Here is a 455,028-nt window from a genome sequence, read left to right on the forward strand (position 1 = left end):
TGTCTTGTGGGCCCTGCTGCGAGACGGACGCGAATTCAGCATCGACAGACCGGCTTTGGGTGTCGTTATGGCTTGACAAGTTCATTGAGAGTCCTCCTCACGATGGACCGGAGTCTGTCCCTCCATCATGACGATTACCGAAGTCGCCCGCGATAAACGGGTCGCACGACGAATTGGAATGCAATCATCCCCGTAAAAGCGATCCCCGGTCGGCGACCTTTCCGGAAGACCGGTTCGGTCGCTCGGCCGGGGATATCCGAAGCCGGTTCACCGCCACATGATCCAGGTCATTGGTTGGCGCCGGTGATTCCGCCGATGATGCCACCGATAATGCACCCCGGAATAGCACCCGCGACGAAGAACAGCGCGCCGATCAGGAAGCCGATCGCACAACCGATCAACACGCCCGCGACGGTCGTGCCGGCATCACCGATGTACTGCAGTTGCGGCTGCGCCGGAGCATTCACCGGCGCCAGCGTCAGCGTGCTCGCGGCGGCATCGAGGGTCGGCGCCACCTCGATGCGCTGCCCCGCCGCCGTGTGCACTGTGGTGGGCACCGACGCGAGGACCGCACCATCGGGAGCGATCACAGCGACCCCGTCCGGCCGGAGCTCGAACGTGCCCGCCGCGAGGGTGAGCGTGGCCGCCGAGCGGTCCGGCGCGACCGCGGCCGTGTAGGCGACGCCGCGGTCGATGCCGTCGAACGTCTGCGCCGCCGGCGCGCCGTGCGCGGTGGCCGCGGTGACGCCGGTCGCCGCGGCGGTCAAAACTGCTGCCGCTACCAGTTTTCTGATCTTCATAACAGTGTCCAATCATCCAGCCGAATCGATTTCTGTACCCCGAGATACGGACCTGGGATTCAATAATCATGCGCCCGGACGGCATTGGATGTTCGCGAAACGACGCGAATAATTCGCTCTTCAAGATCTAATAATGACCCCAAAAATAGGGGATGGCGGCCGATTTCCGAAATTCGGCATGGACCGGACGCCGCTGGGTACTCGCGCCCGGCCGTCCGCTACTCCAGTTCGCCCTCGGTCTCCAGGTACACCTGACGCAACCGATCCAGGGTCTGCGGCTCCGGCGCCGCCCACATGCCGCGTTCGGCCGCCTCCAGCAGCCGCTCGGTGATCCCGTGCAGCGCCCAGGGATTCGACTGTTCCATGAATTTGCGGTTCACGTCGTCGAAGACGTAGCTCTCGGTGAGTTTCTCGTACATCCAGTCGGCGACCACATCGGTGGTGGCGTCGTAGCCGAACAGATAGTCGACCGTCGCGGCCATTTCGAACGCACCTTTGTAACCGTGCCGGCGCATCGCATCCAGCCAGCGCGGATTCACCACGCGCGCACGGAAGACCCGGGAGGTCTCCTCGGACAGCGTGCGGGTGCGCACCGCGTCCGGGCGGGTGCTGTCGCCGATGTAGGCCTCCGGGTTCTTGCCCGTGAGCGCGCGCACGGTGGCGACCATGCCGCCGTGGTACTGGAAATAGTCGTCGGAGTCGGCGATATCGTGCTCGCGGGTGTCGGTGTTCTTGGCGGCCACCGCGATTCGCCGGTACGCGGTGCGCATGTCATCCGCAGCCGGCGCGCCGTCGAGGTCGCGGCCGTAGGCGAAACCACCCCAGGCCGTGTACACCTGCGCCAGATCGTCGTCGGTGCGCCAACTCTTGGAATCGATGAGCTGCAACAGGCCCGCGCCGTAGGTGCCGGGCTTGGAACCGAAGATGCGGGTGGTGGCACGGCGCTCGTCGCCGTGCTCGGCCAGATCCGACCGGGTGTGCGCGCGAACGAAATTCAGCTCCGCCGGCTCGTCGAGCGCGGCGACCAGGCGCACCGCGTCGTCCAGCAGGGCCAGCACGTGCGGGAACGCGTCCCGGAAGAAGCCGCTGATCCGCACGGTGACATCGATGCGCGGACGGTTCAGTTCCTCGAGCGAGATCACCTCCAGCGAGGTGACCCGGCGGCTCGCCTCGTCCCACACCGGCCGCACGCCGAGCAGCGCCAGTACCTCGGCGATATCGTCACCGGAGGTTCGCATCGCCGAGGTACCCCACACCGAAAGTCCCACCGAGCGCGGATATTCGCCGTGATCGGCCAGATACCGCTCCAGCAGCGACTCGGCCATCGCCTGCCCGGTCTCCCAGGCCAGCCGCGACGGCACCGCCTTCGGATCCACCGAATAGAAGTTCCGCCCCGTCGGCAGCACATTGATCAGCCCGCGCAGCGGCGATCCGCTCGGCCCCGCAGGTACGAACCCGCCGTTCAGCGCGTGCAGCACCCGATCGATCTCGACCCGCGTCTCCCGCAACCGCGGTACCACCTCGGTCGCCGCGAACCGCAGCACCGTCGCGACCGCCGCCAGGCGCTCCGAATCCGCCTGCACCGCAACATCTCCGGCCTCGGCAGCGACCCGGCCGTCGAGGATGGCGGTCTCGAAGCCGGCGACGAGCCGATCCACCGCGGCGGGCGACCAGTTCTCGGCCTGGAGGGCGGCGAGGAGCTCGCGGGCGCGGGCTTCGACGACGTCGACGCGGGCGCGGGCTTCGTCTCCGGATTCGCTGAGGCCCAGGGCTTCTCGGAGGCCGGGGAGGTTCTGTTCACCGCCCCAGAGCTGGCGGGCGCGCAGCATGGCCAGCACCAGATCCAGTTCCATGTCCTCGACGGGAGCCTGGCCCAGGATGTGCAGGCCATCGCGGATCTGCACATCCTTGATCTCACACAGCCACCCGTCGACGTGCAGCAGCATGTCGTCGAAGACATCCTCGTCGGGGCGGTCGGTGAGGCCCAGATCGTGGTCCATCTTCGCGGCCCGCATCAGTGTCCAGATCTGCTGGCGGATGGCGGGCAGCTTGGCCGGGTCCAGGGTGGAGATATTGGAGTGCTCGTCGAGCAGCTGTTCCAGACGCGAGATGTCGCCGTAGGTTTCGGCGCGCGCCATCGGCGGGATCAGATGATCGACCAGGGTGGCGTGTGCGCGCCGCTTGGCCTGGGTGCCCTCGCCGGGATCATTGACCAGGAACGGGTAGATCAGCGGCAGGTCACCGAGCGCGGCGTCGGTACCGCAGGAGGCGGACATGCCGAGGGTCTTGCCGGGCAGCCACTCCAGATTGCCGTGCTTGCCCAGATGCACCATGGCGTCGGCGCCGAATCCCTCGGCCAGCCAGCGGTAGGCGGCCAGATAGTGGTGGCTGGGTGGCAGATCGGGGTCGTGGTAGATCGCGACCGGGTTCTCGCCGAAGCCGCGGGGTGGCTGCACCATCAGCACGATATTGCCGAAACGCAGTGCGGCGATCACGATCTCGCCCTGCGGATCCTGCGACCGATCGACGTACATCTGTCCCGGCGGCGGCCCCCACGCCTCGATCACCGCCGCGCGCAGATCCTCGGGCAGCTGCTCGAACCACCGCGTGTAGACGGCGGCGCCGAGCCGAATCGGGTTGCCCTCCAGCTGTTCCGCGGTCAGCCAGTCCGGATCCTGGCCGCCCGCGGCGATCAGCGCGTGGATCAGCGCGTCACCGTCCTGGGCGTCCAGGCCGGGGATCTCTCCTGGCGAGCCGAGATCGTAACCGGCGGAACGCATTTCGGAGAGCAACCGAATCGCGGAGGCCGGCGTGTCCAGGCCGACGGCGTTACCGATGCGCGCGTGCTTGGTCGGATACGCCGACAGCATGAGCACGACGCGCTTGTCCGCGTTCGGGATATGGCGCAGCCGGGCGTAGCGGACCGCGATCCCCGCCACCCGGGCGGCGCGCTCGGCATCGGGCACATAGGCCGACAGCCCGTCGGCGTCGAACTCCTTGAACGAGAACGGAACCGTGATGATGCGGCCGTCGAACTCGGGCACCGCCACCTGGGTCGCGACATCCAGCGGGGACAGGCCGTCGTCATTGGCCTCCCACTGGGCGCGACCGCTGGTCAGACACAACCCTTGCAGGATCGGCACATCCAGTTCGGCCAGCGCCGCCACATCCCAGGCCTCGTCGTCACCGCCGGCCGAGACGGTCGCCGGTTTGGTGCCGCCGGCCGCGAGTACCGTCACCACGAGCGCGTCGGCGGTGCGCAGGGTGTCGAGCAGTTCGGGCTCGGCGGTACGCAGCGAAGCACAGTACAGCGGAAGGGCTTTCGCGCCCGCGGCCTCGATCGCGGCACACAGGGCATCGACGTAGCCGGTGTTCCCGGCCAGATGCTGGGCGCGGTAGTAGACCACCGCCACTGTCGGCCCGTCCACCGGCGCGGCCGTCCGTTCCAGCACACCCCAGCTGGGCAGCTGCACCGGCGGCGCGAAGCCGTGACCGGTGAGCAGCACGGTGTCGGACAGGAAGTTGTGCAGCTGACGCAGGTTCTCCGCACCGCCCGCGGCGAGATAGTTGTGGGCGTCCGCGGCCACGCCGCCGGGCACGGTGGAGCATTCCATCAGCTCCGCGTCCGGTGCGATCTCACCGCCGAGCGCGACCATCGGAACCCCGCTCGCCCGCACCGCTTCCAGGCCGTCCTCCCAGGCCCGCTTGCCGCCGAGAATGCGCACGATCACCAGGTCGGCGCCGTCCAGCAGGGCGGGCAGATCATCGACCAGCAATCGAGCCGGATTGCCCCAGCGGTACCCGGCGCCGCTGGCGCGCGCGCTGAGCAGATCGGTATCGGACGTGGACAGCAGCAGAATCACAGGTGGCCTTCCTCGGGTTACGCGCCCATCGGTGGGTTGCTGCTCGCCGGAGAGGGTCTGGCTGTTTCAGTGGCGCGACCGCACCGGGATTGCACCGGTTTCCTCAGCGCCCGCCGAGCAAAGGGGATCGTACCCAGCCGGGTAGCGGGGCTCGAGGGGCGGTGCTCGGAGTGGCGAATTCACGCATTCGGCCGCCGGACGGGGCGAGGATCGGCGAATAGTGCACGCCGGTCTCTAACGGCCTCGATCACGTGTCCGCGCGTAGAGGAAGTCGTCCACGATCCGCACGGTATCCGCGGGCGTGACCCGGCCGATGCCGATCAGTTCGGTGAAGATCAGCGGCCCCAGCAACTGGGACATCGCGGCGATCACATCCAGATCGCCCAGCACCGCACGTGCTTCGGCGGTCTCGATGACCTGGTCGAACGGGACGCGGTAGCGATCGATCAGCTGCTGGCGCAGGGCGGTCAGCGCGGGGGCGTCCTGCTCGGCCCCTGTGGCCAGCCAGGCGAGCACGGCGACTTGCAGCGACGCTTCGCGAATCGCGGCCGCCTGCCGGTCCAGCAGCGTGATCAGGCGATCGCGCAGCGGGCCGGGCGCGGGGGCCTCGATGACCGACGGCAGCAGGAGTTCCACTGTCGCCGCGCGCAAGTCGACGATGTTGTCGAAGTGCCGGTACAGCGTGGTCTTGGCGACCCCGGACTGCCGGGTCACCGCTTCGACCGTGATCGCTTCCAGCCCACCGGATTTCAACAGCGCGGCGGCGGCGTCGAGTAGGCGCGCCCGCGACCGTAGCAGGCGTGGGTCGACATCGCTGTTCGCGGCGGAACTCATCGGCACAGCATTCCTCTCGTCGAGGGCTACCGCCACCCGCGGCAGTTGTGCTACCACTAGTAGCGTAACGATACGGATAGTAGCGGAGTTCTGATGACATCGACCCAGCATTTATCGGCGGCGCAGCGCTGGCTGCTCGCACTGTCCTGCCTCGCGGTCACCCTGGTCATCGCCTCGATGGCCGCGCTGTATACCGCGCTACCCGAGATTGCCGCCGCCACCGGCGCCAGCCAGCGGCAACTGACCTGGATCGTCGACGGCTACACCCTCACCCTCGCCTGCCTGGTACTGCCCGCGGGCGCGCTCGGCGACCGATTCGGACGGCGAAAGATGCTGATCGGCGGGCTGATCGCGTTCTCCGCCGCCTCGGCGCTCCCGCTGGTGCTCGATGATCCGGTCTGGCTGATCGCGGCGCGCGCGGCGGCGGGTGTGGGCGCGGCCCTGGTCATGCCGTCGACGCTGTCCCTGCTCACGGCCAGTTTTCCGGAGGAGCGCCGAGGCGCGGCGATCGGGTTGTGGGCCGGAATCGCCGGGGCCGGAGCGGTCCTGGGCATCGTGGGTTCGGGTCTGCTGCTGTCCCAGTGGTCGTGGCTGTCGATCTTCGTGGCCATGACGGTGGCCGGGCTCGCGCTCGGCGTGGGCGCGTTCACCGTGCCGGAGTCGATGGATCAGGCGCGGCCCGCGCTGGATCCGCTGGGCGCGCTCACCGCGGCGCTCACGGTCGGGCTGGTGGTGATCGCCGCGATCGAGGCGCCGGAGCGCGGCTGGCTCGATCCCCTGGTCCTCGCGCTGTTCGCCGGCGGCGTGGTCGCCGGGGCGCTGTTCACGCTGATCGAACTGCGGGTCGCCAATCCGATGCTGGATGTGCGGCTGTTCGCCGATCGGGGATTCGGCAGCGGCACCGCCGCGATCACCATCCAGTTCCTGATCTCGTTCGGCACCTTCATGGTGCTGGTGCAGTTCCTACAGCTGATCCTCGGGTACGCGCCGCTGCTCTCGGCGATCGCGATCGCGCCCATGATGGTGCCGATGGTGGCCGTGTCGGCGGTATCACCGTGGCTGGCCGATCGGATCGGGCTGCGCTGGACGACGCTGACCGGCCTGGTCGTGCTGGGTGCGTCGATGCTGGTCATGTCCCGGCTGGGCACCGGCGCGGGCTATCTGGACGCACTGTGGCCGCTGTTGATCATGAGCGCCGGAATCGGCCTGTGCACCGCACCCGCCACCACCGCCATCATCGCGGGCACACCCGAGGAAAAGCACGGTGTCGCGGCCGCGGTCAACGACGCCGCCCGCGAGATCGGCGCCGCGATCGGCATCGCCATCATGGGCAGCCTGCTCGCCGCCGGCTACAGCGAACGCATCGCCCCCGCGCTGCCCCGGCTGCCCGAAGCCGCCCGCGAGCCCGTCTCCGATTCCCTCGCCGCCGCCCTCCAGGTCGCCGAACGCGCCGGCCCCCAGGCCGAACCGCTCGCCGCCTTCGCCAAGGACGCCTTCATGCACGGCGTCCAGCAGGCCGCCCTGGTCGTCGGCTGCCTGACCCTCGCCGCCGCCTTCCTGATCGCGCTCTGGGCCCCGGGCCGTTCCAAACCCTCTCTCCCCCAACCGGTTACAGCCGAACTCGAACCCGTCGCAACCCCGAACTGACGTCGCTGTCAGCGACCGCACCTCCGCATTCGCGCCCGCACCACCGCGATCGCTCACCCCGAAGTCGCCGGTGGCGGTGTGAACTCACCGCCGAGCCACTGATCAGGGTTCGCTGCCGAACCCGTCGACCGGCCTGCGGTTCTCCTACCTGTCCGGGGTTGCTCGGGGCCGGGCTCGTAGGCTCGAGGGGTGAGACGTGAGGTTCCCGATTCGTGCCCCGGTGTGCTGCGGCTGCACCAGGCGGCCGACGGGCCGCTGGCGCGGGTGCGGGTGCCCGGGGGGCGGCTGGAGCCGGGGCAGATGCAGGCGCTCGCGGCGGCGGCGGCCGAGCTCGGGGACGGGAATATCGAGCTGACCTCGCGGGGGAATGCGCAACTGCGGCAGGTGCGCGACGCCGGGGAGCTGACGCGACGGCTGGAGGCTGCGGGGCTGCTGCCCAGCCATACGCACGAGCGGGTGCGCAATATCGTGGCGTCACCGCTGGCAGGGCGGGTCGGCGGGTACAGCGACGTGCACCCGCTGGTCTCGGCGCTCGATGCGGGATTGCGTGCGGCAGCACGGTTGGCCGAACTGCCCGGCCGGGTCCTGTTCACTCTCGACGACGGGCGCGGCGATATCAGCGGGCTGGGCGGCGATATCGGGGTGCACGCGGTCGGCGGCACGGAATTCGCGCTGGTGCTCGCCGGGCAGGACAGTGGGATTCGCGTGTCCGGCACGGACGCGGTGCAGGTCATGCTGGCGGCCGCGCACGGGTTCCTCGAGCTCGGTTCGGGGCAGTGGCGGCTGCGCGAAGTCGACGAAGGCGTGGCCGGGGTGATCGAGTACCTGGGCCTTTCCCCCAGTGCCGCACCGCTGGAATTCGGTGCCGCCCACGATCTTCCGATCGGCTGGCTGGAGCAGGACAACGGTCTGGTCGCTCTCGGTGCGGGCGTGCGGCTCGGCTCCCTGCCGGCGCGGCTGGCCGAATTCCTCGCTGCCGTCGACCGTCCGATCGTCCTCACGCCGTGGCGCGGCCTGGTCCTCGCGGATCTGGCGGAGGGCGTGGCCGAGCAGGTTGTCCGGGTGCTTGCCCCCATGGGCCTGCTCTTCGACGCCACCTCGCCGTGGCTGCTGGTCAGCGCGTGCGCGGGTCGACCCGGCTGCGCCAAGTCACTCACCGATGTCCGCGCCGATGTCGCCGTCGCCGTGGAATCCGGCGAGGTCACCACCCGGCAGCACTGGTCCGGGTGCGAACGCCACTGCGGTCGCCCCCGCGGGGCTGTCACCGAAGTCACCGCCACCACCGGCGGCAGCTACCGCGTCGACCGGGCACACTGACCCGGCACCCGGGGTAGCTCTGGTCATCCCACCCGTACGCCGCCCTCGCCGCGGCTGCGGTCCCGCCCACGCACGCCTCGCTTGCGCAAATTCCGCGATGCCGCTACCGTAGGGGAATCTCCATCTTGTGGATGTAGGTGTCGACTCCCTCCCACAAACCCCTTGTTCGCCACGGCGCTCTCGCATACCCATCAGCGATGCGGGCGTCACCTCATCCGGCGGGATCTCCGGCGAGCCGCCACTCCAGAACTCATCCCCGAAGGGGAAACATCATGCAGGACAACACTATCCGGACCATATCCGGAATCATCGACATCGTCGGCAAGCACGCCACGCTGCGGGTCGACGGCTTCGCGCCCGGCCCGCACGACGCCCATGTGCCACCGCGCCTGATCCGCGAACACGCGTTGCGCCGCGGCGACACCGTCACCGGCGCCGTCGGCGCCCAGCGCGAGAACGCCGCACTGCCACCGCTGACCAGCGTGCACGACGTCAACGGACAACCACCCGAAAACACCGGGGCCCGGCCGGATTTCGCCGACCTGGTACCCATCTACCCGCAGGACCGCCTGCGCCTGGAAACCGAATCGCACGAACTCACCACGCGCACCACCGATCTGGTGATGCCGATCGGCAAGGGCCAGCGCGCCCTGATCGTCGCGCCCCCGAAAGCGGGCAAAACCTCGGTGCTGCAAGCCATCGCGCACGGCATCGCCAAGAACCACCCCGAATGCGAGCTCATGCTCGTCCTGGTCGGCGAACGCCCCGAGGAGGTGACCGACCTGTCGCGCGCGGTACCCGCACAGGTCGCCGCGTCCACCTTCGACCAGCCCGCGCACGAACACATCGCGGTCGCCGAACTCGCCATCGAACACGCCAAACGCCGGGTGGAGATGGGCCACGACGTGGTCGTACTGCTCGACTCGCTGACTCGCCTGGCCCGCGCCTACAACCTGGCCGCCGCCGGGTCCGGCCGCATCCTCTCCGGCGGCGTCGACGCCGCCGCGCTGGCCCCGCCGAAGAAATTCCTCGGCGCCGCACGCAATCTCGAACACGGCGGCTCGCTGACGATCGTCGCCACCGCCCTGGTCGAGACCGGGTCGCTGGCCGACACCGTCATCTTCGAGGAGTACAAGGGCACCGGCAACGCGGAACTCAAGCTCGATCGGCAATTGGCCGGCCGTCGCCTGTTCCCCGCGATCGATATCGACCGGTCCAGCACCCGCAAGGAGAACTTGCTGCTGACCCCGGACGAACTCGCCGCCATCGGATCGCTGCGCGGCACCCTGGCCGGGCGCGAACCACAGCAGGCCCTCGAACTCCTGCTCACCGGCTTGCGCCAGACCGACACCAATGCCGAATTCCTGACCCAGATCCGGAAGGCGGGCTGACCCGCCGCCGAGCACACGGCCGCACCCGGCGCGTGGGAGTGTCGCGCGACCAGCGGGCGCCGCGGCCGGACACCGACGTTTCAGTCGTGCAGCTCCAGGGTGCAGCATTTGACGCCGCCGCCCGCGCGCAGCAATTCCGAGAGATCCAGGCCGATCGGCTGGTAGCCGTTGGCGTGCAACATCTCTCGCAGCGTCTGGGCGCGGTCGCTGACGAAGACGTGGTAGCCGTCGGAGACACCGTTGAGCCCGAGCACTGCCGCGTCCGCGTCGGTGGCGACGATGGCGTCCGGGTAGAGCGCGGCCAGAATCGCGCGACTGTCGGGGCTGAACGCCCCCGGGAAGTAGGCGATATTGTCCTCGTCGAGCGCCATGAGCGCCGTATCGAGGTGATAGAAGCGCGGATCCACCAACTCCAGCGACACCACGGGCCGGCCGAAGAAGTGCTCGACCTCCCGGTGCGCGGCCACCGAGCTGCGGAATCCGGTCGCGGCGAGAATCCGCGCACCGACTCGGATGAAATCGCCCTCACCCTCATTGGTTTCCGCTGCCGCGACCACCTCACCGAAGCCGCGACCGGCGAACCACCGGTGGTAGGCGGGCCCCTCGGCGGCGCGCTCGGGATGGGTGAAACGCGCCGACATCGCCCGCCCGCCGTAGACCAGTCCGCTGTTGGCGGCGAACACCATATCCGGCAGTCCGGGCTCGCCGGGCACCAGATCGACCTGGTGCCCATGCTGTTCGTACACCGCGCGCAGTGTCTCCCACTGTGCGATCGCGCGGGCCCGGTCGACCGGTTCGGCCGGATTCATCCACGGATTGATCGCGTAGTTGACAGCGAAATGGTCCGGTCGGCACATCACGAAACGACGCGGGGTGGGCCGCCGCGCCGGAGTGGAATCGGAAGAGGTCAGGGTGGCTACAGAAGTCATCGGGGCTCCCGGAGTCGGCGCGGAGAATGCGGGTTGCCATGAAGGTAAATGACCTACTATTGCGCCAGGAACATCGATTCATTGCGTTGTTGATCGGCACATCGACGATTCATTGCGCGGACAGCGAAGAGGTGTGACATGGACGATCTCGATCGGCGGATTCTGGGCCATCTGCTCAAATCCGCGCGCGCCTCGTTCCAGGAGATCGGTTCGGCCATCGGCCTGTCCGCGCCCGCCGTCAAACGCCGGGTCGATCGCATGGTCGCCAGCGGCCAGATCACCGGCTTCACGGCCCTGGTCAATCCCGCCGCACTCGGCTGGACCACCGAGGCCTATGTCGAGGTCTACTACCGCGACAACATCTCCCCCGCCGAACTACGCCGCAGCCTGGAACCGATACCGCAGGTCGTCGGCGTGTGGACCATCGCGGGCGAAGCCGACGCGCTCGTCCACGTCATGGCCGCCGACATGGCCGAGATCGAATCGACCGTGGAGCGCATTCGGGAGAACACCCGGGTCGGCCGCACCCGCAGCTCGATCGTCATGTCCCGCATCCTGGAGCGCCCCCGCACCTGAGCGCCCGAGACCGTGCTCATAGGGTGGTGCGCATGTCCGACGTGCGTACCAGCTACCTCACCGACGGTGCCGAGATCTATCGGCGCTCGTTCGCGACGATCCGCGCGGAGGCGGATCTGCGCCGGTTCCCGGCCGATGTCGCGCAGGTGGTGGTGCGCATGATCCACGGCAGCGGCCAGGTCGACCTCGCCGAGGACATCGCGTTCTCGCCGGGCGTGGTGGCGGCGGCGCGGTCCGCGCTGCGGGCCGGTGCACCGATCCTGTGCGATGCCACCATGGTCGCGGCGGGCGTCACCCGTAAGCGGCTGCCCGCCGGCAACGAGGTGCTGTGCCTGCTCGCCGACCCCCGGGTCCCGGAACTCGCGGCCGCCCTGGGCAATACGCGTTCGGCCGCCGCGCTGGAGCTGTGGCGCGACCGGCTCGACGGCGCCGTCGTCGCGATCGGCAACGCGCCGACCGCACTGTTCCATCTACTCGATCTCCTGGACGCGGGCGTACCCCGCCCGGCCGCCGTCCTCGGTATCCCGGTCGGATTCATCGGGGCCGCCGAATCCAAGGACGCGCTCATCGACTACGGCAACGGGATCGAGTACTTGACCGTGCGCGGCCGCCGCGGTGGCAGCGCCATCACTGCCTCGGCACTGAATGCGATTGCGAGCGAACAGGAATGAACGAGCGAATCATGCGCCGGTGCGCGTCGCGCCGATCGGAGCCGAGCATCGGGGTGCGCGCGTGAACGAGATAACGCCCGGCAAACTCTGGGGTGTCGGGCTCGGCCCGGGCGATCCGGAACTGGTGACGGTCAAGGCCGCCAAGGTGATCGAGGCCGCCGATGTCATCGCCTTCCACAGTGCCCGGCACGGTCGCAGCATCTCGCGCGGGATCGCCGCGCCGTACATGCGCGCGGGCCAGCTCGAGGAACACCTGATCTACCCGGTCACTACCGAGACCACCGACCATCCCGGCGGCTATCAGGGCGCGATCGACGAGTTCTACGAGGCCGCCGCCGAACGCCTGGCCGCGCATCTCACGGCGGGCCGCTCGGTCGCACTGCTGGCCGCGGGTGATCCGCTCTTCTACAGCTCCTACATGCACATGCATCGTCGCCTGGCCGACCGATTCGAGGCCGAGATCATTCCCGGGATCACCTCGGTCAGCGCGGCTTCGGCGGCGTTGGGCACCCCGCTGGTGGAGGGCGAGCAGGTGCTGACGATCCTGCCCGGCACGCTGCCCGCCGACGAACTCACCCGGCGGCTGCGCGATACCGACGCGGCCGCCATCATGAAGCTCGGCCGCACCTACCCCGGTGTGCGCCAGGCACTTTCGGACTCGGGCCGGTTGAAGGACGCCTACTACGTCGAACGCGCCAGCTCCACCCGCCAGCGCGTCCTGGCCGCCGCGGACGTCGACGACGCCGAGGTCCCCTACTTCTCCATCACCCTGGTCCCCGGCCCCGAACCGACCACCGCCTTGCCCGCAACCGTTGCGCGACAGAGTGTTACCGCCGAGGCCGACGCGAGCCCGGTCGGCGATCGCTCGTCGGCCGAGCCACAGCTCGGCAGCGGGGCGGAATTGCCCACGTCTCCCGAGGCCGCTCGAGTCACCGACCAGCCCTCGGCCGGAGAGGTCGTCGTCATCGGGCTGGGCCCCGGCTCTCCGGAGTGGACCACCCCCGAGGTGCAGCGGGCGTTGACCGAGGCCACCGATCTGGTCGGTTACACCACCTACATCGACCGGGTGCCCGAGCGGCCCGGGCAGCGCAGGCATGCGAGCGACAATCGGGTCGAATCCGAGCGGGCCGCCATGGCACTGGATCTGGCCAAGCAGGGAGCCAGGGTCGCCGTGGTGTCGTCCGGCGATCCGGGGGTGTTCGCGATGGCAGCGGCCGTGGTGGAAGAGTCCGCGGATCCGCAATGGGACGGTGTTCCGGTGCGGGTGCTGCCCGGCCTCACCGCCGCCAACGCGGTCGCCAGCCGGATCGGCGCACCGCTGGGCCACGACTACGCGATGATCTCGCTGTCCGACCGCCTCAAGCCGTGGGGCACTGTCGCCCAACGCCTTTCGGCCGTCGCGGCGGCCGACATGGCCATCGCGATCTACAATCCCGCGTCGTCCCAGCGCACCTGGCAGGTCGGGGCCATGCGCGACCTGCTCCTCGAGCACCGCGCCCCCGACACCCCCGTGGTCCTGGGCCGAGACGTCGGCGGACCCACCGAATCCGTCCGCGTCGTCACCCTGGCCGACCTCGACCCCGAGGATGTCGACATGCGCACCCTCCTGATCATCGGCGCCTCCACCACCGCGGTCTTCGACACCGACCAGGGTCCACGCGTCTATACGTCCCGTCGCTACAACAAGTAGCCGCCGCCCACTGCGCCGAACGACCGCGACTCTCGCCCGGTGCGGCGGTGCCCGCCGAGAGCCCATCAGATGTGCGGACAGCGAGTATCCGCTGTGGCGGTGCCGGGCCGCGCCTTCCAGGACGGCGTTCTTTCGAAAGGACCGGCCGTCGTGTCGCTTGACCATTGCGCACAGCGCGGCTGAGATTGCGGGATGGCGGAGCGGCGAGAGCCGGAGGCGTGGCGGGAGTTGCCGCCGGCGGCGGGATCGTTCGTCATGGCGACCGGGATCATCTCGGTGGGGCTGCATCTGGTTCGGTGGGAGGTCGCGTCGTGGGTCTCCGCGGCGATCGCGGGGACGGTCTGGGTGCTGCTGGCCGCGGATTTCATGGATCGGCTGCTGTGGCACCGGGCGCGGTGGGAAGCGGAGGCGGTGACGGCTCCGGCGCTGACCGGGGTCGCGGCGACGACGGTGCTCGGCACCCGGCTGTCGCTGGCGGAATGGCAGTGGCCGGCCGCGGCGCTGCTGCTGATCGGGCTGACGGTGTGGCCGATCCTGCTGGTCCTGGTGATCCGGCACTGGACCCGGAGCATGCCGGGCGCCGCGTTTCTGGTCTGCGTGTCGACACAGGGTCTGGCCGTGCTGACCGCGACCCTGGCCCAGGCCGGGGCGGGCGACTGGCTGATATCGGTGTCGCTGCTGTTCTTCGGGCTCGGCATTCCGCTGTACGCGGCGGCGTTCGCCCGCTTCGATCTGCGCCAGGTCCGGCAGGGCGCGGGCGATCAGTGGGTGGCCGCGGGTGCGCTGGCGATCTCGGCGCTGGCGGCCTCGAAACTCACCGCGTGGCCGGACTGGACCGGCCTGCCGCACACGATCCTGCGTGGCGTCACACTCACGCTGCTCGGCCTGTGCCTGCTCGGCTACGGCATCCTGCTGGTGTCGGAGGTGCTCGACCCGCGCCCGGGTTACAGCATTCGACGCTGGGCCACGGTGTTCCCGCTGGGCATGACCGCGGTGGCGACCCTGTCCACGTCCGCTGCGACGCGGATCGGATTCCTGCATCCGCTGGGCGTCGGGCTGCTCGTCATCGCGGTCGCCGGGTGGGTCCTGGTGTGCGGGCAGCTCCCGTGGGCTAACATTCCACTATGGAACATCGCAAACCGCTGAATTCCACGGCGGCCTCACTGCTCGGGTTCCTGCACGAGGGCCCGATGTCGGGCTGGGATCTCACCGCCCTGGCCCAGGACCGGATCGGCGACTTCTGGACCATCACCCAGAGTCAGGTATATCGAGAGCTCGCCGCCATGGACGCCGCCGGGCTGATCGAGAAGGGCCCGGTCGGCGCCCGCGAGCGCACACCGTATCAGATCACCGCGGCCGGCCGGGAAGCGTTCCACGAGTGGATCTCTCGCGATCCGGGCGCCGAGACCATCCGGGTCCCACTGCTGCTCACCCTCGCCTTCGGCAATCATCTCGACCCGGCCCACCGCGACCGGATCATCGCCGCCAATCGCGAGATCCACCAGCGGCGGCTCGACGGATATCTGGCCGACGAACCCATGGACATGCCGCCGCACCAGCGCGCCACCCTCGCCTTCGGCATCACCTACGAACGTGGCGTCCTCGACTGGTTCGACCGTTTGCCGGGCCTGCTCACCGATTGAATCCACCCGAACCGGAATCGCCGTCCGCCGATATCCGATGTGACCTACTCGATCATCCTGCGGCGCAACCACTCCCACGCGTCGAGCGCGGACGCCATCACCGGACTGCCCGGTGGTAGCGGCGGCCGGTCGACCAGCACGACCGGCAGGCCCGCGGCACGGGCAGCGCTGAGCTTGGCTTCGGTCGGACTGCCACCACTGTCCTTGGTGACCACCATGTCGATCCGGTGCCCGACCAGCAGGGCCGTCTCCTGCTCGACCGTGAAAGGCCCTCGGGCGAGCAGCAATTCATGATTCGCGGGCACCGCACCGGTGGGCGGATCGATGGCCCGGATCAGGAACCAGCGGTCCGATGATCCGGCGAACGCGGCTACGCCCTGACGGCCGATCGTCAAGAAGACCCGCGCGCCGAGCTCCGGAAGCGCCGCTGCCGCAGCCAGATCGGCGACCCGAATCCACCGGTCGCCGGATTGCGCGGTCCACCCGGGCCGCCGCACATGCAGCAGTGGCAGACCGAGCTCGGCGGCCGCGGCGGCCGCATGGGCGCTCATGGTGCCCGCGAACGGATGGGTGGCGTCGAGCACCGCGTCGATCGCGTTGGCCGCCAACCACTCTCGCAGACCCTCGACACCGCCGAAGCCGCCGATGCGCACCGCTCCCACGGGCAACAGGGGGTCGCGAACGCGTCCGGCGAGCGAGGAGACGATCTCGACTCCGCGCTCGCCGGACGCGAGCTGGGCCAGTTCCCGGGCTTCCCCGGTACCGCCCAGAATCAGAACCCTCAGGGCTGCCCGCTGAAGTAGGCGATGCCCGCGTTGATCAGATTCGGGCCACCCGCGATGAGCAGGCCGATGAGCGCACCCGGAATCGCGCCGATGCCGACGAAGAAGAACCCGATGATGCCGCCGATGAGCGCGCCCAGCGAGGCGCGCTGCAACTCGGCGAAGAACCATTGCTGCGAGGAGATGTCCTGGGCGAACTGCTGCGCCGCGACGGGATCCACCTTCAGATCCTTGGTGTCGGGCGTGAGGGTGAGCTTCTGACCCGCCTCGTCGATGGTCGCCGCGATCGGGACCAGCTGCTCACCGACCATGGCGGCCAGCGGGATCTGGGTGACGACCGCGCCTGCGGTGTTCTTGACCGAGACGTTCTTCTGGTCGGCGTCGAGGCTGAACGCACCGTCGGTGAGCGCGGCCACGATCGTCTTGTCGACCACCTGCACCGCGTAGCCGACGCCCTGCTCCTGGCCCTGCACGGTCTGTGCGGCCTGGCTCTGGACGACGGGGGCGGGCGCGGCGCCGGCGGTACCGGCCGCGACGGCGGTGGCCGCGACGGCGATGATCGCGGTAGCGGCGAATTTCTTGTATCTCATCAATCTCCCTAACCGGAAAACAGATCCGAAGATCAGGATCTCGGGGCCGACCATACCGGGGCAGCTGCCGGGAATCACCTGTGCACTGGGGAGCTCAGGGCGCGATGATCTTGGTCACCGACCACTGGGCGACCGGCAGTTGCGGCCGCCACGCGGTGAAGCCGCCGAGCGGCTCACCCCGGTAAATCTGAAACTTCCGCAGTTCACCGCCGTGTGCGGCGGCCCAGTGCACCAGCAGCGCTTCGGATTCCGCCGTGACGGCATTGGCGACCAGCCGCCCGCCCTGGCGTAGATGTGACCAGCACGTCTCCAGTACGCCAGGCTGGGTCAGGCCGCCGCCGACGAAGATCGCGTCCGGCTCGGGGGAACCTTCCAGGTCCCCGGGCACTTCGCCGCGGATCTCGAGCCGCGCGACACCCAGCACCGACGCATTGGCCGCGATCTGCCGCCGCCGGGATTCCAACCGTTCGAAGGTGACCGCCCGGCAGTCCGGGTGCGTGCGGCACCATTCGATCGCGATCGTCCCCGAGCCCCCACCGATATCCCAGAGGGTCTCGCCCGGCGCGGGTGCCAGGGCGGACAGGGTGAGGGCACGGACCTCCCGCTTGGTGAGCTGACCGTCCCCGTCGTAACTGGCGTCCGGGAGACCGGGAATTCGGGTGCGGCGCGGCGCGGCGGGATCGGCGATGCCCTCGATCGCGACGATATTCAACGGATCGCCCGGCTCGTGCTTCCAGTCGTGTGCGTCACCGGCGTAGATCCGTTCCGCCGGGCCGTCCAGCTGCTCCAGCACGGTCAGCCTGGAATCACCGAAACCATTGTCCGCCAAGAGTTCCGCGAGCCGGGCCGGGGTCCGCGCGTCCTCGGCGAGTACGAGCACCCGGCGACCGTCCGCCAATTCCGGCAGCACCGTTTCCAGTGGCCGCCCCACCGCACTGACCACGGGAACCTCCGCCAGCGCCCACCCCAGGCGGGCACACGCCAGCGACACCGACGACGGTTGTGGCAGTACCCGCAGCGCTGGCACGCCGAGCAGGCGCGCCAGCGTCACCCCGATCCCGTAGAACATCGGATCCCCGCTGGCCAGCACCGCGACCCGGCGGCCTCGATACAGCTCGAGCAGCCCGGGCAGTGCGGGCACCAGCGGCGAGGGCCACGCCACCCGCTCCCCCGCGATCTCCGCGGGCACCAGGTCGAGCTGCCGCCCGGAGCCGAACACCACATCGGAGGCTGTGACCGCCTCTCGCGCGCGCGCACCGAGCCCGTCCCATCCGTCTGCGCCGATCCCTACCACCGCGATCGGCTCGCCCGTCCAGCTCACCGCGGCCACCCCCGGCCGTCGGGCTGACGGCAGCCGTTGCGGGCGGCGCCGCTCATCGCGGCATCCGGCGCCAGATCGATTGCGGCACAAAGCGAGTGGCGAGGAAGACCAGGTTGAGGATCCGCGGGACAGCGATCCGGGGCGCGCGGCGGCGCAGCCCGGCGACCACCGCGTCGGCAACCTCGGCGGGCGTGCTGGGGAACGGGGCCGGTGTCATCCCCTCGGTCATACGGCCGATCACGAAACCGGGCCGAACCAGCAGCAGGTGGACGGTACTGCCGTGCAGGGCATCGGCGAGACCACTCGCGAAACCCCACAGCCCGGCCTTGGCCGAACCATAGACATAGTTGGCGCGCCGCACCCGCACACCCGCGATGGAACCGAACACCACGATCTGACTGTCGTCCTGCGCGCGCAGCAGGTTCACGAGCGTGGTCAGCACGCTGACCTGCGCGACATAGTCGGTGTGCACGACCGCGACCGCGTGCGCCGGGTCCTGTTCGGCGCGCGCCTGGTCCCCCAGGATCCCGAACGCGAGCACCGCGACCCCGATCCCGCCGTGCTCGGCCACGACCTTCTCCAGCAGCGCCGGATGACTCGCGGTGTCGTCGGCGTCGAATTCCACGGCGTGCACCGCCGTCGCCCCCGCGGCGTCGACCGCCGCGGTTTCCGCTGCCAGATCGCCACTGCGGCGCGCCGCCAGGATCACCACCCGCCCCGGCGCCAGCCGCCGCGCGATCTCCAACCCGATCTCACTGCGTCCGCCGAGTACCAACACCGGCCCCTGCGCAACACCTCGCAATCCCATGGGCTCAGTCTGTCATCCTCGAACCGCTACGGTTTCTGGCATGCCGACCACCGCCGCCGAACTGACTCCCGCCGCCGGGGAATTCCTCACCGAACGCCATCTCGCCACCCTCACCACACTGCGCCCCGACGGCACCCCGCACGTGGTCGCGGTCGGCTTCACCTGGGATTCGGAAGCGGGGATCGCCCGCATCATCACCGATACCGCGACCACCAAGGCGCGCAATGTCCGGCGCACGGGGTATGCGGCCGTCAGCCAGGTCGACGGCGCGCGCTTCCTCACCCTCGAAGGCCCGGCGACTGTGCTCGACGATCCCGCCGCGGTGCTGGCGGCCGAGACCCGCTACACCGCCCGCTATAAACCGCCGCGCGTCAACCCCACCCGAGTCGTCATCGCCATCCAGGTCAGCCGGGTGCTGTCCAGCCGGGGCCTGCGTTCGGCGTGATCCAGGTCACCGCCGACCCGGCCGCGATCGCCTGACCTGCTCGCAAACCTCTTCGTAATCAGCCGCACCTGAATGTGCGTACTTTTCGCGCCGAATTCGGCCGGGCACGATCGAATCCGGCGCCGAAAACATCCACAGTCAGACAACGAAGGGGCACACAATGTCTCAGCAGCAGTCCGTCACCGTCGTCGGCCTGGGCCCGATGGGCCAGGCCATGGTCCGCGCGTTCCGTAAGGCCGGCGTCGAGGTGACGGTGTGGAATCGCAGCGCCGACAAGGCCGCCGCGCGCGCCGCCGAGGTGGGCGCGACCCACGCCGGTTCCCTCGCCGAGGCGATCGAGGCCAACTCCCTGATCGTGCTCAGCCTCACCCACTACGCCGCCATGTACGACGTGCTGGGGCCGGTGAGCGATCGGCTCGACGGCAAGACCGTCGCCAACCTGTCCTCGGACTCCCCCGAGCAGGCCCGCAAGGGCGGGGCCTGGGTCCGCTCGCACGGCGCCGAATTCCTTTCCGGCGGTGTCATGTCGGCGGGCGACAATATCGAACACCCGGCCTCCTACATCTTCTACAGCGGTCCCCGCGAGGTGTTCGACGCGCACGCCGCCGTCTTGCTCCCGCTGAGCCCGCAGGAGTACCTGGGAGTGGACGACGGGCTGGCCCAGGTCTTCTACCAGGGTCTGCTCACCATCTTCCATCCGTGGCTGCTCGCCTTCGACCAGGCCACCGCCATGATCGAACGATCCGGTCACGACATCGCGCAATTCCTCCCGTACGCCGTACGCTCCAACGCCGCCTTCCCGTTCTTCATGGAGCAGTTCACGGAGGCGAACAAGAACGGCGGCTTCGCGGACCCTGCGGCGCTGCGCATGATGGACGCGGGCGCCCAGCACATCATCGACGCCAGCGCCGAGGTCGGAGTCGACGCGACCTTCTCACAGGTCTCCCAGTCCTTCTGGCGCAAGGCCATCGCGGCCTCGGAGACGGCGGGAAAGGCCGTGTCGACCTACGAGTTGATGCGCGGGGAATGACCCCGAACCGGCTGGTGCGCAAGTGATTCCGCGCCAGCCGGGTCAGCTCCGCGCTGCGGGGGACAACTCATTCCGCCACCTGTGGTGGCGGCGACCAGAGATCCTTCCTGTCCTGCGCCCACAGGTCCAACCAGGCGGCGAGATCCGGGGCGACGCGCAAGTCACGGGCCCATTCCGCAACGGTCGCACGCGGTGTGACCGGCACCGAAGGCACGAGCTTCTCATTCAACTCGACACGAGCCGCCACCAGGAACAGCAGAGCGGTTCGGCATTCGACCGCGTATCCGGCCACCCGCTTCAAGAGCGGGAAGTAGTCGAAATGATCTACCGCCACGGCGGGATGATCGGGAATCGAATGGGCGCCCAGCGATTTCAGCTGCTCGCGCAGTCCCGCCTCGAAGCAGCGCAAGAACATGGCGACCCGCGCTACCGGCATGACACTGCGACGATGGCTGGCGAAGCTGTCGAAGATCCATTCCGCCATCGACGTGGGCCCCAACGTCGACAATGGTGAGACATACTGTTCGAAGAGGAATACGAATACCTTGTCGAACCGCACCTCGCTGAGCCCGGTGAACTGATCCAGATCGGCATGTCCACTCTGCAACAGCATGACGTACTCGATATCGAGATTGCCGGCGAACTTCCGCAGATACGGCCCGACGGCGAGGGTGACCTGATTGATCGCGACGACAGCTCTCGGCTTGATCACGGCCGGCCCCGGTGCGGCCAAGAGATAGCGGGCATGAATCGCAAACCATAACTGTCGACGCGTAGTCGGTTCAGCAGGCAGCTCGACGATGTTCTTGGTGAAGTCCTCCGCCAACAATTCGATAATGGCCTGATGATGCTTCGACACCGGATCGAGCAGGCGTGCAACGGCAGCACTGTCGTCGAAGGTGAGCTGTTCCAGGGCGAATCGGAGTAGTGACCGCATCGCCGCGGTACTGAGCGGAACGCAATTCGCGATCCCGGCCAGATAGGCGGCGCCGACCCGCCGCTTCGTCATTCGCCTCGATTCGTCGGCCGATCGACCTCGCATATCCGAGTATGTGCTGTGCCGAGACGCCGGGAAGTCACCACGAAGCTTGTCGACCATGGCCGCTATCACATCCGACGCTCCCGCCAGGGAGCGTTCCTCGAACAGCGCGCAGCACACCTGCGCGTAGATCTCCGATTTGCCCGCCGTGACCAACGGGTACAGGTGATCGACCACAGCGTGGACAGATTGGTGCGTGCGAACAAAATACAAGGCACCGAAGTACTCGCGGAAGCTGGCGTGGGTGAAAGTGAACAGGTCCCGGTCGTTGCGGTCCAACCCGATATCGGTGAAGATCCAGGCACGCCCACGGCAGCGCGCCAGCATCGCATGAACGAATTCTTCGGCTTGCTGCCGACTGGCGAAGGTGCGTTCCGCAAGGAACGGAACGAGTTCGTCGACGATGGCCTGCTCGGTGAAACCGGTTATGGTTTCCCTGTCGAGTTCGAAATGCGCGAGGCGGGCAAGCGCCGTCTTGGTCGTCGCGACATTCGGAATATCGACGACGATACGGAAGTGCCGATCACGTTCGGACAGTAGGAGTTCGATGCACTTCTCGTACAGCGAGGCCCGGTCCTCCGGAATCGTACCCAAGCCGCGGTAGAGCACGCACATGAATGCAAGCAGCAGCGGGTTCTCCGTGAGATCCCGCATCCCGGTACTTTGCTCCATGAAATCGCGCACCGCATGGACCACCTCATCCGATCGCACATCCGGCTGCACCGAAAACCACTGCTTGACATAGGTTTCGATGCGCCGCTCGGAGAAGGATCCGATTTCGTAGGCCGTGAACAACTGCGGATTCAACGCCGCCGTCGCGTAACCGATCTTCCGGCAGGTCACCAGGATCTTCAGGAACTGATAGGCCTTCGCGATCGACTCGATCTTCTTGGCCAGATGCGCGCGATCGGCATTGTTGAACACCTCGTCCAGACCGTCGAAGACGATGAGTGCGCTGTCCTCGTGCAGGAGTTTCATGATCGACTCGGCCGAGGCTTCGATCTCGTAGCGCCGGTGCAGCAGATTCGACAGCAGGGTGGGCAGATGAAACTCCGGCTCCTCGAGTTCACGCAGCACGACGATGAACGGGACGAGGTTGTACTCACGCGCCAACTCGAGCGCGGCCACCGTGCTCGAGGTCGACTTGCCGCCACCGGGGTCGCCGACCAGAACGGATCTGTCGATCGCGGTATAGAAGCGAGTGAAGGTGTCGGCGTTCAGATCCGGTTGACGACCGGTGTGCGGACGCATCGATTTCGTGTCGAGACGAAACACGGTCGGCCCGACGAAGAGGTCCGTGTAGTCCACGGTCCGGCGTACATGCAGATCCGGTGAGGTGATTTCGCGGTGATTGGCAGTGAACAGCATTCGGTACCGGTCGACCCAATCCAGGCTCGTGCGTCGGGCGACGTCGCGGGTCAGGTACTCGAGCGAGGTGCTGATGGAATTCATGATGTCGGTCGCCACGATGCTGAAGGCCCAGCGGTGCGCGTCCTGCGTCGAACGGGTGCGGTGTTTGATGTTGTCGGCGGCCCGAGCGCATTGCTCGTCCATCTGCGTGAAGAAGGCCTGGCCGAAGACGGGGGTGAAGATCTCCGGATTGCTCTGCCAGGCCACGGACGAGGATCCGGGCCGATTCACACCCGGCAGACCACGATAGAAATCTTCGAGGGCCGCGCCGACCGAACTCATGATCCGCCTCTTCGGGGCCGTACCCTCGGCCACGATATCGACGGCGATGAGCATCCTGGTGAGCGCGATGAATTCGGGAGTTCGCGCGAATCGGCACATCAACTCTGGGGACATTGCCCGGGGCAGCTTCGCTAGAATCGAATCGCTCCAGGTCCCCACCAGGTCGTCGGCACTGCGCCGCGGTGGCGCGACATATGCGACCGGCGTACCGATCGTTCGCTCGGCCGCGATCCGCTGGATCCGGTGCAGAATCTCCTCGCCCGCGAAATCGGCGACAACACCCAGCATCGACCCCGTTGCTGACATGGTCGAGTCCCCTTTGAACGTGCCGACGACATCGAACAGCTCGAACGCGATGTCAGGCTACTCGTTCCGGGCATCCGCCGAAGTGTGATCGCCACAGGCGATTTCGACTATTCTTGCCCCGTGTGAGCGGTCCCGATCTCGGCCTCGGTTCGGTGGCGCTGCGCGCGGGTTCGACCTTGGCGAAACCAGTCGGCACGGCGGCCTGGCGGAAGCTGCGCCCGGACATCTCGCCGCCCGCCCTGGCCCGGTGCGCCGACGAACTCGCCGACCGGATCCGCGCCCGGGAGTTCGAGCAACTGGATGAATTACGGGCCGGCGCAGACGCTTTCATCGATCTCCGACTACTCGCCCTCTTGGCTTTCGGCGAAGTCACCGGCCGAGGCAGCGCCGGCTCGGCCCACACTGCCGAACTCGAAGTGCTGCTGCGTTACCGGCCGCATCGGATGCCGTCTGCCGCCCGGCCCGAACCCGCGATCTTCCCACTCACCGAACTCGGCCACCTCTACCTCGATCGCGGTCACCCCCGGCTGATCCTGATCGGCGACGGCGGAGCGGGCAAGACGGTCGCGGCAGTTCGCCTGCTACTCGACATTCTCCGAGCACGGTCGGGCATGGCCGATTCGGCGCGTGCACTGACGCCGGTCCCGGTCCGCGTCGACGCCGCCGGGTGGGACGGCAGCGGACAATTCGACGAGTGGCTCTGTGCCCGGCTCGCCGAGCACCATTCGCTTCATCCACGAGTCGCGCAAGCCCTGATCGACAGCGGCCGCATACTGCCGATCCTCGATGGGCTCGACCGGATGGACCAGGGCACACGGCCCGTATGGGCCGGGGTCACCGTGGACAAACTCAACGAACCGCCGTGGCGCAACCGGCCCGTCGTAGTGCTGTGTCGCACCGCGACATTCGATGCGCTACGCGACCATCGGCACGACGGTGGCCTACACGGCGCCGACCTGATCATCCTGCAGCCCCTGTCGATCGAACTGATCCGAGCCCACCTGCATCGCACGATGGACGATATCGGCATCCCCGATCAGCCGAGTCCGTGGACGGCACTGGATTCCGCACTGCGCGACGACGATCCGGACGGCGCGGCAACCCAGGTCCTGAGTAATCCGTGGATGCTCAACCTCGCGGTGACCGCACTCCGGAACGGCATCCCCGTCCCATCGGCCACCGCCGACAATCCTTCGGAGCTGCGTCTGGACCTCATGGCATCCCACACACCAGCGGCGATCGGCGCCACCCGACGCGTCGGTGACGCGGTCGACTACACCGAATCCAAGGTGTGCCGGTGGTTGACCTCGATCGCCGCATACCTGGAATCCCGCCAGGAAACCGGCTGCACGCTCGACACCGTGTGGCGGCTGGCCGGAAACCTGCGGTGCAGGGCACTGCACGCCACTGCCGTTGCGGCTCTGGTACTCGTTCTGGGCCTCGTGGCCCTGGTGCCCGAATCCGGTCGGCCGCCGGTCTGGCCGACCGCGATTCCGATACTCCTCGGTGTGCTCGTGGCAAGCCTGGGCGCACGCCCCCATCGCATGGCATGGCGTGTGCCGGAGCGAACCCGTTGGCCGCGTGGCATTCTCGCCGGGGCGACCGCCGGGCTCGGCGTGGGTGCCTGCGCCGGTGTCGCGCTCTGGCGCACATACTCGCTGCCGATCGGCGTCGTCGCCGGTATCGCTGTCGCCGTCCTGGCCGGGACCGGCATCGGCACGCTCGCCGCTCTCCTGGTGACCGGCACTGAGCGCACCGCACTGGGCCATACCCCAGGTGCGGTCATCCGCCACGACGTGCGAGCCGGCTTGCTCATCACTCTGCTCGTGTTCCCCAGCATCGCCGCCACGACCACGCTCGGCACCGTCATTCCGACGACAAACCAGCACCCTGGGCACCCGCTGCTGCCCGAGGTGCTACTCGGACTTCGACTCGGCCTGGCGGCCGCTGTCGCGCTGTTCGCCTGTACCGCTCTCGCGGCCGGTCGCTACGCCACCGCCTGCCTGCTCTTCAAGTACATCGACAAGTCCATGCCCGCGCGGCCCGCACGCTTTCTCGAATGGTCCCGCCGCGCGGGCCTGCTCTGCACCACACCCGCCGGTTACGAATTCCGCCATGCCGACTATCGCGATTGGCTCGTCCGCGACGGGGTGCGATAGTTCTCCGCTGCCGCTGGCACGATGGACCACCATGAACATCATCCTGTTTCATTCCGCGTGCGGGCTGCGGCCCGCGGTGCGGGCGGCCGCCGACCGGATGCGGGCGGGCGGGCATACGGTGCACGTGCCGGATCTGTACGACGGGCGGGTAGCCGACAGTGTCGAGGCGGGGATCGCGATCCGGGACGAGATCGGGCAGGACGAACTGCTGCGGCGGGCGGTGGTCGCGGCGGCGCCGCACTCCGACAGCGGGCTCGTGTACGCGGGGTTCTCGCTGGGCGCCTACTTCGCGGGCAGCGTCGGGCTGGCCGACGTGAAAGCGTGCGGTCTGCTGCTCCTGCACGGCACTTCCGATGTGCCGGAGGATGTTTCGGTGGACCACCTGCCGGTCCAACTGCACGTCGCCGACCCCGACCTGTACGAACCCGACGACTGGCTCAACAGCTGGTACCTGGACATGCAGCGGGCCGGCGCCGACGTCGAGGTCTACCGCTACCGCGGCGCGGGCCACCTCTACACCGACCCGGACCTGCCCGACTGGGACGCCGAAGCCGCCGAGCGCACCTGGAAACTCGCGCTCGGCTTCCTCGACACCCTGGGCTAGTCCTCGGGCCGGAGCAGGATCCGGATGGTCAACAGGTCGGTTCCGAGCAGCCGAACCTTCACCCGCACAGCCGGATTCGCGAGGAGGTTCCGTACGTACTGCGAAGCCTGTCCGTGATCGCCGACCATCCAGAACGTCTGATCGACGATCCGGCCGCCCACCGGGGTCTGCCGGGGCAGTCCGGAACAAACAGACCATCTACCGCTGGTGGCCGTCGAAAGGGGCGGTCCTGCTCGAGGCCCGAGTGGGCACACCTGAAGACGCCCGACCCCGACACCGGCGACCTGCGAGCGAATGTCGCGGCCTTTCTGACCGCGACCTTCGCCGCGTCGTCCGCACCACCGGCGGCCGGTCTGCTCCGCGCGATCCTGTCCGACGCCCAGCACGATCCCCAGGTCGCGGGGCGGCTCGCGGATTCCCTGTGCCGGTGAACTTCAGAGCACCGTGAGACCGTGCGGGCGGGTGTTCATCGATTCGCAGCCGTCGGCGGTGACGACGACGATGTCCTCGATGCGGGCGCCCCAGTCGCCGCGGAAGTAGATGCCGGGTTCGATGCTGAAGGCCATGCCCGGCGCGAGAGGCAGGGAGTTGCCCTCGACGATATAGGGCTCCTCGTGCACCGAGAGGCCGATACCGTGGCCGGTGCGGTGCACGAACGCTTCGCCGAAACCGGCTTCCACCAGCACATTTCGCGCGGCGGCGTCGACGGCCTCGGCGGTGACGCCGGGACGGACGGCGGCCACGGCGGCGGCCTGGGCGCGTTCCAGGGCGGCGAACTTCGCGGCGATCGCCGCCGACGGTTCACCCATGCTGTAGGTGCGGGTGGAATCGGAGTAGTAGCCCGGGTCGACCGGGCCGCCGATATCGATGACCACGACATCGCCGGATTCGATGCGGCGCTCGGAGACGCCGTGGTGCGGATCGGCGCCGTGCGGGCCGCTGCCGACGATGACGAACGCCGCCTCGGTGTGGCCCTCCTCGACGATGGCGGCCGCGATATCCGCGCCGACCTCCGCCTCGGTGCGCCCGACCCGCAGGAACTCACCCATCCGCGCGTGTACCCGGTCGATCGCCGCACCGGCCCGCCGCAGCGCCTCGATCTCGGCCTCGCCCTTGATCATTCGCAGATCACGCAGCACCGGGGTGGCCGAGACCGGCAGCCCCGAGGTGGACTGCGCGAGGGGAATCAGGTGCAGCGCGGGCATCGCGTCGGCGACCGCGACCCGGGAACCGGCGTGCAGCGTGGAGCGCACCAGCTCGTAGGGGTCGACGCCGTCCACCCAGTCCAGTACCCGCAGGCCCAGCTCGCCCGCGGCGGAACCGGACAGCGCCGCCAGCTCCAGTTTCGGGATCACGACCGCCGGTGTGGCCTTGTCGGCGGTGATGACCAGGCAGGTCAGCCGCTCGAACGATTCGGCATCCGACCCGATCAGATATCGGAGATCCGGTCCGGGGGTGATGAGCAGGGCGTCCAGTGACGCCGCCCGCATCAGCTCCACCGCCCGTTCCAACCGCTCCCGGTACACCTCCGCCGCGAACCTGGCCTTCGTCTGCGAACTCATAGTGTTCGACGGTACTCGTCGCACGCGCCGATCGTGTCGGCCCGAGCGAGTAACCTCGGCTCCGTGACATCAACCGGCGGTCCACTCCTCCTGCTCGACGGCGCCAGCCTGTGGTTCCGGGCCTTCTACGCCATCCCGGACAAGATCACCGCGCCGGACGGGCGCTCGGTCAACGCACTACGCGGTTTCACCGATATGGTCGCATCGCTGATCGTCAAACATGCGCCCAGCCGACTGGTCGTGGGCCTGGACCTGAATTGGCGTCCTCAGTTCCGCGTCGATCTGGTGCCCTCGTACAAGACGCACCGCCTGGACACTTCGGCGGCCCCGGGCACCGAGGAGGTGCCCGACCTGCTGACACCACAGGTGGAGATGATTATGGAGGTGCTGGCCGCCGCGGGCATCGCGACCGGCGGCGCGGACGGTCTCGAGGCCGACGACGTGCTCGGCACCCTGGCCAGTCGGGAGAGCACCGACGAGGTGGTGGTCGTCAGCGGCGACCGCGATCTGCTGCAACTGGTCCGCGACAGCGCCCCGCCGGTCCGGGTCCTCTACGCGGGTCGTGGCCTGGCCAAGGCCGAGCTCTTCGGCCCGGCCGAGGTGTCCGCGAAATACGGTGTGCCGCTGGAGAACGCGGGCCCCGCCTACGCGGACATGGCCACCCTGCGCGGCGACGCCTCCGATGGTCTGCCGGGCGTCGCCGGTATCGGCGACAAATCCGCCGCCACCTTGATCAGCCGCTTCGGTTCACTGGAGGCCCTGGTCGCCGCGGTCGACGATCCGGACGCGGAGCTGGCCGCGGGCATCCGCGCCAAACTGCGCGCCGCGCACGATTATCTGAAGGCCGCCGCACCGGTGGTGCGGGTGGTCCGCGACGCCGAGGTGAAACTCTCCCGCGCCGATCTGCTGCCGGTCACCCCCGCCGATCCCGATCGGCTCCGCGAACTCGCCACGGCCTACAACGCGGAAAGCCCGATCGCCCGGCTGATCACCGCGCTGGGCGCACGCACCGCGTAATCATCGGCGCCGCAACCCCTTCGGCGCCCCCGCCGAAACGGGGGCTGCCGGGGCGAGGCGTCAGTTCGGGCGGCCGACCTCGTAGGTCCCGTCCTTGTCGGTGATCTTGAGGTTGACCTTCTTGTCCTCACCGCTGACCTTGAGCGAGCACTCGAAGGTCGCGCCCTCCTTCACCTCCTGGCCCGACGGGCAGGACACGTCGGTGACATCGGTGATGCCGTAGGAGTCGGTGAGCACCTTCTTGACACCGTCCTGGACCGCGGACTGGTCCAGCTTGTCCTTGGCGGTGAGCAGCAGCACGCCGGTGACGATCGCGCCGATCAGCACGACACCACCGATCGCCAGGCCGATGATCAGGCCCTTGTTCTTCTTCTTGCCGGGCGTTTGCTGCGGCAGCTGCTGACCGGCCTGGCCCCACTGCTGCTGGGGCTGCTGCCCCCACTGCTGCTGTTGACCGGACTGCTGGCCCCAATCCTGCTGGCCCTGCTGTTGCTGCTGCCCCCAGTCCTGCTGAGGTTGCTGCTGGCCCCAATCCTGCTGCGGCTGTTGGCCCCACTGCTGCTGACCACCGGTATTGGGTTGCCACTGCTGCTGTTGCTGCGGGCCGGACTGCTGCCCCCACTGCTGCTGGCCACCGGACTGCTGCTGCGCACCCCACTGCTGCTGTTGCTGCTGCGGAGTCTGGTCACCCCAGTGCTGGGTGGGCTGGGCAGCCTGGCCGCCGGGCTGCTGACCGCCCCACTGCTGCGTCGGGCCGGCCTGGCCCGGGTTCTGATCCGCTCCCCAGTGCTGGGTGGGATCGTTGCGTCCCTCCCCGGGATCACTCGGTCCAAACGGGCCGCTCATCTTGCCTCCACTCGCATCGTTATACCTACGGTAGCCCCCCGCGCGAGCCTCGTCGCCATGCGACTACTCCACGGTCGGTACGCGAAAGAAATCAAATCACAATCGAATCCGACATGTCCGTTGCCGCGCGTTACCACGGTACGCCGCCGAGCTCACGCCGCGTCCACGGCGACGACGCCGCGCCGGATCGCCCGCACCGCCTTGGCCGCCGTGCCCGCCACCTCGACATCGTCGGCGGTGTTGTGGATCTGGTCGAGCAGATCGATGACCTGCCGGCACCAGCGCACGAAATCACCGGCCGAGAGCGGACTGCCCTGATCGCCGCTGGCCAGCAGCGATTCGGCCAGGCCGTCACCGTGCGCCCACTTGTAGACGCCGGTGACGAAACCGAGGTCGGGTTCACGCGTGGGCGAGAGCTTGTGCCGGGCCTCGTCGGTGCGCAACCGACTCCAGACACCGACGGTGGCGCCGACCGCGCGCCGGATCGGCTCGGTCGGGCCGCTGACCCCGAGATAGCCGCCCTCCTGACGGGATTCGTACACCAGCGTCGACACCACGGCCGCGAGCTCGGCCGGGCCCAGGCCGCGCCACAGCCCCTCGCGCAGGCATTCGGCCACCAGCAGATCGGCTTCGGCGTAGATCCGGGCCAGCCGGCGGCCGTCCTCGGTGACCTCGCCCTCGTGCACGAAACCGCGTTCCTCGAGCAGTCCGAGGATCCGATCGAAGGTGCGCGCCAGCGAATTGGTGGTGGCGGCGACCTTCTGCCGCATGGCCTCGGTTTCGCGCAGCACCCGGTTGTAGCGCTCGCCGATCCGGGCCATCTGTTCCCGATCGGGCCGGGCGTGCGCCGGATGCGCGCGCAGGGTGCGGCGCAGCGTATCCAGTTCGCGATCTTCGGCAGCCGCGGCGCGCTTGTCCCGACGCCGCCGCCCGGGCGGCTCGATCCCGGTGCCGCGCAAGGCCGAGGCCAGATCGCGGCGGGTTCGCGCGGTGCGGTGGTCGACCCGGCGGGGCAGCCGCATATGCCCGAGCGCCTCGGCCGGCACCGGGAAATCCGCCACCGAGACCCGCCCGGCCCATTTGTCCTCGGTGAGCACCAGCGGACGCGGATCGCCCGGCGTCGCATCGGGTTCCAGGATCACCGCGAGCCCCTGGCGCCGCCCGCTCGGAATGGCGACCACGTCGCCGCGGCGCAGCCGGACCAGCGAATTCACCGACGCGCCGCGCCGATCGGAGCGCTTCTGCTGCTCGAGCGACCGCTCTCGCTGCTTGATCCGCTCACGCAGCGAGATGTACTCCAGGAAGCCGCCTTCCTCCGCGCCGAGCTGCGAGCTCAGCTTGCGCAACTGGCCCTCGTTGCGTTCGATCCCGCGCACCAGCCCGACCACCGAACGATCGGCCTGGAACTGCGCGAAGGACCGTTCCAGCAGGGCCCGCGCCTCGGCGGCGCCCATCCGGTCGATCAGGTTGATCGACATGTTGTAGCCGGGCTTGAACGAACTGCGCAGCGGATAGGTGCGGGTGGAGGCCAGACCGGCCACGGTGCTGGTGTCGACCTCGGGCTGCCACAGCACCACCGCGTGGCCTTCGACGTCGATGCCGCGCCGCCCGGCCCGGCCGGTGAGCTGGGTGTATTCGCCGGGCGTCAGCTCGGCGTGCGCCTCGCCGTTGAATTTGACCAGCCGCTCCAGCACTACTGTGCGCGCGGGCATGTTGATACCCAATGCCAGTGTCTCCGTGGCGAATACGGCCCGCACCAGACCGCGCACGAAGAGTTCCTCGACGGTGTGCCGGAACGCGGGCAGCATGCCCGCGTGGTGGGCGGCCAGCCCGCGATGCAGCGCCTCGCGCCACTCCCAGTAGCCCAGCACCTCCAGATCGCCCTTGGGCAGATCGCCGGTGTGCTTCTCGATGATCGCGTCGACCTCGGCGGCCTCCTCCGGGCGGGACAGGTCCAGGCGCGAGCGCAGGCACTGCGCCAGCGCGCCGTCACAGCCCGCGCGGCTGAAGATGAACGTGATCGCGGGCAGCAGCCCTTCCGCGTCCAGCTGGGCCAGCACCTCCGGGCGCGGCAGCGGGCGGAAATCCCGACGCTGACCACCGCCGCCACGATGCCGCGGCGCCCAGCCGTTCATCCGATCGGCGGACTCACGCTGCCGGATGTAGCGCACCAGATCCTCGTCGACCAGCACCTTCTGCTCGCTGGAGCTGGAATCGAACAGGTCGAACATGCGCCGCCCGACCATCACGTGCTGCCACAGCGGCACCGGGCGGGTCTCGTCGACCACCACGGCGGTGTCGCCGCGCACGGTCGCCATCCAGGCGCCGAACTCCTCGGCATTGCTGACCGTCGCCGACAGGCTGACCAGACGCACGTCGGCCGGCAGATGCAGGATCACTTCCTCCCACACCGCGCCGCGGAACCGATCGGCCAGGTAGTGCACCTCGTCCATGACCACATACGACAGCCCGCGCAGTGCGTCGGAGCCGGCATAGATCATATTGCGCAGAACCTCGGTGGTCATCACGACCACGGGCGCGTCCGGATTCAGCGACTGGTCACCGGTGAGCAAACCCACGCTGTCACGGCCGTAGCGCTCGGTGAGATCGGCGAACTTCTGGTTCGACAGCGCCTTGATCGGCGTGGTGTAGAAGCATTTTCCGCCGGAGGCCAGCGCCAGGTGCACCGCGAATTCGCCGACGACGGTCTTGCCCGCGCCGGTCGGCGCGCACACGAGCACGCCGTGGCCGCCCTCGAGGGCCGCGCATGCCTGGCGCTGGAAGGGATCGAGGGAGAAGCTCAGTTCGGCGGAGAACTCGGCCAGCTCGCCCTGGGGATCTGTCACATTTCAGAGCGTATCGGAGTAGTCCGACACCGGTCGCGTGGATTTTCCGGCGGGTTCGGAGATCGACTCCGGGTCCGCGATGGGCTCGGGCTGCTCGATCGTCGCGGTCTCGTCGTCGGCGAGCTCGGCCTCCCGGCGCGCCTTGCGGCGATCGTTGAACCGGGCGAACTGCACCGCGACCTCGAACAGCACGGTCAGCGCCAGCGCCAGCGCCAGCATCGAGAACGGGTCCTGCGGTGTCACGATGGCCGCGAAGACGAACAAGCCGAAGATGATCCCGCGCCGCCACGCCTTGAGCCGTTCGTAGGTGAGCACGCCGATCAGATTCAAGCCGACGATGATCAGCGGCGTCTCGAAGCTCACACCGAAAATAATCAGCAACTGGATGATGAAGCCGAAGTACTGCGTACCGGACAGCGCGGTGATCTGGACGTTGTCGCCGATGGTGAGCAGGAAGTCCAGGGCATGGGCGACAACGACATACGCGAGCACGGCGCCCGTCGCGAACAGCACTGTGCCGGAGCTGACGAACCCGACCGCGTACTTGCGTTCCTTGGCGTAGAGGCCCGGGGTGATGAACGCCCACAGCTGATACAGCCAGATCGGCGCGGCGAGCACGACACCGGCGGTGAAACCGACCTTCAACCGGAGCATGAACTGCTCGAACGGAGCGGTCGCGAGCAGGCGGCAGGCGCCGTCGGGGCTCAGTGCGGCGCGCGCGGAATCCGGCAGCGCGCAGTAGGGGCCGCGCAGGATCTCACCGAGGCTGTCCATCGCGAAGAACGAGTGCGAGTACCACAGGAAGCCGATGATGGTGGTCAGCAGCACGGCCGCGAGCGAGATCAGCAGCCGGGTCCGCAGTTCCTGCAGGTGTTCGACCAACGACATGGTGCCGTCGGGATTGGTCCGGCGCTTGCTGTGGCGGGGATCGAACGGGATTCGCATAGGTGAGGTAGGCCCCTGGGTCTGAACAGCACGGAACCGGGCGAGCGGAACTCACCCGGGGTAAAGCATCCGGCTCTACAGCGACTTCGACTCGGGCTGCGCCTGCGGCTGCGCGACCGGATTCGCGGGCTGCGCGGCGGGCAGCTGCTGCGGGGTCGCCTGCGCGGCGGGCGTGGTCGAGGCGCCGCCCTCGGTCTGCATCTGGCTGACCTCGCTCTTGAAGATGCGCAGCGAGCGCCCCAGACCGCGAGCCGCGTCGGGCATCCGCTTCGCGCCGAAGAACAGCACGAAGACGGCGGCGACGATCAGCCAATGCCAGATGCTGAACTGGCCCATGGTGTACCTCCCAAGACTGTGGTCTTTCCGATGCTACCGGACTGTGAGCGGCGAATTTGTCCGCCCCACCGCACGAACGCCCCGGTAAATCGGCGTTTGCCGGGTGTTAACGCTCGGCCGCGGCCCGGAGCTGTTCCAGGAGTTCGGGCCCGGTCCAGGTCCGCCGGTCGCCCTGCTCGGCCGCCACGATCAGCTCGATGAGCCGCTGATTCACCGGCGTCGGCAGCCCGACCATCTGGCCCAGGCCGACGATCTCGCCGCACAGCCAGGAGATCTCGGTCTTGCGGCCCAGCGCCAGATCGTCGGCCATGGACGAGCGCGCCATCGGATCGACCGCCAGCACCCGCGCCGCCAGCCGCCGGAAGACACCGTCCGGCACGGTGAGCAGCGTGGTCATCAGCTCGGGCGGCAGCGGAGTGAGCCGCGCGGGCTGGATCCGCGCCCGGCGCATGGCGGCGAGCGCTTCGCGCTGGGCCAGCGCCAGACAGCGGCGATAATCGCGGTCGGCGAGTTCCTCGCGCAGCGGCCGCCCGGACAGCGCGTTGATCGGATTGTTCAGATTCAGCAGCAGTTTCGCCCACTGCACCGGCAGCAGATTCGCGTGCCGCCGCCAGCCCAGCCCGGACCGGGTGAACAGTTCGCGGAATCCGGTCAGCGCCGGATCGTCCTGGATGGCGATATCGCCGTCGGTGCCGCGATGGAACCACCCGCGCGGATGCTGCACGACATTGAACATCACCATCCCGGCCAGCACGATGCAGGTCGGCACGATCTCGCGGATCACCGCGTCGTTGCCGATCCCGTTCTGCAGGCTCAGCACCACGGTGCCCGGCCGGATCCGGCCGGGCAGCTGCCGCACCGCGTCCGCGGTAGCCGCCGATTTCACCGTGACCAGCACCAGATCCGCGGACCCGGCCGCCTCCGGTGTGGTCGCCACCGCGAAATCGGCGCGGTCCACGAGCACCTCGCCGCCGTCCAGCTCGGTCAACCGCAGCCCGTCGGCGCTGATCTCGTCGAGTACCCGCGGCCGCCCGACGAAGGTGACCTCGGCGCCAGCGGCGGCCAGCCGGCCACCCACGAAGACACCGATACTGCCCGCGCCGAGCACCAGCACGCGTAGTCGCTCCGCGCTCACGAAGCCTCGTAACCCGCGGCGGCGTAAGCGGCCAGTGCGGCATTGGAGCGTTCCCGCACGGCAGCGACCAGTTCCGGCGGGCCGAGCACGCTCACCCCGGCCCCGAAGCCGAGCAGCAGCCGGGCCATCCAGTCCAGGGTGGCGAAACGCATGGTCGCCTCCAGACTGCCGTCCTCGTGCACCGCCATCCGGTGCATCGGGTACTGGTCGAGCACCCAGCCGTAGTCGGGTCGCACCAGCAGTCGCGCCAGCGGGACCGCGGGGTCGTCCTGGAACAGATCCAGGGCGGCGGCCGCGGCGGTGGCGTGGCTGGGCGGACGGGCCGGTTCGTCGAGTTCGGTGGCCGCCTCGATCCGGTCGAAGCGGAACAGACGGACTCCCTCGGCCTCACGGCACCAGCCCTGGAGGTAGCTGTTGTTGTCCACCAGCACGATCCGGATCGGATCGACGACGCGCTCGGACACCACATCGCGACTGGCCGAGTAGTAGACGATCCGCACCGCGCGCTTGTCGGCCAGGGCCGTGCGCACGGTCGCGACCGCGTCCTTCCCCTCCGGCTCCGCCACCGCAGGTGCGGGCACGAGATGACCGCCGGTGATCGCCGCCTCGATCTTGGCGATGGCGGCCTGGGCGGCGGTCGGATCGACCATGCCGGGCATATCGACGATCGAGCGCAGCGCCACCAGCAGCGCGGTCGCCTCGGTCGAGGTCAGGCGCAGCGGCCGCTCGATGCCCGCCGAGAAGGTGACCTCGATGCTCTCCTCGGAGAACGACAGATCGATCAGATCGCCGGGCCCGTAACCGGGCAGACCGCACATCCACAGCTGGTTCAGATCGCTCATCAGCTGTTTGGTGGTGACGCCGAGATCGGCCGCGGCATCGGCCGCGCTGATCCCGGGGTTCGCGACAAAATACGGGATCATATTGAGCAGACGCGAAAGCCGCACGGACAGACGGGAATTCGTGCTCACGACAGCGCCACCTCGGTCCGGTCGAACACCGAGCGCAACCGCGCGACCACATCGGCGCGCAGATCCTCGGGCGCGAGCACCAGTGCGTCCGGGCCGAGGCCGGTGATCAGGCGCGCCAGCCAGTCCCGCGACCGGATCGGCACCTGGACCACCATCCCGCCGCGCCCGCCGAACACCCGTTCCTCCACGACCTGGCCGAGCCGCCGGATCTCCTGACCGCGACCGTCGGCCACCCACACCGTCGCCGAGCCGCTGACCGGGCTGTGGCTGGTCACCCGGTCGACTATGGCGCGCAGGTCGATGTCGTCGGGTTTGCGGACGGTATTGCGCGGGCCGTAGGCAGCGACCTCGTCCCCGATCCGGGACAGCCGGAAGCTGCGCACATCGTCGCGGTCCCGGTCGTGCCCGACCAGATACCAGCGGCCGTGCCGGGTCACCACACCCCACGGTTCCACGTCGCGCATGAGATAGGGCGCGTTCACCGCGCCGCGATGCTCGAACCGCACCGCCTGCCCGGCATCGATGGCCGCGAGCAGTTTGCCCAGCACCGGTTCGGACCCGCGGGTGCGGGCGGGCACGGCGGGCGCCGCCACGGCCACATCGGCTTCGACGTGAATGCCCGCCGCGCGCAACTTCAGCAGCGCGCCCTCGGCGGCCGCCGCCAGTTCCGGAGACTCCCACATCTGCACCGCGACCGCCACCGCCGCCGCCTCCTCGTCGCTGAGCCCGATCTCGGGTAGCTCGTAGGCGTCGCGGTTGATGCGGTAGCCCTCCAGGCTCGAGTACCGGCTCACCGGCCCGATCTCCAGCGGAATGCCCAGGTCACGTAGTTCGTTCTTGTCCCGCTCGAACATTCGGCTGAACGCCTCGTCGCTCGCGGACTCCTCGTACCCCGCGACACTGTCCCGAATCCGCTCCGCGGTCAAGAACTGCCGGGTCGACAACAGCGCGATGACCAGATTCATCAGCCGCTCGACCTTGGATATCGCCACCCGGTAGAGCGTAATCGCCCCGAGCCAGTGGTTGCACGGCGGCGCACGAATCGCTGCGGAGAGCCGACCTGCGCCGTCGCGCTTATCGTCCGACGGCGCACGAATCGGTAGCAGGGGTCAGGACGAGATCAACTCCACCTGGCACGGCAAGTTGGGCGCCCTGCTCAACCGTGCATCAGAGGTCAGCAGTGGAATGTCGAGCCGTGCGGCCAAGGCCGCGTACAGCCCGTCGTAGAACGACACCGTGTGCCGCAGCGCCCAAGCGTCGGCGGCTAGCCAACCATGATGCGCGTATCGCTCATCGACCAGCAGCTTCGCCATCCGTATTCCGGCGACCGCACGGTCGGAGGTAATCAGCCCTCCGCGCTCGGCCTTGCGCAACACGCTGCCGATCTCGGCGTCTATCAGATGTGGTGCGTGGCAGGTGGATTCTCCGATCCGCTTGGCGAGCGCAATTCCGGTCTCATCATCACGTATGAGCGCGTTTCCCATCGCGCACGCGTCGACAACCACGTCATCACTCACCCCGCAGCTCCCGCAGCGTCTCCTCGACGAAGCCTGCTGGGATGCCGGGGCCCGGATCGCGTTCCAATTCCTCTCGGTACGCGATCAGCGCCGCACGTTTCGCACGCCGCCGCGCCAAGGCGGTCACCTCCCGGCGCATGAATGCCTGCAGCGACATTCCTTCCGCTGCTGCCTCGCTACGAAGGAACTCGGCATCTTCCTCCGAGATGTTCCGAACCTGGATAGTCGACATAGCGCCATTTTAGCGCTTACACGCGATTTCAATTGGCTATTATTCGCACTCGGAACCGCCGACGATGACGATCGGGCGGACGGGTACCCAGCAGATCAGTTGCGCCCAAACGGTTTTCGACCGCTAGTCCGGAAGCCGGGTCTGCTGGTAGCAGGCGAGACGCCAGGTCGAACCGACCGGAATGTAGGTACTGGACATGACGCCGCGGAAGGCCGGTTCGGACCCGTCGCGATACGCGGCGGCGCGATACACCAGCACCTTGCCGTCGGCCCCCAGATCCACCACCCGGGGATCCTCGATCTCGTAGGCTCGCCACGGCGGCGCCGCACGCAGGGACGCGACGACCGCGGCCCGGTCCAGGATCATCCCGTTGGCCAGCACCATGACCGCGTCGCCGGTCATCAGCTCACCGTAGAAATCCGAGCCGGTGCCGGCACAGAGCGCGTCCCAGCCACGCCGCTCGACCGCGAGCAACTCGTGCAGAATCTCGTTTCCGCCCATGCGCTCCACGGTAGGCGCGTGCCCGGCCTACATCGAGGCGATCAGCCGATCCACGCGTTCGTCGACCGAACGGCATAGGCACCGCTTGCAGAGGACCACACCGGCCCCAGCGGCTACATCGACGCGATCAGGCGATCCACGCGTTCGTCGACCGAACGGAACGGGTCCTTGCAGAGGACGGTGCGCTGGGCCTGGTCGTTCAGCTTCAGGTGCACCCAGTCGACGGTGAAGTCGCGGCCGGCCTCCTGGGCGGCGGTGATGAAATCGCCGCGGAGTTTGGCGCGGGTGGTCTGGGGCGGGGTGTCGACGGCGGCGTCGACGGCCTCGTCCTCGGTGATCCGCTTGGCCAGCCCCTTGCGCTGCAGCAGGTCGAAGACGCCGCGGCCGCGTTTGATGTCGTGGTAGGCCAGATCGAGCTGGGCGATCTTCGGATCGGACAGCTCCATGCTGTAGCGGTCCTGGTAGCGCTGGAACAGTTTGCGCTTGATCACCCAGTCGATCTCGGTGTCGACCTTGGCGAAATCCTGGGCCTCGACGGCGTCGAGGGTGCGACCCCACAGGTCCACCACCTGGTCGATCTGCGGATCGCGGTCCCGGTTGCGCAGATGTTCGACGGCGCGGGCGTAGTACTCGCGCTGGATGTCGAGCGCGCTGGCCTGCCGTCCGCCGGCCAGCCGCACCGGGCGTCGCCCGGTCATATCGTGGCTGACCTCGCGAATCGCCCGAATCGGGTTGTCCAGCGCGAAGTCCCGGAACGACACACCGGCCTCGATCATCTCGAGCACCAGCGCCGCCGTGCCGACCTTGAGCATGGTGGTGGTCTCGGCCATGTTCGAGTCGCCCACGATGACGTGCAGCCGGCGGTACTTCTCGGCGTCGGCGTGCGGCTCGTCGCGGGTGTTGATGATCGGACGCGACCGGGTGGTCGCCGAGGAGACGCCCTCCCAGATGTGCTCGGCGCGCTGGGACAGACAGAAGGTCGCCGCCTTCGGCGTCTGTAGCACCTTGCCCGCACCACAGATCAGCTGGCGAGTTACCAGGAACGGCAGCAGCACATCGGAGATCCGGGAGAACTCACCGGCGCGCACGACGAGGAAGTTCTCGTGGCAGCCGTAGGAATTGCCCGCGGAGTCGGTGTTGTTCTTGAACAGGTAGATGTCTCCGCCGATACCCTCCTCGGCGAGCCGCTGTTCGGCGTCGATCAGCAATTCCTCGAGCACTCGCTCGCCGGCGCGGTCATGGGTGACCAGCTGATGCAGGCTGTCACACTCCGCGGTCGCGTACTCCGGATGTGAACCCACATCGAGGTACAACCGAGCCCCGTTGCGCAGGAACACATTCGAGCTCCTACCCCAGGACACCACCCGGCGGAAAAGATACCGGGCAACTTCGTCGGGGGACAGCCGACGGTGACCGTGGAAGGTGCATGTCACACCGAACTCGGTCTCGATCCCCATGATTCGTCGCTGCACATAATCGACATTACAGCGCGTTCATGCTGTTTCGTGGGGCTGTGAGCAACACGCGTCACTCAGGTTCACAACGATTCGAGACCGGTGCACCGCCCGTGACCGCCCTCGGCACCGGTCCGTGGCGGGTGGCGCTGCTGTCAGCAACCGACCTCGCGGGCGGTCAGATCGGCCAGGGTCTCCCGGCGCAGCAGAGCACGGCACTGCCCGTCGCGGACCGCCACGATCGGCGGGCGCGGCACACTGTTGTAGGTACAGGCCAGGCTGTGATGGTAGGCGCCCGTGCTGGGCACCGCGAGCACCTCGCCGGGGCACAGATCCATCGGCAGCTGGACGTCGGTGGCGAGGATGTCCCCCGCTTCACAGAACCGTCCGACCACGGTCGCGTTCAGGTACGGGCCGCCGGGATGCCGATTGGCCAGCACGGCGGTATAGGCGGCGCCGTACAGCGCGACGCGTGGATTGTCGCTCATCCCGCCGTCGACGGTGACGTAGGTGCGGCCGCTGTCGTGGCGCTTGACCGAGAGCACGCGGTAGAGCGTGACCCCCGATCGGGCGACGATCGACCGGCCGGGTTCCAGCGCGATCCGCGGACGCGGGAAATGCCAACGCGCGCAGGCCGCGTCGAGCGCATCGTCGATGATCGCGGACAGTTCGTCGAGATCCAGTTCCGGATCGCCGCCCCGATAGGCCACCGCGTGGCCGCCGCCGAGGTCGAGTTCGGTGAGGGTCACACCGTGCTCGACGCGAATGCGCGCCATCTCCGCGACCATGCGCCGGATCGCCTCACCGTAGTGATCGGCCTGGGCGATCTGCGATCCGATGTGGCAGTGCAGGCCGTTGAGCCGCAGCCGCGGATGCCGCAGGATGCGCGCCACGGCCTCGGTGGCGGCGTCGCTGCCGAGCGGGAATCCGAACTTCTGATCGGCGACGCCGGTGCGCACGGCCGGATGCCCGTGCACATCGATATCGGGTGTCAGGCGCAGCAGCACATCCTGGCCGGTGCCGACCAGCGCCGACAGCATCGTGATCTCGGGCGTCGAGTCGATCACGATCCGGCCGACCCCGCTGTGCACCGCGGCGGACAGTTCGTCGAAGGTTTTGCCGTTGCCGTGCATGATGATTCGGCGCGGATCGACTCCGGCGGACAACGCGATGGCGAGTTCACCCGCGGAGCACACGTCGATCGACAGGCCCTCCTGCGCGACCCAGCCGGCAACGGCCTGGATCATCAGCGCCTTGCCCGCGTAGATGATCTCGAGGCCGGGAAAGGTCCGCAGGTAGGTCCGGCAGCGCTCGCGGACTTCGCCCTCGTCGAGGACATAGGCCGGTGTGCCGAACTGGTCGGCGATATCGGTGAGCGTCACGCCGGCGACCGTGATCCGGCCTTCGCCGTCGTAATGGGTTTCGCGCGGCCAGACGGCCGAGTCGAGACGCTCGGGCATGCCGGGTCGCAGCGAAGGGAAGATGTCGAGCAGGGTCACCGTGTTCTCCTCAGCGCACCCCCGCCGAATGCGGGGCCGCCTCCAGAACTACGCCCGATTCGCGACGGTTACCGCCATGGCTACGCGGACTTGACGGTTACGCGCCGAAATCTTGACGGCGTGCTGACACCGCCTCAGTCCTCCCGCAGCAGCGGCTGGGTCGAGCAGCGGAACGCGCCACCGAACAGCCGCGACACCGAGAAGTCGAGGTATTCGACCGTGATCCCGCGCCGCTCGAGTTCGGCGCCGACCCGCTCGAATTCGGGGTCGGTGATATACGTGCCCGGATCGATGGGCAGTCCGTTGGTGGCCATGGCGGCCGCCTCGTCCTCGCTGACGTCGATGTGCTCCCACGAGCGCAACGGCTCGGGAAGTCCGTCGGGCAGCCGTTCGGGGCAGGCGATGAGCAACCCGTCCCGGACGAGCCCGATCGCGCAGTCCAGGTGCAGCACATGTGCGGGCAGGCGCACGGCGGTGACGGTGAATCCGAAGGGCCGCAGGTACTTCGCGAGCCACTGGTACCCGAGCTCGTCGGTGGCCATGCCGGAGATACCGACGAAGATGTCGGTGCCGAGCACCAGCACGTCGCCGCCCTCCAGGAACGGCCCGGGCCCACGCCGGCCGAGTGGCGGCGCGCCGGGCCGGGGCAGCGAGACGTAGGCGGCCGCCGCGGGCATGACCCGCTCGACCAGCAGGTCGCGGCTCGGCAGCACTTCCATGCGCCGGTGCGGGAATTGCAGCGCGCCCTCGATGACGTGCGCGCCGACGGTGAACCAGGGATCCCGGACGAAGAAGTTGGCGTATCCGATGCGGCCGGCCGTGGCCTTCTCGCTGTCGTCGAACAGTCGGGGACGCAGGACCTCCACGCCATGGCTGTGCAGGACAGCCGCCAATTGCTCGCGTTCGGCCTCCCAGGCCCGCTGCTTGTCGGGATAGACCTCGCCGAACGTCTTGCCCCACACCGCTTCGAGGACCTGGGCCGCATCCTCCGGCACGGGCATCGCACCCCCGAGGCTGTCTGCCTCGTCCGGAGCACGGAACTCGCACCGCGCGACGACCATCGTCCGCAGCGGGGCGAACTCGCTGTCCACACCGACACGCGCATGTTCGGCAGCCATACACGGTGATGCTAATCAGCTATAAGAGCTGTTGTCCATGGTTCGCGCGCCGGGCCCCCGATACCGCGGCGGTCATCGAGGGCCCGGACAGTCGCGAGCTACTCCGCCGTCGTCGGCGGATCCTCGGGTGTCGCCTCCTGCGCCTGCCCGGCGGCGGCCGGTTTCAGCAGTTGCTCCAGGGCCGGGGCGGTGACCCGCCGGAACGCCCGGCGCGGGCGCGCCTGCTCCAGGGTGGCCACCTCGAGCTGGGCGACCCCGATGGTCCGCTTGTCCGGGCCTTCGGGCACACCGGCCTGCAGGGCCTTGACCGCGACCCCGATGGCGGAGCCGAGATCCAGGCCGGGCCGGTAGGAACTCTTCAACGCGCTGACGATCGGCTCGGTCGTGCCGCCCATCACCACGTATTCGCGTTCGTCGACGATGGAACCGTCGAAGTTGATCCGGTACAGCACCGACTGGCTCGGCTGTTCCGGATACCCCACCTCCGCGACGCAGATCTCCACCTCGTAGGGCTTGAGCTGGTCGGTGAAGATGGCGCCCAGGGTCTGGGCGTAGGCGTTGGCCAGCGCCCGGCCGGTGACATCGCGCCGATCGAACTGGTAGCCGCGCAGATCGGCCTGGAGGATGCCGTTGCGGCGCAGGTTCTCGAACTCGTTGTACTTGCCCACGGCCGCGAAACCCACGCGGTCGTAGAGCTCACTCACCTTGTGCAGGGTCGCCGACGGATTCTCGGCGACGAACAGCACACCCTTGTCGTAGACCAGCACGATGACGCTGCGACCGCGCGCGATGCCCTTGCGCGCGAGCTCGGTCTTGTCGCGCATGATCTGTTCGGCCGAGGCGTAGTACGGCAGTGTCATGCGGTGGCCCCCCCTTCTTCGTCCTCGGCCGCGCGATCGGCGACGATCGCCCGGGTGATCGCGGACAGCCGCTCCTCGGTCACCTCGTCGGCGCCGTCGGCGGTGATCACCACGGCGGTCGGGAAGATGCCGCGGACCAGATCCGGGCCGCCGGTCGCGGTGTCGTCGTCGGCCGCGTCGAACAGCGACTCGACGGCGATGCGCAACGCGCGCTCCTCGTCGATCCCCTTGGCGTACAGCTTCTTCAGCGACGACTTGGCGAACATCGAGCCGGAGCCGACCGCGGCGTAGCCGAAACGTTCCTCGCTGCGCCCGCCGACCGCGTCATAGGTGACGATCCGGCCCTTACGATCCGGATCGACCGTGTGCTCGTCGTAACCGACCAGCACCGGCACGACCGCCAGGCCCTGCATGGCGGCAGGGAGATTGTCGCGCACCATCTTCGAGAGTTTGTTGGCCTTACCGTCGAAAGTGAGCGAGACGCCCTCGATCTTCTCGTAGTACTCCAGCTCCACCGCGAACAGCCGCACCATCTCGATGGCCAGCCCCGCGGTACCCGCGATACCGGCCGCCGAGTAGGTATCGGTGATGTGCACCTTCTCCATATCCCGGCTGGCCAGCAGGTTGCCCATGGTCGCGCGCCGATCGCCGGCGATCAGCACACCGCCGCGGTAGCTGACCGCGACGATGGTGGTGCCGTGCGGGGCGATGTCCTTCATCGGCGCACCCGATGCGGAGGTGCCACCGGTCATCCCGGTGGCACCTTCGATCGCGGCGAACCTGTTGCCCGGCAACAGTTCCGGTGCGTGCTGACGCAAATGCTCGATGAACGAGGACAGCGCGTGGCCCGGCTGGAGACGCATGGGGTCACTCGCTGTCACTGGCCGCCCTTCTGCACGTACGCACGGACGAAGTCTTCGGCGTTCTCCTCGAGCACGTCATCGATCTCGTCGAGCAGGTCGTCGGTGTCCTCCGCCAGTTTTTCGCGGCGCTCCTGACCCGCCGCGTCCACACCCTCGGGACCCTCGTCCTCGTCGCCGCCCCCGGTGCGCTTGGTCTGCTCTTGTGCCATGGCAGCCGACCTCCTCTGTCCTCAACATGACCGGACCTCGATGGTGAGCACCGTCGCGATCATGAGCTGTGTGCGTGCTCGTCCTTCAACCCTACCCAGCGACACCGGCCGATTGGCGGATCTGTGTTCAATTCGCTGCTGTGTACACCCGGCCGGCCGACTCCGTGTTCGCCTACGTGGTCAGCTGTTCCACCAGATCGGCGGCCGAGTTCACCCCGTCGAGCAGCTTGCCGACATGCGCCTTGGTGCCGCGGCGCGGTTCCAGCGTCGGAATCCGCACCAGCGAATCGCCACCCAGATCGAAGATCACCGAATCCCAACTGGCGGCCGCGATATCGGCGCCGAAGCGGCGCAGGCATTCGCCGCGGAAGTAGGCGCGGGTGTCCACCGGCGGCTTGGTCATGGCGTCGAGCACCTGCTGCTCGGTGACCAGTCGCTGCATCGAGCCGCGCGCGACGAGCCGGTTGTACAGGCCCTTGTCCAGGCGCACATCCGAGTACTGCAGGTCGATCATGTGCAGTTTGGGCGCGGCCCAGCCCAGGCCCTCGCGCTGGCGGTAGCCCTCCAGCAATCGCAGTTTGGCGGTCCAGTCCAGCAGGTTCGCGGTCTCCATCGGATCGCGTTCGAGCAGGTCGAGCACCATGGCCCAGTTGTCCAGGATGTCGCGGGCGCGCGGATCGTCGACCCCCTCGCGGTCCATGAACTTCGCGGCCCGCTCGTGGTAGAGCCGTTGCAGGGCCAGACCCGTGAGCTCGCGGCCGTCGGCCAGCGCGACGGTGGCGCGCAGCGTGGGGTCGTGGCTGATCTGGTGCACGGCGGTGACCGGGCGGGCCAATTGCAGATCGGAGAGATCCTCACCGGCCTCGATCAGGTCCAGGACCAGGGCGGTGGTGCCGACCTTGAGATAGGTCGACATCTCGGCCAGATTGGCGTCACCGATGATGACGTGCAGGCGCCGGTACTTGTCCGCGTCGGCGTGCGGTTCGTCGCGGGTGTTGATGATGCCACGCTTGAGTGTGGTCTCCAGGCCGACCTCGACCTCGATGTAGTCGGCGCGCTGGGACAGCTGGAAGCCGGCGTGATCACCGGACTGCCCGATGCCGACCCGGCCGGAACCGCAGACGACCTGACGGGAGACGAAGAACGGGGTGAGCCCGACGATGATCTGATTGAACGGGGTATCGCGGCTCATCAGGTAGTTCTCGTGGGTGCCGTAGGAGGCGCCCTTGCCGTCGACGTTGTTCTTGTACAGCTGCAGGCGCGGCGCGCCGGGGACGCTCGAGGCGTGCCGCGCGGCCGCCTCCATCACCCGTTCGCCCGCTTTGTCCCAGATGACCGCGTCCAGCGCGTCGGTGACCTCGGGCGCGGAATACTCCGGATGCGCGTGGTCGACATACAGCCGGGCGCCGTTGGTGAGGATCATGTTGGCGGCGCCCACCTCGTCGGCGTCGATCACCGGGGCGGGCCCGTTCATCCGGGACAGATCGAATCCACGCGCGTCACGCAGCGGTGACTCCACCTCGTAGTCCCAGCGGGTTCGTTTGGCGCGCGGCACTCCCTCGGCGGCGGCGTAGGCGAGAACCGCTTGGGTGGAGGTGAGAATCGGGTTCGCCGACGGCTCGGTGGGAGTGGAGATGCCGTACTCGACCTCGATACCGATGATGCGCTGCATACCTCGAGCCTAGGCGACGCCGGTACCCGGGCCTGCCGCACCCGGGTTCCGGCGAGCCGGATGTCATTCCGGCGGCGGGCAACTCAGTTGTCGAACCAGACCACCAGGCGAACGTGCTGCGCGCCGTGCACCTCGGCGAGCGTGGACATCACGGTCCAGGTGCGCTGCCACTGCGGATGCGCGTCGATCACCTCGCGCCTGGTCATCCGCACTACCCGGAACATGCGATCGCCGTCGACCCATTCGGTGCCTTCCGGCCAGGTCTCGTCGTAGCCGAGTGCCGGCGGGCCGGATTTGCCCGCGAGCTCGGCGAAGGCAGCGCTCCAGGCCGCCTTGCCGGCCCGGACCCATTCGCCGTCGGTGCCGCGCCGGAATTCGTGGATGCGGGAGTCGGGTTCCTCGGCCCGCCGGTCCCAGTCGATCCCGGTGATCTCGTCCCAGCCGATCCAGGTCGGGCTGTGCGCGGCGGCGCCCCACTGCGTGTGCTCGGCCCGGGTCACCGCCGCAATATCCTCGGGCAGACCGCGATTCGGCGCGAGCGGCTCGAAACCCCCGTAGTTGCGGATTCCGAACAGCAGGCCGAACGCATCGTAGTGCCGCAGACCGCCGATCAGATCGAAATCCATGGCGGCGGACCACCGCCCGTTCTCCCACCTGCTCCGGCATTCGATGTAGCCGTGGATATCGCACCCCATGCCCGCGATTGTGCGGGACCCCCGGTGCGCCCGGCAATCGAATTTCGGCCGGTCGGGGCCCGGATCCTCCGGGCGAGGGACGGTGATGTCATCCCCCGGGTCGTACTTCCGGAGGACCCGGCGCGCGGGCCCGGAACCGGATAGTCGATCCATGACCGAATCCATCGTCGATCCCCGTTCCGACACCGGGGGGCAGCACCGAGCGCAGGCGCCCGCGCGGCCCTCCCGACTGGTCGCGCTGGATGTCCTGCGCGGCATCGCGATCCTGGGCACGCTGGGCACCAATATCTGGATTCTCACCAATCCGGAAGGACTCGTCGGCTACGTGCAGGATCTCGGCGCCTCCCCCGAGACCGGCTGGATGTGGGCCGAGCGCGTACTCCAGCAGGTGGCGCAGGGCAAGTTCCTGGGGTTGCTCACCATCATGTTCGGCATCGGGCTGGCCATTCAGCAGCGCTCCGCCGTGCGCGGCGGGCGCCGCTGGCCGGGCAAGTATCCGTGGCGGGCCGGGCTGCTGTTCCTCGACGGCGTGCTGAATTTCGTGCTCGTCGCCGAGTTCGACGTGCTGATGGGCTACGCCGCGACCGGTCTGGTGGTGGCGTACCTGCTCGCGACGAGCGAACGGGCCCAGCGTCGTTGGCTGATCGCGGCGGCGAGCGTGCACACGCTGCTGCTCACCCTGATCGGGCTGGCCATCGCGTTCGCACCGCAGACCGGCGGGGCGCCGGACGAACCGCTTGACCCGAATCCGTACGCGGACGGTTCGTTCTGGGATCTGGTGGTGTTCCGGCTGGAGCATGCCGCGACCTTCCGGGTGGAGGCGATCTTCGTCTTCGCCATGTCGGTGGCGCTGTTCCTGGCCGGTGCGCGACTGTTCCGGGCCGGGCTGTTCACCGCCGAGGGCGCGCGAATCCGCAAGCGGCTCATGGTGCTCGGCGCGATCGCGGCCCCGATCGATCTGGGCGCGGGGATCGTGGTGGGCGGCGACATCGTGGTATTCACCCGCTACGGCGTCGCACCGTTCGTGGCACTGGGCCTGCTGGCGCTGGTGGCCGAGTTCTACGTGCGACGGCCGCGGGTCGGGTTTGCCGGGCGGCGGCTCTCCGAGGTCGGGCGGACCGCGCTGAGCTGCTATATTCTGCAGAATCTGGTCGCCTCCGGGTTCTGCTACGGCTGGGGCCTCGGCTGGGCCGGCGCGGTGTCGCCGCAGGCGTACGTCCCGTTCACCATCGGTGTGTATCTGCTGGTCTCGCTCATCATCGTGACCGCCGCCCACCTGTGGCTGCGCCGTTTCGAGCGCGGACCGGTGGAATGGTTGTGGCACACCGGTTATCGGTTCCTGGCCCGGGAACGCTGAATCAGCCTCGGCACGCGAAGAACACGAGTAGTCCGCTACTCGTGTTCTTTTCGTGCGCGGGCCGGACCATCGAGGTATCGAGTCCGCGACGACCGCGATCCGCAGGTGTTTCGCAACGCCTTCCGCGTCGAGAACGAATGTCTCGATCCGGAAGCCCCGCTCCTGCGAGTTCATCGAACCGGAACAGCCCTGCACAGCACTGCTGGTAGCCCGTCCAATGGTGTGCGGGTGGTGAACTCGCGGGGGCCGGGGTCATTTCACCCGCCCGAGGGGCGGCCGTCCGCCGCTGTTCACGGCGGCTCCATACCGCGCCGGTACAACCATGGGCATGGCCCGTGTGCTCGCTGTGATCCTCGCGCTGCTGGCGGCGGTGCCGGCCCCGGCCGGCGCCCGGGCGGAGGGCGATCAGCGGCATGTGGTCGTCTTCGGTGTCGACGGATTGAACTGGGAATCGCTGCCCCAGGCCGACACGCCCACCCTGGACGCGCTGATCAGCACCGGCTACAGCTCCCCGACCTGGCTCTACGCGCCGCCGTTCGCACCGACCGTGAGCGGACCCGGCTGGGCCACCGTGCTTACGGGGGTGTGGCCGGATCGGCACCGGGTGTTCGGCAACGACTTCGCCGGCAACGCGCTGGCACGCCATCCTGATCTGCTGAGCCGGGTGGAGGCGGGACTGCCGGGGGCGAAAACCTATGCGGGGCTGGACTGGCAGCATCTCGACGAGTTCGTGCTCGGGGACGCGATCGATCGGAAACTGGTGTTCCGTGACGACTACCGGGTCAACGATCAGAAGGTCGCCGACGACGCGGCCACCTGGATTTCGCGGCACGCACCGGCCGCGTCGTTCGTGTACCTGGGCAATGTCGACGCGGCCGGGCACGAGTGCGGCAGCGCCGGATCCTGCTACCTGCCCGCCGTCGCCGGGGCCGACCGGCAGATCGGCCAGATCATCGCCGCGATCCGGTCGCGCGCCGATTTCCGGCCCGAGGACTGGCTGTTGCTGGTAACCACCGATCACGGCCACACGCCCGGCGGCGGGCACGGCGGCAATTCCCGGGCCGAACGTCAGTCGTTCCTCATCGCCGCCGGTGGCGGCCTGACGCACCGCGTGCCCGCGCTGGAGCCCCGGCTGGTGGACGTGGCGGCCACCGCGCTGGATTTTCTCGGCGTGGGGCGCGCCGGACTGGACGGCATACCGATCACCGAGCCGTCGAACGACCCGTTCGATTCGCTGGTGGGCGAATTACGCACCCCCGTCGACGAACCCGATATCCCCGCCGGGCTGCGCGGCTGGACCCACAGCACGCCCGCCGGCTGGCAGATCGACAATTCCGGGATGCGCGGCGGCGGTGTCACCGAATGGCGCGGCTGGTCGTTCACCACCGATCCGTTCTGGACCGCGACCCAGGCCGGGCAGGCGCGTGAATCCAATGTGCGAGCGCGCGGCGTGTTCGCGGTCGCGGATTCCGACGAGTGGGCCGATCGAATCTTTCGCGGCCGCTTCAATTCCCGGCTGGTGTCCGCACCCGTGCGCGTCACCGGAGCCACGGCCGCCACGGTGTCCTTCGTCTCGCACTACCGCAAGCACGGGTCCGAAACCGCCACGGTGACAGTGTCTTTCGACGACGGTGCGGCACGGCCGGTGCTGACCTACACAGCCGATGTCACCGCGCGCCTCGAACATCTCGAAGTCCCCGTGCCCGCGGGCGCGAGCACCCTGCGCGTCGCCTGGGAACTCACCGCGGGCAACAACGACTGGTACTGGGCCGTGGACGCTCCCGGCATCCACACCACCGGCGACCTCAGCTCCGCAGACCGGCCAGCAGCCGTGCCACATGCGTAGCCGCGGCGCCGGGTTCGAGCGGTCGGGATCGGGCATGCGGCGGGCGACCGTCTCGGTCTGGTCCGATCGGTCACCGACATCCGGCCGACCGCTGATCGCGGCTACAGTCGACGCATGCCTCTCGATCTGATCGTGGTCTCGGAACAGCTTGCCACCGTTGATCATTCGGCGGTGGCCACGCTCGAGCGGCAGCTCGGAGTCGAAATGCCGTCCGGGTACGCCGAATTCATGGCGGCCTACGGCGAGGGCACGGTGTGTGACGAGTTGAATGTGTGGGGCCCGCAGCGGATCCTGAACCGGGTCGAGCAGGCGCGCGAGACCTGGGTGCAGGACTGGTTCTGGGAACATCCACGACTGGCGCCCGGCGACTTCGCCGACGCGGTACCGGTCGGCGACTCGTCCAACGGCGACCAGCTGGCGTACCTGCCCCGGCACGGGCTGGTCCTGCTGCCCCGGCACCGGGACGGGGCGATCGACGCGGGCACCTCGTATACCCGTGCGGTGCAAGGGTTCTGCACCGATGGGACGCTCGTCGCGCCGAGCGCCGTGCTGTGGTTCGAGTCCTGGGTCCAGCAGAGCTGCTACGAGAACTGGTCCGGCGGCGACCGCGGCCGGGTGCGCGACGCCGTCGCCGCGCTCGGCCTGCACGTCGCCGTCGACGCACCCGACCCGCACGCGATCACCTTCCTCCTGCCCGCCATGGGCGGCCACGTCTACATCATGGAGGCGGGCACCCAGGACCTGCACGTCCACGTCCGCTTCGAACCGCAGCACGTGGCCGTCTACACCCGGATCGCGGCGGCACTCACCGCGGCCGGAACCGGGGGGCGAATTCGCTGGGGCGCCGAACCGGCGGAGCCTCACACGTCGAAATAGAGGTCGAATTCGTAAGGGTGTGGGCGGACGTTGATTTCGGCGATCTCGGTATCGCGTTTGAGGCGGATCCAGGTTTCGATGAGGTCGTCGGTGAAGACATTGCCTTCGGTGAGGTAATCGTGGTCGGCCTCGAGCCGGTCGATGACCGTGTCGAGGCCGGCCGGGGTCTGGGCTACTTCCGCGGATTCCTCCGGGGTCAGTTCGTAGAGGTCCTTGTCGATCGGGGTGGCGGGCTCGATCTTGTTCCGGATGCCGTCCAGACCGGCCATCATCATGGCGGCGAAGGCCAGATACGGGTTGCCGGAGGAATCGGGGCAGCGGAATTCGAGGCGTTTGGCGAAACGGTTGCTGCCGGTGACCGGAATACGCACGGCCGCGGAACGATTGCGCTGGCTGTAGACCAGATTCACCGGCGCCTCGTAACCGGGCACCAGGCGCTTGTAGGAATTCACCGTCGGATTGGTGAAGGCCAATAGCGACGGGGCGTGCCGGAGCAGGCCGCCGATGTAGTGCCGGGCCAGATCGGAGAGCCCGGCGTATCCGGCTTCGTCGTGGAAGAGCGGTTCACCGTCCTTCCACAGCGACTGGTGCACGTGCATACCGGAACCGTTGTCTCCGAACAGCGGTTTCGGCATGAAGGTGACCGTCTTGCCGAACATCCACGCGGTGTTCTTGATGACATATTTGTAGAGCTGGAGATCGTCGGCGGCGGCGAGCAGCGTATCGAACTTGTAGTTGATCTCGGCCTGTCCCGCGGTACCGACCTCGTGATGCCCCTTCTCCAGTTCCAGTCCCGACGCCTGGAGCCGGGTGCACATCTCGTCACGCAGGTCGACATCGTGGTCGTAGGGCGCGACCGGGAAGTAACCGCCCTTGGGCCGCACCTTGTATCCGCGGTTGAGTGTGCCGTCGGGATTGTATTTCTCGCCGGTGTTCCAGGACGCCGAGGCCGAATCCACCTCGTAGTAGGCACGATTCATCGCGGTGCTGTAGCGGACGGCGTCGAAGATGTAGAACTCGGCTTCCGGACCGAAATAGGCCGTGTCGGCGATGCCGGTGCTGCGCAGGTACTCCTCGGCCTTGCGCGCGACGTTGCGTGGGTCGCGACTGTAGGCCTCGCGGGTATGCGGGTCGTGCACGAAACAGTTCAGGTTCAGTGTCTTCGCGGTCCGGAACGGATCCAGTCGCGCCGTGCGCAGATCCGGCAGCAGCAGCATGTCGGATTCGTGGATGGACTGGAATCCGCGCACCGAGGATCCGTCGAAGGCCAGGCCGTTGTCGACCAGGTCGTCGCCGAACATGATCGCGGGCACCGAGAAGTGTTGTTGCACACCGGGTAGGTCGCAGAATCGAATGTCGATGTATTCGACTTCCTCGGCACGAAGGAAGTCCTGAATCGCTCGGGTGGTGTGGGCAATCGGCACGGTCTCGCTCCTCGTTCGCTCCCACCATACGACTCGAGCGGGGACCGGCGAGCGGGAATGCGGCGGCCGATCTTGGTCAAATGCACAAACTCACGGCGAACAATCTTGGTGTTTGCCGCTGGCCGACCACCTGGTCTGTGCGATGTCCTGAAAGGGACATACGGATGAGTAGACGGGTTCGACGGTGGTTACTTCGAGGGTTCCGAACACGCTGTGCGCCGCGTTCCAGGCGAACGTGGCCCGGTACGGCGACACGGTCGCCCTGCGCACCCTGGGCGGCGCGCAGACGCTGACCTGGCGCGACTACGGCGACCGGGTCCGCGCCATCGCGGCGGGCCTGGCCGGGCTCGGCGTCGGGCCGGGCGACACGGTGGCGCTGATGCTGACCAACCGGCCCGAGTTCCACCTGTGCGACACCGGCGTGCTGCACGCGGGCGCCACCCCGTTCTCGGTGTACAACACCAATCCGGTGGACCTGCTGGCCTACCAGTTCGGCAATGCCGGCAACCGCGTGGTGATCTGCGAAGAGCAGTTCGCGCCACAGGTTCTCGCCGCGGTGGCGCGGACGGCGCCGCAGGTCGAGCACGTCATCTGTGTCGACGGGCCGGTGGCCGGTACGCGCACACTGGCCGAGGTGGAGGCGGCGCCGAAGCCCGGCTTCGATTTCGAGGCCACCTGGCGCGCGGTGTCGCCGCAGGACCTGCTCACCATCGTCTACACCTCCGGCACCACCGGCCCACCCAAGGGCGTGGAGCTCACCCATACCAACTTCATCGAGAATGCCCGCGTCATCGAGCAATTCGGGGGCGGCGGCCCCGAGGACCGGGTGATCTCCTATCTGCCCGACGCGCACGCCGCCAACCGCTGGTTCGCGCACTACCTGACCATGCTCGAAGGCGGCCGGATCACCACGGTGCCGGATTTCAAACAGGTCGCCGCGGCCTTGACCGAGGTACGGCCGACGGTGTTCCTGGGTGTACCGCGGGTGTGGGTGAAAGTCAAAGGGGCACTGGAGCAACGCTTCGCCGCCGAGGCACCGTGGAAACGGCGTCTGGTGCGGTGGGCGCTCGCCGCCGGGCGCGCCCGGGCCCGCGCCGCCTCGGCCGCCCGGCCACTCGACCCCGTCGCGCGCCTGCGCTTCCGGATCGCGGAACGCCTTGTGCTGGGCCCGATTCGAGCCAAGCTGGGACTGGATCAGGTGCGGGTCGCGGTGACCGGTTCGGTGGCCATCCCGCCGGAGGTGCACGAGTTCTTCCTCGGTCTCGGTCTGCCGTTGTGTGAGGGGTACGGCATGACCGAGTGCACCGCGGGCGCCACGCTCAACGGTCCCGACCGGGTGAAGATCGGCACCGTCGGCACGCCGCTGCCGGGGGCCGAGATCAGCCTCGCCCCGGACGGCGAGGTGCTGGTGCGCGGCAAGATGGTGATGCGCGGCTACCGCGGCGATCCGGCCAAGACCGCCGAGACCGTGGACGCCGACGGCTGGCTGCACACCGGCGATATCGGGCGCATCGACGAGGACGGCTACCTGTCCATCGTCGACCGCAAGAAGGAGCTCATCATCAACGCGGCGGGCAAGAACATGTCGCCGTCCAACATCGAGAACACGATCGCGGCCGCCACTCCGCTGGCGGGCACGGTGGTGGTGATCGGCGAGCAGCGCCCGTACAACACCGCGCTGATCTGCCTGGATCCCGATCTGGCCGCCGCGTTCGCCCAGCGCCACGGACGCACCGCGGCCAGCACCGCCGACCTCGCCGCCGACCCGCGGATCCGGGCCGCGATCGAGCGAGGCGTCGCCGCGGCCAACGCGAAACTCTCCCGGGTCGAACAGGTCAAGAAGTACCTGGTGCTGGGCGAGGTGTGGGAGAACGGCGGCGAATGCCTGACCGCCACCGGAAAACTCAAGCGCAACCCCATCGCGGCACGCTATGCGGCTACGATCGAGGATCTTTACTCGCAGTAAGGTGGGAGTCCAGCAATGACGCGACCGCGCACCCGGAGGTCCGGATGAGCACCACTGGCGAGAGCGCCCGGCCGCGCACCGCGCCGTTGTTCGATGATCTGCACCGGCGCGCGGCCGCCATGGTCGACGGCTTCTACGCCGAGTTACCCCCGTACGCCCGGATACCGCAATCGCTGGTCGAAACCGATTTCGCGCGCGGCACCAAACTCAATGTCGACCTGTTCTTCGACTATCTGCGCCGCGGCGTCGAACCCACCGAACTGGACACGCGGGAGCTGGTCGAGCTCGCGATGGAACGGGTGCGCGACGGCACCCCGCTCACCGACGTGCTCGATCGATACCGGCTCGGCGCCACCTTCCTGTGGGATCGGCTGCGCGAGACGGCCGGGCCCGGCGAGGCGGGCACGCTGCTCGACGTGTCGGCGGTACTGCTGAACTATGTCGCGCTGGTGACGACCCGGATCGCCACGGCGGTCACCCAGCGGTCCCACGATCCACGCTGGGAACTGCTGGAACGCCGCCGCGGAATCGCCGACGCGCTGCTGTCCGGACAGGATCCGGTCGAGTGGGCCAATGATCCGGTGATCCCGGTGGCCGATGCGTTCCTGGTCTCGGTGTTCCGGCTGTGCGGCGCGAACGGCGGCCCGGCCTCGGCGCTGCGGCACCGGGTCGAGGCGATCCCGGGGGTGTTCCTGCGGCTGGACGCGGGCGGCTGGACGGCGCTGATTCCGCTGCATCCCGGCGACGACGGCACCAACACCCTGGCCGCGCTCACCGCCCGGCTGCCCGCACAGCAGTCCGGACAGGCGCCGCCGTACTGGGTCGGGGTGGGCGCGGCCCGCACCCGCGCCGAGATCCCGGCCATGTTCGCCGAGTCCCGGGTGCTGGCCGAACTGGGCCGCTGCCTGGCCCGGCGCGATATCGTCTGCCGCCGAACGGATCTGCAATTCGAGTACACCGTCGCGGTCAGCGACGCGGCCCGTCCGGGCCTGGCCGCGGTGCTCGCGCCGCTGGACGCCCAGCCCATGCTCGCCGACACGCTCGAGGTCTTCGTCGACAGCGGCTTCAATCAGCTGGCCACCGCGCGCCAGCTCACCGTGCACCGGAATACGGTCACCTACCGCCTGTCCCGGGTGCACGAACTGACCGGTCTGGATCCGCATCGACCGGCCGACGCCATGACGCTGTCCGCCGCCCGCCTCGCCCGCCGGCTCGAATCCGCCGCTTTCGCACCGTGATCGGACCCGGACCCCGGTAGCGCGACCGGAGATCCATGACCGATTTCCGCCGAAGTGGTCTCGTGTCCAGCGAATTCCCGGTCGGCTCACCGAAACCCGCACCGCACCCCCTGCGCCCCCGATAGTCTCAGCGAAGGATCCGCGCCTGGATCCCGCATCACCTGCCGGGAGCGTCCGATGGAGAAGGCTCTGGTCACCAACGGGGTGTCCGCGCGATCGGCCACGGCTTTGCTGCGGCCCGGAATTCTCGCTTTCGGCGGCCCCATCACCACCTCCGATCTGCACGCCCATCACGCCGTGCAGGTCCTGAGGGCGTCCACTCCGCTCACCGTGATGGACGCCAGCGGCGCCCGCCACCGCGGCACCCAGGTCATCGTCCCCGCCGACGCCCCGCATCGCATCGACGCGGGCGCCGACCACGGCGCCGCCCTCTACCTCGATCCGGAGACCATCGCCGGCGCGGCCGCCGATCGCCGCGCCCACGATCACGGCTGGGCCGCGACGGCACCGCCCGATACCGCCCGTCCGGCGCTGGCCGATCAGGTCGCCGCCGTACTCGCCGCGCTACGCTGCGATCCCGCGACGGTCAAGGGCGCGCAGCACAGCGCCGTCACCGAGGCGCTGCGGGTGCTGCCCACCCTGGTGCCCGATCGTTCCATTCGCGGGGCCGATGTCGCACGGCGCGTCGGTCTCTCGCCCGCGCGCCTGTCGCATCTGTTCGCCGCGCAGGTCGGGATTCCGTTGCGCCCCTATATCCTGTGGCTCCGGCTGCGCGTCGCGATCGTCCGCGTCCGTTCCGGCGACGACCTCGACACCGCCGCCACCGCCGCCGGATTCGACGATTCCGCGCATCTCACCCGCACCTGCCGCCGCACCTTCGGGCTCGTCCCCACCGCGCTCGAGCCCACCGCGCAGTGGGATCTGGGCGAGACCGCGTGGCCCTGTGCCGCCGACTGACCGGTAGGCTCGCAGCCATGACGACGCGGACACAGGTGTGGGTGCTCTCGGCACTCGCCTTCCTGCTGCCCGCCTTGGCCTTCGTCGCGGGCCCCGCGAACGAGTCCGCCGCACTGGCGATCCTGGGTGTAGTGGCGGCTTCGGCGCTGCTGGCCCTGGTGTCGCTGCGGTCGGCGCGCCTGCTGCCGGTTCGGATGAGCCGGTCGGGGCCACCGGCCGCGGCACAGCGGCGACGACGTGGTTCCTATCTGCGGCAGAGCAATCCGGATACGGCCGGTCGGCCGCGTCCTCGAGCACCCGGTCTGGTCACCGCCTGACGACTACCTGCGGGAGTCGTCGGTCTCGTGCTGACCATGTCCGTTTCCGTGCGGTTGCCGCACGTCACCAGTCAGGTGCTCCCCCATGTTCGATTTCGTCTATTACCCCGTGTCCGCCGTGCTCTGGTTGTGGCACACCGTCTTCGCCGCCGTCCTCGGGGCCGACAGTGGTCTGGCTTGGGTACTGGCGGTGGTCTTCCTGGTCGCGTCACTACGCGCGATCATGATCCCGCCATTTCTGAAACAGGCGCGGACCCAGGCCGCCATGAAGCGGCTGCAACCCCGGTTCCAGGCGATCCAGAAGAAATACCCCGACGACAAGGCTCGCCAGTACACCGAGATGCAGCAGTTACGCAAGGAGAACGGGGTCAACCCGCTGGCGGGCTGCCTGCCGATGCTCGGGCAGGGCCTGGTGTTCTTCGCGCTGTTCCATGTACTGCGCTCGTTCGACCGCACCGGCACCGCGGGGCAGGTCCCGTTCGGTTCCACCGCCACGCCGATGACCGCCGAGCAGAACGCGGCCACCGCCAACTATGTCTTCGATGCCGCGCGGGTGCGCTCGTTCCTGGACGCCGATCTGTTCGGCGCGCCGCTGTCGGCGCCCCTGGCCGGGCGGCCGGGTATCGCCACGGTGGCCGTCGCGGTGACCCTCATGCTGATCGCCGCGGTCGCGACCCATTTCACGGCCCGGGCCTCGATCGCCCGGCAGGATCCCGGCGCCGGGCAGGCGGCCGCCCTGATGAACCCGTTGCTGCTGTGGGTCTTTCCGGCCGGGGTGCTGGTGGGCGGGGCGGTGCTGCCGGTCGCGATTCTGCTGTACTGGGTCGCCAACAATGCCTGGACGCTGGCACAGCAGCATCTGGTCTACCGGCGTCTCGATGCCGAATCGGCCGCCGCACCGGTGGTTGCGACCGCGACCGCGCCACGGCCGGGGGCCAAACCGCGACGCCGGCGCTGACGCGCGGTCAGACCGCCGGGCGCGCCCGCAGATAGTGTTCGGCGTCGATGCCGTGCAGTACCTGCCGAACGCCCGGCGGCGCCCAGCTCACGGACGGGTCGCGCACCACTTCCGCATCGACCAGCGAGACCGTGCGGCCCTTCCACTCCAGGTCGAAACCCCGTGCGGCGGTGACATTCTTGACCCAATCGGCGCCGGGCCCGTAGGTGAGCGCCACCCGGAATTCGCCGTCGACGTCGAACACCCAGACCGGAGTCCGATACGCGCGCCCGGATTTTCGGCCCTTGTGCACGATGATCCCGAACGGCGGCACGCGACCTGCGAGCACGTTCGCCGCCGGATTGGTCACATGCCGGTTGAATTTCGCGAGTGCGCGGGGAAACACCATCGGCGGTCCTCTCGACCAGGGTGGCCTGTCGCCTTCACGCTACTCTCGACCGGTGTCGATACCGTCGCAGCCGAGCGAAATGATCGCCGTGTACGACCGATCCGGGCGGGTGACCGGCGCGCAGGACCGGGCGACGGTCTACCGGGAGGGCCTCTGGCATGCCAGTGCGGGCGTGCTGGTGCGCTCGCGCGACGGGCAACGCGTCTATGTCCATCGGCGCACCGAGTCGAAAATGGTGTTCGCGGGCCTGCACGACTGTCTCGCCGGTGGTGTGGTCGGCCCGGGCGAGGACCCCGAACAGACGGCGGTGCGCGAACTCGCCGAGGAACTCGGCATCACCGTACCCGCGGGCACCGGCCTGCTGCCGATGGCCGCCGCCGCGTGGGACGGCGAATGGGACGGCGCGCCCATGCGCTGCCATCTGTTCGCCTACGAGCTGCGCTACGACGGCCCGATCCGGCATCAGCCCGAGGAGATCGCCGAAGGCTGGTGGTGGACCGATGCCGAACTGCGCGCCCATCTCGCGGATCCGGCGTGGCCGTTCGTCCCCGACACCCGGGCGCTGGTCGCGGATCTGCTCGGCTAGCTGGTGGAAGCCACCGATCCGGCCCACGCGGCGAACGCGCCCGGATTGCGCGTCTGCAACAGCACCCGGCCGGGACCGACGAAGTCGAAGACGAACCCCTCCCCCGATTTCAGCGACTGGATCGACCGCCCGGACACCGCGCGCCGAATGGTGAAGTTCATCGCCAGGTCGTAGGCCACCACATGTCCGGTATCGATCGTGATCGGCTCGCCCGCTTGCAGATCGATCACGTCGATCGCGCCGAAGACGCCGACCACGACCTCCCCCTCGCCGTGCGCGCGCAGCCCGAATCCGCCTTCGCCGCCGAACAGGTTCGCGAAGCCGCCCCATTTGCTTTCCACCTGCACGCCATGGGAATTGGCGATCCAGCCGCCGCGGCTGATGAAGTACGGCCGATCCGGGCTGATCTGTAGGTTCAGCATGTCGCCGGGCAGCGCGGGCGCCACATCCACCCAGCCGCCCTGCTGCGGCGCGGTGAAGGTGGAGACGAAGAACGACTCACCGGCCAGCACCGAACGCTTGAGCCCGGCGAGAATCCCGCCCTCGGCCTTCGCCTGCAGGGTGACTCCGGCCGAATGGGCCACCATCGCACCGCTTTCCACCCGCATCGGCTCGCCGCCGGCGAGAAAGCACCGCGCGATGGTGGAGGCGGGATTGTGGCGCAGCTGTACCTTCATTCCGCCGACCCTAGCCGGTCAGTCCAGCGTATGGAGCGCTTCGTCGGTGCGTGCGAGCACCGCGCCGCCGTCGGCGGTGAGCACGATCGGGCGCTGGATCAACTGCGGATGCGCGGCCAGCGCCTCGACCCAGCGATCGCGATCGGCCGGAGTCCGGCCCCAGCTCGCCAGGCCGAGTTCCTTGGCGATCTGCTCACCAGTGCGGGTGATGTCCCACGGTTCGGCGCCCAGACGCCGCAGCACCGCCCGCAATTCGGCGGCGGTCGGGGGATTGTCGAGGTAGCGCCGCTCGGTGTATTCGATCCCGGCCTCGTCCAGGTAGGCGGCCGCGGTGCGGCTTTTGCTGCAACGCGGATTGTGCCAGATCTCGGTGGTCATCGGATCAGCTTAGAGGCGGCGCGGCGGGTACCGTGCGCACGGTCGATCCGAGCGGATACTGGACTCATGACCTCTGACGAGAACCCTTACGGCACACCGACAACCACCGGCCCCGAACCTCTGATGAAGCGCCAGCAGCTGGTCAACTCCGTGGTGCGGCGCATGCTGAACGTTCCCGGCCTGTCCCGGGTCGTCGGCAAACGGCTCCTCGTCCTGCACGTGGTGGGGCGCAAATCGGGCCGGACGTTCGACGTGCCCGTGGCCTACACCCGCCACGACAGCAGCATCCTGATCGGGACGGCCCTGCGGCCCTGGGTGAAGAACCTGCTCGACGGTGCGCCCGTCACCGCCTCGCTGGGCGGGCCACGCCGCGCGTTCGTTCCGCGTGTGCACACCGACCAGAAAGAGGTCATGCGGCTCTACACCGTCATCGCGAAGGACAATCCGACCAACGCCGAATTCAACGGCATCGGTTTCGGCCCCGACGGCGCACCGGTCGAAGCCGATCTCTACCAGACCTGGAAGCTGGGCGGTGTCGTCATCGAACTGACCCCGCACTGAGTCTCACCGCACGTACTCGTCGGCCACCTCCAGCACCTGGTCGACCAGTTCGAGCCCGGTGCGCAGGTCTTCGGCCGAGGTGGTGAGCGGCGGCGCGATCTGGAATCGGTTGCCCGCGTTGAACGGCCACACACCGCGCGCTTTGGCGGCGGCGGTCAGACGTGTCATCGGTTCGGCCGCCGCGCCGCTCGCGGCGAACGGGACGAGCGGTTCCCGAGTGGCCGGATCGCGGACCAGTTCCAGCGCCCAGAAGAACCCGAGCCCGCGCACCTCACCGATGCTCGGATGCCGGGTCGCCAACTCCTGCAAGCCTTTTCCGAATACATCGGCGCCGACCGTGCGCACATGATCCAGGATGCCGTCGCGTTCGAAGATGCCGATCGAGGCCACTCCCGCCGCGCACGCCAGCGGATGCCCCGCGTAGGTGAGCCCGCCCGGGTAGAGGGTGTCGTCGTAGCGCTGGGCGATGCGCTCGGCGATCAGCACGCCGCCCAGCGGAACATAGCCGGAGTTCACGCCTTTGGCGAAGGTGATCAGATCCGGTTCGACGTCCCAGGCCTGCACCGCGAACCACTCCCCGACCCGGCCGAACCCCACCATCACCTCGTCGGCGATGTAGACGATGCCGAATTCGTCGCACAGTGCCCGCACCCCCGCCAGATAGCCGGGCGGCGGTACCAGCACGCCGTTGGTTCCGACCACGGTCTCCAGGATCAGGCCCGCGATATGGCTCGGCCCCTCCAGCTCGATCACCTGCCGCAGATGCGCCAGTGCCGCCGCCGTCTCCTCCTCCGGACTCGTTGTGCCCCAAGGGGATCGATACGGGTACGGCGCGAAGAACCGCGTCACGTCCACATTGGTCGGCTCCGCGCCCCAGCGCCGTGGTTCACCGGTGAGACCGATCGCGGTGCCGGTGCCGCCGTGATAGGAGCGGTAGGCGGCGAGCATCTTGGTGCGCCCGGTGAAACTGCGCGCCAACCGCACCGCGTGCTCGACCGCCTCCGCCCCGCCCGTGGTGAACAGGATCCGATTCAACTGTCCCGGTGCGCGTTCGGTGATCAACCGGGCCAACTCGCTGCGCGCCGGATTGCCGACCGTCGGCGAGATGGTCGCCAGCGTCCGCGCCTGCTCGATGATCGCCGCCACCAGATCCGGGTGCTGGTGCCCGATGTTCACGTTCACCAGCTGAGAGGAGAAATCCAGGTACTTCGTACCGTGCTCGTCCCAGAACCAGGATCCGGACGCACCCGTGATCATCGGCGGAGTGGGGCCGCCCTGCACGCTCCACGGATAGAAGACATGATCGTCAGCGCTCATTTTCCACCTTCGGTCAGGGTCACCGGCACCGGCTTGAAACCCGTTCCGGTGACATCGATTCCACCGTCTTTCAGAATTTGCAGCGCCTTGGTCACGTATTCGGCGGTGTAGGCGTCCGCGCCGGGGTCCTGCTTCAGCACGGTCGCGCCTTCGGCGTTGCGGGTCTGCCTGGCGATCTGCACCGTGCGATCCCAGGCGGCCCGGTCGAGGGTGCCGATTCCGGCGGGCGCGGGCCAGATGAGCTTGTTCACCTCGTTGATCTGCCACTGCTGATGGCTGGCGCCGAGGGTGCTGCCCGCGGCGACCGTGATATCGCGGCACTTGTCGACATTGTCGCGGCAGAACACCCAGCCCTTCAGCGACGCGGCCAGGAAACGCACAGTCCGGTCCTGGTACTTCGCGTCCGCGAGCCGCTCGGTATTGGCCCAGAGGGCGTCCTGCAACATGGCCACGCCCTGGTCGTTCCAGTCGAGGGTGGTGAAGTCGGCGGCGGTGTAGAGCTGCCCGGTGGCCGGATTCCTGGTCTCGAGCAGCTGGGCGTACTCGTTGTAGGACATGGCCTGCGCGGCATCGATGTCACCGGCGAGGAATGCGTTCATATCGAACTGCTGCTGCACGAGCTTCACGTCGCGGGACGGGTCCAGACCCGCCTTCGTCATCCCCGCGAACAACTCGAATTCGTTTCCGTAGCCCCAGTTTCCGACGGTCTTGCCGCGTAGCGCGGCGGGATCGGCGACGCCCTCGGCCCGGAACGAGACCTGTTTGGTCCCCGACCGCTGGAAGATCTGCGCCACCTGGGTGATCCCCGCGCCCGCCTCACGCGAGGCCAGCGCCTTCGGTACCCACGCCACCGCGTAATCGGCCTGGCCCTGGGCGAGCACGGTCTGCGGCACGATATCGGTTCCGCCGTCCAGGATTTGGACCGACAGTCCCTGCTCCTTGTAGAAGCCCTGGTCGACCGCGGCCAGATAGCCTGCGAACTGTCCCTGCTTGAACCACTGCAATTGCAGGCGTACCTCGGTGAGCCCATCGGCGGTGGTCCGCGAACCGCTCTCGGTGGTGGAGCAGCCGGTCAGCGCCGCCGCGGCCAGCACCGCCAGCGCCAGAGCGGCGCGCAATCTCCTGGTGGGTCCGGTCATTTCGATCTCCTGTGCACACGGGTGAGTACTTCGAGTAGGACGACGGCGGCAAGGAACAGCAGGCCGACGAGCACGGCGCCCGCGACATACGCCCACGCCCGGGGATAGGCGGTATTCGAGGCCGCGGAAACGATGCGCGAACCCAGACCGTTCTGCAGACCGCCGAAGTACTCGGCGATGATCGCGGCGATCACCGCGCCCGGCGCGGCGATCCGCAAACCGGTGAACAGGTACGGCAGCGCGGCGGGCATCCGCACCGTCCGGGTGATCTGCCAGCTGCCCGCCGCGTAGGAGGTCATCAAGTCCTGCTGCACCCGCGGCACCTGCCGCAGCCCTTTGGCGGTGCTGACGAACATCGGGAAGAACACGACGATGGTGACGACCAACCGGCGCGGGGTGTCGGTGGTGGTCGAATACATGGAGTTCAGCAGCGGAGCCAGCGCGACGATCGGCACGGCCGCCGCGGCGGCGGCCATCGGGGTCAGCAGGCCGTCGACGATGTGGAAGCGCACGGCCACCATGGCGGCGACGACGCCCAGGATCGCACCGGCCAGCAGGCCGAACAACGCGTTGGCGCCGGTGGCGGTGGCGGCCGCCAGGATTCGGCCGGCATTGTCGGTGAACTCACCGGCGATCGCGGTCGGTGACGGCAGCAGGAACTGCGGTATACCGGCGGCGATGGTCAGGAACTGCCACAGGAGCAGACCGCCGACGCCGAATACCAGTGGCGGAAATACCGATTTCAGGGTCATCCGAGCTCCCGTCCGCTGTGCAATGTCGAGCGGACCGCCGCCACGGCCTCGAAGAACGGTGCGCTGGAACGGATGTCGTCCTCGGATCGGCGGCCCCAGCCGCCGGTGTCGACGATGCCGGTGATGCGGCCGGGGCGCGGTGACATGACCACGACCCGATCCGAGAGGAACACCGCCTCCGGGATCGAGTGGGTGACGAAAACGACTGCCGCGCCGGTCTCCTCGGTGATGCTCAGCAGTTCGCCCTGCATGCGCTCCCGGGTCATCTCGTCCAGTGCGCCGAAGGGCTCGTCCATGAGCAGCAGCGACGGCTTGCGCGCCAGCGCCCGCGCGATCGCGACCCGCTGCTGCATGCCACCGGACAGCTCGGCCGGATACCGGGCCGCGAACTCGCTCAGACCCGCCATCTCCAGCAGTTCCGCACTGCGCCTGCGTCTTTCGGCCTTCGGCACCTTCCGCAGTTCCAGCGGCAGTTCGACATTCGCCTGCACCGTCCGCCAGTCCAGTAACCCCGCCTGCTGGAACGCGATCCCGTAATCCTGATCGATGCGCGCCTGGCGCGCGGTCTTGCCGTGCACGGTGACGGTGCCGCTCGACGGTGTCTCGAGATCCGCGACGATCCGCAGCAGCGTCGACTTACCGCAGCCCGATGGCCCGATGAGCGAGACGAACTCACCTGCCCGCACCGTCAACGAGACATCGGCGAGCGCGGTCACCGACCCGGCCGCGAAAACCTTTCCGATACTGCGCAACTCGACGGCGGAGGGCGTCTCCTCCCGCGGCGCCGACTCGGCCGGTGCCGCCGCGACGGCCCGCCTACCGGACAGCCCCTTGTCATCGGCCTGTGTTCCGGGCGCCGCGGCGACATTCGCACCGGGGTCGATCCCGGCGTCACAGGGCAGCACGCCGACCTTCGCGCCGGCCGCGGACACCTCGGCCTGTCGGTCCGATAACGCCGACGTGCCGGAGGTTGTCGCGGCGCCGGCGGTTTCGCTGTCCGGTCGATCATCCGTCAACGGGTACCTCCTGGAGAGTGACCGGCCCCGGCGGGACGGTTGTAGCGGTTCAGCGCGCGTTCGATCAGGGTGACCACGCCGGTAACGGCGACGCCGAGCAGCGCGGCGGCGAGGACCGCGGCGAAGAGGCGAGACGCGTCGCCGGTGGCCTGCTGGGAGAAGACGATGATCTGGCGGCCGATGCCGCCCGCGGTGCCGGTGGAGATCTCGGCGACCACCGCGCCGATCACCGAGGCGGCCGCGGCCAGGCGCAGCGCGGGCAGGAAGTGCGGAATGGCGGCGGGAAAACGTAAGCGCACCAGAGTGTCCCACCAACTGGCGGAATAGCTGTGCAGCAGTTCCACCGCCGCGCCGGGCGCCGACTGCAAGCCGCGCAGCATCCCGAGGGCCACAGGGAAGAACGCGAGATACGCGGCGATCACCGCGATACTCATCCACGGTCGCCAGGGCTCGCCCGCGATCGAGATCCTACCGCCCCACCCGGCTACCAGCGGGGCGAGGGCGATGAGTGGAACCGTCTGCGAGACAACCACATACGGCAACAGTCCGCGCTCGACGAACGCGAACCGCTGCATCAGCACGGCCAGACCCACCCCGACCACGGTTCCGATCACCAACGCCAGCATCGCCAGCCCGAACGTGAATCCCGCAGTCCGCACCAGCGTTTCGCCGACCGTCCGCTTCCCGTCCGCCTCCCCGAACACGGTGAGCACCGACCACACGTGCGGTAGCGCCGCATCCGTCGTCCGCGGCAGCACTCGCTGCGCGCCGATACTCACCCCCTGCGCCGGAACAAGTACTTTCACCAGCTCCCACACGGTGACGATCAGCAGCAGGGCTCCCACCGGATACGCCACCCGCACCAGCCGCGCCGTCATCGGGCACGCTCCGTGGCGGTCACCGGGTGGGCGATCCGGGGCAGGACCGCTTCGCCGTAGGCCTCGAGGGTGGCGGATTTCGCGTCGTGCTGGAGGTAGACGGCGAATTGGTTCACGCCGAGCTGCTCCAGTTCCCGTAGGCGAGCGACGTGGTCGTCGGGGGTGCCGAGCAGGCAGAAACGGTCCACGATGGCGTCGGGTACGAAGTCGGCGTGCGTATTGCCCGCGCGGCCGTGCTGGTTGTAGTCGTAGCCGTGGCGGCCGGCGATGTAGTCGGTGAGCGCGGCGGGGACCGCACCGCCGGTGCCGTATCGGGCCACGATATCGGCGACATGGTTGCCGACCATGCCGCCGAACCACCGGCACTGTTCGCGGGCATGGGCCAGCGCGGCCGCGGAGCCGTCGGTGACGTAAGCCGGTGCGGCGACACAGATCTGCACCGCACCGGGATCGCGGCCCGCGCGTTCGGCGGCCGCGCGCACCTGGGCGATGGTCCACGCGGTGATATCGGGATCGGCCAGTTGCAGGATGAACCCGTCGGCCACCGCACCGGTCAGATCCAGCGCCTTCGGCCCGTACCCGGCCACCCATACCGGCAACCGCGACGCCGACGCCCACGGCAGCCGCACCACGGTGTCACCGATCCGGGCGCTGCGCCCGTTGCCCAGCTCCCGGATCACCTCGATCGAATCACGCAGTGTCGCAAGGGTGGTCGGCTTCCCGCCGAGGGTGCGCACCGCCGAGTCCCCGCGCCCGATCCCGCAGATCGTGCGATTGCCGAACATATCGTTCAGCGTCGCCAGCGTCGACGCCGTCACCGTCCAGTCCCGGGTGGCCGGGTTCGTCACCATCGGCCCGACCACGACTTTGCGTGTGGCCGAGAGGATCTGACTGTAGATGACATAGGGCTCCTGCCACAGCAGGTGCGAGTCGAAGGTCCACACGTGCGAGAACCCGTGCGTCTCCGCCTGTCTGGCCAATTCGACCACGCGGGAGGCCGGCGGCGTGCACTGCAACACCACACCGAGATCCATCGGGCTTCTCCGATCTAGAGCAGGTTCTGCGAGAGGTCGCGCCTGAGGAACCGGCCGTGCCCGGCACGGCCCAGGTACCGGCCGCCGTCGACGACCACCTGCCCGCGCGAGAGCACCGTGTCGACGTGGCCGTCGATCTCGAAGCCCTCCCAGGCCGAGTGGTCCATATTCATGTGATGGGTCTTGCCGACTCCGATGCTGGTGTGCCCGTTCGGGTCGTAGATCACGAGGTCGGCATCGGCCCCCGGCGAGATCACCCCCTTGCGCGGGTACAGCCCGAACATGCGGGCCGGGGTGGTGCAACACACCTCCACCCACCGCTCCAGTGAGATCCAACCGTTCCGCACGGCCTGGAACATCAGATCCATCCGGTGTTCGACGCCGCCGATGCCGTTGGGGATCTTGCTGAAATCCCCGAGCCCCAGCTCCTTCTGATCCTTCATGCAGAACGGGCAGTGGTCGGTGCTGACCGTGGACACGTCACCGGTGCGGATATACCGCCACAGCTCGTCCTGATGCCCCTCGGCGCGGGCGCGCAGCGGGGTCGAGCACACCCATTTCGCTCCTTCGAAACCCGGTGCGCCCAACTGCTCTTCGAGCGAGAGATACAGGTACTGCGGGCAGGTCTCCCCGAAGACGTTCTGCCCGTTGCCCCGCGCCACGGCAATCTGTTCGAGCGCCTGCTTCGCCGACACGTGCACCACATACAGTGGCGCGCCCGTCACCTGCGCCAGCATGATCGCGCGATGGGTGGCCTCCTCCTCCAGTTGCCACGGCCGCGAGGTGCCGTGGAAGTAGGGGGCGGTGTCGCCGCGCGCGAGTGCCTGCTCGACCAGCACGTCGATGGCGATCCCGTTCTCGGCGTGCATCATCAGCAACGCGCCGAGGTCACCCGCGGCCTGCATGGCACGCAGGATCCGGCCGTCGTCGGAGTAGAAGACACCCGGATAGGCCATGAACAGCTTGAAGCTGGTAACCCCTTCGGACACCAATTCGCTCATGCCCTTGAGGGATTCGTCGTCGACCGCACCGATGATCTGATGAAAGCCGTAGTCGACCGCGCAGCTCCCGGCCGCCTTCTGATGCCAGAGCGCGAGCGTGTCCTGTACGCGCTCACCGGGTTTCTGGACCGCGAAGTCGATGATGGTGGTGGTGCCGCCCCAGGCGGCGGCCCGGGTGCCGGTCTCGAAGGTGTCGGAGGCCTCGGTGCCGCCGAACGGCAGCTGCATGTGCGTATGCCCGTCCACGCCACCGGGAATCACGTACTTGCCGGTGGCATCGATGACGGTGGCGGCGGATTCGCGCAGATCCGCGCCGAGCGCGGTCGAACCAGGTTGCAGGACAGCGACAATGGTCTCGCCGTCGACGAGCACGTCGAGCGGCTGCGAACCCGTCGCGGAGACGACGGTACCGCCGTGGATAAAGGTGGTCATCACGGCTCCAGCAGGGGGCCGTAGGCGTCGGGCCTGCGATCGCGGTAGAAGGCCCACCGGTCCCGCACCACCTTCAGCAGATCCAGGTCCAGGTCACGGACGACCAGCTCCGGATCGGTGTCGGAGGCGAGTTCGCCGACGAACTTCCCCTCCGGGTCGACGAAGTAGCTGGTGCCGTAGAAGTCGTTGTCCCCGTATTCCTCTACGCCCACCCGATTGATGGCGCCGACGAAGTACTCGTTGGCGACCGCCGAGGCGGGCTGCTCCAGTTTCCACAGATAGGCGGACAGGCCACGCGAGGTCGCGGACGGGTTGAACACGATTTCCGCGCCCGCCAGCCCGAGTGCCCGCCAGCCCTCCGGGAAATGCCGGTCGTAGCAGATGTAGACACCCACCTTGCCCACCGCGGTGTCGAATACCGGCCAGCCCAGATTGCCGGGCCGGAAATAGAACTTCTCCCAGAAACCCTTCACCTGCGGAATATGGTGTTTTCGATATTTGCCGAGGTAGCGACCGTCGGCGTCGAGCACCGCGGCGGTGTTGTACAGCACCCCCGGCTGCTCCTGCTCGTAGACGGGCAGCACGATCACCAGGCCCAATTCCGCCGCCAGCGCGGCGAATCGCTCGGTCGTCGGCCCGGGGACGGACTCGGCGTACTCGTAGAACTTCGCGTCCTGAAGCTGCGGGAAATACGGGCCGTAGAACAACTCCTGGAAGCAGATCACCTTCGCTCCCTGCGCGGCCGCATGCCGCGCGTGGTCCTCGTGCACTTTGATCATCGACTCTTTGTCGCCGGTCCAGTTCGTCTGGACGAGCGCGGCTCGAACAATGGACATGATTGTTATCGTGCACCCTGAAGCAGGTCCAATGTGTTACATCTGCGCGGAAACAATTGCCGCGCGGTAAAACTTGGGGCCGGTTCGGGTTGCCGGACCGTGGCTGTCGCAGAATTGAGCCCGTGACGATCGACCGCGCGAGTACGGGCGGCACTCCTTCCGAGGGGGTGCCGTCGGACCCGCTCATGTCGCTGTCCGAGCTCACCGCCGACCTCGACGATCGCACACCGGCCGGTATCGCCGCCGCGATCGCACACCGAATCCGTTCCGGCGCTTTGGCTCCCGGCTCGCGACTACCCACGGTGCGCGAGGTGGCCAAGCAACTGCGGGTCTCCCCCGCCACCGTCAACCAGGCATGGCGCGCCCTGGCCTCGACGGGGGCCATCATCGCGCGCGGGCGCGCGGGCACCTTCGTCGGCGAACCGGCCGCAACACTGTCGGGTCGATCGGGCGGCCGTTATCAACGCCTGCATCCGCCGTCCGGCAGCGCCTTCCGCGTCGACCTGTCCCGCGGCACCCCCGATCCGGCATTGCTGCCGGACCTGACAGCGGCGCTGCGCGAGATCACCGCGCACGATGCCGGTGATCTCGCCGCCGACTACCTGGGCGAGGCCGTACTGCCCGAATTGGCGGCGCGCGTCCGTGCGGACTGGCCGTTTCGCGCCGAACGGCTCGCCGTGTTCGACGGCGCGCTGGACGCCATCGATCGACTGCTGTCCGCGTATGTGCGCTTCGGTGACGCGGTCGCGGTCGAAGATCCCTGCTTCCCACCGTTTCTCGACCTACTGGCCCGGCTCGGGGCACGGCCCGTTCCGGTACGACTCGACCCGATGGGGCCGGTGCCGGGCGAATTGGCCCGCGCCGTAGCCGATTTCGGCGCCGGCGTGGTTCTGCTGCAACCGCGCGCACAGAATCCCACCGGGGCGTCGCTCACGGCCGCCCGGGTCCGGGAACTCGCCGAGATCCTGCGCGCCGCCGGGACGCTGGTCCTCGAGGACGACCACAGCGCGGGCATCGCGACCGCGACGCTGCGCTCGCTGGGCGCCCGGCTGCCGCGGCGCACCGTGCATGTGCGCTCGTACTCCAAATCGCACGGCGCCGATCTGCGCCTGGCCGTCGCGGGCGGCCCGGCCGACCTGCTCGACCCGGTGATCGAGCGGCGCATGCTCGGCGCCGGATGGACCAGCCGCCTGCTCCAGCGGGTCCTGCTCACCATGCTCGACGACCCCGCCGCCGTGGCCGCCGTGCGCGCGGCCCGCGCCGAATATCGAAGACGGGCCACCGAACTACGCCGCGCGCTGGCCGGGCACGGCATCACCCTGCCGCGCGGTGACGGCATCAACCTCTGGCTGCCGGTCGCCGACGAGAACGCCGCCATGATCTCCCTGGCCGCCGCGGGCATCAAGGTCGCCCCCGGCGGCCCGTTCGAAGTCCGCGACCACCCCGGCGCCGACCACGTACGCCTGACCGTCTCCCCGCTGTCCGAAATCGACTCCGGCTGGCTGGCCACCGAATTGGCCGCCGCGTCGACCGCGACCCCGACCTACCGCCGGGTCCGCCGGACCTGAGGGGCCGCACTCCACCTCGATCGGTTCGCGCAGGCCGTTCCGGTTGATCGCGGTGGTCGGCTGCTCGCACGCGCCGGACGACCGCACTCGCTGCGCTCCGGTAACACCGCCGGTCATCGTCGCGATTTCGGGTGCAGGGGGTACCGCTCACACCATTCGACCCGATCGAGGGGAATCATGGGCATCAAACCAGCTGTATACGCACTCGCCGCGGGCTTGGTCCTGGCTGTCGCCGGATGTGGTGACGAACCGCAATCGCCCGCGACCAGCACTCGAGCGCAACCTCCGACCAGTACGAACAGGCCGACGCCGAGCGGAACGGGCCCCACCGTCATCGTGCCGCCGACGCAACCGGTGACGGTCACCGTCGAGCCCACCACCGCACCGACCACGGTGCCCGGCGGCGGGGACGGGTTGTGTTTCGATCAGGATTCCGAGCTCGCGCACGCCGGGTTCGCGCGGGTCGCGGCGGATGAACCGAGCACCATCTGGACCATTCCCGGGGCCAGCGAGGATTCGGCGGACGGGGGCTGCGCGGGGGTACTGTCCTGGATGACCATGGAGGGCATGGGAATTCATCCCGCCACCCATATTCTGTTCTTCGCCGAGGGCAAGTACCTCGGCACCGCCTCGGCCGAGCCCTACGCCTACACGACCGTGCTCGGAAAGACCCGCGGCACGGTGTCGGTGCAGTACAAGTGGCCGCTTCCGGAGGACGCGCTGTGCTGCCCGACCGGCGGCCCCAGTGTCGTCACGTTCACATTGAACGGTACGACGGTTACCGCCAGCGGGCAGTTCCCGCCCGCCGGCTGATCACACCGGGCTGGGCTGCCGCGTCCGGCGGGCCAGCAGGTAGGCGGCGGCCGCCGCGGGGATGTTCATCAGTACGCCGTACACCGCGCCCGGCACTGCCATCGGATCGTTCCGCAGCACCGTCGCGGCGACGGCGATCGCGATGGCGCCGTTATGGATTCCGATCTCCATCGCCGACGCGATCGCTTGGTCCTCCTCGATCCGGAAGAGCTTGGGCGCGTAGTACCCGACGCCCAGACTGATCACCGCGAACACCAGGCACACCGCCGCCAGCCGGCCGATGTGCTCGGTCAGCGTCTGGAAGTTCTTGGCCACCGCCGCGGTCACCACCAGCGCCAGCACGATGATGGAGAGCACCTTCACCTTGTCGCGCATCCGCTCGGCCCAACCGGGGTAGCGCCGGTGCACGGTCATGCCGATCGCGACCGGCACCAGCACGATCGCGAAGACCTGTGCGAACTTGTCCGGGCGTAGCCCGATCGATTCCGCGTCGTCGAGGAACAGACTGAACGACAGCGCCACCACCAGCGGCAGCGTGAATACCGCCAGCACCGAGTTCACCGCCGTGAGCGTGATGTTCAACGCCACATTGCCGCCGGCGATGTGGCTGAACAGATTCGCCGACGGCCCGCCCGGCGACGCCGCCAGCAGCATCATTCCCGCCGCCAGCGCACCCGTGAGCCCGAACAGATAGATCAGGCCGAGACACACCACCGGCAGTAGCACCATCTGGCACACCAGCGCCACCACCGCCGCCTTGGGATAGCGCACCACCCGTGCGAAATCATCCACCGTCAGCGTCAACCCCAGCCCGAACATGATCAGCGCCAACGCGATCGGCAACAACACCGCGAAAAGCGTGGACCCCATCCGCATCTCCTCTCACCGAACCCCGCCCCGAACATAACCGACCCCACCGACACTCGCCATCGACCCGAACCGCCACCTGGGTTCCGTCCGCGAAATCCGTGACTTCGCAGCCGCTGTCGCGTTGCCGCACACGCAGTTGCCTGTGCCGAGTCGCGAAATCGGCTGTGAATCACCCGGTCCGATGCAGCGAAGCCCGCGTGCCGGGTTCTGTGCCCGGCATCGGGCAGCCGGGATATCCGCCGGGGACACTCGCCACCGGACGACTCCGGTGACACCACGCAGCCGTCCGTGCTGCTGCTGATGCTCGTCCACACGCCCCTCCGGCTGGTAGCCGTTCGCCGCAGCGCGTCCGTGGAAGTCGCCGGACGCAGCGGAGCCGGGCAGGATGGGCGGGTGGGTGCGCGAGAGAGCTATGACCGGATCGCGGAAGAGTACGCCGGGCGGTTCGGGGCGGAGTTACGGGACAAACCGCTGGATCGGGCGCTGCTGCGCATGTTCACCGATGAGGTGGGCGCCGAGCACACGATCGCCGATATCGGTTGCGGCCCTGGACATATCACGTGGTATCTGGACCATCTGGGGTCACGAGCGCTCGGTATCGATCTGTCGCCCGGCATGATCGAGGTGGCCACCGCCGCCCACCCGGAACTCGAGTTCGAGGTCGGCGACATGCGCGGACTCGAGGTGCCCGACGGGACCTGGGGCGGCATCGTGGCGTTCTACTCGATCATTCATCTCCCGGCGGCGCAAGTGCCCGCCGCGTTCGCGGAGTTCCGGCGCGTCCTGCGACCGGGCGGGCAGCTACTGCTGTCGTTCCATCTCGGCAGCGAGACCCTGCACCTGGACGAAATGCTCGGCCACACCGTCGATCTGGACTTCCACTTCTTCGAACGAGCCGAGATCGAAGCCGAACTCCTCGCGGCCGGATTCCGGATCGACGCGGCCGTCGAGCGCCGCGCCTACCCCGCCGAGGTGGACACCCAGCGCGCGTATCTGCTTGCTCGCACCCCGAAGTGATCGGTTCGTGCGCAGCGGTCCGCGACCACGGCAGCAGCGGGCGCCGTACCGGCATCGTGACCGGACAGGGCAACCCGAATGTGCCTGTTCCACCACGACGCCCGACCCACCTGCCTAGATTCACCTGCTGTAAGTGACCGCCAACCGAAGGAGAATGCTATGCGTTTCGTCCGGACCGGCTTCATTCTCGTCGCCGTGGCCAGTGCGTCATTCCTCGGTGCCGGCGTCGCCCAGGCGGCGACCATCGATGTGACCGCCGATCTGCTCACCTGCGCGGCGGGCGTCGGCCTCGATGCCGACACACTCGCCGATCTCCGGGCCGGCATCGGACGATCGGTGGAGGTATCGGCCGAAACAGAAGCCGAGCTCGAGGCAGGCGGCTGCCTCTAGGCGCACAGACGACAGCGGCCGCGTCCCTGATCGGGGACGCGGCCGCTGGACCGTCGACGGAACTATCCGGCGCTACCGGTCAGCAGCTGCTGGATCGTCTCGACCAGGATGCCGACGATGAAATCCGATGCAGATCCGGACATGTGCTTCTCCTCATTCTCGGTCGGCGGACCCTCGTACGCCGAACAATGTGAAGCATGCATGATTCAGAAGATTTGGACCAGTGGTTTCGTGGAAATTGTCCGATGAACGGAACTCCGGCAACGATACGTCGCATCCCCATCGCCGCGAGATGGCAAGATGCCGCACAGCATCGACCGATGCGTGGACCGAAATAAGGAGACCGGAGAACGTTGAGCAGCGAACAGCGGCAATTCGTCCACCACTCGCGACAGGGACTCGCGCGGATCCTAGGCGGTGCACGGCTTTTCGCGGCGGGCGCGGCGCTCGCGGTGCTCGGGATCGGCGGCGTCCTCGCCCTGCCCGAAGCCGCCCTGCCGCAAGCCGACGCGGCGGTCCCGAACTGCAACGCCGACGCCGGAGCGCCCAACGGCAAGCAGTGGCCGGCCGAGCCGGGCATGGGTATCGACCCGGGCGCGAACTACACCGCCACACTCAACACCAGCTGCGGCGCGCTCACCATCGCGCTCGAGGCCGCCAAGGCGCCCCGCACCGTCAACTCCTTCGTGTTCCTGGCCAACGAGAACTACTTCGACCACACCCGCTGCCACCGGCTCACCACCGAGGGCATCTTCGTGCTCCAGTGCGGCGATCCGACCGCCACCGGCACCGGCGGCCCCGGCTACAAGTTCCCCGACGAGAACCTGGTCGGCGCCACCTACCCGGCGGGCACCGTCGCCATGGCCAACGCCGGCCCCAACACCAACGGCAGCCAGTTCTTCCTGGTCACCCAGGACTCCCAGCTGCCGCCGAGCTACACGCCGTTCGGCAGGATCACCGCCGGCATGGACAAACTCACCGCGATCGCGAGCGCCGGCACCCAGGACGGCGCCGGTGACGGCGCCCCCGCCGCCGACGTCGTCATCGACTCGGTGGCCGTCCAGAACTGATCCGGGCACCCCGAAGGGCCGCGCTTCCGATCCGGAGACGCGGCCCTTCGGCTCGAATCAGAAACCCGGCGTCTGACCCGGCGGCGGAAAGCCCATCGGCGGGACCTGACCCATCGGCGGCGCCGGCTGGAAATACGGGCCGGACGGCTTCAGCCAGAGCAGCACGATCGCACCCAGTCCGATCAGCCAGAGCAGCACGGTGAAGATCAGCCCGAGCGCGTTGGCGCTGGTCCCGAGCATCCCGGCACCCACCAGGCTCATCAGTGAGAACACGGTGTTCACACCGAACAGCACGCTCGCGGTGATCCGCGCCCAGTTCTTGCCCGCCCGGCACATGAACGCCAGCAAGATCCACAGGCCCGCGGCGATCACGTTGACGATCACCCCGCCCACGATCGAGAGCGTCACGACCGCGTCGATCTCCGCCGCGGTCAGATCCGACTGCTGCTCGCGCGCCTGCTCGCGCACCGCGTCCACCTGCGTGAAGACCAACGCCGTGCTGAGCACGGTGACGACCGCACCCGCGAGCATGGCGTAGAAGGCGTTCTGCACCGTCGACGGAATCACCTTCGCGACCGGACCGTAGGGCTGATAGGAACCCGGATACGGTTCCGGCCCGCCCGGATACGGCTCTGGTGGCAGGTTCGTCATAACGATCTCCTCCTCCTGGATCGAGCCCCGGACACGCCGCCCGGGAAGCGAAGAGCCGCGCCCCCTGGCGGAGACGCGGCCCTTCAGCTCATCGCACCCTACAGGTACTGGCCGGTATTCGACTCGGTGTCGATCGCCCGGCTGGCACTGGCGTTCTTGCCGGTGACCAAGGTGCGGATGTAGACGATCCGCTCGCCCTTCTTGCCCGAGATACGTGCCCAGTCATCGGGATTCGTGGTGTTGGGCAAGTCCTCGTTCTCGGCGAACTCGTCCACGATCGAATCGAACAGATGCTGGATGCGCAGACCCGGGTTGCCCGTGTCCAGCACCGACTTGATGGCGTACTTCTTGGCCCGGTCCACGATGTTCTGGATCATGGCGCCGGAGTTGAAGTCCTTGAAATACAGGACCTCCTTGTCACCGTTGGCGTAGGTGACCTCCAGGAAGCGGTTGTCCTCGCTCTCGGCGTACATCCGCTCCACGACCCGATCGATCATGGCCCGGGTGCAGGCCACGCGATCGCCGCCGAACTCGGTGAGATCGTCGGCGTGCAGCGGCAGCGTATCGGTCAGGTACTTGGAGAAGATGTCCTGTGCCGACTCCGCGTCCGGACGCTCGATCTTGATCTTCACATCGAGGCGGCCGGGCCGCAGGATCGCGGGATCGATCATGTCCTCACGGTTGGAGGCGCCGATGACGATGACGTTCTCCAGGCCCTCGACACCGTCGATCTCCGAAAGCAGCTGCGGCACAACGGTGGTCTCCACATCGGAGGAGACACCCGAACCACGGGTGCGGAAGATCGAGTCCATCTCGTCGAAGAACACGATCACCGGGGTGCCCTCGGAGGCCTTCTCGCGGGCCCGCTGGAAGATGATCCGGATGTGACGCTCGGTCTCGCCGACGAACTTGTTCAGCAGCTCCGGGCCCTTGATGTTGAGGAAGAAGGACTTGGCCTCCTTGGCATCCTCACCTCGGGCCTCGGCGATCTTCTTGGCCAGCGAATTGGCGACGGCCTTGGCGATCAGCGTCTTACCGCAGCCGGGCGGACCGTAGAGCAGCACGCCCTTGGGCGGGCGCAGCGCGTACTCGCGGAACAGATCCTTGTGCAGGAACGGCAACTCGACCGCGTCGCGGATCTGCTCGATCTGGCGGCCCAGGCCACCGATATCGGTGTAGTCGACATCGGGCACCTCCTCGAGCACCAGATCCTCGACCTCGGCCTTGGGGATGCGCTCGAACGCGAAACCCGCCTTGGTGTCGACCAGCAGCGAATCACCCGGGCGCAGTTTGCGAATGGGGCGATCCGGATCGTCGAGGTCGTCGTCCTCGGCGAGCTTGGCCAGCGGACCCGCCAGCCACACCACACGCTCCTCGTCGGCGTGGCCGACCACCAGGGCGCGGCGTCCGTCGTCGAGAATCTCACGCAGACTGCCGATCTCGCCGACCGCGTCGTAGACGCTCGCCTCGACGACGGTCAGCGCCTCGTTCAGGCGCACGGTCTGGCCGTACTCCAGCGTCGCGGTGTCGATATTCGGCGAACAGGTCAACCGCATCTTGCGCCCGGACGTGAACACATCGACCGTCTGGTCTTCGTACACGCCGATCAGCACGCCGTATCCGCTCGGCGGTTGACCGAGCCGATCGACTTCCTCACGGAGCGCGACGAGTTGCTGCCGCGCCTCCTTGAGCGTGTCCATCAGCTTGGTGTTGCGAATGGTCAGCGAATCGATGCGGGCTTCCAATTCCCGTGCGCGATCGGGTGAATCGGCGAGTTGCCTCCGGAGTGCAGCTGCTTCGGCGCGTACCGCCTCGAGCTCTCTCCAGGCCGCCGAATCCGAATTCTCGATGGGGCTCATGTGCTGCTCCTCCCAGTCCCGGTCTATCAACGCTACCGGGCGTGAACGTTTCTCGCCTTCCCAACTCGGTTTCGTCGAGATCACATCTGGGCTGCGATCGACCGCCGTCACTCCATGTTAGCCTGCCCTAACCCGAACCGGGCGAGCGCGGCTCGCCGATCGAGCCGAAAGGTTGCTGAGAATGCTCCTTCCCGCAAGGAAAATCCGTCTCTGTATGGCTAGCGCCGCGGTGGCCCTTGCCGTTACGGCCGGGGCGAGCGCCTGCGGTTCCGACGACAAGTCCGACACCGCGAGCACCAGCGGCGCCGTGACCAGCAGCGCCGCCGGTCACGGCGACCACGCCGCACCGTCGGCCGCCGATCTGCAGGCAACGCTCGTGCTGCTGGCGGATCCGGCCAAGCCCACCGCCGACAAGACCGCGATCGTGGTCGACGGCGCCAAGCGCCAGGCCAACATCGAAACCATGAACCGTGCACTGGCCGGCTACGGCACCCTCACTTTCGCGGTCAGCGACGTGAAAGTCGACGGCACCGAGGCGACCGCGCAGGTGATCACCACCTCGCCGCACGGCGCCGCGCCCGCCATGCCGATGACCTGGGAACACGTCGACGGCGCCTGGAAGCTCTCGGACGCGAGCGCGTGCACCCTGCTGGCGTTCGTGGCGCCCTGCGCGCCCTGATCAGCCCTTGGAGGGACGCCGCTGCGGTTTCGGGGTGACGGTGCCCTCGGCCAGGCGGCGCGCGCTCACCAGGAACGCGGTGTGGCCCTGCATGCGATGCTCGGGCCGCACCGCGAGACCGACCACGTGCCAGCCGCGCACCATGGACTCCCAGGAGCGCGGCTCGGTCCAGCACTCCTGTTCGCGCAGCGCCTCGACGACCTTCGACAGCTGTGTGACGGTCGCCACGTAGACGAGCAGCACACCGCCGGGCACCAGCGCCTTGGCGACCGCGGGTAGCGCGTCCCAGGGCGCGAGCATGTCCAGGACCACCCGATCCACCGGCTCACCCGCGTACTGGGCGACGTCGGCCACCGTCAGCGACCAGTTTGCCGGGCGTTCGCCGAAGAACGTCTCCACGTTCCGAACAGCGTGCTCGGCGTGGTCCTCGCGGATCTCGTAGGAGATGACCTCGCCCTGCGGGCCGACCGCACGCAACAGCGAACAGGTCAGCGCGCCGGAGCCCGCACCCGCCTCCAGCACCCGCGCGCCGGGGAACACATCGCCCTCGTGCACGATCTGGGCGGCATCCTTGGGGTAGATGACGGCCGCACCGCGCGGCATGGACAGCACGTAGTCGACCAGCAGCGGGCGCAACGCCAGATACGGGGTGCCGTTGGTGGAGGTGACCACGCTGCCTTCGTCGGCGCCGATCAGCTTGTCGTGCTTGATGCCGCCGCGATGGGTGTGGAACTCCTTACCCTCCTCCAGGACGACCGTGTACAGCCGTCCCTTGGCATCGGTCAGCTGCACCCGGTCGCCGATGGTGAAAGGCCCGGTCCGTCTGGCCGTCATGTATCTCCTCGTCTATGTGTCGGTACCGCGGGATAGCCTGCCAGGTATGTCTGGCTCCGCGTGCAAGCCCCCCGGCGATCTCACCCCCGAGGCCGGGCCGGAGCCGGGGCCCGGGCGGCGCCGGCCCGCGCTGTCGCCCTCGCGGGCAATCGATTTCAAACAGTGCCCGTTGAAGTATCGGCTGCGGGCGATCGATCGGATTCCCGAAACGCCGTCGCTCGGCGCGGTGCGCGGGACGGTGGTGCACGCGGTCCTGGAAGACCTGTACGGGCTCCCCGCGCCCGAACGCGGGCCCGAGCGCGCGGCCCTGCTGATCGAACCCGCGTGGGCACGGATCCAGGCCGAGCGGCCGGAGGTGGGTGAGCTGGTCACCGAGGGGCTCGAACCGTTCCTCGCCGAGGTACGCGCCCTGATCGAGGGGTACTACCAACTCGAGGATCCGACCCGGTTCGAGCCCGAATCCCGCGAGGCCCAGGTCGAGGTGGAGCTGGGCGACGGCGCGGTACTGCGCGGTTTCGTCGACCGCATCGATGTCGCCCCCACCGGCGAGCTGCGCGTGGTCGACTACAAGACCGGCCGCGCCCCCGGACCCACCCATGAGACCAAAGCGCTGTTCCAGCTGAAGTTCTACGCGCTCATGGTGTTACGCACCCGCGGCATCCTCCCCACCCAGCTACGCCTGATCTACCTGGCCGACCGCCAGATCCTCACCTACGCACCCGACGCGACCGAACTGCTCCGCTTCGAACGCACTCTGTCGGCCCTGTGGGACGCCATTCTCGACGCGGGCCGCACCGGCGATTTCCCGCCCAACCCCAGCTGGCTCTGCGACTACTGCGACTACAAACCCCTCTGCCCCGCCTTCGGCGGCACCCCACCCCCCTACCCCGGCTGGCCCGGCCCGGGCCAGGAATCCCCCGCGGAGACCCTGGCCGAGGCCGTGTCCGAGTAGCCCGTCAGACCGTGAAATCCCGGAACAGCACCACCGAAAGCCCCAGCCCGACAAGCAGGTTCACCACCGCCGCCGAGCCGAACACCGCGATCGGCCGCCATCCGGCCTCGCGCAGTCCGTGCAGCGAGAATTCCAAGCCGATCGACACGAACGCCAGGATCAGGAACGAGGTCCGCAGATCGTTGACGATGGCGATGTGCGCCGCGCCCGTCTTCTTCTCGACCGACTGCAGGTACAGCGTCCCGATCACCGACGCTGCCACGAACCCGAGCACGAACTTCGGGAACCGCTCGAAGAACTGGCTCGCCGAGGGCCGCTCCGCGTCCGGCCGCCGCTCCACACGCAGGGTGAAGTACGCGGTCAACGCGATCGCCACGATCCCGATCAGCGCGTTCTGCGTGGTCTTGACAACGGTGGCGATCTTGAGCGCGTCCTCGCCCGCCAGCGCGCCGGAGGCCGCGACCGCGGCGGTGGTGTCGATATTGCCGCCGATCCACGCACCGGCCACCGCATCCGACAGATTCAGAGCCTCGGCGAGCCACGGCAGCACGAAGATCGACGGCAGCGCGAACAGGATCACCAGCGAGGCCGCGTAGGCGATCTGCTCGCGCTTGGCCTGGACCGCGCCCGCGGCGGCGATGGCGGCGCTCACACCGCAGATCGACACCGCCGAGGACAGCAGGGCACGCAGTTTGTCGTCCAGGCCGAGCACACCGCCGAACCACCAGGTGAACCCGAATACCGCCGTGATCAGCAGCAGCGCCTGCACGATCGACGGGCCCGCCGCCGTCACCAGGATCTTCAGATTGATCGAGGCGCCGAGCAGCACCACACCGGTCTTGATGAAGAACTCGGTGCGGAAACCGGCCGAGAGCCGTTCCCGCAGATCCAGTTTCGACAGGATCACATTGCCGAGCAGGCCGAGCGCGATCGCGTAGACCGGGAACTCGACCGATTTGGCGACCCGCTGGAACGAGGTGCCCTCGGCCCACTTCGGCACGTGCGCGTCGAAGTAGCGGGTCGCCAACCCCAGGGCCAGCACCACGGCGATTCCGGCCGCGATCTCACCCCGGGTCGGCTTCGGATTCGCTTGCAGCGCGGCAGTTTCCGACCGCACGGTATTCTCGGTGGCCATCAGCCCACCAGCCATTCCGGCGACACCAGCCCGGCCGGCACCGCGCCGACCAGGACCAGTATCAGCAGGACCAGGCCGACGAGCGCCGCCAGCCAGTCCTCGTTCCAGGTGAACCATCGGCCCGAGCGCGGCTCGGGCGGTGTCTGCGACACGGTTGTGCTCCTTGCGTTCCTCATCGAAGAGGATGGAGCCTAGGGCTGCAGAAGCACCGCGCACACCGGTTGCACGCACCGTGAATTCATCGGTGGCCTAGAACGCGCGGCAGGAGCGGATGTCGAAGGCGAGGATGGCCTTGGCGCCGAGGTCGGCCAGCTGGTCCATGACCTCGTTGCCCTGTTTGCGGGGCACCATGGCCCGGATCGCGACCCACTTCTCGTCGGCCAGCGGCGACACCGTGGGCGATTCCAGCCCCGGAGTGATGGCGACGGCCTGCTCCAGGAGATCCTTCGGGCAGTCGTAGTCCAGCATGATGTACTGCTGGCCGAAGACCACGCCCTGCACGCGGGCGATGAGCTGATTGCGGGCCCGCTCGTTCTGGTCGGAGCCGGCCTGCTCGATCAGCACCCCCTCGGAATCGCACAGCGACCGGCCGAACGGCACCAGATTGTGCTGACGCAGCGTGCGACCCGAGCCGACCACGTCGGCGATGGCGTCGGCGACGCCGAGTTGGATGGAGATCTCCACCGCACCGTCGAGCCGGATCACTTCGGCTTCGATGCCGTGCGTCTTCAGATCCTCGAGTACCAGATTCGGATACGAGGTGGCGATGCGCTTGTCCTGGAGGTCGGCGACCTGCCATTCGCGCCCGGCCGGTGCGGCATAGCGGAAGGTGGACCGGCCGAAGCCGAGCGAGAGCCGCTCCTGGACCGGCGCACCGGAATCCAGGGCGAGATCGCGCCCGGTGATGCCGAGATCGAGTTCGCCCGAGCCGACGTAGATGGCGATGTCCTTGGGGCGCAGGAAGAAGAACTCCACCTGGTTGGCCGGGTCCAGGACGGTCAGGTCACGGGAATCGGTGCGCTTGCGGTATCCGGCCTCGGCCAGGATCGAGGTCGCGGATTCGGACAGGGCGCCTTTGTTGGGGACTGCGACGCGCAGCATGGGAGGGATTCCTTTCAGGGAGGTCAGCGGGAAGACGTGCGGCCGTCACAGATGTCGGTACACGTCTTCCAGCTTCAGCCCCCGCCCCACCATCAGTACCTGGACCCAGTAGAGCAGCTGCGAGATCTCCTCGGCGAGCGACTCGTCGCTCTCGTGCTCCGCGGCCAGCCAGACCTCGCCGGCCTCCTCGAGCACCTTCTTACCCTGGGCATGCACGCCGGCATCCAATGCGGCGACGGTGCCGGAGCCCGCGGGGCGGGTGGCGGCACGATCCAGCAGCTCGGCGAACAGGGATTCGAAGTTCTTCACGAAGAGATTGTTTCAGACCCGGATGCGGCCGGGTTGCTCACCCCGCCGCGGCGCCGAGCAGCGCGCGCAGATCGGCGACCGCCGTGCGCAGGTGCTCGGCGAAGTCGTGCATCTGGCCGGCGACCGTCGCCGGGGTGGCCAGATAGAGATTCCACCGGTCCGGCAGCAGGACGTAGGCGACTCCGATGCAGGTGGGGCTGGTGGAGCCGAACCCGAAGTACTGGATGTTGACCGACGGGGCGGAGCTGGTGCTGAGGTAGTCGTTGCGCATGACCTGCCAGCCCGGGCTGTCGTAGAGCGGAATCGGGTCGGTGACGCCGAGCTCGGCCCCACGCCGCCGCTGGATCCACTCCAGTTCCCACAGGTGCTGTTCGGGCGCGTCACCCGCCTGGCACTGTTTGGCCCGCTCGACGTGCGCGGCAGCGGCGGTGCGCGCGGCGGCCACCCGCTGTTCCGGTTCGACGGCCGGGTCCTGCATGGCGTCGACGAACGCCACCATTTCCGGGGTGACCACGCGCATGGCCTCGGTGCGGCCGTTGCGCCACTGCCGGGTCGCGATCGACTCGTAGGTGGCGCCGGTCAGTCCTTTGCTGCGCCGGTGCGCGAGCTGGTAGCTCAGTTGCGCGAACGCGTCGGGTGAGATGCCGAGAGCTTTGGCCGCGGTGGTGCCGAAGTCGTCGAACGAGACCGTGGTGGTGGCGTTGGCGTCGGCGTAGCGCGCGAAATCCACACCGGCGGCGGCGATATCGGCGCGCAACTCCTCCGAGAGCGTGAAGTCGATCGGTGTGAGCGGCGGCGTGCCCTGCGAGCGCGCGCCGGAGCGGGCGGCGTGCTCGGCGACCGGGGTTTCCAGCAGCGCGTCGACGAAGGACAGGATCGTGGTGCCGTCGAGCCCGCAGTGCTCGACATTGATTCCGGCCTGGCCGTCGCCGAAGACCACGAACGAGACCGCTTTGTCGAACCAGCGGTTGCCGCTGTTGCCGTGCAGCAGCTGATCGCAGGCGTACAGCGCGTCGCGGGGCGTGGAATCCTCGAGGCACAGGCAGAACAGCGCCGTCTCGATCGTGTCGAGCGCCGCGACGTTGACCGGCTCGGCCCGCAGCGCCGCGCGGCTGGCCGCCCATTCCGCTCTCGCCTTGGTGGTGAGGTGCCCGACCTGGGTGTCCGGATCAGCGGCCCGCGCGGTGGCCGACAGCCCGCGCAGTGCGGCGGCGAGATCCTCGGTCGAGTACGGCTCGCCGCCGGGGCCCTGCACGTCGAGGCGGTAGGCGCGGCCGCGCAGGAAGACCACGATGTGGCGGGCCTGGGACGGCCCCGGCCATTCGCTGCTGTAGGGCACCCGCACGGTGTCCTGGAGTTCGCCGGGAATCCGGGTCTCGGAGAACAGGTACTTGTGCTGCCACATCGACAGCTGCTGACCGCGCTGAGTGGCGGCCTCGACCTTCTCCTCGTCCAGCGCGAGCTTGTAGGCGACGGCGGCGGACACGATCGCCGCCGCACGTTCGGCCTGGTTCGCCGCGGTCGAGGACGCGAGCGCGGTGTCGTCGCGGAACAGGAAGAAGAAGTTGGCGTTCAAGGCGATTCGATCGCGCCGGCCGAGATAGCGCGAGGGCCAGAACAGGTCGAGCCAGCTGCCGACGCCGGGGGTCCGGTCGTAGTCGACGAGCGCGGCGTGCAGGGTGCGGCCCGGCCCCTGCGGGCGCAGCAGATCGGCGACGGCGGCTTCGGTCTCGGCGTATTGCCCGGCGTCGAGTAGCGGTGCGCACCACTGCAGGAAGCGGGCGCAGCTGTCCTCCAGGGTGGGCAGCGGTACCCGGGGCAGGTGGTCGTCGGCGGCGAAGGTGCGGTCACTCAACTGGGATTCCCCTGACTGGATGCGGTGATTTCCGGACGGGACACGTACAGGGTGGCGTAGAGCCATCCTTGTGCCTCATAGCCTGCGGTATCAATACCTTTGGCGGCCAGTGTTTCCAGCACCTGCGACCGTTCCGCCGCGGAGGCGAAGCGACGCTGCTCGAACATGCCCGGCAGTCGCACGGTCCGGTAGCCGAGCGCCGACAGCCGCTGCTCGATCGGCGCGAAGTCGAACATCCGCAGCACGAAATGCGCCATCCACGGCGGTCGCTGCGGCCGCGCGGCGGCGATGCGGGCCAGGGTCCGCTCGGTCACGTAGCCGACGCAGCCGGTCGAGATCACCAGGTCGGCGGCGGCGAGCACCGCGCGCTGCGCGTCGGTCGGCTCGGCATCCTCGAGGTCGGCGTGCACGGCGTCGTGCAGCAGCCCGGCCGCGGTCGCGTACTCGAGCGCGGGACGCGAGGCGTCCATTCCGAGGAACCGGACCTCGGGCAGCCGGTCCACGGCGGCGAGCCGGGCCCGGTCGCGCCGGATCAGATCCGCGCGGTCGGTGCCGGTCTCGTAAAGGTCGGCCAGGTCGGCCATGCTCGCCCCCAGTCGCAGCAGCGCGGCGTTGACGCCGTAGGAGCACCCGATATCGAGCACGGTCAGCTGCTCGGCACCGGTGGCGGCGCGACACTCCCGGATCTGCTGTTCGAAATATGGTCGAGCCAATTCCGGTATCCGATAGTCCAGTTCGGCCAGGCGGGCGTGGTAGTCGCGGGGATCGGGCCGGTCGTAGATGTCGTCGAAGGAGGCTTTCCCGGTCGTATGCAGCGGCACTGGCACGGTTGTAGTTCCTCTCGAGCGGGTGCGACGCCGCTTCAGTCGAGCAATTGGTCGCCGCGCACCGCACGGTCCGCGGCGGCTAGATGGTCGGGCAGGACACGGCCGAACAGCTGGCGGGTGCGTTCGGCCGTCCCGATCACGCCGGGACGGTCGGTATAGGCGAAGATCGCCGAATGACGTTGCGCCGCACCGGATACCGGTGACACGCGATGCAGCGAGAAGCGGCCGCGGAACAATTGCAGATCACCGGGGCGCAGGTGGAGGCGCTGCGGCCGCGGCGCGCCGGAGCCGGTCAGTACCGCGCGGACCGCGTCCAGGTTCTCCGCCCGCGGCGAACGGATATTCGGGCAGTACTCGAAGACGCCACCGGAGTCGGCGGGCTGGGTCAGCATGCTGACGGTGAACTCGTTGGTGTCGAAATGCCATGGATGGGACATGCCGGGCGCGACCACGTTCAGACACAGCCCGGCCAGCGGGTCGGCGAATTCGTGCAGTTCGGCCAGATCGAAGCAGTCCGCGACGAAGCGCTTGAACTCCGCGCTGGTGTAGAGCCGGTGGATCAGCGCATCGGCGGGTATCCGGTCGCGGGCGACGAAGGCGTTCCCGCGTTCCAGCACGATGCGCCCCGGATGATCCGCGGGCAGGTCGGCGTCCAACGGAATGTTGTAGGCGTTGACCCGCTCGACCGCGTAGTGCGCGTGCGGCGCCAGCGCGGCGCCTTGCGCCCGCAGGGTCTCGACCAGCTCCGGCCGGATGAAGCCGGGCAGGACCGTGCAGCCGCGATCGGCCAGATCCGCACGTGCCCGCCCGATCACCGCGGCCCGGCCCGAATCTTCGGGATCGGCCAGCCGATAGCGCGTCGTGTCGATGAGCTCTCGCAAGTCTCCCGGCACTGTCATGACGCAATTTTTGTCGACCGACCGCTGGTCGCGGTCCGGAATGACGCACCCGTGAGCATCGTCACAGTTACCACAGGTGTCAGTTATGTTGTACGACAACAATTCTCGCGACCGCTTGGATCGCGGCACAGAAATCCTGCGTCAGGCGACGGCGCGACGCACCTGGAGCAGGTCGGCGGGTGTGAGCCCGACCAGCGTGTCACGGAAGACACGCCCCGGCCCGGCCGGCACCGCGATCTCGCAGGGAACGACCAGAACGGCGCAGCCCGCGGCCTCGGCCGCCCGCGCGCCGGTGGGCGAATCCTCGATGGCCACACAGTGTTTCGGGTCGACGCCGAGCAGCTCGGCGGCGCGCAGGTAGATCGCGGGGTCCGGTTTGCCCACCGGCACCTCGTCACCGCAGACCGAGGTATCGAAGAAATCGCGGCCCAGGGTATCGAGACCGTACTCGGCGAGCGAACGCTTGGTGTTGGTGACCAGCGCGGCGGACAGACCCGCCGCACGCACCATGGCGAGCGCGTCCTTCGCGCCGGGCCGCCACGGAATCGCACCCGTCATCAACTCGGCGACCCGGCGCTCCAGGAAGATCCGCGCCTGCTCCACCGCGGCCACCGTCGGTTCCAGCCCCAGTCCGGTGAAGATGATCCGCATGGCATCCGGCCCGGCCGAGCCGATCAGCGCGTGCCGGATCTCATCGGTCATCTCGTGGCCGAGCTCCCGGGCGAGCTCACGCACGCCGATGTCCCACAACTTCTCCGAATCGAGCAGCGTGCCATCCATATCCCAGAGCACCGCGGCCAGCGCTGTCACGTTCGGTACATCCCCTCGAAACGACGAGATCCGGTCCGGACGCCGGATCGTTTCCCAGCGTAACGGTCGCAGGGCAGGCGGCCGGACCGGTATCGCCGCGGCGGGCTGCCCGCCCGGGAAATCACCCGCGCTGGGAGTTCACGATGACGGGACGGCCGCCCTCGGCGACCACCTGGAACCACCGCCGTTCCGATTCGACCCGGCCGTTGGTGTGCACGTAGGTGATCGTCGCAACGGCACGGTCACCGGTCACCACGACGTCGGAGGCGCGGACCGAGCTGAACTGCTGCCAGAACCGGACATATTCCGCATATCCGCCGGTCGACGCCTGGTATCCGGCCGAGAGCTGCGACCACGCGGCCTGTGAATTCCCAGGCAGCTGGCCGTAATAGCCGTAGACGAACTGCGCGATCTGCTCCGAAGTGGGCGGGCCGGCCAGGGTGGTCGTCGTGGTCGGCGGCACGGTCGTGGTCGTGGTGCTCGGCGGCGCGGTGGTGGTCGTCGACGACCGGGGTTGCCCGGGCACACCCGCGACCGATGTCGCCGTGGGCTCGGCGGTCGTGCTCGACTGTGCCACCGGCGGAGTCTGCGAACCATCGTTGCGGGTCAGCAGGATCACGGCCAGCACGACGGCCACCGCGGCGACCGCGATCAGCGCCAAGGTCTGCTTGTTCGGGCCACGGCCGGACGGAGCGCTCGAGCGCGGCGGCGCGGGCAGAGTCGGGGTCGGCGCGGGGATGAACTCGGTGGCGCCCTGCTCCTCGGGTGCGGCCAGCACGGTGGTCGCGTCCGCGCCCGGCGCGGGCATGACCTTGGTGCTCACCGGAGCCGCCAGCGCCGGAACCCGTCCCGCCGCAACGGCTTCGAGTGCCTCGCGGGCCTCGCGCATGGTCGGCCGGGCGTCGATGACGGGCGCCAGCAGCCGCAACAGCACCGGCGCGAGCGCACCCGCGTTCTTCGGCGCGGGAATCTCACCGCGCGCGACCGAGTGCAGCACCGCCAGCGGATTGTCGCCCTCGCCGAACGGCGGTGCGCCCTCCACCGCCGCGTACAGGGTCGAGCCGAGCGCGAACACATCCGAGGACGGCTCCGGGTTCTCCCCGCGCGCCACCTCCGGCGCCAGATAGGCCGGGGTACCGGCCAGGAAACCGGTCGCGGTGACCGTCACATCGCCGACCGCGCGCGAAATGCCGAAGTCGGTGATCTTCACCGTGCCGTCATCGGCGACCAGCAGATTCGCCGGCTTCACGTCGCGGTGCATGATTCCCGCCTCGTGCGCTGCCGACAGCGCGGCGGCGGCCTGTGCGCCGATCCGCGCCACCTCACCCGGCGGCAGCGTCTGCTTGCCGGACAGCTTCGCGGCCAGACTGGGCGCATTCATGTACTCCATGACCAGCCACGGCTGGCCGTCTTCCTCGGCGACATCGAAAACGGTGATGGCGTTGGGGTGGTGCAGCCGGGCGGCGATCCGGCCTTCGCGCATGGCCCGCAGCTTCGCCTCCAACGCGGCCGAGCGGGACAATCCGGGCGCCAGGATCAGCTGTTTGACCGCCACGGTGCGACGTAGTCGGACATCGGTGGCCCGCCACACCACGCCCATGGCGCCGGTGCCGATCGGATCCGTCAGCCGATACCGTCCAGCGATCAACCGGTCCGCCGTCATTGGGTTGTGCCCCTCCTGCTTTCACGCCGAGCTCGCGGGCAGTTGGGTGGCGTTCGCATCCGCCGACTGCCCCGGATGCAGTTGCAACTGCATCGACAATGGCATACCCGGCCGACCGACATCCACCGGATCACCGGGTGGATTCCCGGATCACGTGCCTGTCGGTACCGGATATCGCCGCGATTACGTTCCGCGACATGCGAATACGCGGATCATTTGGTCAAACCTGTCGGTGAGGACACTCACACCGTCCCCAACGGTCCGATCACTCGGGCGCTCGTCAGGCGTTGAAGTACTTCGCCTCCGGATGCAGCAGCACGAATGCGTCGGTCGACTGTTCCGGATGCAGCTGCAACTCCTCGGAGAGCACCACACCGATCCGGCCCGCCTCGAGCAGGTCGACCAGTTTCGCGCGGTCCTCGAGCTCCGGGCAGGCGCCGTAACCGAAGGAGTAGCGCGCGCCGCGGTAGCCGAGCTTGAAGTAGTCCTGCACGTCGGCCGGATCCGATTCGGCGACCGAATGCCCGTCCAGGGTGAGCTCCTCACGCACCCGGCGATGCCAGTACTCGGCCAGCGCCTCGGTCAACTGCACGCCGATACCGTGCACCTCGAGATAGTCGCGGTAGTTGTCACCGGCGAAGAGCTCGTTGGCGAAATCGGCGATCGGCTGCCCCATGGTGACCAGCTGGAACGGCAGCACGTCGACCTGGCCGGTCTCCTGCGCGCGGGCACGGGAGCGGATGAAGTCGGCGATGCAGAGGAAACGGTCACGCTGCTGGCGCGGGAACCGGAAGCGGTAACGCTCGGGCGCGTCGGGGCGCGGCTCGGTCAGCACGACGACCTCGTCGCCCTCGGAGACCGCCGGGAAGTAGCCGTAGACCACCGCCGCGTGCTGGAGCACGTTCTCGGTCGAGAGCCGATCCAGCCAGTACCGCAGCCGCGGACGGCCCTCCGTCTGCACCAGTTCCTCGTAGGAGGGGCCGTCACCGCCGCGCTGGCCGCGCAGCCCCCACTGGCCGAGGAACAGCGCCCGCTCGTCGAGCAGACCCGAATACTCTTGCAGCGCAAGCCCCTTGACCACCCGGGTGCCCCAGAACGGCGGTACCGGCACGGGCAGGTCGGCGGCCACGTCGGAGCGCTCCGGCACCACCACCGGCACCTGGGTGGCCTTGCGTTCCTCGGCGATCCGCTTGGAGCGCTCGTGCCTGGCCTTGCGCTCGGCCGCCTTCTCGCGGGCGGCCACCGCCTCGGGGCTGTCCGGATCGAGGCCGCCGCCGCGCTTCACGGTCATGATCTCGTCCATCAGCCGCAGGCCCTCGAACGCGTCGCGCGCGTAGTGCACCTCACCCTCGTAGACCTCGGTGAGATCGTGCTCGACGTAGGCGCGGGTCAGCGCCGCGCCGCCGAGCAGCACCGGATACTGATCGGCCACGCCCTTCAGATTGAGCTCCTGCAGGTTCTCCTTCATGATCACCGTCGACTTCACCAGCAGCCCGGACATGCCGATGACATCGGCCTTCTTGTCCACCGCGGCGTCGAGGATGGTCGCGATCGGCTGCTTGATGCCCAGGTTGACGACCTCGTAGCCGTTGTTGGACAGGATGATGTCGACCAGGTTCTTGCCGATGTCGTGCACGTCGCCCTTGACCGTCGCCAGCACGATGCGGCCCTTGCCGGAGTCGTCGGTGGACTCCATATGCGGTTCCAGGTACGCCACAGCGGTTTTCATGACCTCGGCGGACTGGAGCACGAACGGCAGCTGCATCTGCCCCGAGCCGAACAGCTCACCGACGGTCTTCATCCCCGACAGCAAGGTCTCGTTGATGATGCGCAGCGGCGGTACCTCGGCCATGGCCGCGTCCAGATCGGCTTCCATCCCGGCCTTCTCGCCGTCGACGATGCGGCGTTCCAGGCGCTCGAACAGCGGCAGCGCCGCGAGCTCCTCGGCTCGCGAGGCCTTCGACGAGGACGTCGAGACGCCCTCGAACAGGGCCATCAGCTTCTGTAGCGGGTCGTAGTCGGGAGTGCGGCGGTCGTAGACCAGATCCAGCGCGGTCTGACGCTGCTCGTCCGGGATCCGGCTCATGGGCAGGATCTTGGAGGCGTGCACGATCGCCGAATCCAGCCCGGCTTCGACACATTCGTGCATGAACACCGAGTTCAGCACCTGCCGGGCGGCCGGGTTCAGGCCGAACGAGATATTCGAAAGCCCCAGGGTGGTCTGCACCTCGGGGTGGCGGCGCTTGAGTTCGCGGATGGCCTCGATGGTTTCGACGCCGTCGCGACGCGACTCCTCCTGGCCGGTGCCGAGGGTGAAGGTGAGCGTATCGATGATGATGTCGCTCTCCAGCAGACCCCAGGTGCCGGTGATGTCGGCGATCAGGCGCTCGGCGATCTCCACCTTCTTCTCGGCGGTGCGGGCCTGGCCCTCCTCGTCGATGGTCAGCGCGACCACGGCGGCGCCGTGCTCGGCCACCAGTGCCATGGTCTGCTGGTAGCGCGAATCCGGGCCGTCACCGTCCTCGTAGTTGACCGAGTTCACCGCGCAGCGCCCGCCCAGGTGTTCCAGACCCGCACGCAGCACCGGGGTTTCGGTGGAGTCGAGCATGATCGGCAGGGTGGACGCGGTGGCCAGACGCGAGGCCAGCGCCTCCATGTCCGCGACACCGTCGCGGCCCACATAGTCGACGCACAGGTCGAGCATGTGGGCGCCGTCGCGGGTCTGATCCTTGGCGATGTCCAGGCACTTCTGCCAGTCCTCGGCCAGCATGGCCTCACGGAAAGCCTTGGAGCCGTTGGCATTCGTGCGCTCGCCGATCATCAGCACGGACGCGTCCTGCTCGAACGGCACCGCCGTGTACATGCTCGACACCGACGGCTCGTGCTCGGGGCGGCGGCGTTCGGCGATGGGCGGCAAGGACTTCTCCACCTCGCGCACCGCCTCGGTGACCTGGCGGATGTGCTCGGGGGTGGTGCCGCAGCAGCCACCGACCAGGGCCAGCCCGTATTCGGAGACGAAGCCGCGCAGCGCGACCGCCAGCTCCTCGGGCGTCAAGGGGTATTCCGCGCCGTTCGCGCCGAGTACCGGCAGCCCGGCATTGGGCATCACCGACACCGGCAACTGCGCGTGCTTGGACAGATGGCGCAGATGCTCGCTCATCTCGTCCGGGCCGGTGGCGCAGTTCAGGCCGATCATGTCGACGCCCAGCGGCTCGATCGCGGCCAGCGCCGCGCCGATCTCCGAACCCACCAGCATGGTGCCGGTGGTCTCCACGGTGACGTGGGTGATGATCGGGATCCGGCGGCCCGCCTGCCGCATCGCCCGGCGGCTACCGGTGATCGCGGCCTTGACCTGCAGCAGGTCCTGGCAGGTTTCGATCAGAATGGCGTCCGCGCCGCCGTCGAGCATGCCCAGTGCCGCCTCGACATAGGCGTCACGCAGCACGGCGTAGGGCGCGTGCCCCAGGGTGGGCAGCTTGGTGCCCGGGCCCATGGACCCCAGGACATAGCGCGGTGTGCCGTCCGCGGACGGCCCCATCTCGTCGGCGACCTCGCGGGCGAGCCGGGTACCACGCTCGGACAGATCGCGAATGCGGTCGGCGATGTCGTAGTCGGCCAGGTTGGGCAGGTTACAGCCGAAGGTGTTGGTTTCCACGGCATCGGCACCGGCCTCGAAATACGCGCGGTGGATGGCCCGCAGCACATCGGGACGGGTGTCGTTCAGGATCTCGTTGCAGCCCTCGAGGCCGCGGAAATCGTCGAGCGTCAGATCCGCCGCCTGCAACATCGTGCCCATCGCACCGTCGCCGATGACGACACGGCGAGACAGCGTGTCGAGAAGCGTGGTATCGAAGGCGGTAGAACGGGGCGCAGGCATGCGTACAAGCGTAGAGGGCGGTTGCGACAGAGTCGGCAGCCGCACCAGCGCAGGTGAGAGCGAGGTGGGCCAGGCCACACTCCCGGGCCGTGTCCTTGGCTGCATGAGACAGCGCGGGCGATGCCCACACCGTAGGGTGAACGGGTGAACCCCAGTGAAACTCCCGAGTCGGAACTGCCGACGCTGCGGGATCCCGTGCTGGTCGCGGCCTTCGAGGGCTGGAACGACGCGGGAGACGCGGCCAGTGGCGCGGTCGAGCATTTGGAACTGATCTGGGATGCCGAACCGCTAGCCGAACTCGATTCCGAGGACTACTACGACTACCAGGTGAACCGTCCGACGGTACGCCAGGTCGACGGCGTGACCAGGGAAATCCAATGGCCGGCCACCAGCCTGTCGGTGTGTTCGCCCCCCGGTAGCGAACGCGACGTCGTGCTGCTGCGCGGGATCGAACCGAACATGCGCTGGCGCAGTTTCTGCGGTGAGCTGATCGCCATGATCGAGCAGCTGGGCGTGCAGACGGTGGTCATTCTCGGCGCGCTGCTCGCCGACACCCCGCACACCCGGCCGGTGCCGGTCACCGGGTCGGCCTACAGCAAGGAAGCGGCCGAGCATTTCAACCTGGAACAGACCCGCTACGAGGGACCGACCGGCATCACCGGCGTGCTCCAGGACCAGTGCGTGCGCGCCGGCGTGCCCGCGGTGTCGTTCTGGGCGGCCGTGCCGCACTACGTCTCCCAGCCGCCGAACCCGAAGGCCACCATCGCGCTGCTGCATCGCGTCGAGGACGTGCTCGATATCGAGGTACCGCTCGGTGAACTGCCCAAGCAGGCCGAGGACTGGGAGGGCGCGGTCAACGAGATGACCGTCGGCGACGAGGAGATCAGCGAATACGTGCGTTCGCTGGAGGAACGCGGCGACGCGGCGGTCGACATGAACGAGGCGATCGCCAAGATCGACGGCGACGCCATCGCGGCCGAATTCGAGAAGTACCTGCGCCGGCGCGGTCCCGGCAGCTTCGGTCTGTAGCGCTCGCGCCGGGGCGCGGCGGTCAGGCCGGCGTCGCGCCCGGCGGGCCCTGTACCTCCTCGACGGTCCACACCCGGGCCGCCGCGTCCTGAGCCAGCTTCGCGATCAGGATGTCGCGCGGAATCGTCTGGCCCGCAAAGTGATCGAGTGAGGGAACCACCACGTGGTGCGCGTCGGCGCGCACCAGCTCCTGCGTCAGCTCCGCGAACGCCGTGCCGTCACCCGATGTCGATTCATGGAAAGTCGCGGCGAAACAAAGCCCTTCGGCCTGCGCGAGCGTGCTCATCGCGTCCTCGAGCTCCGCGCTGTGGCCGTCGGCCAGATCGTCCCGCAGGTATCCATAGATCAACGCTTCCACCCGAACCTCCATTGGTCATGGGTCGCTGTTGGGGTAATGCGATGTGGGGCAGTGGATCGGCAAACTCTAGCCGGTCCCTGATTCAGGATGTCGGACGCCATGTTGCAAAAGCAGGTGTCAACCCCATGACATCTCTATGCCCTATTCGGTCCGCTGAGCGTTAACTGGTGCGATACTCGAACGGTGGCCGCTGGAGACGATCGACCCGTCTGGGCTGTCCGGATGCGCTCCGAACGCGACGCGAGGGGGTGGTCCCAGGCCGATGCCGTCCGCGTGATGCGCGCCAAGTCGTCGCACAACTTGCCGACAGACAGTACGCTGCTGCGCAATTGGCGGCGCTGGGAGTCCGGCGAGTCGCGCCCCGACGACTTCTACGCGCCCATCATCGCCGCCGCCTTCGACACCGTGACCGCGGCGTTCTTCCCGAAATCGCGGCCCAACCGGGACGACGAACTGCTGTCCGCGACCGGCATGGACACGCTGGAATTCATTGGGCGCCTGCGCATGTCCGATGTGTCGGCGGCCACCCTGGACGCGATCCGGATCACCGCCGAGCGGCTGTGCTGCGAATACCCCTACGCCGACCCGCATTCGCTGCACAGCGAGGGAACCGCCTGGTTACGGCGCATCACCTCGCTACTGGACGGACGGCTCACGCTCGCGCAGCATCGCGAGATCCTGGTGCTGGCCGGATGGGTCGCGCTACTCGTCGGATGTGTCGACTACGACCTGGGCCGCCGCACGTCGGCCGAGGCGACACGCCGTGCGGCGATCTCGCTCGGCCAGGAGGCCGAGCATGCCGAGATCATCGGCTGGGGCGCCGAAATGGCCGCCTGGTTCGCCCTCACGCAAGGTAACTACCGGGGTGCCATCGAGGCGGCGGACAGTGCGCTCGACCCGTCCAGCGCCCTCGGCGTCGGTGTCCAGCTGGCGGCGCAACGCGCGAAGGCGTGGGCGCGGATCGGGGACCGCGCGGAGGTCGAGCGCGCGCTCGGCACCGGCCGAGCCATCCTGGAGCGACTCGAACCGCCGCTGAATCTGGACAACCATTTCGTCGTCGATCCGCAGAAGTTCGACTTCTACGCCATGGACTGCTGCCGGGTCGCCGGTGAGGACAAGCTCGCCGAAACCTATGCCCGCGAGGTCATCCGCAACTCCACCCGCGCCGACGGCACCATCCGCAACCCGATGCGCGTCTCCGAGGCCCATCTCACCCTGGCCGTCGTGGCCGTCCGCAACCGTGACCTCGAGCTCGCCGTGGACGAGGGTATGCGCGCCTTCGCCGGCAAACGCCGATCCCTGCCCTCCCTGATGTGGATAGCCGGTGAGGCTGCCCGGGAGATCATCGAGCGCTTTCCGGGCGATCCCCGCACCCGCATCTACTTGGACCAACTCAGATCCCTGTCCCCGGAGTGATCTTCACCTCCGGGCGCCGGCCGCGCAGCGGGGCCGAGCGAACACGCTGCGAACCGGACACGCGGGACCGCAGGGAGAGGTGGCGACCTTTCCGCTACTACCCTGTTGCCGGTGACCGACTCCGCCGATGGCCCCGTGCCGCACGAGACGCAGCGGGCCGACTTCGAATTCAGCGACGAGCGGCTGCGGCTGTTCTCCTTCGCGACGGCGGAGCGGCGCGGCGACTACCTGTGGGTGTTGCGGGCGTTCGACAGTGCGCGGGCCGCGTATGTGGTGTTGCTGCACGCCGACGACGTGGCGGAGTGGATCCGCCGCAACAGCGCGGGGGCGGCGGAGCTGAGCGGGGCCGAGATCGGGCCGCTGCTCGATCAGCTGCATCAGTGGGGTGTGCTGGAACGTTCCTACGACGGGACGCGGGCGGCGACACTGGCCGAATATCGCAACCGGCACTACGTGTATCAGTTCTCCCAGGCCGGATTCCAGGCATACCGGGCGGTCGCCGGGGTGCTGGCGGCCCGGCTCGACGAAGCGGCGCTCTCGCGGCTGGTGCTGCCGGAACTGCTCGCCGATCTGCACGCGCTGGCCGAAGCGAACCGCACCGCGAACGCGGAGGTGGTGTACCGCACCCTGCGCCGGCTCGACGCGGCACTCACCGATATGGCCGCGCGGGCCGCGCATTTCTACCTGTCGCTCGGCGATATGGTGCGCACCACAGAGATCACGCCGGAAGCGTTCCTCGTGCACAAGGACGCGCTGCTGGCGCACATGCGCGATTTCAGCATGGACCTGGCGCGCTTCGCGCCGCGGCTGGCCGAAGCGATCGGCGAGATCGAGGACACTGGCGTCGACGATCTGATCGAGCGCGCGGCGGGCTGCGATGAACGGGTACTGCTGAGTCCGCAGGAGCGGGAGGCGGACTGGCGGGCGCGCTGGCAGGGGTTGCGGTCCTGGTTCGTGGCGGCGGAATCCGGTGACGCCACCGAAGCCGACCGCCTGCGTGAGGCGACCATGAGCGCGATCGCCGCGGTGCTGTCGCTGTTGCGGCGGGTCACCGAGACGCGGCGCGGCGGCGTCAGCCGGGAATCGGCGCTGCGCCACCTGGCCGGGTGGTTCACCGCGGCGCCGTCCACCGAGAGCGCACACGCGCTGTTCGACACGGTCTTCGGACTGGGCCGCCCGCGGCACCTGTCGATGGAGCACCCGGACGCGGACCTGATCCCGCCGGGCCGATCCTGGTGGGACGCACCGCCTTTGGAGATCTCCCGCACCCTCGCCGAAACCGGCCGTCCACCGCAGGCGGGTGCGCCGGCTCGGATCCAGCGCAACGACGCCAGCGTCCGCCGATTGCGCGAAGCCCAGCTGGAGGCCCAGCGCGCCCGCGCCGAGGCCGCGAAATCGCTTGCCGCGGCAGACATCTACGAGCGCGAACTCGACGACCGCGAAACCGAGGTGCTGCTCCGTCTGCTCGACGCGGCGTCCACCGCCTGGGTGCCGGTGAGCGGCCGGGTCGACGGGACCACCGGCACCGACAACGGTGTCACATTGACCGTCTCGACGCATCCGGGGTCCACGGTCATCCGTACCTCACGGGGCCTACTGCATCTCGACGGCCGCAAGCTGGACGTGCGCGCGACCCGCGGGAGGCGCGCATGATCCACGCCCGACGCATCGACTCGCTCGCACTCGACAATTACCAGCGCGCCGCACGCGTGATCCTGGCCAATCACCTGGTGACCCGCACCTATCCGGATCGCATCGCGCTGCCGCTGATCCGCCGCTGGGCTACCGAATTGCGCGAGGACCTCGCGGAATTGTTCGGCTACCGGCTCGAGGTCACCGAGACCACCGCGCGCCTGTTCCCGATCATCGATCAGCTCGATCCCGGCAAACCGGCACGCACGGTCAACGATCGGTTGTTCGATCGCCGCCGCTACGCCTACCTGTCGCTGGCGTTGGCCGCGCTGGGGCGGGCGGGCGATCAGATCACCCTGTCGGAGCTGGCCGATCAGGTCGCCGCCTACACCGGGCGCATCGACGGACTGGACCTGGCCCCGGATCGGGCGGCGGACCGGGACGCGTTCGTCGACGCGGTCGGCTGGCTCGCCGCGCGCGGTGCGCTGACCCTCGCCGACGGTGACGCGGGCGGTTGGGCCTCGGATCCTTCGGTGGGCGAAGCGCTCTACGACATCGACCGCCCGGTCGTGTTCGCCATCTTCCGTCCCCCGCGCGCCTTGCAGCACCTGCACAGCGTGACCGGACTGCTCGGCGAGGAAGCCAATCCGACCGGTCAGCCCGCTTCCGGTGACGCCGCCCGGCGGGTCCGGCGCGGGTTGGTCGAGCGTCCCGTCGTGTACACGGAGGATCTGGCTCCCGAGGACCGCGCCGTGCTCACCCAGGAGCGCATCGTGTCCGAGGTGGAGCTGTTCACCGGTCTGCGCGCCGAGCGACGCGCGGAAGGTGTTGCGTTGATCGATGTTTCGGGTCGACTCTCGGATGTGCGTTTCCCCGGCACCGGCACCCTGGCCCAGGTCGCGCTGCTGCTGGTCGGTGAGATCGCCGACCTGGTCCTCGATATCGACAATCCGCTCCCCCGGCGGGTCGTTCCGCCGGACCCGATCGACACCGTGATCACCCGCCTGGACGCGGCCGTCCCGGAATCCACCCTGTTCGCGCCGCTGGCCGAGTTGCCGTTCACCGAACCGGAGGACGACGCCGAGCAGCCGGAGGACCCACCGGAACCGGCCACCTACCCGTTCCTCGACTACACCTGGCTGGGCGAGACCGTGCAGGCGCTCACCGACCGCTACGGTGTCACCTTCGCCGCACAGTGGCAGGCCGACGTGCCCGCGCTGACCGGCGAGGTACTCGCCCTGCTGGAGCGGTTGCGCCTGATCCGATCGGTGCCGGAGCAGGGTGTGCTGGTGCTGCCCGCCCTCGCCCGCTACCGGGGCGCGGTCGTCACGGTCCGCACCAGGCAGGCCGAGGAATTGTTCGTCACCGCCCGAACTCAGGGGCCGCAGGAGACGGCGAATGGGTAACCGCGTGCGGCTCGGGAAGCGTCGATCGGCCGCCGAGCCTGCCGTCTCGGCACCGCGGCCGGGTGAATTCGTCGGCACCACGGATACGGAAGGGGTTTGACCATGTCGGTCATCCATGGCGGAGTGCGTTTCATCCCGACCCGCGCCGGGATCGTCAATCTGTGGGACTACCGCGACCAGGAGTTCTGCTTCGCCGACGGCCGCCTGGTGCTGCGCGGCCCCAACGGTTCCGGCAAGACCAAGGCGCTCGAGGTGCTGTTCCCGTTCGTGTTCGACGGGCGGATCGAGCCCCGCCGGCTCAACCCGTTCGCGGGTGAGGAACGCACGATGAAGTCGAATCTGCTGTATCGCAAGCAGGAGTCGGCCTACTCCTATGTCTGGATGGAGTTCGCCCGCGGCAGCTGGGACGACCCGGAGACGGTGACCATCGGGATCGGGATGCGTGCCACCCGCTCCACCGACAAGGTCACGCGCTGGTACTTCGTGGCCGACGGCCGGGTCGGCGTCGACTTCTCGCTGATCGGCGCGGACGACCGGCCGTTCACCCGCAAGCAGCTGGCCGAGCAGATCGGCACCGACTCCATCGTGGACCGGCCGGTCGAGTACCGGGCCGCGATCGACGCGCGCATGTTCGGGCTCGGCACCCAGCGCTACGACCAGCTGATCAATCTGATTCTCACGCTGCGCCGCCCTCAGCTGGCCAAGAACCTCGACCCGCGCGGGCTGTCGCAGGCGCTCACCGACGGCCTGCGCCCGCTGGACGAGCAGCTGATCCTGGACGCCGCCCGTTCCTTCAGCGATATGGAGGAGGTGGGCCGCAATCTGGAGGGACTGGTACACGCCGACACCGCCACCCGCGCGTTCGTCGGCGTGTACCGGAAATATCTTGCGGTGCAGGCGAAGACGGATGTGGACCAGGTCCGAACCCGGCTCGACGCGGTGACCCACGCCAGCACGGCCCTGTTCGCCGCGACCGCGCTGCGCGAGCGTCGCGAAACCGAGCGCACGGCCGCCGAGGCCCGCGCCGAGGACGCCGACCGCGCCTACGAGCAGGCGCTGTCCGACCGCGAAACCCTCCAGCGCTCCAGCGCTTACGAAGGTAAGCAGCAACTCGACGATCTCGCCGATGCCGTGCGCCGGCTCGAGACCTCCGCGAGCGTGCACCGCGACAAGGCGCTCAAATCCCGCCAGACCTTGGATCAACGGGTCCAGGAGGCCGAACGGGCCGCGACGGCGGTACGGACCGCCGCCGCCACGCTCGCCCGCGGTGAGGACGAATTACGGTCCGCCGCCGAGGAAGCCGGAATCGACTGGACCGCACCCTCGGAGGACGCGCGCGGCGACAACCTCACCGCCGTCGTCCGCGCCCGGGCCGAGGAGCGCGACGCCGACGTGCGCGCGGTCCGCCGGGCGCTGGGCCTGATGGATGCGGCCGCCGCCGAACAGACTCGCGCACAACGACAGTCGGAGCGGGCCGTGGCCGCACGCGAGTCGGCGGCAGCCGAGATCGCCGCCGCGGAAGCGGCGGTCACGCTGGCCCGCACCGAATCTGCTGCGACCCTGCGCAAATGGTGGGACGCGCACCGAGAGGCATATTCCCCCATCGAGAATGGATTGTTCGAGGCCCTCGACACCGCACTGTCCGAAGCGGGCACCGACGAGGCCACCGGCCTGGCCGAGGTCCTCGCCGAGCGCGCCGAACCGCTGCTCGAGGAGATCCGCAACCGGCGTCAGGAAGCCCGCGCACGTGCCCGCGCGGCGATCGAGCGCACCACCGAACTGACCGCCGAACGCGACCGCGTCGCCGCCCAGCGCGACGACGCGCCGACGCCGTCCGCGACCCGCACCGATGCGCGTGACAGCCGCCCGGGTGGACCGCTGTGGCAGCTGGTGCGTTTCGCAGACGACGTCACCGCCGAGGCAGCGAGCGGAATCGAAGCCGCGCTGCACGCCACGGGCCTGCTCGACGCGTGGGTGTGTCCGGCCGCCGACCTGCCCGCCGACTACACCTCCGACCAGTTCCTGGTCCCACTGCCGGAATCCGCGCGCCCCGTCGGCCGCACCCTCGCCGATGTGCTTGCGGTGGAAGAGGATTCCGACCACCTGACGATTCCCCGCCAGGTCGTCGCCGACGTCCTCGCCTCCATCGCCCTGCACGAGAGTTCCACCGCAACGGGTTTCGAGGCGGCGGCATCACCCGCAGCCGGTCCGCGTGCGACAGGTTCCAGCGCGGCCGAATCCGCGAGCGCGGGTTCCGTCACGACAGGATCCAACGCGGCCGAATCCACGAGCGCGGATTCCGACACGACAGGATCCAAGAGCGCAAGTAGCGGCGCAGCGGGTAGTGCCGCCACGGGATCCGATCCCGCGGGTTCCCTCGCGGTCAGTACCTCTGGTGCGTACCGCCAGGGTGTGCAGGTCGGCCGCCACCACAAGACCGAGGCCGAGTTCATCGGCGCGACGGCCCGGGCTCGACGGCGTGAATCGCGGCTCGCCGAGCTGGCCGCCACACTCGAATCCGCCGCGACCGAACGAGAGGCGGCGACCGCCGAAGAAGCCGCTGCCACAGCCGAACTCGCACGGCTGGCGGCAGCCGCGAAGGCGCTGCCGCGCCCGGCCGCGGTCACCTCGGCGCTGCGCGCGGTGTCCGAGGCCGCCGGTCTCATGCGTTCTCGTTCCGAGGCCGCCACCCAGGCCGAGCGCGATCTCGATCAGGCCGTCGCCGAGGTGGCGACCGTGGACAAGAAGTTGCGGTCGATCGCCACCGCGCACCGCACACCGCGCGACCCGCGCGATATCGACGCGCTCGCCGCCGCCATCCGGCATTTCGAGAACACCGGTACCGGTCTGCTGCGGTTACGCACCGACCACGAACGCGAGCGGGAACGCGAGCGCGAGGGCGCCGACCGGCTCGCCGAGGCCCAGGACCTCGCCGAGGCGTTCGCCGAGGAAGCCGAAGCCGCCGAAGCCGGCTACCAGGAGCAGTCCCGGAAACTGGAGACTCTGCGCGAGGCGCTGGGTGCGGGCGCCGCCGATATCGACCGCGACCTGGAGCGGGCCCGGGAGAAGATCGAGGCCGCCCGCGCCACGCAGAAGACGGCCCGCAAGGCCGCCAACGCCGCCATCGAGGCGATCGGCGACGCCGAAGCAGCCTTCCGGACCGCGCACGAATCGCTCGGCACCGCGCTCACCGAGGTGCTCGCCGACGTGAAAACCCTTGCGCCCTACGCACGCCCGGATCTGCTGCGGCTGCTCGGCGCACCGGCGCAGAGCCGCTGGCCCAGCAGTGACGCCGCCTGGTCCACTCCCGAGCAGCTGCTCTACCGAATCACCCAGGCGGGCCCCTACGCCGAGCCGTCGGCGGAAGGGCAGACGACACCGTGGGTGTCCACGGTGCTGCCCGAGGAGGTCGCCGAACTGTTCGACAACCTCACCGCCGCAACCGCTTCGGTGCGGGCCGGGGAGGCGGCGCGTAAGTCCACCCGCAGCGCGGTGACCGCGGCCCTGCAGGAGTTCGACGCCGCGCTGGCCGGGTGCGGGCGCGACTACCGCCTCCAGTGGGACGCCGCCGACGGCCTCACCGTGGTGCAGGTCGCCGACGATCAGGGCATGTCGGCGCTGGCCGATTTCGCGGTCCGCATCGATCAGGCCCGCCACGATCAGGAATTGCTGCTCACCGACGCCGAACGCCGCATCCTGGAGGACGCGCTGCTGACCGGCCTGGCCCAGCAGATCCACGAACGCACCACCGACGCCAGGGAGCTCATCGCCCGCATGGGCGCGGAGATGAAGCAGCGGCGGATGTCCTCGGGCAACACCATCGGCGTGCACTGGGTGCTGGCCGATTCGCTCTCCGATGCCGCCCGGGGCATGTGCAAGCTGCTGGACCGGGACGCGTCCGCGCTCGCGCCGGAGGACCTGGCCGCGATCCGCGCGCATTTCGCCGCCGAGATCCGGGCCGCGCGCGCCGCCCACCCCGAGCGCTCGTACCCCGAAATCCTCGCCGCCACCTTGGATTACCGCACCTGGCGGGTGTTCTCGTTCACCCTGATCTCCGGTGACGGCACCGAGGACAAGCTCACCGTCGCCCGGCACAGCGCCCTGTCCGGCGGCGAGCAGTCGGTCTCGCTGCATCTGCCGCTGTTCGCCGCCGCGCACGTCATGCTCGATTCGGCCGACCCACAGGCCCCGCGGCTACTCGCCCTCGACGAGGCGTTCGCCGGTGTCGACGACAACGGCCGCAGCGAATTGCTGGGCCTGAGCGTCCAATTCGATCTCGACCTCTTCATGACCGGCTACGACCTGTGGATCACCTACCCCCACGTCCCCGGCTGCGCCCACTACGACCTGGCCCACTCCACCGCCGAGAACTCCGTCAGCGCCACCCTCCTGGTCTGGGACAGCGGCGACCTCCTCGCCGAACACGACGGCACCGACCTCACCACCGCCCTCGGCTCCCCCAACCGCCGCCGCACCCCCACCACCATCGAAGGCGGCCTCCCCCTCGACAACATGCCCGGCACCCCCGCCCCCACCCCCGCCAGCTGACCCGATCGCCCGGCTACGGCTGCATCCGGTTGGAAGGCGGGACATGACTGCGGCGTTTCGCGAGAAGCTCCCGCGGTAGTGTCCCAGGTTCACCAAGTACCCGCTAGCTAGCTCGCCGGCCCCCAGGGCCAGGCGAGCATCGGGGCGGCGCTGCCGGTGTCGGGGGTGAGGGCCGGGGGGGTGGCGGGTGCTGGTTCGGCGGCGTCGGCGCGGAGGGCTGGGCAGGGGCCGCCGGGGTAGGTGGACAGTTCGAAGTGCCACCATTCGTTGGCGAAGGTGCGGCACAGGCCCCAGCGGTTGCCGTTGGTTTCGAGCCAGGCGGCGCCGGACTGCGGGCCGACGTCGATGGCGTCGCCGGAGACGTGGGTGGATTCCTCGGGTGGGAGGACCCAGCGGCGGGCTTCGTCGGGGCTGCCGTAGGTGGCGAGGCCGTCTTCCCACATGGCCTGCTGTTCGGCGTAGGAGCGGTGGCCGGAGTTGATATAGAGGGTCACGCCTTCGGCCCGCGCCGCTTCCTCGGCCTGGCTGTAGGCCGCGGCCAGGGCGGGCGTCAGGCCCTCGGTTCCGGCCGCTGCCGCCGTGGCCTGCGGCGCGGCCGCTACCAGTACGACCAGTACCGGCAGCGCCGCCGCGGACATCGCTAGCTTCCCGATCATGTCGGCGATCCTATCCGCACACTTCCGACAAATCGGGTAACCGATGAGCTCTGGCTATGACTCGCGCCCTCAGACGCGCTCTTTGGATCGCGTCCGCACGCGCAGCGCGATCGGCTTCTGCGTTTCGGCGAAGAAGTCGTTGCCCTTGTCGTCCACGACGATGAACGCCGGGAAGTCCTCGACCTCGATCTTCCAGACCGCTTCCATCCCGAGCTCGGCGTACTCCAGCACCTCGACGGACTTGATGCAGTCCAGCGCCAGCCGCGCGGCGGGGCCGCCGATGGAGCCGAGGTAGAAACCGCCGTGTTCCTTGCACGCCTTGGTCACCTGGGCGGAGCGATTGCCTTTGGCCAGCATGACGTGTGAGCCGCCCGCGGCCTGGAACTGGTCGACGTAGGAGTCCATGCGCCCGGCCGTGGTCGGCCCGAACGAGCCGGAGGCGTAGCCGTCGGGGGTCTTGGCCGGGCCGGCGTAGTAGACGGCCATATCCCGCAGGTACTGCGGCATCGGCTCGCCCGCGTCCAGCCGCTCCTTGATCTTGGCGTGCGCGATATCGCGCGCCACCACCAGCGGCCCGGTCAGCGAAAGCCGGGTCTTCACCGGGTATTTGGAGAGTTCGGCGCGGATCTCGTCCATCGGGCGATTCAGATCGATGTTCACCACGTCGCCGCCGAGGATGGCGTCGGTCTGCTCGGGCAGGTACTGCGCGGGCTCACGCTCGAGCTGCTCCAGGAACACACCTTCCGGGGTGATCTTGGCCAGCGCCTGGCGGTCCGCCGAACAGGACACCGCGATGGCGACCGGGCAGCTCGCGCCGTGCCGGGGCAGGCGCACCACGCGCACGTCGTGGCAGAAGTACTTGCCGCCGAACTGCGCGCCGATGCCGAATTCCTGGGTGAGCTCGAAGACCTCTTCCTCGAGCTCGACATCCCGGAACGCGTGCGCAGCCATCGAGCCCTCGGTGGGCAGGTTGTCCAGGTAGTGCGCGGACGCGTATTTCGCTGTCTTCAAAGCGAATTCGGCACTGGTGCCGCCGATGACCACGGCGAGATGGTAGGGCGGGCAGGCCGCGGTGCCCAGCGAGCGGATCTTCTCGTCCAGGAACTCCAGCATGCGCTGCGGGTTCAGCACCGCCTTGGTCTCCTGGTACAGGAACGACTTGTTGGCCGAACCGCCGCCCTTGGCCATGAACAGGAACTTGTAGGCCGGCTGCGCGGAATCGCCCGGGGTGGAGTACAACTCGATCTGCGCGGGCAGGTTGGTGCCGGTGTTCTTCTCGTCCCACATGGTGATGGGGGCGAGCTGCGAGTAGCGCAGATTCAGTTTGGTGTAGGCGTCGAACACACCGCGGCTGATCCACTCGGCGTCGTCGGCGCCGGTGATGACGCCCTCGGACTTCTTGCCCATGACGATCGCGGTGCCGGTGTCCTGGCACATCGGCAGGACACCGCCCGCGGAGATGTTGACGTTCTTGAGCAGGTCCAGCGCGACGAAGCGGTCGTTGCCGGAGGACTCCGGATCGTCGATGATCTTGCGCAGCTGGGCCAGGTGCGCGGGACGCAGGTAGTGGCTGATGTCGTGCATCGCCGCCTCGGTGAGCAGCCGCAGCGCTTCGGGTTCCACCTTCAGGAAGGTGCGCCCGTCGACCTCGAACGTGCTGACGCCCTCGGTGGTGATGAGCCGGTAGGGGGTGTCGTCGGCGCCGATCGGCAGCAGATCTGAATAGCGGAATTCCGGCGCGGTCACGGACGGCTCTCCTTCGCATGGGGCTCGGGCCCACTGGTCACAAGCACAGCGAGCCTATCCAGCCGACCGGCGCCCACCGGGGTTAGGCAAACCTAAGAGCTGGCAGGACGCACAAAAGGTTGCACGTTCAACTCGGTGGTGCTACCTCTCAGGTCTGACGTCGTCGCAGGCAAAGGCCCCGACCTGTCGGAATTGGAGGCTGCCATGACGGATCCGGAATGGCTCGACGATATCGAGATGCGGGCCTGGCTCGGATTCGTGCGGACCCGCGACCTGATCGCCGCCGCCGTCGGCCGCGACTCGTCCCGTGAGTCCGATCTCACCTACGTCGAGTACTCGGTCCTGGCCAGCCTGTCCAAATCACCGGACTGCCGCCTGACCTTCGCCGAGCTGGCCGAGCGCTTGGAGTGGTCGCAGAGCCGACTCTCGCATCAGATCACCCGAATGGAGAAGCGCGGACTGGTGCTGCGCGAGCCGATTCCCGACGACGCCCGCCGCACCGCCGCGCGGCTCACCCCGCGCGGCGTCGACCTGCTCGACAGCGCCGCGCCCGGCCATGTCCGCAGCGTGCGCCGCCACATGATCGACGCGCTGGATCGCGATCAGCTGGCGGCGCTCGCCGACATCTACGACACGCTGCTGGCCCATCACCGGCGCGTGCCGGAGCAGCGCTAGCCCGCCGCGGCCGCCTGCACCACCGGACGGGCCGCAACCCCGAGCGCCCGCTCGAATCCGTCCGGCACCACCAGATCGCTCCGATCCAGTTCCGCCACACTGGTTTTGCGCAACCCGAGCAGTGCGGAGTCGATGCCGCCGCGCATGATGTCGAGCACGTTCTCCACCCCGGCCTGCCCGTTGGCGGCCAGGCCCCACAGGTAGGCGCGCCCGATCATGACCGCCCGCGCGCCCAGTGCGACGGCCTTCACCACATCACTGCCGCGCCGGATGCCGCCGTCCATCACCACGTCCACCTGCGCGCCCACCGCCTCGGCGATGACCGGCAGCGCCCGGATCGCGGCGGGCGTGCCGTCGAGATTGTTGCCGCCGTGATTGGACACCGAGATCGCCGCGACGCCCGCGTCCACGGCCCGGTGCGCGTCGTCGACCCGCATGATGCCCTTGAGCATGACCGGCCCGTCCCACTGCTCGCAGATCCAGCGCACGTCGTCCCAGTCGGGTGCGGGGGTGCCCATCCATTCGCCGTAGGCGCCGAAGAAGCCGGGCGCGGCCTTGCCGCCGACCGCCATGTTCGGGGCGGTGAGGTCGGGAATGTGCCCGGACCGCAGGTAGGTCGCCAGCCAGCGCGGCCGGGCCAGCGTCTGCGGCGCGAATTGCAGCATGGCGCGCAGATCGAGTTTCTCCGGGATGACCGGGCTGCCCCAGTCCCGGCCGTGCGAGAACGACCAGTCCAGGGTGAGTACGAGCCCGACCGCGCCGGCCGTCGCGGCCCGCTGCATCCGCTCCAGCATCTCGTCCTTGCTGCCGCACCAGTACAGCTGGAAGAAGGTGGCGGGATTGGCCGCGATCACCTCCTCGATCGGCTTGGAGGCGAACGAGCTGAGACCCATGGCGATGCCGCGCGCTGCCGCCGCGCGGGCCACGGCCACCTCACCGTCGGGGTGCACGGCCTGCACACCGGTCGGCGAGATCAGCACCGGCATGGACAGCTGCTGGCCCATCACGCTGGTGGACTGGTCGCGCTCGCCGATCGGCCCCGCGCAGTGCGGCGCGAAACCCAGTTCGGTGAAGGCCTTTTGGTTCTCGTCGATGGTCTGCCCGCGCTCGGAGCCGGCGATGAGTGCGCCGTACACCGATTTCGGCAGCCGCTTCTTCGCGCGGCGCTGCGCCTCGGCGACGGTTTCGAACCAGGGATTCATTGTCCGGCCCTTTCGGGTGTCCGCACCGGCCACCAGGACCGGCACTCGTTTGCCAAATGCGTTGCGAGACTGTCGAGGAGGCGCGCGCCGTCCTCGGGTGTGGCCGTCGTGGGGTCGCCGAGGACGCCGTTCGCGCTCACCGCCCGCACCCCGCCCGCGGCCAGCAGCGGGTAGAGCTGCGAGATCGGGCGCGGGTCACCGGGTTCCGCGCGCTCGGTGCGCACCCGTGCCGAGTCCAGCGCGAGCTGCATACCGGTTTCGGAGTGACCGGCATGCAGGTCACCGTGGTAGCGGGTGACCCACAGGCGGACATCGCGCGATTCGCTGCGCAGCAGCCGCACCGCGCGTCGCAGCGCCTCGATATTGCCGCCGTGGCCGTTGACCAGCAGGATCCGCTCGAAGGTGTCGGTCGCCGAGCGGCACAGCTCCACGATCAGCAGTTCCAGTGCCGCCTGCCCGATGGACAGCGTGCCCGGGAACCCCGCGTGCTCGCCGCTCGAGCCGTAGGGGACGGCCGGTGCGATCAGCACGTCCGGTCGCCGCTCGGCCAGTCCGCGGCACAGCTCGACGGCGATATCGGTGTCGGTGGACAGCGGCAGGTGCGGCCCGTGCTGTTCGGTCGATCCGATCGGCACGGCCAGGATCACGCCTTCATCAGCCCTGGCACCCACCTCGGGCCAGGTCAATTCTGAAACGTGTTCTACCACGCTGCCGAGATTAACGTCACTCACTGCCATAATCAATACGTCATCGACTGACATAATGACCTGCGTGACAGTGCAGGGCAGCAGCACCGGCCGCGGCCGGCCGCGCGGCACCACCAAACGCGAACTGGAACTCGTCGCCATGCGACTGTTCAGCGAGCACGGCTTCGACAACACCACCGTCGAACAGATCGCCGCCGCCGCGGGCATCAGCGGCCGCACCTTCTTCCGCTACTTCCCCACCAAGGCCGAAGTGCTCTGGGCCCAGTTCGACGACGAGATCGACGCGCTCGAACACGCCTTCGCCGCCGTCGCCGACGAGGTGCCGATGATGACCGCGGTACGCCGAATCGTGGTGGACGCCAACACCTATCGCGCCGAGGACATCCCCGAGCTGCGCACCCGCATGCACCTGATCGCGACCGTGCCCGCCCTGGCCGCCACCGCGGGCGCGCACTACGACGCCTGGGAGCGCGCGGTCAGCGCCTTCGCCGCCCGCCGCCTTGGCGTCGCCGCGGACGATCTGATCCCGCTCGCGGTCGGCCGCACCACCCTGGCCGCGGCCCGCGCCGCCTTCGACGCCTGGCTGAATCGCCCCGCCGGCCCCCGGCCGGAGGCCGACGCCGACCTCACGGTTTATCTCGATCGGGCCCTTTCCGCGCTGGCGAGCGGTTTCTCCCGGCTACCCTCAGGTTTCGGCGGCGGTGCGCCCGGGGTATGACTAGGCTCGGAATCGGCGCGCACTGCCGACCGTACGAACGATTGACGAACCGTCGAAAGGGGCTGGAAATTCCATGTCCGAGGTGTCCATGAGCCTTTCGGCGGACGCGCTTCCCACCGGGTCGGTCGACGACAACCTGCTGCCCGAGCTGGTCGAGCACCTGCGTCAGAACCGCACCGCCCTCCGCGAAGAATGGGCGCGGCGTATCACCGAGGCTCAGCTCCTCACCGCGATGACCCCCGACGAGATCTTCTCCGAGGCGACATCGATGTACGACAACTACGTCGAGGTGCTGGTCACCGGTAGTGTCGACGCGCTGCAGGCCTACGCCCGTGATCTGTCCGAGCGCATCATTCCCCGTGGCGTCGAAACCGACGAGGTCATCGGTATCGTGCTGCTGCTGCGCGACGTGCTGGCCCGCTCGCTGTTCGAGAAGTACCAAACCAACTTCGAACTGCTCAACCAGGTGCTCGACGCCTACGAACCGGCCGCCAACCGCATCGCGAGCACCGTGGCCATCTCGTTCGTGCAGGAACGCGAGCGCGTCATCCGCCAGCAGCAAGAAGCCATCCGTGAGCTGTCCACCCCGGTGCTGCAGGTCCGCGAGCAGCTGCTGATCCTGCCGATCATCGGCGTGCTGGACAGCCAGCGCGCCCGCCAGCTGACCGAGCAGTTGCTGCGCGCCATCCGCGCCAACCGCGCCAAGGTGGTCGTCATCGACATCACCGGTGTACCGCAGATCGACTCCACGGTGGCCAACCACCTGGTGCAGACCGTCGACGCGTCGGGCCTGATGGGCGCCAACGTCATCATCACCGGCCTGTCCTCGGAGATCGCGCTCACCCTGGTGACCATCGGCCTCGACCTGTCGAAGATGAACGCCGTCGGTGACCTCCAGGGTGGTATCGAAGAGGCGGAACGGCTGCTGGGCTATGAGGTCACGCGCGTGACCGATCGTCTCGACGGCCGGTAGCCGGGTTTCCGATGCCGGTACCCATTCTCAAGCAGGGCACGTATCTGATCGCGTCGGTGCAATCAGCCTTGACCGACGCGGATACCGAACGCCTGCAGGACGACCTGATGAAACAGGTCTCCAAGTATCGCGCGCACGGCATCATCGTCGATGTCACCGCGATCGACGTGATGGATTCGTTCGCGGCCAGATCGCTGCGTACCATCGCGCACATGACGCAGTTGCGCGGCGCCGAAACGGTGATCGTCGGGCTGCAACCGGAAGTCGCCTTCGCCATGGTGCAATTGGGCCTCAACTTCGAGGACATGCACACCGCGCTCGACCTCGAAGAAGGGCTTGCGTGGCTGGACCGCAAGGCCTCCGGACGCCACCAGCGAGATGGTCGTGACAGTGGCCGCTGAGAACTTGGTGATCGCGGTGAAGGTGTCCGGTGACATCGTGATCGCGCGTCAGGCCGGACGGGAGCTTGCCGAGCAACTCGGCTTCTCCCTTACCGACCGCACCATGATCTCCACGGCGATCTCCGAAATCGCCCGCAATATCACCAGTTACGCGGGCAGCGGAGAAGTCCGTCTGCTCGTCGACGAGCGCGAGGGCAAGCAGGCGCTGGTGGTGCAGGCCGAGGATCAGGGTCCGGGAATCCGGGATATCGCCCGTGCGCTCGACGACGGCTATTCCACGGGACGCGGTCTGGGCCTGGGACTGCCGGGCGCGCGGCGGCTGATGGACCGGTTGATCATCGATTCCGCGCCGGGCCGGGGCACCCTGATCGAAATGTGGAAGTGGGTGCCGACCGGTGCATGAGGACGGCTTCATCGGTCGGATCGAATGGGCGGTGGCCGGTCGTGCGCTACCCGGGCAGCGGATCTCCGGTGACCGCTGCGTCGTGCTCGAAACCGGAAGCGGCTCTGTGCTTTTCGGCGTTCTCGACGGGCTGGGGCACGGTGCGCCCGCCGCGGATGCGGCTGACCGCGCCGCGCAGGTGCTCTCGGAGAATCGCGCCGAACCGCTGGATGTGCTGATGCTGCTGTGTCATCGGGCCATGGCCGATACCCGCGGCGCGGCCGTATCGCTGGCGCTGTTCGACTGCGCCGAGACCATCGATTGGCTCGGGGTCGGCAATGTCGAATCCCGGGTGCTCAGCGTCGGCCCGGCCGGATTGACCGTGCGCGCGACCGTGCTGATGACCGGCGGGATCGTCGGCTATCGGCTACCGCAGCATCTGCAAGCGCAGACCGTGCGCGTACGCGCCGGCGATCTGCTGCTGATGACCACCGACGGCATCGTGGCCGAATCCGTCGACGGCATAGACCTTTCCAAGTCCACCGCCGAGATCACCGCCGAAATCCTCGGGCGGCACGCCAAGGACACCGATGACGCGCTGGTGCTGGCCGCGCGCCATCGCGGCGGCACCGCGAACGGCAACCCATGAGCGATGTGCTGGCGGCGTTCCTGGACGCCTACGCGAACGCGCTACGGCGCCACCTGGATTCGCCGACGCACGCCAGTCTCGCCGAGGGCTACGACCTGGGCCGCCGGGCCCTGGTCGAGGACATCAGCCTGCTCGATCTGACCGAGCACCATTTCCGTTTCGTCGCCGTCCACGACAGCCCCGACCATCCGATCGCCGAGCCCGCGCTCGAATTCCTGCTGCAAACCCTGGCCGCGCTCGATATCGCCACCCGCGGCTACCTGGGCGGACTGCGCCGCTACGAGCAACAGCGTTCGCGCGCCGACGATCTCGCGGGCCGCGACGCCTTCCGCACGGCGCTGGTGGAGTCGCTGCAGGACGGGTTCTTCGTCGCCGATTCGCGCGGCACCATCATCGAGGTGAACACCGCCTTCGGCGCGCTCACCGGCTACGGCGCCGCTGGGCTGCCCTATCCGCTGCCGCACCCGTGGTCGCTGCCCACCGGGCCGCGCTACCCCGATCTGGGCACGGTGGCACAGCGATTCGTGATCCCGGTCCGCCATCGCGACGGCCGCGACGTATGGCTGGCGGTGAGCACGTCCTCGCTGATCAAACCGGAGAACAACGAGCAGATCTTCGTCGGCACCATCCGCGATGTCACCGCCGAGCACGACGCCCAGGCGCGCGATCAGGCCGCCTCCCGGCTGGCGACCGCGGTCGGCGCGGCCACCAGCGTGGTCGAGGTGCTGGCGGTAGGCCTGGACGAACTGCGCCGCACGGTGGGCGCGGAGTCCGCGGTGGTATCGGTGTGGCCGAACCGCAACGCGCGCCCGGAGGTCTACGTTTCCGGTGCGGTGGAACGCAATTCGGCCAATATCGAGGCGCCCGTGCTCGACGAGCGGGCCACCGCGCTGCTGGAACGAGCCCGCCGCCGTCCGCCACGCAGCCTGTTCGCCATCCCGGAGGGCATCGAGAGTTCCGAGGGGATCGTGGCGCCGCTCGGTGAGGTCGGCGACGCCGCGCTGTGGCTGCGCTTCGCCGCGCCGCGGGCCATCACCGCCGCCGACTGGACGTTGTTCTCGCTGCTGATCGGACATTTGAGCCTGGCGGTGCAGCGGGCCCGCAACTTCGATCAGGCCCGCTCGACCTCGCTGACGCTCCAGCGCGCCATGCTCGGGCCGATCGAGCTGCCGCCCCGGTTCTCGGTGCACTACGAACCGGCGCTGCCGCCGCTCGAGATCGGCGGCGACTGGTACGACGTGGTTCCGCTCAACGACGGCACCATCGGCGTGGTGGTCGGCGACTGCGTCGGCCGCGGCCTGTCCGCCGCCGTGGTCATGGGCCAATTGCGTACGGCCGCACGGGCTCTGCTGCTGCGCGGCGCGGGCCCGGCGCAGCTGCTCACCGAACTCGACGCGGTCGCCGCGCGGATTCCGGGCGCCATGTGCACCACCGTGTGCGCGGCGGTGCTCGACCCCGAGGGCGGGCTGCTGCGCTATTCCAGCGCCGGGCACATGCCGCCGATCCTGGCCGATGTCGGGGCCGCCGGGCAGCTGCTGGAGGGTGGCCGGGCGGTGCCGCTGGCCACCTTCGACACCCCGCGTCGCCCCGAGGCGACGGCCGAACTCACCCCCGGCGCCACGCTGGTCCTGTTCACCGACGGCCTGGTCGAGCATCGCGGCGTCGACATCGACGACAGCTTCGCCGAGATCTGCGCCGTCCTCGCCGATACACCGGGCAAACTGCCACGCGAGGTGGCCGACGCGGTGCTGTCCCGGCTGCGGCCCGCGGCCGGTTACGACGACGACGTCGCCATGGTGGTCTACCGTCAGCCCCCGACCGCCCTGTACCTGGAGGTACCCGCGCATCCGGATCAGCTGGCCGGGCTGCGCCGCCGGCTCAAAGCCTGGCTGGCCACCGCCGCGGTGCCGCACGATCTGGCCTCGGACCTGGTCGCCGCGGCGAACGAAGCCTGTAGCAACAGCATCGAGCACGCCTATCTGTCCGGCGAATCCGCTGAGGACCAGGTCATGCTCACCGCCGAATGCGACACCGAACGGGTGTCCATCCTGGTCAGCGACACCGGCCGCTGGAAGCCGCGCTCCGCCGATCCCGGCAATCGCGGCCGCGGTATCGATATGATGCGCGCGCTCACCGAGGAGCTCGAGCTCGATCACACCGCGCCGGGCACCCGGGTGCGCATGTCCATCACCCTGCCCGCGATCAAATCGCCGGTGGCGAACCCGCTTCGGGGGACCAGCCGGCAACTCTGACGAGCGCCACCACGCCGCGCGGACAGCCGGTAGGGTTGATGACCGTGACCAATACTTCCGGAGACGCGCATCCCCTGTCGGACACGATGACTACCGCGGTCGCAGTGCACGACGACGTGACCGTCCTGTCCGTGGTCGGCGAGATCGATCTGGCGACGGCCCCCGCACTCGAGACCGCGATCGAGGGTGTGCTGGCCGAAACGCCGCGCGCGGTGATCATCGACCTGACCGGGGTCGGCTTCCTCGCGTCCGCGGGGATGGCCGCCCTGGTCGCCGCGCACAAGCGCGCCGGCACGGCCACCACCATCGCCGTCGTGGCCGAGGGGCCCGCCACCAGCCGACAGCTCAAAATGACCGCCCTGGACCAGGTTTTCGCGCTCTACGCGACGCTCGACGAAGCGCTGGCCGCCCTGCGCTCCTGATCCACCAGCACCGAGAACGCCGATGGCCGGGATCGTCGAGGGATCCCGGCCATCGGTGTTCGCGGATCAGACGAGTTCGCGCAGCTGCTCGATCAGCTTGACCCGCTCGGCAGGCGTGGCCGCCATCGGCACCACGTTCAACACGGTCACACCCGCTTCCTTGAACGCCGCGACCCGTTCCTTGACGAATCCGGCGGGCCCGACCAGCGAGATATCGCGGACCAGGTCGTCCGGCACCGCCTTGGCGGCCTCTTCCTTCTTGCCGGCCAGGTACAGCTCCTGGATCGTGTCGGCCTGCGCGCCGTAGCCATAGCTGGTGGCCAGCGTGTGATAGAAGTTCTTGCCCTTGGCGCCCATCCCGCCGATGTAGAGCGCCAGATGCGGTTTGACGAATTCCAGTAGCGGCGTGACGTTCTCGCCGATCGCCAGCGCGGGGCCCGCGTACACCTCGAGGTCGCCCAGACTCGGATCACGTTTGGCCAGACCGGCATCGAGCGCCTCGCCCCACACCTGCTTCGCCTTCTCCGGCAGGAAGAAGATCGGCTGCCAGCCCTCGGCGATCTCCGCGGCCAGCTGCACGTTCTTCGGGCCGAGCGCGGCCAGCAGCACCGGAATGCGTTCGCGCACCGGGTGATTGATCAGCTTCAGCGATTTGCCCAGGCCGGTGCCGCGTTCGGCGGGCAGCGGGATCTGGTAGTACTTGCCCTGGTAGTCCAGCTTCTCCCGGCGCCACACCTGGCGGCAGATGTCGACGAGTTCGCGGGTGCGGCCGATGGGCGCGTCGTAGGGCACGCCGTGGAAGCCCTCGATCACCTGCGGGCCGGACGCGCCGAGCCCCAAAGTGAACCGGCCTTCCGAGACGAAGTCCAGACCGGCCGCGGTCATGGCGGTCAGGCTCGGGGTGCGGGTGTAGATCTGCAGAATGCCCGAGGCCAGTTCCAGCCGCTCGGTCTTGGCGGCCAGATAGCCCAGCGCGCTGACCGCGTCGAACGAGTAGGCCTCCGGCACGAAGACGATGTCGAGGCCGGCCCGCTCCAGGTCTGCCACTTCGGCGGCCGCTTCCTTGAAACCGCCCGAATAGTTGATGCCCAATCCGATCCGCATGGGTCTCAACCTAACCGCCGGGCGCGAGCTGGTGCGCACCGGGCGGTAGCGTTACCGGCATGTCGCAGTCGAGCACCGCTACCACCGGCACCGTGTCCTCCTTCGGCGGAACCGCCATCGCCGAATATCTGGGTGAATTGGCCGCCAAGGTGCCCGCGCCCGGTGGCGGCGCCGTCGCCGCGCTGCACGCCGCGCAGGGCGCCGCGCTGGTCGCGATGGTCGCGCGCTACACCACCCGGGCCAAGGACGCCGAGCACAAGCCGGTGATCGACCGCCTGATCGAGGCCGCCGACGCTTGCCGCGACCGGTCACTGGCCCTGGCCGACGCCGACGCCGCCGCCTTCACCGCGGTCGGCGCGGCCTACAAGCTGCCCAAGGACGCCGAGGGCCGGGCCGCCGCGATCACCGAGGCGCTGGTCGGTGCGGCGCGGGTGCCCGCCGCCGTGGTGAACGAGGCCGACGAGATCCTGTCGCTGGCCGCGGAGCTGCTGCCGATCGGCAATCCGAACGTGGTCACCGATATCGGTGCCGCCGCCGATGCCGCCCGGGCGGCCGCGACCAGTTCCCGGCTCAATATCGAGATCAATGTGGCCATGCTGGACGCCGTGCACGGTGACGAGTTCGCGCCCACTTTGATCCGCGTCGAGGCGCTCACCGCGCGCGCGGACGCCTTGCACGCCGACGTGCTGCACGTGGTGCGCAGCAGCTGAATCGAAATTGAATCGCCCGCCCTTCTCATTCGGGTCTAGACTGGTACTTCGGGTACCACACCATCTCGAAAGGGGTGGAAACCATGAGGAGCGCTGGCAGATTTCTGTTCCTCGCGCTATCGATGCTGGCCCTGACCGTGCTCGGCGCACCGAGCGTCGTACAGGCAGCGCCGGCCGACTTCCGTACCAGTGCAGGCACATTCGCCGACGGTGACCTGTCCGCACACACCTTCACCGTGACCGTCGGCGGCGTACCGCGCACCATGAACGCCTCCTACGGCAAGCCGGGATTCGAAACCCCGACCGGGACCTTCCCCGTGCTGGAGAAGTTCCGCTCGGTGGTCTTCGACTCCCGCACCATCGGCATACCGCTCAGCTCACCCGAGGGATATGTCATCAACGGCGAGTTCGCCGAAAGACTCACCTGGGGCGGCGTTTTCATCCACTCGGCACCCTGGTCGGTGGATTCGCAAGGCTATGCCAATGTCAGTCACGGCTGCATCAACCTGTCGCCCGCCGACGCCGAGTGGGTGTACAGCGTGCTCGATATCGGCGACCCGGTCAGCCTGCACTGGTGATCATGCCGCGGCGACGGTCGCGGGCTCGTCTCGTGTGACGAGCGCCGCGTAGCGCCCGCCGAGTTCCATGAGCTCGGCGTGGGTGCCGCGTTCGGCGATCCGGCCGTCGTCCAGCACCAGAATCTGGTCCGCGTCACGAACGGTGGACAGGCGGTGCGCGATGGTGAGCACCGTCCGGCCCTCGGCCAGGGCGTCGATGGCCGCCTGTACCTCGTGCTCGGTGCGGGTGTCCAGCGCGCTGGTCGCCTCGTCCAGCACCAGGATCGGCGGATTGCGCAGGATGGCGCGGGCCACGGCGAGCCGCTGCTTCTCGCCGCCGGAGAATCGGTAGCCGCGTTCGCCGACCGTGGTGTCGTAGCCGTTCGGCAGTCCGGCGATGTGCTCGTGGATCTGCGCCGCCCGGGCCGCCGCCTCCAGTTCGGCGTCGGTCGCGTCGGGTTTGGCGAAGCGCAGGTTGTCGGCGACCGAGGCGTGGAACAGGTAGGTCTCCTGGGATACCACGCCGACCGCGGCGGCCAGATCCGCGAAGGACAGCTCACGCACATCGACGCCGTCGATGCTGATCCGCCCGGTGGCGACGTCGTAGAGGCGGGCCACCAAATAGCCGAGAGTCGTTTTACCGGAACCGGTTTCGCCGACGACGGCCAGGCTGGTGCCCGCGGGCACGGTGAGATCGATGTCCTCGAGCACCGCGCCGGAGCCGTAGGAGAAGCCGACGTGATCGAAGCGGACCTCGCCGCGCGCCGTGCGCAGCGACACCGGCCGCGCGGGCTCGGTGATATCGGGTTCCAGATCCAGGTATTCGAACACGCGATGGAACAGTGCCATCGAACTCTGCACCTCGACGCCGGTTTGCAGCAGCATGACGGTCGGGCGCAGCAGCGTGGTCTGCAAGGTGGTGAAGGCGACCAGCGTGCCGATCGACACCAGCGGGGTGCCGCTCGCGGCGGCTAGGCCGGCGGCGAAGTAGACCACCGCGGGCATGGCCGACATGACGATCTGGATGATCGACTGCCGCCAGCGCCCGGCCATGTTCGCGCGCAGTTCCAGATCGACGAGTTCCCGCGATTCGCGCGTGAAGTCCGCGACCAGCGCGGGCGATCGTCCCATGGTGCGCCCGAGCAGGATGCCGCTGACCGACAGCGATTCCTCCACGATCGCGGACATGCCCGCGAGTTTGCGCTGCCGCTGACCGGTGATCCGGCGGCGTTCGTTGCCGACGCGACGGCTGATCCAGACGAAGAACGGCAGCATGACCAGCGAGACCAGGGTGAGCCGCCAGTCCAGGGCGATCATGGCGACGACGGTGGCCAGCACCGTGGTGAAGTTGGAGACCAGCGAGGTGGCGGTGGAGGTGACCGTCGACTGCATACCGCCGATGTCGTTGGCGATGCGGGACTGGACCTCCCCGGTGCGCGTGCCGGTGAAGAACGCCAGTGGCATGCGCTGGAGGTGCGCGTAGACCGCCGAGCGCAGATCGTGCATGACCCGTTGGCCGACGGTGGTCGAGATATAGGTTTGCAGTACACCGAAACTGCTGGTCAGCGCGGCGACGACAATCATCCCGACGGCGAGCAGGCCGAGCAGGCCGGTGCGCCCCTGTGGCAGCGCGACGTCGAGGATCTCGCGCAGCATGAACGGCGAGGCCAGGCCGACCAGGGCGGACAGGCCGACGAGGGCCGCGACGCCGCCGAGTTTCGCGCGATACGGGTGAAAGAGCCGGAGGATCCGGCGGATCTGATCGGGTGGCTGCATAGGCGCCTCCTTCCTGGACACTACTAACGCTGAGTATGACTCATAATTCCCGAAAAGAACAATGAGCTATGCTCAGCGTCATGGACAGCGGCTCCGACGACCTCCCCGATCTGTTCCTGCGCACCGCACGCCGGATCCGCCGCAGCATGCACACCCGGCTCGCGCCCCTGGGCCTGACGCCCGGGCAGGCCCGGGCCCTGCGCATACTCGGCCGATCCGCCGAGCCACTGCGCATGGCCGCGCTCGCCGAACGCCTCGATATCGTGCCGCGCTCGGCCACCACCGTGGTCGACGCGCTGGTCGGCGCGGGCCTGGTCACCCGGGCACCCGACCCCGCCAACCGCCGCTCCACCCTGGTGAGTCCCACCGCGGCCGGACACGACGCGCTGGCCCGCATGGCCGAGGACCGCCGCCGCGCCGCCGCCGATCTGTTCGCGACGCTGTCGGTCGCCCAACGCGAGCAGTTGCGCGAACTCCTGGCGCTCCTCGATGACGACAGCGGCGCGGAGTGCGACCCGAACGAGCCGCGACGCGCCGGGTAGGCGCACTTAGGCCATCCGCGAGTCGAGAGTGCTGCTCCCCCGGCCGCTTCCACTAGTCTCGACGTGAAAGCGATGAAGGTGGGGTAATGGATCGACCGGATACCGGGCGTCGTCCCGGCGGCAGCGAGACCTATCAGGGCGAATGGTCCGAGTGGATGAACCGCGATCCGGAACCGCGCGAGTATTTCGAACGCGATCGGTTCTCACAGCTGGTCGACCGATCCGGCGGGCGTTCGCCACTGCCCCGCTGGCTGGTGCCGCTGGCCGGTTCGCTGTTCGCGGTAGCCGTGCTGGGCGCGGCGTTCTTCGTCTTCCAGGGCGGGTCCGATCCGCGGTCGGTCGCCGCCAACACCTCCACCCAGGTCGATATCGCGCCCGCCTCGGCCACCCCATCGGCTTCGGCGTGCCCGAACGAACGGGTCGGCAACCGCATCCAGGGCAACGGCGTCGGCAGCGCCGACTCGGGCCCGGGTGCGATCTTCGCCTTCCAGTACGCCTTCTACGTCGACCGGTCCGCCGAGAAAGCTCGCGCTCTCATCGCCCCGGACGCCGCCGTGTCCTCGATCGAGGCCCTGCAACAGGGCATCGACAGCGTCCCGACCGGCACCACCCACTGTGTCGCGGTCACCGAAAGCGCCTTCGTCGGTCAGTACATCGTGGTCGTCACCGAACACCGCCCGGACGGCCACGCCTTCACCTACAACGCACAACTCGTGGTCACCGAACGCAACGGCGGCAAAACTCTGATCACGGCCATCAAACCCGCCTGAGCGCCGACCGGTCGGCCTGCGAGTTTCGTGTGGAATCGGCGTCCGCGCGGGTCAGCGGGACTGCTCGGCGGCGGTGACGACGTGGCGCATGAGCAGCGCTGTGGTCACCGGGCCGACGCCGCCGGGGACCGGGCTGAGCGCGGCGGCCCTGCCGGTGACGGAGGCGGCGTCGACATCGCCGACGATGCCGCCGTCGGGCGATTCGTTGGTGCCGACGTCGATGACGATCGCGCCGTCGGCGATGTGCTTGCCGGTGAGCAGTCCGGCGCGGCCCGCGGCGGCTACGACGATCTCGGCACCGGAGGTGATGGCGGCCAGGTCGGCGGTGCGGGAATGGCAGACGGTGACGGTCGCGTCCGCGGCGAGCAGGAGCTGGGCCAGCGGCTTGCCGACGATATTGGACCGGCCGACGACCGCGACATGACGGCCGCGCAGCGGAATCTCGTGATGCTTCAGCAACTCCACGACCGCCTCGGAGGTGGCCGGGACGAACCCGGGCAGGCCGGAGGCCAGCAGCCCCAGCGACAGCGGGCTGACGCCGTCGACGTCCTTGGTGGCGACGATGGCGGAGCTCACGTCGTCCAGCACCACACCGGCGGGCAGCGGCGTCTGCAACATGATGGCGTCCACCGCGGCGTCGGCGCTGCGGGCGGACAGTTCGGCGCGGATCTGCTCGGCGGACGCGTCGGCGCCTAGATCGATACGGTCGCAAGCGATTCCGAGCCGTTCGGCGGCCTTGCGCAGCGAATTCACATACCAGGCGCTGGCCGGATCGTCGTTGGCCACGACCAGGGCCAGACGCGGGGCCGTACCGGCGGCGGCGGCGCGCTGCTTGGTATCGGCATTGATGGCGGCGGCGAGTTCCTTGCCGGACAACGAGGCAGTATCCACGTTCGCACAGCTTAATGGGCGAGTCCGGAGGCAATTGCGCGGGATCACCCGGCAGCAGTCGTATCGTGGTGGTGCTTGCCCCCGGCTAACTGCCAGTTGACGTACCTGAAAACCCAGTTGCCGAGATCTCGACCGCTCGGCACCAGCGGAAAGGTGTCGCCTGTAGTGAAGATCTCGAGGCATTGGAAGTCCTACGCTGCCGCCGTCTGCGCGGCCGCCGCCCTCTCCGGCCTGACCGGCGCTCCCGCGACGGCCGACCCGGATGTCGACGCCCTCTACAACTCCGCCCAGCGCGCGTTCACCGATGGGGACGACGCGTTCGGCCGCGCCCAGCTACGGTCGCTCATCGACGCGAATCCCGGTGATACCGAAGCGCTGTCGCTGCACGCGATCTGGTCGCACTACGCCAACGATCTCCCGGCTGTCACCGATTCGATGGCGCGCCTGCACGGCATCGATCCCGGTATGGCCGCGGGCACCCAGGGCGTCATGAACGCGGTGGCGGCCGCCGCGGGCACCCTGCCCAACCCGCTGCCCGCGCTGATCGGCCCGAACACCGGCATCGTGGTGTGCGGTTACGGCCTGCTGCCCGATGGGGGGCTGCGCCCGGAGCTGGTCAACCGGTTGACCGCGGCCTGGGTGCAGGCGATCGCCGCCCCGCTGTCGCCGATCGTGGTCTCCGGCGGCGCGCCGCAGAACGGGATCACCGAGGCCGAGGCGATGCGCGACTGGCTGCTGGGCCGCGCGATACCGCCGGGCCGCATCCACATCGAGACCCGTGCCGGATCGACCGTCCAGAACGCCCTGTTCAGCACACAGCTGCTGCGCGGTCTGGGCGCCGACAGCGCGGTCGTGGTGACCTCCCCCAACCACATCCGCCGCGCCGTCGCCGACTTCATGGTCGCGGGCACCCGCGTCGTCGGCGCCACCACGTCGATGGAGCAGCTGGTCTCGCATCTGCCGCCCCCGGCCCGCCCCGCCCAGCGCGGCATCTACCTCGACGCCACCCGCACCTTCCAGCTCGCCACCACACGCTGAGGCCGGGCCGTATGCCGGAGTCCACTCCGGCATACGGCCCGTACGGCTGCGTCGGCTTCCGGCCCTGCGACGAGTGTCATCGACGTGTCCGCCGAACTCACCACGACCGTCCGACCGGGGCCTCGGTCACGACCATCTGACCGTCGGGGGCTTCGGACACGACTGCCTGTCCGGCAGGGCCTTCGGACACGATCGGTCGGACCGGCGGGGCCTGGACGAGTTCTCGTCTCCTACCCGCTGGCGAACAGTCCCGCCGTGCGGGCAGGATGGCCAGCGTGATGGCGGAACGTGAGGTGGCGGAGCGGTTGCGGGCCGCCGGGTGCGTGTTCGCCGAGGACGAGGCGCGCCTGTTGCTGGAGGCGGCGGCGGATGATGTGGCGCTGGCGGAGTTGGTGGCGCGGCGGGTGACCGGGGAGCCGCTCGAGTATCTGGTCGGGTGGGCGGAGTTTCGCGGCGAACGAGTGGCAGTGACACCGGGGGTGTTCGTGCCGCGGCGGCGGACGGCGTTCCTGGTCGAGGAGGCGGTGCGGCTGGCACGCGCGTTCCCGAAGCCGATCGCGGTCGACCTGTGTTGCGGCTCAGGCGCTGTGGGATTGTCCTTCGCGCGCACGCTGGCCGCGGAGGGGATCGAGGTGCAGCTGAGCGCGGCCGATCTGGAGCCGGTGGCGGTCGAGTGCGCGCGCCGCAATCTCGCCGGGCTCGGCACGCCGGTCCACCAGGGTGACCTGTTCGACGCGCTCCCCGGCGACCTGCGCGGGCACATCGACATCCTGCTCGCCAATACCCCCTACGTGCCCACGGACCTGATCGCGCGCATGCCCGCCGAGGCTCGCGACCACGAGCTGCGCACCGCCCTCGACGGCGGTTCCGACGGGCTCGACATCTTCCGCCGGGTGGTCGCCGGCGCCCGGGCGTGGCTCGCGCCGGGTGGGCATCTCCTGGCGGAAGCCGGTGCGGGACAAACGGATTCGGCGCTCCGCACGCTGGAGGCGCACGGCTTGGCGGGTCGGATCGCCGAATCCGAGGAGTACTACGCCACCGTCGTCATCGGTACGCGCTGAGCTACTTCCGCCCGGTGAACTTCTCCATGGAGTTGTAGACGCCCACGGTGCTGAGGAACAGATCGCGCAGCTTGATCGGCAGGATCCCGGACAGCGCCTTGTTGAGCCGCGACGTCCACGGCAGGATGACCAGTGGGTTCCCCTGTTTCATTTCCCGCCAGGAGGTTTCGACGACCTCGTCTTGATCCAGGATCGGCGTGAACCAGAATCCGGACGCCCCGTCGAACATGCCGGTGTTGATGTAGGTCGGGCACACGGTGGTGACCCGCACATGATCGTGGCCCGCCTGCTCGAGTTCCAGGCGCACCGAATCCGACCAGCCCAGCGCCGCCCATTTGGAGGCCGCGTAGACGCTCATCCGCGGGTTGGCGACCAGTCCGGCCGAGGACGCGATGGTCAGCACCCGCGCAGCGCCGGTTCCCTCGACCATGGCGGGCAGGAATTCCAGGGTGATGTACATCGGCGCCAGCGAGTTGATCGCCATGGTCTTGTCGATGTCGGCGCGGTTCTCGGTCTCCCAGAAGTAGCTGTTGCCGCGCACGATGCCCGCGTTGTTGACCAGGATGTCGATATCGCCGGTCTCGGCGCGCACCGCGGCGGCCGCGGCGCTGATCGCGTCCTGGTCGGAGACGTCGACGACATGATGGGTCACCGTCGTACCGCGGCCGGAGAGTTCGCCGGCGGTCGCCTTCAACGCGATCTCGTTGACATCCCAGAGCACCACCGCGGCGGCGCCCTCCCGGATCGCCGTCTCGGCGAACAGCTTGCCCAGCCCCATGGCGGCGCCGGTGACGAGAACCTTCTTACCCGCGACCGTTTCCAGTTTCATACGTCCCTATCCCTGTGCGACCGCGTCCGGCCGTTCCGGGACGCGGCTACAAGGTTACTTGGAGTTACACATACCCGGGCGAGGCGCTCGTCACCTCTGCGCGGGCACGCGGGCACGTTCGAATCGCATCGCGCTGTCGATGATCGGCCCGTGCCGCAAGGTGACCAGGTCACGCACGTAATTCATCCGCAACTTCCACGGCGCCCGATCACCCTGCATCGGGAAGATCGCGGCGGATCGCAGCACGTAACCGGGCATGAAACCCGCGAACAGCGACGCCCTGCCGATCGACGGGTCACGCACCGGCACGCAGCGGTCGTAGCCGTGCTCGTCCATGTGACGCAGCAGCCGCACCACATACTCCGACACCAGATCGGCCTTCAGGGTCCAGGAGGCATTGGTGTAGCCGACGACGAAGGCGAAGTTCGGGACATCGGAGAGCATCAGCGCCTTGTAGGCCAGATGCTCCGACATCTCGACCGGCACACCGTCGACCACCAGATCCATACCGCCGAACGCGAGCAGGTTCAACCCGGTCGCGGTGATGACGATATCCGCCTCCAGCGTGGCCCCGGAGTCCAGCCGCAGCCCCGTCTCGGTGAAGGTCTCGATCGTGTCGGTGACGACCTCGAGCCTGCCCTTGCGGATGGCGCGGAAGAAACCGCCGTCGGGCGAGAGGCACAGCCGCTGATCCCACGGGTTGTAGCGCGGGGTGAAATGCGTGTCGATGTCGTAGCCGGGCGGCAGCCACCGTCGCTGCCAGGCACGGATCTGGGCCCGGATCCGTTCCGGGTAACGCTGGCTGAGCTGATACATCGCGGTGGCCAGCGCGACATTCTTGGCCCGGGCCACACCGTAGGCGAGCTTGGGCGGCAACACCTTTCGGGCCCGCAGCGCCAGATCGTCCTTGGCCGGCATGGAGATCACGTAGGAGGGTGAGCGCTGGAGCATGGTGACGTGCGCACCCTGCTCGGTGAGCGCGGGCCCGAGCGTGACGGCGGTCGCGCCGCTGCCGATCAGCACCACCCGCTTGCCGTCCACCTCGAGGTCGTCCGGCCAGTGCTGTGGATGGATGACCGGCCCGCCGAAACATTCGACGCCCGCGAACTCCGGTGTGTAGCCCTGGTCGTAGCGGTAGTAGCCGGTGCAGCCGAACAGGAAACTCGCGGTCAGCGTGACGGTTTCGCCGGTATCCCCGCGTTCGGCGCGCACGGTCCAGCGGTTGTCCGCCGAGGACCATTCGGCGCGCACCACGCGGTGCCGGTAGCGGATGTGCCGGTCGATATCGTGCTCGGCGGCGGTGTCGCGCAGATACTCGAGGATGGTGTCGCCGTCGGCGATGGCTTTGTCCCCCGGCCAGGGACGGAATCGATAACCGAGGGTGTACATGTCCGAGTCGGAACGAATGCCCGGATAGCGGAACAGGTCCCAGGTGCCGCCGAGGTTCTCGCGGCCCTCCAGGATGACATAGCTCCGGTCCGGAAAGGCCTGCCGCACATGGTAGGCCGCGCCGATGCCGGACAGTCCGGCGCCGACGATGAGCACATCGATGTGCCCGTCAACGGTGGTCATGGTGGTCGATCCTCCGGTCGGCACGGCGGCGCCGTGAGCGGCGCCGCTCCATGCCTCCAGCCTATCGAGCCTGGTGCGCGTGGTGGGCGGGTATGCCGAACCAACGGGTCAGGGCAGCCCGAAGGGTCTGGTGCGCGGCGCTGTTCGGCGCGGCCCACGCGACATAGGAGTCGGGACGCAGCAGCAGCGCGCTCGCGGGTGCGTCGCCGCGCGCGCGTCCGGCGACATAGTCGACGCTCTCGCCCCACTCCGCGGCGAGCTCCGCCCACTCCCCCGTGAGATCCAGCAGCAGCGGACGCGCCGTGCGAACCAGCTCGCTCAGCCGCACGCCGTTCTCCAGCTCGAGCTCGGGCGCACAGCGGCCGACGAGTGGATGCCCGGATTCGCCCAGGTCGTAATGGATATCGCTGCCCGCGACCAGATCGGCGAGCCGCCGCACCGTCGACTCGTCGGCCATGAGTTCGCCGAGTACCTCGCGCAACGCCGTGACATCGCCGCCGGGCGCGATCAGGGCGGCCTGGGCCCGCGCCGAGGTCAGTGTGCGCTCGGCGGCGTGGCGGCGCTCGGTGTCGTAACTGTCCAGCAGCTCCGGCGGCGCGTGACCGGCGATCTCGGCGGCCAGCTTCCAGCCCAGATTGAGCGAATCCTGGAGCCCCACATTGAGTCCGGGTCCGCCACCGGTGGCGAACACGTGCGCCGCGTCGCCGACGAGGAACACCCGCCCGTGCCGGAACCGTTCGGCCACCCGGGAATTGCCGCCGACGAGCCGCCGCAGCGCGTGCGGACCCGCACCCGAGGGCGGGCGCACCGGAATCGGCGCCCCGAGTACCCGGGCGACGCTGGCTTCCAGCTCCGCGAGGCACATCGGCTCCGCGATCTCGGGTTGATCCCACTCGGTCGTGCTCAACAGCGGCGGGTGACCGGGGAAGGGCGCGTATGAGATTCCGCCATGCTCGGTGCGATGCGGGACGAACGGCGCGATCGCACCGTAGCCGGGTACCCGCAGCGCGCCGGTCCCCGGATCCACCCACTCGACGGGCACCGTCACATGGGCGGTGCGCGTGGTCGTGCGGTCGTAACTGACTCCGGGAAAGTCGATTCCGGATAGTTTGCGGGTGACGCTGTGCGCGCCGTCGGCGCCGACGAGATATCGAGCGTGTAGCTCCTCGTCGCCATCCGGACCCGTAATCGTCACTGTCACAATGTCTTCCGATGTCTTCATGCCGACCAATTCGGTTCCGCGGCGGATCTCGGCACCGAGTTCGAGAGCGCGTTGCTCCAGCACCTCGACGATCCGGCGCTGCGGCACGGGCAGCGTGTACACCGGACTCCGGTCCAGCACACCGAGATTCAGCGGCAGCGCCGAGAACATGAAGTACGAGTCGCTCGGCCGAGGCGGTTCCGCACTGCCACTGAGTTCTTCGTGCAGCCCACGCCGGTCCAGCAGCGGAACCACCTGGCCCACCAGCCCGTTCGCCTTCGGCTCGACGCTCGGCTCGGGCAGGCGTTCCAGGACCAGCGGCCGGATACCGGCCGCGCCCAGTTCGCAGGCCAGCAGCAGCCCGCACGGGCCCGCGCCCGCGATAACGACATCGATCATGATTTCCTCCGTGGCGTCGGCTCCGGCAGACCGGCCGCGATCTGGGCCAGAGCATCGGTGAGCAGTGGTATCGCGGGCAGCGGCGGATCCGCGGCCTGACTGTGTTCGATGGCGACCGCCGCGGCCGTACCGACCGCGGCGGCAACGAGTTTGGGGTAGAGGTCGCGCTGCGCGTCGGTGCCGGTGCGCGCGGCCACCGCGGCGGCGAGTTCGCGCTGCGCGTGCGCGTTCACCGCGAGGATCGCGGTATGCACGGCGGGCTCGGCCAGCATGCGCCGGACACCGTCCACCCAGCGCTGTTCGGCCGCCCCGGATTCCGGCCCGCGCATATCGTGCCCGAGCGGGAATCGCGCCGCGACCGCGGCGGTGATGGCCGTCCACAGCGGTTCCGCCGGTGGGCGGGCGCGCAGTTCCTCCGCGACCTGGCACATGCGCTCCAACTGCCGGAAGGCCACGGCCTCGGCCTTGCTGGAGAAGTAGTTGCGGAAGGTGCGGACCGAGACATTCGCGGCCGCCGCGATGTCCTCGATGGTGACGTTCGCCCAGCCGCGCTCGACGGCGAGCCGGATGGTGGCCGCGCTCAGCGCGAGCCGGGTGGCCCGCTTCTTGCGTTCCCGGAGTCCGAGGCTGTCCATGCACCCAGCCTACAGAATTTTGCCTGTTCGGCAAGTTTGCCTTTTCGGCAAAATTATCCCGGGTCGATCGGGGCTCGGAATCCGTTATGCCCGTACGCGGTTCGCACACTTCGGCGTGAGGTCACTCACATCGCGTAACGGCCGCGAACCCCTGACACCCCGGCAGCTACGAATTGCCGAGGAGTAACCCACCCCACCCGGCAGGCACAAACCGCACGGTGAGATCCCATATCTTCACGGTCACCAGTTTCCGACACTTCACGACACAGATACCTCTTCGGCGCCACTGTCCCAGAAGGACTCGTCCGGATGCAGGCTTGCCCCAGCGTTGTTACTGTCGGGTAATCTTCGCTCGCCGATGATCACCGACGATCCGCCGGTCAAATCCGCCAGCGAATTCCAGGAGCTACCGTGTCGCATTCACGATTCGAATCCATCGGCGCCTATCTGCCTTCGAATATCGTCACGACCGATGAGCTGATCGGACGCCTGAAAGAACCACCCGCGTTCGATCTCGAAAAGATCACCGGCATCCGGGAACGCCGCGTGCGCGACACCCGGCCGGGCAGCTACGAGGACTCCCTCACCTTGGCACTGAAAGCCGCCGACGACTGTTTGTCCAGGTCCCGCTATGGCGCTGCCGAGCTCGACGTGATCATCTCCACCTCGATCACCCGCAGTAAAGACGCCACCCGGATGTATATGGAGCCGTCCTTCGCGTCCTTCATCGCCAAACAGCTGGGCGCGACAAAGGCAATTACCTTCGACGTTTCCAATGCCTGCGCCGGAATGCTCACCGGAACCTACATTCTGGACCGGATGATCCGCTCGGGCGCGGTCCGCAACGGACTCGTGGTCAGCGGCGAGGCGATTACCCCGATCGCCGAAACCGCCGTCGAGGAGATTTCGGAGAAATACGATCTGCAATTCGCGTCGCTGTCGGTGGGCGACTCCGGCTGCGCGGTGGTGCTGGACGAGGCCGTCGACGACGCCGACAAGATCCACTACATCGAGTTGCTGACCGCTTCCGAGCACTCGCACCTGTGCCTGGGCATGCCCAGCGACAAGACCCCGGGCGTCGCGCTCTACACCGACAACCGCAAGATGCACAACGAGGCGCGGTTCATGCTGTGGCCGGACGCGCAGCGCTCCTTCCTGGAGGAGCGCGACAGCAGCTTCGCCGACGAGGCGTTCGACTACATCATCCACCACCAATTCGGCGCCGCGGCCGTGCCGTACGCCAACGCGATCGCCGCCCGCGAGTTCGGCGCGCCGATACCGCCGGATCTCAATGTCATCCACAAGTACGGAAACACCTCCACCACTTCGCATTTCATCGTTCTGCACGACCAGCTCGGCGACCAGAACATCGCCGCGGGCTCGAAAGTGCTGATGGTCCCCGCGGCCTCCGGCGTCGTCGCCGGCTTCCTGTCCACCACCATCTCGTCGCTGAAGGTCTGATCCGATATGAGCGTGCGCATCAAAGCCACCGCGACCAGCCGGGGTATCGGCACCAACAGCATCGTCGAGCACAGCGGCCGGGCCGCGCGAAACAGCCTGGAGCGGGCCGGAATCCGGCCCGAGCAGGTCGGTGTGCTGATCAACGCCGGAGTCTTCCGCGATTCCAATACGGTGGAACCGGCCGTCTCGGCGCTGATCCAGAAGGAAGCCGGAATCGGCTTGGACTACCACTCCCCCGACGACGCCACCACCTTCTCCTTCGACCTGATGAACGGCGCCGTCGGCGTCGTGAACGCGATACAGGTCGCCACCTCGGTACTCGAGACCGGTGGCGCCGAGTACGTGCTGATCGTCTCCGGCGACACCCACCCGTCGCTCACCCGCTCGGTCGCGGACGACGAATTCCCCTACGCCACCGCCGGTGCCGCGCTGCTGCTGGAGCGCACCGACGACGCCGAGGGCTTCGGCCGGGTGCACACCGTGACCGGAACGGGCACCCCGGCCGTGCAGGCCTACGTCGACACCGCCACCATGGGCACCGTCGGGCGCGGTCTGATGACCGTCGAACGGGAACCCGATTTCACCGACCGCCTGCTCGGCGTGGCGCTGGAGGCGGCCCTCGCCGCGCTGGCCGATCAGGATCTGTCCGGGCTGGCGCTGATCGCCTCCACGCCCGCGCCGGAATTCCCGAAACTGCTCGCCGACGCGCTCGGCATCGACCAGGACGCGGTGCGCGTACCGGACCTCGCCGAGGGCGACCCACACACCGCCGCCCTGCCGCTGGCCTACGACCGCGCGCTGGCCGAAGGCACACTCGCCGGATACAACCGGGTGCTGTTCGTGGCGGCCGGGGCCGGACCGTCGGCGGCGGCGGTGCTCTACCGGCTGCCCGCATGACCGCGACCTACTGGCAGGCCATCGACCGGTTCCGCGCGTTCGCCCGCGCGGAACCGGATCGCGCGGCGGTCATCCACCCGGACGGCGTCGACTCCGACGGGCTGCCCGCATATCGCACGCTCACCTACCGTGAGCTCGACGCGTGGTCGGACGCCATCGCCGAACGGCTGATCGTGTCCGGGGTGGACAGCGGCACCCGCACCATCGTGCTGGTGCTGCCCAGTCCCGAGCTGTACGCGATCCTGTTCGCGCTGTTGAAGATCGGCGCCGTGCCGGTCGTCATCGACCCGGGCATGGGGGTGCGCCGGATGGTGCACTGCCTGCGCGCGGTACAGGCGGAGGCGTTCATCGGGATTCCGCCCGCGCACGCGCTGCGGGTGCTGTTCCCGCGCAGCTTTCGCCGGGTCCGCACCGTGGTCACCGTCGGCAGGCGCTGGTTCTGGGGTGGGGCGACGCTGGCGAGCTGGGGCCGGGAGCCGGCCGGCGTGCTGCTCGAACGCGTCCCGGCCGATCCGGGCGACGTACTGGTCATCGGATTCACCACGGGCAGTACCGGTCCCGCGAAAGCGGTGGAGCTGACCCACGGCAACCTGGCCGCCATGGTGGAGCAGGTACACACCGCGCGCGGCGAGGTCGCGCCGGACACCTCGCTGATCACCTTGCCACTGGTCGGGATCCTGGACCTGCTGCTCGGATCCCGCTGTGTGCTACCGCCTTTGATTCCCAGCAAGGTCGGGTCCACCGATCCCGCGCACGTGGTGGACGCGATCCAGCGGTTCGGGGTGCGGACCATGCTCGCCTCACCGGCCGTGCTGATCCCGCTGCTGCGCCACCTCGAAGCCCACCCTGCCGAGCTGGACACGCTCGGCAGCATCTTCTCCGGTGGCGCGCCGGTGCCGGACTGGTGCGTCGCCGGTCTGCGTGCCGTACTGCGCGCGGACGCGCAGGTGTTCGCGGGATACGGGTCGACCGAGGCGCTGCCGATGTCGACGATCGAATCGCGGGAACTGCTGGATGGACTCGTGCAACGCGCGCACCAGGGTGACGGAACCTGTATCGGCCGGCCGTCCGACCGGATTCGGGCGCGGCTGATCGCCATCACCGACGACCCGGTTCCCACCTGGGCGGACACCGAATCTCCCGGTGGCCTCCGCGGCATCGGTGAGCTGGTGGTCTCCGGCCCGAATGTGAGCACCCATTACTACTGGCCGGAGCGGGCCAATCTCGCCGGGAAGATCGCCGACGGCGCGGTCGTCTGGCATCGCACCGGCGACCTCGCCTGGATCGACGACGAAGGCCGGATCTGGTTCTGCGGGCGCAAGAGTCAGCGCGTGGAAACAGCCGACGGGCCGATGTTCACGGTGCAGGTGGAACAAATCTTCAACGTGGTGCCCGGTGTCGCCAGGACCGCCCTCGTCGGCGTGGGCCGCCCCGGAGCCCAGCGCCCGGTACTGTGCGTTGAGCTGACCGAAGGGGCCGAGCGCGGCGACGTGATCAGTGAACTACTCACGCGAGCAACAGCTTTCGAGCTGACCAAGCCGATCGAACACTTCCTGGTGCACCCCGGCTTCCCGGTCGATATCCGGCACAACGCCAAGATCGGTCGTGAGCAGCTCGCGATCTGGGCGGCCGAGCAGGTGAAGCGATCATGAAACCCGGTGCGCTCCGGACTGTTCCGATCCTCGGGTGGATCTATCTGCTGGGCGGGCTGGTGGCCGCACTGGCCGGGCGCACACCGCGCAACCGCGTGCTGCGGGCGCTCTGGTGGGTCGACGCGTTCCTGAGCATCGTCGTGCACGCGGCGCAGATTCCCGCCGCACTGCGGGCCGCCGACGGCGCGAACCCGCTGCGAACCGCGGTCCTGACCCAGATCTTCGGGCTCACCTACTGGCGGACCCGGCCCTCGGCGGCGAACGGAGACGCGCTGTGAAAATCCTGGTCACCGGGGCATCCGGATTCCTGGGCGGCGCGCTGGTCCGCCGTCTCGTCGCCGACGGTGCGCACGAGGTGTCGATTCTGGTGCGGCGCAGCAGCAATCTGGCCGACCTGGGGTCCGCCCGCGACAATGTGCGGCTGGTCCACGGCGACCTGTCCGACCCGGAATCGCTGCGCACCGCCACCACCGGGATGGACGTGGTGTTCCACAGCGCCGCCCGGGTCGACGAGCGCGGCACGCGTGCGCAGTTCTGGGCGGAGAACGTCACCGCCACCGAACGACTGCTCGAGTCCGCCCGCGCGAACGGCGCGTCCGGATTCGTCTTCATCTCCAGTCCCAGCGCGATGATGGACTACGACGGCGGCGATCAGCTCGATATCGACGAATCGGTGCCATATCCAGGCCGATACCTGAATCTGTACTCCGAGACCAAGGCAGCCGCCGAGCGGGCCGTATTGGCCGCGAACGCACCGGGATTCACCACTTGCGCGCTGCGCCCGCGGGCGATCTGGGGTGCGGGCGACCGATCCGGGCCGATCGTGCGCCTGCTCAGCCGCACCGCGGCCGGCACACTGCCCGACCTGTCCTACGGCCGCGACGTGTTCGCCTCGCTCTGCCATGTCGACAATATCGTCGAAGCCTGTGTGCGAGCAGCGGATTCCGACGCGGTGGGCGGCAAGGCGTACTTCGTGGCCGATGCCGAGCGTACCGATGTATGGCGGTTCCTCGGCGAGGTCGCCACCCGGCTCGGCTATCGGCCGCCCACCCGGCAGCCGAATCCGCGGGTACTCGCCGCCGTCGTCGCCGCGATCGAAACCGTATGGCGCGTACCGTTCATCGCCACCCGCTGGTCGCCGCCGCTGTCGCGTTACGCGGTCGCGCTGATGACCCGCAGCGCCACCTACGACACCGGCGCGGCCACCCGAGATTTCGGCTACCGGCCGATCGTGGACCGTTCGACCGGGCTCGAGCGCTTTCTCGACTGGCTCGAAACCCAGGGCGGCGTAGTCGAACTCACCAAGGATGTGCGATGACTTTTCGACGGCCGATCTCGCCCACCGAGCGCATGTACTTTCCGATGCGGGATCTCGCGCCGCCGTTCCTCATGCAGCTCGTGATCCCCGGCACCGGCGGTATCGATGCCGAACGCCTTCGGCAGGCAGTCGAGGTCGCCGCGCGGGCGTGCCCGGGCGCGCGCCTGATCCGGCGGGGCAAGAACTGGATCGACAGCGGCATCGCCCCGACCGTGCGCGTGGTCGCCGGGCACGCCGTCGCGGATCCGAACCTCGAGGCGGACCCGGTGCTGACCAGCCCGATCGGCCCGTCCGCCGCCTCCACCGTCGAGATCCTGCTGCTCACCGGCTCGCCGACCACCCTGGTGTTCCGGGTGTTCCACGGCGTCATGGACGGCATGGGCATGGTCCTGTTCGCCACCAGCGTGCTGCGCGTACTGCGCGGCGACGCGCCCGAGGAGTTCCCCGATCCGGTGGCCGACGCCGAACTGGTCCGCCGGATCGGCGCGCCCGGCCGGCCGACGGTCATGGCGCCGACCTACCGAACCGCTGTCGGGCACGGCCGTCAGGAACCCGGTGCACCACGACATCTGTTGCGCCGCCGCACCATTCACGCATCCGGGCCGGGCGCGCTGGCTCGGATCGCCGCGCGCCTGGCCGAGCGGACCGACGGTCCCTCACGCATCATGATGCCGGTCGACCTGCGCCGCCACGACCCCGCGCTGCGCTCCACCGCCAATCTGGCCCTGCCGCTGTTCCTGGACCTCACCCCCGGCACCCCCTGGGCCGCGGTCAAGGAGCAGATCAAATCCGGCCTGGCCGCGCGCCGGGAACTGAACCAGATGGCCGCGACCCGGCTCACCCAGGTCCCCGACGCCGCCAACCGCGCCCTGCTCCGGTCGCTCAACAAGATGGGCGCGGACCGCGGCCGCAATCTGGCCTCGGCCACCGTCTCGCATATGGGCCGGTTCACCCGCGAGGATCTCGCGGTGCCCGGCTTCGAACCCACCGCCATCTACGTTCTGCCGCAGCACAGCATCGCCATGCCGCTGCTGTTCGCCCTGATGGAATTCGACGGGCGCACCGAACTGACCGTGTCGGCGCGCAACGGCGCCGGCCTCGAGGCCCGCCTCGACACGCTGCTCGACGACCTCGTGCAGCAACTGGAGCGGGAGCTTCCCGTCCATCCGTGACCCCGGTCCGGGCGGTTGTCACCGTCTCGGACAGAATCGACCGAGTTCGATTCCGCACCACCGCAGTAGAGGCAGCATTTGAGCACCGCGAACCAGTCCACCGTCCGCAGCGTCTCCGCGGGCGGTACCCGGTGACCGCGTGGGCGCGCCTGCTCATCGCGCGACCCAAGCTGGTGCTGGCGCTGATCATCGCCGGAATCGGCCTGTTCGGGCTGTACGGCGCGGGCGCGTCGAAGAATCTCAGCGCGGGCGGATTCACCGACCCACACAGCGAATCGGCGCAGGTCGACCGGATCGTCACCGAGCACTTCGGCCCGCAGAACGCCGACCTGATCGCCCTCTACACCGCACCCGAGGGCAGGACAGTCGACGATATCGGTCCCGAGGTGCGCGCCCGGCTGGACCGGATCGACCCGAAACTGCTGGCCAAACCGGTCGAGAGCTATTGGACCAGCGCGCCGCCGCGCAAAGCGCTGCTGCGGTCGGCGGACGGCACGCGGGCCATCGCGGTCGTGTTCACCGCGGGCGACGAGAACGCCCGGCTGTCGGCGTATCCGAATCTGGAAGCGGCGCTTCGGGTTCCGGGTATCGACACCCGCATGTCCGGCTACAGCGCGGTGTCCACCGAGATCACCTCGCAGTCCCAGCGCGATCTCGTGGTGGCGGAATCGATCTCGCTGCCGATCACGCTGTTGATCCTGGTGCTGGTCTTCGGCGGGGTGGTCGCGGCGTCACTGCCGGTCGTCGTCGGGCTGCTCGCGGTGGCGGGCGCGATGGGCGCGATCCGGGTGCTCACCGAATACACGGAGGTGAGCACCTTCGCGGTGAACACCGCCTCGCTTCTCGGGCTCGGCATGGCCATCGACTACGGCCTGTTCCTGGTCAACCGGTTCCGCGAGGAAATCGCCGAGGGCCGCGACGTGCCCGCCGCGATCCAGCGCACCTGCGCCACCGCCGGCCGCACCGTCGCCTTCTCGGCGCTGCTGTTGATCTGCGCGTTCGCGGGCATGTTCGTCTATCCGCAGGCGGTACTGCGTTCACTCGGGTTCGGCGCGATCGCCGCGGTCGCGCTCGCGGCGGTTCTCTCGCTGACCGTCCTGCCCGCTCTGCTCGCGCTGTTCGGACACCGAATCGGACGGACCGCGGCCAGCCGGACGGGCGAGGATCGCACCGAACGGTTCTGGGGCCGGGTGGTGGACGCGGTACTGCGCAAACCCGGGGCGGTCGCCCTCGCGGTCGGCGCCATCCTGCTGGTGCTGGCCACGCCGGTACTCGACATCCGGCTCGGCGAGATCGACCATCGGGTGCTGCCCACCGACAACACCGTCCGCCAGACCGTCGACGAGCTCTACGCCGAATTCCCCGGCGCCAGGACGGGGGCCACCGCGGTCCTGCGCGGCACGGACGGAACACCACCGCAGGCGGCGCAACTCGACGCCGCGCAGACCGAACTGGCCGCTGTTCCCGGCGTGGGCGCGGTGGTGCAGGTCGGGCGCACCGGCGATCTCGTGGTGCTGCACGCCTTCCTGGACGCGACCGACCGCAGTCCCGCCGCCCAGGACGCGGTACTGGCCATGCGGGAGGTACCCGCGCCCGCGGGCACGACGATCCAGGTCGGCGGTGACACCGGAACCGCACGCGACAGCCTCGACGCCATCGTGCACCGGATGCCGTTCATGATCGCGACCATGGTGCTGGCCACGGTGCTGCTGCTACTCATCGCCTTCCGGTCGATCATCTTGCCGCTCAAGGCCGTTGCCATGGCGTTCCTCAGTCTCGCCGCCACCTTCGGCGTGCTCACCTGGATCTTCGTTCAGGGGCATCTCGGCGGGCTGCTCGACGTCGCGCCGGGGCCGATCGACGCGGGCATGATGGTGCTGATCATCGCGGTGATCTTCGGGCTGTCCACCGACTACGAGGTGTTCCTGCTGTCTCGGATGTCGGAGGCACACGAGGCGGGCGCGGGCACCGCCGCCGCGGTGCGGATCGGCACGGTCAAGACCGCCCGGGTGATCACCGCGGCCGCTGTGCTGCTGGTCTTCGTCACCGGCGCGTTCACACTGTCTCCGCTGACACCCATGCGGATGATCGGCATCGGCATGATTACCGCCCTCGTGCTCGACGCGACGCTGGTCCGCATGCTGCTGGTGCCGGCGCTGGTGCAGCTCATGGGCCCGGCGAACTGGTGGCTGCCGTGGCGGCGGCGCGGGCACGCGGTGACGGTGACCGAACGCGAGCCCGCTCAGCCCCAGCTGTAGAAGAAGGTGCGCAGGATCAGCGCCAGGATGAACACCACCGTGAAGGCCAGGTCGAGGCCGGTGTTGCCGAAGCGGATCGGCGGAATGATCTTGCGGACCGGCGCGAGTACCGGCTCGGTGAGCGTGGTGACCAGCTGACGGGGCTTTTCCGCCCACTGCGGCCGATCCGCCAGGATCATGACCCAGTCCAGCACCATCCGCGCGATCAGCAGCAGAATGAACACGGAGGTCACGAACCCGAGCAGGGAACCGAGGAAAGCCATGGGTGCACTCCTTAGTGATCGCCGCTATGGCGTCATACCAGCTTCAACGCGGCCGACCTGTCCGAAAGTTCCGATTGTCGCGGTATCACCATAAGCAGTGATCAGCGCCGATGCCGGTATTGGAACACACCTACTTCAGTGGTTGAGGGCGGCCAGCAGGCGAGCTCCCCCGGCTCGGTGCGCGCCCCGGATGACGAACTTCTCGAAACCCCAGCGCTTCCGATGGGCGTGCAGTTCCGTGCACAGATCATCGACCGTGCCGATCAAGACGTACGGAGCGGCCAGCAGATCCTGTGCGGTCGAACCGGTGATCTCCGCGGCCAGGCGGGCGGCCGCTGCCTCCGCGTCGTCGGTGATCTCCAGGTACTGCACCAGCACCTCGAACTCCGGGTCTCGTCCCGCCCCGTCGGCCGCCGCACGGACGATCTCCACCTGCTCATCGATATGCGCAATGCGCCAGCGGGTTTCGTGGTCTCGGCCGTCCGGCAGCGTGCGACCGAGACCGGTGAAGTCGACGATGTCGGCGTGCGCGCCCGCGTAACGCAGCAGGCGCGGATTGTTGCCGCCCACCCGTAGCGGAATCGGGTCCCGCACGGGGCGCGGGCTGTCCAGCACCGCGTCGCGCAGCGTGAAGTACGCGCCGTCCACGGTCACCGTCTCCCCCGCCAGCAGCCGCCGCGTCAGCTCGGTCAGCTCGACCATCCGCTCGATCCGCGCCCCCGGCGCGGGCCGCTGTGCACCCCGCATACTCCACTCGAACGGATTGTGACCCGCCCCCACCCCGAACTCGAAACGGCCGCCCGACAACAGATCCAGGGTCGCGCCCTCCACCGCCAGCGCCACCGGCTCCCACAGACCACCGTTGATCACATTGGTGCCCAACCGGATCCGCTCCGTCACCGCCGCGGCGGCCGCCAAACTCACGAACGGCGCCGCGCACGCGCCCGGATGGTCGGGCACCAACAGCGCCTCGAACCCATCCCGCTCACACGCCCGCGCGAACTCGGTCCACGACTCGACCTGCCCCACCGCCCCTTGCACCGAAAACCGCAGCCTGTCAACCACAACCAGTCCTTCCGTCACCTGCACGGTAAACCCGTCCCACCGCCTCCAACCCCGCATCTCCCGACAATCCGCTCACAGCGACACTGGTGGTCTCGGCGGCCTCGATGCGACCAGCATCGCCGAGACGAAGACGTTGAGCCGGTTTCCTGCACGCCGACGGCGGCTCGAAGGTCTCACCGGCGGCTACTGTGCTGTGACGATGTGGGATCGGCGCGGTCAGTCGGGTGGGAGCAGGGGGGAGATGGCTTCGGCGATTTCTGTTGCGTTGTCGCAGGGGGACAGGTTGCGGGGGTGGGTGGAGCGGGGGTCGTCCACGAGGATGGAGAGGGAGCCGGTGGGGAGTTCTATGTCGAGAGTGCAGCCGCCGGGGACGTCGGGGCGGGCCTCGTAGCGGAGGGCCTTGCGGGTGGAGACGGTGAGAGGTGTCGCGGTGGGGAACTTTTCGCGGATCTGGGGCAGGGTGGTGTTCGTGGTCTGGATGCTGAAGGTGTAGCGGGTGCGCGCCAGATAGACGCAGCCCTTGGCGGTGGTGGCTCCGGCGTTGGTCTGCCGGGGTTCTGGTTTGCGGGCATCCCACTGGTGTCGGGCCAGGAACTCCGCGGTCAACGCCGTGCACGGATCGAAAGCGCCGGCGGTACCGGGCACGGAGGTCGGCGCGCTGGCAGTCGATCGCGCTCCGGTCGACGACGCGGACGGCTCACCGCCCGCACCGCCCCCGCAGGCCACGAGCAGCCCCAGTGCCGCGACGATTCCCGCGGCGCGGACGAATCGCACAGAGCCGCTTCGGTGAACATCGTTCATCGCACTCCCAGCTCACAGGAAAATCGCGCATCGCGTTCACACCCGGAGTTCGTGGATCCGGCGAGCGAAATCCGCGTCGGTTCGCTCGTAGGCCTCACACATTGTTTTGAACAATGTCTGTAGTTGACCCGCGATGGTGATGTAGTCGCCGATGGTGTCGTAGGCGTTGTTCGGGCCGCCGAAAGCCTTCTCCCGGAAGAACTTCACCAGCTCGATCGCCGACCAGAGGCGGGCGTTGTCCTCGCCGAGACCCCAGTACACTCGCTCGCCCAGCGAGCGTGCGTCGAGTTGCACCACCGCCAGGTCATCGATGAGCGCCTGACAGGCCTTGTCGATGTCCAGGAACACCTGCGGTTCCATGCGCACCGCCAACGCCCCCGTTTTCGCGTCCTCGATGTATGCCCCGAATGGGTTTCCCGTCGCCTTCATGCCCGCCCCTTCCGCTGGTACAGCTCGATCATAGAGACGCACGGGCGGGCACGGGGGTTCCCTCGGGGAAAAAATTCGGCCGGGGTCAGCGGGCGGCGGCGATGGCGGCGGCGAGGAAGCCGTCGGCGGCGAGATCCCGGTTGGCGAGCTGGGTGCCGTTGATCAGGACCGTGGGGGTGGAGTTGACACCGCTCGACAGCACCTCCTGGGTCTTCTGCCGCAGGTAGGTCTCGTAAGTGCGTTCGGTAATGCACTGCGCCACGGACGAATCCGTGTATCCCGCGCCCTCGGCGATCTCGATCAGGGCACTGTCGGACAGGCCCGCGCCGCCTTCGGCGGGCTGGCGTTCGAACATGGTGGCCAGCCAGCGCTGATAGTTCTCGGTACCGGAGTTGGCGACACAGTAGGAGGCATTGCCGGCCCGCGAGGAGTACTTGTCGGTCGAGGCCCGGTCCAGGAAGGTGATGACGCTGTATTCGACTGCCGCGTCCCCCTTCTCGACGGCTTCCTCGAGGACGCGACCGTTGTGCTGTTCGAAGGATTTACAGGCCGGGCATTGCAGATCGGCGACCAGGCGCACCACGACCGCGCCGTCACCGACCCGGACCGACCCGTCCGCGGCGGTGTTACGCGGCACGGTCGGCAGCGATGGCCCCGCGGCCGCCTTGTCCCGCGTCATCAGCACGATCACGACACCGACCACGGCGACCACCACGACCAGCGCCACCGCGACCAGCACCTGGACGAGGATCTTGCGGTCGTTGCGCGGCGGCGGCTGCGGTGGGGTCCAAGCGCCCTGTTGGGGATACACCGTCGTACACCTTCACTTTCGCTCGCCGAACAACCTCGACCGCCACCCTAGTCGGCACCGGCGCACACCTGTCGGCCCGGTCAGATGGCGAACGCGGGCGCGGGCGCGCTGATCCGTGCCGGCGGGCGGTAGTCGGCCCAGGCGGCGGCGAGCCGCAGCACCGCGTCGCGCAGCGTCGATCGGGGATGACGGAAATGCAGTCGGATATGCCCGTCGCTGGATCCCGTGGGGTCGAGCCCGTTACCCGCGAGGACGGCGATATCGTGCCGGAGCGCGGTTTGCGCGAACGACGCGCCGTCACCGTGCGGCAGCGGAATCCACAGCGACTGCCCGCCGGGCACCGGGGCGACCGGCCACTGCGGCAGGTGCACTGCGAGATCCTCGATCAGGCTGTCGTGCGCGGCTTTTCGGGTGAGGGCCTGCGCGCGGCACAGACTGTCGAGGTCGGCGACCAGGCCGGTGGCGGCCATCTGAGCGGGCAGGTTTCCGCCGAGATCGCCGACCGCGCGCAGCCGGGCCAGGCGAGCGATCGTCGCCGGGTCGGCCCGGACCCAGCCGACCCGCAAACCGCCCCACAGACTCTTGCTGAGCGAACCGACGGTGATCACGGAGTCGACATCGGCGGCCGTCGGCGGCAGCTCGGGCGCACCGGGAAAGGCGAGCTCGGCGAGTACCTCGTCGACGATCAACGGAATCCCGGCCGCTGCCGCGGCCTCGGCCAGTCCACGTCGCACCAATCGGGAAAGCACTGTGCCGGTGGGGTTTTGGAAGGTCGGCGTGACATAGGCCAGCGCGGCGCCGGACCGAACCGCCGTCCGGAATCCGGTCAGCCCGAGCGGCAGCGGTCGCAACACCGCCGACGCCTCCCGGAATGCCTCCAAAGCACCCGGGTACGTGGGTGTTTCGAGCACCACACGATCACCGGGTCGCAGCAGCGCCCGCGCGAGCAGCGTCAATCCCTGCTGACCGCCATTGGTGACGAGGATCTGCTCGGGCCGCGTCGGGGCGCCGAGCCGGGTATAGCGTTCGGCGATCGCGACGCGCAAGGGCAGGTAACCCGCAGGGTGATAACCGATTTCGCCACTGAGCCCCGCGAGCTCGGGGACGATCCGCGCGTACGCCGCGGCGATCTCGGGCGGCGGCGCGTCCGGCGCGGCGCAGGCCAGCGAGATCACCTCGGGGCGTATGACCGATGCGATCTCCCTCACCGACGCGATCAGCGAACTCCCCGGCCCGTTCCAGCCCCGTGATCTCGCCGTCGCCAACGACACCGTCGTACGCCTCGCCCGCCTGGACGGCGAGTTCCCCTGGCATCACCACGACGAGGACGAACTGTTCCTCTGCTGGGAAGGCACCTTCCGGCTCGAACTCGAGGGCCGTGCGCCGGTACCCCTGTCCGCGGGCGAACTCTTCGTCGTCCCGAAGGGGTTGCGGCACCGTCCGGTAGCCGATGCCCCCGCGCACGTGCTGCTCATCGAACGCCCGGAGACCGCGCAGTACGGGAACTGAGCGCTCGTCGAGAATCGAGCCGTTCCAGGGTCGGTGCTCAGCGGACCATCACTGCGGGCCGGGCTCGTCCGGCGGATCGGATTTCGGCGGATCGCTGATCCGGCGGGCCTTGGGCACGCGCCGCACGCGCGCGATCGACCCGTTCTCGGCGGCGCGGCGGCGACGCAGGGTGTCGAGATCGACGACGGTGCCGTCGGTCTCCGGCGGGGAGTCCGCGCCGGTCTCGGCGCGCCACCAACCGGTTTCCCCCTGGAGTTCCGAGCGGGAGACAGGGCGGGTGGGGGCGGGATCGAAGCTGGATCCGGTGTCCGTGCGCCAGGTCTTACGCGGCTGCGGGGCTGTGTCCTCGGTCACTCGGCGCGGACGGCGCGGCAACCGGATGACCTTGCGGTCCGGCTCGTTTCCGCCCGGCTCCTGGTTGCGCCCTTCCTGGTCCGACATCGACTAACCACCGATGCGCGGCGAGGCACCGGGCCGGTGTCTGACCATTTCGTCGCTCACAATCCCTGTTCTCTCGCACGCCCGACGGTCGCGGCGCTGTCGATTCGGCCCCAGCCTACCGCCCGACGCCGCCGCGACTACTGGTCGAAGGCCGCCAGCAGTCGTTCGGCGGCCAGCGCGGCGGTCAGGGTGCCGTCGCGGACCTGTCGCTCGACGTCGGCGCGCATGGCCTTCACATTCGGGTCGTCGGTCAGGCGGCGCAGCAACTGGTCGTGCACCATGGTCCAGGTCCAGTCGACCTGCTGGCGACGCCGCTTCTCGTCGAACTCACCGGCGTCGGTGAGCACCCGGCGGTGTTCGAGGACAGTGTCCCAGAACTTGTCCAGCCCGGTGCCCTCCAGCCCGCTCATCGTGAGCACCGGTGGACGCCACAGGGCGTCGTGCGGATGGATGAGCCGCAGCGCGCCCGCGAGTTCCCGGGCCGCGGATTTCGCTTCGATCTCGTGCTTGCCGTCGGCCTTGTTGACCGCGACCAGATCGGCGAGTTCCAACACGCCCTTCTTGATCCCCTGCAACTGATCGCCGGTGCGGGCCAGGGTCAGGAAGCAGAACACATCGACCATATTCGCAACGGTCACCTCGGACTGGCCGACGCCGACGGTCTCCACCAGGATGACGTCGTAGCCGGCCGCCTCGAGTAGCACGATGGTCTCGCGGGTCGCCTTGGCGACGCCGCCGAGCGTGCCCGCGGTCGGCGAGGGCCGGATATAGGCGTTGCGCTCCACCGAGAGCCGGCCCATCCGGGTCTTGTCACCGAGGATCGACCCGCCGGTCCGCGTCGAGGACGGATCGACCGCGAGTACCGCGACCCGATGGCCCTGGCCGATCAGGTGCATGCCCAGGGTATCGATGAACGTCGATTTGCCGACGCCCGGGACGCCGGTGATCCCGACCCGATTCGACAGTGCCGCACCGGATTCCGGGGCCAGTGCGAGCAGCAGCCGTTGCGCCAGCTCGCGATGGTCGGCCCGGGTGGACTCGACCAGTGTGATCGCGCGGGCCAGCGGCGCGCGCTCACCCGCCCGGATGCCGGCGGCGAGCGCGTCGACATCGACGACCCGTCGGACGCCGGGCACCGGATCTCGGCGGGTGGGCGCACCGACACCGCTGGTCAGTGACAGTCGTTCCGACGCACCGCTGTTCGTGGCACCGGCGTGCCCCCGTTCCGAACCGCCGGCCGAGGCCGCCGGTTCGGGCGACGGAGGCTGTCCTGCGGATGCGATCATGCGTTCCCGGCGGAATCCGCCCCGCCGCCGAGTTCGTGGCCGAGCGCCGCGCCGAGCTTGCGCAGCAGATCGACCGCGGCGTCGGCGATCACGGTGCCGGGCGGGAAGATCGCGGCCGCACCCGCCTGGTAGAGCTCGTCGAAATCGCCGGGCGGGATGACCCCGCCCACGATCACCATGATGTCGGGGCGTCCGACCTCGGCCAGCGCCTGCTTCAACGCGGGCACCAGCGTGAGGTGGCCGGCCGCGAGCGAGGAGACGCCGACCATGTGCACGTCGTTGTCCGCCGCCTGCTGGGCCACCTCCTCCGGGGTCTGGAACAGCGGGCCCACATCGACATCCATGCCGAGGTCGGCGAAGGCGGTGGCGATCACCTTCTGGCCGCGATCGTGCCCGTCCTGGCCCATCTTGGCGACCAGGATGCGCGGGCGACGGCCCTCGGCCTCGGCGAACTCCTCGACCAGCTCGATCGCCTTCGTAATGTTGGTGACCTTCCCGGCTTCGTCACGGTACACACCGGAGAGCGTACGGATCTCGGCCTGATGGCGGCCGTACACCTGCTCCAGCGCGTCGGATATCTCGCCCACCGTGGCCTTGGCGCGTGCGGCGTCGATGGCCAGGGCGAGCAGATTATTGGCCATGCCGCCCTCGGAAGAGCCCGCGGCGCGGGTCAATTCGGCGAGCGCGCGGCGCACCGCGTCCGGATCCCGTTCGGCGCGAAGCCGTTCCAGCTTCTCGATCTGCTCGGCCCGCACCCGCGAGTTCTCGACCTTGAGCACCTCGACCTGCTGGTCCTCTTCCACCTGGTACTTGTTGACGCCGATCACCGGCTGCTGGCCGGTGTCGATGCGCGCCTGGGTCCGGGCGGCGGCCTCTTCGATGCGCAGCTTGGGGATGCCCTCGCCGATCGCCTGGGCCATACCACCGTGCGCTTCGACCTCGGCGATATGCGCGCGGGCGCGGTTGGCCAGCTGGTGGGTCAGCCATTCCACGTAGTAGGAGCCGCCCCACGGATCGATCGGGCGGGTGGTGTTGGACTCCTGCTGGATCAGCAGCTGGGTGTTGCGAGCGATGCGCGCCGAGAAGTCGGTGGGCAGCGCCAGCGCCTCGTCCAGGGCGTTGGTGTGCAACGACTGGGTGTGCCCCTGAGTCGCGGCCATCGCCTCGATGCAGGTGCGCGCCACATTGTTGTAGGCGTCCTGCGCGGTCAGCGACCAGCCCGAGGTCTGCGAATGGGTGCGCAGGGACAGCGATTTCGCGCTCTTGGGCTCGAACTTCGCGACCAGCTCACTCCAGAGCAGCCGCCCCGCACGGAGTTTGGCGACCTCCATGAAGAAGTTCATGCCGATCGCCCAGAAGAAGGACAGCCGCGGCGCGAACTTGTCGACCTCCATGCCCGCGTCGATACCGGCGCGGATGTATTCGACACCGTCGGCGAGGGTGTAGGCCAACTCCAGATCGGCGGTCGCGCCGGCCTCCTGGATGTGATAGCCCGAGATCGAGATGGAGTTGAACTTCGGCATCTTCGCGCTGGTGTAGGCGAAGATGTCGGAGATGATCCGCATCGACGGCTTCGGCGGATAGATGTAGGTGTTGCGGACCATGAACTCCTTCAGAATGTCGTTCTGAATGGTTCCGGCCAGCTGCTCGGGCGCGACACCCTGCTCCTCGGCGGCCACGACATAGAGGGCGAGGATCGGCAGCACCGCGCCGTTCATCGTCATCGACACCGAAACCTGGTCCAGCGGAATGTGATCGAAGAGCTGGCGCATGTCCAGAATGGAGTCGATCGCGACGCCGGCCATACCGACATCACCCTGCACGCGCGGATGATCGGAGTCGTAGCCACGGTGCGTGGCCAGGTCGAACGCCACCGACAGGCCCTTCTGACCGGCCTGCAGATTGCGGCGGTAGAAGGCATTGGAGTCGGCCGCGGTGGAGAAACCCGCGTACTGGCGGATGGTCCACGGCTGGTTGACGTACATCGTCGGGTACGGGCCGCGCAGGAACGGCGCGATTCCGGGCACGCTGTCGAGCGGATACCCCTGCGCCGCAACCGCGTCCCGGTCGGCCTTGCTGAACACCGGCGGCACGTCGATGCCCTCGGGGGTCGACCAGGACAGCTGCTCGGGCGCGTAGTTGTTGGCCGCGGCCGCACCGGCGACGAACTCACGCACCGCGGCGGCGTCGACCGCGGCGGCCTCCGGCGCGTGCTCGGCCAGCGGCACGTCGGCGAAACTGCCGATCACATGCTTGATTTCCGACATCGTCATCAGGCTCCCACCTTCTCCAGCAGGCCGGACAGCGCCGCGACCGCATCGATCCGCGCCGCCAGGTATCCGTCGGGTCGTTCGGTATCGGTCAGGTCCGCAACGGCTTTCGCCGCACCGGCCAGCAGAACCGTATCCACCCCGGCGGTGCGCAACTGGGCCACCGCCGCACCGGCCTCCGTGCCATAGCGCTTGTCCGCACCGCACAGCACGGCGATCGTCGCGCCGGATTCCTTTGCAGCGGCGGCAATCCCGTCGACCGTCAGCGGCCCCGGGTTGACCGATTCGATACCGCCGGAGGCGAGCAGGTTCGCGATGAAGGTCACTCGCACGTTGTGCTCGGCAACCGGGCCCAGCGGCACCAGCAGCGCCTTCGGCCGCGCACCGTGCGCGGCCAGATAGACGTCGGAGCGATTGCGCAGTTCCTCGAACGCCGCGCCGTAGCGGGCCACCCGGCCGGGTTCGCGCGCGGCGGCCGACAACGGCTGCTCGGCCAGATTCGGGAACTCGTTGACGCCCGTGACCGCCGTCTTCCGGTGTGCCACATCGGCATCGCGCGCCACCCGGGTGGCGCCGATCCGCTCGGCCAGCAGGCCCGAGTCCAGGGCCGCGAGGTAACCGCCCGCCGCCTCGATCTCCTGCATGAACTCCCACGCCTTGGCGGCCAGATCGGCCGTGAAGCTCTCCACGTGCCAGGACCCGGCGCCCGGGTCCTGCACGAAACCGAGGTGGGATTCCTCGAGCAGCAGCAGCTGGGTATTGCGGGTCATCCGGTCCGAGAACGACTTCGAGACGCCGAGCTCACCCTGGGGCAACGCGGAATCGAACGGCAGCACCGTGACCGTATCCGCGCCGCCGACGCCCGCGCCGAACGCGGCGAGCGTGGTGCGCAACAGGTTCACCCAGGGGTCGCGCTGGCTCATCATGGCCGCCGAGGTGACCGCGTGCTGCGGGGCGCCACCGAACTCGGGCAGCCCGCACACCTGCGCAACGCGCGCCCAGAGTTGGCGGGCGGCACGGAATTTCGCGATGGTGGCGAATTGGTCGTCGGTCGCGGCGAAGCGGAATTCCAGCTGGCCCAGCGCGGCGGCGGTGTCGTATCCGGCCGCGGTGAGCTGCCGCAGATACTCCAGACCGGCGGCGACGGCCGCGCCCAGCTCCTGGGCATCGGCGGCGCCCGCGTCGTGGAAAACGGTGCCGTCCACGGTGATCGCGCGCACGGTCTCGGGGCGAGCGATGGCCGCGCCGGCGAGTTCCACCGCATGGCTCGCCTCGATATCGACGGATCCGGCGAAGCGGCTGGTCAGCGGCGCGGCGCCGAGGTTCACCTGGATGTCCGCCCGATCGGCGGCGGCGTCGTAGCCGTCCAGCGCGGCGAAAACCTGTGCGGCGGACTCGGTTACGGCGGCGCCCGCGTCCAGGGTCAGCGGCGCCAGCTCGAACAGCAGCCCGGACAGCGCCGTCGGCAGGTCCGCCACCGGCACGCCGCGCTCGCCTGTGCCCAGCCAGATGGCGCTGAGCCCGTTCTCCAAACCGCTCAGAATCTCACGGTTCGCGGTCGCGGCGTCTCCGGCCACATACGCGCTCACATACCAGCCGCGATGCACGTCGCGGGTGGCGCTACCGCCACGCACGAACGGGAACGCGCCCGGCAGCGGCTGCTCGGGCAGCTCGTCCCGGCTGGTGTACAGCGGGGCGATCGTCAACCCGTCATAGGTGGTTTCCTCGAGCAGCTTCTCCGGCTCGTCCGGCAATTCGGCGATCTCGACCCTGCGGGCCTTCGCCAGTACCCCCGCCACGCCTTTACGCCACGCGGCATAATCCGGTACCGGATCTCCATTCGGCATAGCTGCCATCCCTCTTCCACTCGACCACGAGCGCATTGCTGTGCGCACCCGATACCGCCGCATTCGCCCAGCTCAGCGAGCACTTTGGTTAACGAGCATTCGTCCCGTCACCTCTGATGCTAGCTGTAGCACGCACCGCTCTTGACCATGGCCGCCACTACCAACCGGTAACCTGACGCCGGTGAGCGAGCCGATCGAAGGAGCCGCGGGGGTCGGCGCCCCCACGCCGGACAGCACCGCGACCACGCTGCGAGCTGCGGCGATTCGGATGCTGCGGCGCCCGCGGACACTCGCGCTGCTCGGACTGCTCGGCGCGCTGTTCGTCGCCGCCACGGCGACGCCGTTGCCCACACCCGCGCAGATCCAGGAATCGGCGGGCCGGTTCGGTCCATGGTTTCCCCTGCTGTTCTGTGGCATCTACGCCGTCGCGACCGTCTTTCCCTTGCCGCGCACGGTGTTCACGGTCAGCAGCGGCGTCCTGTTCGGCGCGACGCTCGGGCTGACGGTCGCCCTGGTCGCGACCACTGCGGCCGCCGCGGCCGCGCTGCTGCTGGTGCGCGCGCTCGATCGCGAGCGGGTCGCCGCCCGGCTCACCCATCCCGCGGTGCGGGAGGTGAACGCGCGCCTGGCCCGGCGCGGCTGGCTGGCGGTGGGTTCGCTGCGCCTGATCGCCTTCGCGCCGTTCTCCATCGTCAACTACTGCTGCGCGCTGTCGGCGATTCGGTTCTGGCCCTATCTGCTCGCCTCGGTACTCGGGTCCGCGCCCGGAACCATCGCCACGGTTCTGCTCGCCGATTCGCTCACCGGCGGTACCCATCCGGCCATGTACGCCGTGACCGGTGTGTGCGTCGCGATCGGACTCGGCGGCCTGGTCCTCGACGCGCGCTGGCGGCCCTCGAATTCATGATCTCGACCTGGGGATTCAGGTCTAGGCAGGTGCTGTCTGAGACGGTACCGTAAAGGTACCCAGTACCCGGGGTACCGATACAACGAGGTGTCTCATGAGCAGCGACCCGGACCGCGCCACCGTCTACCCGAAGGCCAGGCGCATTCGATTCAGTTTCGGTGAACCACAGCCGATGTCGAAGTACTACGCGGGCGGGGACATGGTGTTCAGCCATTTCGTCGCCGGCCTGTCGGGAGTGTTCCCACCCGGCGAGGAATCCTTCATCAGATCCGTGGTCCGGGTGACCGGCAAGGTCACCGATCCCGCATTGAAGCGCCGCGCCGCCGGTTTCACCGCCCAGGAAGCCACCCACGGCCGCGAGCATCGCAAGCTCAACACCGCCCTGGTGGACCTGGGCTATCCGATCGCCTGGCTCGACTCCCCCACCGTCAAACAGCGCGTCGAACACATCGAACAGCGAGTGCCCGCGACCCTGCATCTGGCGGCCACCGCCGCCGCCGAGCACTACACCACGGTCCTCGCGGTCCGGGTACTGACCAAACCCGAGATCCAGGCACTGGCCGGCGACGCCGAGGTCCGAAACCTGTTGAACTGGCACGCCTTGGAAGAAGTCGAGCACAAGTCGGTGGCCTTCGACGTCTACCGCGCGGTCGGCGGCAGCGAAGCGGTGCGGATCGGCACCATGCTGGGCGTGCTCGCGCTGACCGTGCCGGTCACCGCGGGTGGGCTGGCCGCGGCGATCGCACTGGACCGCTACGCGCGGCGGCATCCGATCACGGTGGCCCGGCAGGCGCGCACGCTGTTCACCGGGCCGATCTTCAAGGGCATCCTCGGCGAACTGGCCCGCTACCTGCGCCCCGGCTTCCACCCGGACGACTACGACACCACCGAACTGCTGGACACCTGGCGGCGAGAGCTGTTCGGCGACGCGGGTCAGCTCGTCGATCATCTCCGCTGAGCGAACCGGCGTCGACGTGCGGTGGTCCGGAGTATTCGGCGATCTACCGAACCACCGCACGCACGACGAGCATCGAACTGTATCGACTGGGTATCGTTCACGAGGTGACCGCCATACATGATTGGGCCACGTCGGACAATCTCCAGCCCGAGCCGATCACAGTACAGATCTGGCGAGAATTGCCCGAAGACTTCTGCCGCCGCGTAGAGATCGTGGACGGCAACGCAATCCGCTGTGCCGAGCCCAACCGGGCACACCAGAAGGCGGCACGCATGCTGGCGAACACGCTCGAGGACGCCGCCCGCGACTACATGCGCGCCAATCCAGAGGACTGCCTGGATATCTCCAACGACTTCGACGTAGTCCTCTGGGAAGTGCCCCGGACGACAATCCGCAGCCCAGACGTTGCGCTGTTCGAATGCGCGCCAAGCGATTTACACCCCTTGCCCGCCCGCTTTCTCAAAATAGTCGTCGAGGTCGTCTCGCCCAGTCACACCAAGACGGATCGCGTCGACAAAATGGCCGAGTACGCGGCCGCCGGGATTCCCTGGTACTGGATCGTCACACTGGCCGACAACGACGTCAATGGCATCGAACTCTACGCGCTGGACCACGCCACCGACCAATACAAGTTCGTTCGAGAACTCCAACGCGGAGACAGTGCGGTCGACCTGCCGATCCGCGTTCGGATCGACTGGGATCGCCTCACCGACCTAGTGCTCTGACCCCCTCAGCGCCTCTAACGCAACCCGGCCAGCCGCCGCCCGGCCGCACGATGATATCGCCGCGCGTACAGCGCGCCCGGATGCAGCTCGAGCGCGTCCCGCAGCCGCCGCCGCGACTGCTCCAGGATCGCGGCATGGGCGAGCTCCGTCTCGGACAGAGCGCCGGCATGCTGCGGGGCCACGATCAACGCCGACCCGATGTGCTGCTGGCAACGCCCCGCCCCGACGTGGTCGGCCAGCCCGCGATAGGACTCGAGGGCCTGATTCCAGGCGATCAAGGCCCGCCGTGCTTCGCCGCGCGCCCAGAACAACACGCCCCGGATCTCGGCCGCGTGCGCCATGCCGCCGGGATCGCCGCGGCGGGCGAGCGATTCGGCCAGGTCGAGCCGGTCGGCTGCCGCGTCGAAACGGCCCTGCACCAGGTGCACGACGGCCAGGTCGATGGCCGTGCACACCTCGCCCGCCGTATCCGTGCGGGGCAGCCGCCACCACGTCCTGGTCAGCTTGCGCACCACCGGATCGAAACGAGCCGGACCCAGCCGGGTCTGCCGCGCGATCCGGGTGAGATCGGTGAGCGCCGCGTGATGCAGTTCGCGGGCCCGCTGCCCCGAGGCCAAGGCGAATCGGCTGCGATAGCGGGGGCGTTCGTTGAGCCGGCCCGCCCGCGCCCAGGCCAGCCGTGGATCGGACAACCGGCCGTGCAGCCAGCCGGTCGCCTCGTAGCGCGGCCGCCCGAGCAGCGCCGCCCACACATCGAGGGCGTCCACCAGCCGGGCGGCCGCGGGCACCGCGTCGCGGGGCAGCGCCGAACCGGCGGCGACAGCGGCCGCGACCAATTGATCGAGGTACCCGTCCCGATAGGCGAACCAGCGCCGCGCGCCGTCGGCCAGTTCCCGATGATTCAGGCCGAGCGCCCACAGCCCGGCCAGGTCGGCCCAGTGATGCAGCAGCACCGAGATCCCCACCCGCCAGGCCCGCGAATCCGACACGGCCCCAGTGCAATCCGGTAGCGCACCGCGCGCCGGACGGCGATCCACACAGTAGCCCTGCCGCCCGCCGAGGTGGATCACCCGTGACTCGCTCAGCTCCCGCAGCAGCAGCCGGGCCGCCATCGGCTCGGCCGCCCGCGCGCCGGGCGTCTTCATCGGGATCTCCGCGACCGCGGCCACGATCGCCAGCAGCGCGGCCGCCTCGTATTCCTGGAACGGCAGTGCCCGCAGGACCCGCTCGACTTCGAGCGTCGCCTCGGCGCGGCCGGTCAGATCGGGCGCCGGCGCCGAACCCGGGCAATCATGCGGCGGCGGTTCGATATTCGGCCCCGGCGGCACCAACTGCTCGAGCAGTTCGACTTCCCGCGCCACCCGCGCCTGCTCGCGCCGCGTCTCGAACCACCGGTACAGCGCGAACGCCGCCGCCAGCGCCAGCAACCCCAGCCACAACCCCGACAGCGCCCGGCCGAGATGCGCGAGAAACGAATCCTCGGTCAGCGATTTGACCATCATGTCGCCGAGCAGCTTGGTCACCACACCGGTGCCGATCAGCGAGGCGGCCGTGACCGTGCGCCGCCACACCGAGGACCGGGTCAGGCCGACCGGTGCGGAGCGGTCGTCGTCGCGCGGCGGCTCGGGTGTCGTCATCACAGCACCTTGCCGATCAGTCCGGGCAGCAGCCAGCGCCGCCAAGTACACAGCACCAGCACCACCGGCGGCACCGACGACACCAGCGCCCCGGCCGCCAATTGCCCGATGTTCTCGTTGAATTGCCGCGCCTCACCCCACAGCAGCAGCGACCACGGGCTGGTGCCCGCACCGCTGATCATCAGCCCGACCACGAAATCGTTCCAGACTCCGACGAATTCGAGCACCGCCACCGCGACCAGCGCCGGCCCGGCCGCACGACGCACCCGTTCGCGGACCTTGCCCGGACTCGCCAGCCCGCGCAACATGTCGGCTTCCGGACTGCCCCTGCGCGCCAGCAATGCGCCGCGCAGAATCAGGATCGAGATCGGCAGGCCCGCCGCCACGTGCAGCACGATCAGCGGCACCCGGGTGCCGGAGAGCTCGTAGGCGCGCAGGAAACGATCGAGCGGGCCGAGATAACTCTGCACCGGCAGCACCGCGAGCACCACCACCGCCGTCAGCGCCGCGCGCATGGCGAGCGGCTCGAATCGGCGCAGCCACCGCACGATTCGGTGCCCGCCACGGTCCACCGGCGCGCCGGGATCCCAGGTGGCGAGCTGATGTGCGATCGGCACGGCCAGCACCACGACCAGGACGGTCGACATGGACGCCACCACGGCGGTGGTGGCCAGTGATCGCCACAGCGCGCCGTCGCGCAGCGCCCGCTCCAGCGCGCCGAGGCCGATCCGGTCCGGGAAACCGAGCATCGCGGCGGTCAGAAACCCGATGGGCACCAGCGCCAGCGCCGACACCAGGCCGATCGTGAGCGTGGAGCGCCAGCGTGCGCGATTGCGCACGACCTCCGGCCCGGGTTCGGGAACCGCGGTCAGACTGCGGCGCTGCTTACCGACGAACATCTGCAGGTACCAGGCCACGCTGCCGACGAGGACGGCCAGCGGCAGCGAATACGCCGCGGCGGCACCGGGTTCGGCCTCGGTCGCCAACCGCCACCACTGCACGGTCGCAGTGTCCACCTGGTGCTGCATCGATCCCGGCACACCGATGAGCACGATGTCGAACACGCGCGCCGCGGCGATCGCGACCACGAGCACCACGACGACCAACACCGGAAACAGCAACTGCAACAGTCGTTTACCGAACGGATAGGCCTGATCCCAGCCCGGCCACTCCAGATAGGGCGCGCACGCCGGGTCCGCCTCGAGGGCCCGGAAACCCGCTCGGAACACCCCGACCGCGAATCCCAGCCAGGTCCACAGAAAAGCCGACCCGAGCATGCACACGAACAGGATCTGATAGCCGAGCAGACTCTCGATCCCGCCGCCCAGCCACTGGAACACCAGGCGGAACGCCACTCCCGACACCAGCGCCGAGACGCCGAACGCGACCAGCAGCGGCAACCACAGCCACCGCATCCGCCGTGCGGGCAGCGCCAGGACCAAACCCGACACCAGCACCAGCAGCACGCCGCCCACGCCGTACAGCACGGTCCGCAGATAGGACCAGAGTCCGATGTCGCGCACCGCGATTCCGGTCACCACGAGCCCGAATACCAGCACCCCGGCCGCCAGCGGGAGTGCGATCCGCCGACGCGCGCCCGCGAGATACGCCAAGCGCAATCCGACCACTCCGGCAACGCTCGTCCCGCACCCGGCGACCATCGCCGGATCGCTGCGCGCCGCGGTCGCCACCGTCCACCCGAACGGTGTCACCAGCAGCGCCACCATCAACACGATCGCCGGCACCCGCGCCGCCCACGCGGGCCACTGCCACGGCGGCCGCCCCGGCACCACGGGCCCCCGCATCCGCCGCGGAGCCAACTCCAGCTCCAGACCGTGCGCCTCGAAACGCAACGGCTCACTCATCGCTGTCGCCGTTCGAGGTCGTCGAGGTCGGCTATGGCGTGGTCGGTTGCGAGGGCGACTCGCGTCGGGCCGCCTTCGCCGACCGCGACCAGGAACTCGGTGAGTATGCGCCACAGGCCGTTTCGGCCGCCGACCGCACCGATCCGGTCGGACAGGTCGAAGGCGATGGTGTTCGTCGGTGGGCTGGTTGTCGTGGTCTCGACGCGACCGCGGGCGGTCAGCGCCGCGGCTCTCGGGGCCAGCCACGACGAGTACTCCGGAGGTGTCATCGTGTTCGCGGCGAGAAAGCCGCCGTGGTGTCTGATCCAGGACAGTGGTGCGCTCGGCGCGGCAAGGCGGGCGGCGATGGTCCGTGCGGCTTCTCCCGCCCCTTGGGTCAGCACGATGACATCGCCCCCGATGATGTGCGGCTGCTGCTCGGCGGCGGTCACCCGGGGGAAATCGGCGACGCCGACCACGTCCGGTGACCGATTCGCCCGGCTGATACTGCGTCGCACAACGGGTTCCGCAAAATCCGGCCCGACCACCAGGACCGCGCGGCGGCGTTCGAAGACCTCGTGCACGGCGTCCGGGAACTGGCGGGTCAGGCTGGCACCGACACCGCCCGGAAACGAGCGCTGGTCACCGCACAGCTTCCCGAACTGCCAGAACGCCTCCGGCACACCGGTTGTACGCCAGTCGCGGGCACCCGGAGTCGCCGCGGCCAGTTGGTCGTAGGCACCAGGGTTCTCCGATCGCAGGATGTTCTCGAAGAGATCGGTCAGCACCCATCCATCGGCGGCGGCCAGCGCGAGCAGCCGCCGCGAGGTGTGGGCCAGCTTGCCCATCGCCTCGTCGACCCAGTACCCCAGCGTCCACGCTTCGGGCGGTCGCAGCCCGTATTCGGCGACCGCTTCCCGGTCGTACCAGATCATCGACTTGTCGGTGACCTTGAAGGGCACGCCGTACAGGCTGTTCCCGTGGGTCAGCAGCGGCCGCCAATAGCTCGGATACTCACCCGCCCACAGGGTTTCCGGCACCACCTGCACCCGGCCGCGCGCGGCCAGGTCCTGGACCCGCCCGGCCCGCGGCAGCAGCACGATATCGGGTGCGGTCGTACCGCCCGCAGCGAAAGCCGTCTCGATCTCGTCGCCGAGCGGGATGACCTCCACCGGCTGGGAACCCGCCACGCTGCCCAGGACATCACGGAACGCGGCCAATTCGGTGCCGCTCCAGGACACCGCGATCCGCACCACCCCGGATCGGCCGATCAGCACATCCGGTGCGCATGCCGCAGCCAGCGGGATCATCAACCCCGCTTGCAGCACCGCGCGTCTGCTCCCCATGTCCTCCCGCATCACTGGGTTACCCACTCTAGGCCCGGCCCGCTTCCCGTGGGTGGGAATCGGTCGCACAGTCGTTCCCCACCAAGAGATTTCGGACGAATCACCGCGCGCACCGATGAATTCCAGCGCCCCGCGCCGTCTACCCAGCGAGGCCGGATCGGCCTCGCGATACCAGGAGGGCCGATGTCGGAACAGGACAACGAACCAACGGGGCGGCGGCTGGCGGACCATCCGACCGTCGCCGCCATGCGCGACCGCGAACGCACCACACCCCCGCCGGTGCTGAGCGCGGCGCGACTCCGTGAGATCTGCCTCGAGGCCGGAGCCGACGACGCGGGCTTCGTCACCGTCGACGATCCCGCCGTCGCCGCGGAACTCGAGCACGCGCGCGGCATCCTGCCCAGCGCGCGCACCTACATCGCGTTCTGTGTGCGCATGAACCGCGACAATCTGCGCGCGCCGCACCGCAGTCTGGCCAATGCCGAGTTCAATCACGCCGACGACGACACCAACGAGGTGTCGCGCCGGATCACCCGCGCCCTCCAGGACGCGGGCTACCGCGCGGTCTATCCCGCGCCCGGCTATCCCATGGAGGTCGAGCAGTTCCCGGGGCGGATCTGGGTGCTCGAACACAAGGTGATCGCCCAGGCCGCCGGGCTCGGCGTGATGGGCATTCACCGCAATGTCATCCATCCGGAGTTCGGCAACTTCATCCTGCTCGGCACCGTGGTCACCGACGCCGCGGTCGACGAACCCACCGCCGCACTGGATTTCAATCCGTGCCTGGAGTGCAAGCTGTGCATCTCGGCCTGCCCGGTGGGCGCGGTGATGGAGGACAACTTCGATTTCCAGGCCTGCTACACCCACAACTACCGGGAATTCATGGGCGGCTTCACCGACTGGGCCGAGACCCTGGCCGACAGTGACAGCCGCGCCGACTACACCGAGCGGGTCAGCCGCGGCGAATCGTTCTCGATGTGGCAGAGCCTGTCGTTCAAGCCGAACTACAAGGCCGGGTACTGCATGGCGGTGTGCCCGGCCGGTACGGACGTGATCGGGCCGTTCCTGGACAGCCGCCGCCGACATCTGGACGAGGTGGTGCGACCGCTCCAGAACAAGGCCGAACCCGTCTATGTGCTGGAGGGTTCCGCGGCCGAGGAACACGTCACCAAGCGGTTCCCCGCCAAGACGCCCAAGCAGGTCACCAATGGCTTCGGCGACGAGGTGAACGCCCTGCTCGATGCCATCGGCCCCCGGCCGCGCAAGACCAGCTGACTACTGGCGGTAGTTCTCCGGCGGCTGCCACGGCCGGCCGTACCCGGGACGCTCGTCGTGGGGCGGTTCGGCCGGTTGCGGCTTCTCCAGCTGCGGCGGCTGTTCCTCCTGCTTCGGCAGGACCTGCTGATGCGGCGACGGCGCCGGGGTTTGCGGCGGCACGCCGAAGCCCTCGACCGAGGTGCGCGCCGTCGCCTCGGCCGCTCGCACGGCCTTCTCGATGGTCGGGTCGGGCGCGGTGTCGAACCAGTCGGCAACCTCGGAGTCGTCGGTGATCGGCGTCGAAGAACCGTCGGATTCCGGTGGCTCGTAACGGAATACGCCGTCTTCGCCCTGGGTGCCGAAACTCTTGGCGAAACCCTCCAGGGCCTTGCCGAAATCACTGGGCACCAGCCACACCTTGTTGGCGTCGCCGCGCGCCACCATTGGCAGCGTCTGCATGTACTGGTAGGCAAGCAGTTCCGGCGTCGGCTTGCCGGACTTGATTGCGGCGAAGACCTTCTCGATCGCCTTGGCCTGCCCCTGCGCCTGCAGGTAGGCCGCCGCGCGTTCACCCTGGGCCCGCAGGATGCGGCTCTGCCGCTCGCCTTCGGCCGCCAGGATCGAGGACTGCTTGCCGCCCTCGGCGGACAGGATCTGCGCCTGCTTGGCGCCCTCGGCTGTCTTGATCTGGGATTCGCGCTGGCCCTCGGCGGTGAGGATCATGGCGCGCTTCTCACGGTCGGCCTTCATCTGCTTCTCCATCGACTCCTGGATCGACGGCGGCGGATCGATGGCCTTGAGCTCCACCCGCGCCACCCGCAGGCCCCAGCGCCCGGTGGCCTCGTCGAGCACGCCGCGCAGCTGGTTGTTGATCTGGTCGCGGGAGGTGAGCGTCTCCTCCAGGGTCATGCCGCCGACCACATTGCGCAGCGTGGTGACCGTGAGCTGCTCGACCGCGGCGATGTAGTTACTGATCTCGTAGACCGCCGCCTGCGGGCTGGTGACCTGGAAGTACACCACCGAATCGATCTGCAGGGTGAGGTTGTCCTGGGTGATCACCGGCTGCGGCGGGAACGACACCACCCGTTCGCGCAGATCGACCTTGGCGCGGATCCGGTCGGCGAAGGGCACCAGGAAGGTCAGCTGGCCCGACACCGTGCGCGAATACCGGCCCAGACGTTCGATGACCGCGGCCTCCGCCTGCGGCACCAGGGCGATGGATTTGAACACCACCACCACGAATAAGAGGATGAGTACGGCGGCGACGACGAGTACAGCCATTACGGCCCCTTCCAGACGACGGCGGTGGCGCCGTCGATCTTCCAGACACTGACGGTGGTGCCCGGCTCGTAGACCTCGGCCGGGTCCATCGGGCGCGCCGTCCACCGCTCCCCGCCCAACTTCACCAGGCCCGCGTGCGCGCCGACCTGCTCGAGCACCAGCGCCTCCCGGCCCAGCAGTGCGTCGACATTCGTCGGGATCGGCGGCGGGGTGCCGAAGCGGCGGCGCAGCAGCGGACGCAGGCCCAGGATCAGGACGGCGGCGATCACACCGAAGATCACGGCATCGACCACCAGGGAGGTGTCCGCGACGGCGCTCACCCCGGCCGTGCCCAGTGCGGCGGCGCCGAGCATGAGCAAGGTCAGGTCACCGGTGAGCATCTCGGCCGCCGCGAGCAGTATGCCCGCGACCAGCCAAACTATTGCGGCCACGCATTCCACTGTAGGCCGCGGCGCTGATCTTGGGGTAGCCAATAGATCTCGGTGCCATGACGATGAAACCCACGGCGACGGTGCTAGGTTCGGCGGGGTGAGCGGACCCGAGGGCTACGGCGACATCTTCTCCGGACATTCCCGAACCAGAAAGCGCGCGGTACCGACCGTGGTTGCCGAACCCGATCTCGTCGTGGAGGATGCCGCGACCGGATTCTGCGGCGCCGTGGTCGGTTTCGACCGCAGCTACGACGGCGAGTTCGTGAAACTCGAGGACGCGCGCGGCGCGGTCCGCCTGTTCGCCCTGCGGGAGGCGGCGTTCCTGATCGACGGCCGGCCGGTGACCCTGGTCAAGCCCGCGGTGGCCGCGCCGCGGCAGCCCACGCGGTCGGCGTCCGGTTCCACGCGGGTCGAGGGATTGCGGGCGCGCGTCGCCCGCGGCAGCCGGATCTGGGTGGAGGGCGTGCACGACGCGGCGCTCGTCGAACGGGTCTGGGGACACGACCTGCGCGTGGAAGGTGTTGTGGTGGAACACCTCGAGGGATTGGACAATCTCGCGCAGCGGCTCACCGACTTCGATCCGGGCCCGGGCCAGCGGGTGGGCGTGCTGGTCGATCACCTGGTCACCGGGTCCAAGGAAACGCAGCTGACCACCGGTCTCGGACCCTACGTCATGGTCACGGGGCATCCGTTCATCGACGTCTGGCAGGCCGTGCGCCCGGCCGCGGTCGGTATCGAGGCGTGGCCCACGGTGCCGCGCGGTGAGGACTGGAAGACCGGCATCTGCCGGCGCCTCGGGTGGGGCACGCCGCAGGAGGGCTGGCGGCGGGTCTACAACGCCGTGGACTCGTTCCGCGATCTGGAGTCACCGTTGATCGGGGCGGTCGAGCGGCTGATCGACTTCGTCACCGCGGAGTGAGCTCAGGCCCGGAGGCGATAGCGCAGCGTAACCACGCAGGGCCGTGAGCTCCGCGAGGTCGAGCACAGCGCCGGAGTAACGGGGCCCAGCTCACAAGGGTTGTGGACGCGCCGCCCACCGGCGGCGCGAACCCTTTATGCTCGATAATTATGTGCTCACCAAGTGCCACTCTGACGGTGTGGGCCGGCTCCTGGCTGGCCGGTTCCAGCGCGCCCGACGATGTGCTGGAGGCACTACACGCCTGGGCGCCGCGCCACACCATCGCCGCGGGTGATCCGGTCACCGGCGGTCGCACCGATCTGCCGTGGTCCGCGCACGGCAACACCACGGGCAGTGGAGTCATGGCGCTGCTCAAGGTGATTCGCGAGGCGATGGCCGCGCCCGGGTCGCAACTGCGCCTGGTGCTGCCGGTCCCCGGTGACGTGCGCGGGCTACCGGTGGGCACCGAGTTCGCCGCCGACGCCGTCGAATCGGAGCAGGGGCTGCTGATCGGCGTGCCGGGCCGTACGGGTACCGGCCTCATCCCCTATCTCGACGAGGACGGCTCGTTGCAGTGGACGGTCTACACCGTGCCGATCCCGCCCGCCCCCATGGACGACATGCCGCTCGGCGAGGCCGAGTTCACGATGCGCGAGGCGGTGCGGGACGCGGCCGACGCGCTGATGAAACTCCATACCACCTCGGCCAGCGCCGCCGACTACGATCCGCGCGAGCTGATCGAAGCCGAGCTCGCCGCCTACTCCCGCCACGACTATCCCGAGTCGATCCCGTTGCGCGCCCGGCGAATCCTCGACACCGCCGATCACGTCGCCGCCATTCTCACCGTCGCCCAGCGCGAACCGGCGTCGGCCCCGACCTCGGCGACCGCCATCAACGCCCAGGAAGATCTGCTGCGCCCACTCTGGACCGCCATTCGCGCCGCCCGGCTGGTCGCGGTGCACGCCGCCGCGCGCGGCGGCCACTAGATACGCCTTCGGCCGGGGTGCGCGCCTCCCGATGTCGCGAACCCCGGCCGAAAAACCTCGTTCTACCGCTGTGGATACTGCCCCTGCGGCGGGTACTGCTGCGGCGGATAACCCTGCTGCTGCGGATATCCCGGCTGCGGATAGCCCTGCGGCGGGTAGTGGCCGGGCTGCTGCTGACCGTACGGCTGCTGCTGCGGGTAGCCCGGCTGCTGGCCGTACTGCTGCGGCGGCTGCTGCTGGAACTGCTGTTGCTGCGGCGGCTGGAATTGCTGCTGCGGCGGCTGGAACGGCGGCGGCGAGGGCCGATCGGCCTGCTGCCGCACAATCCAGCGAATGACATAGAACGCCACGACGACGATGACGATCGCGAGGAAGACCCACAGGATCCAGCTGTCGTCGTCACATTCCTCGTAATCGGGGTTGCAGGAGCTGCTACTGCTCCCGCCGCCGCCTCTGCGCGCCTCGAATGTTTCCGTGGCGGATGTCAGCTGGAGTGCCTGCACGGCTAGCAGGTTGGCGTTCGCCAGGACATCACCGAACAACGATGGGCCTCCCCCGTCGAAATGATTTGTGGCCCAAGGGCCGAGGACCGGACTGATGGTAGTGCACGACCGCGTGGACGCAACCCGGGGCCGGGTTCGTCACCACATGTTCGACTCGCTTCAGCGGCGGGGCAGCGCGCAGCAGCCGGTCGCGCACGGCGCGCCGTCGACCGTGCAGCCGTAACCGGGCACCGCGCCGAGGCGGCGCGCGGGCACACCGATCAGCTGCTCGCGCACCAATTCCACCACCAGCTCGGCGAATCGCGGGTCGGCGCCGGGGGTGGCGGCACGCGCGAAGGCCATGCCGAGTTCGGCGGCCTTGTCCGCGGCCTCGTTGTCGAGATCCCAGATCACCTCGAGATGATCGGAGACGAAACCGACCGGGCACACCACGACCGCGTCGACGCCCTTGCCGGACAGCACATCCAGATGATCGACGATGTCGGGTTCCAGCCACGGCACCTGCGGCGGCCCGGACCGCGACTGCCATACCACGTCGTACTCGTCGAATCCGGTCGCCGCCGCGCACAGCCGCGCGGCCTCGGCGACCTGACGGCTGTAGAGATGACCACCGTCGGCGGGCGGACCCGCGGCGACATCGGCGGACACCGGGATCGAGTGCGCGGTGAACACCAGGCGCACCCGATCCCGCCGCTGCTCCGGAATCCGCTGTACGGCAGCGCGAATCGCGTCGGCGAAGGACGCGATCAGCAGCGGATGGTCGAAATACTGCCGCAGCTTCACCAGCCACGGCGCGCCCGCACCGAGGGCCGCCCGCGCCCGGACGATGTCCTCCTGATATTGCAGGCACCCCGAGTATCCGCCCCACGCCGAGGTCGGGAACACCAGTGCCGAGCCGACACCGTCGGCGGCCATGCGCGCGACGGTGTCCTCCGCCATCGGATGCCAGTTCCGGTTACCGAAATACACCGGCAGCTCGATACCGGCGGCCGCCAGCTCGCGCTCGACCGCGGCGATAATCGCCAGATTGAGCGCGTTGATCGGCGAGACCCCACCGAAGTGCAGGTAGTGCTGCGCGACCTCCTCGAGCCGGGCGCGCGGCACACCCCGGCCCCGAGTGACGTTCTCCAGGAACGGCATCACGTCCTCGGGCCGTTCCGGACCGCCGAAGGACAGCAGCAGCAGGGCGCCGGCAGTCATCGAGTCAGTTGACCTCGAAGCCTTCCGGCGGGAACCACATGTTGTGGCTGGCCCCACCGTCGACGTAGATGATCGACCCGGTGGTGGCGGGCAGCCAATCCGAGAGCAGCGCGCAGATCGACTTGCCGACCGCGCGCGCGTCGGCGCCGTCCCAGCCGATCGGCGACGCGCCGTCCCAGTACATGTCGAGCTGGCGCAGCTGCTTCGCGTCGTCGGTCGCGGTGCCCGCGATGGCCTTCGCCGCGAGCGTCTTGACCGGGCCGGCGGCGATCAGGTTGGAGCGAATCTTCTTGGCGTAACCCACTTCCCGGGCCACGTACCGGTTCACCGATTCCAGCGCGGCCTTGGAAACGCCCATCCAGTTGTAGTACGGCATCGCGGTGCGCGGATCGAAATCCATGCCGACGATCGAGCCGCGCTCGTTCATCACCGGCAGCACGGCGCGCGCCAGCGAGGCGTAACTCCACGCGGAGATCTCGAAGGATTTCGCGACGTCCGGGCCGGGCCCCTCGAGGAACGGCACCGCGTCCGGACCCATCAGGGTCTTGGGCGCGAACGCGATCGAGTGCAGCACGCCGTCGATGCCCTCGGGCGCGAGCTCGCGCAGCCGGTCGGCCAGCGCCGCCAGGTTCTCCTCGTTGGTGACATCCAGCGGGATCGCCGGGGGGACCTCCTGCGGCAGGCGCTTGGCGATCCGGTCGATGAGGCGCAACCGCTCCGGGATGCCGGTGATGATCACCTTCGCTCCCTGCTCCTGCGCGACCGCGGCCGCGGAGAAGGCAATGGAGGAATCGGTGATGATGCCGGTGATCAGGACGGTCTTGCCTGCGAGCAATCCACTCATGGGACGGTAGGTTCTCCTGTGATCGTGGTCGATGTGTCGGTCAGTGGCCCATGCCCATGCCGCCGTCGACCGGGATGACGGCGCCGGAGACATACCGCGAATCCTCCGAGGCCAGGAAGCTGACCACGGCGGCGACATCCTCGGGCTGGCCGACCCGCCGCAGCGGGATGTACTTCTCGACCATTTCCTTCATGTCCTCGGGCAGATCCGCCGTCATATCGGTTTCGATGAAGCCGGGCGCCACGACGTTCGCGGTGATGTTGCGCGAGCCGAGCTCGCGAGTGACCGAACGCGCCAGGCCGATGACACCCGCCTTGGAGGAGGCGTAGTTGATCTGCCCGGCCTGGCCCATCATGCCGACGACCGAGCCCAGGAAGACCATCCGGCCCCACTTGGCCCGCAGCATGGCGCGATTGGCCCGCTTGGCGCAGCGGAAGGCGCCGGTCAGGTTGGCGTCGATGACCTTGGTGAACTGCTCCTCGGTCATGCGCATGAGCAGCGTGTCGTCGGTGATGCCCGCATTGGCGACCAGCACCTCGACCGGACCCTGGTGCTGTTCCACCTCGGTGAACGCCGCGTCCACCGAATCCGTATCCGTCACATCGCATTTCACGCCGAAGAGCCCGTCCGGCACCCCCGACCCACGATGCGTGACGGCCACCTTGTGGCCATCGGCGAGCAGGCGCTGCGCGACCGCGAGTCCGATACCGCGGTTACCGCCAGTGACCAGGACCGACCGGGAAGTGACGTTCGACATGGGGACCAATCTAGCTGGTGGGCGCCGATCATCTCGACTCGGCCACCCCTGGAAAAATCACAGTGTTCGGCACCGGTTCTCTCATGAAACGCCGATGGGCGGCACCGCGATGCGGTGCCGCCCATCGGCTGCTCGGCCTAACCGGCGGAGAAGTTCGCCAGGGCGACCTTCCACAGTCCTTGCTCGACCTCGACCAGTTTGCAGTACTGGTAGCGCCCCTTTTCCCGTTCACACTGATCCCACGACGCCTGGCTGCGATCCGCGTAGAACTTGAAGATCCCATCGGGAGAGGCCGAAGCCAACCCGGCGCCGCCCATCGCGACAGCGCCGGACAGCGCCAATACGCCCGCGAGTTTTCTCATCATTTCCCACTACCCCTAATGCTGTGGCGTCCCCAACTCCTCGAGGACGCCACCCATCGCCGGACGGATACCCGGCGCGGGCAACACTAGCCGAGCAGTTCGCACCCGGTCCACAGCTTCGATCAGAGTCACACCGAAACAGTGTGGGGCACTTCCACTTCCAGCTTCGGCGTCACGGAAGGCGTTGGCGCAGCAGCAGACCCGAGATCACGCCCGCGGAGGTGATCAGCAGGCCGAACAGCAACCACGGCCGACTGGCGTCGCCTCGGGTCAGCTCGTAGCCGATCTGCTGTTCCAGCGTGTCGTAGACCCTGGTCAGCTCCTGTAGCGAAGCGGCCGTGTAGAACTCGCCGCCGGACAGCTTCGCCAGCTCCCGCATCGCGTCGTCGTCGACCGCGACCGGGACCTCGTCGACACCACCGCCCTCGCGCGGAATCTCCACCTTGCCCCAGCTGGTGCCGAAGGAAATGGTCGAGATCGGGATGTTCTTGTTCTTGGCGAGCCGGGCCGCCACGAACTCGTGCCGCGGATTGTCCACGTCCTCGAACGCGGGCACCGTCTGCTTACCGTCGGACATCAGGACGATGCGCGCCGGTGGCGGCTCGGACCCGCCGCCCAGCACCGTGCCCAGCGTTTCGATCGCCTGGATCGCGGTCAGAATGCCCTCACCGGTCGCGGTGCGCTCGGCCAGGCGCACATTGTCGATCGCGACCTTCACGGCCTCGTGATCGACCGTGGGCGACACCATGACCGACGCGGTGCCCGCGAACGTCACGAACCCGATATTGAGCCCCTGCGGCAGACCGTCGACGAAGTCCTTACTGGTCTTCTGCGCGACATGCAGCCGGCTCGGCGACACGTCGGTGGCCTGCATGGACAGCGACACGTCCATGACCAGCATGATCGTCGCCCGGTTGCGCGCCACCTTCTTGACCGCGGTCGGCCCGGCGGCGGCGATGGTGAGCAGCACCAGGCCGACCAGCATCAGGGCGATCGGCACATGCCGCGCCGGAGACGGCCGAGCCGGAGCCACCCGCTCCAGCAGCTCCATATTCGCGAAGGTCAGCATGCGCTTGTGCCGGCCGCGCTGCACGAGTACATAGCCGAGCAGAATGAGTGCGATGACAACGAGGAAACCGAGCCAGATCAGCGCGGTGAAATGCGAAATGCTCACTGCCGCGGGGCCCGTCCGCTCGGGGCGCCACTGAGACTTTGGCGCCGGGTGGACACGAACCGGACCACATCGGCGATCCAGTCCCGGTCGGTCTGCAAGGTCAATACCGGCGCGCCGCACGAACGCAGCGCCTGCTCGACCTGGAGCCGGTGCCGCTGAGCGGCCGCCGCGAAATCCGCGCGCAGCGTGGGTGTCACACTGAATTCGCGGGTGCGACCGGTCTCCGGATCGTGCAGCACCACATCGCCCACGTCGGGCAGCGCCAGATCACGGGGGTCGAGCACCTCCACCGCCAGCAGATCGTGGCGCGCCGAGATCGCGCGCAGCGAACGCTGCCAATCGATCTCACCGAGAAAATCGGAGATGACCACGGCCAGGCCACGTTTGCGCTGCGGACGGCGCAGCGATTCGATACCGGCGCACAGATCGCCGCGCACACCGTCACGCGCGTGCGGCGTGGTGGCGATACCGCGCAGCAGCGACTGCGCGTGCACCCGGCCACTGCGCGCCGGAATGCGCACCAGCTGTTCACCGGTCGCCACCACCGCGCCGATCCGATTACCGCCGCCGCTGGTGAGATGGGTGATCGCCGCGGCCGCCGCGATCGCGAGATCGCGCTTCTGACAGGCCGCCGTGCCGAAATCCAGGCTGGCCGACAGGTCGACCACCATCCAGGTCTCCAGCTCGCGGTCGGCGATCATCTGCCGCACATGCGGGTGGGTGGTACGGGCGGTGACCGACCAATCCATCTGCCGCACATCGTCACCCGGCTGGTAGGTGCGCGCCTCCCCCGGCTCGGAACCCGGGCCCGGGATCAGGCCCAGGTGGTCGCCGTGCAGCACGCCGTCGAGGCGGCGGCGCACGGTGAGCTCCAGGGTTTTCAGCGCCGCCGTCAACTTCGGGTCGGTCAGCTCACCGGCACGGAAGGACGGTGGTGCGTGCGTGGGCATGATCGTCCGGGCCGCCGTCACTTGGGCTGGTTGTTGCCGGACGCCTGCGACAGCGCCGGTGTCTGCTGCGGCGGCTGCGGAATCTGCTGCGGCGGCGCGGCATTGGCGGGAGCCGGCGCGGGCGCGGCGTTCGGGGTGACCGCCTGCGGGGCGACCTGCGGCAGGCCGACCGTCTGCAGCACCCGCTTGATCACGTCCTCCGGGGTGACCTCGTCGGCCAGCGCGTCGTAGGACAGGACCAAGCGGTGGCGCAGCACATCCGGGATCACCTCGACGACATCCTGCGGAACCACGTAATCACGGCCGCGGATCAGCGCGACCGCGCGCGCGGCGGCGATGATGCCGAGGCTGGCGCGCGGCGAGGCCCCGTAGGCGATCCAGCTCGCGACATCCTGCATACCGAAGTCGAGCGGTTTGCGGGTGGCGGCGATGACCCGGACGACGTAGTCGACCAGCGCGTGGTGCACGAAGGTGTTGGCGGCGACCTTCTGGAGGCGGATCAGCTCCTCGGGCTCCAGGATCGTCTTGGCTTCCGGCGGGGCGACGCCCATCCGGTAGATGATCTCGCGCTCTTCCTCGACCGACGGGTAGTCGACGACCACCTTGAACAGGAAGCGGTCCCGCTGCGCCTCGGGCAGCGGATACACGCCTTCGCTCTCGATCGGGTTCTGGGTGGCCATGACCAGGAACGGATCGGGCATCGGGTAGGTCTTGCCGCCGATCGAGACATGCCGCTCGGCCATCACTTCGAGCAGCGCCGACTGCACCTTGGCCGGTGCGCGGTTGATCTCGTCGGCGAGCACGAAATTCGCTACGACCGGGCCGAGTTCGGTATCGAACTGCTCGCGGCCCTGCCGGTAGATGCGGGTACCGATGAGGTCGGTGGGCACCAGGTCGGGCGTGAACTGGACGCGGGAGAAGGAGCCGCCGACCACCTTCGCGAAGGTCTCGACCGCAAGGGTTTTCGCGATACCCGGGACACCTTCGAGCAGCACGTGGCCGCGCGCGAGCACACCGACGAGCAACCGTTCGACCAGCCGGTCCTGGCCGACGATCACCCGCTTGACCTCGTAGATCGCCTTCTCGAGGGTCTGAACGTCACGTTCCAGGGTGCCCGACGGGGGCTCCGGCGCATCTTTCGCCAGATCCGCCCCACTGACTTTGTCCGTCGAAGTCACCAACATCCCCGCTTTCGCCTTGGTCCTGTGCGTGCAGCCCCAACTATTCCATTGAATAGCCGTCCTCGCCGCAACCGGCTCCGCGATCGTCGAAATTCGTTTCGTACGCGGGGGTATTACGGCTCGACGACGAGACCGGAAATGAGCTGCTCGACCACCGCGCGCACGGTGTCGGTGTCCGCGCTCTCGTCCGGGGAATGCGCCAGAATCTGCGCCGCCTCGTCCAGCGCGCCGACGATGACAAGGGCCAGCGGCCGCACCGGCTGCGGCCGGATGTGGTGCGAGTCGATCGCCGCGGCGAGGGTGTCCTCGACCATGCGGATGGTGTGCCGAAGTTCGATCTCGCGGCAGCGGGCCCAGCCGAGCACGGCGGGCCCGTCCAGCAGGGCGATCCGTCGCACCTCGGGCGTGGTCGAGGCCTGTAGACAGGCCAGGCAGCCGACGATAAGCCCCGCGATCGGGTCGGGGGCCCGTGCGCGGTCGACGGCCGCGCCGATCACCTCGACCAGATCGCGTTCCAGGTCCTCGAAGACCGCCTCGAACAACTCCTTCTTGCCGCTGAACTGGTGATACAGCGCGCCCCGGCTGACGCCCGCGGCGGCGGCGACCGCGACCGTGGACACCGCGTCGTAGCCGTTGCGGCCGAACAGCTCACGCGCCACGCGCACGACGACGGCGCGGGTGGTCGCCGAGCGTTCGGCCTGGGTGCGGCGCTCTGTGTTCATGGCGACGTCGAAGTCTATTGCACCCCTTGACCGGATCCGGCTCATGACTGAACATACAGGCAACCTGTTTGTTTCTGAGGAGACGCCGCCATGTCCGAATCCACCCGCGCCCTCTTCGAGCGCTACCACGCCTGCTGGGCCGATCGCGACCCCGACCGCATCGCCGCCCTGCACACCCCCGACTCGATCTTCCACCTGCACTCCGGCGGCAAGCCCGCCCGCGGCCGCGACGAGATCCGCGCCGCCGCGGCCGCGAACTTCGCGCTCGTCCCCGACCTCACCTTCACCCTGGTCGATCTGCGCGTCGGCGCGGACTACTGGACCGTCCGCTGGACCCTGACCGGCACCTCCACCGTCGGCAATCCCGTCGAGGTCGACATCATGGACCTGGTCCTGGTCGCCGACGGCGCCGTCACCGAGAAGCACACCTATGTCGACGGCGTGGCCATGCAGGCCGCGCTCACCCCACCGGCGAAGTAGGCGGTCCGGCGCTCACCAACCCCCTGCGATCAGGTCGGTCAGCGCCGCCACCGCGGCGGGCGCGCCGATGCGCCCCGAATTCAGCTCCGCGGCAATCGATTCCGCCGCACCCAGCACGCCCACGCAGCGCAGCTGCAGCGCGGCGGGTTCGAGCGACGAGTACGGCCGCAGCGCGCCGGCCATCAGTTCGGTGTAGTGCTCGAGCAACTCCCGCTGCCGCGCCTCCATCTCCCGATCCCCCTTCAGCGCCGCCGAGACCGCGGTGAACTCGGGCATCTCGGTGGCGCAGGCGAAGTACGCGGCGCTCAGGACACCCGCTACCGCCGCCGGAGCCGGCTCGGCATCGCGCAGCGCCCGCGCCGTCTCGGCGCGGTGCCGCTGCTCGAGGCGCTGGTACAGCGCCAGCAGCAGACCCGGCCGGGTGCCGAAGTGGTCGTAGACGATCGGCCGGCTGACACCCGCCGCCTCGGCGAGGGTGAGCAGAGTCAATTCGTCGGCGCCGCGCTCGCGCACGATCGTCATGGCGACATCCAGCAACTGTTCCCGGCGGGCCGGTTTGGCCAACCGCTGTGTCGGTGCGGGCATTCGTCCTCCCTTGCGGTCGGCGTCCAGCTTAAGCTACAAAGTGTAGGTTACATTCTGTAGCTTAGCTTCGAGAGGACACCTAGTGCCGAAATCAGTTCTCTTCCTGGGCGGTTCGGGCCAAGCGGGCAGCGACACCGCCGCCCTGCTGCGCCGGTGGCATCCCGACCTGCCGTTCACCATCGCGGGCCGCGACCTCGACCGCGCCCGGCGGGTCGCCGACCGTCTCGGCCACGCCGACGCGGTCACCGTCGACCTCACCCGCCCGGACCTGGGCTTGGGCGAACGCGCGCATTCCGCCGTCGTCGCCACGGTGTGGGACAGCCACCTGCACGGTCTCGGATACGCGCAGGACCACGGCCTGCCCTACCTGAGCATCTCCAGTGGCCTGGTCGACACCGCGCCGGAACTCGTCGCCGGCGCTCACCGCGGCAACCCGACCCCGGTGCTGATCGCGAGCCACTACCTGGCCGGTCTCGCCGTTCTGGTCACCCTGCACGCCGCCCGCGCCTTCGATCGCGTCGATTCGATCCGCATCGGCGCGGTCCTGGACGAACTGGACTCCGGCGGTCCCGCGGGCCTGGCCGACCTGGAACGGTGGGCCGCCGCCGGCACCGCCGGGCTGGAGCGTCGCGACGGTGTCTTCACCTGGATCCCCGACTCCCCCACCGAGATCCACCTCGACGGCGTCGTCTTCGCCGCCCAGACCGTCGGGATCCTGGATGTGCCGAGCCTCGCGCTCGCGACCGGGGCCCCGAACGTCCGATTCGATCTGGCCGTCGGGGAGTCACCCGGCCGCCGAGCCGGCGGGCGGCCCTCGACGCATCTGCGCATCGACCTGTCCGGCACCGATCCGGCAGGCCGGCCGGGGTCGTCCACCCACCACCTCACCCACCACGACGGCCAGCGACCCCTGACCGCGTTGGGCGTCGCGCTCGGCGTGGAACGCATGCTCACCCTGCGCGGAACCGCGCTCCCCGGGGGCCCGCACACCCCGGAAGCCCTGCACGACCCCGAGTACGCGATCGAGCGGCTGGCAGGGCTCGGCGCCGGCTTCGGCCCGGCCGAATTCAGTCGATGAGCCGTACCGCGTAGGGCATGATCCCGCCCTCGCGGACCGGGGTCACCTTGACCACGTCACCGGACTGCGGCGCCTCGACCATCTGGCCGTCACCCAGGTACATCGCGACGTGCTCGGAACCGTTGGCGCCCCAGAAGAGCATGTCGCCGCGGCGGCGCTCCTCCACCGGCACCCGGGTGCCCATCGTGTACTGGTAGCCGCTGTAATGCGGCAGGGACAGGCCGATACCGGCGAAAGCGAAGATCATCAGGCCGGAGCAGTCGAAGCCGATCTTCTCGAAATCACCGTGCGCATCCGCGACGCCGCCGTCGCGGATACCCAGCGTGGGCCCGTTCTCGTCGCCGCCACCCCACGCGTAGATCACGCCGAGCTGGGACAGAGCGCGGTCGACCACGATCTCGATCGCCGCCGCGCCGTTGACCGACGGATGACTCGGGCGGGTCGTGCGAGCCCGGGGGCTGCCGTCGTCGTCGAACGCGGTGTGCGGGCGGTGCCCTTCGGCCAGCGCCGCGGCACGATCCTGGGCGGCCTGATCACCACCGGCGCGAGCCCGGGCTTCCGCGGCGGCCCGGCGCAACTCGGCTTCCTCGGCGCGCCGGCGGTCCTCCCACGCGATGAACGCTTCCCGCTGTCCTTGCAGCCCGGCGACATTGGTGCGGGCCTGGTCGAGCCGGGTCTGCGCGGCGGCGCGGTCCGCGCGCAACTGGTCGCGCCGCGCGGTCTGCGCTTCGAGCGCGGCCTTGGCCGCCGCGACCGCCTGCTCGGCCTCGAGCTTCTTCTGTTCGGCGGTCGCCGCGGCGGCGTCGGCCTCGGCCTTGGCCTGGCGCGCGGTGGAGTTCTTGTTTCCCAGGTCGATCTGGGCGCGGCGCAGCTCGGTCAGCATCTGCTGTTTGTTCTTGGTGATCAGCCCGATGATCTGGGAGCGGTCGATGGCGTCGCCGGGGCTGTCGGCTCCGAGGTGGCTGAGCATCGAGTTCATGCCGGGCCGGGTGTAGGCCTGGGTGGCGAAACTGTCGAAGTTCTTCCGAGCCTGCTCGACTTCGCCTGCGGCGGAGGTCAATTCGCTCTGCGTCCGGACGACGTGGGCGGCGGCGGCATCGGCCGCCTCGCGCGCGATCCGGAGATCGACGAGGGCTTTGTTCACGGCCTCGCGTCTGGCGGCGACCGCGGCGTCGAGCTCCTGCAGCTGCGATTCGGCGGCGGCAACCTCGTTGATCAGCGCACCGACTTCCCCGACTCGCGCGTCGACCTGTGCGCCCGCCTCGGCGATCTCACCGTCGCTGGGGTTCGGTGGCGCGGGCGGCGCGGCCACGCCCTGGCTCGCGGTCAGCACCAGGACCACGCAGGTCAGCAATCCGAGGGCGACCGATATCGGGCGCCGCATGACTGGGTCGCCGTTCCTGCGCATCGCACCTCCACGGATTCGAGATCCAGCCTGGCGGGTTTGAGCTCACAGGAACCGTACGACACTTCTGCCACTAAAGAAACTCTAGTAACAGAATCCCATCGACGTAATTCATACTGGTCAGAGCGCTGACCAACCGAAAATCAGCAGAAGAAACGAAAAGCGAACCGACCGTTTGGAAAACTAGCTGTGCGATGTACCGACGACCGGCGATTCGACCTCGGACTCGGTCGCACGCCGCCGAGATTTCACGAAATACAGCGCGGGAATGCCGAGTACGGCACCCGCTAGCAACACACTGGCTATTGCGGTCCAGGACAGCCCATCCCCCGTCTCCAGCCGATCGGTGAAGATCCGAGCCGCCTCAGCAGTGTGCCCGGCATGGAGGTTCTTGGCCGCATCCTCGGCCCATTCCAGCCGCACCCGGCTGATCGAATCGCTGCTGGTGCCGATCCAGTCGTCGCTGAAGACGACGACGGTGCCGTGCTGGCTCTTGCCGACCTCGGTGGCCAAGTCACGTAGGCTCGAGTCGTGTCCTGGATTGCCGGGAATCACCACGATGCTGAGCTCGATCCCCTGGGACCGGGCTTCGGCGGCGATCGTCGCCAGCTGCGGCATGGGTTTGCTGGTCAAATTGGCGACGTGATCGTCGGCAAGATCGGGAATGATGACGTTCTTGATGGTCTTCTCGGTGATCGGGTCCGGAAGCCAGGTGGCCACGGGCGTGAATACCGATGTGTAGGAGACGGTCATCTTCCATCCGGTCTGTCGAGCCGCATCGGCAGGCGAGGCGACGGGCATCCATCACTACGGGGTGGGTACACCCCGAATAGTTCGAAAGCACAGTACGCGAGGCGGAGTCGGATTCGGGGAGCGACGCCCGCGAACGGGCCGCCATGCGGCCCCGGCCGTTTCACAGGACAAGCGTACTGTTAAGCTCGAACACGCGAGGAACCAGCGCCTTCCGGGGCGAATCCTCCGAAAACGTAGGCCGACGGCACAGCCCCGCCGACGGCCACCCTCACAGACGAGTGGAGCTGACGTGACGAAAAGTATCGATACTTTCGGCGCCAAGGGCACCCTCGAGGTCGGAAGCAACTCCTACGAGATCTTCCGTCTCTCGGCCGTGCCGGGCACCGAGAAACTCCCCTACGCCCTGAAGGTCCTCGCGGAGAACCTGCTGCGCACCGAGGACGGCGCCAACATCACCGCCGACCACATCCGCGCCATCGCCAACTGGGACCCGAACGCCCAGCCCGACACCGAGATCCAGTTCACGCCCGCCCGCGTGATCATGCAGGACTTCACCGGTGTCCCCTGTGTGGTCGACCTCGCCACCATGCGTGAGGCCGTCACCGCCCTCGGCGGCGACCCGAACAAGGTCAACCCGCTCTCCCCCGCCGACATGGTCATCGACCACTCGGTCATCCTCGATGTCTTCGGCCGCGCCGACGCCCTCGAGCGCAACGTCGACCTGGAGTACGAGCGCAACGGCGAGCGTTACCAGTTCCTGCGCTGGGGCCAGGGCGCCTTCGACGACTTCCGCGTCGTCCCGCCGGGCATGGGCATCGTGCACCAGGTCAACATCGAGTACCTGGCCCCCACCGTCATGGTCCGCAACGGCCAGGCCTACCCCGACACCTGCGTCGGCACCGACTCGCACACCACCATGGTCAACGGCCTGGGCGTGCTGGGCTGGGGCGTCGGCGGCATCGAGGCCGAGGCCGCCATGCTGGGCCAGCCGGTCTCCATGCTGATCCCGCGCGTCGTCGGCTTCAAGCTGACCGGTGAGATCAAGCCGGGCGTCACCGCCACCGACGTCGTGCTCACCGTCACCGACATGCTGCGCAAGCACGGTGTGGTCGGCAAGTTCGTCGAGTTCTACGGCGCCGGCGTGTCCGAGGTGCCGCTGGCCAACCGCGCCACCCTGGGCAACATGAGCCCCGAATTCGGTTCCACCGCGGCGATCTTCCCGATCGACGAGGAGACCATCAACTACCTGCGCCTGACCGGCCGCACCGACGAGCAGCTCGCGCTGGTCGAGGCGTACGCCAAGGAACAGGGCATGTGGCACGACGCCGCCAAGGAGCCCGCCTACTCCGAGTACCTGGAGCTGGACCTGGGCACCGTGGTGCCGTCCATCGCCGGCCCGAAGCGCCCGCAGGACCGGATCCTGCTGTCGGACAGCAAGACCGCGTTCCGCAAGGACATCCACAACTACACCAACGACGGTGAGGGCGGCCCCGCCGCGGCCACCCCGCACTCGCACCTGGACGAGGCCGTCGAGGAGTCCTTCCCTGCGTCCGATCCCGCCGTGCTGTCCTTCGCCGACGACGACGCGATCCTGCCGTCGGCCGCCAACGGCGCCATCGGCCGCCCGACCAAGCCGGTCAAGGTCTCCGATCCGGAGCGCGGTGATTTCGTGCTCGACCACGGCGCCGTCGTGGTCGCGGGCATCACCTCCTGCACCAACACCTCCAACCCGTCGGTCATGATCGGCGCGGCACTGCTGGCTCGCAACGCCGTGGAGAAGGGCCTGGCGTCCAAGCCGTGGGTGAAGACCAACATGGCCCCGGGTTCGCAGGTCGTCGCCGACTACTACGAGAAGGCCGGTCTGTGGCCGTACCTCGAGAAGCTCGGCTTCTACGTGGGTGGCTTCGGCTGCACCACCTGCATCGGCAACACCGGTCCGCTGCCGGAGGAGATCTCCAAGGCGATCAACGACAACGACCTCTCGGTTACCGCGGTGCTCTCCGGTAACCGCAACTTCGAGGGTCGCATCTCCCCCGACGTGAAGATGAACTACCTGGCCTCCCCGCCGCTGGTCATCGCCTACGCGCTCGCGGGCACCATGGACTTCGACTTCGAGACCGACGCCCTGGGCCAGGACACCGACGGCAACGACGTGTTCCTGAAGGACATCTGGCCCTCGCCGCAGGAGATCGACGACACCATCAAGGCCGCGATCAGCCGGGACATGTTCACCAAGTCCTACGCCACCGTCTTCGCGGGCGACGAGCGCTGGCAGGGTCTGAACACCCCCGAGGGCGACACCTTCGCGTGGGACGAGAACTCCACCTACGTCCGCAAGGCGCCGTACTTCGACGGCATGGCGATGGAACCGGTTCCGGTCCAGGACATCTCGGGCGCGCGCGTGCTGGCGCTGCTGGGCGACTCGGTCACCACCGACCACATCTCCCCGGCCGGTCCGATCAAGCCGGGCACCCCGGCCGCGCAGTACCTCGACTCGCACGGTGTCGAGCGCAAGGACTACAACTCCCTGGGCTCGCGTCGCGGCAACCACGAGGTCATGATCCGCGGCACCTTCGCCAATATCCGGCTGCGCAACCAGCTGCTGGACGACGTCTCGGGCGGCTACACCCGCGACTTCACCCAGGACGGTGGCCCGCAGGCGTTCATCTACGACGCCTCGCAGAACTACCAGGCCGCGGGCATCCCGCTGGTCGTGCTGGGCGGCAAGGAGTACGGCTCGGGTTCCTCGCGTGACTGGGCCGCCAAGGGCACCAGCCTGCTCGGCGTCAAGGCCGTCATCACCGAGTCCTTCGAGCGCATCCACCGTTCGAACCTGATCGGCATGGGCGTCATCCCGCTGCAGTTCCCGGCCGGTGAGTCGGCCGCGTCGCTGAAGCTGGACGGCACCGAGACCTTCGACATCGAGGGCATCACCAAGCTGAACGAGGGTGTGACTCCGAAGACTCTGAAGGTAACCGCCACCAAGGAGAACGGTGAGAAGATCACCTTCGACGCGGTGGTCCGGATCGACACCCCCGGTGAAGCGGATTACTACCGCAACGGCGGCATCCTGCAGTACGTGCTGCGCAACATGATCCGGGGCTGAAGCCTTGCGGGGCTGAACCCATGATCCGGGGGCTGCCCCTCGGAACCCGCTGAAAGACAGGTCCGCGCACCGCATTACGTGCGGTGCGCGGACCTGCCCGCATGACCCGCTTTCGGTACTGCCCGTTCCGCCCGGAGGAGTCCGCCATGCCCAAGGTCAGCGACGACCATCTCGTCGCCCGGCGCAATCAGATCCTGGACGGCGCCCGCCGCTGCTTCGGCGAATACGGCTACGACGGCGCCACGGTGCGCCGGCTCGAGGAAGCCATCGGCTTGTCCCGCGGCGCGATCTTCCACCACTTCCGCGACAAGGATGCCCTGTTCTTCGCCCTCGCCCAGGAGGACGCCGAACGCATGGCCGATGTCGCGGCCAACCAGGGCCTCGTGCAGGTCATGCGCGATATGCTGGCCCACCCCGAGCAATTCAACTGGCTCGGAACGCGTTTGGAGATCGCCAGACGCCTGCGGACCGACCCCGACTTCCGTTCCGGCTGGACCCAGCGCTCCGCCGAACTCACCGCCGCCACCCTGGCCCGGCTCGAACGCCGCAAAGCCGCAGGCGCCTTGCGCGACGATGTACCCACCGATGTCCTGCTCGGCTACCTGGACCTGGTCCTGGACGGTTTGATCGCCCGTATCGCCTCCGGGCACACCAACGAAAACCTCTCGGCTGTCCTCGATCTCGTCGAGGCGTCGGTGCGGCGCAAGGACTGATCCGGCCCTGCCGTCAACCCTCCAGGCTGTCGAGCAGCACCCGCGTGATGCGGTCGAGTTCGCCGCGGTCGTATTCGGAAAGTACCGATAGCAAGCGCGTTTCGTTGTCGACGTGGTCGACGACCACACGGTCGATCAGTTCTCTGCCCGGCTCGGTAAGCGCTACCCGGATGGCGCGCCGGTCCGCGGCGTCGGCCGTGCGACGGACCAGACCGGCCGATTCGAGGCGGTCCAGGCGGCCGGTCATGCCCGCGCGCGAGAGCATGAGGGTGTCGGCGATGACCGACGGGTTGAGCTCGAACGGCTCCCCGGACCGCCGCAGGGCCGCGAGCACATCGAATTCACCCCGTTGCAGGCCGTACTCGGCGAATACGGCCTCGATCTTCGGCATGGCCACGGCCAGCAGCCGGCCCAGCCGGCCCAGGATCGCCATCGCCGCCAGATCCAGATCCGGTCGTTCGCGTCGCCACTGCTCGGCGATCACGTCGACCGGATCGCGCTTCGGTTCACCCATGGACAGGATTCTATTCGCTCAGATATAGTTCGGTAGCGAATTATCAACCACCGAACGGAGTAGACGTGAGCACCGCAGCGATCCGTCAGCCGCAGGACGCCGAGACCTTCGGCAACGCCACCGGACAGGTCCGGCTGCTGCTCGACGCCGACGAGACCGGCGGCGCGGTCAGCACCCTGGAGGTCACGATGGCGCCGGGCGCCGACGGCGCCGCACCTCACTTCCACACGAAGTCCAGCGAGCTGTTCTACGTCGCGGACGGCGAACTGCAGGTCCTGGCCGGGGACGAGATCATCACCGTCGGCGCGGGCGGTTCCCTCGTCGTCCCCCGGCTCATGCCGCACGCCTTCGGCGCCACCCCCGACACCTCCGCCCGCATCCTGATCGCCCTCATGCCCGGCGTCGAACGCTTCGAGTACTTCCGTCTGCTGGACCGAATCAGCAAGGGCGAAGCCACCTTCGAAGCCCTGCTCGCCGCCCAGGAAGAATTCGACAACCACTTCGTCGACGCCCCCAATTGGTGGGCCGAGCGCAACGCCCGACGCCGCTGAACGGCGGCCACACCGAGACAGTCCGCTCACCATGCCTCCGCCCCCACGATGCGGGGTAGCCGATCTCATCATCGGGCAACACATTTCGGTCGATCCAGCACACGACATCGCGCACCGCACACGCCGGCCTCGCCCCTCCGCGAATCCACCTGCCCGCCCGACAGGCACACAGACCCACCCACCCCCGCACATCGCCAGACGCGACAACACCGGCGTAACCGCGTGCGCGACAACACCCGTACGCTCCCGTGTGCGAAGTGGCGAATAGTTCTGATCACGGGTGGGACGACGCCTGTTCCAGGCCCGGAGCACCTCACGATCGAAACCCACCTCGATCCGCCGCCGCAGTTCCAGAACTGATCCCGAAGCGGTGCCGAAATCCGGCATCCGCCGATAGGACCACTCAGGCTCCGGCGCAGGTTCCCGTTCCGAGTCCCGAGGTCAAGTTTCGGATTCCGGCTCGGATTCCGCCTCCGGCTCAGGCTCAGGTTCGGGTTCCGGCTCAGGCTCAGGCTCCGGCTCGGGTTCCGGCTCCGGCTCCGGCTCCGGCTCGGGCTCAGGTTCCGGCTCAGGTTCCGGCTCAGGCTGGGGGTCAGGCAAGGACTGCGGTTTCCACAGCGAATCTTTCGGGGGTGGGGCCGCTTCGTATTCCGCACATTGCGTCTTCGTCGCCGTCGGGCCAATCCGAACCGGCGATCCAGCCGAGCCATTCCAGCTCGCCGGGAATGTCGATGAACAATGCGCTACCGGATCGAGCTCTGGTCGGTGCGGGCGAGCAGTGCGGCGGCCTCGAGCTGGCCGTCGGCGTAGGAGCCGAGCGTCGCGGCGGTGTCGGCGAGGCCGAGCAGCAGATTGTCGTGCGCGGCCAGGTAGCCTTCGGGCCCGTCGGCGAAGGTGCTTCCGTAACCGTCTGCGCCCCAGGCGCTTCCCTTCACGGCCAGCGCGGATTCCAGGGTCCGCCGCACGCCGTCGACCCGGTCGCGCAGGTCGGCCATCCGACCTGCCGCACCGCGCAACTGCCCCGGCGTCACATCCAGATTCGGCACCAGCCACCCCTTTTCACATCCGACACGGAGTTCGACTGTGGCACGCGGAAATCGGAGCCAGAAGGACCGCGATCTCGAATTGACGCCCCGTTGACGGCATTCGCCCGCCCTTTACGGAATCTTGGCGCGGGTACCGATCATCGGGTGCGCAACTCCCGCGCCAGCGCCAGGAACACATCCGGGTTCTCCCGCATGGTCACCGGAACAGCCAGCAGCAGAACGGATCTGCCGTCGAAACCGACATAGGCCGAGACGATCCCCTCGTACACGATCACCTCGAGCCACAGCGCGACCCGACCGCCTTCGCCGAGCGCGGTCCGGGTGACCCGCCATGGCGGCCCGCCACGGCAGATCCCACCGCAGCAACCGCAAGCCCAGCCCGGCCGCCCGGACGGCACCCAGTACGCCGAGCAGGTCCGAACCGCCCACGAAGCCCAGCGCCGATGCCAGCATGCCCACCCCCGCGAGGACCCCGAGCAGCAACGGGAACCGGGGAACGGGCGGCGCACCGAGAAAGTCCGCCGGTACCGGCCCAACGCCGCTCGATCAGCTGCTCGGCTGATCGCTGGTGCGAGATCACGAACCTCGTTCCGGACCGAATTCGACAGCACGACACGGCGTCCGGCGTCGGCCACGGAGTCATCCAACGGGAGCGCGCGACCGGCGGACAAGCGATTCGACGACTCCTTCGCAGCGAGCCCGGGCCTTATCCTGGCCCCGGCGAGTGTGGCCCAGCTATCACCGGGAGGCGGGAACAAATCCACCCCTGCCCGGGGTTCGCCAGGTTATGACCTTCTCTGTCCCCATCACCGTCCGCGGTTACGAGCTCGACAGTCTGGGCCACGTGAATCAGGCCGTCTACCTCCAGTACGCCGAGCATGCGCGCTGGGAGTTGCTGCGCGCCGCCGGCGTCGGCCAGGACAAGCTGCTGAGCAGCGGCTTCGCACCGGTCGTGCTGGAGAACAACATCCGGTATCAGCGGGAGCTGCGCGGTGGCGACGAGATCGAGGTGACGTGTGAGTTCCTGTGGGGTGAGGGCAAGACCTTCCGTATGCGCCAGGAGATCCGCAAGCTCGACGGCACCGTGTCGGCGACCGTCACGGTGACCGGCGGCGTGATGGATCTGAACGCACGCAAACTGGTGGCCGATCCGCGTGAGCGATTCCGCGCGCTGTCCGAGCGTCCGGAGCTGTTCGGACTCGAATAACACGCCCGGGCGAATTTTCCGGCAATTCGCACATGAAGTCAGTCAAACGAGAATAACTACAGGTTTGCTCAATGCCGGTCGGGTCCGCGCCGAAAATCTTTCGGTGCGAGCCGATCCCGGCCCCCGACCCCAGGCATCACCGGCCGTGAAATCTGTCGAACCGGGCCGGAGGGTATCGCGCCCGCGTTATGATCCAGTTCCCGTTCGGGGGTCCTGGCAAATCGCGAGCAGATCGGAGCGCACGTTATGACCGAAGCAATCCACGTCCCCGCCGCCCGGCCAACAGGGGACGGTGTTCCCGCACTTCAGGGCGTATTGGTGGCCGAATCCGCGCGCGATATCAGCGTGCGGGTCACCGAGGGCACCTGGACCTTCCAGCGCTCGGATGTGCTGCGCATCCTCGATTCGGCAACCTCGAGCACCCGGGCCGCGGCGGGCGATTCGGTCCTCGTCGACATCCGGCCCGGCGCCCACGCCGATTTCACCCGACGGCTCCGCGTCGACCTGGTCGAGCGCCCGATGACCCTGGACGCGGCGCCGTCGCTGGCACTGGGAGACGAACTGCTGCAACAACTCACCACCTCGTGGGCGGACCGGCTGCAACTCGCCGAGGTCGCGGGCAGCGGCGCGACGTACACCTACTGCCAGACCAAATCCCACAATGGCAGCGACGACGGCATCAACTGCGACAGTCTCGACTGATCCGCCATGGCTACGCACCGTCCCGGCTCGGTACTCATCGTCTCCGAGAACGACGATCTCCATGCCAGCGCGATGGCGGTGACGTTGCGAGAACACCACGGGCTCAACCCGATTCAGCTCGACCTGCGTGATTTCCCGCGTGAGTCAGGCAGTTTCCGGCTCGACCGCGACGGCACCTCTCGTTCACTGTCGCACTTGTTCGGCCTGGACGACGTGCGTTCGGTGTGGTGGCGGCGGCCGCATCAGGCACAGGTGCCCGCGGGGGTCCGCGCCTCCGACGATTCGTTCCGGCAGGCCGAGTGCGACGGCTTCATCCAGGGTCTGCTGTGGTCCATACCCGCCGCCTGGATCAACGATCCGGGCGCGGACCGCACCGCGAGCCGCAAGATCGTGCAGTTGGAGACCGCCCAGCGGGCCGGGTTCGCGGTGCCCGAAACGCTGATCACCAACGACCCGGACGAGGCCCGCAGTTTCACCGAATCCCGCCCGGGCGCAGTGGTTTACAAGCGCACCGGGACCGGGCGCGGCGAGTTCGCGGAGACCCGGATCATCACCCGGGCCGACTTCGGAAAGCTCGCCGCGATCCGGTCGGCTCCGACCACTTTCCAGGACTACATCGACGCCGAATGCGATCTGCGGATCGTCTGGGTCGACGGCGTCGAGTGGACGGTGCGCATCGATTCCCAGGCCGGGGTCGGACGCGTCGATTCCCGCCTGGACACCTCGGTCGAATTCCGCCGGGAACAGCTGCCCGCCTCGGTCAGCAAGTCTCTGGCCACCCTGATGGGCGCGCTGGGCCTGAGTTTCGGCGTCCTGGACCTGCGGCTCGGCCTCGATGGGGAGTACTACTTCCTGGAGGTCAATCCGCAGGGCCAGTTCGCCTATCTCGAGATCAAGACGGGCCTGCCGTTGTTCCGCAGCCTCGCCAACCTGCTGGTCCAGGGTGACGGGACGGTTCCGCAGCGCTGACCTATTGGGCCTTGCGCCGGTTGGCGCCCCCGCGGCTGCGGAGTTGCACATGCGACTCCACCAGCACGTTGTGGATGAAGCCGTAGGAGCGCCCCGTCGACCGTGCCAGGGACCGGATGCTGGCACCCGCCTCGTACTGTTTCTTGAGTTGGGATTGCAGACGGTCACGGGATTTGCCCGTGACGCGGGTGCCCTTGCCCAATGTGGACTTGCCTGATGATGTCCGATCGCTCATGGCTTCCTCCGAGTCGCCGAGCAGCGCGTCATTCCAGGCTAAGCAACGATCAGGCCGTGATCAACGGGTGTTTGTGATGAAAATCACGCAAGCTGAATAAGTTCCAAGTATTCGGCGGACCAGTGATCCTCCGCGCCGTCCGGCAGTAGAATGACCCGCTCCGGCGACAACGCCTCCGCCGCGCCGGGATCGTGGGTCACCAGCACCACCGCGCCGGCATAGGTGCGCAGCGCATCGAGCACCTGTTCGCGCGAGACCGGATCCAGGTTGTTGGTCGGCTCGTCCAGCAGCAGCACGTTGGCGGCCGAGGACACCAGACCGGCCAGGGCCAGCCGGGTCTTCTCACCGCCGGACAGCGTGCCCGCCGGCTGCTCGAGCTGCGGACCGGAGAACATGAACGCGCCCAGCAGGCCGCGCAGCTCCTGCTCGCCCGCGTCCGGGGCGGCGTGGCGGATGTTCTCCCACACCGTGGCCTGATCGTCGAGGGTGTCGTGCTCCTGGGCGAAGTAGCCGATCTTCAGGCCGTGCCCGGGAACCAGCTCACCGGCCGTCGGGGTCTCCACTCCGGCCAGCAGGCGTAGCAGGGTGGTCTTACCCGCACCGTTGAGCCCCAGGATGACGACGCGGCTGCCGCGGTCGATGGCCAGGTTCACGCCGGTGAAGATCTCCAGCGAGCCGTACAGCTTGGTCAGGTTCTCCGCCATCAGCGGCGTCTTGCCGCACGCGGCCGGTTCGGGGAACTTGATCCGGGCCACCTTGTCGGCCACGCGGACGTCGTCCAGCTCGGCCAGCAGGCGGTCGGCGCGCTTGGCCATGTTCTGGGCCGCAACGGCTTTCGTCGCCTTCGCGCCGAGCTTGGCCGCCTGCTGCTTGAGCGCGCTGGCCTTCTTCTCGGCATTGGCGCGTTCGCGGACCCGGCGCTGTTCATCGGTGGCCCGGGCGTCGAGATACTTCTTCCAGCCCATGTTGTAGACGTCGGCCTCGCCGCGCACCGCGTCCAGGAACCACACCTTGTTCACCACGTCGCCGAGCAGTTCGACGTCGTGGCTGATCACGATCAGGCCGCCGTCGTGGTTCTGCAGGAACCCACGCAGCCAGGTGATGGAGTCGGCGTCGAGGTGGTTGGTCGGCTCGTCCAGCAGCAGGATGGTGTCGGAGCGGCCGCCGCTGCCGTCGGAGGCGGCGAACAGGATGCGCGCCAACTCGATTCGGCGTCGCTGGCCGCCGGAGAGGGTGCGCAGCGCCTGGCCGAGCACCCGGTCGGGCAGGCCGAGGCTGTTGCAGATGCGGGCCGCTTCGCTCTCGGCCACGTAGCCGCCGAGAGCCGAGAACCGCTCCTCGAGGCGACCGTATTTGCGCACCGCCTGGTCACGTAGTTTCTCGTCGGCGACCTCGGCCATCAGCGCCTGCTGCTTCTCCATCTCGTGCAGCAGGGTGTCCAGCCCGCGCGCCGAGAGCACCCGGTCGCGCGCCAGCACATCGAGGTTGCCCTCTTTCGGGTCCTGCGGCAGGTACCCGATATCGCTCGAACGCAGGATCTTGCCCGCGTACGGCTCGCCCTCACCGGCCAGGATGCGCAGCGTCGTGGTCTTTCCCGCGCCGTTGCGCCCGACCAACCCGATCCGGTCGCCCGCCTGTACCCGCAGCGCCGGGCCCGGCGCCGACAACAGCGTGCGGACTCCGGCCCGGACCTCCAGGTCGGTCGCGGTGATCACAGACGTGCTCCTCACAGGTATCAGCGGTGCTGGGCGGTAGCCGCCCGAATTGTGCGGCGAATCGAACACAAGAACCACCGATTTTACCTGTGCCGAGGACAACGCCAAGGTCAGGGGCCACAGATCACATCGAAGGGAACTTCGAGCCGATCACCGTGGCCGGCGGGGCACCGGCCACATGACCGGTACCCCGCCGAATCAGACCGGACGCTAGTTCGCGTTGACCGTCACGGCGTCGTCGGCGATCGAGTAGCTGATCGAGCCGTTCTCGAAGTGGCTGACCTTGCCGCCCTCGATGTCGAGCTCGTCGGAGGTCGGGTAGCCCAGGCGGCCACCGGCGCCGCCCTCGGCCTCCCACGCGGCGCGAATGGCGCCGTAGACGGTCTTGGCTCCGGTCGGCAGCTGGAAGTAGATGACGCCGCCGGCGAATTCCTGATACTTGCCGCCGTTGGGCGCGTCCAGCTCGGCGGAAGTCGGTGCGCCGAGCGGGCTGGATGCGCCACCCGCTTCGTTGTAGTGATCGCCGATGGCCCCCGTGGCTTCGAACGTCATTCGAGAATTCCTTTCGCACAGATAACTTTTGGCAACTCCACGAGCAAACGTACAGCATCGAGCTCGGCGCCGCTACACCTCGAAAACATCTGGGATCGAACCGTGTTCGACCACATTGGTTCAATAGTGTTGAACACCAGGTGAGTTCGACGGAAACAGCAGTTGACGGTCAGGAGTATCCGACTGTTTCCCAGCGCCGCAGAGGGGACGTAAGTTGTTGACCACAAAGCGCGGAATGCCCCACAGCAGCGAAACGGCCACCCCACGGCATCGGGTCCAGCGCACGCCACCACGAATGCCGGGCGTGAGACAGCAGGTGATCGCACTGCTCAGTGGCAAATATTTAGTAAACATTCCGTCGAGCGGCCGGATACGCGCGTAGATTTCCAGACGGCGGACTCCGCCTGGCCGAAGCCGCCGATATCACCCCTCCGACCACCCGGTCGGCAAGGCTTCCGAGGATCCGACATGAACACAATCACCGATCTCGCCACATCTCGGCGGACGAGAACCTCCAGTCGAGCAAGAGCCGCAAGTTTGCTGGCTGCCGTCTGTGCCGCAGCGGCATTGATCACCGCCTTCCCGGCGGCTGTCCAAGCCTCGCCCGACGTCTACTACCCGGACTGTGACGCCGCCCGGGCCGCGGGCGCCGCTCCCCTGTATCGCGGCGACCCCGGCTATCGTCCCCCGCTCGATCGCGACGACGATGGCGTGGCCTGCGAGCCGTACCCACGGTGACCGCCGATCAGGACTGTGCCGGGTCAGGCGAGGGCGGCGGATTTGACCGCCAGGCCGACTTCACGGCGCAGTGCGGCGAACTCCGGCGCAGCGCGCAGGTCGTCCGGGTCGACGCCGGCGCGAGGTAGGTCGACGCGAAGATCCAGGGCGATCCGGCCCGGGGACTTGGTCAAGACCACGATGCGGGAGCCCAGGAAGACGGCCTCGTCGGCGCTGTGGGTGACGAAGACAGCGGTGCGGCCCGATTCGGAGCCGACACGGCGCAGGTCGTCCTGGAGACGTTCCCGGGTCAGGGCGTCCAGGGCGGCGAACGGCTCGTCGAGCAGCAGCAGGGAGTGCTCGGCGGCCGATGCGCGAGCGATGGCGACACGTTGCTGCTGACCGCCGGATATCTCCCAGATCCGGCGGTGCGCGATGTCGTCGAGGCCGACCTGTCGCAGCAGTTCGTCACGTCGCGCGCCGCGCTGACCGGCGGGCACCCCGGCGTACTTCAACGCGAGTTCGACATTGCCGCCCACCGTTTTCCACGGGAACAGCCGCGGCTGCTGGAACACGATGCCGGCCGTGCGACCGGGGGCGGGGGCGGTGCCCGACACCTCGATACTGCCCTCGGTCGGCGGCGCGAAGCCCGCGATCAGCCGCAGCAACGTGGACTTGCCGCAGCCGGAAGCACCGACCAGCACCAGGAATTCACCCGGCGGTATGTCGAGATCGATCGGCCCGACCGCGGTGACCGCGCCGAAGCGGTGCGTGACCTGCCGAATCCTTATGCCGCCCTGGCCGAGCGCCGCAGAGGTGGCCGAATCATCCTGCGCGAGCGCGTCAATCGAGGACACCGGGCAGTCCTCGCACGTAGATCGCCGCTTCGATTGCCTGACGGGTCGGCGCGGCGGGAATCTGCTTCTGCGCGACCAGGAATTCCGCGGCGCTGTGCAGACTGGCCGCGACCTGACCGACCGCCCCGTCGGTGCCGAGCCACTCCCCGGAGGTCAGCTGCTGCTTGGTCAGGAACACACCTTGGCTCAGCTGCCGTGCCGCGTCACCGGGGGTGGCGCCGATCTCGGCGGCGACCGCCTTCGCAGCGTCCTCCGGCCGATTCTTGATCGTGTCGATCGCGCGGGTCTGCGCTTTGCGCCAGATGTCGACCACCTCGGGATGCGCCTGGGCGAAGGCTGTGGACACCACGCCCAGATCCAGCGTCGGCTTGCCCGCGGTGGCGAGTTCGCGGCTGGTGATCAAGGTCTTGCCGCTCTTGCGCAGCTGATCGAGCGTCGGCAGCCAGGTGTAGACGGCATCGATATCGCCGCGCTCCCAGGCCGCGAGCGAGGCGGCGGGTTGCAGGTCGACCAGCTCGACCTCGTTGACGCCGAGACCATTTCGGTCCAGCGTGGCCAGCAGACTGTAGTGCGCGGTGGAGGCGAAGGCGGTCGCGATCCGCTTGCCGCGCAGATCGGCGATCGACTCGATACCGGTGCCGTTGCGCGCCACCAGCGCCTCGTTGTCACCGGCCACGTCCAGCACGTAGGCGACCTGGTACGGAATGTTGAGCGGCGCGGACAATCCGCGCGCCACCGGGCTCGACCCGAGTGCGCCGAAGTCGACCTGCCCGGCGACGAACGCCGTGTTCACATCCGCGCCGGAATCGAACTTCGTCCATTCGATGTGGTGCCCGGGCAGCGCGTCCTCGAGCCAGCGGTTGTGCTTGACGATCAGATCACCGCTCGGAAACGTCTGGTACGCGAAGCGAATCGTGGGTTTGCCGTCGTCGGAACCGGAGCGGTCCACGGCGCAGCCCGCGATCGCCAGCGTCAGCGCGCCGATGATCGCGAACGCGATCGCTCGCAGCCGGGAACTCCTGGGGCTCATATCTTTCCTCTCCACGGCACCGTGCGCCGTTCGGCCGCACGCAGCAGACCATCGATGGCCAGACCGGAAAGGCCGATGGCGGCGATTCCGACCAGTACGACCGGGGTGTTGTTGTAGTTGCTCGCGTCCTTGACGACACCGCCGATACCGGGCAGGCCGTTGAACAGCTCCGCCGCGACCACCGACGAGTAGGCGATACCGACGGCGAGGCGGACACCGGTGAAGGTCTCCGGGAGCGCGGCCGGGAGCACTACGTCGCGAAGCACCTGGCCGCGTGTGGCGCCCAGCGCCCGTGCGGCCGCGACCAGCGCGATCGGCGCGGCGGCCACGGCCGCGGTGGTGGCGATGGCGGCGGCCGGCAAGGCCGCGAGGGCGAGCAGAGTGATCTTGGGCGCCTCGTCGATGCCGAGCCAGATCACCAGCAGGAAGAAATACGCCAGCGGTGGCAGCGCGCGCAGGAAGGTGAGCCAGGGCTCCAGAATGCTGCGCAACCAGCCGAAGGTGCCCATCGCGACACCCAGCGCCACACCGAGAACGATCCCGACGACGACACCGGCCAGCACCCGGCGCAAGGTCATATACAGGTGTTCCCACAGCAGATAGCCCTGATAACCGACGACATCGTCGTGCACCGTGGACATCTCGACCGCCGCCCGCCACACCGTGATCGGCCGCGGGACGAAGATCTCGTTCCAGATCCCCGCCACCGCGACCGCCTGCCAGACGGCGAGGAACACCACGACCGACAGCAGCGGCAGCACCGCTCGCACACCGGGTATCCGGCGGTGCGCAGCCGGAGTCCGGATGCTCACCGCCACCATCGGTCACCCGGCGCGATCATGGTGCGCCGACCAGCGGCGCCGAGAGGGAAGCTGCGAACCATTCGACCGATCGAACTCGGCGCGGCCGTCGCCGACCAGGTATTCGCTCGGCCGGATCCGAATTCCCGGCCGCGTGATTGACGGGGTTCGAGCAGGTCGTTCATGATCCTGCGTATGAACGGTCTGGTGGGGGTGGTCGTCGCGGCGCTGGCCGCGGGCGCCGGCACCGGCTTGCGCCCCTACACCGAGTTGCGGGATTCGATTCACGGGCGCTACCCCCAGGTCGAGCTGCCGGAACTGCGCACCGAATCCGCACGCCGCGCTCTGGCGCGCCGGCTGGACGCTGCCGGTGCCGACGCTGATATCGAGTTGCTCACCACGGCAACCGAATTGCTTGCCGCACTGCGGGCGGGCAGACCCCGGGGCGGGATGGTGGCGGGCATCGATCTACGGGACGTGCATGCGACAGCGATCCGGATCGGGGCCGTCCACTCCGCCGGTGACGGTGTCCTGGGCGAGCAGCTCGAGGTCGGCGGCGAGATCGTCATCGAATCGGTCCGGGCCGGCCGGGCCCCCCGGGAAGACGCGAACTATTCTGCGCCCCACACGGATTCAGGAATAGAGCCGCTCGCTGTCGTCCTGAGCAATGTCACCGCCGGCGGCGGCATCTATATCGCCGGCTCCACACCGGCACCCGCCTCGCTGGCCGGGTCGCCGTATCGCACGCATGTCGCCAGTTACATCGCCCCCGCCGCGGGTCTGATCGACCGAGATGCCGAACTCGCGTTCATCGGCGACTTCTGCCGGGGCAGCGGCTCCTACCTGTGGATCCGGGCCGACCCCTGGGCGGGCAAGTCCGCCCTGCTGTCCGCTCTGCTGCTGACGCCACCCGAGGGCACCACGGCCATCGGCTTCTTCATCACCAATCGCTATGCGGGCCAATCCAACCACCTCGCCTACACCGAGGCCGTACTCGAACAGCTCGCGGCTCTGCTGCCCCGGCGCCGTGCCATCGTCGCCTCGACGAACGGCAATCGCGACGGACTGCGCGAACAACTGCTCGCCGAGGCAGCCGAACACAGTGCCGCCCAGGGCAAACGGCTCGTGCTCCTGGTAGACGGGCTGGACGAGGACCTCGGGCTCACCACCTTGCAGACAACCATCGCCGACCTGCTCCCCCGGCAGCCGCACCCGAACCTGCGGGTGATCGTCGCCAGCCGGCACGGTCCGGCCATTCCGATCGCGAGCGATCACCCGCTCGCAGCCGGTGCGCGCTATCTGCTCACACCGTCCGCGCACGCGCGCGATGTCGCCGAGCGCGCGCACCGCGAGCTCCGGCATCTGCTGAACGGATCGCCCGAGCATCGGCGCCTGCTCGGCCTGATCGCAGTCGCCCATGGACTCGCCGATACCGAGCTGGAGGACCTCACAGGCTTGCCTCCCTACCGTATCGCCGGCCTGCTGACCAGCTCCGGCGGCCGCAGCCTGCGTATCCACGTGACCGACTCCCCAACGCCCGCAGTCACTTTCGTACTCGCCCATGAGACGCTCCAGCGCAGCGCCGAGCAACTGCTCGGCGCGGAACTGGATGTCCATCGGTCCGAGATCCACGACTGGGCCGAGCGATACCGTGCCCGGGCCTGGCCGTCCGGCACGCCGGATTTCCTGCTCACACGGTACTTTCGCATGCTCGAACACTTCGAGGAGGTCGAGCGCATGGGGCGGCTCGCGCTCGATGAACGGCGCCACGATCGGTTGCTCGACAGCGCCGGTGGTGATCTCGCCGCGCTCATGGAGATCCGCACGACGCAGCAGTTGCTCGTCGCGCGGTCCCGACCGAATTTGCTGCTCACCATGCGGCTGGCCCGGCGGCGGCAGGAACTCCGCCGACGCAACCAGCATATTCCCGAGCGACTCCCCCAGGCCTGGGCCCGGATCGGTGAACCGCGACGCGGCGAGAACATCGCACACGCCATCCCGAAGCTCGACGTGCGCGCCGCAGCGCTGACCCGGATGCTCCCCGAACTCGGCGAGCAGGACGCACGCCGGATCACGACCGTTGTCGAATCGCTCATCGACGCTGTCGGCGGGACTTTCGAGCAGGTCGCGGTCCTGACCGAGCTCGCTGTGGCATTGAACGGAATCGGACGCCGCGCGCACGCCGAACGGGTCGCCGACCGGGCCGGATCGCTTGCCGGGACCATCTCCGAGCCCCGCGCCAAGAGCCATGCCGAGGCGCGCGTAGCCGGGGCGTATATCCGCCTCGGCGCTCATGATCGTGCACGCCGAGTCGCTCTGCGCGCACTCGAAACTGTCAGCGCTCTACCGGATTCGGCAGCGCAGGCGCAGGCCGTCGCGAAGATCGCCGGTGCGGTCGCCACGTCCGGCGATCGGGAACTCACGGATCGGCTCGTGACCGAGGCACTGATCCTGGCCGATATCTCGATGGGCTATGCCAACTACGTGGGACTCCGCAGCGAACTGAGCAGAGCTCTCTCCACCGTCGGAATCCACGAACGCGCGGAACAGCTCGTCTCCGACGCACTGGGCTTGATGTTCAGTTTCAGCACGAACGCCGAGTACAGCTATGCGCTGGACTGCGTGAGCGCGGCAATCGGATCGCTGCTCGACACCGATCGTGCCGAGGAGATCGCTTCCGGGCCATGGATTCGCGCCAACGACCACTTCTTGACCGAGTCCGTGACCACGCTGGCCGGCATCGGCCGGTTCGATCGTGCCGGAGCCCTGGCGCGGACGATCTCGGCGCCGGCATTGCGTGCCGGTGCGTTGACCGAAATCGCCCTCGCCGTCGCCCTCGCCGGCCACGTCGAGCGGGCCCGGACCGTTGCCGAAAGCGTGGCGACCGCCGCACGTTTCGACCGCGGTGGCCAGGATTTCGACGCCCGCAAGGGATTGGTCGCCGCTCTGGTACGGAGTGGAGACATCGATCGCGCCCGACGATCGACGCAGAGCGCGGACTCGCGGAAACGCACCATCCTGCTGGCGAGCATGCTGGAAGCCCTTGCTGGGATATCGGATCGAGCAACGATCCGCCGAATCGTGGGTGACAAGGCATTTCTCCGAGCTCTCGCCGAGCAGACGGACCTGTTCAGCAGCATCTCGAATGTGGTGCATGCCCTGGTCACCATCGGAGAGCACACCGTCGCGGAGGACATCGCCCGTCGTACGGACAGCATGGGGCGCACACGGGTCTTCGGCTATCTGATCTGCTCGCTGGCCGCTGCCGGCGACCTGGAGAACGCGCGCCGACTCGCCGAAGACGCCGAGGCAATCGAGCGCTCGAACGTGTGGCGGACCGCCAGAATGTCCGAGAATCTCCTGAACCACGCGCGTGTGTGGGCGGACGAGGATTGCGCGGTTCTGGCGACCGCATTGGCGGCCGCCGGGTACCCTTCCCGGGCCGAAGCCCTCGCCGCCACCATTCCCGAGGTCACGAATCGTGTGTGCGCGCTGGCCCGGGTCGCGCGCGGCACCGATAACGCCCGCGCGCAGCGACTTGCCGCCGAATGCTCGGCCCTCGCCGATACCATCGCCGACCCACAGGCACGCAGTGTCGCACTCGCCGAACTCGTGACAACCGTTGCCGCCATTCATGATCTGGATCGCGCCCGCGCCTTCGTCACGGCCGCCGGCCCCGCACACCGCGACCTCCCCCGGCTCAGCTTCACGGTGGCCGCCTGCACCCTCGGCGATCTGGAACAGGCCGAAACGGCCGCCCGCGGCATCACCGACGAGGATCACCGGGCGACCGCGTTCATCGCGCTGGCCGAGGCCGCGGCAACCTCGGAACCCGACCGGGCGCGATCCTTCCTCGCCGAGGGCTGGCTGTCCGGGGCATGGCATCGCCCCTTGTCCACGCTGAGCGTTGTCGCGCCGGAACTCCTCTCCGAGGTTGCGCGCGAACTCGATCCACCCCGCGCCTAATCGATGTCGATGCTCCACCGCACCCCGTGCGGAGTCAGCGCGGCCAGGAAATCGGCGGGGTCGAAGGCCTGGGCGGGGGCGAGCACTCCGGCGGCGGGCGGATCGGCGACGAGGCGGCGGGCGGCCTCGACGGCGATGGAGGCGGTGGTGCCGTAGGTGTCGGTGCCTTCGATGACGCCGCGGGCACGGCGACCGTCTACGGCGACGACGTCCAAGACGATGGTCCAGGTCCCCGCGGCGCGCTGGGCCGCGGTCGGGCCCATCGGCAGGGCTTCGATCATGTCGTCGGTCAGCGGCGTCGCGAACAGCGCCCGGGTCGATTCCTCCACCGCGCCACGGACATTGCGGATCGAGGTGTGACGCGGTACGGAGACGGCCTCCTGAAGCGGGAACGAGCCGACGGCGACCGGCTCGGTACCGCCCGGCAGGATGACCGGCGCGAGCTGGTCGAAGGGGCCGGGCCGCCAGGCGCCGTCGAGGTAGGCCACACCCCCGTCCGCCATGGTGTCGGCGACGCCGAGCATGGTGCGGATCGAACCTCGAGACATGGCGGCGTCGCCGCCGAAGCGGTGCACGGAGGTGAGCTCGGCGAGCGGGCCGAGCCGGTCCGCGATCAGGCGGGCGAGCAGGTCGCCGGGCACGCCGCCGTCGGTCGCGGCGGGAACGACCGTCACGCCGGCGGATTCCGCCGCGGCGGAACGGGTTCGGTAGATCTCGTGCAGGAACAGTTGTTCACCACAGGTGTCGACGTAGTGCGCTCCGGCCGCGACGGCCGCGTCGACCACCCGGGCGCCGGTGGGTGTGAACGGGCCCGCGCAATTGATCACCGCGTCCGCACCCCGGAAGGCCGCGACCAGCGCCGCGCCATCGTCGACGGTGGCCACCCGCACCTCGGCGTCGGTCAGATTCGCTTGGGCAGCAGCGGATTCCAGCTTCTCGGCGTCACGACCGGCGAGGATGACTGTGCCGCCGCGGCGGTCCAGTTCGGCGAGCACGAGCGCGCCCTGGAAGCCGCTCGCGCCGTAGACGGCGATGGTGTTGTTCGACATGTCCAGAACAGTATGGACAGACGATGAGTCACCCAATGATCCTGAAACTCAGAAAGATACGTAGGAGACTCATTCATGCCACGATGGATGCATGGATGTGCTCAGTGACGTGATCTCGGCAATGCGCATCGGCGTACCGCACTCCTCGCGGACCCGGCGTATCGCGCCCTGGCACGACGAGTTCGCCGCGGCGCCGGGGGCGGGGTTCCACATCGTGCTCGCCGGATCCTGCCTGCTCGTTCCCGAACTCGGCGCCCCGATCACGCTGCGGGTCGGCGACGTGGCCTTCCTGGCACACGGGTCCGGCCACGCGCTCACCCACACCTCCGACCTCGCCGACACCGTATTGCTCTGCGGCGCTTACCAACTCGATCCCCGGCGAGCACATCCACTGCTCGACGGCCTGCCCGAGGTGCTGCACCTGCCCGCCCGGCTCGGACACGACGCGGGGCTGCGCGCCACCGTCGAGCTGCTGGCCGCTGAACTCGAACAGGGCCTGCCCGGGTCCTCCAGCACCGTGGTCGCCCTGCTGGACGTGCTGTTGCTGCTGATCCTGCGCACCTGGCTGCGCGAGAGCACCGCACCGGCCACGGGATGGGCGGCCGCCCTCCAGGATCCGGGCATCGCGGCAGTCCTGCGCGCCGTGCACGAGGACATCGCGCACCCGTGGACCATCCAGGAACTGGCCGGGATCGCCGGTATGTCGCGAGCCACCCTCGCCCGCCGATTCACCGCCCTGGTGGACCGCGCCCCGCTGGCCTATCTCACCTGGTGGCGTCTGACCACCGCCGCGCACCTGCTGCGCGACACCGATGCCACCCTGGCCACCATCGCCGGTCAGGTCGGCTACTCCTCCGAGTATGCCTTCGCCGCCGCATTCAAACGCCGGCACGGGCTCGCCCCCGGCCGCTATCGCGCGGACCGGGGAGGCCGCGAACCGATCACCGCGCTGGTGGTCTAGGTTCGTTCCACCACCGTCGAAGGAGCCACGCATGTCGGATCGGGAAGAACTCACTTGGGACCTGTTCGGTACCGCGAGCCGCGAGCTGGCCGAGACGATCGCCGGCGACGGGTTCGAACCCGATCTCATCCTGTCCATCGCCCGCGGTGGGCTCTTCGTCGCGGGCGCGCTCGGCTACGCCCTCGACGTCAAGAACCTGCACGTCATGAACGTCGAGTTCTACACCGGCGTCGACCAGCGCCTTGATCTGCCGGTCATGCTGCCGCCGGTGCCGCAGGCGGTGGACCTGGCGGGCGCGCGGGTACTGGTGGCCGACGATGTCGCCGACACCGGCGCGACCCTGAAACTGGTGCGCGACTTCTGCGCGGACAAGGTCGCCGAGGTCCGCTGCGCGGTGATCTACCAGAAACCGCACTCGGAGGTCGACTGCGAATACGTCTGGAAGCGCACCGACCGCTGGATCAACTTCCCCTGGTCGGTCCTGCCGCCGGTGATCACCCGCGCCGAACAGGTGCTCGACGCCTAATCGAACGGTTCGTGGACCTGCACCCGATACCACGGACCGTCCATCGGAACATAGGTGTGGGTGGTGGCGTAGGGGGACGCAGGTTCGGACGGCGGTGCACCATCGGGGAAGTAGGCGAAATCGATGCCCGTCGTGAATATCTCCGCTTCGCGAATGCGAAACCGGCAGCCACGATGGGTCTTCGGCTCAGCTACGGACTTGACCGAGTAGATGCCGATCCGCTGGGCATCGCTCGTTGCGACACAGTCCGCCGCCGCCTTCTCCCGATTGTCATGGGCACCAACCCTAGTCAGTGCGTGGGGACTTCCCAGAGCCGGACCGCATCGTCCTCGCCGCTCGAGGCGAGCGTCCTGCCGTCGGGGCTGAAGGCCAGGGCTGTGATCGGGGCGGTGTGCCCCAGCAGCGGTTCACCGATCTGCTGACGAGTCCTGGTGTCCCACAGTCGGATTCCGAAATCACCGGCCATGCCCGCCGCGATCATGGTGCCATCGGGGTGGTAGGCCAGTGACCGCACCTCCTGCGGATGGGCGAAGATGTCGGTCCCGAACCACAGGTCGTGCTGGCGTGTCTCCCAGAGCCGGACGCCGCCGTCGTCACTCGCGGTGGCCAGCAGCTTGCTGTCGGGGCTGAACGCGACCGCGGTGACCGGTTTCGAATGGCTCATGCCGAACCCGATCTCGTCGGCGGTCCTCGGATCCCAGGCCGAGGCCAGCCGGTCGATGCTGCCGCCCGCCAGCCGGGTGCCGTCCGGGCTGAACGCCAGCGCGACATACGAATGCTGGTCGAACGCGAAATTGGTGGTCACCTGTTCGGTGCGCTCGACACTCCACAGCCGGACCCGGCTGCCGATCCCGGAACTGGCCAGCGTCCGGCCGTCCGGGCTGAACGCCACCGTGTCGACCACGGCCGGATGCAGCATCGGCGTCCCGCGCCGCCGGCCCGTCGCGACCTCCCACAGCTGAACGTTGCGGTCCGCACTGGCGGAGGCGAGCAGCACCCCGTCCGGGCCGAAGGCCACCGCGTTGACCTGGTCGATGTGGTCCATGACCGGGCCGACCTGCTGGCGCGTCCGAAAGTCCCAGAGCCGCACCGACTTGTCACCACAGCCGGTGGCCAGTTTCGTACCGTCCGGACTGAAGGCGACCGAGTGCACGGCGGCTGGATGGGCGATGACCAGGTGCGCACTCGACGGAGCCGCCGCACTCCCGGCGGCCGCGCGATTCCGCCAGGCTCCGAGACCGACCGCCGCCGGAACCGCCACCGCCGGTAGCGCCACGGCGGCGATGAGCAAGCGCCGCCGCGATACGGCGCGCCGGGGCTGGTCCCCCGTATCCGATTGCCGCCCCGAAGGATCGGAGAGCAACGCGGGGTCCGACCGTGATGCGGGACTCGACGGCGCCCCGGGAGCGGAGGGCACCCCATGGTGTGGGGACGACTGCGACAGACCGGGGGGCGACACCATGGGATCAGTGCCGGACCACACCGGACCAGCGGGGGCGACCATGGTCGGCGCGACCCGGGACGACGGGTCGAGCGCGTGAAAAGCCGCCTGCGCGAACGCTGTACAGGTCGGGTATCGCTCGCCGGGGGTTTTCGCCAGCGCGGTGGCGATGACCGTGTCCAGGTGCGGCGGCAGGCCGGGGCGCACCTGTGCGAGTCGTGGGGGTGGCGCCGCGAGGTGTGCGTGGATGGTGGCGCCGAGGGTGGCGCGCGCGAACGGCACGGCACCGGCGAGCAGGTGGTACAGCGTGCACCCCAGGGCGTAGATGTCGACGCGATGGTCGACGGGTTCACCGCTGAGCAGTTCGGGGGCCGCGTAGGCGAAACTCGCTCGGACCGACTGCGTCATGGTGATGGTGTCGTCGAGACTGCGGGCGATACCGAAATCACTGATCAGCACGTGGTCGGCGCCTGGCACATCGTGATGCGCCGCGATCAGCAGGTTCGCGGGTTTGATATCGCGGTGCACGACACCGAGTTCGTGTGCGTGGTCCAAGCCCGCGGCGGCCTGGGCGATGATCCCCACCGCCCGCTCGGCTGTCAGCTGCTGGGTGGACAGGAGCCGTTCGGCGTCGGGACCGTCGATGAACGCCATGGCGATCCACAGCAGATCGCCCGCGCTGCCCCGATCCAGTACCCGAACGATATTGGCGTGATCCAGCCGCGCCGCGATATCGGCCTCGCGCTCGAACCGCGCTCGCGCTTTCGCATCCCGCCCCAGCGCCGTGTCCAGCACTTTCACCGCGACATCGCGAGGCAGACGCGGATGCCGAGCCAGGTACACCGCGCCCATACCGCCGACGCCGAGCAACCGGATCACCGTGTATCCGCCGACCACCGTTCCGGGTTCGAGTGCCACCCGAAATCGCCTCCCCCTGTGTTGCCTCTACTGCCCGGGCACCGGTGGAGGCAGGCCACGGTGGTGCGCGAGCATCCTAGCAGCGTCGCTCGCGGGCTCCAGGGTGGCATTTTCGTGATCCCCCAGCACCGCCTGCCCGGTCAGTTCCACCGATCGCAGCCGATCCTCGATACCTTGCGCATGATGGGTGGTGATCAACTCGTCCGCGTCGAGGGACGCGGCGAAGTCGTCCAGGTACGCGCGTACCTCGGCCGGGGTGCCGACGGCGGTGTACTTCGTCATCCCGGACAGTTGGCTGCCGTTCGGCGAGGCGAGGAAGGCATCGATCTCCTCGTCGGTGAAGTCGCCGGCGGCGGGGCCGCGGGCGATCATGGCCCGGGCCCGGGCCCGGTAGGCGACGGTCTTCTGCTCGATGGCCGCGGCGCGGTCGTCGGCGGCGAAGACATTCACTCCGGCCATGACATACGGCTCGGCGAGCTGATCCGACGGCTTGAAACCGTCGCGGTAGACGGCGACCGCCTCGTGCAGGGCATCCGGGGCGAAGTGCGACGCGAACGCGTACGGCAGGCCCAGATGCGCGGCGAGCTGCGCGCCGAACAGCGACGAACCCAGGATATACAGCGGAACAACGGTTTCCGCTCGCGGCACGGCCTGCACACCGGGCACCCGCGAATCTCCGGTCAGATATCCCTGGAGTTCGAGCACATCGCGCGGGAAGTTCTCGGCCGAGGACGGATCGCGCCGCAGCGCGTACATGGTCTTCTGGTCACTGCCGGGCGCGCGGCCGAGCCCGAGGTCGATCCGGCCGGGGAACAGCGACTCCAGGGTGCCGAACTGTTCCGCGATGACCAGCGGCGAATGGTTGGGCAGCATGATGCCGCCCGCGCCGAGCCGAATGCGCTCGGTGTGACCGGCGACATGACCGATCAGCACGCTGGTGGCGCTGGACGCGATCGACCGCATGTTGTGGTGTTCGGCGTACCAGACGCGGCGGTAGCCGTTACGTTCCGCGGTCTGCGCGAGCGCGACGCTGTGGCCGAAGCTGTCGCGGGCGGTCTGGCCGCGCGTGACGGTCGCCAGATCGAGGATCGAGAGTGCGAAGGGCATACGAGTGTGCAACGCCGCGGGCCGGCTCCGATATTTCGCCGGACGCCGCACGCTGGCCTGATAGGCATTCGAATATCGTTCGACATCCGCTTCGGTCTTGGACATCCGGGCCGTCGGCATGATGTCGTGTCGACATGATCAAGACCGACAAGATCGCGCTCCTGCTGGCCGCCCTGCTGCCTCTCGTGGGCGCTTGCGGGACCGATACCACCGAGACCGTCACCGCCGCACCCACCGCAGTGTCCCGGCTGGCCGAGATCGAAACCACCCGCCACGCCCGGCTCGGCGTCTTCGCCGTCGACACCGGCTCCGGCCGGACCGCCGGGCATCGCGCCGACGAACGCTTCCCGATGCTGTCCACATTCAAGACGCTGGCCTGCGCGGCGCTGCTGAAGGCCCATCCCCTGGCCACCGGATACTTCGAGCAGGTGATCCGCTTCACCGAGGCGGACGTGGCGAAGGCCGAGGGTTCGGCGGTCAGCGGCAAGCGGATCGACAGCGGCATGACGGTACGCGAATTGTGTGATGCCGCAATCGCTTACAGCGACAACGCGGCGGCGAACGAGGTACTGAAGCTGCTCGGCGGTCCGCAGACGGTGACCGAGTTCCTGCGCGGTATGGGTGATCAGGTGACCCGCCTGGACCGCTGGGAACCGGAGGTGAACACCGCGATCCCCGGCGATGAACGCGACACCACCACCCCCGCCGCCATCGCCCGCGATTATCAGGCCCTGACTCTCGGCGACGTCCTGGCGGCACCGGAGCGCGAGCAGTTGACGACCTGGTTGAAGGCCAGCACCACCGGCGGCAGCCGGATTCGCGCGGGCCTGCCCGCCGACTGGACCACCGGCGACAAGACCGGCACCTCCAGCGCCTACGGCACGGCCAACGACGTAGCGGTCACCTGGCCCGCCGGCGGCGGAGCGCCCATCCTGATCGCGGTACTGACCACCCACGCGCAGGAGAACGCCGAAACCGACAACGCCCTGATCGTCGACGCGACGAAAGACGTTGTCGCCCAGATAAACTGAAGATTCACCCGTAAGAGCGCCAGCTAACCGGCCGTCGCACCCGAGCGGTCAGCGCAGCGGGTCGACCGGGTTCCGGGCGTAGACGACCGACCACGGCCGACTCTCGGAGCTGCGCAGTGCGGTGGCCGGGGCGTCGGAAGCGGCCATGACGGTGGTGATGGCCCGGGCCACCCGCGCAACCGCGGGGTGGGTGGTGGCGGCGGACCAGACCGTGGTGACGCTGCGCTGGAGCGGGCGACCGGTCAAGGGGCGCCAGGCAATTCGGGGTTCGCGACGGGCCAGGGGCTCCTGGAGGAAGGCGATGCCGGAGCCGGCGAGCACCAGTCCGAGGGTGAATTCCTGGTCGCGGGCGTGGCGGACGCGGGCGGGGATGAACCCGTGCTCGCCACAGACCTCGAGGATGTGGTCGTGCCAGCCGGGGGCGGTGGCGCGGGGCGGCAGGATCAGGTCGTGCCCGGCCAGGTCCCCGAGGTCGAGTTCGGGTAGCCGCGCGAGTGGGGAGGTGCGCGGCAACGCGACGCCGAGCGGGACCGCGGCGGTGGGGCCGCACACCAGGTCGGGGGCGTCGACGGGATGCAGGACCAGCCCCACATCCAGTTCCGCGGTCGCGAGCAGCCGCAATTGCTCGGCGGTGGTCAGTTCCTGGAGGTCGATGGTGAGCATCGGCGCCTGCTCGGCGAGCGCCCCCGACAGCGCCCGCAGGGTGGGCGCGGGCGTCTCCGCGAGCACACCTACCCGCAGCGTGCCGAGCTCACCCGCCCCCGCCTTGCGCATGAGCGTCCGCAGTCGCTGTTCGGCGGCCAGCATCGAGCGCGCCTCCTCGACCAGCAGCTCACCGGCCGCGGTCAGCGCGATCGTGCGCCGCGACCGGTCGAACAGCACGACGCCCAGATCACGTTCCAGCCGCTGGATCGATTGGCTCAGCGGCGGCTGCGCGATGCCGAGAGTTTCGGCAGCCCGCCCGAAATGCAGTTCCCCAGCGACGGTGAGGAAGTAGCGCAGGTGCCGAGCGAGATCCACGCGGACAACGATATTCGATCGGCTATCGGTCCCGGTTATCGTGGCGGAATGAGTACCGAAGCGATCCAGCGTCTCTTCGACGAGATCCCGGTGCGCGGCACGCTGCACGCACTTGATCTGGCCGACGGCCGACAGGTCGAGCTCGGCGCCGACGAGCAGGTGGTGATCGCGTCGATCTTCAAGATCCTGCTGGTGCTGGAGTTCTGCCGCCAGGTGGACGCGGGCCAGCTGGATCCGGCCGAGCGCGTGCTGATCCGCGCCGCGGATCGGCTGGGCGGCTGGGGCACCGCGGGCTGCGCGGACGACATCGAGGTCTCGCTGCGCGATCTGGCGTACTTCGCGATGTCGGTGAGCGACAACACCGCTGCCGATCTGCTGCTGCACCGGATCGGCCGGGACACTCCAGCGCTGCTGGCCGCCGAGCTCGGCCTGGACCGCACCCGCGTCATCGGCGGGCCGCGCCAGCTCCTGGAGTCGATGCTCGCCGACGTGGGCGCCCGCGACGGCGGCGAGTTCGCCGCGATCTATCCCACACTCACCGCCGAGCAGGTGGCGGACATGCGGGTGTTCCAGCCGGAGCACACCACCTCGAGCACGGCCCGCGAGATCACCCGCCTGCTCGCCATGATCTGGCAGGACACCGCGGGCACCCCCGCGGCCTGCGCCGCGACCCGGAACCTGTTGCGCCACCAGATCTTCTGGACCCGGATCGCCGCGGGCTTCCCCGACGAGGTGCGGGTCGCCTCGAAAACCGGCACCCTGCCCGGACTGCACATGGAGGCAGGCGTGGTCGAGTATCCGGACGGCGGCCGCTACGCGCTGGCCCTGTTCGCCCGCTCCGGCGAATTGGGCTCGCGCCGGCTCGATATCGATCTGGCCATGTCGCGGGCGGCGCGGCTCGCGGTGGACGCGCTGCGGCTCAGCCCGCCTCGGCGATCGGGCCCCGGACTTCGGCGCGATACCGTTCGCCCCACTGTTCCATGAGGTCCAGCAGCGGCCCCAGCTCACGTCCGAGCGGTGTGAGGTCGTATTCGACGCGCGGCGGGACCTCGGGGTAGACGGTGCGGGTGATCACCCCGTCGCGTTCGAGTTCGCGCAGTTGCAGGGTGAGCATGCGCTGGGTCGCGCCGGGAATCACGCGGCGCAGTTCGTTGAACCGTGCCGCCCCCAGCATCAGCTGGTAGAGCACCATGCCCTTCCATTTGCCGCCGATCACATCGAGGGTGACTTCGATGGGGCAGTCCAGGTGGAGGTCGTCTTTGCGTCGCGTCATGGTGACAAAAATGGTACCGAGTCACAGAATTGTGCGCTCTTACGCGTGGTCGCAGGCTCGGGCACGCTTCCCGGTATGACCACCTTGCTTCAGCTCGACGCCAGCCCGCGCGGCCCCCGTTCGCATACCCGCGCACTCACCGAGGATTTCGTCGGCCGCTGGGTGCGGCAGCGCCCGGAGGTGACGGTGACCTACCGCGACCTGGGTGTCGCGCCGCCGCCGCATCTGACCGAGGACTGGATCGCCGCGGCGTTCACCGAGCCCGCGCGGCGCACGCCGCGGATGCGGGCGGATCTGGCGACGAGCGACGCGCTGGTCGACGAACTGATCGGCGCCGATGTCCTGGTGCTCGGCGTACCCATGTACAACTTCGGGATTCCGGCGATGCTCAAGGCCTACATCGATCAGATCGTGCGCGTCGGCCGCACCTTCGGTTTCGACGCGGAAGCCGAAAACCCGTACACCCCACTGCTGCCCGCGGGCAAACGCGCGTTCGTCATCGTGTCCACCGGCGACAGCGGATATCAGGCCGACGGTCCGCTCACCGCGCTCAACCAGGTCGAACCGTATCTGCGGACGGTGTTGGGCTTCATCGGGATCGATGAGCTCGAGTTCGTCTACGTCGGCAACGACGAGTTCGGCGGCGATCGGCTCAGCGAGTCGCTGGCCGCCGCACACGACCGCGTGGCCGAATTGGCCGCGTAGCACCACCCTGGGTGGGGATCCGGTCCCCCTGCGGGGCCCGGGTCTCAGCCGTCGGGGCGGTGTCGTCCGGCCGGGCGCTGACGCAGAGTGGGGTAACTCTTCCAGCGAACCGGAGCGGCCATGTCGAGTATCAGCGTCACCCACCTGGAGCGCCGGGTTCTGGTCGCGGCGAACGACGGTGTGCTGCTGGCGGTTCGGGTATGCGGACCGCGCGACGCCCGGCACACGGTGGTGCTGCTGCACGGTCATTGCGCTCGGGGCGAATCGTGGACCGACGTGCGGGCCGCGCTGCGCCACAGCGGCGCCCGGATCGTCAGCTACGACCATCGCGGTCACGGCGGGTCGGGCATCGCGGCCCGCAGCACCTACACCCTCGAACAGCTCGCCGACGATCTCCGATCGGTGCTCGACGCGCTGGCACCGACGGGATCGGTTGTGCTGGTGGGTCATTCGATGGGCGGGATGGCGGTGCTCACCTATCTGGCGCGGAATCCGCACGAGGTGGGCGCCCGGATCGCCGGGGTGGCGTTGATCGCCACCGCAGCCGGCGGACTGGCGGAGGCGGGATTCGGCCGCCTGCTGCGCAACCCGCTGATCTCGGCGTTCCAGACCGCGGTAGCGTTCGCGCCGCGGCTGATGCAGCGCGCGAAGCTGGTGGCCGCCACCGTATTCGCGCCGGTCATCCGCACCGCCGAGTTCGGCGATCGCCGAGTCGGCCCGCGCGTGCTGGCGCTGGCCGCCGCCATGCGCAATCAGACCCCGATCGTCACGATGGCGGCATTCCTGAGCGCCTTCGCGGCCTTCGACCGCACCGACGCGCTGCGGCTGCTGGGGCGGATTCCCACGCTGGTGCTGTGCGGTGGCGCGGATCTCATGACACCGCAGGCGCATTCGGTCGCCATGGCGGCCGCCGTCGACTACTGCGATCTGGTGTTGCTCGAGGGCGCGGGGCATTCGGTGATCATGGAGCGGCCGGTGGAGGTGGCGGATGCGATCGGCCGTCTGCTGAGCCGCGCGGCGCATCCGGCCCCGGTCACCGCGGTCGCGGCGTGACCAGGCCGGATTCGTAAGCGAGAACGACCAGTTGGGCCCGATCACGTGCGTGCAGCTTCGTCATGGCCCGATGCACATGCGTTTTGGCGGTGAGCGGGCTGATCACCATGCGGGCGGCGATCTCGTCGTTCGAGAGCCCCTGCGCGACAAGGGCTACCGCCTCACGCTCGCGCACGGTCAGTTCCTCCAGCCCGGAGGTGACGCGGGGCGCGAGCGGCTGGGTGACGAACCGGTCGATCAGGCGACGGGTGATCGACGGTGCGAGCAGGGCGTCACCGCGGGCCGCGACCCGGACCGCGTGCAGGAAGTCCTCCGGCTCGATGTCCTTCACCAGGAATCCCGCGGCGCCCGCCCGCAACGCGTGGAAAACGTACTCGTCCAGACCGTAATTGGTCAGTACGACGACGTGCACGCCGGCCAATTCGGGGTCGGCGGCGATCTGCCGGGTGGTCTCGATACCGTCCGTCACCGGCATCTGGATATCGACGAGCGCGATATCGGGGCGGTGCCGCCGGGCCAGTTCCAGGCCCGCGCGGCCGTCGGCTGCCTCCGCCACCACCTCGATATCGTCCTCGAGTTCGAGCAGGGCGCGAAAGCCGCTGCGGATGAGCGGCTGGTCGTCGACCAGCAGGACACGAATCATGCCGGGTCCACCGGCAATTCGGCCTGGACCGAGAATCCGCCCGCGGTTCGGGGCGCGGCGTGCAGTTCGCCGCCGAGTGCGGTCACCCGTTCTCGCATGCCGAGCAGTCCGACGCCCGGCGCGGGCGGGCGGCGCGGGTCGGCCCGGCCGTCGTCGTCGACCCGGATGACCAGGGTGTCTGGGCGATAGTCGATGCGTACCCGGACGGTCGCGGCGTCGGCGTGGCGGGTGATGTTCGTCAGCGATTCCTGGACGATCCGGTAGCCGGTGCGGTCGAGGGTGACCGGCAGATCGCGGGGCTCCCCCGCGATCGCCAGCGTGGCGTCCAAACCCGTTGCCCGGGTGGTGGTCACGAGATCCGGGACGTGGGCGAGACCGGGGCGTGGCACGGTGTCGTCGTCGCGCAGCGCCTCGAGCGTCGCGCGCAGTTCCCGGGCCGCTTCCCGGCCCGCCTGCCGGATGGCCAGCAACTGCTCCGGCACCGCCTCGCCGCGTCGGCGCGCCACGTGCACGGCGGCTTCGGACTGCACCTTGATCACCGAGATCTGATGGGTGAGCGAATCGTGTAGTTCGCGTGCGATGTGCAATCGCTCCGCGTCGGCTCGGCGGCGCGCGGTCTCCTCGCGGGTTCGCTCGGCCTCGTCCGCGCGCTGTTCGGCCTGCCGCAGCGCTTCGCCCGCCGCACCCGCCGCGATCAGCCAGGCGATCTCGAGCGCACCTCGGGCCTGGGCGAATGCCACCCCGGCCGCGTGCACCGACACCAGCACCGCGAGCGGGAGGGTGGCCAGCACCAGCACCGCCACGGCCACCGTGACGATCCGGTGTCCCGCGCGCACGCCCGCGTACACCGCGAGAACGAACGCGACCGCGGGCACATCGATTCCGATCGCCTGATATCCCAGCGCACACGCGCCGGTCGCCACCAGCACCGGGACCGGTGCCCGCCGCCGCCAGACCAACGCCAGCCCACTGAGTACCAGCAGCCCGTATCCCACTGGGGCAAGGCCGGACTCGGGGCGTTCGGCAAGACCCGCGACCAGGACGACGGCCGCGACCGCGACGCCGATCGCCCAGTCTCCGAGTCGTCCTCGCATGGCTGAACCATAGCCCCGCGGCCGCGCGGGCAACACCTGCGCACGGAGACTTCCGCACTACTACGTACGCGGTATCCCCGCGCGGAACCGCAACCCCCGCGGTAGGCGAAAGAGCCTGTTCCCGGCGGATGCCCGCCGCCGGTCCAATGCCCATGCTGAAGCCATGATCACTCTCGCTGCCACCACCGGCATGACCTCCGGACGTCTCGGCCCCACCCTCACCGCACTGGTCGGGCTGGCCGCCGTCGCCCTTGCACTCCGGGCGTTGCGCTCGGCCTCGCGCCGCACCGCCCTCGCCGCCCGCACCCTCGGCGCGCTCAGCCTGACAGCCGGCACGATCTTCGCCGTCACCGCCGCCGGTGGCCCGGGCACCGGCAACGGCATCGTCGGCGCGTGGGCCGCCATGGGCCTCGGTCTGGCCGCTGCGATCCTGGGCGGGCGCACCCTGAATCGCCGGAGCCGCGCCGGCGGCTAGGCTGGCGGCGGGAGTTCCGAGTCGCTCGGAGAAGGGAAGGTCAGGGATGAAGGCCGTCATCGTGTGTACGTCGGTGTCGCATGGCAATACGAAGCGGGTGGCCGATGTCATCGGGGAGGTGCTCGACGCCCGGGTGGTCACACCGGATCAGGCCGAGCTGGACGGGTACGACCTGGTCGGGTTCGGGTCCGGCATCTTCCTGGGTTCCTTCCACGCCGACCTGCGGGAGTTCGTACGGACGCTGCCGCAGGTATCGGGAACGAAGGCATTCGTCTTCGCCACCAGCGGTTTTCCCGACGCGGGACTCCAGCGGTTCTCGCGGCCGATGGTCGAAGCGCTGGGGCACAAGGGATTCGATGTGGTCGGCACCTACTCGTGCCGCGCCTTCGATACCTACCTGCCGTTCAAACCGGTCGGCGGTATTCGCAAGGGACGGCCGAACGCGGAAGACCTGGCCCAGGCCCGCAGCTGGGCCGAGGGGCTGCGAACCGAGATCACAACCGGCTGAGGTTCACATCCCCTGACGAAAGAACTTGGCGCGGATGTTGTCCAGCTTCTCCGGGATGATCTGATCCAGGAGCACGGTGAGCCGCCCGAGGATCGGAGCGACACGTCGCGGGCGATCGATGACGCCCGCGGCGATGGCGTGCGCGGCCTGCTCCGGGGTCAACGCGCGCGCGTCCTTGTAGATCTGGTTCGGCGCCAGCATGGCGGTGCGCACCATCGGCATGAACACCGAGGTGAAACGCACGTTATCGGAACGGGTTTCGACCTGTAAGTTCGCGCATAGCGAGTCCAGAGCGGCCTTGGACGCCGCGTAGGCGGCGTATCCGGGTGCCCCGGACATATTGGCGATCGAGAGCACATTGACGATCGAGCCGTACTGCCGTTCCCGCATGCCGGGCACCACGGCCAGCATCAACCGCACCGGAGCCTGGTAGTTCAGCTGCATGGTGCGGTCGTAGTCGTGTGGCCGGTCATAGGATTCGTCCAGCCGGCGGCGAATCGACCGGCCCGCGTTGTTGATCAGCACGTCCACGCCGCCGTGGTCGGCGAGCACCTGCTCCACCATGGCGTCGAGCGCGTCGAAATCGGTGAGATCACAGGGGTATACATACGGTTTGCCGCCGAGGGTCTCGATCTCCTTGGCGACCTCGCGCAGTTCCTCCTCGCGGCGGGCGACGAGGCCGACCGTCGCGCCGGCCGCGCCGATGAGCAGGGCCGCGGCGCGCCCGATCCCCGAGGACGCGCCGGTGATCAGCACGGTTCGCCCCGCCACCACGTCCGCGAGGGTTTGCTTGCGCCGCAGCCTGGCCAGGCTCAGCTCGGTATCCATGCAGCGCGTGATCCGATGGAACCACTCACCAATTCCAAACATAGTGAGCAATGCTAATTGACGAAACTGACGCCGTATAGTACTCAAATCGATACCGCCCCAGGTCTTCTCGTGACCTTCGGTGGTGTATTGCACCGTGCAAGACTCGTTACGAAAGCAGCCCCTGGGACCGGCAGCGATTCCAGATCGCGGTGGACGGCGAACCGCCCTTGCGCTGCACATCCGGCAGATCCAGGCAGACCGCCCGCTCGTACGCGACCCGGCGCTCCTCCTGGAATCGCTCACGCTTGGCCGCGCCCAGGTATTCCTTCTTGACCGCCCCCGCGTACTGCCGCTCCAGCTCGGCGACCAGCGCCAGGTATTTCTCGCGGTCCGCACAGGCCTTGCGGCGCGCGTCGTTGGTGGCCTCGGGTGCACCGAACATCCGGCGGCGGGCCTCCTCGTGCGGCCACTTCAGCATCTCGGTGGCGTACATGTTCTGCGCGGCCGCGATGGCCTGCAAACCGGACTCCGTGTAGTTCCAGGAGGTCTCGCACAGAGTCGCCGCGAGCAGCCGGGACACATCCTGGTCGGGGGCCGGGAAAGCCACTGCGACTGGTGAATTGGTGACACAGAGCAATCCCGCGAGTACGGCGGCGGCGGTCCAGCGACCGCTACGCATCGATGTCATGGACGCCGACCGTAATGGAGGATCACCCCGGACCAGCGCGAACACGCCGCGCCGACTACGGCGCTACCGGCTCGCGCGCCGCCAGACCCGCGACAGTTCGAGCAACTGCCCGAGGTCGGTCTCGAAATCGCCCGCACCGTGCGGTCCGGTCACGACCGGCACCCCGCGCGGGGCCGAGCCTGCCTGTCGCGCGCGCACCGCGTGCGCGACCCGGGTCGCGTAATCCTCGATCGCGTCACCGTGCGGCCGATCGGCGGGCATGTAGGGCGCGAGATGCAGTAGCGCGTCCCGGATCTCGACCGTCATCCGGAACATGCGGCTGCGGGTCCCCGCGCTCGAAGCCGGGTGCATCACGATCTCCGGCACCGCGGACGTGAGGTCGCGCCACAGCGGATCCAGTCGCCGGCAGACGCGGCCCTCCCGATCGAGGCCGACCGCGTCGAGCAGCGCCATGACCAACGGAAACAGCGGCGGCACGGCATTGACGACCATCCCCGCCAGGAACGCCAGCTCCATGCGCGGCAGATGAGGGCCCAATCGTGGCCACCCGAGCGCGAGTTGCGCCACCGAGAGCACACCGGTAACCCACACGAACACGGTGCTGAGCACCATCGCCGCGACGACGACCCGCTCCGCGTCGACCAGATTCCCGCCCCGATACTCACGCACGACGCCGCGCACGAAGGCACCGGTATTCATCACCGTCGGGATACCGACCGCGACCGCGATCACGAGCCCGGTCCAGCTGCGATCCAGCTCGAACGGCCGCCCGGTGCCGTACACCGTCGCACCCGCCACCCCCAGTGCCAGTACCGACAGCGCCGCGACGAGCCCACTCGACCGCCGACGACGGCGCACCGTGGCCGTGGTCAAGTCGTCGTGGCGGGCGTACCCGAGCGCGTGCAACTGCGTGGTCGCCACCACGACGCAGCACAGCGCCGCCGCCGGCGCCGGAAAACGGAACAGCAGCAGCGCCGCCAGCCCCCACCCGAACAGCCGGTTGACCACCACGTCGACCGCCGCCGCGCGAAAGAACAGGAACCGTCCCACCACCAGACCGGCGATACACAGGATCAGCGGCCAGGCGAGAACTCCCGGCACCAACGACGACAACGAACGGACCTTCCAGCAACGAACCGACTCCGGGCACAGTACGCAGGCGCCCCCGCGGCGCGCCGCGGAATGGGCCGCTACTCCGACCGTTCGATGGTGACCTTCAGGTTCTTCATGATCGGCCCAGTCGCGCGGTCCGCTTGCTGCTTGCTCGGCTGCTGCGGCTCGACCGCGACCTCAACCAGCGTTCCGCAGTGCAGATGGTGTCCAGGATGAGACAACGATCGTTGCCGCACGCCTTGTCCGCGGCCGCGGTCGGAGCCACCAGAACCAGTGCGCGCATGGACCACTTGGAACCCGCCCGGCCACGCACGAACCGCCCATGCTTTCGGCGTGCGGGCACCACGCCGCCGATCCGGGGCGCCTTCACACAGATCAGCCGACTGAAGTAGCGTGCCGTCACATGAGCGAAAACCTGTTGGGCAAGAGTGCACTGGTCAGCGGCGCGAGCCGGGGGATCGGGAAGGCCGTGGCGGCGGAGTTGCTGCGGCGGGGGGCGAATGTGCTGATCACCGCGCGTAAGCCGGAGCCGCTCGAGCAGGCGGCGGCGGAGTTGCGGGAGCTGGGGCACAAGGGGCAGGTGATCGCGCTGGCAGGGAATTCCGGGGACGCGGAGAGCCGGGCGGCGGCGGTGCAGCGGGTGGTGGCCGAGTTCGGGTCGATCGACATCCTGGTCAACAACACCGGGATCAATCCGGTGTTCGGGTCGCTGATGGAGGCCGACCTGGATGCGGTGCGCAAGATCTTCGATGTGAATGTCGTTGCGGCACTGGGGTACATCCAGGAGGCGTACCGGGCCTGGATGGGTGAGCACGGCGGCGCGGTGGTCAATGTCGCCAGTGTGGCGGGTATCCGCTCGACCGGCGTGATCGCCGCGTACGGGGCGTCCAAGGCCGCGCTGATCCGGCTCACCGACGAGCTGGCCTGGCAGCTCGGGCCCAAGATCCGGGTGAACGCGGTGGCGCCGGGCGTCATCAAGACCAAGTTCGCCGACGCGCTCTACTCGGCCGACGAAGAGCGAGCGGCCAGCGTCTACCCGATGAAGCGCCTCGGCTCCCCCGAGGATGTGGCCCGGCTCATCGCCTTCCTCAGCTCCGAGGACGCGGCCTGGATCACCGGCGAGACGATCCGCGTCGACGGCGGTCTGCTCGCCACCGGCGGCATCTGATCCGCGCGCACCGACGGCAGGACGCGCGGCACGGTACGAATCCAGTGGCGCGAGATCGGACCACTCGGCTCCAGCGCTAGGCTGGCGAATCCGACCGGCGACCCGAGGACCACCGAATGCAGGCAGTCGTACCGCACCGCGCGAATATCGTTGTGTGCGGTGCGGGGCCGGCCGGGCGAGCGCTGGCGTACCGGTGCCTGCGGCGGGGATCGACGGTGACGGTGATCGATCCCGCGCCGCACCGGCGCTGGACGGCCACCTACGCGGCGTGGCTCGACGAGTTGCCCGGCTGGCTGGATCCCGCCGTCATCGCGGCGCGGGTGCCGCGACCGGCGGCGTGGGGTGCGCGGCGGCACGAGCTGGACCGGACGTACGTGGTGCTCGACTCGGCGAGACTCCAGGAGGAACTGGATATCGGTGGGGCACAGATCATCTCGGACCGGGCGATCGAGGTCGACCGGAACGCGGTGCGGTTGGCGTCGGGCGCGACGGTCACCGGTGACCGAGTGGTCGATGCTCGTGGGTTGGCGCGTTCACCGCGGCGTGCCGAACAAACAGCCTACGGTGTCGTCGTCGCGGGATCACGGTTCGAGCCGCTGTTCATGGACTGGCGCACCGACAACGGCGCGAATCCAGCTGCGCCGCTGTCCTTCCTGTACGCCGTGCCGCTCGGCGCGGACCGGATGTTGCTCGAGGAGACCTGCCTGGCCGGGCGGCCCGCGGTGGACCCCCGCGAACTACGCCTCCGCCTCGAACACCGACTGCGTTCGCGCGGAATCGAACTCGACGGCACCGAACCGGTCGAGCGCGTGCGCTTCCCGGTCGAAGGCGGTCGGCCCGGCGGCGACCGCTTCGGCGCCGCAGGCGGATTCCTGCACCCCGCAACGGGTTACAGCGTCGCCGCCACCCTCGCCGCGGCGGACACCGTGGCGGCCGGTGAATCCGTATGGCCGATATCCGCCCGCACCGTCCACGCCCTGCGCACCGCGGGCCTGCGAGCCCTGCTCGCCCTGCCCCCGGCCGATCTGCCGCTCTTCTTCGACGCCTTCTTCACCCTCCCCCCACACCTGCAACGCGCCTACCTCTCCGGCCGGGCCGATCTGCGCGGCACCGCCACCGCCATGTCGGCCTTGTTCGCCGCCCTCCCCGCGCGCCTGCGCCGACCCCTCGCCACTGCCGTTTTCCCCCACCGCGTTTCACTTCCTGGCACGCACTCCAGCCTGTAGCGAGACGATGCCCGCGGAGATTCCGCCCTAGCGGAACATCAGTGCGAGCGCGGTGTCGGTATGCCGGTAGCGCAGGAACTTGTCGACCTCCGCCTCGGGAACAGCCGCGGTGGCGGTGCCGACCGTGACGACGATGAAGTTCCGCCGCGCCTCGGTCTTCCATTTGCCGATGGCGTAATTCGCGACGTACGCGCCCGGGCGCAACTTCAGATCCTTGCCGGTGAACTTGTCCTCGGCGGCCTTGGCGGCGGCATCGTCGGGCATGGTGAGCACGAACTGGGTGAGCATGAGGCCGCCGTTGTGGGCGCTGTATACGAGTTCCGAGGCGTACTGGCAGCCGAGGGCGGACAGCTTCGCGCTGGCTTCGATGTCGTGGCAGGAATCGTAGTCCGCACCGGTGACCCAGTCGGCGTGCAGTTCGACATTGCCGAACTTGAAGTCCCATGCCCCGGCGAATTCGGTGTAGCTGAAGCGGTCCCCCGGGTCCACGGGCACGGGTTGGACGGGGCTCGACAACCTGGGCGCTGCCGAGGTCGAGGGCTCGCCGGCCTGCGGCGCGACCGGCGTCCGGTCGCCCGTGAACAGGAAGTAGGCACTGCCCGCGATCACCAGCAGCAGCGCCGCCAGCGCTGTCGCAATGTATCGCCCGGGCCCCCGGCTCGACTCCGCTTCCGGCACTGTCGTTTCCGTCGCCGCCACGACGGGTTCGACCAGCGGCATCATCTCCGGCAATGTGGAGAACGCCTGCGCCTCAGGAACTTTCACCAGATCTTCGGGCCAGGCCACCCACTCCGGTTCCTGCCCCCACCGATCCGGGTCCCGCTGCGGGTAGGGGCCGCCACCGGACCCCGGCGGATACGTCATCGCTGTCCTTCCTCGGCCGCGGCCGCCCGTCCCATCCACGCGGGCGCGCTTCGGCTGCGTCCGACCCTACCGCGACGCGCGGAAGTTCGATTCGCTCGCGTATTCGAATACCTTCGGCCATCATGGAGGGATGCGAGCTATTTGGAAGGGCTCGATCGCGTTCGGGCTGGTCAACGTCCCGGTCAAGGTGTACACCGCCACCGAGGACCATGACATCCGGTTCCATCAGGTGCACGCCAAGGACGGCGGGCGGATCAAATACGACCGCGTATGCACGGTCTGCGGCAAATCGGTGCAGTACGCCGATATCGACAAAGCCTACGAATCGCCCGAGGGCGAGAAGGTCATGCTGACCGACGAGGATTTCGCCAAGCTTCCGGCCGCGGAGAAGCACGAGATCCCGGTGCTCCAATTCGTCCCCTCCGACCAGATCGACCCGATCCTGTTCGAGAAGAGCTACTACCTCGAGCCGGATTCGACGACGCCCAAGGCCTACGTCCTGCTCGCCACCACACTCGAGCAGATCGACCAGACCGCGCTCGTGCATTTCACGCTGCGGCAGAAGACCAGGTTGGCGGCCCTGCGGGTGCGCGACGGCGTGCTCGTGCTGCAAACCCTGCTGTGGCCGGACGAGGTCCGCGCCGTCGAATTCGAAGCGCTCGAGGATGCCGCCGAACCGCGCCCGCAGGAAATCAAGATGGCCGAGACCTTGGTCGCGTCCATGTCCGATGACTTCGACCCGGATCTGTACAAGGACGAATACCAGATCGAATTGAAGCGGCTGCTCGACGAGGCGATCGCCAGCGGCAGCGGCACCGTGGAGCGTCGCCCCGAGGCCGCCCCCGCGGAAATGGATGCCGAGGTCGTCGATCTGGTCGCCGCGCTCCAGCGCAGCCTGGAGGCCAGCGGCCGTCGCACGGCCACGGACGCGAAGAAACCCGCGAAGAAGACGCCCGCCAAGAAGGCCGCCGCGAAGAAGACGGCCGCGAAGGCCGAGAGCAAACCGGCCAAGAAGACAGCCAAGAAGGCCGCGGCCCGCAAGGGCGCCTGACCGGGGATCGGAGCGCATTCCTGGCAAACTGGCGGGATGGACTCCGCCGTAGCGATCGTTCCGATGGGCCTGGGGCACCTGCGTCAGGTGCTCGACCTCGGGCACGAAGTGTTCGACACCACCGTCAAGCCCTACACGTCCTGGTCGCTGACCAGCGTCGCCGAGCATCTGGACAGCGCGGACAACGCCTGCTGGGTGGCGCTGGACTCGGATCGAGTGGTCGGATTCGTGCTGGGGTCGATGGAGTTCGAGTTACGCGATGACTGGGGCTACCTGGAGTGGATCGCGGTCGCACCGGATATGCAGGGTCACGGTATCGCGCGCCGGCTGGTCGATGCCTGCTCGGCGGGACTGTTCGCGGCCGGCGCGCGCCGGATCGTCACCGATGTGGAGGAGCGCAACGCCGCCTCGGCCACCTTGATGACCCGCAGCGGGTTCACCGCCGCCGCTACCGTCACCCTCTTCGTCCGGCCGAATCCCGAAGAGCCCCAGGAAGTTACCGATGAGCGGGTGCCGATCGCACCGGGCACCAAACGCTCGCTGATCCGCCGCGGGCGACTGGCCGGCGAGGGGCGCGGCGCCACCCGCTGACCCGCTCAGCCCGCGGCCGCGCGTTCGCGGCCTTCCTCGAAGAAGGCCAGCAGTCCGGAGGCGGTGCGCAGCTGCTCGCGTGGCCGCAGCGCGCCGAACGGCGCATTCCAGAATTCGCCGGTGCGTGGCGTCCACGGCCCGACATAGGCGTAGGGCGCGGGATGGGCGGCATCGCCGGGCGAAACACCGAAGTTGACTTCGGCGCGGCTGCTGGCCAGGTCGAAGTGCTCGGGCCAGAGCACCGGCGTCACATCGGGGGCCAGGCAGCGCAGCGCGGCGTCGCCGGTGGCGAACCAGTCGCCGATGAGGGCGGCCGCGTGCTCGTCCAGGCAGATCTCGTCGTCGATCCGCTGACCGGTGGTGTCGGCGTAGAGCCCTTCCGGCGCGCCCGGATCGATGCCGGCGGCCTTGGCGACCTGGGCGTAGGTGCCGTCCAGCGGTACCCGTCCACCGCCGGGGCCGACCAGCCCGGTTCCCAGCACGGACACCGGTAGCCTGGCTCCGCCGAACCCGCCGAGCACCACCCGGAGCCGGATGGTCCCGTACTCGCGATACTGCGGACCCGCGATCAGCAGCTCCGCGATGCCGTGCAGCGATTCCCTGGTTTCCCGGTACTTTGCCTCGTCCACCTCGAAATCATCTCCGCTGTCGCCGTCGGCTACACCCGTTTCGCCGAACATCTGCTCCGCTCACGCATTCCCGAGTGATTCCCGGCGTGCCCGTTCACCTCGACGGCGAACGGGCACGCCCGATCACTGGGAAACGCGCGGCAGAACTACACGCCCAGACCCGCTTTCAGGGTCGGCCAGGACTTGGGCAGCGCGGCCTTCCACAGTGACCACGAGTGCACGCCGATGGCATTCCAATCTGTGGAGACATCGGCACCGGCGATGCCCATGGCGGTACCGGTGACAGCGGTGCATTCGTGGGAGATGTTCTCGATCTCACTCGCCCGGAACGGATCCTCGGGCCACGACCAGTTCCCGTCGAAAATGGCATCCTCGGGGCCGGGCACACCGGTCGCGACGGACAGGTGAACCGGCTTGCCACGCAGGGAATCGAGGTGCTTCATCGGGTCGTGCGCGTCCCATTCCGGATTGCCCACCGAACCCCACATATTGGCGGGGTCACCACCTTTGGCTTCTACGACCGGCCGCACCGAGAGCTGGCCGAGACCGTCGGCCGAGTAGCACCCGCTGAAGGCCGCCAGCGCCCGGAACATCTCGGGATGCCGCACGGCGAGGATAGCCGCCGCGCCCGCGCCCATCGACAGTCCGCCGACCGCGTAGGCGCCGTTGCCCTTCAGCTCGCGGTCGATCAGCGGTGGCAGTTCCTTCGTGAGGAAAGTCTCCCACTTCTGGTGTCCGAGAACAGGATCGTCTTTCAGCCAGTCCGTGTAATAGGTTCCGCCACCACCGACGGGCATCACGACATTCACCGGTTTGTCGGCGAAGAACTCCTTGGCACCTCCGCGTAGCGTCCAGGTGCTCTTGGGCTGATTCTCCTTCGCGCCGTTGCCGTCCAGCAGCAGCAATGTCGGCCGGGATCTCGACTGATCCGCCGGCACCAGCACATCCAGGTGGATGGTGCGCTGCATAGCCGGGGAGCGGACATACATCTGCCACTGCTGTCCGTCACGATCGATTCGCTCGACGACAGCGGCGGCTCCGGCCTCCGGAACCGCCACGAACATCGGTGCGACCGCGACCACGGCTGCCGCCGCGAACGCTCCGATTCGGTGGTACCCCCGGCGTCCCCGCGACACTGCCCTGCGCAAATCCATGTACGACCTATCGACGATCGACCTCCAGCGGAGATCACGGCTGTTTGCGCCGAGGATGCCATGTGGACGCGATGTCCGTCGCCCCGAGCCGACGCAATTAACGTGCCTTTGAGCTGGCGAACCGCGCCTTGTTCGGGGCCCGTCGCAGGCAAGCTAGACGAGCGTCCAGGAATTCGCCAGGGTTTTGCTCAGCACAATTCGAACCATTGCCCGGCGCACCGCCGCCCCGCTTGGATTACCGGGTTCGTATCCGCCACAAGCAATTCAGGAGCAGTTGTGAAGTTCACTCGGGCGCTGGCGATCCCGGTCCTCGTAGCCACCGCGGCACTCACCCTGACCGCCTGCGGGAAAGACGACGACTCCTCGGCCACGGTAGTGCGCATCGGCACCACCGACAAGGACCAAGCCTGGGACGTCTTCGAGCAGAAGGCCAAGGAGCAGGGCATCACCCTGAAGATCACCAACTTCTCCGACTACCAGCAGCCGAATCGGGCGCTGGCGCAGAAGCAGATCGATGTCAACCTCTTCCAGCATCTCCAGTTCCTCGGCGCGTACAACGTCGCCAACAACGACACGCTCACCCCCATCGGGTCCACCTACATCGTGCCGCTGGGCCTGTACTCCAAGAAGCACAAGGCCCTGGCCGACATCCCGGCGGGCGGCAGCATCGCCATCCCGAACGATCCGACCAACCAGGCACGCGCCCTGTTCGTGTTGCAGGCCGCGGGTTTGCTGAAGCTGTCCTCCGACGTCCGCCAGCCCTCCCCCGCCGATGTCGACAAGGCCGCCTCGAAGGTGACCGTGACTCCGGTCGACGCCGCGCAGACCGCGCTGTCGCTGGCCTCGGTGGACGGATCGGTGATCAACAACACCTTCCTGGAGCGTTCCGGTATCGACCCGAAATCCGCGCTGTACAAGGATGATCCGAAGAATCCGGCGGCCGAGCCGTACATCAATGTGATCGTCACCCGCGCCGAGGACAAGACCGACCCGGTCTACCAGCGGCTGGTGGAGATCTGGCGGGACCCGGCGGTCGCGCAAGCGCATGCCGAGGTCACCAAGGGCACCGCCGTCGCGGTGAATCGGCCGGCCACGGACCTGGAGCAGATCCTGACCCGGGTGCAGCAGACCGCCCGCGACGGCAAGTGAGCGAGCCGCCGGCCGTCGAGTTCCGCTCGGTCACCAAGGTTTACGGCAAGGGCGAGCAGCGGCAGGTCGCGTTGGACGGCATCGACCTGCGGATCGAGCAGGGCGAGATCTTCGGCGTCATCGGCTATTCCGGCGCGGGCAAGTCCACACTGGTCCGGCTGATCAACGCGCTGGACAAGCCGACCAGCGGTGTCATCGAGGTCGCCGGCACACCCGTCACGGGTGTGCCGGAGGCCCGGGTGCGACGACTGCGCCGCGATATCGGCATGGTGTTCCAGCAGTTCAACCTGTTCCGGTCCCGCACGGCCGCGGGCAATATCGAGTACCCGCTGAAAGTGGCGGGCTGGAAGCGCGCCGACCGCAAGGCCCGCGTCGCCGAGCTACTGGAATTCGTCGGACTGTCCGACAAGGCGCGCAGCTACCCGGATCAGCTCTCCGGCGGGCAGAAGCAGCGCGTCGGCATCGCCCGCGCGCTGGCGACCTCGCCGTCGCTGCTGCTCGCCGACGAATCCACCTCGGCACTCGATCCGGAAACCACCGGTGAGGTACTGCGGCTGCTCCGCAAGATCAACCGCGAACTCGGCGTCACCATCGTGGTGATCACCCACGAAATGGACGTGATCCGGGCGGTGGCCGATCGAGTGGCGGTACTCGCCGAGGGCCGGATCGTCGAATTGGCAAGCACCTTCGAGGTCTTCGCGACCCCGCAGGCCACGCCGACCCGCTCCTTCGTGGACACCGTACTGCACGACCGGCCCTCGGACGCCGAGCTGGAAATCCTGCGCGGCCGCCACGGCGGGCGACTGGTCACGGTCACCATCGACGACGAGCGCGGCGTCGGCGCGGCCCTGGCCACCGCGGCCCGCGCGGATATCGGCTTCGAAGTGGTCTACGGCGGGGTCCGCACCTTGCAGGACAAGACATTCGGCAGCCTTACCGTGGCACTGCACGGGCCCGACGAAGCGGTCGACAAAGTGATCGGCGAGCTCGAGACGAGAAAGGAGTAGGCGTGCAGACGGATTGGGACAAGCTGCAACCGATTCTGCTCGAATCCATCGGCACCACCATCTATCTGGTCCTGCTCACCTTCGTCGTGGGCGGCCTGGTGGGACTGGTGCTCGGCACCGCGCTCTACACCACCCGCAAAGGCGGCCTGCTGGCCAGCGCACCGATCAACCTGGTGCTCAATGTGCTGGTCAATGTGGTACGGCCGATTCCGTTCATCATCCTGCTGGCCGCACTCGGCCCGATCACCCTGGAGGTGGTCGGCACCACCATCGGCACCGACGCGGCGGCCTTCGTGATGATCGTGGCGGCGTCGTTCGGCATCGCCCGGATCGTCGAGCAGAATCTGGTGACGGTGGACCCCGGCGTCATCGAGGCGGCGCGCGCGGTCGGCGCGGGCCCGCTGCGGATCATCCTCACGCTCCTGATCCCGGAGGCGCTGGGCCCGCTGATCCTCGGCTACACCTTCGTGGTGATCGCCATCGTCGACATGTCCGCCATGGCGGGCACCGTCGGCGGCGGCGGGCTCGGCGATTTCGCCCTGGTCTACGGCTACCAGCGCTTCGACTGGCAGGTAACCCTGGTGGCGACCCTGATCATCATCGCGGGCGTGCAGGGCATCCAGTTCCTCGGAAACTGGCTGGCCCGCAGAGTATTACGACACTGACCCGGCGCATGGAAAGGCCCGGTGTGATTCGCGGTTGGACGAACCACACCGGGCCTTCCGGCATTCGGATCAGCCTACATTGGAGGTGCAGGCGGACAGGATGACCCGGGCCGGACGCGGCGAGGCGCTGCCCGGATCCGGGAACGGCGGGGCGCTCATGCCGAGCACCTCGTTGGAAAGCCGTTCGGCTTCACCACGTTCGGCCGCCCACGCCCAGCCGAAGCGGTAGTCGGCGCCTTGGGAGACCGACCCGCAGGCATTACGGAACGAGACGACCACATCGCAGTCGCCCCGGCCGCACTCGTCGAGCGCACCGCGCTCGGCGGCAGCCCAGCTGCCGTAGTTGACCGCCGAGGACACGCGGGCAGTGCTCCGCGAAATCGCCAGCGCACCATAGAGATCACCGGCGGCGGCTTCGAAACCACCGTCGACGGACGTGGCGTGGTAGCCCTCGATCTCCATGATCTCCACGCCGCTCTGAGCGGTCGCGTTGGCCGGTCCCATGCCGGACAGCACGAGCGCCGTCGCGAACGAAGCAACCGCGCTCGCAGCAACCTTGCGAGACAAAGACAAAGAATCCTCCCCGGTTCAAAGGTGATGTCAGCGACTGATCATGGCCTACCGGGTGGCGAATGTCCAAGTAATATCGGCTACCTCACGCGGAGGTCAGCGAACGTTCCTGGTGCAGGCGGAGGTCACGACGACCGCCGGGCGAGGTTGGGCACTGCCGAGATCGGGGAAGGGCGGGGCCGAAGCGCCGAGGGAGGCGACGGCGGTCTGCTCGGCGGCCTCCAGCGAACCGCCGGCCGCCCAACCCCATTTTCCGTCCGCGCCGCGGGCGATCGCGCCACATTCGTCGACAATACGCAGGACGAGCTCGCAGTCGTAGACACCGCAGTCGCGGATCGCGGCGGCATCGGCGGAGACCTTCGAGGTCTGGTCCACGATGGCGATGGTGCGCCCGGTGCTCCAGGAGATTCCGAAGGTGCCGTAGTACTTTCCGGCCGCCTCGGCGGGTGCGGCGGAACAGAGCACCGCGGCCGCCGACGAGGTGAGCGCGACCGCCAGGGCGGACTTACCGAGCACAGACAAGAGATACTCCCCGTTCCGAATGTGTTGCCGGAGAAGATCTTTCTGCAAGCGCGCCACGATTGTCCAGAGCCGACCGGCTACTATCCCGAAGTGCGAACACGGGGGAACAAAGATCCGCGCCCGACCGAAATCTGGTCACCGGCAGTGCAAATCGTTTCCGGACTGATCATCGGATTGGGGTTGAGCCTGGCCTACACCACGGGCGTGAGCGCGATCACCGACGCGCTGCGACCGCTCCATCTGGAGGGCGCCGCCCGCTCGATCATCTACACGGTCGCGCTCTTCGGACCTGCCACAGTGCTGACCATGCTCGGCGCCTGGCTGTGCCGCTCCCCCGCGCACCGGCCCTTCGGCATCGCGCTGCTCGCGGGCTTCCTTCCGCTGGCGGGCGGCATGCTCCTGCTGCTGGCGGCCATGCTGATCTTCGATATCGCCCCGCACCCGAGCTGAACAGGGCGCCGCCGACGGTCGACGGCGCCCCGCTGCTCACGCGAGGGTCAGAACAGACCGCGCAGGATCTGCTGGAGTACATCGGGCTGCCCGGCCACGTCGTCTTCCTTGTCGGAGCCCGACGAGCTGCCCGAACCGTTGCTCGAGGTGTTCTCGGTCGCGGTGCCGCCCGAACCCGAGCCGGATCCGCTGTCCTTGTCGCCCGAGGCCGACGAGCCGCTGCTGATCGGCAGGACCGCGTCCGCGCCGGCGATCCCGGCACCCGCGCCGAGGGTGAGCAGGGCGGCGCCCGTGACTGCGACGGCGGCGAACGCCATTCTGCCTGTGCTGTGTTTCATACCGTTCCTAACTACCTACCGCCCCTGCGGGCGGTGCCAACCTTGCGAGGTCGACGGTAGGGCGGCGGGAACGGCCAAAGGGCGGTCAGCAGGTCATTTCGGACAGGTCACCATCGAGACGGCGCGGAGTTCCGCCCGGGCACAACGAGATTCGGAGGCTAGACCGTGAACCCCAGGGCGCGCAGCTGTTCGCGGCCGTCCTCGGTGATCTTGTCCGGGCCCCACGGCGGCATCCAGACCCAGGTGATCTCGAGATCCTCGACCAGACCACTACGCACCAGAGCATTGCGCGACTGATCCTCGATGACATCGGTGAGCGGGCACGCCGCCGAGGTCAGGGTCATGTCCAGCTTGGCGATCTCGTTCTCGACCTTGATCCCGTAGACCAGGCCGAGATCGACGACATTGATGCCGAGTTCGGGATCGACGACATCGCGCATCGCCTCCTCGATGTCCTCGAGGTGCTTGATCTCCTCGGCCGACAACTCGACGGCTTCGGTGGTCTCCGATGGTGTATCGGTCATGAGGCTTCCCCATCTTTTTCGGAGGTGATCCGCACGACGGCGTCCTTGAACGCCATCCAGCCGAGCAGGGCGCATTTCACCCGCGCCGGGTACTTCGAGACACCGGCCAGCGCGATGCCGTCGCCGATCACGTCTTCGTCGCCCTCGACGGTGCCGCGACTGGAAATCATCTCGCTGTAGGAGTCGACCACCTTCAGCGCCTGCTGCACCGGCAACCCGATGACCTGATCGGTCAGGATCGAGGTGGCGGCCTGGCTGATCGAACAGCCCTGGCCGTCATAGGACACATCCGCGACATCGCCGCTGTCGGTGAGCTGCACGCGCAGGGTCACCTCGTCACCGCAGGTCGGGTTGACGTGGTGCACCTCGGCGCCGAACGGCTCCCGCAAACCACGATGGTGCGGATGTTTGTAATGGTCCAGGATCACTTCCTGGTACATCTGCTCCATGCGCATGTCCTATGCAACTCCGAAGAACGTCTGAGCCTTCCGCACGGCAGCTGCCAGCGCGTCGACCTCGTCCAAGGTGTTGTAGGCCGCGAACGACGCCCGCGCGGTCGCGGGCACACCCATGCGCTGCATGAGCGGCCACGCGCAGTGGTGCCCGACGCGGACGGCGACGCCCTCGTCATCCAGGATCTGCCCGACATCGTGGGCGTGGATCCCGTCCACCACGAACGACACCGCCGAACCACGGTCCACGTTCTCGGTCGGGCCGACGATCCGCACACCCTCGATCGCGCCGAGCTCGGCGAGCGCCTTGTCGACGAGCGCGTGCTCGTGCGCCGCGACGGCATCCATGCCGAGCGCTTCGAGATACCGCACGGCCGCGCCCAATCCGACCACCTGCGAGGTCATCGGCACACCGGCCTCGAACCGCTGCGGAGGCGGGGCGTAGGTGCTGGCCGCCATGGTGACGGTCTCGATCATCGAACCGCCGGTGATGAACGGCGGCATCTGCTCGAGCAGCGCGCGACGGCCGTACAGCACGCCGACGCCGGAGGGGCCGAACATCTTGTGGCCGGAGAACGCGGCGTAATCCACACCGAGCACACGGAAATCTACCGCCATGTGCGGGACCGACTGGCAGGCGTCGAGGACCGTGAGCGCGCCGACCTGCTGTGCGCGCCGGACGATTTCGGCGACATCGGTGATCGCGCCGGTCACATTCGACTGATGCGTGAACGCGACGACCTTGGTGGCCGAGGACAATTCGAGCGAATCGAGATCGATCCGGCCGTCGTCGGTGATGCCGTACCACTTCAGCGTCGCGCCGGTACGCCGCGAAAGCTCCTGCCAAGGCACGAGATTCGCGTGATGCTCCAGCTCGGTGACGACGATCTCGTCACCGGGGCCGACCTGATGCGGGAACCGAGCATCACCGAACGCGTAGGCCACCAGGTTCAGGGATTCGGTCGCGTTCTTGGTGAACACGATCTCCCCGGCGTCGACGCCGACGAACCGCGCGATCACCGCGCGGGCGTCCTCGTAGGCGTCGGTCGCCTCCTCGGCCAACTGGTGCGCGCCGCGGTGCACCGCCGAATTGCGCTCGACCAGGAACTCACGTTCCGCGTCGAGCACCGCCAGCGGGCGCTGCGAGGTCGCGCCGGAGTCCAGATACACCAACGGTTTCCCGTCCCGGACCGTGCGGCCCAGGATCGGGAAGTCGGCCCGGACGCGGGCGACATCGAGGGTGTCGTGGACCATGGCGGTCATAATCAGGCTCCAGCGGTCGCGGACTGGGGGACGGCAGGAGGCGCAGCCGACGGGGTGGGTGAGCTCGTGAAGCGGACGTAGCCGTTGGCGTCGAGTTCTTCGGCGAGTTCCGGGCCGCCCTCGGCGACGATGCGGCCGCCGACGAACACGTGCACGAATTCCGGCTGGATGTAGCGCAGGATGCGGGTGTAGTGCGTGATCAGCAGGACGCCGCCGTTCTCGCGCTCCTTGTAGCGGTTGACGCCCTCGGAGACGATGCGCAGCGCGTCCACGTCCAGACCCGAGTCGGTCTCGTCCAGGATGGCGATCTTCGGCTTGAGCAGGCCCAGTTGCAGGATCTCGTGGCGCTTCTTCTCACCGCCGGAGAAGCCCTCGTTCACGCTGCGCTCGGCGAAGGCGGCGTCGATCTCGAGCTCGCCCATCGACTCCTTCACCTCCTTGACCCAGGTGCGCAGCTTCGGGGCCTCGCCGCGGACCGCGGTCGCGGCGGTGCGCAGGAAGTTCGACATCGATACGCCGGGCACCTCGACCGGGTACTGCATGGCCAGGAACAGACCGGCGCGGGCGCGCTCGTCGACCGACATCTCCAGCACGTCCTCACCGTCGAGGGTGATCGAGCCGGAGGTCACCGTGTACTTGGGGTGACCGGCGATGGCGTAGGACAGCGTCGACTTGCCGGAGCCGTTGGGGCCCATGATGGCGTGGGTCTCACCGGAATTGATGGTGAGGTTCACGCCCTTGAGGATCTCCTTGGCCTCGCCCTCGGGCGTGGCCACCTCGACATGCAGGTCCTTGATTTCCAGGGTGGTCATCGAATCGAATTCCTTCGTGGGGTATGAGGTTCGGGTGTCAGGCGCCGATCGCGGCGAGCTCGGCCTCGATGGCCGACTCCAGCCGCTCCCGGATCTCGGGGACCGCGATCTTCTGGATGATCTCGTGGAAGAAGCCACGCACCACCAGGCGACGGGCGGCGTCCTCGGGGATACCGCGGGCGCGCAGGTAGAACAGCTGCTCGTCGTCGAAACGGCCGGTCGCCGAGGCATGTCCGGCACCGGCGATCTCGCCGGTCTCGATCTCCAGGTTCGGCACCGAGTCGGCGCGGGCGCCGTCGGTGAGCACCAGATTGCGGTTCACCTCGAAGGTGTCGGTGCCCTCGGCGGCCGCGCGGATCAGCACGTCACCGACCCACACCGTGCGGGCATCGCCCTTGGGCGAGGCCGGATCGCCTTGCAGCGCACCCTTGTACAGCACGTTCGACTTGCAGTTCGGCACCGCGTGGTCGATCAGCAGGCGCTGCTCGAAGTGCTGGCCCGCGTCGGCGAAGTAGAGGCCGAGCAGTTCGGCGTCGCCGCCGGGACCGTCGTAGCGGACGCCCGCGGTCAGGCGGACCAGGTCACCGCCGAGGGTGACGTTGATGTGACGCAGCGTGGCGTCGCGGCCCACCTTGGCGTGGTGGGCGGTGGTGTTGACCGCGTCGTCGGCCCAGTCCTGGATGTGCACGACGGTCAGCTTGGCGCTGTCGCCGAGCACGAATTCCACGTTCTCGGCGTAGGTTCCGCTGCCACGCTGGTCCACGACCACGGTGGCGACGGCGAAGTTCGCCAGCCGGATCTGGGTGTGGCCGAAGGCGGTCTTGCCCTCGCCCGGACCCGTCACCGTGACGACAACCGGCTCGGCGACCTCGATCTCCGGACCGACCGAGATCACGGTCGCGTGCTCGAAGCTCGAATATGCCTGCGCGGCAACACGATCCGCGGGCACGCCGGCCTGACCGAGACGCGCGTCGCCGCGGTCCACGGTTTCGGTGGTGACACCCTGGACCGCACCGACCTCGACGGTGGCCTGGCCGTCGCGCACGGCGGTGCCGTCATGCAGGCCGCGCAGGCGGCGCATCGGGGTGAAGCGCCACTCCTCGTCACGGCCCGAGGGCACCTCGAACGCGTTCACATCGAACGAGGTGAAGACCTCGCCCTTGTTGATCGCCGCGCCCGCACCCGGGTTCTGCACGACCTTGGTCGGGTTTTCGCCCTCGACCGTTCCAACGACTCCTGTCGCCATCAGCCGACGGCTCCTTCCATCTGCAGTTCGATCAGGCGGTTCAGCTCGAGGGCGTATTCCATCGGCAGTTCCTTGGCGATCGGCTCGACGAAGCCGCGCACCACCATCGCCATCGCCTCGTCCTCGGTGAGACCACGGCTCATCAGGTAGAACAACTGATCCTCGGACACCTTCGAGACGGTCGCCTCGTGGCCCATGGTGACGTCGTCCTCGCGGATGTCGACATAGGGGTAGGTATCGGAGCGGCTGATCGTATCGACCAGCAGCGCATCACATTTCACGGTCGACTTGGAACCGTGCGCGCCCTTGTTGACCTGCACCAGGCCGCGGTAGGAGGCCCGGCCGCCTCCGCGCGCCACCGACTTGGAGACGATGGTCGAGGAGGTGTGCGGCGCCAGGTGCAGCATCTTCGCGCCGGTGTCCTGGTGCTGGCCCTCGCCCGCGAACGCGACCGAGAGGACCTCGCCCTTGGCGTACTCGCCGGTCATCCAGACCGCCGGGTACTTCATGGTGACCTTGGAACCGATATTGCCGTCGATCCACTCCATGGTCGCGCCCGCCTCGGCCTTGGCCCGCTTGGTGACCAGGTTGTAGACGTTGTTCGACCAGTTCTGGATCGTGGTGTAGCGGCAGCGGCCGCCCTTCTTCACGATGATCTCCACGACCGCGGAGTGCAGCGAATCCGACTTGTAGATCGGCGCGGTGCAACCCTCGACGTAGTGCACGTAGGCATCCTCGTCGACGATGATCAGGGTGCGCTCGAACTGGCCCATGTTCTCGGTGTTGATCCGGAAGTAGGCCTGCAGCGGAATGTCGACGTGCACGCCCGGCGGCACGTAGATGAACGAGCCACCCGACCACACCGCGGTGTTCAGCGCGGAGAACTTGTTGTCACCGGCGGGGATGACCGAGCCGAAGTACTGCTCGAAGATCTCCGGGTGCTCACGCAGGCCGGTGTCGGTGTCGAGGAAGATGACGCCCTGGGACTCCAGATCCTCACGGATGGAGTGGTAGACGACCTCGGACTCGTACTGCGCGGCGACACCGGCGACCAGGCGCTGCTTCTCCGCCTCCGGGATACCCAGCTTGTCGTAGGTGTTCTTGATGTCCTCGGGCAGGTCTTCCCAGCTCTCGGCCTGCTTCTCGGACGAGCGCACGAAGTACTTGATGTTGTCGAAGTCGATGCCGTCGAGGTTGGAGCCCCAGTTCGGCATGGGCTTGCGGTCGAAGATACGCAGGGCCTTGAGACGCTGTTCCAGCATCCACTCGGACTCGTTCTTCTTGGCCGAGATGTCGCGGACGACAGCCTCGGACAGGCCTCGTTGCGCGCTGGCACCGGCCACATCCGAATCGGCCCAGCCGTAACCGTATTTACCCAGGGACGCGATGGTCTCTTCCTGAGTGAGCGGTTGCACCTGGTCGGTGGTCGTCGTCATTCGGCACTCCTTCCGGAGTCGTTCGTTCGTCCCGCCGCGGGCTGTGCGGCGGTTTGTGGTGCGGTTCTCGGTGTGGGCACCGGTAACAGCGGCACGTGGGTGGTGCAGGCGCAATCGCCGTTGGCGATCGTCGCAAGCCGCTGTACGTGGGTGCCGAGCAGGTCCCGGAACGCCTCGAGTTCGGCCTCGCACAGCTGCGGGAACTCCTCGGCGACGTGTGCGACCGGGCAGTGATGCTGGCAGATCTGCACGCCCGCACCCACCTTGCGGGTGGTGGCGGCGAAGCCGGCGTCGGTGAAGGCTTCCGCGATCTCCTCGGCCTTGGCCTCGGTCTCGCGGGGGGTGTGCTCGGTGACCGCGTCGATCCCGGCCACGATAGTCCGTGCCCGTTTCCGCGCGAAGTCGGCGATGGCCCGCTCGCCGCCGATCTCGCCGAGCTGCCGGATGGCGGCACCCGCGAGGTCGTCGTAGGCGTGGCCGAGCCGGCCGCGTCCGGCGGCGGTGAGCTGGTACTGCTTGGCCGGACGGCCGCGGCCCTTCTGCTGCCACGGGGCCGACCGGCTGGCCCGCGCCTGACCGGAATCGATCAGGGCGTCGAGATGCCGGCGCACGCCGGCGGGGGTGAGCCCCAGCCTGGTGCCGATGGCGGTCGCGGTGATCGGGCCTTCCTCCAGCAGCAGCTGGACGATGGCGGCCCGGGTATGCCCCTCACCGCCGGCCGTCGCGGGCGCAGCAGCCGACGCGGTACCAGCCTTGCGACCGGCCCTTTCGTCGTCATTCCGCAAACCCACGGTTTTCACAACACCAGTGTGGCGGAATTCGTTCCCTAAATCTAATAAGGGTGCCCTGACAAATACGGCCCAGACCTGCGATTTGATCATGAACGGTCCCGCCGCGGCCGGATAACCCGAGATGCCGCCGGTTCGCGGCGCCGCCCGCGAGCCACGAAAGTGACCCAACGCACAGCACTTCGCATCCCCTATCACCGCATGTGGAACGGCATCATGGTCGCCGATCGCGGCCGTGCCCGCGGCGCACCCGCCACGATCGGAGATGTCCGAGAGTTCGCCGGATCACCGGCGCACACATCCGGCGATCGAATTCTGCGACATGGCACACACCACGCGCACCCGCCCCGCTCGCGGGTGTGGTTGCGCCCCGGCGGGTTGCGGGTCGGCCGGTCGCGGGCGGCGCACTAGGCTGCGGGGCGTGGCGGTACTGGAGGGCGCGCGGCGCCGGACGATGGCGGTGGGGCGCCGGGCACTCGGGCTCGATATACCCGGCACCGAGCACACCGTCGCGGTGCTGCACCGGGACGAACGGGCGGTACCCGAGCTCGATCCCCGAGAGATGTCGCAGTTCAACCGAATTCGGCTGATGGGGGCCACCGGATCGGTGCTGATGGTGATCAGCGCACTCGGCGTGGGCGCACAGCCCGTGCTGCAGAATCCGGTATCGGGAATGCGGATCTTCGCGATCTTCGGCCGGGCGCACAGCGCGTCGCTGGCGGTGTGCATGGTCGGCACCGCGTTCGTGGTGCTCGCGTGGCTGCTGCTCGGGCGCTTCGCGGTCGGCGGGCTCGGCGGCAACCCGCTGCACCGGCTGACCCGCTCGCAGATGGATCGCACGCTCCTGCTGTGGGTGCTGCCGCTGGCCATCGCGCCGCCCATGTTCAGCAACGATGTGTACTCCTATCTGGCGCAGAGCGAGATCAGCGCACGCGGCATCGACCCGTACTCGGTCGGCCCGTCACAGGCGCTCGGCAACGACAACGTGCTGACCCGCAACGTGCCCAATATCTGGCGCGAGACACCCGCGCCGTACGGCCCGCTGTTCCTATGGGTCGGCCGGCTCATCGCCCAGATCACCGGCGACAACATCCTGGTCGGCGTGTGGATGCACCGGCTGCTCGCGCTCGGCGGCGTCGCCCTGATCGTCTGGGCGCTGCCACGGCTGTCGGTGCGCTGCGGCGTCGCGCCGGTGAGCGCGCTGTGGCTCGGCGCCGCCAACCCGCTGGTGCTGTTCCATCTGGTCGGCGGCGTGCACAATGACGCGCTCATGCTCGGGCTGATGCTCGCGGGCCTGGAACTGTGCCTGCGCGCGATCGACGACACCCCGATCTTCGACGGCCGCGCCTACGCGCTGCTGATCGGCGGAGCGGTGGTGATCACGCTGTCCGCCTCCATCAAAGTCACATCGATGATCGTCATGGGATTCGTCTGGGTGGCGCTGGCCCGGCGCTGGGGCGGCGGATTACGCAACCTGGTGACCTCGGCGGCGATGCTCGGCGCCATCGCGCTGGCGGTGACCGGTCTGATCGGCTCGCTGAGCGGACTCGGGTTCGGGTGGATCCACACGCTGAATGTCGCCAGCGCCGTGCGCAGTTGGATGTCGCTGCCCACCGCCGTCGGCGTCATCACCGGTTTCGGTGGCGTCCTGCTCGGCCTGGGCGACCACACCACGGCCCTGCTCAGCATCACCCGCCCGCTCGCACAGCTGGTGGCGGTGTTCGTGACCGTGCGCATGCTGGTCGCCGCCGGCACCGGCCGGCTGCATCCGGTCGGCGCGCTCGGCGTCTCGCTCGGCGCGATCGTGCTGCTGTTCCCGGTCGTGCAGCCCTGGTATCTGCTGTGGGCGATCGTGCCGCTGGCGGCCTGGGCCACCCAGCCGATCTTCCGCGTTCCCGCGGTGGCGTTCTCGGCGGTGGTCAGCGTGTTGCAGATGCCGCGCGGTGGCGATTTCGAGGTCTTCCAGATCGTCGGAGCGGCCATCGCGACCGCCATCGTGTGCGTGCTGTTCATCGTGGTGACACGTAACGCACTACCCTGGCGGGCCCAGCAGCCGGGGGTGTCGGCTCCGTCACAGGGGGCGACGGCTTACCGTGTGAGCTCGTGACTCCCTCCGGACCGGCTGTGCGCGTCGACGGCGTCGTCAAGCGCTACGGCGACACCCTCGCCGTCGACGGTTTGACGTTCGAAGTCGAACGGGCACAGGTGCTTGCGCTGCTCGGCCCCAACGGCGCGGGCAAGACGACCACCGTGGAGATGTGCGAAGGCTTCGCCGGCCCGGACGCGGGCTCGGTGCGCGTGCTCGGCCTCGACCCGATCGCCGACTCCGACCGGCTACGCCCCCGCATCGGCGTCATGCTCCAGGGCGGCGGCGCCTACCCCGGCGCCCGCGCCGGCGAAATGCTCGACCTGGTCGCCGCCTACTCCGCCGATCCGCTAGACCCGGACTGGCTGCTGGCAACCCTTGGGCTGCAAGACAATCGGCGCACCCCCTACCGGCGGCTCTCCGGCGGGCAGCAGCAGCGGCTGGCCCTGGCCTGCGCCCTGGTCGGCCGCCCCGAGATCGTCTTCCTCGACGAACCCACCGCCGGATTGGACGCGCAGGCGCGGCTGATCGTGTGGGAGCTGATCGACGCGCTGCGCCGCGACGGCGTCAGCGTGCTGCTCACCACCCACCTGATGGACGAGGCCGAGCAGCTGGCCGATCAGCTGGTCATCATCGATCACGGGCAGATCGTCGCCTCGGGCACCCCGGCCGAGGTCACCGCGCACGGCGCCGCCGGGCAACTACGCTTCACCGCCCCGCCCAAACTCGACCTCGAACTGCTGGAAAGCGCTCTGCCGGAAGGATTCTCGCCACGCGAGACGACACCCGGCGCGTATCTGGTGGAGGGCGAGATCGACCCGCAGGTGCTGGCGACCGTGACCGCCTGGTGCGCGCGGATGAACGTGCTCGCCACCGATATCCGGATCGATCAGCGCCGCCTCGAAGACGTCTTCCTGGAACTCACCGGACGGGACCTACGCGGATGACCACAGCTGCTCCGAACCGCTTCGCGCCGGGCACCTTCACCCCGGATCCGCGCCCCAGCACCCGCGCGGCCATGCTCACGGCGCAGACCAGGATGGAGCTGGTCCTGCTGCTGCGCAATGGCGAGCAGTTGCTGCTCACCATGTTCATACCGATCACATTGCTCGTCGGGTTGACGCTGCTGCCGTTCGGCAACCTCGGTCAGGACCGGGTCGACAAGCTGGTCCCGGCGGTGATGATGGTGGCGGTGATGTCGACCGCGTTCACCGGCCAGGCCATCGCGGTCGGGTTCGACCGCCGCTACGGCGCGCTGAAACGCCTCGGTGCGACCGCGCTGCCGCGCTGGGGCATCATCGCGGGCAAGAGCGCCGCCGTGCTCATCGTGGTGGTGTTGCAGGCGATCCTGCTGGGGGCCATCGGGGTCGCGCTCGGCTGGCGGCCCGGCCCGGGCGGTCTGCTGCTCGGCGCGGTCGTGATCGCGCTCGGCACCGCTGTCTTCGCGGCGATGGGGCTGCTGCTCGGCGGCACGCTGAAGGCCGAGATCGTGCTGGCGCTGGCCAATATCCTGTGGTTCGTCATGCTCGGCGTCGCCAGCATCGTGTTCGCCTCCGACGATCTGCCGAGCGCGGTGAATGTGATCGCGCGCCTGATCCCCTCGGGTGCGCTGGCGGTCGCGCTGGACCAGGCGCTGCGCAGCGGTATCGACTGGTTCGGGGTGATCGTGCTGGCCGCCTGGGGCTCGGCGTGCGGTGTGCTCGCCACCAGGTTCTTCCGCTTCCACTGATTCGCCCGGGCACCGAACTCGTGGCGCGATCGCTCGACGGCCAGTGTTGAACGACATCTTGTAGTAGACCGGGTGCGGGCGAGTATCTCGTGGCCGCTACCATCGGTGCGTGCTGTATCGCGCATTCCTGCGAGTCGTCGACCGGCTCCCGCTTCCCTCGTTGCGAACGCAGCGGCTGATCGCCGTCGCGGTGGTCCTGACCCAGGCCGGGATCGCCGTCACCGGGTCGGTGGTGCGGGTGACCGCGTCCGGCCTGGGCTGCCCCACCTGGCCGCAGTGCTTCCCCGGCAGCTTCACCCCCGTCGCGGTGGCCGAGGTGCCCGGCTTCCATCAGGCCGTCGAATTCGGCAATCGGCTGCTCACCTTCGTGGTGACGCTGTTCGCCGCGCTCATCGTGCTGGCCGTGACCCGGGCGCGCCGCCGGCGCGAGGTGCTGATCTACGCGTGGCTGATGCCCGGCGGCACCGTCGTGCAGGCGATCATCGGCGGCATCACCGTGCGCACCGGCCTGCTCTGGTGGACCGTCGCCGTGCACCTGCTGGCGTCGATGGCGATGGTGTGGCTGGCGACCGTGCTCTACGCGCGGATCTGCGAACCCGACGACGGGATCGACACCGTCGGGGTCCCGGCGCCGCTGCGCTGGCTGACCGGCCTGAGCGGAGTCGCGCTGGCCGGCGTGCTGATCGCGGGCACACTGGTGACGGCGGCCGGGCCGCACGCGGGCGACAAGAGTCTCGAGCGTCCGGTGGCGCGCCTGGAAATCGAGATCGTGACCCTGGTGCACCTGCACTCGCAAATGCTCGTCGGATATCTGGCCCTGCTGATCGGGCTGGCGTTCGGCCTCTACGCGGTCGGGATCACCCGGGCGATCCGGACGCGGCTGTTCGTCCTGCTGGGCGTCGTGTGCGGTCAGGCGCTGGTGGGTATCGTCCAGTACTTCACGGATGTGCCCGGTGCGCTGGTCGCCATCCATGTCGCGGGGGCGGGCGCCTCGGTCGCGGCCACCGCCGCCCTCTGGGCCGCGCTGCGCACGCGCGAACCGGTTCCCGCGAAAACACCGGCCCCCCAACCAGCCTGATCTTCGACAACGAGACGCCGCCGAGGCAATACCTCGGCGGCGTCTCGTTTCCGCATGCGGGGCGACTCAGCGCTCGTTGCGCGCCTTCGGGAAGCGGGTCTGCTTTGCGACCCAGCCGGCCATCTGCGCGAAGTGGCTCGGGCGCGGGGTGACGATCGCGGTGAGTTCGCGATCCCATTCGTCGGCCTCGGTGAGACCGTCGACGACCTCGACCAGCCGCTTGGCCTCGTCGAGCGAGTCGACGACGCGGTCACCGAGGATGCCGTCCTGGCCGACCAGGGTGACGCGGACGCCGATGCGCCCGATGGGCTGCAGGACAGCGGTGGCGGAACCGCCGTGATCGGCGACGAAACCCTTCACGGAGTCGACGAGGGCGCCCGAGAGCTTCACAGGTGTCGCGGCTTCAACGCTCATGCGGATTACTTTACCGACCGGTAGGACGGAGTCCATACCTGCGGGGTACAGGTCACTGCGCGGCAGTGCTAGAACTGAATCCCATGCGCGCCATTCAGGTTTCCGAGCACGGTGGTCCCGACGTCCTGCGGTCCGTGGCCGCACCCGACCCGCAGCCGGGCCCGGACCAGCTGCTGGTCGACGCCCAGGCGATCGGCGTCAACTTCATCGACACCTATCTCCGGACCGGCATGTACCCGCAGGCCGTGCCCTACATCCCGGGCTCCGAGGGCACCGGCGTGGTCGCCGCCACCGGCGCGAATGTCACCGAGTTCGCGGTGGGCGACCGGGTCGCGTGGTCGGCGGCGCCGGGCTCCTACGCGCAGCGGGTGGTCGTGAACGCCGCTGTCGCCGTTCCGGTGCCGGACGGCGTCGACGCGCCGGTGGCCGCCTCGGCCCTGCTCCAGGGCATGACCGCGCACTATCTGCTGGAGTCGGTCTACAAGCCGGAGCCGGGCGAGACCGTGCTGGTGCACGCGGGCGCGGGCGGCGTCGGCCTGATCCTGACCCAGCTGGCCGCGGCGCACGGCGTGCGGGTGATCACCACCGTGTCCTCCGACGCGAAGGAAGCGCTCTCCCGCGAGGCGGGCGCGGTCGAGGTTCTGCGCTATTCCGACGACCTCGCCGAGCAGGTCCGCAAGCTCACCGACGGCGTGGGCGTGGCCGCCGTCTACGACGGCGTCGGCAAGGACACCTTCGAGGCCAGTCTCGGCTCGCTGCGCGTACGTGGCATGCTCGCGCTGTTCGGCGCGGCGAGCGGCCCGGTCCCGCCGTTCGACCTGCAACGTCTCAACGGTTTGGGCTCGCTCGTGGTGACTCGACCCAAGCTGGGCGATTTCACCCGTGACCGCACGGAGCTGCTGTGGCGCGCCAACGACATCTTCACCGCCATCGCCCTGGGGACCCTGCGGGTCCGCGTCGGCGCGACCTACCCGCTGGCCGAGGCTGCACAGGCGCACAGCGATCTGGAGTCCCGCAAGACGACCGGCTCGATCGTCCTGATCCCCTGATCGGTAGTCCCGAGTCCGGGACGCCGACCCCGGCCGTTCTGTAGCCCCCATCCCGGATGCGGGGCTCGGCCGCGTCGGTCGGCCGGTCAGTAGTCGCGCCCGGTGAGACCGCGGTAGACGAACCGGGTCAGCCCGTCGACAGCCTGCTCGTCGGTGAGGTCGACCGTGCCCTCCTCGACCGCTTGGAGCAGGCTCTGGGTCAGCAGGAACATCATCGCCAGGCTGGCATCGGGGGTGCTCGGCAGCTCCAGCCCCTGCTCGGCGAACCCGGCCACGTGGTCGGCGATGTCGGCGCGCTGCCGCACCGCGAATCCGCCGACCATGCGTGCGAATTCCTCGCTGACGAGCGCTGCCTGCTGCACCGCGCGCAGCACGGGCGCGTGCTCGCGCGCGAAGGCGTGTCGAACCTCGTACTCGTCGTCGGAGCCGGTCCCACCGGAACGACCCTGGCCTTGGAACTCGCCCGGCGCGGCCGGCCCGTGCGCCTCATCGATCAGGCCGACGACTTCTTCGCGGGCTCCCGCGGCGACGGCATCCAGCCCCGCACGCTGGAGGTATTCGACGAGCTCGGCGTACTGGACGCGGTGCTCGCGGCAGGCGGCCCGCCCCCGGTCATGCGCGCTCATCTCGGTGGCGAGTTCGTCGGGGAACGCCGGATGGCCGAACCGGTCGAACCCACGCCCGCAGTCCCCTACCCCAACCTGTGGGTGCTCGGACAGTCCCGAACCGAGGCGATTCTGCGCGATCGGCTCGCCGAGTTCGGCGTGCGCGTCGAACTCGGTACCACCCTGGCCGATTTCACCCAGGACACCGACGGCGTCACCGCGACCCTGGACAACGGCGAGATCGTCCGCGTCGCCTATCTGATCGGGGCCGACGGCGGCCGCAGCACGGTGCGCAGAACGCTCGGCATCCCGTTCGAGGGCAGCACCCACGGGTCGATCCGGATGCTGCTCGGCGACGTCCGGGCCGACCCGCTCGACCACGACCACGGCTACTGGTTCGCCGCCGACGCCGCACACCCGATGGCGGGAATCGCCCTGTCCCCCTTGCCCGGTGGCCGTCACTTCCAATTCGCGGCGCCGCTGGCCGCCGACCTCGAGCCGACCCTGGCCACCCTCCAGGCCCAGCTCGACCGCGCCGCCGCGCGCACCGATATCACGCTGACCGACCTGACCTGGTCGACCGTGTGGCGGCCGAATATCCGCCTGGCCCAGCGCTTCCGGGACGGGCGGGTGTTCCTCGCCGGCGACGCGGCGCACGTCCATCCGCCGACCGGCGGGCAGGGCCTCAACACCGGCATCCAGGACGCCTACAACCTGGGGTGGAAACTCGCCGCCGCGCTCGCGGGCGACGAATCATGGCTGGACAGTTACGAATCCGAGCGGCGCACGGTCGCCGCCCGGGTGCTCGGCATGAGCACCGAACTGCTGGACAAGCTCGTCGACGGCGCCGACGACGCAATGCGTCGCGGACCGGAAACCCGGCAGCTCGACCTCAGCTACCGCACCGGACACGGCGCGCTCGTCACCGGCGACCGCGCGCCGGACGCACCGCTGAAAGACGCGGCCGGACAACCGGTTCGCCTGTTCGACCTGTTCCGCGGACCGCACGCGACCCTGCTCTGCTTCGGCGAAACCGGTGCGCTGCCGGTCGAATCCGGTGTCGAGGCGTACGCGGTGCTGCGCCCGGGCGCGGGTTCGACCGGCCGTCATGTCATCGATGTCGACGGGCACGCGTACGCGGCATACCACGCGCAGGACGGCGATATCGTGCGGATTCGCCCCGACGGCTACCTCAGCTGAAGAAGCTGCCGATCGTGTCCCAGCCGAGCACGGAATCGACCGCGAGCCCGCAGAACACCACGGCCAGATAGTTGTTGGACTGTAGGAACAGCCGCAGCGGCTTGACCGATTCCCCGCGCCGCACACCGGCGTAGAGCTGGTGGGCCATGAGCAGGAACCAGGCGCCCGCGACCAGGGCGACGGCCGCGTAGATGACACCGGTCGCGGGCACCAGGGCCAGCGTGGTGAGCACCGTCAGCCAGGTGTAGATGACGATCTGCTTGGTGACCGTCTGCTCGGTGGCCACCACCGGCAGCATCGGCACCCCGGCCGCGCGGTAGTCCTCCTTGTAGCGCATGGCGAGCGCCCAGGTGTGCGGCGGCGTCCAGAAGAAGATGACACCGAACAGCGCGACCGCGGGCCAGCCGATCGAGCCGGTCACCGCGGACCAGCCGACCAGGGCGGGCATGCAGCCCGCCGCGCCGCCCCACACCACGTTCTGCGGGGTGCGGCGCTTGAGCCCGAGGGTGTAGACGAAGACGTAGAACAGGATCGTGGCGACCACGAGCGCGCCGCTGAGCAGGTTGGCCTGCCACCACAACCAGGCGAAGGAGGCCAGCCCGAGCACCACACCGAACACGAAGGCGTTGCGGGTGGGCACGGCGTCGCGGGCGAGCGGGCGCTTGGCGGTCCGCTTCATCACCTTGTCGATATCGGCGTCGGCGACACAGTTGAGCGTGTTGGCGCTGGCCGCGCCCATCCAGCCGCCGAACAGGGTGGCCAGGATGAGCCGGATGTCGACGGTGCCGCGCTCCGCGAGCAGCATGGTCGGAATGGTGGCGACCAGCAGCAGCTCGATCACGCGCGGTTTGGTCAGCGCGATGTAGGCGAGGGGGCGGCGCAGTAGTCGAGCGGCGAGCCCGTCGCCGGTGAGCCGGTCCGCGAGCGCGGTCGAGGAGCCGTGCGCGTCCGCGATATTGCCTGGTGCAGGAGCGGGATTGTCACCCGGCTGTTGCCCAATCCGCACTGTTTCTCCTCGCACGTTTGTGCATCGCATCCGGCCATGGAATTCGCAGCGCGCAACCCCAGCGGCGCGGCTACTACTACAGAGGATGGTAGACCCTCGCCGGTGGTGCACCTGCCCGCGCCCCCGGTCCGGGCCCGGGCGCGGCGGCGTCGCGACCGGTCGGTAGTCGTCCGTACCCGCCGGTAACCCGGGTTCCCGCCACCCCGGTCAACGGGCACATCTAGGGTGGTGGGGACACACTCCCCCGTCGACGAAACCAATGTCAGGAGAACCTCGGTCGTGTCAGTCACCGACATCCGCGCACTCACTCAGCCGAACTACCCGTCCGACTGGTCGGATCTGGACACCAAGGCCGTCGACACTGTGCGGGTGCTGGCCGCCGACGCCGTCCAGAACGCCGGAAACGGCCACCCGGGCACCGCCATGAGCCTGGCGCCGCTGGCGTACTCGCTCTACCAGCGTGTCATGCGCCACGATCCGAGCGACCCGAGCTGGGTCGGCCGCGACCGCTTCGTGCTGTCGTGTGGTCACTCCAGCGTCACCCAGTACATCCAGCTGTACCTGGCCGGTTTCGGCCTGGAGCTGAATGATCTTCAGACGCTGCGCAAATGGGGTTCGCTGACCCCGGGTCACCCGGAGTTCCGGCACACCGACGGCGTCGAGATCACCACCGGCCCGCTGGGGCAGGGCCTGGCCTCCGCGGTCGGTATGGCGATGGCGGCGCGGCGCGAGCGCGGCCTGTTCGATCCGGCCGCCGCGCCCGGCGCGAGCCCGTTCGATCACTTCATCTACGTCGTCGCCTCCGACGGCGACCTCGAGGAGGGCGTCACCTCCGAGGCGTCCTCGCTGGCGGGCACCCAGCAGCTGGGCAACCTGGTCGTCATCTACGACGACAACCGGATCTCCATCGAGGACGACACCACCATCGCCTTCACCGAGGATGTGGCCGCGCGCTACGCCGCCTACGGCTGGCACGTGCAGATCGTCGAGGGCGGCGAGGACGTCGTCGCGATCGAGGCGGCGCTGGCGGCGGCCAAGGCCGAGACCGGCAAGCCCTCGATCATCGTGCTGCGCACCGTCATCGGCTACCCGGCCCCGAACAAGATGAACACCGGCGCCGCGCACGGCGCCGCCCTGGGCGCCGACGAGGTGGCCGCCACCAAGAAGATCCTCGGCTTCGATCCCGACAAGAACTTCGACGTGGCGCCCGAGGTCATCGCGCACACCCGCGAGGCGGTCGAGCGCGGCCGGCAGGCGCACCGCGACTGGCAGCAGCAGTTCGACGCGTGGGCCGCGGCCAACCCGGAGAACAAGGACCTGTTCGACCGGCTCGCCACCCGCGCACTGCCCAAGGGCTGGGCCGAGAGCCTGCCCACCTACGACGCGGACCCGAAGGGCATGGCCACCCGCAAGGCGTCCGGCAAGGTGCTCGCCGCGCTCGCGCCGATCCTGCCGGAGCTGTGGGGCGGCTCGGCCGACCTGGCCGAATCCAACAACACCACCATGCCGGACAGCCCGAGCTTCGGCCCGGAGTCCATCTCGACCGGCATGTGGAAGGCGAACCCGTACGGCCGCACCCTGCACTTCGGTGTACGTGAGCACGCCATGGGCGCGATTCTGAACGGCATCGCCCTGCACGGCCCGACCCGCCCGTACGGCGGCACCTTCCTGGTGTTCTCCGACTACATGCGCCCGGCCGTGCGCTTGGCCGCGCTGATGCGCGTGCCCGCCATCTACGTCTGGACCCACGACTCCATCGGTCTCGGCGAGGACGGCCCCACCCATCAGCCGATCGAGCATCTGGCCGCGCTGCGCGCCATCCCGGGCCTGAACGTGGTCCGCCCCGGCGACGCCAATGAGACCACCTACGCCTGGCGCACCATCCTGGAACGGGATTCGGCCGAGCACAGCTCGCACTTCTCGGTCTCCGAGCCGCCGCACCAGGACGGCCCGTCCGCGCTCGCGCTGACCCGCCAGGATCTGCCGATCCAGGAGGGCACCAGCTACGAGGGCGTCAAGAAGGGCGGCTACGTGCTGGCCGAGGCCTCGACCGGCACCCCGCAGGTGATCCTGATCGCCACCGGATCCGAGCTCCAGCTCGCGGTCGACGCCCGCACTACCCTGGAGGCGCAGGGCATCGGAACCCGCGTGGTCTCGATGCCGTGCGTGGAGTGGTTCGACGCGCAGGACAAGGCCTACCGCGACGAGGTGCTGCCACCCGCGGTCAAGGCGCGGGTTTCGGTCGAAGCCGGAATCGCGATGCCGTGGCACCGATTCGTCGGCGACGCGGGCGAGATCGTCTCGATCGAGCACTTCGGCGCCTCCGCCGATTTCAAGACCCTGTTCCGCGAGTTCGGCATCACCACCGACGCTGTCGTCGCTGCCGCGCAGCGCACGCTCGAGAACGTGAAGGGATAAGTACATGTCGCAGAACGAGAATCTCGCAGCCCTGTCCGCGGCCGGTGTCTCGGTCTGGCTCGACGATCTGTCCCGGGACCGCATCCAGTCCGGCAATCTGGCCGAGCTGATCAGCACCCGCGGCATCGTCGGCGTCACCACCAACCCGACCATCTTCCAGGGCGCGCTGAGCCAGGGCCATGCCTACGACAAGCAGGTGAAAGAGCTTGCCGCACAGGGCGCGGACGTGGATTCGGCCATCCGCACCATCACCACCGACGACGTGCGCGCCGCCTGTGATGTGCTCGCCGGGGTGTACGAGGCCACCGGCGGCGTCGACGGCCGGGTCTCCATCGAGGTCGACCCGCGCTTCGCCTTCGACGCGGAGAAGACCATCGCTCAGGCCGTCGACCTGTGGAAGACGGTCGACCGCCCGAACCTGTTCATCAAGATTCCCGCGACCGAGGCGGGCCTGCCCGCGATCAGCGCGGTGCTCGCCGAGGGCATCAGCGTCAACGTGACGCTGATCTTCTCGGTCGCCCGCTACCGCGCGGTCATGGGCTCCTACCTGGACGGCATCACCAAGGCCAAGGCCGCGGGCCACGATCCGGCAAAGATCCATTCCGTCGCGTCGTTCTTCGTGTCCCGGGTGGACACCGAGATCGACAAGCGGCTCGAGGCGATCGGCACCCCGGAGGCGCTGGCACTGCGCGGACAGGCCGGTGTCGCGAACGCCCGCTTGGCCTACGCCGAATACCAGGACGTGTTCGACGGTGGCGCGCACACCTCCACCTACAAGCACCTGGCCGCCGCGGGCGCCAACCGCCAGCGGCCGCTGTGGGCGTCGACGGGTGTGAAGAACCCGGACTACTCCGACACGCTGTACGTCACGGAGCTGGTCGCCTCGAACACGGTGAACACACTGCCGGAGAAGACGCTCGAGGCCTTCGCCGATCACGGTGAGACCCGCGGCGACACCATGAGCGGTACGGCCGAGGCGGCGCAGACCGTCTTCGATCAGCTCACCGCGGTCGGCATCGATCTCGCCGACGTGTTCGACGTGCTCGAGCGCGAGGGCGTGGACAAGTTCGAGAAGTCCTGGGAAGAGCTGCTCACCGCCACCGCCGCCGAACTGCGCGGCGCAGGGGGCAACTGACACCGATGGCGGGCACAGCTGAGGTCACCCGCAACCCGCTGCGTGACGAGCGGGACAAACGAGTTCCCCGGATCGCCGGCCCGTGCAGCATGGTGATCTTCGGGGTCACCGGCGATCTGTCTCGCAAGAAACTGATGCCCGCCATCTACGACCTGGCGAACCGGGGGCTGCTGCCCCCGGGTTTCGCGCTGGTCGGCTTCGCGCGGCGCGACTACGCGCAGGAGGATTTCGCGCAGGTCGTGCTCGACGCGGTGAAGGCGCACGCCCGCACGCCGTTCCGCCAGGAGGTCTGGGACCACCTGGCCGAAGGGTTCCGGTTCGTGCAGGGCACCTTCGACGACGACGCGGCCTTCGCCAAACTCGCCGAAACCCTGGGCCGGCTCGACAAGGAGCGCGGCACCGGCGGCAATCACGCCTTCTACCTGTCGATTCCGCCGGACATGTTCCCGGTGGTGCTCGACCAGCTCTGCGAACACGGGCTGGCCCAGGCCGAGAGTGGCGCCGACGGCCGCAAACCGTGGCGGCGCGTCGTGATCGAGAAGCCCTTCGGACACGATCTGAAGAGCGCGGTCGAATTGAACGCACTGGTCAACGGCGTGTTCCCCGAGGAGACGGTCTTCCGTATCGACCACTACCTCGGCAAGGAGACGGTGCAGAACCTGCTGGCACTGCGCTTCGCCAACCAGCTGTTCGACCCGATCTGGAACGCCAACTACGTCGACCACGTCCAGATCACCATGGCCGAGGACATCGGATTGGGCGGGCGCGCAGGCTATTACGACGGTATCGGCGCCGCCCGCGATGTCATCCAGAATCATCTGCTGCAACTGCTCGCGCTCACCGCCATGGAGGAGCCGATCAGTTTCCAGCCCAAGCAGTTGCAGACCGAGAAGATCAAGGTGCTCTCGGCGACGAAACTGGTGGAGCCGCTGGACGAGACCACCGCCCGCGGCCAGTACTCCGAGGGCTGGCAGGGCGGCGAGCACGTGGTCGGCCTGGCCGAAGAGGAAGGTTTCGACCCGCAGTCGCGCACCGAGACCTACGCCGCGATCACCCTCGAGGTCGATACCCGCCGCTGGGCCGGGGTGCCGTTCTATCTGCGTACCGGAAAACGACTGGGGCGCCGGGTCACCGAGATCGCCATCGTGTTCAAGCGCGCGCCGCATCTGCCGTTCGATCAGACCATGACCGAGGAACTCGGGCAGAACGCCCTGGTCATCCGGGTGCAGCCGGACGAGGGCATCACCATGCGGTTCGGTTCCAAGGTGCCGGGTTCGGGCATGGAGGTCCGCGACGTCAATATGGACTTCAGCTACGGCGAAGCCTTCACCGAGTCCTCCCCCGAGGCCTACGAGCGTCTCATCCTCGACGTGCTGCTCGGCGTGCCGTCGCTGTTCCCGGTGAACGAGGAGGTCGAATTGTCCTGGAGCATCCTCGATCCGGTGCTCGACCACTGGGCGGCGGGCGGCAAACCCGAAGCCTACGAGGCGGGCACCTGGGGTCCGGCCTCGGCCGATGAGATGCTGGAGCGCACCGGGCGTGAATGGCGGCGCCCGTGATCGTCGACATGCTCGACACCACCACCGGCGCGGTCACCAAACGCCTGGTGCAGTTGCGAGAGAGCAACGGTGTCATCACCATGGGCCGGGTGCTCACCCTCGTGGTGTGCACGCTCGACAGCTCCGAGGCGGAGGACGCGATCGATGCCGCCAACGACGCGAGCCGCGAACATCCCTGCCGCGTAGTCGTTCTCGCGCGCGGCGACCGGGAGGCACCGACCAAACTGGACGCGCAGATCCGGGTCGGCGGTGACGCGGGCGCGGCCGAGGTCATCGTGCTGCGGTTGCAGGGTGAGCTGATCAACCACGAATCCAGCGTGGTGATCCCGTTCCTGCTGCCCGACACCCCCGTGGTGGCGTGGTGGCCGCGGGGCGCGCCGGAGTTCCCGTCCAAGGATTCGGTCGGCCGGCTGGCGGCACGGCGGATCACCGACGCCACCTTCGCGCCGGACCCGCAGGCCACCATCAAGAAGCGCCTGGACTCCTACGCCGCCGGTGACACCGACCTGGCCTGGAGCCGGATCACCTACTGGCGGGCCCTGCTGGCCGCCGCGCTGGACGAGCCGCCGTTCGAACCGGTCGCCCGGGTGACGATTTCGGGTCTGCGCGACGAACCCGCGCTGGACATGCTGGCCGGCTGGCTGGCCGAACGGCTCGGCTGCCCGGTGCACCGCCGGACCGGGGAACTGCGGGTCGAACTGCATCGCGAGTCGACCTCCATCGCCATTCAGCGGCCGCAGCACGGGCGCACCGCCACGCTGACCCGCACCGGCGAACCCGATCAGCGGATCGCCTTGGCGCGCCGCGAGACTCGTGACTGTCTGGCCGAGGAACTGCGTCGGCTGGACGCCGACGAGATCTATGTCGAAGCGCTCGCCGGAATCGAGAAGGTGATCTATGACTGACCGCACTCCCGCCGACACCGTCGAGGTCCACGCCGACACCGAGGCGCTGGTCGGCGCGGCCGCTGTTCGTTTCGTCGAGGTCGTGGTGGCCGCGCAGGCGGCCCGTGGATCCGCGTCGGTGGTGCTGACCGGTGGTGGTACCGGCATCGGCCTGCTGGAGCGGGTCCGGAAGGCGCCGGGCACCATCGACTGGTCCGAGCTCGACATCTTCTGGGGCGATGAACGTTTCGTGCCCGCCGGGGATCCGGAACGCAACGAGCTCCAGGCCCGGCAGGCGCTGCTCGATCACGTCCCGGTCGATCCGGCGCGCGTCCACCCCGTCGCGGCTTCGGACGGCGAATACCCCGACCCGGTCGAAGCGGCCGCCGAGTACTCCGCGGCCGTGCACGCCCACCTGGCCGAACACGGCGCGTTCGACCTGCACCTGCTGGGCATGGGCGGCGAAGGCCACATCAATTCGCTGTTCCCCGACACCGACGCGGTCCGCGAAGCTCACGAACTCGTTGTCGCCGTGACGAACTCGCCGAAACCCCCACCGGTCCGCGTCACCCTGACCCTGCCCGCCATCCGCCGTGCGCGCCACGTCGTCCTGGTAGTCGGCGGCGCCGCCAAAGCCGAAGCCGTCGCCGCCGCCCTCGCCGACGCCGACCCCACCGACATCCCCGCCGCTGGTGCCCGGGGCACCGAGTCCACCACCTGGCTCCTCGACACCGAGGCCGCCACCAACCTGAGCTGATCAGCGACCATCCACGCCGACATCGGCCTCGAATCCGATGATTTGACTCTCATGAAGGTCATGACCGCCACAGAGGTTGCCCGCAACCTATCGGCGGTGCTCGACGAGGTGGAGCACGGCGAGACGATCACACCGCACTCGAAGGCTTCGGCGACGATATCGAAGCCGCCCGCGGATCCCTGGTCGACGGAGTGAGTGTCGAGTGGGGAGACGACTGATCCTCGATACCGGGGTCGTGATCGCCGCTGAGCGGCACAAAATCGATCTCACAGACATTCTCCGCTCCGATGACATGTAGTCATCGCGATGATCGACGCGTTCATCGCCGCGACGCCCATCGAGGATCACACTCATCGCTCGCTCACACGCTCGGCTGATGGCACACGCCCGGCATACCGGAGCTCCCCGTGGTGCACACGATTTGATCGTTGCCCGACTGTCGCTGGTAGCGGAAAGTTTTCGATCGGCGGGGCGGTTAGCGGGATTGTTTCGGTGGATCGCGGCCGAATTCGGGGACTTGGACGGTGTTGTCGGCGATGATCGCTGCATGGGTGAGCAGCGGATCGATCTGGATGGGCGGTTTCGGGCCGCGGTCGCGGGGATGGCGGCCGGGGGCGGGTCGACGGGCGGGTTCGGGGCGGGTGAGTTGCTCGAGGTGTTCGAATCGCAGGTCGCCAGTAGGCAGTTGGATTTGGCGGCGCGCAGGCTCGGGGGTGAGCGGCGTGGGTATTACAGCATCGGATCGTCGGGGCACGAGGGTAATGCGGGGGTCGCGGCGGCGCTGCGGGTGAGCGATCCGGCGCTGCTGCACTATCGGTCGGGGGCATTCTTCGTGCAGCGGTGCCGACGGGTGACGGAGCTGGATCCGATTCGGGACGTGCTGCTCGGGGTGGTCGCGGCGGCCGCGGATCCGATCTCCGGTGGCCGGCACAAGGTGTTCGGGAGCAAGCCGGCGAATATCGTGCCGATGACCTCGACCATCGCCTCGCAGCTGCCGCGCGCGGTCGGGTTGGCGTTCGCGCTGGAACGCGCCGCACAGCTGGGGATTTCGAGTGAGTGGCCCGCGGATTCGGTGGTGCTGTGCAGTTTCGGTGACGCCTCGGCCAATCATTCCACGGCGGTCGGGGCCATCAATGCCGCGATTCACACCGCGCGCCAAGGTGTTCCGATGCCGCTGCTGTTCGTGTGCGAAGACAACGGACTCGGAATCAGCGTCCCCACTCCCCCGGGCTGGATCGAACAGGCCTACGGCATCCGGCTCGGCCTCCAGTACTTCTACGCCGACGGATGCGACCTGATCGAGACGCTCACCACGGCTTCGGCTGCGGCGCAGTGGGTTCGGGAACACCGCAAACCCGCGTTCCTGCGTCTGCGCACGGTCCGGCTGCTCGGACACGCCGGATCCGATGTGGAATCGGCGTACCGCCGCCCCGCCGAGATCGCCGTCGATCTGGACCGCGACCCGGTCCTCGCGACCGCCCGTATCCTGGTCGCCGCGGGCGTAGCCGAACCCGCGGATCTGCTCGCCCGCTACGACAGGATCGCGCGGCAGGTCGCCGACACGGCCGAATCCGTGTGCCGCGAACCGAAATTGACCTCGGCCGCCGCCGTCCTCGAGCCGCTGGCGCCCACCCACTCCGAGGAGATCCGGCGCGATGTGCTCCGACTGATCGGCTCCGCGCCGCGCCCGGACCGCGCCGATGCGGCGGCCCTGGCGGGTACTCACGCCTCGGTCCCGACCACAACCGCGGCGGCCTCGCCGGTCCCGACCGGAACACCCGATGCCGGTGCTGCAACTACAAGGGCGGAAGTTCGCACTTCGCATCCACCCGCCGCCTCGGCAGAGCAGGCGTCGATCGACGACCACGGCACCGATCCGACGGTCCGGCACCGCGACTCCGGCACCCGGATGACCTTGGCACAGGCCGTCAATCACACCTTGGCGGACCTGCTGGCGCGCGATCCCCGCATCGTCGTGTTCGGTGAGGATGTCGGCCGCAAAGGCGGCGTGTACGGCGTCACCAAGGGATTGCAGAAGCGGTTCGGGGCGCGGCGCGTCTTCGATACGCTGCTCGACGAACAGAGTGTGCTCGGCACCGCGCTGGGGACGGGCCTGGCGGGTTTCGTGCCGATCCCGGAGATCCAGTATCTGGCCTACCTGCACAATGCGGCCGATCAGCTGCGCGGCGAGGCGGCCACGCTATCGTTCTTCTCGCAGGGCCGCTATCGCAATCCGATGGTGGTCCGGATCGCCGGGCTGGCCTATCAGAAGGGGTTCGGCGGGCATTTCCACAACGACAATTCCCTTGCGGCCCTGCGGGATATCCCCGGTGTGGTGCTGGCGGTGCCGTCCCGCGCCGATGACGCGGCCGCGCTGCTGCGCACCTGCGTATCCGCCGCGCGGGTCGATGGCAGGGTGTGCGTCCTCATCGAGCCGATCGCCCTGTACCACACCCGCGATCTGCAGCCCGGTGACGAGGCCTGGCTGGCGCCCCTAGCGGACGCGCACGTCGAACTGGGCAGCGCCCGATGCTACGGCGACGGCGCCGATCTCACGATCGTCACCTTCGGTAACGGTGTCCCGATGAGCCTGCGGGCGGCACACCGGCTGCACGAGCACGGTCACCGCGTCCGGGTGCTCGACCTGCGCTGGCTGTCGCCGCTGCCGGTGGACGACCTGCTCGAGCACGCCCGCGCCACCGGCCGGGTGCTGGTCGCCGACGAAACCCGCCGCAGCGGCGGTGTTTCCGAGGCGGTGTGCACCGCACTGCTCGACGCCGGTTTCGACGGCCGGATCGCGCGGGTCACCAGCGCCGACAGCTTCATACCGCTGGGTCCGGCCGCCGACACGGTGCTGCTCGACGAGTCGGCGATCGAAACCGCGGCGGGCAAACTGCTCGCCGAATAAGGTGGATCGACCACGACCCGCAGGGAAAGGACAGCCGCATGACCACGATGTCCACGCTCGGCGAAGTACGTCCCGAACATGAACCCGGCGCGGAACTGGTCCTGCTGCATTATCTGCGTTCGTTCCGCCTGCCGGTGCTGGACGTGTGGTCGGCGTGCACCGAGTACGGTCAGTTGAGTCGCTGGCTGGGCACGGTGTCCGGGAGTGCCGGCACCCGCTCCGTCGACCTGCTGGACGGCCCGGTGCCGGGGACCGTAACGGTGCGGATCGAACGGTGCGTCGCACCGCACGAGCTGGTTCTCGACCTGGATGGTTGCATCCTCGAAGCACGCCTCACCCAGGTCGGCGTACTGACCAACCTGGAACTGATCCGCCGCCACCTCTGCCCCACCGACGCACCCGATATCGGGCCCCGCTGGCAGTACCTGCTCGACCGGCTGACCGCCTACCTGTCGGGCGCGCCACTGCCCAGCTGGTCGGAATACCCCGCGTTGGCCGGCGAATACCGCTGACCGCGACACCGATTCCGAGCCGCACCGGCAGTACCGAGTTCGCCGCCCACCGATCGACCGCCCCGCTCCAGGCCCGCCCCCGGCGGCGAACCCGCTGACAGGGAGCCACACCGGCACCGCGTATCGGTCTTGTACTCTGCTGCTGCCGCCGAACCGGCCGGGGCACCGGCGCTAGTCGGTGAACAGTGCCGACAGAACCAGTTCACCGCCTACCGATCGGGGTGCTGCGCCGCCGAACCGGCCGGAGTGTCCGGCGCGGGCCGACGAGTACCGCAAGCGTCCAGCCACGCGCTCGTCGAGCGTGTGAGCGCCGACCACAGAGTCGCCGTGGGAAAGGCCAGGAGCAGGCTGAAGAAGGCGAATCCCGCCGGGCCGACGGTGACGCTGAGTGGCGCGCCGGGAGTGAGTACGACGGCGACCAGGTAGAGGCCGACCGCGTGTCCCGCCAGGGCGAATCCGGTGCCGATCACGATCAGTCCGCGGCCGAGCGGTGCCCGCGCGAACAGGCCGATCGCGCCGAGGAGTAGGAAGCCCGCGCCGATACCGAATGCGCCGGTGAGCCAGTCCAGGATTTCCCCGCGCTCCACCTCGTACGGTTTGGTGTTGGCCGACTCCATGGCGGCCATGAAGCTGCCGATAGCCATGGCGAGCGCACCGAGCAGTGCGAGCGTGGCCGCGGCGTACGCGGTGCGGCCGCTCGGCGCCGCGCGTCGGCGAATCGAATCATCCAGCTCAGCACCGGATTTCGTCGTCATGCGGCTACCCCCTCAGAAAAAGAATCCCGCGATGCCCCGCCCCGGTTCCGCCCGGGCCGCTCGCGCCCAGCCCACACAGGATTCTATGGCCTCCACGACATAGGGATCCAGGTCCACGTACTGCTCGGGAGTTGTCCGCGCCCACTGCTCCAGCAGCGTCGCGCAGGCCGCGGCGGACCACTCGCCGTAGCCGGGCCGGAACTCCGGGCGGGGCAGCGGCTCGGGCACCGAATCGTAGGCGAAGTCGGTGATCCGAGCCGCCAGGCCGAGTTCCTTCATTCCCGCGTCGACCTCTTCCAGCCAACCGCTGCGAAAGGGGCTGAACGCGTTGTTGTTCAGCCGCCGCCCATAGAACTCGCAGATCGACTTGTACGCGTAGCCGTATTGGTGGGCATAGGCGGCGTCGAACGGTCCGCCCGCGAGCACTGCCCGAACGGCGTCGTACTTCCGCGGCGCGCCGTCTGCGATCTCGCGGGCGAAGAACTCGTCGTCCTGGGCGAAGTCGGTTTCGAAGCGTCCGCCCATCATCCGGCGCAGCGTGTCGTCGTTCGACCCGATCGCGGACCGGACGGTGTCGAGGTCGACCAGATAGAGGCTCAGGCTGTAGCTCATGGCCTGAAGTTAGCCCGCACCCCGAATGGCCGGCTTATCGAAAGCTTATGAGCTGCTGCCGTTTCCGAGCAGGTCGCGCAGGTGCTCGAGCAGTAGCGCGTTCACCTCCTCGGCGCGTTCCAGCTGCACGAGATGCCCGGCGTCGGCGATCTCGGTGACCGCGCGCAGATCGGGGACCGTGGCGCGCAGGGTGCCGAGCGGATCGCGGCCGCTGAAGCCCTCCATGTCCGGGTCGCGGTCGCCGTAGAGGAAGTAGGCGGGCACGGTGACCTTCGCGTCGGCGTACTCGGCGGTGAGTTCCCAGTTGCGGTCCAGGGCGCGGTACCAGTTCAGGCCGCCGGTGAAGCCGGTGCGGTCGAATTCGGCGGCGAGCGTGTCGAGATCGGCGTCGGCGAGCCAGCGCCACGGCAGTGCGGGCGCCTGCGGAAGCACGTCGAGATAGCCGGTGCCCTCGGCCGGATGCTGCCAGGTGTCGAGATAGTGGTAGTCGGCGGAGAGCGAGTAGTAGACCCGCTGGAGGAAGCTGCGTGGATCGGCTGCCAGTTCGGCGTCGGCGACGCCTGGTTTCTGGAAGTAGTCCAAGTGCAGGAAGTGCCGCTGCGCGGCGCGCGCCCACAGCTCCGACGGCGCCTTGGGCGGCCGCGGCTGGATCGGGTTGTTCAGCACGATCAGTCCGCTGACCCGCTCGGGAGCGCGCCAGGCCAGCTCCCACACCAGTTGTGCGCCGAAATCCAGGCCGACGAACACTGCGCGTTCCGCGCCGAGGTCGTCGAGCAGGGCCAGGAGATCCCCGGCAACTGCGCGGTTGGTGTAGGCGTCGGGATCGTCGGCGACCTCGGTGCGACCGTATCCGCGCAGGTCGGGGGCGATGGCGCGATATCCGGCGGCCGCGACGGCGGGCAGCTGCCGGTGCCACATGTACCAGGTGTGCGGGAATCCATGGCAGAAGATCACCGGATGACCCTCGCCCTGTTCCGCGATATGTACCCGCGCGCCCTCGGTTTCCACGAACCTATGCGCCGGTCCCTGCACTGCCACCACACTGCCTCCATACCTAGAACGTGTTCTCATTTTCACGGTAGTGTCCTGGAGTCGTGAGTGGAATAGCGCAAAAGCTCGACGGAAAGGTCGCCGTGGTCACCGGCGCGAGCCGCGGCATCGGCAAGGGCATCGCCCTGGAACTGGGCGCGGCGGGTGCGACGGTGTACGTCACCGGGCGCACGGCCGCGGCGGGGCGGCTGCCCGGCACCGTCGCCGAAACGGCGGCGCAGGTCGACGAACTCGGCGGCACCGGCATCCCGGTCATCTGCGATCACCGCGACGACGACGGCGTCCGGCAACTCTTCGAACGGGTCCGCGCCGATCACGGCCGGTTGGACATCCTGGTCAACAATGTCTACAACTCCCCCGCCGCCGCCCGCTGGCTCGGCAAACCGTTCTGGGAGGTGCCGCCCGCCGCCTGGGACGAGACCTTCGATGTCGGCGTCCGATCCCATTACGCCGCGGCCTATTTCGCCGCACCGCTACTGATCGAGGCAGCCGGCCTGATCGTCGCCATCTCGTCGCCGGGCGCCGAACGCTACATGCACAACGCGGTCTACGGTGTCGCCAAGACCGCACTGGACCGACTCACCGCCGACCTGGCCCACAACCTCGCGGACACCGACGTCACGGCGGTCTCCCTGTGGCCCGGCATCGTCGACACCGAACTCCTGCAACTGGTCCCGGCCGACGCCGACGGCAAACGCCTGATCACGCTCCCCGGCGAAGCCACCTACGACCTGACCGAAGCGGAGACCCCCCGCTTCCCTGGCCGCGCCGTCGTCGCCCTGGCCGCCGACCCGCACCGAAAGGCCCGCTCCGGCAAAGCCTTCCGCGTCGCCGACCTGGCCGAAACCTACGGCTTCACCGATCTCGACGGCCGCATCCCCCGCGCCGACTGAACACCGCGCACAACAGAGGCCCGAGGCACTACCGGTAGGCGGTGCTTCGGACCTCGCGGCGCCGGGCGACCAGCGTCAGGCGAACTTGATCTCCAGGCCGATGCCGAGGATGGCGATGAGCCAGATGGCGCCGGTGAAGATGGTGAGGCGGTCGAGGTTCTTCTCGACGACGGTGGAGCCCGACAGGCTCGACTGCACGCCGCCACCGAACAGGCTGGACAGACCTCCGCCTTTGGCGCGGTGCAACAGCACCAGCAGCACCAGCAGCACACTGGTGACGATCAGGAGGATATCCAGGAACATCCGCATGGCCACAGCGTACGGCACTAGCGCGGTTGCACCGCCACCAGGTGGGTGATCTTGTCCTCGCCGACGGTGTAGCGCGACACCTCTTTCTCGCGCAACTGGTCCGCGGTGGTGAGCCGCACCTGATGCTGATGCATGTGCTCGGCCCAGGAGCGCACCACGAACGCTTCCACATACCGGTCCAGGACGCCGACATCGCGGTACAGCCGCCACTCCATGGCGCCGGTGCGCTGCCTGGACCGCCCGACGAAAGCCATGGCGGCCATGTAGTCGTCCACGTACTCGGCCGGCACGTCGTAGCTGCGCAGCACCATGACCGGCCCGTCCTCGGGTTCGGGCGGCACCACCAGTTCGGGCTCGGCCCAGTACACCGACGGTGTCAGATCCAGCGTCTCCAGGTTGTGCCGGATCGGCAGCCAGACGCTGGTCACCGCGCTGCACCCGAGTAGCCCGGCGGCGATCAGCAGTGCCGTGACCGCGCCCACCGCGTGCGCGACCACACCCCAGATCAGCGAGCCGATCGCCTGTCCGCCCATGAACACCAGCAGATACACCGACAGGCCGCGCGCCCGCACCCAGGCCGGCAGCAGCAACTGCATGGTCGCGTTCATCGTCGACATGGCCAGCAACCAGGCCAGACCGGCCCCGACCAGCAGCACCAGCACCAGCCCGACACCGGGCAGCAGCGCGGTGCCCGCCGAGGCGATCCCGAACAGCACCGCCGCCGCGGTGAGCCGCTGAGTCGGGGTGAGCAGCGCCCGGATCCGGGACAGGCCGAGCGCGCCGAGCACCGCGCCGAGGCCCAGCGCGCCGAGCATGAGACCGTACCCGGACGACGAGAGTCCGTGCTGTTCGCGCGCGATCACCGGCAGCAGCGCCCACAGCGCGCTGGCGGGCGCGACGAACAGGATCGATCGCAGCAGCACCCGCCGGATACCGGGCGCGGCCCGGATGAACCTGGTTCCGGCTTGCAGCGCGGCCAGCGGGCGTTCGGTGGGCAGTTTCGACGCCCGCGCCGGACGCCGCCACACCGCGAGCGCCACCACGATGCCGGCGAAGGACACCGCGTTCAGCGCGAATACCAGCGTCGGCCCGGACAGCGACACCAGCACACCCGCGAGCGCGGGCCCGACCGCCCGGCCGATATTGATGTTCATGCTGCCCAATGCCGCGGCCGCCGGGATCTGCTCGCGCGCAACCAGTTCCGGTTGGATCGCCTGCCAGGCCGGACCGGTCAACGCCTGCCCGCAGCCGATCAGGAACAGCAGGATCAGCAGCACACCGGGTGTGGTGTGCCCGGTCGCGGTCGTCACGGCGAGCACGGCCGCCAGCACTGCCATGGTGGATTGCGCGCCGAGCAGCAGGCGGCGACGGTCGACCAGATCGGCGATCACGCCCGACGGGATGGCCAGCAGCATCACCGGCAGGGTGATCGCGGTCTGCACGAACGACACCAGCGCCGCCGCGTTCGGCTGGTCGACCAGGATCCACTGCGCGCCGACGGTCTGCATCCAGGTGCCGAGATTGGACACCAGTTGCGCGATCCAGAGCGACCGGTAGATGCCGGACCGCAGTGGGGCCCATGTGGAGATCGGGTTGGTGGCGTCGGCAGCGGTCACTCGGGAGAGCATATCGCCGGTGCGGCCACCTCCCGGAGATGCGTGAGATCGCCGCGGCCGATCGAATTTGCCCGTGGTGCGCCGGAAACCGGCGCGAGCGCCACGGCACGCGGCGTCTCGGACACCTCCCGTGTGTCGAGCGGGCCGAGCCGGGCTCCGCCGCGCGGACGTGTTCGTTCGCCCGAAAGTTGCACGGTCGTCCCATCGTTCGGGGTCGCGGCACCGTGCGTCGACCCTCCGCAAACGCCCCGCTCAGAGGCATGTCGCCGCTAGAATCGCGGCATGACGGCGGAGCGCAGAACGAGGAAGGTGACCATCACCCTCCCCGAGGAAATCGCGGCCACCTTGGATCAATGGCGCGAGCGCGGTCAGATCTCCTCGGTCTCGGCCTATGTCGCCGATTCGGTGAAAGCCCGCATGGATCGCGCCGAGGTGGATCGGATCGAAGCGGTGGCCAAGGTCGAAGAGGTGATCGGCGGTCCGCCGCCGCTGGAGATGATCAACCGGGCCCGCGCCATGCAGGGCCTGCCGCCGTTGTCACAGCGGGAATTCGACGAGCGCCGCAACGGTGCCGCGTGAAGGTGCCGGGCCGGGGGTTCACAGCCGTGGGGGCGGCGAGCGAGGCGATGTGGTGAGCGATTCAACCGAACTCAGCGGCGTCGTCTTCGACACCGCGGCATTGACCGCGTGGGCGCATCGCGTCATGTACGCGCAATCGGTGGTCTGGACCACCTCCGAGGCGGGCAACACCCTGCTCATTCCGGCGACCGCGCTGGTCGCGGCCCGCGCCCTGATCCCGCCGCGCCGGCACGACATCCTCTCGGCGCTGCTGAACCTGCCGAACACGGTGATCCGCGGCCTGGACGGGCCCGCCAGCCGCCAGGTCGGCGCGACCCTGCTCGGCCGGCGCGACGCCGACACCATGGTCACGGCGGGTCACGTCACGCTGGAGGCCGTCAACCGCGGTTGGTCCTGCCTGACCGACCGCCCGGACAAGCTCCGCGAACTCGACCCCCGGGTGATCGTCGACGTCCTACCCTGACCGCTGCCGCCGGTCGAAGATCTCGCGGCAGTAGGGGTCGGCCATGATCTGCTCCAGGGCGTAGCTGTCCGGCGGGTAGGGCCGGGCCCGGATCACCCACTCCCGGCGCAGCTCCGGAATCGTGTATTGCAGGGTGTCCCAGGGGGTTTGCTGCCGGGCCCGCCAGTCCATCCGATGCGGCCCCTCGACCATGTCCCGGTCGATTCCCCCGCGGAAGCCCAGATAGTCGCACCACAGCGCGTACGAGGTGGACAGAACCAGCCGATCCGGCACCCGCAGCGTGAGCAACCAGCGCCCGTGCGCCCATTCGGGGTAGCTGAGCAGCAGATTCGCCGTCTGCCGCGCCGCCCGGCGCTGCCGGGCCCGCCCGTGCCAGCACCAGATGGGCGGGGCCGCGGCGCAGTCGATGCCGCGCCGCCCCATCTCGACGACCATGTCCTGGTAGGCGGTCCGGAAACTACGGTCGACCCGGTCCCACTCCGCCCGGAAGTGCCCGGTCGTTTCGAGCGCCGTGACCACCTCGGGGGCCTGCAAAGTCCATAGTCGCACGGTGAAAGCCTATGCGCTGGATGACCTTTGGCGGCTGCCGCCCCGGTCCGAACCCCGCATCGCCGGTCGGCTCGAACTGCCTGGGACAGGCACCCTTCGACGACGAATCACCCGGCGTGCGACACCGTATGACAGGCGCGTCGCCGCACCCGCGGCGGCCACCTCGGTAGCATCGCGCACATGTCGGTCAAACTCGTGCGATTCGTTCCGATCCTGCTGTTCGCCTGTGCCGCGACGGCGTGTGGCAGCGACGGCGGCGACGCCACCGATCCGACCCCCAGCGCCGCCCCCACCACGACCCAGCCCGCCCCGACCACTCCGATCGGGCGCACCTACATCTCCAAGGAGGTGAAGGGGCCGCAGATTCCCGGCGGCGGGCCGCTGACGCTCACCTTCACCGAAGACGGCCGGGTGAGCGTGTCCGCGGGCTGCAACTCGGGCTCGGCGCCGGTCACCCTGGACAACCAGACGCTCACTGCCGGGCAACTCGCGACCACGCTGATGGGTTGCGACGGCGAACGCGCCCGCGCCGACGAATGGATGGCCGGGCTGCTGGCCTCCGCGCCGTCCTGGGAGCTGAGGGACAACACGCTGACCCTGAAGAACCAGGATCAGACCGTCGTGCTGCTGGACAAGAAGATCGCCACCCCGGACAAGCCGCTCGAGCACACCGTATGGCGGCTGACCCAGATCATCACCCCGGACGCCCGCATCTCCTCGGTCGCGATCGAAGAGGCCAAACCCACGCTGGCCCTGCGGGACAACGGCATCTCCGGCAGCGCCGGATGCAACAAATTCAGCGGCAAGGCGCTGATCGACAAGGCCGCCACCCCGCCCACCATCGAATTCCAGGACTTCGGCACCACCAGGATGGTGTGCCAGCCGGATGTGATGGAGGTGGAAGCCGGTGTGCTGCGGGCCCTGACCGGCACGGTGACCGCCGCGGTCGACGCCGACACCCTCACCGTGAAGAACGCCGAGGGCTACGGCCTGGTACTGCGCGCGGAACCGTAACGCACGGCGAACGGCCCGGTACCGCGTCGCGGTACCGGGCCGGTGTCTCGGTGGCCGCCGATCAGGGCAGCGGGCCACCCGCGGCGATCGCGGACAGGGTGGCGAACTCGTCACCCTTGAGCGAGGCACCGCCGACCAGCGCGCCGTCGATATCGGCTTGGCCCACCAGCTCGCCGACGTTCTTGGCGTTCACCGAACCGCCGTAGAGCACCCGCACGTCGGCGGCGGCCTCCGCGGAGGCCAGCTCGGCCAGCTCCGCGCGGATCGCGCCGCACACCTCCTGCGCGTCGGCGGCCGAGGCCACCTTGCCGGTGCCGATCGCCCAGACCGGCTCGTAGGCGATGACGACCTTCGAGATCTCCTCCGCCGTCAGGCCTTTCAGCGATCCGCGCAACTGCTCGAGGTTGTACTCGACGTGCGTGCCCGCCTCGCGAATGTTCAAGCCCTCGCCGATGCACACGATCGGGGTGATCCCGTGCTTCAGCGCCTGCTTGGCCTTCGCCAGCACCGTGGCGTCATCCTCGCTGTGGTACTGGCGGCGCTCGGAATGCCCGACCACGACGAATGCACAACCCAGCTTGGCCAGCATGGCGCCGCTGATCTCGCCGGTGTAGGCGCCCGACTCGTGCTGCGAGACATCCTGCGCGCCATAGGTGAGCGGCAACTTGTCGCCCTCGACCAGGGTCTGCACACTGCGGATGTCGGTGAACGGCGGAATCACCGTCACGTCTACCTTGGCGAAGTACTTCTCCGGCAGCGCGAAGGCGATTTTCTGCACCAGGGCGATGGCCTCGAGGTGGTTGAGGTTCATCTTCCAGTTGCCCGCGATGAGCGGTTTACGAGCCATTGATTCAGTCCTCCAGTACCGAGATACCGGGCAGCTCTTTGCCTTCCAGGTATTCCAGAGATGCGCCGCCACCGGTCGAGATGTGCGAGAAGCCGTCCTCGGGCAGGCCGAGCGCCCGCACGGCCGCGGCCGAATCGCCGCCGCCGACCACCGTGAACGCACCCTTCTCGGTGGCCTTCACGATCGCCTCGGCGACGCCGCGAGTGCCCTCGGCGAACTTCTCGAACTCGAACACACCCATCGGGCCGTTCCAGAACACCGTCTTCGCCTCGGTCAGCAGCGCCGCGAAACGGTCCGCCGACTCCGGGCCCACGTCCAGGCCCATCCAGCCGTCCGGAATCTCGTGGGCGGGCACCACCTTCGAGTCGGCATCGGCGGCGAAGCGGTCCGCCACCACGATGTCACGCGGCAGATGGATGACATCGGCGTACTCGTCGAGCAGCTTCTTGCAGGTATCGATCATCTCCTCCTGCAGCAGCGAGGAGCCGACCGAAAGGCCCTGCGCGGCAAGGAAGGTGAAGCACATACCGCCGCCGATCACCAGTGTGTCGACCTTCGGGGCCAGCGCCTCGATGACGGCGAGCTTGTCCGAGACCTTGGACCCGCCGAGCACGACCGCGTACGGGCGCTCGGTGTCGGTGGTGAGCTTGCGCAGCACCTCGACCTCCGCGGCCACCAGTCCACCGGCGTAGTGCGGCAGCAGCGTGGCCACGTCGTAGACCGAGGCCTGCTTGCGGTGCACCACTCCGAAACCGTCGGACACGAAAGCGCCGTCGTCGCCGACCAATTCGACCAGCGCGTGCGCCAGCTTCAGTCGATCGGCGTCGTCCTTGCTGGTCTCGCGGGGATCGAAGCGGATGTTCTCCAGCAGGAGCACATCGCCGTCGGTCAGCCCCTCCGAACGCGCGAGCGCGTCCTGGCCCACCACATCACCGGCCAACTGGACATTTCGGCCCAGTTCCGCGGACAGCCGCGCGGCCACCGGGGCCAGCGACAGCTTCGGATCCGGCGCACCCTTGGGGCGGCCCAGATGCGCGGTCACCACAACCTTGGCGCCCGCCTCGGCGAGCGCGCGAATGGTCGGCGCCGAAGCGATGATCCGGCCCGGATCGGTGATCGCGCCATTGTCGTCGAGCGGCACGTTCAGATCGGAGCGCACCAGCACACCCCGGCCCTCGACACCCTCGGTCAGCAGGTCTTCCAGCGTCTTGACTGCCATGTCTCAGAGCGACTTCGCGACGAGGCCGATGAGATCGGCGAGACGGTTGGAATAGCCCCACTCGTTGTCGTACCACGAGGCGACCTTGACCTGCTTGTCGATCACCTTGGTCAGCGGCGCGTCGTAGATCGAGGAGAACGGGTCGGTCACGATGTCGGTGGAGACGATCGGATCGTGGTTGACCTTCAGGATGCCCTTCATCGGGCCATCCGCGGCGGCCTGCATGGCGGCGTTGATCTCGTCGATCGACGCGGCCTTGCCCAGGTCCACGGTGAGGTCGGTGATCGAACCGGTCGGGACCGGGACGCGCAGCGCGTAACCGTCCAGCTTGCCCTGGAGTTCGGGCAGCACCAGGCCGATGGCCTTGGCCGCGCCCGTGCCGGTGGGCACGATGTTCAGGGCGGCGGCGCGGGCGCGGCGCAGATCCTTGTGCGGGGCGTCCTGCAGGTTCTGGTCCTGGGTGTAGGCATGCACGGTGGTCATCAGGCCACGCTCGATGCCGAACGAATCGTGCAGTACCTTCGCGATCGGGCCGAGGCAGTTCGTGGTGCACGACGCGTTCGAGATGATGTTCTGCGAACCGTCGTACTTGTCGTCGTTGACACCCATCACGATGGTGATGTCCTCGTCGGTCGCGGGCGCGGAGATGATGACCTTCTTCGCGCCGGCGGCGAGGTGGCCCTTGGCCTTTGCCGCGTTGGTGAAGATGCCGGTGGACTCGACGACCACGTCGACACCCAGCTCGCCCCACGGCAGCGCCGCCGGGCCCTCCTTGATCTCCAGCGCCTTGATCCGCTGATCGCCCACCACGATGTAATCGCCGTCCAGCGACACGTCCTGGGGCAGCCGGCCGAGGATGGAGTCGTACTTGAGCAGAGTCGCCAGCGTCGCGTTGTCGGTGAGGTCGTTGACCGCCACGATCTCGATATCGGTGGTACCCAGCGCCTTCTGCGCCTCCACCGCCCGGAAGAAGTTACGTCCGATACGGCCGAAGCCGTTGATGCCTACCCGGACAGTCACGTTATCGCTCCTCAGCTTTCAAGCGGATTATGGATGCGTATCCACAGTAGTGCCCGAGGTCACCTTCGCGACACGCGCCTGTGGCCCGCAGCCCCGGGGTGACCCGGAGCGGCGGGGATTTGTCCGAAACTGTCAGGCCTCGTCGAGTAGTTCGGCGGTGACGGCGGATTCGGTGTCCGGGACACCGAGTTCCTTGGCCCGCCGGTCGGCCATCGACAGCAACCGCCGAATCCGGCCCGCGACAGCGTCTTTCGTCATCGGCGGATCCGCCAGCTGGCCCAATTCCTCCAGCGATGCCTGGCGATGCTGCACCCGCAATTTGCCGGCCGCGGCCAGATGGTCCGGCACGTCGTCGCCGAGGATCTCCAGCGCACGCTCCACCCGGGCGGCGGCAGCCACCGCGGCCCGCGCCGAACGACGCAGATTCGCGTCGTCGAAGTTGGCCAGACGGTTCGCCGTCGCGCGCACCTCGCGGCGCATCCGGCGCTCCTCCCAGGTCAACCTGGTGTCCTGCGCGCCCATCCGGGTCAGCAGGGCGCCGATGGCCTCGCCGTCACGCACCACCACGCGATCGGTGCCGCGCACCTCGCGAGCCTTGGCGGTGATGCCGAGGCGCCGAGCCGCGCCGACCAGCGCCAGCGCCGCCTCCGGACCCGGGCAGCTGACCTCGAGCGCCGAGGAACGCCCCGGCTCGGTGAGCGAGCCGTGCGCCAGAAACGCTCCGCGCCAAGCGGCTTCGGCATCGGCGATGCTGCCGCCGACCACCTGCGCGGGCAGACCGCGCACCGGACGGCCGCGCACATCGAGCAGACCCGTCTGCCGTGCCAGCGCCTCACCCTCCTTGGACACGCGCACCACGTAGCGGGAGGTCTTGCGCAGCCCGCCCGCGCCGAGCACGTGCACATCGGAACCGTAGCCGTAGAGCTCGAAGATCTCCCGGCGCAGCCGCCGGGCGATCGAACCCATATCCACTTCGGCTTCCACGATCACCCGGCCGCCGACGATATGCAGACCACCGGCGAAACGTAGGAGCGCGGACAGTTCGGCCTTGCGGGAACTCACCTGTGAAACCGTGAGCCTGCTCAGCTCGTCTTTCACCTCGGCTGTCATTGCCACGAGACGCGCTCCTTTCCACCCAACCCGGACCGCACATCCGCGCCCATGTGCCGTCCTTCGACTCGAAGCCCTGCCTTTTGCGGCCGAGGTTGCCGGATCAGCTGATCCAGTGCGGCGGCGAGCTTTCCGGGGTGATGCCGGTCGGTTCCCGCTTCGGCGACATCGGAAAAGGTTACTCGCGCCCGCAACTGTTCGGCAGCCCTGGCCACATGTTCACGCTCTCGACCTTCCGGCACCGAGCCGGAATCGACCACGACCTCGTCGACCACGAATTCCGGTGCGTGCTGGGACAATACATGCAGATGACGCTCGGCGGAGAAACCCGCCGTCTCGCCCGGCTCCGCGGCCAGGTTCAGCACCAGCACCTTACGCGCGCGGGTATAGACCAGCGCGTCACGCAATTCGGGGACCAGCACATGCGGTATCACGCTGGTGAACCACGAACCCGGGCCCAGCACAACGACATCCGCGTGCTCGATGGCCGAGGTGGCCTCGGGGCTCGCGGGCGGGTCGGACGGGATCAGCCGCACCCGGCGCACCTTGCCGGGCGTGGTGGCCACCGCGACCTGTCCGCGAATGCAGCGGCTCACCCGCGGATCCGCTTCCAGCCCCGACACATCGGCCTCGATATCGAGCGCGATCGGCGACATCGGCAACACCCGGCCGGTCACCTTCAGCGTTCTCCCCAGTTCGTCCAGCGCGGCCACCGGATCGCCGAGCACCTCGGTCAGCCCCGCCAGGATCAGATTGCCGACCGAATGACCGGCCAGCGCGCCGGTACCGCCGAAACGGTGCTGGATCGACTGGGTCCAGGTCCCGTCGGGATCCGCGGCCAGGGCCGCGAGAGCCATGCGCAGATCCCCCGGGGGTAGCAGACCCAGTTCGGCGCGCAACCGGCCCGAGGACCCGCCGTCGTCGGCGACCGTCACCACCGCGCAGATCTTGCGGGTCAGCCGGCGCACCGCGGTCAGCGTCGCGTACAGGCCGTGCCCGCCGCCCAGCGCCACGATGGCGGGATTGGCTTCCCACCCGGTCATTCGCGCCCCAGATCCCGATGCACCACACGGACGACGTCTGGCGCGCCCGCGTCCGGTTCGTCGAAACCCGCGCCGGTCAGCTCGCCGAGCGCCTCGGCGATCGCCACGCTGCGGTGCTTGCCGCCGGTGCAGCCCACTGCCACCGTCATGTATCGCTTCCCCTCTTGGCGGTAACCGTTCGTCGTCAGGTCGACCAGGTGGTGCGCCGTGCGCAGATAATCGGTCGCGCCGGGGCGCGACAGCACGTACTCGCTGACCACCGCTTCCTGTCCCGAATGTTCCCGGAGTTCCGGTATCCAATGCGGATTGGGTAGAAAACGCACATCCAACACCATGTCGGCGTCCAGCGGAACCCCGTACTTGAAGCCGAAGGACTGCACGGTCAGCTGGAGCGCGGCGGGCGCGCCGCCGCCGTAGGCCTCCTCGAGCTTGCGGTGCAACTGGTGGATCGACAGTTCCGAGGTGTCGATGACCAGATCGGCCGCGGTCTTCACAGTCGCGAGCCGAAGCCGTTCGGCGGCGATACCCGCCGAGAGCGTGCCGTCGCGGCTCTCGCTCTGCAGCGGATGCCGACGCCGGGCGAACCCGAACCGCCGGATCAGGACGTCGTCGGAGGCCTCCAGGAACAAGATCCTGGTCCGCACGGCGCGAGCGCGCAGCTGCTCGGTCACGACCGACAGATCGCCGGTGAAGAACCGGCTGCGCACATCCATGACCAAGGCCAGCCGCCGGATCGGCGGATCGGCCGAGGCACCGAGTTCGACCATGCGGCCGATCAGGTCGGGCGGCAGATTATCGGTGACATACCAGCCCAGATCCTCCAGTACCCGGGCCGCGGTCCCGCGGCCCGCACCGGACAGACCGGTCACGATGACGACCTCCACCTGCTGGCGCATCCCGGACTCCGGCATGCCGGAATCGGCGGCCGACCGGGGGCCGCCCGCTGTGCTGTTCGATTCGACGCGTGTCATGTCCTACCGGATCTGTGTCTGGGGTGCCTCTCGATCATCCCGTACCGATTCCGGTATCGGGCGTAGACACACAACGTACGCGACACGGAATTCATCGGTTCTCGTTCACGGGTGCGCGTGTCGCGTCCGGTTCGTCCGCATTGAGGGCCGCGAGCACCGCCTTCGCGGTGGCGACGCCGATTCCGGGCACCTCGGTGATCTGCTCGATGCTGGCCTGTTTGAGTTTGGCCACCGAGCCGAAATGCGTCACCAGCGCGGTGCGGCGGGACTGGCCGAGACCCTTCACCGAATCCAGCGCCGAAGCCGTCATGCGCCGGGAGCGTTTGCTGCGATGGAAAGTGATCGCGAAGCGGTGCGCCTCGTCACGAACCCGCTGCAACAGGAACAGCGCCTCGCTGTTGCGGGGCAGGATGACCGGATCGGGCTCGCCCGGCACCCACACCTCCTCCAGGCGCTTGGCCAGGCCGACGACGGCGACATCGGTGATGCCGAGATCGTCCAGGGCCTCGGCCGCGGCCGCGACCTGGGGCGCGCCGCCGTCGACCACGTACAGATTGGGCGGATAGGCGAACTTGCGCGGGCGGCCGGTGCGCGGATCGATACCGGGACGGGCATCCGGGATGTCCGGATCGAGAATGCCGTCCTCGATCAGTTCGAGCGCGTCGGCCCGCGCCTGCTCGTCGTCGGCCCGCAATTCGGCCGATTCCAGTTCGTCTCGTTCCTTGCGGAGCCGCCAGAACCGGCGCCTGGTCACCTCGCGGATGCTGCCCACGTCATCGGAACGGCCCTCGCCGGCGGCCTCCTTGATGGTGTAGTGCCGATACTCGGACTTGCGAGCCAGACCGTCCTCGAACACCACCAGCGAGGCCACCACATCGGTGCCCTGGACATGGCTGATGTCGACACACTCGATGCGCAGCGGCGCGGTGTCGAGTTCGAGCGCGTCCTGAATGTCTTGTAGCGCGGCGGATCTCGACGTGAGATCGCCCGCGCGCTTGAGTTTGTGCTGAGCCAGGGCCTCGGCGGCATTGCGCTGGACGGTTTCGGCGAGCGCCTTCTTGTCGCCGCGCTGCGGCACCCGGAGTTTGACGTTCGACCCGCGCAGCGTGCCCAGCCACTCCTGGATCTGCTCGGCGTCGGCGGGCAGTTCGGGCACCAGTACCTCGCGTGGGACCGCGGTTTCGTTCCCACCACCTGTGTCATTCCCACCCCGCGCGGTCTGCTCGTCGGCCGACTGCTCGGCCACCGCGACCTGCTCACCGTAGAACTGGGTGAGGAACTGCTCCACCAACGCCGCCATCTCACCGCCCGCCGAACCATCGCCCGCCCATCCGGCGTCGACTGCATCACCGGACTTGTCGACCACCCAGCCACGCTGACCGCGCACGCGGCCGTCGCGCACATGGAAGACCTGGACCGAGACCTGCAGCTCATCGGTGGCGAAGGCGATCACGTCGGCGTCGGTGCCGTCACCGAGCACCACCGCCTGCTTCTCCAGGGCACGGCGCAGCGCCTGGACATCGTCACGCAGGCGCGCGGCGGTCTCGAAATCGAGTTCCTCGGCCGCGTCCTGCATGCGGCGCTCCAGGTCGCGAACCATGCGATCGGTGCGGCCGGAGAGGAAATCGCAGAAATCCTCCACGATCCGGCGATGCTCGGCGGCGCTGACCCGGCCGACACACGGCGCGGAACACTTGTCGATGTAGCCGAGCAGGCACGGTCGGCCGATCTGGTTGTGCCGCTTGAAGACTCCGTTCGAGCAGGTACGCGCCGGGAACACCCGCAGCAGCAGATCCAAGGTCTCGCGGATCGCCCACGCATGCGCGTAGGGGCCGAAATAGCGGACGCCCTTCTTGCGCGCACCCCGGTAGACGAACAGGCGCGGGTACTCCTCATCGAGTGTGACAGCGAGCACCGGATAGGTCTTGTCGTCGCGATAGCGCACATTGAAGCGCGGATCGAACTCCTTGATCCAGTTGTATTCCAGTTGCAGCGCCTCCACCTCGGTGGAGACGACGGTCCATTCGACGGCGGCCGCCGTGGTGACCATCTGCCGGGTGCGCGGATGCAGCGACGCCACATCGGCGAAGTACGAATTCAGCCTGCTACGCAGGCTCTTCGCCTTGCCGACATAGATGACCCGCCGATGCGCGTCCCGGAATTTGTACACTCCGGGCTCGACGGGAATCGTCCCCGGACCAGGCCGGTACGTCGCTGGATCTGCCACCCGAACAGCCTATCGACTGCCACCGACACGACATCGCGACCAGCCGCGCACTGGCGGCACGAGACGGCATCCACTTGGATAACGCCGGTGTCCGGCAACGACTTTCCGCGCTACCGCACCTACTACTCGCGACTACCGCCGCCCGGTTGGCGGCCACCGGGCAAGACCGCGACGTCCCCCGTTCCGGGCACCCCGCCGGGCGACGTACCGACCCCCGCCGTGACGTCCCGCGTTCCGGGCACCCCGCCGGGCGACGTACCGAACCCGGCCGTGACATCCCACGATCCCTGCACCTCGCCGGGCGACGTGTCGAGGCGGGCGGTGGCGTCCCGCCTCCCGGGCACCGTGCGGGCGGCCCGGGTGATCTCGTTCGGCATGGCGGGGCTGGGTGTGGTGGTGACCGTCGTGCTGGGCGCGCTCTTCGGAGCCGGGCGTGCTGGGGCAGCCGGTGCGGGTTTCCTCTGCTCGTGGTTGGCCGCGGGACTCGCGTGCCGGTTCGGCGACGGCGGTCGCCGGGTTCGGGCCGGCGCGGTCGCCGTATCGCTCGCCGAGGGCGTGCTCGGTCTCGGCACCGCCGCCGCGCAGCGGCCGCCCGGACTGCCCTCGCCGCCGGGCTCGTGACCGCGTGCCTGCTGAGCGGGGCGTCCGCCGTCGACTGGTTCGGCCGTCCCCGTTGAGCTGCTCCGGAGACCTTGCGGCGGTGCCCATTTCGTCCCGATTCCACGCGGTTGTCGGTGATCGGCGTTACAGTCCGTGCATGAGGCGCACACGCGGGAAGTGGGTTGGCGTCGGCGCGGCGTTGACGCTCGTAGCCGGGATCGTCACGGGCTGTTCCGATGCCGACGAGGCCGCCGGGCCCTGCGGCGAATCCCGTAACGGGACGCCGGTCACGGCCGCCCGGCCGACCAGCGGCGGGTCCACCGATATCGCGACCAACCCGGAAATCGCCTCCGGCTACCGGTCCGGGATGACGGCGGTGCGCACCAAGACCTACGCGGTGTCGACGGCCAATCCGATCTCCACCGAAGCCGCGTGCGAGGTGCTGAACCGGGGCGGCACCGCGGCCGATGCGCTGGTCGCGGCCCAGGCCGTGCTCGGCCTGGTGGAGCCGCAGGCCTCCGGCATCGGCGGCGGCGGCTTCCTGCTCTACTACGACGCGGCCTCCAAGAACGTCGAGGCCTATGACGGGCGCGAGGTCGCACCGGCCGCGGCCACCGAGAACTATTTGCGTTGGGTCAGCGACAACGATCGCAGCGAACCCAAGCCCGATACCCGCGCCAGCGGGCGGTCCATCGGCGTTCCCGGCATATTGCGCATGCTGGAGCTGGCGCATCGCGAACACGGCAAGACCGGCTGGCGGGAGCTGTTCGATCCCGCGATCGGGCTGGCCGACCGCGGGTTCGAGATCAGTCCGCGCCTGGCCGGTCAGATCGCCGACTCGGCCAAGGATCTGGCCCTCGACCCGGCGGCCAAGGAGTACTTCCTGAACCCGGACGGGTCACCGAAACCGGTGAACACGCTGCTCACCAATCCGGCCATGGCGAAAACGCTCAGTGCCGTCGCCGCCGAGGGCGCGGACGCCTTCTACACCGGGGCCATCGCCCAGGCCATCGTCGAGGCCACCGCCGCCACCACGGGCGGGCGCACCGGCGGCCAGATCACCCTGGCCGACCTGGCCGCCTACCAGCCGAAGAAGCGCACCGCGCTGTGCACCGGCTACCGCGCGCACCAGATCTGCGGTATGCCCGCGCCGTCCTCCGGCGGCAGCACCGTCGCCGCGACCCTCGGCATTCTGGAGAACTTCGACCTGTCGGCCCTGCGCCCGGATAACCTGGACGCCAACGGCGGCAAACCGAAAGCCGAAGCGGTGCACCTGATCTCGGAGGCGGAGCGGCTGGCCTACGCCGACCGCAACAAGTACGTCGCCGACGAGGATTTCATCCCGCTGCCCGGCGGTTCGATGCAGACTCTGATCGACAAGAACTATCTGAAACAGCGCGCCGGGCTCATCGACCGGAATCGCAGCATGGGCACCGCGCAGCCGGGGGATTTCGGGCCGGTGCCGCTGGGTGTCGGCCAGCAGCCGCCCGAGCACGGCACCAGCCACATCTCGGTCGTCGACAAGTACGGCAATGCCGCCGCCCTGACCACCACCGTGGAATCCGCGTTCGGTTCCTTCCATGTGGTCGACGGCTTCGTGCTGAACAATCAGCTCACCGACTTCTCGGCCGACCCGCTCGGCACCGACGGCGCGCCCGTCGCCAATCGCATCCAGCCGAACAAGCGCCCGCGAAGCTCGATGGCGCCGACACTGGTCTTCGACCGCGCCGCCGACGGTTCGCGCGGTGCGCTCACCCTCGTCACCGGTTCACCCGGCGGTTCGGTAATCATCCAGTTCGTCGTCAAAACCCTGGTCGGCCTGCTGGATTGGGGGCTGGACCCGCAGCAGGCAGTCTCCGCCGTCTCCTTCGGCGCGGGCAATTCGGCGACCACCGGAATCGGCGGCGAACACCCCGCCATCAATGCCGCAGACAAGGGCGACCACGATCCGCTGGTCATCCGACTTCGTGAAATGGGCCATCAGGTCTCGGTCGCACCCCAGGTCAGCGGTCTGAGCGCACTGAAACTCGATCCGGCGGGCGGCTGGATCGGCGGCGCGGATCCGCGCCGCGAAGGCGCGGTCTACGGCGACACGCGCTGACCGCACGCCACTCGCGGTTCTGCCATCGGATTACCCAGTTCCGCGTCGACCAGGTCGGCGATCGAACCAGGTCGACCGCCGTTCGGCCGGCCCACCTGGCCCGCACATTCTGCGGCGGCGGGTCAGCCTGCGGTGTATTTCGCGCCGAGTTCGCGCAGGCGATCCATCGCATCGGCGGCATGGACTTTGTCGTTGGACCGGATCGCCAGCAGCGGCACGTACTCGTCGTCGACGAGTTCCAGGCGGGCCCAGGACTTCCCCTCCGGGAACGAGACGCCGCGAATATGCGACCACGCGAAGGTGTTGTCGCCGAGGACGTTTCGCACCGAGACACCGGCGGGCCCGACTCGCAGACGGGGGCGGGTCAACGACAGGATGCCCGCGGCGATGAGCACGCCGACCCCGATCATGGCGAACTGATCCGCCAGCCGGAAATTCACGCCGGTGGAACCGGAGCGCAGCCAGACACCGCCGACCATGAACACCGCGAACACGAGAACGGCGCAGACCCACGCGGTGCGGACCGCGCGCCGCGGGCGCACCACGAGATCCCAGGCCGTATCCCGATCACGCCCGCTCATCACCACCGCCACGACTCAGAAGGATCCGCGCAGCGCGCGTAGCGTGAGCGCGGCATCCAGCGCGGCCTGGGCCGCCTGCTCGCCCTTGTCCTCGGCGGAACCCGGCAGCCCGGCACGGTCGAGCGCCTGCTCCTCGGTGTTGGTGGTGAGCACACCATTGGTGACCGGCGTCGCCGCATCCAGCGAGACCCGGGTCAGTCCCGCGGTCACCGCGTCGCACACGTACTCGAAATGCGGTGTGCCGCCGCGGATCACGACACCGAGCGCGACCACCGCGTCATGCGTGCGCGCCAACTCCTGGGCGACCACCGGCAATTCCATCGCGCCCGCGCACCGCACCGTCGTCACCTGCCGCACCCCGGCCTCCCGGGCCACCCGCTCGGCATTCGCCACCAGGGTGTCGCAGATCTTGGTGTGCCAGCGCGACGCCACGATGCCGAGCCGGAGATCCTTGGCATCCGCCAGCTCGAAGCTGGGTACGCCGGTGCCGCTCATCAGATTCCGCCTTTCGGGAAAGTCACTGGGCTGTCTCGCCGAGATCGAGCTCGTCCAACCCAATCAGATCGTGCCCCATCCGGTCCCGCTTGGTGCGCAGGTAGTGCAGGTTCTCGGCATTGGCGCGCAACGGCATCGGCACCCGCTCGGTGATCCGCAGACCGTAGCCGTCCAAGCCGACCCGCTTGGCCGGGTTGTTGGTGAGCAGTCGCATCGAGCGCAGACCCAGATCGACCAGGATCTGCGCGCCGGTCCCGTAGTCGCGCGCGTCGGCGGGCAGACCCAGATCGAGGTTGGCATCGACGGTGTCGCGGCCGGAATCCTGCAACTGGTAGGCCTGCAGCTTGTGCATGAGGCCGATGCCGCGGCCCTCGTGCCCGCGCATGTACAGCACCACGCCGCGGCCTTCGTCGGCCACCATCTCCAGCGCGGCGTCCAGCTGCGGGCCGCAATCGCAGCGCAGCGAACCGAACACGTCGCCGGTGAGGCATTCCGAATGCACTCGCACCAGGACGTCCTCGCCGTCGCTGATGTCACCGCGGACCAGCGCGACATGCTCGACATCGTCGTAGATGCTCTGGTAGCCGACGGCCCGGAACTCACCGTGCGCGGTCGGGATGCGCGCCTCGGCGACCCGGATGACCTGCTTCTCGTGCTTACGCCGCCAGGCGATCATGTCGGCGATCGAGATCAGCGCGAGGTCGTGCTCGTCGGCGAAGATGCGTAGCTCTTCGGTGCGGGCCATATGGCCCTCGTCCTTCTGGCTGACGATCTCGCAGATGACGCCGGCGGGACGCAGACCGGCCATACGGGACAGATCGACCGCGGCCTCGGTGTGGCCGGGGCGGCGCAGGACGCCGCCTTCCTTGGCGCGCAACGGCACCACATGGCCGGGGCGGGTCAGGTCGTCGGCTTTGGCGTCGGGGTCGGCGAGCAGGCGCATGGTGGTCGCGCGGTCGGCGCCGGAGATACCGGTGGTGATGCCTTCGCGCGCGTCGACGGACACCGTGTAGGCGGTGCCGTGCTTGTCCTGGTTCTGCGCGTACATGGGCGGCAGGCCGAGGCGATCGCAGTCGTCACCGGTGAGCGGCACACAGATGTAGCCGGAGGTGTAGCGAATCATGAAGGCGACGAGTTCGGGGGTGGCCTTCTCCGCGGCGAAGATGAGGTCGCCCTCGTTCTCGCGGTCCTCGTCGTCGACGACGACGACGGCCTTACCCGCGGCGATGTCGGCGACGGCGCGCTCGATGCTGTCGAACCTGGTCACGTCAGCTGTGCTCCATATCCACTGAAGTGTCGGCCCGGGGCCGAGCACCTTGCCTCACTACATTAAGGCAGTGTCATTTGGCGGCGCCTGCGGCACCGCGTGTTCGCGGCCCCTGGTGTCTCGCATCCGAGCAGCCGAGACTCGCGCTTCGCGCATGCGCTTCGGCTGCTCGGATGCGAGACGGCCGCGAACGGGTCGGTCGTAAGACTCCCTCCGAACGGGGTCCGACGGACGCATTGCGGGGCGCGCGTGTCCGTCACCCGCGTTGTTGCAGCCGTTCGACGTACTTGGCGATGACGTCGACTTCGAGGTTCACCGTGGTGCCGGGGGCGGCGGCGCCGAGGTTGGTCATGGACAGCGTGGTGGGGATGAGCGAGACCTCGAACCAGTCGCGATTGCCGTCGACGGCGGGCGCGTCGGCGCGGCCCAGGCCGGAGACGGTGAGCGAGATGCCGTCGACAGTGATCGAGCCCTTCTCGACCACATACTTGGCGATGGCATCGGGCAGCGAGACCCGCACGACCTCCCAGTTCTCCGAGGGCGTGCGGGTGAGTACGGTGCCGGTGCCGTCGACGTGGCCCTGCACCAGATGCCCGCCGAGGCGGCTGTCGAGCGCGGCGGCGCGCTCCAGGTTGACCCGCGACCCGGCGCCGAGGCCGCCGATGCTGGAGCGGTTCAGCGTCTCCTGCATCACGTCGACGGTGAAACTGTCGCCGTCGATCACGTCGACCACGGTGAGGCAGACGCCGTTGACCGCGATGGAGTCGCCGTGACCGGCATCGGAGGTGACCAGCTTGCCGCGAATGGTGAGCCGCGCGGCATCGGCCAGCGGCTCGGTGGCGACGATCTCGCCAAGCTCCTCGACGATGCCTGTGAACATGGGTTGCACTCCCTGGTCGCGTTCGTGTCTCGGTGGGCGGAACAAGCCGGGCATGGCCGCTATTCCCGCAGTGGGATCAGGGTAGCGACGCCGGACCGGCGGGCGGCGGCACGGTTCCGTTCACTGGCGCGCCGCCAAGAGAACCGACCATATGTCTGGGGAGTGCGGCGCGTTTCTGTACATCAATACAAGATTGCCGAGTGTTTACCGACGCCCGATAAACAGACTGCCCAGAATCTCCGCGCATTGCCGACGGGTCATCCGGCGCGCCGAATCTCCCTGGTACCCACCGGAAAACACGCCTACACATTTTGCTTGCATCCAAACGGAAATGGATGCAATATTGTTATGTGCACGATCCCGACCGTTCGAATTGCGTTCGCCAACTGGCAATGAACGGCTATCTACCAGCAGACAATCCATCACTCGACGGGGGTGCTGTGTGACCACGCTTCTCGACGCGAAGCTGGAAGTTCGCTGCGATCAGTATCGGCGCGAATTCCAGATGCCCGCCTCGATCGATCCGGCCTCGCGCCACATCCTGTTGGACATCGGCCAGCACTACGGCGCGATCACCATGCCCTCCGATCTCGGCGAGCAGGTGCATCGACAGCTCACCGAAGCGCAGTTGCCCGCCCCTGTCGTGCACCACCCGCGCGCCCGGCGGTGGACCTTCATCACCGGCCCCACCAACGCCGAGACGCTCACCGCACACGTCTTCGCCGAACTCTTCCGGCTGTACGCGACGGTCGCGGGCACCGGCAGCCAGGTGGTGCTGCCCTCCCCCAGCGACGAGGCCACCGGCTACCGGGTGTGGGCGCAGCCGCCGCACATCGACCTGCCGCCGCTCAGCGCCGTAATCGAGGCGACGCGGGCGCTCGGAAATCGACGGAAACCGCACTGCAACTGAGAGTTTCGACTTCGGGCGCTGAATCGTTCAGCGCCCGAAGCTATTTCAAGCCCAGTGCCCGGCGGCCTGATGCCGCAGCTTCTCCACGGTCGCACCCGGATCCGCCGTGTTGTACACCGCCGAACCGGCGACGAAACAGTCGATCCCGGCCTCCGCCGCCTGCTCGATGGTGTCGGCGTTGATCCCGCCGTCGATCTCCACCAGCAGCCGCAGATCGCCCGAATCGACCAGATTGCGCACGATCCGCGCCTTCTCCAGTACATGCGGAATGAACGACTGGCCACCGAATCCCGGCTCCACGCTCATCACCAGCAGCGTGTCGAAACTCTTCAAGATCTCCAGATACGGTTCGATCGGGGTGTTCGGCTTCACCGAAAGCCCCGCCTTCGCGCCCGCCGCACGGATATCGCGCGCCACCGCCACCGGATCATCGGTCGCCTCCGCGTGGAAGGTGACGTTGTAGGCGCCGGCCTCCGCGTACGGCGGCGCCCAACGACCCGGGTCCTCGATCATCAGATGGCAATCCAGCGGAATGTCGGTCGCCTTCAACAGGCTCTGCACCACCGGCAGGCCCAGGGTCAGGTTCGGCACGAAATGCGCGTCCATCACATCGACATGCAGCCAGTCGGCGGACGCGACCGCCGCGGTCTCGTCCGCGAGACGCGCGAAGTCGGCGGAGAGGATGGACGGGGCGATCATCGGCTCGGATGGCCGCGAAAACGTCGGTGTGGACACAGTGCCGGAGTGTACCGAGCAGCCGACACGGAACGTGATCGTCCCCTCTCACCAGGCAAACGGTGATTGCGCAGCGCCGGAATGGGTAGCCTTCTCAGGGTGATCAATATTTCGGCGGAACAGGGGACCAGCTCCCCGGTGGAGATTCGGGTGGCCGCGGCGGTCACGCAGCTGCCCATCGTGCGCGGGCTCGCCGAAACTCTCGTGCTGCTCAGCGAATTCACCCTCGACGAGGTCGCCGACATCCGGCTGGCCGTCGACGAGGTGTGCTCCACGCTGATCGCGATCGCGGCACCGGGCTCCAGCCTGCACTGCTGGTTCAGCATCGGCGACACCGAGCTGCTGGTGCGGGTCAGCGGGCTCGCGGCGGCCGAGGGATTACCGGACCAGCGCAGCTTCGGCTGGCATGTGCTGCGCACGCTCACCGACTCGGTGCAGGCGAGCCAAGATCCCTTCGACACGGCGGCTTCCGGATATCCGACGACGGTGGAGTTCCGTCGGGTCCGGGGGAAAGCGTAGTGGCGGACGAGAAGACAGCGTTCGACCCGGAGCGCGAGGAGCCCGGTCACAGCGAAACGCCCGACACCGCACCGGAAGCGGCCGAAGCGCCCGGCGACGCCGAAGAGGACGCCGAAACCGTCGAGGAAGTCGGTTCGGTCTCCGGCTACGACGATCTGGGCGCGCTGTTCGAACGGCTCGCCGCCGCCACCGCGGGCACCGCGAAATACACCGCGCTGCGCGACGAACTGATCAGCCGCTGCATTCCGCTCGCCGACCACATCGCGCGCAAGTTCAGCGGCCGCGGTGAACCGTTCGACGATCTCACCCAGGTCGCGCGGGTCGGGCTGGTGCACGCGGTGGACCGGTTCGATCCCAGCCGCGGCTCCAACTTCCTGTCCTTCGCGGTGCCGACCATCATGGGCGAGGTGCGGCGCTACTTCCGCGACAACACCTGGGCGATGCGCGTTCCCCGGCGGGTCAAGGAAACCCATCTGCGGATCGGCTCCGCCATCGACGCCCTCTCCCAGACGCTCGGGCGCTCACCCACCGCCAAGGAGATCGCCGCCCACCTCGACGTCGACCCGGACGAGGTCACCCAGGCGGTCATCGCCGGCAACGCCTACCAGCCGAGTTCCATCGACGCCGCTTCCCTCGGCCGCGACACCGACGCCTCGCTGCTCGACACCCTCGGCGAGGAGGAGGGACAGTTCGAACGCGTCGAAGAGTACGTGGCGATCAGGCCGCTGCTGGCCGGGCTGCCCGAACGCGAACGCCGGATCCTGACCATGCGGTTCTTCGAATCGATGACACAGACCCAGATCGCCAAGCAGATGGGCATCTCGCAGATGCATGTCTCGCGGATTCTGACGAAAACCCTGGCCCGATTGCGGGAACTGTCCGAACGCGAATAGTCAGGCCTGCTCGCGCTGCCTGCGGAGTTTCGCGGGCGCGGCCAGCCACCACGCGGCATCCAGCAGTTCCCGCAGTTGGTCGCGGCCGATCCGATCCAGATCGATCAGGATGTACGGGTATCCGTTGTAGTGCGGGGTGGTGTAGAACGTCGGATCCCCCGACGCCAGCAGCGCCTCCTTCTCCGCCATCTCGCACTGCAACACCAGCCCGCCCTCCGCCTCGTCCCGCAACCGCGCGAACCCCTTCTTCCCCACCTTCAACGCCGGACTACGCCACCAGGTCGCCTCCTCCACCCCCGGCAACTCGGTCGCCAACTCCACAACCCCCTGCCACGTCATCGCCATACCCCCAGTCTGCCCTGGGCACGGCACCGCGCCTTGGAAGAATGGAACCCCGGTTCAGCGCCGGTTCACCTCCCCGTACCCACCTCTCCGCACTGCCCTGAGCACACCCCCACGGCCTGAGTCCAGACACTTCATGATCACCATCACGCCCCCGCCACACGCTTCCCGGCAACGACGACTTCACAACCCAAATCGCCACCACGCACACGAGCACGCATGCGCGCAGTCACCAAAAGCGCTGTGCAGTCACAAGCCCGAGGGACACCCCCACCCGACACCCACGCCCCACGCACGCCGCACCGGACCACCAACGACACCACAACACAAATCGCCACCACACACACGCGCACGCATGAACACAGTCACCAAAAGCGCTGTGCAGTCACAAGTCCGAGCGACACCACCCACACAGCCACGCCCATACACACGACGCAGCATCAACAGAGAACGACACCGCAACCCAAATCGCCACTGCACACACGCGCGCGCATGTGTGCAGTCACCAGGAGCGCTGTGCAGTCGTAGGCTCGAGTGACCCGGGCCGCCGCCGCTACAGCGGTTTGCGCAAGGCGGCCATGAACATGGCGTCGGTGCCGTGGCGGTGCGGCCAGAGCTGGGCGGCCGGGCCGTCACCGAGGTCGGTGACGCCGGGGAGGAGATCGCGGGTGTCGAGTTGGACGGCGCCGGTGCGGCGGACGAAATCGCCGACGATGGAGACCGTTTCCGGGAGGTGTGGGGAGCAGGTGGAGTAGACGATCACACCGCCGGGGCGGACGAGTTCCCAAGCCGCGGCGAGCAATTCACGCTGCAGGACCACCAATTCGCGGACATCCGCCGGGGTGCGGCGCCAACGGGCCTCTGGACGGCGGCGCAGCGCGCCGAGCCCGGTGCAGGGCGCGTCGACCAGGATGCGGTCGAAGCCGGGGGTCAGCCCGCTGTCGCGGCCGTCGACGACGTGCACGTCCACCGGCAGATCGCCGGTGGATTTGCGTACCAGTTCGGCGCGATGTTCGGACGGTTCGACAGCGTCGACCTGGAACCGATCGATGGCGGCGAGCGCACCCAGTAGGGCCGCCTTGCCGCCGGGCCCCGCGCACAGGTCGAGCCAGCGGCCGTTGTCGGGCCCCTCCAAAGGAGCGCGCGTCAGGCTCAGCGCCACCAGCTGGCTGCCTTCGTCCTGCACAGCGGCCAGACCTTCGCGGACCGGCTCGAGTTTCCCGGGATCGCCGCCGTCGAGATACACCGCGTACGGCGACCATCGTCCCTCCTCGCCGCCGGTGAGCAGCGCGAGTTCCTCGGCCGAGATCTCGCCGGGCCGGGCGACCAGATGCACCAGCGGCCGAGCGTCGTCGGCGGCCAGCGCGTCCCGCAATTCGGCGGCGCGGGCGCCGAGCGCGTCCGCGAACGCCTGCGCGATCCACACCGGATGCGCAAACTCGAAGGCCGAACGGCCCACCGGATCCGACGGCGCCAGCTCGGCGACCCACTCGTCGGCTGTCTTCTCCCCCGCCCGGCGCAGCACCGCGTTCACGAACCCGGACTTGCCCTGCCCGAACTCGGCTCGGGCCAGCGCCACCGAGGTGTCCACCGCCGCGTGCGCCCCGATCCGCGTCCGCAACAGCTGATAGACGCCCAGCCGCAACACATCCAGCAGCGGTCCGTCGATCTCGTCGATCGGCCGCCCCGCTCCCGCCGCGATCACCGCATCGAGCAACCCGAGCGACCGGCACGCCCCATAGGCGAGCTCCGTCGCCAACGCCGCATCCCGGCCGGAGATGTTTCGCTCCCGCAGCAGCGCGGGCAGCACCAGATTCGCGTAGGCGTCCCGTTCCCGCACCGCCCGCAACACGTCCCGCGCCACCAGCCGCACCGGATCCCCGGCCTCCCGCCCCTGCTGCCGCACCACCCCTTTCCCCCCACCCGAACCCTTCCGAGCCGAGCCGGCCTCCCCCGCACCGCGCAACCCCTTCCGCTGCGAGCCCGTCACCCCACTGCCACGGGCCCCCTTCTGCGCCGCCCCGTTTTCCCGGCCACCGCGCGCACCAGCCCTCGCTACACCCGCCTCTCCAGCACCGCGAAGCCCCTCCTGCACTTTCCCGGCTTCCCGGCCACCGCGCGCACCAGCCCTCACCACACCCGCCTCCCCCGCACCGCGAGCACCCTCCTGCACAGCCCCGGCTTCCCGGCCACCGCGCGCACCCTTGGATACGGACTCTTTCTGCTCAGTCCCTCCGCTGCTCTTCCTCGCTGTCGACGTCCCGCGTGAATCACCCTGCGGCTGCACTGGTTTGCGGCTTCGGGATTCCAGTCGGTCACGTTCCCGCGATTCATCCGAGGCGAATCCTCGGTCCGCCCTGCCGCCGGAGCGGGCGCGATCGGTGGGCGGCTGATCGTCGTAGGACCAGCGGCGGCGGGTGTCACCGTCCGGGGTTGCGTCACCTCGGTTCGGGTTCTGGGCGCGGGCGAGCCAGCCGCCGTCGAGTGCGCCGGTGCTCGGCTTGCGTCGAGTACTACTCGCCTGACTCGGCTCCTGCGCACCGGTCGAATTCGCCTTCGCCGACGCCTTTTTCGCCGCCCACGAACCAGGTTCGGTCTCTGCCCCTGCCCGCTGACCTGGCGCGGCACCCTTCGCTACCCGCTGACCCGGTGCGGCGCCCTTCGCTGCCCGCTGACCTGGCGCGGCGCCCTTGGCTGCCCGCTGACCCGGCGCGGCACCCTTCGCTACCCGCTGACCCGGCGCGGCGCCCTTCGCTGCCCGCTGACCCGGCGCGGCACCCTTCGCCGCCCGCTGACCCGGCGCGGCACCCTCCGCTGCCCGTCGACCCGGCGCGGTGCTCTTCGCCTCCCGCTGCCCCGGCATTGTGCCCTCGACTGCCCGCTGACCTGGTGTGGACGTATCCGCTGCCCGCTGCGCCGCAATCCGGCGCCGCCTGTCCTCTGCGCTCACGCTCGCACCTCCCTGGTCGTCGGTTCCGTCACTGTCTGTGGGCGCCGATCCGTTTTACGGTTCATTCGACTACCGCGCCGGGTTGGAGGCGGGCGCCGCGGGCCCAGTCGAGGGCCGGCATGAGGCGTTTGCCGGGGGGTTGGACCTGGGTAAGGCGGACGGCAGTGGTGGCGGTGCCGATGTAGACGCCGGACTTGCGCACCTCGATGGTGCGGGGTGGCAGCTGTTCTTCGACGAGCTCGACCGGGCCGAGTTTGAGGCGGATGCCGGAGACCTCGGTCCAGGCGCCGGGGGCGGGGGTAACCGCGCGAATGCGGCGGCTGATGCCCAGGGCGGGCTGATCCCAGCGGACGTGACCGTCCTCCGGAACCACCTTGGGAGCGTAGGAGACCCCCTCCGCGGGTTGCGGAACGGCTTGCAGCGCACCGTCTTCCACACCGTCCAGGGTGGTTTCCAGCAGGTGCGCGCCGCTTTCGGCGAGCCGTTCGAGCAGGATCCCGGCGGTGTCGGTGACCTGGATCTTCTCGGTCACCACGCCGAAGACCGGACCGGTGTCGAGCCCGGCCTCGATCTGGAAAGTGGAGGCTCCGGTGAATTCGTCGCCGGCGTCGATGGCGGCCTGTACGGGTGCGGCGCCGCGCCAAGCGGGCAGCAGCGAGAAATGCAGGTTGATCCAGCCGAACCGGGGAATGTCGAGCACCTGCTGCGGCAGCAGCGCGCCGTAGGCGACCACCGGGCAGCAGTCGGGCGCCAATTCGGTGAGCTGGTCGACGAATTCGGGTTCGGCGGGGCGGCGCGGCATGAGCACGGGGATGCCGTGCTCATCGGCCAGCTGCCCCACCGGGGACCGCTTGATCTTGCGGCCGCGCCCGGCGACCGCGTCCGGCCGGGTGACCACGGCGACGACCTCGTGCCGGGAGGACTCGATGAACCGGCGCAAGGACGGCACGGCCGGTTCGGGGGTGCCCGCGAAGACGATGCGCATCAGCGGCCCCGCCCGAACGGGTTCGCCTTGGCGGGTTCACCGGTACCGCGTGACGCGCGCACGGTGACACCCGCACTGAACCAGTCCGACTCGCGGATGCCGCGCATGGCGTCCTTGCGGTCGGCCGGGTCGAGCCGGTCGATGAACAGCACGCCGTCCAGATGGTCGGTCTCGTGTTGTACGCACCGCGACAGCAGGTCGGTGGCGTCGAATGCGACCGGCTTGCCGTCGATGTCCACCCCGGACACGTGAACCCGCAGTGCGCGCCGGACGTCGTAGCGCGCCCCCGGAATGGACAGGCAGCCTTCCGGCCCGACCTGTTCCTCTTCGCCGTCGACGGTGAAGACCGGGTTCACGACATGTCCTTGCGCGTCACCGGTGTCGTAGACGAATACCCGCAGCCCGACGCCGATCTGCGGTGCGGCCATCCCCACGCCGCCGTCGTCGTACATGGTGTCGGTGAGGTCGTCGACGAGCTGACGCAGCTCCCGATCGAATTCGGTGACCTCCGCGGCACGTGCGCGCAGGATGGGATCGCCGAACAGGCGAACGGGCTGGATGGTCACGGCTGCTCCCGGAAAATGGCGTGTGCGGTCGTCCCATTCTATGTGCGGGGTTTCCGCGTTCCCGCCCCGCTGCGCCGGGGTGCGCCCCGCCGGGAAAACAGGGGACGCAGATCACTCCGATGTCCCCGATTCGAGCCCGCTGACCTGGTATGAATCCAATTGCGGTCCGGGCGGGGTGCGTACTCCTCCGCCCGGCCGCCCGGATTCAGGAGTTGCCGGCGATGATCACCTCGGGGATGCCGGTGCCCAGCGGCACGGCCCGGCATACGGGTGCGGGTGCGCTCGGATCGAGCACTTGGCGCAGCAGATCCTGGATGAACTCGTCGTAGACCATATGGAAGTGGCCGGTCAGGTTGGCGGGGCACAGATCCTGAAGGACGAGATTGCGGGCGCCCGGCCCGTGCAGGGCGATGTTGTCGAACGGCTGGATCATCTCGTCGACCCGGCTGCCGATGGTGACGTAGCGCGGGCCCGGCACCGTATCTCCGCCCGCGTTGAGTTCGGTCATCACCGCGGAACCCTGGACCTGCTGCACCGCCGCCAGCGAGGTGACCTTCACGAAGACGTCCAGGACGCCCATCGCCTGGACGACCGGGACCAGCCCGTACATGACGCCGCCGTAGCTGGGCGAGGCCAGGCCCACCCATTGCCCGACCTTGGGCGCGCCGCCGAACTTGTTGACCCAGAACCGGGTGACGTTGGCGCCCTGGGAGAATCCGACCAGGTCGACCTGGTCGGCGCCGGTGGCCGCACGCACGATGTCGACGAAATCGCCGAGCTGGCGGGCGCTGACCCGCATGTCCTCGGTGCCGTAGGTGACCGCACCCGGCGCACCGCCGTAGTTCAGCGCGAACACGCAGAACCCGGCCGCCACCAGCTCGGGGCCGATGGCCGCGTAATCGGAGTAGGCGCTGGAATCGGTGCCGTGCGCCAGCACGACGGGCCGGGGATGCGCGGCGCTCGGCACGCATTCGAAGTTGTTGACTCCCAACGGAACCGCGTTGGGCCGGGTGCGCTGGTAGACGGCGGCCGCGAGGTGATCGGACTGGATCGGCCCGGGCACGGTCGGTATCTCGGCCGGGCGATAGCCCGCGACGCCGGCGACCGGTTCGGGATCGGCCAGGGCGGGCGCCGCGCCGGAGCCGAGCACAGCGGCTCCGGCTATCGCGGCGGCCAGCACGAGCCGACCGATCTGTGACTTACCCCAACCCCACGTGCCCTCAGGCTGTTCCATTCCCCAATTATTTAACGAAACGGAGTGAAATGCCTGCGCTCACAGCTGGATTTGTGCCTATGACTTTTCGGGGCTGTCGTCTTCGGCGAGAATCCGGTACAGCGCCCGGCGCGCCTCGGTGAGCACCTCGGCCGCCTTGCTCGCCTGCTCCGGCGTACCGGCCGCCGCCACCTGTGCCGCAGCACCCATCAACTGGCCGATCAGCGCTCGCAGGTCGATCGCCTGATCGCCCACGTCGCCCTTGACGTCCGCCCACGGATCACCCAGGTCATCGCGATGTTCGGCGACGTAGGCGGTGCCGGCCTCGGTCAGTTGCGCGGTCTTGCGACCGGCGACCTTCTCGATGAGCACCAGGCCCTCGTCCTCCAGCTGCGCGAGCGCGGGATAGATCGATCCGGGGCTGGGACGCCACACATCGTCGCTGCGTTCGCGAATCTGCTGGATCAGCTCGTAGCCGTGCATCGGACGCTCGGTGAGCAGCAGCAGTACCGCCGCACGCACATCGCCGCGCCGGCCACGACCACCGCGACCCCGGCCACGACCGAAATGCGGGCCGAAGCCGGGCCCGAAACCGCCGGGGCCGAATTCGGGACCGAAGCCACGACGGCCGTGCCGGTGATGGGGATGGTGCAATTCGGGGCCGAAATCACCCGGGTGGTGGCGGCGACCACGCCGCCCGAAGTCCTTGTTCTGGTTTTCCATATCTGCCTCCTGAGGCTTCCGTGTGTATCTCACGCTATCGACGATATATCGACAATCTATCCGACGCAAGCATGAAAAAGGCGCGGCCCGATCAGGGACGCGCCTTCGACACCGAGCGACACTAGAGCGAGTCGATCCATTCCCGCAGCCGCTCCCCCTCCGCGACCATCAGCTCGGGATCGCGAAAGGCGTTGGTGAGCATGGAAATTCCCTGGTAGGACGAGATCAGGGCGATCGCGAGACGCTGCGCGTCCGCGCGGCCAAGCTCCTCGAACTGAGTCCGCGACCAGTCGACCAGCCGTTGCATCACCTCGCTGGCGCGCCCCTCGAGCGGATCGTCGCGTTTGTGCAATTCCGCCGTCAGCGAACCGAACGGGCAGCCGAATCGGGCGGCGAGCTCACGCTCGGCCACCCAGCCCGAGACCAGTTCCCGCAGGCGTTCACGCGGATCCTCGAGGCGGTTCAGCTCGGCGGTCAGCTGATCCAGACCGCGCGCGTGCGCGCCGATGGCGGCCTCGATGAGCTGGTCTTTCGTCTTGAAGTAGTAGTAGACGTTGCCGACCGGGACATCGGCGACGCGAGCAATATCGGCGATGGTCGTCTTCTCCACGCCGCGCTCGTAGAAGACGCGCACGGCGGCATCGATCAGGCGCTCCCGCTTGCCGGGTACTGAGTTGGTCACCCAACTAACTGTAGACAACCGTCGCACCCCTCTGCTAACTTCTTGTTAGTCAGTCAACTAACTAAGGAGTTTGCAATGATCGTGGTGACCGGAGCTACCGGAAACGTCGGACGGCCGCTGGTGCGGATGCTGGCCGAAGCCGGAGCGAAAGTGACGGCGGTGGCACGCACCGCGCCCACCGACGTTCCCGAGGGCGTCCGGGCGGTCGCGGGCGACCTGACCGATGTCGCCGGGCTGCCGCTCGACGGCGCGGAGAAGTTGTTCCTGCTGCTGTCCCCCGGCTCGTTCGCCGCCGATATCCCCGCAATCCTCACGGCGGCAAAGAATTCCGGCGTCCGCCAGATCGTGCTGCTGTCGTCACAGGGCGTGGTGTCGCGGCCCGAGAGCGAATCGCACGGTCGATTCGGCAAAGCCGTCGAGGTCGCCGTCGAGAACTCCGGGATGGACTGGACCATCCTGCGCCCCGGCGGTTTCCAATCGAACACCTTCGCGTGGGCCGAATCCGTGCGCGGCGAGCGCACCATCGCCGCGCCCTTCGGCGACATCGCCATCCCGTTCGTCGATCCGGAGGACATCGCCGCCATGGCCGCCGCCGCGCTGCTGAGCGACGAGCACGCCGGACAGCACTACGTGCTCACCGGCCCCGCCCCGGAATCCCCCCGGGATCGGGCCCGGGTGCTCAGCGAACTCCTCGGCGAGCCGGTCCTTTTCACCGAGCAGACCCCGGAAGAAGCACGCGCCCAGATGCTTTCGTTCATGCCGCCGCCGGTGATCGACACCACCCTGGCGGTACTCGGGGCGCCCACCGCGGAGGAGCTCCGGATCAGCCCCGACATCGAGCGGGTGCTCGGCCGTGCGCCCCACCCGTATTCGGTGTGGGCCGAACGCAACCTCGCCGCGTTCCGCTGAAAACCCGATGCGCCCGACCCCGATCGCGATCTAGCGTTGCGCCCATGGCAATCAGCAAGAAGGGCCGACGCAGGATCGTGGTCGGGGGGCGCGAATATCTGTGGTGGGTGCGGACGGACTGGACCAGTCATCCCACGCCCGGCCGGCCCACCCTCACCGTCGCCTCCGAGGACCGGCGCTTCATGGTGCGCTACGTGCTCCACCAATCCCACGAGCGCCGCCACCTGATCGTCGTCGGCCGGGAGTTCCGCGGCACCGACCGCCCGGGCCCGCACCGCTACTACCCGTGCCCCGCCTTCGGCCCGGCCACCGAGTTCCGTCCCGCCCACGTCGCGGAACTCATCGGCTGGTGCACCGAGGCGGGGCCACTTCCGAAGGAGTTCGAGGCGGTAACCACAGCAGCTGTCGCCTAGGTTCCCGAGCGGTCACGGCGACGGCATCGGTAATGGCCGGTAGCTCGACCGAGCTACCGGCCATTACGCGTGGCATCACACGCGTGGTCACGACCTGCGCCGCGCGGCGACGAACACACGCGGATCCCATCGACACCACATGCTCGCCGCAACGAGCACACGGGCGCGATGGCGGCTACGCACACGCACCGGCGAGTACACAGACTCGATCGCACTTGTGCAGACGGTAGAACGTCTGTGATGTGGCGCGGGCGTCAGCCGATGTCGATGGGATCGATCTGGATCCGCAGCGGGGCGTCGGAGCGGTGGGTGCTGCGGATGGACTGGGCGGTGGTGAGGGCGCGGGTGAGGGGTGCGGCGGACCGGCGGGGGACGCGCAGCAGCATGCGCTCGACCTCGGCGGGGGTGTCGCCGCTGGAGAACGGTGTGCGGGCGCCGGGAGGGAGCGGAACGGGGCCGAGCACCTCGACGTCAGCGGGAAGCTTTGCGACGGAGAGGATTTCGGCGATCGACTCGGTGGTGCCGTCGATGGCGGCCAGCCGGACCGCCGGGGGGAAACCGACTTCGGCCCGGCTGTCCACCTCGAGGCGGGCATGGCCGACGGGGTCCCAGCGAATCAGGGCCTGGACGGTCGGGACCGACGGTTCGGCCATCACGATGACCTGCCCCCGAGCCCGGACCAGCGCCGCGGCACTCATCCAGCGGCGCAGCGCGTCCTCGGCGGCGCGGAGGTCGGCGCGGCCGAGCAGCGCCCAGCCATCGAGCAGCAGCGCGACGGCGTAACCGCCGGGGACCAGCGGTTCCGCGCCGACAGTGGCGACCACGACCTGCGGCCCGGGCTCCACGGTGTCCAGGACGGCACCGCCGCCGGAACCGCGGATCGGCACGCCGGGAAACGCGCGGCCCAACTCCTCCGCGGTGCGGATCGCGCCGATCACCACCGCGCGCAACGCGCGCGAGGCACAGGCCGGGCAGCGGTAGGCGGCCTCCGCGATACCGCACCACCGGCAGCTCGGGCTGTGTGCCTCGTCGGCGCGCGGGCCCTGCGGTAATGCCAAGGGGCCGTTGCAATGTCGGCAGCGGGCCGGTGTCCGGCACTTCGCGCACGACAGCGCGGGCACGTAGCCACGGCGCGGCACCTGCACGAGAACCGGCGCGCCTTCCTTCAGTGCCGCGCGCGCGGCCGCGAAGGCGATGCCGGGGATGCGGATCGCGTTGGCGATCGGGTCGCGTTCCAGAGCCCAGTCGCTGTCGCCCGGTGCGCTGATCCGCGGGGTCGCCTGCCGCAGCACATCCCGATCGGCCACCAGATCGTGCGCCCACCCGGAGTCGACGACGGCCTGGACCTCGGCTGTGCGCGCGAAACCGGCCGCTACGAACGCCGCACCGCTGTCGTGGGCGCGCAGCATCGCGACTTCACGCGCGTGCGGATACGGCGCACGCGGTTCCGCGTAAGTGTCGTCGCCGTCATCCCAGATGGCGATGAGCCCCAGGTCACGGGCGGGCGCGAACACGGCGGCGCGGGTACCGACCACGACCCGCGCACTCCCCCGCAGCACTGCAAGCCACCGCCGGTACCGCGCCGAGGGCCCCAGCCCCGCCGCCAACCCGACCGCCGAATCCCCTACCAGCCGAACGCATTCCGCGAGCAGCCGATCCAGATCCCGCTGATCCGGTACCAGCAGCACCGCACTGCGCCCACCCCGCACCACCGTCGCCGCCAACTCCGCCAGCCGCGCCGCCCAGTCCTCCCCCGGCAGCGCCTGCCACGCCGCCCGTACCCCCCGCCCCTGCCCCAAAGCCGAAACAAAAGCCGCCCCATGCGCATACCGCCCCCACACCGCAGCATCGAACTCGCCCACCTCGGCTACCCGCGAGCCGATCGAACCCCCCTGCTCTGTACGCGGATCACCGGCCTCCGCCGCCGACTCCTGGAGGGGGACACCCGAGGACGTCGCTGTCTTCTTGGCGGCCTTCGTCTTTCCCGTTTCGGCGCCCGCGTGGCGGGGTGGGATGGCAAGGCGGAGGACGTCGGCGCGAGTGCCGGCGTAGCGGTCGGCGACGGCGGTGGCGAGGGCGAGGGTTTCAGGGGTGAGTACGCGTTCGGGGGAGACGATTCGTTCCAGCGCTACGAGTTTGCCGGTGTGGTCGCTGTTTTCGAGACGTTCGAGGAGGTAGCCGTCGACCAGGCGGCCGGCGAAGCGGACGCGGACCCGGACGCCGGGCCGGGCGATCTCGTCGAACTGCGGCGGGACCAGATAATCGAAGTCACGGTCCAGGTGGGCAGGCGACAACAGCGGGAGCACCCGGGCGATCGGGTGTCCCGCTGTTGTCGGTGTCGGCTCCGCGATGTCGTCCACGCGGCCTGGGTTTTACAGTCCGGCGGCGGCGCGCAACTTCTCCGCGCGATCGGTCCGCTCCCAGGGCAGGTCGACGTCGGTCCGGCCGAAGTGCCCGTAGGCGGCGGTCGGGGCGTAGATCGGGCGCAGCAGGTCCAGGTCGCGGATGATCGCGCCGGGACGCAGGTCGAAGACCTCACCGATCGCGGCGGAGATCTTGTTCGGGTCGATCTGCTCGGTGCCGAAGGTCTCGACGAACAGCCCGACCGGGGCCGCCTTGCCGATCGCGTACGCGACCTGCACCTCGACCCGCTCGGACAGCCCGGCCGCGACCACGTTCTTGGCGACCCACCGCATGGCGTAGGCGGCCGAACGGTCCACCTTCGACGGATCCTTGCCGGAGAACGCGCCACCGCCGTGGCGAGCCATGCCGCCGTAGGTATCGACGATGATCTTGCGGCCGGTCAGGCCCGCGTCACCCATCGGGCCGCCGAGCACGAACTTCCCGGTCGGGTTGACCAGCAGCCGCACCTCGGAGGTGTCCAGCGGGTTGGGCAGCTGGAGATCGGCGAGCACCACGTCGACGACCTTCTCGCGGATATCGGGCGCGAGCAGATTGTCCAGGTCGATATCGGCGGCATGCTGGGTGGAGATGACCACCGTGTCCAGCCGGACCGGCACATCACCGTCGTATTCGATGGTGACCTGGGTCTTGCCGTCGGGACGCAGGTACGGCAGCACACCGGACTTGCGGACCTCGGTCAGGCGGCGCGAGAGCCGGTGCGCCAGCGAGATCGGCAGCGGCATCAGCTCGGGGGTCTCGGTGGTGGCGTAGCCGAACATCAGGCCCTGGTCACCGGCGCCCTGACGGGCGATGGCGTCGTCCTCGCCGCCGACGCGGGCTTCGTGCGAGGTGTCGACACCCTGCGCGATATCGGGCGACTGCGCACCGATCGCGACGTTCACGCCGCATGAGGCGCCGTCGAAACCCTTTGCCGACGAGTCGTATCCGATCTCGAGGACCTTCTCGCGGACGATCGTGGGGATATCGGCGTAAGCCGACGTGGTGACCTCACCGGCGACATGCACCTGGCCGGTGGTGACCAGGGTTTCCACCGCGACCCGGCTGCGCGGATCGGCCGCGAGCAGCGCATCGAGGATGGAATCGCTGATGGCGTCACAGATCTTGTCCGGATGACCTTCGGTCACGGACTCACTGGTGAATAGGCGGCTGCCAGACGTGCGCACAGTTGTTCCCTCTCCCTCAACGGGTCGTATTCGAGTCACGGCGAGTCGGCAGTGTCCGCACAGCCGCAACCCTTCTCAGACTATTCCAAACCATCGACACGACGATCCAGGTCGGATCGCTGTCAGGAGAGTGTTCGGCGCACCGTCATCTCCGGCGCAGCTTTTGCTGCGTTCGTATCGATCGCGCCGGGCTCGGCCACAGATCGTGTATTACTCAGCGGGTCAGCAGTATTCGCTACATCGACATCGCTGGTATCTCGACTGCATCCGGACCTACTTCCGCAGCAGCGGGCCGAGGGCGTCCAGCACCCGGCTCGCCAGCAGCGCCTTGGATCCATGGTCGAGAGCTTGTTCTGTGCCGTCGGCGCCGAGCAGCCAGCCGTCGTTGGTGTCCACCTCGAACGCTTTGCCTTCACCGACGGCGTTGACCACGAGCAGGTCGCAGCCCTTGCGCGCCAGTTTGGCGCGCGCGTGGGCGAGCACGTCGCCGTGTTCGTCCCCGGTTTCGGCCGCGAATCCGACGATCGCGGTTCCGGGCAGCTGTCCGTCCCGGCGCGCCTGCACCAGGCCGGCGAGGATGTCGACGGTCTTGGTGAGTTCGATGACGTCGGGTTCGCCGGCGCCCTTCTTGATCTTCGCGGCGGCCACGGTGGTGGGCCGGAAATCGGCGACGGCGGCCGCCATGATCACCGCGTCGGCGCCGACCGCGTGCTTGTCCACGGCGGTCTCGAGCTGGGCGGCGGTGGTGATGTGCACGAGTTCGACGGCCGCGGGGGCGGCCATCTCGATGGTGTTGCCCGCGATCAGGGTGACTTGGGCGCCGCGCTGGGCGGCGACCCGGGCCAGCGCGTAGCCCTGTTTGCCGGAGCTGCGGTTGCCCAGGAAGCGCACCGGGTCCAGCGGTTCGCGGGTGCCGCCGGCGGTGATCACCACGCGGCGGCCTTCGAGATCGCGCGGGATGGCGTCGGCGCGTTCCTGCAGCAGCGACGCCAGCGCGAAGATCTCCTCGGGCTCGGGCAGCCGCCCGGCGCCGGTGTCGGCGCCGGTGAGCCGCCCGTGCGCCGGTTCCATGACGATCGCGCCGTGCTTGCGCAGGGTCGCGACATTGGCCTGCGTGGCGGGGTGCTCCCACATCTCGGTGTGCATGGCGGGCGCGAACAGCACTGGGCAGCGGGCCGTGAGCAGGGTGGCGGTGAGCAGGTCGTCGGCGCGGCCCTGGGCGGCGCGGGCGATCAGGTCGGCGGTGGCCGGGGCGATGACGACGAGGTCGGCCTCCTGGCCGAGGCGCACGTGCGGCACTTCGGGCACGTCGGTGAACACATCGGTGTGCACCGGGTTACCGGACAGCGCCTCGAAGGTCGCCTTGCCGACGAATTCCAGCGCCGACGCGGTGGGGATGACCCGGACCTGGTGGCCGGTCTCGGTGAACCGCCGGACCAGAGCGCATGCCTTGTACGCGGCGATTCCGCCGCCGACTCCGACGACGATTCGTGTGGACACGGGCCCTCCGGCTACCTGATCAACGGACACGATCTACCGCCGAGACTATTCGCCTTCGGAATGCTCGAGCAGATCGGAGTGGATCTCGCGCATGGCGACCGAGAGCGGCTTCTCCTGCAGACCCGGCTCGACCAGCGGGCCGACGTATTCGAGGATGCCGTCACCGAGCTGGTTGTAGTAGTCGTTGATCTGGCGCGCACGCTTGGCCGCGTAGATGACCAGGGCGTACTTGGACGACGTGCGCTCGAGCAGCTCGTCGATCGGCGGGTTGGTGAGGCCGATCGGGGTGTCGTACGCGGGCACAGTCTTGGTGTCGCTCACTTAGGAGGCTCCTGGGAAGTCGGTTGGGGAGGCGCCGCGCGCCTACATCGAATTTGTGCTAACGAACAAGGATACCAACTGCTCACAGGCGCTGGTCACCTCGTCGTTCACGATGACGATGTCGAACTCGTCACAGGCCGCCATCTCGGTCCGGGCGGTGGCCAGCCGACGCTCGATCACCTCGGGTGTCTCGGTGCCGCGGTTGCGCAGCCGAGAGACCAGTTCGTCCCAGCTCGGCGGGGCCAGGAACACCAGTGTTGCTTCGGGCATCGCCGCGCGTACCGAGCGCGCGCCCTCGAGGTCGACCTCGACGAGCACGGGCAGGCCCGCTGCCATGGCGTCCCGAACCGGGGCGGCCGGGGTGCCCGAGCGCTGCAACCCGCCGTGGATATCTGCCCATTCGAGCAGTTCGCCCGCCTCGATCATGGCGTCGAACTCCGCTCGGGACACGAACCGGTAGTCGCGGCCGTCGACCTCCCCGGGCCGGGGGGCCCGGGTAGTCGCGGACACACTGAAGACCAGTTGCGGCAGACGTTCCCGCACGCACCGCACGACCGTGGACTTGCCCACGGCCGAGGGGCCGACCAGTACAACCAGCCGACCCTTCCGCGTGTGTTCGATCACCCTGGTAATCAGGAGGCGTCGAAGTCGAATCGCTGCAGCAGCGCCTTGCGCTGCCGGTCGCCCAGCCCGCGCAGACGCCGCGTGGGGGCGATCTCCAGCTCGCTCATGATTTCGGCTGCCTTGACCTTGCCCACCTTGGGCAGGGCCTCCAGCAGGGCCGACACCTTCATCTTGCCGAGGATCTCATCGGTCTCGGCATCCTTGAGGACGCTCTTCAGGTCGGTGCCGCCGCGCTTCAAGCGCTCCTTGAGCTCCGCCCGAGCGCGGCGAGCGGCAGCCGCCTTCTCCAAAGCAGCGGCGCGCTGCTCGTCAGTCAGCTGGGGAAGGGCCACGGTTCCTCCGTCTCATCGTTTATTGCATCAACTCCTGCCAGTAACCCGGCAGTCTCAGCGACCGTACCCACGTCGGCCCGCGATTGCGAACCCACCCCCCAGGTCAGCGCATGATTCGCCGATGTCGTAAGGGTGTGCGGGGGTGGATGCGACGCCCGCCCCGGTCACGCTGGCGATCTACCCCGTGGGCACTCGAAATATGTTGGTACCAGCCACTTTTCATCGAACGCCGAGGTTAGCGGGATGGTTGCGACAGCCGGTTACGGCCACGTAGCAAACCGTTACGTGCGCGACCAGGAAGTTTCTCGAATTTTTCCGCGTGTCGCCGCTTTTGCGCGCGTGTCGGATCGAACACATGTCCAGCGGGGCGGTGTAACACACAGCCGCGACTCCACGGTGCACATCAGGAAAGTCATAGGTTCATCCAACGATCGGACTCGTATGCGCATCACGGCTCGAACCCTGTCCCTGTGTCTGGCCGCCCCGGTCGTCGCGGCCGCACTCACCGCCACCGGCACCGCGAACGCCGCACCCGGCCCCGACGGCTGCGAAGGCGTCATGAACGCGGGCTTCGCCTACAACGGCAATTGCCAGGGCGGCGAGGGCATGTACCGGCTCGAGATCGACTGTGTCGGCTACACCCTGGCCCCGTTCGCCTTGGGGCCGTACACTATTCGCAAGGACCTGCCCGTCGGGCAAGCCGGAACCGTCGGCTGCTTCGGACCGAACTGGTCCGCGGCGGGCTGGGGCTCCGGCGGGCGCGTGTTCCGCCTCTGACCGGAAATACCGCCGACGGCCCCCAGAACGCATTCTGGGGGCCGTCGGCGTGTCGGGGGCGGGATCTACCCGCGCAGGAACGCGAAGTCCGCCTGCAGCGCGCTGACCTTGTCGCGCAGCGCCGCCACAGTCGGCCCCGCGGCCAGCACCTCACGGGAGACATTCGGCAGCACCAGCGGCAGCACCGCCTCGGGCACGATGGCCCGGATGGATTCCGCGCCGCCGCCCTGCGCACCGACGCCGGGCATCAGGATCGGGCCGCCGAGCGCCGAAAGGTCCGGCGCCTCGGTGAGTGTCGCGCCGACGACAACCCCGATCGACCCGAAATCGTGTCCCGCGTTGTGCCGGGCGCACTCGTCCACCATGGTCTGCGCGATACCGCGCCCGTCCACGCCGCGGGCCCGCTGGATCTGCGCGCCTTCGGGATTGGAGGTCGCGGCGAGCACGAACAGCCCGCGTCCGTTGCGCTCGGCCAGGTCCAATGCCGGTGCGAGTGAACCGAATCCGAGATACGGCGAGACCGTCAGCGCGTCCACGCCGAGCGGACCGTCGCCGAGCCAGGCGCGGGCGTAGGCGGCCATGGTGGAGCCGATATCGCCGCGCTTGGCGTCGGCCACTACCAGGGTGCCCGCCGCCCGCAGGTCCGCGACGGCGCGTTCGAGCACCGCGAACCCGGCCGAGCCGTAGGCCTCGAAGAACGCGACCTGCGGCTTGACCAGGGCAACCGAGCCCGCGAACGCCTCGACGCAGCGCTCAGTGAACGTCGCCAGCCCCGCCACGTCGTCGCTCAGGCCCCAGGCCTCGAGCAGCGGCGGGTGCGGATCGATACCCGCGCACAGCGGACCGAACTGCCGCATCGCGTGTTGCAGGCGCGCTCCGAATGCCGTCACCGAGAACCTCCTTGTTGTTACGAGCAACCCCGATATCCGTACTCGGCCCCGCTCGGAGGCAGTCTTACGACCGCCCCGTTCGCGGCCGTCTCGCAGGGGGCCGCGAACACGCGGCGCCCGCGACGCCATGTCACAGCATCAACCACGCAGCTTGGAGTGCAGGTCCTGCAGGGACCGCACGCCGATGCCACCGTTGATGCCCGCCTCGATGCCCTGCACGGCCGCCGCCGCGCCCTGCACCGTGGTGATGCACGGGATGTTCGCGCCCACCGCGGCGGTGCGGATCTCGTAGCCGTCCACGCGGGGACCCGAGTTGCCGTACGGGGTGTTGAACACCATGTCGACCTCGCCGTCGCGGATGACCTCCACGATGGTGGCCTGGTCGGCCGGGCTGTCCTCGGAATGCTTGCGCACCTGCTCGCACGGAATACCGTTGCGGCGCAGCATTTCCGCGGTGCCCTCGGTGGCCAGGATGCGGAAGCCCAAGTCGTGCAGGCGCTTCACCGGGAACACCATGGCACGCTTGTCGCGGTTGGCGATGGAGACGAACACCGTGCCCTCGGTGGGCAGCGAACCATAGGCCGCCGCCTGCGATTTCGCGAACGCGGTGCCGAAGTCGGCGTCGATGCCCATCACCTCGCCGGTCGACTTCATCTCCGGTGACAGCAGCGAATCCACGCCGCTGCCGTCGGCGCGCTTGAACCGGTGGAAGGGCAGCACGGCCTCCTTCACCGCGACCGGCGCGTCGAACGGGACGTGCCCGCCGTCGCCCTCGGGCGGCAGCATGCCCTCCTTGCGCAGCTCGGCGATGGTGGCGCCCATGGTGATCCGGGCCGCCGCCTTGGCCAGCGGCACCGCGGTCGCCTTGGAGACGAACGGAACCGTCCGGCTGGCACGGGGATTGGCCTCGAGCACGTAGAGCACGTCGTCCTTGAGCGCGTACTGCACGTTCAGCAGGCCCTGGACGCCGATGCCCTTGGCCAGCGCCACCGTGGAGCGGCGCACGGCCTCGATATCGCTGCGGCCCAGCGTGATCGGGGGCAGCGCGCACGCGGAGTCACCGGAGTGGATACCGGCCTCCTCGATATGCTCCATCACGCCGCCCAGGTAGACCTCCTCGCCGTCGCACAGGGCGTCGACGTCGATCTCGATGGCGTCTTCCAGGAAGCGGTCGATCAGTACCGGGCGGTCCGGGCTGATCTCGGTGGCCCGGGAGATATAGCCCTCGAGCGCCTGCTCGTCGTAGACGATCTCCATGCCGCGCCCGCCCAGCACATAGGACGGGCGCACCAGCACCGGGTAGCCGATCCCCGCGGCGATCTTCTTGGCCTGCGCGAACGTGGTAGCGGTGCCGTACTTGGGCGCGGGCAGACCCGCGGCCACCAGCACGTCACCGAACTCGCCGCGGTCCTCGGCCAGGTCGATGGCGGCGGCGCTGGTGCCGACCACGGGCACGCCCGCGTCGGTCAGGCGCTGCGCCAGCCCCAGCGGAGTCTGGCCGCCGAGCTGCACGATCACGCCCGCGACCGTGCCGGATTCGGATTCGGCGTGGTAGACCTCGAGCACGTCCTCGAAGGTGAGCGGCTCGAAGTAGAGGCGATCGGCGGTGTCGTAGTCGGTGGAGACGGTCTCGGGGTTGCAGTTGACCATGACGGTCTCGTACCCGGCTTCCGACAGCGTCAGCGCCGCGTGCACACAGGAGTAATCGAACTCGATGCCCTGGCCGATGCGGTTCGGGCCGGAACCCAGGATCAGCACCTTGTCGCGTTCGGTCTGCGGGGCCACCTCGGACTCCGCTGCGGGATCGAGCTCGTAGGCCGAGTAGTGGTACGGCGTCTTGGCCTCGAATTCGGCGGCGCAGGTGTCGACGGTCTTGAAGACCGGGCGCACACCCAGCCGGTGCCGCAGGGCGCGCACACCGGTCTCCCCCGCCAATTCCGGTCGCAGCGCGGCCAATTGGCGGTCGGAGAGGCCGTAGTGCTTGGCCCGGCGCAGCAGCTCCTCGTCCAGCACGGGTGCGTCGAGCACCTCTTGACGCAGCTCCACCAGACCGGCGACCTCGGCGACGAACCACGGGTCGACACCCGAAGCCGCGGCCACCTCGTCGATGCTCGCGCCGTAGCGCAGGGCGCGCTCGACCTGATAGATCCGGCCCTCGGTGGGGGTGCGCAGGTCTTCGAGGATCTTCTCGATCGCCGCGCGCACATCGCCGTCCACCGGCGCCCAGGACCCGTCCTCCTGGGTCCAGAAGCCCGCGGCCTTGGTCTCCAGCGACCGCAGCACCTTGCCCAGCGCCTCGGCGAAGTTGCGGCCCAGCGACATCGCCTCACCGACCGACTTCATGGTGGTGGTCAGGGTGGCGTCGGCGCCCGGGAACTTCTCGAACGCGAACCGCGGCGCCTTGACGACCACGTAGTCCAGCGTGGGCTCGAAGCAGGCCGGGGTCTCCTTGGTGATGTCGTTGACGATCTCGTCCAGGGTGTAGCCGATGGCCAGCTTGGCGGCGATCTTGGCGATCGGGAAGCCCGTCGCCTTGGAGGCCAGCGCCGAGGAGCGCGAGACGCGCGGATTCATCTCGATGACGATCAGGCGGCCGTCGCGCGGGTCCACCGCGAACTGGATATTGCAGCCGCCGGTGTCGACGCCGACCTCGCGCAGGATCGCGATGCCGAGATCGCGCATCTTCTGGTATTCGCGGTCGGTCAGGGTCATGGCCGGGGCGACGGTGACCGAGTCACCGGTGTGCACGCCCATCGGGTCCACGTTCTCGATCGAGCAGACGATGACCACATTGTCGTTGCGGTCGCGCATGAGCTCGAGCTCGAATTCCTTCCAGCCCAGGATGGATTCCTCGATCAGCACGTTCGCGGTCGGCGAGGCGGCCAGGCCGCCGCCGGCGATGCGGTCGAGATCCTCGTGGTTGTAGGCCATGCCCGAACCCAGGCCGCCCATGGTGAACGACGGGCGCACAACCACCGGAAAGCCCAGGTCCGCAACGGTTTCGCGCACCTCGTCCATGGTGAAGCAGACCTTGGAGCGCGCCGACTCGCCGCCCACCTGGGCGACGATGTCCTTGAACTTCTGCCGGTCCTCACCACGCTGGATGGCTTCGAAGTCGGCGCCGATCAGCTCGACGTTGTACTTGTCCAGGATGCCGTTCTCGTGCAGGGCGACAGCGCAGTTCAGCGCGGTCTGCCCGCCCAGGGTGGCCAGGATGGCGTCGGGGCGCTCCTTGGCGATCACCTTCTCGACGAACTCCCAGGTGATCGGCTCGACGTAGGTCGAGTCGGCGAACTCCGGGTCGGTCATGATGGTCGCCGGGTTGGAGTTCACCAGCGAGACGCGCAGGCCCTCGGACTTCAACACTCGGCACGCCTGGGTGCCGGAGTAGTCGAATTCGCAGGCCTGGCCGATGACGATCGGGCCCGAGCCGATCACCAGGATGTGCTTCAGATCCTCGCGGCGAGGCATCAGGCTCCTTCCATGAGACCGGCGAAACGGTCGAAGAGATAGGCGGCATCGTGGGGGCCGGCGGCGGCCTCCGGGTGGTACTGCACCGAGAACGCGCGGCCGTCGACCAGCTGCACGCCCTCGACGGTGCCGTCGTTGGCGCAGACGTGGCTGACCTCGGCTTTGCCGAACGGGGTGTCGAACTGTTCGCCCCGCTCGCCCTCGAGGGCGAAGCCGTGGTTCTGCGCGGTGATCGAGATGCGGCCGGTGCCGTGCTCGACGACCGGGATATTGATGCCGCGGTGGCCGAACTTCATCTTGTAGGTGCTGCGGCCCAGGGCCCGGCCCAGGATCTGGTTGCCGAAGCAGATGCCGAACAGCGGCAACCCCTCGGACAGGATTCCCTGGGTGAGCGCGACCGCGCCGTCCTGGGTGCCCGGGTCGCCCGGGCCGTTGGACAGGAAGACACCGTCCGGGTTCAGTTCTTTGATCTGATCCAGGCCGACGGTGGACGGGACCACATGCACCCGCATGCCGCGCTCGGCGAACATGCGCGGGGTATTGGTCTTGATGCCCAGGTCGACCGCGACCACGGTGAAGCGGTGATCACCGGCCGGGTCGATGGTGTAGAGCTCGTTCGTGCTGACCTCGTCGGCCAGGTCCGCGCCCAGCATCGAGGGCTGGTTGTTCACCCGCGAGAGCAGCTGCTCGGCGTCGGCCAGGGCCGGGCCGGAGAAGATGCCCGCCTTCATCGACCCGCGCGTGCGCAGGTGCCGGACCAGGGCACGGGTGTCGACACCCGCGATACCGACCACGTTCTGGCGCTGCATGGCCTCGGGCAGCGTGCCGGTGGCGCGCCAGTTGGAGGCGCGGCGGGCCGGATCGCGCACGACATAGCCGGCGACCCAGATCTTGCCGGATTCGTCGTCCTCGTCGTTCCAGCCGGTGTTGCCGATCTGCGGCGCCGCGGCCACCACGATCTGGCGGTGGTAGCTGGGGTCGGTCAGGGTCTCCTGGTAGCCGGTCATCGCGGTGCAGAACACCGCCTCGCCCAGGGTCTCGCCGAGGGCCCCGTAGGCCGTGCCGCGGAACACGCGGCCGTCCTCGAGCACCAGCGCGGCCTGTTCTTGTTGCTTCACTCGTCGTCTCCCGTCACAGTCCTGGCCCACGCCGGATACACCGTCTTGTCGTCTCCTCGGAAACCGGTATCGATCTCGGTTCCGGTCGGCAGCGTCCAGCGAATTACCAGCACACCATCTTCGGTCATTACCTTGCCCGCGTGCCCGCGCTCGGTCCGCACGGCCGAAATGGACTCCTGCGGAATCCACAGCGCCGTGGCGCCGTCACGTTGCAGCAGGATGCCGTGCTCGAACCGGGTCAGTTCCGCGGTGGCGCGGAAACCCAGGTCGCCCACCACGATCCGGTCCTGCCAGCTGGGCGCGAAGGTGCTGCCCAGATACAGGCCGGTGGTCGGTTCGAGCACCTGCGCGCCGAGCTCGGCCGGCACCGCGGGCAGCTCGCCGACGCGGCCCGCCTGGCGCGCCGCACGCTTCTGCCACCCCCGGTACATCAGCCACACACCCAGCGCGAACAGCGCCAGGCAGCCCAGGACCCACAGCAGTCTCTCCATTACCGCACGGCCTTCCCGTCTCGAGCGGTCACCCGGCCGCGCAGCAGCGTCGCCGTCACCTTCGCCGGGAAGGTCATGGCCTCGAACGGCGTGTTGTCGGAGATGCTGGCGAGTTCCTTCGCCCGCACCGTCCACCTCGCGTCCGGGTCGATCAGGGTGAGGTTGGCGGGCTCGCCGACCTCGATCGGGCGGCCGTGCTCGTCCAGGCCGACGATCGCGGCGGGCCGCTCGCTCATCACCCGGGCGACGCCGCGCCAGTCCAGCAGCCCCGGCTCCACCATGGTCTGCACGATGATCGACAGCGCCGTCTCCAGGCCGAGCATGCCGGGCCGGGCCACCGAGAACTCGCAGCACTTGTCCTGTTCGGCGTGCGGCGCGTGGTCGGTGGCGACACAGTCGATGACACCGTCGGCCAGGGCCTGGCGCAGCGCGGCCGCGTCGGAGGCCTCACGCAGCGGCGGGTTGACCTTGTTGACCGCGTCGTAGGTCTCGAGGCGCGAGTCGTCCAGCAGCAGGTGATGCGGGGTGACCTCGGCGGTGATCGAAATACCTTGCGCCTTGGCCCATTTCACCAGTTCCACGGTGCCCGCCGTGGAGGCGTGGCAGATGTGCACGCGCGCACCGGCATCGCGGGCCAGCAGCGCGTCGCGGGCCACGATGGACTCCTCGGCGGCGCGCGGCCAGCCGGCCAGACCCAGCCTGGCGGCGGTCGGCCCCTCGTGCGCCACCGCGCCTTCGGTGAGCCGCGGCTCCTCCGCGTGCTGGGCGATCAGCACGCCCAGCGAGGTCGCGTACTCCAGAGCGCGGCGCATGATCAGCGGGTCGTAGACGCAGTGGCCGTCGTCGGAGAACATCCGCACCGCGCCGACACCGGCGGCCATGGTGCCCATCTCGGCGAGCTGCTTGCCCTTCAGTCCGACCGTGACCGCGCCGACCGGGTACACATCGACCAGGCCGACCTCCTGGCCGCGCCGCCACACGTGATCGGTGACCACATGCGAGTCGGCGACCGGGTTGGTGTTGGCCATCGCGAACACCGCGGTGTATCCGCCGAGCGCGGCTGCGGCGGAACCGGTTTCGATGGTCTCGGTGTCCTCGCGGCCGGGTTCGCGCAGATGCGTGTGCAGGTCGACGAAACCGGGCAGCAGGATCTGGCCCGCCGCGTCGATCACCTCGTCGGCGCTCAGATCGGCGCCGATCTCGGCGATCACGCCGTCGCGGATCAGCACGTCGACCGGCTCGCCCGCGCCATAGACGCGGGCGCCCTTGATCACCAGTTCCACGGCACCATCCTTCGCACTCATGCCACCACCTCCTGCGCGCCGACCAGCAGCCGGAACAGCACCGCCATGCGCATGTGCACCCCGTTGGTGACCTGTTGCAGGATCGCGGCGCGGTTCGAATCCGCAACGGCGGGCGCGATTTCCATACCGCGCAGCATCGGGCCCGGGTGCAGCACCACGGTGTGCTCGTCGAGCATGGCCATGCGGCGCTCGGACAACCCGTAGCTGACCGCGTATTCGCGCGGCGACGGGAAGAAGCCGCCGTTCATGCGCTCCTGCTGCACCCGCAGCATCATCACCGCGTCCGTGCCGGGCAGTTCGGCGTCCAGCGCGTGCGCGACCCGGCACGGCCAGGTCTCGACACCGATCGGCAGCAGTGTGCGCGGCGCGACCAGAGTCACGTCGGCGCCGAGGGTGGCGAGCAGGAAGACATTCGAGCGGGCCACCCGGCTGTGCAGGATGTCGCCGACGATCACGATCCGGCGGCCCTCGATCTCGCCGAGCCGCTGCCGCAGGGTCAGGGCGTCCAGCAGGGCCTGGGTCGGGTGCTCGTGCATGCCGTCACCGGCATTGATGATGGCCGGACTCGGCCGGTTCTCCCCGGCTGCCCAGGTGTCCATCCACCGGGCGATCTGATGGGCGGCGCCGGAAGCCGGGTGCCGGACGATCAGCGCGTCCGCGCCGGCCGCGTGCAGGGTGAGCGCGGTGTCGCGCAGCGATTCGCCCTTGGAGACCGAGGAGGAACTGGCACTGACGTTGATCACGTCGGCGCTCATCCACTTGCCCGCGACCTCGAAGGAGACCCGGGTGCGGGTGGAGTTCTCGTAGAAGACCGTCATCACGGTGCGGCCGCGCAGGGTGGGCAGCTTGTGCACCTCGCGGCCCAGCAGCGCCTGCTCGAAACGCTCTGCCTCGTCGAGCAATTCGACCGCCGCGGCCCGATCGAGGTCGGTGACGCTCAGCAGATGCTTCACGCCTGCTCCTCCTGGTGCAGATACACGCCGTCACGGCCGTCGTGTTCGGTGAGCAGCACGGAGATGTCCTCCGAGCGCGAGGTGGGCACGTTCTTACCCACGAAGTCGGCGCGGATCGGCAGTTCGCGGTGGCCGCGGTCGATCAGCACCGCCAGCTGCACCGCGCGGGGACGGCCCAGGTCGCGCAGGCCGTCCAGGGCCGAGCGCACGGTGCGGCCGGAGAACAGCACGTCGTCGACCAGCACCACGAGCGCGTCCTCGATGCCGCCGTCGGGCACGGAGGTACGTTCCAGCGGTCGATGCGGACGGGTCCGCAGGTCGTCGCGGTAGAGGGTGATGTCGAGCGAGCCCAGGGCGGGGCGGACACCGGAGAATTCCTCGATCTTGTCGGTGAGCCGCGCGGCCAGGGTGGTGCCGCGGGTCGGAATGCCGATCAGCACCACGCGCGGCGCGGCGGACTCGGCGGAATCCAGTGCGGTCTTCTCGATGATCTGATGCGCGATGCGCGCGATGGTCCGGCTGACGTCGGACGGTGACAGCAGCTCCCGCCCTGTCGCCACCCATTCCGGGGTATGCCGTTGCGATTGCTCGCCGGACTTGGCCGCCCGATCTCCAGGCACAGCCATGCCGACCTCCTTCCCCGCCTCACTGAACGGTCCGTTAAAGGATGTCTTACGACTTGCAGCCTAACAGTCCACCGATTCCGCCTTCCACCAGGCACATCCCGTGTGAGGGAGGCCACGCGCGGGCCTGTGGGCGGGGCCACTCGACTGCCCCGGAACCCATCGCGGACCACGCTTGCCGGAGACTAGCTCGTATCCCGGCAAACCGGTCCGCGAGTTCCCTTGGCGGGCACAATGATCCGATGACCGGGATTCCGCGCCGTTAGCCCGGCACCGCGCAACTTTCGCGCGTCGGTGGCACACGAGCCGAAAGTGCGATGGCTCCACCCCGAAGCTTTCATGGGCGCAGAAGCACTGCCCCCATGGCCGCACGGGTATCGATCCGGGCGTGCGCGGCGGCCGCGTCGGACAGCGGCAGCACCGAATCGATCAGCGGGATCAAGGTTCCGGCGGCGGCTCGGCGCAGGGCGGCCGGGCGGGCGCTCGCGACCTCGGCCAGCCAGTTCGGCCCGGCGCAGCCGGTGAGCGTGAGGCCGCGGCCGATCAGATCCATGGCGGTGATCTGCGCCGGTGCGCCCGAGAGGAAGCCGTAGCTGAGCATGCGGCCGCGCAGCGGAGTCATCAGGTCGAGCAGGGCGGCGGAGGTGGTCCCGCCGATGGCGTCGAAGACGACGTCCACGGTTGCGCCGCCGAGGATTTCACGCAGGCGGGCAGGCCAGTCGGGGTCGCTGTGGTCGATGACCTCGTCCGCGCCCAGCTTGCGCGCCTGGGCGAGTTTGGCCGGACTGCCCGCCGTGGCGATCACCCGGGCCGCGCCGTGTTCGGCCGCGAGCTGGGTCAGGGCCGCGCCGACGCCGGTCGCGGCGGCTTGCACCAGCACCGTCTCCGATCCGGTGAGACCGGCCGCCGCCAGCAGGGTGAGCGCGACGGAACCGCCCATCAGCACCGCGGCCGCGGCGTCCGCCGACAGCTGCTCGGGCACCGGCGTCGCGGATGCCGCTGGGACACACACCGATTCCGCGTAGGTGCCGAAACCCATGGTGGCCACGGCGACTCGCTGTCCGATCCAGCCGGTGTCGACGCCCGCGCCGACCTCGGTGACGGTGCCGACCGCCTCGAAACCGAACACCAGCGGCGCTGGGACGGGCAGTGGGAACTCCCCCGAACGCAGCTTCGTCTCCGGGAAGAGCACGGGGATCGCCTCGACGCGGATCACCAGCTCGCCCGCGCCGGGCCGCGGCACGGGACGCTCCTGGGCGACCAGTACCTCGGGTCCGCCGACACCCGTCATTACGATTGCCCGCATCGAAAACTCCATAACTTGACTAGCGGTCCAATTAACACTGTCGACGTTATGGACCGCCGGTCAACTTGTCAATGCTGTCGAGGGAAAGCGGTGAGATGTCCGACGGACAGCCCAGAGAACGCGCCGACGCCGCCCGTAATCGGCGCGCCATTCTCGACGCGACCAAGGCGCTGCTGGCCACGCACGGCGCCGAGGCCATCACCATGGATCGGGTCGCGGCCGCCGCGGGCGTCGGAAAAGGCACGATCTTCCACCGCTTCGGCTCGCGCGCGGGTCTGCTGCACGAACTGGTCGGCGAGCCCGCCCGCGCCCTGATGACCGCGGTCCGTGATGGACCGCCGCCGCTCGGTCCCGGCGCGCCCGCCGCCGAGCGACTGCTCGCCTACTTCGAGGCCATGGCCGATCTGGTCATCGACAACGTCGAACTGATGGTCGCCTACCAGGCCATTCCGCCACACCCCGATCGCGAGGAGCTGCACCGCTTCTGGGCCACCCATGTCACCGGCCTGCTGCGCGAGGTCCGCCCGGACCTGGACGCCGAGACCGTCGGCGCGCTGCTGCTCGCGCCGCTCGGCGGCGAACTGGTCCCCCAGCTGGTCCGCGCCGGCGCCGCCGACCGGCTACGCGCCGGAGTGCGCGAACTCGTCGAATCGGTGCTGCGACTCCCCTAGGGTTCGCGGTACCGGTCGAGCTCGGCAAAATTCTTCGAAGTTTCCGCGCACCGGATGTCGAGAACCGCCGATCGGCTCCGTCCCAGGGGTACGAGCAGTCACAACGGCTGCACCGACCGAGGAGCGCCACCATGGAATCGAGCGAGATCACCGAAATCCCGCACCGGCCGCCGAGCCGGGACCTGCCGGCCCGCGACCTGCCCGAGGAGCTGATCCGGCAGCGCGACGAACGCCGGAACGCCTGAGCACCGACTACTTTCGAGGAGAAGACAATGGCCAAATACCTGTTGCTCAAGCACTACCGCGGCGCACCGGCCTCGGTCAACGACGTGCCGATGGATCAGTGGACACCCGCCGAACTGACCGCCCACGTGCAGTACATGCAGGACTTCGCCGCCCGTCTGGAAGCGAGCGGAGAATACGTGGACAGTCAGGCACTGGCACCGCAGGGCACCTTCGTCCGCGCCGGTGACGACGGCACCCCGATCACCGACGGGCCGTTCGCCGAAACCAAGGACCTGATCGCGGGCTGGATGGTGATCGACGTCGAGACCTATGAGCGCGCGCTCGAGCTGGCCGCCGAACTGTCCCTGGCGCCCGGCGCGGACGGCAAGCCGGTGCGGGAATGGCTCGAGCTGCGGCCGTTCTACGGTGCCGCCCCCACCGTCACCGAGTGAACGAGGCACTGCTGCGGGAGCTGGTGCCCGCGGTCATCGGAATCCTCGTTCGCCGCGGAGCCGACTTCGCGGCGGCCGAGGATGCCGTGCAGGAGGCACTGATCCGCGCCGTGCGGACCTGGCCGCAGGAGCCGCCGCGCGATCCCAAAGGCTGGCTGGTCACGGCCGCGTGGCACCGGTTCCTCGACGACGCACGATCCGAAACCGCCCGGCGCGGAAGGGAATTCGCCGTCGACGCACAGCCACCGGACGGTCCCGTGCCGAACGCCGACGACTCGCTGTGGCTGTATTTCCTCTGCGCGCACCCGGCGCTGTCGCCCGCGTCGGCGGTGGCTTTGACGCTACGCGCGGTCGGCGGCCTGACCACGCGGCAGATCGCGCAGGCATACCTGGTGCCGGAAGCGACCATGGCGCAACGGATCAGCCGCGCCAAACGCCGGATCGCGGGGCTGCCGCTGGATCGGCCCGGTGATCTCCCGACGGTGCTGCGGGTGCTGTATCTCGTCTTCAACGAGGGCTACGGCGGCGATGTCGATCTCGCGGCCGAAGCCATCCGGCTCACCCGTCAGCTCGCCGCCGCCACCGCCGATCCCGAGGTCGCGGGGTTGCTGGCGCTCATGCTGCTGCACCATGCCCGGCGCGCGTCCCGGGTCGGGCCGGGCGGACGGCTGGTGCCGCTCGCCGAGCAGGACCGATCCCGCTGGGACACCGTGCTCATCACCGAAGGCGTCGCGATCTTGCAGGCGGCCCTGGCCCGTGACCGGCTCGGCGAATACCAGGCGCAAGCCGCGATCGCCGCGTTGCACGCGGACGCGCCCGACGCCGCCGAAACCGACTGGGTGCAGATCGTCGAGTGGTACGACGAGCTGCTCCGGATCACCGGCAGCCCGGTGGTGCGGCTCAATCGCGCGGTCGCGGTCGGCGAGGCCGACGGAGCGCAGGCGGGACTGGCGGAACTGGGCCGGATCGACCCGGAATTGCCGCGCTACAGCGCGGTTCGCGCCCACCTGCTCGAACGCGCCGGTGACCTCGAGACCGCTGCGGAGCAATACGTCGCCGCGGCAGCGGCGGCCACAAGCGCGGCCGAACGCGATCACCTCACCCGCCAGGCTGCCCGGGTGCGCCGGCTGCCGCGCTGATCCGGTCGCCGGAAAATCAGTGGCCGAATCAGCGGCGAACCGGCACCATGGCTACTCCCCCTCTTTCACCAGTCCCGGCCCACTGCTGTCCCGGGACGGTCGAGGGCTGCTCGGACCACGATTCGAGAAGGAGGCGCATGGCCGCCCGCAGATCCGCAGTCAGGCTCGTACTCCACCACTACGGAAAAGAACTACGACGGATGCCGCGCCTCGCGGTACCCGCCATGCTGGCGCCCGCGCTGGGCAATATCTGCCAGCTGTATCTGGTGCCGCTGGTCGTCGCGGCGATGGTCGGCCGCATCGCCACGGGCGACACGATCACGGCCGAGACAGTACTGCCTTACGTATTCGGCGTGGCCGGATTGCTCTTGTGCTCGGAACTGTGCTGGCGCTTGGGCATTCACTGTCTGAACCGCACCGACGCCTACGGGATCGAGCACCTGTACATCACGGCGATGGACGAACTGCTCACCCGGGACGCGGCGTTCTTCCACGACAACTTCGCGGGCTCACTGACCAAACGCGCCCTGAGTTTCGCCTCCCGCTACGAGGAATTCGTCGACACCTTCGTCTTCGAGATCTGCGCGTTCATCGTGCCCGTCGGGTTCGCGGCGTTCGTGCTGTGGCGTTACGACCCGCTGCTCGTGGTCGCCATGGTCGGCCTGATCGGATTCACCGGGCTGGTGATCGCGCCGCTGATCCGCCGCCGGCAGCGACTGGTCGATCAGCGGGAGGCGGCGATCGCCCGGGTCGCCGGACATGTCTCCGACAGCGTCTCGAACATGCACACCGTGCGCGCCTTCGCCGCCGAGCCGCAAGAGGCCGCCGAACACCGGCGGCGAGTGGCCGAGCAGCGGCGAAAAGCGTTGCGGTCCTGGGATTACGGGAATCTGCGGATCGATCTGGCGGTCGCGCCGATGTTCGTGCTGACCAATGTCGTCGGCCTGCTGCTGGCGGTGCGGCTGGTGAGCAACGGCGCCGGCGTCGAGGTGGTCGTGGTGGCGTTCACCTACTTCTGGAACGCCACCGGCATCATGTTCCGGTTCAACCAGATCTACCGGCGGCTGGAGAGCTCGATCACCGAGGCGGCCCAGTTCACCGAACTGCTGCTGTCCCCGCCCGCGATCACCGAACCGCCGGATCCGGAACCGCTGCGGCCCAAGGACTTCGGCGTGCGCTTCAGCAAGGTCGACTTCACCTACCCGCAGGGCCGGCCGCTGTTCACCGGCTTGGACCTGGAGGTGCCCGCGGGTGCCCGGGTGGGGCTGGTGGGCCGCTCCGGCGGCGGCAAGACCACCATCACCCAGCTGCTGCTGCGCATGAGCGATATCCAGGGCGGCACGATACGCATAGGCGGACAGGACATTTCGCGCCTGCGGCAGGCCGACCTGCGCGGCCTGGTCGCCTATGTTCCGCAGGAACCGGCCATGTTCCACCGCACGCTGCGCGAGAACATCCGCTTCGCCCGGCCCGACGCCGACGACGCGGACGTGCAGCGCGCGGCGAAAGCGGCGCACGTCACCGAATTCGCCGACGCCCTGCCCGACGGACTGGAGACACTCGTCGGCGAGCGCGGGGTGAAACTGTCCGGCGGGCAACGACAGCGGGTCGCGCTGGCGCGCGCCATCCTGCGCGACGCGCCCATCCTGCTGCTCGACGAGGCCACCAGCGCACTGGATTCCGAGGGTGAGCTGCTGGTACAGCAGGCGCTGTGGGAGCTCATGGCGGGCCGGACCGCGCTGGTGGTGGCGCACCGGTTGAGCACGGTGGCGAGCATGGACCAGCTCGTCGTGCTCGATCGCGGCACCATCGTCGAACAGGGCTCACATCCGGAACTGCTCCGCGCCGACGGGATGTACGCGAAACTGTGGCGGCATCAGTCCGGCGGGTTCCTCGGCGAGGAGGTCAGCGTGGAGTGAGCGCGAACACCGGGAAGGCGCGGTCGGTCTTGCCGCGGTAATCGGCGTAACCGGCGTACATGGCGTCCAGGCGTGGCCACAGGGCGGCGCTCTCGTCGGCGGGCAGCTCGACGCCCTGTACCGCGATGGTGCGCGCGCCGACCTCGATCTCCGCCTCGGCCCGGGCGCGCAGATTGTGCACCCAGGCCGGGTCGGCCGCGGCGCCCGCGTGCGAGCCGACCACTACGTAGCGGTCGCCGTCCTGTAGATACAGCAGCGGGGAGGTCCGTGATTTGCCGGTCTTGCGACCCACGGTGGTGAGCAGCAGTACCGGTGCGCCCTGGATCTTCCCCAGGACCTTCCCGCCGCTGCGGCGGTACAGGAACGCGTTGAGGCCTACGAAGAGTCGCTCTCCGAGATTCTTGATCGACATGCCACGAGCCTATTCCTGACCGGCGCTTCCGGGGCGGCGCGCGAGGATGGCGTCGAAACGTTCGTCGGCCCGGTCGATCTGGACCAGGATGTGCTGCTTCACATGGTCGGCCAGCGGCGTGTCCGGGCGGGCCACCAACTCGCGGTACACATCGGTCAGCGGACGGTACTTCGCGGCGAGTTTGCGCATATGCGAATCGCTGGAGTACAGGATGCCGACACCGTTGTCGGTGAAGTCGGACAGCTTCACCACGCGCGCCCAGGGTGCCCGCGCCAGGGCGGCCGCGACGTGTTCGCGGTATTGCTCGTGCCGGTCCCGGCTCGGGTCGGTGGCCGGATTGGTCACGGCGGCAACGATATCGGCCACCCTGGGGCCGAATCGGCGCGCGATCTCGGCGAGAGCGGCGGCGGTGGTTCCCTCGTCCGCGAGCTCACGGGGATGGTCTTCGACCGAGTCGTGCAGCAGCCCCGCCACCACCACGTCGGCATCACGGACCTCGTAGTGGCTGGCGATCCGGATCGCCACGCGCAGTAGATGATTCATATACGGTTCGCGACCGTAGCTGTCGTCGGCGTGCAGGTGCGAAGCCAGCTCCAGCGCCTCGAGGAGCCGTTTCGGTTCCTCGAACTCGGCGATCTCCAGGAGTAATCGCTCTCGCAGCCCCGCCTCCCCGTAGACCTCACTGATCGTATGCAGCGGCATGACCGCCAGAACCCCCGGATCACTCATACGGTCAATCTATCCGGCGCGCGGAGAATCCGTTGCCGGGCCCGACCCGCACATGGTGTCCTGGATCCGAGGCGAGGCAGAACGGGTGCCGGAATTGGGCGCACAGCGCCACTGTGCGCCGTCGCCGCTACACCTGCTGATTCATCGGCCGATCGCTGCCAGTCGCTCGAATTGTTCGTCTGTCAGCGACAATTCGGTGGCGGCGAGGTTCTCGGCGAGATGCTCCACCGAGGTGGTGCCCGGAATCGGGAGGATCGTGGGCGAGCGGCGGAGCAGCCAGGCCAGGGCGGTCTGGGCGGGTGTCGCGCCGATCTCCGTGGCCACCGCGGCGACCGGGCCGTCCGGGCCGGTGTGCTCGCCCCCGGCCACCGGGAAGAACGGGATGAACGCGATGTCGCGCTCGGCGGCGTAGTCCACGACCGGGTCGTGGCCCCGTTGGGCCAGGTTGTACATGTTCTGCACGCTCGCGATCGGCGTGATCTGCTCGGCTTCGCGCAACTGATCCAGCGTCACCTCGGACAGGCCGATGTGGCGGACCTTGCCCTCCTCGCGCAGCTGGTGCAGCGCGCCGATCTGATCGGCGAGCGGCACCGACGGGTCGACGCGATGCAGTTGCAGCAGGTCGATCCGGTCCAGGCGCAGTCGCCGCAGGCTCAGTTCGGCCTGCTGGCGTAGATACGCCGGGTGCCCGACCGGTACCCATTCGGTCGGGGACGGCCGGGCCACACCGACTTTGGTGGCGATCACCACGCCGTCCCGGTACGGGTGCAGCGCCTCGGCGACGAGTTCCTCGTTCTCGCCCAGCGCGTACGAATCCGCGGTGTCGATGAGATTCACCCCGGATTCGACGGCCCGCCGCAGCACGGCGTGCGCTGCGGGCCGATCCACCGGCGCCCGCCAGATATGGCCCATTCCCGCCTCGAACCCCGGTTCCGGCGCTGCCGCCAATCGCATCGCGCCGTAACCGATTCGGTTCACCTTCAGCTCGCCACCGAGCAAGAATTCCGTACCCATTGCGCATCACTCCCTGACGATCGACGACGAGGGAGTGGAACCTCGGGTGCCCGAATCCTATTCCCCTCGCGGGACGAGGGTGTTCTGCCGGGCGGCGGCCCACCATCGTCCGTTCTCCTTGACCAGGACGTAGAGGGCGATCATGGCCGGGTCCTGATCGATCAGGGCGCCGTCGGCGGTGATGGCGCGCGCGGTCTTGTGGGCGATGGCGATGTCGGCGCGTAGGAAGGTGATGTCGGCGAGTTCGTAGCGCACGTACTGGTCGGCGAGGAAGCCCTGGAGTCCGGCGCGGTTGGCCGCCAGCAGCGTCTCGCGGCCGGTCATCAGTGCGCCGACCGCGTTGACCACGGCCGCGTTCTCGGTGAACGGGCTGGTCAGCAGCTCGGCATCATTGGTGTTGTAGGCGGTCTCGGTATCGCGGATAATCTGCTCGATGGCCGCGATATCGGCGGTGTGATCGACGGTGGTGTCGGCGACGGCGGGTGCTCCGGACGTTGTTGCGCTCATGGACCACAGCTTCGTACCTGAACTTATGTTCAGGTCAAATCAGCGCACACCACGGGGACGGAACTGGATACTGATGCGCGGGCCCGCCGGTTTCCGAGTCTTGGGCACGGCATGTTCCCAGGTGCGCTGACACGATCCGCCCATCACCAGCAGGTCACCGTGCCCCACCTGGTAGCGCAGAGTTTCGCCACCCCCGCGCGGGCGCAGCAGCAATGCCCGGGGCGCGCCGACGGAGACGATCGCGACCATGGTGTCGTGCGCGGCACCCCGGCCGAGATTGTCGCCGTGCCAGGCGACGCTGTCGCGACCGTCGCGGTAGTAGCACATCCCGGCCGTCCGGAACGGTTCCCCGAGCTCCGCCCGATAGTGCGCGCTCAGGGCGGCGCGCGCGTCGTCGAGCACCGGATCCGGCAGTTCCTCGTGCTCGCCGTAGAACCGGAGCAGCCGCGGCACATCCACCACCCGGTCGTACATCGGCCGCCGCTCCGCCTGCCACGCCACCCCGTCGACCAGCCGCTCGAACAGCACATCCGCCCCGCTCAACCACCCCGGCAGCAGATCCACCCAGGCCCCGCGCGACAGCCTGGTACGACAAATCCGCCCGAGCCCACCCAGCTCGACCTCACCGAACCCGTCCAGCAGCGACCCTTGCAGCACCATGCGGCCGAACCTACACCCATTCGAACATACGTGCTAGCGGCTTCCGGTCAGCGTGTTCCTTCGGCGAACCGCCGCCGCAGCCCCCGGACCAGGTCGATCAGCCCCGCTTCGTCGAGCCGCGGGCGCTGCGCCCACGACGTGGTGTCGTACCAGGGCACCGCATCGGGCGTACCGACCGGACGAGCGAAGACATGCTGATGGAAGTGAGCCACCGTGCGCCCGCACCCCGGTGCTTTTCACAGATCGAGCAGAATCCCGTCATGATCTCGAGCGTACGAGGTGCCGAACACACTGTCGCGGTTGCGTAACCGGCGATGTCGACCCACGCTGGAGCGTGATCGAACCCATCGCCGAGAGGGAGAATCCGTGCGAACCATCTGCGTGCACTGGCATTTCGACGCCGACCCCGACACCGTGTTCGACGCGGTCACCGACCACGCGGCCTTGGCGACGGTTCCGGGGGTGGCCTCGGCACAGGTCGTGCGGCCGGGCGATACCGAGCCCAACGGCGCCGGGGCGATTCGAGAGGTGAACGCGCGGGCCGCCTGGTTCCGAGAGGAGATCACCGAGTTCGAGCGGCCGCGGCGGATGGGCTACCGGATCCTGAAAGCCCGGCCGCCGGTACGGCACGAGTTCGGGCGGATCGAGTTGACGCCCACCGCCGACGGGACACTGGTGATCTGGATTTCGCGGTTCGGCAGTTCGGTCCCGGTCCTGGGCCCGATCATCGAGCTGGTCACCGGATTCGCCGTGGCGCGCGCGTTCCAATGGATGCTGCTGCACACCGAACGCCGGATCAAGGCGGCCGCCGAGACCGGCTAGGAATAGCGGCGGGCGAAGATCGGGGCGTGTTCGGGTCTGATGCCGCGGGCCAGCAGGAACGGCGGGATGTCGCGCACGACGGGAACGCGCCGGAAGATCCGCAGCGGCAGGGGCGCCTGTTCGGCGCCCGCGATGTCGATGCGGCCGCTCAGAGCGGGACGGATCGCGCGGGCGTGCAGAAAGCGTTGCAGCCCTTGGGTTACGGCGGTGGGCAGGGCCCGGCGGCGCTGGACGCGGGCGAGATCGGCGGTGCCGACCCGGCCTTCGGCCAGCGGTTCGACGAGAATGCGGGCCGCGGCGACCGCGTCCTGCACGGCCAGATTGACCCCGACACCGGCGACCGGGGACATGGCGTGCGCGGCGTCGCCGAGACAGAGCAGACCGTCGGCGTACCACTTGTCGAGCCGATCCAGCCGCACGTCCAGCAGCTTCACCTCGTCCCAGTCCCGCAACGCGTCGACGCGATCGCGCAGCCACGGGACCGTCTCGGCCATACCACGCACAATGTCATCGACGGGGCCGCGCCGGGCCGCCGCGTCGCTGCCCTTGGCGATCAGCGTGGCCACCTGCCAGTAGTCGCCGCGGTCGAGCAGCACCGCGGCCCGGCGCGCGCCGACCACCGGAATCGCGCCCGCGGGGTCGGTGTCGTTGCGCGGCAGGCGAAACCACCACATGTCCATGGGAGTGGGCCAGCTGCGCGCGGGCAGCCCGGCGGCGGCGCGCAACACCGAGGCACGGCCGTCGCACGCGACCGTGAGCTGCGCGTGGATCTCACCGGTCGCACCGTCGGCGGTGCGATAACCGACGCCGGCCACCCGTCCTTCCTCCCAGATCACTTCCGTCGCTTCGGTATTCATACGCAACCGGAAGCCGGACTCGCGTTCGGCGGTGCGGGCGAGCAGATCCAGCAGATCCCATTGCGGCACCATCGCGATGTACTTGTGCTTGCCCGGAAGGCGTTCCAGCGACGCGAGGGTTTGCACGGTGGCGCCGATCGGGATCTGGACCGACCGGATCCGGCGAGCGGGCAGCTTCGCGAATTCCGCGCCGAGGCCGAGTTCGTCGAGCAGCTCGAGCGTGGTGGGATGCACGGTGTCGCCGCGGAAGTCGCGCAGGAAGTCGCCGTGCTTCTCCAGCACCGTGACCTCGATCCCGCCACGGGCCAGGAGCAGACCGAGTACCATCCCGGCCGGGCCGCCACCGACCACCAGGCACGTCGTGCGATCCATCGAGCCCACCTCCTCGGTACGCCCCCCGCCCGATGGTAGTGCCGGTTCCCGGATCAGTTGCGCAGCACGAAGAAATACGGCTCGGCCATGCCGCGCAGATCCATCACGCCGAGCAGCGTGCCCGCGTCCACCCGGCGGAAGTGGTCGATGATCGGCAGGTGGTCGTAGACCATGGCGGCGCTGACCAGGCCCCGGTACTCGATATCACGCAATCGTGCCGTCGGTTTGCCGGTGCGCAACGCGAATCCGGTGTAGCGCAGCGACTTCCGCACCGCGCGGATCGCGGGCAGCGGCACCCGATCGGCCAGCGCGAGCGGCACCCGGCGGGGGTCGACGGCGAACACCGCACCGGTCCCGTCGCTGAACAGCAACGGGTGCACCCGTTCCGGATCGTCGAATTGTTTTCCGTACCAACCCGATTCGACGAGGACACCGGCCAGCGGATGGCCGGTGTCGAGTTCCTCGCCACGCCAGCGGCCGGTGGTGATCTCGGCGACCGGCGCCGCGGGCAGCCGATCGAACAGGTCCCACGCCTGTTCCGGTGTCACCCGGGCGCGCAGCAGGGCGTCCAGTTCGGTGCCGTGGTCCATGCCGACTCTCCTCGTCTCAGCAACGTTGCGAGAGAAAGTCTATATATCTCTCAGAAAGGATCGTTCGGCGCCAGTCGCCGCACCTGCGGCAGGAACTCATCCAGTTCGCCGACATCGAAGCGGGACATGCCGATGACATGCCAGAACTGCCCGGCCGGAGCGCCGTCCACCTTGTAGCGCCCGTCCGGCGCGAGCGCCGCCCAGCTCTCCGGCAGCCCGAGCAGCACCGCCCGGATCACGGGCGCGTCCGCGGGCCGCTCCCCCATCGCCCACACGATGACATTGCCGTCGTCGGCGCCGCTGGCCAGCGTCCGCCCGGCGGGATCGAAAGCCAGCGACCAGACCTGCCGCTTGTGCCCCTCCAGGGTATGCAGGTGCCGTCCGGTCGCCATGTCCCACAGGCGGATCACCAGATCGTCGCCGCCGGTGGCCAGCACACCCGTGCTCGGGTCGATCGCCGCCGCCCACAACCGCGCGGTGTGCCGGTGGATCTCGTGCAGGCACGCGCCGCTCTCGACCTCCCAGATCCGGACCGTGGTGTCCCAGGAGACGCTGGCCAGCCGGTCACCGTGGAAGGCGACCGCGTAGACCCGATCCTCGTGCCCGCGCAGGGCCCGCAGGAACCGGCCGCTACGCACATCCCACAACCGCACCACCTTGTCGTCGCAGCCGGTTGCCATGAGCGTCCCGTCGGCGTTGAACGCGATCGAGCGCACCCGGCCGCGATGCTCGGTGCAGTGCGCGTGATGCGCGCCGGTGGTGCGCACCCACAGCGTGACGGTGTCGTCGTCGTTGGCGGTGGCCAGATAGACGCCGGTGGGGTCGTAGGCGCTGGCCCAGATCGGCGGCGACTCACCGGTGATGTGCCGCTCGTAGGAATCGGTGGCCAGGTTGTAGAGACTCAGCCGACCGTCGTTGCGGGCGATCGCGATCTGATCGGGGTCCACCGAGCTGAATCTGGCCGCCTCGTAGGAGAACAGCCGATCCTCGCTGCCCAGCAGCCGCCGCACCAGCCGTCCGGTCACCGGATCCCAGAACCGGACGACGCCATCGTTCCCGCAGGCGGCCAACAGCGTGCCGTCGGCATTGAACCGCACCGTGGTGACCTGGCGTCCGTGGCCGGTCAGCGTGTGCCGGCAGGCGCCGGTCGCGGGATCCCAGAGCCGCGTGGTGAACTGGTCGTCGGTGACGGCCAGCTGACGCCCGTCGGCACGGAAGGCGAACGGCCAGATCGATCCGGTGTGCGCGGTCAGCCGGTGCCGCAACTCTCCGGTCACGCTGTCGTGCAGGCAGACCCGGCCCGCGCTGTCCCCCGAGGCGAGCTGGTCACCGGCGGGATCGAAACCGATCCAGTACAGGGCGGCGCCGGAGTGTTCGGCCGAGACGTGCCGGGTGGCGCCGGTCTCGTAGTCCCAGAACCGCAGTCCCCCTTCGGTATCCCCGCTTGCCAGGATCGGCAGGTTCGGGTGGAAGGCGAGGGTGTAGACCCGGCCGGTGTGCCCGGTGAGCACACGCACCCGGACCGCGGCCTCCGGGTCCCAGAGCGAGATGCTGCCGTCGACCGCGGCAGCGGCCAGCAGGCGCCCGCCCGGACCGAACGCGACGCGGTACACCGCGCCCGCCGCCGCGGTGAATTCGCCCTCCTGGGTTCCGGTCTCGGTGTCCCACAGGCGAACCACACCGTCGCGGTAGGCGGCGGCGAGAGTGCTGTCGCAGAAGTCCATGCTGTAGACGAGTTCGCTGCCCCCGCCGCCCGGACGGCACTCGTGCAGCAGCTCACCGCTGGGCAGCGCCCACAGCCGCAGCACACCCGCGGCGTCCCCGGTGGCCAGTACGTCACCACGCGGGCTCAGCACCACCGGCCACGGCCAGTTGTCGTGGCCGGACAGGATCCGGCGCAGATCACCCGTGGCCGCGTCCCACAGGCCGACGGTGCCGTCGCCGGACCCGGTGATCAGCACCTCCTCGGTGTAGCCCACCGCGAAGGTGCGGGCGCGGTGGGTTTGCAAGGTGCGCAGCGGCCGTCCGGTCTCGGTGTCGTAGATCAGCACGCCGCCGTTCTCGCTGCCGATCGCCAGGGTGCCACCGTCCGGGCTGTAGGCCACCGGCTGCGGCAGCCGGCCGTGCCGGGCGTGGAACCCGTGCCGCACTCCGAGGGCGGCGGGCGCGAATTCGGTGTGCACCGGTGTGCCGGGCACCGTGGCCGCGCCGCGCAGATCCGAATCCAGGGGCGTGCCGGTCACTTCCAGCAGCGCGGCCCGATGCCAGCGCGCGCCGAGCGCGCGCGCACCCGTGAGGTCGGTGCGTGCCAGGCGCGCACGCGACAGGTCGGCGCCGCGCAGATCCGTGTCGGTGAGTACGGCGTCGTCGAGCCGGGCGCCGGTCAGCCGCGCGCCCCGCAGCAGCGCGCCCGCCAGATTCGCGCCCACCAGCCGCGCGCCGCTCAGATCGGCGTCGCTCAGATCCACGCCGCGCAGTTCGCGATAGGACAGATCCGCGCCCGCCAGCGCCGCGCCGCGCAGATCCGCCGAGGGCGCGGTGGCCAGCCGGGTGCTCACCCGTAAAGCGTTGCGCCGGGCATGTTCACCGGCCTCCGGATCGGCCAGCACCGCCTCGGCCCAGGCGCCCGCGGCCCGGTGATCGGCCAGATCGCAGAGGAAATCGACGGTCAGCTGGGACAGCGGGCGCGCCGCCAGCTGCGGCGGCGCGGCGGTACCGCCCTTGAACTGCCCGGCGATGTGATTGGCCACCAGCCATTCGGTGACCGAGGAGTGAATGAACCCGAACAGGTTCTCCTCGGTGCGCACCAGCAGGCTGCCCGAGCCGATGGCGTGCGCCTGCTGCTCGGGGGTCATGCGGTGCGAGCCGGTGATCTCCACCAGATCCTTTGCCACATCCGTCAATTCGGACATGCGCAGGTACTGTTCGCCGGATTCCCAGCAGCGCAGCGCGAAAGCTGTTACTGCCAGCCACAATTCGCCCAGGCTCAGCCCGGGCAGCGTCCCCGCCACCGCGCCGGTCCGGCGCGCCTCGAATTCCAGCCAGGTATCCAGGATTTCGCGATACAGCCCGGCCGGGCCGACCGCACCCTTGGTGTCGGCCGCCGAACGCAGGCGCGCGTCTTCCAGATCGGCGATGAAACTCAGCATGCGCGGATTACGGGCCAGGCCGAGCAGATCCTGGATCCCGGTGATCCGGCGCATCCGGTCGTCCGCGCGGGCCTCGTCGCCGCCGTACCGATTCACCAGGAAGGCCCGGATCTGTTCCGGGGCAAACGGTTCGATGGTGAGAATGTGCCGGTCCTGCACCATGCCGACCCGCTCGCCGAGCGCCGAGAGGACCTGGGACCGGGACTCGAAATGCTGGGTGCGGCTGGCAACGACGATCTTCGCCTTGCCCGCGGCCGCTTGGAGCAGCGTCTCGAGATGCTGTGCGGCGAATTCGTAGCTGATCCGGGTGGCGAGCTCGTCGAATCCGTCGAACAGCAGCACCACCCGGCCCTCGCGCAGCATGTAGTGCAGCGCGTCCAGATCGATCCGGCCCTCGCCGTGATTGGCCAGGTGCGCGGCCACCAGACCGTCCACCGTGTGCGATTTGTCCAGGCCGCGCAACTCGATCAGGATCGGGATCAGCGCGGGCCGGGACTCGGTGATCCGGCGAGCGACCTCGCGCAGCGCGAAGGTCTTACCCCGCCCGAAATCACCCAGCAGCAGCACGAACCGGCCGTGGTCGGCCGACACCACCCGAAGCAGTTCACCCGCCAGATCCTCGTGCGGCTGCTCGTCACCGTGTTCGAGCAGCTTGAAACGCTGCGGCACATACAGATCCGGCGGATACCGGCGATCGGACCGCAGCCGCGCCAGCTGCCCGGCCAGATATCCGTCCAGATCGAGCAGGCCCTGGAAATCGGTGAAGCTGCGTAACCATACGCCGTGGCTCGCTGCTTCCTCGCGCAGCGAAAGCGTCGGCGGCGCACCGCGATACACCAGATCGGAGCCGTATTCCGGGTCCTGGGCGAGAAACTCCTCCACCGCCTCGCGGGTCATGTCCCCGACGTGCACGCCCACCCGGCGCACGCCGACCACCTCGCCTTCCTTGTGGATGACCAGCAGATGCGGCGGATCCGCCTGCACCCGGCGGATTCTCGCGCCGGGGAAACGGGTCTCGCAGACCTCGGCGACCCGATCCAGCAGCCGGGTATGCGGATTCACGATCTCGGCGTCGGTGTCCGCGGGTGGTTCGAGGGCGAGCTCTTCGGCGCCGGGCAGTTCCAGCGGTGTCGCCGGCGGCAACGCGGCGGCGGCGTGCACCCAGGTCTGGGTCAGGGTCGACCACGGTTCACCGGGCTTGGACTCGGCGGCGCTGTAGCGCGCCAGCCCATCCATGGTGATGTGCACGATCTCGTCGCGGCCGGGCGCCGCCGCGGGCAGCACCGGCAGGACACCGCCCAGCCGATCCAGATGCCGGCCGCCCGGGCCGGGCCCGTGCAGCAGCAGATTCAGCCGACCGGCCAGCAGCCGCGACAGCGCCTCGGCGTCGCGCAGCACCGTCGGATCCTCCGGTGCGGCAGCGGGACCCGGCAGCGGGTCGTGGCGCAGCACGCCCAGGCGCAGCCAGCCGAGGCGTTCGAATTCGCGTAGCTGCTGGGCGAACCAGGCGGCCTGCGAGGTCCCGATCTCGCCGTAGTCGTCGCCGACGCGGTGCGTCATCGCCATCGTCGAATTCATTCCGGCCACCACCACCCGCAACTCCGGAATCGGGAACAGCGTCCACGGCTGCCCGATATCGAAGACCAGATGATCCAGGCCCTGGTACAGCTCGGTGAACAGTCGCGAGAACTGCTTCAGCTTGGGGAAATACGGTGGCTGCGGCTTCCGCTCGTTGGCCTCCTGATCGAAGAAATACGCCTGGCAGGCCGCCTTGGACACATCGTGGTTGCCCGGCACCACGATCACCCGGCTCGGCTCCAGACCGAGCAACACCCGCAGGCCGGTCAGGAAACGCAGCGCCTCGTCCACCTGGCTGGGGCGTGCGGCCTCGGTCAGATCGCCGGTGACCACCAGCAGATCCGGCTTCGGCACACCCTGATCCACCAGCTGGGTCACATTCGCCCAGATATGCGCCTGGAGGTCACCGGCCGTGGCCGGATCGTCGCGGCCCAGCAGGCCGCGGCCGAAGCGCGGGCCCGCCACATGCAGCACCGACACCCCCTCGTGCCGATCGGCCGGCACGGTGGCCGAACCGGGGAATTCCGGGGCCGCCACAGGAGTGCGCCGATGCCATGGACGTTCGACGGTGCCGGACTCGTCCTCGAGCAACGACTCCACCGGGGCGTCCAACGGAAATGCCGGTGCCAGACCGGGTTTCGCGCGCCCGGCCAGCAGATGCCCCACCCGCTCCAGCAGGGTTCGCCGCGCCACGTCGGCACTGGCCACCCCGACCATATCCACGTAGGTGATGGTGGCCAGCAGCCCGCTCAGCTCGCATTCAGCGATCCGGATCGGCAGCAGCTTGCCCGGCTCGGTGCGATAGGTGGCCTGCCACTCCTGCGTGCCGCCTTTGGAGTTCAGATAGTTCTCCGACAGCACCGCCAGCACGACCGCCGACTCGCGCACCCCGCGGTCCATGAAGTCGATGAAGTTGGTGCCCGGCACGAAATCCCAGGCCTGGATCAGTGTGCGATACCCCGCCGATTCCAGCTGCCAGGCCAGCCATGTCGCCCACCGTTCGTCCGCCGGAGAGTAGCTGATGAAGAAATCACGAGGCTGGGCGCCGGGCTGCGTCACCCACCCAGTATGCCTGTCCACTAGATCATCTTGGGCGACACCGGGTTACATGCGACGATGCCTTCATCTCCCCGCCGCGAGTGCGGTTCGAGCACGCTCGGGAACCGCGTTCGCCGCCAGCGGTGTGAACGACCGCACGTAGAGACCTCGGTGCTCGATCAGACCGTAGGTGTCGTCGGTCCCCCAGGCTTGGAAGGTGATCCGATACGGGACGGCGGCACCATCCAGATCGACAGCCAGTACGTCGCGGACCTCACGGCTACCGGCCGGGATCTGGACGAAATCCTCGCTGAACTCGAGCAACGGATTGAAACGGTCGGCGTATTGATTCTCGTAACGGCCGAATTGCAGCGCGGTACCCGCTATCGCCACCAGCACAGCGACGACAATCAAGACCTTCACTCGACGAGACATCCGAGAGCCCCTCCCTCACAGCCGATTCGGTGCCGTGATCTTACCCGGCGATGCGCACGTGCGGAGTAGCCCGAGGTTGTCCGTCGCCGACGTGCTCGACGATCGTCTCGGATGCGATCATGAACGGGTGCCCGAACAGGTCGAGTCGACTGCTGATGCGCCGCCGAGTGAGGAGACCCGGCGGTACTGGGGGCTGAGCGTGCTGGATTGGGTGCGGATCGGGCTGCTGGTGGTGGGGGTGGCGTGTGTGCTCACCGGGGCGTTGCCTCGGGATGAGGCGGCGGAGAACATGCGGCGGATCTGGCCGCTGCTGGTGTTTCTCGGCGCGGTGATCATTCTGGCCGAATTGACCAGGCAGGCCAAGGTTTTCGACGCGATCGCGCATCGGCTGGCGATTCTGGGGCGCGGGTACTATCCGGCGCTGTTCGGGCTGTGCGTGCTGTTCGCGTCATCGACGACGATCCTGCTGAACCTCGATACCACCGCCGTGCTGTTGACTCCGGTCATGCTGGCCCTGGCCGGGCCCGCGCGGATTCCGCCGCTACCGCTGGCGATGCTCACGCTCTGGCTCGCCAATACCGCCAGCCTGCTGCTGCCGGTGTCGAATCTTACGAATCTGCTGGCCGCCGACCGGGTGGCGCTGCACGCCACCGAATTCGCGGGCACCATGTGGGCTCCGCAGCTGGTGTCGATCGCGGCGACCATGCTGTGCCTGTGGGTGTTCTACTGGCGGCGCGGCCATCGCGATGCCGACCGCTACGTGCCGCCGCAACCGGTGCGGCCCTCGAACCCGCGCGAGCGAGCACTGTTCCACACAACCGCGGGCGCGTGCCTGCTGTTCATTCTGGCCATTCCGTTCGTCGGCGAACGGATCGATGTCGCGGCCGTCATCGCCGCCCTGATCGCACTGACCGCTTTTGCCGTGCTCGACCGATCCGCACTGAAGTTCGCGCTGTTTCCCTGGCAGCTCCTGGTTTTCGTGGTCGGGCTGTTCCTGGTGATACCGACGCTGAGCCGCCACGGCCTCGCCGACCTGATGCACCTGCTGATCGGCTCGGACCCCGGCGCCCAGGGTGCCTATCGCGCGGCAGCCGCCGGGGCGGGACTGTCGAACATCGCCAACAACCTGCCCGCCTACACCGCGGGTGAGGCCGTGGTGCCCGGCGAGAATCGAAATCAACTGCTGGCCTTACTGATCGGCACCAATGTGGGGCCGATCGTGACGCCGTGGGCCTCGCTGGCAACGCTGCTGTGCCTGGAATTCTGCCGCACCCACGCCGTCCGCGTACCCATGCGCCGATTCGTACTCACCGGTGCGGCCCTGGCGACCCTGTCGACCGCCGGCTCCGTCGCGGCCCTGCTGCTCACGAACTAGATCCCGCTCGGCCCGCCGCTCCCACGCCCCGCCATCACGAACCGGGTGACTCCACTCCCCGCGCTAGCGCAGACCGGTGACCGCGACCTCGGCGGCCGCCTTCACCCAGCGGGACAGTTCGGCTGTCATCCGCGGGCTGCCCGCGATGAAATCGACCTCACCGCCGAGCGGGTCGATGGTGTCGTCCAGCGGCGCGCCACCGAAATCGGTGAGCTCGACCCCGGATTCGCGCGCGATCAGGCTGCCCGCGGGCAGATCCACCACCCCGGCCCGATACCCGACGAAACCGTCGATATCGCCGCGCGCCAACATGATCCAGCACAGCAGCGGCGACCACAGCTGGATCAGGCGACGCGAATTCGCCTCCAGGCTCAACCGCAGCGCGCGCGCACCGGCATCGGCCCGCCCCACCGGATAACCCTGCAACCAGGCCAGAATCGGCGCGGAATCGGGCCGCGGCGACGGCGGCTGCCACAGCCGGCCACCCGGACCGGTGGCCCCGCGGCCGCGCAGCGCCGACCAGGTATGGCCCGTCAGCGGCTCGTGCACGACACCCACCACCGGAGTTCCGTAGTGACACAGGGCGATTCCGACCGTGCACACCGGCAGGCCGATGGCGATGTTGTTGGTGCCGTCCAGCGGATCGACCACCCAGCACCAGGCGTCGTCGGCGCCGGGCAGCAACCCGGACTCCTCCGCCAGGATCCGATGCGTGGGGAAGGCCCGGCGCAATTCGGCGAGAATGATGTCCTCGGCGCGCAGATCCAGGTCGGTGACCAGATCGCCCGCGGCCCCCTTCGCCCGGATGGCCAGCGCACCACCCAGACCGGCGCGGATCGCCGCCCCGGCGGCCTCGGCCGCTGTGATCGCGACCCGGGCCGCCACCTCCGGCACGACGAGTTCCGGCGCGGGATTCAAGACGTCGCTCGGTCCCATTGCTCCTCCAGGTGAGCTGGCTGGGTCAGCTGTTCCAACACGGTCCGCGCCACCCGGCGGACCTCGTCGGCGGTGCACGGCGCCCGATGTACCCAGTGGTCGTCGGTGGCCAGACCGCCCAGTGATCGATCGGGCTTGCCATGACGGTACTCGCCCAGCGCCACCGTCGCTGCCACACCGACCACGTCCGAGACATGGAATACACCGTTCGGCAGGGAGTACACCTCACCCGACCGGAACACCTCGTGCGAACGCAGCCGGTAACCGACGACCTGCGGAGTGGCCCGGACCAGGTCGCCGTCGGCGCCGCTGTGCACCTCGAAGAGGCGATGGGTGGGGGTCTCGGGCGACTCGACGAGGTCGAAGACGTCGTTGGCCACCGCGCCGTAGAGCACCAGGCTCAGCAGATCCCAGCTGTGCGCGTGCATCGGCGAGGTGGTGGGATGCGCGCGGGCGCCCTCGGTCCACACGTGCAGGCAGACGCCCAGATCACCACCGCGCCACACCGGGAAGCACAGGAACCCCAGCGGATGACGCACGGCCGACGCCGCCACCGTGCCCGCCGCGACCGGGCGCAGATAGTCCCGGACCCATGCGCCCACTTCGCGAGCCGGCGTCGCCGAGGCCGTGATCGAACCGCGTAGTCGGGCATAGGGATTCATCAGAACGGATTCTCCGGGTTGAGCGCGCGGCGCACGATCTCGGCGACATCGCGGTCCTCGAAGGACGCGGGCAGGGGCAGGCCGAGCGCGTCGAACACGGCGCGGACCTGCTCGACCGTCGGCGGGTCGTCCAGTTGCACGTCGCGGGCATTGCTCAGCGGCACTTTCTTGGCCTGGTCGAAACTCGAATCCAGTTCGCGGCTGAAATCGCGGTAGTAGGGCTTGTCCCGCTCGAACATCATGGCCGGAGTGTTGGGATTGTCCTGGGTGATGATGACGCAGCTGGTGGACAGGTCCCAGCGGAAGGTCGTCATCACCGACGAGAAGCCGACCGCGATATCGAGCGGGCTGTACTGCTGCTTGTACCAGGCGGCCGCCAGGACGCTGGCGAAGGATTCCTGCTGCACGCGCCGCGTGGTCCACGGGTCACGGGCGCGGGTCGCGTCCGGGGCCACCGAGGCACGGAACTCCGCGTAGGTCTTGCACAGCAGTTCGTTGGTCGGATCCAGGATCTCCAGGCGCACCCGCAGACTGCGCTGCGCCTGCCGGGCATTGCGTACACATTCCTTGAGGGTGACCGCCCGGATGTAGGTTCCGGTGCCGCCCTTGAAGATCCACTTCTCGGTGTCGCGGCGCGCCAGTGTGTGCTGATGCCCGATCTCGGGGCCGTTGAGCATCTGCACCGACGACGCGTCCCGCATCGCCTTGGCCGACAGATGCCGGTCGCGCAGCAGCGTGGTGGCCAGCAATGCCAGCACGAGCAGCACCGCCGCGTTCACCTTGTCGGCCTCGAGGACGTCCATGACCGCGAGGACGCCCACCGTGCCCGCGAGGACCAGTGCCACCAAACCGTCGACATTGTTGCGCAACCAAGTCAGGAACCGCGACATGCACCATCCTCCCCGTCGTTCCCACCAGGATAGGTGCCCGTGGTGACGACCACACCCGGATTCCCTTGACCTCGAGTCAGGTCGAGGAACCAGTATGGGATCCGTTACCGCCGGGTCCAGTACACCCACCGGCGGAAACGAGAACAGCCGCACGCTCACCGAAGAGCGTGCGGCTGTTGGCTTTTCGCCGGTTACGCGTCCGGCTCGGGGCGCGGCGCGCGGGTCGCCGCGGCGGCGGCGCGCACCTGCGGCGCGACCAGCACCACCTGGCCGAGCACACCATTGATGAACGACGGCGAATCGTCGGTGGACAGCTCCTTGGCCAGCTCCACCGCCTCGTCCACGGCCACCACCGGCGGAACATCGTTGGCGTGGAACAACTCCCACACCGCGATGCGCAGAATCGCGCGATCCACCGCGGGCAACCGCTCGAGGGTCCAATCCTGGAGATAGGACTCGATGGTGCCGTCCACCCGATCCAGATCGTCGGCGACGCCCTCGACCAGCGTGTGGGTGTAGGCGTGCACCGGCGCGACCGCCTGATCATCGCGGGCCAGCTCCACCCGCTCACCGAGCAGATCGGCCACGTCGATATCGCGGGCCTCCGCCTCGAAGAGCAGATCGACCGCGCGACGCCGGGCCTTGTGCCGGGCGCCGAGCTTCTTGAACTTCTTGTCCTCCGGCACGCGCGTCAGGAGTTGACGCGGCTGATGTAGCTGCCGTCGCGGGTGTCGATCTTGAGCTTGTCACCCACGTTGATGAACAGCGGGACCTGCACCTCGGCGCCGGTCTCGATGGTGGCGGGCTTGGTGCCCGCGCTGGACCGGTCGCCCTGCAGGCCCGGCTCGGTGTGGGTGACGACGACCTCGATCGAGACCGGGAGCTCGATGAACAGTGCCTCGCCCTCGTGCATGGCGATCTGCACGCCCATGTTCTCCAGCAGGAAGCCACCCGCCTTGCCCACCGTGGTGTCGCCCAGGTGGATCTGGTCGTAGGTCTCGCCATCCATGAAGATGTAGTCCGAGCCGTCGTGGTACAGGTAGGTCATATCGCGGCGGTCGACGGTGGCGGTCTCCACCTTGACGCCGGCGTTGAAGGTCTTGTCGACGACCTTGCCCGACACCACGTTCTTCAGCTTGGTCCGCACGAACGCGGGGCCCTTACCCGGCTTGACGTGCTGGAATTCGACAATCTGCTGGAGGTTGTTGTCGATCTTCAGCACAAGGCCGTTCTTGAAGTCACTGGTGTCCGCCACTGTCCTCGGATCTCCTCGTTGTCACAGGTGAACCGGCGTCATTCGACGACGGTCAGGTCTTTGCTGGTGTTGGTGAGCAACTCCGGGCCCCCTTCGCGCACCACGAGCGTGTCCTCGATCCGGACTCCGCCGCGGCCGGGAAAGTACACACCAGGTTCGACGGTCACCGCCACGCCGGAGAGAAGTGTACCGGTTCCGGTTTTCATGATGCCGGGAGCTTCGTGGATCCGCAGTCCGACGCCATGGCCCAGACCGTGCGAGAACAGCGTGCCGTGCCCGGCCGCCTCGATCACCGCGCGCGCGGCGGCGTCCACCTCGACCACCCCGGCCCCGGGGCGCAAGGCCTTGCGCCCCGCCCGCTGCGCCTCCTCGACCAGCTCGTACACCTCGCGCTGCCACTCCGAGGGTGCACCGAGCACGAAGGTCCGGGTCATATCCGAGTGGTAACCGTTGACCACCGCGCCGAAATCGATCTTCACGAAGTCGCCCGTGCGCAGGATGCCGTCGGCGGCGCGATGATGCGGGATGGCCGAGTTGGCCCCCGCGGCGACGATGGTGGTGAAGGCGATGTCCTCCGCGCCGTGCTCGTACATCGCCCACTCCAGGTCTCTGGCGACCTGGCGTTCGGTGCGGCCCGGGCGCAGCGCGCCACGTTCCAGGATCGTCGCGAGCGCGGCGTCACCGGCGGCGCAGGCGGCACGCAGCTGCGCCACCTCGTAGTCGTCCTTGACCAGGCGCAACTGCTCGACCAGGCCCGCGACCGGAACCAGTTCCAGGCCGGTGCGCTGCTCGGCGAAGCCGCGGTGCTCGTCGACGGTGACGATATGGCTCTCGAAACCGACCCGGCCGACCTGCCACTCCCCCGCCAGCTCCACGATGCGCCGGGCTGTGGCCCGCGCGATCTCGGCGCGCAGATCGGGTACCTGGCGCGCCACCTGATCGCGGTAGCGGCCGTCGGTGCCGATCACGGTGCGCTCCTCGTCGTTGCGCATCTCCCAGGCGTGCACCAGCAGTGCCGCGTTGGATCCGGTGAATCCGGTCAGGTACCGGATATTCACCAGATCGGTGACCAGCAGGGCATCGACCTCGTTCTCGATCAGGAGACTCCGCAACGCGCTACGGCGCGCCGCGTAGTCGGGCGCGGAGGCCGCGTGATCAGCACACATGGAACCAAGTTACCGCCGACACGCCGTCGAGTGGAGCCACAACACGAGACCCGCCGATCGGCCGGCATCGCGGACACGGGTTGTTCACATGCGCGGGAGTTGTCCCCGGATCCGGCGGCGGGGATTGCTTTCGACGGCCGGCGGACGAGGCTGGAAGGCATGGAAATTCTGGCGTTCGCGGTGCTCACGGGGTGGTGTGCGGTGCTGAGCTGGTGGGATCTGCGGCAGTGGCGGCTTCCCGATCCGCTCACCGGGTCACTCGCGCTCGGCACGCTCGGATATGCCTGGTACGCGGGACAATTCGGCGCGGGCGTGATCGGGGCGGCGCTCCTGGCCGTGCCGTATCTCCTGGTGCATCTCGCGGCGCCCGGCGCGCTCGGGGCCGGCGATGTGAAGCTGGCCGTCGGATTGGGCGCGGCGGCGGGCCCGGGCGGAGCCCAGGTCTGGGTGTGGGCGGCCGTGGCCGCGCCGGTACTCACCGCGGCACTGGGGGTTGCGAGGCTGTGCGCCAACCGAATTCGCCGACGCGCCGGGCCCGGCGCCTCCGGCGGGGTGCCGCACGGGCCCGCCATGTGCGCGGCTACCCTGATCGCCCTGGGCGCCGCCGCGATCTGACCGGCGCCGTTGCGCAAACGAGGACAAATCTCGATGAGCACTGTGAAGGGGCCTCGACCGGGCGACCGGACACGTGCCCGCAATCACAATCGACCGGATTCCGGAGCTCGGGTATCAGCATGAAAGGATATAAGGCGTGTTGCGCTGGATAACTGCCGGAGAATCCCATGGTCCCGCTCTCGTCACCATCCTCGAGGGGATGGTCGCGGGTGTCGAAGTGACGTCCGACGAGATCTCCGCACAACTCGCCCGCCGCCGGCTCGGCTACGGGCGCGGCGCCCGGATGAAATTCGAGGCCGACAAGGTCACCATGGTCGGCGGCGTCCGCCACGGCCGTACCATGGGCGGACCGGTCGCCATCGAGGTCGCCAACTCCGAATGGCCCAAGTGGACCACGGTCATGTCCGCCGATCCGGTCGATCCCGCCGAACTCGCCGACCTGGCCCGCAACGCGCCCCTCACCCGCCCCCGCCCCGGCCACGCCGACTACTCCGGCATGCTCAAGTACAACTTCGACGACGCCCGCAACGTGCTCGAACGCGCCAGCGCCCGCGAGACCGCGGCCCGCGTCGCGGCCGGTACCGTCGCGCGCAATTTCCTGCGCCAGGCGTTCGGTGTCGAGGTCGTCTCGCACGTGGTGTCCATCGGCGCCGCCGCCAACACCACCGGCGTCATCCCGAGCGCCGCCGACCTCGCGGCCATCGACGAGAGCCCGGTGCGGGCCTTCGACTCCGACGCCGAAGCCGCCATGATCGCCGAGATCGAAGCCGCCAAGAAGGACGGCGACACTCTCGGTGGCGTCGTCGAGGTGATCGTCGAGGGCCTGCCCGTCGGACTCGGCTCCTACATCAGCGGTACCGACCGGCTCGACGCGCGTCTCGCGGCCGCGCTCATGGGCATCCAGGCGATCAAGGGCGTCGAGGTCGGCGACGGATTCGAAACCGCCCGCCGCCGCGGCAGCCAGGCCCACGACGAGATGAAGCCCGGCCCCGACGGCGTGCTGCGCTCCACCAACCGCGCGGGCGGCCTCGAAGGCGGCATGACCAACGGTGAACCGCTGCGCGTGCGCGCGGCCATGAAACCGATCTCCACGGTGCCGCGCGCCCTGTCCACCGTCGACATGACCACCGGCGAGGAAGCCGTCGCCATCCACCAGCGCTCCGACGTGTGCGCCGTGCCCGCCGCCGGTGTGGTCGCCGAGGCCATGGTGGCGCTGGTCGTCGCGCAGGCCGCACTGGAGAAGTTCGGTGGCGATTCGCTCACCGAGACCGTCGACAACATCACCAGCTACGTCAAGCGGATCAGCAGCCGGCCACACGTACCCTCCACCGCGCCATGATCGTGCAGACCGACCCACGCGCACCGCGCGTGGTGCTGGTCGGCCCACCCGGGGCGGGAAAATCCACGATCGGCCGCAAACTCGCCAAAGAACTCGGGGTCGAATTGTTCGACACCGACGCCGGAATCGAGGCCGACACCGGCCGCACCATCCCGGAGATCTTCGCCGCCGACGGCGAACCGGAGTTCCGGAAGATCGAAGAGCGGGTGGTGCGCCGCGCCATTCTCAACGAACGCGGTGTGGTGTCGCTCGGCGGTGGTGCCGTACTGTCCGCCGACACCCGGGCGCTGCTGCGCAATCGCACGGTCGTCTACCTGGAAATCAGTGTGGCCGAAGGGCTGCGCCGCACCGGCGCCAGCAACCAGCGCCCGCTGCTGAACGGCGCCGACCCGGCCGCGAAATACCGTGAGCTCATGCGCATCCGCCGCCCGCTCTACCGCGAGGTCGCCGCCATCCGTGTGCGCACCGACGGCCGCAGCCCCGGCCGCGTCGTGCGCATGATCCTCGCCAAACTCGGCATCGAACACTCCGTACCGGACCCGGTCACGCAGGCCGCACCCACCGCGCCCGCGGCCAACAGCCGTTCCCGCGCCCGCCGCCGCGCTCGGGCCCGCGCCGCGGCCCGCCGCGCCACCGGCGAGGCACCCCAGCCCGCCGAATCCTCGAGCGCCACCAGCGAATCCGCCGCCGGAACCCCGCGCGACACGTCCGGACGCGAGACGACGACCGACACGGCCGCCACCAGCGGAACCGAGACCAGGCGCCGAGGCCGCGGCCGCCGCCGAGGCCGCCGCACCACCTCCGGCAGCGAAGGTGCCGCACCGGCCTTACCCGGCGGCGCGACCGCGCCGACCGACGGCGGCGACGCGGCACGAACCGCGGCCGACGCCTCCGATCACGGACCCGCCGAGACAACTCCGGCCGACCGCGGCGCGGCTGGCCGAACCAGCCCGCGCTCGGGCACCCGGACCCGTACCCTCCGAGGCGGCTCGCGCCGGGCAGGCACCGAATCATCCGGCGGCGCTACAGCATCCCGCCTGAACAGTTCGGGCAGCGCCCGTACCCCAGCGGACAACGAACCCACCCCGGTCGCGCCGCGCACCGACAGCCGCCGCGGCACGGCAACCGAAACGCGGCACACCGCGATCGAAACGCAGTTCGACCGGTCGAATACGCGGCCCGAGTCCACATCGGTGTCCCACAGAACCGAACGACCGGGTGGCGGCGGGCGAAACACTCGACAGCCCAGGCGAGCACGGCGGGCAGCGGGAGCGCCGAACACGGTCCCGGCCGCCGAGCCCAACGCTCGACCCTCGTCCGCCGCGAATACGGGCTCGACGGACAGCGTTGATCCCAGCGGCCGACGGCAGCCAGCGGGAGCATCCGAAACCACATCCGCGACAGATTCGACCGCCCGGCATGCGGACCCCGCGCACAACACCGGCGGTAGATCCGATGAACCACGGCGGGCAGCGGCAACTCCGCACATCGCCTCGGTCATGGAGCCCGACGCTCGGCCGACGGCAGAGGGGGATCGGGGCAGGTGAGCGACAAGACCAGCAGTGATGCCCGTGGGCGCCGGAGCGGCCACGCCGTGCGGGCAACCAACAACCTTCGGCACGAACAGAATCGGAGCAGACAACGTGAGTGAGCCGACCCGTATCGAGGTACGCACCGCCGACCCGTATTCGGTGATCATCGGGCGAGGGCTGCTCGGCGAACTCGTCGAATCGGTGACCACGGCGACCACCGGGGTGCGCACGGTCGCGATCTTCTATCAGCCGCCGCTGGCCGAAACCGCCGAAGCGGTACGAAAAGCGCTGGCCGACACGGGGCTCGACGCGCACCGCGTGGAGATCCCGGACGCGGAAGCCGGTAAGGACCTCCAGGTCGCCGGATTCTGCTGGGAGGTGCTCGGCCGGATCGGTTTGACCCGCAACGACGTCATCGTCAGCCTCGGCGGTGGCGCGGCGACCGACCTCGCCGGTTTCGTCGCGGCCACCTGGATGCGCGGCGTGAACATCGTGCACGTCCCGACCACACTGCTGGCCATGGTGGACGCGGCGGTCGGCGGTAAGACCGGCATCAACACCGAGGCGGGCAAGAACCTCGTGGGCTGCTTCCACGAACCGGCCGCCGTGCTGGTCGACCTGGCCACCCTGGAAACCGTGCCGCGCAACGAGATCGTCGCGGGCATGGCCGAAATCCTCAAGGCCGGCTTCATCGCCGACCCGGTCATCCTCGATCTGGTGGAACGCGATCCCGGGGCCGCCCTCGACCCGACCGGCGAGGTGCTGCCGGAGCTGATCCGCCGCGCCGTCCAGGTCAAGGCCGATGTGGTCGCCGCCGATCTCAAAGAATCCAGCCTGCGCGAGATCCTCAACTACGGCCACACCCTGGGCCACGCCATCGAGCGTCGCGAACGCTACCGCTGGCGGCACGGTGCCGCCGTCGCGGTGGGCCTGGTGTTCGCGGCCGAACTGGGCCGCCTGGCCGGTCGCCTCGACGACGCCACCGCCGACCGGCACCGGACAGTCCTGGAAAGTGTCGGCCTGCCCACCACCTACGACGCGGACGCGCTGCCGCAACTGCTGGATTCCATGCAGACCGACAAGAAGACCCGCTCGGGCGTGCTCCGCTTCGTCGTCCTGGATGGGCTGGCCAAACCCGGCCGCTTGGAGGGCCCGGATCCGACCCTGCTCGCGGCCGCCTATTCGGCCATCGCCCGCGAGGACAATCCGTCCGGCGGCGCGATCCTGCTGTAGAGATGACGAACGCCCCACCCGATCCGGGTGGGGCGCCGGCGTTTCCGTCAGGCGGCCGAGCCGCTGACCCCCGCCGGAGGCTTCTTCTCGATACGGCGTTCCGCGAGCATGCGGCCGATGCCCACCCCCGCGAGCGCGGGCAGGAAGATCAGCAGGACGATGAACGCGGCGGCGACGGTGGCTTCGAAGAGCAGCGGGTTGTCGCCGAGGTCGAAGCGCGGCAGGAAGTCCAGCAGCCAGGACACGACGCCCATGCCGACACCGCCGGCGACCGCGGCCTTCAGCCACATGATCGTGAGGTCGGAACCGTGTTCCGGATCGGGGTGCACTTCGCGGTCCTTGCGGCCGTCGAGTATCCCCCAGGCGGCGACCGCGCCGATCAGGGCCGCCAAGCACAGCAGGCGCAGCCAAGAGCCTTGTGTCGGCCAGTACACCATCGCGAACCCGAGCAGGGTGCGCATACCCACCACCAGCGCACCGAGCAACAGTGCCCGCATAACCCAACCAGTCATGACTGACACCATAACCCGCAGCTAGACGAAACCTAACTAGAACCCGTATCAGAAATTGAACCGGGCGCGGTGGGCATCTCGGACGTCGACGGCGGCGGCCATCTCGGCGCGGGGGGCCGGGCGGCCGGTGAACTGTTCGACCTGGCCGTAGGCCTGGTTGAGCAGCATCTGCAAACCACTGACGACGATGTGGCCCGCGCGCGCCACGGTCGTGGCCAAAGGGGTGGGCCAGGGGTTGTAGATGGCGTCCAGCACGATCGGCGCGACGGCGACCGATTCCGCGACCGCGGCGGCGGCCTCCGGCGGGACGGTGCTCACCACGGCTCCGGCGCTCGCGCACACCGACCGCACGGCATCGGGGTCGAAATCCGACACGGCGACGATCATGCCGAGCTCCTCGGCGAGTTCCACTGCGCTGCGAGCCCTTTCGAGACTGCGCGCCACCACGGTGACCGACTTCGCGCCGAGTTCGCGCAGCGCGAGCAGCGCGGGGCGCGCGGTGCCGCCCGCCCCGAGGACGACCCCCTCGGTGAGCGCGCCGACACCGCCGCCGCGCAGCGCGCCGAGGACGCCGTCGACATCGGTGCAGTCGGCGCGCCAGCCGTCGGCGGTGCGCACCAGCGTGTTCGCCGAGCCGACCAGTACGGCCCGTTCGGTGCGCTCGTCGGCGTACGCGAGGGCGGCCTCCTTGCCCGGCATGGTCACCGACAGTCCGACCCATTCGGGGCCGAGCCCGTCGACCAGCCCGGGCAGTTGCTCGGCCGAGCATTCGATCCGCTCGTAGGTCCACGGCAGGCCGAGCGCGCGGTAGGCGGCCAGGTGCAGCTGCGGCGAGCGGGAATGTGCGATCGGCTTACCCAGGACCGCGGCTTTGCGCCGGTCAGCGTCCACTGTCGAGGATTCCGCTCTGCTGGGCGATGCGGATATTGCGCAGGTGTTCGGAGTAGCTCGCGGTGAACATGGTGGTGCCCTTCGCGTCGACGGTGACGAAGTACAGCCAATCACCCGGTTCCGGCTTCTCCATGGCGCGCAACGAGTCCAGCGACGGCGCGGCGATCGGGTTGGCGGGCAGCCCCGACATGGCGTAGGTGTTCCACGGCGTCTTGGTCTCGCGGTCGTCGTCGGTGGTGGCGAGTTCGGTGGTGTCCAGCCCGTAGTTGACGGTGGAGTCGAACTGCAACGGCTGGTCGACGGCCAGCCGGTTCAGGATGACCCGCGCGACTTTCGCCCGGTCCCCCGGCGAGGCCTCCCGCTCGACCAGCGACGCGGCGATCAGCGTCTGATAGGGCGTCAGGTTCGTCTGCGCACCCGATTGCAGCAGGCCGGTCGCCTCGTAACCGGCGGCGCTCTGCGTGATCAGCTGTCGCAGGATCTGCTGGGGCGTACCGCTGGGATCGAAATCCCAGGTGCCCGCGGCGAGCAGGCCGTCGAGCTGGCGGCTGCGGTCCGGCGCGGCGCGTACCGATTCCATCGCCCACGCCGGGACGCCGAGCGCGGCCAGGTCGGTGCTCGCTGCCGCGGCGGCGAGATCCTGTGCGCTGACACACTTCTGCTGCGTCGCCATGCCGACGCAGCTGGCGGCCGAGATCTTCGTGTACAGCCCTTCGGTTGTCGAACCGGTCTTCACATCGTGCTGGTCGTGCAGCAATCGCCCCTCGGCGACAACGAGATTGCCGACCCGCGAGCCCTTGCCGACCAGTGTGGTCACCGCGTCGGCGGCGGGGCTCTTGCTGGGGATGGCGTAGTAACCCGGCTGCACCGAGGTCATGGCCGAATTCCGCATGGCCGCTTGGTAGAACGCGCTGCTGCTCTTGACCACGTCCTTCTCCAGCATGGAGTCGGCGATCTGGCTGGCGGTATCGCCGGGATGCACCTGCACCACCACGAGCGGACCACCCGGACCGGCGTAATCGGCTGGCGGGCCGAAGGATTCGGCGAACTTCTTGATCGCGAATCCGGCCGCGCCGACGAGCAGGACGGTCAGCACCGCGCCGATGATCCACATGCTGCGGCGGCGCTTCTTGCGTTCGGCCGCCTTGCGTGAGGCGGCCCGCGACGACCGGCGACCGCGCGGTGACTTGGCGGGCCGATCGGGCTTGGCCCGGCGGGTGGCGCGGGTAGCGGTCCGGGCGCTGGTGCGGGTCGCGGTGCGCACCGGCTTCCGCTGCGGCGGTTCCGGCTGCTCGGGTTCGTCGAAATCGTCGTCGAAATCGCTTGCGGCGCCGAAGTCCTCGTCGTCATAGCGGCCGGGGCCGTCGTAGAGCGGATCGTCGTCGTCGGTGTAGCGCGGGATGACGTTGGTGTCGTCGTCGTAATTGGCCCAGCGATCGGGTTCCGGCGTCTTCGTGGCCGCGCGACGGCGGCGGTCATCGGCCCACGCCTTTTCGTCACGCCGATAGCGGCGATCGGCCTCGCGCTGCCGGAAATGTTCCTCGGCGCGCGCCCATCGATCCGTCATGCATCGCCCTCCGACGACGCTGCCTCTTCGCCCGACTTCAACACCGCACTCCGTTCGTCCAACCATCCTTGCAGGATCGACACGGCCGCCGCCTGATCGATGACTCGGCGCTGGCCACGCGCGCGTACTCCACTGTCCCGCAATGCACGTGCAGCTGACACCGTAGTCAAACGTTCGTCGGAAAGCCGGATCGGCACGGGGGCAATACTGGCTTGCAAACTCTTGGCGAATGCCATGGCCAACCCCGCCGCGGTCCCCTTTTCCCCGCGCAGCGTGCGTGGCAAGCCGACGATGACCTCCACTGCCTCGTACTCGCGCACAATTTCGGCAATCCTGGCGATGTCGGGTGTCGGACCGCCTCCGCGCGCACCGGATTTGGCGCGCGGCACCGTCTCGACGGGTGTCGCAAGGATGCCGTCAGGGTCACTTGACGCCACGCCGATGCGGACACTGCCGACATCGATCGCGATGCGCCTGCCCCGCCCGGGGTCGGTCGCCGGATCCGGCCGGTGCCCGCCCTCGGGCAGTTCTGGGTTCTCCTCCGCCATCTCAGGAGGCCAGTTCGGCCACCCGCGCCCGGACCGCCGCTAGCCCGGCGGCGATACCCGAGGGATCCGCACCGGCGCCCTGCGCCATCTCCGGCTTGCCGCCACCACGGCCCGCGATGCTGGGACCGAACGCGCCGACCAGATCACCGGCCTTGAAGCCGAGCTCCTGGGCGGGCTTGTTGACGGTCACCACGAACGGAACCTTGCCGTCGGCATTGCCGAGCAGCACCACGACGGCGGGATCGGTGCCGAAGCGGCCACGGATATCGGTGGCCAGCGTGCGCAGATCACCCGCGCCGACGCCTTCGGGCGCGGCCACCGCCACCAGCAGCACGCCGCCGATCCGCTCGGCCTGATCGACGAAGGCCGACACCGAGGACAGCACGGCGGCCAGTTTGGTGCGCTCGAGTTCCTTCTCGGCCACCTTCAGCCGCTCCACCAGTTGCTCGACTCGCGCCGGCACCTCCTCGGAGGGCACCTTCAGGCTCGACGCGACACCGGCCAGCAGCGCACGCTCCTTGGCCAGGTACTTGTAGGAGTCCAGGCCGACAAAGGCCTCCACGCGGCGCTTGCCCGAGCCGATGGCCGATTCGCCGAGCAGCGTGATCGGGCCGATCTGCGAGGAATGCTGCACGTGCGTACCACCGCAGAGTTCCATCGAGAACGGGCCGCCGATCTCCACGACCCGCACCTCGGAACCGTAGTTCTCGCCGAAGAGCGCCATCGCGCCCATCTCCTTGGCCTTGGTCAGGTCGGTCACGAAGGTGTTCACCGGGAAGTCCGCGCCCACGGCGTCGTTGGAGACGGCCTCGATGTCGGCCTTCTGGCTCTCGGTGAGCTGACCGGTCCAGTTGAAGTCGAAGCGCAGGTAGCCGGGCTTGTTCATCGAGCCCGCCTGCACGGCGTTCGGTCCCAGGATCTGGCGCAGCGCCGCGTGCACCATGTGGGTGCCCGAGTGCCCCTGGGTGGCGCCGCGCCGCCAGGCCGGATCCGCCTGGGCGAGAACGATATCGCCCTCGGTGAGCTGCCCCTGCTCGACCGTGGTCTTGTGCACCCACAGCTTCTTGGCGATCTTCTGCACGTCGTTGACGGTCACCTTCAGACCGGTCGCGGTGATGGAGCCGCGATCGGCGATCTGCCCGCCCGATTCGGCGTAGAGGGGGCTCCGATCCAGGATCACCTCGACGTCCTGACCCGCCGTGGCGACCGGCACGCGCACGCCGTCGGCGATCAGCGCCAGCACGGTGGCCTCGGAGGTGAGCTCGTCGAAGCCGGTGAACTCGGTTTCGCCGCGGTCGACGAACTCCTTGTAGATCGACAGGTCGGCGTGCCCGTGCTTGCGGGCCTGCGCGTCGGCCTTGGCCATCGCGACCTGCTCGGCCATCAGCGAGCGGAACCCGGCCTCGTCGACCGAAAGACCGGCCTCGGAAGCCATTTCGAGGGTGAGCTCGATCGGGAAGCCGTAGGTGTCGTGCAGCTTGAACGCCGCCGAACCCGGAATCGTGGTGGCGCCCTTGGCTTCGACCTCGTCGACGGCGTCGGCGAACAGCTTGGAGCCGGTGTTGAGCGTCTTGAGGAACGCGGCCTCCTCGGCGACCGCGACATCGCGGATACGCGCGAAATCGGTGCCGAGCTCCGGGTAGGACGGCGACATGAGATCGCTGACGGTCTTCATGAATTCGCCGATCACCGGCTTGTCGGCGCCGAGCAGGCGAGCCGAGCGCACGATGCGGCGCAGCAGCCGGCGCAGCACGTAGCCACGGCCGTCGTTACCCGGGTTGATGCCGTCGGCGATCAGCATGGCGCCCGAACGCGCGTGGTCGGCGATGACGCGGAAACGGCGGTCGCCCTCGGCGTCGACACCGTAGGAGCTGCCGGTGAGTTCCTCGGCCTTGGCGATGATCGGGCGCAGCAGATCGGTCTCGTAGACGTTCTCCACGCCCTGCAACAGCATCGCCACACGTTCGACGCCCATACCGGTGTCGATGTTCTTCTTCGGCAGCGACCCGATCGGCGGGTGCCCCTTCTTGGGACTGAGATCGCCGCGAATGTCCTGCATGAAGACCAGGTTCCAGATCTCGAGGTACCGGTCCTCGTCGGCGACCGGGCCGCCTTCCTTACCGTAGGCCGGGCCGCGGTCGAAGTAGATCTCCGAGCAGGGGCCGCCGGGGCCGGGCACGCCCATGTCCCAGTAATTGTCCTCGCCGTCGCGGAACTGGATCCGCTGCTCCGGGATTCCGATCTTGGTCCGCCAGATCTCGGCGGCCTCGGGATCGGCGTTGTAGGCGGTGACCCACAGGCGTTCCGGATCGAAGCCGTAGCCGCCCTCCTCCTGCGACTTGGTCAGCAGCTCCCACGCGAAGGTGATGGCGCCTTCCTTGAAGTAGTCGCCGAAGGAGAAGTTGCCGGCCATCTGGAAGAAGGTGTTGTGCCGGGTGGTGACGCCGACCTCTTCGATATCACCGGTGCGCACGCACTTCTGCACGCTGGTGGCGCGGGTGTAGGGCGCTGCCTGTTGACCCAGGAAGAACGGCTTGAACTGAACCATGCCCGCGTTCACGAAGAGCAGGGTCGGGTCGTCCAGGCTCAGCGGGGCACTCGGTACCTCGGTGTGGCCGGCACGGACGAAATGTTCCAGGAATCGCCGTCGGATCTCGTGGGTCTGCACAGGTATCCAGCCTACCGGGACGGTGCATCCGATTTTTCCGGGCCCGGACCCGCCTACTTCGCGCGGACGATCCGGCGCAGCTTCTGCACGCGCGGACCGATCTCGCGCTCGGTGCCGTGGTCGGTCGGGGTGTAGTAATCACGGCCGACCAATTCGTCGGGCGGGTACTGCTGGGCGAGCACACCGTCGGGATCGTCGTGTGGGTATTTGTAGCCCTGGGCATTGCCGAGCGCGGCCGCGCCCGCGTAGTGGCCGTCACGCAGGTGAGCGGGTACCTGGCCCGCCTTGCCCGCCGCGATATCGGACATGGCCGCGCCGAGCGCGGCCGGGACCGCGCCGGATTTCGGCGCGGTGGCCAGATGGATGGTGGCGTGGGTGAGCGTGAGCTGGGCCTCGGGCATGCCGATCAACTGCACGACCTGCGCCGCCGCGACCGCCGCCTGCAGTGCGGTGGGATCGGCCATGCCGATGTCCTCGCTGGCCGAGATGACCAGGCGGCGGGCGATGAAGCGCGGATCCTCCCCGGCGCTCATCATGCGGGCCAGATAGTGCAGCGCCGCATCGACATCGGAGCCGCGGATGGACTTGATGAACGCGCTGACCACGTCGTAGTGCTGATCGCCGCCGCGGTCGTAGCGCACGGCGGCCTTGTCGACGCTTGCCTCGACCAGGTCGACATCGACCGTGCCGTCGAGCGAGGATTCGGCGGAGGCCTCGAGCGCGGTGAGCGAGCGCCGGGCATCGCCGCCCGCGATCCGGACGATGTGGTCCAGCGCCGCCTCGGTGACCGTGTACTCACCCGCGAAACCACGCGGGTCCTCGACAGCGCGCCGCAGAACCTGGCGGATATCGGCGTCGGTGAGCGAGTGCAGTTGCAGCACCAGCGAGCGCGACAGCAACGGTGAGACGACCGAGAAGGACGGGTTCTCGGTGGTCGCGCCGACGAGCAGCACGACCCGGTTCTCGACCGCCGCGAGCAGGGCGTCCTGCTGGGTTTTGGAGAAGCGGTGCACCTCGTCGATGAACAGCACGGTCTGCTCGCCGACGGTCAATCGGCGGCGGGCCAGATCGATGACCGCGCGAACCTCCTTGACCCCCGCCGACAGGGCCGACAGCGCCTCGAACCGGCGACCGGTGGCCTGCGAGATGAGCGAGGCCAGGGTGGTCTTGCCGGTGCCGGGCGGACCGTAGAGCAGCACCGAGGCCGCGCCCGAGCCCTCCACCAGCCGCCGCAGCGGCGAGCCGGGGCCGAGCAGGTGCTGCTGGCCCACCACCTCGTCCAGCGATGCGGGCCGCATCCGCACCGCGAGCGGTACCGACGACCCGGCCCCGCGGAATTCGACGCGGCCCGCGGCCTCGGACTCCGCCGCGGCCCCGGGCATGTCGAACAGCCCGTCGGTCATGCCCGTACCTCGCCGGTGACGGGCAGGCAGGAGTAGCGCACGGTCATGATTGCGACCGTACCGGGGACCTCCGACAAGTCCGGCCCCCAACCCGGCTGAGCCCCGCGTGAACATCACACCGGATCTGGACATCCGACCAGCACATGGGCGTTTCGACTTGCCACGCGCTCGCCGATCGACTGAGATCAATAGACGTGCCTGAAAACGCAGCTGTTTCAGATTCTTCGGCGCCCGGCGCGATCGGCCGCCGCACCCTGCTGAAGAGCAGTGCCGTCGCCGCCGCCGCGACCACCCTGCTCACCGGCACCGCTCGCGCGCAGGGACCGGTCTTCCGGCACGGCATCGCCTCCGGCGACCCGCTACCGAACGCCGTCGTGCTCTGGACCCGGGTCACCGTCGCAGACGACGCCGTCCCCGGCTCGGGCCGCGGCGAATCGGTCACGGTGCGCTGGGAGATCTCGCCCAGCGCCGATTTCGCGTCCCAGGTCGCCTCGGGCACCCACACCGCCGGCGCCGACTCCGACCACACGGTCAAGGTCGACGTGACCGGCCTGACCGCGGGCACCACCTACCACTACCGATTCAGCGCACTCGGCCAGACCTCACCGGTCGGCCGCACCCACACCGCGCCCGCCGACACCGACACACCCGACCGCCTGCGCTTCGGCGTGGTGTCCTGCTCCAACTGGGAGGCGGGCTACTTCGGCGCCTACCGCCACCTCGCCGCCCGCGGCGACCTGGACGCGATCATCCACCTCGGCGACTACATCTACGAGTACGGCCGCGGCGAATACGGCGGCCGGACCGGCGCCGTTCGCGACCACGACCCGGTCAACGAGATCGTCACCCTCGCCGACTACCGCACCCGGCACGGCCAGTACAAAACCGACGGCGACCTCGCGGGCCTGCACGCGCTGCTCCCCTTCATCTGCACCTGGGACGACCACGAATCCGCCGACAACTCCTGGTCCGGCGGCGCCAACCACCACGACCCCGCCGTCAACGGCCCGTGGTCGGCCCGCCGCGCCGCCTCCGCCCAGGCCTACCTCGAGTGGATGCCGGTGCGCGCCAAGGGTTCCGGCGACGACGTGCAGATCTACCGCCGCCTGCGCTTCGGCACACTGGCCGAACTGTCCATGCTCGATCTGCGCAGCTACCGCGACGAAGAGGTGACGCCCGGCGCGGGCTGGCGCAATGTCGACAGCCCCGCCCGCACCCTGACCGGCAAGGCGCAGATGGACTGGCTCACCGCCGGTCTCACCTCCGCCCCCACCCGCTGGAAACTCATCGGCACCTCGGTGATGATCGCCCCGCTGGTCTTCCCGCCCCTGGACCCGGCCACCGGCAAAGCCTTCACCGACGCCCTCGGCCTCCCGCAGTCCGGTGTCCCCGCCAACGCCGACCAGTGGGACGGCTACACCGCCGACCGCCGCACCCTTTTCACCGCCCTGCACGACCACCAGGTCTCCGACGTCGTGTTCCTCACCGGCGACATCCACTCCTCCTGGGCCTCCGATGTCCCCCTGGAGGCCGCCGCCTACCCGGCGGGCCCGACCGTCGGCGCCGAGTTCGTCGTCCCCTCGATCACCTCCGCCAGCATCGGCGAAATGCTCCAATCCCCACCCCGCACCGCCGCCCTCCCGATCGAGGAGAGCATCAAGGGCATCAACCACCACATGCGCTACGTAGAACTCGAATCCCACGGCTACGGCGTCCTCGAGGTAACCCCCGACCAATCCCAAATGGACTGGTTCTACGTCCAGGACGTGGAAGACCCGAACACCGGCCTCCGCCACGGCGCCTCATTCGCGGTCCGCTCCGGCGGCCGCCTCGAACCGCGCCCGACCCCGATCCTCTGAGGGGGTCGCCGGGCCGACGCCTCACTTCGTTCGGCTAACGGCCCGGCGACCGGAGTCTCAACCGGGCACCGGGGGCGCTTCGCTTCCCCGGTGCCGTCCAGCTTCGGGCTTGTCTCGCTGCGCTCGACAGTTCGCCCCGGTGTTTCGAAGAGCCCCCGGATGTTTCGAAGAGCAGGGCCGCTCGGCGCTTCGTGATCCAGGGGTGCCGCAGGTGAGGGTTTGTCCGATGGTCGGGTGCGGCACGCGTCCGGCGCTCTGAGGTAGTGCGTGCCGCAACGCGCGGACGGTGCAGCGAAGTGAGGCGTTGTGCCGGCGACTCCGCCCAGCGAAGCGGCGTTGCGCCGGCGACGTCATCCCTACTCGGACCAGCGTTCCTCGAGCATCGCAGCGACTTCGTCCGCGAAATCACCGATCGCGTCGTCCCCGGTGCACCGCGCGTCCTCGGCGAGCGCGACCCAGCGGTTGATCAGCGCCTCGGACCGCGGCACCGACAGTCCGTGCTCGCGTGCGGCGGCGATCCGCGCGTGATCGGCGGGCAGGAACCAGTACGTGCTCAGCCACACCCAGATGAGGCGGGCCTCGAGGATGCGCTCGGCGAGGACCGTGTCGTCGGCGAGCGCCGGCCACACGCCGACCACCTCGGCGCGCCACGCCTCCACCATCTGCCGTGCTCGTTCGCGGGACAGCTCGAAATCGCACAGGCAGCCCGGGAAGGACACCAGCGCGTAGGCGATGTCGAGGGTGGCGTCGCGGAAGCCGCCCCACTCGTAGTCCAGGAAACGGGCGCCCTCCTCGTTGAGGATGACATTGTCCGGGCACAGGTCCGACGGGCTGAACGCGCGGAAACGTCCGGCCGAGAAGAGCCGGTTGCCGCGCACGATGCGTTCGGCGATCTCGCCGGGCACCTCGATGCCGAGTTCGCGCCGCAGCAGGCCGGGCACCTCGGCGATCGCCGTCTCGGACTGCTGGGCAATGCCGTCGACCCGGTGCATCACATCGACGCGGCGCAGCAGCGCCACGAAATCGGCTTCGCGGCCCACGGTGGCGGCGTGCATGCGGCCCAGCGCCTGAGCGAAGGCCATCAGCGCGTTGCGGGTGGCCGGTTCGGCTCCGGACTTCAACTGCTGGGTGAGCAGCGCGTTCTCGCCGAGGTCGCTGAGGATGAGCAGGCGCTCGGGCAGGCTGTGCGCGATGAGGTAGGCGCCGGGGCGCTGGTCGCGGCTGAGCGCGGTGGTGAACTGGTAGGAGACGGCTTCACGCAGGAATGCCGAATCGATGCTGGCGACGCCGGGCGCCAGCCCGCCGGTGCGGCGTTCCTCGGCATTGCCGCGAACCTGTTTGACGATGAGGGTGCGCGGCAGTGAGAAGGCGTTCTCGGATACGCGCACGCGTAGGACTGTCGTCCTACCACTACCGCTGAGTTCCATCGGATCGCTCAGCTTCACCGGAGCACCCATTCGCTTTGTGAGCAATTGCTGTGCTGCGGACACGACTTCGGCGGCGCGTTCGGCCAATAGTGCGGTCATCGCCTCTCAAGCTACTCGCATCGGGTCACTTCTAGCGAGCGGTTGCACAACCTTTCCGCGTCGCTCGGCGTGTCTGTGGTGGGGTTGCCGGTGCTGCGCTGTCCGCTTGACATCAGGCGCGTTCGTCCGGTTTTCTCATCCTGAACTGCTGTGTGCCACACCGCAAACCCGTTGCGCCGGAAAGGTCGACGAATGTCCGACACACCGCAAGCCAGGCCGGGCGAACCCGAGCGAGGCGCGCCCGAGCATCAGGGTGGCGAGCCGGAAGCCGCGCAGCCCAACGCCGAACCCGGGCAAAGCGGACAAAGCAAGCCCGCCGCCGACTACCCGCCGTTCACCGAACCGGGCGAGTCGCAGGCCGGTCCGCAGAGTTCCCCGGCACAGCAAGGCTTTCCGTCACCCGGCGACCCGGCCGGCTCCCCGCGGCCGCCCGAGTACGCCTCGCCCGGCACCCCGCCACCAGCCGGATACGACACACCACCGGGTTCCGTCGCACCACCGGAGTCCGGCACCCCACAGCCCGGTTACGAAACTCCGCAGCTCGGGTACGGTCAGCAGCCCCCGCCCGGCTACAGCGCACCGCCGCCCGCACATGGCACCCCCTCGGAGTCCGGCACACCACAGCCCGGTTACGAAACTCCTCCACCCGGATACGGACAGCAGCCCCCTCCCGGTTACGGCGCACCGCCACCAGGTTCCGGCACACCACCACCCGGATTCGGAGCACCACCTCCCGGCTACGGCGCACCACCACCAGGTTCCGGCACACCACCACCCGGATTCGGAGCTCCGCCACCAGGTTCCGGCACACCACCACCGGGATTCGGAGCACCACCTCCTGGTTACGGCGCTCCTCCACCCGGCTACGGGCCGCAGCCTGCACCAGGCACGCCACCGGCACGCGGCTACCAGGCCGCCGCGCCGACCCCCACCGGTCTCGAAGCGGGCGCGGCTCTGGGCTACGGCCTGGAGAAGTTCCGCGCGAATCTCGCTACCTGGCTCGGCATTACCGCGGTCGGCTTCGGCATCTACCTGGCCCTCTGGCTGATCGTCGTGCTGATCGAGCCGAACTCGTTCCTGACGCTCATGGTGCTGTTCATGGCGGTGATGGCGGCGCTGTGGCTGCTCCAGGCCGCAATGGTGCGCGGCGCGCTCTACGAGATAGACGGCACCCCACCGGTTTTCGGCTCGTTCTTCCAGTTCGGCAATGCGGGCAATGTCCTGCTGACCGCGCTGCTCGCCTTCGTCGCGACCTTCCTCGGCCTGGCGCTGTTCGTGCTGCCCGGCATCATCATCGGTTTCCTGTGCCTGTTCGCACTGCATTTCGTGATCGATCAGGACCAGGACCCGTTCCAGGCGATCCGGTCCAGCGCGAAGCTCGTCGCCGCCAATGTGGGGTCCGTGCTGCTGCTCGTCGTCGCGATCAGCGTGCTGACCTTCTTCGGCGCGCTGCTGTGCGGATTCGGCCTGCTGGTCGTCGCGCCGATCTCCGTCATCGCGGTCACCTACGCCTATCGGGTACTCAGCGGGGGTCTGCTCACCCCGGCTCGCTGAGCGACCGAGCCCCACGACGAAAGAACTCCGCCCCGCGCTCGTTTCGAGCGCGGGGCGGAGTTCTGCGGCCGACCTATTGGGAGTCGCCCTTCGGCTTCTTCGTGTCCTCGGGCTTGAAGTCCAGGCCCGCTTCCTTGCGCTGCTGCGGTGTGATCGGCGCGGGTGCGTCGGTCAGCGGGTCGACACCGCCGCCGCTCTTCGGGAACGCGATCACGTCGCGGATCGAATCCACCCCGGCCAGCAGCGCGGTGATCCGGTCCCAGCCGAAGGCGATACCACCGTGCGGCGGCGCGCCGAAGGCGAACGCGTCGAGCAGGAAGCCGAACTTCTCCTGCGCCTCGTCGTGGCTGATGCCCATCACCTTGAACACGCGTTCCTGGACATCGCGACGGTGGATACGGATGGAACCGCCACCGATCTCGTTGCCGTTGCAGACGATGTCGTAGGCGTAGGCCAGCGCCGCACCCGGATCGGTGTCGAAGGTGTCGAGCGAGTCCGGTTTGGGCGAGGTGAACGCGTGGTGCACGGCGGTCCAGGCCGAATGGCCCAGCGCCACATCGCCGCTGGCGGTGGCGTCGGAGGTGGGCTCGAACATCGGCGCATCCACGATCCAGACGAAGGCCCACGCGTTCTCGTCGATCAGGCCGCACTTGCGGGCGATCTCGCCGCGAGCCGCACCCAGGATGGCACGGCCGGCCTTCTGCTCGCCGGCGGCGAAGAAGATGCAGTCGCCGGGCTCCGCGCCCACGAACTTGGCCAGCCCGTCGCGCTCGGCATCGGTGAGGTTCTTGGCGACCGGGCCGCCGAGCGTGCCGTCCTCCTGCACGAGCACATAGGCCAGACCACGCGAACCGCGCTGCTTGGCCCACTCCTGCCAGGCGTCGAGCTGCCGCCGCGGCTGCGACGCGCCACCTGGCATGACGACGGCGCCGACATACGGAGACTGGAACACCCGGAACGGCGTGTCCTTGAAGTACTCCTGCATCTCGGTGATCTCGACCTCGAAGCGCAGGTCCGGCTTGTCGGAACCGTAGCGGCGCATGGCCTCGGCGTAGGTCATGTGCGGGATCGGCGTGGTGATGTCGTGACCGACCAGCTTCCACAGCGCGGTGAGGATCTCCTCGGCCAGCAGGATGACATCCTCCTGGCGCACGAAGCTCATCTCGATGTCGAGCTGGGTGAACTCGGGCTGACGGTCCGCGCGGAAGTCCTCGTCGCGGTAGCAGCGCGCGATCTGGTAGTAGCGCTCGATACCGCCGACCATGAGCAGCTGCTTGAACAGCTGCGGGCTCTGCGGCAGCGCGTAGAAGCTGCCCGGTTGCAGGCGCGCGGGCACCAGGAAGTCGCGGGCGCCCTCGGGGGTCGAGCGGGTCATCGTCGGGGTCTCCACCTCGACGAATTCGTGCCGGGACAGCACCTCGCGGGCGGCGGCGTTGGCCTTGGAGCGCAACCGCATGGCGTGCGCGGGGCCCTCACGGCGCAGGTCCAGGTACCGGTACTTGAGGCGGGCTTCCTCGCCGGGCTGCTCGTCGAGCTGGAACGGCAGCGGCGCGCTCTCGTTGAGTACCTCGAGCTCGGTGACGTTGACCTCGATCTGACCGGTCGGAAGCTCCGGGTTCTCGTTGCCGTCCGGTCGCTGCTCGACCACGCCGGTGACCCGGACGCAGAATTCGGCGCGCAGCCGGTGCGCCTGCTCGGCCGCGGCCCCCTCGCGGAACACCGCCTGCGCGACGCCCGAGGCGTCACGCAGATCGATGAAGATCACGCCACCGTGGTCACGCCGCCGGGCCACCCATCCGGTGAGGGTGACGGTCTGACCGGTGTGCTCGCTTCGCAGCGAACCAGCCAAGTGGGTGCGCAGCACGGTATTCCTTTCGACGATTGCGGGCACCGGGCCTGCTCCCCGTCCCGGTGCGCTATCACCTTAGCGACAGGCCGGGCCCCAACCCTAATAAGGGCGGTGCCCGTGACCGGCGCGAACGCGGCCGCTCCGGCCCGCAGCCCCCGGGAGTGGTCACCGACGCGACACGTTCGCCGTCCGCCGCTCGTTGCCGAGCCCACCGTGTCAAGCTGTAGACGCTCTGACGAACTGCGCGTGACCGGCCACTCGATACTCAGGAGCGACACCCATGACCTTCAACGAGGGCGCACAGATCGATCCGGACGCGGTCAGGTCCGGGGGCGGTCCCGGCCGAGGTGGGCGGATGGCGCTCGGCGGCGGCGTCGGCGGTCTGATCCTGACGGTGGTCGTCCTGCTGCTCGGCGGCGATCCGGGATCGATGATGGGCGGATTCACCGGCGCACAGGATCCGAACAACGCGCCGACCGCGGGCACTCCCGATCACTGCAAAACCGGCGCGGACGCCAACAAGTTCCTGGACTGCCGGGTCGCGGGGACGGTGACGAGTCTGAACGCGGTGTGGGGCACCGAGCTTCCCAGGCAGTCGGGATCGAAGTACATCAAGCCGGACGTCGTATTGTTCTCCGGCGCCACCGCCACCGGCTGCGGCAATGCGACCAGCGCGGTCGGCCCCTTCTACTGTCCACTGGATCAGACCGCCTACTTCGATGTCAGCTTTTTCAACGAACTGACCACGCAGTTCGGCGCGAGCACCGGACCATTGGCACAGGAATATGTGGTGGCACACGAGATCGGCCATCACGTGCAGAATCTGCTCGGCGATCTGGGCCGGGCCCAGCGTGATCCCAACGGCCCGGAGTCCGGCGCCGTGCGCACCGAACTCCAGGCCGACTGCTATGCCGGGATCTGGGCGCATTTCGCCGACCGGCAGCCCGCTCCCGGCGGCGGCGAGCCGTTCCTGCAGCCACTCAGCGACCAGGACGTCAAGGACGCGCTCTCGGCGGCCGCCGCGGTCGGCGACGACCGGATCCAGCGCAAGACCTCCGGCCGGGTCAATCCGGAGGCGTGGACGCACGGGTCCTCCGACGAGCGGCAAGCCTGGTTCCTGGCCGGGTACAAGTCCGGCCGGCTGGACGGCTGCGACACGTTCCGCGCTACCGATCTGCGCAATCCGCCCGCCCTGCGGTGACCGGCTGCGCAGGGCCGAGCGCCGCGCTGTCACAATGATCGGCGCTGTCTCGAGCACGTCGCCGCACCACCCGGTTCCCACGAATAGGGGTTTCATGCGCAAGACGAAATCGGTTCTGCTGCTTCTGGTTCTGCTGTGCGCGGTCGGTTCCGGACCGGCCCTCGCCGAACCCGACGCCGACCCGTCCGCCGATCCGCCCACGCTGGCGGAGATCACGCTGACCACCATCCCGCACGGCTGGTCCGATCGCCACGACCTGCGCCCGGAGCTCGAGGTCTACCCGGACGGCCGGGCGATCAAGAAGCCCGATGCCACGGCCGCCGACCGGGCACCGGATGTGCCGCCGCGCCAGCAGGTGGGCTCGCTGCGCGCGGACGTGCTGCGCGCCGCGCAGGCCGAGATCCGCGCGCTGTCGGAGGTGGATTTCGGCGAACCGCAGGGCGCGGACGACAGTAAGCAGATCATCGACTTCCTGCCCGAGACCCGCGGTCAGGAGCTGCATCTGATCGTCTACGCGCCGGGCGTCACCGCGGGGCTCACCCCGGAGCAGCAGGACGGCCGGATCCGCTTCGCCGCGCTGTATCGCAGGCTGCTCGACGCGTTCGTCGAGGACTGAGCACCGACGAAAAACGGTGCCCCACTTCCCGACTGGGGAGGTGGGGCACCGTTGTTCGTGCGACTAGAACTGGTCCTGCTCGTAATCCATGCCGAGCATCTCATCGGAATGGGTGGCGCCGATGACATCCGGCGTCGATTCACCGAGCGGGCCGGTGAGATCGTCGTTGCCGGTGAGGCTCTGGTACGGCTGCACAGTGCGGTCGTGATCGTCGTCGTCGTCGTTGCCGTTGCGGTTGGCGGCGGCCGCGCCGGGACTGCCCATGAACGAGTTACCGGCGCTGGCCGGGCTGGTCGACGCGCCGAGACCGGTGCCGAGGCTGGCCGGGACGGTCGCGGCCCGCAGCGGCGAGACCGTGCCGGGCACACCGGATACCGACTTCGGGGTACCCGAGTTCGGCGTGCCGGTGCCGGTGCGCGGGGTGCCGGTCGAGGTGCGCGGCGTCCCTGTCCCCAGTGTGGTGCCGGGGGTACCGGTGGTGGTGGCGGCCGGGTTGGTCGAAGCGGGCGTGGTGGACGACGGGGACCCGGAGCTCACTGCCGACTGAGCCGAGGTGGCGGCTTCCTGCGCCTTCGTCGCCACGGATTCGGCGTTCTGCGCCACTGTCTGCGCGACCTCTTCGGCGGAGGGCAATCCGCTCTGGCCGACCAGATTCGAGAGCATCGCGTTCAGCTCGGTGGTCTTGCCGGACAGATCGCCGCGGGTGGCGTTGACCACCGACAGCGCGCTGCCCAGGTGCTGGGTGGCCGAGGCCACCAGCGCGGCTTGGCCGGGCGGAGTCCAGATGACGCTGGCCATACCCACCGCCTGGGAGGCGAAGGAGGTTGCGATCTCGGAGAGCTGGATATTGCCGGTCTGCACCACGGCCGCGGCCTTCTGGGTGAGATCGGAGATGTCGAAACCGCGCTGGCTGGTCTCGGTGCCCTGGGTATTGGCCTGCTGGGCGGCGGTGGTCGCCGAATCGGAGGCGTTGCCCTCCCAGAGACTCGAGACGCTGCTGATCGCGCTCTGTCCGACCTCCATCGCGGACTGGATGACCGAGGAGGCGGTGCTCATGATCTGGGTCGGGTCGAACGAGCCGAGCACGCCGGTACCGAAGCTGTTGAGCAGCTCCAGGATCGGGCTCAACAGCTGGTCGACGCCGGGCAGGCCGGCCACCGCCCCACCGTTGAGCAGCGAGTTCACCGCGGCGTTCGGATCACTGATGACCGCGGCCAGCCCCGAGGTATCGGCGACCGATTGGACCTGCTTGACCAGATCGCCCGAGGTGAGCGCGGTGGTGGCCGCCGTCTGGGCCTGCTGCGCCGCCTCGGTGATGGCGGTGTTCGCGCCGCTGAGCAGGCTCGACACATCGGTCGGCACCGCACTGATCAGGTTCTGCGCCTCGGCGATCGGCTCGCCGGACAGGCCCGGGAAGCCACCGAGGCCGACCGGCACGGCGGCGTTGTTCTGCTGTTCCTCGGCGACCTTGCGGGCGAGCAGCAGCGCGGGCGACTCGGGCTCGTCCACATCGGCGGGCCACTGCCCGAGCGGCACGTCGGGGATGCCCGCCTGAGCGGCCTGGGTGGCCGCCGGCGCGGGCGCGGTGGTCGCGGCGCGCGCCATGGACTCCGTGGCCGGAATGTCCTGTGGCGCGATCACGCCGGTATTGCCGGAATCGATCGGCTTCATGTCCCCCGCCTCAGAAGATCTTGTTGTTCTGCACTGCCAGGTGCACCGCGTTGACGTGATCCTGGGACAGGTACTCCTGGGCCGCGGTCTGCGCGCTGGTGGCCAGGTCGGTGTACTTGCCCGCGAGCTCGTTCATGTCCTTGGACTGCAGGATCTGGGCCGCGGCGAAGCTCATCAGGAAGTCGGCCCCGATCACACCGAAGACCGGTGTCATGGCGGCGATGCTGGCCGCGGAATCGACATTCGCCACCCCGAATATCTGACTCGCGATGCTCGCGTTCTGCGCGCCGAACAGCCTTACCGCGTCAGTGTCCGCCGAGAGATTATTCGTCAAGTTGGCACCCCCCAAGTTGTTGTGAACATCCGTGTTTCGCCACCTAGCGTTCTAACCTGCCGCTACGGTTGGCGCTCAATATAGCTGAGAAGGGCGACAGTTTTCGAGCCGATACAGGTGTCCGGATGCCCAACTGGAACGTGTTGCAAATTAGAACAAGTTCTATATTCTCGTTCGCATGAAGGTCGCAGTGACCGGCGCAGCCGGCTATCTGGGCAGTAACCTGCTCCCCCTGCTCACCGCGGCGGGCCACGAGGTTACCGCCATCGATCGGGTCGTCCCCGAACAGCCTACCGACCCCCGGGTCACCTGGGTCTCCGGCGACGTCCTCGATCCCGCATCGATGCGGAAGGTCCTGGCGGGCAACGAGCTGGTGTATCACCTGGTCGCGGTGATCACCCTCTCGGAGAAGAACGATCTGGCCTGGAAGGTGAACACCGAGGGCGCGCGGGTGGTCGCCGAGGCCGCGCTCGAGGTCGGCGTGCGGCGCATGGTGCACACCAGCTCCATCCACGCGTTCAACCAGTACACCTGCGGCGGCCGGATCGACGAGTCCACGGTCCGCTCCACCGACCCCGCGCTGCCGGTCTACGACCGCTCCAAGTGGCAGGGCGAGATCGAGCTGCGCAAGGTCATCGACAAGGGCCTGGACGCGGTCATCTGCAACCCGACGGGCGTCTTCGGACCGGCCGATCACTGCACGCCGCTCTCGCGGGTCAACAAGTTCCTTTCCGACGCCTCCAAGGGCAAGCTGCCCGCGATGATCAGCGGTGGCTTCGACATGGTCGACGTGCGCGACGTCGCGATCGGCCTGACGCTGGCCGCGGCGAAGGGCCGCACCGGCGAGAACTATCTGCTCGGCGGCGCCATGGCCACCAATATGGACCTGTGCCGGATGTCGGCGAACTGCAACGGCAAGAAGGGCCCGCGGTTCACCGTTCCGGCCAAGCTGGTCGCGGGCGTCATGCCGGTACTGGAACCGATCGGCAAGCTGATCGGCAGCGAGGTGCTCTCCAAGGCCGCGCTCGGCGCGATCGTCTCGGCCCCCCTCGTCGATCACGGCAAGGCCACCGCCGAACTCGGCTACCAGCCGCGCTCGACCGAGGAGACCGTGCGCGACCTGGTCGCCTTCTTCAACGACCCGGCCGGTTTCGCCGCGGAGGACATCCGCCGCATCGCTTGACACCACATAGAACACATGTTCGACTGACAGGGTGCGGTGGCAGAACCAGACCCTGGACGCCGACGACGGCGCACTGCCCGGTCTCGACCGGGCCGGGTTCGTGCGCACTGTGCAGACCCCGGAGTTCGACGGCGTCACCTTCCACGAAGTGCTCTGCAAGAGCGCCTTGAACAAGACGCCGGAAGCGTCGAATCTGCCGTTCAACTGGACGATCAACCCGATGCGCGGCTGCTCGCACGCGTGCCGGTACTGCTTCGCCCGCCCCACCCACGAGTATCTGGATCTGGACGCCGGCCGGGATTTCGACGCGCAGATCGTGGTGAAGACGAATATCGCCGCGGTGCTGCGCAGGGAACTCGGCCGGCGTTCCTGGCACCGGGAGCCGGTGGCGCTGGGCACGAACACCGACCCGTATCAGCGCGCGGAGGGCCGATACCGGTTGATGCCGGGCATCATTCGCGCGCTCACCCAGTCCGGCACCCCGTTCTCCATTCTCACCAAGGGCACGCTGCTGCGCCGCGACCTGCCGCTGCTCACCCAGGCGGCGCACGAGGTGCCGGTCCAGGTCGCCGTGTCGATCGCGATCCTGGATCCGGAGCTGCATCGCGGTCTGGAATCCGGCACGCCCTCGCCGCGCGCCCGGCTGGAACTCGTCGCCGCACTCACCGATGCCGGATTCGACGTGAATGTGATGGTGGCGCCGGTGATTCCGTATCTCACCGACGGCCGGGCGCATCTCGACGAGCTGTTCGGCGCGATCGCCGCCGCGGGCGCCACCTCGGCCGTGGCCTTTCCGATGCATCTGCGCGGCGCCACCCGCGGCTGGTTCCTGGAGTGGCTGGCACGTGAGCATCCGGCGCTGCTGCGCCGCTACCGCCAGCTCTACGGCCGCGGCGCGTACGTCTCCCCCGAATACGCGGCGTGGCTGCGCGAACGCTTGGACCCGCTTTTGCGAAAACACGGTCTGACAAGGGAATCCAGACTACCGTCTGCACCCGACACCAAGCCGGAGCACACCGCCGATCCGCAACTGGCGCTGTTCGCCTGAGCGGATTCGCGCGTTCGGAGTACTTTGGCCAATGGCACCCGTCTACGACCAGGAAGTGACGGTTGATGGCACAGACCCGTTTGGAGAAAGTTGTCATCCGATTCGCCGGCGACTCCGGCGACGGCATGCAGCTCACCGGTGACCGATTCACCCACGAGGCAGCCGCTTTCGGCAACGACCTGGCCACCCAGCCCAATTTTCCGGCCGAGATCCGCGCGCCCCAGGGCACGCTGCCCGGCGTCTCGTCGTTCCAAATACAGATCGCCGACTACGACATTCTGACCGCGGGCGATCAGCCCGATGTGCTGGTGGCGATGAATCCGGCTGCGCTGCGGGCGAATCTGGCGGAGCTGCCCCGCGGCGCGACGATCATCGTCAACACCGACGAGTTCACCAAGCGCAATCTCACCAAGGTCGGCTACGCCGCCGATCCGCTCACCGACGGCACCCTCACCGATTTCGTCCTGCACACCGTGTCGATGACCGCGCTCACCCTGGCCGCCACCGAACCCGCCGGGGTCGGCAAGAAGGACGGCCAGCGCGCGAAGAACATGTTCGCGCTCGGGCTGCTGTCGTGGATGTACGGTCGTCCGATCGGCGGCACCGAGCGGTTCCTGCGCGAGAAGTTCGCGGCCACACCGGAGATCGCCGAGGCGAACGTGCTGGCGTTCCGGGCGGGCTGGAACTACGGCGAGACCACCGAGGCGTTCGCCACCACCTATCGGGTCGCGCCCGCGGCCCTGCCGCCGGGTACCTACCGGCAGATCACCGGAAACACCGCGCTGGCCTACGGTTTGGTGACGGCGGGGCAACTCTCGGGGCTGGAGGTGTTCCTCGGCACGTACCCGATCACCCCCGCCTCCGACATCCTGCACGAGCTGAGCAAGCACAAGAATTTCGGCGTCACGACCTTCCAGGCCGAGGACGAGATCGCGGGAATCGGCGCGGCACTGGGCGCTTCGCTCGGCGGCGCGCTCGGCGTCACCTCCACCTCGGGACCGGGGCTGGCACTGAAGAGCGAGACCATCGGCCTGGCGGTGATGACGGAGCTGCCGCTGGTGGTCGTCGACGTCCAGCGCGGCGGCCCGTCCACCGGCCTGCCGACCAAGACCGAACAGGCCGATCTGCTCCAGGCACTCTACGGCCGCAACGGCGAATCGCCGGTGGCGGTGCTCGCACCGCGTTCGCCCGCCGACTGTTTCGCCACCGCCGTGGAGGCGGCGCGCATCGCGCTCACCTATCGCACGCCGGTCCTGCTGCTGTCCGACGGCGCGATCGCCAATGGTTCGGAGCCGTGGTCGATTCCGGAGGTCGCGTCGCTGCCGCCGATCGATCCCGGCTTCGCGCCTGAGGGTACCGAGGATTTCCAGCCCTACGCGCGTGACCCGGAAACCCTGGCCCGGCCGCTGGCGGTGCCCGGCACCGCCGGACTCACGCATCGGATCGGCGGCCTGGAGAAGGCCGACGGCAGCGGCGACATCTCCTACGAACCGGCCAATCACGAACTCATGGTGCGGCTGCGGCAGGCCAAGATCGACGGGATCGCGGTACCCGACCTCGAAGTCGACGATCCAGGCGGCGACGCCGACCTGCTACTGCTCGGCTGGGGCAGCTCCTACGGCCCGATCGGTGAGGCCTGTCGCCGGGCGCGACGGCGCGGCGTCGCGGTTGCGCAAGCGCATCTGCGCCATCTGAATCCCTTGCCGCCCAACCTCGATACGGTGCTGCGGCGCTACCGCACGGTGGTCGCGCCGGAAATGAACGGCGGCCAGCTTGCCCGGCTGCTGCGCGCGAAATACCTGGTGGACGTGCGGCCGTGGACGAAGGTCGCGGGCACCGCGTTCTCCGCACAGGAACTGGTCGGCGTCATCGACGCCGCCCTGGACGGCTCGATCGACGAACTCGAACAGGACAAGGCGTTCGGCGCCAGGGCGCGCGCCACCTACTTCGTGACCGGGGGCAACCGATGACCATTACCGAAACCTCGCTCGTCGGAACCGATCTGGGCCTCACCGGACAGTCCGGGGTACCCGCCGCCGCGGGCCCGCAGAAGGTCAAGGACTTCACCTCCGATCAGGAGGTGCGCTGGTGCCCGGGCTGCGGCGATTACGTCATCCTGGCGACGATGCGCTCGTTCCTGGCCGATCTCGGTCTGCGCCGGGAGAACCTGATGTTCGTCTCCGGGATCGGCTGCTCGAGCCGGTTCCCGTACTACCTCGACGCCTACGGCATTCACTCCATTCACGGCCGCGCGCCCGCGATCGCCACCGGCCTCGCGGTGACCCGGCCCGATCTGTCGGTCTGGGTGGTGACCGGTGACGGCGACGCGCTCTCGATCGGCGGCAATCACCTGATCCACGCGCTGCGCCGCAATGTGAACATGACGATCCTGCTGTTCAACAATCGGATCTACGGCCTCACCAAGGGCCAGTACTCGCCCACCTCGGAGCCGGGGAAGATCACCAAGTCCACGCCGATGGGGTCGGTGGATCACCCGTTCAACACGCTGTCGGTCGCGCTCGGCGCCGAAGCCACGTTCGCCGCACGGGCACTGGATTCCGATCGCGCCGGCCTGACCGAGGTGCTGCGCGCGGCCGCCGAACATCGCGGCACCTCGTTCGTGGAGATCCTCCAGGACTGCCCCATCTTCAACGACGGGTCCTTCGATGTGCTGCGCAAGGGCGAGGCCGAATCGCGGCTGATCCCGCTGCGGCACGGTCGGCCCGTCCGGTTCGGTGCGGACGGCGAATTCGCGGTGGTCCGATCCGGATTCGGCCTCGCGGTGGTCCCAGCCGCGCAGATCGAGGAGTCCGAGATCATCGTGCACGACGCCTATACCGACAATCCGGAGTACGCCTACGCCCTGTCCCGGCTCTCCGATCAGGATCTGGGTCACGTCGTCACCGGAGTCTTCCGCGCGGTCGCCCGCCCGACCTACGACGACGGCGTCCGCGCCCAGGCCGCCACGGCCCGCGAACGCAAACCCGTCGGCCCTGGCTCGCTGCAATCCCTGCTCACCGGCCCCGAAACCTGGACCGTCGGCGAGTAACAGGCGGGCCGTCCGGAAGTGCCCGTCGGCGACCAGCTCGGCGTCCGGGCCGATGGCGGGCGGCTGGGAACGGCCGATCGCCTGCCCGGCACGAGCCTCCGACCGGCGGCGCGAATCCCCATGGCCCCGGCGCGCTATCGGCCGGGACCGGTCGTGCTCAGTCCCGCTTGGCGAAGCCCAGATCGATCACCGCGTCGCGCTCCGCCGCGAGTTCGGCGACGCTGAGATCGATTCGGGCGCGGGAGAACTCGTCGATCTCGAGGCCCTCGACGATGCGGTGGCCGCCGTCGGCGCACACCACCGGGAACGAGCTGATCAGCCCTTCGGGAACGCCGTAGGAGCCATCCGAGGGCACCGCCATCGAAGTCCAGTCCCCGGCCGGGGTGCCGAGCATCCAGTCGTGGAGGTGGTCGAGCGCCGCGCTGGCCGCGCTCGCCGCCGAGGACGCGCCGCGCGCCTGGATGATGGCGGTGCCGCGCTGCTGCACGGTCGGGATGAATTCGGTGCGCACCCAGTCCTCGTCGGCGACGACGTCCAGCGCGCGACGCCCGCCGATGGTGGCGTGGGTGAGGTCGGGGTACTGGGTGGCGGAGTGATTGCCCCAGATCGCGATGCGCTCGATCGCCGCGGCGGGCGCACCCGAGCGTCTGGCCAGCTGAGCGATGGCGCGATTGTGGTCCAGCCGGGTCAGCGCGGTGAATCGCGCGGCGGGCACGTCGGGCGCGTTGCTCATCGCGATGAAGGCGTTGGTATTGGCCGGGTTGCCGACCACGAGCACCTTGATGTCCGCGGCGGCGCTGGCGTTGATGGCCTGCCCCTGCTCGGTGAAGATCGGCCCGTTGGCGGCCAGCAGATCCGAACGCTCCATGCCCGCGGTGCGCGGTCGCGCGCCGACCAGGACCGCGACATTCGCGCCGTCGAACCCGACCCACGGATCATCGCTGATGTCGATGGATTCCAGGAGCGGGAAGGCGCCGTCGTCGAGTTCCATCGCCACGCCCTCGAGGGAGCCGACCGCCGCGGGAATCTCCAGCAACCGCAAGCGGATCGGGGTGTCCGCGCCGAGCATCTCGCCGGAGGCGATGCGGAACAGCAGCCCGTAGGCGATCTGTCCGGCGCCACCGGTGACGGCGACGGTGACGGGATTCTTCCGGGCGGCAACGCTGCTCACGACGAACTCCTTGCGATAGCAGGACACTCGTCGGTCAGCCTATCGATTCTCACCGCCCTCGAGCCGCAGGCGTGAGCCAGGCGACAGTGGGGGTTCGGTCACGTCGACGCCGGATCGTCCGCGACGGCGCGGAAGTCGGCCACGAAGCGAGTCAGCAAACGAGCGAATTCGACACGGTCGGCCTCGGGCCAGGCTTCGGTGGCGCGACCGAAGGCCGCCTGCCGCACCGCTCGCGCCCGCTGGAGTGCGGTGCGCGCCGCGGCCGTGGTGCGTAGCCGGACGCGGCGCGCGTCGCTCTGATCCGCGTGGCGTTCGAGCAGTCCGTCGGCGACCGCGCGGGCGACCAGGCGGCTGGCGCGGGGTTGGTCCACGTGCAGGGTGGCCGCGATGTCGCCGACGGTGTGCTCGCCGTCGGCTTCGGCCACGGCATCGAGTACGGCGAACACCGTGGGGTCGATGACCGGACCCGCGCCGGGCAGCCGGTTCAGGGTGCGACGCGTCTGGCTGCGCCGGATCGCGACCATGGCGCGTTCGATGGCCGCTGTGGCCGGATCCACCTCATTCATGCTTATCATAATACATATACATGTTAAATTACAAGTACTTGTACTTTTACATATATCAGGAGACAGTCATGGCCGAACCGCTGGGCTACTACCTCACCCACATCCACACCGGCCTGGAGCGGAACTTCGCCGCCCTGCTCGCCGACCGCGGCCTGGCCCGCCGGTCCTGGCAGATCCTCAACACCCTCGCCGCACGCCCGCTCGACCCGTCGAGCCTGGACCGCGCGCTCGCGCACTTCCTCGGCGACGCCGAACCCACCCTCGAACCACATCTCGCGCAACTCGGGGCACACGGCTGGGTGCGTACCGACGCGGCAGGCCGCTACACGCTGACCGAATCGGGCACGACCGAACATCGCACCCTCGCCGCGCGCATCGACGCCGAACGGGCCGCCGTCACCGACGGCTTGGGCGAGGAGGGTTACGCGACCCTGATCGCCCTGCTCCAGCGCGTCTCGGACAATGTGGACACCATCGCCGCTACGCGACACTGATCACCACAAACACCGACGTGTCTGCGACAAACGGACACATCGCCGCCTCAGCTCGACTCGCACCCCACGCACGATTGCATCGCGTGCAATCGTGCGCGCCGGGCGTATTCGCGCCCGATGCGCTCAGCTGAGCTCGGCGACTTCGCGATCCGACAGCACGAACGGCGAGATCAGCTCCTTGGCCCGGGCCAGTCGCACCGCCAGGTACAACGGCCGCTCCCCCAGCGCCGCGTCCCGGGCCTCGGCCCGCAACTGCCGCACCAGCACGCTGGAAACCGCCACCGCGGCGGCCAATTCGCTCGCGGCGAGCGCGTCGGCCAGCTTGCGCAGACCCAGCAGATGCAGTTCGCGTCCGCTGCCCGCGTCGGTGTACATGGCCAGTGGGACGATCTGGGCGTCCGGCCCGGCGGTGACCCGCAGCGCCACCCGGCTCAACCGCCCCGGATACACCAGCAACTCGACGCCGTTGGCCGCGGCCAGCTCGATCCGCCGCGCGCCGAACAGTCGTTGCGCGTGGATCACGGTACCGCTGAGCCACATTCGCCGCCGCCGGGCCGCCATCGCGTATCCCGCGGTGGGCGCGCCGACCACGAGCCCGAAGGCCACGGCGACCGGCCAGCTCGCCATCATCGCGGCGAGCACCGCCACACCGACCCCGACCGCGGCGGAGACCAGGGCCAACCGGCGCAACATCGGTGCGTACACCTCGGGCGCCACGAGATCCAAGCCGATCCGCGAATCCCCGTCCGGCATCCCGGTATTGCTCTCCACTACCCCACCCTCTCCGCGGCGCACACACCCGAGGGTGCGCAGCAACGGTACCGCGCACCGGGGTTCACGCGCGGGTCAGAGTGCCGAGCGCACGACCTCGACCACCTCGTCCAGCGATACCTGGCGCTGGTCGCCGGTCGCCATATCCTTCACACCGATGGTGTTCTCGGCGAGATCGCGGTCGCCCAGCACCAGCGTGTACCTGGCGCCGGACTTGTCGGCGGCCTTCATCGCACCCTTGACGCCGCGTCCGCCATAGGCGAGATCGACGCGTACACCGGCGGCCCGCAGTTGTGCCGCGACCACCACGAGCCGCTGCTTGGCGGCATCGCCGAGCGGTACGCCGAAGACCTCGCAGCGGGCCGGGTCGCCGGCCGACTTGCCCTCGGCGCGCAGGGCCAGCACCGTGCGGTCGACCCCCAGGCCGAATCCGATACCGGACAGCGGCTGGCCGCCGAGCTCGGCCATCAGCCCGTCGTAGCGGCCGCCGCCGCCGATGCCGGACTGGGCGCCGAGCCCGTCGTGCACGAACTCGAAGGTGGTCTTGGTGTAGTAGTCCAGCCCGCGGACCATGCGCGGGTTGACCACGTACCGCACGCCGAGCGCGTCCAGATAGCCGAGCACCTGTTCGAAGTGCGCCTTCGCGGATTCGGAAAGGTGATCGATCATCAGCGGGGCGTCGGCGGTCATCTCGCGTACCTGCGGGCGCTTGTCGTCGAGCACGCGCAGCGGATTGAGCTCGGCGCGTCGGCGGGTCTCCTCGTCCAGCGGCAGCCCGAACAGGAAGTCCTGGAGCAGTTCGCGGTACTGCGGGCGGCAGGTCTCATCGCCCAGCGAGGTCAGCTCCAGCCGGAACCCGTCCAGGCCGAGCGCGCGGTAGCCCGCGTCGGCGATCGCGATCACCTCGGCGTCCAGCGCCGGGTCGTCCACACCGATGGCCTCCACGCCGACCTGCTGCAACTGCCGGTAGCGACCGGCCTGTGGACGTTCGTAGCGGAAGAACGGGCCGGAGTAGACCAGCTTCACCGGCAGCTGCCCCCGGTCCAGGCCGTGTTCGATGACCGCGCGCATCACGCCTGCGGTGCCCTCCGGGCGCAACGTCACGCTGCGTTCACCCCGGTCGGCGAAGGTGTACATCTCCTTGGTGACCACGTCGGTGGACTCACCGACACCGCGTGCGAACAGCCCGGTGTCCTCGAAGATCGGCAGCTCGATATGCCCGTATCCGGCCAGTCGGGCGGAACGGATGAGGCCGTCGCGCACCGCGACGAACTCGGCCGAACCGGGTGGCACGTAATCCGGGACCCCCTTCGGGGCGGAGAAGCTGCTGGTCTTGGTCACGGTGGCCAGTTTCCACCACCGATCCCGTCGAAGTCCAACCGGTTTGCCCCGCGCGCGCCGCGCTCTTCTCAGGGAAGTGCGCGGGTGTCTCAGGAAGGGATGGCACACTCTTACCCCGAAAGCACCGGAAAACGGGAGGAACGTGGTAGTGCCGACCAACGAACAGCGACGAGCGGCGGCCAAGCGCAAGCTCGAGCGCCAGCTGACCAACCGTGCCGAACGGGCGCGCAGGCGCAAGCAACTGACCATCGCCGGATCGGTACTCGGTGTGGTCGTCGCGGTAGCGGCCGCCACCGGCGTGTACTTCCTCACCAAGGGTGAGGACAAGAAGGACGACACCGCCGCACCCGAGGCCTCGCTGACCGCCGCCGCTCCCCCGGCCGCCGAGCCCAAGGCCGATCTGGTCAACTGCACCTACTCCGACAGCCAGAAGCCGGCCGACAAACCCGTCACCAAGCCGGTGAAGACCGAGGTGCCGACCACGGGCGCGAACGCCCGGATCAGCATGAGCATGGAGACCAGCGCGGGCCCGATCGGCCTGACACTGAACAATGCCGAATCACCGTGCACGGTGAACAGTTTCGTGAGCCTGGCGGACCAGAAGTACTTCGACGGCACCTCCTGCCACCGGATGACCACCGGCGAGGGCCTGAAGGTGCTCCAGTGCGGTGACCCGACCGGCACCGGCATGGGTGGCCCGGGCTATCAGTTCGCCAACGAGTACCCGACCGATCAGTACGCGGCGGGCGATCCGAGCTCGCAGCAGGCGGTCGCCTACAAGCGCGGCGTGCTCGCCATGGCCAATGCCGGCCCCGGCACCAACGGCAGCCAGTTCTTCATCGTCTACGGCGATTCCGAATTGCCGCCGCAGTACACGATCTTCGGTTCGGTGGACGAGAACACCATGGCCACCCTGGACAAGATCGCCGCGGGCGGCAGCGACGACGCCAACGGCCCCGGTGACGGCAGGCCGAAGACCGCGGTCGAGATCCAGTCGGTGATGCTGGACAACTGATCGCCGACACTCCGATCAGAGCCATTGACTTCGGGCCCGGTACCGCGTAGGTGCCGGGCCCGGGTCGTATCCCCAGCTGGATCCCCAAAAGGCAAGGCACACCTAATCATCCGGTCCATGCGGGTTTAAACCTGATTAACTCCGGAACATCCCGATGCGTGACGGAATTGTGCGATATATGCTTGATCCGGCACGTCCGTACGGTTGGTGCAGGCGTTTCTCGGGTAACCTCGAACAAGGAGGAGACGTAGCGTAGCCATCCCTAAATTCGAGGGCAAACCCCTGGGGAAGCCGCGACACGAGTCCTCCGGTGTCCACGTTTGCAGGCGGGGCATCCTCGAGCGGGCTACAGTTCGCGCGGGCGATGTCCGGACGAAGCACCACACCATCCATAGTGATCACTGCACATCGGGGAGCAGCCATGTCCGAGGAACTGGACGACATCGGCCGCGAGACAGCGGCCATGATGAAGACTATGTTGCAGCTCGCCACATTGGTCGCGCTGCGCACCCGCGAGCGTGGTCAGAAGGAAGCCGAAGCCCGCGTCAAACTCACCGAGGCCCGGATCAAAGAGGCCAGGGAGCTCCAGATCCGCGAGGCCCGCGATTCCAAGGCCAAGGACCCGCGCAATGTCGAACTCGCCCGGATGGTCGAGAAAGGCGCACCGGCCAAGGGCATTTCGCTCGAGAAGGACCGCTTCGCCGCCCAGGCCGAGGCCACGCGCATGGCGGCCACCGCCAATGCCGCCAAGCAGCCCCTGGTGCGCTACGACTCCCAGGAACGCCGCCAGGCCATCGCGGCACACCTGTCCCGCATCGGAGTGGCACCGGAACTGGCCGCGGTACGCATGCTCATCGAGGTAGGGCAGGCCGGGCCGCCGGAAGATGCCGTCCGCGCCCGCGCCGAGGAAGGCCGGGCGATCTCCACCCGCGGCCGGGAAGCCGAAGCCCGCGGCCTGGAACGAGCGCGCCAGTAGCATCGCCCCCGAACGCCCGCTGTGCTCAGCGGGCGTTTCCCGTGTGCCGCAACCGATTACAGATTGTGGAAATCGTTGCTCGCCGGATTGCTGAACATGCCCTTCCCCGGCGACTTCAACGGTAGTGGGCTGAGCATGTCCTTGTGGCCGTTGCGGACGCTGCAGTACTTGAACGGACCGCGCGGGTCGAACAGCTTGGTCATGTGCGGATCGGCGTGATCGAGGAACCAGACACTGAGGCCGGTACCGGGAACCTTGCGATAGTGCTCCCAGGCGCGCCACAGCGCGTCCAGCCGCGCCACCGCTTCGGCATGCTTCCACCACTCCGGACACCAGACCGTCTCGCTGATGTCGGTGACCTGCCGCCGGTAGATCAGGCTCAGATAGTTCTCGACGAATTCCACGACGTTGCGGTGGACCATCGGTGTCTGTTCTTGTTCTGTCACAGCGAAGGAGCCTCCTTGGGCTGCCCGGAATCCGAGGACGGATAGGCTTTGGTCAGCGTGGGCGAGCCGATCAAATCCGAAATGGTGGTCTTGCGGGTCGGGTCGTGCCGGGCGATCGAGGCCTTCACCTCGGTGTCGTAATCGCCCTCCCACCACGGGACCGTGCGCACCAGCACCGCCGGCTGACCGGAGGTGAACACGATCGCGCGGCCCTTGGGCAGCGTGGTGAGCGCATGCGCCGTGAAGGTCTTGGACGCGCCGAGCGAACGCGAATAGCTTTTGCCGCCTTTGGATTCCGACACCGAGGCGGAGATCGACTCGTACTCCCCGATGGCCTCGGAACGGTCGCGCAGGAAATTCATATCATCGACGCCGCTGCCGAGCACCTTGATATTGGCGGCCGACCACAGCGCCAGCATGCCGTCGTCTCCCCAGCAGCGCGCGCCCTGCGCCCAGGACTGGAGCAGGGTCATCACGACGATGCCGCGGGAACCGAAGTGACTGTACTGCTTGGGCAGATCCTTCCAGCGCACCACATTGGCGGCCTCGTCCAGCACGGCCAGCAGCGGGATCGGCAGACGGCCGCCGGGCGAGCGGGACGCCTTGCGCATAGCGACATCGACGACCGCCTCGGTCAGTGCACTGACCAGTGGAGCGGCCGAGCCGCGGCCCTCCAGCGAAAGACTGTAGAGGGTGCCGTTGCGCTCGATGAACTCCAGCTCGTCGAACTGGCGGCGGTCACCGCCCGGCAGCACCCAGGGGTGCACATTGGACAGCTGCAGGCAGCGGATCATCTTCTTGGCCGTACCGAAGATGCCGCTGCGCGTACGGGGATCGGCGTTGTACTGCATGGCGAGGCCGGAGGCGGTGTAGTCGTGACCGGCGGCGCGCAGCAGTTCGATGGGTTCGTGGTCACCGGGATTGGTGACCCATTCCCACACCTGCACGATCGGTTTGCGCGCCACCGCCGCCGCCAGGAACAGACCGGCCAGCAGATCCTCGGCTTCGGGATCGAAGAACACGTCGGATTTCGAGCTGTCGGAACCGTTGTCGGCGTCGGCGAAGTGCCCGGCCAGCCGCTGGGCCCGCATCTCACAGCCTTCGCGGCGGGCGTCCACCCAGTCCAGCGGGTTCCAGAACCAGGTCGGGTCCTCGTCGGCGACGCCCTGCGGGTCGAAGACGAAGGTGGGGCTGCCCTTGGCCTCGCGCACATCGCGGGTGGCGTCGACCACGTCGCGTTTGTTGGAGGTGGTGAGCACCGGGCCGATGGCGGTCAGGATGGCCGGGATCACCCGGGAGGTCGACTTGCCCTGGCGCGGCCCCCAGATGTCCAGGTGCAGATCCTCGTACGAGCCGTAGAGCATGACGCCGTCGGCGACGCCGATGCCGATCGGCACGCCGGGCGCGTCCTTGTAGCCGAGCTTCATGCCCAGCTGCTCGGCCTTCTCCTTCACGCCCGCCTCGGTGAGCGCCGCGATGGCGCCGCCGGAGCCCATGTAGCCGGCCTTGTCGTCCACGGGCAGTTTGCCTTTGGTGGCGCGTTTGGCCAGCTGCTTACGCACCAGCAGCACGGCGACGAGCAGCGCGGCGATCAGCAAGACGATCACCGTGGCGGGTTTGGGCCAGTCCAGCCGGCCGCGCGCCAGATCGGCCACGATCTCGATCGGATTGAGCGGAACGTCCTGCCGGACCACCGCCAGCGCGTTGCCCAGGTGCAGTGCCACCCACAGCACGCCCAGCAGGCCCAGGCCGATGTAGATGAGGATGAGGGCGTGATCGGGACCGACCGCGGCCGGGTCCGTCACCTTCTTCTTCTTCGCCATGTCCTGCCTCCTCGATCCTTTCTGCCATGACGCTCGATGCCGAAAACTGTTGTGCGTCAGCGGTATGCGTCGAGCCGCCAACCCGCCGGGGTGCGCACTACCGTAGCGATCACGGTGCTGGGCGGCAGTGCTTCCTTGCGCCCGTCGGGGTAGATCACCGTTTGTTCGATGCCGATCTTGTATTGCTCCAGATCGGGGTCCGCGCCGGTCGGCGGCCGCTCGCCCGAGGCGAAGGTGAAGGCCTTCACCTCGGCCTTGGCGCGGGCCCAATCCGCCCATTGCAAGCTCACCTTCGGCGTCGGGGCGACCGGCGCGGGCTCGGTGCTCGACGGAGCCGCGCTGCTGGTGGCCGGTGCGCTGGTGGTCGCGAACGGGCCAAGGGCCGGGGTGCGGGTGGCGGTGGCCGCCGCGGTGGTGGGCGCGGGCTGACCGTCCAGGACCCGAATCAGGCTGGGGCCCAGCCACTTACGAGCTCGCTCCAGCGCGGCGCCCGGGCCCTCGGCAGCCGGATTCCAGGTGAAGATCTCGCGCAGTGCTGTCACCGCGACACCGTCGGGAGTGACCGGATCCGGCGCCGGGACATTCTCGAGCAACCGCGTGGTGGACGGAGGCGATTGCGGCGCACCGGAATTCGCGCCGTCACCACCGCGCGAACAGCCCGCGCCGAGCATCGCCACGCTCACCACCAGCATCACCACCAGTTTCGCGGATGCGATCGGATTATCGGACACAAAACTCCTGCACTTCCAGGCTAACCGTCCGGACCGACACTGTGCGGGTCCGTGCCCAAGTCGCGGCTCGGCGTGTTTCACAGCACCCTCCTGGCACGCGCGTCGCCGGGCACCGGCACCTCACTGACGCCCGCGTTACCCGGAACGGCCTGGATCATGGTGCCGTTGCCGGAATAGATTCCGACCTCGGCGGGCCCGCGCGGCCCGAACCCGCTGAACACCAGATCACCCGGCTGGACCCGGCTCATCGACACCTCCGAGCCCGCCTCCCACTGCTGCTCGACGGTGCGAGCCAGAGTCACGGCGCCCGAGGACGCCGCGAACACCGCGGCCGCGGTCAGGCCCGGACCGTCCAGTCCGCCACCGCTCGGGCCCTCCGGCCCGCCACCGCCCCAGGCATACGGTGTACCGAGCCAGTCGTGCGCGGCCTCCACGATCTGCGCGCCACCCGCACCGTCGCCGGGCGTGAACCGGCCTTGCGCACCCGGCGACCGGTACTGCGGCTCCATCGCGAGAATATTGCGGACATAGGGCTGGGTCTCGGACAGGTGCGCCGCGTACTGATTCGGCATGCCGCCGGAGGCCAGCACCGCCCCCTCACCGGCGTTGTAGGCGGCCAGGGTGAGCGCGGTGGCATCGCCCTGCACCCGCCCCTGCGAAATCCATTGGCTCACTTTGCCCGCGATCGCGCACATGTAGCGGCCCTGACCGATGATGGCGTCACCGTCGTCCCACACACTGGCCACACCGTTGCCGTCGGCGTCGATCACATACGGCTGCCCGTCGTCCGGATTGATCGCGGCCGCGGTGCCGGGCAGGAATTGGGCCAGGCCCTGCGCGCCCGCGGGCGAGGTGAGACCGCGGCGAAATCCGGATTCCTGCTTGGCCTGCGCGGCCAGCAGCGACGGGGTGATCTCCGGGCACAGCGAACCGGCCCGGCGGTACCAGATCTCGAGCTCCTCGGGCACCTTGCCGTCGGCCAGTGCGCCGCCCTGCGTGCCGAAACCTCGATTGCAGCGCGGGTCGTTCGAATACCACTGCGCTCCACCGAGATCGGGAGTAGGCGCGCCGTCCAGCCAGGGCATCGGGTCGATCTGGCGGCCACCGGTGAACCGGCCGCCCGGCACGATCTCGAAATGCAGGTGCGGGCCGCTGGATTCACCCGCCGAACCGACCAGGGCGATCTGCTGACCGGCGCGGACGGTGTCACCGACCCGGACCAGCACGCCGCTGTCCCACATGTGCCCGTACACCGCGGAGAAGCCGCGGCCGTTGGTGTCGACGGAGTCGACCACGATCCAGTTGCCGAACCCCGAAGCCGGGCCCGCCGCAACGACTTTCCCGTCCGAGACGGAGAAGATCGGGGTGCCGTCGGTGGCGGCCATGTCGACGCCGCGATGATCGCCGCCGCGCGAGCCGAAGGTATCCGAGACCGTGAAGGTGCCGACGGCCAGTGGCAGCGTCCGGTTGATCGGGCCGACACCGGCGGCCAGCGACGGCGTCCCGGTGACGGTCGGATTGGCCTGTGTGGCAGACGGATCGACGGTGGCGGACGGATCCGGCGGCGTCGTACCGCCCGCACGCGGGTCACCGGGGGCCCACCCGCCCAGCGGCGGCACCGCCGTCCGCGAGGTCCCCAGTACGGGGGTGCCCTCGCACGGATCCTCCACCGAGGGCAGCACCACGACCAGGACCATGGCGATCAAACCCACCACGATCCCCATCGCTGCCCACAGAATGCCTTTGGCGTTCACGAGGTGGTCTGTCCGCGCCCGAACCAGCGCCGTTCGGAGGGAGTCTGACGACCGGCCCGTTCGCGGTCGTCGATCATGACCGCCGTCGAGCTTCGTTCAGGGTGTCGGCAAGGGTGCGGTTCATTTCGGCAGCGGCGGCCAATTGTTGTTGTAGCAGCGCGACTTTGCGACGCAGGGCGGTCGCGTCCATGCGGTCCAGGCCCGGGCCCTCGGCGGCGCGGACCCAGTTGCGTACCGAGTTGGTGTGCACACCGATCTGCTCGGCGACCACCCGGCACGCCTCCGATTCGCTGCGGAGCTTGCCGGTCAGCGCGATGACCTGCTCGACGGCGGCCTTGCGCACCTCCGGCGACACTCTCCGATACGACCGATGCGGCATCATAACTGCGTCCTTCTCACGCGGCGCTCCCCGGCGAATCCGTGCCACGCGTAGTGGTTTCGGTGAACTCACTGAACCGCGAGTTGGTGTCATGGATGCCGCTCTCCCGCTCGGACAAGGTGAACTCCATATGGAACGGAATGCCGGGCCGCCGATCCTCGCCGATCTTGATCAGGAACTTGCCGGTGCCGGGCGGTGAGGGCCGCTGCTGGCCGGGCTTGAGCGCCTCACCGGTCAGCGCCTGCGGCGCGGACCAGCCGGTCACCATCTCGGTCTCCGCGGAGGTGAACGGCACGATGCTGTCCAGTCGCTTGACCTCCTCGCCCGGCAGCGCGCCGAAGATCTTGGCGCGGGCGCGTTCCAGGAAACCGAGCGCCTTGGCGATGGCGGCCTCGGAACCGAGGGCCTGGAGGTCCTTGATGGTGTGGCTGATCATGATCAGCGAGGTGGCGATGCCGCGCTGCAATCGGGTCAGCTCGTCGACGCGGTCGACCATGAAGTCACCGAGACCGAGCACCTGCCACAGCTCGTCCATCACCACCTGGAAGTAGCGCTGCGGGCCCAGTTTCGCGTCGGAGAGCACGTGTGCGGCCTCGACCGAGGCGAACCCGTCGGCCCAGCAGGCCAGCATCACCGCGGCTTTGAGCTTCTTGTCCCCGGTGGGGATGTGCGAGACGTCGATGCACACCGCGACCGAACTGGTATCGATCGGCACCGAGGTCTGGCCGTTGAAGATGGCGCCGAACGGCCCCTGGGTGAGGGCGCGCAGCGAGCGGCGCAGCCCCTTGATCGCGTTGTTGTACTCGTCGATATCATCGGCACCGGCATCCAGGCGGAGTTCGTCGCCGCCCGCGACGATCACCTCCAGCAGATTCTCCATGATCGGCGGCTGATCCGGGGTGTAGCCGCTGCCCGGCTGATACAGGATGCGCAGCGCGGTCGCGATCAGGGTTTCCTCGTAGTCGCGCACGCGCGCGCCGCGCACCAGCTCGACCAGACCGGCGATCAGCGTCACCTGCCGGGCCCGAAGGTCTTGCAGCACTTGCAGTTGTAGCGCCGGGAACTCGTCGAGCAGCGGCACCACCGAGCCGAGCACGCCCGCCGCCAGCGGGTTGAGCTTGCCGTGGCCGTAGCCGAGGTCGATCACCTGACCGCCGACCAGCTCCACCATCTTGCGATAGTCGGGTTTGACGTCGGCCAGGATCAGCGGCGTGATGCCCTGCGCGATACCGCCGAGCACGATCCGGCGCACCAGCGAGGACTTGCCGAAACCGTTGAGCCCCAGCACGAACAGGCTGGGCGCGGTGATGAAACTGCCGCGCAGGAACCAGTTCATCGGGTCGAAGCAGACCGGGGCGCCGGTGTGCAGATGCGAGCCCAGCGGCGTGCCGATCAGGGGTGCGCCCGCGCCCACCGACCACGGCCACAATCCGGCGACCTGTGCGGTGGTGGCCCGGTATTCGACCGGGCGGCCGACCACGTTCATCCGCCCGCCGCCCGGACCCGAGAACCCACGGTCGGTGAGTTGCGCAGTGCTGCGGTCGAATCCGTCGACCAGCACCTGTTCGGCGCGAGCGGCGTAATTGCGCCGGCGCATGTCGTCGGTGCGGACCCGGAAGGCGGCCCACGCGGCGCGCAGGCCGTTACCTTCACGGCTCACCGCCTCCAGGCGCGCACGGGTGACATCGTCCAGCAGCGGCGGGCCCTGCCGAGTACGCTTGCCCGCCTTGGCTTTTCCACGCTGCGCAGCCGCGGGCGGTGTGGCGGCGGGGCTCGGTGACCGGCGGGTCGCGCGAGGCTGCGGTTCGACCCGGGGCTTGACCGGACGTCCCGCCTGCGTGCCGCGCTCGCCGCGCGGCGGGCGCGGCACGGCGGCATCGCGGGAGGGCGCGCCGACACCGGAAGTCCTTGCGGCACGCGAGTTCTCGGCCTGTGAGCGATCCGCGCGAGAACGGTCTGCCTGCGCACGCTCGGGCCCGGACCGCTCGCCACGGGAACGATCGGTCTGCGAACGCTCGGAGTTCGGGCGGTCCGCCTGCGAACGCTCGGCTCGGGAGCGGTCCGGCTGGGACCCGGGCGCGCGTGACCGCTCGGACTGCGGGCGGTCCCCACCCGGCCGCTCGGATTGGGATCGCTCCGGGCGGCCGGGACGCGGCCGCTCGGCACGGGTCGCATCGGACGATCCCGTCCGACTGCTCTCCGGGCGCTGGTGCCGCTCGACGGGCGGGCGGCCGCCCAGGCGCTCCCGCTCGGCCAGTTCCTCGGCGGTGCGCCGCCGGTCCGCGCTGGAACCGGCGGGTCGCCCCGACTCCGGAGCACGACGACGATCCGGCATCTCCTCGAGCCCGGTGCGCTGGCGCACCCGCGGCGGCTCGGGCGGCCCCGGCCGGTCACCCGCGGGCACCAGCGTCCAGTCGCCCTCGCGGCGCGGCGGACGGGCCGCCGCCTCCTCGCCGCCGGACGTGGTCGGTTCGGCCGGTGTGCCGGTCCCGCGCAGATCGTCGTCGTGGTCCATGGATCGCCTACCCTGCCAATGCCTTCGGAATGGTCGCGTGCTCCGGCAGGATCACCCCGCACCCGAGCGAGGCCGCGAAGGCCGCCGCCTGGTAGCGGTAGCACCGCCGGATCTTCAGGCGCGCCTGCGTGGACAGGTCGCGCGTGATGGCTTCGATACGCGGCAGATCACCGCGCAGCGGCTCGGTGATGGTCACCAGCGCGCCGAAACGGGTCACACCGTGACCCCGGGCCTGCTCCTCGCGGGCCTGCTGGGTGGCGCCCACCCGCAGCGTGGCGGCCGCCGAGACGACACCGCGCTCGCTCTGCTGGGCCACCAGCGCGTTCTTGAAGTCGTCGTCGACGATCTCGGCGGCGTCGGCGGCCGAATGCGGGCGGTAGACGATGGCGATGCGCTTGCGCGGCACCTCCGGATTCGGGGCCAGCAGGCGTTGCAGCACCCGTTCGTCGACCGCGCCCTCGGGTGCGGCGTCCATCTCCCAGGTGACCGAGCGGCCGCCGTCGTGGACCAGGTGATCCCATTTCTCGTCGTGCGAGACCGGGCCCGCGTCGGCCCAATCCAGCCCGTGCCCTTCGGGATCGGAGGCGGCAACCTCGAGATCGGCCTGCGAGGCCGGATCGTAGCTGCGCCGGATGAACGCGATCACCTCGTCGGCCGACATCGGCTGCGCCCGCACGCCCGCCTCGGCCAGGGCCGCGCAGATACCGGGCAGGCGACGGCCGATCTCCACGGCCTCCTCGGCGGGATTCTTGCGCCGCTCGGCAGTGGTGGCCTTGAACGTGATCGCCACCCGCGGCAGCAACTGCACCCGCTCCTGCGGCAGCTCGGTGGCCAGCTCGTACATCACCTGCTGGGCCAGCTCCGGCGCGTCGGGGCGGGTGATGGTGGAAACCTCGGTGAGCAAACGGTTTCCGGTCTCGGGCACGGTGTCGATCACCGGCACCACCGCGACGATGTCGGAGGTCTGGCCGACCGAGGCCAGGAAGGTGCCCCAGGCCGAGACCCAGCGGTCGATCACGGGCTGGTCGACGGCCTCGTGGCCCTGCGGCCAGGCGCGCAGTACCACCGTGTACTGGCCGAATTGCGGCAGGTGGATCATGCCGAAGCTGTAGCCGCCCGCGTCGATGCCCTCGTAGAGCTTGGACGGGGCCAGCAGGCCGGGCAGCCGGGTGACACCGCCCGGGATCCGGGAGAACCGCCCGCCGCGATACACGTGCTCTCCGCGATTGCGGGAGCGCATCCAGTTGAACATCATGATTCCCGTCTCGTAGCCGGAGCGTCCTCCGGTTCGCCACACCAGTGGCACCATCACCGCAACGCCGAGGCCGCCGACGATCACACCCCATTTGAAGCCGCCGACCATGGCCGTGATCAGCGCCGTGATCACGACCACGAAGCCGATCACGGTCTCCTCCCAGCGCAGGCCGAAAAGGCCCGCGCTGCGCGGCTTCTGCCAGAGCCCGTAGGAACGGCGCTCGTAGGTATCCGTCATCGTCATCGCGGAATGGTGCTCCTCCCGAGGTCGGGCGAACGGTTCGCCCACCGGTCACCGGCCATATCGCCCATGCTCTGTTCGGCATTGCTGAGCCCGCTCGTCGCGGCTCTGGCCGAGGCGATCCGGCCGGCCGTGCGGGCCGCACCGGACGATACGGGTGTCGAGCCCGCGGGCCCGGAGGCGCGCGGAGGTTCCCCCGTAAGTGGTTGTCCGCCACCGCCACCGCCGGGGCGCGGCGGGGGCGCCGGCCGCGGTGTGCCGCCACCGCCGCCGCGCGGGCCGCCCGGACCGCCGGAGCCGCTGCCGCTCACGTAACCGGGTGAGCCGGCCGCCGCGGTGCCCTTCACGCCGACCGCCTTGGTACCCATCGCGCCGAGCGCGGCCGCCGCGACCAGGGTGCCGCCGGCCGCGGTCAGACCGGAACCGCCGGAGCCGACGATCGCGACCGCCGGGGTGACCAGGCGCATCAGTGCGGGCAGCACGAACGCCGCGCTGCACAGCAGCACGATCGCGACCAGCATGCGCTGTGCCTCTTCACCTTCGGGCAGACCGGTGGTGGAGGTGAGCCCGTCGACGTGCCCCGCGGTGGTGAAGGCGATCATGTAGACGATCGCCGCCACGGGTTTGTACAGCATGAAGGCGATGATCCAGCCGACCAGCTTCTGATATGAGCTCTTTCCGATGTCCATCCCGGAGGACGCCGCCGCCAGCGGCAGCACACCGGCCGCCACGATCAGCAGCCCCTGCCGGACGATGGCCAGCACGATCTGCGCCAGCGCGCCGAGCAGGCCCACGATGGCGATGATCAGCACCAGCCCTGGGGAGAACGCCTGCAGCTTGGAGGTTTTCACCATGAGCTCGGCCAGATCCCGGGCATTGCCGTTGGTGGAATCGTTGATGATCCACTCCGAGAAGCGATCCGAGGCCTGGGTGCCCGCGACGATGATGGCGCCGAGCATCCAGGAGGAGAACACCACCCGGGCGAACATGCGGAATCCCTCTTCCGCCTCCCCCGAGACGCCACCGCGCCGGGCCGCGGCCAATCGGCCGCCGGAGATGATCACCGACGCTATCAGCAGCATGATCTGTATCTGATAGGTGTAATCGTTGATCTTGGTGAAGAGCGAACCGCCGTCACTGGCCGCCTCGTTGGGCACCTTCATCCAGAACGTGAGCGCCAGGATCAGCGCCTCGCCCAGACCGTTCATCAGCGAGTCGACCACCTTGCCGAAGGTCGAGTCCCACGCCTTGTCCCGCACGGCCGCGGCGGCGTCGCCGGGATGGGTGGCGGCATTGCCGCCCTTGCACACCGCGGATGCGAGATCGCCCAGCGACGGTGTGCCGGGCACCCCCACCCCGTCCAGGGTGTCGTGGATCTCGTTGCAGGTCTGATCGAACCCGTACTGCGCGTAGGCGACGGTCGGCGTCGCGAGCATCACGGTGAACATCACCGCGAGGATGGTCAGGAGCTTTTTCACCATGGCGTCCACCCCGTCAACGTCGTAATGGTCTCGGATTGCGAAGTCACCACTTGGTCCACCCCGCCAGCGATTCGATCATCTCCGTCTGCGAAGCACTCGAGGTCGCGGGCTTGAGCCGCCAGTCCCCCGCGTCCCACACCATGACCAGCCGCATGGCCGCCCACACCTGTTTGCCGTCGATCACGGGCCCCCGTGAGGCCAGTTGCAGGATCGCCAGATCGTCGGCGTAGTTCTCGATCCGGAACGCGTCCGAGGCCACGAAATAGCGAGTCACCTTCTCCGGCTGCTGTTTCGGCAGCCGATCCTCGTTCAGCGCCTTGTCGTAGGCCGCGATCTGCTGCGCGGACACGCGCACCTGGCGCACGTACAACTCCCGGTCGGCCGGGCGGGCGTTGAGCCGGTAGGTGATCTGCGCGGCGGCCAGCGCGGCACCCTGCGGGGTGTGCGCGTAGCCCACGGCCAGACCGTCCTCGATCCGGGTCGGACCGTCCGAGGTCGAGAACGGCACCGAGGCCCCGTACACCCGCTGCCAGCCCTGCGGCTGCGTGGTGCCGACCGGCGCGGCCGTCAGCCAATCCGGATCCGAGGGCCGCCGCTGCCCGGCGGGATCCTGCGGCAGCGGTTGCCCGGCGGAATTGTTCGGGACATCGACCCGGCGGCCGAACAGATCGACCTCCGGATCGGTGAAACCCGCGCCGATCGTGGCCGTCGCGGCGGTCGGGTCGTCGGCCGGCCGGTCGTCGTCACGGGTGAGTACCAGGACCGCGCCGACGATCACGATCAGCGCCAGCACCGCGGCGGACGCGATCGCGCCGAAGGAGACCCGCTCGCGCGGATACGCGGGCTCCTTCTCCTTCGCCATCATCGGGGTGCCTCCAACTCGACTATGTCGCTAGGTAATTCGGTGATCGCGTCGATGGGCCGGGCGGTCGAGCCCGGGTCGGGTAAGCGCAGCCGCCAGTCGTCGAGGAACCACTCGACGGCGGTGTGGTTCACCGCCTTGGAGCCGTCGGAGTATTCGGTGTAGATATCCACTGCCGTCTTCTGCGAGGTGTAACCGGTGATCTTGTAACCGAGCAGGCGGGGCGCGTACTCGGGGGCGGCCGGACCGGTGATCGACAACTGCGTCCGGTTCACCGACCATTCGTCGCGGGCGGGCCCCGGGACGACTTCCTTCGCGATGATCTTGGCCCACTGGTTGTCCGGGGCCACCGACAAGCGCACGGTGTGGGTGATCGCGGCAACCGCCGCGCCGGGCGGATTCGACGCGAAACCGGTGGCGGCGCCGTCGTCGGTCGATGTCGGCCCCTGATCGGTCTGCGGCAGCGCCACACCGTGGTAATCCGTCCAGCGCACGCCGGTCGGCCCGGCGTCGACCGTCGACGTGTCCGAGCCGCAGCCGAACGCCAGCCCGAGCACGGCGGAACCGAGCACCCAGGCCACGGGCCGGTTACGCACCCGCCGCCGTTCGGCGCTGTCACCCACGGTCGGCGTCATGTCGGTAGGAACGCCAATGCGATACCCGAGGCCCCGCTGGCCACCGAGGCGCCGATCAGGCTCATCACCACGCCGTGACTGGCGTCGTTGACCGCCATGTCACTGCGGAAGGCGATCCAGAGCCGGCCCGCCGAGAAGATCATCCAGGCCAGGCAGATCAGCAGGACGAACCACAGCAGCCAATCCAGCAGCTGCATGATCGGCTCCAGTACCTCCGCGGGCAGCTGCTTGTAAGCGAGCGTCACTGTCGTCGTCATCAGCTTCCAATGAGCGCTGTCATGATGGTGCCGGCACTGGTGGCGACCACGCCACCGATCATGGCCCCGGCCACCATCTTCGGCGATTCCAGCCCGCCGCCGGACCATTTCTCCCAGGCGAACTTGCCGCCCGCGTACACGATTCCGCAGATGCCCGACAGCAGCACGAACCAGGTGAGGTAGCCGACCAGCTGCATGAACTTCTCCGAACCCGGCGGAGCCTGGGGACTCGGATTGCGGACCTGGGCCAGCACCGTGCCGTAGGTATCGTGCACGGCGAGGAGTAACGAGCTCATCGGGTGCCTTTCTGGAAATCCGAAGGTTCGGCGACCGACCTCACGGTTCCTCCCCTTCCTCGAAAGCTGTACGGGCGTCGATCTTTTCGCGAACGGTGGCGACAATATCCGCCCCGATCTCGCGCATCTCCAGCGGTACCTCCGCCAGCGGATCGATCCTGCGTTTACGTTCCGGCAGCGGATCGCCCGGCGTCCACACGGGCAGCGCGTCCGCCTCCACCAGCGTCCATTCCTCGTACCACGGGATCTGCCACATCGGACCGGCCAGCGAGCCGACGACCTCGCGGTAACGGCGGATCTCGGCGGGCATCCGGCCCGGTCTGGCCGCCACCGTCACCAGGCCGAGCACCTCCGAGGGACCGCCGAAGCCGAAGTGGTGCTGGCGCAGCAGATCATGGGCGCGGGTCAGCCCCGCGATGGTCTCGCGAGCCACCAGCACCACGAACGGGGATTCCCGCTCGAAGACGCCGGGCCAGCGCCGGCTGGCGTCGGCCGCGGGCGCGAGCACGTGCGCGAGGGTGGTGGCGCCCGCCCCACCGTGCACGCCCAGCAGCCACAGCAGCGGCGCGCGGCCGATCCCGGGCACCGGACGGTCCCACACCGGCGCGCGGCGAGACTCCGGCGGGGCGACCACACCCGCCGGCTGCGGAGTTTGCTTGCGCATACCTAGTTTCGACATCGCGGCGGTCATGATGCCACCCCCGTCAGCAGGCGCCCATAGGCTCGTCGGGTCTCCGGGGCCAGGTCGGTGTGCTTGACCAGTTCCCCGCGCGCCAGATGCGGATCGTAGGGGATCTCACGAATATCGCGGACCCAGCCGGAGAGATGCTCGCGCAAATGATCGGCTACTCGCGAATCCGCGCCCGGAACCTGATGTGAGATGACAATGGTGGTATCGCCCACGATGCCGCTCCCCTGCCCTTCGGTCGCGTCACCGTACTGGTCATCGAGCCATTCCAAGGCGACCCGCAAACGGTTCGCCGCATCGGCGCGAGCCGGGATCGCAAGCACCAGAGCCACATCGGAATCATCCAGCAGTGGCTTGAGCTGCCGCCCGGCAATCGGGCTGCCGCCGTCGTAGACACCGGTGAACCCGGCATCGTCGACCGCGCGCGCCACCGTGAGGTAGGTCGCGCGGCGGCGCAGCGGCGCGGCGTCGCGCCAGAGCAAACCGATCCCCGAGGTCGCCAGCGACAGGCACTCCTTCAGCGGCGCCGGTTCGTCGTTGCCGCGCCCGTACAGCCACGATTGCAGACTGATCGGATGCAGGTGCTCGTCGGCGCCGCGCAGCGCGAGATCGCTGCCCGCAGCGGTCGCGTCGACCGCCACCGTGGGCGTGCCGCCCATCCCCAGTTCGCCCGCGAGCCCCAGTGCCGTCGTCGTGGTGCCCGCGCCGCCGCAGCCGCCGACCACCAGAATCGGGCGCGGTGCGCGCTGTGCCTGGAATTGCTCACCGGTGTCCGTCGCGTCGCCCCCGCCGCCCTGCTTGTTCCGCCGTAACCGCACCACCGGAGCCTTCGACCGCGCGGATGTGCTCGCGCCACCGGATTCCGGTGTGTCGTCGAGCCAGCGGCTCCAGTCCTCTCCCATCGCTCTCAGCTCTCCTTCATCCAGCCGCGATACCCGTGATCAGGGTGCGGCCGCCGATCACCGCGGTGGTGACCGTCTGCTTGTTGTACGTCGCCGGGCTACCGTCCGGACGCTGCTCGGCGATCTCCACCGAATACCTGTGCTCCGCCAGCGCGGTGACGCGCACGCAGTGCGTGGTGCCCGCCGGGATGGCGCCGATCCCCTGCTGGATCACCTCGGCCGGCGAGACGGCCGCGCCCGGCGCGACGACCTGGAGGGCGCGCTCGGCATCGCGTTCGACGTAGTAGGCGTACTGGAACGACAGGATCGCCTCCGGCCCCGATCCGGTGCCGCCGGGCTCGGCGCTGCGCACCATGCCCTCGGCCCGCTCGACCGGGCAGGTGGCGGCCGGATCGGATTGCGCACTGCCCGCGGTGAATTGCAACGCCGCGCGCGGCGCGCCCGCACTGTCGTCCCCGCCGGAGCTCAGCAGCCACACCGCGCCCGCACCGACCAGCGTGAGCAGCACGACCGCGACCACGAGCACGGCCACGATCCGGCCGCGGCTCACCCGGGGACGACGATGCCACGCGGGCGGATCGTCGTAGTCGTCGTCATCACCCCAGGGGAACTGCACCAGCTCCGCGCCACGGTCGTACTCGTCGGCGGCGGGCGCCTGTCCGCCCACCCAATCCGACCAGCCACCGGTGAATTCGCTACGGCGCGAGGGCAGATCGGTCGGCACCTCCGCGCGCGCCCGCGCGACCTCCGGATCGTCGGGGTCGGGTTCGCGAATGTAGTGCGGGTACTGAGCCGGACCGTCGGCATCGGCGGCGAACTCGTCGGCCCGCGCGGGCACGACAGCGGGGGCACCGGTCTCCGGCTCCAGCGGCGGGTACCACTGGGAGAGCTCTTTGTACGACTTCAACATTTCCCCCTTCCCGCAGTGCCGGGCAACTGGTGTCGCATCGGTTCGGACCTCTCGGCGCTCAGTTCGTCACGGACGGGTAGACAATGCTGGGGGTGCCGGGTACCGCGGCGGGCGGCGAAGTCGAATCAAGATCAGTAGCGCCGCTGGATGGGGCGCTGGTCGCTCCGTTCCCAAATGGAAATTCTCCCGTACCGGAGTCGTTCGGCGTAGCCGACGCGCCGGTACGCGATACCGATAATCCGGGGGTCGGCGTGGTACTCACACTCCGCGGGATACCGCCGCGGCCCAGCTCGTCATCCAGATCGCGGGCCACCGCGGCGAACCAGTCGGCCACGAAACGGACCGGCGCATCACCCGTCGCGGTGACCGCCGCCGACTCGTAGGCGCCGTGCCGCCGCACGGTGTCCCAGTACTTCACCCACGTGGTGGTATCGAGCAAAGCCCGGTTGTCGGTGGCGTTCTGGACGACGGCGTCGTAGGCCTGGGTCACCAGGCGCGAGATGGTGGTCGGCGGAACCAGCTGCGGGACCGCGCCGATCAGCTTGGCGCCCAGCAACGCCAGCCCGGCGACCGGGTTGGACAGGCCCGCGGTGCCGAGCTGGGCGATGGTGGCCGGGTCGATCACCGCCTTCACCACGGTGACCACCGCGTTCAAGCCGATGAGACCGACGCGGAGCAGCGCATGGAACGAGGCGTCGACATCGACATCGATCGGGGCCCGCGGGTCGGAAGCGTCGGCCAGGCGCTCGGAGATCGACTTCCGCGGCGACAACGACAGATTCGCCAGCGTATTGCCCGAGACATCCTGCTCGACCACCGTCGAGGCGGCCTTGATCGAGGTGTAGGCCAGCGCCTGCGCGACCGAGACCAGCGCGGTAATCGGATCACCGCCGCTGACCTGCGCCTGGCCCGCGATATTGGCCACCGCCCGCAGGATCGGCGCGCCCTCGGGTGCGTCACAGGACAGATCGCCCGCGGTGCAGAAGCTGGCGACGCGGCCGGTGAGCGCGGCGAAGTTCTCGGCCTGGTCGCGGTCGGGGGCGATGCCGCCGCCGGTGGCCGGGGTCTGGTTCAGCGCGGCGACGGTCGCGACCCGCACGCCCTCGGTGTCGGGGGCGGCGTCCGGGGTCGTCCTACCGGGCGAGCCGGGGAACAGCGCGGCGCCCGGATTGCGCGTGGGATCACCGAAAAGCGCTACGGCCGCGATCTTGTCGGGCGCGACGACGCCCTGCCCCTGCCCGACCTCCTGGGCGAACAGTGAGGCCACATGCGCGCCCTGCGAGTAGCCGACAATCGCCAATCGCGTGGCGGCGCAACGCTCGACGACCGAGCGTGCCATCGCGCGCAGCCGCTCCAGCCCGCCGGTGACCGACTGGATGTAGGGTGCCGGGCCACCGGCGGTGAAGCCGCCGAAGCCGGATTCGTAAGGGACATAGGCCCGCTCGACCAGGCCCGGATCCGGCGCCTTGGCCAGCAGCGGGCGGAACACGGTGGACAGCATGCCGGTGTCGATGGTCGGCGCCGCGTCCGGCGAGGACTGCCCGGTGCCCTGAATTCCCAACGCGTACAGCGCCGGACAGGCCGCGATCGCCAGGTCGGGCGCGGGGGCCTGGGCGGTCGCCGGGGCCGCCGCGGCGAACGCCACAGCGACGGCGAGTGCACTGAGCACCCCCGTGATTCGAGCCGGGTAATTGGCCATAGCGAACCGCCATCAATCCATATTGCCGCGGGTAAATCCTGACGCCCTCAAACGCATTCGACGGTAACAGATCCCGGCTATGACTGCCGCCATCGCGAAAACATTTCACCCATCGGGCAGGGATACTGCACACAGGACAGGGCAACGCCGGAATGCAAGCGACGGATTTCCGATCGCGGGATCGGCGGCCGCTACCCTCCGGCGAAGTCGGCGCGGGCCCGGAAACCGGTGTGCTGCCGGGCAACTGGGGATCCGCAGGATTCGCTTATGGCTGCGAATGTACCCGCAAAGTAGCGAATTCATGCGCGCGACACGCACCACCGCTTCGCGGTGTGCTATGTGGCCGACGTGACGCGGTAGACGTCGTACACGCCCTCCACATTGCGCACCACATTCAGCAAGTGCCCCAAATGTTTCGGATCGCCCATCTCGAAGGTGAACTTGCTGATCGCGACCCGATCACCGTGGGTGGCGACCGACGCGGACAGGATATTGACCTTCTCGTCGGCCAGCACCTTGGTCACGTCCGAGAGCAGGCGAGTACGGTCCAGCGCCTCGATCTGAATGGCCACCAGGAACACCGACGACGGCGACGGCGCCCACTCGACCTCGATGATGCGCTCGGACTGCTCGCGCAGCGATCCGGCATTGGTGCAGTCGGTGCGGTGCACACTGACCGCGCCGCCACGGGTCACGAAGCCCATGATCTCGTCACCCGGCACCGGCGTGCAGCACTTGGCCAGCTTGGCCACCGTGCCCGGAGCGCCCGGAATGAGCACGCCCGCATCCCCGGTGACACGCTGCCGGCTCGGTGTGGTCGACGGGGTGGACCGTTCGGCGAGCTCGTTCTCCACATCGCCGATCCCGCCGAGCTGGGCCATCAGCCGCTGCACCACATGATGCGCGGAGACCTGGTGCTCGCCGACCGCGGTGTAGAGCGTGGAGATGTCCGAGTAGTGCAGTTCGTGCGCGACGGCGGTCATCGCGTCCACATTCATCAAGCGCTGCAACGGAAGCCCGACCCGGCGGACCTCCTTGGAGATCTGCTCCTTACCGGACTCCAGCGCCTCCTCGCGTCGCTCCTTGGCGAACCACTGCCGGATCTTGGCCTTGGCCCGCGGCGAGACCACGAAGTTCTGCCAGTCCCGGCTCGGGCCCGCGTTCTGTGCCTTGGAGGTGAAAACCTCCACCACCTCACCGTTTTCGAGCTGCCGCTCCAGCGCGACCAGGCGTCCGTTGACGCGCGCGCCGATGCAGCGGTGCCCGACCTCGGTGTGCACCGCGTAGGCGAAATCGACCGGAGTCGACTTCTGCGGCAACGTGATCACATCGCCCTTCGGGGTGAACACGAAGATCTCCGGTGACTTCAGATCGAACCGCAGCGACTCCAGGAACTCCGCCGGGTCGGCGGCCTCACGCTGCCAGTCCAGCAGCTGCCGCATCCAGGCCATATCGTCGACCTCGGCGGTATCGCCGGAGTGCTTGCCGCGCGTCTCCTTGTAGCGCCAGTGCGCGGCGATGCCGAACTCCGCGGTGCGGTGCATGTCCTGGGTACGGATCTGCACCTCCAGCGGCTTACCGTCCGGGCCGACCACGGTGGTGTGCAGCGACTGGTAGACGCCATAGCGCGGCTGGGCGATGTAGTCCTTGAACCGGCCCGCCATCGGCTGCCACAGCGAATGCACCACACCGACCGCGGCATAGCAGTCGCGCACCTCGTCACAGAGGATGCGGATACCGACCAGGTCGTGGATGTCGTCGAAGTCCTTACCCTTGACGATCATCTTCTGATAGATCGACCAGTAGTGCTTCGGACGACCCTCGACGATCGCCGTGATCCGCGATGCCGCAAGGGTATTCACGATCTCGGCGCGAACCTTGGCCAGATACGTGTCGCGCGAGGGAGCGCGGTCGGCGACCAGGCGCACGATCTCGTCGTACTTCTTCGGGTGCAGGATCGCGAACGCGAGATCCTCGAGCTCCCACTTGACCGTGGCCATGCCGAGCCGATGCGCCAGCGGCGCAATCACTTCCAGCGTTTCCTTGGCCTTCTTCGCCTGCTTCTCCGGCGGCAGGAACCGCATGGTGCGCATATTGTGCAGGCGGTCGGCCACCTTGATGACCAGCACGCGCGGGTCGCGGGCCATCGCGATGATCATCTTGCGGATGGTCTCGGCCTCGGCGGCGGCGCCCAGATTCACCTTGTCGAGCTTGGTGACGCCGTCGACCAGGTGCGCGACCTCCTGACCGAAATCGTTGGTCAGCTGCTCCAGCGAATAGCCGGTGTCCTCCACGGTGTCGTGCAGCAGCGCCGCGACCAGCGTGGTGGTGTCCATGCCCAGCTCGGCCAGGATATTGGCCACCGCCAGCGGATGCGTGATGTACGGATCGCCCGATTTGCGGAACTGGTGCGCATGCCGCTCGTCGGCGACGTCGAAGGCGCGCTGCAACAGCGTCAGATTCGCCTTGGGGTACAGCTCGCGGTGCACCGACGCCAGCGGCTCGAGCACCGGTTTGACCGCGGCGATGCCGCGCTGACCGGTCATCCGGCGCGCCAAACGCGCCCGGACTCTGCGCGAGGCGGAGGTGGGAACCGCGGCGGTCGCGGCCCGGGCCGGCGGTTCGGCGCCCGGCTTGGTGGTCGGCATATCGGCCGGGGTCGGGGCACCGTTCGACGGCGCCGACGATGCCGATTGCCCGACATTCGCCTCGCCCAAGTGTTGAGCCATGCCACCGCCTCTCCGCGCCTGGATCGCAACACCCTATCCGACGCTGCAACCGCCCAGATCACCACTTTAGTCCGGGCGCCGGGCCGGTGAACGCCAGGCGATGCCCAGGATCGGCCGCAGGGCGTGCCAGGTGCGCGGCGAGGCCGCGGTCGCGGTCGCCGATTCGTGCGCTGATGCGTATAGCAAGACCATCACTACCCGCCATGCCGGACCGTTCGTACCCTCGGCACTGGCGGTAGCTTCAGCCGGTGATCATTGCCCGTTCGCTTCTCTTGTTCGCACTGGCCGCGCTCGCCGAGATCGGCGGCGCCTGGCTGATCTGGCAGGGCTGGCGCGAGGAGAAGGGAGCGCTGTGGATCGCAGCCGGGGTGGTCGCGCTCGGGGCCTACGGTTTCGTGGCCACCTTTCAACCCGATCCGAATTTCGGGCGGATCCTCGCCGCCTACGGCGGCGTGTTCGTCGCCGGATCGCTGGCGTGGGCCATGATCGTCGACCGCTTCCATCCGGACCGATGGGACTACCTCGGGGCGGCGATCTGCCTGGTGGGGGTGGCGATCATCATGTACGCACCGCGTGGCTGACGGACATCGGCCGAAGGCCCCGCAGGACACCGAGCGACCTGCCTCGGCTGTCCGGAAGCGATCCCCGGCGCACGAAACGATCGGTCGGACACAGATCACGCGGCTGAACGCCAGCGCTCGTACGGCCGGACAGCACTCGAGCAGCTCGAATGGCGGGTTACTCGAACGCCCAGACCGCGGCCGGGCGGCCGGTGGCCTTGGTGCGGCGGCGTTCGGTGGTTCGGTGGAGGCCGGGGATGGCGGCGAGGGTGCGGTTGAGGTTGGCCGGGTCGGGGCGGATGCCGAGCAGCGTGGTCGCGAGGTCCACCGCGCGGGTGGCCGGGAAGTCCGAGCCGATCAGTGCGCGGGTGAACGGCAGGTCCTTCCACAACAGGCGGGCGAGATAGCCGCGGGCCACCTCGAGAATGCGCTCGTGGTCGAAGGCGAGCGGGGGCACGTCGTCGAACGGCACCCACCCGGCCGGGCCCTCGTGCTCGCCCACGACCGCCCACATCGCGATCGACAGGGTGGGACCGCGCGGATCACGATTCGGCTCATCGAAGGTGACCAACTGACCGACCGCGCCGATCGCCGCCTCCGGTACCCCGAGTTTGGTGTGTACCGCACGCCGCGCCGCCACCGCCAGCCGCTCCCCCCGCCCGAGCAGCACTCCGGGCAGCGCGAGTTCCCCCGTGAACGGTTCATGCTCGCGCGCCGCGATCCCCACGGTGACCGAGCTGTCCGACGCCCAGAAGCGCAGCGCCACCACATCGACCGAGACAACCGATTGCTCCACGGCGCACCATCCTGCCGCCACCCCCATCGCCCCACCACGCCGGGGCGGCCCTACTCCGCATCCCGCCTGCTCCCTCCGAACCGGCGAATCCCCAACGACATCCACTTGCGCACCGTCCAGCTCGGCCAGCATCGCGTCGGCCCGCCGGACAATGCCCCGCACCCTGACCAACACCACCTCGGCTGATCCGACCACCGATCCCGAGGCAGCCGAAGCACCGCCCACAACAGTCCGACCCGGATTCGACCTACTCCGGCACCGGATCCTGCTGGCCTGACTCCGCCGCGGTCACCACCACCGCGAGTGGTACAGAGCCGAAAAGAAGACAGAGCCGTTCTCCCGACAGTCCCGTGCACCCGACTGCGCACACGCAGTCGGGTGTGCGCAGTCGGCAAAGGCGGTGTGATGTCGGGTCCGCGGGCTGAGTGGGTGCGTAAGGTCGGTGGGGTGGTTGTGCGGGCGGTGTTGTGGGACGTGGATGACACTTTGTTCGACTATTCGGGGTCGGATCGAGCCGGGGTGGTGCGGCATCTCGAGGTGGAGGGGCTGCTCGAGGCGCACGGTGGGGTTGAGGCGGCGGTCGAGCGGTGGCAGGCGGTGATGGAGGCCGAGTTCGCTCGGTTTCTGGCCGGGGAGGTGGATATCTTCGAGCATCGGCGGTGCCGCGCGCGGGTCTTCCTCGAGACGGAACTCACCGATGCCGAGGCCGATGCCTGGTTCAACCGCTATATCGAGCACTACCAGGCGTGCTGGGAGCTGTTCCCTGACGCGGCGGCGACGCTCGCCGCGCTCGCACCGCGGTTCCGGCAGGCCGTGCTGTCGAACTCCTCGGTGGCCAATCAGGAGCGCAAGCTCCGAACCCTGGGTATCCGTTCGCATTTCGAGGCGGTGCTGTGCGCCGACGAACTTGGCCACGCGAAACCCGCCGCGGCCGCGTTCCACGCCGCCTGCACCAGGCTGGACCTGCCGCCGTCGGCCGTCGCCTACGTCGGAGACCGCCTCGATATCGACGCCTTCGGCGCCCGCGACGCCGGCCTCACCCCCATCTGGCTCGACCGCGGCACCACCAGCCACGCCCCCACCCCATCCGATATCCATCGCATCACCACTCTCGCGGCTCTCCCCTCCCTCCTGTCCTGAGCATCACCGCTCAATACCCTCGCGAGACCCCCCGAGCATCGACCGCACAGCAACCGAGTAACACCGCTCGGCACAGTCTTCCGATCGGTTCGACCGTCGGCGACGTGTCACGGAATGGCTGGGTGGCTCGGGGACACCCATCGGGCGGCGCGGGCGATCGAGATGAATCGGTCACGTTGCGATGCACTCTCGCTGTGCGGCACCTGCCGGAATTGGGGGGTGGAGTCGTGGGACGAATGGGGGGTGCGGGTGGGAGCATGGGCGGATGCAGCTGGTTGGGTTCGGGCAGATCGAGGCGGCGGCGCGGCGGCTGGCGCCGGTGATACGGCGGACTCCGGTGGTGGCGTCGCGGGTGCTGTCGGAGCGGGTGCGGACCGAGGTCTTCCTGAAATGCGAGAACTTGCAGCGGACGGGGTCGTTCAAGCCGCGAGGAGCCTACAACCGGATCGCGAATCTGTCGCAGGCGGAACGGGCGCGCGGGGTGGTGGCGGCGAGTGCGGGCAATCACGCGCAGGGGGTGGCGTGGGCGGCGAGTTCGCTGGGAATCGAGTCGACGGTGTTCATGCCGGTGGGTGCGTCGATTCCGAAATTGGCGGCCACCAAGGCGTATGGGGCGCAGGTGCGGCAGGTGGGCGCGACGGTGGACGAGGCATTGGATCAGGCCCGGGATTTCGCGTTGCGGACCGGGGCGACGCTGATCCACCCCTTCGATCACCCGGATATCGTGGCCGGTCAGGCGACCGTGGCCCAGGAGATCCTGGAGCAGCTGCCCGAGGTCGGGACGGTGCTGGTGCCCACCGGCGGCGGCGGACTGCTGGCGGGTGTGGCGATCGCGCTGCACTATCTGGCGCCGGACGTGCGGGTGATCGGGGTGCAGGCGGCGGAGGCCGCGGCCTGGCCGGAATCACTGTCGACCGGGAAGCCGGTGCGGGTGGCCCGTATGTCGACCATGGCCGACGGTATCGCGGTGGGGCTACCGGGCGAAGTCCCGTTCGCGCATGTCGCGGCGCACGGTTCCAGCATCCTGACCGTCGACGAGGAAGCGCTGTCGAAGGCGCTGCTGCTGTGCCTGGAACGCGCCAAGCTGATCGTCGAACCGGCGGGCGCTGCCGCGGTGGCAGCTCTGATGAGTTGTCCCCCTGCGGAATTGGCGTTGCGCGGCCCGGTGTGCGCGATCCTCTCCGGTGGGAATATCGATCCGCTGCTGCTGACCAGGCTGATCGGGCACGGGTTGAGCGCGGCGGGGCGCTACCTGGAGTTGCGCATCACGATCGCGGATCTGCCCGGGGCGCTGAGCAGTCTGCTCACCGTTGTGGGCAAGACCGGGGCGAGCGTCGTCGATGTCGCGCATTCGCGGACGGGAACCTGGTTGGCGGTCAATGAGGTCGAGGTGGCGCTGACGCTGGAGACGCGGGGTCCGGATCATCGCGGCGAGGTGTTGCGGGCGCTGCGAGACGCCGGATACGGCGTGCGAGTCGAAGACTAGGCGCCTCAGCACTTCCGCTTGTAGAAATACTTCTCGTTCGCCGCCATATCCGACTGCGTGATCGCCACCATCTCGGTGCGCAGGGTCCGGGTGACCGGCTTGCCTTCGATCGCGGCCACCGCCTGCTGCACGCCCTGCGCTCCGATGCTCGCCGGGTCCTGGGCGATCAACGCCTGCACCGTCCCGGCCTTCAGATCCTCGACCTGCTTGGGACTGGCGTCGAATCCGACGAGCTTGACCTGACCGAGCTTGTTCGCGTTCCGCAGCCCGGTCGCCGCTCCCTCGGCGGAACTCAGGTTGGTGGCGAAGATTCCGGCGAGGTCGGGATGTGCCGCGAGGGTCGCGGTGACGATCGACGCGGCTTGCGCGGCCTCGTTGTTGTTGTACTGCACACCGAGTGCGGTGATGCCGGGGAACGCCTTGACCGCCGACTCGAATCCCTGCGCCCGGGCATCGGTGGTGGACGTGCCCGCCTTGGTGTTGATCACCAGTACGGGTCCTCGCTCGCCGATCAGTTTCGCCAGCGTGCGCGCGGCAAGTTCACCGCCCGCGGTGTTGTCCGAGGCGATGGAGGACTGGGCGATCGAGGTGTCGTCGAGCGCGGTATCGACTTCGATGATCTCGATCCCGGCGTTGCGCGCCTGCTTCATCGGGCCGGCCATGGCGGTGGCGTGGGTCGGGGCGATCAGGATGCCGCCGGGCTTGTTGGCGACCACCCCGCTGAGGACCGGAGTCTGCTGTGCCGCATCGAATTTCGTGGGCGCCTGTGTATCGATCGAGTAGCCCAGTTCCGCGGCTTTCGCCTCGGCGCCGCACTGCATGGAGATGTAGAACGGTTCGTCGGCCACACCTGGGATCAGGACCAGCTTCTTCCTGTCGCCGCCACCCGAATCACCCACGTTCCCGGTGCAACCCGCCACCAGCACCCCGGCGACCACCGCACCGAACACCATCCCGAGTCGATTCCGCATCCTCGCACCTCCTTGTTGCTACGGACCCCTATTTCCGGTCCCGTGCCCGACGGCGGGCCTGGTCGAACCACACCGCCGCCACGAGAACCACACTCACCGCGATGGGCTGCCAGAACACCGGCACGCCCACGATCACGAACCCCTTCTTCAACACCGATGGAATGAACACGCCGATCACCGTGCCCACCACGGACCCGACCCCGCCGAACAGGCTGGTACCGCCGATCACCACGCCGGCGATGGCGTCCAGGTTGTCGGTGGTGTGCCCGCCGATGGTGGTGGTGCCGAAGTAGGCCAGGTTCATGAAACCGGCCAGCCCGGCGAGCAATCCGGTCATCAGATACACCAGCACCAGGTGCCGGGTCACCGAGATGCCCGAGCGACGCGCGGCTTCGGCATTGGAGCCGATGGCGTAGGTGTAGCGGCCGAACCGGGTGGTGTGCAGCACCCAGGCGGCGAGCACCGTCACCACGGTGGCGACCAGGACCAGGTTCGGCACGCCGCCGAGCGAGGTGCCGAATCCCAGTGTGTCCCTGAGCTTGTCGGGCACGGTGCGGGTGTCGACGCCGCCGGTGATCAGTTGCGCCGCACCGAGTGCCGCACCGAACGATCCGAGCGTGACGATCAGCGGCGGCAGCTTGGCCTTGGCCACCAGCAGCCCGTTGATCAGCCCCCAGATACCGCCGCCCGCAACCGATCCCAGCAGGCCGAGGCCGATCAGGCCCCAGCCCGCGCCGGTGGCGTCCTGGTTCGGGCTCAGCCACTCCATGGTTCTCGCACCGATCACGCCCGCGAAGATCAGCACCATGCCGACCGACAGATCGATGCCGGAGGTGATGATCACGAACGTCATGCCGACCGAAAGCACCAGCAGCACCGAGGTTTCGATGAGCAGGGTCTGAAAGGTGAAGCGGGTCGCGAACGCCTCGGGACGTAGCACGCCGAATACCAGGCACAGCCCGACCAGCACCACACCGATCCACACCGTACCGGCGCCCAGCAACCGTTGCAGGACAGTGCGTTCGGCGTTCACTGGGCCTCCTCGTGCGACAGCGCGCCCGTCATGGCGGCGACCAGCTGCTCCAACGTGGCCTCCGCGGCGGTGAATCGGGCGACGCGGCGGCCCAGCCGCAGCACCTCGATCCGGTCCGCGACGGCCAGCACCTCCGGCATGTTGTGGCTGATCAGCACGATCGCGACACCTTCAGCACGGACCCGGCGGATGACCTCGAGCACACGTTCTCGTTGCACCACACCGAGCGCGGCGGTCGGCTCGTCCATGAACACGACCTTGCTGGCCCACATGACGGCACGGGCGACCGCGACGCTCTGCCGCTGCCCGCCGGAGAGGCTTCCGATCGGTACGTCGGTGCGCTGCAGGGTGACGCCGAGACGCTGGAAGTGGTCCACCGCTCGAGTTCGCATCGCGGTCCGGTCCAGCATGCCGAGCCGGCCCGCCAGTCCGCCGCGCAGTAGTTCGCGGCCGAGGAACAGGTTGGCCGCGGGATCCAGGTCGGGCGCGACGGCGAGATCCTGGTAGACGGTTTCGATGCCGAGTTTGCGTGCGGCGGTGGGTGTGTCGAGAGTGACGGGCTTTCCGTCGAGCAGAATCCGGCCGCTGTCGGGTTGCTCGGCGCCGGACAGGCATTTGACCAGGGTCGACTTCCCGGCTCCGTTGTCGCCGATCAGAGCGACGACTTCACCGGCGCGCACCTGGAAGTGGGCACCGCGCAGAGCTTCCACGCCGCCGTAGTGTTTGACCAGCCCGCGGGCTTCCAGCACGGCGGCAGCGGGATCGGGTGGCGGTTCTTCCGACGGCATTGTCAACCAAACGACCAGTCCATCGCCCGATCGTACGAGCACCCGCTTGTCCGCCGGGCGGATTCACCGAAAGTGGTTTCAGTGTGCCCCACCGAGTTCCAGGGCCAGCACACCCAGGATCACCAGGCCGATGCCGCCGATCTGGACCAGGGTAAGACGCTCGTCCAGGAATAGCGCGCCGATGGTGGCGACCGCCGCGACCCCGATCGCCGACCAGATGCCGTAGGCCACACCGATACTCATGCCGCGCTTCAACGCCTGCGACAGGAAGAAGAACGCCGCGCAGTAGCCGATCACCACCACGATCGAGGGCACCAGTTTGGTGAAGCCCTCGGAGATCTTCAGGGAGATGGTGGCGGTGATCTCGGAGACGATGGCCAGCGCCAGCAACAGCAGGGTCATTGCCGCACAATAGCCGCCGGTTCGATCGGTCCCGGTGCGCCACAAGAATCCTGCAAGGCCGATTCGACACCATGGGACCGCGACCGCGAAGGAGGATGCGATGGATACCGGACCACTGATCCTCGGACTGCTGTGCGCGGCACCGTTCGTACTCGCCGCCGTGCTGATCCCCGTGCAACTGGCCGCCGAACGCAAACGCCGAGAGGCGCGGATGCGCTGGGCGCATCTGCACGGATGGCGGTACGAGGAGCGCCCACGCACGATGTGGACGACGCGGATGCCCGGTGCGAACGCGCGCGGCGTGCGCTGGATGGTGACCGGGATGGTCCGCGACCGCTGGGTGAGCGTGGCGCACTACTACTACCAGACCTCCTCCACCGACTCGAACGGCAGCACATCGACCACCACGCACAACTTCATCGCGGCGGTGGTGCAATTGCGGACCCCGCACCCGCCGATCGGCGTGGTCACGCGCGGGCTGCTCTCCCAGATGGGCCGGTCACTGTTCGGCGACAAGCCCACGGCCACCGGAAACCCGGTGTTCGACAGTCGATTCCGGGTGATCGCCCGCGACCCGTACTGGGCGCACCAGCTGATCGGCCGGCCGCTGATCGATGCCCACCTGGCGAACCTGGTGCCGCAGTGGACCATCGACGGCAACCAGCTCCTGGCGCACTACCCCGGGAAACTCGTCCACCCCGAAGCGATGGGCCCGTACGTCGACCCGCTGCTGCGGGTGGCCGACCTGCTCGGCACGGGCATCGAGCCCTGGGTCATGGTGCCACCACGCAACTAGGGCATCGCGGGTCCGGGAATCGCCGCGCGGGCAGATCAGCGCAGCCAGGCGCGCAGTTCGGTTGCGGTGCTGCGGACTTCGCCGAGCTGCCGCGCCACCTGGGTGCCCGCGGTGCCGCCCCGGGCGTTGCGGGAGGCGATCGAGCCCTGCACGGTCAGCACCTCGCGGACCTGCGGTGTGAGGGCCGGGTCGACGGCGGCGAACTCGGCGTCGGTGAGTTCGTCGAGGCCGACGCCGCGCGCCTCGGCGACCCGCACGCACGCACCGGCCGCTTCGTGCGCGACCCGGAACGGAACACCCTGGCGCACCAGCCATTCGGCGATATCGGTGGCGAGAGTGAAACCGGCGGGGGCGAGTTCGGCCATCCGCTCGGTGTGGAAAGTGAGCGTGGAGACCAGACCCGCGATGGCGGGCAGCAACAGTTCCAGCTGAGCCACCGAATCGAAGAGCGGTTCCTTGTCCTCTTGCAGATCCCGGTTGTAGGCCAGGGGCTGGGCCTTGAGCGTGGCCAGCAGACCGGTGAGATTGCCGATCAAACGGCCCGCCTTGCCACGGGTCAGCTCGGAGACATCGGGATTCTTCTTCTGCGGCATGATCGAGGAGCCGGTGGACCAGGCGTCGGCCAGCGTGATGTAGCCGAATTCCGGTGTGCTCCAGATGATGACCTCCTCGGCCATCCGGCTCAGGTCCACCGCGATCATGGCCAGGACGAAGGCGGCCTCCGCGGCGAAGTCACGGGCCGAGGTGGCGTCGATCGAATTGGCCGCGGCCGCCTCGAAATCCAGCTCTGCGGCGATCTGTTCGGGATCCAGTCCGAGCGAGGAACCGGCCAGCGCGCCGGAACCGTACGGCGACACCGCCGCCCGCTTGTCGAAGTCGCGCAGCCGGTCGATATCGCGCAGCAGCGGATGCGCGTGCGCGAGCAGGTGGTGTGCCAGCAGCACCGGCTGCGCGGCTTGCAGATGGGTCTTGCCCGGCATCACCGCCTCCGGATGCGCCGCGGCCTGCTCGACCAGCGCGTCGACCACCTCGAGCACTCCGAACGCGATGCGGCGCACCGCATCTCGCAACCACATCCGGAACAGGGTGGCCACCTGATCGTTGCGGGAGCGCCCCGCCCGCAGCCGTCCGCCGAGCTCGGCGCCGACCCGGTCGATCAGGCCGCGCTCCAGCGCGCCGTGCACGTCCTCGTCGGAGAGGGCCGGACCGAACGCACCCGAGGCGACATCGGCGGCGAGCCGGTCGAGCCCGTCGAGCATGCCGGTCAGGTCGGCGTCGGAGAGCAGACCCGCCTTGTTGAGCACCCGCGCGTGCGCCTTGGAGGCGCGGATGTCGTAGGGCGCAAGCGCCCAGTCGAAATGCGTCGACTTGCTCAGCGCCGCCATCGCCTCGGCGGGACCGGACGCGAAGCGGCCACCCCAGAGTGCGCCCTCGTTGGTACCGGCGTGGGTCATCGTGGGTGTCTCCTCCGGGGATCGAATGGCGGTGATCGCTGGGCACTGCGGGGAACCGGCCCGGCCTGGGCACCGGTTCCCGGGTCGCGCTACTTCTGGCTCAGGTCGCGGCGCGCGGCGACCTTGGAGGACAGGCCGTGGATCTGGACGAAGCCCTTGGCCAGCGACTGGTCGAAGGTGTCGCCCTCGTCGTAGGTGGCCAGGTTGAAATCGTAGAGCGACTGCTCGGAGCGGCGGCCGTTGACCACCGCGGAGCCGCCGTGCAGGACCATCCGGATCTCGCCGGACACGTTCTGCTGGGTCTCGGCGACGAAAGCGTCCAGCGCGCGCTTGAGCGGGGAGAACCAGAGGCCGTCGTAGGCCAGCTCGCCCCAGCGCTGCTCGACCTGCCGCTTGTAGCGGCCCAGCTCGCGCTCGATGGTGACGTTCTCCAGGGCCTGGTGCGCGGTGATCAGCGCGATGGCGCCCGGGGCCTCGTAGATCTCGCGGCTCTTGATACCGACGAGCCGGTCCTCGACCATGTCCAGGCGGCCGATGCCCTGGCGGCCGGCGCGGTGGTTCAGCTCGACGATGGCCTCGAGCACGCTGACCGGCTTACCGTCGATGGCGACCGGCACACCCTTGTCGAAGGTGACGATGAGTTCGTCGGGCGCCTCGAAGTTGACCGTCGGGTCGGCGGTGTAGTCGTAGACGTCCTTGGTGGGCGCGTTCCACAGGTCCTCGAGGAAGCCGGTCTCGACAGCGCGGCCCCATACGTTCTGGTCGATGGAGAACGGCGACTTCTTGGTGACGTTGATCGGGAGATTGTTCTCCTCGGCGAAGGCGATGGCCTTCTCCCGGGTCCAGGCGTAGTCGCGGACCGGGGCGATGACGTTCAGGTCGGGCGCGAGCGCGCCGATGCCGACCTCGAAGCGGACCTGGTCGTTGCCCTTGCCGGTGCAGCCGTGCGACACGGTGGACGCGTTGTGGAACTTGGCGGCTTCCACCAGGTGCTTGACGATGAGCGGGCGGCTGATCGCCGATACCAGCGGGTACTGGCCCATGTACAGGGCGTTGGCCTGGATGGTGGGCAGGCAGTATTCGTCGGCGAACTCGTCGCGCGCGTCGACCACGATGGCCTCGACGGCGCCGCAGTCCAGGGCGCGCTGGCGCACCACGTTCATGTCCTCGCCGCCCTGGCCCAGGTCGATGGCGACCGCCACGACCTCGGCGCCGGTCTCCTTCGCGATCCAGCTGATGGCGACGGAGGTGTCAAGCCCACCGCTGTAGGCGAGTACGACGCGCTCGGACATTTCTGTGTGCTCCTCGGGTTGTCTGGTGGTCGGCGCCCCCTTGCCGCTCACAAATGATTATGCACGATGTTGCAATCCCATTCATAATCGGGGGTGCGCAGGTCACCGATATCCCTCCGGCGGCCCCGGCCGAGTGAGACCATCGATGCCATCAGCGCACCCTCGGACATGAGGACAGGCCCATGATGCACTCGATCGCCAACGAATTCTCCATCCTCGGCCACGGACTCCTCGAGGTCGGCCGCGCCCTGATCGATCTGATCCAGGACATCATCACCCTGTCCCTGCCCGACGACCCCGGCGGCCGCGGCGGCGGTCAGTACCCGTTCGGCTAGCGCGGGCCCCGCTCCGCGGCGTTAGGGTGGTCCGGTCATCGACGTCGAGGAAGGGCCTGATGTGCTGCGGGTGGGGGAGACTTTCGCCGAGTATGAGATCGACGGGGTGCTGGGGCAGGGCGGCATGGGCACCGTCTACCGGGCACGGCATCCGCGGCTGCCGCGCATGGTCGCGCTCAAGCTGCTCAACCAGGACGTCTCGGCCGACGAGGAGCTACGCGCCCGGTTCGAACAGGAAGCCAATGTCGTTGCGCGACTGGAACATCCGGGGATCGTCGGGATCTACGACCGCGGTGTGCAGGACGGGCACCTGTGGATCTCGATGCAGTACGTGCGCGGTACCGACGCCGACCAGCTCGACGCGCGCGCGATGCCACCGGAACGCCTGCTGCGCCTGATCACCGACACCGCGCACGCACTGGACTACGCGCACAGCCGGGGCGTGCTGCACCGGGATGTGAAGCCCGCCAACATCCTGCTGGCCGAGGCCGACGACGGGATCGAAGAACGCGCCGTACTCACCGACTTCGGCATCGCACGGCTGCTGGAATCGGATTCGAAGCTGACTGCGACCGGAACCTTCACTGCCACACTGGCTTACGCCTCACCGGAGCAGCTCTCCGGTGAACCGATCAATCATCTCGCCGACCAGTACTCGCTGGCCTGCACGCTGTTCACGCTCCTGGCCGGGCACTCGCCCTTCCGGGCCACCGCACCGGGGCAGATCATCGCCGCGCATCTGAGCAAACCTGTTCCCCGGCTGAGTGATTCACGCGCAGACCTACCCCCGGCACTGGACGACGTGATCGCCCGCGCGATGGCCAAACGGCGCGAGGACCGGTTCGCCAGTTGCGGGGATTTCGTGGCCGCCGCCGCGGAAGCCCTGCGGGGACAGCCGACGCGGGTGTGGGCGAAGGCCGAGCCGACCGTGGTGGTCGATCATCCGACCCAGCAACTCGCGCCGCAAACCGCGCCGCAGCAGTGGGCTCATCCGCCGCAGCAGCCGCAGCCCGCGCCGTGGGGATATCAGCAGCCGGGTGCCCCTTGGCCGCCCCAGCCCCGGCCTTCGCGGGTCACCGTCGCGATGGCCGCCACGCTGGCGATCCTGTTCGGATTGGCCCTGGCCTTCCTGGGGGCTCTGATGGCTGTCATCTACGCCGCGGTGGGGGCAGGCGACGTGACCGGCAGCGAACAGCTGCGCGCCATCGCCACCATCGCCGCTTGTATAACCCTGGGGTTCATGTTCCTGGTGGGCACCATCTTCTTTCTGGCCCGGAAACCTTCGGGACGCAACGTGGTAGCGGCGGCATTCGGCGGTACCACGTTCCTCGCGCTGGCCGTCGCCGGACTGAGCGCCGTCGACGGCAATACGAATGACGCACTCGTCATCGCTGTCCTGGGTCTCGTCATGCCAGCGGCCGGGCTGGCCTGCACGCTCGCACGCTCGACCACCCGCTGGCTCGCCTACGTTCCACCACAGCGCTGGTAATTCGGCGGAGCCGCGATCTTCGCGCAATTCGGCACCAGTGAGCTGCTGGCGCGTGATCACCGCCATGACGCATCCCGGGCGGTCGTCCCGACGATGAACGGAGCGACGCCCGGTCCAGCGCGCCGACCACGTCGCGCCGACTCGCGATGTGGCAGCCGGCCGACTTCGCGATCCGGGCCGCCGGAGGCGAGAACCCCTGTCCGCCTAGGCGAGCCCCTCGATGGTCCGGGCCAGTTCCGCGCCGGTGAGCGGTTCGCGCGCGATCACCGCAATGGTGTCGTCGCCGGCGATCGTGCCGACGATGAACGGCAGTGACGCCCGGTCCAGGGCACTGGCCAGGAAGTGCGCCGCACCGGGCGGGGTGCGCAGCACAGCGATATTGCCGCTGGCGTCGGTGGATACCAGCAGGTCGCCGAGCAGTTTGGAGAGCCGGTCGGTGCCGCCGGTGACGCCGCGGACGGGGCTGCCGTCCTCGGGCACCACGTAGACACCCGCGCCGCCGTCGGCCGCGCGCAGCTTCACCGCGCCGAGTTCGTCCAGGTCACGCGAGAGGGTGGCCTGGGTGGTCTCGATTCCCTCGGCGGCCAGCAGTGCCGCCAGTTCGGTCTGGCTGCGCACCGCGTGCGCGGACAGCAGTTCGATGATCCGGGACTGCCGTCCGGCTCGGGTGCGCGCGATCGCGGGCGCCTTGCCCGGATCGGCCGGGGCGGCGCTCATCGCGCCACCCCCGAGATTCGCTCACGCACGTCCGACTCCTCGCTTCGCCAGCAACCACACCAGCAGCGCCTTCTGCGCGTGCAGGCGGTTCTCGGCCTCGTCCCAGACGACGCTGTGCGGTCCGTCGATCACCTCGTCGGTGATCTCCTCTCCGCGATGCGCCGGAAGACAGTGCAGCACAACGGCATCGGACTGGGCGCGGTCGACCAGCTCGGTGTTCAGCCGGAACGGCCGGAACGGGCCGACCCGGTCGAGTCCGTCGTTCTCCTGGCCCATGGAGGTCCAGCAGTCGGTGACCAGCGCGTCCGCGCCCTCGGCGGCGGCCTGCGGATCACCGGTCAAGGTGATGCTCGCTCCGGTCTCGGCGGCACGCTTGCGGGCGGCCTCCAGGATCCACGGCGCCGGCTCGAAACCGGCCGGGGCGGCGACGGTGACGTTCAGCCCCGCGGTGACGCCGCCGAGTAGCAGCGAATGCGCCATATTGTTGGCGCCGTCACCGAAGTAGGTGAGATTGCGGCCCGCCAGATCGCCCTTGCGCTCCCGCAGCGTCATCAGGTCGGCGAGCACCTGGCACGGATGGAACTCGTTGGACAGCGCGTTGACCACGGGAACCGTTGCCGCCGGGGCCATCTCGTCCAGGCGCGACTGCTCGAAGGTGCGCCAGACGATCGCCTCGACGTAGCGGGAGAGCACCCGCCCGGTGTCGGCCAGGGTCTCCTCCCGGCCCAACTGGGTGTCGCGGCCGTCCACGACCACCGCGTGGCCGCCGAGCTGCGCGATGCCGATCTCGAAGGAGAACCGGGTGCGGGTGGAGTTCTTCTCGAAGATCACACCGACGCCGCGCGGGCCCTCCAGCGGGCGGCGCGCGAACGGCGACTGCTTGAGTTCGGCTGCCAGGGCCAGGATTTCGGCCTGCTCCACCGGGGTGACGTCGTCGTCCCGCAGAAAATGCCTGAGCTCGGTCATTTGGTTCCCTTCGCGTCTTCGACCGCACCGTCGAGGATCTCGGGCAGGTCGGCGACGAAGTTGTCGGCCTGGGTCTCGGTCAGCACCAGCGGGGGCGCGAGACGGATCGTATCGGGCTTGGGCGCGTTCACCAGATATCCGGCCGCCCGCGCGCGTGCCTCGACCTCGGCCGAAATGTCTTGGGTCAGGGCGATTCCCAGCAGCAGGCCGGCGCCGCGCACATGGTCGACCAGCGGGTGATCCAGTGCCTCGATACCGTCGACGATGTGCTTGCCCAGCCATTCGACGTGGGCCAGCAGATCCTGCGCGGCGATGGTGCGCAGCACCGCCAGCGCCGCCGCCGCGCAGACCGCGTTGCCGCCGAAGGTGGTGCCGTGCAGGCCGGGCGTAAGCAGTTCGGCGGCCGGGCCGGTGGCGAGCACCGCGCCGATCGGCAGACCGCCGCCGAGTCCCTTCGCCAGCGTCATCACATCCGGGACGATGCCGAAAGCCTGGTGCGCGTAGAACTTTCCGCACCGGCCGATACCGGTCTGCACCTCGTCGAGCACCAGCAGCGCGCCGTGACGGGCGGTGATCTCGCGGGCCCGCGCCAGGTAGTCCATCGGGGGCACGATCACGCCGCTCTCCCCCATGATCGGCTCCAGGAACACCGCGGCGGTGTCGGAGTCGACGACCGCTTCCAGCGCGGCCGCGTCACCGTAGGGCACGTGGACCACACCGGGCGGCATCGGCTCGAACGGCGCCCGCTTGGCGGGCTGCCCGGTCAGCGCCAGCGCGCCCATGGTGCGGCCGTGGAACGCCAGCTCGCAGGCCACGATCTTGGACCTACCGGTCAGCCGGGCGATCTTGAACGCGGCCTCGTTGGCCTCGGTGCCGGAGTTGCAGAAGAACGCCCGCCCGTGCCCGTCGCCGAACTGCGCGAGCAGCTGCTCGGCCAGCTCGAGCACCGGCTCGTTCACATACAGATTCGAGGTGTGCCCGAGCGTGCCCAGCTGGCTGCTCACCGCCTCGAGGATGGCCGGATGCCCGTGACCGAGCGAATTGACCGCGATACCGCCGAGGAAATCGAGGTAGCGCTTACCGTCGGCGTCGTAGACCACCGCACCCGACCCGCGGGTCAGCGCCAACTTCGGGGTGCCGTAGTTGTTCATCATCACGGTGCTCCACCGTGACCGCAATTCCTCTACCGTGCTCATGATTTCGTTCCATCCGGTGCGCCCGCCGGCGTCACCATCGTTCCGATTCCTTCTCCGGTGAACAGTTCCAACAGCACCGAGTGCGCCACCCGCCCGTCGATGACGTGCGCCGTCGGCACACCGCCCTGGACAGCGCGCAGACAGGCCTCCATCTTCGGCACCATGCCCGCGTCCAGGCTCGGCAGCAGCGCCGCCAGCTCGTCGGCGTCGATCCGCGAGGTCAGCGACGAACGATCCGGCCAATTCGTGTACAGGCCTTCGACATCGGTGAGCACCACCAGCTTCTCCGCGCCGATGCCCTCGGCGAGCGCGGCGGCGGCGGTGTCGGCGTTGATGTTGTGCACCACGCCGTCGGCGTCGGGGGCGATGGTGGACACCACCGGGATCCGGCCCGCCGCGATGAGATCCAGCACCGCGTCGGGGTTCACCGAGGTGACATCGCCGACCAGGCCGATATCGGTGGCGACTCCCGCCACGTCGACCGTGCGCCGGGTCGCGGTGAACAGGTGCGCGTCCTCACCGGAGATGCCGACCGCGTACGGGCCGTGCGCGTTGATCAGGCCGACCAGCTCGCGGCCCACCTGACCGAACAGCACCATCCGCACCACGTCCATCACCTCGGGTGTGGTGACCCGGAACCCGCCGCGGAATTCGCCGTGCAGGCCGAGCTTCTTCAGCATGGCGCTGATCTGCGGACCACCGCCGTGCACCACCACCGGGTGCACGCCGACCGTGCGCAGGAACGCCATATCCGCCGCGAACGCACGCTTGAGCTCGTCGTCGATCATGGCGTTGCCGCCGTACTTCACGACCACGATCTTGTCGCGGAACTTCTGCAACCAGGGCAGGGCGTCGGCCAGCACATGCGCCTTGTCCAGGGCCGAAAGGCTGTGCAGCACGGTATTCATGAGCTGTAGGCCGAGTTCTCTTCGACGTAGCCGTGCGAGAGGTCGGTGGTGCGCACCATCGCCGCGCCGTCGCCGACGTTCAGCTCGACCCGCACGTCGATATCGGCGCCCGAGAGGTCGACCGCGCGGGCGCCCGGCGCGCCGACACTGTCGACACAGACCGGATTCCCGTTGAACGACACCGAGATCCGGTTCGGGTCCAGCGTGATCGGTGCGATGCCGACCGCCGCGAGCACGCGGCCCCAGTTCGGGTCGGAGCCGAACAGGGCCGTCTTGACCAGGCTGTCGCGGGCGATGGCGCGCGCCGCGATCAGCGCTTCGTCCTCGGAGAGCGCGCCCTCGACGAAGATCCGGACCCGCTTGGTGACACCCTCCGCGTCGGCCATCAGCTGCTGGGCCAGATCGTCGCAGACCGCGAGCACCGCGGCGTCGAGTTCGTCCTGGGTCGGCGTGACCGCGCCCGCGCCGTTGGCCAGCAGCAGCACGGTGTCGTTGGTGGAGCAGGAACCGTCCACGTCGAGACGGTCGAAGGTGAGCCGGGTCGCCTTGCGCAGCGCGGAATCCAGCTGCTCGGGGGTGGCGACGGCGTCGGTGGTGAGCACCACCAGCATCGTGGCCAGCGATGGCGCCAGCATGCCCGCGCCCTTGGCCATGCCGCCCACGTTCCACTTGTTCCGATGGTGGAACGCGGCCTCCTTCGGCACCGTGTCGGTGGTCATGATGGCGTGCGCGGCGTCGGTGCCGCCGGACAGGCCGCCGCCCATCTCGTGCACGATCTCGGTGACGGCGGGCAGCAGCTTGTCCATGGGCAGCCGATCGCCGATCAAACCTGTCGAGCAGACCGCGATCTCACCCGCGCCGGTCTCGGCGCCCCAGTTGCTCAGCGCTTTCGCCAGTTCCTCGGCGGTCTGGTGGGTGTCCTGGAAACCGCCGGGACCCGTGCAGGCGTTCGCCCCTCCGGAGTTCAGGATCACCGCGCGCAGCCGCCCGGTCTTCAGCACCTGCTGCGACCACAGCACGGGGGCGGCCTTGACCTGGTTGCGGGTGAACACGCCGGCGGCCGCGAACTCGGGGCCCTCGTTGAGCACCAGCGCCAGATCCGGATTGCCGCTGGCCTTGATGCCCGCGGCGATACCGGCCGCGCGGAAGCCCAGCGGCGCGGTCACACCCTGGGTCCGGACCAGCTTGCCGGAGGTTTCGGTCGTCGTCACGGTGCCACTCCTACGGTGGAAAGCCCTTCGGTCTCAGCGAATCCGAGGGCCAGGTTCATGGACTGCACCGCGGCGCCCGCGGTGCCCTTGGCCAAGTTGTCGATCGCGCCGATCACCACCAGCTGCCCCGCGTCGGCGTCGACGGCGACCTGCAGGGTGATGGCATTGGAGCCGAGTACCGAACCGGTCTGCGGCAGTACGCCTTCCGGCAGCAGGTGCACGAAAGGTTCATCGGCATAAGCCTTTTCATAGACGGCGCGGGCATGCGCGGCGTCCACGGTGGTGCGTGCGGTGCAGGTGGCCAGGATGCCGCGCGGCATCGGCGCCAGCACGGGCGTGAAGGACACCGAGACATCCACTCCGCCCGCGGCTTTCAGGTTCTGCGCGATCTCGGGGGTGTGCCTGTGCGCGCCCGCGATACCGTAGGCCCGGGCCGAGCCCATCACCTCCGAACCCAGCAGGCCCACATCGAGTTTGCGGCCCGCGCCGGAGGTGCCGCTCACCGCGACCACATGCACCGCGGGATCGATGATGCCGGCGGCGACGGCCGGGGCCAGCGCCACGCTCGACACCGTCGGATAGCAGCCGGGTACCGCGATCCGCGTCGCGCCGCGCAGCGCGGCCCGCCCGCCCGGCAGTTCGGGCAGACCGTAGGGCCAGGTGCCCGCGTGCGGGCTGCCGTAGTACTTCTCCCAGGCGGCCGCGTCCCGCAGCCGGAAGTCGGCGCCGCAGTCGATGATCACGGTCGATTCCGGCAGGGCCTCGGCGATCACCGCGGACTGCCCGTGCGGCAGCCCGAGGAACACCACATCGTGTCCGGCCAGCTCCTCGACGGTCGTCGGCCCGAGCACGCGCTCGGCCAGCGGCAGCAGGTGCGGCTGCTGGGCCCCCAGCGGGGTCCCGGCATTCGACCCCGCGGTCAGCGCCCCGAGCTCGAGGCTCCCGTCTCGGTATCGAGGATGCTGGAGCAGTAGTCGGAGTACTTCACCGCCCGCGTACCCGCTCGCACCGGCGACAGCAACCCGCGTCACGGAGCTACCAGAGGAATCAGCCATGAAATGATTATGCACGACCATGCAAGCTCATTCATACACGGGGCCGGGCCGATCGCCCGATCAACCGGGCGATCAGCGGAAACAACAGCACCGTCGTAGCGCCCGCCGCCACCAGCACCGAGGCGAGATCCGCGCCCATCAGACCCGCTCCCGTCGCCACCTGGGTAACCGCGACGATGATCGGCAGACCGGTCGCCGCATACAGCGCCAGCTGCGCCCGCTCCGCGCCGGTCGTCAGATTCGCGCCGGTCGGCACGAACCGCTCACTCAGCCACACCGGCACGCCACGGGCCAGCGCGATCGCCGCCACGAACGACACCCACAGCAGCGGCGCGTCCAGCACCGCCGAACCGTCGATACCCATTCCCGACACCACGAAGAACACCGGAATCAGGATGCCGAACCCGATGGTCTCCAGCGCGGGCGCCAGCTCCGGGTGATCGGCGGCGATCAGGCCCCGCAGCACCACCCCGGCCGCGAACGCGCCGAGCACCACATCCAGGTCGAAAGTCTCCGCGACCGCCATCAGCACCAGGAGCAGCAGGAACACACCGCGCACCGGCAACTGCACGGTGCCACCGCTCAATCCGGCCAGCTCGCGGCCCAATCCGGGCGCGCGGCGCAGTATCCGCGGCGGCACGAACCGGATCCAGGCGGCCGCCGCGGCGAACAGCAGCAGCACCACCATCGCCGCGAGCGGGCTGCGACTGGTCAGCAGCACCGACATCGCGACGATCGGAGCCAGCTCGCCGACCGCGCCGTGCGCCAGCACCGCCCGGCCCAGCGGCTGGTCCATGATGCCCGCCTGCTTGACGATCGGCAGCAGCGTACCGAGCGCGGTCGAGGTCATCGCGATGGCGACCGCGATCTCGGCGGTGAACCCGCCCTCGGTGCCCGGTTCGAGTCGCACCGCCAGCACGACCAGCAGGAAGGCGAACAGCAGACACCCCACCCAGACCAGCCAGGCCACCCGCCCCGGCTTGCCCCCCAGCAGTTTCGGATCGAGTTCGTACCCGGCGAGCAGAAACAGCATGCCGAGCCCGATTTCACTGAGCAGGTCCACACCCCCCGCACTATCCGCCCAGTGCAACGCATGCGGCCCGATGACCGCCCCCAATACCAGCAGCACGACAACATCCGGAACATACCCGCGCACCAACCGGGCGACGATAGGTCCGAGCGCAGCAACCAGGGCGATCAGGAACAGCGAGCTGATCGCAGTGGGCTGCGATCCATCATGAGCCGCACTGAGCAGGTCCATCGCCCAATCCTGGCACAGGCGTCCCCAAATCCCAGCTCACAAGACCGGGTTCGCCCGATGGTATCTGGGGCCCGGGCGCAAACCGGGACACCGCTGCGGGGGCTACTCGCGAAACGCCGCAGCCATGTCCCGCCTTCCATCGGGTCAGGGATCGAGTGGTAGGAGGACGGTGAGGGCGGCTGTTCCGGGGGTGGTGAGGCGGACGGCGCGGCCGGTGCCGCTGCGTTGGATCCAGCCGAGGTCGTGGAGGCGGTGGTGGAGTTGGGCGCCCGCTACGCCGCCGAGGTGGGTGCGGCGTTCGGTCCAGTCCAGGCAGGGCTTCACCAGGGGGCGACGGGTGGCGCGCAGGGCGGATTCGGCGATGCCGAGCGGGCCGGTGAGCCAGGCGAAGCCCGCGTCGGTCAGGGCGAAACCGGCCGCGGGGTCGAGCAGTTCGCGGGCGATCATGGCGTCGGTGATGGTGACGCCCAGGCGACCGGCGAGATGGTCGTAGCAGGTGCGGCCACGAGCCAGCGCCGCCGTCGCGGTGGCGACCCGCAGCGAGGACGTCCGCGACGGGCTCGGCTCGAGCCGGCCCAGCAGCGCCTCGAGCAGTTCGGCGACGCCCGGGTCGGCCAGCTGCACGTAGCGGTGCCTGCCCTGCCGCCGTTCGGCCAGCATCCCGCCCGCGAGCAGCCGGTTCAGATGCTCGGTCGCGGTCGATGCGGCGATACCGGCATGCCGCGCCAGCTCACCGGCGGTCCACGCCCGCCCGTCCAGCAGCGCCAGGCACAGCTCGGCCCGCGTCGGGTCGGCGAGCAGGGCGGCCAGCCCGGCGAGGTCGGCGCCACGGGTTCGCATGGGCTCCAGCATGCGACGCGAACGCTTCGGCCGCCACCGAAACGATTTCGGCCTACCTTCGCTCCATGCCCGAGTCACTGCCCCTGATCAGCGACCCCGACCAGGTCCGCGACGCGCTGACACACTCCCCCGTGCCGCCGGTCGATCGAACGGCGACCGCCGGTGTCGCGTGGTTGCGCGCCCGGGTACCGCGCTTCAGCACCGGCGCGGAGCACCGGCGCCGACGCGCCGTCGCGATCGCGGACCTGGAATCGCTCGACCCGGACGCACTGCGCATCGCGGCCCGAGCGACCACCGGTCGACTCCCGCATGTGCGCGTGCTCGCCGACGCCCTCGGGCTGGTGGATGTTTCGATCGAGGACATCGAACTCGTCGCCGATCACTACCAACCCCACACCACCGGGAATCCAGCCGCCGACCGCGCGGTCACGACCCTGATCGCGGCCTGCGGCGGTATCGCCGACGAGCGAACCGCCATCCGGATCTCCCTGCTACTCCAGGCATGCGCGGCAACAGCAGCCCTCGTCGCGGCCGCACGACACGACACGCACACAACAGCCGGCCACGCATGTTTCGACGGCGCGATCAGGCAGACCGCTCGCACTCCAACCGACGACCAGCAGGAGGCGGCCGTCCCCGGCGAATTCGCCGCTGCGCGAATCTGCCTGCTGGTCCAGGCCGGCGCGGCCACCGGTGCGCTGATCGACGACGCCGCCCATCGGCTGCTCACGAGCACTGGGGCCGACGCGCTCGGGAGCCCGGTCGCAGTCCGCGGCGGCAGCACCGGCGGCTCGGGCCACCGGCCGGACTCCACCCGTATCGACCGGCTGCTCGAAGACGTGCTCGGCGAGCGCCCGCCGGTTCCACGAACTCGGCGCATCATCGACGGCATCCTCACCGAAATCGACCTGAGCACAGCACCATTCGGACTCGGTCCACACCGCTGCCCAGCCCGGGCGCATGCCATGGCCCTCGCGGCCGGAATCCTCGAGCAGAACCGGCCCCCGGCGCAGTGATCCCGCGCAGCCGAGACCCTCGACGCGTCGATCCTGGACGAAGCAGCGGCAGGAACGGCACCGGATATGCCGAGTCGTAGGTCGGGGCCACCGCCGAGCGGCGAAATCAGGGGCGCTACAGCACAAGTGATCGGAGAGCACACGCCATGACGTCCAAGTCCATTCGATTCCGCGATCTCCACTATCGCGATCACCCCTTGCTGTTGCCCAACGCGTGGGATGTCGCGTCGGCGGCATTGCTTGCGGCGCAGGGCTTTTCGGCGGTGGGAACCACCAGCCTCGGGGTGGCGGCGGGTGCGGGTCTGGCCGATGGGGTCGGCGCGACGCAGGACGAGACCTTCCGCTTGGCGATGCGGCTGGCACCGTTGACGGTGCCTGTGACCGTGGATATCGAAGGAGGTTTCAGCACCGATCCGGAGGAGGTTGCCGAATTCGCCTGGCATCTAGGCGAGCTCGGGATCGCCGGGATCAATCTGGAGGATGGGCGCGCGGACGTCCGGCTGGCCGAACCGGGTGCTCAGGCCGAGCTGATCGCAGCCGTCAAAGCGCGTGTACCGGAGCTGTTCGTCAACGCCCGGGTCGATACGCACTGGCTCGGTCTAGCCGAGGACAGCACCTTCGACCGAATCGCCGCCTATGAAAAGGCCGGGGCCGACGGCATTTTCGTGCCGGGCATCACCGCCCCGGAGCAGATTCGGGCTGTCACCGAGTCGACCACCCTGCCGGTCAACATCCTCGCCACGGGAACCCCGGTCGCCGACCTCGCTGCCCTGGGTGTGCGCCGGATCAGCACCGGTTCGCTGCTCTACCGTTCGGCGCTGGCCGCCACCGTCCGTACCGCTGTCGCTCTCCGCGACGGCGCCGCGCTGCCGGGCGATATCCCGGGCTACCGCGAACTGCGGACCCCGCGTGTGGGCCACGGAATCGGTCCTGAACTCCAGTAATCTCGAATTCGGTTCGGACGCAGGGGCCGTGCCGAGAACTGGAGGAACTGTAATGCGACTGGTGCTGGTGGGGCCGCCCGGCGCGGGCAAGGGAACACAGGCCGGGACCCTGTGCGAACGACTGGGCATCCCCCAGGTGTCGACCGGCGATATGTTGCGCGCCGCCCAGGCCGGCGGCGAGCTGCCCGAGGAGCTGGCGCGTCAGATGGCGCAGGGCGGCCTGCTGCCCGATGCGGTGGTACTCGAGCTGATCGACGCCCGGCTGTCCGAACCGGATTGCCGCGCGGGCTTTCTGCTCGACGGCTTCCCGCGCACCACGGCGCAGGCCCGCGGCCTCGACGACATACTGCGCCGCCACGGTGGCGCGATCGATGCGGTGGTGGCGCTCGAGGTGCCCGCGGAGCAGTTGATCGATCGGGCGATTCATCGCCGTACGGATAAACGCACCGGCCGGATATACCATCTGAAATCCGATCCGCCCCCGCCCGACGCGGAGTTGCTGCACCGTGCCGACGACCACGAGGACGTGGTGCGGCAGCGGATCGCGCACTACGTGTCGATGACAGCGGAACTGCTGCCCTTCTACGCGGCCCGCGGCGTACTGCGCCGAGTCGACGGGGTGGGCTCGGTAGACGCGGTGGCCGAGCGGATCCGCGCCGCGCTGTCCTGACCGGCGCAAACGAAACGGATTCCGCGCGGCACTCCCGCCCGATTCCGGTACCGATACCGGTCAGCACCATCGGCCTGGATGTGGATCCCGAGGCGCCCAGCTCACCCGCCGGCGGCGGCGCCCCGAGTCGCTACTTCTGGACGACCCGCTCCCCCTGCCCGGGCTTCCAGATCGTGATGCCGAGCTTGTCGTCGGCGATCTCGACGCAGGATGCGCCGGTGAGCTCGGCGACGTAGAAGTGGTCGAATTCCTGTCCGCGGATATCGAATCCGGACTCGTCGAACAGGTCCTGCGCGAACCGCGCGTGCACCTCCCGGTCCAACAGGTCGGTGACCGTGCCGAACAGTTTGGCGTCGCCGTCGCCGACCATGGTGTCGACGGTGGCGGTGTGCAGGCAGAACCGCGGATCCCGGGCCAGGTCGTGGAATTTGGTGGTGTTCGGCATGCCGGCCAGCACCAGCATGCCCTCGAAGACGCGCGGCTCGATCGGGCTGATCCGGGGGGATCCGTCCGCGCGCAAGGTGGCGAGCATGCAGAGGTTGCCGGTCGCCTTGTGCCGGCGGGTGAACACGGTCGCGATCTTCGGTGCTTCCTGGACGAACTCACTCCATGTGGTCATAACGCAGAGCGTACGGGCCAACCTTGACATCTTCTGTCAGGGTTTGGGAGCTAACGTCGCAGTATGCGCGCGAGTCGTCTGGTCCAGCTGCTACTCCTGCTCCAGACCCGGGGCCGGGTCACCGCACCGGAACTGGCCGGGGCGCTGGAGGTCTCGATACGAACGGTGTATCGCGATGTGGAGGCGCTGTCCGAAGCCGGGGTGCCGGTGTACAGCGAACCCGGCCGGTCCGGCGGCATCCGGCTGGTCGACGGCTACCGCACCCGATTGACCGGTTTGACCTCGGAGGAGGCCGACGCGGTGCTGCTCGCCGGCTTGCCCGGTGCGGCGGCGGACCTGGGCCTGGGTACCGTGCTCGCGACCGCGCAGCTCAAGGTGCTCGCCGCCCTGCCACCGGAGTTGCGTGGACGCGCCACCCGGGTGGCGGAGCGGGTGCACATCGATGTGCCCGGGTGGTTCCACCGCCCCGACGAGACACCGACGCTGGCCACCCTCGCCGACGCGCTGTGGCACGACCGCCGGTTGCTGGTGCGCTACGGCCGCAAGGATCGAGTCGTCGAGCGCCGGCTCGATCCGCTGGGGCTGGTGCTCAAGGCGGGGACCTGGTATCTGGTGGCGCAGCAGGACGCGGCGGTTCGCTCGTATCGGGTGAGCCGGATCCTGGAGGCGGCCGCGCTCGACGAATTCTTCACCCGCCCCGATGATTTCGACCTGGCCGCGCACTGGGCGCGGGCGCAGGAGGAGTTCGCGCTGTCCATGTTGCGGGTGCGGGCGCGCTGCCGGATCCGCGCCGATCAGGTGCGCCTACTGCGGCTGAGTTTCGAACCCGCCGCCGTCACGGCGGCCGCGGCATCGATGACCGAGCCCGACGCGGACGGCTGGGTCGAGCTGGATCTGGCATCGGAGTCGTATGAGGTTCTGCTGCACAGTATTCTGCCGCTGGGCGCGGCCGCGGAGGTACTCGAGCCACCCGAACTCCGAGCTCGGCTCGCCGAGATCTCCGCGGCCATGGCGGCGAACTACCGGCGGTGAATCACCGCAGGCCGCGGAAGAACTCGCGCACGTCGGCGGTCAGCAGATCGGGCGCTTCCAGCGCCGCGAAATGCCCGCCGCGATCGTATTCCTTCCAGTGCACGATGGAATGCTGCTGTTCGGCGAGGGTGCGAATGGACAGATCGCCCGGGAACAGCGCGCATCCGGTCGGGACGCCGGAGTTCTTCGCCGGTCCGCCCCAGGACTCGGATTCCTTGTAGAGGCGGATCGAGGAGGCGAATGTCGCGGTCAGCCAATAGATGCTGACCATGGTCAGCATCGCGTCCCGGCCGAGAGCCTGCTCGGGCAGTTCGATGGACGGATCGGTGTAACGCCGGTACAGATCGACCAGCCACGCCAACAGTCCCGCCGGCGAGTCGTGCAGGCCGACGGCGAGGGTCTGCGGATGCCCGGCCTGCACCGCCGCGTAGTCGTAGCGCGTGAAACTCTCACTGCCGGTGAGTTTTTCGAGCTTCGCCTGCTCCTCCTCGGTGTAGTCGGGCGCACCCGCGTCCGACCAGGACGGCATGGTGATCGGCCCGTTCATATGCACGCCGAGCACATGGCCGGTGTCGATTCGCCCCAGGTCCGGGGCGACGAACGACCCGAGATCGCCGCCCTGGGCACCGTAGCTCTCGTACCCCAGCCGGGCCATGAGCTGCGCGAACAGCGCGGCGTAGCGTTCGGTCGAGCCCTGGCCCGGCCGCCGGGTCGGGCCCGAGAAGGCGAACCCGGGCGGTGCGCCAGTACTCCGCGAGCTCCTTCAGGTAGCTCACCGGAATGCCGTAATCCCAGCCGACTCCGGGCAGTTCGTCCGGCCAGCGGGTGTCGGCGAGGCGACGGCGCAGGTCGTCGAGCCGGTCTTGCGGGATATCGATGCGGAAGGGGCGAATCTCGGTCATGTTCGCACGCTAGAAGGCCATTAGGACAGACCTGTTCCTAACTGGATGGCATGCTCGGAATCATGTTGGAGACCTCGGCACGACTGCTCAGATTGCTGGCGCTGCTACAGACGCATCGCGACTGGACCGGCGCCGAACTCTCCGAACGGCTCGGCGTCACAGGCCGCACGGTGCGCCGCGATGTCGAGCGCTTGCGCGAACTCGGCTATCCGGTGCACGCCGCCCGCGGCACGGCGGGCTACCGGCTCGGCGCCGGTGCGGCGTTGCCGCCGCTGCTGCTCGACGACGAGGAGGCGGTGGCCGTCGCGGTGAGTCTGCGCGGCGCTGCCGACGGCAGTGTCACCGGCGTCGAGGAGGCGGCCGTGCGAGCGCTCGGCAAACTCGAGCAGGTGCTGCCGCCCCGGCTGCGGCACCGGGTCCGGACCCTGCGCGCGGCCACCGTGCGGGTCAGCCCGCCGCGACCCACCGTGGCGCCGGACACGCTGATGGCACTGGCCGAGGCCTGCCACCGCCACGAGCAGCTGCGCTTCGACTATCAGGCGCGCGACGGGGCCGCAACCAGACGAAAGGCGGAGCCGCACAGCCTGGTTCACTTCGGCAGGCACTGGTATCTGGTCGCCTGGGATGTCGACCGCGCCGACTGGCGCACATTCCGCGTGGACCGCCTGTCACCGAAGATCCCGAACGGACCTCGTTTCGCGCCACGGGAGTTGCCCGAGCCCGATGTCGCGACCTACGTGGCACGGCAGCTATCGGTCCGCACCTGGCCCTGCCGCGCCACGGTCCGGCTCCCGGTGCCCGCCGAGACCGCCAGTGACCGGGTCTGGCCCGGCATGGGTGTGGTCGAAGCGGTCGACGACACCAGTTGCCACCTGCATGTCGGTGCCGACACCCCCGAGGCGCTGGCCTGGATGATCACGTCCTCCGACCTGGATTTCACCCTGCTCACCGGCCCGCCCGAACTCGTCGCGGCACTGCGCAGACAGTCCGAGCGCTGCGCCGAGTCGGTCCGCGAATTCCCGGGCTAGCGTGAGCCCCCGGTCCCGGAATTTCGATTTACATGTTGACATTCTCTGTTGATTTGTAAACACTCTGGGCGGCGATGTGAAAGAGAGGCGTGTCAGTGACCGACCATGCGCGGGAAGCCCTCGAACTGCTGCGGGACAGCAGCCAGTTCAAGTGGTACGTCATTCCCCTGCTGCTGCTGGTGATCTACGTGTACTCCGTCGAAGTCGAGCGGCGGAACTGGAATGTGCTGTTCGGCGGCCTGGCGCTGTGGGGCATGGACCTGTTCAACGAGATCTGGAATTCGCTGGTCTTCCACGCCACCGGCCGCGCGCCGGTCTGGGGCGCCAGCGGGCCGACCGCCTACCAGCTGCTGATCGGCTGGAACATCGAGATCTGCTTCATGTTCGCCGTCATGGGCATTGCGGCGGCGAAAATGCTGCCGCCCAAGGGAACCCGGATCTTCGGGCTGCCCGACCGGCCGGTCCTGATCGCACTGAACTCCGCCGCGGCGGTCGGTGTGGAGGTGCTGCTCAACAAGGCCGGCGTGCTCACCTGGGATTGGTCCTGGTGGCAGCCGAGCTTCCCGGTGCTGATCTTCCTGATCGGTTACGTGCCCTTCTTCACCGCCTGCTTCTGGGTGCACGACCTGGCCACAGTGCGTGCGAAGGCGATCGCCGTCGGCACCATCCTCGGAATCGATGCCGCGGCCGTGCTGGTCTTCGGCGGCCTGGGCTGGCTGTGATGCGGGCCCGCGGCGCGCTGACGCTGCTCACCGGACTCCTCCTCGCCACCGCGCCGCTGCCGCCGGCCGGCGCGGACACCGGATGCACCCTCCTCGGCACCGTCGGCACACCCGAGATCGGCGTCGACTCCAGCAGCGCCGGACTCGAGACGATGCCGGGCGCCACCGTCGACCTCCCCGCCCGCATCGACTTCCGGACCACGACCGAATCGTTCAATCGCCGCTGGTTCTTCGCCACCCGCTACGGCCGGATCTACGTGAAAGCCGCTGCCACACCGGGTGATTGGCGAGAACTGCCGCTGCCCGACTGCATGACGGGCCGGATCCGCGGCGTCTCGGCCGACGACGACGAGGTCATGGCCATCGACCGCGACGGCCGATTCTTCACCCTGGACCACGCGCTCAGCGCGCCGCGGGATTGGAACTGGAGCACCCGCTACGGCACACCGCTGTGGACCGGCCCCGGCAACCAGCTGCCGTCGGACACCCTGGACTGGAGCTGGTCGGTGCTCTCACCGACCGAGGACCACGTCTGGCGCGACACGGCGGGCAACGACCACCCCGTCGGTGGCGCCAAGGTCTCGCACGTCTTCGCCCTGACCGACGACGGCACGCGGATCCGCTACATCGATCCATGGCTGCCCGTCGACCACAGCTACGAGATGTCGACACCGGAGAACGGGCGGTTCCGCGCGGTCGCGCTGTCCACCAGCGGATCGACCTCGCTGGTCGTCAACCGCTCCGGCGATCTGTACACCCGCCTGTTCGACTTCGATATCTCCGGTGCGGACAAGGTGTTCTTCCGCTACGCCTACGCCGACCAGCGGGGACTGCCGGAGGCCGCCGACATGCTGTCCGAACGCGTCGACGCGAGCACCGCCGCCATCCAGCTCCCCGCGCCCGGCTGGATCCGTCAGCCGCGCGTGCCCGGCACGATCACCGATCGGATCTCGATCCACAAGACCGGAATAGGTTCCGACGCAAGAGAACTCCGAGCCGAAGGCGTCGACGCGGGCCACACCGGCTACTGGGCCAAACAGCTCGACGCCGCGAACTGGACCTTCGTCCCCACCGGCCGGCCGCTCACCGGCACCCCGCTGACCGGCACCTCGAACCCGATCGACCCGTCGATCCCGCTCTCGCCCTACAGCTACACCGGCCACTCCGCCACCGGCTGGTCGGCCACCGTCGAACACTTCGACGTGGCCAACACGCCTACACCGCTGCGCGTACGATTCGCCGACGGCACCCGCCTGGACCTCGTATTGCACACCGTCGACGCCTTGCGCCAGACACCGCAACTCCCCGGCATCTCCACCCAGCCGAGATCCTTCGACGGCACCCTGGAGATCCCGCGCGAGATCCTCGACACCCTGTCCACCCAGCCGACCCCGGTCCGCGAACTGGTCGCCACCCTGTCCGGCGCCCGCTTCACCGACACCCCGGTCGTGGTCACCGACACCGAATTCCGGATCGCCGCCGTGGATCTCACCCTGCACCGGTAGGCTCCGGGCCAGCCCGAACAGCCCTCGAACCACGGAACTCACACGGGTGAAACGGAGTTCGGCTGCCCATCCGCGAGTTCGCTATTGCCCCTTCAACGCCCGATCAGCACGATTGACGAAGGTCGCGGTCGTGAACGTGCCGACGGTGAGCACGACCATCAGAACCTTCGCGGGCCAAGGCCCCTCGATGATCGCGCCCACCGTCCCCAACAGGACGAGGCCGCTCGTCATGACCAATACCGATGTCGCCCTTGTCGTTCCGTTGATCTCGCCACGCAGAATCCGCCGCGACGCCGCGAGCAGGCCGAGGCCGGGAATCCCCGGCAGCAGCGCGACCACGCAGACCACGATCAGGTACTCGGGTTGGACCAGTCCGGATACCACCAGTCCGACAGAGCAGGCCACCAGCGCGATACCCAGCACGATTCCAGCGGATCCGGCAAGACGCGTCGATCGCCGAACCGCGGGCTCGTTCGCGTAGCGCGATTGCACGCCCGCCCTCGTCGCATCGATCCGAGACATTCGTAAACCCCCGTGTGGCAGTTGCAATGATAGAAGCCGGGCCTCGGCGCGCGTGAATCACGCTCGCCGACATGACGTCCCGACCTACTCCTTAGTCCAGAAACTCGCTCAACTTCTTGTCGGCCATTCCGGGCTTGGGCCGGCCGCGGCCCTCGGCTCACCGGGCATGTCGGAACCACATGCGGTCGACCCGCTCACCGCGATGACGCCGCCGAGATCAATTCCGAACGCGCGCTGACGAAATGACCGAATCACGAACCCCCCTGATGATCACTGCTGTGACGACGACACCCTAGCCGGACGCTGTCGTCGACGCCACTCGCGCTGGGCTGACTGCTTACGCGACGCGTGGTTCAGCGCAAATCCAGTCCGCACAGCGCGGTGAAGATTCTCTCGCCGACAGCGATGAGTTTTCCGGACCGCCTCCGTCCTTACTGGTGAACGCGCCACCAACCCGGCGCTACCGACCCAGAAGGATCATGAAATGACCGCCACCACCGCCACTCGGACCGCCGACACCGTCCGCCCCGGCAAGATCCGCAACCGCGTCCTGTGGACCTTGCAGATCGTGCTCGGCCTGTTCTTCGTCATCGCTTCCGGCGGCCCGAAGCTCGTCATTCCGCAGACCCTGATGGAGAACAACGCCACCGCCTTCTCGATCCCGTTGGCGCTGCTGGTCTTCATCGGCCTCGCCGAGGTCGCCGGCGGCATCGGTCTCATGGTGCCCCGTCTGAGCGCGGCCGCCGCGACCGGCCTGGCGATCGTCACCTTCCTGGCCGCCGGCTTCAACGCCTTCCTGGCCGACACCCCCGAACTGGCCCCGTTCCCGCTGGCTCTCACCGCGATCTTCGCCTGGATCGCCTACGAACGCCGGGCCTCGATCACCGCCCTGCGCACCCTGATCAAACGATGACTTCTCCATAACGCCCGGCTACCGGCGGCACCCAGCCGCCGGTAGCCGCGTTGTGCGTTGCGAAGGGCGATCTGGTCGGGCCGTCCCCTCGGGTCGGGAGGACGGACCGAGACGTGCCCGACTGCCCAACCCGATCGCCGCCGCAAACCCGACCGGCCACGATGGTTGGAGCTAGAGTGCGGGTTGGTGCAGGGAGTCCATTTCCGCGCGCAGAGCGGCGATCTCGGCGGCCAGCTGCGCGCGGAGGTGTTCTCTTTCGTGCAGGCTCGCGCGCATGCTCTCGATGGTGTCGTCCATGCCGGCGAGCCTGCGGTCCGCGCCGGTGAGGCGCCATTCGATGACAGCTCGGCGGTCCACGGAGAGGCTGGCAGTGCTGACCCAGTTCAGGGCGTAGTCGAGCCAGTTCGGGGGCTTGGGCATCTTTTCGGTGTCCCAGCCGCGGCGGTTCGCGAGCTTGGTGGACAGGGTGCGGTCGCCGTCTGCGTCCGTCATTCGGACTTCGCTGAGTTTTCCGGCGCTGGTCACGACCGCGGCGAACCGGCAGCAGCCCGCCAGGTGCATACGCAGTTCGGCGGTGCCGCGGCCGTCGATATCCAGATCGCCGAGCCATGGTCCGTCCGCTACCTCGAGGACCGACTCCAGGACGGCGGTCTGGCCTGCGCCACCGCGCAGCCGCGTCGTCCGAGTGCGCAAGTCCTCAGGCGTGGCAGCCATCTGATCCCAGTGCATCGCACTTCACTCCACATCTACCCGGCATACGAACAGCAACCCTATGAACATAGCGGCACAGTCGGGGCACGATCCAACGCCCGCCGAACCCATGGTGTGGCCGGCATGTCGGACATGAACCCGTCAGCGCAGTACTGCGCTGACGCGGAATCAGCCGAGTACCTCGCGAGGTTCCGGCAGGAAGTCATGGGCTTGCTGCCGTACCCCGCGCCACATCGCAATGCCGAAGATCGGGTTGTTCCCCGGGATGTGCAGGCGCCGAGCTCCGAGATCCACCACCGCGGGCACTATCACGACACCGTAACTCGTCGGCTTGTTCTTCACGGCGGAGAAAACCGCGGGATCCACACGTTCCGAAACCAGCGCTGCGACCGCGCAGGTGCCGCGTCGTGACCGGACCGGGCGGCGCCTGCGCAACACCTGACCGTAGGAGTCGATCGCACGCCGATACTCGCGCACCGATGTCAAGGTGATCTCTTCGAATGTGGCGACACAGACCGACAGCTGCACGGGAAACTCCGACACCTTCACTGTCCGCTCCCCGACCAGAGTTCCCGGCGCTCCGTCCTGTTGAGACTGAATCTCCAGCCGTCCCTGGGCCATTCGCTCCGCCGTCGCCGAGAGGTATTGCCGCACTGCCGAACTCTCCACGCGGCTACCGTACTCCGGCCGAAGTTCGCCGTTCTCGCCCAGGTGCTGATCGCCACCGCGAGCGCATCGGTGCAATGCGCCGGACCGCCCCACTCACCCAGTCCTGAGCGTTCAGGCGCATTCGTTACTGTCGTGTTAGCGTCGGGCACGTGGGGACAACGACGCAGCGAACTGACTCCAACGGCGCGGCCGCGTACGACCCGATCGCCAAGGCCTACGCGGAGGAGAACGCGACGAGCCTCCTCAACGAGTACTACAACCGGCCTGCGATCCGGAACCTGCTCGGCGACGTGACGGGTAAGCATGTGCTGGACGCCGGATGCGGCTCGGGTCCTACGCTCGTTGACCTCATCGAAGGCGGAGCGACTGCGGTCGGAATTGACGGCAGCCAGGCCCTGATCGACATCGCCGCAGACAGAGTCGGGGGCGCCGCAGAGCTACACGTCGGGGACTTGACTTCCCCTCTTCCGTTCGGCGACAACACATTCGACGACGTTGTCTGCTCCCTCGCGCTGCACTACCTCGAAGACTGGCACTCCCCGCTGGCAGAGATGCGCCGCGTGCTCAAGCCTGGAGGCCGGTTGATCCTCTCGGTGGAGCACCCGCTGGTCATGTGGTTCACGCAACTTCAGGCCGGCGAGACCACAAACTACTTCGCCACGCGCCAACGCAAGGTCGCCGATATGGCCGGGCAGACCGCAGACCTCACATTCTGGGATCGGTCTCTATCGACGATGTTCCAGACATTCTTCGACAGCGGGTTTCGTGTCACCCGCGTCGAGGAACCTGCACCTGCCCCGGTAGCGGTGGAACGGTTCCCCGAGTTCTTCCGGGATCGCGAGGACCCGAGGTTCCTGGCCTTCCTGTTCCTGGTATTGGAGGCCTGACTCCCACGCTGCGGCGGGCCAGTTCTGGGCAATCATCGCGCCGCGCACGGCTTCTGCGATCGTCGCTTCTCTGTGCATCCGGAATCAGCCGGTCTGGCTCCGGGCTACCGAAATCATGAAGCGCTGCGCCATCCCGCCGAACTCCGCTCAAAAGCAAGCATCTGTACGAACTCCATCGCTGCCGGGTACGCACTCGTTTTAGTGAATATAACTAAAATTATCATCGGCGAGGCCACACTCGATGGCCTCGTCACCGGCCGTATGCCGGGCTCTACTCTCAGCGCAAAGTGCGCTCTGCCGCTCTCATGCACCGGGCGAGTGCGACCGGAGGAATACTGTCGGCATACGGTGATCGACGCAACCACCGATTCTCACTCCGCTTTCTGAATCAGAGCCCCACCGGCGCCGGAGTGAGCGGTTTCCCGTTGAGTTCCGTTTCCCCCTCCGTGCTCCACCAAAGCTCTCCGTCGACAGTGAGATACGCATGCCAGCGCCCAACTGCCCCGCCGCTGTACAGCGCCTCTGCCGTTGTATGTAGGTAGGAGGCCAGATCAGGCCATGCATCGGTGAAATCTCCGCCGGCGTCGTGATACGCGCGTCCGAGGCGACCTTGCTTCGGCCCGGGCCGCATGTCGAGTACCTGTGCGTCACCATCACTTTCGGCGAACGGAATCCACAGGGCATGCCACCAAGGCTCCTCCCCATCCTCGTCGTCTTCGTCGAGGTCCTCGTTGATCTCCATGCACATTTCCCAGTGCTCGACGATCTTCTCGGCGGATAGCGGCGGCCGCTCGGGCATCACATTGGCCCATCGGTCCAGCCCGTCGTGGCATCCGAGGGACTCGCGAAGCGAGGACGGAAAGGCGATACCCAGCGCCTTTTCCGCAGCGGCAAGGTCTTTCGCGCTCACCGGCGGGTTGAGCAGCCGGAAGCTATCCGGCGCGTGCTTGGCCATCCATGCATCGATCCGCTGCCACGAGGCCGCGACTGAGGGTGTGTCGATCATGGAATCGAGAGTGTACTCACGGCCCGGTATGCCCTATTCCCACGACCGGGAGTACGCACTCGATTCCGCCGCAGGGCAGCCGACTTCCCGATCTGATGGAACCGCATCTGGATTGGGCGCGGGAAGCGGCATGTGCGGATGTCGGCATGCGCGCTGTTGATCACCGCGGGCGACTACTGACTCTGCTTGCCGATCCCGCACAACTTCCCTCGGCGCGGGCGCCGATGCCCCGCTACGACGCCACCGTCGTCATCTGCGACGGCCACGAGGTCAGCCAGATATCGTTGAGCGGCCTCGATCAAACGTTCAGCAAGATCAATGCCCTAGGCGACGGAGTCATCCTGGGCGCAGGACGAATCGACCGAGTACAGCCGGCGATCAGCTGGGTGCCTTCTACGCCGGCGACGCGATCGAGCAGCTACTGACCGATCCCGACGGGCGGATCTGGATCAGCTATTTCGACGAATCCACCTTCGCCGTCCCCGAGCCTGACGGCACGTGGTCGAAAAGTTCCCAGTCGTGGAAATGGACTCGGAAAAAGTCCGCTCTCCGCAAAGGCCATCTCCAAGACGACGTGATCACCGAGACTGCAAGGGAGGAACTCCTCTTACCGAACGGTCGCCGATCCCGGGTCTGGGCTCGCGGAAAGATCGGACGCGACTCGACACTCTGGCTCTACGAGGACTGCACCCCCCGCGATGGTATCGGTACGAGCCACCTTTGGGACACGCTCATCGGCATGTGCGTGCGTCGAGTTTTCATGTGTCCGAGGCCATGTAGGCGGCGAGGATGTAGTTGGCGTGCCGGTCGAGGCTGGTGTGGCGCAGCACCCGAACCGGCGGTTGGGCGGAGACAGCCAGTCTCGCCACCGTCCCGACGACCCAGCAGAACTAACCGTCCGACCGAAGACATACGGGTGAAGTTCTGGGAGTATGTCGTGAGCGATCTTGCGGGTCGGCACAATCGCGAGAGCGTCGAAGCGGCAGAGGTTGCCGCGGAAGGATATTCGTGCATCACCACGGGGGAAGTAGTCATGTCGATATGAGCGAAGAGCCGAGCACCATCGAACTCGACCACGCTGTTCTCAACGGACCGCCCAAGACCCTGGCCGGCGGCCTGATCAAAGCCGTGCGGCCACGTCAGTGGGTGAAGAACGTCCTGGTCTTGGCCGCGCCACTGGCCGCAGGCACGATTCCGGGTACCGACACCTTCGTCCTCGCCGACCTCGCCCGCGACCTGCATGTCGCTACCGCTTTCGTGGTGTTCTGCCTGGCGGCCTCGGGGATCTACCTGATCAACGACTCGCTCGACGTGGAGGCCGACCGCGCGCATCCGACCAAACGCTTCCGACCGATCGCCGCCGGTGTCGTACCGGTGAATCTGGCCTACACACTGTCAGCGGCTCTACTGTGTGCTTCGATCCTGATCTCGTTCACGGCCTCGTGGCAGCTAGCAGCAGTGATGGCGGTCTACATCGCAATCCAGCTCGCCTACTGCTTCGGGCTCAAGCATCAACCAGTGATCGACATCTGCATCGTGTCGTCGGGATTCGTGTTGCGCACGGTCGCAGGCGGTGCGGCGGCGAGCATCCATCTGTCCCAATGGTTTCTGTTGATCGCGGCCGGTGGTTCGTTGTTCATGGCCGCGGGCAAACGCTATGCGGAGTTGAGGATCGCGCTCGACACCGGCGCGAAGATTCGCAAGTCACTGCAGTACTACACGCCTACCTATCTGCGTTTCGTCTGGACATTGTCCGGTACCGCGGTCGTGGTCTTCTACGGGCTGTGGGCGTTCGAGGCCGAGCACAAGGACAACCCGTGGTTCGCGATCTCGATGATCCCCTTCACGATCGCCGTCCTGCGGTACGCGGTCGATGTCGATGGAGGCGAGGCCGGTGAACCCGAAGAGATCGTGTTGGGCGACCGCATTCTGCAACTGTTGGCCGTGGCGTGCCTCGCAGCGGTCGGAGTGGCCGTCTACCTCACCTGAGCAGGCACACGGGCCACCGACCTGACCATGATCGCCCTCGGGCGCCACCGTCGACCTGAAATCGGCAGTTCAGTGCGTTCGTCGGCCGGCGCGGCTCTCAGGATCGCGCTCCCCGGCTAGTTGGACACCTGATGGCAGGACCAGGTCCAGCCCCGGATCTCGTCCATTACCGGACCTTGCCCGAGCCCAGGTTCACGCTCGGCGAACCCGCCGCGGCTGAGCCGTGAAGACGAATCCCTGACTGAGCGCGGTGCGGATACCGGCCGCGACTTCGGCCGGGTAAACGGGTTGGGTGGGCAGGTTCAGCCAGTTGTCCGGGCGCGGGCGTCCGGTCCGCACAACCAGTACGGGCCCGGGCCCATCGGCGAGTTCCACCGCGAATGCCATGTCGCTGCCGAGCGCCTGCGTGTACGTCGGCTTACGCCGTACCGTCCAGCGATACTCGGTGCCGTCGACAACAATGCTGCGGGAACCCTTGCGAGTCAGCGTCATCGGTCCTCCTCGGTCGGTTCCGGCGAAACCTACCCTGTGAATGCCCGAGGAGACCACGGGTTTTCGACCGAAGCCCAGACGCGCAGGCCAGGCGGGTGCAGCAGGGCAGATCCACCCAGCGGATCCGTCATACGCTCGGGCGAGGATCACTGCTCAGCGAGTAGACGGCGATGGCAGGCAGTTCACAGCCATCGCCCTTCCCAACCGCTCTTTCACGGCAACAGCTTATCGATCCGACGGTCCACGGACGGAAAGGAGCGTGCGCAGCATTCGGCATATGCGCGCGGTCGGCCGAACGATCAACTGGAGCGAATGAAGCCGGTCATCGGAGGCCGCACTGTCGGCGCCCCTGCCGGACCGGAACTCAGCCCGGCGATCACCTCCGCCGACAATGTCCCGTAGGTCTCGAAGGAATCGATCTCGCAGTGCGCCATCACATCCTGGATGTAAGGGTCGGAAAGCTGCCAATGCGCCAGGACTGCTGCCGAGTCCGGGTAGAGCTGGAAGCTGTGCGCCAGCCCGCGCTCCTCGTCGACGAAGACCTGAACCAGTAGTTGCGGTCCGTGCTGTTCGACGAAGTCCACCGCGCGCTCGATCGCGGCCCGGAATTCCGCGAGGTGCCCGTCGGTGATACGCATGGTGTTGTGGAACAGGATGCTCGTGTTGTCGCTCATGCAACGATGACGACACAGGACGCCGGACTGTGACATCTCATCCCCGGCGGAGAAGAGAACAATCCGCGCAGTAGGACCCCTCGCGATCTTTGGAGCCGAACCGCCTCGTGCGGTCCCTATGATGGCGTCGTGTCGATCGCGGGCATCGGGTCGTTGACAGCACAGCCGGGGCACCTGGTCTCCGACGGCTGCGATCAGCAGCAGTCCGGGCCGATCCAGGATGTTCAGCACGGCAGTCGGCCTCGTGACGGTCCGACCGAGCATGATCGGGCGTATGCCAATCTTTCCGCGGCCGGAAGGTCCCGAACAGGTCCTGCAGTTCGACCCGCATTGCCGCCTGGTCACCGAGTCGAGCAGGTATGCGTCGAAGGCGGTGCGGGATCTGCGATACGACGGTGATCTCACCATCGCCATTCAAGGTCCTGGCTTCTCGTTCGCCCACGTCGTCTTCCGCCGGCCGATAGGCTTCAGGGTGCTCGATGAGGCAGACCACGGGGCGCGCGACCGGCGAATATCGCGTTCGCGCTATCGAGGCGCGATCCATCGATCAGCCCTGGGCATCGGGTCACTGAGGGCGCGGCATATGAACGCTAATTATCCTGTTGCGCAACGATAGTGGCGGCGATGCGGTCGGCTGTGCCGATTGCGCCGTACACCGTGATCCACAACTCGCGCTGGCAGTTGGGGAGCCAGGCTCGCAGCACGGTCGCCGGCCCCTGGGTGCCGCCGGACAGGCGGTAGCGCCATCCGCCGCCGGAGCCCGGAACCTGTAGTGCGACAGCGGTATCGACCGTACCCAGCCGGGACTCCCAGTCGCCGAGCGACGGCGCGGCCCGGCCGTCGGGGCATTCGAGAAGTGTGGAGACGCTGGCCGAGGCCATGATCCCGGCCGCCGAATAGTAAAGGTAGGTGCCGTTGTCGGATTCTTCCCGCCAGTCGAGCGGGACGCCCCAGCCGAAGTGGCTCATAGTCGCCGGCTTCATGCCTGGCGGCGGCGAGATCGTCGGATAGGGAATGTGCGGGTCGAGCGCCGTGCACCCACCCCCTAGAGCCAGGCAAACAAGCAGTGGCCCAACGTGATTCCGTACTATCCGGACTGACACGGGGTAAGTGTATCGCCGAGGCGGCGCGAGCCCCGGCCGCATCGCCTCGGGCGGAACAGGTGCTTCACGGAGCGCCCCTAGTCACAGACCTTCAATGCGTCCGCCTGGTTGTCGCTGCCGATCAGGATATTGCCGCGGCCGTTGTCGGGAACGGAGACGAGCAGTTGCCACCGCTCACCGGTCCAGTTGTAGACCCCGACGGTCTTGCCGGTGCGGTTCCAATACGAGGTCAGGCGATCGCCGATACCCCCGTTGCCGATATCGTGCAGCAGACAGTTCGCGTCGATCTGGACGAACATGCCGTTGCCATCGCGGTGGTCGAAGCCGCAGAACAGTCCTCCTGGACAGTCGTAGGCCGCCGAGGCGGGGGCGGCCGAGATGACCGTGCCGCACGCGACGGCTGCCAGCGCGGCCGCCGCCGCTACCGCGGACCGGTGCGGCAGTGAGAGTGAAAACATGAGTGTCCCTTCGGGTCCGGTTGCTCCGGGCTGAACCGGCAGGGTCTGCCTCGCAGTCCGGCCTCCCCATGGTCGGTGGCCCGTATACGCCGTGACTATCCGCGGCGCGCGAGTTATATCCTTTGGACGCGAACGCCGTTCAGCTGCGCAGGGTCGTGGACGGGCTCACACCCCAGCGCCGGCGATACAGGGCCGAGAACCGCCCGAGGTGCCAGAAACCCCAGTCGGCGGCGATCGCCGCGACCGTTGTCGTGGTGGGGTCGGCCGCGGCGAGGTCGGCGTGCACTCCGACGAGCCGGGCCTCGCGTAACCGCTCGGTGGGGGTGGTGTCCAGGTACCGCCGGAACCCCTCTTGCAGGCTTCGCACCGAAATCCCCACCGCCGCAGCGATATCAGCGACCGAAGGCAGGTCCAGCGCCCGGTCGGCGATCAATTGTTCGGCTCGGCGGATGGGCCGCGGTGTCGGGTACGCGACGTCGCCGCCCAGTAGTAGCTCCGAGTAGCTGTTCGGTTGGGCCAGCAGGAATTGCGACATGATCAACTGTTCGAACTGCGGCCGCAACCGCGAGTCACGGAGCAGATCCGATCCCGCGGTCCCCCCATGCAGCATGCGCAACGTTTCGAGCCAGGACCGCACGGCCGGTGACCGCAGCTGCATCGCCGCCGCGGTCCGCAACCGGCGCTCCGGTGGCCGGCCGAGGACCCGCCCGAGATGCGTATCGAGCGCGAGCCGATCGATCCGGACAAGCAGATGCCTGCTGCTGTCGTCCGCGTTCATATCCAACGCCTCATCCGGATCGGGGACCGACGCGACAGTGTGGTCCGAGGCGATATCCATCGCACCCGCGCGAACCCGGACCCGGCCGGCCAGGGGGATCTGAACAAGACGAAAGCTCTCTGTCGGCTCGGACCTGACCCGAACCTGGACCCCGTACCGGAGATAGGCCAGGCCCACGTCTCCGATTCCGAGGAAATCGCACCGAGCGTCCATCGCGCCGCGCCCGGGATCGAGCCGATGATCCCGCAGAATTCCGCCCATCCGCACCCGCGCCTCTTCCGCGTCACCGGTGTGGAACAGGCGATGCCCGGACAGCGGTTCGACGTCCATACCCACTCCCGAAGCACAGTCACCGAACGAATGTCGGAATTCTGATTCTAGTCGCCCCGGCCCGAATGCTGGTTGCGCGCAGGAAAGTCCGCGGCAACGCCGAGCCGCCGCTGACCGATGAGTTCGGCAAGTTCGCACCGTGCGCGGACCTGGGCCCGGCTGCACAGACCGTGCGGTGTCGTGTGAACTCGGGAAAAGTGTCGCTCGACAAGGCCGGTCGTTGAGCGGCACACGAGATCGCGCGCAGTAGGGTCGAACCATGACCGAATCGCGGATCGATTCCGAACCGGACGCGACCCGGCCGCTGCGCGACGACATCCGGTTCCTGGGTGGCGTGCTCGGCGACACGATTCGCGACCACGAGGGGCCCGAGGTGTTCGACCTCATCGAGCGGGTGCGTATCGAGGCGTTCCGGGTGCGGCGCGCGGAAGTGGACCGCAGCGCGGTCGCCGAGATGCTGGCCGGTGTGCCGATCGAGACGGCGCTCCCGCTGATCCGGGCGTTCAGCTACTTCGTGCTGCTGGCCAACCTGGCCGAGGACATCCAGCGCGACCGCCGCCGGGCCGCGCATGTGGCCGCCGGTGAGCCGCCGCAGGATTCGTCGCTGGCGGCCACCTACCGGAAACTCGACGCGGCCCGGCTCGACGGCGACGAGGTCGCCGAACTGCTGGCCGACGCGCTGGTCTCACCGGTGATCACCGCGCACCCGACCGAGACCCGCAGGCGAACCGTGTTCGATGTGCAGACCCGCATCACCGATCTGATGCGCCTGCGCCAGCGCTACGACGACACCGAAGCCGAACGGGCCGATTTCGAACTCCAGATCCGGCGGCAGATCCTCGCGCTCTGGCGGACGGCGCTGATCCGATTGGCGCGCTTGCGGATTCAGGACGAGATCGCGGTCGGCCTGCGCTACTACGATCTCACCCTGCTCGAGGTCATCCCGGCGATCAACGCCGAGGTCCGGGCGGCACTGCGCGCCCGGTGGCCGGGCCTGGATCTGCTGTCCCGGCCGATCCTGCGCCCCGGCTCCTGGATCGGCGGTGACCGCGACGGAAACCCCTATGTCACAGCGGAAGTCGTGCGGGAGGCGGCGCAGCAGGCGGCGGCGGTCGCGTTCGATCACTATCTGCGTGAACTGGTGGAACTGGAAAAATCGCTGTCGCTGTCCGCGCGCCTGGCGGCCGTGTCGCCCGCGGTGACCGCGTTGGCGGCGACCGGGTACGCCGACCCGCTGGTGCACGCGGACGAGCCGTATCGACGTGCGCTGCACGGGATTCGGGGACGGCTCACGGTCACCGCGCAGCGCGCGCTCGGCCGGCTGCCCGCCGAGGGGCTGGCCGGCCGGATCGACGGCGTCGAACCCTACCCGTCGCCGCGGGCGGTGCTCGACGACCTGGACGCCGTCGACGGGTCCCTGCGCGCCAGCGGCGACGCGCTGCTCGCCGACGATCGCCTGGCCGCGCTGCGACATGCCGTGGAGACCTTCGGTTTCCACCTCCAGGGCCTGGATATGCGGCAGAACTCCGAGGTGCACGAGCAGGTCGTCGCCGAACTGCTCGCCTGGGCCGGAGTCCATCCGGACTACCCGAGCCTGTCCGAAGCCGAACGGGTCGAACTGCTCGCCGCGGAGCTGCGCACCCGCCGTCCGCTGCTCGGCCCGCACGCGCAGCTGAGCGAGCTGGCCACCAAGGAACTCGCCATCATCGCCGCCGCCCGCGAGGTCGTGGAAACGCTGGGGGCCGAAGCGGTTCCGAACTACATCATCAGCATGTGCACCTCGGTCAGCGACCTGCTCGAGGCGGCACTGCTGCTCAAAGAAGGCGGGCTGCTCGATCCCGGCGAGCCGGGCAGCCCGGTGGGCATCGTGCCGCTGTTCGAGACCATCGAGGATCTCGGCGCCGGCGCCGACACCCTGGCCGCCGCCCTCGACGTTCCGGTCTACCGGGACCTGGTGGCCGCCAGGGGAATGCGGCAGGAGGTGATGCTCGGCTACTCCGACTCCAACAAGGACGGCGGCTACTTGGCCGCGAATTGGGCGCTGTACCGGGCCGAACTCGATCTGGTCGAGGTGGCGCGCAAGACGGGAATCCGCCTGCGGCTCTTCCACGGTCGCGGCGGCACCGTCGGACGCGGTGGCGGCCGCAGCTACGACGCGATACTCGCCCAGCCCGCCGACGCGGTGCACGGATCGCTGCGGCTCACCGAACAGGGTGAGGTGATCGCGGCCAAGTACGCCGAATCCCGTGCGGCGCACCGCAATCTGGAATCCTTGATCGCGGGCACGCTGGAGTCGACGCTGCTGGATGTGGAGGGTCTCGGCGCGGACGCCGAACCGTCCTACGAGCTCATGGACGAGCTCGCGGCCCGCGCTCGCGCCGCCTACGCGCGGCTCGTGCACGAAACACCGGGTTTCGTCCAATATTTCCGGCAGTCGACGCCGGTCGCGGAGGTCGGCGATCTCAATATCGGCAGCCGCCCCGCCTCACGCAAACCCACGAGTTCGGTGTCGGATCTGCGCGCGATTCCGTGGGTGATGGCCTGGAGCCAGGCGCGAGTGATGCTGCCCGGCTGGTACGGCACCGGCACCGCGCTCGAGGACTGGGTGGGCGGCGATCCGCGACGCCTGGCCACCCTGTCCGACCTGTATCGGCGCTGGCCGTTCTTCCGGACCGTGCTGTCGAATCTGGCGCAGGTGCTGGCCAAGAGCGATCTCGCCATCGCCGCCCGCTACGCCGAGCTGGTCGACGACGAAGCGTTGCGCGACACCATCTTCGGCATGATCAGCGACGAGCACGCCCGGACGGTGCGCATGCACGCCGCCATCACCGGCAACGATCACCTGCTCGCCGACAACGCCTCACTCGCGGAGTCGATCCACAATCGCTTCCCGTACCTGGAGCCGCTGAACCAGATGCAGGTCGAACTCCTGCGCCGCCTGCGCTCGGGCGATGACAGCGATCTGGTCAAGCGCGGAATCCTGCTCACCATGAACGGACTGGCCACCGCCCTGCGCAACTCGGGCTAGCCGCCCTGGAGCTCAGCCCAGAGCCTGGGGGATTCGACGGCACGCGCCGAACGATTTCCTCGTCATCGTTTGGGCCAGTGCCAGGCCGGTGCGTCCAGCAGACCTTGATCGCGCACGATCGTCGCGCCGGATTCCTTCACGAGTTCGATCGTGTTGATCTCGTGGCCGGTGTTCTCCAGCGCGGAGATCAGCCGCGGGGAATGGGTGACCACCACGATCTGCGTGTCCGTGGCAGCCTCGGCGATGAGTTCGCCGAGCGGGCCGACGAGATCCGGATGCAGACTGTTCTCCGGCTCGTTGAGCACCAGCAGTTCCGGTGGGCGCGGTGTGCGCAATGCGGCGATGAGCAGCAGGTAGCGCAGCGTGCCGTCGGACAGTTCGGCGGTGCCGATGGGGCGCAGCAGATCCGGCTGACGCAGCAGCAGTTCGAATCGGCCGTCCTGGTTGACGATATGCACCTCACTGCCGGGGAACGCCCGATCGACCGCGTCGGCTAGGGCGTGTGCGTCGCCGTTTTCCCGAATGGTCTGCCAGGCCGCGGCCAGATCGGCGCCGTCGTGCGCGAGTACCAGGGTGCGAGTGCCGATCCGCGGCAGGCGAGCCGGGGCGTCGGCGTCGGTGCGCAGATGGTCGTAGAAGCGCCAGGAGCGGATTCGCTCACGCAACACCAGCAGATCGGGAGCGTGCTGCGGGTCGGCGAGTTCGGCCAGCATGCTGTCGAACGGCCGCAGCGTGTGCGCGACCATCCCCCAGGCCCCAACGGTGTCGCGTAGCCGGACCACCGGGCCGCCCCGTTCGGCGAGCAGCGTAGCCGGACGCAGCACCGGCCCGGCCCATACCGCCTCGGCCTTGATCTCCGGGTCCCGGTCGAACATGGTGGTCGGCTCGCCATCCGAGGACATGCCCGCCGGCGGCGGAATGCCCAGATCGGCCGCGTAGCCGAACTCGTCACCGGCGAAACCCAGCCGCAACGCCAATGCCTGGTTTCGGGGCGTCCGCCCCGGCCCCGCCCACAACGTCGAATCCAACCCGCCCTCGCGGGCCAGTGCCGCCACCGCGCCATTACCGGCGAAATTCGCCAGCAGGCGCAGCACCCGGTACAGGCTCGACTTTCCGCTGCCGTTCGCACCGGTCACGACGTTCAACCGCCCCAGTGGAACGACCAGTCGCCGCAGGGATCGGTAGTTCTGCACCGCCAGTGTCCTCAGCACGCGCCCAGGCTAGCCGGGCCGGCCGACACCGCGGCCACGGTTACAGCTCACGGATCACCCGGGCGGGATTGCCGGCGGCGAAAACGCGGGCCGGCAGGTCCCGGGTGACTACGGAGCCCGCGCCGACTACGGTGTCGTCGCCGATCGTGACGCCGGGGCAGACGATCACGCCGCCGCCGAACCAGACGTTGTCGCCGATCGTGATCGGTGCGGCGGATTCCCAGCGCTGCCTGCGGGCTTCGTGATCCTGCATCGGGTGCAGGGCGGTCAGCAGCTGGCAGCGGGGGCCGATCGAGCAGTCGGCGCCGATGGTGATCGGCGCGCAATCCAGCAGGATCGCGTCATAGTTGAGAAAGCTGTTGGGGCCGATCTCGATCAGATAGCCGTAATCGCATTGGAATCGCGGCATGATCCACGACCCCTCCCCCAGCTTGCCCAGCAGCCGGCGCAGCACCGTCTCCCGGCGCTCGGTCTCCTCGGGCCCGGTCCGATTGAACTCGTCGCACAACCGTTGCGCCCGTTGCCGCTGCGCCACCAACTCCGGATCGCTGTCCTTGTACAACTCACCCCGGAGCATCCGCTCCCGCTGCTCACCCACCCGACCAAGCTACATCGCTGCCAGCACCCCGGGCGTCCGCGCCCGCTCGGCCAGTACCTGTTCCAGCAGCGCGACCAGCACGTCACGCACCGAACCCCGTTCGCGGGCATCGCATTCCAGCAGCGGGATCCAGTCCTCGAGGCCGAGGGCCTCGCGCACCTCGGCCAGGTCGAAGACCGGACCCTGCTCGAACCGGTTGACCACGACCACGAACGGCGTCCTGTGCTCCTCGAAGTAGTCCAGCACCGGATAGCAGTCCTCGACCCGACCGGTGTCGACCACGATCACCGCACCCAGCGCACCGTCCACCAGATCGTCCCAGAGGAAGACGAACCGATCCTGGCCGGGCGTGCCGAAAAGGTAGAGGATCAGCGAGGAGTCCAGGGTGATCCGGCCGAAATCCAGCGCCACCGTGGTCTGGGTCTTGCCGGCGTGCTGGCCGGGATCGTCGACACCGATCGCGTACTCGGTCATGGCGGCCTCGGTGACCAGCGGCTCGATCTCGGAGACAGCGCCGATGAAAGTGGTTTTGCCGACCCCGAATCCGCCGCTGACCACGATCTTCACCGAGGCAGCGAGCGGAGACTCCGGGGCGGATGGTCGATCAGAGCGCTCGGACAAGATCCCGGATCCTCTCGATGGCCGCGGTGGACAGATCGTGCGCGGCGCGCACGGTGACGTGGCCCGCGGCAGCCAGGTCACTGACGATGACGGTCGCCACACCGACCGGAACCCGAAGGGCCGCACCGACTTCGGCAATCGAATGCGGGGCTTGGCACAGGTTCACGACGGTCCGCTCCTCGAACCGCAGCGGCGCGGCCAGCGCGGCGCGTGGCGCTTGCACGAGGGTTTCCAGGCGTCCACCAGCGGAATGGTGCGCCCGGCAGTGACGATGAACGGACGCACGAATGCCTCGGCGCTGTCCGGATCTCTCATCGGCGCAACGATTCTCGCAGATGAGCGATCAGCTCGGGATCGAGCAGGGCGCCCGCGCGATCGGCCAGCACCGCCATCTCGAAGCCGACCAGCCCGACATCGCAACCGCCCTCGGCGATCACGCCCAGGCAGCTGCCGTCACCGAGGGCCGACACCAGCAGGAAGCCGCGGCCCATCTCGATCATGATCAGCTTCAGGCCGTCGAACGAGTAACTGCGCGAAGCGCTTCGGGCCAGACTCGCCATCCCCGACACCATGGCGGCGAGTCGATCCGCTCCGGCCCGGTCCAGTCCGTCGGACATCGCGATGAGCAGCCCGTCGGAGGAGACAGCCACGGTGTCGCGGACGCCGTCGGTCTCCCGGACGAAGTTGGCCAGCAGCCAGTTGAAGGTGTGCGGATCGGCCGCGGTCGATGCGTGTGTGGTCACTGTCTCCCCTTGACGGTACTCATGGCGATTGCCGGATCGGATGTGCTGCTGAGGGTTTCACCGCCGCGCTGATGCCCGGCACGGAACGCGGACAGCAGGCCGCGGACCTGTTCGGGGGAACGCTGCGCCGAGGTTGCGCTCGGGGCGGGGCCGCGCGGTGACTCCGCCTCGACCGGGCGAGCGCGTTTGACCCGCTTGACCAAGCCGTTCCGGGTGCGCTGGGGTTCGTCGGTGACGTCCGTGCCCGGTGCGCCGAGCACTCTTCCCGAGTCCGCGGGCGTCTCTGGCACACCGGCGCCGTAGGCATGTGGGCCGACGCCCATGGTCGCGGCAGCATCGGCCAGGATTCGACCTCCGTGCGCCGTCGGCACAGAATCCGTTGTCTGCCCGGCTTTTCGGCTTACCGGCCGCGCCGGACGATCATGCGATATCACACGACCGCTCGTGTGCGACACCAGGCCCGGCAGCTCGGGTTCAGACGGCGCAGCCGACCCGACAGGGCCGAAAGTCCCTGGTTCAGAGTCTTTTCGGCCACTCTCCGCGAAGACACCGCGGCCGAGTACTGCTGGGCGCAGACCGGTATCGACCGGCGGCGACTTCGTAGCACCGAGCAGTTCGGCCGGCAGCAGCAGCCGCGCGACCACGCCGCTCACCGGGGAGACCGTGAGCTCCACCTCGATGCCCAGACGGCGGGCCAGTCGGCCGACGACGTAGTGCCCCAGGTAGCGAGTAGGGGTGAGCAGGAAGTCGGAGGCTCCCCGGAGGCGCGAATTCGCTTCGGCGAGTTGCTCGGCGGGCATGCCGACGCCGTGATCGACCACCGCCAGGACATAGCCGTCGGGCACGACGCGGCCGTAGATCTCGACTTCCAGATCCGGTGGGGAGAAGGCCAATCCATTCTCGATCAGCTCGGCGAGCATATGGGCCAGCTCGCTGCCCGCGGCGCCGCTGACGGTGACCTCCTCGATGCGCCGCAACGCGACCCGGCGATAGTCGTCGACCTCGGAGATCCCGGCGCGGATCACATCGGTGAGCGGGATCGGCGCCGCCCACCGGCGCGGTCCCGTCGCACCGACGAGCACCAGCAGGCTTTCGGCATTGCGGCGCATGCGGGTGGCGAGATGGTCGAGTTCGAACAGATTGGCCAGCGCCTTGGGATCCATTTCGGCACGCTCGAATTCGCTGATCAGCCCGAGCTGGCGGCGGACCAGATTCTGGTTGCGGCGCGCGAGGTTGGCCATGGATTCGGTATTGTTGCGGCGCAACAGCGCCTGCTGTGAGGACAATTCGTAGGCGGTGCGCTGCACGCGGTCCAACGCGTCGGCAACATCGGCGATTTCGATGCTCGCGCCCGGCGGCGTGCGGACCGGGGCGGGCGGATCGGGTTCGGTGTCGGCGGACTGCCAGGCCGCGATCACCTCGGGCAGGCGCCGGCTCGCCACCTCGTCCGCCTCGTCGGCGAGCGTCGCCAGCGGCCGCACGATGGCTCGCAGGCTGGCGATCACCAGCGCGATCTCCGCCGCCAGGGCGGCCACGGCGAGCAGGACGAACCCGGCGAGTGTGACGGCGGCACGGGTACGCAGGTCCGCGGCGCGATCCCGCACTGCGGCACCGACCGCCTGCTGCACCTCGCCCTGCGCGTCGATCACCGCGGTCATCTGCGCCCACCAGGCGTTCGAATCCACCGGCCGCGCCAGTGGACCCCCGCCAGAGCCGATCGCCAGGTTCTCGGATTCGGCCGACCTGACCGCGTTCTCACCGCGCAGTGCCGCGTCCAGTAGTTCGCGCTGGGCAGCGGTGGCGTCGCGGGCGAACGCGGCCAGACCGGCCAGCTTCGCGGCCCGGATCTCCAGGAACCGCACGTATTCACCCGGCCCGAACGCCTCGGCGGCGAACACGCCGTTGAGGAACCCGCGTTCGCGGGCGGTCTGCTCCTTGGCCTCGGCCAGCGCGTAGAGCGCTTGCAGACCGTGTCGGATCTCGGCGTCGTCGGCTTGGTCGAGCCCCAGTTCGAGCCGGTTCAGCGCATCGATCGCGTCGGTGTAGAACTGGAATGCCGCCGCGCGGGCGATCCGCCGCGTATCGATACCGGCGCGTATCTCGCCCAACCCCGACAGCGGCGCCACCGCCCGCCGCACCGCCGCGATTCCCGGCGCGTGCCCGGTCAGCGCCGCGTCCAGCGCGCGTACCGCCCGATCAGTGTTACCGCGCTGCTCGGCGACCGCTGATTCCAGCGCTCCACCCCCGAACAACCCGTTGCTGAGCCCTCGCTCCCGCTGCGCCTCGTGCAGAACATCCTGCACCGCGAGCGCCAGCCCCACCTCGGCGACCGTATCCCCACTGCGCCAATAGGATTGGACCTCGCCCGCGATGGCGATGCCGAGCAGCGCGAACACCAGCGTCAGCGAGACCAGCAGAATTCGCGCCAATTGCCCGCGAATGGTGCGTGGTCGAACCAGCCCGGGCGCGACACCGTCCACGCGCCCGAATCCCGGCCCCGAACGAATACGCACCAACCCAGCTCCTCCACGCGAAGACCGTGGCAGCTCCACACCGAGCGCACGGAAAAGTCAGGGAGCAAATTTCCACAGGCGCTATCGGGTGTCAACGCGAGAAACCGGCACCCCGCCCACTGACCTGCGGTGGATACACGCTGGTAATCAATAATTTTCGCAGTTTCAATCCGCTCACACCCGGGTGCCCGTGACTGTGACCGGGACCTGCGCACAGGAGCGCGCGGCGGACCTCCGCAACCGCCCGGCATCCCGGGTGCGCCCGCGCCGCAGTTACTCGGTGCCGCCCAGGATGCCCAGGACCAGATCCGAGGTGTAGAAGGGCTCCAGGCGTTCGCGAATCAGCCCGGCCAGCACGCCGTTTCGCTTCGCGCCCTCGATCACGGCGGGCCCGTAGCGCAGGATTTCCTGGGCGATATCGTCGCCGGTAAGTCCGAGTTCGGGGAGCATGGCCGCGAGGGTGTAATCACCGTATTTGGTGAAGAACACCTCGACACATTCATCGAGGAGTTCGCCGAAGAATTCCTTCTCGCGGGTAGTGATCGCGATTTCGTAGCAGATCAGGACGAGCTCGTTGAGGTCTTTCTGGGTCAGGTAATCGCGCAGCCCGCTGACCGGTTCGTCGGCGTGCAGATCCCAGAATTCCATCGCCGCGGAATGTACGGGGGCATCACGCAGCATTTCCCGGATGGCATTGTTCGTGCGCTTGAGGGCGAACATGGCGCCCTTGCCCGCCAGATCACCGACGAAGGTGTTGTCGGCGACCTTCTTGGCGCGATTGGCCGCGGACTGCCCCAGCGACATGAGCGAGGAGACACCCGGAATCTTTTCCGCGCGTTCCCGATTCGCGGCCATGAAGTCGTTGATCAGCTTGTCGACGAACTTGGCGGCGACGGTGGCGACCAGCGGGCTCTCGGTGAGCCGGTCCAGGATGCGCTCCTGCGCCTGGTGCATGCCGAAGATCTTCTCCAGCAACGCTTCCACGGGTTCGCGGTCGACCACCTGGCCGAGGGTGTAGTCGTGATTCTCGGCGATGGTCTCGTAGATCTCGTCGGCGAAGACACCGGCCATATCGGCCAGCACGGGGCTGCCGCCGATCAGGTCGACGATGATCCGGACGGTTTCCTTGGCGTCGGCGATCGGCACGATGTCCCGGAAGACCAGCGTATCGGCGACCTCGAGGACGGCGGCGGTGTCGCGGGCGACGACCTCCGCGAATCGGTCACCGGTGACCTCGCCGAGCAGGAACTCCACCTGGGCGTCGAGTAGTCGGTCGGCGATCTCGCGCGGCTCGCTCATATGCTTCCTTCGTCCGGTGCGCCCGGACCGGAATCACGGAGTGTCGTTGCCGTGCACCGATTTCCGTATCCGATCCAGCCGCTCGCGCGCGGCCTTCTCGCGCGCCTCCCACTGTTCGTCGGCGCTGCGGCCCGCGGGGGTCTGCCGGTCGAGTTCGTTCATCCCCTGCGCGGTACCGAAACGCTGCTCGACCTTATCGCGAACTGACTCGAAAGTAGGGACTCCGCCGCGGGAATATCCGCCCACCTCGGATCCCACCGGATGAACCGGTACCGCCGGTACCGCTGTGGCCGCTCCGACCTGGCCCGTTACATCGCCCGGGCCATGCGCGCCGAGCGGATCGGTGGCGGGACTCACATCTGTCCCGGACGGGCTATCGCCCACGCCCGCCATTTCGTCCAGTGCCGTACGCACCGCCCAGAACGCGGGGCGATCCGCGGTGGCCGCGCGCAGCACGCGGACCAGGTCCGCGTCCGACAGCACCGCCAGCCGAGCCGAGATCTCGCTGTTCTCAGTCATGAATCCAGGCTACGCATCCTGGTCGAAAACGCCTTTCGACCAGGTCCGGATCAGATCGATCCAGTGCGCGGCCGCACCGAAGATCAGGTCGTTGTGGCCCGCACCGGGGAAGATCTCCAGTTGCTTCGGCTCCGGCGCGGCCTCGAACAGACGCCGCGCGTGCCGCAACGGGAGCAGTTCGTCCTGGTCACCGTGCATGATCAGTACCGGCACCCGTAGCGACCGGATACGCCGCAGGCTCGGATAGGCGTTCGGCACGAACGCGGCGGGCAACAGCGGATACACCGAGCGGGCCGCGTCACGAATGCCGGTGAAGGTCGACATGAGGATCAGGCCGCGCGGCGGATGCGCCGTCGCCAATTCCAGCATGACACCGCCACCGAGCGACTTCCCCAGGTACACCACATGATTCGGATCGACGCCGGGCCGATCCAGCAGCGCACGCCGCGCGGCCCGGGCGTCCCGATAGGTACCGCGCTCACTCGGCCGCCCGGTACTGCGCCCGTATCCGCGATAGTCGAAGGCCAGCACATCGAATCCGGCCTCGGTGAGCAACGCGTAGATCGGCACCCGATCCCCGATATTGCCCGCATTCCCGTGCGCGAACAGAATGTGGCCGATCGACTGTCGCGCCGGCAGCCACCAGGCATGCACCTGCTCGCCGTCGTCGGTCGGCAGGAACAGCTCCTCGTACTCCAGGCCGAGCACCGCCGGAGTCTGCGCGATCCGCCGGTCCCGCATATAGGTCAGCGCATTCAGAATCGGAGCCGCCGGATGTCGCATCCCTAGTTCATACCCGCTGTATCACGCAGACCGAAACCCACCGGTCGGCCAGGCTCACTCCTGGCGCATGATGTTCGAATTCTGCCGGGGCGTCGAACAACTGGCGCCGACACCGGCGATGACGCGGAGCAGCAGAGTGCGCAGGCGAATGACCTCCGGGGCCTGAGTCCGCGCAACAGTGGTGACTTCGTAACCGTCAGTTGTTCAGTTGCTCGCGAATGAACTCGGCTGCCTGATCACGGGTGCCATTGGCGAAATAGGCGATGTGGGCGTAGGTCATGGCGTTCGCGAATCCGACCGCCGGGTTGCCGCCCTGGCAGACGCGGTCGCCCGCGTTGCAGTAGTCGCGCAGGCGATCGGCGAACTGGGCGAGCGCGCCGGTGGGGAGAGCGCCGGTGCCGGACAGAGCGGGATCGAAGGTGCCGCGATTGTAGGGTTCGACGCCGTTGAACAGGGGGCTGCCGAAGAGAGCGATGGCGGTGATCCGTGCGGCCACGTCCGCCGACAGGCCGGTCCGCGCGCTGAGAGTGTTACCGATGACGCGTGCGCCCTGCGAGTAGCCGAGCAGGACCAAGCGCTGGTCGGGGCAGTCGGCGGCAGCCGAATTCAGCAGGGCCGTCAGCGATTCGACACCACGGCCCGCGCTGTCGGGCGCCGTCGAGGCGGGATACTCGAGCTCGGCCACACTCATCCGCCGCCCCGCCTCCGCGGCGATCCGCCTGCCCAGCGGCGTCAACAGCAAACTCCCGACCTGCGGTTCCAACGTCCCCCGCACGGTGACAACCCGTACGTCCGCACACCCACCCGCCTCGACCGGATCAGCCGCCGCCGGCGCAACCGGCAGCCCCAGCACCACCGCGACCAGCACCACACGAAGCAACAGAGATCGTCTACGCATCAACCCACTGTATTGCCCCCGGCGGCAAATCTGCTCCCTCAGAAGCCTCGCCGGTGGATGTGCCTGATCAACCATCGAGCATTCCGCTGGGTCGGATTGCCACGTCAGCCCGATCCCTGATACGACCGAGACCCCTGTGGTGGCACAGGGGTCTCGGAATCTCGAAGGACTAGCCGCGCAGAACCGCGCCCACCGACGAGGCCGCCGCGGCGACGGCGGCGTCGCGGGCGGCCGAGGCTTCGTCCTCGGTGAGGGTGCGGTCGGGGGCACGGAAACGGAGGGCGTAGGTCAGTGACTTGCGGCCCGCACCGGCTTGGGCGCCCTCGTAGACATCGAACAGTGCGATGTCCTCGAGCAGGTCGCCGCCACCGGCACGCAAAGCCTCCTGCACCGCCGCGGCGGGGACGGTGCGTTCCACGCTCACCGACACGTCCTGCAGGACCGCCGGGAACGCGGAAACCGCCGGCACCGGACGGTTTTCGCGCAGCGGCAGCGCGTCGAGATCCAGTTCCACGGCGCAGGTGCGCTTGGGCAGACCGGAACGCTCGAGCACCGCCGGATGCAGTTCACCGGCATGACCGACCACGACACCGTCGACCAGCAGCTCGGCACAGCGGCCCGGATGCCACGGCAGGTAGGCCGCCGCACGGCGCTCGAGCACCACGCCGGCAGCGGCGGCCACGGCATCGGCCAGCGCGAACGCGTCCGCCGCCTCGGCCGGACGACCCTGCCCCCACGGTCCGCGCGGCTCCCGGCGCCCGGTCAGCACCGCGGCGACATGCACCGGCTGCGACGGCAGCGACTCGTTCAACTCCGCGACCTGCTCATCGGTCGGGCGGCGATCCACCGGCAGCGCGTCGATCGCCCGGGTCCGATCCCCCGGCCGCACGACCTGCGCCATCGCATAGACGGCGAGATCTCGTGCGCCACGGGAGATATTGCGACCCGCGACCTCCAGCAGACCCGGCAGCAGCGTGGTCGGCAGGTCGGCGCGCTCCACGTCCAGCGGGTTGAGCACCTTCATGGTGTGGCGGCGCGGATCGTCGGCGGCCAGACCCCACACGTCGAAGACGCCACCCGCGAGGAACACCGGCGAAGGCACCTCGACGGCGCCCGCGAAGGCCAGCGCCCGGCTGACCGCACGCCGCCGCCGCTGAGCCGCGGTGAGCCCACGCCCGGCCGGGGCCGTGGGCAGCACGGACGGGATCTGGTCCAGACCCTCCAACCGCAGCACCTCCTCGACCAGGTCGGCGGGCTGGGTCAGGTCGGGCCGCCAGCTCGGCGGGGTGACGATCAGCTGTCCGTGCCCGGCATCGCTGACCCCCACCTCGACCTGGCAGCCGACCTGCGCGAGGCGGCGCGCCGCGGTGCCGGTCGGATACGTGATGCCCGCGGTGCGATCGGGCAGATCGATGTTCATGCGGATCGGCGCGGCGGAGGGCACCGGAATACGCACGTCGGTCACCACGGATTCCACCGTGCCACCGGCGATTTCGACCAGCAGGGCGGCGGCGCGGTCCAGTGCGGCCAGGTTCACCTCGGGGTCGACCACCCGCTCGAACCGCTTGGCCGCCTCGGAGGGCAGCTTGTGCCGGCGGACCGTGCGCGCGATCGCGACCGGGTTCCAGGTCGCGGCCTCGAGCAGGATATCGGTGGAGGACGCGGTCACCTCGGTGCTGGCGCCACCCATGGTGCCTGCCAGCGAGATGACGCCCGAGTCGTCGGCGATCACCACGTCCTCGGCGTCCAGCACGCGTTCGGCATCGTCGAGAGTGCGCAGTGTCTCGCCTCGGTTGGCCCGGCGAACCACCAACGCGCCGTTGACCTTCGACGCGTCGAAAGCATGCAGCGGCTGACCGAGTTCCAGCATCACGTAGTTGGTGACATCGACCGCCGGGGAGATCGGCCGCACACCGGCCAGCAGCAGCCGCCGCTGCAACCACCACGGGCTGATGGCGGCCGGATCGATACCGGTCACCCGGCGCAGCGCGAACCGGGTGCACAGCGACTCGGGCTCCAGCTTCACCGCCCAGGTCTCCTCCGGGGCGTCGGGCAGGGTTCGCACCGCGGGGTCCGCGTATTCCAGGTCGTAGCCGCACGCCACCTCGCGCGCCAGACCGCGCACCGAGAACGCGTACCCGCGGTCCGGCGTGATCGCCAGCTCGATCACCGAATCGCCCAGGCCGAGCAGCTCGTTGGCGTCCGCGCCGGGTTCGGCGGTGCCGGGGCGCAGCACCAGGATGCCGTTGCTCTCCTTACCGATGCCGAGTTCGGCCAGCGAGCAGATCATGCCGTTGGAGACGTGGCCGTAGGTCTTGCGCGAGGAGATCTCGAAACCGCCGGGCAGCACGCCACCGGGCAGCACCACGACCACCAGGTCGCCGACCGCGAAGTTCGTCGCGCCGCAGACGATCTCCTGCGCATGGTCGGGGATCCCGATGTCGACCCGGCAGAACCGGATCGGCTTCTTGAACTCGGTCAGCTCGGTGATCTCGGCGACCCGGCCGACCACCAGGAACGGCCCCGCTCCGGAACCGGTGATCGGTTCCAGCGTGTCGACCTCCTCGACCTCCAGGCCGACCCGCACGAACGCGGCGTCGAGCTCCTCCGGCGTCACCGCCCAGTCCGGGGTGGTGCGCCGCAGGATTTCGGTGAGCCAGGACTGCGCTACTCGCACGGGTTGATTCGCTTCCTCGATCGATGATGGTCAGGACTGGATGCCGAACGGCAGGGTGAATCGCACGTCACCCTCGATGATGTCGCGCATATCGGGCAGGCCGTTCTTGAACTGCAGGGTGCGTTCCATGCCCATGCCGAAGGCGAACCCGCTGTACACCTCGGGGTCGATGCCGCTGGCGACGAGCACCTTCGGGTTCACCATGCCGCAGCCGCCCCACTCGACCCAGCCCGCGCCGCCCTTCTTGTCCGGGAACCACACGTCGACCTCGGCCGAGGGTTCGGTGAACGGGAAGAAGCTGGGCCGCATGCGGGTGGTCGACTCGGGGCCGAACAGCGCGCGGGCCAGCAGATCCAGGGTGCCCTTGAGGTGGGCCATGGTCAGGCCCTTGTCCACCGCGAGGCCCTCGATCTGCGAGAACACCGGCGAGTGGGTGGCGTCGAGTTCGTCGGTGCGGAAGGTGCGGCCGGGACAGGCGACGTAGATCGGCAGCTCGCGGGTCAGCATGGAACGCACCTGCACCGGCGAGGTGTGGGTGCGCAGCACCTGCCGCGACGACTCGGGCGCGATATAGAAGGTGTCCTGCATGGCGCGCGCCGGATGATCCGGCGGGAAGTTCAGCGCGTCGAAGTTGAAGTGCTCGGTCTCGACCTCGGGCCCCTCGGCGATCTCCCAGCCCATGGCCACGAACACGTCGGCGATCTGCTCGGAGATGACGGTGATCGGATGACGCGCGCCGGCCGCGGTGCGGGTCGCGGGCAGGGTGACGTCGAGCGCCTCGGCTACCAGCACGGCGGCGTCGCGTTCGGCCTGCAGTTCCTGCTGGCGGGTCTCGAATGCCTGCGAGACCCGCTGCCGCGCCACGTTCACGCGCTTGCCCGCGTCGGCCTTCTCTTCCTTGGGCAGGGTGCCCAGGGACCGCTGCGCCAGCGCGATCGGCGACTTGCCACCCATGAACTCGGTCTTGGCGACCGCGAGCGCATCCAGATCGGCGGCGGCCGCGAACGCCTTCTCGGCCTCGGCCGCGGCGGCCGCGAGGACCTCCTCGGACAGCGCGATGCCGGTCTGCTCGACTGCGTCGTTGTCGGCCACGATGGTTCGACTCTCCCCTGGGGATCGGCTTGCGTATGGGACAGCAATCGCCCCGGCTGATCGCCGAGCCACATTGCTGCTGGTCGCAATCGTATTCGATGGGTCGAGCGCTTTTCCTATCGGCCTGATCAGCAGGGGTCCGGGGAATCCCGGATGTCGCTCCAGATCTCGGCTGCCCAGGGGGCCGGGATGGCGTCGTGGCCGACGACGCGCATGGCGCTCATGATGGTGAGCAGCATGCCGGTGGCCACGAAGCGGCGGGCGTCGGTGACCGACGCTCCGGTGAGTTCCCGGACCACGGTGTAGATCCGGCCGAAACCGGCGCGCACGGCGTCGCCGATCATCGGGTCGCCGCTGGCGGTGAAACCGTGCAGCATGCCCAGTGGCGGTTCGCGTTCGTCGAGGAAGGTGTCGTAGGCCTTGCCGAGCGCACGCAGGGCTTCGGCCGGCTCGGTGCCGGGTTCGAGGTCGGCGACGGCCTCGCGGAAGATCTCCTCGATCCGCCCGCAGACCTGGCCGATCACCGCGATGAACAGCTGCTGCTTGGTGCCGAAGAGCCGGATCACATACGGCTGGGACACTCCGGCACGGCGCGCGATCTCGTCGGTTTTCGTTGCGGCATAACCGTTTTCCGCGAAGGCGGAGACGGCCGCGGCCAGCACTTCGGCGCGCCGATCGGTCGCGGTCTTGCGGGTCCTCACAGGGCTCCTTTCGCGGGGCATTGACATGTTATCAGCCGATGCATACGCTTCGAGCGCATTAGTTATCAGTCAATTACAAATAAGGCTGGACATGACCGAGACCCTCGCGCACGCCTCCGCACCGACGGACGCGCCGCCCCGCCCCCGCCCGATCGCCGCGGTACTCGCCGCCGTCGGCATCCCCATGTTCATGGTGGTCCTCGACAACCTCGTGGTGACCAACGCGCTGCCGGTGATCCGTACCGAACTCGGCGCCTCGCTCACCGACCTGCAATGGATCGTCAACGCCTACACCCTCGCCTTCGCCTCGCTGCTGCTCACCGCCGCCGCCATCGGCGACCGGCTCGGCCGCCGCCGCGTGTTCCTCGGCGGCATCGCCCTGTTCACCGCGGCGTCCGCCGCCTGCGCGCTGGCCACCGAACCCTGGATGCTGATCCTGGCCCGGGCGATCCAGGGCATCGGCGCGGCCGGAGTGCTGCCGCTGTCACTGACCCTGCTGTCGGTGGCGGTGCCGGAACGGATGCGCAGCGCGGCGATCGGCGTCTGGGGTGGCATCACCGGCCTCGGTGTCGCGGTCGGGCCGCTGGTCGGCGGCGCGGTCGTCGAAGGGCTGAACTGGCAGTGGATCTTCTGGCTGAACGTGCCTATCGGCATTCTCGCGATCCCATTCGTGGCCCGCACCCTGCCCGAATCCTTCGGCGGCACACGCAAACTCGACCCGCTCGGGCTGGCGCTGGCCGCCGGTGGCGTGCTCGCCGTGGTCTGGGGCGTGGTGCACGGCGCCGACGACGGCTGGACCTCCGGCACGGTGCTCGGTGCGCTGATCACCGGCGGTGTCCTGCTGGCGGCCATGATCGCGTGGGAACTGAAGACGCCGGACCCCATGCTGCCGCTGCGGCTGTTCCGCTCCCGCGCGTTCACCCTCTCCAACACCACCGGCTTCACCTTCTCGGTCGGTGTCTTCGGCACGATCTTCCTGCTGTCCCAGTATTTCCAGGTGGTACAGGGCTATTCGCCGCTCGAGTCGGGGATTCGCACGATGCCCTGGACCATGGCCCCGATGCTGGTCGCGCCGATCGCCGGACTCGTCGTAGACCGGGTCGGAGCCCGGAACCTGCTCGCGCTCGGCCAGTTCCTGCTGGTCGGCGCCCTGGCCTGGATGGCGGCGATCATCACCGTCGATGTCGCCTACTCCTCGTTCGTCGGCCCGTTCCTGCTCGGCGGCATCGGCATGGGCCTGACCTTCGCACCCAGCGCCACCGTGGTCATGGGCAGCGCCGAGCCCGACGAGCAGGCCATGGCCTCGGGCACCAACAGCACCGTGCGCGAGGTCGGCGTCGCCATGGGCGTCGCCATCCTGGCCTCGGTCTTCGCCTCACACGGTTCTTATTTCGACCCGCAATCCTTCGTCGACGGCCTGGTCCCGGCCGTATGGGTCGGCGCGACCATCGTCCTGATCGGCGCGACGGTCTCCCTGTTCGTCCCCCGGGTGATCACCCCCGGGCGATGACCCGGTAGCGGGAATCCACGGCAGGCCCGGCCCGGGTAATTCGGGCCGGCCTTGTCGTCTGCGCTGCCGCCCAGCGGCGGCGGCTCTACCGTCGAGACCGACTCGGGCGCAGGCTATTTCGCGTAGCGGATACGGGAGTTGCCGTAGAGGCAGATAGCGGCGGCGGCGGCCAGGTTGAGGCTTTCCGCGCGGCCGTGGATGGGGATGCGGATGCGGTGGGTGGCGCGGGCGACAACCGCGCGATCTAGGCCGTGCGCCTCGTTGCCGAAGAGCCAGGCGACCGGCCCGCCCAGTATCTCGTCGGCGTCGTCGAGGTCGACCTCGCCGCGAGCGGTGGTGGCGAGCAGGGCGATCCCCGCGTCCTCCAGGGCGGTCAGTGCGGCGTCGATATCGCGGGCGCGGGCGATCGGAACGTGGAAAAGGCTTCCGGCGCAGGCACGCACGGTCTTGCCATTGTGCGGGTCCACCGAATCACCGGCCAGCACCACGCCGTCGGCGCCGACCGCATCGGCCACGCGAATTAGCGTGCCCGCATTGCCGGGATCGCTGATCTCGACCGGCACGGCCAGCACGCGCGGCGACGCGTCGAGGATGTCGGTCAACGGCACGTCCACCTGACGGCAGACCGCGACCAGCCCCGGCGGGGTGACGGTCTCCCCCAGCATCTCGGCGGCGCGATCGCTGACCAGCGTGGTCCGCACACCCCGCGCGGCGGCACCGGCGACCAGTTCGTGTTCGCGCTCAGCGGCTTTCGAGGAGAAGAACAGCTCCTGCACTCGACCGGTGTCCAGCGCCGATTCGACCGAATTGGCGCCCTCGGCGAGGAACAGCCCGCTCTTGCGCCGAGCCTGCGCCCGATGCAGCTTCACGAAAGAAACGACCCGTGGATTGCGCTCGGAGAGCGCGTCCACGGGTCGTTCCGAAGTATCGGTCAAGCTCAGGCAGCCGGAGCGTTGACATCGGCGGGCAGCGCCGCCTTGGCGACCGCGACCAGACCGGCGAAAGCGGCGGCGTCGGAGACGGCGAGCTCGGCCAGGATCTTGCGGTCCACCTCGACACCCGCGGCCTTCAGGCCCTGGATGAAGCGGTTGTAGGTGATGTCGTTGATGCGCGCCGCGGCGTTGATGCGGGCGATCCACAGCTTGCGGAAGTCACCCTTGCGCGCCCGGCGGTCCCGGTAGGCGTAGGTGAGCGAGTGCAGCTGCTGTTCCTTGGCCTTGCGGTACAACCGCGAACGCTGGCCCCGGTAGCCCTTCGAGGCCTCGAGGATCGAACGGCGCTTCTTCTGAGCGTTGACGGCCCTTTTGACGCGTGCCACTGGTCAGTCCTTTTGGAGATAGGGGGCGCGGTGCGGCGCGCCCGATTGGTCGGTGTCGGCGTCCGGAATTCCGGATCGCGCGGGGATCGCTGACTCAGGCCTCAGAGGCCGAGCAGCCTCTTGACGCGAGGGACGTCGACGGCCGCGACCGCCTCGGTGCCATCCAGACGACGAGTCCGGCGGGACGACTTGTGCTCGAGCAGGTGGCGACGGTTCGCCTGCTGACGCAGCAGCTTGCCGCGGCCCGAAACCTTGAATCGCTTCGAGGCGCCGCTGTGGCTCTTCATCTTCGGCATGGATTCCTCTATCTGTCTCGTGCCGGTGACCCTTCCGGGCCACCGGTTCTGATCGGTGTTACTGCGGGGCGGGCGGCTGGGCCTGCCCCGCGGCCGGTGCTTCCCCGGCCGGTGCGGCGCTCGGCGTGGCCGGCCGTGGGGCCGACTCCTGCTGCGCCTTCACCCGCGTCTTCGCACCCTTGTGCGGGGCGAGGACCATGGTCATATTGCGACCGTCCTGCTTGGCGGAGGTCTCGACGAAACCCAGCTCGGCCACGTCGGAGGCCAGGCGCTGCAACAACCGGAAACCCAGTTCCGGACGCGACTGCTCGCGGCCGCGGAACATGATCGTCACCTTGACCTTCGACCCGGCTTCGAGGAAGCGAACCACGTTGCGCTTCTTGGTCTCGTAGTCGTGATCGTCGATCTTGGGACGGAGCTTCTGCTCCTTGATCACGGTCTGTACTTGGTTCTTCCGAGACTCGCGCGCCTTCTGCGCCGTCTCGTACTTGAACTTGCCGTAGTCCATGATCTTGCAGACCGGCGGACGGGCATCCGGGGCCACCTCGACCAGGTCGAGGTCGGCTTCGAGGGCGACGCGTAGTGCATCTTCAACACGCACGATCCCAACCTGCTCGCCGCTGGGTCCGATGAGCCGAACCTCGGGAACACGGATGCGATCGTTGATGCGGGTCTCAGTGCTGATGGGGCCTCCTAGGTCAAGCGGTGTCGTCCGACGACCGCACGCAATAACTGCAACCCCTTGCTCAACACAAAGGCCCCGGTACGGTATTTCTACCGCGACGGGGCCCGAGTCGACCGGTCTTCGGACGCGCACGAATGGCGTCTACCCCGCGCGAGACATGCTCCACACAGGAACCCCGCTGTCATGGCGGGGCGACCGGACCGCTGACCCTGCGCGGGTAACGGTGGGAGTCGGGCTCCACTTATCTGCCTCGGCTGTTCTCACACAGAAGAACGACCGAGGCGGTCGTCAGCGGAAAGTCTAGCATTGCCGAACGCTATAGCCGAAATCGAGTCCGATCCCCCGCTCGACAGCGCGGCCGGGCCGCCGCCTAGCCTTTCACACATGACCGAACAGTCCGATCTCTCCGTACGCGAACTCGCCGACGTCCCCGCGGTGGAGGTGATCAGCCGCGCCGCCGTCATGCTGATGAGCTCGGCCGCGGAGAAGCTCGGGCTGGCGGATCCGGATCCGGAGAACAGCCCGCGCCGCGATCTGGACGAGGCGCGCCGGGTGATCACGGCGCTGGCCGGACTGGTCACGTCGTCGGTGGAATATCTGGGCCCGCACGCCGGCCCGATCCGCGACGGGCTGCAGTCCCTGCAGCGCGCGTTCCGCGAAGCATCGGCGCATCCGGACGAGCCCGGCAAGGGCCCGGGCGAGAAGTACACCGGCCCCGTGTACTGAAACCGAAAACGGGACCGGCCTGGCGCCGATCCCGTTTCCATGACCGTGCGTACTCAGCGCAGGGCGGCCGCCTTGCGGGCCAAGCGCTTCGCCGTCTGCTCCGGCGTCTTCTTCGCCGGTTCCTTGGCGGCGGACTTCTTGGCCGCGGCCTTCTTCGCGGGCGCTTTCCTGGCCGGAGCCTTCGCGGCGGGCGCATCGAGCACTTCCTTCAGGAACTGCCCGGTGTAGCTGCCGGATACGGCCGCCACATCCTCCGGGGTGCCCTCGGCGACCACGGTGCCGCCACCGGAACCACCCTCGGGGCCCATATCGATGACCCAGTCCGAGGTCTTGATGACATCGAGATTGTGCTCGATCACGATCACCGTATTGCCCTTGTCGACCAAGCCGTTGATCACCTTCAGCAGCTTGCGGATGTCCTCGAAGTGCAGGCCCGTGGTCGGCTCGTCCAGGATGTAGACGGTGCGACCGGTCGACCGCTTCTGCAACTCCGCCGACAGCTTCACCCGCTGCGCCTCACCGCCGGACAGCGTCGGCGCACTCTGCCCCAGCCGCACATAACCCAGGCCGACATCGACCAACGTCTTCAGGTAGCGGTGGATCGAGGTGATCGGCTCGAAGAACTCCGCGCCCTCCTCGATCGACATGTCCAGCACCTCGGCGATGGTCTTGCCCTTGTAGTGCACCTCGAGCGTTTCGCGGTTGTAGCGCGCGCCGTGGCACACCTCGCACGGCACATACACATCCGGCAGGAAGTTCATCTCGATCTTCAAAGTGCCGTCACCGGAACAGGCTTCGCAGCGACCGCCCTTGACATTGAACGAGAACCGGCCCGGCTGGTAGCCGCGCACCTTGGCCTCGGTGGTTGCCGCGAACAGGGTGCGGATCTTGTCGAACACGCCGGTGTAGGTGGCCGGGTTCGAGCGCGGAGTGCGGCCGATCGGCGACTGATCCACCTGCACCAGCTTGTCCAGGTGATCCAGGCCCTTGATCCGCAGATGCCGCCCGGGCACCTGACGCGCACCGTTCAGCTTGTTCGCCAGCACCGTCGCCAGGATGTCGTTGACCAGGGTCGACTTACCCGAACCGGAGACGCCGGTGACCGACGTGAGCACGCCCAGCGGGAAATTCACGTCGACGCCGCGCAGATTGTGCTCGTTCGCGCCGACCACGGTGAGCTGACGCTTCTTGTCGATCGGGCGCCGGACCATCGGCACCTCGATCCGCTCCCGGCCCGACAGGTAGGCGCCGGTCAGCGAATTCGGATCGGTGAGCAGCTCCTGGTACGGGCCGCTGTGCACCACCCGGCCGCCGTGCTCGCCGGCGAGCGGTCCGATGTCGACCACCCAGTCCGAGGCTCGGATGGTGTCCTCGTCGTGCTCGACCACGATCAGCGTATTGCCGAGATTGCGCAGGCGGGTCAGGGTCTCGATCAGGCGGCGGTTGTCGCGCTGATGCAGGCCGATGGACGGCTCGTCGAGCACGTACAGCACGCCGACCAGACCGGAGCCGATCTGGGTGGCCAGGCGGATACGCTGGGCCTCACCGCCGGACAGGGTCGCCGCGGCCCGCGACAGCGTCAGATACTCCAGGCCGACATCGAGCAGGAAGCCGAGCCGCGCCTGCACCTCCTTGAGTACCTGGCCGGCGATCGCGGCCTCGCGCTCCCCCAGCGTCAGCGCGTTCAGGAAGTGCGAGCAGTCACCGATGGACAGATCGCTGACCTCGGCGATGGACTTGCGTTCACCGGCCGCGTCGAGGGTGACGGCGAGGATCTCCGGGCGCAGCCGGGCACCGGCACAGACCGGGCACGCCACATCGCGCATGTACCCGTCGTAGTGCTCCTTCATCTGCTCGGACTCGGTGTTCTCCATGCGCCGCTGCAGGAACGGCATCACGCCCTCGAAATCGGCGTAGTAGGACCGTTTCCGGCCGTAGCGGTTGGTGTAGGAGACATGCACCTGATCGGAGCTGCCCTCCAGCACCGCCTTGCGCGCCTTGGGCGGCAGGTCCTGCCACGGGGTGTCCATGGCGAAGCCGATCGATTCGGCCAGGCCCGACAGCAGCCGGTTGAAGTACTCGGCGGTCTGCCCGCGCGACCACGGCGCGATCGCCCCGTCGGCCAGGCTCAGTTCCGGATCGGGCACCACCAGTTCCGGATCGACCTCCTTGCGAATGCCGAGGCCGGTGCAGTCGGGGCAGGCGCCGTAGGGCGAGTTGAACGAGAACGAGCGCGGTTCGAGATCCTCGATATCGAGCGGATGCCCGTTCGGGCAGGCCAGCCGCTCGGAGAAACGCCGCTCCCGATCGTGCGCGTGCTCGTCGCGATCGACGAAGTCGAGCACGACGATGCCGTCGGCCAGGCGCAGCGCCGTCTCGATCGAATCGGTCAGGCGCTGTTTGGAACTCGGCTTGACTGCGAGCCGGTCGACGACCACCTCGACATCGTGCTTCTCCTGTTTCTTCAGCTTCGGCGGATCGGTGAGCGGATAGACCACCCCGTCCACGCGAACGCGCGAATAGCCCTGTCCGTTCAGCGATTCGAAGAGATCGACGAACTCGCCCTTGCGGGTGCGCACCACCGGCGCGAGCACCTGGAATTTGAGGCCCTCGTCCATGGCCAGCACCTGGTCGACGATCTGCTGCGGCGTCTGCCGGGCGATCAGCTCACCACAGGTCGGGCAGTGCGGGGTACCGGCGCGCGCGTAGAGCAGCCGCAGATAGTCGTAGACCTCGGTGATGGTGCCGACGGTCGAACGCGGGTTGCGGTTGGTCGACTTCTGATCGATCGAGACCGCAGGCGAGAGGCCCTCGATGAAATCGACATCCGGCTTGTCCATCTGACCGAGGAACTGGCGCGCGTAGGCCGACAGCGACTCGACATAGCGCCGCTGGCCCTCGGCGAAGATCGTGTCGAAGGCAAGACTGGACTTGCCCGAACCGGAAAGGCCCGTGAACACGATGAGACTGTCGCGGGGCAGATCGAGGTCGACCCCCTTGAGGTTGTGCTCCCGAGCTCCGCGCACAGTGAGGCGTTCCGCCACCAGGTGAGTCCCTTCTCGAACGTGTCGGCGTGTCAGCTTGTCGATACCCGGCCTCTGGAAGAGCCCGGACGTACCCCCGCCGTCATGCTAGGCCGACCCACCGACAAGTTTTGCCGAGCGACCACCTCGCCCGCGTGACCTCCCCTTTTCAACAGGATGCCGCACGCGCGGATTCCCCGCAGCACCGGCTGCGGGGATGACCGGGCTCAGTGCCGGTCCGGCGCCAGACCGTGCACGCGGAAACCGGCGTCGTCGACCGTGACGGTCAGCACATCCTCGCCGACCCGCAACCCACTGACCCGCAGCGGCAGATACCGCTCCGGAACGACCGGGTCGACCACCTTGGCGCCGTTGCCCGGTTCCAGCCGCAGCATGCTCCGCATGAACAGCAGCGGTGTGGCCGAGGCCCAGGCCTGCGGCGAGCAGGAGGTCGGGTACGGCACCGGGGACGCGAACTCGGAGCGGTCGAAACCGCAGAACAGCTCCGGCAGCCGGTGCCCGAACCGCACCGCGGCGTCGAGAATCCCCTCGATGACCCGGTTGGCGTGCTCGGTGAAGCCGTAGCGCATCAGACCGGCCGCGCAGATCGCGTTGTCGTGCGGCCATACCGACCCGTTGTGATAGCTGACCGGGTTGTAGGCGCCCATGTTCGTGCCGAGCGTGCGAATGCCCCAGCCGCTGAACATCTCCGGCGACAGCAGATGATCGGCGACCGAGCGCGCCTTGTCCTCGTCGACGATGCCGGTCCACAGGCAGTGGCCCATATTGGAGGTGAGCGCGTCGATCGGGCGCTTGTCGCGGTCCAGGCCGATGGCGAACCAGCCCTTGTCGGGCAGCCAGAACTGCTCGTTGAAGGTGACCTTCAACCCCGCGGCCTTCGCCCGCAGCCGGTCGGCCAGCGCGGCGTCGCCGGTGTCCTCGGCGAGCGCGGCACGCGCCAGATACGCCGCGTACACGTAGCCCTGCACCTCGGCCAGCGCGATCGGGGCGTGCGGCATGCTGCCGTCGATGAAGTTGACGCCGTCCCAGGAATCCTTCCAGCCCTGGTTGGCCAGACCGTGCTCGGCGGTGCGGGCGTATTCGACGAAACCGTCGCCGTCCATATCGCCGTACTGTTCGATCCATTCCAGCGCGCGGTCGGCGTGCGGTAGGAGTTCGTCGCGGGTCTGCGGATCCAGGCCCCAGCGATGCAGCTCGCCGAGCAACATCACGAACAGCGGTGTGGCGTCGGCGGTTCCGTAGTAGACGGTGTCGCCGCCGAGCAGCAGCGTCGCGGCCCGGCCGAAACGCACCTCGTGCGGGATCCGCCCCGGCTGCTCCTCCTGGATCGGGCGAATCTCCTTGCCCTGCATGCCCGCCAGGCTCTGCAGCGTGCCCACCGCGAGCTGCCGGTCCAGCGGCAGCACCATCCACGAGGTGAGCAGCGAGTCCCGCCCGAACAGCGCCATGAACCAGGGCGCACCCGCGGCGACGACCGCGCGTTCGGGATGGCCGGGGTCGAAGATGCGCAGCGCGCCCAGATCACCGACCGCGCGTTGCAGCACCGCGGCCAAAGTCTCGTCCTCGGTGAGCACGATCGGCGAATTCGAATACCAGTCGCGCAGCCGCTGATAGGGCTCGCTGTGCGATACCGGGCTGCCGCAGCCGTAACGCGGCTCCACCGGCACCGAGCCGAGCGCCGGACGGTATTGGATACAGGCCGACCACTCACCGCGCGCGGGCAGCTGGATCTTCCAGCGCAGGTCGTTCTCGGTCGCGGTGGCGCCGGAGGCGGCGACGGTCACGGCCAGCTGGAGGTCGGGCCGGCTGATCTCCAGCGCGCCCTCGGCGACCACCCGGCGCTCGGTGACCACGCCCTCGCCGATCCGGCCCTCCTTCACCTCGAACAGGTCCGCGAAGTCGGCGTCGATCTCCAGGACCACCGTGCAGGAGATCGGATCACCGGACAGGTTGCGCACGTTCAGATCCTCGCGCATGCCGTCGCCGACGTGGCGGCCCAGCACGACCAGGGCCGAGCTGTCCGCGCGACCGGGTCGCGGTGGCGTGCGCGCCAGCAGCGTCGCGCTGTAGGGGTCGGCGTACTGCACCGTAAGCGGTTGGGGCGGTTGCTCGTCCACCGTCAGCCGCCAGTGCGAGACCACCCGGGTATCGCGCACGAACAGCCCCTCCGGGCGGTTCGCGGTGATGGCGCCGCCGCTCTCGCTGATGCAGAAGGTGGAACCCTCCACCAGCGTCACCCCGGCGCCGACCACACTGGGCTCGCCGACCTCGCCGGTGGCGTCACCCCAGGGGTTGTTCACCATGGCGCACCGCCGTGCGCCGGGCCGGCGACTCGGGCCGAGTCTTCGGTTCCCACAGGGACTTCGGGTCGCGCGGTGCCCGGCCTCACGACACCGTTTCGGGCATGATCGCCCGGCTCGTCCGTCCACCGGTCAGAGTGCGGCGGTAGAGCCGCTCATGGTCACGGGCCATGCGGAGCAGGCTAAACCGTCGTTCGGCCGTTTTCCGGCAAACGCGCCGATCTATACCGCCGACACGCTCCAGCGCGTCGGCCATGTCCGAGATATCGCGGCACAGGAACCCGGTGCGACCGGGTTCGACGATCTCCGGAGCCCGATCGTCATCGGATGACGGATTCCAGTACGGTGCGACCGTGGGCCAGCCGCCAGCGCACCCCGCAGTCGGTGCAGTGGAAGCAGGCTTCGTCGGCTGCGTCGTGGACGGCTACGGCACCCGAACCACATCCGGGGCAGTCGCGCGGGAAGGCGAAGATATTACCGAAATCAAGCCTAGCTGAATATGCCATTGTCCGAGATTACTGTGCACGGGCCCTGCGGCCCCGGTGCCGAAGCCCTGGTCGAGTGATTTCGGCTCCATGATGGTCGAAACCGCGTCGTCGGCACGGACTTTGCGAATACCGATGTTTCCGAATGGGAAATAATCTGGCGTGTCGGGCAATTCGAACCGGCATTACTCGAAATCCGCCGCCGCACCGCACTCCGGTGTGGCCGCCCGCGTCGCGACGAGATACCTTGGCGGGGTAGCCCATTCGCTGCTGGGAGGCCGCCGTGCTCACAGTGTTCCTCGTCGACGACCACGAGATCGTCCGCCGCGGACTGATCGATCTGCTGGAGAGCGATCCGGAATTGTCGGTGATCGGCGAGGCGGGCGATGTCGCGCAAGCCATGGCCGGGATCCGCACCCTGCGCCCCGATGTGGCCGTGCTGGACGTACGCCTGCCCGACGGCAACGGCATCGAGCTGTGCCGCGATCTGCTCGCGGAAAACGAAGGGCTGCGCTGTCTCATCCTCACCTCCTACACCGACGAGCACGCCATGCTCGACGCCATCCTGGCCGGAGCGGGCGGCTACGTGGTGAAGAACATCAAGGGGATGGAACTGGCCGAGGCGATCAAGGCGGTCGGCTCGGGGCGGTCGCTGCTGGACAATCGCGCGGCGGCGGCGCTGAAGGCGCGGCTGCGCAACAGCGCGGAGAACGACGGGCCCCTGGCCGGACTGACCGACCAGGAGCGTCGTCTGCTGGCGCTGCTCGGCGAGGGGCTGACCAACCGGCAGATCGCGGCCCGAATGTTCCTGGCCGAGAAGACGGTCAAGAACTACGTCTCCCGGCTGCTCGCCAAGCTGGGCATGGAGCGGCGGACCCAGGCGGCTGTCCTGGCGTCGAAGCTTCGTGAGATCTAGGCGGGGCTAGTCGGCGGGGACGACGATGCTGAGGTCGCCGTCGTAGCGGCGGTAGAGCAGCCGCCCGCGGCCGGTATCGGCGTCGGTGTAGAAGAGGTAGGCCAGGCCGGTACAGCAGAGCCAGGCCGCGGCGTCGAGTTCGGTGAGATGCGGCGCCGGCGACGAATCCACGGTCAGCGGAAGGGAATTCGCCGCCAGTTCGGCGTCGGTGCTGTGCTGCCGGGAGACACCGACCCCGAGTAGTTCGCTCCAGTGCACGATCGCCTCCTCGCCCGTCGTCTGATCGATGAACAGATAGGCGTCGTAGTCCATCGCGTCCAGGATGGCCATCGCCTCACCGGGGGTGCCGGTGAGCAGCGACACCGACTTGCGGCGCACGATCGGACGCGGCTCGGTGACCCGGGCCAGCGGCGGGCGGGCCGGATCCGGCCAGGCCCGGGTCTCGTTGGCGGACAGGCGGGTGATCTGACGGTCCAGCCGCTCCACCGCGAAGGTGACGGCGAACCCTCGTGGCCCGGTGACCTGCACGCGGGCCGGGGTGTCGTGCAGGCGCACATTGGCCTGCACCACGGTGGGCTGATCGATATCGGCGGGCGCGGTGACCCGCACGCGGGCGGGCACATCCAGGTGGTGGCGGCGCAGAACACGCCCGATGGCGCGCACCGCGCGGGTGACGTCCGCGGCGGGCACGGCCCCGCGCGTGGTCACGGCGAGCCCCGGATCGGCAGCTGTCGTCCACTGCTCCGAGTTGCCCCGCGCGTTACCGCGCTCCGAATACAACGCCTGCGACGAATTCATAGGACACCTCTACTCTCTATTCACCTTGTGCCCCTATCCCACCCCCGCAACGTTGCCGCGAACAGGGCCGAAAGTCCTTGATCCGCGAATTAGACTGGTACGAGCGCACTTCGCGCCCCCGGGCGAACTGCCTGCCCACCTTGCCATCCCCGAGCGACAGGAAGTCGAGATGGCCGACGAGCGTAGTCACGACCTGTCGTATTCGGTGCGCGACACACTGTCCCAGCTACGTCTGCGCGAGCTGCTCAGCGAGGTCGAGGAGCGGGTCGAGCTGATCATCGACTCCCGCGACCGGATGGATGGTCTGGTCGAGGCGATGCTGACCGTCACCTCCGGCCTGGATCTGGACGACACCCTGCGCGCCATCGTGCGCACCGCCACCAGCCTGGTCGACGCCCGCTACGGCGCGCTTGCCGTACTCGGACATGATCTCCAGGTCGCGCAGTTCCTCGACGAGGGCATGGACGAGCAGGTGCGCACGGACATCGGCAAACTTCCCGCAGGCCATGGCGTGCTGGGCGCGGTCTTCCATCGCAGCAAGCCGTTGCGCCTGGAGGACCTCACCGAACACCCCGAGTCCGTGGGCATTCCACCGGGGCACCCGCCGATGCACACCTTTCTCGGCGTGCCGGTACGGATCCGTGACGAGGTCTTCGGCAGCCTGTATCTCACCGAGAAGGCGGGCGGGCTGCCGTTCACCGAGGACGACGACATGCTGGTGCAGGCGCTGGCCGCCGCCGCGGGCATCGCCGTGGACAATGCCCGGCTCTACGAATCCGCGCGCACCCGGCAAGCGTGGATCGAGGCCACACGCGATATCGCCACCGAGTTCCTCGCGGGCACCGAATCCGAGCAGGTGCTCGCGCACGTCGTCGATCACGCCCGCACGCTCACCGGATCCCAGCGCGCGTTCCTGGCCGGTGCGACCGGCCCGGTGCGGCGTGCCGGTGAGATCAACGAGCTCACGGTGACGCAGTGGTCCGGTCCCGGCGCGGGGCACGAGGGCTGGCTGGTGGTCACCGACGGCACCGCGCTCGGCGAGGCGTTCCAGCGGCGTACGCCGCTGCGATTCGACGATGCCGCGGCGATCGATCTCGGTGTGCCGATCGACGATGTCGGACCGGTGCTGATCCTGCCGCTGTGCACACCGGACGCCACGCTCGGCGTGCTGGTCGCGGTGCGCCCGAACGGTTCCGCGCCCTATCCGGACGAACTCGTCGAACTCACCGCGGCGTTCACCGACCAGGCGGCACTGGCGATGCAGCTGGCCGGAACCCAGCGCCGGATGCGCGAACTCGACATCCTGGCCGACCGCGATCGCATCGCCCGCGACCTGCACGACCACGTGATCCAGCGGCTGTTCGCGATCGGGCTGAGTTTGCAGGCCGCGGTACCGCAGGCTCAGATTCCCGATGTCCGGCAACGGATTTCGACCGGCGTCGCGGATCTCCAGGAGGTGGTCCAGGAGATCCGCACCTCGATCTTCGACCTGCACGGCGGCGACGCGCAGGTCGCCCGGCTGCAACAGCGCCTGGAACTCGCCGTGCGCCAGCAGACCTCCGATACCCCGCTGCGCGGCAGCCTCCAGGTGACCGGCCCGCTGTCGGTGCTCGAAGCCGAGCTCGCCGATCACGCCGAGGCGGTGGTGCGCGAGGCGGTGAGCAACGCGGTACGCCACTCCGGGGGCAGCACGGTCACCGTCGAGATCAGCGTGGACGACAACCTGACCATCGTGGTGGTCGACGACGGCTGGGGCATACCGCATCACGTCATCCGCAGCGGGCTGCGCAATCTGGAGCAGCGGGCCGAGAAGGCCGACGGCGAGTTCATCGTCGGCCCCGCGCTGCGGCCCAGCGCCGATCCGGAAGCGCTGCCCGGCACTCGCCTGTGCTGGTCGGTGCCGCTGCCGACCGGCTAGTGCGGCTCACCCAGCACGAGCATCGAATTGTGCCCGCCCATTCCGAGCGCCGCCTTGAGGGTGTAGCCGCCGCGGAACGGCTGCGGGCCGTCCATCAGCCGGGGATGGGCCTGCGCGACGATCGGCGCGGCCGGCACCACCCGGTGTTCGTAACCCAGCGCGGCGGCCGCGATCTCCACCCCGGCGGCCGCGCCCTGACTGTGCCCGGTCAGCGGTTTGAGCGCGTAGATCTGCGGCCCGTCGTCGAACATGCGGGCCATCAGATCGCATTCGGCGGCGCTGCATTGGCGGGTGCCGGTGCCGTGCGCGTTGAAGTAGGCGATGTCCGCGGGCGTCAGGCCGGTCTGGTCGAGCGCGCGGCGGGCGCAGTCGAAGATCTGGGTGTGGTCGGGTTCGACCGAGACCACGTGGTACGCGTCGTTGGTCATGGCGCCGCCGAGCACCGTGGCGTAGGGCCGGTCCACCGCCTCGGCCTTGGTCAGCACGAACGCGGTGGCCGCCTCGCCCATGCTGAACCCGCGGCTGCCGCGCTGGAACGGGCGGCAGGCGTCCATCGGCTCGGCATCGGACACCGCCGCGCCCAGCTGGACGAAATGCTCGAGCATGTCCGGGGTCGCGGACATGTCCGAGGCCACGCAGATGACGTCGTCGGCCAGCCCGGCGTCCAGCCAGAGCTTGGCGGTGAGCAGCCCGACGCTGGCGGTGCTGCACGCCGCCGAGACGTTCATCGACGGGCCGTGGAAACCGAATTCCTGCATCAGCATCGAGATCGGCGTGGACGGCAGCAGCGGCAGATAGTCCCGGGAACGGCGGTGCCCGCGGTCGACGAGATAGAAATCACGCCAGTTCACTACGTCACCCAGAACGATCGCGTGCACCAGCCCCACGGTGCGGCCCGGACGCCAGCCGCGGGCGGTGGCGTCGTCGATGGCCTCGCGCGCGACCTCGTGGACGGCGCGGCCGTAACGGCTGCGGCTGATCGCCGGGTCGCCGCCGTCGGGCACCAGCGCCACCCACGCCTGCCGATCGCGGCCCGGCCCGTACCCTGGCTGGAGGGTCGCTGCGGATTTGCCGCTGAGCAGTCCCTGCCAGAGGGCCGCACGGCCCCAGCCGTAACCGGTGACCGCACCGATCCCGGCAACCGTCATATGATCTTGGTGCGTGACGGTTCTGGCACTGACGTCGGGCATAGCCTTGCTCCTCGGCCTGCGCTGTCGCTGTTGAATAAACTTGTAATGATCACCGCACCGCGCCCGATGAAGAGCCGGACTGCGAGCGAGTACCGCAAATAACCATCGCTGCACACGATAATTCCCATGTTCCAATGCCCATGAGTCGGTCGAACGATCGGGGGTTCGAAAGTTGGATTCGGAGCGGATAGACGACACCACCACCCTGGCGGCCACCTCGGATGCCGAGGAGGTCGCGCAGCGGTACCTGTCGCTGGTCGAGCACAGCCCGAACGGGATGTGCGTGCACCAGGACGGGCTCGTCGTCTACGCGAACCGAACCATCGTCCGCCTACTCGGGGCCTCCACCGTCGCCGACATCATCGGCAAACCCGTCACCCAGTTCGTCCACCCCGACTCCGTGCCCGCCATGCTCGACCGGATCAGCCATCTGACCAATGTCGGCGACGCCTCGCCCCCCAGCGAGATGCGCCTGCTGCGCTTCGACGGCGGCACGGTACCGGTCGAGACCGTCTCGGTGCTGACGCCCTGGCACCACCGGTTCGGCTACCAGGTCGTCATCCGCGATCTGAGCGCGCAGCGCGCCGCCGAGCGGGCCCAGCGGCTGGCCGAGGAACACTTCACGACCGTCGTCTCCCAGCTCGAGGAGGGCGTGGTGGTGATCAACCGGGACGGCCGCATCGAATCGGCCAACCCCGCCGCCGGCCGCATCTTCGGCAAACCCGAGCACGCCGAGGACCTGGTCGGGCTGAGCATCCACGAACTGCCGATCGTGCTGCTCGACGCCAACGCCCAGCCGCTGCCGCCGTCGCGGCACCCGATCGCGCGCACCCTGGAAACCGGCGAGACCATCACCGGCTACACCTTCGGCGTCGACCGCGCCGATGGGCAGCGTCGCTGGCTGGCCGGTTCCAGTCGCCTGATGAATCCCGACGACCCCGACTCCCCCGCCGTGTCCTCGTTCGCCGATGTCACCGAATTCCGGGCCAGCCGTAGGCAATTGGAGTACCAGGCGACCCACGACTCGCTCACCGGGCTGGCGAACCGGTCGCTGATCCTGTCCCAGCTGACGGCCGCGCTCGCCCTCTCGGGAACCGCGACCGGCGGGACCGGGCGCGGCGGCGCGAACCAGCAGGTCTCGACCGTGCTCTTCATCGACCTGGACGGATTCAAGGCGATCAACGACACCCTCGGGCACGCCATCGGCGACACCGTCCTGCAGATCGTCGCCCAGCGTCTGCAACGCGCCCTGCGCGGCGACGACCTGGTCGGGCGGCTCGGCGGCGACGAATTCCTGGTCCTGCTCTCCGGCCCCACCCGCCGCGAGGATCTCGACGCCCTGGTCGAGCGCCTGCGCACCACCATGTCCGAGCCCATCGTGGCCCGCGGCCACCGCATCGCCGTCAACGCTTCCATCGGCGTCACCGAACTCCTCCAGGGCGACCACCGCACCCCGGAGGCCGTCCTGCACGACGCCGACGTCGCGATGTATCGAGCCAAACCGGTGGGCGACCGCGAAGCCACCGTGCAGGGCCGCCGCACCGACAGCACGCACGCGTCCTGAAGGCGGCCTGACCTGCCGTGGCGGCGCGCCCTGGAAAACCGCAGTAGACTCGACAACCTTGTTTTCACGCGGTGACCCAAGGAGTTCAGTTTGCCCGACCCCGTCGTCCAGGACCGCGAGATCGAACGCGAGCAGGCGCACCTGTCGGTGCTGTACGACAGGCTCGACGGGATGCGCGCGTACGCGAAGAACCGGCTCAAGACGGTCCTGCTGGAAACCGGTGGCACACCGCAGGCCCGCAGTGAGCGCGAATCGTTCAGTCAGCTCTACAACGAGGACCTCGCCAAATACGACGCGGCCGAGCACGGATTGTGTTTCGGCCGGATCGATCTGGACGGGGACGAGGCCACCCGCTACGTCGGCCGCCTCGGCATTCTCGACGAGAAGGACGACTACGAGACGTTATTACTGGACTGGCGCGCACCACTGGCCCGCCCGTTCTATCTGGCCACCACCGCCGCGCCGGACGGGGTGACCAGACGACGGCACATCCGCACCCGTAATCGCCGGGTCACCGCGATCAACGACGAATACCTGGATCTCGCGGCGGCCGAACGCGACGACATGGTCTCCGGCGACGGCGGCGTCGGCAGCGAGAGCGCGCTGTTGTCGGCCCTGAACGCCGCGCGCACCGGCCACATGAACGACATCGTGGAAACGATCCAGTCCGAACAGGACACGATCATCCGCTCCGAGCACAAGAGCGTGCTGGTGGTGCAGGGCGGGCCGGGAACGGGCAAGACGGCCGTAGCCCTGCATCGCGCGGCCTACCTGCTCTACACCTACCGACAGCAGCTGGCCAAGAGCGGTGTGCTGATCATCGGTCCGAACGCGACCTTCCTGGACTACATCGGACAGGTGCTGCCCTCACTCGGTGAAACCGGCGTCCTGCTGTCCACCATCGGCGATCTGTACCCGGGTGTGAAGGCCACCCGCGAGGATTCGCTGCGAGCCGGTGAGATCAAGGGCGCGCTGACGATCCTGGAGGTGCTCAAACAGGCGGTGCGCGACCGGCAGGAGGTCCCCGCCGCACCGATCCGGCTCGGCTTCGACGGCTATCCGGTCACCCTGGACCGCAAGATCGCCACCAGGGCCCGCGGCCGCGCGCGGTCCTCGCGGCGGCCGCACAATCTGGCCCGCCCGATCTTCGCCGCCTCGGTGATCGACGCGCTCACCGATCAGGTCGCGCAGACCATGGGCGCGGATCTGTCCGGTGGACACAATCTGTTGAGCCGCACCGATCTTGCCGAGATCCGGGACGAGATGAAATCCGATCCCGAGGTGCAGGCGGCGATCACCACCCTGTGGCCGATCCTGTCGCCGCAGGAGGTGCTGGGCGATCTGCTGGCCGATCCGGCCCGGCTGGACCGGGTGGCCTCGGCACTGACCGCCGCTGACCGCGCCGAACTGCTGCGTCCCGACACCGGCGAATTCAGCGCCGCCGACGCACCCCTGCTGGACGAGCTGGCCGAACTGCTCGGCGTCGACGACAGCGAGGAGCGCGAACGCGCCCGGCGCCGGCGCCACGCGCAGATCGCCGAAGCCCAAGAGGCACTGGACATTCTGGCCGGATCGGCCGCCGCCGAGGTCGAGGACGTGCTCGACGCCGACGAGATCCTCATGGCCTACGACCTGATCGACGCCTCCCAGCTCGCCGACCGGCAGACCTATCGCAGCAATCAGACCACCGCCGAACGCGCCGCCGGCGACCGCACCTGGACCTACGGTCACGTCATCGTCGACGAGGCGCAGGAACTCTCGGAGATGGCCTGGCGGATGGTGATGCGGCGCATCCCGAATCGCTGGGTCACCGCGGTCGGGGATGTCGCGCAGACCGGCGATCCGGCGGGCGCGTCCTCCTGGCAGCGGGTGTTGGAACCCTATGTGGCGCAACGGTGGAAGCTGACCGAGCTGACCGTGAACTACCGGACGCCCGCGGAGATCATGGCGGTGGCCGCCCGGGTTCTCGCCGCAATCGATCCGGCCGCGACGCCGCCCCGTTCGGTGCGGGAGAGCGGGAATCCACCTGTCGCGCATCGAGTTTCCGCCACGGAACTGCCTGCCGCGACGCGGGAAGCGGTGGCGCGGGAGCAGGGTCCCGGCACCTCCGCGGTGCTGGTCCCGCGCGATCTGCTGCCCGACTTCGCCGAACTGGCCGGGGAATCGGTCTCGGTGCTGACCGTGCACGATGTGAAGGGCCTGGAGTTCGACGCCGTGTTCCTGGTGGAACCGCAGCGGATGCTGGACGAGTCGCCGCGGGGCATGAACGATCTCTACGTCGCGCTGACCCGAGCGACCCAGCGGCTGACCGTATTCCACACCGGCGACCTGCCGGAGGTGCTCGGACAGCTGGGGTGAACGCACCGAAGCCCCGTACCGCCGGAGCGGTACAGGGCTTCGGTGGGTCAGGACTAGCGGACGGTGTGCACGATCAGCACATCCGACGCGGACTTGCGCGCCACATCCGAGGGCACCGAACCGAGCAGCCGCCCGGCCAGGGTGTTCAGCCCCCGATTGCCGACCACGAGCAGATCGGCTTCGACATCACGCACCAGGGTGAGCAGCGACTCGACGGGCTCGCCGACGATCGCGCGCTCGACGATCTCCTTGGCCCCGGCCGCCACCGCGCGGTCGCGGGCCACCCGCAGGATCTCGTTGGTCGGTGCCGACCCGCGCACCTGGTAGGCCTCTTCCTTCAGCACATCGGCGGCGGCGGCGACATCGCGGTCGTCGGTCGGGTAGTAGGCGCAGGCGACGATCAGCGTGGCATCGGCGGCTCCCGCCAGCGCGGCGGCCTTCTCGACGGCGACATACGACGAGTCCGAGCCATCGGTACCGACGACAATGGTCCGGTAGGCGGTCATCTTTCCTCCAACTTTGGGTCGGGTGCCTACGGCGCGTCCGGGCAAGTCGGAGCACCGTCGCGGCGACTGCGGTCGACCATAGCCGCAAAACGCGAGGAATTATCAGAAATCGCAACACATCACACTCGGCGGTGTCGGACATTTTCGGACCGCGCCGGTCGGGTGAATCACACTGCGGCCGAAGCTACCAGCGCCGATCCAATTGTTCCGGACCAATTCTGTGACGCGTCACAGCCTTCGACGAACCTCCTTGCCGCCCTGGGAGATTCATCACAGGGGCCTATTCAGCCCCGGTCGAAAAGCGGGCCGGTGATGGTCAGACCGAGTTCCGGCGTGTGCGCGAAGAACGCGAACAGCATGAGCGCCGCACCGATCAGCGCCAAGTTCTTGTTGAACTGGACCATCTGATTCTGCTTCGCCTCCGGATCGGACTCCTTCCAGAAGGCGTGCATCAGGAACGTGATCGGCAGCAGCACGATCGCCAGCAGCAGCATGCCCGCGTCGGCCCAGATGCCGAGCAGGACACTCAGCGCGCCCAGCGCCATCAGCCCGCCCGAGGCCAGCACCCCGGCCTTCGGCGACGGCACACCCTGGCTCTTGGCGTAGCCGGCCATCGCGTCGGCATTCATGAAATGCCCGGACGCCGACCCCAGGAACAACACCGAGAACAACACCCGGCCGATCAGCACTACTGCGTCCACAGTCACACCTCTCCGAGTATTTGGCGAACCTCCTCGGCCGAGCGTAACGAATTGCGCGCGTATTCGAGGGGAGGCATTCCGACTTCGGCGGCGAACTCGCGGGAGAAATGCGCTTGATCGAAATAACCGAGTTCCACCGCGAGAGCCGCCAAATCCGCGGTGCGGCCTTTGGCGAGCAGATCCGCGCCGTCCTGGAGCCGGTAGCGGCGCAGCACCCATTTCGGGGCGGCGCCCACATAGCGGCGAAACAGGCGTTGCAGGGTACGGATCGGGATATCGAACAGGTCGGTCACCTGGTCGACCCGGGTGAGCTCGGGATCATCGGCCATGGCGGCGATGATCTCTAGTACCAGTTCGTAGGCGGCGTCGGGCGCGGCGGCGCGCGCGGGCAGATAGTCCTCGATCAGGGCGCGGCGTGGTTCGTCGGTGTCGGCGGCCAGCACCGCGGCGGTCAGATCGGCGGCATCGGGGAAGACCTCGGTCAGGTCGACCACGCGGTCGCGCAGTGCCCCCACGTCCAGACCCGTGAACGCGCCGAAACCGCCGGGACGGAATCGCACGCCGAAAGTCTCACCCGCGCCGGTCAGTTCACGCACGTACTTGGTGGTGCACACACCGTTGACGAAGCCGCCCACCCGTTCGCCATCCCGTTCGAAGGTGATGTTCACGCACGGGAACGGCAGTACCTGCGCCGCGTACGGCGGTTTGCCGCGCAGATCCCAGCGGACGGCCCAGAAACGGTCGACATACCGGCTGATCGTCGGGCTCACCGGCAGCCGGGCCAGCGAGCGGTGGCGGGCCTGCTCGCCGGGATGCAGGATTCCCTTCACGTCGTCCAGCGGCGCGGTGGCGGGCGTCCATTTCGGCATCAGTGCACCCGCCGATCGGGCTGTCGCGTTCTTACAAGAGCAATTCCGCGCCACGGGCAAGACTGATTCCCATGACCGAAAACGTGAACCCGATTCCCGCCGGATACCACTCCATCACCTGTTTCCTGGCCGTGCCGGACGCCAACAAGGCGATCGAGTTCTACTCGGCGGTCTTCGGCGCCGAGGTGCTCACCCGCAACGATCTGCCGGACGGCCAGCCGGCGCACGCCGAGCTGAAGATCGGCGATTCCACCCTCCAGCTCGGCATGCCCATTCCGGACAACAACGTGCTGGCCCCCAACGGGGAGTGGGTGCACACCTCGATCGTGCACTACTGCCCGGATGTCGACGCCACCATCGCCCGTGCCCGCGAGCACGGCGCCCGTACCGCCGAGGAGCCTCAGACCTTCGTCACGGGCGACCGCTTCGGCGTGGTGATCGACCCGTTCGGCCACCGCTGGGCCGTCCTGACCCGCGTCGAGGACGTCTCTCCCGAGGAGGCCGAGCGCCGCGTCAACGAGTGGATGGCGACGCAGTAATCCGGGGCCGTCCAGACGGCGATACGCGTCGCCGTCTGGACGAAAAACCTTGCCGCGCTTACTGTTCCAGCACCGACCACGCACCGGCGCATGGCCGCCCCGGAGGGCCGGTCCGGCCATTGCGCCCGGTGGACACGGCGCGGCGTCCGGGTTGCCGCCGATCCAGCCGATGCGCATAGCGCCTCAGCTCAGACCCGCGGCGTCCATGCCGCGGAGTTCCTTCTTGAGATCGGCGATCTCATCGCGCAGCCGGCCCGCCAGCTCGAACTGGAGTTCGCGAGCGGCGTTCATCATCTGCGCGGTCAATTCCTTGACCAGATCGGCGAGTTCGGCGCGGGGTATGGACTTGATATCGCGGCCCTCGTACACCCCCGCGCTGACGGCGCGGCCCGGCTCGCCCTGGGCGCGGCGGCCACGGCTGGCATTGCGGCCGGACCCGCCGACGGCGACCTCGGAATCGTCGGCCTCCTGATACACCTGATCGAGGATGTCGGCGATCTTCTTGCGCAGCGGCTGCGGGTCGATGCCCATCTTCTCGTTGTAGGCGATCTGCTTGGCGCGGCGGCGATCGGTCTCCTCGATGGCGTGCTGCATCGAATCGGTGATCTTGTCGGCGTACATGTGCACCTCACCGGACACATTGCGGGCCGCGCGGCCGATGGTCTGGATCAGACTGGTGCTGCTGCGCAGGAAGCCCTCTTTGTCGGCGTCCAGAATCGCGACCAGCGAGACCTCGGGCAGGTCGAGGCCCTCACGCAGCAGGTTGATGCCGACCAGCACGTCGTACTCGCCCAGGCGCAGCTGCCGCAGCAGCTCCACCCGGCGCAGCGTGTCGATCTCGGAATGCAGGTAGCGCACGCGCACACCGAGACCGAGCAGATAGTCGGTGAGATCCTCGGCCATCTTCTTGGTGAGGGTGGTGACCAGGACGCGCTCGTCGCGCTCGGTGCGCAGCCGGATCTCGTGTACCAGATCATCGATCTGGCCCTTGGTCGGCTTGACGACAACCTGCGGATCGACCAATCCGGTCGGCCGGATGACCTGCTCGACCACCTCACCGGCCGCCTGGCCCAGCTCGTACGGGCCGGGCGTGGCCGACAGATACACCGTCTGACCGATCCGGTCGGCGAATTCCTCCCAGGTGAGCGGCCGGTTGTCGACCGCGGAGGGCAATCGGAACCCGTATTCGACCAGGTTGCGTTTGCGCGACATATCGCCCTCGTACATGCCGCCGATCTGCGGCACCGTCACATGCGATTCGTCGATGACGAGCAGGAAATCCTCGGGGAAGTAATCGAGCAGGGTGGCCGGGGCGGACCCGGCGGCCCGGCCATCGATATGGCGCGAGTAGTTCTCGATACCGGAGCAGAAGCCGACCTGCCGGATCATTTCGATGTCGTACTGGGTGCGCATCCGCAGCCGCTGCGCCTCGAGCAATTTGCCCTGGCGCTCGAATTCGGCCAGGCGCTGTTCGAGCTCGGCCTCGATATCGCGGACGGCGCGCTCCATGCGCTCGGGACCCGCGACGTAATGGGTTGCCGGGAAGATGCGCAGTCGATCCACCTGGCGCACCACATCTCCGGTGAGCGGATGCAGGTAGTACAGCGCCTCGATCTCGTCGCCGAAGAACTCGATCCGGACCGCGAGCTCCTCGTAGGAGGGGATGATCTCGACCGTATCGCCGCGCACCCGGAACGAGCCGCGCGCGAAGGACATGTCGTTGCGGGTGTACTGCACATCGACCAGCAGCCGCAGCAGCGCGTCGCGGTCGATCTCCTGGCCGACCTCGAGCGGGACCGAGCGATCCAGATAGGACTGCGGTGTGCCGAGACCGTAGATGCACGACACCGAGGCCACCACCACGACATCACGCCGGGACAGCAGATTGGACGTGGCCGAGTGGCGCAACCGCTCGACATCGTCGTTGATCGAGCTGTCCTTCTCGATGTAGGTGTCGGTCTGGGCGATGTAGGCCTCGGGTTGGTAATAGTCGTAGTAGGAGACGAAGTACTCGACCGCGTTGTTCGGCAGCATCTCCCGCAGCTCGTTGGCCAGCTGCGCGGCCAGCGTCTTGTTCGGGGCCATCACCAAGGTCGGCCGCTGCAATTTCTCGATCAGCCACGCCGTGGTGGCCGACTTGCCGGTACCGGTGGCGCCGAGCAGCACCACATCGCGCTCGCCACCGGTGATCCGCCGCTCGAGCTCGGCGATGGCGGCCGGCTGATCACCCGCCGGGTTGTGCTCACTGACCACCTGGAACTGCCCCTCGGCACGCTCGATCGCCCCGACCGGGCGGAATTCGGAGTGCGCGAGCGGCTGCTGACCCTCAGCGGGAATCTCGGTAGCGAAAGCCATGCATCCAGCCTAAGCGCACCCACCGACAAGTTTCGCGCCCGCGAGACCCGGAGCCGGGCAATCATCAGGGCATCGCGTCTCGTGCCTTCCCCACCGGGCCCTCGATCGGGCTACCCGGCGCCAGCCCGCACGCATGGCAATACATCAGCAACCATTATCTGAAATGTCCAATGCGGCAACACAATTGATAACCGAAACGAAACCTTCGCGACCGCTCGGGGTGGGCACTCCAGGAGTAGCCTGAATCCTTGTCCGATCAACCCGGGTGAAGGAGCCGCCATCATGAGCGCTCTACTGCCATTGCTTGTCGCGGTACCGACTGTGACCGGGGTCGCCGGCTACATGGCCAGAGGACTACGGGTGCCCACCCTCGCCGAACTGGCCGCGCCGCGTGCGCCGGTGGCGGCCCGCAGACCCGGCGTCGAGTATTTCGACCCCTCCGAACTCACCACGGTCGACCGGCGGGGCTTCGTCCGCCAGGTCGAGACCTTCCGGGTCGAGCCGTGGGGGCTGTACATGGCCAGGTCGGTCGCCGAGCACCGATTCCTGCAGTCCTGGCTGCTGCCGGAGCTGGCCGTGCGGGTCGATCTGATCCAGCCCCGACTCGGTGATCATCGGGGGCAGAACTACCGGCTCGGCATCGGCGAGTACGGGCCGGCCGGCCCGCGCCGCTGGAAGGCGGTCGACCACTATCTCGAGATCGTCGTCCGGCACGGCCGTTCGGCCGAGCTGCGCGGCATCGGCAACCTGCTCGCGGCCCATTCGGCCGGGCTGATCGACACCGAACCGGCGCACCGCGCACTGGATCGCGCCACCGCCGCGGTGGACGGCCTGGCCGCCTGCGACCACGATGTCGAGCGCTGGCTCGCCGTGCACGGCGTCACGCTGACCTGGCTGTGATCTCGCGAATTCCCGCGCTGGGCTCGACGGCGGCCCCGGAACAGTAGATTCTGGGTGCATGACACAGGCACCGGCAGTGGATCTACACCCGCCCAAAGTCGAGTACTTCGATCTGGCGAGCCTGACCAATACGGATCCCAAGGGGTTCGTCCGCGAGGTCGACAGCTACCAGGTGGCACCCTGGGGCCTGTACATGGCGCGCTCTTCCGACCACGTGGAATTCCACTACATCGAATCCTGGCTGCTGCCGGAATTGTCGTTACGCGCCACCGTCTTCCACTACAACCCGGCACACCGCCGCGACCAGGACTACTACCTCGATCTCGGCGAGTACAGCCAGATCGGCCCGCAGCGCTGGAAATCGGTCGACCATTACCTCGATATCACCGTGCGCACCGAACGCGATACCGAACTGCTCGATGTCGACGAGTTACTGGCCGCCCACGCCGCGGGCTACCTGTCGCTGAGCGAGGCCCAGGCGGCCATGGAACACGCCGCCACCACCATCGACGGCATCGCCGCCCACGGTTACTCACTGGAGCGCTGGCTGGCCACCCACGACATCGTCCTGACCTGGCGCTGACGCCACGAGCGCCCGCGCAGCCTGCTGTCGGCCGTCCCCGGCTGACAGCTGCCGACGACCACAACGGGGCGGTTGCGGTGCCGAACAGCGCGGGTGGTCAGTGGCAGTCTCGATCAGCGCAGGCGTTCGTAGGCCGAGTCGAACCAGGGTTCCTTGACGCCGTAGTACGCGTCGGAGGCCGCAGGGCCGGTGAGTCCGGCGGCCTTGGCCTCGGCCTCGCGCTTGACCGCGAGGTATTCGGCGCGCGCCTCGGCGTCCGACCGCAGCCAGTCGCGGAAATTCAGCGCGAACTGCTGACCGGGTGTGCCCGCGGCACGAATGTGCACGTTCGCGCGGCGGCCCGGATCGGCGTTGCCGTGCAACCGTTTCCCCCACAGCCCGGGGTCGGCGGCGGTCGGCTTCGGGTTGTCGTGGGTGATGTGCTCGCGGCGCGGGAACCCGGCCTCGGCGAGGGCGTCACGCAGGCCGTCGGCGGCGGCCAGATCCGCCACCGTGATCTGGATGTCGATCACATCCTTGGCGTCGAGGCCGGGCACCGCGGTGGAACCGATGTGATCGATCCGCTCGGCCGCCGCGCCGCAGACCACCCAGAGCCGGGCGATGATCCGCTCCGCCTGTACGCTCCACGCCGGATCGGCAGGCACCAGCCGCAGCTCCCCCTTGGGCGCGGGCGTCCGCGCACGCTTGTTCGCCTCGAACGGCACCAGCCGCTCGGTCCACAGCCGGTGCACCGCGGCGTCGATCTCCCCCGGTCCGCCGCTGTTGTCCAGCAGCACATCCGCGACCGCGCGCCGCTGCTCGTCGGTGGCCTGGGCCGAAATGCGGGCGCGCGCATCGCTTTCGGGGACCCCGCGGAATTCGACCAGGCGCCGCACCCGGGTCTCGGCGTCGACGTCGACGACCACCACCAAATTCATCAATGGCGCCAACCCGTTTTCGACGAGTAGCGGAATATCCTGCACGATAATCGCGTCGGACGGCGCCGCCGCGATCAATTCGGCGGTGCGCCGGCCGACCAGCGGGTGAGTGATGGAATTGAGCGTGGCGCGGGATTCGTCATCGGCGAAGGCGCGAGCGGCCAGCGCGGGCCGGTCCAGGCTGCCGTCCGCCGCGAGAATACCGTCGCCGAACGCGGCCACCAGTGCGGCCAATCCCTCGGAACCGGGTGCGACGACTTCCCTGGCCAATACATCGGAATCGATGATGACCGCGCCCTGCTCGGCGAGAATCCGCGCCACCGTCGACTTGCCCGCTCCCATGCCTCCGGTGAGGCCGATCCGCAACATCGGACCAGTCTCGCATCCACCGCCCACACCGCCGCACACCCCCTGCGGGCCCGGATCCGAGGGCGCGGATTACCCACTGTGACACCCGGTTTCACCCAATTGCCCGTTCCGTGACGAGGCCGATACCGTTTCGCAACATTTTCGGCAGAAACGGCCTTCGACCCACGAACTTTCCGACACGCCCAGGCAATTACTTCCGCAAAATACTCTGTCCGAGCCATTTCTTCGGCTAATCTTCGGCGCAGGCGATCCAGGCCAGAGGACCAGCTAGCAAAGGAACACCATTGAGGACCAGAATCCACCAGACGGGTCGCCACCGTTTGGGTATGACGGGGGGCGTGCACTGCACCCAGATTCCGGCCGTCGCGGCCGCGCTCGCCGAGCATCGCCGCTCGTGGGTCAGCACCTTGCTCAATCCCGCCCGGCACAGTTTCGCCGCCATGCGTAAGCGTTCTACCGCTGCCGTCTACTGGGCGCCCGCCCCGGCGACTGCCGCCTGATCCGAATTCCACCGTGGCCCAGCCCGTTCCGGCTGGGCCACCGCGCTGTTTCAGACCGGTACCGCAGCCGGGCTCGGTGCCCGCAATCCGCGCAGAAAGCTCCGCCAGACCAGCGCGGCTGTAGCGCCGAAACCCAGGCACAGGCCGAGCCAGATTCCGGGTGCCCGCCAGTCCAGGCCGTATCCGAACAGCATCATCGCCGGGACGCCGACGAGGAAATAGCCGATCAGCGTATTGCGCAGCCCCCCGACGGTATTACCGATCCCGCGCAACAGCCCGATACACACATTCTGCGAGCCCTTGCAATACTGCTGCGCGATGGCGAACCAGAGCAATGTCGAGGCGGTGGCGAGCACCGATGTGTCCGCGCGGTGCGACCCGAGAAAAGGCAGTAGCACCGCGTCCGGAAACAGGACGTAGCAGCCGCCCACCACGGTCATGAATCCGAACCCGAGGGTGAAGGTGCGACGCGCGATGCCGCGCACCCGCACCCATTCGCCCTGTCCGACCGTCCGGCTCACCAGAATCGACGCGCCTTGCGACAATCCGATATTCACCTGGTACACGATGTAGGCCAGTTGGTTGACGATATTGCTGGCGGCCAGCGCCGCCGGGCCGAGTCCGCCCAGCAGCAGCGTCGCCACCGAGGTGACGGCGGCTTCGGCGCCATAGGTCAACGAGATCGGCGTGCCCACTGTCGTGATCCGGCGCATCGTGGTGCGGTCGGCGCGCCAGGCCCGCAGCGACAGCAACTCGCCCAGCACCGGGTCGCGGCGCACAGTAGCCAGATACACCGCGCAGGTCCAGAGCTGAACCAGAGTGGTGGACAGTCCGATTCCGGCCAGGCCGAGCTTCGGTAACCCGCACCAGCCGAGGACGAACAGCGCGTTCAATCCGGCATTGACTCCGACCGACAGCAGCGTCACGCGCAGCAGCGATCCGGCCCGCCGCATGCCGACCGCGTACTGCCGCAACACATTCAGCCACAGCATCGGGATCAGTCCCGGTGCCAGCGCCCAGATGATCGGCCGAGCCAGGTCCCGGACCACCGGTTCCTGGCCGAGCCAGGCCAGCGCGAGGCCGAGCCCGCACAGGGCGAGCGCGCCCGCCACCGCGGTCAGCGTGGCCACGGCCAGCG

Annotated in this window: 433 protein-coding genes and 3 pseudogenes (1 of these 436 only partly in view); 165 read left to right on the plus strand and 271 right to left on the minus strand. The window is 68.7% G+C overall.

Annotated elements, in window-relative coordinates:
* Nucleotides 1-287: 287 nt before the first annotated feature.
* The 3 genes from ACFVMC_RS18050 to ACFVMC_RS18060 form a co-directional block, all read right to left on the minus strand.
* Nucleotides 288-800 (minus strand): hypothetical protein, encoded by a 513-nt coding sequence (locus ACFVMC_RS18050; RefSeq protein ID WP_379211577.1) that lies wholly within the window; start codon nt 798-800, stop codon nt 288-290.
* A 218-nt stretch (nt 801-1,018) separates the two neighbouring features.
* On the minus strand, nt 1,019-4,663 hold the full coding sequence (gene cobN / locus ACFVMC_RS18055) for a cobaltochelatase subunit CobN (RefSeq protein ID WP_379211578.1): 3,645 nt from the start codon (nt 4,661-4,663) through the stop codon (nt 1,019-1,021).
* 234 nt (nt 4,664-4,897) lie between these two features.
* Nucleotides 4,898-5,497, minus strand: coding sequence for a TetR/AcrR family transcriptional regulator (locus ACFVMC_RS18060; RefSeq protein WP_379211580.1), 600 nt, complete (start codon nt 5,495-5,497; stop codon nt 4,898-4,900).
* Nucleotides 5,498-5,590: 93 nt separating this feature from the next.
* Here ACFVMC_RS18060 and ACFVMC_RS18065 point away from each other — a divergent pair, with 93 nt between their 5' ends.
* The 3 genes from ACFVMC_RS18065 (at nt 5,591) to ACFVMC_RS18075 (ending at nt 9,852) form a co-directional block, all read left to right on the plus strand.
* Nucleotides 5,591-7,144 carry an MFS transporter gene (locus ACFVMC_RS18065; protein ID WP_379211582.1) on the plus strand — a complete coding sequence of 518 codons (1,554 nt, stop codon included), beginning with the start codon at nt 5,591-5,593 and terminating at the stop codon, nt 7,142-7,144.
* 189 nt (nt 7,145-7,333) lie between these two features.
* A complete protein-coding gene (gene cobG / locus ACFVMC_RS18070; RefSeq protein ID WP_379211584.1) occupies nt 7,334-8,461 on the plus strand; it encodes a precorrin-3B synthase in 1,128 nt (375 codons plus the stop codon).
* Between the two features lie 272 nt (nt 8,462-8,733).
* A complete protein-coding gene (locus ACFVMC_RS18075) occupies nt 8,734-9,852 on the plus strand; it encodes a transcription termination factor Rho, short form (RefSeq protein WP_379211586.1) in 1,119 nt (372 codons plus the stop codon).
* An 80-nt stretch (nt 9,853-9,932) separates the two neighbouring features.
* Here the strand turns inward: ACFVMC_RS18075 and ddaH are convergent, their stop codons facing one another.
* Nucleotides 9,933-10,781, minus strand: coding sequence for a dimethylargininase (gene ddaH, locus ACFVMC_RS18080; protein ID WP_379211587.1), 849 nt, complete (start codon nt 10,779-10,781; stop codon nt 9,933-9,935).
* A 138-nt stretch (nt 10,782-10,919) separates the two neighbouring features.
* Between ddaH and ACFVMC_RS18085 the strand changes: the two genes are divergently transcribed.
* The 5 genes from ACFVMC_RS18085 to ACFVMC_RS18105 all read left to right on the plus strand — a co-directional run bounded on the left by ACFVMC_RS18085 (nt 10,920) and on the right by ACFVMC_RS18105 (nt 15,361).
* Complete coding sequence (locus ACFVMC_RS18085) at nt 10,920-11,357, plus strand: Lrp/AsnC family transcriptional regulator (RefSeq protein ID WP_379211589.1); 438 nt, start codon at nt 10,920-10,922, stop codon at nt 11,355-11,357.
* Nucleotides 11,358-11,389: 32 nt separating this feature from the next.
* Nucleotides 11,390-12,028, plus strand: a complete 639-nt coding sequence (locus ACFVMC_RS18090; protein ID WP_379211590.1) for a precorrin-8X methylmutase — start codon at nt 11,390-11,392, stop codon at nt 12,026-12,028.
* Nucleotides 12,029-12,098: 70 nt separating this feature from the next.
* Nucleotides 12,099-13,718, plus strand: coding sequence for a precorrin-2 C(20)-methyltransferase (locus ACFVMC_RS18095; RefSeq protein WP_379212392.1), 1,620 nt, complete (start codon nt 12,099-12,101; stop codon nt 13,716-13,718).
* A gap of 192 nt (nt 13,719-13,910) precedes the next feature.
* Nucleotides 13,911-14,864: a tellurite resistance/C4-dicarboxylate transporter family protein gene (locus tag ACFVMC_RS18100; protein WP_379211592.1), complete on the plus strand. Its 954-nt coding sequence runs from the start codon at nt 13,911-13,913 to the stop codon at nt 14,862-14,864.
* The gene (locus ACFVMC_RS18105; protein WP_379211594.1) at nt 14,843-15,361 is read left to right on the plus strand and encodes a PadR family transcriptional regulator; all 519 of its coding nucleotides are present in this window, start codon (nt 14,843-14,845) and stop codon (nt 15,359-15,361) included. Before ACFVMC_RS18100 ends, ACFVMC_RS18105 begins: the two co-directional genes overlap by 22 nt.
* A 44-nt stretch (nt 15,362-15,405) precedes the next feature.
* Here the strand turns inward: ACFVMC_RS18105 and ACFVMC_RS18110 are convergent, their stop codons facing one another.
* The 4 genes from ACFVMC_RS18110 to ACFVMC_RS18125 all read right to left on the minus strand — a co-directional run bounded on the left by ACFVMC_RS18110 (nt 15,406) and on the right by ACFVMC_RS18125 (nt 18,862).
* The gene (locus ACFVMC_RS18110; RefSeq protein ID WP_379212394.1) at nt 15,406-16,146 is read right to left on the minus strand and encodes a cobalt-precorrin-6A reductase; all 741 of its coding nucleotides are present in this window, start codon (nt 16,144-16,146) and stop codon (nt 15,406-15,408) included.
* The gene (locus ACFVMC_RS18115) at nt 16,143-16,733 is read right to left on the minus strand and encodes a DUF6861 domain-containing protein (RefSeq protein ID WP_379211596.1); all 591 of its coding nucleotides are present in this window, start codon (nt 16,731-16,733) and stop codon (nt 16,143-16,145) included. Before ACFVMC_RS18115 ends, ACFVMC_RS18110 begins: the two co-directional genes overlap by 4 nt.
* A gap of 94 nt (nt 16,734-16,827) precedes the next feature.
* Nucleotides 16,828-18,054, minus strand: a complete 1,227-nt coding sequence (gene cbiE / locus ACFVMC_RS18120; RefSeq protein WP_379211598.1) for a precorrin-6y C5,15-methyltransferase (decarboxylating) subunit CbiE — start codon at nt 18,052-18,054, stop codon at nt 16,828-16,830.
* A 52-nt stretch (nt 18,055-18,106) separates the two neighbouring features.
* Entirely contained in the window at nt 18,107-18,862 is a 756-nt protein-coding gene (locus ACFVMC_RS18125) for an SDR family NAD(P)-dependent oxidoreductase (protein ID WP_379211599.1), read from the minus strand.
* Between the two features lie 40 nt (nt 18,863-18,902).
* Here ACFVMC_RS18125 and ACFVMC_RS18130 point away from each other — a divergent pair, with 40 nt between their 5' ends.
* Complete coding sequence (locus ACFVMC_RS18130; RefSeq protein ID WP_379211601.1) at nt 18,903-19,307, plus strand: PPOX class F420-dependent oxidoreductase; 405 nt, start codon at nt 18,903-18,905, stop codon at nt 19,305-19,307.
* A 94-nt stretch (nt 19,308-19,401) separates the two neighbouring features.
* Entirely contained in the window at nt 19,402-20,337 is a 936-nt protein-coding gene (locus tag ACFVMC_RS18135) for an NAD(P)-dependent oxidoreductase (RefSeq protein ID WP_379212396.1), read from the plus strand.
* A 67-nt stretch (nt 20,338-20,404) separates the two neighbouring features.
* Here the strand turns inward: ACFVMC_RS18135 and ACFVMC_RS18140 are convergent, their stop codons facing one another.
* A complete protein-coding gene (locus ACFVMC_RS18140) occupies nt 20,405-23,374 on the minus strand; it encodes an NACHT domain-containing protein (RefSeq protein WP_379211603.1) in 2,970 nt (989 codons plus the stop codon).
* Nucleotides 23,375-23,496: 122 nt separating this feature from the next.
* On the opposite strand from ACFVMC_RS18140, the gene ACFVMC_RS18145 reads away from it, so the two are divergent.
* Together ACFVMC_RS18145 and ACFVMC_RS18150 are read left to right on the plus strand one after the other, a co-directional pair.
* Complete coding sequence (locus tag ACFVMC_RS18145) at nt 23,497-25,533, plus strand: hypothetical protein (RefSeq protein WP_379211604.1); 2,037 nt, start codon at nt 23,497-23,499, stop codon at nt 25,531-25,533.
* Between the two features lie 31 nt (nt 25,534-25,564).
* A complete protein-coding gene (locus ACFVMC_RS18150; protein WP_379211606.1) occupies nt 25,565-26,137 on the plus strand; it encodes a dienelactone hydrolase family protein in 573 nt (190 codons plus the stop codon).
* Here the strand turns inward: ACFVMC_RS18150 and ACFVMC_RS18155 are convergent.
* On the minus strand, nt 26,134-26,433 hold the full coding sequence (locus ACFVMC_RS18155) for a nitroreductase/quinone reductase family protein (RefSeq protein WP_379212398.1): 300 nt from the start codon (nt 26,431-26,433) through the stop codon (nt 26,134-26,136). The two genes, ACFVMC_RS18150 and ACFVMC_RS18155, sit on opposite strands and share 4 nt — an antisense overlap.
* Before the next feature lie 12 nt (nt 26,434-26,445).
* Between ACFVMC_RS18155 and ACFVMC_RS18160 the strand changes: the two genes are divergently transcribed.
* The gene (locus ACFVMC_RS18160; protein WP_379212400.1) at nt 26,446-26,568 is read left to right on the plus strand and encodes a hypothetical protein; all 123 of its coding nucleotides are present in this window, start codon (nt 26,446-26,448) and stop codon (nt 26,566-26,568) included.
* A gap of 3 nt (nt 26,569-26,571) precedes the next feature.
* On the opposite strand, the gene ACFVMC_RS18165 is transcribed toward ACFVMC_RS18160, so the two are convergent.
* A complete protein-coding gene (locus ACFVMC_RS18165) occupies nt 26,572-27,699 on the minus strand; it encodes a M24 family metallopeptidase (protein ID WP_379211608.1) in 1,128 nt (375 codons plus the stop codon).
* A 63-nt stretch (nt 27,700-27,762) separates the two neighbouring features.
* Between ACFVMC_RS18165 and ACFVMC_RS18170 the strand changes: the two genes are divergently transcribed.
* A complete protein-coding gene (locus ACFVMC_RS18170) occupies nt 27,763-28,716 on the plus strand; it encodes a 5'-3' exonuclease H3TH domain-containing protein (RefSeq protein ID WP_379211610.1) in 954 nt (317 codons plus the stop codon).
* A 60-nt stretch (nt 28,717-28,776) separates the two neighbouring features.
* Here the strand turns inward: ACFVMC_RS18170 and ACFVMC_RS18175 are convergent, their stop codons facing one another.
* The 18 genes from ACFVMC_RS18175 to ACFVMC_RS18260 form a co-directional block, all read right to left on the minus strand.
* The gene (locus ACFVMC_RS18175; RefSeq protein WP_379211612.1) at nt 28,777-29,562 is read right to left on the minus strand and encodes a DUF4333 domain-containing protein; all 786 of its coding nucleotides are present in this window, start codon (nt 29,560-29,562) and stop codon (nt 28,777-28,779) included.
* A gap of 152 nt (nt 29,563-29,714) precedes the next feature.
* Entirely contained in the window at nt 29,715-32,408 is a 2,694-nt protein-coding gene (locus ACFVMC_RS18180; RefSeq protein WP_379211614.1) for a DEAD/DEAH box helicase, read from the minus strand.
* A gap of 3 nt (nt 32,409-32,411) precedes the next feature.
* Nucleotides 32,412-33,353: a twin-arginine translocase subunit TatC gene (gene tatC / locus ACFVMC_RS18185; RefSeq protein WP_379211616.1), complete on the minus strand. Its 942-nt coding sequence runs from the start codon at nt 33,351-33,353 to the stop codon at nt 32,412-32,414.
* Between the two features lie 75 nt (nt 33,354-33,428).
* A complete protein-coding gene (tatA, locus tag ACFVMC_RS18190; protein ID WP_379211618.1) occupies nt 33,429-33,689 on the minus strand; it encodes a Sec-independent protein translocase subunit TatA in 261 nt (86 codons plus the stop codon).
* Nucleotides 33,690-33,795: 106 nt separating this feature from the next.
* Complete coding sequence (locus tag ACFVMC_RS18195; protein WP_379211619.1) at nt 33,796-34,824, minus strand: 2-dehydropantoate 2-reductase; 1,029 nt, start codon at nt 34,822-34,824, stop codon at nt 33,796-33,798.
* Nucleotides 34,821-35,795 carry a helix-turn-helix transcriptional regulator gene (locus ACFVMC_RS18200; RefSeq protein ID WP_379211621.1) on the minus strand — a complete coding sequence of 325 codons (975 nt, stop codon included), beginning with the start codon at nt 35,793-35,795 and terminating at the stop codon, nt 34,821-34,823. The genes ACFVMC_RS18195 and ACFVMC_RS18200 overlap by 4 nt, the downstream gene beginning before the upstream one ends.
* Nucleotides 35,792-36,787 carry a helix-turn-helix transcriptional regulator gene (locus ACFVMC_RS18205; RefSeq protein WP_379211622.1) on the minus strand — a complete coding sequence of 332 codons (996 nt, stop codon included), beginning with the start codon at nt 36,785-36,787 and terminating at the stop codon, nt 35,792-35,794. Before ACFVMC_RS18205 ends, ACFVMC_RS18200 begins: the two co-directional genes overlap by 4 nt.
* Nucleotides 36,788-36,904: 117 nt before the next feature.
* Entirely contained in the window at nt 36,905-37,312 is a 408-nt protein-coding gene (locus tag ACFVMC_RS18210) for a type II toxin-antitoxin system VapC family toxin (RefSeq protein ID WP_379211624.1), read from the minus strand.
* Nucleotides 37,305-37,544, minus strand: a complete 240-nt coding sequence (locus ACFVMC_RS18215) for an antitoxin (protein WP_379211625.1) — start codon at nt 37,542-37,544, stop codon at nt 37,305-37,307. Before ACFVMC_RS18215 ends, ACFVMC_RS18210 begins: the two co-directional genes overlap by 8 nt.
* Nucleotides 37,545-37,667: 123 nt before the next feature.
* Nucleotides 37,668-38,045, minus strand: a complete 378-nt coding sequence (locus ACFVMC_RS18220) for a nuclear transport factor 2 family protein (protein WP_379211626.1) — start codon at nt 38,043-38,045, stop codon at nt 37,668-37,670.
* Nucleotides 38,046-38,158: 113 nt separating this feature from the next.
* The gene (gene pafA / locus ACFVMC_RS18225; protein WP_379211627.1) at nt 38,159-39,517 is read right to left on the minus strand and encodes a Pup--protein ligase; all 1,359 of its coding nucleotides are present in this window, start codon (nt 39,515-39,517) and stop codon (nt 38,159-38,161) included.
* A 137-nt stretch (nt 39,518-39,654) separates the two neighbouring features.
* Nucleotides 39,655-40,998 (minus strand): diaminopimelate decarboxylase, encoded by a 1,344-nt coding sequence (gene lysA / locus ACFVMC_RS18230; RefSeq protein WP_379211628.1) that lies wholly within the window; start codon nt 40,996-40,998, stop codon nt 39,655-39,657.
* A gap of 134 nt (nt 40,999-41,132) precedes the next feature.
* Nucleotides 41,133-42,116 carry a dimethylarginine dimethylaminohydrolase family protein gene (locus ACFVMC_RS18235; RefSeq protein ID WP_379211629.1) on the minus strand — a complete coding sequence of 328 codons (984 nt, stop codon included), beginning with the start codon at nt 42,114-42,116 and terminating at the stop codon, nt 41,133-41,135.
* A gap of 98 nt (nt 42,117-42,214) precedes the next feature.
* Nucleotides 42,215-42,976, minus strand: a complete 762-nt coding sequence (gene prcA / locus ACFVMC_RS18240; protein WP_379211630.1) for a proteasome subunit alpha — start codon at nt 42,974-42,976, stop codon at nt 42,215-42,217.
* A complete protein-coding gene (prcB, locus tag ACFVMC_RS18245; protein ID WP_379211632.1) occupies nt 42,973-43,839 on the minus strand; it encodes a proteasome subunit beta in 867 nt (288 codons plus the stop codon). The genes prcA and prcB overlap by 4 nt, the downstream gene beginning before the upstream one ends.
* Before the next feature lie 14 nt (nt 43,840-43,853).
* Nucleotides 43,854-44,048 (minus strand): ubiquitin-like protein Pup, encoded by a 195-nt coding sequence (locus tag ACFVMC_RS18250; protein ID WP_379211634.1) that lies wholly within the window; start codon nt 44,046-44,048, stop codon nt 43,854-43,856.
* A 172-nt stretch (nt 44,049-44,220) separates the two neighbouring features.
* Nucleotides 44,221-45,720 (minus strand): depupylase/deamidase Dop, encoded by a 1,500-nt coding sequence (gene dop / locus ACFVMC_RS18255; protein ID WP_379211636.1) that lies wholly within the window; start codon nt 45,718-45,720, stop codon nt 44,221-44,223.
* A gap of 83 nt (nt 45,721-45,803) precedes the next feature.
* Complete coding sequence (locus ACFVMC_RS18260; RefSeq protein WP_379211638.1) at nt 45,804-46,415, minus strand: hypothetical protein; 612 nt, start codon at nt 46,413-46,415, stop codon at nt 45,804-45,806.
* A 151-nt stretch (nt 46,416-46,566) separates the two neighbouring features.
* Between ACFVMC_RS18260 and ACFVMC_RS18265 the strand changes: the two genes are divergently transcribed.
* From ACFVMC_RS18265 to ACFVMC_RS18275, 3 genes are all read left to right on the plus strand, one after another.
* Complete coding sequence (locus ACFVMC_RS18265; protein WP_379211640.1) at nt 46,567-47,772, plus strand: DUF418 domain-containing protein; 1,206 nt, start codon at nt 46,567-46,569, stop codon at nt 47,770-47,772.
* Between the two features lie 328 nt (nt 47,773-48,100).
* On the plus strand, nt 48,101-49,618 hold the full coding sequence (locus tag ACFVMC_RS18270) for an alkaline phosphatase family protein (protein WP_379211642.1): 1,518 nt from the start codon (nt 48,101-48,103) through the stop codon (nt 49,616-49,618).
* Between the two features lie 114 nt (nt 49,619-49,732).
* The gene (locus tag ACFVMC_RS18275; protein ID WP_379211643.1) at nt 49,733-50,494 is read left to right on the plus strand and encodes a hypothetical protein; all 762 of its coding nucleotides are present in this window, start codon (nt 49,733-49,735) and stop codon (nt 50,492-50,494) included.
* On the opposite strand, the gene glnA is transcribed toward ACFVMC_RS18275, so the two are convergent.
* On the minus strand, nt 50,479-51,912 hold the full coding sequence (gene glnA / locus ACFVMC_RS18280; RefSeq protein ID WP_379212402.1) for a type I glutamate--ammonia ligase: 1,434 nt from the start codon (nt 51,910-51,912) through the stop codon (nt 50,479-50,481). The genes ACFVMC_RS18275 and glnA overlap by 16 nt on opposite strands.
* Nucleotides 51,913-52,102: 190 nt before the next feature.
* Between glnA and ACFVMC_RS18285 the strand changes: the two genes are divergently transcribed.
* The 5 genes from ACFVMC_RS18285 (at nt 52,103) to yidC (ending at nt 57,354) form a co-directional block, all read left to right on the plus strand.
* Complete coding sequence (locus ACFVMC_RS18285; protein WP_379211645.1) at nt 52,103-53,884, plus strand: AMP-dependent synthetase/ligase; 1,782 nt, start codon at nt 52,103-52,105, stop codon at nt 53,882-53,884.
* A 44-nt stretch (nt 53,885-53,928) separates the two neighbouring features.
* On the plus strand, nt 53,929-55,122 hold the full coding sequence (locus ACFVMC_RS18290; RefSeq protein WP_379211647.1) for a PucR family transcriptional regulator: 1,194 nt from the start codon (nt 53,929-53,931) through the stop codon (nt 55,120-55,122).
* A 177-nt stretch (nt 55,123-55,299) separates the two neighbouring features.
* On the plus strand, nt 55,300-56,079 hold the full coding sequence (locus ACFVMC_RS18295; RefSeq protein ID WP_379211649.1) for a helix-turn-helix domain-containing protein: 780 nt from the start codon (nt 55,300-55,302) through the stop codon (nt 56,077-56,079).
* A gap of 17 nt (nt 56,080-56,096) precedes the next feature.
* Nucleotides 56,097-56,396, plus strand: a complete 300-nt coding sequence (locus tag ACFVMC_RS18300) for a DUF6412 domain-containing protein (RefSeq protein ID WP_379211651.1) — start codon at nt 56,097-56,099, stop codon at nt 56,394-56,396.
* Nucleotides 56,397-56,481: 85 nt separating this feature from the next.
* On the plus strand, nt 56,482-57,354 hold the full coding sequence (gene yidC / locus ACFVMC_RS18305) for a membrane protein insertase YidC (RefSeq protein WP_379211653.1): 873 nt from the start codon (nt 56,482-56,484) through the stop codon (nt 57,352-57,354).
* Between the two features lie 7 nt (nt 57,355-57,361).
* On the opposite strand, the gene ACFVMC_RS18310 is transcribed toward yidC, so the two are convergent.
* On the minus strand, nt 57,362-57,742 hold the full coding sequence (locus tag ACFVMC_RS18310; RefSeq protein WP_379211655.1) for a nitroreductase family deazaflavin-dependent oxidoreductase: 381 nt from the start codon (nt 57,740-57,742) through the stop codon (nt 57,362-57,364).
* A gap of 79 nt (nt 57,743-57,821) precedes the next feature.
* Between ACFVMC_RS18310 and ACFVMC_RS18315 the strand changes: the two genes are divergently transcribed.
* Nucleotides 57,822-58,328 carry an NUDIX domain-containing protein gene (locus tag ACFVMC_RS18315; protein WP_379212404.1) on the plus strand — a complete coding sequence of 169 codons (507 nt, stop codon included), beginning with the start codon at nt 57,822-57,824 and terminating at the stop codon, nt 58,326-58,328.
* Here the strand turns inward: ACFVMC_RS18315 and ACFVMC_RS18320 are convergent.
* Both ACFVMC_RS18320 and ACFVMC_RS18325 read right to left on the minus strand, forming a co-directional pair.
* Entirely contained in the window at nt 58,325-59,005 is a 681-nt protein-coding gene (locus tag ACFVMC_RS18320; RefSeq protein WP_379211657.1) for a TIGR00266 family protein, read from the minus strand. The genes ACFVMC_RS18315 and ACFVMC_RS18320 overlap by 4 nt on opposite strands.
* A gap of 18 nt (nt 59,006-59,023) precedes the next feature.
* On the minus strand, nt 59,024-59,383 hold the full coding sequence (locus tag ACFVMC_RS18325; protein ID WP_379211658.1) for an arsenate reductase family protein: 360 nt from the start codon (nt 59,381-59,383) through the stop codon (nt 59,024-59,026).
* A gap of 66 nt (nt 59,384-59,449) precedes the next feature.
* Between ACFVMC_RS18325 and ACFVMC_RS18330 the strand changes: the two genes are divergently transcribed.
* Nucleotides 59,450-59,944: a nitroreductase/quinone reductase family protein gene (locus ACFVMC_RS18330; RefSeq protein ID WP_379211660.1), complete on the plus strand. Its 495-nt coding sequence runs from the start codon at nt 59,450-59,452 to the stop codon at nt 59,942-59,944.
* 3 nt (nt 59,945-59,947) lie between these two features.
* On the opposite strand, the gene ACFVMC_RS18335 is transcribed toward ACFVMC_RS18330, so the two are convergent.
* The 8 genes from ACFVMC_RS18335 to ACFVMC_RS18370 are packed head-to-tail and all read right to left on the minus strand — an operon-like array spanning nt 59,948 to nt 68,349.
* The gene (locus tag ACFVMC_RS18335) at nt 59,948-61,261 is read right to left on the minus strand and encodes an aspartate aminotransferase family protein (RefSeq protein WP_379211662.1); all 1,314 of its coding nucleotides are present in this window, start codon (nt 61,259-61,261) and stop codon (nt 59,948-59,950) included.
* On the minus strand, nt 61,258-62,400 hold the full coding sequence (locus tag ACFVMC_RS18340) for an ABC transporter substrate-binding protein (protein WP_379211664.1): 1,143 nt from the start codon (nt 62,398-62,400) through the stop codon (nt 61,258-61,260). Before ACFVMC_RS18340 ends, ACFVMC_RS18335 begins: the two co-directional genes overlap by 4 nt.
* Nucleotides 62,397-63,152: an ABC transporter permease gene (locus tag ACFVMC_RS18345; protein ID WP_379211666.1), complete on the minus strand. Its 756-nt coding sequence runs from the start codon at nt 63,150-63,152 to the stop codon at nt 62,397-62,399. The genes ACFVMC_RS18340 and ACFVMC_RS18345 overlap by 4 nt, the downstream gene beginning before the upstream one ends.
* Nucleotides 63,149-64,168, minus strand: coding sequence for an ABC transporter ATP-binding protein (locus ACFVMC_RS18350; protein WP_379211668.1), 1,020 nt, complete (start codon nt 64,166-64,168; stop codon nt 63,149-63,151). Before ACFVMC_RS18350 ends, ACFVMC_RS18345 begins: the two co-directional genes overlap by 4 nt.
* A complete protein-coding gene (locus tag ACFVMC_RS18355; RefSeq protein ID WP_379211670.1) occupies nt 64,165-65,046 on the minus strand; it encodes an ABC transporter permease in 882 nt (293 codons plus the stop codon). Before ACFVMC_RS18355 ends, ACFVMC_RS18350 begins: the two co-directional genes overlap by 4 nt.
* Nucleotides 65,043-66,080: a TIGR03842 family LLM class F420-dependent oxidoreductase gene (locus ACFVMC_RS18360; protein WP_379211672.1), complete on the minus strand. Its 1,038-nt coding sequence runs from the start codon at nt 66,078-66,080 to the stop codon at nt 65,043-65,045. The genes ACFVMC_RS18355 and ACFVMC_RS18360 overlap by 4 nt, the downstream gene beginning before the upstream one ends.
* A gap of 14 nt (nt 66,081-66,094) precedes the next feature.
* A complete protein-coding gene (hydA, locus tag ACFVMC_RS18365) occupies nt 66,095-67,516 on the minus strand; it encodes a dihydropyrimidinase (protein WP_379211674.1) in 1,422 nt (473 codons plus the stop codon).
* Nucleotides 67,513-68,349 (minus strand): nitrilase-related carbon-nitrogen hydrolase, encoded by an 837-nt coding sequence (locus tag ACFVMC_RS18370; RefSeq protein ID WP_379211676.1) that lies wholly within the window; start codon nt 68,347-68,349, stop codon nt 67,513-67,515. Before ACFVMC_RS18370 ends, hydA begins: the two co-directional genes overlap by 4 nt.
* A 122-nt stretch (nt 68,350-68,471) precedes the next feature.
* Between ACFVMC_RS18370 and ACFVMC_RS18375 the strand changes: the two genes are divergently transcribed.
* Together ACFVMC_RS18375 and ACFVMC_RS18380 are read left to right on the plus strand one after the other, a co-directional pair.
* Complete coding sequence (locus ACFVMC_RS18375) at nt 68,472-69,917, plus strand: PLP-dependent aminotransferase family protein (protein WP_379211678.1); 1,446 nt, start codon at nt 68,472-68,474, stop codon at nt 69,915-69,917.
* 336 nt (nt 69,918-70,253) lie between these two features.
* Nucleotides 70,254-70,730: an LppP/LprE family lipoprotein gene (locus tag ACFVMC_RS18380; protein ID WP_379211679.1), complete on the plus strand. Its 477-nt coding sequence runs from the start codon at nt 70,254-70,256 to the stop codon at nt 70,728-70,730.
* Here ACFVMC_RS18380 and ACFVMC_RS18385 read toward each other — a convergent pair whose 3' ends face one another.
* Nucleotides 70,731-71,600 carry a bile acid:sodium symporter family protein gene (locus ACFVMC_RS18385; protein ID WP_379211681.1) on the minus strand — a complete coding sequence of 290 codons (870 nt, stop codon included), beginning with the start codon at nt 71,598-71,600 and terminating at the stop codon, nt 70,731-70,733. It lies immediately after the preceding gene.
* A gap of 393 nt (nt 71,601-71,993) precedes the next feature.
* Here ACFVMC_RS18385 and ACFVMC_RS18390 point away from each other — a divergent pair, with 393 nt between their 5' ends.
* Together ACFVMC_RS18390 and ACFVMC_RS18395 are read left to right on the plus strand one after the other, a co-directional pair.
* The gene (locus ACFVMC_RS18390) at nt 71,994-72,617 is read left to right on the plus strand and encodes a class I SAM-dependent methyltransferase (RefSeq protein WP_379211683.1); all 624 of its coding nucleotides are present in this window, start codon (nt 71,994-71,996) and stop codon (nt 72,615-72,617) included.
* A gap of 159 nt (nt 72,618-72,776) precedes the next feature.
* Nucleotides 72,777-73,007, plus strand: coding sequence for a hypothetical protein (locus tag ACFVMC_RS18395; RefSeq protein WP_379211685.1), 231 nt, complete (start codon nt 72,777-72,779; stop codon nt 73,005-73,007).
* Between the two features lie 62 nt (nt 73,008-73,069).
* Here the strand turns inward: ACFVMC_RS18395 and ACFVMC_RS18400 are convergent, their stop codons facing one another.
* Nucleotides 73,070-73,210: a hypothetical protein gene (locus ACFVMC_RS18400; protein WP_379211687.1), complete on the minus strand. Its 141-nt coding sequence runs from the start codon at nt 73,208-73,210 to the stop codon at nt 73,070-73,072.
* Nucleotides 73,211-73,360: 150 nt separating this feature from the next.
* Here ACFVMC_RS18400 and ACFVMC_RS18405 point away from each other — a divergent pair, with 150 nt between their 5' ends.
* The gene (locus ACFVMC_RS18405; RefSeq protein WP_379211689.1) at nt 73,361-74,077 is read left to right on the plus strand and encodes a peptidylprolyl isomerase; all 717 of its coding nucleotides are present in this window, start codon (nt 73,361-73,363) and stop codon (nt 74,075-74,077) included.
* Nucleotides 74,078-74,134: 57 nt separating this feature from the next.
* Here ACFVMC_RS18405 and ACFVMC_RS18410 read toward each other — a convergent pair whose 3' ends face one another.
* Nucleotides 74,135-74,728: a hypothetical protein gene (locus ACFVMC_RS18410; RefSeq protein ID WP_379211691.1), complete on the minus strand. Its 594-nt coding sequence runs from the start codon at nt 74,726-74,728 to the stop codon at nt 74,135-74,137.
* 98 nt (nt 74,729-74,826) lie between these two features.
* Nucleotides 74,827-76,587 (minus strand): proteasome ATPase, encoded by a 1,761-nt coding sequence (gene arc, locus ACFVMC_RS18415; protein WP_379211693.1) that lies wholly within the window; start codon nt 76,585-76,587, stop codon nt 74,827-74,829.
* Between the two features lie 214 nt (nt 76,588-76,801).
* Between arc and ACFVMC_RS18420 the strand changes: the two genes are divergently transcribed.
* Nucleotides 76,802-77,266 (plus strand): hypothetical protein, encoded by a 465-nt coding sequence (locus ACFVMC_RS18420; RefSeq protein WP_379211695.1) that lies wholly within the window; start codon nt 76,802-76,804, stop codon nt 77,264-77,266.
* Here ACFVMC_RS18420 and ACFVMC_RS18425 read toward each other — a convergent pair whose 3' ends face one another.
* Nucleotides 77,267-78,100, minus strand: coding sequence for a tRNA (adenine-N1)-methyltransferase (locus ACFVMC_RS18425; protein WP_379211697.1), 834 nt, complete (start codon nt 78,098-78,100; stop codon nt 77,267-77,269).
* A gap of 46 nt (nt 78,101-78,146) precedes the next feature.
* Here ACFVMC_RS18425 and ACFVMC_RS18430 point away from each other — a divergent pair, with 46 nt between their 5' ends.
* Complete coding sequence (locus tag ACFVMC_RS18430; protein WP_379211698.1) at nt 78,147-79,052, plus strand: RecB family exonuclease; 906 nt, start codon at nt 78,147-78,149, stop codon at nt 79,050-79,052.
* A gap of 4 nt (nt 79,053-79,056) precedes the next feature.
* On the opposite strand, the gene ACFVMC_RS18435 is transcribed toward ACFVMC_RS18430, so the two are convergent.
* From ACFVMC_RS18435 to metH, 10 genes are all read right to left on the minus strand, one after another.
* Nucleotides 79,057-80,187, minus strand: a complete 1,131-nt coding sequence (locus tag ACFVMC_RS18435) for a YeiH family protein (RefSeq protein WP_379211700.1) — start codon at nt 80,185-80,187, stop codon at nt 79,057-79,059.
* Nucleotides 80,187-80,339 carry a hypothetical protein gene (locus tag ACFVMC_RS18440; protein ID WP_379211702.1) on the minus strand — a complete coding sequence of 51 codons (153 nt, stop codon included), beginning with the start codon at nt 80,337-80,339 and terminating at the stop codon, nt 80,187-80,189. Before ACFVMC_RS18440 ends, ACFVMC_RS18435 begins: the two co-directional genes overlap by 1 nt.
* A 97-nt stretch (nt 80,340-80,436) precedes the next feature.
* The gene (gene hisG, locus ACFVMC_RS18445; protein WP_379211704.1) at nt 80,437-81,288 is read right to left on the minus strand and encodes an ATP phosphoribosyltransferase; all 852 of its coding nucleotides are present in this window, start codon (nt 81,286-81,288) and stop codon (nt 80,437-80,439) included.
* Nucleotides 81,289-81,333: 45 nt separating this feature from the next.
* Nucleotides 81,334-81,597, minus strand: coding sequence for a phosphoribosyl-ATP diphosphatase (locus ACFVMC_RS18450; protein WP_379211706.1), 264 nt, complete (start codon nt 81,595-81,597; stop codon nt 81,334-81,336).
* Between the two features lie 37 nt (nt 81,598-81,634).
* The gene (locus ACFVMC_RS18455; protein ID WP_379211708.1) at nt 81,635-83,452 is read right to left on the minus strand and encodes a choline/carnitine O-acyltransferase; all 1,818 of its coding nucleotides are present in this window, start codon (nt 83,450-83,452) and stop codon (nt 81,635-81,637) included.
* Complete coding sequence (locus tag ACFVMC_RS18460) at nt 83,449-84,279, minus strand: class I SAM-dependent methyltransferase (protein WP_379211710.1); 831 nt, start codon at nt 84,277-84,279, stop codon at nt 83,449-83,451. Before ACFVMC_RS18460 ends, ACFVMC_RS18455 begins: the two co-directional genes overlap by 4 nt.
* Nucleotides 84,280-84,314: 35 nt before the next feature.
* Nucleotides 84,315-85,178 (minus strand): arpA protein, encoded by an 864-nt coding sequence (locus tag ACFVMC_RS18465; RefSeq protein ID WP_379211711.1) that lies wholly within the window; start codon nt 85,176-85,178, stop codon nt 84,315-84,317.
* A 141-nt stretch (nt 85,179-85,319) separates the two neighbouring features.
* Complete coding sequence (locus ACFVMC_RS18470) at nt 85,320-85,958, minus strand: HAD family hydrolase (RefSeq protein ID WP_379212406.1); 639 nt, start codon at nt 85,956-85,958, stop codon at nt 85,320-85,322.
* A gap of 151 nt (nt 85,959-86,109) precedes the next feature.
* Complete coding sequence (locus ACFVMC_RS18475; RefSeq protein ID WP_379211713.1) at nt 86,110-87,651, minus strand: serine/threonine-protein kinase; 1,542 nt, start codon at nt 87,649-87,651, stop codon at nt 86,110-86,112.
* Between the two features lie 280 nt (nt 87,652-87,931).
* The gene (gene metH, locus ACFVMC_RS18480) at nt 87,932-91,528 is read right to left on the minus strand and encodes a methionine synthase (RefSeq protein WP_379211715.1); all 3,597 of its coding nucleotides are present in this window, start codon (nt 91,526-91,528) and stop codon (nt 87,932-87,934) included.
* 144 nt (nt 91,529-91,672) lie between these two features.
* Between metH and ACFVMC_RS18485 the strand changes: the two genes are divergently transcribed.
* Nucleotides 91,673-92,557: a PAC2 family protein gene (locus ACFVMC_RS18485; protein ID WP_379211717.1), complete on the plus strand. Its 885-nt coding sequence runs from the start codon at nt 91,673-91,675 to the stop codon at nt 92,555-92,557.
* A gap of 22 nt (nt 92,558-92,579) precedes the next feature.
* On the opposite strand, the gene ACFVMC_RS18490 is transcribed toward ACFVMC_RS18485, so the two are convergent.
* The gene (locus ACFVMC_RS18490; protein ID WP_379211719.1) at nt 92,580-92,915 is read right to left on the minus strand and encodes a hypothetical protein; all 336 of its coding nucleotides are present in this window, start codon (nt 92,913-92,915) and stop codon (nt 92,580-92,582) included.
* 276 nt (nt 92,916-93,191) lie between these two features.
* On the opposite strand from ACFVMC_RS18490, the gene ACFVMC_RS18495 reads away from it, so the two are divergent.
* The 4 genes from ACFVMC_RS18495 to ACFVMC_RS18510 all read left to right on the plus strand — a co-directional run bounded on the left by ACFVMC_RS18495 (nt 93,192) and on the right by ACFVMC_RS18510 (nt 101,917).
* On the plus strand, nt 93,192-94,331 hold the full coding sequence (locus ACFVMC_RS18495; RefSeq protein WP_379211721.1) for an XRE family transcriptional regulator: 1,140 nt from the start codon (nt 93,192-93,194) through the stop codon (nt 94,329-94,331).
* A 183-nt stretch (nt 94,332-94,514) separates the two neighbouring features.
* Nucleotides 94,515-95,984, plus strand: a complete 1,470-nt coding sequence (locus ACFVMC_RS18500) for a TIGR02677 family protein (RefSeq protein ID WP_379212408.1) — start codon at nt 94,515-94,517, stop codon at nt 95,982-95,984.
* Complete coding sequence (locus tag ACFVMC_RS18505) at nt 95,984-97,369, plus strand: TIGR02678 family protein (protein WP_379212410.1); 1,386 nt, start codon at nt 95,984-95,986, stop codon at nt 97,367-97,369. The genes ACFVMC_RS18500 and ACFVMC_RS18505 overlap by 1 nt, the downstream gene beginning before the upstream one ends.
* 102 nt (nt 97,370-97,471) lie before the next feature.
* Nucleotides 97,472-101,917, plus strand: a complete 4,446-nt coding sequence (locus ACFVMC_RS18510) for an SbcC/MukB-like Walker B domain-containing protein (protein WP_379211723.1) — start codon at nt 97,472-97,474, stop codon at nt 101,915-101,917.
* 107 nt (nt 101,918-102,024) lie between these two features.
* Here ACFVMC_RS18510 and ACFVMC_RS18515 read toward each other — a convergent pair whose 3' ends face one another.
* Together ACFVMC_RS18515 and ACFVMC_RS18520 are read right to left on the minus strand one after the other, a co-directional pair.
* Nucleotides 102,025-102,573 carry a M15 family metallopeptidase gene (locus ACFVMC_RS18515; protein ID WP_379211725.1) on the minus strand — a complete coding sequence of 183 codons (549 nt, stop codon included), beginning with the start codon at nt 102,571-102,573 and terminating at the stop codon, nt 102,025-102,027.
* 69 nt (nt 102,574-102,642) lie between these two features.
* Nucleotides 102,643-104,319 carry a fumarate hydratase gene (locus tag ACFVMC_RS18520; RefSeq protein ID WP_379211727.1) on the minus strand — a complete coding sequence of 559 codons (1,677 nt, stop codon included), beginning with the start codon at nt 104,317-104,319 and terminating at the stop codon, nt 102,643-102,645.
* 204 nt (nt 104,320-104,523) lie between these two features.
* Between ACFVMC_RS18520 and ACFVMC_RS18525 the strand changes: the two genes are divergently transcribed.
* On the plus strand, nt 104,524-104,994 hold the full coding sequence (locus tag ACFVMC_RS18525; protein ID WP_379211729.1) for a MarR family winged helix-turn-helix transcriptional regulator: 471 nt from the start codon (nt 104,524-104,526) through the stop codon (nt 104,992-104,994).
* On the opposite strand, the gene mftD is transcribed toward ACFVMC_RS18525, so the two are convergent.
* A complete protein-coding gene (mftD, locus tag ACFVMC_RS18530) occupies nt 104,991-106,196 on the minus strand; it encodes a pre-mycofactocin synthase MftD (protein ID WP_379211730.1) in 1,206 nt (401 codons plus the stop codon). The genes ACFVMC_RS18525 and mftD overlap by 4 nt on opposite strands.
* Entirely contained in the window at nt 106,193-106,903 is a 711-nt protein-coding gene (gene mftE / locus ACFVMC_RS18535; RefSeq protein ID WP_379211732.1) for a mycofactocin biosynthesis peptidyl-dipeptidase MftE, read from the minus strand. Before mftE ends, mftD begins: the two co-directional genes overlap by 4 nt.
* Before the next feature lie 64 nt (nt 106,904-106,967).
* Between mftE and mftR the strand changes: the two genes are divergently transcribed.
* From mftR to ACFVMC_RS18570, 7 genes are all read left to right on the plus strand, one after another.
* Nucleotides 106,968-107,621 (plus strand): mycofactocin system transcriptional regulator, encoded by a 654-nt coding sequence (mftR, locus tag ACFVMC_RS18540; protein ID WP_379211734.1) that lies wholly within the window; start codon nt 106,968-106,970, stop codon nt 107,619-107,621.
* A 73-nt stretch (nt 107,622-107,694) separates the two neighbouring features.
* A complete protein-coding gene (locus tag ACFVMC_RS18545) occupies nt 107,695-108,594 on the plus strand; it encodes an STAS domain-containing protein (RefSeq protein WP_379211736.1) in 900 nt (299 codons plus the stop codon).
* Between the two features lie 11 nt (nt 108,595-108,605).
* Nucleotides 108,606-108,995: an STAS domain-containing protein gene (locus ACFVMC_RS18550; RefSeq protein WP_379211738.1), complete on the plus strand. Its 390-nt coding sequence runs from the start codon at nt 108,606-108,608 to the stop codon at nt 108,993-108,995.
* Entirely contained in the window at nt 108,973-109,398 is a 426-nt protein-coding gene (locus tag ACFVMC_RS18555; protein ID WP_379211740.1) for an ATP-binding protein, read from the plus strand. The genes ACFVMC_RS18550 and ACFVMC_RS18555 overlap by 23 nt, the downstream gene beginning before the upstream one ends.
* On the plus strand, nt 109,391-110,026 hold the full coding sequence (locus ACFVMC_RS18560; RefSeq protein ID WP_379211742.1) for a SpoIIE family protein phosphatase: 636 nt from the start codon (nt 109,391-109,393) through the stop codon (nt 110,024-110,026). Before ACFVMC_RS18555 ends, ACFVMC_RS18560 begins: the two co-directional genes overlap by 8 nt.
* Nucleotides 110,023-112,278 carry a SpoIIE family protein phosphatase gene (locus ACFVMC_RS18565; protein WP_379211744.1) on the plus strand — a complete coding sequence of 752 codons (2,256 nt, stop codon included), beginning with the start codon at nt 110,023-110,025 and terminating at the stop codon, nt 112,276-112,278. Before ACFVMC_RS18560 ends, ACFVMC_RS18565 begins: the two co-directional genes overlap by 4 nt.
* Nucleotides 112,279-112,364: 86 nt before the next feature.
* Nucleotides 112,365-112,700 (plus strand): STAS domain-containing protein, encoded by a 336-nt coding sequence (locus tag ACFVMC_RS18570; protein WP_379212412.1) that lies wholly within the window; start codon nt 112,365-112,367, stop codon nt 112,698-112,700.
* 66 nt (nt 112,701-112,766) lie between these two features.
* Here ACFVMC_RS18570 and ACFVMC_RS18575 read toward each other — a convergent pair whose 3' ends face one another.
* Nucleotides 112,767-113,804 (minus strand): LLM class F420-dependent oxidoreductase, encoded by a 1,038-nt coding sequence (locus ACFVMC_RS18575; RefSeq protein WP_379211746.1) that lies wholly within the window; start codon nt 113,802-113,804, stop codon nt 112,767-112,769.
* A 59-nt stretch (nt 113,805-113,863) separates the two neighbouring features.
* Here ACFVMC_RS18575 and ACFVMC_RS18580 point away from each other — a divergent pair, with 59 nt between their 5' ends.
* Together ACFVMC_RS18580 and ACFVMC_RS18585 are read left to right on the plus strand one after the other, a co-directional pair.
* The gene (locus tag ACFVMC_RS18580) at nt 113,864-114,514 is read left to right on the plus strand and encodes a cyclodeaminase/cyclohydrolase family protein (protein WP_379211748.1); all 651 of its coding nucleotides are present in this window, start codon (nt 113,864-113,866) and stop codon (nt 114,512-114,514) included.
* 176 nt (nt 114,515-114,690) lie between these two features.
* Nucleotides 114,691-115,092: pseudogene (locus tag ACFVMC_RS18585) on the plus strand (L,D-transpeptidase); the annotation flags it as partial.
* Here the strand turns inward: ACFVMC_RS18585 and ACFVMC_RS18590 are convergent.
* Nucleotides 115,093-116,847, minus strand: coding sequence for an ABC transporter ATP-binding protein (locus ACFVMC_RS18590; protein ID WP_379211750.1), 1,755 nt, complete (start codon nt 116,845-116,847; stop codon nt 115,093-115,095).
* 80 nt (nt 116,848-116,927) lie between these two features.
* Between ACFVMC_RS18590 and ACFVMC_RS18595 the strand changes: the two genes are divergently transcribed.
* Nucleotides 116,928-117,389: a MarR family winged helix-turn-helix transcriptional regulator gene (locus ACFVMC_RS18595; RefSeq protein ID WP_379211752.1), complete on the plus strand. Its 462-nt coding sequence runs from the start codon at nt 116,928-116,930 to the stop codon at nt 117,387-117,389.
* 86 nt (nt 117,390-117,475) lie between these two features.
* Nucleotides 117,476-118,159: a hypothetical protein gene (locus ACFVMC_RS18600; protein ID WP_379211754.1), complete on the plus strand. Its 684-nt coding sequence runs from the start codon at nt 117,476-117,478 to the stop codon at nt 118,157-118,159.
* A 51-nt stretch (nt 118,160-118,210) separates the two neighbouring features.
* Here ACFVMC_RS18600 and ACFVMC_RS18605 read toward each other — a convergent pair whose 3' ends face one another.
* Nucleotides 118,211-119,050 (minus strand): bifunctional 5,10-methylenetetrahydrofolate dehydrogenase/5,10-methenyltetrahydrofolate cyclohydrolase, encoded by an 840-nt coding sequence (locus tag ACFVMC_RS18605; RefSeq protein WP_379211755.1) that lies wholly within the window; start codon nt 119,048-119,050, stop codon nt 118,211-118,213.
* A gap of 165 nt (nt 119,051-119,215) precedes the next feature.
* Between ACFVMC_RS18605 and ACFVMC_RS18610 the strand changes: the two genes are divergently transcribed.
* The gene (locus tag ACFVMC_RS18610) at nt 119,216-120,088 is read left to right on the plus strand and encodes a YdcF family protein (protein ID WP_379211757.1); all 873 of its coding nucleotides are present in this window, start codon (nt 119,216-119,218) and stop codon (nt 120,086-120,088) included.
* A gap of 278 nt (nt 120,089-120,366) precedes the next feature.
* A complete protein-coding gene (locus ACFVMC_RS18615) occupies nt 120,367-121,149 on the plus strand; it encodes a putative protein N(5)-glutamine methyltransferase (RefSeq protein ID WP_379212414.1) in 783 nt (260 codons plus the stop codon).
* Between the two features lies 1 nt (nt 121,150).
* On the opposite strand, the gene ACFVMC_RS18620 is transcribed toward ACFVMC_RS18615, so the two are convergent.
* The 4 genes from ACFVMC_RS18620 to ACFVMC_RS18635 all read right to left on the minus strand — a co-directional run bounded on the left by ACFVMC_RS18620 (nt 121,151) and on the right by ACFVMC_RS18635 (nt 125,785).
* Nucleotides 121,151-121,978, minus strand: coding sequence for an SDR family NAD(P)-dependent oxidoreductase (locus ACFVMC_RS18620; RefSeq protein WP_379211758.1), 828 nt, complete (start codon nt 121,976-121,978; stop codon nt 121,151-121,153).
* 90 nt (nt 121,979-122,068) lie between these two features.
* A complete protein-coding gene (locus ACFVMC_RS18625) occupies nt 122,069-123,550 on the minus strand; it encodes a flavin-containing monooxygenase (protein WP_379211760.1) in 1,482 nt (493 codons plus the stop codon).
* A gap of 61 nt (nt 123,551-123,611) precedes the next feature.
* The gene (locus ACFVMC_RS18630) at nt 123,612-125,150 is read right to left on the minus strand and encodes an FAD-dependent monooxygenase (protein WP_379211762.1); all 1,539 of its coding nucleotides are present in this window, start codon (nt 125,148-125,150) and stop codon (nt 123,612-123,614) included.
* Entirely contained in the window at nt 125,147-125,785 is a 639-nt protein-coding gene (locus tag ACFVMC_RS18635; RefSeq protein ID WP_379211764.1) for a TetR/AcrR family transcriptional regulator, read from the minus strand. The genes ACFVMC_RS18630 and ACFVMC_RS18635 overlap by 4 nt, the downstream gene beginning before the upstream one ends.
* A gap of 411 nt (nt 125,786-126,196) precedes the next feature.
* Here ACFVMC_RS18635 and ACFVMC_RS18640 point away from each other — a divergent pair, with 411 nt between their 5' ends.
* From ACFVMC_RS18640 to ACFVMC_RS18670, 7 genes are all read left to right on the plus strand, one after another.
* The gene (locus ACFVMC_RS18640) at nt 126,197-127,246 is read left to right on the plus strand and encodes a 3-oxoacyl-ACP synthase III family protein (protein WP_379211766.1); all 1,050 of its coding nucleotides are present in this window, start codon (nt 126,197-126,199) and stop codon (nt 127,244-127,246) included.
* A 6-nt stretch (nt 127,247-127,252) separates the two neighbouring features.
* A complete protein-coding gene (locus ACFVMC_RS18645; protein ID WP_379211767.1) occupies nt 127,253-128,143 on the plus strand; it encodes a hypothetical protein in 891 nt (296 codons plus the stop codon).
* Nucleotides 128,140-129,795: a fatty acid CoA ligase family protein gene (locus tag ACFVMC_RS18650; protein ID WP_379211769.1), complete on the plus strand. Its 1,656-nt coding sequence runs from the start codon at nt 128,140-128,142 to the stop codon at nt 129,793-129,795. The genes ACFVMC_RS18645 and ACFVMC_RS18650 overlap by 4 nt, the downstream gene beginning before the upstream one ends.
* Nucleotides 129,792-130,073 carry a hypothetical protein gene (locus ACFVMC_RS18655; protein ID WP_379211771.1) on the plus strand — a complete coding sequence of 94 codons (282 nt, stop codon included), beginning with the start codon at nt 129,792-129,794 and terminating at the stop codon, nt 130,071-130,073. Before ACFVMC_RS18650 ends, ACFVMC_RS18655 begins: the two co-directional genes overlap by 4 nt.
* A complete protein-coding gene (locus ACFVMC_RS18660) occupies nt 130,070-131,113 on the plus strand; it encodes an NAD-dependent epimerase/dehydratase family protein (protein ID WP_379211773.1) in 1,044 nt (347 codons plus the stop codon). Before ACFVMC_RS18655 ends, ACFVMC_RS18660 begins: the two co-directional genes overlap by 4 nt.
* Nucleotides 131,110-132,285, plus strand: a complete 1,176-nt coding sequence (locus ACFVMC_RS18665) for a peptide synthetase (protein WP_379211775.1) — start codon at nt 131,110-131,112, stop codon at nt 132,283-132,285. Before ACFVMC_RS18660 ends, ACFVMC_RS18665 begins: the two co-directional genes overlap by 4 nt.
* A 131-nt stretch (nt 132,286-132,416) precedes the next feature.
* A complete protein-coding gene (locus tag ACFVMC_RS18670) occupies nt 132,417-134,543 on the plus strand; it encodes an MMPL family transporter (protein ID WP_379211777.1) in 2,127 nt (708 codons plus the stop codon).
* Here the strand turns inward: ACFVMC_RS18670 and ACFVMC_RS18675 are convergent.
* From ACFVMC_RS18675 to ACFVMC_RS18700, 6 genes are all read right to left on the minus strand, one after another.
* Nucleotides 134,528-134,806, minus strand: a complete 279-nt coding sequence (locus ACFVMC_RS18675) for a YggT family protein (RefSeq protein ID WP_379211778.1) — start codon at nt 134,804-134,806, stop codon at nt 134,528-134,530. The genes ACFVMC_RS18670 and ACFVMC_RS18675 overlap by 16 nt on opposite strands.
* Nucleotides 134,807-134,941: 135 nt before the next feature.
* Complete coding sequence (locus ACFVMC_RS18680) at nt 134,942-135,871, minus strand: TIGR03621 family F420-dependent LLM class oxidoreductase (RefSeq protein ID WP_379211780.1); 930 nt, start codon at nt 135,869-135,871, stop codon at nt 134,942-134,944.
* A 216-nt stretch (nt 135,872-136,087) separates the two neighbouring features.
* Nucleotides 136,088-136,672: a DUF3558 domain-containing protein gene (locus tag ACFVMC_RS18685; protein ID WP_379211782.1), complete on the minus strand. Its 585-nt coding sequence runs from the start codon at nt 136,670-136,672 to the stop codon at nt 136,088-136,090.
* Nucleotides 136,673-136,708: 36 nt separating this feature from the next.
* Entirely contained in the window at nt 136,709-137,101 is a 393-nt protein-coding gene (locus ACFVMC_RS18690; protein ID WP_379211784.1) for a hypothetical protein, read from the minus strand.
* Nucleotides 137,102-137,186: 85 nt separating this feature from the next.
* Nucleotides 137,187-137,912 (minus strand): DsbA family protein, encoded by a 726-nt coding sequence (locus tag ACFVMC_RS18695; RefSeq protein ID WP_379211786.1) that lies wholly within the window; start codon nt 137,910-137,912, stop codon nt 137,187-137,189.
* A gap of 80 nt (nt 137,913-137,992) precedes the next feature.
* Nucleotides 137,993-139,120, minus strand: coding sequence for a PLP-dependent aminotransferase family protein (locus tag ACFVMC_RS18700; protein WP_379211787.1), 1,128 nt, complete (start codon nt 139,118-139,120; stop codon nt 137,993-137,995).
* On the opposite strand from ACFVMC_RS18700, the gene ACFVMC_RS18705 reads away from it, so the two are divergent.
* Nucleotides 139,098-139,421 carry a cupin domain-containing protein gene (locus ACFVMC_RS18705; protein ID WP_379211789.1) on the plus strand — a complete coding sequence of 108 codons (324 nt, stop codon included), beginning with the start codon at nt 139,098-139,100 and terminating at the stop codon, nt 139,419-139,421. The two genes, ACFVMC_RS18700 and ACFVMC_RS18705, sit on opposite strands and share 23 nt — an antisense overlap.
* 48 nt (nt 139,422-139,469) lie before the next feature.
* Here ACFVMC_RS18705 and ACFVMC_RS18710 read toward each other — a convergent pair whose 3' ends face one another.
* The 4 genes from ACFVMC_RS18710 to ACFVMC_RS18725 form a co-directional block, all read right to left on the minus strand.
* Entirely contained in the window at nt 139,470-139,862 is a 393-nt protein-coding gene (locus ACFVMC_RS18710) for a hypothetical protein (protein WP_379211791.1), read from the minus strand.
* Between the two features lie 137 nt (nt 139,863-139,999).
* A complete protein-coding gene (gene meaB / locus ACFVMC_RS18715) occupies nt 140,000-141,148 on the minus strand; it encodes a methylmalonyl Co-A mutase-associated GTPase MeaB (protein WP_379211792.1) in 1,149 nt (382 codons plus the stop codon).
* Entirely contained in the window at nt 141,145-143,421 is a 2,277-nt protein-coding gene (gene scpA, locus ACFVMC_RS18720) for a methylmalonyl-CoA mutase (protein WP_379211794.1), read from the minus strand. Before scpA ends, meaB begins: the two co-directional genes overlap by 4 nt.
* Nucleotides 143,421-145,265 (minus strand): methylmalonyl-CoA mutase family protein, encoded by a 1,845-nt coding sequence (locus ACFVMC_RS18725; protein ID WP_379211796.1) that lies wholly within the window; start codon nt 145,263-145,265, stop codon nt 143,421-143,423. The genes scpA and ACFVMC_RS18725 overlap by 1 nt, the downstream gene beginning before the upstream one ends.
* Before the next feature lie 181 nt (nt 145,266-145,446).
* Here ACFVMC_RS18725 and ACFVMC_RS18730 point away from each other — a divergent pair, with 181 nt between their 5' ends.
* The 3 genes from ACFVMC_RS18730 to ACFVMC_RS18740 all read left to right on the plus strand — a co-directional run bounded on the left by ACFVMC_RS18730 (nt 145,447) and on the right by ACFVMC_RS18740 (nt 147,855).
* Nucleotides 145,447-146,172 (plus strand): TVP38/TMEM64 family protein, encoded by a 726-nt coding sequence (locus ACFVMC_RS18730; protein WP_379211798.1) that lies wholly within the window; start codon nt 145,447-145,449, stop codon nt 146,170-146,172.
* A gap of 94 nt (nt 146,173-146,266) precedes the next feature.
* Nucleotides 146,267-147,130 (plus strand): metal-dependent hydrolase, encoded by an 864-nt coding sequence (locus ACFVMC_RS18735; protein ID WP_379211800.1) that lies wholly within the window; start codon nt 146,267-146,269, stop codon nt 147,128-147,130.
* Nucleotides 147,131-147,234: 104 nt separating this feature from the next.
* Complete coding sequence (locus tag ACFVMC_RS18740) at nt 147,235-147,855, plus strand: Uma2 family endonuclease (protein ID WP_379211802.1); 621 nt, start codon at nt 147,235-147,237, stop codon at nt 147,853-147,855.
* Between the two features lie 14 nt (nt 147,856-147,869).
* On the opposite strand, the gene ACFVMC_RS18745 is transcribed toward ACFVMC_RS18740, so the two are convergent.
* The 3 genes from ACFVMC_RS18745 to ACFVMC_RS18755 are packed head-to-tail and all read right to left on the minus strand — an operon-like array spanning nt 147,870 to nt 152,682.
* A complete protein-coding gene (locus tag ACFVMC_RS18745) occupies nt 147,870-149,492 on the minus strand; it encodes a hypothetical protein (protein WP_379211804.1) in 1,623 nt (540 codons plus the stop codon).
* Nucleotides 149,492-151,357 (minus strand): hypothetical protein, encoded by a 1,866-nt coding sequence (locus ACFVMC_RS18750; RefSeq protein ID WP_379211806.1) that lies wholly within the window; start codon nt 151,355-151,357, stop codon nt 149,492-149,494. The genes ACFVMC_RS18745 and ACFVMC_RS18750 overlap by 1 nt, the downstream gene beginning before the upstream one ends.
* The gene (locus ACFVMC_RS18755; RefSeq protein ID WP_379211808.1) at nt 151,354-152,682 is read right to left on the minus strand and encodes an extracellular solute-binding protein; all 1,329 of its coding nucleotides are present in this window, start codon (nt 152,680-152,682) and stop codon (nt 151,354-151,356) included. Before ACFVMC_RS18755 ends, ACFVMC_RS18750 begins: the two co-directional genes overlap by 4 nt.
* A gap of 183 nt (nt 152,683-152,865) precedes the next feature.
* Between ACFVMC_RS18755 and ACFVMC_RS18760 the strand changes: the two genes are divergently transcribed.
* Nucleotides 152,866-153,957 carry a (4Fe-4S)-binding protein gene (locus tag ACFVMC_RS18760; RefSeq protein ID WP_379211809.1) on the plus strand — a complete coding sequence of 364 codons (1,092 nt, stop codon included), beginning with the start codon at nt 152,866-152,868 and terminating at the stop codon, nt 153,955-153,957.
* On the opposite strand, the gene ACFVMC_RS18765 is transcribed toward ACFVMC_RS18760, so the two are convergent.
* Both ACFVMC_RS18765 and ACFVMC_RS18770 read right to left on the minus strand, forming a co-directional pair.
* On the minus strand, nt 153,958-155,220 hold the full coding sequence (locus ACFVMC_RS18765) for an SPFH domain-containing protein (protein WP_379211811.1): 1,263 nt from the start codon (nt 155,218-155,220) through the stop codon (nt 153,958-153,960). It abuts the gene before it with no gap.
* The gene (locus ACFVMC_RS18770) at nt 155,220-155,651 is read right to left on the minus strand and encodes an NfeD family protein (RefSeq protein ID WP_379211813.1); all 432 of its coding nucleotides are present in this window, start codon (nt 155,649-155,651) and stop codon (nt 155,220-155,222) included. The genes ACFVMC_RS18765 and ACFVMC_RS18770 overlap by 1 nt, the downstream gene beginning before the upstream one ends.
* Nucleotides 155,652-155,748: 97 nt before the next feature.
* Between ACFVMC_RS18770 and ACFVMC_RS18775 the strand changes: the two genes are divergently transcribed.
* Both ACFVMC_RS18775 and ACFVMC_RS18780 read left to right on the plus strand, forming a co-directional pair.
* Entirely contained in the window at nt 155,749-156,570 is an 822-nt protein-coding gene (locus ACFVMC_RS18775) for a DUF3097 domain-containing protein (RefSeq protein WP_379211815.1), read from the plus strand.
* 149 nt (nt 156,571-156,719) lie between these two features.
* Nucleotides 156,720-157,535 carry a hypothetical protein gene (locus tag ACFVMC_RS18780; RefSeq protein WP_379211816.1) on the plus strand — a complete coding sequence of 272 codons (816 nt, stop codon included), beginning with the start codon at nt 156,720-156,722 and terminating at the stop codon, nt 157,533-157,535.
* 62 nt (nt 157,536-157,597) lie between these two features.
* Here the strand turns inward: ACFVMC_RS18780 and ACFVMC_RS18785 are convergent, their stop codons facing one another.
* From ACFVMC_RS18785 to ACFVMC_RS18825, 9 genes are all read right to left on the minus strand, one after another.
* Nucleotides 157,598-158,077, minus strand: a complete 480-nt coding sequence (locus ACFVMC_RS18785; protein WP_379211818.1) for a hypothetical protein — start codon at nt 158,075-158,077, stop codon at nt 157,598-157,600.
* Between the two features lie 120 nt (nt 158,078-158,197).
* Entirely contained in the window at nt 158,198-159,238 is a 1,041-nt protein-coding gene (locus ACFVMC_RS18790; RefSeq protein ID WP_379211820.1) for a ferrochelatase, read from the minus strand.
* Nucleotides 159,239-159,242: 4 nt separating this feature from the next.
* On the minus strand, nt 159,243-160,082 hold the full coding sequence (inhA, locus tag ACFVMC_RS18795; RefSeq protein WP_379211822.1) for an NADH-dependent enoyl-ACP reductase InhA: 840 nt from the start codon (nt 160,080-160,082) through the stop codon (nt 159,243-159,245).
* 40 nt (nt 160,083-160,122) lie between these two features.
* Nucleotides 160,123-160,839, minus strand: a complete 717-nt coding sequence (fabG1, locus tag ACFVMC_RS18800) for a 3-oxoacyl-ACP reductase FabG1 (protein ID WP_379211824.1) — start codon at nt 160,837-160,839, stop codon at nt 160,123-160,125.
* A gap of 137 nt (nt 160,840-160,976) precedes the next feature.
* Complete coding sequence (locus ACFVMC_RS18805) at nt 160,977-161,204, minus strand: hypothetical protein (protein ID WP_379211826.1); 228 nt, start codon at nt 161,202-161,204, stop codon at nt 160,977-160,979.
* A gap of 169 nt (nt 161,205-161,373) precedes the next feature.
* Complete coding sequence (locus ACFVMC_RS18810; RefSeq protein WP_379211828.1) at nt 161,374-162,375, minus strand: VWA domain-containing protein; 1,002 nt, start codon at nt 162,373-162,375, stop codon at nt 161,374-161,376.
* Nucleotides 162,372-163,325, minus strand: coding sequence for a DUF58 domain-containing protein (locus ACFVMC_RS18815; RefSeq protein ID WP_379211830.1), 954 nt, complete (start codon nt 163,323-163,325; stop codon nt 162,372-162,374). Before ACFVMC_RS18815 ends, ACFVMC_RS18810 begins: the two co-directional genes overlap by 4 nt.
* A 17-nt stretch (nt 163,326-163,342) precedes the next feature.
* Nucleotides 163,343-164,509, minus strand: coding sequence for an AAA family ATPase (locus ACFVMC_RS18820; RefSeq protein ID WP_379211832.1), 1,167 nt, complete (start codon nt 164,507-164,509; stop codon nt 163,343-163,345).
* A gap of 110 nt (nt 164,510-164,619) precedes the next feature.
* Nucleotides 164,620-165,228, minus strand: coding sequence for a TetR/AcrR family transcriptional regulator (locus ACFVMC_RS18825; protein ID WP_379211833.1), 609 nt, complete (start codon nt 165,226-165,228; stop codon nt 164,620-164,622).
* A 90-nt stretch (nt 165,229-165,318) separates the two neighbouring features.
* On the opposite strand from ACFVMC_RS18825, the gene ACFVMC_RS18830 reads away from it, so the two are divergent.
* Nucleotides 165,319-165,708 (plus strand): nuclear transport factor 2 family protein, encoded by a 390-nt coding sequence (locus ACFVMC_RS18830; RefSeq protein ID WP_379211835.1) that lies wholly within the window; start codon nt 165,319-165,321, stop codon nt 165,706-165,708.
* 12 nt (nt 165,709-165,720) lie between these two features.
* On the opposite strand, the gene ACFVMC_RS18835 is transcribed toward ACFVMC_RS18830, so the two are convergent.
* Nucleotides 165,721-166,293, minus strand: a complete 573-nt coding sequence (locus ACFVMC_RS18835; protein WP_379211837.1) for a TetR/AcrR family transcriptional regulator — start codon at nt 166,291-166,293, stop codon at nt 165,721-165,723.
* A gap of 82 nt (nt 166,294-166,375) precedes the next feature.
* Between ACFVMC_RS18835 and ACFVMC_RS18840 the strand changes: the two genes are divergently transcribed.
* Entirely contained in the window at nt 166,376-167,371 is a 996-nt protein-coding gene (locus ACFVMC_RS18840; protein ID WP_379211839.1) for a saccharopine dehydrogenase, read from the plus strand.
* On the opposite strand, the gene ACFVMC_RS18845 is transcribed toward ACFVMC_RS18840, so the two are convergent.
* Complete coding sequence (locus ACFVMC_RS18845; RefSeq protein ID WP_379211840.1) at nt 167,361-168,755, minus strand: NlpC/P60 family protein; 1,395 nt, start codon at nt 168,753-168,755, stop codon at nt 167,361-167,363. The two genes, ACFVMC_RS18840 and ACFVMC_RS18845, sit on opposite strands and share 11 nt — an antisense overlap.
* A 204-nt stretch (nt 168,756-168,959) precedes the next feature.
* Nucleotides 168,960-169,529 carry a DUF6676 family protein gene (locus tag ACFVMC_RS18850; RefSeq protein ID WP_379211842.1) on the minus strand — a complete coding sequence of 190 codons (570 nt, stop codon included), beginning with the start codon at nt 169,527-169,529 and terminating at the stop codon, nt 168,960-168,962.
* 289 nt (nt 169,530-169,818) lie between these two features.
* On the opposite strand from ACFVMC_RS18850, the gene ACFVMC_RS18855 reads away from it, so the two are divergent.
* Nucleotides 169,819-172,635, plus strand: coding sequence for an aconitate hydratase (locus tag ACFVMC_RS18855; RefSeq protein ID WP_379211844.1), 2,817 nt, complete (start codon nt 169,819-169,821; stop codon nt 172,633-172,635).
* 146 nt (nt 172,636-172,781) lie between these two features.
* Nucleotides 172,782-173,348 (plus strand): TetR/AcrR family transcriptional regulator, encoded by a 567-nt coding sequence (locus tag ACFVMC_RS18860; RefSeq protein WP_379211846.1) that lies wholly within the window; start codon nt 172,782-172,784, stop codon nt 173,346-173,348.
* Nucleotides 173,349-173,361: 13 nt separating this feature from the next.
* On the opposite strand, the gene ACFVMC_RS18865 is transcribed toward ACFVMC_RS18860, so the two are convergent.
* Nucleotides 173,362-173,862: a MarR family winged helix-turn-helix transcriptional regulator gene (locus ACFVMC_RS18865; RefSeq protein ID WP_379211848.1), complete on the minus strand. Its 501-nt coding sequence runs from the start codon at nt 173,860-173,862 to the stop codon at nt 173,362-173,364.
* 80 nt (nt 173,863-173,942) lie between these two features.
* Here ACFVMC_RS18865 and ACFVMC_RS18870 point away from each other — a divergent pair, with 80 nt between their 5' ends.
* Nucleotides 173,943-174,413: a cupin domain-containing protein gene (locus ACFVMC_RS18870; protein ID WP_379212415.1), complete on the plus strand. Its 471-nt coding sequence runs from the start codon at nt 173,943-173,945 to the stop codon at nt 174,411-174,413.
* A gap of 743 nt (nt 174,414-175,156) precedes the next feature.
* Here ACFVMC_RS18870 and ACFVMC_RS18875 read toward each other — a convergent pair.
* Both ACFVMC_RS18875 and ACFVMC_RS18880 read right to left on the minus strand, forming a co-directional pair.
* Nucleotides 175,157-175,459, minus strand: a complete 303-nt coding sequence (locus ACFVMC_RS18875) for a WXG100 family type VII secretion target (RefSeq protein ID WP_379211850.1) — start codon at nt 175,457-175,459, stop codon at nt 175,157-175,159.
* Between the two features lie 137 nt (nt 175,460-175,596).
* Nucleotides 175,597-175,857: a hypothetical protein gene (locus ACFVMC_RS18880; protein WP_379211852.1), complete on the minus strand. Its 261-nt coding sequence runs from the start codon at nt 175,855-175,857 to the stop codon at nt 175,597-175,599.
* Between the two features lie 389 nt (nt 175,858-176,246).
* On the opposite strand from ACFVMC_RS18880, the gene ACFVMC_RS18885 reads away from it, so the two are divergent.
* The 3 genes from ACFVMC_RS18885 to ACFVMC_RS18895 all read left to right on the plus strand — a co-directional run bounded on the left by ACFVMC_RS18885 (nt 176,247) and on the right by ACFVMC_RS18895 (nt 178,337).
* Nucleotides 176,247-176,666, plus strand: coding sequence for an acyl-CoA thioesterase (locus tag ACFVMC_RS18885; RefSeq protein ID WP_379211853.1), 420 nt, complete (start codon nt 176,247-176,249; stop codon nt 176,664-176,666).
* A 246-nt stretch (nt 176,667-176,912) separates the two neighbouring features.
* Complete coding sequence (locus ACFVMC_RS18890) at nt 176,913-177,368, plus strand: hypothetical protein (protein ID WP_379211855.1); 456 nt, start codon at nt 176,913-176,915, stop codon at nt 177,366-177,368.
* Nucleotides 177,369-177,374: 6 nt separating this feature from the next.
* On the plus strand, nt 177,375-178,337 hold the full coding sequence (locus tag ACFVMC_RS18895) for a hypothetical protein (RefSeq protein WP_379211857.1): 963 nt from the start codon (nt 177,375-177,377) through the stop codon (nt 178,335-178,337).
* 1 nt (nt 178,338) lies between these two features.
* On the opposite strand, the gene ACFVMC_RS18900 is transcribed toward ACFVMC_RS18895, so the two are convergent.
* The 3 genes from ACFVMC_RS18900 to ACFVMC_RS18910 form a co-directional block, all read right to left on the minus strand.
* Nucleotides 178,339-178,572 (minus strand): helix-turn-helix domain-containing protein, encoded by a 234-nt coding sequence (locus ACFVMC_RS18900; RefSeq protein WP_379211858.1) that lies wholly within the window; start codon nt 178,570-178,572, stop codon nt 178,339-178,341.
* An 83-nt stretch (nt 178,573-178,655) separates the two neighbouring features.
* On the minus strand, nt 178,656-180,287 hold the full coding sequence (locus ACFVMC_RS18905) for an ABC-F family ATP-binding cassette domain-containing protein (protein WP_379211860.1): 1,632 nt from the start codon (nt 180,285-180,287) through the stop codon (nt 178,656-178,658).
* 210 nt (nt 180,288-180,497) lie between these two features.
* Nucleotides 180,498-180,839, minus strand: a complete 342-nt coding sequence (locus ACFVMC_RS18910) for an LGFP repeat-containing protein (RefSeq protein WP_379211862.1) — start codon at nt 180,837-180,839, stop codon at nt 180,498-180,500.
* Between the two features lie 468 nt (nt 180,840-181,307).
* Here ACFVMC_RS18910 and ACFVMC_RS18915 point away from each other — a divergent pair, with 468 nt between their 5' ends.
* Nucleotides 181,308-181,577 (plus strand): excalibur calcium-binding domain-containing protein, encoded by a 270-nt coding sequence (locus tag ACFVMC_RS18915; protein ID WP_379211864.1) that lies wholly within the window; start codon nt 181,308-181,310, stop codon nt 181,575-181,577.
* Nucleotides 181,578-181,600: 23 nt separating this feature from the next.
* Here the strand turns inward: ACFVMC_RS18915 and ACFVMC_RS18920 are convergent, their stop codons facing one another.
* From ACFVMC_RS18920 to ACFVMC_RS18930, 3 genes are read right to left on the minus strand one after another with little or no spacing between them, the layout of a single operon-like run.
* A complete protein-coding gene (locus tag ACFVMC_RS18920; protein ID WP_379211866.1) occupies nt 181,601-182,413 on the minus strand; it encodes an ABC transporter ATP-binding protein in 813 nt (270 codons plus the stop codon).
* On the minus strand, nt 182,400-183,443 hold the full coding sequence (locus tag ACFVMC_RS18925; RefSeq protein ID WP_379211868.1) for an ABC transporter substrate-binding protein: 1,044 nt from the start codon (nt 183,441-183,443) through the stop codon (nt 182,400-182,402). Before ACFVMC_RS18925 ends, ACFVMC_RS18920 begins: the two co-directional genes overlap by 14 nt.
* Nucleotides 183,440-184,264, minus strand: coding sequence for an ABC transporter permease (locus ACFVMC_RS18930; protein ID WP_379211870.1), 825 nt, complete (start codon nt 184,262-184,264; stop codon nt 183,440-183,442). The genes ACFVMC_RS18925 and ACFVMC_RS18930 overlap by 4 nt, the downstream gene beginning before the upstream one ends.
* A gap of 174 nt (nt 184,265-184,438) precedes the next feature.
* On the opposite strand from ACFVMC_RS18930, the gene ACFVMC_RS18935 reads away from it, so the two are divergent.
* A complete protein-coding gene (locus tag ACFVMC_RS18935; protein ID WP_379211872.1) occupies nt 184,439-188,209 on the plus strand; it encodes a hypothetical protein in 3,771 nt (1,256 codons plus the stop codon).
* Here ACFVMC_RS18935 and ACFVMC_RS18940 read toward each other — a convergent pair.
* Nucleotides 188,206-189,258 (minus strand): saccharopine dehydrogenase family protein, encoded by a 1,053-nt coding sequence (locus ACFVMC_RS18940; RefSeq protein ID WP_379211874.1) that lies wholly within the window; start codon nt 189,256-189,258, stop codon nt 188,206-188,208. The genes ACFVMC_RS18935 and ACFVMC_RS18940 overlap by 4 nt on opposite strands.
* A 91-nt stretch (nt 189,259-189,349) precedes the next feature.
* Here ACFVMC_RS18940 and ACFVMC_RS18945 point away from each other — a divergent pair, with 91 nt between their 5' ends.
* Together ACFVMC_RS18945 and ACFVMC_RS18950 are read left to right on the plus strand one after the other, a co-directional pair.
* A complete protein-coding gene (locus ACFVMC_RS18945) occupies nt 189,350-190,219 on the plus strand; it encodes an AraC family transcriptional regulator (RefSeq protein ID WP_379211876.1) in 870 nt (289 codons plus the stop codon).
* Between the two features lie 31 nt (nt 190,220-190,250).
* Nucleotides 190,251-190,745 (plus strand): phosphoribosyltransferase, encoded by a 495-nt coding sequence (locus ACFVMC_RS18950; protein ID WP_379211878.1) that lies wholly within the window; start codon nt 190,251-190,253, stop codon nt 190,743-190,745.
* 289 nt (nt 190,746-191,034) lie between these two features.
* Here the strand turns inward: ACFVMC_RS18950 and ACFVMC_RS18955 are convergent, their stop codons facing one another.
* Both ACFVMC_RS18955 and ACFVMC_RS18960 read right to left on the minus strand, forming a co-directional pair.
* Nucleotides 191,035-193,104, minus strand: a complete 2,070-nt coding sequence (locus ACFVMC_RS18955; RefSeq protein WP_379211880.1) for a WD40 repeat domain-containing serine/threonine protein kinase — start codon at nt 193,102-193,104, stop codon at nt 191,035-191,037.
* Nucleotides 193,105-193,131: 27 nt separating this feature from the next.
* On the minus strand, nt 193,132-194,211 hold the full coding sequence (locus tag ACFVMC_RS18960) for an LLM class flavin-dependent oxidoreductase (protein WP_379212417.1): 1,080 nt from the start codon (nt 194,209-194,211) through the stop codon (nt 193,132-193,134).
* 134 nt (nt 194,212-194,345) lie between these two features.
* Here ACFVMC_RS18960 and bla point away from each other — a divergent pair, with 134 nt between their 5' ends.
* Nucleotides 194,346-195,242, plus strand: a complete 897-nt coding sequence (gene bla / locus ACFVMC_RS18965) for a class A beta-lactamase (protein WP_379211882.1) — start codon at nt 194,346-194,348, stop codon at nt 195,240-195,242.
* Nucleotides 195,243-195,290: 48 nt separating this feature from the next.
* On the opposite strand, the gene ACFVMC_RS18970 is transcribed toward bla, so the two are convergent.
* Nucleotides 195,291-196,262: a LysR substrate-binding domain-containing protein gene (locus tag ACFVMC_RS18970; RefSeq protein WP_379211884.1), complete on the minus strand. Its 972-nt coding sequence runs from the start codon at nt 196,260-196,262 to the stop codon at nt 195,291-195,293.
* Nucleotides 196,263-196,310: 48 nt separating this feature from the next.
* Between ACFVMC_RS18970 and ACFVMC_RS18975 the strand changes: the two genes are divergently transcribed.
* Nucleotides 196,311-197,246 (plus strand): serine hydrolase, encoded by a 936-nt coding sequence (locus ACFVMC_RS18975; protein ID WP_379211886.1) that lies wholly within the window; start codon nt 196,311-196,313, stop codon nt 197,244-197,246.
* Here ACFVMC_RS18975 and ACFVMC_RS18980 read toward each other — a convergent pair.
* Nucleotides 197,182-197,535, minus strand: a complete 354-nt coding sequence (locus tag ACFVMC_RS18980) for a winged helix-turn-helix transcriptional regulator (RefSeq protein ID WP_379211888.1) — start codon at nt 197,533-197,535, stop codon at nt 197,182-197,184. The two genes, ACFVMC_RS18975 and ACFVMC_RS18980, sit on opposite strands and share 65 nt — an antisense overlap.
* Before the next feature lie 75 nt (nt 197,536-197,610).
* Here ACFVMC_RS18980 and ACFVMC_RS18985 point away from each other — a divergent pair, with 75 nt between their 5' ends.
* Nucleotides 197,611-198,240 carry an FMN-dependent NADH-azoreductase gene (locus ACFVMC_RS18985; protein ID WP_379211889.1) on the plus strand — a complete coding sequence of 210 codons (630 nt, stop codon included), beginning with the start codon at nt 197,611-197,613 and terminating at the stop codon, nt 198,238-198,240.
* A 120-nt stretch (nt 198,241-198,360) separates the two neighbouring features.
* Nucleotides 198,361-199,293: an alpha/beta fold hydrolase gene (locus ACFVMC_RS18990; RefSeq protein WP_379211891.1), complete on the plus strand. Its 933-nt coding sequence runs from the start codon at nt 198,361-198,363 to the stop codon at nt 199,291-199,293.
* On the opposite strand, the gene ACFVMC_RS18995 is transcribed toward ACFVMC_RS18990, so the two are convergent.
* Together ACFVMC_RS18995 and ACFVMC_RS19000 are read right to left on the minus strand one after the other, a co-directional pair.
* The gene (locus ACFVMC_RS18995) at nt 199,274-199,936 is read right to left on the minus strand and encodes a response regulator (protein WP_379211893.1); all 663 of its coding nucleotides are present in this window, start codon (nt 199,934-199,936) and stop codon (nt 199,274-199,276) included. The genes ACFVMC_RS18990 and ACFVMC_RS18995 overlap by 20 nt on opposite strands.
* Complete coding sequence (locus ACFVMC_RS19000; protein WP_379211894.1) at nt 199,933-201,030, minus strand: sensor histidine kinase; 1,098 nt, start codon at nt 201,028-201,030, stop codon at nt 199,933-199,935. The genes ACFVMC_RS18995 and ACFVMC_RS19000 overlap by 4 nt, the downstream gene beginning before the upstream one ends.
* Before the next feature lie 163 nt (nt 201,031-201,193).
* Here ACFVMC_RS19000 and ACFVMC_RS19005 point away from each other — a divergent pair, with 163 nt between their 5' ends.
* Together ACFVMC_RS19005 and ACFVMC_RS19010 are read left to right on the plus strand one after the other, a co-directional pair.
* Nucleotides 201,194-201,505, plus strand: coding sequence for a DUF6223 family protein (locus tag ACFVMC_RS19005; RefSeq protein ID WP_379211896.1), 312 nt, complete (start codon nt 201,194-201,196; stop codon nt 201,503-201,505).
* A 46-nt stretch (nt 201,506-201,551) separates the two neighbouring features.
* A complete protein-coding gene (locus ACFVMC_RS19010; RefSeq protein ID WP_379211898.1) occupies nt 201,552-202,013 on the plus strand; it encodes a flavodoxin family protein in 462 nt (153 codons plus the stop codon).
* Nucleotides 202,014-202,016: 3 nt separating this feature from the next.
* On the opposite strand, the gene ACFVMC_RS19015 is transcribed toward ACFVMC_RS19010, so the two are convergent.
* The 3 genes from ACFVMC_RS19015 to ACFVMC_RS19025 all read right to left on the minus strand — a co-directional run bounded on the left by ACFVMC_RS19015 (nt 202,017) and on the right by ACFVMC_RS19025 (nt 204,663).
* On the minus strand, nt 202,017-202,883 hold the full coding sequence (locus tag ACFVMC_RS19015; RefSeq protein ID WP_379211900.1) for an SDR family NAD(P)-dependent oxidoreductase: 867 nt from the start codon (nt 202,881-202,883) through the stop codon (nt 202,017-202,019).
* 106 nt (nt 202,884-202,989) lie between these two features.
* Nucleotides 202,990-203,511 carry a hypothetical protein gene (locus ACFVMC_RS19020; RefSeq protein ID WP_379211902.1) on the minus strand — a complete coding sequence of 174 codons (522 nt, stop codon included), beginning with the start codon at nt 203,509-203,511 and terminating at the stop codon, nt 202,990-202,992.
* Between the two features lie 63 nt (nt 203,512-203,574).
* Nucleotides 203,575-204,663, minus strand: coding sequence for an MAB_1171c family putative transporter (locus ACFVMC_RS19025; RefSeq protein ID WP_379212419.1), 1,089 nt, complete (start codon nt 204,661-204,663; stop codon nt 203,575-203,577).
* Between the two features lie 364 nt (nt 204,664-205,027).
* Here ACFVMC_RS19025 and ACFVMC_RS19030 point away from each other — a divergent pair, with 364 nt between their 5' ends.
* Both ACFVMC_RS19030 and ACFVMC_RS19035 read left to right on the plus strand, forming a co-directional pair.
* Nucleotides 205,028-205,792, plus strand: coding sequence for an SDR family oxidoreductase (locus tag ACFVMC_RS19030; RefSeq protein ID WP_379211904.1), 765 nt, complete (start codon nt 205,028-205,030; stop codon nt 205,790-205,792).
* A 116-nt stretch (nt 205,793-205,908) separates the two neighbouring features.
* On the plus strand, nt 205,909-207,018 hold the full coding sequence (locus ACFVMC_RS19035) for a lycopene cyclase family protein (protein ID WP_379211906.1): 1,110 nt from the start codon (nt 205,909-205,911) through the stop codon (nt 207,016-207,018).
* A 27-nt stretch (nt 207,019-207,045) separates the two neighbouring features.
* On the opposite strand, the gene ACFVMC_RS19040 is transcribed toward ACFVMC_RS19035, so the two are convergent.
* Entirely contained in the window at nt 207,046-207,882 is an 837-nt protein-coding gene (locus ACFVMC_RS19040; protein ID WP_379211908.1) for a hypothetical protein, read from the minus strand.
* A 130-nt stretch (nt 207,883-208,012) separates the two neighbouring features.
* Between ACFVMC_RS19040 and ACFVMC_RS19045 the strand changes: the two genes are divergently transcribed.
* Nucleotides 208,013-208,933 (plus strand): Ku protein, encoded by a 921-nt coding sequence (locus ACFVMC_RS19045; RefSeq protein WP_379211909.1) that lies wholly within the window; start codon nt 208,013-208,015, stop codon nt 208,931-208,933.
* A 36-nt stretch (nt 208,934-208,969) separates the two neighbouring features.
* Nucleotides 208,970-209,524, plus strand: coding sequence for a GNAT family N-acetyltransferase (locus ACFVMC_RS19050; RefSeq protein ID WP_379211911.1), 555 nt, complete (start codon nt 208,970-208,972; stop codon nt 209,522-209,524).
* Between the two features lie 5 nt (nt 209,525-209,529).
* Here ACFVMC_RS19050 and ACFVMC_RS19055 read toward each other — a convergent pair whose 3' ends face one another.
* A complete protein-coding gene (locus ACFVMC_RS19055) occupies nt 209,530-210,204 on the minus strand; it encodes a hypothetical protein (RefSeq protein ID WP_379211913.1) in 675 nt (224 codons plus the stop codon).
* A 95-nt stretch (nt 210,205-210,299) separates the two neighbouring features.
* Nucleotides 210,300-211,235, minus strand: coding sequence for an alpha/beta hydrolase (locus ACFVMC_RS19060; RefSeq protein WP_379211914.1), 936 nt, complete (start codon nt 211,233-211,235; stop codon nt 210,300-210,302).
* Between the two features lie 348 nt (nt 211,236-211,583).
* Between ACFVMC_RS19060 and ACFVMC_RS19065 the strand changes: the two genes are divergently transcribed.
* The 3 genes from ACFVMC_RS19065 to ACFVMC_RS19075 are packed head-to-tail and all read left to right on the plus strand — an operon-like array spanning nt 211,584 to nt 214,128.
* Nucleotides 211,584-212,456: a MetQ/NlpA family ABC transporter substrate-binding protein gene (locus ACFVMC_RS19065; RefSeq protein WP_379211916.1), complete on the plus strand. Its 873-nt coding sequence runs from the start codon at nt 211,584-211,586 to the stop codon at nt 212,454-212,456.
* Entirely contained in the window at nt 212,453-213,463 is a 1,011-nt protein-coding gene (locus ACFVMC_RS19070; protein WP_379211917.1) for a methionine ABC transporter ATP-binding protein, read from the plus strand. Before ACFVMC_RS19065 ends, ACFVMC_RS19070 begins: the two co-directional genes overlap by 4 nt.
* 2 nt (nt 213,464-213,465) lie before the next feature.
* Nucleotides 213,466-214,128 (plus strand): methionine ABC transporter permease, encoded by a 663-nt coding sequence (locus ACFVMC_RS19075; RefSeq protein ID WP_379211919.1) that lies wholly within the window; start codon nt 213,466-213,468, stop codon nt 214,126-214,128.
* A gap of 69 nt (nt 214,129-214,197) precedes the next feature.
* On the opposite strand, the gene ACFVMC_RS19080 is transcribed toward ACFVMC_RS19075, so the two are convergent.
* On the minus strand, nt 214,198-214,695 hold the full coding sequence (locus ACFVMC_RS19080; protein ID WP_379211921.1) for a DUF4189 domain-containing protein: 498 nt from the start codon (nt 214,693-214,695) through the stop codon (nt 214,198-214,200).
* A gap of 99 nt (nt 214,696-214,794) precedes the next feature.
* A complete protein-coding gene (locus ACFVMC_RS19085) occupies nt 214,795-215,214 on the minus strand; it encodes a DUF4189 domain-containing protein (RefSeq protein ID WP_379212421.1) in 420 nt (139 codons plus the stop codon).
* A gap of 150 nt (nt 215,215-215,364) precedes the next feature.
* Between ACFVMC_RS19085 and ACFVMC_RS19090 the strand changes: the two genes are divergently transcribed.
* Entirely contained in the window at nt 215,365-215,670 is a 306-nt protein-coding gene (locus ACFVMC_RS19090) for a hypothetical protein (RefSeq protein WP_379211923.1), read from the plus strand.
* Between the two features lie 47 nt (nt 215,671-215,717).
* Here the strand turns inward: ACFVMC_RS19090 and ACFVMC_RS19095 are convergent, their stop codons facing one another.
* The 8 genes from ACFVMC_RS19095 to ACFVMC_RS19130 all read right to left on the minus strand — a co-directional run bounded on the left by ACFVMC_RS19095 (nt 215,718) and on the right by ACFVMC_RS19130 (nt 222,622).
* Complete coding sequence (locus ACFVMC_RS19095) at nt 215,718-216,008, minus strand: hypothetical protein (protein ID WP_379211925.1); 291 nt, start codon at nt 216,006-216,008, stop codon at nt 215,718-215,720.
* A 158-nt stretch (nt 216,009-216,166) separates the two neighbouring features.
* Nucleotides 216,167-216,532 carry a metal-sulfur cluster assembly factor gene (locus ACFVMC_RS19100; protein ID WP_379211926.1) on the minus strand — a complete coding sequence of 122 codons (366 nt, stop codon included), beginning with the start codon at nt 216,530-216,532 and terminating at the stop codon, nt 216,167-216,169.
* Nucleotides 216,529-216,987: a Fe-S cluster assembly sulfur transfer protein SufU gene (gene sufU / locus ACFVMC_RS19105; RefSeq protein WP_379211928.1), complete on the minus strand. Its 459-nt coding sequence runs from the start codon at nt 216,985-216,987 to the stop codon at nt 216,529-216,531. Before sufU ends, ACFVMC_RS19100 begins: the two co-directional genes overlap by 4 nt.
* A gap of 3 nt (nt 216,988-216,990) precedes the next feature.
* Nucleotides 216,991-218,247: a cysteine desulfurase gene (locus ACFVMC_RS19110; protein ID WP_379211930.1), complete on the minus strand. Its 1,257-nt coding sequence runs from the start codon at nt 218,245-218,247 to the stop codon at nt 216,991-216,993.
* A gap of 2 nt (nt 218,248-218,249) precedes the next feature.
* Nucleotides 218,250-219,059, minus strand: a complete 810-nt coding sequence (gene sufC, locus ACFVMC_RS19115) for a Fe-S cluster assembly ATPase SufC (protein WP_379211932.1) — start codon at nt 219,057-219,059, stop codon at nt 218,250-218,252.
* A gap of 37 nt (nt 219,060-219,096) precedes the next feature.
* Nucleotides 219,097-220,305, minus strand: a complete 1,209-nt coding sequence (gene sufD / locus ACFVMC_RS19120; protein WP_379211933.1) for a Fe-S cluster assembly protein SufD — start codon at nt 220,303-220,305, stop codon at nt 219,097-219,099.
* Nucleotides 220,305-221,741 (minus strand): Fe-S cluster assembly protein SufB, encoded by a 1,437-nt coding sequence (gene sufB / locus ACFVMC_RS19125; protein ID WP_379211935.1) that lies wholly within the window; start codon nt 221,739-221,741, stop codon nt 220,305-220,307. Before sufB ends, sufD begins: the two co-directional genes overlap by 1 nt.
* Nucleotides 221,738-222,622, minus strand: a complete 885-nt coding sequence (locus tag ACFVMC_RS19130) for a helix-turn-helix transcriptional regulator (protein ID WP_379211937.1) — start codon at nt 222,620-222,622, stop codon at nt 221,738-221,740. Before ACFVMC_RS19130 ends, sufB begins: the two co-directional genes overlap by 4 nt.
* A 361-nt stretch (nt 222,623-222,983) precedes the next feature.
* Here ACFVMC_RS19130 and mptB point away from each other — a divergent pair, with 361 nt between their 5' ends.
* From mptB to ACFVMC_RS19150, 4 genes are all read left to right on the plus strand, one after another.
* Nucleotides 222,984-224,636 carry a polyprenol phosphomannose-dependent alpha 1,6 mannosyltransferase MptB gene (gene mptB / locus ACFVMC_RS19135; RefSeq protein WP_379212423.1) on the plus strand — a complete coding sequence of 551 codons (1,653 nt, stop codon included), beginning with the start codon at nt 222,984-222,986 and terminating at the stop codon, nt 224,634-224,636.
* Nucleotides 224,633-225,562, plus strand: a complete 930-nt coding sequence (locus tag ACFVMC_RS19140; RefSeq protein WP_379211939.1) for an ABC transporter ATP-binding protein — start codon at nt 224,633-224,635, stop codon at nt 225,560-225,562. The genes mptB and ACFVMC_RS19140 overlap by 4 nt, the downstream gene beginning before the upstream one ends.
* Nucleotides 225,559-226,344, plus strand: a complete 786-nt coding sequence (locus tag ACFVMC_RS19145; protein WP_379211941.1) for an ABC transporter permease — start codon at nt 225,559-225,561, stop codon at nt 226,342-226,344. The genes ACFVMC_RS19140 and ACFVMC_RS19145 overlap by 4 nt, the downstream gene beginning before the upstream one ends.
* Nucleotides 226,345-226,453: 109 nt before the next feature.
* A complete protein-coding gene (locus ACFVMC_RS19150) occupies nt 226,454-227,422 on the plus strand; it encodes a heme A synthase (protein WP_379211943.1) in 969 nt (322 codons plus the stop codon).
* A gap of 66 nt (nt 227,423-227,488) precedes the next feature.
* Here the strand turns inward: ACFVMC_RS19150 and ACFVMC_RS19155 are convergent, their stop codons facing one another.
* Entirely contained in the window at nt 227,489-227,836 is a 348-nt protein-coding gene (locus tag ACFVMC_RS19155) for a hypothetical protein (protein ID WP_379211944.1), read from the minus strand.
* Nucleotides 227,837-227,919: 83 nt separating this feature from the next.
* On the opposite strand from ACFVMC_RS19155, the gene ACFVMC_RS19160 reads away from it, so the two are divergent.
* The gene (locus tag ACFVMC_RS19160) at nt 227,920-228,885 is read left to right on the plus strand and encodes a quinone oxidoreductase family protein (RefSeq protein ID WP_379211946.1); all 966 of its coding nucleotides are present in this window, start codon (nt 227,920-227,922) and stop codon (nt 228,883-228,885) included.
* An 86-nt stretch (nt 228,886-228,971) separates the two neighbouring features.
* Here the strand turns inward: ACFVMC_RS19160 and ACFVMC_RS19165 are convergent, their stop codons facing one another.
* Nucleotides 228,972-229,259 (minus strand): hypothetical protein, encoded by a 288-nt coding sequence (locus ACFVMC_RS19165; RefSeq protein ID WP_379211947.1) that lies wholly within the window; start codon nt 229,257-229,259, stop codon nt 228,972-228,974.
* A gap of 6 nt (nt 229,260-229,265) precedes the next feature.
* On the opposite strand from ACFVMC_RS19165, the gene ACFVMC_RS19170 reads away from it, so the two are divergent.
* The gene (locus ACFVMC_RS19170) at nt 229,266-230,690 is read left to right on the plus strand and encodes an FAD-dependent monooxygenase (protein ID WP_379211949.1); all 1,425 of its coding nucleotides are present in this window, start codon (nt 229,266-229,268) and stop codon (nt 230,688-230,690) included.
* Here the strand turns inward: ACFVMC_RS19170 and ACFVMC_RS19175 are convergent.
* On the minus strand, nt 230,683-231,696 hold the full coding sequence (locus ACFVMC_RS19175; RefSeq protein WP_379211951.1) for a heme o synthase: 1,014 nt from the start codon (nt 231,694-231,696) through the stop codon (nt 230,683-230,685). The genes ACFVMC_RS19170 and ACFVMC_RS19175 overlap by 8 nt on opposite strands.
* A gap of 279 nt (nt 231,697-231,975) precedes the next feature.
* Between ACFVMC_RS19175 and tkt the strand changes: the two genes are divergently transcribed.
* From tkt to ACFVMC_RS19215, 8 genes are all read left to right on the plus strand, one after another.
* The gene (tkt, locus tag ACFVMC_RS19180) at nt 231,976-234,114 is read left to right on the plus strand and encodes a transketolase (protein WP_379211953.1); all 2,139 of its coding nucleotides are present in this window, start codon (nt 231,976-231,978) and stop codon (nt 234,112-234,114) included.
* A 4-nt stretch (nt 234,115-234,118) separates the two neighbouring features.
* Entirely contained in the window at nt 234,119-235,249 is a 1,131-nt protein-coding gene (gene tal, locus ACFVMC_RS19185; RefSeq protein ID WP_379211955.1) for a transaldolase, read from the plus strand.
* 5 nt (nt 235,250-235,254) lie between these two features.
* Nucleotides 235,255-236,808 (plus strand): glucose-6-phosphate dehydrogenase, encoded by a 1,554-nt coding sequence (zwf, locus tag ACFVMC_RS19190; RefSeq protein ID WP_379211957.1) that lies wholly within the window; start codon nt 235,255-235,257, stop codon nt 236,806-236,808.
* A complete protein-coding gene (gene opcA, locus ACFVMC_RS19195; RefSeq protein WP_379212425.1) occupies nt 236,805-237,713 on the plus strand; it encodes a glucose-6-phosphate dehydrogenase assembly protein OpcA in 909 nt (302 codons plus the stop codon). Before zwf ends, opcA begins: the two co-directional genes overlap by 4 nt.
* A complete protein-coding gene (pgl, locus tag ACFVMC_RS19200; RefSeq protein WP_379211959.1) occupies nt 237,706-238,449 on the plus strand; it encodes a 6-phosphogluconolactonase in 744 nt (247 codons plus the stop codon). The genes opcA and pgl overlap by 8 nt, the downstream gene beginning before the upstream one ends.
* Nucleotides 238,450-238,509: 60 nt before the next feature.
* The gene (locus ACFVMC_RS19205; protein ID WP_379211961.1) at nt 238,510-238,644 is read left to right on the plus strand and encodes a hypothetical protein; all 135 of its coding nucleotides are present in this window, start codon (nt 238,510-238,512) and stop codon (nt 238,642-238,644) included.
* Nucleotides 238,645-238,996: 352 nt separating this feature from the next.
* Nucleotides 238,997-241,357 carry a thiamine pyrophosphate-dependent enzyme gene (locus ACFVMC_RS19210; RefSeq protein ID WP_379211962.1) on the plus strand — a complete coding sequence of 787 codons (2,361 nt, stop codon included), beginning with the start codon at nt 238,997-238,999 and terminating at the stop codon, nt 241,355-241,357.
* 38 nt (nt 241,358-241,395) lie between these two features.
* Nucleotides 241,396-241,869, plus strand: coding sequence for a hypothetical protein (locus tag ACFVMC_RS19215; protein WP_379211964.1), 474 nt, complete (start codon nt 241,396-241,398; stop codon nt 241,867-241,869).
* A gap of 209 nt (nt 241,870-242,078) precedes the next feature.
* Here the strand turns inward: ACFVMC_RS19215 and ACFVMC_RS19220 are convergent, their stop codons facing one another.
* From ACFVMC_RS19220 to ACFVMC_RS19230, 3 genes are read right to left on the minus strand one after another with little or no spacing between them, the layout of a single operon-like run.
* Nucleotides 242,079-242,624, minus strand: coding sequence for a hypothetical protein (locus ACFVMC_RS19220; RefSeq protein ID WP_379211965.1), 546 nt, complete (start codon nt 242,622-242,624; stop codon nt 242,079-242,081).
* A 12-nt stretch (nt 242,625-242,636) separates the two neighbouring features.
* Nucleotides 242,637-243,236: a hypothetical protein gene (locus tag ACFVMC_RS19225; RefSeq protein ID WP_379211966.1), complete on the minus strand. Its 600-nt coding sequence runs from the start codon at nt 243,234-243,236 to the stop codon at nt 242,637-242,639.
* Nucleotides 243,237-243,281: 45 nt separating this feature from the next.
* Nucleotides 243,282-244,307 (minus strand): alpha/beta fold hydrolase, encoded by a 1,026-nt coding sequence (locus ACFVMC_RS19230; protein ID WP_379211967.1) that lies wholly within the window; start codon nt 244,305-244,307, stop codon nt 243,282-243,284.
* A 23-nt stretch (nt 244,308-244,330) separates the two neighbouring features.
* Here ACFVMC_RS19230 and ACFVMC_RS19235 point away from each other — a divergent pair, with 23 nt between their 5' ends.
* The gene (locus tag ACFVMC_RS19235; RefSeq protein ID WP_379211968.1) at nt 244,331-245,179 is read left to right on the plus strand and encodes an SDR family NAD(P)-dependent oxidoreductase; all 849 of its coding nucleotides are present in this window, start codon (nt 244,331-244,333) and stop codon (nt 245,177-245,179) included.
* Nucleotides 245,180-245,254: 75 nt separating this feature from the next.
* Here ACFVMC_RS19235 and secG read toward each other — a convergent pair whose 3' ends face one another.
* Together secG and ACFVMC_RS19245 are read right to left on the minus strand one after the other, a co-directional pair.
* The gene (secG, locus tag ACFVMC_RS19240) at nt 245,255-245,488 is read right to left on the minus strand and encodes a preprotein translocase subunit SecG (RefSeq protein WP_379211970.1); all 234 of its coding nucleotides are present in this window, start codon (nt 245,486-245,488) and stop codon (nt 245,255-245,257) included.
* A 17-nt stretch (nt 245,489-245,505) separates the two neighbouring features.
* Entirely contained in the window at nt 245,506-247,116 is a 1,611-nt protein-coding gene (locus ACFVMC_RS19245; RefSeq protein WP_379211972.1) for an MFS transporter, read from the minus strand.
* A gap of 270 nt (nt 247,117-247,386) precedes the next feature.
* On the opposite strand from ACFVMC_RS19245, the gene ACFVMC_RS19250 reads away from it, so the two are divergent.
* Together ACFVMC_RS19250 and ACFVMC_RS19255 are read left to right on the plus strand one after the other, a co-directional pair.
* Nucleotides 247,387-247,683 (plus strand): hypothetical protein, encoded by a 297-nt coding sequence (locus ACFVMC_RS19250; protein WP_379211974.1) that lies wholly within the window; start codon nt 247,387-247,389, stop codon nt 247,681-247,683.
* A 52-nt stretch (nt 247,684-247,735) separates the two neighbouring features.
* Nucleotides 247,736-248,146, plus strand: coding sequence for a hypothetical protein (locus tag ACFVMC_RS19255; RefSeq protein WP_379211975.1), 411 nt, complete (start codon nt 247,736-247,738; stop codon nt 248,144-248,146).
* Here ACFVMC_RS19255 and ACFVMC_RS19260 read toward each other — a convergent pair.
* Entirely contained in the window at nt 248,138-248,695 is a 558-nt protein-coding gene (locus tag ACFVMC_RS19260; protein WP_379211977.1) for a hypothetical protein, read from the minus strand. The genes ACFVMC_RS19255 and ACFVMC_RS19260 overlap by 9 nt on opposite strands.
* A gap of 180 nt (nt 248,696-248,875) precedes the next feature.
* Between ACFVMC_RS19260 and ACFVMC_RS19265 the strand changes: the two genes are divergently transcribed.
* Entirely contained in the window at nt 248,876-249,709 is an 834-nt protein-coding gene (locus ACFVMC_RS19265) for an META domain-containing protein (RefSeq protein ID WP_379211979.1), read from the plus strand.
* A gap of 61 nt (nt 249,710-249,770) precedes the next feature.
* On the opposite strand, the gene tpiA is transcribed toward ACFVMC_RS19265, so the two are convergent.
* The 7 genes from tpiA to uvrC all read right to left on the minus strand — a co-directional run bounded on the left by tpiA (nt 249,771) and on the right by uvrC (nt 258,146).
* Nucleotides 249,771-250,556 (minus strand): triose-phosphate isomerase, encoded by a 786-nt coding sequence (gene tpiA / locus ACFVMC_RS19270; protein WP_379211981.1) that lies wholly within the window; start codon nt 250,554-250,556, stop codon nt 249,771-249,773.
* A 4-nt stretch (nt 250,557-250,560) separates the two neighbouring features.
* The gene (locus ACFVMC_RS19275) at nt 250,561-251,775 is read right to left on the minus strand and encodes a phosphoglycerate kinase (protein WP_379211983.1); all 1,215 of its coding nucleotides are present in this window, start codon (nt 251,773-251,775) and stop codon (nt 250,561-250,563) included.
* Between the two features lie 3 nt (nt 251,776-251,778).
* The gene (gap, locus tag ACFVMC_RS19280) at nt 251,779-252,795 is read right to left on the minus strand and encodes a type I glyceraldehyde-3-phosphate dehydrogenase (protein ID WP_379211985.1); all 1,017 of its coding nucleotides are present in this window, start codon (nt 252,793-252,795) and stop codon (nt 251,779-251,781) included.
* A 132-nt stretch (nt 252,796-252,927) separates the two neighbouring features.
* Nucleotides 252,928-253,905 carry a DNA-binding protein WhiA gene (gene whiA / locus ACFVMC_RS19285; protein ID WP_356978253.1) on the minus strand — a complete coding sequence of 326 codons (978 nt, stop codon included), beginning with the start codon at nt 253,903-253,905 and terminating at the stop codon, nt 252,928-252,930.
* Nucleotides 253,902-254,948, minus strand: coding sequence for a uridine diphosphate-N-acetylglucosamine-binding protein YvcK (yvcK, locus tag ACFVMC_RS19290; protein WP_379211987.1), 1,047 nt, complete (start codon nt 254,946-254,948; stop codon nt 253,902-253,904). The genes whiA and yvcK overlap by 4 nt, the downstream gene beginning before the upstream one ends.
* Nucleotides 254,945-255,859: an RNase adapter RapZ gene (gene rapZ, locus ACFVMC_RS19295; protein ID WP_379212427.1), complete on the minus strand. Its 915-nt coding sequence runs from the start codon at nt 255,857-255,859 to the stop codon at nt 254,945-254,947. Before rapZ ends, yvcK begins: the two co-directional genes overlap by 4 nt.
* A gap of 151 nt (nt 255,860-256,010) precedes the next feature.
* On the minus strand, nt 256,011-258,146 hold the full coding sequence (uvrC, locus tag ACFVMC_RS19300; RefSeq protein WP_379211989.1) for an excinuclease ABC subunit UvrC: 2,136 nt from the start codon (nt 258,144-258,146) through the stop codon (nt 256,011-256,013).
* An 87-nt stretch (nt 258,147-258,233) separates the two neighbouring features.
* Between uvrC and ACFVMC_RS19305 the strand changes: the two genes are divergently transcribed.
* Together ACFVMC_RS19305 and ggt are read left to right on the plus strand one after the other, a co-directional pair.
* On the plus strand, nt 258,234-258,767 hold the full coding sequence (locus ACFVMC_RS19305; RefSeq protein WP_379211990.1) for a hypothetical protein: 534 nt from the start codon (nt 258,234-258,236) through the stop codon (nt 258,765-258,767).
* Between the two features lie 136 nt (nt 258,768-258,903).
* Nucleotides 258,904-260,847, plus strand: coding sequence for a gamma-glutamyltransferase (gene ggt, locus ACFVMC_RS19310; RefSeq protein ID WP_379211992.1), 1,944 nt, complete (start codon nt 258,904-258,906; stop codon nt 260,845-260,847).
* Between the two features lie 122 nt (nt 260,848-260,969).
* On the opposite strand, the gene ACFVMC_RS19315 is transcribed toward ggt, so the two are convergent.
* From ACFVMC_RS19315 to ACFVMC_RS19330, 4 genes are all read right to left on the minus strand, one after another.
* Nucleotides 260,970-261,428, minus strand: coding sequence for a PH domain-containing protein (locus ACFVMC_RS19315; protein WP_379212429.1), 459 nt, complete (start codon nt 261,426-261,428; stop codon nt 260,970-260,972).
* A 15-nt stretch (nt 261,429-261,443) separates the two neighbouring features.
* Nucleotides 261,444-261,923: a 6,7-dimethyl-8-ribityllumazine synthase gene (ribH, locus tag ACFVMC_RS19320; protein ID WP_379211994.1), complete on the minus strand. Its 480-nt coding sequence runs from the start codon at nt 261,921-261,923 to the stop codon at nt 261,444-261,446.
* Nucleotides 261,924-261,945: 22 nt separating this feature from the next.
* On the minus strand, nt 261,946-263,190 hold the full coding sequence (locus ACFVMC_RS19325; protein WP_379211996.1) for a bifunctional 3,4-dihydroxy-2-butanone-4-phosphate synthase/GTP cyclohydrolase II: 1,245 nt from the start codon (nt 263,188-263,190) through the stop codon (nt 261,946-261,948).
* A 256-nt stretch (nt 263,191-263,446) separates the two neighbouring features.
* Nucleotides 263,447-264,070, minus strand: a complete 624-nt coding sequence (locus ACFVMC_RS19330) for a riboflavin synthase (protein ID WP_379211998.1) — start codon at nt 264,068-264,070, stop codon at nt 263,447-263,449.
* Nucleotides 264,071-264,512: 442 nt separating this feature from the next.
* Here ACFVMC_RS19330 and ACFVMC_RS19335 point away from each other — a divergent pair, with 442 nt between their 5' ends.
* Complete coding sequence (locus ACFVMC_RS19335) at nt 264,513-264,980, plus strand: hypothetical protein (RefSeq protein WP_379212000.1); 468 nt, start codon at nt 264,513-264,515, stop codon at nt 264,978-264,980.
* 45 nt (nt 264,981-265,025) lie between these two features.
* Here ACFVMC_RS19335 and rpe read toward each other — a convergent pair whose 3' ends face one another.
* Complete coding sequence (rpe, locus tag ACFVMC_RS19340) at nt 265,026-265,679, minus strand: ribulose-phosphate 3-epimerase (protein WP_379212431.1); 654 nt, start codon at nt 265,677-265,679, stop codon at nt 265,026-265,028.
* Nucleotides 265,680-265,814: 135 nt separating this feature from the next.
* On the opposite strand from rpe, the gene ACFVMC_RS19345 reads away from it, so the two are divergent.
* A complete protein-coding gene (locus ACFVMC_RS19345) occupies nt 265,815-266,234 on the plus strand; it encodes an anti-sigma factor (protein ID WP_379212002.1) in 420 nt (139 codons plus the stop codon).
* Nucleotides 266,234-267,127: an RNA polymerase sigma factor SigF gene (locus tag ACFVMC_RS19350; protein ID WP_379212003.1), complete on the plus strand. Its 894-nt coding sequence runs from the start codon at nt 266,234-266,236 to the stop codon at nt 267,125-267,127. Before ACFVMC_RS19345 ends, ACFVMC_RS19350 begins: the two co-directional genes overlap by 1 nt.
* Here the strand turns inward: ACFVMC_RS19350 and ACFVMC_RS19355 are convergent, their stop codons facing one another.
* From ACFVMC_RS19355 to ACFVMC_RS19385, 7 genes are all read right to left on the minus strand, one after another.
* Nucleotides 267,128-267,472 carry an MmcQ/YjbR family DNA-binding protein gene (locus tag ACFVMC_RS19355; protein WP_379212005.1) on the minus strand — a complete coding sequence of 115 codons (345 nt, stop codon included), beginning with the start codon at nt 267,470-267,472 and terminating at the stop codon, nt 267,128-267,130. It lies immediately after the preceding gene.
* A gap of 550 nt (nt 267,473-268,022) precedes the next feature.
* Nucleotides 268,023-269,459 (minus strand): RsmB/NOP family class I SAM-dependent RNA methyltransferase, encoded by a 1,437-nt coding sequence (locus tag ACFVMC_RS19360; RefSeq protein ID WP_379212007.1) that lies wholly within the window; start codon nt 269,457-269,459, stop codon nt 268,023-268,025.
* Nucleotides 269,460-270,480: 1,021 nt separating this feature from the next.
* The gene (gene fmt, locus ACFVMC_RS19365; RefSeq protein WP_379212009.1) at nt 270,481-271,404 is read right to left on the minus strand and encodes a methionyl-tRNA formyltransferase; all 924 of its coding nucleotides are present in this window, start codon (nt 271,402-271,404) and stop codon (nt 270,481-270,483) included.
* Nucleotides 271,404-271,970 carry a peptide deformylase gene (def, locus tag ACFVMC_RS19370; RefSeq protein ID WP_379212011.1) on the minus strand — a complete coding sequence of 189 codons (567 nt, stop codon included), beginning with the start codon at nt 271,968-271,970 and terminating at the stop codon, nt 271,404-271,406. Before def ends, fmt begins: the two co-directional genes overlap by 1 nt.
* A gap of 205 nt (nt 271,971-272,175) precedes the next feature.
* Complete coding sequence (locus ACFVMC_RS19375; protein WP_379212013.1) at nt 272,176-273,204, minus strand: esterase/lipase family protein; 1,029 nt, start codon at nt 273,202-273,204, stop codon at nt 272,176-272,178.
* Between the two features lie 57 nt (nt 273,205-273,261).
* Complete coding sequence (locus ACFVMC_RS19380; protein WP_379212015.1) at nt 273,262-273,906, minus strand: PadR family transcriptional regulator; 645 nt, start codon at nt 273,904-273,906, stop codon at nt 273,262-273,264.
* Nucleotides 273,907-274,027: 121 nt separating this feature from the next.
* On the minus strand, nt 274,028-274,588 hold the full coding sequence (locus tag ACFVMC_RS19385; protein ID WP_379212017.1) for a TetR/AcrR family transcriptional regulator: 561 nt from the start codon (nt 274,586-274,588) through the stop codon (nt 274,028-274,030).
* A 75-nt stretch (nt 274,589-274,663) separates the two neighbouring features.
* Between ACFVMC_RS19385 and ACFVMC_RS19390 the strand changes: the two genes are divergently transcribed.
* The gene (locus ACFVMC_RS19390) at nt 274,664-275,497 is read left to right on the plus strand and encodes an NAD(P)H-binding protein (RefSeq protein ID WP_379212019.1); all 834 of its coding nucleotides are present in this window, start codon (nt 274,664-274,666) and stop codon (nt 275,495-275,497) included.
* Nucleotides 275,498-275,541: 44 nt separating this feature from the next.
* Nucleotides 275,542-275,910 carry a hypothetical protein gene (locus ACFVMC_RS19395; RefSeq protein WP_379212020.1) on the plus strand — a complete coding sequence of 123 codons (369 nt, stop codon included), beginning with the start codon at nt 275,542-275,544 and terminating at the stop codon, nt 275,908-275,910.
* Nucleotides 275,911-276,164: 254 nt separating this feature from the next.
* On the opposite strand, the gene ACFVMC_RS19400 is transcribed toward ACFVMC_RS19395, so the two are convergent.
* The 6 genes from ACFVMC_RS19400 to mihF form a co-directional block, all read right to left on the minus strand.
* Nucleotides 276,165-278,261, minus strand: coding sequence for a primosomal protein N' (locus ACFVMC_RS19400; protein ID WP_379212432.1), 2,097 nt, complete (start codon nt 278,259-278,261; stop codon nt 276,165-276,167).
* Nucleotides 278,262-278,282: 21 nt separating this feature from the next.
* Nucleotides 278,283-279,497 carry a methionine adenosyltransferase gene (metK, locus tag ACFVMC_RS19405; RefSeq protein WP_379212022.1) on the minus strand — a complete coding sequence of 405 codons (1,215 nt, stop codon included), beginning with the start codon at nt 279,495-279,497 and terminating at the stop codon, nt 278,283-278,285.
* A gap of 273 nt (nt 279,498-279,770) precedes the next feature.
* On the minus strand, nt 279,771-280,997 hold the full coding sequence (coaBC, locus tag ACFVMC_RS19410) for a bifunctional phosphopantothenoylcysteine decarboxylase/phosphopantothenate--cysteine ligase CoaBC (RefSeq protein WP_379212024.1): 1,227 nt from the start codon (nt 280,995-280,997) through the stop codon (nt 279,771-279,773).
* Nucleotides 280,998-281,042: 45 nt separating this feature from the next.
* The gene (rpoZ, locus tag ACFVMC_RS19415) at nt 281,043-281,318 is read right to left on the minus strand and encodes a DNA-directed RNA polymerase subunit omega (RefSeq protein ID WP_356978162.1); all 276 of its coding nucleotides are present in this window, start codon (nt 281,316-281,318) and stop codon (nt 281,043-281,045) included.
* 42 nt (nt 281,319-281,360) lie between these two features.
* Nucleotides 281,361-281,942: a guanylate kinase gene (gene gmk, locus ACFVMC_RS19420; protein WP_379212026.1), complete on the minus strand. Its 582-nt coding sequence runs from the start codon at nt 281,940-281,942 to the stop codon at nt 281,361-281,363.
* A gap of 8 nt (nt 281,943-281,950) precedes the next feature.
* The gene (gene mihF, locus ACFVMC_RS19425) at nt 281,951-282,274 is read right to left on the minus strand and encodes an integration host factor, actinobacterial type (protein ID WP_209891251.1); all 324 of its coding nucleotides are present in this window, start codon (nt 282,272-282,274) and stop codon (nt 281,951-281,953) included.
* A 441-nt stretch (nt 282,275-282,715) separates the two neighbouring features.
* Between mihF and ACFVMC_RS19430 the strand changes: the two genes are divergently transcribed.
* Nucleotides 282,716-283,051 carry a hypothetical protein gene (locus tag ACFVMC_RS19430; RefSeq protein ID WP_379212027.1) on the plus strand — a complete coding sequence of 112 codons (336 nt, stop codon included), beginning with the start codon at nt 282,716-282,718 and terminating at the stop codon, nt 283,049-283,051.
* Nucleotides 283,052-283,116: 65 nt separating this feature from the next.
* Here the strand turns inward: ACFVMC_RS19430 and pyrF are convergent, their stop codons facing one another.
* The 8 genes from pyrF to ACFVMC_RS19470 form a co-directional block, all read right to left on the minus strand.
* Nucleotides 283,117-283,941 (minus strand): orotidine-5'-phosphate decarboxylase, encoded by an 825-nt coding sequence (pyrF, locus tag ACFVMC_RS19435; protein WP_379212029.1) that lies wholly within the window; start codon nt 283,939-283,941, stop codon nt 283,117-283,119.
* A 138-nt stretch (nt 283,942-284,079) separates the two neighbouring features.
* On the minus strand, nt 284,080-287,412 hold the full coding sequence (carB, locus tag ACFVMC_RS19440) for a carbamoyl-phosphate synthase large subunit (protein WP_379212030.1): 3,333 nt from the start codon (nt 287,410-287,412) through the stop codon (nt 284,080-284,082).
* The gene (gene carA / locus ACFVMC_RS19445; protein ID WP_379212032.1) at nt 287,412-288,530 is read right to left on the minus strand and encodes a glutamine-hydrolyzing carbamoyl-phosphate synthase small subunit; all 1,119 of its coding nucleotides are present in this window, start codon (nt 288,528-288,530) and stop codon (nt 287,412-287,414) included. The genes carB and carA overlap by 1 nt, the downstream gene beginning before the upstream one ends.
* Nucleotides 288,527-289,021 (minus strand): transporter, encoded by a 495-nt coding sequence (locus tag ACFVMC_RS19450; RefSeq protein ID WP_379212034.1) that lies wholly within the window; start codon nt 289,019-289,021, stop codon nt 288,527-288,529. The genes carA and ACFVMC_RS19450 overlap by 4 nt, the downstream gene beginning before the upstream one ends.
* Complete coding sequence (locus ACFVMC_RS19455; protein ID WP_379212036.1) at nt 289,021-290,325, minus strand: dihydroorotase; 1,305 nt, start codon at nt 290,323-290,325, stop codon at nt 289,021-289,023. The genes ACFVMC_RS19450 and ACFVMC_RS19455 overlap by 1 nt, the downstream gene beginning before the upstream one ends.
* Nucleotides 290,322-291,278, minus strand: a complete 957-nt coding sequence (locus ACFVMC_RS19460; protein WP_379212038.1) for an aspartate carbamoyltransferase catalytic subunit — start codon at nt 291,276-291,278, stop codon at nt 290,322-290,324. The genes ACFVMC_RS19455 and ACFVMC_RS19460 overlap by 4 nt, the downstream gene beginning before the upstream one ends.
* The gene (pyrR, locus tag ACFVMC_RS19465) at nt 291,275-291,904 is read right to left on the minus strand and encodes a bifunctional pyr operon transcriptional regulator/uracil phosphoribosyltransferase PyrR (RefSeq protein ID WP_379212039.1); all 630 of its coding nucleotides are present in this window, start codon (nt 291,902-291,904) and stop codon (nt 291,275-291,277) included. Before pyrR ends, ACFVMC_RS19460 begins: the two co-directional genes overlap by 4 nt.
* A 334-nt stretch (nt 291,905-292,238) precedes the next feature.
* Nucleotides 292,239-293,207 carry a zinc-binding alcohol dehydrogenase family protein gene (locus ACFVMC_RS19470; protein ID WP_379212041.1) on the minus strand — a complete coding sequence of 323 codons (969 nt, stop codon included), beginning with the start codon at nt 293,205-293,207 and terminating at the stop codon, nt 292,239-292,241.
* Between the two features lie 95 nt (nt 293,208-293,302).
* Between ACFVMC_RS19470 and ACFVMC_RS19475 the strand changes: the two genes are divergently transcribed.
* The 4 genes from ACFVMC_RS19475 to ACFVMC_RS19490 all read left to right on the plus strand — a co-directional run bounded on the left by ACFVMC_RS19475 (nt 293,303) and on the right by ACFVMC_RS19490 (nt 297,613).
* Complete coding sequence (locus tag ACFVMC_RS19475; RefSeq protein WP_379212043.1) at nt 293,303-293,878, plus strand: TetR/AcrR family transcriptional regulator; 576 nt, start codon at nt 293,303-293,305, stop codon at nt 293,876-293,878.
* A 272-nt stretch (nt 293,879-294,150) separates the two neighbouring features.
* Entirely contained in the window at nt 294,151-294,555 is a 405-nt protein-coding gene (locus ACFVMC_RS19480; RefSeq protein WP_379212044.1) for a YciI family protein, read from the plus strand.
* The gene (locus ACFVMC_RS19485) at nt 294,552-295,694 is read left to right on the plus strand and encodes an RNA polymerase sigma factor (protein ID WP_379212046.1); all 1,143 of its coding nucleotides are present in this window, start codon (nt 294,552-294,554) and stop codon (nt 295,692-295,694) included. Before ACFVMC_RS19480 ends, ACFVMC_RS19485 begins: the two co-directional genes overlap by 4 nt.
* A 137-nt stretch (nt 295,695-295,831) precedes the next feature.
* On the plus strand, nt 295,832-297,613 hold the full coding sequence (locus tag ACFVMC_RS19490) for an ABC transporter ATP-binding protein (protein ID WP_379212048.1): 1,782 nt from the start codon (nt 295,832-295,834) through the stop codon (nt 297,611-297,613).
* Here the strand turns inward: ACFVMC_RS19490 and ACFVMC_RS19495 are convergent.
* The 6 genes from ACFVMC_RS19495 to ACFVMC_RS19520 all read right to left on the minus strand — a co-directional run bounded on the left by ACFVMC_RS19495 (nt 297,600) and on the right by ACFVMC_RS19520 (nt 301,147).
* A complete protein-coding gene (locus ACFVMC_RS19495; RefSeq protein ID WP_379212050.1) occupies nt 297,600-298,025 on the minus strand; it encodes a nitroreductase family deazaflavin-dependent oxidoreductase in 426 nt (141 codons plus the stop codon). The two genes, ACFVMC_RS19490 and ACFVMC_RS19495, sit on opposite strands and share 14 nt — an antisense overlap.
* A gap of 9 nt (nt 298,026-298,034) precedes the next feature.
* Nucleotides 298,035-298,754 (minus strand): HD domain-containing protein, encoded by a 720-nt coding sequence (locus tag ACFVMC_RS19500; protein ID WP_379212051.1) that lies wholly within the window; start codon nt 298,752-298,754, stop codon nt 298,035-298,037.
* 141 nt (nt 298,755-298,895) lie between these two features.
* Complete coding sequence (locus tag ACFVMC_RS19505) at nt 298,896-299,768, minus strand: aldo/keto reductase (RefSeq protein ID WP_379212053.1); 873 nt, start codon at nt 299,766-299,768, stop codon at nt 298,896-298,898.
* A 57-nt stretch (nt 299,769-299,825) separates the two neighbouring features.
* Nucleotides 299,826-300,275: an SgcJ/EcaC family oxidoreductase gene (locus ACFVMC_RS19510; RefSeq protein ID WP_379212054.1), complete on the minus strand. Its 450-nt coding sequence runs from the start codon at nt 300,273-300,275 to the stop codon at nt 299,826-299,828.
* 39 nt (nt 300,276-300,314) lie between these two features.
* Nucleotides 300,315-300,935 carry an alpha-ketoglutarate-dependent dioxygenase AlkB gene (locus ACFVMC_RS19515; RefSeq protein ID WP_379212056.1) on the minus strand — a complete coding sequence of 207 codons (621 nt, stop codon included), beginning with the start codon at nt 300,933-300,935 and terminating at the stop codon, nt 300,315-300,317.
* A gap of 47 nt (nt 300,936-300,982) precedes the next feature.
* Nucleotides 300,983-301,147 (minus strand): hypothetical protein, encoded by a 165-nt coding sequence (locus ACFVMC_RS19520; protein WP_379212058.1) that lies wholly within the window; start codon nt 301,145-301,147, stop codon nt 300,983-300,985.
* A gap of 154 nt (nt 301,148-301,301) precedes the next feature.
* Here ACFVMC_RS19520 and ACFVMC_RS19525 point away from each other — a divergent pair, with 154 nt between their 5' ends.
* A complete protein-coding gene (locus ACFVMC_RS19525; RefSeq protein ID WP_379212059.1) occupies nt 301,302-301,757 on the plus strand; it encodes an SRPBCC family protein in 456 nt (151 codons plus the stop codon).
* Here the strand turns inward: ACFVMC_RS19525 and ACFVMC_RS19530 are convergent.
* From ACFVMC_RS19530 to ACFVMC_RS19545, 4 genes are all read right to left on the minus strand, one after another.
* Nucleotides 301,754-303,040, minus strand: coding sequence for an FAD-dependent oxidoreductase (locus ACFVMC_RS19530; protein ID WP_379212433.1), 1,287 nt, complete (start codon nt 303,038-303,040; stop codon nt 301,754-301,756). The two genes, ACFVMC_RS19525 and ACFVMC_RS19530, sit on opposite strands and share 4 nt — an antisense overlap.
* Nucleotides 303,040-303,576, minus strand: coding sequence for a DUF4334 domain-containing protein (locus ACFVMC_RS19535; RefSeq protein ID WP_379212061.1), 537 nt, complete (start codon nt 303,574-303,576; stop codon nt 303,040-303,042). Before ACFVMC_RS19535 ends, ACFVMC_RS19530 begins: the two co-directional genes overlap by 1 nt.
* 50 nt (nt 303,577-303,626) lie before the next feature.
* Nucleotides 303,627-309,362, minus strand: coding sequence for a TIR domain-containing protein (locus ACFVMC_RS19540; protein WP_379212062.1), 5,736 nt, complete (start codon nt 309,360-309,362; stop codon nt 303,627-303,629).
* Between the two features lie 63 nt (nt 309,363-309,425).
* On the minus strand, nt 309,426-309,776 hold the full coding sequence (locus ACFVMC_RS19545; RefSeq protein ID WP_379212064.1) for a hypothetical protein: 351 nt from the start codon (nt 309,774-309,776) through the stop codon (nt 309,426-309,428).
* A 127-nt stretch (nt 309,777-309,903) separates the two neighbouring features.
* Here ACFVMC_RS19545 and ACFVMC_RS19550 point away from each other — a divergent pair, with 127 nt between their 5' ends.
* Nucleotides 309,904-311,151, plus strand: coding sequence for an SLC13 family permease (locus tag ACFVMC_RS19550; RefSeq protein WP_379212065.1), 1,248 nt, complete (start codon nt 309,904-309,906; stop codon nt 311,149-311,151).
* A gap of 63 nt (nt 311,152-311,214) precedes the next feature.
* Here the strand turns inward: ACFVMC_RS19550 and ACFVMC_RS19555 are convergent, their stop codons facing one another.
* The 6 genes from ACFVMC_RS19555 to ACFVMC_RS19580 all read right to left on the minus strand — a co-directional run bounded on the left by ACFVMC_RS19555 (nt 311,215) and on the right by ACFVMC_RS19580 (nt 316,060).
* Entirely contained in the window at nt 311,215-312,087 is an 873-nt protein-coding gene (locus ACFVMC_RS19555; protein WP_379212067.1) for an inositol monophosphatase family protein, read from the minus strand.
* The gene (locus tag ACFVMC_RS19560) at nt 312,066-312,749 is read right to left on the minus strand and encodes a hypothetical protein (protein ID WP_379212068.1); all 684 of its coding nucleotides are present in this window, start codon (nt 312,747-312,749) and stop codon (nt 312,066-312,068) included. The genes ACFVMC_RS19555 and ACFVMC_RS19560 overlap by 22 nt, the downstream gene beginning before the upstream one ends.
* Nucleotides 312,749-313,639 carry a hypothetical protein gene (locus ACFVMC_RS19565; RefSeq protein ID WP_379212070.1) on the minus strand — a complete coding sequence of 297 codons (891 nt, stop codon included), beginning with the start codon at nt 313,637-313,639 and terminating at the stop codon, nt 312,749-312,751. The genes ACFVMC_RS19560 and ACFVMC_RS19565 overlap by 1 nt, the downstream gene beginning before the upstream one ends.
* 191 nt (nt 313,640-313,830) lie before the next feature.
* Nucleotides 313,831-314,334, minus strand: coding sequence for a transcription antitermination factor NusB (gene nusB / locus ACFVMC_RS19570; RefSeq protein ID WP_379212435.1), 504 nt, complete (start codon nt 314,332-314,334; stop codon nt 313,831-313,833).
* A complete protein-coding gene (gene efp / locus ACFVMC_RS19575; protein ID WP_379212071.1) occupies nt 314,331-314,894 on the minus strand; it encodes an elongation factor P in 564 nt (187 codons plus the stop codon). The genes nusB and efp overlap by 4 nt, the downstream gene beginning before the upstream one ends.
* A 38-nt stretch (nt 314,895-314,932) precedes the next feature.
* On the minus strand, nt 314,933-316,060 hold the full coding sequence (locus tag ACFVMC_RS19580; protein WP_379212073.1) for a M24 family metallopeptidase: 1,128 nt from the start codon (nt 316,058-316,060) through the stop codon (nt 314,933-314,935).
* 159 nt (nt 316,061-316,219) lie between these two features.
* On the opposite strand from ACFVMC_RS19580, the gene ACFVMC_RS19585 reads away from it, so the two are divergent.
* The 4 genes and pseudogenes from ACFVMC_RS19585 (at nt 316,220) to aroB (ending at nt 320,779) form a co-directional block, all read left to right on the plus strand.
* Nucleotides 316,220-316,675: a prepilin peptidase gene (locus tag ACFVMC_RS19585; protein WP_379212075.1), complete on the plus strand. Its 456-nt coding sequence runs from the start codon at nt 316,220-316,222 to the stop codon at nt 316,673-316,675.
* Nucleotides 316,676-316,811: 136 nt separating this feature from the next.
* Nucleotides 316,812-318,014 (plus strand): chorismate synthase, encoded by a 1,203-nt coding sequence (gene aroC / locus ACFVMC_RS19590; RefSeq protein WP_379212076.1) that lies wholly within the window; start codon nt 316,812-316,814, stop codon nt 318,012-318,014.
* Nucleotides 318,011-318,529 (plus strand): annotated as a pseudogene (locus tag ACFVMC_RS19595) (shikimate kinase); the annotation flags it as partial. The gene aroC and the pseudogene ACFVMC_RS19595, both read left to right, overlap by 4 nt.
* Before the next feature lie 1,128 nt (nt 318,530-319,657).
* Nucleotides 319,658-320,779, plus strand: coding sequence for a 3-dehydroquinate synthase (gene aroB, locus ACFVMC_RS19600; RefSeq protein ID WP_379212078.1), 1,122 nt, complete (start codon nt 319,658-319,660; stop codon nt 320,777-320,779).
* Between the two features lie 47 nt (nt 320,780-320,826).
* Here the strand turns inward: aroB and ACFVMC_RS19605 are convergent, their stop codons facing one another.
* The 6 genes from ACFVMC_RS19605 to ACFVMC_RS19630 are packed head-to-tail and all read right to left on the minus strand — an operon-like array spanning nt 320,827 to nt 328,368.
* Nucleotides 320,827-321,291 (minus strand): B-4DMT family transporter, encoded by a 465-nt coding sequence (locus ACFVMC_RS19605; RefSeq protein WP_379212080.1) that lies wholly within the window; start codon nt 321,289-321,291, stop codon nt 320,827-320,829.
* Nucleotides 321,292-321,339: 48 nt separating this feature from the next.
* The gene (locus ACFVMC_RS19610) at nt 321,340-322,182 is read right to left on the minus strand and encodes a shikimate dehydrogenase (RefSeq protein ID WP_379212082.1); all 843 of its coding nucleotides are present in this window, start codon (nt 322,180-322,182) and stop codon (nt 321,340-321,342) included.
* Nucleotides 322,172-323,749, minus strand: coding sequence for an endolytic transglycosylase MltG (mltG, locus tag ACFVMC_RS19615; protein WP_379212084.1), 1,578 nt, complete (start codon nt 323,747-323,749; stop codon nt 322,172-322,174). The genes ACFVMC_RS19610 and mltG overlap by 11 nt, the downstream gene beginning before the upstream one ends.
* Nucleotides 323,746-324,297, minus strand: a complete 552-nt coding sequence (gene ruvX, locus ACFVMC_RS19620) for a Holliday junction resolvase RuvX (RefSeq protein WP_379212085.1) — start codon at nt 324,295-324,297, stop codon at nt 323,746-323,748. Before ruvX ends, mltG begins: the two co-directional genes overlap by 4 nt.
* Nucleotide 324,298: 1 nt before the next feature.
* A complete protein-coding gene (gene alaS, locus ACFVMC_RS19625) occupies nt 324,299-326,965 on the minus strand; it encodes an alanine--tRNA ligase (protein ID WP_379212087.1) in 2,667 nt (888 codons plus the stop codon).
* Nucleotides 326,966-327,018: 53 nt separating this feature from the next.
* Nucleotides 327,019-328,368, minus strand: a complete 1,350-nt coding sequence (locus ACFVMC_RS19630; protein WP_379212089.1) for a replication-associated recombination protein A — start codon at nt 328,366-328,368, stop codon at nt 327,019-327,021.
* Between the two features lie 143 nt (nt 328,369-328,511).
* Here ACFVMC_RS19630 and ACFVMC_RS19635 point away from each other — a divergent pair, with 143 nt between their 5' ends.
* Nucleotides 328,512-330,227 (plus strand): alkaline phosphatase D family protein, encoded by a 1,716-nt coding sequence (locus ACFVMC_RS19635; protein WP_379212091.1) that lies wholly within the window; start codon nt 328,512-328,514, stop codon nt 330,225-330,227.
* A gap of 356 nt (nt 330,228-330,583) precedes the next feature.
* On the opposite strand, the gene ACFVMC_RS19640 is transcribed toward ACFVMC_RS19635, so the two are convergent.
* Nucleotides 330,584-331,753 (minus strand): phosphotransferase family protein, encoded by a 1,170-nt coding sequence (locus ACFVMC_RS19640; protein WP_379212093.1) that lies wholly within the window; start codon nt 331,751-331,753, stop codon nt 330,584-330,586.
* Nucleotides 331,754-331,945: 192 nt separating this feature from the next.
* Here ACFVMC_RS19640 and ACFVMC_RS19645 point away from each other — a divergent pair, with 192 nt between their 5' ends.
* A complete protein-coding gene (locus ACFVMC_RS19645; RefSeq protein ID WP_379212094.1) occupies nt 331,946-333,307 on the plus strand; it encodes a hypothetical protein in 1,362 nt (453 codons plus the stop codon).
* Nucleotides 333,308-333,380: 73 nt separating this feature from the next.
* Here ACFVMC_RS19645 and aspS read toward each other — a convergent pair whose 3' ends face one another.
* Nucleotides 333,381-335,171 carry an aspartate--tRNA ligase gene (aspS, locus tag ACFVMC_RS19650; RefSeq protein WP_379212437.1) on the minus strand — a complete coding sequence of 597 codons (1,791 nt, stop codon included), beginning with the start codon at nt 335,169-335,171 and terminating at the stop codon, nt 333,381-333,383.
* 265 nt (nt 335,172-335,436) lie between these two features.
* Between aspS and ACFVMC_RS19655 the strand changes: the two genes are divergently transcribed.
* Entirely contained in the window at nt 335,437-336,357 is a 921-nt protein-coding gene (locus ACFVMC_RS19655; RefSeq protein WP_379212096.1) for a neutral zinc metallopeptidase, read from the plus strand.
* Between the two features lie 94 nt (nt 336,358-336,451).
* A complete protein-coding gene (locus ACFVMC_RS19660) occupies nt 336,452-336,973 on the plus strand; it encodes a hypothetical protein (protein WP_379212098.1) in 522 nt (173 codons plus the stop codon).
* 63 nt (nt 336,974-337,036) lie between these two features.
* Here ACFVMC_RS19660 and ACFVMC_RS19665 read toward each other — a convergent pair whose 3' ends face one another.
* Nucleotides 337,037-338,644, minus strand: a complete 1,608-nt coding sequence (locus ACFVMC_RS19665; protein WP_379212100.1) for a hypothetical protein — start codon at nt 338,642-338,644, stop codon at nt 337,037-337,039.
* Nucleotides 338,645-338,654: 10 nt separating this feature from the next.
* Nucleotides 338,655-338,978, minus strand: coding sequence for a type VII secretion target (locus ACFVMC_RS19670; protein WP_379212101.1), 324 nt, complete (start codon nt 338,976-338,978; stop codon nt 338,655-338,657).
* Nucleotides 338,979-339,156: 178 nt separating this feature from the next.
* Here ACFVMC_RS19670 and ACFVMC_RS19675 point away from each other — a divergent pair, with 178 nt between their 5' ends.
* The 4 genes from ACFVMC_RS19675 (at nt 339,157) to ACFVMC_RS19690 (ending at nt 344,258) form a co-directional block, all read left to right on the plus strand.
* The gene (locus tag ACFVMC_RS19675; protein WP_379212103.1) at nt 339,157-340,161 is read left to right on the plus strand and encodes an NAD-dependent epimerase/dehydratase family protein; all 1,005 of its coding nucleotides are present in this window, start codon (nt 339,157-339,159) and stop codon (nt 340,159-340,161) included.
* 31 nt (nt 340,162-340,192) lie between these two features.
* Complete coding sequence (locus ACFVMC_RS19680) at nt 340,193-341,209, plus strand: Rv2578c family radical SAM protein (RefSeq protein ID WP_379212105.1); 1,017 nt, start codon at nt 340,193-340,195, stop codon at nt 341,207-341,209.
* 65 nt (nt 341,210-341,274) lie between these two features.
* Nucleotides 341,275-343,179, plus strand: a complete 1,905-nt coding sequence (locus ACFVMC_RS19685) for a 2-oxoacid:acceptor oxidoreductase subunit alpha (protein WP_379212107.1) — start codon at nt 341,275-341,277, stop codon at nt 343,177-343,179.
* Nucleotides 343,176-344,258, plus strand: coding sequence for a 2-oxoacid:ferredoxin oxidoreductase subunit beta (locus tag ACFVMC_RS19690; RefSeq protein WP_379212109.1), 1,083 nt, complete (start codon nt 343,176-343,178; stop codon nt 344,256-344,258). The genes ACFVMC_RS19685 and ACFVMC_RS19690 overlap by 4 nt, the downstream gene beginning before the upstream one ends.
* Before the next feature lie 157 nt (nt 344,259-344,415).
* Here ACFVMC_RS19690 and ACFVMC_RS19695 read toward each other — a convergent pair whose 3' ends face one another.
* Both ACFVMC_RS19695 and ACFVMC_RS19700 read right to left on the minus strand, forming a co-directional pair.
* Nucleotides 344,416-345,429 (minus strand): malate dehydrogenase, encoded by a 1,014-nt coding sequence (locus ACFVMC_RS19695; RefSeq protein WP_379212110.1) that lies wholly within the window; start codon nt 345,427-345,429, stop codon nt 344,416-344,418.
* A gap of 98 nt (nt 345,430-345,527) precedes the next feature.
* The gene (locus ACFVMC_RS19700; protein WP_379212112.1) at nt 345,528-345,995 is read right to left on the minus strand and encodes a MarR family winged helix-turn-helix transcriptional regulator; all 468 of its coding nucleotides are present in this window, start codon (nt 345,993-345,995) and stop codon (nt 345,528-345,530) included.
* A gap of 68 nt (nt 345,996-346,063) precedes the next feature.
* Here ACFVMC_RS19700 and ACFVMC_RS19705 point away from each other — a divergent pair, with 68 nt between their 5' ends.
* On the plus strand, nt 346,064-346,489 hold the full coding sequence (locus tag ACFVMC_RS19705) for a MarR family winged helix-turn-helix transcriptional regulator (protein WP_379212114.1): 426 nt from the start codon (nt 346,064-346,066) through the stop codon (nt 346,487-346,489).
* 123 nt (nt 346,490-346,612) lie between these two features.
* Here ACFVMC_RS19705 and ACFVMC_RS19710 read toward each other — a convergent pair whose 3' ends face one another.
* On the minus strand, nt 346,613-347,242 hold the full coding sequence (locus ACFVMC_RS19710; RefSeq protein WP_379212439.1) for a hypothetical protein: 630 nt from the start codon (nt 347,240-347,242) through the stop codon (nt 346,613-346,615).
* A 93-nt stretch (nt 347,243-347,335) separates the two neighbouring features.
* Nucleotides 347,336-348,601: a histidine--tRNA ligase gene (gene hisS, locus ACFVMC_RS19715; protein ID WP_379212115.1), complete on the minus strand. Its 1,266-nt coding sequence runs from the start codon at nt 348,599-348,601 to the stop codon at nt 347,336-347,338.
* A 148-nt stretch (nt 348,602-348,749) separates the two neighbouring features.
* Between hisS and ACFVMC_RS19720 the strand changes: the two genes are divergently transcribed.
* Together ACFVMC_RS19720 and ACFVMC_RS19725 are read left to right on the plus strand one after the other, a co-directional pair.
* Nucleotides 348,750-349,616, plus strand: a complete 867-nt coding sequence (locus ACFVMC_RS19720) for a peptidylprolyl isomerase (protein ID WP_379212117.1) — start codon at nt 348,750-348,752, stop codon at nt 349,614-349,616.
* Nucleotides 349,617-350,037: 421 nt separating this feature from the next.
* A complete protein-coding gene (locus ACFVMC_RS19725) occupies nt 350,038-350,592 on the plus strand; it encodes a hypothetical protein (protein ID WP_379212119.1) in 555 nt (184 codons plus the stop codon).
* 56 nt (nt 350,593-350,648) lie between these two features.
* Here ACFVMC_RS19725 and ACFVMC_RS19730 read toward each other — a convergent pair whose 3' ends face one another.
* The 18 genes from ACFVMC_RS19730 to ACFVMC_RS19815 form a co-directional block, all read right to left on the minus strand.
* Nucleotides 350,649-351,038, minus strand: a complete 390-nt coding sequence (locus ACFVMC_RS19730; protein WP_379212120.1) for a DUF4913 domain-containing protein — start codon at nt 351,036-351,038, stop codon at nt 350,649-350,651.
* Nucleotides 351,035-352,861: a type IV secretory system conjugative DNA transfer family protein gene (locus ACFVMC_RS19735; RefSeq protein WP_379212121.1), complete on the minus strand. Its 1,827-nt coding sequence runs from the start codon at nt 352,859-352,861 to the stop codon at nt 351,035-351,037. Before ACFVMC_RS19735 ends, ACFVMC_RS19730 begins: the two co-directional genes overlap by 4 nt.
* A gap of 56 nt (nt 352,862-352,917) precedes the next feature.
* On the minus strand, nt 352,918-353,592 hold the full coding sequence (locus ACFVMC_RS19740; RefSeq protein WP_379212122.1) for a hypothetical protein: 675 nt from the start codon (nt 353,590-353,592) through the stop codon (nt 352,918-352,920).
* Nucleotides 353,593-353,669: 77 nt separating this feature from the next.
* Nucleotides 353,670-355,316 carry a peptidoglycan DD-metalloendopeptidase family protein gene (locus ACFVMC_RS19745; RefSeq protein ID WP_379212440.1) on the minus strand — a complete coding sequence of 549 codons (1,647 nt, stop codon included), beginning with the start codon at nt 355,314-355,316 and terminating at the stop codon, nt 353,670-353,672.
* A 103-nt stretch (nt 355,317-355,419) separates the two neighbouring features.
* Complete coding sequence (locus ACFVMC_RS19750; protein ID WP_379212124.1) at nt 355,420-355,728, minus strand: transposase; 309 nt, start codon at nt 355,726-355,728, stop codon at nt 355,420-355,422.
* Nucleotides 355,729-355,741: 13 nt separating this feature from the next.
* The gene (locus ACFVMC_RS19755) at nt 355,742-358,240 is read right to left on the minus strand and encodes a hypothetical protein (RefSeq protein WP_379212125.1); all 2,499 of its coding nucleotides are present in this window, start codon (nt 358,238-358,240) and stop codon (nt 355,742-355,744) included.
* 7 nt (nt 358,241-358,247) lie between these two features.
* On the minus strand, nt 358,248-359,738 hold the full coding sequence (locus ACFVMC_RS19760; RefSeq protein WP_379212127.1) for an SCO6880 family protein: 1,491 nt from the start codon (nt 359,736-359,738) through the stop codon (nt 358,248-358,250).
* Nucleotides 359,735-361,216 carry a hypothetical protein gene (locus ACFVMC_RS19765; RefSeq protein ID WP_379212128.1) on the minus strand — a complete coding sequence of 494 codons (1,482 nt, stop codon included), beginning with the start codon at nt 361,214-361,216 and terminating at the stop codon, nt 359,735-359,737. Before ACFVMC_RS19765 ends, ACFVMC_RS19760 begins: the two co-directional genes overlap by 4 nt.
* Nucleotides 361,217-361,259: 43 nt before the next feature.
* A complete protein-coding gene (locus tag ACFVMC_RS19770) occupies nt 361,260-362,081 on the minus strand; it encodes a hypothetical protein (RefSeq protein ID WP_379212130.1) in 822 nt (273 codons plus the stop codon).
* Nucleotides 362,078-362,713, minus strand: coding sequence for a hypothetical protein (locus ACFVMC_RS19775; protein ID WP_379212132.1), 636 nt, complete (start codon nt 362,711-362,713; stop codon nt 362,078-362,080). Before ACFVMC_RS19775 ends, ACFVMC_RS19770 begins: the two co-directional genes overlap by 4 nt.
* Nucleotides 362,710-362,970, minus strand: a complete 261-nt coding sequence (locus ACFVMC_RS19780) for a hypothetical protein (protein ID WP_379212134.1) — start codon at nt 362,968-362,970, stop codon at nt 362,710-362,712. The genes ACFVMC_RS19775 and ACFVMC_RS19780 overlap by 4 nt, the downstream gene beginning before the upstream one ends.
* Complete coding sequence (locus tag ACFVMC_RS19785; protein WP_379212136.1) at nt 362,970-363,266, minus strand: hypothetical protein; 297 nt, start codon at nt 363,264-363,266, stop codon at nt 362,970-362,972. Before ACFVMC_RS19785 ends, ACFVMC_RS19780 begins: the two co-directional genes overlap by 1 nt.
* Before the next feature lie 40 nt (nt 363,267-363,306).
* Entirely contained in the window at nt 363,307-363,957 is a 651-nt protein-coding gene (locus ACFVMC_RS19790) for a hypothetical protein (RefSeq protein WP_379212138.1), read from the minus strand.
* A complete protein-coding gene (locus tag ACFVMC_RS19795) occupies nt 363,954-364,856 on the minus strand; it encodes a MinD/ParA family protein (RefSeq protein WP_379212139.1) in 903 nt (300 codons plus the stop codon). Before ACFVMC_RS19795 ends, ACFVMC_RS19790 begins: the two co-directional genes overlap by 4 nt.
* A 16-nt stretch (nt 364,857-364,872) precedes the next feature.
* Nucleotides 364,873-365,766 carry a hypothetical protein gene (locus ACFVMC_RS19800; RefSeq protein ID WP_379212141.1) on the minus strand — a complete coding sequence of 298 codons (894 nt, stop codon included), beginning with the start codon at nt 365,764-365,766 and terminating at the stop codon, nt 364,873-364,875.
* Nucleotides 365,767-365,824: 58 nt separating this feature from the next.
* Complete coding sequence (locus ACFVMC_RS19805; RefSeq protein WP_379212142.1) at nt 365,825-367,435, minus strand: cutinase family protein; 1,611 nt, start codon at nt 367,433-367,435, stop codon at nt 365,825-365,827.
* Between the two features lie 365 nt (nt 367,436-367,800).
* The gene (locus tag ACFVMC_RS19810; protein WP_379212442.1) at nt 367,801-370,113 is read right to left on the minus strand and encodes a RelA/SpoT family protein; all 2,313 of its coding nucleotides are present in this window, start codon (nt 370,111-370,113) and stop codon (nt 367,801-367,803) included.
* A 147-nt stretch (nt 370,114-370,260) separates the two neighbouring features.
* The gene (locus ACFVMC_RS19815; RefSeq protein WP_379212144.1) at nt 370,261-370,386 is read right to left on the minus strand and encodes a hypothetical protein; all 126 of its coding nucleotides are present in this window, start codon (nt 370,384-370,386) and stop codon (nt 370,261-370,263) included.
* A gap of 56 nt (nt 370,387-370,442) precedes the next feature.
* Between ACFVMC_RS19815 and ACFVMC_RS19820 the strand changes: the two genes are divergently transcribed.
* Entirely contained in the window at nt 370,443-370,775 is a 333-nt protein-coding gene (locus ACFVMC_RS19820; RefSeq protein WP_379212146.1) for a YnfA family protein, read from the plus strand.
* A 157-nt stretch (nt 370,776-370,932) separates the two neighbouring features.
* Here the strand turns inward: ACFVMC_RS19820 and ACFVMC_RS19825 are convergent, their stop codons facing one another.
* A complete protein-coding gene (locus ACFVMC_RS19825) occupies nt 370,933-371,550 on the minus strand; it encodes an NUDIX hydrolase (protein ID WP_379212148.1) in 618 nt (205 codons plus the stop codon).
* A 405-nt stretch (nt 371,551-371,955) separates the two neighbouring features.
* Between ACFVMC_RS19825 and ACFVMC_RS19830 the strand changes: the two genes are divergently transcribed.
* Both ACFVMC_RS19830 and ilvA read left to right on the plus strand, forming a co-directional pair.
* Nucleotides 371,956-372,690 (plus strand): HAD family hydrolase, encoded by a 735-nt coding sequence (locus ACFVMC_RS19830; RefSeq protein ID WP_379212149.1) that lies wholly within the window; start codon nt 371,956-371,958, stop codon nt 372,688-372,690.
* A 265-nt stretch (nt 372,691-372,955) separates the two neighbouring features.
* Nucleotides 372,956-374,176, plus strand: a complete 1,221-nt coding sequence (ilvA, locus tag ACFVMC_RS19835; RefSeq protein ID WP_379212151.1) for a threonine ammonia-lyase — start codon at nt 372,956-372,958, stop codon at nt 374,174-374,176.
* A 5-nt stretch (nt 374,177-374,181) separates the two neighbouring features.
* Here ilvA and ACFVMC_RS19840 read toward each other — a convergent pair whose 3' ends face one another.
* From ACFVMC_RS19840 to ACFVMC_RS19855, 4 genes are all read right to left on the minus strand, one after another.
* Nucleotides 374,182-375,147, minus strand: a complete 966-nt coding sequence (locus ACFVMC_RS19840) for an ABC transporter substrate-binding protein (RefSeq protein WP_379212153.1) — start codon at nt 375,145-375,147, stop codon at nt 374,182-374,184.
* Between the two features lie 28 nt (nt 375,148-375,175).
* Entirely contained in the window at nt 375,176-376,180 is a 1,005-nt protein-coding gene (locus tag ACFVMC_RS19845; RefSeq protein ID WP_379212155.1) for an ABC transporter permease, read from the minus strand.
* A complete protein-coding gene (locus ACFVMC_RS19850; protein ID WP_379212157.1) occupies nt 376,177-376,968 on the minus strand; it encodes an ATP-binding cassette domain-containing protein in 792 nt (263 codons plus the stop codon). Before ACFVMC_RS19850 ends, ACFVMC_RS19845 begins: the two co-directional genes overlap by 4 nt.
* A 78-nt stretch (nt 376,969-377,046) precedes the next feature.
* The gene (locus ACFVMC_RS19855) at nt 377,047-377,370 is read right to left on the minus strand and encodes a DMT family transporter (RefSeq protein WP_379212159.1); all 324 of its coding nucleotides are present in this window, start codon (nt 377,368-377,370) and stop codon (nt 377,047-377,049) included.
* A gap of 100 nt (nt 377,371-377,470) precedes the next feature.
* On the opposite strand from ACFVMC_RS19855, the gene ACFVMC_RS19860 reads away from it, so the two are divergent.
* On the plus strand, nt 377,471-378,166 hold the full coding sequence (locus ACFVMC_RS19860) for a hypothetical protein (RefSeq protein ID WP_379212161.1): 696 nt from the start codon (nt 377,471-377,473) through the stop codon (nt 378,164-378,166).
* 35 nt (nt 378,167-378,201) lie between these two features.
* Here ACFVMC_RS19860 and argH read toward each other — a convergent pair whose 3' ends face one another.
* Together argH and ACFVMC_RS19870 are read right to left on the minus strand one after the other, a co-directional pair.
* A complete protein-coding gene (argH, locus tag ACFVMC_RS19865; RefSeq protein WP_379212162.1) occupies nt 378,202-379,620 on the minus strand; it encodes an argininosuccinate lyase in 1,419 nt (472 codons plus the stop codon).
* An 89-nt stretch (nt 379,621-379,709) separates the two neighbouring features.
* Nucleotides 379,710-380,912 carry an argininosuccinate synthase gene (locus tag ACFVMC_RS19870; RefSeq protein WP_379212164.1) on the minus strand — a complete coding sequence of 401 codons (1,203 nt, stop codon included), beginning with the start codon at nt 380,910-380,912 and terminating at the stop codon, nt 379,710-379,712.
* A gap of 182 nt (nt 380,913-381,094) precedes the next feature.
* Between ACFVMC_RS19870 and ACFVMC_RS19875 the strand changes: the two genes are divergently transcribed.
* Entirely contained in the window at nt 381,095-381,247 is a 153-nt protein-coding gene (locus tag ACFVMC_RS19875; protein ID WP_379212166.1) for a hypothetical protein, read from the plus strand.
* A gap of 70 nt (nt 381,248-381,317) precedes the next feature.
* Nucleotides 381,318-382,736: a bifunctional serine/threonine protein kinase/MFS transporter gene (locus ACFVMC_RS19880; protein ID WP_379212167.1), complete on the plus strand. Its 1,419-nt coding sequence runs from the start codon at nt 381,318-381,320 to the stop codon at nt 382,734-382,736.
* A 204-nt stretch (nt 382,737-382,940) separates the two neighbouring features.
* Here ACFVMC_RS19880 and ACFVMC_RS19885 read toward each other — a convergent pair whose 3' ends face one another.
* From ACFVMC_RS19885 to ACFVMC_RS19920, 8 genes are all read right to left on the minus strand, one after another.
* Nucleotides 382,941-383,453: an arginine repressor gene (locus ACFVMC_RS19885; RefSeq protein ID WP_379212168.1), complete on the minus strand. Its 513-nt coding sequence runs from the start codon at nt 383,451-383,453 to the stop codon at nt 382,941-382,943.
* Nucleotides 383,454-383,474: 21 nt separating this feature from the next.
* Nucleotides 383,475-384,419 carry an ornithine carbamoyltransferase gene (gene argF, locus ACFVMC_RS19890; protein ID WP_379212170.1) on the minus strand — a complete coding sequence of 315 codons (945 nt, stop codon included), beginning with the start codon at nt 384,417-384,419 and terminating at the stop codon, nt 383,475-383,477.
* Nucleotides 384,416-385,615 (minus strand): acetylornithine transaminase, encoded by a 1,200-nt coding sequence (locus tag ACFVMC_RS19895; RefSeq protein WP_379212172.1) that lies wholly within the window; start codon nt 385,613-385,615, stop codon nt 384,416-384,418. Before ACFVMC_RS19895 ends, argF begins: the two co-directional genes overlap by 4 nt.
* Entirely contained in the window at nt 385,612-386,523 is a 912-nt protein-coding gene (argB, locus tag ACFVMC_RS19900) for an acetylglutamate kinase (RefSeq protein ID WP_379212174.1), read from the minus strand. Before argB ends, ACFVMC_RS19895 begins: the two co-directional genes overlap by 4 nt.
* Nucleotides 386,520-387,734, minus strand: coding sequence for a bifunctional glutamate N-acetyltransferase/amino-acid acetyltransferase ArgJ (argJ, locus tag ACFVMC_RS19905; RefSeq protein ID WP_379212176.1), 1,215 nt, complete (start codon nt 387,732-387,734; stop codon nt 386,520-386,522). The genes argB and argJ overlap by 4 nt, the downstream gene beginning before the upstream one ends.
* Complete coding sequence (gene argC / locus ACFVMC_RS19910) at nt 387,731-388,789, minus strand: N-acetyl-gamma-glutamyl-phosphate reductase (RefSeq protein ID WP_379212177.1); 1,059 nt, start codon at nt 388,787-388,789, stop codon at nt 387,731-387,733. The genes argJ and argC overlap by 4 nt, the downstream gene beginning before the upstream one ends.
* Nucleotides 388,790-388,820: 31 nt before the next feature.
* On the minus strand, nt 388,821-390,050 hold the full coding sequence (locus tag ACFVMC_RS19915; RefSeq protein WP_379212179.1) for a cation:proton antiporter: 1,230 nt from the start codon (nt 390,048-390,050) through the stop codon (nt 388,821-388,823).
* 144 nt (nt 390,051-390,194) lie between these two features.
* The gene (locus ACFVMC_RS19920; protein WP_379212181.1) at nt 390,195-390,890 is read right to left on the minus strand and encodes an ArsR/SmtB family transcription factor; all 696 of its coding nucleotides are present in this window, start codon (nt 390,888-390,890) and stop codon (nt 390,195-390,197) included.
* 65 nt (nt 390,891-390,955) lie between these two features.
* Here ACFVMC_RS19920 and ACFVMC_RS19925 point away from each other — a divergent pair, with 65 nt between their 5' ends.
* The 3 genes from ACFVMC_RS19925 to ACFVMC_RS19935 all read left to right on the plus strand — a co-directional run bounded on the left by ACFVMC_RS19925 (nt 390,956) and on the right by ACFVMC_RS19935 (nt 393,520).
* Nucleotides 390,956-391,906 (plus strand): hypothetical protein, encoded by a 951-nt coding sequence (locus ACFVMC_RS19925; RefSeq protein WP_379212182.1) that lies wholly within the window; start codon nt 390,956-390,958, stop codon nt 391,904-391,906.
* 146 nt (nt 391,907-392,052) lie between these two features.
* Nucleotides 392,053-392,850, plus strand: a complete 798-nt coding sequence (locus tag ACFVMC_RS19930; RefSeq protein ID WP_379212184.1) for an isocitrate lyase/phosphoenolpyruvate mutase family protein — start codon at nt 392,053-392,055, stop codon at nt 392,848-392,850.
* Nucleotides 392,851-392,902: 52 nt separating this feature from the next.
* Complete coding sequence (locus tag ACFVMC_RS19935; RefSeq protein ID WP_379212186.1) at nt 392,903-393,520, plus strand: adenylate kinase; 618 nt, start codon at nt 392,903-392,905, stop codon at nt 393,518-393,520.
* A 130-nt stretch (nt 393,521-393,650) separates the two neighbouring features.
* Here ACFVMC_RS19935 and ACFVMC_RS19940 read toward each other — a convergent pair whose 3' ends face one another.
* Complete coding sequence (locus tag ACFVMC_RS19940) at nt 393,651-394,139, minus strand: pyridoxamine 5'-phosphate oxidase family protein (RefSeq protein ID WP_379212188.1); 489 nt, start codon at nt 394,137-394,139, stop codon at nt 393,651-393,653.
* Nucleotides 394,140-394,202: 63 nt separating this feature from the next.
* Here ACFVMC_RS19940 and ACFVMC_RS19945 point away from each other — a divergent pair, with 63 nt between their 5' ends.
* Complete coding sequence (locus ACFVMC_RS19945) at nt 394,203-395,171, plus strand: helix-turn-helix transcriptional regulator (protein WP_379212190.1); 969 nt, start codon at nt 394,203-394,205, stop codon at nt 395,169-395,171.
* Between the two features lies 1 nt (nt 395,172).
* Here the strand turns inward: ACFVMC_RS19945 and ACFVMC_RS19950 are convergent, their stop codons facing one another.
* Together ACFVMC_RS19950 and ACFVMC_RS19955 are read right to left on the minus strand one after the other, a co-directional pair.
* Complete coding sequence (locus tag ACFVMC_RS19950; protein WP_379212460.1) at nt 395,173-395,826, minus strand: hypothetical protein; 654 nt, start codon at nt 395,824-395,826, stop codon at nt 395,173-395,175.
* Between the two features lie 142 nt (nt 395,827-395,968).
* A pseudogene (locus tag ACFVMC_RS19955) lies at nt 395,969-396,073 on the minus strand (epoxide hydrolase N-terminal domain-containing protein); the annotation flags it as partial.
* 62 nt (nt 396,074-396,135) lie between these two features.
* Between ACFVMC_RS19955 and ACFVMC_RS19960 the strand changes: the two are divergent.
* The 3 genes from ACFVMC_RS19960 to ACFVMC_RS19970 all read left to right on the plus strand — a co-directional run bounded on the left by ACFVMC_RS19960 (nt 396,136) and on the right by ACFVMC_RS19970 (nt 399,328).
* A complete protein-coding gene (locus ACFVMC_RS19960) occupies nt 396,136-397,101 on the plus strand; it encodes a helix-turn-helix transcriptional regulator (protein ID WP_379212192.1) in 966 nt (321 codons plus the stop codon).
* Nucleotides 397,102-397,196: 95 nt separating this feature from the next.
* Entirely contained in the window at nt 397,197-397,823 is a 627-nt protein-coding gene (locus ACFVMC_RS19965; protein WP_379212194.1) for a hypothetical protein, read from the plus strand.
* Nucleotides 397,823-399,328 carry a hypothetical protein gene (locus tag ACFVMC_RS19970; RefSeq protein WP_379212196.1) on the plus strand — a complete coding sequence of 502 codons (1,506 nt, stop codon included), beginning with the start codon at nt 397,823-397,825 and terminating at the stop codon, nt 399,326-399,328. The genes ACFVMC_RS19965 and ACFVMC_RS19970 overlap by 1 nt, the downstream gene beginning before the upstream one ends.
* Nucleotides 399,329-399,409: 81 nt before the next feature.
* Here ACFVMC_RS19970 and ACFVMC_RS19975 read toward each other — a convergent pair whose 3' ends face one another.
* Entirely contained in the window at nt 399,410-399,751 is a 342-nt protein-coding gene (locus ACFVMC_RS19975) for a hypothetical protein (protein ID WP_379212198.1), read from the minus strand.
* Between the two features lie 583 nt (nt 399,752-400,334).
* On the opposite strand from ACFVMC_RS19975, the gene ACFVMC_RS19980 reads away from it, so the two are divergent.
* Nucleotides 400,335-400,763: a DoxX family protein gene (locus ACFVMC_RS19980; protein WP_379212199.1), complete on the plus strand. Its 429-nt coding sequence runs from the start codon at nt 400,335-400,337 to the stop codon at nt 400,761-400,763.
* 171 nt (nt 400,764-400,934) lie between these two features.
* On the opposite strand, the gene ACFVMC_RS19985 is transcribed toward ACFVMC_RS19980, so the two are convergent.
* Nucleotides 400,935-401,477, minus strand: coding sequence for a hypothetical protein (locus ACFVMC_RS19985; RefSeq protein WP_379212201.1), 543 nt, complete (start codon nt 401,475-401,477; stop codon nt 400,935-400,937).
* A 165-nt stretch (nt 401,478-401,642) separates the two neighbouring features.
* Nucleotides 401,643-402,143, minus strand: coding sequence for a hypothetical protein (locus ACFVMC_RS19990; protein ID WP_379212203.1), 501 nt, complete (start codon nt 402,141-402,143; stop codon nt 401,643-401,645).
* A 149-nt stretch (nt 402,144-402,292) separates the two neighbouring features.
* On the opposite strand from ACFVMC_RS19990, the gene ACFVMC_RS19995 reads away from it, so the two are divergent.
* On the plus strand, nt 402,293-403,030 hold the full coding sequence (locus ACFVMC_RS19995) for a class I SAM-dependent methyltransferase (protein WP_379212205.1): 738 nt from the start codon (nt 402,293-402,295) through the stop codon (nt 403,028-403,030).
* 388 nt (nt 403,031-403,418) lie between these two features.
* On the opposite strand, the gene ACFVMC_RS20000 is transcribed toward ACFVMC_RS19995, so the two are convergent.
* On the minus strand, nt 403,419-404,036 hold the full coding sequence (locus ACFVMC_RS20000) for an SMI1/KNR4 family protein (protein WP_379212206.1): 618 nt from the start codon (nt 404,034-404,036) through the stop codon (nt 403,419-403,421).
* A gap of 146 nt (nt 404,037-404,182) precedes the next feature.
* On the opposite strand from ACFVMC_RS20000, the gene ACFVMC_RS20005 reads away from it, so the two are divergent.
* On the plus strand, nt 404,183-404,461 hold the full coding sequence (locus ACFVMC_RS20005) for a hypothetical protein (RefSeq protein WP_379212208.1): 279 nt from the start codon (nt 404,183-404,185) through the stop codon (nt 404,459-404,461).
* Nucleotides 404,462-405,077: 616 nt separating this feature from the next.
* Nucleotides 405,078-406,025 carry a decaprenyl-phosphate phosphoribosyltransferase gene (locus tag ACFVMC_RS20010; RefSeq protein ID WP_379212210.1) on the plus strand — a complete coding sequence of 316 codons (948 nt, stop codon included), beginning with the start codon at nt 405,078-405,080 and terminating at the stop codon, nt 406,023-406,025.
* A gap of 192 nt (nt 406,026-406,217) precedes the next feature.
* On the opposite strand, the gene ACFVMC_RS20015 is transcribed toward ACFVMC_RS20010, so the two are convergent.
* From ACFVMC_RS20015 to ACFVMC_RS20035, 5 genes are all read right to left on the minus strand, one after another.
* A complete protein-coding gene (locus ACFVMC_RS20015) occupies nt 406,218-406,517 on the minus strand; it encodes a hypothetical protein (protein WP_379212212.1) in 300 nt (99 codons plus the stop codon).
* Nucleotides 406,518-406,816: 299 nt separating this feature from the next.
* A complete protein-coding gene (locus ACFVMC_RS20020) occupies nt 406,817-407,191 on the minus strand; it encodes a hypothetical protein (RefSeq protein ID WP_379212213.1) in 375 nt (124 codons plus the stop codon).
* A gap of 590 nt (nt 407,192-407,781) precedes the next feature.
* A complete protein-coding gene (locus ACFVMC_RS20025) occupies nt 407,782-408,159 on the minus strand; it encodes a hypothetical protein (protein ID WP_379212215.1) in 378 nt (125 codons plus the stop codon).
* Between the two features lie 212 nt (nt 408,160-408,371).
* Nucleotides 408,372-408,752 carry a peptidase inhibitor family I36 protein gene (locus tag ACFVMC_RS20030; protein ID WP_379212217.1) on the minus strand — a complete coding sequence of 127 codons (381 nt, stop codon included), beginning with the start codon at nt 408,750-408,752 and terminating at the stop codon, nt 408,372-408,374.
* Between the two features lie 139 nt (nt 408,753-408,891).
* Nucleotides 408,892-409,860 carry a helix-turn-helix domain-containing protein gene (locus ACFVMC_RS20035; RefSeq protein WP_379212219.1) on the minus strand — a complete coding sequence of 323 codons (969 nt, stop codon included), beginning with the start codon at nt 409,858-409,860 and terminating at the stop codon, nt 408,892-408,894.
* A gap of 259 nt (nt 409,861-410,119) precedes the next feature.
* Here ACFVMC_RS20035 and ppc point away from each other — a divergent pair, with 259 nt between their 5' ends.
* Nucleotides 410,120-412,888, plus strand: coding sequence for a phosphoenolpyruvate carboxylase (ppc, locus tag ACFVMC_RS20040; protein WP_379212221.1), 2,769 nt, complete (start codon nt 410,120-410,122; stop codon nt 412,886-412,888).
* Between the two features lie 62 nt (nt 412,889-412,950).
* Here the strand turns inward: ppc and ACFVMC_RS20045 are convergent, their stop codons facing one another.
* From ACFVMC_RS20045 to ACFVMC_RS20105, 13 genes are all read right to left on the minus strand, one after another.
* Nucleotides 412,951-414,099 carry an AAA family ATPase gene (locus ACFVMC_RS20045; RefSeq protein ID WP_379212223.1) on the minus strand — a complete coding sequence of 383 codons (1,149 nt, stop codon included), beginning with the start codon at nt 414,097-414,099 and terminating at the stop codon, nt 412,951-412,953.
* Nucleotides 414,100-414,139: 40 nt separating this feature from the next.
* Nucleotides 414,140-414,697: a sugar O-acetyltransferase gene (locus tag ACFVMC_RS20050; protein ID WP_379212224.1), complete on the minus strand. Its 558-nt coding sequence runs from the start codon at nt 414,695-414,697 to the stop codon at nt 414,140-414,142.
* A gap of 9 nt (nt 414,698-414,706) precedes the next feature.
* Entirely contained in the window at nt 414,707-415,321 is a 615-nt protein-coding gene (locus ACFVMC_RS20055) for an ATP/GTP-binding protein (RefSeq protein ID WP_379212444.1), read from the minus strand.
* Nucleotides 415,302-415,541 (minus strand): DUF742 domain-containing protein, encoded by a 240-nt coding sequence (locus ACFVMC_RS20060; RefSeq protein WP_379212226.1) that lies wholly within the window; start codon nt 415,539-415,541, stop codon nt 415,302-415,304. Before ACFVMC_RS20060 ends, ACFVMC_RS20055 begins: the two co-directional genes overlap by 20 nt.
* 88 nt (nt 415,542-415,629) lie before the next feature.
* Nucleotides 415,630-416,061, minus strand: a complete 432-nt coding sequence (locus ACFVMC_RS20065; protein WP_379212228.1) for a roadblock/LC7 domain-containing protein — start codon at nt 416,059-416,061, stop codon at nt 415,630-415,632.
* Nucleotides 416,058-418,574 carry a nitrate- and nitrite sensing domain-containing protein gene (locus ACFVMC_RS20070; RefSeq protein ID WP_379212230.1) on the minus strand — a complete coding sequence of 839 codons (2,517 nt, stop codon included), beginning with the start codon at nt 418,572-418,574 and terminating at the stop codon, nt 416,058-416,060. The genes ACFVMC_RS20065 and ACFVMC_RS20070 overlap by 4 nt, the downstream gene beginning before the upstream one ends.
* Nucleotides 418,575-418,847: 273 nt before the next feature.
* Nucleotides 418,848-419,873: a hypothetical protein gene (locus ACFVMC_RS20075; RefSeq protein ID WP_379212232.1), complete on the minus strand. Its 1,026-nt coding sequence runs from the start codon at nt 419,871-419,873 to the stop codon at nt 418,848-418,850.
* Nucleotides 419,874-419,906: 33 nt separating this feature from the next.
* Nucleotides 419,907-420,392, minus strand: coding sequence for a hypothetical protein (locus tag ACFVMC_RS20080; RefSeq protein ID WP_379212233.1), 486 nt, complete (start codon nt 420,390-420,392; stop codon nt 419,907-419,909).
* Nucleotides 420,393-420,401: 9 nt separating this feature from the next.
* Nucleotides 420,402-421,175 (minus strand): alpha/beta hydrolase, encoded by a 774-nt coding sequence (locus ACFVMC_RS20085; RefSeq protein ID WP_379212235.1) that lies wholly within the window; start codon nt 421,173-421,175, stop codon nt 420,402-420,404.
* 196 nt (nt 421,176-421,371) lie between these two features.
* The gene (locus tag ACFVMC_RS20090) at nt 421,372-422,073 is read right to left on the minus strand and encodes a cutinase family protein (protein WP_379212236.1); all 702 of its coding nucleotides are present in this window, start codon (nt 422,071-422,073) and stop codon (nt 421,372-421,374) included.
* A 169-nt stretch (nt 422,074-422,242) separates the two neighbouring features.
* Nucleotides 422,243-424,750 carry a phenylalanine--tRNA ligase subunit beta gene (pheT, locus tag ACFVMC_RS20095; RefSeq protein ID WP_379212238.1) on the minus strand — a complete coding sequence of 836 codons (2,508 nt, stop codon included), beginning with the start codon at nt 424,748-424,750 and terminating at the stop codon, nt 422,243-422,245.
* Between the two features lie 30 nt (nt 424,751-424,780).
* Nucleotides 424,781-425,845: a phenylalanine--tRNA ligase subunit alpha gene (gene pheS / locus ACFVMC_RS20100; RefSeq protein WP_379212446.1), complete on the minus strand. Its 1,065-nt coding sequence runs from the start codon at nt 425,843-425,845 to the stop codon at nt 424,781-424,783.
* Nucleotides 425,846-425,970: 125 nt separating this feature from the next.
* Nucleotides 425,971-426,543 (minus strand): TetR/AcrR family transcriptional regulator, encoded by a 573-nt coding sequence (locus ACFVMC_RS20105; protein WP_379212240.1) that lies wholly within the window; start codon nt 426,541-426,543, stop codon nt 425,971-425,973.
* Nucleotides 426,544-426,634: 91 nt separating this feature from the next.
* On the opposite strand from ACFVMC_RS20105, the gene ACFVMC_RS20110 reads away from it, so the two are divergent.
* Nucleotides 426,635-428,053, plus strand: coding sequence for an MFS transporter (locus ACFVMC_RS20110; RefSeq protein ID WP_379212242.1), 1,419 nt, complete (start codon nt 426,635-426,637; stop codon nt 428,051-428,053).
* 113 nt (nt 428,054-428,166) lie between these two features.
* Here the strand turns inward: ACFVMC_RS20110 and ACFVMC_RS20115 are convergent, their stop codons facing one another.
* From ACFVMC_RS20115 to infC, 4 genes are all read right to left on the minus strand, one after another.
* Entirely contained in the window at nt 428,167-428,964 is a 798-nt protein-coding gene (locus ACFVMC_RS20115) for a TrmH family RNA methyltransferase (RefSeq protein ID WP_379212244.1), read from the minus strand.
* A gap of 26 nt (nt 428,965-428,990) precedes the next feature.
* Nucleotides 428,991-429,371 carry a 50S ribosomal protein L20 gene (gene rplT, locus ACFVMC_RS20120; protein ID WP_379212246.1) on the minus strand — a complete coding sequence of 127 codons (381 nt, stop codon included), beginning with the start codon at nt 429,369-429,371 and terminating at the stop codon, nt 428,991-428,993.
* A 101-nt stretch (nt 429,372-429,472) separates the two neighbouring features.
* Nucleotides 429,473-429,667 (minus strand): 50S ribosomal protein L35, encoded by a 195-nt coding sequence (gene rpmI, locus ACFVMC_RS20125; protein ID WP_379212247.1) that lies wholly within the window; start codon nt 429,665-429,667, stop codon nt 429,473-429,475.
* Between the two features lie 58 nt (nt 429,668-429,725).
* Nucleotides 429,726-430,397, minus strand: coding sequence for a translation initiation factor IF-3 (infC, locus tag ACFVMC_RS20130; RefSeq protein ID WP_379212448.1), 672 nt, complete (start codon nt 430,395-430,397; stop codon nt 429,726-429,728).
* Nucleotides 430,398-430,736: 339 nt separating this feature from the next.
* On the opposite strand from infC, the gene ACFVMC_RS20135 reads away from it, so the two are divergent.
* Nucleotides 430,737-431,078: a DUF1844 domain-containing protein gene (locus tag ACFVMC_RS20135; protein ID WP_379212249.1), complete on the plus strand. Its 342-nt coding sequence runs from the start codon at nt 430,737-430,739 to the stop codon at nt 431,076-431,078.
* 53 nt (nt 431,079-431,131) lie between these two features.
* Here the strand turns inward: ACFVMC_RS20135 and uvrA are convergent, their stop codons facing one another.
* Nucleotides 431,132-434,122, minus strand: a complete 2,991-nt coding sequence (uvrA, locus tag ACFVMC_RS20140) for an excinuclease ABC subunit UvrA (protein ID WP_379212250.1) — start codon at nt 434,120-434,122, stop codon at nt 431,132-431,134.
* Between the two features lie 206 nt (nt 434,123-434,328).
* Nucleotides 434,329-436,425, minus strand: coding sequence for a glycogen debranching N-terminal domain-containing protein (locus tag ACFVMC_RS20145; RefSeq protein WP_379212251.1), 2,097 nt, complete (start codon nt 436,423-436,425; stop codon nt 434,329-434,331).
* 765 nt (nt 436,426-437,190) lie between these two features.
* Between ACFVMC_RS20145 and ACFVMC_RS20150 the strand changes: the two genes are divergently transcribed.
* The gene (locus tag ACFVMC_RS20150; protein ID WP_379212253.1) at nt 437,191-437,823 is read left to right on the plus strand and encodes a response regulator; all 633 of its coding nucleotides are present in this window, start codon (nt 437,191-437,193) and stop codon (nt 437,821-437,823) included.
* Nucleotides 437,824-437,829: 6 nt separating this feature from the next.
* Here the strand turns inward: ACFVMC_RS20150 and ACFVMC_RS20155 are convergent, their stop codons facing one another.
* On the minus strand, nt 437,830-438,621 hold the full coding sequence (locus tag ACFVMC_RS20155) for a sigma 54 modulation/S30EA ribosomal C-terminal domain-containing protein (RefSeq protein ID WP_379212255.1): 792 nt from the start codon (nt 438,619-438,621) through the stop codon (nt 437,830-437,832).
* Between the two features lie 169 nt (nt 438,622-438,790).
* Here ACFVMC_RS20155 and ACFVMC_RS20160 point away from each other — a divergent pair, with 169 nt between their 5' ends.
* The gene (locus tag ACFVMC_RS20160) at nt 438,791-440,539 is read left to right on the plus strand and encodes a GAF domain-containing protein (RefSeq protein WP_379212256.1); all 1,749 of its coding nucleotides are present in this window, start codon (nt 438,791-438,793) and stop codon (nt 440,537-440,539) included.
* Here the strand turns inward: ACFVMC_RS20160 and ACFVMC_RS20165 are convergent.
* Complete coding sequence (locus tag ACFVMC_RS20165) at nt 440,536-441,729, minus strand: beta-ketoacyl synthase N-terminal-like domain-containing protein (protein ID WP_379212258.1); 1,194 nt, start codon at nt 441,727-441,729, stop codon at nt 440,536-440,538. The two genes, ACFVMC_RS20160 and ACFVMC_RS20165, sit on opposite strands and share 4 nt — an antisense overlap.
* 172 nt (nt 441,730-441,901) lie before the next feature.
* Here ACFVMC_RS20165 and ACFVMC_RS20170 point away from each other — a divergent pair, with 172 nt between their 5' ends.
* Together ACFVMC_RS20170 and ACFVMC_RS20175 are read left to right on the plus strand one after the other, a co-directional pair.
* A complete protein-coding gene (locus tag ACFVMC_RS20170) occupies nt 441,902-443,293 on the plus strand; it encodes a diguanylate cyclase domain-containing protein (RefSeq protein ID WP_379212260.1) in 1,392 nt (463 codons plus the stop codon).
* Between the two features lie 90 nt (nt 443,294-443,383).
* On the plus strand, nt 443,384-445,651 hold the full coding sequence (locus tag ACFVMC_RS20175; RefSeq protein WP_379212262.1) for a HelD family protein: 2,268 nt from the start codon (nt 443,384-443,386) through the stop codon (nt 445,649-445,651).
* A gap of 53 nt (nt 445,652-445,704) precedes the next feature.
* Here the strand turns inward: ACFVMC_RS20175 and ACFVMC_RS20180 are convergent, their stop codons facing one another.
* The 3 genes from ACFVMC_RS20180 to ACFVMC_RS20190 form a co-directional block, all read right to left on the minus strand.
* Nucleotides 445,705-446,157 carry a universal stress protein gene (locus tag ACFVMC_RS20180; RefSeq protein ID WP_379212264.1) on the minus strand — a complete coding sequence of 151 codons (453 nt, stop codon included), beginning with the start codon at nt 446,155-446,157 and terminating at the stop codon, nt 445,705-445,707.
* A gap of 284 nt (nt 446,158-446,441) precedes the next feature.
* Entirely contained in the window at nt 446,442-446,858 is a 417-nt protein-coding gene (locus tag ACFVMC_RS20185; RefSeq protein WP_379212266.1) for a DoxX family protein, read from the minus strand.
* Nucleotides 446,859-446,860: 2 nt separating this feature from the next.
* On the minus strand, nt 446,861-447,727 hold the full coding sequence (locus tag ACFVMC_RS20190) for a DUF6597 domain-containing transcriptional factor (protein ID WP_379212268.1): 867 nt from the start codon (nt 447,725-447,727) through the stop codon (nt 446,861-446,863).
* A gap of 71 nt (nt 447,728-447,798) precedes the next feature.
* On the opposite strand from ACFVMC_RS20190, the gene ACFVMC_RS20195 reads away from it, so the two are divergent.
* Nucleotides 447,799-448,266: a VOC family protein gene (locus ACFVMC_RS20195; protein ID WP_379212270.1), complete on the plus strand. Its 468-nt coding sequence runs from the start codon at nt 447,799-447,801 to the stop codon at nt 448,264-448,266.
* 183 nt (nt 448,267-448,449) lie between these two features.
* Here ACFVMC_RS20195 and uvrB read toward each other — a convergent pair whose 3' ends face one another.
* A complete protein-coding gene (gene uvrB / locus ACFVMC_RS20200; protein ID WP_379212272.1) occupies nt 448,450-450,621 on the minus strand; it encodes an excinuclease ABC subunit UvrB in 2,172 nt (723 codons plus the stop codon).
* A 282-nt stretch (nt 450,622-450,903) separates the two neighbouring features.
* On the opposite strand from uvrB, the gene ACFVMC_RS20205 reads away from it, so the two are divergent.
* Both ACFVMC_RS20205 and ACFVMC_RS20210 read left to right on the plus strand, forming a co-directional pair.
* Nucleotides 450,904-451,521 carry a hypothetical protein gene (locus ACFVMC_RS20205; protein ID WP_379212274.1) on the plus strand — a complete coding sequence of 206 codons (618 nt, stop codon included), beginning with the start codon at nt 450,904-450,906 and terminating at the stop codon, nt 451,519-451,521.
* A 58-nt stretch (nt 451,522-451,579) separates the two neighbouring features.
* Nucleotides 451,580-452,104, plus strand: a complete 525-nt coding sequence (locus ACFVMC_RS20210; protein WP_379212275.1) for a DUF402 domain-containing protein — start codon at nt 451,580-451,582, stop codon at nt 452,102-452,104.
* Between the two features lie 113 nt (nt 452,105-452,217).
* On the opposite strand, the gene coaE is transcribed toward ACFVMC_RS20210, so the two are convergent.
* Nucleotides 452,218-453,390 (minus strand): dephospho-CoA kinase, encoded by a 1,173-nt coding sequence (coaE, locus tag ACFVMC_RS20215; RefSeq protein WP_379212277.1) that lies wholly within the window; start codon nt 453,388-453,390, stop codon nt 452,218-452,220.
* A 284-nt stretch (nt 453,391-453,674) separates the two neighbouring features.
* On the opposite strand from coaE, the gene ACFVMC_RS20220 reads away from it, so the two are divergent.
* Nucleotides 453,675-453,890, plus strand: a complete 216-nt coding sequence (locus tag ACFVMC_RS20220; RefSeq protein WP_379212279.1) for a hypothetical protein — start codon at nt 453,675-453,677, stop codon at nt 453,888-453,890.
* A gap of 50 nt (nt 453,891-453,940) precedes the next feature.
* On the opposite strand, the gene ACFVMC_RS20225 is transcribed toward ACFVMC_RS20220, so the two are convergent.
* A protein-coding gene (locus ACFVMC_RS20225; protein ID WP_379212281.1) for an MATE family efflux transporter crosses the window boundary here: on the minus strand, nt 453,941-455,028 show its 3' portion. It continues 304 nt past the right edge of the window; only the last 1,088 of its 1,392 coding nucleotides appear in the window; its start codon lies beyond the right edge, outside the window — the gene reads right to left on this strand; the stop codon is at nt 453,941-453,943.

This window comes from Nocardia sp. NPDC127579 (assembly GCF_042672005.1).
GTDB lineage: Bacteria > Actinomycetota > Actinomycetes > Mycobacteriales > Mycobacteriaceae > Nocardia.

What these genes read in the sequence shown, in the direction of transcription:
- ACFVMC_RS18950 (WP_379211878.1), top strand. Translation starts at nt 190,251, where the DNA reads ATGTCGGATCGGGAAGAACTCACTTGGGACCTGTTCGGTACCGCGAGC.
- inhA (WP_379211822.1), bottom strand. Translation starts at nt 160,082, where the DNA reads ATGAGTGGATTGCTCGCAGGCAAGACCGTCCTGATCACCGGCATCATC.
- ACFVMC_RS18590 (WP_379211750.1), bottom strand. Translation starts at nt 116,847, where the DNA reads ATGCAGCCACCCGATCAGATCCGCCGGATCCTCCGGCTCTTTCACCCG.
- ACFVMC_RS18385 (WP_379211681.1), bottom strand. Translation starts at nt 71,600, where the DNA reads ATGGGGTCCACGCTTTTCGCGGTGTTGTTGCCGATCGCGTTGGCGCTG.
- ACFVMC_RS19095 (WP_379211925.1), bottom strand. Translation starts at nt 216,008, where the DNA reads ATGAAACACAGCACAGGCAGAATGGCGTTCGCCGCCGTCGCAGTCACG.
- ACFVMC_RS18600 (WP_379211754.1), top strand. Translation starts at nt 117,476, where the DNA reads ATGGATCGACCGGATACCGGGCGTCGTCCCGGCGGCAGCGAGACCTAT.
- meaB (WP_379211792.1), bottom strand. Translation starts at nt 141,148, where the DNA reads ATGATCGCATCCGCAGGACAGCCTCCGTCGCCCGAACCGGCGGCCTCG.
- ACFVMC_RS19535 (WP_379212061.1), bottom strand. Translation starts at nt 303,576, where the DNA reads ATGGACCACGGCACCGAACTGGACGCCCTGCTGCGCGCCCGGGTGACA.
- ACFVMC_RS19700 (WP_379212112.1), bottom strand. Translation starts at nt 345,995, where the DNA reads ATGAATGAGGTGGATCCGGCCACAGCGGCCATCGAACGCGCCATGGTC.
- ACFVMC_RS19215 (WP_379211964.1), top strand. Translation starts at nt 241,396, where the DNA reads ATGACCACGATGTCCACGCTCGGCGAAGTACGTCCCGAACATGAACCC.
- ACFVMC_RS18645 (WP_379211767.1), top strand. Translation starts at nt 127,253, where the DNA reads ATGAGCGTGCGCATCAAAGCCACCGCGACCAGCCGGGGTATCGGCACC.
- ACFVMC_RS18465 (WP_379211711.1), bottom strand. Translation starts at nt 85,178, where the DNA reads ATGACAGTGCCGGGAGACTTGCGAGAGCTCATCGACACGACGCGCTAT.
- ACFVMC_RS19160 (WP_379211946.1), top strand. Translation starts at nt 227,920, where the DNA reads ATGCGCGCCATTCAGGTTTCCGAGCACGGTGGTCCCGACGTCCTGCGG.
- ACFVMC_RS18910 (WP_379211862.1), bottom strand. Translation starts at nt 180,839, where the DNA reads ATGACGTTCGAAGCCACGGGGGCCATCGGCGATCACTACAACGAAGCG.
- ACFVMC_RS18525 (WP_379211729.1), top strand. Translation starts at nt 104,524, where the DNA reads ATGACGGATCCGGAATGGCTCGACGATATCGAGATGCGGGCCTGGCTC.
- rpe (WP_379212431.1), bottom strand. Translation starts at nt 265,679, where the DNA reads ATGATCGCCCCGTCCATCCTCTCCGCCGACTTCGCGCGTCTCGCGGAC.
- ACFVMC_RS19640 (WP_379212093.1), bottom strand. Translation starts at nt 331,753, where the DNA reads ATGACCGCACTATTGGCCGAACGCGCCGCCGAAGTCGTGTCCGCAGCA.
- ACFVMC_RS19395 (WP_379212020.1), top strand. Translation starts at nt 275,542, where the DNA reads ATGGCAATCAGCAAGAAGGGCCGACGCAGGATCGTGGTCGGGGGGCGC.
- ACFVMC_RS19585 (WP_379212075.1), top strand. Translation starts at nt 316,220, where the DNA reads ATGGAAATTCTGGCGTTCGCGGTGCTCACGGGGTGGTGTGCGGTGCTG.
- coaE (WP_379212277.1), bottom strand. Translation starts at nt 453,390, where the DNA reads ATGTTGCGGATCGGCCTCACCGGAGGCATGGGAGCGGGCAAGTCGACG.
- ACFVMC_RS18545 (WP_379211736.1), top strand. Translation starts at nt 107,695, where the DNA reads ATGTCCGAGGTGTCCATGAGCCTTTCGGCGGACGCGCTTCCCACCGGG.
- ACFVMC_RS18760 (WP_379211809.1), top strand. Translation starts at nt 152,866, where the DNA reads ATGTCGGAACAGGACAACGAACCAACGGGGCGGCGGCTGGCGGACCAT.
- yidC (WP_379211653.1), top strand. Translation starts at nt 56,482, where the DNA reads ATGTTCGATTTCGTCTATTACCCCGTGTCCGCCGTGCTCTGGTTGTGG.
- ACFVMC_RS19830 (WP_379212149.1), top strand. Translation starts at nt 371,956, where the DNA reads ATGTCGGGTCCGCGGGCTGAGTGGGTGCGTAAGGTCGGTGGGGTGGTT.
- ACFVMC_RS19580 (WP_379212073.1), bottom strand. Translation starts at nt 316,060, where the DNA reads ATGTGTGCTGATCACGCGGCCTCCGCGCCCGACTACGCGGCGCGCCGT.
- ACFVMC_RS18325 (WP_379211658.1), bottom strand. Translation starts at nt 59,383, where the DNA reads ATGACCACCGAGATCTGGCACAATCCGCGTTGCAGCAAAAGCCGCACC.
- ACFVMC_RS19875 (WP_379212166.1), top strand. Translation starts at nt 381,095, where the DNA reads ATGATGCACTCGATCGCCAACGAATTCTCCATCCTCGGCCACGGACTC.
- ACFVMC_RS20025 (WP_379212215.1), bottom strand. Translation starts at nt 408,159, where the DNA reads ATGAGCCACTTCGGCTGGGGCGTCCCGCTCGACTGGCGGGAAGAATCC.
- ACFVMC_RS19840 (WP_379212153.1), bottom strand. Translation starts at nt 375,147, where the DNA reads ATGCGGAATCGACTCGGGATGGTGTTCGGTGCGGTGGTCGCCGGGGTG.
- ACFVMC_RS18265 (WP_379211640.1), top strand. Translation starts at nt 46,567, where the DNA reads ATGACCGAATCCATCGTCGATCCCCGTTCCGACACCGGGGGGCAGCAC.
- ACFVMC_RS19055 (WP_379211913.1), bottom strand. Translation starts at nt 210,204, where the DNA reads ATGTTCGGCGAAACGGGTGTAGCCGACGGCGACAGCGGAGATGATTTC.
- ACFVMC_RS19870 (WP_379212164.1), bottom strand. Translation starts at nt 380,912, where the DNA reads ATGTCCGAGCGCGTCGTACTCGCCTACAGCGGTGGGCTTGACACCTCC.
- ACFVMC_RS19040 (WP_379211908.1), bottom strand. Translation starts at nt 207,882, where the DNA reads ATGACGTATCCGCCGGGGTCCGGTGGCGGCCCCTACCCGCAGCGGGAC.
- ACFVMC_RS20000 (WP_379212206.1), bottom strand. Translation starts at nt 404,036, where the DNA reads ATGATCGACACACCCTCAGTCGCGGCCTCGTGGCAGCGGATCGATGCA.
- sufB (WP_379211935.1), bottom strand. Translation starts at nt 221,741, where the DNA reads ATGACGACGACCACCGACCAGGTGCAACCGCTCACTCAGGAAGAGACC.
- ACFVMC_RS18275 (WP_379211643.1), top strand. Translation starts at nt 49,733, where the DNA reads ATGCCTCTCGATCTGATCGTGGTCTCGGAACAGCTTGCCACCGTTGAT.
- ACFVMC_RS19450 (WP_379212034.1), bottom strand. Translation starts at nt 289,021, where the DNA reads ATGGAGAGACTGCTGTGGGTCCTGGGCTGCCTGGCGCTGTTCGCGCTG.
- ACFVMC_RS18550 (WP_379211738.1), top strand. Translation starts at nt 108,606, where the DNA reads ATGCCGGTACCCATTCTCAAGCAGGGCACGTATCTGATCGCGTCGGTG.
- ACFVMC_RS18085 (WP_379211589.1), top strand. Translation starts at nt 10,920, where the DNA reads ATGGACGATCTCGATCGGCGGATTCTGGGCCATCTGCTCAAATCCGCG.
- ACFVMC_RS18860 (WP_379211846.1), top strand. Translation starts at nt 172,782, where the DNA reads ATGCCCAAGGTCAGCGACGACCATCTCGTCGCCCGGCGCAATCAGATC.
- ACFVMC_RS20085 (WP_379212235.1), bottom strand. Translation starts at nt 421,175, where the DNA reads ATGCGACATCCGGCGGCTCCGATTCTGAATGCGCTGACCTATATGCGG.
- ACFVMC_RS18320 (WP_379211657.1), bottom strand. Translation starts at nt 59,005, where the DNA reads ATGAAGGTACAGCTGCGCCACAATCCCGCCTCCACCATCGCGCGGTGC.
- ACFVMC_RS19795 (WP_379212139.1), bottom strand. Translation starts at nt 364,856, where the DNA reads ATGGGAGAGGACTGGAGCCGCTGGCTCGACGACACACCGGAATCCGGT.
- ACFVMC_RS19755 (WP_379212125.1), bottom strand. Translation starts at nt 358,240, where the DNA reads ATGGACCACGACGACGATCTGCGCGGGACCGGCACACCGGCCGAACCG.
- uvrB (WP_379212272.1), bottom strand. Translation starts at nt 450,621, where the DNA reads ATGGCTTTCGCTACCGAGATTCCCGCTGAGGGTCAGCAGCCGCTCGCG.
- ACFVMC_RS18575 (WP_379211746.1), bottom strand. Translation starts at nt 113,804, where the DNA reads ATGCGGATCGGATTGGGCATCAACTATTCGGGCGGTTTCAAGGAAGCG.
- ACFVMC_RS18995 (WP_379211893.1), bottom strand. Translation starts at nt 199,936, where the DNA reads ATGATTCGTGTCCTGCTGGTCGACGACCAGCCGCTCATCCGCAGCGGC.
- ACFVMC_RS18990 (WP_379211891.1), top strand. Translation starts at nt 198,361, where the DNA reads ATGTCGAGTATCAGCGTCACCCACCTGGAGCGCCGGGTTCTGGTCGCG.
- ACFVMC_RS18140 (WP_379211603.1), bottom strand. Translation starts at nt 23,374, where the DNA reads ATGTCAGCAACGGGGTCGATGCTGGGTGTTGTCGCCGATTTCGCGGGC.
- ACFVMC_RS18060 (WP_379211580.1), bottom strand. Translation starts at nt 5,497, where the DNA reads ATGAGTTCCGCCGCGAACAGCGATGTCGACCCACGCCTGCTACGGTCG.
- ACFVMC_RS20110 (WP_379212242.1), top strand. Translation starts at nt 426,635, where the DNA reads ATGACCGAGACCCTCGCGCACGCCTCCGCACCGACGGACGCGCCGCCC.
- ACFVMC_RS20210 (WP_379212275.1), top strand. Translation starts at nt 451,580, where the DNA reads ATGACACAGGCACCGGCAGTGGATCTACACCCGCCCAAAGTCGAGTAC.
- ACFVMC_RS19030 (WP_379211904.1), top strand. Translation starts at nt 205,028, where the DNA reads ATGAGCGAAAACCTGTTGGGCAAGAGTGCACTGGTCAGCGGCGCGAGC.
- ACFVMC_RS19985 (WP_379212201.1), bottom strand. Translation starts at nt 401,477, where the DNA reads ATGGCTGCCACGCCTGAGGACTTGCGCACTCGGACGACGCGGCTGCGC.
- ACFVMC_RS19850 (WP_379212157.1), bottom strand. Translation starts at nt 376,968, where the DNA reads ATGCCGTCGGAAGAACCGCCACCCGATCCCGCTGCCGCCGTGCTGGAA.
- scpA (WP_379211794.1), bottom strand. Translation starts at nt 143,421, where the DNA reads ATGACGATGTCGGAAATCAAGCATGTGATCGGCAGTTTCGCCGACGTG.
- argC (WP_379212177.1), bottom strand. Translation starts at nt 388,789, where the DNA reads ATGGCTGATTCCTCTGGTAGCTCCGTGACGCGGGTTGCTGTCGCCGGT.
- ACFVMC_RS19230 (WP_379211967.1), bottom strand. Translation starts at nt 244,307, where the DNA reads ATGAGAACACGTTCTAGGTATGGAGGCAGTGTGGTGGCAGTGCAGGGA.
- ACFVMC_RS19750 (WP_379212124.1), bottom strand. Translation starts at nt 355,728, where the DNA reads ATGATGCCGCATCGGTCGTATCGGAGAGTGTCGCCGGAGGTGCGCAAG.
- ACFVMC_RS18270 (WP_379211642.1), top strand. Translation starts at nt 48,101, where the DNA reads ATGGCCCGTGTGCTCGCTGTGATCCTCGCGCTGCTGGCGGCGGTGCCG.
- ACFVMC_RS19210 (WP_379211962.1), top strand. Translation starts at nt 238,997, where the DNA reads ATGGGTGAGCAGCGGATCGATCTGGATGGGCGGTTTCGGGCCGCGGTC.
- tpiA (WP_379211981.1), bottom strand. Translation starts at nt 250,556, where the DNA reads ATGGCTCGTAAACCGCTCATCGCGGGCAACTGGAAGATGAACCTCAAC.
- ACFVMC_RS18745 (WP_379211804.1), bottom strand. Translation starts at nt 149,492, where the DNA reads ATGACGACACCCGAGCCGCCGCGCGACGACGACCGCTCCGCACCGGTC.
- sufD (WP_379211933.1), bottom strand. Translation starts at nt 220,305, where the DNA reads ATGGCGACAGGAGTCGTTGGAACGGTCGAGGGCGAAAACCCGACCAAG.
- ACFVMC_RS18570 (WP_379212412.1), top strand. Translation starts at nt 112,365, where the DNA reads ATGACTACCGCGGTCGCAGTGCACGACGACGTGACCGTCCTGTCCGTG.
- ACFVMC_RS19925 (WP_379212182.1), top strand. Translation starts at nt 390,956, where the DNA reads ATGCCCGAGTCACTGCCCCTGATCAGCGACCCCGACCAGGTCCGCGAC.
- ACFVMC_RS18630 (WP_379211762.1), bottom strand. Translation starts at nt 125,150, where the DNA reads ATGATCGATGTCGTTATCGCGGGCGCGGGCCCGTGCGGGCTGCTGCTG.
- ACFVMC_RS19960 (WP_379212192.1), top strand. Translation starts at nt 396,136, where the DNA reads ATGTTGGAGACCTCGGCACGACTGCTCAGATTGCTGGCGCTGCTACAG.
- ACFVMC_RS18310 (WP_379211655.1), bottom strand. Translation starts at nt 57,742, where the DNA reads ATGGTGTTTCCCCGCGCACTCGCGAAATTCAACCGGCATGTGACCAAT.
- ACFVMC_RS20075 (WP_379212232.1), bottom strand. Translation starts at nt 419,873, where the DNA reads ATGAGCGAGCCGCGCGAGATCGCCGACCGACTACTCGACGCCCAGGTG.
- ACFVMC_RS18960 (WP_379212417.1), bottom strand. Translation starts at nt 194,211, where the DNA reads ATGCCCTTCGCACTCTCGATCCTCGATCTGGCGACCGTCACGCGCGGC.
- ACFVMC_RS18495 (WP_379211721.1), top strand. Translation starts at nt 93,192, where the DNA reads ATGCGCGCCAAGTCGTCGCACAACTTGCCGACAGACAGTACGCTGCTG.
- fabG1 (WP_379211824.1), bottom strand. Translation starts at nt 160,839, where the DNA reads ATGTCGAACGTCACTTCCCGGTCGGTCCTGGTCACTGGCGGTAACCGC.
- ACFVMC_RS18470 (WP_379212406.1), bottom strand. Translation starts at nt 85,958, where the DNA reads ATGGATGGCACGCTGCTCGATTCGGAGAAGTTGTGGGACATCGGCGTG.
- ACFVMC_RS18235 (WP_379211629.1), bottom strand. Translation starts at nt 42,116, where the DNA reads ATGGCTGCCGAACATGCGCGTGTCGGTGTGGACAGCGAGTTCGCCCCG.
- fmt (WP_379212009.1), bottom strand. Translation starts at nt 271,404, where the DNA reads ATGCGCATCGTCTTCGCGGGCACCCCCGAACCGGCCGTGCCGTCCTTG.
- ACFVMC_RS18790 (WP_379211820.1), bottom strand. Translation starts at nt 159,238, where the DNA reads ATGACTGCCGGCGCCCTGCTGCTGCTGTCCTTCGGCGGTCCGGAACGG.
- ribH (WP_379211994.1), bottom strand. Translation starts at nt 261,923, where the DNA reads ATGAGCGGCACCGGCGTACCCAGCTTCGAGCTGGCGGATGCCAAGGAT.
- whiA (WP_356978253.1), bottom strand. Translation starts at nt 253,905, where the DNA reads ATGACAGCCGAGGTGAAAGACGAGCTGAGCAGGCTCACGGTTTCACAG.
- mftD (WP_379211730.1), bottom strand. Translation starts at nt 106,196, where the DNA reads ATGAATCCCTGGTTCGAAACCGTCGCCGAGGCGCAGCGCCGCGCGAAG.
- ACFVMC_RS19470 (WP_379212041.1), bottom strand. Translation starts at nt 293,207, where the DNA reads ATGCGGGCAATCGTAATGACGGGTGTCGGCGGACCCGAGGTACTGGTC.
- ACFVMC_RS18830 (WP_379211835.1), top strand. Translation starts at nt 165,319, where the DNA reads ATGTCCGAATCCACCCGCGCCCTCTTCGAGCGCTACCACGCCTGCTGG.
- ACFVMC_RS18930 (WP_379211870.1), bottom strand. Translation starts at nt 184,264, where the DNA reads ATGGTGGCGGTGAGCATCCGGACTCCGGCTGCGCACCGCCGGATACCC.
- ACFVMC_RS18710 (WP_379211791.1), bottom strand. Translation starts at nt 139,862, where the DNA reads ATGTCGGACCAGGAAGGGCGCAACCAGGAGCCGGGCGGAAACGAGCCG.
- ACFVMC_RS19205 (WP_379211961.1), top strand. Translation starts at nt 238,510, where the DNA reads ATGACCGCCACAGAGGTTGCCCGCAACCTATCGGCGGTGCTCGACGAG.
- ACFVMC_RS18705 (WP_379211789.1), top strand. Translation starts at nt 139,098, where the DNA reads ATGACCGATGCGATCTCCCTCACCGACGCGATCAGCGAACTCCCCGGC.
- ACFVMC_RS19735 (WP_379212121.1), bottom strand. Translation starts at nt 352,861, where the DNA reads ATGGCGAAGAAGAAGAAGGTGACGGACCCGGCCGCGGTCGGTCCCGAT.
- ACFVMC_RS19915 (WP_379212179.1), bottom strand. Translation starts at nt 390,050, where the DNA reads ATGGACCTGCTCAGTGCGGCTCATGATGGATCGCAGCCCACTGCGATC.
- arc (WP_379211693.1), bottom strand. Translation starts at nt 76,587, where the DNA reads ATGAGCCCCATCGAGAATTCGGATTCGGCGGCCTGGAGAGAGCTCGAG.
- secG (WP_379211970.1), bottom strand. Translation starts at nt 245,488, where the DNA reads ATGCGGATGTTCCTGGATATCCTCCTGATCGTCACCAGTGTGCTGCTG.
- ilvA (WP_379212151.1), top strand. Translation starts at nt 372,956, where the DNA reads ATGCAGCTGGTTGGGTTCGGGCAGATCGAGGCGGCGGCGCGGCGGCTG.
- ACFVMC_RS18090 (WP_379211590.1), top strand. Translation starts at nt 11,390, where the DNA reads ATGTCCGACGTGCGTACCAGCTACCTCACCGACGGTGCCGAGATCTAT.
- ACFVMC_RS19775 (WP_379212132.1), bottom strand. Translation starts at nt 362,713, where the DNA reads ATGACGCCGACCGTGGGTGACAGCGCCGAACGGCGGCGGGTGCGTAAC.
- ACFVMC_RS18985 (WP_379211889.1), top strand. Translation starts at nt 197,611, where the DNA reads ATGACCACCTTGCTTCAGCTCGACGCCAGCCCGCGCGGCCCCCGTTCG.
- ACFVMC_RS19515 (WP_379212056.1), bottom strand. Translation starts at nt 300,935, where the DNA reads ATGGTGCTGCAAGGGTCGCTGCTGGACGGGTTCGGTGAGGTCGAGCTG.
- ACFVMC_RS19930 (WP_379212184.1), top strand. Translation starts at nt 392,053, where the DNA reads ATGACGTCCAAGTCCATTCGATTCCGCGATCTCCACTATCGCGATCAC.
- ACFVMC_RS19560 (WP_379212068.1), bottom strand. Translation starts at nt 312,749, where the DNA reads ATGAATCCCTATGCCCGACTACGCGGTTCGATCACGGCCTCGGCGACG.
- ACFVMC_RS18820 (WP_379211832.1), bottom strand. Translation starts at nt 164,509, where the DNA reads ATGTTGGTGACTTCGACGGACAAAGTCAGTGGGGCGGATCTGGCGAAA.
- ACFVMC_RS18850 (WP_379211842.1), bottom strand. Translation starts at nt 169,529, where the DNA reads ATGACCGTCTCCTACACATCGGTATTCACGCCCGTGGCCACCTGGCTT.
- ACFVMC_RS19860 (WP_379212161.1), top strand. Translation starts at nt 377,471, where the DNA reads ATGGATACCGGACCACTGATCCTCGGACTGCTGTGCGCGGCACCGTTC.
- ACFVMC_RS18565 (WP_379211744.1), top strand. Translation starts at nt 110,023, where the DNA reads ATGAGCGATGTGCTGGCGGCGTTCCTGGACGCCTACGCGAACGCGCTA.
- bla (WP_379211882.1), top strand. Translation starts at nt 194,346, where the DNA reads ATGATCAAGACCGACAAGATCGCGCTCCTGCTGGCCGCCCTGCTGCCT.
- ACFVMC_RS18345 (WP_379211666.1), bottom strand. Translation starts at nt 63,152, where the DNA reads ATGACCCTGAAATCGGTATTTCCGCCACTGGTATTCGGCGTCGGCGGT.
- ACFVMC_RS20015 (WP_379212212.1), bottom strand. Translation starts at nt 406,517, where the DNA reads ATGACGCTGACTCGCAAGGGTTCCCGCAGCATTGTTGTCGACGGCACC.
- ACFVMC_RS19660 (WP_379212098.1), top strand. Translation starts at nt 336,452, where the DNA reads ATGCGCAAGACGAAATCGGTTCTGCTGCTTCTGGTTCTGCTGTGCGCG.
- ACFVMC_RS19565 (WP_379212070.1), bottom strand. Translation starts at nt 313,639, where the DNA reads ATGTCGCGGTTCCTGACTTGGTTGCGCAACAATGTCGACGGTTTGGTG.
- ACFVMC_RS18510 (WP_379211723.1), top strand. Translation starts at nt 97,472, where the DNA reads ATGTCGGTCATCCATGGCGGAGTGCGTTTCATCCCGACCCGCGCCGGG.
- ACFVMC_RS19630 (WP_379212089.1), bottom strand. Translation starts at nt 328,368, where the DNA reads ATGACCGACGGGCTGTTCGACATGCCCGGGGCCGCGGCGGAGTCCGAG.
- argF (WP_379212170.1), bottom strand. Translation starts at nt 384,419, where the DNA reads ATGACCGAGCTCAGGCATTTTCTGCGGGACGACGACGTCACCCCGGTG.
- ACFVMC_RS18625 (WP_379211760.1), bottom strand. Translation starts at nt 123,550, where the DNA reads ATGACCACCGTTGACGGGCACATCGATGTGCTCATCGTCGGCGCCGGA.
- ACFVMC_RS18685 (WP_379211782.1), bottom strand. Translation starts at nt 136,672, where the DNA reads ATGAACGATGTTCACCGAAGCGGCTCTGTGCGATTCGTCCGCGCCGCG.
- ACFVMC_RS18650 (WP_379211769.1), top strand. Translation starts at nt 128,140, where the DNA reads ATGACCGCGACCTACTGGCAGGCCATCGACCGGTTCCGCGCGTTCGCC.
- ACFVMC_RS19970 (WP_379212196.1), top strand. Translation starts at nt 397,823, where the DNA reads ATGCGGGCCCGCGGCGCGCTGACGCTGCTCACCGGACTCCTCCTCGCC.
- ACFVMC_RS18935 (WP_379211872.1), top strand. Translation starts at nt 184,439, where the DNA reads ATGAACGGTCTGGTGGGGGTGGTCGTCGCGGCGCTGGCCGCGGGCGCC.
- ACFVMC_RS19020 (WP_379211902.1), bottom strand. Translation starts at nt 203,511, where the DNA reads ATGACATCGATGCGTAGCGGTCGCTGGACCGCCGCCGCCGTACTCGCG.
- ACFVMC_RS19815 (WP_379212144.1), bottom strand. Translation starts at nt 370,386, where the DNA reads ATGGTCTTGCTATACGCATCAGCGCACGAATCGGCGACCGCGACCGCG.
- ACFVMC_RS18125 (WP_379211599.1), bottom strand. Translation starts at nt 18,862, where the DNA reads ATGGGATTGCGAGGTGTTGCGCAGGGGCCGGTGTTGGTACTCGGCGGA.
- ACFVMC_RS19110 (WP_379211930.1), bottom strand. Translation starts at nt 218,247, where the DNA reads ATGACCGCCATGGTCCACGACACCCTCGATGTCGCCCGCGTCCGGGCC.
- dop (WP_379211636.1), bottom strand. Translation starts at nt 45,720, where the DNA reads ATGCAGCGCATCATCGGTATCGAGGTCGAGTACGGCATCTCCACTCCC.
- ACFVMC_RS20035 (WP_379212219.1), bottom strand. Translation starts at nt 409,860, where the DNA reads ATGGACGTCGAACCGCTGTCCGGGCATCGCCTGTTCCACACCGGTGAC.
- ACFVMC_RS20145 (WP_379212251.1), bottom strand. Translation starts at nt 436,425, where the DNA reads ATGGTGAACAACCCCTGGGGTGACGCCACCGGCGAGGTCGGCGAGCCC.
- ACFVMC_RS19665 (WP_379212100.1), bottom strand. Translation starts at nt 338,644, where the DNA reads ATGAAGCCGATCGATTCCGGCAATACCGGCGTGATCGCGCCACAGGAC.
- sufU (WP_379211928.1), bottom strand. Translation starts at nt 216,987, where the DNA reads ATGCGCATGGAGCAGATGTACCAGGAAGTGATCCTGGACCATTACAAA.
- ACFVMC_RS18215 (WP_379211625.1), bottom strand. Translation starts at nt 37,544, where the DNA reads ATGTCGACTATCCAGGTTCGGAACATCTCGGAGGAAGATGCCGAGTTC.
- ACFVMC_RS18690 (WP_379211784.1), bottom strand. Translation starts at nt 137,101, where the DNA reads ATGAAGGCGACGGGAAACCCATTCGGGGCATACATCGAGGACGCGAAA.
- ACFVMC_RS19920 (WP_379212181.1), bottom strand. Translation starts at nt 390,890, where the DNA reads ATGCGAACCCGTGGCGCCGACCTCGCCGGGCTGGCCGCCCTGCTCGCC.
- ACFVMC_RS18665 (WP_379211775.1), top strand. Translation starts at nt 131,110, where the DNA reads ATGACTTTTCGACGGCCGATCTCGCCCACCGAGCGCATGTACTTTCCG.
- metH (WP_379211715.1), bottom strand. Translation starts at nt 91,528, where the DNA reads ATGCCTGCGCCCCGTTCTACCGCCTTCGATACCACGCTTCTCGACACG.
- ACFVMC_RS18300 (WP_379211651.1), top strand. Translation starts at nt 56,097, where the DNA reads ATGACGACGCGGACACAGGTGTGGGTGCTCTCGGCACTCGCCTTCCTG.
- ACFVMC_RS18815 (WP_379211830.1), bottom strand. Translation starts at nt 163,325, where the DNA reads ATGCCCACGCACGCACCACCGTCCTTCCGTGCCGGTGAGCTGACCGAC.
- ACFVMC_RS19655 (WP_379212096.1), top strand. Translation starts at nt 335,437, where the DNA reads ATGACCTTCAACGAGGGCGCACAGATCGATCCGGACGCGGTCAGGTCC.
- ACFVMC_RS20155 (WP_379212255.1), bottom strand. Translation starts at nt 438,621, where the DNA reads ATGAATTCGTCGCAGGCGTTGTATTCGGAGCGCGGTAACGCGCGGGGC.
- ACFVMC_RS19950 (WP_379212460.1), bottom strand. Translation starts at nt 395,826, where the DNA reads ATGGCCCGGCTGGGGTACGAGAGCTACGGTGCCCAGGGCGGCGATCTC.
- tatC (WP_379211616.1), bottom strand. Translation starts at nt 33,353, where the DNA reads ATGCGAATCCCGTTCGATCCCCGCCACAGCAAGCGCCGGACCAATCCC.
- ACFVMC_RS18940 (WP_379211874.1), bottom strand. Translation starts at nt 189,258, where the DNA reads ATGTCGAACAACACCATCGCCGTCTACGGCGCGAGCGGCTTCCAGGGC.
- ACFVMC_RS19035 (WP_379211906.1), top strand. Translation starts at nt 205,909, where the DNA reads ATGCAGGCAGTCGTACCGCACCGCGCGAATATCGTTGTGTGCGGTGCG.
- ACFVMC_RS19800 (WP_379212141.1), bottom strand. Translation starts at nt 365,766, where the DNA reads ATGTTGAAGTCGTACAAAGAGCTCTCCCAGTGGTACCCGCCGCTGGAG.
- ACFVMC_RS18340 (WP_379211664.1), bottom strand. Translation starts at nt 62,400, where the DNA reads ATGACCGGACCCACCAGGAGATTGCGCGCCGCTCTGGCGCTGGCGGTG.
- ACFVMC_RS20090 (WP_379212236.1), bottom strand. Translation starts at nt 422,073, where the DNA reads ATGCGTAGACGATCTCTGTTGCTTCGTGTGGTGCTGGTCGCGGTGGTG.
- ACFVMC_RS18655 (WP_379211771.1), top strand. Translation starts at nt 129,792, where the DNA reads ATGAAACCCGGTGCGCTCCGGACTGTTCCGATCCTCGGGTGGATCTAT.
- ACFVMC_RS18555 (WP_379211740.1), top strand. Translation starts at nt 108,973, where the DNA reads ATGGTCGTGACAGTGGCCGCTGAGAACTTGGTGATCGCGGTGAAGGTG.
- ACFVMC_RS19045 (WP_379211909.1), top strand. Translation starts at nt 208,013, where the DNA reads ATGCGAGCTATTTGGAAGGGCTCGATCGCGTTCGGGCTGGTCAACGTC.
- ACFVMC_RS19770 (WP_379212130.1), bottom strand. Translation starts at nt 362,081, where the DNA reads ATGATGGCGAAGGAGAAGGAGCCCGCGTATCCGCGCGAGCGGGTCTCC.
- ACFVMC_RS19605 (WP_379212080.1), bottom strand. Translation starts at nt 321,291, where the DNA reads ATGACTGGTTGGGTTATGCGGGCACTGTTGCTCGGTGCGCTGGTGGTG.
- ACFVMC_RS19545 (WP_379212064.1), bottom strand. Translation starts at nt 309,776, where the DNA reads ATGTCTCGTCGAGTGAAGGTCTTGATTGTCGTCGCTGTGCTGGTGGCG.
- sufC (WP_379211932.1), bottom strand. Translation starts at nt 219,059, where the DNA reads ATGACCACCCTGGAAATCAAGGACCTGCATGTCGAGGTGGCCACGCCC.
- carB (WP_379212030.1), bottom strand. Translation starts at nt 287,412, where the DNA reads ATGCCTCGCCGCGAGGATCTGAAGCACATCCTGGTGATCGGCTCGGGC.
- ACFVMC_RS19245 (WP_379211972.1), bottom strand. Translation starts at nt 247,116, where the DNA reads ATGCTCTCCCGAGTGACCGCTGCCGACGCCACCAACCCGATCTCCACA.
- ACFVMC_RS18890 (WP_379211855.1), top strand. Translation starts at nt 176,913, where the DNA reads ATGACCGAAGCAATCCACGTCCCCGCCGCCCGGCCAACAGGGGACGGT.
- ACFVMC_RS18945 (WP_379211876.1), top strand. Translation starts at nt 189,350, where the DNA reads ATGGATGTGCTCAGTGACGTGATCTCGGCAATGCGCATCGGCGTACCG.
- ACFVMC_RS18780 (WP_379211816.1), top strand. Translation starts at nt 156,720, where the DNA reads ATGTGCTCACCAAGTGCCACTCTGACGGTGTGGGCCGGCTCCTGGCTG.
- ACFVMC_RS18175 (WP_379211612.1), bottom strand. Translation starts at nt 29,562, where the DNA reads ATGAGCGGCCCGTTTGGACCGAGTGATCCCGGGGAGGGACGCAACGAT.
- ACFVMC_RS19765 (WP_379212128.1), bottom strand. Translation starts at nt 361,216, where the DNA reads ATGGTGAAAAAGCTCCTGACCATCCTCGCGGTGATGTTCACCGTGATG.
- ACFVMC_RS20005 (WP_379212208.1), top strand. Translation starts at nt 404,183, where the DNA reads ATGCGCGCTGTTGATCACCGCGGGCGACTACTGACTCTGCTTGCCGAT.
- ACFVMC_RS18865 (WP_379211848.1), bottom strand. Translation starts at nt 173,862, where the DNA reads ATGGGTGAACCGAAGCGCGATCCGGTCGACGTGATCGCCGAGCAGTGG.
- ACFVMC_RS18425 (WP_379211697.1), bottom strand. Translation starts at nt 78,100, where the DNA reads ATGACGGCCAGACGGACCGGGCCTTTCACCATCGGCGACCGGGTGCAG.
- ACFVMC_RS18295 (WP_379211649.1), top strand. Translation starts at nt 55,300, where the DNA reads ATGGAGAAGGCTCTGGTCACCAACGGGGTGTCCGCGCGATCGGCCACG.
- ACFVMC_RS18260 (WP_379211638.1), bottom strand. Translation starts at nt 46,415, where the DNA reads ATGGGGTGCGATATCCACGGCTACATCGAATGCCGGAGCAGGTGGGAG.
- ACFVMC_RS19490 (WP_379212048.1), top strand. Translation starts at nt 295,832, where the DNA reads ATGGCCGCCCGCAGATCCGCAGTCAGGCTCGTACTCCACCACTACGGA.
- ACFVMC_RS19745 (WP_379212440.1), bottom strand. Translation starts at nt 355,316, where the DNA reads ATGGGGATCGTGGTGGGTTTGATCGCCATGGTCCTGGTCGTGGTGCTG.
- ACFVMC_RS18735 (WP_379211800.1), top strand. Translation starts at nt 146,267, where the DNA reads ATGAGCAGCGACCCGGACCGCGCCACCGTCTACCCGAAGGCCAGGCGC.
- ACFVMC_RS20190 (WP_379212268.1), bottom strand. Translation starts at nt 447,727, where the DNA reads ATGCCGAAATGGACGCCCGCCACCGCGCCGCTGGACGACGTGAAGGGA.
- ACFVMC_RS19705 (WP_379212114.1), top strand. Translation starts at nt 346,064, where the DNA reads ATGGCCGAACCGCTGGGCTACTACCTCACCCACATCCACACCGGCCTG.
- ACFVMC_RS19390 (WP_379212019.1), top strand. Translation starts at nt 274,664, where the DNA reads ATGATCGTGGTGACCGGAGCTACCGGAAACGTCGGACGGCCGCTGGTG.
- tal (WP_379211955.1), top strand. Translation starts at nt 234,119, where the DNA reads ATGTCGCAGAACGAGAATCTCGCAGCCCTGTCCGCGGCCGGTGTCTCG.
- ACFVMC_RS18595 (WP_379211752.1), top strand. Translation starts at nt 116,928, where the DNA reads ATGGACAGCGGCTCCGACGACCTCCCCGATCTGTTCCTGCGCACCGCA.
- ACFVMC_RS20020 (WP_379212213.1), bottom strand. Translation starts at nt 407,191, where the DNA reads ATGAGCGACAACACGAGCATCCTGTTCCACAACACCATGCGTATCACC.
- ACFVMC_RS18675 (WP_379211778.1), bottom strand. Translation starts at nt 134,806, where the DNA reads ATGGCTTTCCTCGGTTCCCTGCTCGGGTTCGTGACCTCCGTGTTCATT.
- ACFVMC_RS19430 (WP_379212027.1), top strand. Translation starts at nt 282,716, where the DNA reads ATGCGCATCACGGCTCGAACCCTGTCCCTGTGTCTGGCCGCCCCGGTC.
- ACFVMC_RS19010 (WP_379211898.1), top strand. Translation starts at nt 201,552, where the DNA reads ATGAAGGCCGTCATCGTGTGTACGTCGGTGTCGCATGGCAATACGAAG.
- ACFVMC_RS18420 (WP_379211695.1), top strand. Translation starts at nt 76,802, where the DNA reads ATGGCTAGCGCCGCGGTGGCCCTTGCCGTTACGGCCGGGGCGAGCGCC.
- ACFVMC_RS18290 (WP_379211647.1), top strand. Translation starts at nt 53,929, where the DNA reads ATGAGCACCACTGGCGAGAGCGCCCGGCCGCGCACCGCGCCGTTGTTC.
- ACFVMC_RS19220 (WP_379211965.1), bottom strand. Translation starts at nt 242,624, where the DNA reads ATGACGACGAAATCCGGTGCTGAGCTGGATGATTCGATTCGCCGACGC.
- ACFVMC_RS19265 (WP_379211979.1), top strand. Translation starts at nt 248,876, where the DNA reads ATGTCGGTCAAACTCGTGCGATTCGTTCCGATCCTGCTGTTCGCCTGT.
- ACFVMC_RS18975 (WP_379211886.1), top strand. Translation starts at nt 196,311, where the DNA reads ATGAGTACCGAAGCGATCCAGCGTCTCTTCGACGAGATCCCGGTGCGC.
- ACFVMC_RS18765 (WP_379211811.1), bottom strand. Translation starts at nt 155,220, where the DNA reads ATGGCTGTACTCGTCGTCGCCGCCGTACTCATCCTCTTATTCGTGGTG.
- ACFVMC_RS18050 (WP_379211577.1), bottom strand. Translation starts at nt 800, where the DNA reads ATGAAGATCAGAAAACTGGTAGCGGCAGCAGTTTTGACCGCCGCGGCG.
- ACFVMC_RS18845 (WP_379211840.1), bottom strand. Translation starts at nt 168,755, where the DNA reads ATGCGGCGCCCGATATCGGTCGCCCTCGGATTGCTGACCTGCGTGGTC.
- ACFVMC_RS18635 (WP_379211764.1), bottom strand. Translation starts at nt 125,785, where the DNA reads ATGGACAGCCTCGGACTCCGGGAACGCAAGAAGCGGGCCACCCGGCTC.
- ACFVMC_RS18615 (WP_379212414.1), top strand. Translation starts at nt 120,367, where the DNA reads ATGGCGGAACGTGAGGTGGCGGAGCGGTTGCGGGCCGCCGGGTGCGTG.
- ACFVMC_RS19505 (WP_379212053.1), bottom strand. Translation starts at nt 299,768, where the DNA reads ATGGGTACGGAATTCTTGCTCGGTGGCGAGCTGAAGGTGAACCGAATC.
- ruvX (WP_379212085.1), bottom strand. Translation starts at nt 324,297, where the DNA reads ATGGCGGAGGAGAACCCAGAACTGCCCGAGGGCGGGCACCGGCCGGAT.
- prcA (WP_379211630.1), bottom strand. Translation starts at nt 42,976, where the DNA reads ATGACACTGCCGTACTACGCCTCGGCCGAACAGATCATGCGCGACAAG.
- ACFVMC_RS19940 (WP_379212188.1), bottom strand. Translation starts at nt 394,139, where the DNA reads ATGACCACATGGAGTGAGTTCGTCCAGGAAGCACCGAAGATCGCGACC.
- ACFVMC_RS18130 (WP_379211601.1), top strand. Translation starts at nt 18,903, where the DNA reads ATGCCGACCACCGCCGCCGAACTGACTCCCGCCGCCGGGGAATTCCTC.
- tatA (WP_379211618.1), bottom strand. Translation starts at nt 33,689, where the DNA reads ATGGGCCAGTTCAGCATCTGGCATTGGCTGATCGTCGCCGCCGTCTTC.
- ACFVMC_RS18515 (WP_379211725.1), bottom strand. Translation starts at nt 102,573, where the DNA reads ATGATCGGGAAGCTAGCGATGTCCGCGGCGGCGCTGCCGGTACTGGTC.
- ACFVMC_RS19100 (WP_379211926.1), bottom strand. Translation starts at nt 216,532, where the DNA reads ATGACCGATACACCATCGGAGACCACCGAAGCCGTCGAGTTGTCGGCC.
- argH (WP_379212162.1), bottom strand. Translation starts at nt 379,620, where the DNA reads ATGACCCACGCCGGTACCAACGAGGGCGCACTCTGGGGTGGCCGCTTC.
- ACFVMC_RS18915 (WP_379211864.1), top strand. Translation starts at nt 181,308, where the DNA reads ATGAACACAATCACCGATCTCGCCACATCTCGGCGGACGAGAACCTCC.
- ACFVMC_RS18360 (WP_379211672.1), bottom strand. Translation starts at nt 66,080, where the DNA reads ATGGATCTCGGTGTGGTGTTGCAGTGCACGCCGCCGGCCTCCCGCGTG.
- ACFVMC_RS18895 (WP_379211857.1), top strand. Translation starts at nt 177,375, where the DNA reads ATGGCTACGCACCGTCCCGGCTCGGTACTCATCGTCTCCGAGAACGAC.
- rapZ (WP_379212427.1), bottom strand. Translation starts at nt 255,859, where the DNA reads ATGCCGGAGTCCGGGATGCGCCAGCAGGTGGAGGTCGTCATCGTGACC.
- ACFVMC_RS18805 (WP_379211826.1), bottom strand. Translation starts at nt 161,204, where the DNA reads ATGATGAGAAAACTCGCGGGCGTATTGGCGCTGTCCGGCGCTGTCGCG.
- ACFVMC_RS18750 (WP_379211806.1), bottom strand. Translation starts at nt 151,357, where the DNA reads ATGAGTGAGCCGTTGCGTTTCGAGGCGCACGGTCTGGAGCTGGAGTTG.
- ACFVMC_RS18105 (WP_379211594.1), top strand. Translation starts at nt 14,843, where the DNA reads ATGGAACATCGCAAACCGCTGAATTCCACGGCGGCCTCACTGCTCGGG.
- ACFVMC_RS19510 (WP_379212054.1), bottom strand. Translation starts at nt 300,275, where the DNA reads ATGAGCGCAACAACGTCCGGAGCACCCGCCGTCGCCGACACCACCGTC.
- ACFVMC_RS18065 (WP_379211582.1), top strand. Translation starts at nt 5,591, where the DNA reads ATGACATCGACCCAGCATTTATCGGCGGCGCAGCGCTGGCTGCTCGCA.
- ACFVMC_RS18370 (WP_379211676.1), bottom strand. Translation starts at nt 68,349, where the DNA reads ATGTCCATTGTTCGAGCCGCGCTCGTCCAGACGAACTGGACCGGCGAC.
- ACFVMC_RS19780 (WP_379212134.1), bottom strand. Translation starts at nt 362,970, where the DNA reads ATGACGACGACAGTGACGCTCGCTTACAAGCAGCTGCCCGCGGAGGTA.
- ACFVMC_RS18220 (WP_379211626.1), bottom strand. Translation starts at nt 38,045, where the DNA reads ATGGGCGGAAACGAGATTCTGCACGAGTTGCTCGCGGTCGAGCGGCGT.
- ACFVMC_RS19000 (WP_379211894.1), bottom strand. Translation starts at nt 201,030, where the DNA reads ATGCGAGGACGACTCGGAGACTGGGCGATCGGCGTCGCGGTCGCGGCC.
- ACFVMC_RS19725 (WP_379212119.1), top strand. Translation starts at nt 350,038, where the DNA reads ATGTCCGAGGAACTGGACGACATCGGCCGCGAGACAGCGGCCATGATG.
- ACFVMC_RS19690 (WP_379212109.1), top strand. Translation starts at nt 343,176, where the DNA reads ATGACCATTACCGAAACCTCGCTCGTCGGAACCGATCTGGGCCTCACC.
- mltG (WP_379212084.1), bottom strand. Translation starts at nt 323,749, where the DNA reads ATGACGGATCGATGGGCGCGCGCCGAGGAACATTTCCGGCAGCGCGAG.
- ACFVMC_RS19645 (WP_379212094.1), top strand. Translation starts at nt 331,946, where the DNA reads ATGTCCGACACACCGCAAGCCAGGCCGGGCGAACCCGAGCGAGGCGCG.
- ACFVMC_RS19475 (WP_379212043.1), top strand. Translation starts at nt 293,303, where the DNA reads ATGTCCGACGGACAGCCCAGAGAACGCGCCGACGCCGCCCGTAATCGG.
- ddaH (WP_379211587.1), bottom strand. Translation starts at nt 10,781, where the DNA reads ATGACTTCTGTAGCCACCCTGACCTCTTCCGATTCCACTCCGGCGCGG.
- ACFVMC_RS20030 (WP_379212217.1), bottom strand. Translation starts at nt 408,752, where the DNA reads ATGTTTTCACTCTCACTGCCGCACCGGTCCGCGGTAGCGGCGGCGGCC.
- ACFVMC_RS18165 (WP_379211608.1), bottom strand. Translation starts at nt 27,699, where the DNA reads ATGAGTTCGCAGACGAAGGCCAGGTTCGCGGCGGAGGTGTACCGGGAG.
- ACFVMC_RS19555 (WP_379212067.1), bottom strand. Translation starts at nt 312,087, where the DNA reads ATGGGACCGAGCGACGTCTTGAATCCCGCGCCGGAACTCGTCGTGCCG.
- ACFVMC_RS19635 (WP_379212091.1), top strand. Translation starts at nt 328,512, where the DNA reads ATGGGCGTTTCGACTTGCCACGCGCTCGCCGATCGACTGAGATCAATA.
- ACFVMC_RS19315 (WP_379212429.1), bottom strand. Translation starts at nt 261,428, where the DNA reads ATGAGCGGGCGTGATCGGGATACGGCCTGGGATCTCGTGGTGCGCCCG.
- hisG (WP_379211704.1), bottom strand. Translation starts at nt 81,288, where the DNA reads ATGCTGCGCGTCGCAGTCCCCAACAAAGGCGCCCTGTCCGAATCCGCG.
- ACFVMC_RS18580 (WP_379211748.1), top strand. Translation starts at nt 113,864, where the DNA reads ATGTCGCAGTCGAGCACCGCTACCACCGGCACCGTGTCCTCCTTCGGC.
- ACFVMC_RS18475 (WP_379211713.1), bottom strand. Translation starts at nt 87,651, where the DNA reads ATGACGGCGGACCGGTTGATCGCTGGACGGTATCGGCTGACGGATCCG.
- ACFVMC_RS19710 (WP_379212439.1), bottom strand. Translation starts at nt 347,242, where the DNA reads ATGCCGGACGGGGATTCGCGGATCGGCTTGGATCTCGTGGCGCCCGAG.
- ACFVMC_RS18075 (WP_379211586.1), top strand. Translation starts at nt 8,734, where the DNA reads ATGCAGGACAACACTATCCGGACCATATCCGGAATCATCGACATCGTC.
- ACFVMC_RS19155 (WP_379211944.1), bottom strand. Translation starts at nt 227,836, where the DNA reads ATGAGCGTTGAAGCCGCGACACCTGTGAAGCTCTCGGGCGCCCTCGTC.
- ACFVMC_RS18980 (WP_379211888.1), bottom strand. Translation starts at nt 197,535, where the DNA reads ATGACGCGACGCAAAGACGACCTCCACCTGGACTGCCCCATCGAAGTC.
- ggt (WP_379211992.1), top strand. Translation starts at nt 258,904, where the DNA reads ATGAGGCGCACACGCGGGAAGTGGGTTGGCGTCGGCGCGGCGTTGACG.
- ACFVMC_RS19895 (WP_379212172.1), bottom strand. Translation starts at nt 385,615, where the DNA reads ATGAGCACGGTAGAGGAATTGCGGTCACGGTGGAGCACCGTGATGATG.
- ACFVMC_RS18335 (WP_379211662.1), bottom strand. Translation starts at nt 61,261, where the DNA reads ATGAGCGCTGACGATCATGTCTTCTATCCGTGGAGCGTGCAGGGCGGC.
- ACFVMC_RS19005 (WP_379211896.1), top strand. Translation starts at nt 201,194, where the DNA reads ATGATCACTCTCGCTGCCACCACCGGCATGACCTCCGGACGTCTCGGC.
- pgl (WP_379211959.1), top strand. Translation starts at nt 237,706, where the DNA reads ATGACTGACCGCACTCCCGCCGACACCGTCGAGGTCCACGCCGACACC.
- ACFVMC_RS19380 (WP_379212015.1), bottom strand. Translation starts at nt 273,906, where the DNA reads ATGGAAAACCAGAACAAGGACTTCGGGCGGCGTGGTCGCCGCCACCAC.
- ACFVMC_RS18250 (WP_379211634.1), bottom strand. Translation starts at nt 44,048, where the DNA reads ATGGCACAAGAGCAGACCAAGCGCACCGGGGGCGGCGACGAGGACGAG.
- ppc (WP_379212221.1), top strand. Translation starts at nt 410,120, where the DNA reads ATGACCGAATCGCGGATCGATTCCGAACCGGACGCGACCCGGCCGCTG.
- ACFVMC_RS19250 (WP_379211974.1), top strand. Translation starts at nt 247,387, where the DNA reads ATGACGGCGGAGCGCAGAACGAGGAAGGTGACCATCACCCTCCCCGAG.
- ACFVMC_RS20165 (WP_379212258.1), bottom strand. Translation starts at nt 441,729, where the DNA reads ATGCCCGACGTCAGTGCCAGAACCGTCACGCACCAAGATCATATGACG.
- ACFVMC_RS18400 (WP_379211687.1), bottom strand. Translation starts at nt 73,210, where the DNA reads ATGCATGCTTCACATTGTTCGGCGTACGAGGGTCCGCCGACCGAGAAT.
- ACFVMC_RS20180 (WP_379212264.1), bottom strand. Translation starts at nt 446,157, where the DNA reads ATGACCGCCTACCGGACCATTGTCGTCGGTACCGATGGCTCGGACTCG.
- ACFVMC_RS18150 (WP_379211606.1), top strand. Translation starts at nt 25,565, where the DNA reads ATGAACATCATCCTGTTTCATTCCGCGTGCGGGCTGCGGCCCGCGGTG.
- ACFVMC_RS18430 (WP_379211698.1), top strand. Translation starts at nt 78,147, where the DNA reads ATGTCTGGCTCCGCGTGCAAGCCCCCCGGCGATCTCACCCCCGAGGCC.
- ACFVMC_RS20160 (WP_379212256.1), top strand. Translation starts at nt 438,791, where the DNA reads ATGGCCGACGAGCGTAGTCACGACCTGTCGTATTCGGTGCGCGACACA.
- ACFVMC_RS19225 (WP_379211966.1), bottom strand. Translation starts at nt 243,236, where the DNA reads ATGAGCTACAGCCTGAGCCTCTATCTGGTCGACCTCGACACCGTCCGG.
- ACFVMC_RS18725 (WP_379211796.1), bottom strand. Translation starts at nt 145,265, where the DNA reads ATGCCGAATGGAGATCCGGTACCGGATTATGCCGCGTGGCGTAAAGGC.
- ACFVMC_RS20010 (WP_379212210.1), top strand. Translation starts at nt 405,078, where the DNA reads ATGAGCGAAGAGCCGAGCACCATCGAACTCGACCACGCTGTTCTCAAC.
- ACFVMC_RS18115 (WP_379211596.1), bottom strand. Translation starts at nt 16,733, where the DNA reads ATGAGATACAAGAAATTCGCCGCTACCGCGATCATCGCCGTCGCGGCC.
- ACFVMC_RS19980 (WP_379212199.1), top strand. Translation starts at nt 400,335, where the DNA reads ATGACCGCCACCACCGCCACTCGGACCGCCGACACCGTCCGCCCCGGC.
- ACFVMC_RS19855 (WP_379212159.1), bottom strand. Translation starts at nt 377,370, where the DNA reads ATGACCCTGCTGTTGCTGGCGCTGGCCATCGTCTCCGAGATCACCGCC.
- ACFVMC_RS19130 (WP_379211937.1), bottom strand. Translation starts at nt 222,622, where the DNA reads ATGATCAAATCGCAGGTCTGGGCCGTATTTGTCAGGGCACCCTTATTA.
- zwf (WP_379211957.1), top strand. Translation starts at nt 235,255, where the DNA reads ATGGCGGGCACAGCTGAGGTCACCCGCAACCCGCTGCGTGACGAGCGG.
- ACFVMC_RS18835 (WP_379211837.1), bottom strand. Translation starts at nt 166,293, where the DNA reads ATGCCCGCACCGACACAGCGGTTGGCCAAACCGGCCCGCCGGGAACAG.
- ACFVMC_RS20080 (WP_379212233.1), bottom strand. Translation starts at nt 420,392, where the DNA reads ATGACTGAGAACAGCGAGATCTCGGCTCGGCTGGCGGTGCTGTCGGAC.
- ACFVMC_RS19015 (WP_379211900.1), bottom strand. Translation starts at nt 202,883, where the DNA reads ATGTTTGGAATTGGTGAGTGGTTCCATCGGATCACGCGCTGCATGGAT.
- ACFVMC_RS18395 (WP_379211685.1), top strand. Translation starts at nt 72,777, where the DNA reads ATGCGTTTCGTCCGGACCGGCTTCATTCTCGTCGCCGTGGCCAGTGCG.
- ACFVMC_RS18435 (WP_379211700.1), bottom strand. Translation starts at nt 80,187, where the DNA reads ATGGCCACCGAGAATACCGTGCGGTCGGAAACTGCCGCGCTGCAAGCG.
- rpmI (WP_379212247.1), bottom strand. Translation starts at nt 429,667, where the DNA reads ATGCCGAAGATGAAGAGCCACAGCGGCGCCTCGAAGCGATTCAAGGTT.
- ACFVMC_RS19275 (WP_379211983.1), bottom strand. Translation starts at nt 251,775, where the DNA reads ATGGCAGTCAAGACGCTGGAAGACCTGCTGACCGAGGGTGTCGAGGGC.
- ACFVMC_RS18620 (WP_379211758.1), bottom strand. Translation starts at nt 121,978, where the DNA reads ATGAAACTGGAAACGGTCGCGGGTAAGAAGGTTCTCGTCACCGGCGCC.
- ACFVMC_RS18900 (WP_379211858.1), bottom strand. Translation starts at nt 178,572, where the DNA reads ATGAGCGATCGGACATCATCAGGCAAGTCCACATTGGGCAAGGGCACC.
- ACFVMC_RS19455 (WP_379212036.1), bottom strand. Translation starts at nt 290,325, where the DNA reads ATGAGTGCGAAGGATGGTGCCGTGGAACTGGTGATCAAGGGCGCCCGC.
- ACFVMC_RS19355 (WP_379212005.1), bottom strand. Translation starts at nt 267,472, where the DNA reads ATGGCGATGACGTGGCAGGGGGTTGTGGAGTTGGCGACCGAGTTGCCG.
- ACFVMC_RS18885 (WP_379211853.1), top strand. Translation starts at nt 176,247, where the DNA reads ATGACCTTCTCTGTCCCCATCACCGTCCGCGGTTACGAGCTCGACAGT.
- ACFVMC_RS18355 (WP_379211670.1), bottom strand. Translation starts at nt 65,046, where the DNA reads ATGACGGCGCGGCTGGTGCGGGTGGCGTATCCGGTGGGAGCCCTGCTG.
- ACFVMC_RS19935 (WP_379212186.1), top strand. Translation starts at nt 392,903, where the DNA reads ATGCGACTGGTGCTGGTGGGGCCGCCCGGCGCGGGCAAGGGAACACAG.
- ACFVMC_RS19885 (WP_379212168.1), bottom strand. Translation starts at nt 383,453, where the DNA reads ATGAGCGCCGCCCCGGCCGATCCGGGCAAGGCGCCCGCGATCGCGCGC.
- argB (WP_379212174.1), bottom strand. Translation starts at nt 386,523, where the DNA reads ATGAATACCGTGCTGCACAGCCTTTCGGCCCTGGACAAGGCGCATGTG.
- ACFVMC_RS20135 (WP_379212249.1), top strand. Translation starts at nt 430,737, where the DNA reads ATGACCGAACAGTCCGATCTCTCCGTACGCGAACTCGCCGACGTCCCC.
- ACFVMC_RS18825 (WP_379211833.1), bottom strand. Translation starts at nt 165,228, where the DNA reads ATGAACACAGAGCGCCGCACCCAGGCCGAACGCTCGGCGACCACCCGC.
- ACFVMC_RS19330 (WP_379211998.1), bottom strand. Translation starts at nt 264,070, where the DNA reads ATGTTCACAGGCATCGTCGAGGAGCTTGGCGAGATCGTCGCCACCGAG.
- ACFVMC_RS19945 (WP_379212190.1), top strand. Translation starts at nt 394,203, where the DNA reads ATGCGCGCGAGTCGTCTGGTCCAGCTGCTACTCCTGCTCCAGACCCGG.
- ACFVMC_RS19375 (WP_379212013.1), bottom strand. Translation starts at nt 273,204, where the DNA reads ATGGAACAGCCTGAGGGCACGTGGGGTTGGGGTAAGTCACAGATCGGT.
- ACFVMC_RS18755 (WP_379211808.1), bottom strand. Translation starts at nt 152,682, where the DNA reads ATGGGGAGCAGACGCGCGGTGCTGCAAGCGGGGTTGATGATCCCGCTG.
- mptB (WP_379212423.1), top strand. Translation starts at nt 222,984, where the DNA reads ATGGCGGTGGGGCGCCGGGCACTCGGGCTCGATATACCCGGCACCGAG.
- ACFVMC_RS19790 (WP_379212138.1), bottom strand. Translation starts at nt 363,957, where the DNA reads ATGACCGCCGCGATGTCGAAACTAGGTATGCGCAAGCAAACTCCGCAG.
- yvcK (WP_379211987.1), bottom strand. Translation starts at nt 254,948, where the DNA reads ATGACCGGGTGGGAAGCCAATCCCGCCATCGTGGCGCTGGGCGGCGGG.
- ACFVMC_RS19500 (WP_379212051.1), bottom strand. Translation starts at nt 298,754, where the DNA reads ATGAGTGATCCGGGGGTTCTGGCGGTCATGCCGCTGCATACGATCAGT.
- ACFVMC_RS19145 (WP_379211941.1), top strand. Translation starts at nt 225,559, where the DNA reads ATGACCACAGCTGCTCCGAACCGCTTCGCGCCGGGCACCTTCACCCCG.
- ACFVMC_RS20205 (WP_379212274.1), top strand. Translation starts at nt 450,904, where the DNA reads ATGAGCGCTCTACTGCCATTGCTTGTCGCGGTACCGACTGTGACCGGG.
- prcB (WP_379211632.1), bottom strand. Translation starts at nt 43,839, where the DNA reads ATGCGTCTCCAGCCGGGCCACGCGCTGTCCTCGTTCATCGAGCATTTG.
- ACFVMC_RS19760 (WP_379212127.1), bottom strand. Translation starts at nt 359,738, where the DNA reads ATGACGATGACGGATACCTACGAGCGCCGTTCCTACGGGCTCTGGCAG.
- ACFVMC_RS18315 (WP_379212404.1), top strand. Translation starts at nt 57,822, where the DNA reads ATGATCGCCGTGTACGACCGATCCGGGCGGGTGACCGGCGCGCAGGAC.
- ACFVMC_RS19495 (WP_379212050.1), bottom strand. Translation starts at nt 298,025, where the DNA reads ATGTCGATCAAGAATCTCGGAGAGCGACTCTTCGTAGGCCTCAACGCG.
- pyrR (WP_379212039.1), bottom strand. Translation starts at nt 291,904, where the DNA reads ATGGCTGTGCCTGGAGATCGGGCGGCCAAGTCCGGCGAGCAATCGCAA.
- ACFVMC_RS18330 (WP_379211660.1), top strand. Translation starts at nt 59,450, where the DNA reads ATGACCTCTGACGAGAACCCTTACGGCACACCGACAACCACCGGCCCC.
- ACFVMC_RS19675 (WP_379212103.1), top strand. Translation starts at nt 339,157, where the DNA reads ATGAAGGTCGCAGTGACCGGCGCAGCCGGCTATCTGGGCAGTAACCTG.
- ACFVMC_RS19810 (WP_379212442.1), bottom strand. Translation starts at nt 370,113, where the DNA reads ATGCCGACCACCAAGCCGGGCGCCGAACCGCCGGCCCGGGCCGCGACC.
- ACFVMC_RS18410 (WP_379211691.1), bottom strand. Translation starts at nt 74,728, where the DNA reads ATGACGAACCTGCCACCAGAGCCGTATCCGGGCGGGCCGGAACCGTAT.
- ACFVMC_RS18100 (WP_379211592.1), top strand. Translation starts at nt 13,911, where the DNA reads ATGGCGGAGCGGCGAGAGCCGGAGGCGTGGCGGGAGTTGCCGCCGGCG.
- ACFVMC_RS18925 (WP_379211868.1), bottom strand. Translation starts at nt 183,443, where the DNA reads ATGAGCCCCAGGAGTTCCCGGCTGCGAGCGATCGCGTTCGCGATCATC.
- ACFVMC_RS19785 (WP_379212136.1), bottom strand. Translation starts at nt 363,266, where the DNA reads ATGAGCTCGTTACTCCTCGCCGTGCACGATACCTACGGCACGGTGCTG.
- ACFVMC_RS20195 (WP_379212270.1), top strand. Translation starts at nt 447,799, where the DNA reads ATGACCGAAAACGTGAACCCGATTCCCGCCGGATACCACTCCATCACC.
- ACFVMC_RS19050 (WP_379211911.1), top strand. Translation starts at nt 208,970, where the DNA reads ATGGACTCCGCCGTAGCGATCGTTCCGATGGGCCTGGGGCACCTGCGT.
- ACFVMC_RS19480 (WP_379212044.1), top strand. Translation starts at nt 294,151, where the DNA reads ATGGCCAAATACCTGTTGCTCAAGCACTACCGCGGCGCACCGGCCTCG.
- ACFVMC_RS19685 (WP_379212107.1), top strand. Translation starts at nt 341,275, where the DNA reads ATGGCACAGACCCGTTTGGAGAAAGTTGTCATCCGATTCGCCGGCGAC.